Source organism: Chryseobacterium subflavum, from assembly GCF_055762745.1.
Genome location: NZ_JBVTMR010000002.1, coordinates 115,344 through 576,716, shown reverse-complemented (window position 1 = coordinate 576,716; position 461,373 = coordinate 115,344). Strand labels below are relative to the sequence as shown.

General features: G+C 36.1%; 432 protein-coding genes and 10 tRNA genes (2 of these 442 running past the window's edge). 243 read left to right on the top strand and 199 right to left on the bottom strand.

Annotated elements, in window-relative coordinates; all coding sequences use genetic code 11:
- The 9 genes from AC0INN_RS11995 to AC0INN_RS11955 form a co-directional block, all read left to right on the top strand.
- Positions 1–828, top strand: partial view of a patatin-like phospholipase family protein gene (locus tag AC0INN_RS11995; protein ID WP_273650390.1) — the 3' portion only. The gene continues 210 nt to the left of window position 1, outside the view; the window shows 828 of its 1,038 coding nt (coding positions 211–1,038); its start codon lies beyond the left edge, outside the window; it ends in the stop codon at positions 826–828.
- 306 nt (positions 829–1,134) lie between these two features.
- The gene (locus tag AC0INN_RS11990) at positions 1,135–1,707 is read left to right on the top strand and encodes a DUF2589 domain-containing protein (RefSeq protein WP_172282092.1); all 573 of its coding nucleotides are present in this window, start codon (positions 1,135–1,137) and stop codon (positions 1,705–1,707) included.
- Between the two features lie 67 nt (positions 1,708–1,774).
- A complete protein-coding gene (locus AC0INN_RS11985) occupies positions 1,775–2,458 on the top strand; it encodes a hypothetical protein (protein WP_306613379.1) in 684 nt (227 codons plus the stop codon).
- Between the two features lies 1 nt (position 2,459).
- Entirely contained in the window at positions 2,460–3,017 is a 558-nt protein-coding gene (locus AC0INN_RS11980) for a hypothetical protein (RefSeq protein ID WP_306613378.1), read from the top strand.
- A 190-nt stretch (positions 3,018–3,207) separates the two neighbouring features.
- A complete protein-coding gene (locus tag AC0INN_RS11975; protein WP_306613376.1) occupies positions 3,208–3,381 on the top strand; it encodes a hypothetical protein in 174 nt (57 codons plus the stop codon).
- A gap of 272 nt (positions 3,382–3,653) precedes the next feature.
- A complete protein-coding gene (locus AC0INN_RS11970; RefSeq protein WP_306613375.1) occupies positions 3,654–4,574 on the top strand; it encodes a helix-turn-helix transcriptional regulator in 921 nt (306 codons plus the stop codon).
- Positions 4,575–4,630: 56 nt separating this feature from the next.
- On the top strand, positions 4,631–5,260 hold the full coding sequence (locus AC0INN_RS11965) for an energy transducer TonB (RefSeq protein WP_306613374.1): 630 nt from the start codon (positions 4,631–4,633) through the stop codon (positions 5,258–5,260).
- Positions 5,253–5,864, top strand: coding sequence for an energy transducer TonB (locus AC0INN_RS11960; RefSeq protein ID WP_306613372.1), 612 nt, complete (start codon positions 5,253–5,255; stop codon positions 5,862–5,864). Before AC0INN_RS11965 ends, AC0INN_RS11960 begins: the two co-directional genes overlap by 8 nt.
- Positions 5,865–5,868: 4 nt before the next feature.
- On the top strand, positions 5,869–6,300 hold the full coding sequence (locus AC0INN_RS11955; RefSeq protein WP_273650386.1) for a nucleoside deaminase: 432 nt from the start codon (positions 5,869–5,871) through the stop codon (positions 6,298–6,300).
- 2 nt (positions 6,301–6,302) lie between these two features.
- Here AC0INN_RS11955 and AC0INN_RS11950 read toward each other — a convergent pair whose 3' ends face one another.
- Genes AC0INN_RS11950 through AC0INN_RS11940 form a run of 3 tightly spaced genes read right to left on the bottom strand, consistent with a single transcriptional unit; the run spans position 6,303 to position 8,594 of the window.
- The gene (locus AC0INN_RS11950) at positions 6,303–7,259 is read right to left on the bottom strand and encodes a hypothetical protein (RefSeq protein ID WP_306613370.1); all 957 of its coding nucleotides are present in this window, start codon (positions 7,257–7,259) and stop codon (positions 6,303–6,305) included.
- 46 nt (positions 7,260–7,305) lie between these two features.
- Positions 7,306–7,836 carry a GNAT family N-acetyltransferase gene (locus tag AC0INN_RS11945; protein ID WP_306613368.1) on the bottom strand — a complete coding sequence of 177 codons (531 nt, stop codon included), beginning with the start codon at positions 7,834–7,836 and terminating at the stop codon, positions 7,306–7,308.
- Complete coding sequence (locus AC0INN_RS11940) at positions 7,833–8,594, bottom strand: type III pantothenate kinase (protein ID WP_172282076.1); 762 nt, start codon at positions 8,592–8,594, stop codon at positions 7,833–7,835. The genes AC0INN_RS11945 and AC0INN_RS11940 overlap by 4 nt, the downstream gene beginning before the upstream one ends.
- A 223-nt stretch (positions 8,595–8,817) precedes the next feature.
- Here AC0INN_RS11940 and AC0INN_RS11935 point away from each other — a divergent pair, with 223 nt between their 5' ends.
- Positions 8,818–8,991, top strand: a complete 174-nt coding sequence (locus AC0INN_RS11935; RefSeq protein WP_172282075.1) for a bacteriocin-like protein — start codon at positions 8,818–8,820, stop codon at positions 8,989–8,991.
- A gap of 40 nt (positions 8,992–9,031) precedes the next feature.
- Here the strand turns inward: AC0INN_RS11935 and AC0INN_RS11930 are convergent, their stop codons facing one another.
- The 3 genes from AC0INN_RS11930 to AC0INN_RS11920 form a co-directional block, all read right to left on the bottom strand.
- Positions 9,032–10,876: a M1 family metallopeptidase gene (locus AC0INN_RS11930; protein ID WP_273650383.1), complete on the bottom strand. Its 1,845-nt coding sequence runs from the start codon at positions 10,874–10,876 to the stop codon at positions 9,032–9,034.
- Positions 10,877–10,992: 116 nt separating this feature from the next.
- Positions 10,993–11,463 carry a DinB family protein gene (locus tag AC0INN_RS11925; protein ID WP_273650382.1) on the bottom strand — a complete coding sequence of 157 codons (471 nt, stop codon included), beginning with the start codon at positions 11,461–11,463 and terminating at the stop codon, positions 10,993–10,995.
- Positions 11,464–11,649: 186 nt separating this feature from the next.
- A complete protein-coding gene (locus AC0INN_RS11920; protein WP_172282071.1) occupies positions 11,650–13,341 on the bottom strand; it encodes a DUF6909 family protein in 1,692 nt (563 codons plus the stop codon).
- A 295-nt stretch (positions 13,342–13,636) separates the two neighbouring features.
- Between AC0INN_RS11920 and AC0INN_RS11915 the strand changes: the two genes are divergently transcribed.
- The 7 genes from AC0INN_RS11915 to AC0INN_RS11885 all read left to right on the top strand — a co-directional run bounded on the left by AC0INN_RS11915 (position 13,637) and on the right by AC0INN_RS11885 (position 24,981).
- A complete protein-coding gene (locus AC0INN_RS11915) occupies positions 13,637–15,832 on the top strand; it encodes a glutamine synthetase III family protein (protein ID WP_273650381.1) in 2,196 nt (731 codons plus the stop codon).
- A gap of 163 nt (positions 15,833–15,995) precedes the next feature.
- Entirely contained in the window at positions 15,996–16,688 is a 693-nt protein-coding gene (locus AC0INN_RS11910) for a response regulator transcription factor (RefSeq protein WP_172282069.1), read from the top strand.
- Positions 16,685–18,037: a sensor histidine kinase gene (locus AC0INN_RS11905; RefSeq protein ID WP_273650380.1), complete on the top strand. Its 1,353-nt coding sequence runs from the start codon at positions 16,685–16,687 to the stop codon at positions 18,035–18,037. Before AC0INN_RS11910 ends, AC0INN_RS11905 begins: the two co-directional genes overlap by 4 nt.
- A gap of 99 nt (positions 18,038–18,136) precedes the next feature.
- Positions 18,137–19,528, top strand: coding sequence for a TolC family protein (locus AC0INN_RS11900; protein WP_273650379.1), 1,392 nt, complete (start codon positions 18,137–18,139; stop codon positions 19,526–19,528).
- Positions 19,529–19,560: 32 nt separating this feature from the next.
- Complete coding sequence (locus tag AC0INN_RS11895; protein WP_306613362.1) at positions 19,561–22,830, top strand: efflux RND transporter permease subunit; 3,270 nt, start codon at positions 19,561–19,563, stop codon at positions 22,828–22,830.
- Between the two features lie 30 nt (positions 22,831–22,860).
- Positions 22,861–23,967 (top strand): efflux RND transporter periplasmic adaptor subunit, encoded by a 1,107-nt coding sequence (locus AC0INN_RS11890; RefSeq protein WP_306613360.1) that lies wholly within the window; start codon positions 22,861–22,863, stop codon positions 23,965–23,967.
- A gap of 303 nt (positions 23,968–24,270) precedes the next feature.
- The gene (locus AC0INN_RS11885; protein WP_172282063.1) at positions 24,271–24,981 is read left to right on the top strand and encodes a C40 family peptidase; all 711 of its coding nucleotides are present in this window, start codon (positions 24,271–24,273) and stop codon (positions 24,979–24,981) included.
- Between the two features lie 112 nt (positions 24,982–25,093).
- Here AC0INN_RS11885 and AC0INN_RS11880 read toward each other — a convergent pair whose 3' ends face one another.
- The 6 genes from AC0INN_RS11880 to AC0INN_RS11855 all read right to left on the bottom strand — a co-directional run bounded on the left by AC0INN_RS11880 (position 25,094) and on the right by AC0INN_RS11855 (position 31,421).
- The gene (locus AC0INN_RS11880) at positions 25,094–25,669 is read right to left on the bottom strand and encodes a pentapeptide repeat-containing protein (RefSeq protein ID WP_306613357.1); all 576 of its coding nucleotides are present in this window, start codon (positions 25,667–25,669) and stop codon (positions 25,094–25,096) included.
- Between the two features lie 93 nt (positions 25,670–25,762).
- Positions 25,763–26,992 (bottom strand): rod shape-determining protein RodA, encoded by a 1,230-nt coding sequence (gene rodA / locus AC0INN_RS11875; RefSeq protein ID WP_172282061.1) that lies wholly within the window; start codon positions 26,990–26,992, stop codon positions 25,763–25,765.
- Positions 26,989–29,019 (bottom strand): peptidoglycan D,D-transpeptidase FtsI family protein, encoded by a 2,031-nt coding sequence (locus tag AC0INN_RS11870; RefSeq protein ID WP_172282060.1) that lies wholly within the window; start codon positions 29,017–29,019, stop codon positions 26,989–26,991. Before AC0INN_RS11870 ends, rodA begins: the two co-directional genes overlap by 4 nt.
- Complete coding sequence (locus AC0INN_RS11865; protein WP_172282059.1) at positions 29,016–29,522, bottom strand: rod shape-determining protein MreD; 507 nt, start codon at positions 29,520–29,522, stop codon at positions 29,016–29,018. Before AC0INN_RS11865 ends, AC0INN_RS11870 begins: the two co-directional genes overlap by 4 nt.
- The gene (gene mreC, locus AC0INN_RS11860; RefSeq protein ID WP_306613354.1) at positions 29,515–30,369 is read right to left on the bottom strand and encodes a rod shape-determining protein MreC; all 855 of its coding nucleotides are present in this window, start codon (positions 30,367–30,369) and stop codon (positions 29,515–29,517) included. Before mreC ends, AC0INN_RS11865 begins: the two co-directional genes overlap by 8 nt.
- Before the next feature lie 26 nt (positions 30,370–30,395).
- Positions 30,396–31,421: a rod shape-determining protein gene (locus AC0INN_RS11855; protein WP_034680746.1), complete on the bottom strand. Its 1,026-nt coding sequence runs from the start codon at positions 31,419–31,421 to the stop codon at positions 30,396–30,398.
- Positions 31,422–31,661: 240 nt separating this feature from the next.
- Here AC0INN_RS11855 and hemA point away from each other — a divergent pair, with 240 nt between their 5' ends.
- The 4 genes from hemA to hemE are packed head-to-tail and all read left to right on the top strand — an operon-like array spanning position 31,662 to position 35,617.
- Entirely contained in the window at positions 31,662–32,936 is a 1,275-nt protein-coding gene (gene hemA / locus AC0INN_RS11850; RefSeq protein WP_306613349.1) for a glutamyl-tRNA reductase, read from the top strand.
- Positions 32,923–33,831 carry a hydroxymethylbilane synthase gene (hemC, locus tag AC0INN_RS11845; RefSeq protein WP_306613347.1) on the top strand — a complete coding sequence of 303 codons (909 nt, stop codon included), beginning with the start codon at positions 32,923–32,925 and terminating at the stop codon, positions 33,829–33,831. The genes hemA and hemC overlap by 14 nt, the downstream gene beginning before the upstream one ends.
- A 35-nt stretch (positions 33,832–33,866) precedes the next feature.
- The gene (locus AC0INN_RS11840) at positions 33,867–34,550 is read left to right on the top strand and encodes a uroporphyrinogen-III synthase (protein WP_172282054.1); all 684 of its coding nucleotides are present in this window, start codon (positions 33,867–33,869) and stop codon (positions 34,548–34,550) included.
- A gap of 41 nt (positions 34,551–34,591) precedes the next feature.
- Positions 34,592–35,617: a uroporphyrinogen decarboxylase gene (gene hemE, locus AC0INN_RS11835; protein WP_172282052.1), complete on the top strand. Its 1,026-nt coding sequence runs from the start codon at positions 34,592–34,594 to the stop codon at positions 35,615–35,617.
- 97 nt (positions 35,618–35,714) lie between these two features.
- Here the strand turns inward: hemE and AC0INN_RS11830 are convergent, their stop codons facing one another.
- Entirely contained in the window at positions 35,715–36,533 is an 819-nt protein-coding gene (locus AC0INN_RS11830) for a T9SS type A sorting domain-containing protein (RefSeq protein ID WP_273650370.1), read from the bottom strand.
- Positions 36,534–36,696: 163 nt separating this feature from the next.
- Here AC0INN_RS11830 and AC0INN_RS11825 point away from each other — a divergent pair, with 163 nt between their 5' ends.
- Positions 36,697–36,822, top strand: coding sequence for a GNAT family acetyltransferase (locus tag AC0INN_RS11825; RefSeq protein WP_306613336.1), 126 nt, complete (start codon positions 36,697–36,699; stop codon positions 36,820–36,822).
- 53 nt (positions 36,823–36,875) lie between these two features.
- Here AC0INN_RS11825 and AC0INN_RS11820 read toward each other — a convergent pair whose 3' ends face one another.
- The 5 genes from AC0INN_RS11820 to AC0INN_RS11800 form a co-directional block, all read right to left on the bottom strand.
- The gene (locus AC0INN_RS11820; protein ID WP_273650368.1) at positions 36,876–38,096 is read right to left on the bottom strand and encodes an aminotransferase class V-fold PLP-dependent enzyme; all 1,221 of its coding nucleotides are present in this window, start codon (positions 38,094–38,096) and stop codon (positions 36,876–36,878) included.
- A 162-nt stretch (positions 38,097–38,258) separates the two neighbouring features.
- A complete protein-coding gene (locus tag AC0INN_RS11815; protein WP_172282044.1) occupies positions 38,259–38,900 on the bottom strand; it encodes a 50S ribosomal protein L25/general stress protein Ctc in 642 nt (213 codons plus the stop codon).
- A gap of 56 nt (positions 38,901–38,956) precedes the next feature.
- Positions 38,957–39,895, bottom strand: coding sequence for a ribose-phosphate pyrophosphokinase (locus AC0INN_RS11810; protein WP_172282042.1), 939 nt, complete (start codon positions 39,893–39,895; stop codon positions 38,957–38,959).
- Between the two features lie 84 nt (positions 39,896–39,979).
- Positions 39,980–41,530: an SGNH/GDSL hydrolase family protein gene (locus AC0INN_RS11805; protein ID WP_273650367.1), complete on the bottom strand. Its 1,551-nt coding sequence runs from the start codon at positions 41,528–41,530 to the stop codon at positions 39,980–39,982.
- Between the two features lie 10 nt (positions 41,531–41,540).
- Positions 41,541–42,776 carry an OmpP1/FadL family transporter gene (locus AC0INN_RS11800; protein ID WP_172282038.1) on the bottom strand — a complete coding sequence of 412 codons (1,236 nt, stop codon included), beginning with the start codon at positions 42,774–42,776 and terminating at the stop codon, positions 41,541–41,543.
- Between the two features lie 276 nt (positions 42,777–43,052).
- Here AC0INN_RS11800 and AC0INN_RS11795 point away from each other — a divergent pair, with 276 nt between their 5' ends.
- The 6 genes from AC0INN_RS11795 to AC0INN_RS11770 all read left to right on the top strand — a co-directional run bounded on the left by AC0INN_RS11795 (position 43,053) and on the right by AC0INN_RS11770 (position 51,257).
- Positions 43,053–44,417: a PSP1 domain-containing protein gene (locus AC0INN_RS11795; RefSeq protein WP_273650366.1), complete on the top strand. Its 1,365-nt coding sequence runs from the start codon at positions 43,053–43,055 to the stop codon at positions 44,415–44,417.
- Positions 44,410–44,871, top strand: coding sequence for a gliding motility lipoprotein GldH (locus AC0INN_RS11790; protein ID WP_273650365.1), 462 nt, complete (start codon positions 44,410–44,412; stop codon positions 44,869–44,871). The genes AC0INN_RS11795 and AC0INN_RS11790 overlap by 8 nt, the downstream gene beginning before the upstream one ends.
- A 6-nt stretch (positions 44,872–44,877) precedes the next feature.
- On the top strand, positions 44,878–47,259 hold the full coding sequence (locus AC0INN_RS11785; protein ID WP_273650364.1) for a transglycosylase domain-containing protein: 2,382 nt from the start codon (positions 44,878–44,880) through the stop codon (positions 47,257–47,259).
- Between the two features lie 73 nt (positions 47,260–47,332).
- Complete coding sequence (locus tag AC0INN_RS11780) at positions 47,333–48,874, top strand: protein adenylyltransferase SelO (RefSeq protein WP_306613331.1); 1,542 nt, start codon at positions 47,333–47,335, stop codon at positions 48,872–48,874.
- Positions 48,875–48,950: 76 nt separating this feature from the next.
- The gene (locus AC0INN_RS11775) at positions 48,951–49,904 is read left to right on the top strand and encodes a T9SS-dependent choice-of-anchor J family protein (RefSeq protein WP_273650362.1); all 954 of its coding nucleotides are present in this window, start codon (positions 48,951–48,953) and stop codon (positions 49,902–49,904) included.
- A gap of 78 nt (positions 49,905–49,982) precedes the next feature.
- Positions 49,983–51,257: a DUF6080 domain-containing protein gene (locus AC0INN_RS11770; RefSeq protein ID WP_273650361.1), complete on the top strand. Its 1,275-nt coding sequence runs from the start codon at positions 49,983–49,985 to the stop codon at positions 51,255–51,257.
- Positions 51,258–51,311: 54 nt separating this feature from the next.
- On the opposite strand, the gene AC0INN_RS11765 is transcribed toward AC0INN_RS11770, so the two are convergent.
- Entirely contained in the window at positions 51,312–51,848 is a 537-nt protein-coding gene (locus AC0INN_RS11765; RefSeq protein WP_172282024.1) for an SPOR domain-containing protein, read from the bottom strand.
- Between the two features lie 185 nt (positions 51,849–52,033).
- Here AC0INN_RS11765 and AC0INN_RS11760 point away from each other — a divergent pair, with 185 nt between their 5' ends.
- The 15 genes from AC0INN_RS11760 to ypfJ all read left to right on the top strand — a co-directional run bounded on the left by AC0INN_RS11760 (position 52,034) and on the right by ypfJ (position 69,778).
- Positions 52,034–53,398: a c-type cytochrome gene (locus AC0INN_RS11760; RefSeq protein WP_172282022.1), complete on the top strand. Its 1,365-nt coding sequence runs from the start codon at positions 52,034–52,036 to the stop codon at positions 53,396–53,398.
- Between the two features lie 22 nt (positions 53,399–53,420).
- Positions 53,421–56,468, top strand: a complete 3,048-nt coding sequence (locus tag AC0INN_RS11755) for a TAT-variant-translocated molybdopterin oxidoreductase (RefSeq protein WP_306613329.1) — start codon at positions 53,421–53,423, stop codon at positions 56,466–56,468.
- A gap of 25 nt (positions 56,469–56,493) precedes the next feature.
- Positions 56,494–57,891: an NrfD/PsrC family molybdoenzyme membrane anchor subunit gene (gene nrfD, locus AC0INN_RS11750; RefSeq protein ID WP_172282012.1), complete on the top strand. Its 1,398-nt coding sequence runs from the start codon at positions 56,494–56,496 to the stop codon at positions 57,889–57,891.
- A complete protein-coding gene (locus AC0INN_RS11745; RefSeq protein WP_122546000.1) occupies positions 57,878–58,399 on the top strand; it encodes a DUF3341 domain-containing protein in 522 nt (173 codons plus the stop codon). Before nrfD ends, AC0INN_RS11745 begins: the two co-directional genes overlap by 14 nt.
- 1 nt (position 58,400) lies before the next feature.
- Complete coding sequence (locus tag AC0INN_RS11740) at positions 58,401–59,093, top strand: c-type cytochrome (protein ID WP_172282010.1); 693 nt, start codon at positions 58,401–58,403, stop codon at positions 59,091–59,093.
- Between the two features lie 8 nt (positions 59,094–59,101).
- Positions 59,102–60,433: a quinol:cytochrome C oxidoreductase gene (locus AC0INN_RS11735; protein WP_172282008.1), complete on the top strand. Its 1,332-nt coding sequence runs from the start codon at positions 59,102–59,104 to the stop codon at positions 60,431–60,433.
- A 143-nt stretch (positions 60,434–60,576) separates the two neighbouring features.
- Positions 60,577–61,599, top strand: coding sequence for a hypothetical protein (locus AC0INN_RS11730; protein WP_273650359.1), 1,023 nt, complete (start codon positions 60,577–60,579; stop codon positions 61,597–61,599).
- A gap of 104 nt (positions 61,600–61,703) precedes the next feature.
- Positions 61,704–62,897 carry a hypothetical protein gene (locus AC0INN_RS11725; protein WP_172282004.1) on the top strand — a complete coding sequence of 398 codons (1,194 nt, stop codon included), beginning with the start codon at positions 61,704–61,706 and terminating at the stop codon, positions 62,895–62,897.
- Positions 62,898–63,434 carry an adenine phosphoribosyltransferase gene (locus AC0INN_RS11720; RefSeq protein ID WP_273650358.1) on the top strand — a complete coding sequence of 179 codons (537 nt, stop codon included), beginning with the start codon at positions 62,898–62,900 and terminating at the stop codon, positions 63,432–63,434.
- Positions 63,435–63,465: 31 nt separating this feature from the next.
- Entirely contained in the window at positions 63,466–64,029 is a 564-nt protein-coding gene (locus AC0INN_RS11715; protein WP_172282000.1) for a Crp/Fnr family transcriptional regulator, read from the top strand.
- A 97-nt stretch (positions 64,030–64,126) separates the two neighbouring features.
- Positions 64,127–65,170, top strand: coding sequence for an SMP-30/gluconolactonase/LRE family protein (locus AC0INN_RS11710; protein WP_306613323.1), 1,044 nt, complete (start codon positions 64,127–64,129; stop codon positions 65,168–65,170).
- Between the two features lie 113 nt (positions 65,171–65,283).
- Positions 65,284–65,991 (top strand): YfgM family protein, encoded by a 708-nt coding sequence (locus AC0INN_RS11705; protein ID WP_172281996.1) that lies wholly within the window; start codon positions 65,284–65,286, stop codon positions 65,989–65,991.
- Between the two features lie 2 nt (positions 65,992–65,993).
- Positions 65,994–66,512, top strand: coding sequence for a 6,7-dimethyl-8-ribityllumazine synthase (ribH, locus tag AC0INN_RS11700; protein WP_172281994.1), 519 nt, complete (start codon positions 65,994–65,996; stop codon positions 66,510–66,512).
- Between the two features lie 222 nt (positions 66,513–66,734).
- Positions 66,735–68,813: an LTA synthase family protein gene (locus tag AC0INN_RS11695; RefSeq protein ID WP_306613321.1), complete on the top strand. Its 2,079-nt coding sequence runs from the start codon at positions 66,735–66,737 to the stop codon at positions 68,811–68,813.
- Positions 68,814–68,917: 104 nt separating this feature from the next.
- Positions 68,918–69,778, top strand: a complete 861-nt coding sequence (ypfJ, locus tag AC0INN_RS11690; protein ID WP_273650355.1) for a KPN_02809 family neutral zinc metallopeptidase — start codon at positions 68,918–68,920, stop codon at positions 69,776–69,778.
- Positions 69,779–69,827: 49 nt separating this feature from the next.
- Here ypfJ and AC0INN_RS11685 read toward each other — a convergent pair whose 3' ends face one another.
- Entirely contained in the window at positions 69,828–70,676 is an 849-nt protein-coding gene (locus tag AC0INN_RS11685) for a GLPGLI family protein (protein WP_273650354.1), read from the bottom strand.
- Between the two features lie 13 nt (positions 70,677–70,689).
- Positions 70,690–71,628 carry a GLPGLI family protein gene (locus AC0INN_RS11680; RefSeq protein WP_306613318.1) on the bottom strand — a complete coding sequence of 313 codons (939 nt, stop codon included), beginning with the start codon at positions 71,626–71,628 and terminating at the stop codon, positions 70,690–70,692.
- A gap of 211 nt (positions 71,629–71,839) precedes the next feature.
- On the opposite strand from AC0INN_RS11680, the gene AC0INN_RS11675 reads away from it, so the two are divergent.
- The 5 genes from AC0INN_RS11675 to sufD all read left to right on the top strand — a co-directional run bounded on the left by AC0INN_RS11675 (position 71,840) and on the right by sufD (position 76,409).
- Positions 71,840–72,169, top strand: a complete 330-nt coding sequence (locus AC0INN_RS11675; RefSeq protein WP_172281985.1) for a HesB/IscA family protein — start codon at positions 71,840–71,842, stop codon at positions 72,167–72,169.
- Positions 72,170–72,252: 83 nt separating this feature from the next.
- On the top strand, positions 72,253–73,701 hold the full coding sequence (sufB, locus tag AC0INN_RS11670) for a Fe-S cluster assembly protein SufB (protein ID WP_306613316.1): 1,449 nt from the start codon (positions 72,253–72,255) through the stop codon (positions 73,699–73,701).
- 2 nt (positions 73,702–73,703) lie between these two features.
- Complete coding sequence (locus AC0INN_RS11665; protein ID WP_273650352.1) at positions 73,704–74,213, top strand: GNAT family N-acetyltransferase; 510 nt, start codon at positions 73,704–73,706, stop codon at positions 74,211–74,213.
- A gap of 18 nt (positions 74,214–74,231) precedes the next feature.
- Positions 74,232–74,975 (top strand): Fe-S cluster assembly ATPase SufC, encoded by a 744-nt coding sequence (gene sufC, locus AC0INN_RS11660; protein WP_172281980.1) that lies wholly within the window; start codon positions 74,232–74,234, stop codon positions 74,973–74,975.
- 126 nt (positions 74,976–75,101) lie between these two features.
- Positions 75,102–76,409, top strand: coding sequence for a Fe-S cluster assembly protein SufD (sufD, locus tag AC0INN_RS11655; protein ID WP_172282427.1), 1,308 nt, complete (start codon positions 75,102–75,104; stop codon positions 76,407–76,409).
- 67 nt (positions 76,410–76,476) lie between these two features.
- Here the strand turns inward: sufD and AC0INN_RS11650 are convergent, their stop codons facing one another.
- A complete protein-coding gene (locus AC0INN_RS11650; RefSeq protein WP_273650351.1) occupies positions 76,477–77,400 on the bottom strand; it encodes a DUF3078 domain-containing protein in 924 nt (307 codons plus the stop codon).
- A gap of 269 nt (positions 77,401–77,669) precedes the next feature.
- On the opposite strand from AC0INN_RS11650, the gene AC0INN_RS11645 reads away from it, so the two are divergent.
- The 3 genes from AC0INN_RS11645 to gdhA all read left to right on the top strand — a co-directional run bounded on the left by AC0INN_RS11645 (position 77,670) and on the right by gdhA (position 81,130).
- Positions 77,670–78,437, top strand: a complete 768-nt coding sequence (locus AC0INN_RS11645; RefSeq protein ID WP_172281976.1) for a rhomboid family intramembrane serine protease — start codon at positions 77,670–77,672, stop codon at positions 78,435–78,437.
- A 34-nt stretch (positions 78,438–78,471) separates the two neighbouring features.
- Entirely contained in the window at positions 78,472–79,581 is a 1,110-nt protein-coding gene (gene dprA, locus AC0INN_RS11640; RefSeq protein ID WP_273650350.1) for a DNA-processing protein DprA, read from the top strand.
- 190 nt (positions 79,582–79,771) lie between these two features.
- Positions 79,772–81,130 carry an NADP-specific glutamate dehydrogenase gene (gene gdhA / locus AC0INN_RS11635; RefSeq protein ID WP_172281957.1) on the top strand — a complete coding sequence of 453 codons (1,359 nt, stop codon included), beginning with the start codon at positions 79,772–79,774 and terminating at the stop codon, positions 81,128–81,130.
- A 254-nt stretch (positions 81,131–81,384) separates the two neighbouring features.
- Here the strand turns inward: gdhA and AC0INN_RS11630 are convergent, their stop codons facing one another.
- From AC0INN_RS11630 to AC0INN_RS11615, 4 genes are all read right to left on the bottom strand, one after another.
- Complete coding sequence (locus AC0INN_RS11630) at positions 81,385–81,705, bottom strand: hypothetical protein (RefSeq protein WP_273650349.1); 321 nt, start codon at positions 81,703–81,705, stop codon at positions 81,385–81,387.
- A 119-nt stretch (positions 81,706–81,824) separates the two neighbouring features.
- Positions 81,825–82,313: a YkgJ family cysteine cluster protein gene (locus AC0INN_RS11625; RefSeq protein WP_306613311.1), complete on the bottom strand. Its 489-nt coding sequence runs from the start codon at positions 82,311–82,313 to the stop codon at positions 81,825–81,827.
- Positions 82,313–83,281 carry an ion channel gene (locus AC0INN_RS11620; RefSeq protein ID WP_273650347.1) on the bottom strand — a complete coding sequence of 323 codons (969 nt, stop codon included), beginning with the start codon at positions 83,279–83,281 and terminating at the stop codon, positions 82,313–82,315. Before AC0INN_RS11620 ends, AC0INN_RS11625 begins: the two co-directional genes overlap by 1 nt.
- A 128-nt stretch (positions 83,282–83,409) precedes the next feature.
- Positions 83,410–84,399 (bottom strand): hypothetical protein, encoded by a 990-nt coding sequence (locus AC0INN_RS11615; RefSeq protein ID WP_273650346.1) that lies wholly within the window; start codon positions 84,397–84,399, stop codon positions 83,410–83,412.
- 192 nt (positions 84,400–84,591) lie between these two features.
- Between AC0INN_RS11615 and AC0INN_RS11610 the strand changes: the two genes are divergently transcribed.
- Positions 84,592–84,975, top strand: a complete 384-nt coding sequence (locus AC0INN_RS11610) for a group III truncated hemoglobin (protein WP_306613306.1) — start codon at positions 84,592–84,594, stop codon at positions 84,973–84,975.
- On the opposite strand, the gene AC0INN_RS11605 is transcribed toward AC0INN_RS11610, so the two are convergent.
- The 6 genes from AC0INN_RS11605 to hflX form a co-directional block, all read right to left on the bottom strand.
- Entirely contained in the window at positions 84,972–86,042 is a 1,071-nt protein-coding gene (locus tag AC0INN_RS11605; RefSeq protein WP_273650345.1) for a calcium:cation antiporter, read from the bottom strand. The two genes, AC0INN_RS11610 and AC0INN_RS11605, sit on opposite strands and share 4 nt — an antisense overlap.
- Before the next feature lie 65 nt (positions 86,043–86,107).
- The gene (locus tag AC0INN_RS11600) at positions 86,108–86,437 is read right to left on the bottom strand and encodes a DUF6122 family protein (RefSeq protein ID WP_273650344.1); all 330 of its coding nucleotides are present in this window, start codon (positions 86,435–86,437) and stop codon (positions 86,108–86,110) included.
- Positions 86,437–87,156, bottom strand: coding sequence for a DNA alkylation repair protein (locus AC0INN_RS11595; protein WP_306613303.1), 720 nt, complete (start codon positions 87,154–87,156; stop codon positions 86,437–86,439). The genes AC0INN_RS11600 and AC0INN_RS11595 overlap by 1 nt, the downstream gene beginning before the upstream one ends.
- A 17-nt stretch (positions 87,157–87,173) precedes the next feature.
- Positions 87,174–88,460, bottom strand: coding sequence for a cation:proton antiporter (locus tag AC0INN_RS11590; protein WP_172281941.1), 1,287 nt, complete (start codon positions 88,458–88,460; stop codon positions 87,174–87,176).
- 15 nt (positions 88,461–88,475) lie between these two features.
- Entirely contained in the window at positions 88,476–89,105 is a 630-nt protein-coding gene (locus AC0INN_RS11585) for a DUF4919 domain-containing protein (protein ID WP_273650341.1), read from the bottom strand.
- Positions 89,105–90,331: a GTPase HflX gene (hflX, locus tag AC0INN_RS11580; protein WP_306613300.1), complete on the bottom strand. Its 1,227-nt coding sequence runs from the start codon at positions 90,329–90,331 to the stop codon at positions 89,105–89,107. Before hflX ends, AC0INN_RS11585 begins: the two co-directional genes overlap by 1 nt.
- A gap of 328 nt (positions 90,332–90,659) precedes the next feature.
- On the opposite strand from hflX, the gene AC0INN_RS11575 reads away from it, so the two are divergent.
- The 5 genes from AC0INN_RS11575 to AC0INN_RS11555 all read left to right on the top strand — a co-directional run bounded on the left by AC0INN_RS11575 (position 90,660) and on the right by AC0INN_RS11555 (position 96,138).
- Positions 90,660–91,661: an MsnO8 family LLM class oxidoreductase gene (locus AC0INN_RS11575; RefSeq protein ID WP_273650340.1), complete on the top strand. Its 1,002-nt coding sequence runs from the start codon at positions 90,660–90,662 to the stop codon at positions 91,659–91,661.
- A gap of 163 nt (positions 91,662–91,824) precedes the next feature.
- Positions 91,825–92,538: a LytR/AlgR family response regulator transcription factor gene (locus tag AC0INN_RS11570; protein WP_273650339.1), complete on the top strand. Its 714-nt coding sequence runs from the start codon at positions 91,825–91,827 to the stop codon at positions 92,536–92,538.
- Positions 92,539–92,689: 151 nt separating this feature from the next.
- The gene (locus AC0INN_RS11565; RefSeq protein ID WP_273650338.1) at positions 92,690–93,169 is read left to right on the top strand and encodes a T9SS type A sorting domain-containing protein; all 480 of its coding nucleotides are present in this window, start codon (positions 92,690–92,692) and stop codon (positions 93,167–93,169) included.
- 5 nt (positions 93,170–93,174) lie between these two features.
- Positions 93,175–95,721 carry a beta strand repeat-containing protein gene (locus tag AC0INN_RS11560; protein WP_306613297.1) on the top strand — a complete coding sequence of 849 codons (2,547 nt, stop codon included), beginning with the start codon at positions 93,175–93,177 and terminating at the stop codon, positions 95,719–95,721.
- Positions 95,722–95,727: 6 nt separating this feature from the next.
- On the top strand, positions 95,728–96,138 hold the full coding sequence (locus AC0INN_RS11555) for a hypothetical protein (RefSeq protein WP_273650336.1): 411 nt from the start codon (positions 95,728–95,730) through the stop codon (positions 96,136–96,138).
- Between the two features lie 65 nt (positions 96,139–96,203).
- On the opposite strand, the gene AC0INN_RS11550 is transcribed toward AC0INN_RS11555, so the two are convergent.
- Complete coding sequence (locus tag AC0INN_RS11550; RefSeq protein ID WP_273650335.1) at positions 96,204–96,638, bottom strand: META domain-containing protein; 435 nt, start codon at positions 96,636–96,638, stop codon at positions 96,204–96,206.
- Between the two features lie 85 nt (positions 96,639–96,723).
- On the opposite strand from AC0INN_RS11550, the gene AC0INN_RS11545 reads away from it, so the two are divergent.
- The 4 genes from AC0INN_RS11545 to AC0INN_RS11530 all read left to right on the top strand — a co-directional run bounded on the left by AC0INN_RS11545 (position 96,724) and on the right by AC0INN_RS11530 (position 100,347).
- Complete coding sequence (locus tag AC0INN_RS11545) at positions 96,724–98,928, top strand: S46 family peptidase (RefSeq protein ID WP_273650334.1); 2,205 nt, start codon at positions 96,724–96,726, stop codon at positions 98,926–98,928.
- Between the two features lie 439 nt (positions 98,929–99,367).
- Positions 99,368–99,625 carry a hypothetical protein gene (locus AC0INN_RS11540; protein ID WP_273650333.1) on the top strand — a complete coding sequence of 86 codons (258 nt, stop codon included), beginning with the start codon at positions 99,368–99,370 and terminating at the stop codon, positions 99,623–99,625.
- Positions 99,564–100,097 carry a hypothetical protein gene (locus AC0INN_RS11535; RefSeq protein WP_273650332.1) on the top strand — a complete coding sequence of 178 codons (534 nt, stop codon included), beginning with the start codon at positions 99,564–99,566 and terminating at the stop codon, positions 100,095–100,097. The genes AC0INN_RS11540 and AC0INN_RS11535 overlap by 62 nt, the downstream gene beginning before the upstream one ends.
- Positions 100,090–100,347 carry a hypothetical protein gene (locus AC0INN_RS11530; RefSeq protein ID WP_172281918.1) on the top strand — a complete coding sequence of 86 codons (258 nt, stop codon included), beginning with the start codon at positions 100,090–100,092 and terminating at the stop codon, positions 100,345–100,347. Before AC0INN_RS11535 ends, AC0INN_RS11530 begins: the two co-directional genes overlap by 8 nt.
- A gap of 1 nt (position 100,348) precedes the next feature.
- On the opposite strand, the gene AC0INN_RS11525 is transcribed toward AC0INN_RS11530, so the two are convergent.
- Positions 100,349–100,840 (bottom strand): hypothetical protein, encoded by a 492-nt coding sequence (locus AC0INN_RS11525; protein ID WP_273650331.1) that lies wholly within the window; start codon positions 100,838–100,840, stop codon positions 100,349–100,351.
- A gap of 78 nt (positions 100,841–100,918) precedes the next feature.
- Between AC0INN_RS11525 and AC0INN_RS11520 the strand changes: the two genes are divergently transcribed.
- Complete coding sequence (locus AC0INN_RS11520) at positions 100,919–101,392, top strand: DUF6876 family protein (RefSeq protein ID WP_273650330.1); 474 nt, start codon at positions 100,919–100,921, stop codon at positions 101,390–101,392.
- Between the two features lie 80 nt (positions 101,393–101,472).
- Here AC0INN_RS11520 and AC0INN_RS11515 read toward each other — a convergent pair whose 3' ends face one another.
- The 6 genes from AC0INN_RS11515 to AC0INN_RS11490 form a co-directional block, all read right to left on the bottom strand.
- The gene (locus AC0INN_RS11515; RefSeq protein WP_306613291.1) at positions 101,473–103,008 is read right to left on the bottom strand and encodes a YifB family Mg chelatase-like AAA ATPase; all 1,536 of its coding nucleotides are present in this window, start codon (positions 103,006–103,008) and stop codon (positions 101,473–101,475) included.
- A 97-nt stretch (positions 103,009–103,105) separates the two neighbouring features.
- Positions 103,106–103,576: a YbaK/EbsC family protein gene (locus AC0INN_RS11510; RefSeq protein WP_273650328.1), complete on the bottom strand. Its 471-nt coding sequence runs from the start codon at positions 103,574–103,576 to the stop codon at positions 103,106–103,108.
- A gap of 182 nt (positions 103,577–103,758) precedes the next feature.
- Complete coding sequence (locus AC0INN_RS11505; RefSeq protein ID WP_273650327.1) at positions 103,759–104,733, bottom strand: T9SS type A sorting domain-containing protein; 975 nt, start codon at positions 104,731–104,733, stop codon at positions 103,759–103,761.
- A 44-nt stretch (positions 104,734–104,777) separates the two neighbouring features.
- The gene (locus AC0INN_RS11500; RefSeq protein WP_273650326.1) at positions 104,778–106,175 is read right to left on the bottom strand and encodes an outer membrane beta-barrel protein; all 1,398 of its coding nucleotides are present in this window, start codon (positions 106,173–106,175) and stop codon (positions 104,778–104,780) included.
- The gene (locus AC0INN_RS11495) at positions 106,168–106,734 is read right to left on the bottom strand and encodes an RNA polymerase sigma factor (protein ID WP_273650325.1); all 567 of its coding nucleotides are present in this window, start codon (positions 106,732–106,734) and stop codon (positions 106,168–106,170) included. The genes AC0INN_RS11500 and AC0INN_RS11495 overlap by 8 nt, the downstream gene beginning before the upstream one ends.
- Before the next feature lie 109 nt (positions 106,735–106,843).
- Positions 106,844–107,419 carry a DUF4840 domain-containing protein gene (locus AC0INN_RS11490; protein ID WP_273650324.1) on the bottom strand — a complete coding sequence of 192 codons (576 nt, stop codon included), beginning with the start codon at positions 107,417–107,419 and terminating at the stop codon, positions 106,844–106,846.
- Between the two features lie 280 nt (positions 107,420–107,699).
- Between AC0INN_RS11490 and AC0INN_RS11485 the strand changes: the two genes are divergently transcribed.
- Genes AC0INN_RS11485 through AC0INN_RS11465 form a run of 5 tightly spaced genes read left to right on the top strand, consistent with a single transcriptional unit; the run spans position 107,700 to position 110,572 of the window.
- Positions 107,700–108,629, top strand: coding sequence for an NADP-dependent oxidoreductase (locus tag AC0INN_RS11485; RefSeq protein ID WP_273650323.1), 930 nt, complete (start codon positions 107,700–107,702; stop codon positions 108,627–108,629).
- A 40-nt stretch (positions 108,630–108,669) separates the two neighbouring features.
- On the top strand, positions 108,670–109,179 hold the full coding sequence (locus AC0INN_RS11480; protein ID WP_273650322.1) for a hypothetical protein: 510 nt from the start codon (positions 108,670–108,672) through the stop codon (positions 109,177–109,179).
- Positions 109,176–109,523 carry a tRNA-binding protein gene (locus AC0INN_RS11475; RefSeq protein ID WP_273650321.1) on the top strand — a complete coding sequence of 116 codons (348 nt, stop codon included), beginning with the start codon at positions 109,176–109,178 and terminating at the stop codon, positions 109,521–109,523. The genes AC0INN_RS11480 and AC0INN_RS11475 overlap by 4 nt, the downstream gene beginning before the upstream one ends.
- 14 nt (positions 109,524–109,537) lie before the next feature.
- Positions 109,538–110,242, top strand: a complete 705-nt coding sequence (locus tag AC0INN_RS11470; protein ID WP_273650320.1) for a 3'-5' exonuclease — start codon at positions 109,538–109,540, stop codon at positions 110,240–110,242.
- A 3-nt stretch (positions 110,243–110,245) separates the two neighbouring features.
- Positions 110,246–110,572: an SUF system Fe-S cluster assembly protein gene (locus AC0INN_RS11465; RefSeq protein WP_089028448.1), complete on the top strand. Its 327-nt coding sequence runs from the start codon at positions 110,246–110,248 to the stop codon at positions 110,570–110,572.
- A 44-nt stretch (positions 110,573–110,616) separates the two neighbouring features.
- On the opposite strand, the gene AC0INN_RS11460 is transcribed toward AC0INN_RS11465, so the two are convergent.
- Together AC0INN_RS11460 and AC0INN_RS11455 are read right to left on the bottom strand one after the other, a co-directional pair.
- Positions 110,617–111,459, bottom strand: a complete 843-nt coding sequence (locus tag AC0INN_RS11460) for a sulfurtransferase (RefSeq protein ID WP_306613284.1) — start codon at positions 111,457–111,459, stop codon at positions 110,617–110,619.
- Positions 111,460–111,551: 92 nt separating this feature from the next.
- Positions 111,552–112,400: a hydroxymethylglutaryl-CoA lyase gene (locus tag AC0INN_RS11455; protein WP_306613282.1), complete on the bottom strand. Its 849-nt coding sequence runs from the start codon at positions 112,398–112,400 to the stop codon at positions 111,552–111,554.
- A gap of 186 nt (positions 112,401–112,586) precedes the next feature.
- Here AC0INN_RS11455 and pepT point away from each other — a divergent pair, with 186 nt between their 5' ends.
- The 7 genes from pepT (at position 112,587) to AC0INN_RS11420 (ending at position 120,702) form a co-directional block, all read left to right on the top strand.
- Entirely contained in the window at positions 112,587–113,834 is a 1,248-nt protein-coding gene (gene pepT / locus AC0INN_RS11450; RefSeq protein WP_306613280.1) for a peptidase T, read from the top strand.
- 183 nt (positions 113,835–114,017) lie between these two features.
- Positions 114,018–115,334 (top strand): hypothetical protein, encoded by a 1,317-nt coding sequence (locus AC0INN_RS11445; protein ID WP_306613278.1) that lies wholly within the window; start codon positions 114,018–114,020, stop codon positions 115,332–115,334.
- 169 nt (positions 115,335–115,503) lie between these two features.
- Positions 115,504–115,743: a hypothetical protein gene (locus AC0INN_RS11440; RefSeq protein ID WP_273650316.1), complete on the top strand. Its 240-nt coding sequence runs from the start codon at positions 115,504–115,506 to the stop codon at positions 115,741–115,743.
- A 742-nt stretch (positions 115,744–116,485) separates the two neighbouring features.
- Positions 116,486–117,958: an RCC1 domain-containing protein gene (locus AC0INN_RS11435; protein WP_306613275.1), complete on the top strand. Its 1,473-nt coding sequence runs from the start codon at positions 116,486–116,488 to the stop codon at positions 117,956–117,958.
- A 289-nt stretch (positions 117,959–118,247) separates the two neighbouring features.
- On the top strand, positions 118,248–118,844 hold the full coding sequence (locus AC0INN_RS11430; protein ID WP_306613273.1) for a porin family protein: 597 nt from the start codon (positions 118,248–118,250) through the stop codon (positions 118,842–118,844).
- 69 nt (positions 118,845–118,913) lie between these two features.
- Positions 118,914–119,978: a sensor histidine kinase gene (locus AC0INN_RS11425; protein ID WP_306613271.1), complete on the top strand. Its 1,065-nt coding sequence runs from the start codon at positions 118,914–118,916 to the stop codon at positions 119,976–119,978.
- Positions 119,965–120,702: a LytR/AlgR family response regulator transcription factor gene (locus AC0INN_RS11420; RefSeq protein WP_273650312.1), complete on the top strand. Its 738-nt coding sequence runs from the start codon at positions 119,965–119,967 to the stop codon at positions 120,700–120,702. Before AC0INN_RS11425 ends, AC0INN_RS11420 begins: the two co-directional genes overlap by 14 nt.
- A gap of 1 nt (position 120,703) precedes the next feature.
- Here the strand turns inward: AC0INN_RS11420 and AC0INN_RS11415 are convergent, their stop codons facing one another.
- The 3 genes from AC0INN_RS11415 to AC0INN_RS11405 all read right to left on the bottom strand — a co-directional run bounded on the left by AC0INN_RS11415 (position 120,704) and on the right by AC0INN_RS11405 (position 123,487).
- Positions 120,704–121,612, bottom strand: coding sequence for a DUF6268 family outer membrane beta-barrel protein (locus AC0INN_RS11415; RefSeq protein WP_306613269.1), 909 nt, complete (start codon positions 121,610–121,612; stop codon positions 120,704–120,706).
- 231 nt (positions 121,613–121,843) lie between these two features.
- Positions 121,844–122,908, bottom strand: coding sequence for a thiamine-phosphate kinase (gene thiL / locus AC0INN_RS11410; RefSeq protein WP_306613267.1), 1,065 nt, complete (start codon positions 122,906–122,908; stop codon positions 121,844–121,846).
- A gap of 84 nt (positions 122,909–122,992) precedes the next feature.
- Positions 122,993–123,487: an acyl-CoA thioesterase gene (locus AC0INN_RS11405; protein ID WP_172281867.1), complete on the bottom strand. Its 495-nt coding sequence runs from the start codon at positions 123,485–123,487 to the stop codon at positions 122,993–122,995.
- Positions 123,488–123,599: 112 nt separating this feature from the next.
- Between AC0INN_RS11405 and AC0INN_RS11400 the strand changes: the two genes are divergently transcribed.
- The 4 genes from AC0INN_RS11400 to AC0INN_RS11385 all read left to right on the top strand — a co-directional run bounded on the left by AC0INN_RS11400 (position 123,600) and on the right by AC0INN_RS11385 (position 126,812).
- Positions 123,600–124,802 carry a BaiN/RdsA family NAD(P)/FAD-dependent oxidoreductase gene (locus tag AC0INN_RS11400; protein WP_306613264.1) on the top strand — a complete coding sequence of 401 codons (1,203 nt, stop codon included), beginning with the start codon at positions 123,600–123,602 and terminating at the stop codon, positions 124,800–124,802.
- 82 nt (positions 124,803–124,884) lie between these two features.
- A complete protein-coding gene (locus AC0INN_RS11395; RefSeq protein WP_306613263.1) occupies positions 124,885–125,475 on the top strand; it encodes a DUF2306 domain-containing protein in 591 nt (196 codons plus the stop codon).
- Positions 125,472–126,380, top strand: a complete 909-nt coding sequence (locus AC0INN_RS11390; protein WP_273650308.1) for a YARHG domain-containing protein — start codon at positions 125,472–125,474, stop codon at positions 126,378–126,380. The genes AC0INN_RS11395 and AC0INN_RS11390 overlap by 4 nt, the downstream gene beginning before the upstream one ends.
- A 9-nt stretch (positions 126,381–126,389) precedes the next feature.
- Positions 126,390–126,812 (top strand): hypothetical protein, encoded by a 423-nt coding sequence (locus AC0INN_RS11385; protein ID WP_306613261.1) that lies wholly within the window; start codon positions 126,390–126,392, stop codon positions 126,810–126,812.
- Here AC0INN_RS11385 and AC0INN_RS11380 read toward each other — a convergent pair.
- From AC0INN_RS11380 to AC0INN_RS11370, 3 genes are all read right to left on the bottom strand, one after another.
- Positions 126,792–127,187 carry a ribosomal maturation YjgA family protein gene (locus AC0INN_RS11380; protein ID WP_273650306.1) on the bottom strand — a complete coding sequence of 132 codons (396 nt, stop codon included), beginning with the start codon at positions 127,185–127,187 and terminating at the stop codon, positions 126,792–126,794. The genes AC0INN_RS11385 and AC0INN_RS11380 overlap by 21 nt on opposite strands.
- Positions 127,188–127,272: 85 nt before the next feature.
- A complete protein-coding gene (locus tag AC0INN_RS11375) occupies positions 127,273–127,932 on the bottom strand; it encodes a thioredoxin family protein (protein ID WP_172281851.1) in 660 nt (219 codons plus the stop codon).
- A 14-nt stretch (positions 127,933–127,946) separates the two neighbouring features.
- The gene (locus AC0INN_RS11370) at positions 127,947–128,435 is read right to left on the bottom strand and encodes a TlpA family protein disulfide reductase (RefSeq protein ID WP_306613258.1); all 489 of its coding nucleotides are present in this window, start codon (positions 128,433–128,435) and stop codon (positions 127,947–127,949) included.
- Positions 128,436–128,586: 151 nt separating this feature from the next.
- On the opposite strand from AC0INN_RS11370, the gene AC0INN_RS11365 reads away from it, so the two are divergent.
- The 3 genes from AC0INN_RS11365 (at position 128,587) to AC0INN_RS11355 (ending at position 129,341) form a co-directional block, all read left to right on the top strand.
- Positions 128,587–128,748 (top strand): bacteriocin, encoded by a 162-nt coding sequence (locus AC0INN_RS11365; RefSeq protein WP_172281848.1) that lies wholly within the window; start codon positions 128,587–128,589, stop codon positions 128,746–128,748.
- Between the two features lie 111 nt (positions 128,749–128,859).
- Positions 128,860–129,024: a bacteriocin gene (locus AC0INN_RS11360; protein ID WP_172281846.1), complete on the top strand. Its 165-nt coding sequence runs from the start codon at positions 128,860–128,862 to the stop codon at positions 129,022–129,024.
- A 158-nt stretch (positions 129,025–129,182) separates the two neighbouring features.
- A complete protein-coding gene (locus AC0INN_RS11355; protein ID WP_172281844.1) occupies positions 129,183–129,341 on the top strand; it encodes a hypothetical protein in 159 nt (52 codons plus the stop codon).
- Positions 129,342–129,384: 43 nt separating this feature from the next.
- On the opposite strand, the gene mutS is transcribed toward AC0INN_RS11355, so the two are convergent.
- Positions 129,385–131,970 (bottom strand): DNA mismatch repair protein MutS, encoded by a 2,586-nt coding sequence (gene mutS / locus AC0INN_RS11350; RefSeq protein ID WP_273650303.1) that lies wholly within the window; start codon positions 131,968–131,970, stop codon positions 129,385–129,387.
- A 125-nt stretch (positions 131,971–132,095) separates the two neighbouring features.
- Between mutS and AC0INN_RS11345 the strand changes: the two genes are divergently transcribed.
- Complete coding sequence (locus AC0INN_RS11345) at positions 132,096–132,632, top strand: GNAT family N-acetyltransferase (protein ID WP_273650302.1); 537 nt, start codon at positions 132,096–132,098, stop codon at positions 132,630–132,632.
- A 9-nt stretch (positions 132,633–132,641) separates the two neighbouring features.
- On the opposite strand, the gene AC0INN_RS11340 is transcribed toward AC0INN_RS11345, so the two are convergent.
- Entirely contained in the window at positions 132,642–133,520 is an 879-nt protein-coding gene (locus tag AC0INN_RS11340) for a cupin-like domain-containing protein (protein ID WP_172281838.1), read from the bottom strand.
- Between the two features lie 101 nt (positions 133,521–133,621).
- Positions 133,622–133,783: a hypothetical protein gene (locus tag AC0INN_RS11335; protein WP_273650301.1), complete on the bottom strand. Its 162-nt coding sequence runs from the start codon at positions 133,781–133,783 to the stop codon at positions 133,622–133,624.
- Between the two features lie 107 nt (positions 133,784–133,890).
- On the opposite strand from AC0INN_RS11335, the gene AC0INN_RS11330 reads away from it, so the two are divergent.
- A complete protein-coding gene (locus tag AC0INN_RS11330; protein WP_172281834.1) occupies positions 133,891–134,784 on the top strand; it encodes a bestrophin family protein in 894 nt (297 codons plus the stop codon).
- On the opposite strand, the gene AC0INN_RS11325 is transcribed toward AC0INN_RS11330, so the two are convergent.
- Positions 134,781–135,380 carry a hypothetical protein gene (locus AC0INN_RS11325; RefSeq protein WP_172281832.1) on the bottom strand — a complete coding sequence of 200 codons (600 nt, stop codon included), beginning with the start codon at positions 135,378–135,380 and terminating at the stop codon, positions 134,781–134,783. The two genes, AC0INN_RS11330 and AC0INN_RS11325, sit on opposite strands and share 4 nt — an antisense overlap.
- A 55-nt stretch (positions 135,381–135,435) precedes the next feature.
- On the opposite strand from AC0INN_RS11325, the gene AC0INN_RS11320 reads away from it, so the two are divergent.
- The 9 genes from AC0INN_RS11320 to AC0INN_RS11280 all read left to right on the top strand — a co-directional run bounded on the left by AC0INN_RS11320 (position 135,436) and on the right by AC0INN_RS11280 (position 142,871).
- Positions 135,436–136,056: a toxin-antitoxin system YwqK family antitoxin gene (locus AC0INN_RS11320; RefSeq protein ID WP_172281830.1), complete on the top strand. Its 621-nt coding sequence runs from the start codon at positions 135,436–135,438 to the stop codon at positions 136,054–136,056.
- A gap of 5 nt (positions 136,057–136,061) precedes the next feature.
- A complete protein-coding gene (locus AC0INN_RS11315; RefSeq protein WP_306613253.1) occupies positions 136,062–136,592 on the top strand; it encodes an RNA methyltransferase in 531 nt (176 codons plus the stop codon).
- Between the two features lie 184 nt (positions 136,593–136,776).
- Complete coding sequence (locus tag AC0INN_RS11310) at positions 136,777–137,427, top strand: CBS domain-containing protein (RefSeq protein ID WP_172281826.1); 651 nt, start codon at positions 136,777–136,779, stop codon at positions 137,425–137,427.
- Position 137,428: 1 nt separating this feature from the next.
- Positions 137,429–138,295, top strand: coding sequence for an NAD kinase (locus tag AC0INN_RS11305; protein WP_273650299.1), 867 nt, complete (start codon positions 137,429–137,431; stop codon positions 138,293–138,295).
- A 69-nt stretch (positions 138,296–138,364) separates the two neighbouring features.
- A complete protein-coding gene (fbaA, locus tag AC0INN_RS11300) occupies positions 138,365–139,435 on the top strand; it encodes a class II fructose-bisphosphate aldolase (protein WP_172281822.1) in 1,071 nt (356 codons plus the stop codon).
- 83 nt (positions 139,436–139,518) lie between these two features.
- Positions 139,519–140,373, top strand: a complete 855-nt coding sequence (accD, locus tag AC0INN_RS11295; RefSeq protein WP_172281820.1) for an acetyl-CoA carboxylase, carboxyltransferase subunit beta — start codon at positions 139,519–139,521, stop codon at positions 140,371–140,373.
- Between the two features lie 55 nt (positions 140,374–140,428).
- Positions 140,429–140,938 (top strand): DUF6973 domain-containing protein, encoded by a 510-nt coding sequence (locus tag AC0INN_RS11290; RefSeq protein ID WP_306613247.1) that lies wholly within the window; start codon positions 140,429–140,431, stop codon positions 140,936–140,938.
- Positions 140,939–141,025: 87 nt separating this feature from the next.
- Positions 141,026–142,429 carry a nucleoside recognition domain-containing protein gene (locus AC0INN_RS11285; RefSeq protein ID WP_306613245.1) on the top strand — a complete coding sequence of 468 codons (1,404 nt, stop codon included), beginning with the start codon at positions 141,026–141,028 and terminating at the stop codon, positions 142,427–142,429.
- A 49-nt stretch (positions 142,430–142,478) separates the two neighbouring features.
- Positions 142,479–142,871 carry a hypothetical protein gene (locus AC0INN_RS11280; RefSeq protein WP_306613243.1) on the top strand — a complete coding sequence of 131 codons (393 nt, stop codon included), beginning with the start codon at positions 142,479–142,481 and terminating at the stop codon, positions 142,869–142,871.
- A 15-nt stretch (positions 142,872–142,886) separates the two neighbouring features.
- Here AC0INN_RS11280 and AC0INN_RS11275 read toward each other — a convergent pair whose 3' ends face one another.
- The 4 genes from AC0INN_RS11275 to AC0INN_RS11260 all read right to left on the bottom strand — a co-directional run bounded on the left by AC0INN_RS11275 (position 142,887) and on the right by AC0INN_RS11260 (position 145,636).
- Positions 142,887–143,768 (bottom strand): energy transducer TonB, encoded by an 882-nt coding sequence (locus AC0INN_RS11275; protein WP_306613241.1) that lies wholly within the window; start codon positions 143,766–143,768, stop codon positions 142,887–142,889.
- Positions 143,769–143,800: 32 nt separating this feature from the next.
- Positions 143,801–144,199, bottom strand: coding sequence for an ExbD/TolR family protein (locus AC0INN_RS11270; protein ID WP_306613239.1), 399 nt, complete (start codon positions 144,197–144,199; stop codon positions 143,801–143,803).
- Positions 144,200–144,290: 91 nt separating this feature from the next.
- Positions 144,291–144,995, bottom strand: coding sequence for a MotA/TolQ/ExbB proton channel family protein (locus AC0INN_RS11265; protein WP_306613237.1), 705 nt, complete (start codon positions 144,993–144,995; stop codon positions 144,291–144,293).
- A gap of 179 nt (positions 144,996–145,174) precedes the next feature.
- Positions 145,175–145,636, bottom strand: a complete 462-nt coding sequence (locus AC0INN_RS11260) for a hypothetical protein (protein ID WP_172281806.1) — start codon at positions 145,634–145,636, stop codon at positions 145,175–145,177.
- A gap of 168 nt (positions 145,637–145,804) precedes the next feature.
- On the opposite strand from AC0INN_RS11260, the gene AC0INN_RS11255 reads away from it, so the two are divergent.
- Both AC0INN_RS11255 and AC0INN_RS11250 read left to right on the top strand, forming a co-directional pair.
- Entirely contained in the window at positions 145,805–147,601 is a 1,797-nt protein-coding gene (locus AC0INN_RS11255) for a DUF885 domain-containing protein (RefSeq protein WP_172281804.1), read from the top strand.
- Between the two features lie 150 nt (positions 147,602–147,751).
- The gene (locus tag AC0INN_RS11250; RefSeq protein ID WP_172281802.1) at positions 147,752–148,198 is read left to right on the top strand and encodes a DinB family protein; all 447 of its coding nucleotides are present in this window, start codon (positions 147,752–147,754) and stop codon (positions 148,196–148,198) included.
- On the opposite strand, the gene AC0INN_RS11245 is transcribed toward AC0INN_RS11250, so the two are convergent.
- Positions 148,199–148,819, bottom strand: a complete 621-nt coding sequence (locus AC0INN_RS11245) for an endonuclease III domain-containing protein (RefSeq protein WP_172281801.1) — start codon at positions 148,817–148,819, stop codon at positions 148,199–148,201.
- 32 nt (positions 148,820–148,851) lie between these two features.
- Between AC0INN_RS11245 and bcp the strand changes: the two genes are divergently transcribed.
- Positions 148,852–149,301, top strand: coding sequence for a thioredoxin-dependent thiol peroxidase (bcp, locus tag AC0INN_RS11240; protein WP_273650292.1), 450 nt, complete (start codon positions 148,852–148,854; stop codon positions 149,299–149,301).
- Positions 149,302–149,385: 84 nt separating this feature from the next.
- Here the strand turns inward: bcp and AC0INN_RS11235 are convergent, their stop codons facing one another.
- From AC0INN_RS11235 to AC0INN_RS11215, 5 genes are read right to left on the bottom strand one after another with little or no spacing between them, the layout of a single operon-like run.
- Positions 149,386–149,919, bottom strand: coding sequence for a GNAT family N-acetyltransferase (locus tag AC0INN_RS11235; RefSeq protein WP_273650291.1), 534 nt, complete (start codon positions 149,917–149,919; stop codon positions 149,386–149,388).
- Complete coding sequence (locus tag AC0INN_RS11230; protein WP_273650290.1) at positions 149,888–150,550, bottom strand: hypothetical protein; 663 nt, start codon at positions 150,548–150,550, stop codon at positions 149,888–149,890. Before AC0INN_RS11230 ends, AC0INN_RS11235 begins: the two co-directional genes overlap by 32 nt.
- A gap of 27 nt (positions 150,551–150,577) precedes the next feature.
- Positions 150,578–151,660, bottom strand: coding sequence for a mannose-1-phosphate guanylyltransferase (locus tag AC0INN_RS11225; protein ID WP_273650289.1), 1,083 nt, complete (start codon positions 151,658–151,660; stop codon positions 150,578–150,580).
- A 2-nt stretch (positions 151,661–151,662) separates the two neighbouring features.
- A complete protein-coding gene (locus AC0INN_RS11220; RefSeq protein ID WP_273650288.1) occupies positions 151,663–152,253 on the bottom strand; it encodes a SprT-like domain-containing protein in 591 nt (196 codons plus the stop codon).
- Position 152,254: 1 nt separating this feature from the next.
- On the bottom strand, positions 152,255–153,595 hold the full coding sequence (locus AC0INN_RS11215) for a TolC family protein (protein ID WP_273650287.1): 1,341 nt from the start codon (positions 153,593–153,595) through the stop codon (positions 152,255–152,257).
- A gap of 97 nt (positions 153,596–153,692) precedes the next feature.
- Between AC0INN_RS11215 and AC0INN_RS11210 the strand changes: the two genes are divergently transcribed.
- The 7 genes from AC0INN_RS11210 (at position 153,693) to AC0INN_RS11180 (ending at position 160,504) form a co-directional block, all read left to right on the top strand.
- On the top strand, positions 153,693–154,937 hold the full coding sequence (locus AC0INN_RS11210; RefSeq protein WP_306613232.1) for a bifunctional folylpolyglutamate synthase/dihydrofolate synthase: 1,245 nt from the start codon (positions 153,693–153,695) through the stop codon (positions 154,935–154,937).
- Between the two features lie 42 nt (positions 154,938–154,979).
- Positions 154,980–155,054 (top strand) — tRNA-Val (locus AC0INN_RS11205).
- Positions 155,055–155,087: 33 nt separating this feature from the next.
- Positions 155,088–155,162: transfer RNA gene (locus AC0INN_RS11200), tRNA-Val, on the top strand.
- A 137-nt stretch (positions 155,163–155,299) separates the two neighbouring features.
- Positions 155,300–156,283 (top strand): hypothetical protein, encoded by a 984-nt coding sequence (locus AC0INN_RS11195; RefSeq protein ID WP_306613230.1) that lies wholly within the window; start codon positions 155,300–155,302, stop codon positions 156,281–156,283.
- A gap of 54 nt (positions 156,284–156,337) precedes the next feature.
- Positions 156,338–156,808, top strand: a complete 471-nt coding sequence (locus AC0INN_RS11190; RefSeq protein WP_273650284.1) for a DUF4280 domain-containing protein — start codon at positions 156,338–156,340, stop codon at positions 156,806–156,808.
- A 2-nt stretch (positions 156,809–156,810) separates the two neighbouring features.
- Positions 156,811–159,597: a hypothetical protein gene (locus AC0INN_RS11185; protein ID WP_273650283.1), complete on the top strand. Its 2,787-nt coding sequence runs from the start codon at positions 156,811–156,813 to the stop codon at positions 159,595–159,597.
- A gap of 4 nt (positions 159,598–159,601) precedes the next feature.
- The gene (locus AC0INN_RS11180; protein WP_273650282.1) at positions 159,602–160,504 is read left to right on the top strand and encodes a hypothetical protein; all 903 of its coding nucleotides are present in this window, start codon (positions 159,602–159,604) and stop codon (positions 160,502–160,504) included.
- Positions 160,505–160,580: 76 nt separating this feature from the next.
- On the opposite strand, the gene AC0INN_RS11175 is transcribed toward AC0INN_RS11180, so the two are convergent.
- The 5 genes from AC0INN_RS11175 to AC0INN_RS11155 are packed head-to-tail and all read right to left on the bottom strand — an operon-like array spanning position 160,581 to position 164,240.
- On the bottom strand, positions 160,581–161,483 hold the full coding sequence (locus tag AC0INN_RS11175; protein WP_273650281.1) for a glycosyltransferase family 2 protein: 903 nt from the start codon (positions 161,481–161,483) through the stop codon (positions 160,581–160,583).
- A 4-nt stretch (positions 161,484–161,487) separates the two neighbouring features.
- Complete coding sequence (locus AC0INN_RS11170) at positions 161,488–162,453, bottom strand: glycosyltransferase family 9 protein (protein ID WP_273650280.1); 966 nt, start codon at positions 162,451–162,453, stop codon at positions 161,488–161,490.
- A 2-nt stretch (positions 162,454–162,455) separates the two neighbouring features.
- The gene (locus AC0INN_RS11165; protein WP_273650279.1) at positions 162,456–162,875 is read right to left on the bottom strand and encodes a SufE family protein; all 420 of its coding nucleotides are present in this window, start codon (positions 162,873–162,875) and stop codon (positions 162,456–162,458) included.
- A gap of 46 nt (positions 162,876–162,921) precedes the next feature.
- Positions 162,922–164,016 (bottom strand): glycosyltransferase, encoded by a 1,095-nt coding sequence (locus tag AC0INN_RS11160; protein ID WP_273650278.1) that lies wholly within the window; start codon positions 164,014–164,016, stop codon positions 162,922–162,924.
- A complete protein-coding gene (locus tag AC0INN_RS11155) occupies positions 164,016–164,240 on the bottom strand; it encodes a uroporphyrinogen decarboxylase (RefSeq protein WP_273650277.1) in 225 nt (74 codons plus the stop codon). Before AC0INN_RS11155 ends, AC0INN_RS11160 begins: the two co-directional genes overlap by 1 nt.
- A 154-nt stretch (positions 164,241–164,394) precedes the next feature.
- Between AC0INN_RS11155 and AC0INN_RS11150 the strand changes: the two genes are divergently transcribed.
- Positions 164,395–166,926 carry an ATP-dependent Clp protease ATP-binding subunit gene (locus tag AC0INN_RS11150; protein ID WP_172281773.1) on the top strand — a complete coding sequence of 844 codons (2,532 nt, stop codon included), beginning with the start codon at positions 164,395–164,397 and terminating at the stop codon, positions 166,924–166,926.
- 76 nt (positions 166,927–167,002) lie between these two features.
- On the opposite strand, the gene AC0INN_RS11145 is transcribed toward AC0INN_RS11150, so the two are convergent.
- On the bottom strand, positions 167,003–167,533 hold the full coding sequence (locus AC0INN_RS11145) for a hypothetical protein (protein ID WP_172281767.1): 531 nt from the start codon (positions 167,531–167,533) through the stop codon (positions 167,003–167,005).
- Positions 167,534–167,733: 200 nt separating this feature from the next.
- Between AC0INN_RS11145 and mnmA the strand changes: the two genes are divergently transcribed.
- Positions 167,734–168,921 (top strand): tRNA 2-thiouridine(34) synthase MnmA, encoded by a 1,188-nt coding sequence (gene mnmA, locus AC0INN_RS11140; protein WP_273650276.1) that lies wholly within the window; start codon positions 167,734–167,736, stop codon positions 168,919–168,921.
- A gap of 447 nt (positions 168,922–169,368) precedes the next feature.
- Here mnmA and AC0INN_RS11135 read toward each other — a convergent pair whose 3' ends face one another.
- The 9 genes from AC0INN_RS11135 to AC0INN_RS11095 form a co-directional block, all read right to left on the bottom strand.
- Positions 169,369–170,112: a LytR/AlgR family response regulator transcription factor gene (locus AC0INN_RS11135; protein ID WP_306613223.1), complete on the bottom strand. Its 744-nt coding sequence runs from the start codon at positions 170,110–170,112 to the stop codon at positions 169,369–169,371.
- A 63-nt stretch (positions 170,113–170,175) separates the two neighbouring features.
- Complete coding sequence (locus AC0INN_RS11130; protein ID WP_273650274.1) at positions 170,176–170,472, bottom strand: 2TM domain-containing protein; 297 nt, start codon at positions 170,470–170,472, stop codon at positions 170,176–170,178.
- On the bottom strand, positions 170,456–170,755 hold the full coding sequence (locus AC0INN_RS11125; RefSeq protein WP_172281759.1) for a 2TM domain-containing protein: 300 nt from the start codon (positions 170,753–170,755) through the stop codon (positions 170,456–170,458). The genes AC0INN_RS11130 and AC0INN_RS11125 overlap by 17 nt, the downstream gene beginning before the upstream one ends.
- Positions 170,756–170,988: 233 nt before the next feature.
- Positions 170,989–171,552 (bottom strand): methyltransferase family protein, encoded by a 564-nt coding sequence (locus AC0INN_RS11120; protein ID WP_306613220.1) that lies wholly within the window; start codon positions 171,550–171,552, stop codon positions 170,989–170,991.
- Between the two features lie 55 nt (positions 171,553–171,607).
- Positions 171,608–171,913, bottom strand: a complete 306-nt coding sequence (locus AC0INN_RS11115) for a 2TM domain-containing protein (RefSeq protein ID WP_172281753.1) — start codon at positions 171,911–171,913, stop codon at positions 171,608–171,610.
- Positions 171,900–173,231 carry a 2TM domain-containing protein gene (locus AC0INN_RS11110; protein WP_273650272.1) on the bottom strand — a complete coding sequence of 444 codons (1,332 nt, stop codon included), beginning with the start codon at positions 173,229–173,231 and terminating at the stop codon, positions 171,900–171,902. The genes AC0INN_RS11115 and AC0INN_RS11110 overlap by 14 nt, the downstream gene beginning before the upstream one ends.
- A gap of 139 nt (positions 173,232–173,370) precedes the next feature.
- On the bottom strand, positions 173,371–174,021 hold the full coding sequence (locus tag AC0INN_RS11105) for a hypothetical protein (RefSeq protein WP_172281749.1): 651 nt from the start codon (positions 174,019–174,021) through the stop codon (positions 173,371–173,373).
- 80 nt (positions 174,022–174,101) lie between these two features.
- On the bottom strand, positions 174,102–176,345 hold the full coding sequence (locus AC0INN_RS11100) for a TonB-dependent receptor (protein WP_273650271.1): 2,244 nt from the start codon (positions 176,343–176,345) through the stop codon (positions 174,102–174,104).
- A gap of 93 nt (positions 176,346–176,438) precedes the next feature.
- Positions 176,439–177,341, bottom strand: coding sequence for an AraC family transcriptional regulator (locus AC0INN_RS11095; protein WP_273650270.1), 903 nt, complete (start codon positions 177,339–177,341; stop codon positions 176,439–176,441).
- A 150-nt stretch (positions 177,342–177,491) separates the two neighbouring features.
- On the opposite strand from AC0INN_RS11095, the gene AC0INN_RS11090 reads away from it, so the two are divergent.
- Entirely contained in the window at positions 177,492–177,995 is a 504-nt protein-coding gene (locus tag AC0INN_RS11090) for a superoxide dismutase family protein (protein WP_273650269.1), read from the top strand.
- A 156-nt stretch (positions 177,996–178,151) separates the two neighbouring features.
- Here the strand turns inward: AC0INN_RS11090 and AC0INN_RS11085 are convergent, their stop codons facing one another.
- A complete protein-coding gene (locus AC0INN_RS11085) occupies positions 178,152–180,281 on the bottom strand; it encodes a carboxy terminal-processing peptidase (RefSeq protein ID WP_273650268.1) in 2,130 nt (709 codons plus the stop codon).
- Positions 180,282–180,427: 146 nt separating this feature from the next.
- Here AC0INN_RS11085 and surE point away from each other — a divergent pair, with 146 nt between their 5' ends.
- Both surE and AC0INN_RS11075 read left to right on the top strand, forming a co-directional pair.
- A complete protein-coding gene (gene surE / locus AC0INN_RS11080; protein WP_273650267.1) occupies positions 180,428–181,198 on the top strand; it encodes a 5'/3'-nucleotidase SurE in 771 nt (256 codons plus the stop codon).
- Positions 181,198–181,860, top strand: a complete 663-nt coding sequence (locus tag AC0INN_RS11075; protein ID WP_273650266.1) for a GNAT family N-acetyltransferase — start codon at positions 181,198–181,200, stop codon at positions 181,858–181,860. Before surE ends, AC0INN_RS11075 begins: the two co-directional genes overlap by 1 nt.
- Positions 181,861–181,924: 64 nt before the next feature.
- On the opposite strand, the gene AC0INN_RS11070 is transcribed toward AC0INN_RS11075, so the two are convergent.
- From AC0INN_RS11070 to AC0INN_RS11060, 3 genes are read right to left on the bottom strand one after another with little or no spacing between them, the layout of a single operon-like run.
- Positions 181,925–183,328, bottom strand: a complete 1,404-nt coding sequence (locus tag AC0INN_RS11070; protein ID WP_273650265.1) for a radical SAM protein — start codon at positions 183,326–183,328, stop codon at positions 181,925–181,927.
- A gap of 9 nt (positions 183,329–183,337) precedes the next feature.
- Positions 183,338–183,574, bottom strand: a complete 237-nt coding sequence (locus AC0INN_RS11065) for a hypothetical protein (protein WP_273650264.1) — start codon at positions 183,572–183,574, stop codon at positions 183,338–183,340.
- Between the two features lie 2 nt (positions 183,575–183,576).
- Complete coding sequence (locus AC0INN_RS11060; RefSeq protein ID WP_273650263.1) at positions 183,577–184,332, bottom strand: prolipoprotein diacylglyceryl transferase; 756 nt, start codon at positions 184,330–184,332, stop codon at positions 183,577–183,579.
- A 59-nt stretch (positions 184,333–184,391) separates the two neighbouring features.
- Between AC0INN_RS11060 and AC0INN_RS11055 the strand changes: the two genes are divergently transcribed.
- Positions 184,392–185,432, top strand: a complete 1,041-nt coding sequence (locus AC0INN_RS11055; RefSeq protein ID WP_273650262.1) for a GMP reductase — start codon at positions 184,392–184,394, stop codon at positions 185,430–185,432.
- Between the two features lie 52 nt (positions 185,433–185,484).
- Here AC0INN_RS11055 and fabG read toward each other — a convergent pair whose 3' ends face one another.
- The 4 genes from fabG to AC0INN_RS11035 all read right to left on the bottom strand — a co-directional run bounded on the left by fabG (position 185,485) and on the right by AC0INN_RS11035 (position 189,956).
- Positions 185,485–186,228 carry a 3-oxoacyl-[acyl-carrier-protein] reductase gene (gene fabG / locus AC0INN_RS11050; protein WP_273650261.1) on the bottom strand — a complete coding sequence of 248 codons (744 nt, stop codon included), beginning with the start codon at positions 186,226–186,228 and terminating at the stop codon, positions 185,485–185,487.
- A 168-nt stretch (positions 186,229–186,396) separates the two neighbouring features.
- Positions 186,397–187,869, bottom strand: coding sequence for a WG repeat-containing protein (locus tag AC0INN_RS11045; RefSeq protein WP_273650260.1), 1,473 nt, complete (start codon positions 187,867–187,869; stop codon positions 186,397–186,399).
- Positions 187,870–188,544, bottom strand: a complete 675-nt coding sequence (gene rsmI, locus AC0INN_RS11040; RefSeq protein WP_273650259.1) for a 16S rRNA (cytidine(1402)-2'-O)-methyltransferase — start codon at positions 188,542–188,544, stop codon at positions 187,870–187,872.
- An 8-nt stretch (positions 188,545–188,552) separates the two neighbouring features.
- Positions 188,553–189,956, bottom strand: coding sequence for a ring-infected erythrocyte surface antigen domain-containing protein (locus AC0INN_RS11035; protein WP_273650258.1), 1,404 nt, complete (start codon positions 189,954–189,956; stop codon positions 188,553–188,555).
- Between the two features lie 61 nt (positions 189,957–190,017).
- Here AC0INN_RS11035 and AC0INN_RS11030 point away from each other — a divergent pair, with 61 nt between their 5' ends.
- The 7 genes from AC0INN_RS11030 (at position 190,018) to AC0INN_RS11000 (ending at position 200,538) form a co-directional block, all read left to right on the top strand.
- On the top strand, positions 190,018–190,608 hold the full coding sequence (locus tag AC0INN_RS11030) for a thymidine kinase (protein ID WP_172281718.1): 591 nt from the start codon (positions 190,018–190,020) through the stop codon (positions 190,606–190,608).
- Positions 190,609–190,793: 185 nt separating this feature from the next.
- Entirely contained in the window at positions 190,794–193,241 is a 2,448-nt protein-coding gene (locus AC0INN_RS11025) for a bifunctional UDP-N-acetylmuramoyl-tripeptide:D-alanyl-D-alanine ligase/alanine racemase (RefSeq protein ID WP_306613210.1), read from the top strand.
- Positions 193,242–193,245: 4 nt separating this feature from the next.
- Positions 193,246–195,402, top strand: a complete 2,157-nt coding sequence (locus AC0INN_RS11020; protein WP_273650256.1) for a patatin-like phospholipase family protein — start codon at positions 193,246–193,248, stop codon at positions 195,400–195,402.
- 4 nt (positions 195,403–195,406) lie between these two features.
- Positions 195,407–195,817, top strand: a complete 411-nt coding sequence (ybeY, locus tag AC0INN_RS11015; protein WP_273650255.1) for an rRNA maturation RNase YbeY — start codon at positions 195,407–195,409, stop codon at positions 195,815–195,817.
- 181 nt (positions 195,818–195,998) lie between these two features.
- Positions 195,999–197,861 (top strand): tRNA uridine-5-carboxymethylaminomethyl(34) synthesis enzyme MnmG, encoded by a 1,863-nt coding sequence (gene mnmG, locus AC0INN_RS11010; protein WP_273650254.1) that lies wholly within the window; start codon positions 195,999–196,001, stop codon positions 197,859–197,861.
- Positions 197,862–197,971: 110 nt separating this feature from the next.
- A complete protein-coding gene (locus tag AC0INN_RS11005) occupies positions 197,972–198,793 on the top strand; it encodes a class I SAM-dependent methyltransferase (RefSeq protein WP_273650253.1) in 822 nt (273 codons plus the stop codon).
- Positions 198,794–199,656: 863 nt separating this feature from the next.
- On the top strand, positions 199,657–200,538 hold the full coding sequence (locus AC0INN_RS11000) for a C1 family peptidase (protein WP_172281696.1): 882 nt from the start codon (positions 199,657–199,659) through the stop codon (positions 200,536–200,538).
- 69 nt (positions 200,539–200,607) lie between these two features.
- On the opposite strand, the gene AC0INN_RS10995 is transcribed toward AC0INN_RS11000, so the two are convergent.
- Positions 200,608–201,798 (bottom strand): phosphoglycerate kinase, encoded by a 1,191-nt coding sequence (locus AC0INN_RS10995; protein ID WP_306613206.1) that lies wholly within the window; start codon positions 201,796–201,798, stop codon positions 200,608–200,610.
- 551 nt (positions 201,799–202,349) lie between these two features.
- On the opposite strand from AC0INN_RS10995, the gene rpiB reads away from it, so the two are divergent.
- From rpiB to tsaB, 7 genes are all read left to right on the top strand, one after another.
- Positions 202,350–202,784, top strand: coding sequence for a ribose 5-phosphate isomerase B (gene rpiB, locus AC0INN_RS10990; protein ID WP_273650251.1), 435 nt, complete (start codon positions 202,350–202,352; stop codon positions 202,782–202,784).
- A gap of 248 nt (positions 202,785–203,032) precedes the next feature.
- The gene (rnr, locus tag AC0INN_RS10985; RefSeq protein WP_273650250.1) at positions 203,033–205,183 is read left to right on the top strand and encodes a ribonuclease R; all 2,151 of its coding nucleotides are present in this window, start codon (positions 203,033–203,035) and stop codon (positions 205,181–205,183) included.
- A 66-nt stretch (positions 205,184–205,249) separates the two neighbouring features.
- Complete coding sequence (locus tag AC0INN_RS10980) at positions 205,250–205,936, top strand: LysE family translocator (protein ID WP_172281688.1); 687 nt, start codon at positions 205,250–205,252, stop codon at positions 205,934–205,936.
- Positions 205,933–206,862 carry a S66 peptidase family protein gene (locus AC0INN_RS10975; protein WP_273650249.1) on the top strand — a complete coding sequence of 310 codons (930 nt, stop codon included), beginning with the start codon at positions 205,933–205,935 and terminating at the stop codon, positions 206,860–206,862. Before AC0INN_RS10980 ends, AC0INN_RS10975 begins: the two co-directional genes overlap by 4 nt.
- A 49-nt stretch (positions 206,863–206,911) precedes the next feature.
- Complete coding sequence (locus tag AC0INN_RS10970; protein WP_273650248.1) at positions 206,912–207,283, top strand: YraN family protein; 372 nt, start codon at positions 206,912–206,914, stop codon at positions 207,281–207,283.
- Between the two features lie 63 nt (positions 207,284–207,346).
- Positions 207,347–208,096: an SDR family NAD(P)-dependent oxidoreductase gene (locus AC0INN_RS10965; RefSeq protein ID WP_273650247.1), complete on the top strand. Its 750-nt coding sequence runs from the start codon at positions 207,347–207,349 to the stop codon at positions 208,094–208,096.
- Between the two features lie 66 nt (positions 208,097–208,162).
- Entirely contained in the window at positions 208,163–208,843 is a 681-nt protein-coding gene (tsaB, locus tag AC0INN_RS10960; RefSeq protein ID WP_273650246.1) for a tRNA (adenosine(37)-N6)-threonylcarbamoyltransferase complex dimerization subunit type 1 TsaB, read from the top strand.
- 16 nt (positions 208,844–208,859) lie between these two features.
- Here tsaB and porW read toward each other — a convergent pair whose 3' ends face one another.
- The 4 genes from porW to AC0INN_RS10940 form a co-directional block, all read right to left on the bottom strand.
- Positions 208,860–211,481, bottom strand: coding sequence for a type IX secretion system periplasmic lipoprotein PorW/SprE (gene porW / locus AC0INN_RS10955; protein WP_306613201.1), 2,622 nt, complete (start codon positions 211,479–211,481; stop codon positions 208,860–208,862).
- A gap of 86 nt (positions 211,482–211,567) precedes the next feature.
- Positions 211,568–212,122: a Maf family protein gene (locus AC0INN_RS10950; protein ID WP_273650244.1), complete on the bottom strand. Its 555-nt coding sequence runs from the start codon at positions 212,120–212,122 to the stop codon at positions 211,568–211,570.
- Positions 212,123–212,131: 9 nt separating this feature from the next.
- Positions 212,132–212,650: a KdsC family phosphatase gene (locus AC0INN_RS10945; RefSeq protein ID WP_172281674.1), complete on the bottom strand. Its 519-nt coding sequence runs from the start codon at positions 212,648–212,650 to the stop codon at positions 212,132–212,134.
- Positions 212,640–213,389 carry a Rossmann-like and DUF2520 domain-containing protein gene (locus tag AC0INN_RS10940; RefSeq protein WP_172281672.1) on the bottom strand — a complete coding sequence of 250 codons (750 nt, stop codon included), beginning with the start codon at positions 213,387–213,389 and terminating at the stop codon, positions 212,640–212,642. Before AC0INN_RS10940 ends, AC0INN_RS10945 begins: the two co-directional genes overlap by 11 nt.
- Positions 213,390–213,484: 95 nt before the next feature.
- Between AC0INN_RS10940 and AC0INN_RS10935 the strand changes: the two genes are divergently transcribed.
- The 5 genes from AC0INN_RS10935 to lepA all read left to right on the top strand — a co-directional run bounded on the left by AC0INN_RS10935 (position 213,485) and on the right by lepA (position 218,243).
- Positions 213,485–214,042: an RNA polymerase sigma factor gene (locus AC0INN_RS10935; RefSeq protein ID WP_172281670.1), complete on the top strand. Its 558-nt coding sequence runs from the start codon at positions 213,485–213,487 to the stop codon at positions 214,040–214,042.
- Positions 214,043–214,055: 13 nt separating this feature from the next.
- Positions 214,056–214,592: a hypothetical protein gene (locus AC0INN_RS10930; protein WP_172281668.1), complete on the top strand. Its 537-nt coding sequence runs from the start codon at positions 214,056–214,058 to the stop codon at positions 214,590–214,592.
- Positions 214,593–214,600: 8 nt separating this feature from the next.
- Complete coding sequence (locus tag AC0INN_RS10925) at positions 214,601–215,110, top strand: hypothetical protein (RefSeq protein ID WP_273650243.1); 510 nt, start codon at positions 214,601–214,603, stop codon at positions 215,108–215,110.
- 239 nt (positions 215,111–215,349) lie between these two features.
- Positions 215,350–216,369 carry a hypothetical protein gene (locus tag AC0INN_RS10920; protein WP_306613197.1) on the top strand — a complete coding sequence of 340 codons (1,020 nt, stop codon included), beginning with the start codon at positions 215,350–215,352 and terminating at the stop codon, positions 216,367–216,369.
- A gap of 77 nt (positions 216,370–216,446) precedes the next feature.
- A complete protein-coding gene (gene lepA, locus AC0INN_RS10915) occupies positions 216,447–218,243 on the top strand; it encodes a translation elongation factor 4 (RefSeq protein WP_172281662.1) in 1,797 nt (598 codons plus the stop codon).
- A gap of 36 nt (positions 218,244–218,279) precedes the next feature.
- Here the strand turns inward: lepA and AC0INN_RS10910 are convergent, their stop codons facing one another.
- Positions 218,280–218,495 carry a hypothetical protein gene (locus AC0INN_RS10910; protein WP_273650241.1) on the bottom strand — a complete coding sequence of 72 codons (216 nt, stop codon included), beginning with the start codon at positions 218,493–218,495 and terminating at the stop codon, positions 218,280–218,282.
- 313 nt (positions 218,496–218,808) lie between these two features.
- The gene (locus AC0INN_RS10905) at positions 218,809–219,441 is read right to left on the bottom strand and encodes a DUF1579 domain-containing protein (RefSeq protein ID WP_172281658.1); all 633 of its coding nucleotides are present in this window, start codon (positions 219,439–219,441) and stop codon (positions 218,809–218,811) included.
- A 134-nt stretch (positions 219,442–219,575) separates the two neighbouring features.
- Between AC0INN_RS10905 and AC0INN_RS10900 the strand changes: the two genes are divergently transcribed.
- The 10 genes from AC0INN_RS10900 (at position 219,576) to AC0INN_RS10855 (ending at position 228,612) form a co-directional block, all read left to right on the top strand.
- The gene (locus tag AC0INN_RS10900) at positions 219,576–220,253 is read left to right on the top strand and encodes an NUDIX hydrolase (RefSeq protein WP_172281656.1); all 678 of its coding nucleotides are present in this window, start codon (positions 219,576–219,578) and stop codon (positions 220,251–220,253) included.
- A gap of 243 nt (positions 220,254–220,496) precedes the next feature.
- Positions 220,497–221,039: an NADAR family protein gene (locus tag AC0INN_RS10895; protein WP_273650240.1), complete on the top strand. Its 543-nt coding sequence runs from the start codon at positions 220,497–220,499 to the stop codon at positions 221,037–221,039.
- 191 nt (positions 221,040–221,230) lie between these two features.
- Positions 221,231–222,238, top strand: coding sequence for an SPFH domain-containing protein (locus AC0INN_RS10890; protein WP_273650239.1), 1,008 nt, complete (start codon positions 221,231–221,233; stop codon positions 222,236–222,238).
- Positions 222,239–222,287: 49 nt separating this feature from the next.
- A complete protein-coding gene (locus AC0INN_RS10885) occupies positions 222,288–223,196 on the top strand; it encodes an NAD(+)/NADH kinase (protein WP_273650238.1) in 909 nt (302 codons plus the stop codon).
- Positions 223,197–223,222: 26 nt separating this feature from the next.
- Entirely contained in the window at positions 223,223–223,747 is a 525-nt protein-coding gene (locus AC0INN_RS10880) for an O-acetyl-ADP-ribose deacetylase (RefSeq protein ID WP_273650237.1), read from the top strand.
- The gene (locus AC0INN_RS10875) at positions 223,744–224,430 is read left to right on the top strand and encodes an SIR2 family NAD-dependent protein deacylase (RefSeq protein ID WP_273650236.1); all 687 of its coding nucleotides are present in this window, start codon (positions 223,744–223,746) and stop codon (positions 224,428–224,430) included. Before AC0INN_RS10880 ends, AC0INN_RS10875 begins: the two co-directional genes overlap by 4 nt.
- Positions 224,430–225,374, top strand: a complete 945-nt coding sequence (locus AC0INN_RS10870) for an ADP-ribosylglycohydrolase family protein (RefSeq protein ID WP_273650235.1) — start codon at positions 224,430–224,432, stop codon at positions 225,372–225,374. The genes AC0INN_RS10875 and AC0INN_RS10870 overlap by 1 nt, the downstream gene beginning before the upstream one ends.
- Positions 225,375–225,482: 108 nt before the next feature.
- Positions 225,483–226,025: an RNA 2'-phosphotransferase gene (locus tag AC0INN_RS10865; RefSeq protein ID WP_306613190.1), complete on the top strand. Its 543-nt coding sequence runs from the start codon at positions 225,483–225,485 to the stop codon at positions 226,023–226,025.
- A 2-nt stretch (positions 226,026–226,027) separates the two neighbouring features.
- Entirely contained in the window at positions 226,028–226,759 is a 732-nt protein-coding gene (locus AC0INN_RS10860) for a metallophosphoesterase family protein (protein ID WP_306613188.1), read from the top strand.
- 128 nt (positions 226,760–226,887) lie between these two features.
- A complete protein-coding gene (locus AC0INN_RS10855) occupies positions 226,888–228,612 on the top strand; it encodes a M14 family metallopeptidase (protein WP_273650233.1) in 1,725 nt (574 codons plus the stop codon).
- A 33-nt stretch (positions 228,613–228,645) separates the two neighbouring features.
- On the opposite strand, the gene AC0INN_RS10850 is transcribed toward AC0INN_RS10855, so the two are convergent.
- Positions 228,646–229,527 (bottom strand): cupin-like domain-containing protein, encoded by an 882-nt coding sequence (locus AC0INN_RS10850; RefSeq protein ID WP_172281632.1) that lies wholly within the window; start codon positions 229,525–229,527, stop codon positions 228,646–228,648.
- A gap of 279 nt (positions 229,528–229,806) precedes the next feature.
- A complete protein-coding gene (locus tag AC0INN_RS10845) occupies positions 229,807–230,688 on the bottom strand; it encodes a cupin-like domain-containing protein (RefSeq protein ID WP_172281630.1) in 882 nt (293 codons plus the stop codon).
- 276 nt (positions 230,689–230,964) lie between these two features.
- Here AC0INN_RS10845 and AC0INN_RS10840 point away from each other — a divergent pair, with 276 nt between their 5' ends.
- On the top strand, positions 230,965–233,667 hold the full coding sequence (locus tag AC0INN_RS10840; protein WP_306613185.1) for a carboxypeptidase-like regulatory domain-containing protein: 2,703 nt from the start codon (positions 230,965–230,967) through the stop codon (positions 233,665–233,667).
- A gap of 61 nt (positions 233,668–233,728) precedes the next feature.
- Here AC0INN_RS10840 and AC0INN_RS10835 read toward each other — a convergent pair whose 3' ends face one another.
- On the bottom strand, positions 233,729–234,223 hold the full coding sequence (locus AC0INN_RS10835) for a DinB family protein (RefSeq protein WP_172281626.1): 495 nt from the start codon (positions 234,221–234,223) through the stop codon (positions 233,729–233,731).
- Between the two features lie 239 nt (positions 234,224–234,462).
- On the opposite strand from AC0INN_RS10835, the gene AC0INN_RS10830 reads away from it, so the two are divergent.
- The 8 genes from AC0INN_RS10830 to AC0INN_RS10795 all read left to right on the top strand — a co-directional run bounded on the left by AC0INN_RS10830 (position 234,463) and on the right by AC0INN_RS10795 (position 242,676).
- A complete protein-coding gene (locus tag AC0INN_RS10830) occupies positions 234,463–235,368 on the top strand; it encodes a GLPGLI family protein (RefSeq protein ID WP_273650231.1) in 906 nt (301 codons plus the stop codon).
- A 135-nt stretch (positions 235,369–235,503) separates the two neighbouring features.
- Positions 235,504–235,758 (top strand): FeoA family protein, encoded by a 255-nt coding sequence (locus tag AC0INN_RS10825; RefSeq protein WP_262888831.1) that lies wholly within the window; start codon positions 235,504–235,506, stop codon positions 235,756–235,758.
- On the top strand, positions 235,758–237,791 hold the full coding sequence (gene feoB / locus AC0INN_RS10820) for a ferrous iron transport protein B (RefSeq protein ID WP_172281621.1): 2,034 nt from the start codon (positions 235,758–235,760) through the stop codon (positions 237,789–237,791). The genes AC0INN_RS10825 and feoB overlap by 1 nt, the downstream gene beginning before the upstream one ends.
- The gene (locus tag AC0INN_RS10815; protein ID WP_273650229.1) at positions 237,791–237,943 is read left to right on the top strand and encodes a hypothetical protein; all 153 of its coding nucleotides are present in this window, start codon (positions 237,791–237,793) and stop codon (positions 237,941–237,943) included. Before feoB ends, AC0INN_RS10815 begins: the two co-directional genes overlap by 1 nt.
- Positions 237,944–238,032: 89 nt before the next feature.
- A complete protein-coding gene (gene glmM / locus AC0INN_RS10810) occupies positions 238,033–239,415 on the top strand; it encodes a phosphoglucosamine mutase (RefSeq protein WP_172281617.1) in 1,383 nt (460 codons plus the stop codon).
- Positions 239,416–239,465: 50 nt separating this feature from the next.
- Entirely contained in the window at positions 239,466–240,041 is a 576-nt protein-coding gene (locus AC0INN_RS10805; RefSeq protein ID WP_306613180.1) for a Crp/Fnr family transcriptional regulator, read from the top strand.
- Positions 240,042–240,115: 74 nt separating this feature from the next.
- Positions 240,116–241,087, top strand: coding sequence for a quinone oxidoreductase family protein (locus tag AC0INN_RS10800; RefSeq protein ID WP_273650227.1), 972 nt, complete (start codon positions 240,116–240,118; stop codon positions 241,085–241,087).
- Between the two features lie 209 nt (positions 241,088–241,296).
- A complete protein-coding gene (locus AC0INN_RS10795) occupies positions 241,297–242,676 on the top strand; it encodes a tetratricopeptide repeat protein (protein ID WP_172282417.1) in 1,380 nt (459 codons plus the stop codon).
- 48 nt (positions 242,677–242,724) lie between these two features.
- On the opposite strand, the gene AC0INN_RS10790 is transcribed toward AC0INN_RS10795, so the two are convergent.
- From AC0INN_RS10790 to AC0INN_RS10780, 3 genes are read right to left on the bottom strand one after another with little or no spacing between them, the layout of a single operon-like run.
- Entirely contained in the window at positions 242,725–243,609 is an 885-nt protein-coding gene (locus AC0INN_RS10790) for a DMT family transporter (RefSeq protein ID WP_273650226.1), read from the bottom strand.
- On the bottom strand, positions 243,593–244,249 hold the full coding sequence (gene aat / locus AC0INN_RS10785; RefSeq protein WP_273650225.1) for a leucyl/phenylalanyl-tRNA--protein transferase: 657 nt from the start codon (positions 244,247–244,249) through the stop codon (positions 243,593–243,595). The genes AC0INN_RS10790 and aat overlap by 17 nt, the downstream gene beginning before the upstream one ends.
- 60 nt (positions 244,250–244,309) lie before the next feature.
- Positions 244,310–244,687 carry a DUF3127 domain-containing protein gene (locus AC0INN_RS10780; protein ID WP_172281607.1) on the bottom strand — a complete coding sequence of 126 codons (378 nt, stop codon included), beginning with the start codon at positions 244,685–244,687 and terminating at the stop codon, positions 244,310–244,312.
- A gap of 179 nt (positions 244,688–244,866) precedes the next feature.
- Here AC0INN_RS10780 and AC0INN_RS10775 point away from each other — a divergent pair.
- From AC0INN_RS10775 to AC0INN_RS10740, 8 genes are all read left to right on the top strand, one after another.
- Positions 244,867–244,948 (top strand) — tRNA-Leu (locus tag AC0INN_RS10775).
- 8 nt (positions 244,949–244,956) lie between these two features.
- Positions 244,957–245,032, top strand: a tRNA-Gly gene (locus AC0INN_RS10770).
- Between the two features lie 6 nt (positions 245,033–245,038).
- A tRNA-Leu gene (locus tag AC0INN_RS10765) sits at positions 245,039–245,122 on the top strand.
- A 113-nt stretch (positions 245,123–245,235) separates the two neighbouring features.
- Positions 245,236–245,317 (top strand) — tRNA-Leu (locus AC0INN_RS10760).
- Positions 245,318–245,325: 8 nt separating this feature from the next.
- Positions 245,326–245,401, top strand: a tRNA-Gly gene (locus AC0INN_RS10755).
- 6 nt (positions 245,402–245,407) lie between these two features.
- Positions 245,408–245,491: transfer RNA gene (locus AC0INN_RS10750), tRNA-Leu, on the top strand.
- Positions 245,492–245,721: 230 nt separating this feature from the next.
- On the top strand, positions 245,722–246,846 hold the full coding sequence (gene chrA, locus AC0INN_RS10745; protein ID WP_273650223.1) for a chromate efflux transporter: 1,125 nt from the start codon (positions 245,722–245,724) through the stop codon (positions 246,844–246,846).
- 101 nt (positions 246,847–246,947) lie between these two features.
- A complete protein-coding gene (locus AC0INN_RS10740) occupies positions 246,948–247,943 on the top strand; it encodes a phosphotransferase (protein ID WP_273650222.1) in 996 nt (331 codons plus the stop codon).
- A gap of 178 nt (positions 247,944–248,121) precedes the next feature.
- Here the strand turns inward: AC0INN_RS10740 and AC0INN_RS10735 are convergent, their stop codons facing one another.
- Positions 248,122–248,964: a lipopolysaccharide kinase InaA family protein gene (locus tag AC0INN_RS10735; protein WP_273650221.1), complete on the bottom strand. Its 843-nt coding sequence runs from the start codon at positions 248,962–248,964 to the stop codon at positions 248,122–248,124.
- Positions 248,965–249,017: 53 nt separating this feature from the next.
- Positions 249,018–250,058 carry a glycosyltransferase family 9 protein gene (locus AC0INN_RS10730; RefSeq protein WP_306613176.1) on the bottom strand — a complete coding sequence of 347 codons (1,041 nt, stop codon included), beginning with the start codon at positions 250,056–250,058 and terminating at the stop codon, positions 249,018–249,020.
- Positions 250,059–250,556: 498 nt separating this feature from the next.
- Here AC0INN_RS10730 and AC0INN_RS10725 point away from each other — a divergent pair, with 498 nt between their 5' ends.
- From AC0INN_RS10725 to AC0INN_RS10715, 3 genes are read left to right on the top strand one after another with little or no spacing between them, the layout of a single operon-like run.
- Complete coding sequence (locus AC0INN_RS10725; protein WP_273650219.1) at positions 250,557–250,922, top strand: hypothetical protein; 366 nt, start codon at positions 250,557–250,559, stop codon at positions 250,920–250,922.
- Between the two features lie 43 nt (positions 250,923–250,965).
- A complete protein-coding gene (locus AC0INN_RS10720; RefSeq protein ID WP_172281596.1) occupies positions 250,966–252,381 on the top strand; it encodes an aminotransferase-like domain-containing protein in 1,416 nt (471 codons plus the stop codon).
- 13 nt (positions 252,382–252,394) lie between these two features.
- On the top strand, positions 252,395–252,874 hold the full coding sequence (locus AC0INN_RS10715; protein WP_273650218.1) for a GNAT family N-acetyltransferase: 480 nt from the start codon (positions 252,395–252,397) through the stop codon (positions 252,872–252,874).
- Positions 252,875–252,955: 81 nt separating this feature from the next.
- On the opposite strand, the gene AC0INN_RS10710 is transcribed toward AC0INN_RS10715, so the two are convergent.
- From AC0INN_RS10710 to AC0INN_RS10685, 6 genes are all read right to left on the bottom strand, one after another.
- Positions 252,956–254,809, bottom strand: a complete 1,854-nt coding sequence (locus tag AC0INN_RS10710; protein ID WP_273650217.1) for an alkaline phosphatase family protein — start codon at positions 254,807–254,809, stop codon at positions 252,956–252,958.
- Positions 254,810–254,979: 170 nt separating this feature from the next.
- Positions 254,980–255,648, bottom strand: a complete 669-nt coding sequence (locus AC0INN_RS10705; RefSeq protein ID WP_273650216.1) for an HAD hydrolase-like protein — start codon at positions 255,646–255,648, stop codon at positions 254,980–254,982.
- A gap of 4 nt (positions 255,649–255,652) precedes the next feature.
- Entirely contained in the window at positions 255,653–256,807 is a 1,155-nt protein-coding gene (locus AC0INN_RS10700) for a TIGR03364 family FAD-dependent oxidoreductase (RefSeq protein ID WP_273650215.1), read from the bottom strand.
- A gap of 12 nt (positions 256,808–256,819) precedes the next feature.
- Positions 256,820–258,091, bottom strand: a complete 1,272-nt coding sequence (locus AC0INN_RS10695) for a DUF5690 family protein (protein WP_273650214.1) — start codon at positions 258,089–258,091, stop codon at positions 256,820–256,822.
- Positions 258,092–258,128: 37 nt separating this feature from the next.
- Entirely contained in the window at positions 258,129–260,954 is a 2,826-nt protein-coding gene (locus AC0INN_RS10690; RefSeq protein WP_273650213.1) for a TonB-dependent receptor, read from the bottom strand.
- Positions 260,955–261,301: 347 nt separating this feature from the next.
- Positions 261,302–261,874 carry a helix-turn-helix domain-containing protein gene (locus tag AC0INN_RS10685; protein ID WP_172281576.1) on the bottom strand — a complete coding sequence of 191 codons (573 nt, stop codon included), beginning with the start codon at positions 261,872–261,874 and terminating at the stop codon, positions 261,302–261,304.
- Between the two features lie 168 nt (positions 261,875–262,042).
- Between AC0INN_RS10685 and AC0INN_RS10680 the strand changes: the two genes are divergently transcribed.
- The 10 genes from AC0INN_RS10680 to AC0INN_RS10635 all read left to right on the top strand — a co-directional run bounded on the left by AC0INN_RS10680 (position 262,043) and on the right by AC0INN_RS10635 (position 271,394).
- The gene (locus AC0INN_RS10680; RefSeq protein WP_306613170.1) at positions 262,043–262,753 is read left to right on the top strand and encodes a response regulator transcription factor; all 711 of its coding nucleotides are present in this window, start codon (positions 262,043–262,045) and stop codon (positions 262,751–262,753) included.
- A 1-nt stretch (position 262,754) separates the two neighbouring features.
- The gene (locus AC0INN_RS10675) at positions 262,755–264,176 is read left to right on the top strand and encodes a sensor histidine kinase (protein ID WP_172281573.1); all 1,422 of its coding nucleotides are present in this window, start codon (positions 262,755–262,757) and stop codon (positions 264,174–264,176) included.
- A 253-nt stretch (positions 264,177–264,429) separates the two neighbouring features.
- Complete coding sequence (locus AC0INN_RS10670) at positions 264,430–264,924, top strand: hypothetical protein (protein ID WP_273650212.1); 495 nt, start codon at positions 264,430–264,432, stop codon at positions 264,922–264,924.
- Between the two features lie 36 nt (positions 264,925–264,960).
- Positions 264,961–265,788, top strand: a complete 828-nt coding sequence (locus AC0INN_RS10665) for a YoaK family protein (RefSeq protein ID WP_172281570.1) — start codon at positions 264,961–264,963, stop codon at positions 265,786–265,788.
- Positions 265,789–266,033: 245 nt separating this feature from the next.
- Positions 266,034–267,815, top strand: coding sequence for a DNA mismatch repair endonuclease MutL (gene mutL / locus AC0INN_RS10660; protein ID WP_172281568.1), 1,782 nt, complete (start codon positions 266,034–266,036; stop codon positions 267,813–267,815).
- A gap of 2 nt (positions 267,816–267,817) precedes the next feature.
- A complete protein-coding gene (locus tag AC0INN_RS10655) occupies positions 267,818–268,552 on the top strand; it encodes a rhomboid family intramembrane serine protease (RefSeq protein ID WP_273650211.1) in 735 nt (244 codons plus the stop codon).
- Between the two features lie 9 nt (positions 268,553–268,561).
- Complete coding sequence (locus tag AC0INN_RS10650) at positions 268,562–269,551, top strand: endonuclease/exonuclease/phosphatase family protein (RefSeq protein ID WP_306613166.1); 990 nt, start codon at positions 268,562–268,564, stop codon at positions 269,549–269,551.
- 73 nt (positions 269,552–269,624) lie between these two features.
- Positions 269,625–270,599, top strand: a complete 975-nt coding sequence (locus AC0INN_RS10645) for an endonuclease/exonuclease/phosphatase family protein (RefSeq protein ID WP_172281562.1) — start codon at positions 269,625–269,627, stop codon at positions 270,597–270,599.
- Between the two features lie 4 nt (positions 270,600–270,603).
- The gene (locus tag AC0INN_RS10640) at positions 270,604–270,951 is read left to right on the top strand and encodes a hypothetical protein (protein WP_172281561.1); all 348 of its coding nucleotides are present in this window, start codon (positions 270,604–270,606) and stop codon (positions 270,949–270,951) included.
- A gap of 59 nt (positions 270,952–271,010) precedes the next feature.
- Positions 271,011–271,394, top strand: a complete 384-nt coding sequence (locus tag AC0INN_RS10635) for a hypothetical protein (RefSeq protein ID WP_172281559.1) — start codon at positions 271,011–271,013, stop codon at positions 271,392–271,394.
- Between the two features lie 33 nt (positions 271,395–271,427).
- On the opposite strand, the gene AC0INN_RS10630 is transcribed toward AC0INN_RS10635, so the two are convergent.
- The 17 genes from AC0INN_RS10630 to mraZ all read right to left on the bottom strand — a co-directional run bounded on the left by AC0INN_RS10630 (position 271,428) and on the right by mraZ (position 291,230).
- Entirely contained in the window at positions 271,428–272,945 is a 1,518-nt protein-coding gene (locus AC0INN_RS10630; RefSeq protein WP_172281558.1) for a GH3 auxin-responsive promoter family protein, read from the bottom strand.
- Positions 272,946–273,050: 105 nt separating this feature from the next.
- The gene (locus AC0INN_RS10625; protein ID WP_172281556.1) at positions 273,051–273,461 is read right to left on the bottom strand and encodes a BrxA/BrxB family bacilliredoxin; all 411 of its coding nucleotides are present in this window, start codon (positions 273,459–273,461) and stop codon (positions 273,051–273,053) included.
- 424 nt (positions 273,462–273,885) lie between these two features.
- Positions 273,886–274,332, bottom strand: coding sequence for a GatB/YqeY domain-containing protein (locus tag AC0INN_RS10620; protein WP_172281554.1), 447 nt, complete (start codon positions 274,330–274,332; stop codon positions 273,886–273,888).
- Between the two features lie 118 nt (positions 274,333–274,450).
- A complete protein-coding gene (gene ftsZ / locus AC0INN_RS10615; RefSeq protein ID WP_273650209.1) occupies positions 274,451–276,367 on the bottom strand; it encodes a cell division protein FtsZ in 1,917 nt (638 codons plus the stop codon).
- A 78-nt stretch (positions 276,368–276,445) separates the two neighbouring features.
- The gene (ftsA, locus tag AC0INN_RS10610) at positions 276,446–277,828 is read right to left on the bottom strand and encodes a cell division protein FtsA (protein WP_273650208.1); all 1,383 of its coding nucleotides are present in this window, start codon (positions 277,826–277,828) and stop codon (positions 276,446–276,448) included.
- A gap of 22 nt (positions 277,829–277,850) precedes the next feature.
- Entirely contained in the window at positions 277,851–278,807 is a 957-nt protein-coding gene (locus AC0INN_RS10605) for a cell division protein FtsQ/DivIB (protein ID WP_273650207.1), read from the bottom strand.
- Positions 278,808–278,882: 75 nt separating this feature from the next.
- The gene (murC, locus tag AC0INN_RS10600; RefSeq protein WP_306613161.1) at positions 278,883–280,247 is read right to left on the bottom strand and encodes a UDP-N-acetylmuramate--L-alanine ligase; all 1,365 of its coding nucleotides are present in this window, start codon (positions 280,245–280,247) and stop codon (positions 278,883–278,885) included.
- Positions 280,248–280,259: 12 nt separating this feature from the next.
- Positions 280,260–280,736 (bottom strand): hypothetical protein, encoded by a 477-nt coding sequence (locus AC0INN_RS10595; protein WP_172281545.1) that lies wholly within the window; start codon positions 280,734–280,736, stop codon positions 280,260–280,262.
- 15 nt (positions 280,737–280,751) lie between these two features.
- Positions 280,752–281,852, bottom strand: a complete 1,101-nt coding sequence (murG, locus tag AC0INN_RS10590; protein WP_306613158.1) for an undecaprenyldiphospho-muramoylpentapeptide beta-N-acetylglucosaminyltransferase — start codon at positions 281,850–281,852, stop codon at positions 280,752–280,754.
- A gap of 37 nt (positions 281,853–281,889) precedes the next feature.
- On the bottom strand, positions 281,890–283,128 hold the full coding sequence (locus tag AC0INN_RS10585) for an FtsW/RodA/SpoVE family cell cycle protein (RefSeq protein WP_172281542.1): 1,239 nt from the start codon (positions 283,126–283,128) through the stop codon (positions 281,890–281,892).
- Between the two features lie 93 nt (positions 283,129–283,221).
- Positions 283,222–284,547, bottom strand: coding sequence for a UDP-N-acetylmuramoyl-L-alanine--D-glutamate ligase (murD, locus tag AC0INN_RS10580; RefSeq protein ID WP_306613156.1), 1,326 nt, complete (start codon positions 284,545–284,547; stop codon positions 283,222–283,224).
- Positions 284,548–284,634: 87 nt separating this feature from the next.
- Positions 284,635–285,876 carry a phospho-N-acetylmuramoyl-pentapeptide-transferase gene (gene mraY, locus AC0INN_RS10575; RefSeq protein WP_172281538.1) on the bottom strand — a complete coding sequence of 414 codons (1,242 nt, stop codon included), beginning with the start codon at positions 285,874–285,876 and terminating at the stop codon, positions 284,635–284,637.
- An 81-nt stretch (positions 285,877–285,957) separates the two neighbouring features.
- Positions 285,958–287,418 (bottom strand): UDP-N-acetylmuramoyl-L-alanyl-D-glutamate--2,6-diaminopimelate ligase, encoded by a 1,461-nt coding sequence (locus AC0INN_RS10570; protein ID WP_306613154.1) that lies wholly within the window; start codon positions 287,416–287,418, stop codon positions 285,958–285,960.
- Between the two features lie 17 nt (positions 287,419–287,435).
- Positions 287,436–289,427 carry a penicillin-binding transpeptidase domain-containing protein gene (locus tag AC0INN_RS10565; protein ID WP_172281535.1) on the bottom strand — a complete coding sequence of 664 codons (1,992 nt, stop codon included), beginning with the start codon at positions 289,425–289,427 and terminating at the stop codon, positions 287,436–287,438.
- Positions 289,411–289,776: an FtsL-like putative cell division protein gene (locus AC0INN_RS10560; RefSeq protein WP_002981890.1), complete on the bottom strand. Its 366-nt coding sequence runs from the start codon at positions 289,774–289,776 to the stop codon at positions 289,411–289,413. The genes AC0INN_RS10565 and AC0INN_RS10560 overlap by 17 nt, the downstream gene beginning before the upstream one ends.
- Positions 289,777–289,840: 64 nt before the next feature.
- Positions 289,841–290,734: a 16S rRNA (cytosine(1402)-N(4))-methyltransferase RsmH gene (gene rsmH / locus AC0INN_RS10555; protein WP_273650203.1), complete on the bottom strand. Its 894-nt coding sequence runs from the start codon at positions 290,732–290,734 to the stop codon at positions 289,841–289,843.
- A 37-nt stretch (positions 290,735–290,771) separates the two neighbouring features.
- Complete coding sequence (gene mraZ / locus AC0INN_RS10550; RefSeq protein ID WP_172281531.1) at positions 290,772–291,230, bottom strand: division/cell wall cluster transcriptional repressor MraZ; 459 nt, start codon at positions 291,228–291,230, stop codon at positions 290,772–290,774.
- Between the two features lie 272 nt (positions 291,231–291,502).
- Between mraZ and AC0INN_RS10545 the strand changes: the two genes are divergently transcribed.
- Genes AC0INN_RS10545 through AC0INN_RS10535 form a run of 3 tightly spaced genes read left to right on the top strand, consistent with a single transcriptional unit; the run spans position 291,503 to position 293,388 of the window.
- Positions 291,503–292,264: an alpha/beta fold hydrolase gene (locus tag AC0INN_RS10545; RefSeq protein ID WP_172281529.1), complete on the top strand. Its 762-nt coding sequence runs from the start codon at positions 291,503–291,505 to the stop codon at positions 292,262–292,264.
- Positions 292,265–292,322: 58 nt separating this feature from the next.
- Positions 292,323–292,946 carry a ribosome biogenesis GTP-binding protein YihA/YsxC gene (gene yihA, locus AC0INN_RS10540; protein ID WP_172281527.1) on the top strand — a complete coding sequence of 208 codons (624 nt, stop codon included), beginning with the start codon at positions 292,323–292,325 and terminating at the stop codon, positions 292,944–292,946.
- On the top strand, positions 292,939–293,388 hold the full coding sequence (locus AC0INN_RS10535) for a GNAT family N-acetyltransferase (RefSeq protein WP_172281525.1): 450 nt from the start codon (positions 292,939–292,941) through the stop codon (positions 293,386–293,388). Before yihA ends, AC0INN_RS10535 begins: the two co-directional genes overlap by 8 nt.
- Before the next feature lie 57 nt (positions 293,389–293,445).
- On the opposite strand, the gene AC0INN_RS10530 is transcribed toward AC0INN_RS10535, so the two are convergent.
- From AC0INN_RS10530 to AC0INN_RS10485, 10 genes are all read right to left on the bottom strand, one after another.
- Positions 293,446–294,327, bottom strand: coding sequence for a hypothetical protein (locus tag AC0INN_RS10530; RefSeq protein WP_306613147.1), 882 nt, complete (start codon positions 294,325–294,327; stop codon positions 293,446–293,448).
- A gap of 8 nt (positions 294,328–294,335) precedes the next feature.
- Positions 294,336–295,664, bottom strand: coding sequence for a beta-carotene 15,15'-monooxygenase (locus tag AC0INN_RS10525; RefSeq protein WP_306613145.1), 1,329 nt, complete (start codon positions 295,662–295,664; stop codon positions 294,336–294,338).
- A gap of 5 nt (positions 295,665–295,669) precedes the next feature.
- Entirely contained in the window at positions 295,670–296,077 is a 408-nt protein-coding gene (locus AC0INN_RS10520) for a hypothetical protein (RefSeq protein ID WP_306613143.1), read from the bottom strand.
- A 6-nt stretch (positions 296,078–296,083) separates the two neighbouring features.
- A complete protein-coding gene (locus tag AC0INN_RS10515) occupies positions 296,084–296,446 on the bottom strand; it encodes a DUF6804 family protein (protein WP_306613141.1) in 363 nt (120 codons plus the stop codon).
- A gap of 31 nt (positions 296,447–296,477) precedes the next feature.
- Positions 296,478–296,771 carry a hypothetical protein gene (locus tag AC0INN_RS10510; RefSeq protein ID WP_306613139.1) on the bottom strand — a complete coding sequence of 98 codons (294 nt, stop codon included), beginning with the start codon at positions 296,769–296,771 and terminating at the stop codon, positions 296,478–296,480.
- A 25-nt stretch (positions 296,772–296,796) separates the two neighbouring features.
- The gene (locus AC0INN_RS10505) at positions 296,797–297,171 is read right to left on the bottom strand and encodes a DUF6232 family protein (protein ID WP_306613137.1); all 375 of its coding nucleotides are present in this window, start codon (positions 297,169–297,171) and stop codon (positions 296,797–296,799) included.
- A gap of 20 nt (positions 297,172–297,191) precedes the next feature.
- Positions 297,192–297,413 (bottom strand): hypothetical protein, encoded by a 222-nt coding sequence (locus AC0INN_RS10500; RefSeq protein ID WP_306613135.1) that lies wholly within the window; start codon positions 297,411–297,413, stop codon positions 297,192–297,194.
- A gap of 135 nt (positions 297,414–297,548) precedes the next feature.
- On the bottom strand, positions 297,549–298,214 hold the full coding sequence (locus AC0INN_RS10495; RefSeq protein ID WP_306613133.1) for a response regulator: 666 nt from the start codon (positions 298,212–298,214) through the stop codon (positions 297,549–297,551).
- 12 nt (positions 298,215–298,226) lie between these two features.
- A complete protein-coding gene (locus AC0INN_RS10490; RefSeq protein ID WP_306613131.1) occupies positions 298,227–299,867 on the bottom strand; it encodes a tetratricopeptide repeat-containing sensor histidine kinase in 1,641 nt (546 codons plus the stop codon).
- 67 nt (positions 299,868–299,934) lie between these two features.
- Positions 299,935–300,126 (bottom strand): hypothetical protein, encoded by a 192-nt coding sequence (locus tag AC0INN_RS10485; RefSeq protein WP_306613129.1) that lies wholly within the window; start codon positions 300,124–300,126, stop codon positions 299,935–299,937.
- Positions 300,127–300,520: 394 nt separating this feature from the next.
- Here AC0INN_RS10485 and AC0INN_RS10480 point away from each other — a divergent pair, with 394 nt between their 5' ends.
- Together AC0INN_RS10480 and AC0INN_RS10475 are read left to right on the top strand one after the other, a co-directional pair.
- Positions 300,521–301,360, top strand: a complete 840-nt coding sequence (locus AC0INN_RS10480) for a hypothetical protein (protein ID WP_306613127.1) — start codon at positions 300,521–300,523, stop codon at positions 301,358–301,360.
- Positions 301,361–301,435: 75 nt separating this feature from the next.
- Entirely contained in the window at positions 301,436–303,229 is a 1,794-nt protein-coding gene (locus AC0INN_RS10475) for a metallophosphoesterase family protein (protein WP_306613125.1), read from the top strand.
- A gap of 128 nt (positions 303,230–303,357) precedes the next feature.
- On the opposite strand, the gene AC0INN_RS10470 is transcribed toward AC0INN_RS10475, so the two are convergent.
- Positions 303,358–304,425, bottom strand: a complete 1,068-nt coding sequence (locus AC0INN_RS10470) for a phosphatidylinositol-specific phospholipase C1-like protein (RefSeq protein ID WP_306613124.1) — start codon at positions 304,423–304,425, stop codon at positions 303,358–303,360.
- A 326-nt stretch (positions 304,426–304,751) separates the two neighbouring features.
- On the opposite strand from AC0INN_RS10470, the gene AC0INN_RS10465 reads away from it, so the two are divergent.
- Entirely contained in the window at positions 304,752–307,796 is a 3,045-nt protein-coding gene (locus tag AC0INN_RS10465; protein WP_306613122.1) for a SusC/RagA family TonB-linked outer membrane protein, read from the top strand.
- Positions 307,797–307,813: 17 nt separating this feature from the next.
- Positions 307,814–309,580: a RagB/SusD family nutrient uptake outer membrane protein gene (locus tag AC0INN_RS10460; protein ID WP_306613120.1), complete on the top strand. Its 1,767-nt coding sequence runs from the start codon at positions 307,814–307,816 to the stop codon at positions 309,578–309,580.
- A gap of 68 nt (positions 309,581–309,648) precedes the next feature.
- Here AC0INN_RS10460 and msrA read toward each other — a convergent pair whose 3' ends face one another.
- From msrA to AC0INN_RS10410, 10 genes are all read right to left on the bottom strand, one after another.
- Entirely contained in the window at positions 309,649–310,203 is a 555-nt protein-coding gene (gene msrA, locus AC0INN_RS10455) for a peptide-methionine (S)-S-oxide reductase MsrA (protein ID WP_273650186.1), read from the bottom strand.
- A gap of 235 nt (positions 310,204–310,438) precedes the next feature.
- Positions 310,439–311,407, bottom strand: coding sequence for an ROK family protein (locus AC0INN_RS10450; protein ID WP_172281487.1), 969 nt, complete (start codon positions 311,405–311,407; stop codon positions 310,439–310,441).
- An 87-nt stretch (positions 311,408–311,494) separates the two neighbouring features.
- A complete protein-coding gene (locus AC0INN_RS10445) occupies positions 311,495–312,706 on the bottom strand; it encodes a PepSY-associated TM helix domain-containing protein (RefSeq protein WP_306613117.1) in 1,212 nt (403 codons plus the stop codon).
- A 51-nt stretch (positions 312,707–312,757) separates the two neighbouring features.
- Positions 312,758–314,875: a TonB-dependent receptor gene (locus AC0INN_RS10440; protein ID WP_306613115.1), complete on the bottom strand. Its 2,118-nt coding sequence runs from the start codon at positions 314,873–314,875 to the stop codon at positions 312,758–312,760.
- The gene (locus tag AC0INN_RS10435; RefSeq protein WP_306613113.1) at positions 314,875–316,077 is read right to left on the bottom strand and encodes a PepSY-associated TM helix domain-containing protein; all 1,203 of its coding nucleotides are present in this window, start codon (positions 316,075–316,077) and stop codon (positions 314,875–314,877) included. Before AC0INN_RS10435 ends, AC0INN_RS10440 begins: the two co-directional genes overlap by 1 nt.
- Before the next feature lie 44 nt (positions 316,078–316,121).
- Complete coding sequence (locus AC0INN_RS10430) at positions 316,122–318,332, bottom strand: TonB-dependent siderophore receptor (protein WP_306613111.1); 2,211 nt, start codon at positions 318,330–318,332, stop codon at positions 316,122–316,124.
- Positions 318,333–318,667: 335 nt separating this feature from the next.
- Positions 318,668–320,863: a TonB-dependent siderophore receptor gene (locus AC0INN_RS10425; protein ID WP_273650181.1), complete on the bottom strand. Its 2,196-nt coding sequence runs from the start codon at positions 320,861–320,863 to the stop codon at positions 318,668–318,670.
- A gap of 238 nt (positions 320,864–321,101) precedes the next feature.
- Complete coding sequence (gene secA / locus AC0INN_RS10420; protein ID WP_172281475.1) at positions 321,102–324,173, bottom strand: preprotein translocase subunit SecA; 3,072 nt, start codon at positions 324,171–324,173, stop codon at positions 321,102–321,104.
- A 117-nt stretch (positions 324,174–324,290) separates the two neighbouring features.
- Complete coding sequence (locus AC0INN_RS10415) at positions 324,291–324,512, bottom strand: DUF2795 domain-containing protein (RefSeq protein WP_027382805.1); 222 nt, start codon at positions 324,510–324,512, stop codon at positions 324,291–324,293.
- 143 nt (positions 324,513–324,655) lie between these two features.
- Entirely contained in the window at positions 324,656–325,678 is a 1,023-nt protein-coding gene (locus tag AC0INN_RS10410) for a GDP-mannose 4,6-dehydratase (RefSeq protein WP_273650180.1), read from the bottom strand.
- An 89-nt stretch (positions 325,679–325,767) separates the two neighbouring features.
- Here AC0INN_RS10410 and AC0INN_RS10405 point away from each other — a divergent pair, with 89 nt between their 5' ends.
- Both AC0INN_RS10405 and AC0INN_RS10400 read left to right on the top strand, forming a co-directional pair.
- Entirely contained in the window at positions 325,768–326,565 is a 798-nt protein-coding gene (locus AC0INN_RS10405) for a DUF2797 domain-containing protein (RefSeq protein ID WP_273650179.1), read from the top strand.
- A 36-nt stretch (positions 326,566–326,601) separates the two neighbouring features.
- Positions 326,602–329,262: an AsmA family protein gene (locus AC0INN_RS10400; protein WP_273650178.1), complete on the top strand. Its 2,661-nt coding sequence runs from the start codon at positions 326,602–326,604 to the stop codon at positions 329,260–329,262.
- 22 nt (positions 329,263–329,284) lie between these two features.
- Here AC0INN_RS10400 and AC0INN_RS10395 read toward each other — a convergent pair whose 3' ends face one another.
- Positions 329,285–329,635, bottom strand: a complete 351-nt coding sequence (locus AC0INN_RS10395; protein ID WP_273650177.1) for a hypothetical protein — start codon at positions 329,633–329,635, stop codon at positions 329,285–329,287.
- 173 nt (positions 329,636–329,808) lie between these two features.
- On the opposite strand from AC0INN_RS10395, the gene AC0INN_RS10390 reads away from it, so the two are divergent.
- Together AC0INN_RS10390 and AC0INN_RS10385 are read left to right on the top strand one after the other, a co-directional pair.
- Entirely contained in the window at positions 329,809–330,003 is a 195-nt protein-coding gene (locus tag AC0INN_RS10390; protein WP_172281465.1) for a hypothetical protein, read from the top strand.
- A 120-nt stretch (positions 330,004–330,123) separates the two neighbouring features.
- Positions 330,124–331,170, top strand: a complete 1,047-nt coding sequence (locus AC0INN_RS10385; RefSeq protein ID WP_273650176.1) for a PA0069 family radical SAM protein — start codon at positions 330,124–330,126, stop codon at positions 331,168–331,170.
- 53 nt (positions 331,171–331,223) lie between these two features.
- Here the strand turns inward: AC0INN_RS10385 and AC0INN_RS10380 are convergent, their stop codons facing one another.
- Both AC0INN_RS10380 and AC0INN_RS10375 read right to left on the bottom strand, forming a co-directional pair.
- Positions 331,224–331,379: a hypothetical protein gene (locus AC0INN_RS10380; protein WP_172281461.1), complete on the bottom strand. Its 156-nt coding sequence runs from the start codon at positions 331,377–331,379 to the stop codon at positions 331,224–331,226.
- A 75-nt stretch (positions 331,380–331,454) separates the two neighbouring features.
- Positions 331,455–332,405, bottom strand: coding sequence for an isopenicillin N synthase family dioxygenase (locus AC0INN_RS10375; protein ID WP_273650175.1), 951 nt, complete (start codon positions 332,403–332,405; stop codon positions 331,455–331,457).
- Between the two features lie 86 nt (positions 332,406–332,491).
- Between AC0INN_RS10375 and menD the strand changes: the two genes are divergently transcribed.
- On the top strand, positions 332,492–334,168 hold the full coding sequence (gene menD, locus AC0INN_RS10370) for a 2-succinyl-5-enolpyruvyl-6-hydroxy-3-cyclohexene-1-carboxylic-acid synthase (RefSeq protein WP_273651068.1): 1,677 nt from the start codon (positions 332,492–332,494) through the stop codon (positions 334,166–334,168).
- Here menD and AC0INN_RS10365 read toward each other — a convergent pair.
- Together AC0INN_RS10365 and AC0INN_RS10360 are read right to left on the bottom strand one after the other, a co-directional pair.
- Positions 334,165–334,791 (bottom strand): aminotransferase class IV, encoded by a 627-nt coding sequence (locus AC0INN_RS10365; protein ID WP_273650174.1) that lies wholly within the window; start codon positions 334,789–334,791, stop codon positions 334,165–334,167. The genes menD and AC0INN_RS10365 overlap by 4 nt on opposite strands.
- Positions 334,775–335,752, bottom strand: a complete 978-nt coding sequence (locus AC0INN_RS10360; protein WP_273650173.1) for an aminodeoxychorismate synthase component I — start codon at positions 335,750–335,752, stop codon at positions 334,775–334,777. Before AC0INN_RS10360 ends, AC0INN_RS10365 begins: the two co-directional genes overlap by 17 nt.
- Positions 335,753–335,800: 48 nt before the next feature.
- Here AC0INN_RS10360 and AC0INN_RS10355 point away from each other — a divergent pair, with 48 nt between their 5' ends.
- From AC0INN_RS10355 to AC0INN_RS10335, 5 genes are all read left to right on the top strand, one after another.
- Entirely contained in the window at positions 335,801–336,523 is a 723-nt protein-coding gene (locus AC0INN_RS10355) for a hypothetical protein (RefSeq protein WP_273650172.1), read from the top strand.
- Between the two features lie 71 nt (positions 336,524–336,594).
- The gene (locus tag AC0INN_RS10350) at positions 336,595–337,329 is read left to right on the top strand and encodes a beta-carotene 15,15'-monooxygenase (protein WP_172281452.1); all 735 of its coding nucleotides are present in this window, start codon (positions 336,595–336,597) and stop codon (positions 337,327–337,329) included.
- A gap of 3 nt (positions 337,330–337,332) precedes the next feature.
- The gene (locus tag AC0INN_RS10345) at positions 337,333–338,418 is read left to right on the top strand and encodes an AI-2E family transporter (protein ID WP_172281451.1); all 1,086 of its coding nucleotides are present in this window, start codon (positions 337,333–337,335) and stop codon (positions 338,416–338,418) included.
- A gap of 19 nt (positions 338,419–338,437) precedes the next feature.
- Positions 338,438–338,683, top strand: coding sequence for a DUF3820 family protein (locus AC0INN_RS10340; protein ID WP_306613561.1), 246 nt, complete (start codon positions 338,438–338,440; stop codon positions 338,681–338,683).
- A gap of 9 nt (positions 338,684–338,692) precedes the next feature.
- A complete protein-coding gene (locus tag AC0INN_RS10335; protein WP_273650171.1) occupies positions 338,693–339,172 on the top strand; it encodes a cupin domain-containing protein in 480 nt (159 codons plus the stop codon).
- Positions 339,173–339,202: 30 nt separating this feature from the next.
- On the opposite strand, the gene AC0INN_RS10330 is transcribed toward AC0INN_RS10335, so the two are convergent.
- Genes AC0INN_RS10330 through AC0INN_RS10315 form a run of 4 tightly spaced genes read right to left on the bottom strand, consistent with a single transcriptional unit; the run spans position 339,203 to position 343,449 of the window.
- Positions 339,203–339,583 carry a hypothetical protein gene (locus tag AC0INN_RS10330; protein ID WP_273650170.1) on the bottom strand — a complete coding sequence of 127 codons (381 nt, stop codon included), beginning with the start codon at positions 339,581–339,583 and terminating at the stop codon, positions 339,203–339,205.
- A 5-nt stretch (positions 339,584–339,588) separates the two neighbouring features.
- Positions 339,589–341,580 (bottom strand): excinuclease ABC subunit UvrB, encoded by a 1,992-nt coding sequence (gene uvrB, locus AC0INN_RS10325; RefSeq protein WP_172281446.1) that lies wholly within the window; start codon positions 341,578–341,580, stop codon positions 339,589–339,591.
- A gap of 52 nt (positions 341,581–341,632) precedes the next feature.
- Positions 341,633–343,075: a M56 family metallopeptidase gene (locus tag AC0INN_RS10320; RefSeq protein ID WP_306613079.1), complete on the bottom strand. Its 1,443-nt coding sequence runs from the start codon at positions 343,073–343,075 to the stop codon at positions 341,633–341,635.
- Between the two features lie 2 nt (positions 343,076–343,077).
- Positions 343,078–343,449 (bottom strand): BlaI/MecI/CopY family transcriptional regulator, encoded by a 372-nt coding sequence (locus AC0INN_RS10315; RefSeq protein WP_172281443.1) that lies wholly within the window; start codon positions 343,447–343,449, stop codon positions 343,078–343,080.
- 107 nt (positions 343,450–343,556) lie between these two features.
- On the opposite strand from AC0INN_RS10315, the gene AC0INN_RS10310 reads away from it, so the two are divergent.
- Positions 343,557–344,774 carry a PQQ-dependent sugar dehydrogenase gene (locus AC0INN_RS10310; RefSeq protein ID WP_273650168.1) on the top strand — a complete coding sequence of 406 codons (1,218 nt, stop codon included), beginning with the start codon at positions 343,557–343,559 and terminating at the stop codon, positions 344,772–344,774.
- Between the two features lie 35 nt (positions 344,775–344,809).
- On the opposite strand, the gene AC0INN_RS10305 is transcribed toward AC0INN_RS10310, so the two are convergent.
- The 6 genes from AC0INN_RS10305 to AC0INN_RS10280 form a co-directional block, all read right to left on the bottom strand.
- The gene (locus AC0INN_RS10305; RefSeq protein WP_306613076.1) at positions 344,810–347,245 is read right to left on the bottom strand and encodes a TonB-dependent receptor plug domain-containing protein; all 2,436 of its coding nucleotides are present in this window, start codon (positions 347,243–347,245) and stop codon (positions 344,810–344,812) included.
- A gap of 275 nt (positions 347,246–347,520) precedes the next feature.
- On the bottom strand, positions 347,521–348,897 hold the full coding sequence (locus AC0INN_RS10300; RefSeq protein ID WP_273650164.1) for a tryptophanase: 1,377 nt from the start codon (positions 348,895–348,897) through the stop codon (positions 347,521–347,523).
- An 87-nt stretch (positions 348,898–348,984) separates the two neighbouring features.
- The gene (locus AC0INN_RS10295) at positions 348,985–349,602 is read right to left on the bottom strand and encodes a DUF502 domain-containing protein (protein WP_172281435.1); all 618 of its coding nucleotides are present in this window, start codon (positions 349,600–349,602) and stop codon (positions 348,985–348,987) included.
- Between the two features lie 22 nt (positions 349,603–349,624).
- Positions 349,625–350,203, bottom strand: coding sequence for a MiaE family protein (locus AC0INN_RS10290; RefSeq protein ID WP_273650162.1), 579 nt, complete (start codon positions 350,201–350,203; stop codon positions 349,625–349,627).
- Between the two features lie 63 nt (positions 350,204–350,266).
- Complete coding sequence (locus AC0INN_RS10285; RefSeq protein WP_273650160.1) at positions 350,267–351,355, bottom strand: acyltransferase family protein; 1,089 nt, start codon at positions 351,353–351,355, stop codon at positions 350,267–350,269.
- 111 nt (positions 351,356–351,466) lie between these two features.
- A complete protein-coding gene (locus tag AC0INN_RS10280; RefSeq protein WP_172281430.1) occupies positions 351,467–352,351 on the bottom strand; it encodes a neutral zinc metallopeptidase in 885 nt (294 codons plus the stop codon).
- Positions 352,352–352,534: 183 nt separating this feature from the next.
- On the opposite strand from AC0INN_RS10280, the gene rplU reads away from it, so the two are divergent.
- Both rplU and rpmA read left to right on the top strand, forming a co-directional pair.
- Positions 352,535–353,110, top strand: a complete 576-nt coding sequence (rplU, locus tag AC0INN_RS10275) for a 50S ribosomal protein L21 (protein WP_273650157.1) — start codon at positions 352,535–352,537, stop codon at positions 353,108–353,110.
- Positions 353,111–353,128: 18 nt separating this feature from the next.
- On the top strand, positions 353,129–353,386 hold the full coding sequence (gene rpmA, locus AC0INN_RS10270; RefSeq protein ID WP_007842221.1) for a 50S ribosomal protein L27: 258 nt from the start codon (positions 353,129–353,131) through the stop codon (positions 353,384–353,386).
- Positions 353,387–353,699: 313 nt separating this feature from the next.
- Here the strand turns inward: rpmA and AC0INN_RS10265 are convergent, their stop codons facing one another.
- The 7 genes from AC0INN_RS10265 to AC0INN_RS10235 form a co-directional block, all read right to left on the bottom strand.
- Entirely contained in the window at positions 353,700–356,225 is a 2,526-nt protein-coding gene (locus AC0INN_RS10265; RefSeq protein WP_172281426.1) for a DUF5686 family protein, read from the bottom strand.
- Between the two features lie 225 nt (positions 356,226–356,450).
- Positions 356,451–356,524, bottom strand: a tRNA-Asn gene (locus tag AC0INN_RS10260).
- Positions 356,525–356,654: 130 nt separating this feature from the next.
- Positions 356,655–357,380: an AAA family ATPase gene (locus AC0INN_RS10255; protein WP_273650150.1), complete on the bottom strand. Its 726-nt coding sequence runs from the start codon at positions 357,378–357,380 to the stop codon at positions 356,655–356,657.
- A 74-nt stretch (positions 357,381–357,454) separates the two neighbouring features.
- Positions 357,455–360,616: a S41 family peptidase gene (locus AC0INN_RS10250; RefSeq protein ID WP_273650147.1), complete on the bottom strand. Its 3,162-nt coding sequence runs from the start codon at positions 360,614–360,616 to the stop codon at positions 357,455–357,457.
- A 172-nt stretch (positions 360,617–360,788) separates the two neighbouring features.
- Positions 360,789–360,862: transfer RNA gene (locus AC0INN_RS10245), tRNA-Asn, on the bottom strand.
- 82 nt (positions 360,863–360,944) lie between these two features.
- The gene (gene rseP, locus AC0INN_RS10240) at positions 360,945–362,294 is read right to left on the bottom strand and encodes an RIP metalloprotease RseP (protein WP_273650145.1); all 1,350 of its coding nucleotides are present in this window, start codon (positions 362,292–362,294) and stop codon (positions 360,945–360,947) included.
- 104 nt (positions 362,295–362,398) lie between these two features.
- On the bottom strand, positions 362,399–362,839 hold the full coding sequence (locus AC0INN_RS10235) for a DUF6646 family protein (RefSeq protein WP_172281420.1): 441 nt from the start codon (positions 362,837–362,839) through the stop codon (positions 362,399–362,401).
- A gap of 103 nt (positions 362,840–362,942) precedes the next feature.
- Here AC0INN_RS10235 and AC0INN_RS10230 point away from each other — a divergent pair, with 103 nt between their 5' ends.
- The gene (locus AC0INN_RS10230; protein WP_273650143.1) at positions 362,943–363,695 is read left to right on the top strand and encodes a nitrilase-related carbon-nitrogen hydrolase; all 753 of its coding nucleotides are present in this window, start codon (positions 362,943–362,945) and stop codon (positions 363,693–363,695) included.
- 35 nt (positions 363,696–363,730) lie between these two features.
- Here AC0INN_RS10230 and AC0INN_RS10225 read toward each other — a convergent pair whose 3' ends face one another.
- Genes AC0INN_RS10225 through AC0INN_RS10215 form a run of 3 tightly spaced genes read right to left on the bottom strand, consistent with a single transcriptional unit; the run spans position 363,731 to position 365,843 of the window.
- Entirely contained in the window at positions 363,731–364,030 is a 300-nt protein-coding gene (locus AC0INN_RS10225) for a thioredoxin family protein (RefSeq protein ID WP_172281416.1), read from the bottom strand.
- Positions 364,031–364,047: 17 nt separating this feature from the next.
- Positions 364,048–364,425 (bottom strand): rhodanese-like domain-containing protein, encoded by a 378-nt coding sequence (locus AC0INN_RS10220; RefSeq protein WP_273650142.1) that lies wholly within the window; start codon positions 364,423–364,425, stop codon positions 364,048–364,050.
- An 8-nt stretch (positions 364,426–364,433) separates the two neighbouring features.
- On the bottom strand, positions 364,434–365,843 hold the full coding sequence (locus AC0INN_RS10215) for an MBL fold metallo-hydrolase (protein WP_273650141.1): 1,410 nt from the start codon (positions 365,841–365,843) through the stop codon (positions 364,434–364,436).
- Between the two features lie 340 nt (positions 365,844–366,183).
- On the opposite strand from AC0INN_RS10215, the gene AC0INN_RS10210 reads away from it, so the two are divergent.
- The 13 genes from AC0INN_RS10210 (at position 366,184) to AC0INN_RS10150 (ending at position 381,392) form a co-directional block, all read left to right on the top strand.
- Positions 366,184–367,710, top strand: coding sequence for a helicase HerA-like domain-containing protein (locus AC0INN_RS10210; RefSeq protein ID WP_273650139.1), 1,527 nt, complete (start codon positions 366,184–366,186; stop codon positions 367,708–367,710).
- Positions 367,711–367,743: 33 nt separating this feature from the next.
- On the top strand, positions 367,744–368,103 hold the full coding sequence (locus tag AC0INN_RS10205) for a hypothetical protein (RefSeq protein WP_306613063.1): 360 nt from the start codon (positions 367,744–367,746) through the stop codon (positions 368,101–368,103).
- The gene (locus AC0INN_RS10200) at positions 368,104–369,327 is read left to right on the top strand and encodes a 3'-5' exonuclease (RefSeq protein WP_273650136.1); all 1,224 of its coding nucleotides are present in this window, start codon (positions 368,104–368,106) and stop codon (positions 369,325–369,327) included.
- Between the two features lie 237 nt (positions 369,328–369,564).
- A complete protein-coding gene (gene lysA / locus AC0INN_RS10195; RefSeq protein ID WP_172281404.1) occupies positions 369,565–370,764 on the top strand; it encodes a diaminopimelate decarboxylase in 1,200 nt (399 codons plus the stop codon).
- A 205-nt stretch (positions 370,765–370,969) separates the two neighbouring features.
- Positions 370,970–372,703 (top strand): thiamine pyrophosphate-dependent enzyme, encoded by a 1,734-nt coding sequence (locus tag AC0INN_RS10190; protein ID WP_273650133.1) that lies wholly within the window; start codon positions 370,970–370,972, stop codon positions 372,701–372,703.
- On the top strand, positions 372,703–373,944 hold the full coding sequence (locus tag AC0INN_RS10185) for an MFS transporter (protein WP_273650131.1): 1,242 nt from the start codon (positions 372,703–372,705) through the stop codon (positions 373,942–373,944). Before AC0INN_RS10190 ends, AC0INN_RS10185 begins: the two co-directional genes overlap by 1 nt.
- A 767-nt stretch (positions 373,945–374,711) precedes the next feature.
- Positions 374,712–376,151, top strand: coding sequence for a tRNA (N6-isopentenyl adenosine(37)-C2)-methylthiotransferase MiaB (gene miaB / locus AC0INN_RS10180; protein ID WP_273650130.1), 1,440 nt, complete (start codon positions 374,712–374,714; stop codon positions 376,149–376,151).
- Positions 376,152–376,213: 62 nt separating this feature from the next.
- Positions 376,214–376,627 (top strand): hypothetical protein, encoded by a 414-nt coding sequence (locus tag AC0INN_RS10175; protein ID WP_273650128.1) that lies wholly within the window; start codon positions 376,214–376,216, stop codon positions 376,625–376,627.
- 99 nt (positions 376,628–376,726) lie between these two features.
- A complete protein-coding gene (locus tag AC0INN_RS10170) occupies positions 376,727–378,010 on the top strand; it encodes a sigma-54 interaction domain-containing protein (RefSeq protein ID WP_172281392.1) in 1,284 nt (427 codons plus the stop codon).
- A gap of 2 nt (positions 378,011–378,012) precedes the next feature.
- Complete coding sequence (locus AC0INN_RS10165; RefSeq protein ID WP_306613058.1) at positions 378,013–378,711, top strand: hypothetical protein; 699 nt, start codon at positions 378,013–378,015, stop codon at positions 378,709–378,711.
- Positions 378,701–379,252 (top strand): LptE family protein, encoded by a 552-nt coding sequence (locus AC0INN_RS10160; protein ID WP_273650123.1) that lies wholly within the window; start codon positions 378,701–378,703, stop codon positions 379,250–379,252. Before AC0INN_RS10165 ends, AC0INN_RS10160 begins: the two co-directional genes overlap by 11 nt.
- 1 nt (position 379,253) lies before the next feature.
- Positions 379,254–381,200 (top strand): hypothetical protein, encoded by a 1,947-nt coding sequence (locus AC0INN_RS10155; RefSeq protein ID WP_273650121.1) that lies wholly within the window; start codon positions 379,254–379,256, stop codon positions 381,198–381,200.
- 9 nt (positions 381,201–381,209) lie between these two features.
- The gene (locus AC0INN_RS10150) at positions 381,210–381,392 is read left to right on the top strand and encodes a hypothetical protein (RefSeq protein ID WP_273650119.1); all 183 of its coding nucleotides are present in this window, start codon (positions 381,210–381,212) and stop codon (positions 381,390–381,392) included.
- 24 nt (positions 381,393–381,416) lie between these two features.
- Here the strand turns inward: AC0INN_RS10150 and AC0INN_RS10145 are convergent, their stop codons facing one another.
- From AC0INN_RS10145 to AC0INN_RS10130, 4 genes are all read right to left on the bottom strand, one after another.
- Complete coding sequence (locus AC0INN_RS10145) at positions 381,417–382,025, bottom strand: DUF4126 domain-containing protein (protein ID WP_273650117.1); 609 nt, start codon at positions 382,023–382,025, stop codon at positions 381,417–381,419.
- Positions 382,026–382,108: 83 nt separating this feature from the next.
- Complete coding sequence (rnpA, locus tag AC0INN_RS10140) at positions 382,109–382,483, bottom strand: ribonuclease P protein component (protein WP_273650116.1); 375 nt, start codon at positions 382,481–382,483, stop codon at positions 382,109–382,111.
- Positions 382,483–383,208, bottom strand: a complete 726-nt coding sequence (locus AC0INN_RS10135; RefSeq protein ID WP_273650114.1) for a tRNA threonylcarbamoyladenosine dehydratase — start codon at positions 383,206–383,208, stop codon at positions 382,483–382,485. Before AC0INN_RS10135 ends, rnpA begins: the two co-directional genes overlap by 1 nt.
- The gene (locus AC0INN_RS10130; RefSeq protein ID WP_273650112.1) at positions 383,201–383,830 is read right to left on the bottom strand and encodes a TatD family hydrolase; all 630 of its coding nucleotides are present in this window, start codon (positions 383,828–383,830) and stop codon (positions 383,201–383,203) included. The genes AC0INN_RS10135 and AC0INN_RS10130 overlap by 8 nt, the downstream gene beginning before the upstream one ends.
- A gap of 95 nt (positions 383,831–383,925) precedes the next feature.
- On the opposite strand from AC0INN_RS10130, the gene AC0INN_RS10125 reads away from it, so the two are divergent.
- From AC0INN_RS10125 to AC0INN_RS10070, 12 genes are all read left to right on the top strand, one after another.
- Positions 383,926–384,555: a TetR/AcrR family transcriptional regulator gene (locus AC0INN_RS10125; RefSeq protein ID WP_172281374.1), complete on the top strand. Its 630-nt coding sequence runs from the start codon at positions 383,926–383,928 to the stop codon at positions 384,553–384,555.
- A gap of 98 nt (positions 384,556–384,653) precedes the next feature.
- Entirely contained in the window at positions 384,654–385,649 is a 996-nt protein-coding gene (locus tag AC0INN_RS10120; protein ID WP_172281372.1) for an outer membrane protein assembly factor BamD, read from the top strand.
- Between the two features lie 41 nt (positions 385,650–385,690).
- The gene (locus tag AC0INN_RS10115; protein ID WP_034681463.1) at positions 385,691–386,014 is read left to right on the top strand and encodes a DNA-directed RNA polymerase subunit omega; all 324 of its coding nucleotides are present in this window, start codon (positions 385,691–385,693) and stop codon (positions 386,012–386,014) included.
- Positions 386,015–386,136: 122 nt separating this feature from the next.
- The gene (coaBC, locus tag AC0INN_RS10110) at positions 386,137–387,342 is read left to right on the top strand and encodes a bifunctional phosphopantothenoylcysteine decarboxylase/phosphopantothenate--cysteine ligase CoaBC (protein WP_273650106.1); all 1,206 of its coding nucleotides are present in this window, start codon (positions 386,137–386,139) and stop codon (positions 387,340–387,342) included.
- Between the two features lie 36 nt (positions 387,343–387,378).
- Positions 387,379–388,284 (top strand): type IX secretion system protein PorD, encoded by a 906-nt coding sequence (porD, locus tag AC0INN_RS10105; RefSeq protein ID WP_306613051.1) that lies wholly within the window; start codon positions 387,379–387,381, stop codon positions 388,282–388,284.
- Between the two features lie 73 nt (positions 388,285–388,357).
- Positions 388,358–390,007 (top strand): DNA repair protein RecN, encoded by a 1,650-nt coding sequence (locus AC0INN_RS10100; protein WP_306613049.1) that lies wholly within the window; start codon positions 388,358–388,360, stop codon positions 390,005–390,007.
- Positions 390,008–390,055: 48 nt separating this feature from the next.
- A complete protein-coding gene (locus AC0INN_RS10095) occupies positions 390,056–391,522 on the top strand; it encodes a DUF5687 family protein (RefSeq protein WP_172281362.1) in 1,467 nt (488 codons plus the stop codon).
- A 4-nt stretch (positions 391,523–391,526) separates the two neighbouring features.
- Entirely contained in the window at positions 391,527–392,234 is a 708-nt protein-coding gene (locus AC0INN_RS10090) for an ABC transporter ATP-binding protein (protein ID WP_273650103.1), read from the top strand.
- Between the two features lie 24 nt (positions 392,235–392,258).
- The gene (locus AC0INN_RS10085; RefSeq protein ID WP_306613046.1) at positions 392,259–393,194 is read left to right on the top strand and encodes a Dyp-type peroxidase; all 936 of its coding nucleotides are present in this window, start codon (positions 392,259–392,261) and stop codon (positions 393,192–393,194) included.
- A 104-nt stretch (positions 393,195–393,298) separates the two neighbouring features.
- Positions 393,299–393,859, top strand: a complete 561-nt coding sequence (locus AC0INN_RS10080) for an RNA polymerase sigma factor (RefSeq protein WP_306613044.1) — start codon at positions 393,299–393,301, stop codon at positions 393,857–393,859.
- On the top strand, positions 393,846–394,460 hold the full coding sequence (locus AC0INN_RS10075) for a hypothetical protein (RefSeq protein ID WP_273650098.1): 615 nt from the start codon (positions 393,846–393,848) through the stop codon (positions 394,458–394,460). Before AC0INN_RS10080 ends, AC0INN_RS10075 begins: the two co-directional genes overlap by 14 nt.
- Positions 394,461–394,490: 30 nt before the next feature.
- Positions 394,491–395,528, top strand: a complete 1,038-nt coding sequence (locus tag AC0INN_RS10070; protein ID WP_172281352.1) for an outer membrane beta-barrel protein — start codon at positions 394,491–394,493, stop codon at positions 395,526–395,528.
- Between the two features lie 71 nt (positions 395,529–395,599).
- Here AC0INN_RS10070 and AC0INN_RS10065 read toward each other — a convergent pair whose 3' ends face one another.
- On the bottom strand, positions 395,600–395,794 hold the full coding sequence (locus tag AC0INN_RS10065; protein ID WP_172281350.1) for a hypothetical protein: 195 nt from the start codon (positions 395,792–395,794) through the stop codon (positions 395,600–395,602).
- A gap of 114 nt (positions 395,795–395,908) precedes the next feature.
- Positions 395,909–397,303, bottom strand: a complete 1,395-nt coding sequence (fumC, locus tag AC0INN_RS10060) for a class II fumarate hydratase (RefSeq protein ID WP_273650095.1) — start codon at positions 397,301–397,303, stop codon at positions 395,909–395,911.
- 137 nt (positions 397,304–397,440) lie between these two features.
- Here fumC and AC0INN_RS10055 point away from each other — a divergent pair, with 137 nt between their 5' ends.
- Positions 397,441–399,048: a fumarate hydratase gene (locus tag AC0INN_RS10055; protein WP_273650094.1), complete on the top strand. Its 1,608-nt coding sequence runs from the start codon at positions 397,441–397,443 to the stop codon at positions 399,046–399,048.
- Between the two features lie 94 nt (positions 399,049–399,142).
- Positions 399,143–399,421 (top strand): hypothetical protein, encoded by a 279-nt coding sequence (locus AC0INN_RS10050; RefSeq protein WP_172281344.1) that lies wholly within the window; start codon positions 399,143–399,145, stop codon positions 399,419–399,421.
- A 98-nt stretch (positions 399,422–399,519) separates the two neighbouring features.
- Here AC0INN_RS10050 and AC0INN_RS10045 read toward each other — a convergent pair whose 3' ends face one another.
- On the bottom strand, positions 399,520–400,386 hold the full coding sequence (locus tag AC0INN_RS10045) for a helix-turn-helix domain-containing protein (protein ID WP_306613039.1): 867 nt from the start codon (positions 400,384–400,386) through the stop codon (positions 399,520–399,522).
- A gap of 150 nt (positions 400,387–400,536) precedes the next feature.
- Here AC0INN_RS10045 and AC0INN_RS10040 point away from each other — a divergent pair, with 150 nt between their 5' ends.
- A complete protein-coding gene (locus AC0INN_RS10040) occupies positions 400,537–402,597 on the top strand; it encodes a T9SS type A sorting domain-containing protein (protein ID WP_306613037.1) in 2,061 nt (686 codons plus the stop codon).
- Positions 402,598–402,770: 173 nt separating this feature from the next.
- On the opposite strand, the gene AC0INN_RS10035 is transcribed toward AC0INN_RS10040, so the two are convergent.
- Positions 402,771–403,796 (bottom strand): alpha/beta fold hydrolase, encoded by a 1,026-nt coding sequence (locus AC0INN_RS10035; protein ID WP_228457007.1) that lies wholly within the window; start codon positions 403,794–403,796, stop codon positions 402,771–402,773.
- Between the two features lie 228 nt (positions 403,797–404,024).
- On the opposite strand from AC0INN_RS10035, the gene AC0INN_RS10030 reads away from it, so the two are divergent.
- The 12 genes from AC0INN_RS10030 (at position 404,025) to AC0INN_RS09975 (ending at position 424,263) form a co-directional block, all read left to right on the top strand.
- Positions 404,025–406,862, top strand: a complete 2,838-nt coding sequence (locus AC0INN_RS10030; RefSeq protein ID WP_306613034.1) for an alpha-amylase family glycosyl hydrolase — start codon at positions 404,025–404,027, stop codon at positions 406,860–406,862.
- Positions 406,863–407,049: 187 nt separating this feature from the next.
- Positions 407,050–408,135, top strand: coding sequence for a peptide chain release factor 1 (gene prfA / locus AC0INN_RS10025; protein WP_172281336.1), 1,086 nt, complete (start codon positions 407,050–407,052; stop codon positions 408,133–408,135).
- A gap of 319 nt (positions 408,136–408,454) precedes the next feature.
- Positions 408,455–410,557, top strand: coding sequence for a prolyl oligopeptidase family serine peptidase (locus AC0INN_RS10020; protein WP_306613032.1), 2,103 nt, complete (start codon positions 408,455–408,457; stop codon positions 410,555–410,557).
- A 253-nt stretch (positions 410,558–410,810) separates the two neighbouring features.
- Positions 410,811–413,861 carry a reprolysin-like metallopeptidase gene (locus tag AC0INN_RS10015; RefSeq protein ID WP_273650083.1) on the top strand — a complete coding sequence of 1,017 codons (3,051 nt, stop codon included), beginning with the start codon at positions 410,811–410,813 and terminating at the stop codon, positions 413,859–413,861.
- A gap of 134 nt (positions 413,862–413,995) precedes the next feature.
- Complete coding sequence (gene scpA, locus AC0INN_RS10010; protein ID WP_273650081.1) at positions 413,996–416,119, top strand: methylmalonyl-CoA mutase; 2,124 nt, start codon at positions 413,996–413,998, stop codon at positions 416,117–416,119.
- Positions 416,120–416,178: 59 nt separating this feature from the next.
- A complete protein-coding gene (locus AC0INN_RS10005) occupies positions 416,179–416,685 on the top strand; it encodes a hypothetical protein (protein WP_273650079.1) in 507 nt (168 codons plus the stop codon).
- A gap of 556 nt (positions 416,686–417,241) precedes the next feature.
- Positions 417,242–418,633: an RtcB family protein gene (locus AC0INN_RS10000; protein WP_273650077.1), complete on the top strand. Its 1,392-nt coding sequence runs from the start codon at positions 417,242–417,244 to the stop codon at positions 418,631–418,633.
- 80 nt (positions 418,634–418,713) lie between these two features.
- A complete protein-coding gene (locus tag AC0INN_RS09995; RefSeq protein ID WP_273650075.1) occupies positions 418,714–419,259 on the top strand; it encodes a hypothetical protein in 546 nt (181 codons plus the stop codon).
- Between the two features lies 1 nt (position 419,260).
- Positions 419,261–419,959 (top strand): peptide chain release factor H, encoded by a 699-nt coding sequence (gene prfH, locus AC0INN_RS09990; RefSeq protein ID WP_306613029.1) that lies wholly within the window; start codon positions 419,261–419,263, stop codon positions 419,957–419,959.
- Positions 419,946–420,431, top strand: a complete 486-nt coding sequence (locus tag AC0INN_RS09985) for a tetratricopeptide repeat protein (protein ID WP_273650071.1) — start codon at positions 419,946–419,948, stop codon at positions 420,429–420,431. The genes prfH and AC0INN_RS09985 overlap by 14 nt, the downstream gene beginning before the upstream one ends.
- A 98-nt stretch (positions 420,432–420,529) precedes the next feature.
- On the top strand, positions 420,530–423,130 hold the full coding sequence (locus AC0INN_RS09980) for a T9SS-dependent M36 family metallopeptidase (protein WP_273650069.1): 2,601 nt from the start codon (positions 420,530–420,532) through the stop codon (positions 423,128–423,130).
- Positions 423,131–423,267: 137 nt separating this feature from the next.
- On the top strand, positions 423,268–424,263 hold the full coding sequence (locus tag AC0INN_RS09975; RefSeq protein WP_273650067.1) for an enolase C-terminal domain-like protein: 996 nt from the start codon (positions 423,268–423,270) through the stop codon (positions 424,261–424,263).
- Between the two features lie 16 nt (positions 424,264–424,279).
- Here the strand turns inward: AC0INN_RS09975 and AC0INN_RS09970 are convergent, their stop codons facing one another.
- Positions 424,280–424,567, bottom strand: coding sequence for a cytochrome C (locus AC0INN_RS09970; protein ID WP_273650065.1), 288 nt, complete (start codon positions 424,565–424,567; stop codon positions 424,280–424,282).
- Between the two features lie 20 nt (positions 424,568–424,587).
- Positions 424,588–424,881 carry a c-type cytochrome gene (locus AC0INN_RS09965; RefSeq protein WP_273650063.1) on the bottom strand — a complete coding sequence of 98 codons (294 nt, stop codon included), beginning with the start codon at positions 424,879–424,881 and terminating at the stop codon, positions 424,588–424,590.
- Between the two features lie 141 nt (positions 424,882–425,022).
- On the opposite strand from AC0INN_RS09965, the gene meaB reads away from it, so the two are divergent.
- Positions 425,023–426,018 (top strand): methylmalonyl Co-A mutase-associated GTPase MeaB, encoded by a 996-nt coding sequence (gene meaB / locus AC0INN_RS09960; RefSeq protein ID WP_273650061.1) that lies wholly within the window; start codon positions 425,023–425,025, stop codon positions 426,016–426,018.
- Here the strand turns inward: meaB and AC0INN_RS09955 are convergent.
- Positions 426,015–426,554 carry a DUF4251 domain-containing protein gene (locus AC0INN_RS09955; protein ID WP_273650059.1) on the bottom strand — a complete coding sequence of 180 codons (540 nt, stop codon included), beginning with the start codon at positions 426,552–426,554 and terminating at the stop codon, positions 426,015–426,017. The genes meaB and AC0INN_RS09955 overlap by 4 nt on opposite strands.
- A gap of 106 nt (positions 426,555–426,660) precedes the next feature.
- On the opposite strand from AC0INN_RS09955, the gene AC0INN_RS09950 reads away from it, so the two are divergent.
- Positions 426,661–427,467, top strand: coding sequence for a M48 family metallopeptidase (locus AC0INN_RS09950; protein ID WP_172281311.1), 807 nt, complete (start codon positions 426,661–426,663; stop codon positions 427,465–427,467).
- Between the two features lie 65 nt (positions 427,468–427,532).
- Complete coding sequence (locus AC0INN_RS09945; protein ID WP_172281309.1) at positions 427,533–427,844, top strand: hypothetical protein; 312 nt, start codon at positions 427,533–427,535, stop codon at positions 427,842–427,844.
- A gap of 38 nt (positions 427,845–427,882) precedes the next feature.
- Here the strand turns inward: AC0INN_RS09945 and AC0INN_RS09940 are convergent, their stop codons facing one another.
- The 7 genes from AC0INN_RS09940 to pgi are packed head-to-tail and all read right to left on the bottom strand — an operon-like array spanning position 427,883 to position 434,691.
- Entirely contained in the window at positions 427,883–428,500 is a 618-nt protein-coding gene (locus tag AC0INN_RS09940; protein ID WP_172281307.1) for an outer membrane beta-barrel protein, read from the bottom strand.
- Positions 428,484–429,299, bottom strand: coding sequence for an ABC transporter ATP-binding protein (locus AC0INN_RS09935; protein ID WP_172281305.1), 816 nt, complete (start codon positions 429,297–429,299; stop codon positions 428,484–428,486). Before AC0INN_RS09935 ends, AC0INN_RS09940 begins: the two co-directional genes overlap by 17 nt.
- A complete protein-coding gene (locus AC0INN_RS09930) occupies positions 429,299–430,051 on the bottom strand; it encodes an MlaE family ABC transporter permease (protein ID WP_172281304.1) in 753 nt (250 codons plus the stop codon). The genes AC0INN_RS09935 and AC0INN_RS09930 overlap by 1 nt, the downstream gene beginning before the upstream one ends.
- A 34-nt stretch (positions 430,052–430,085) precedes the next feature.
- Positions 430,086–431,456 carry an exopolysaccharide biosynthesis polyprenyl glycosylphosphotransferase gene (locus tag AC0INN_RS09925; RefSeq protein ID WP_273650055.1) on the bottom strand — a complete coding sequence of 457 codons (1,371 nt, stop codon included), beginning with the start codon at positions 431,454–431,456 and terminating at the stop codon, positions 430,086–430,088.
- A gap of 43 nt (positions 431,457–431,499) precedes the next feature.
- Positions 431,500–432,129 (bottom strand): 7-carboxy-7-deazaguanine synthase QueE, encoded by a 630-nt coding sequence (locus AC0INN_RS09920; protein ID WP_172281292.1) that lies wholly within the window; start codon positions 432,127–432,129, stop codon positions 431,500–431,502.
- Positions 432,130–432,136: 7 nt separating this feature from the next.
- Positions 432,137–433,021 carry a bifunctional 5,10-methylenetetrahydrofolate dehydrogenase/5,10-methenyltetrahydrofolate cyclohydrolase gene (locus AC0INN_RS09915; RefSeq protein WP_172281290.1) on the bottom strand — a complete coding sequence of 295 codons (885 nt, stop codon included), beginning with the start codon at positions 433,019–433,021 and terminating at the stop codon, positions 432,137–432,139.
- Between the two features lie 29 nt (positions 433,022–433,050).
- Positions 433,051–434,691, bottom strand: a complete 1,641-nt coding sequence (gene pgi / locus AC0INN_RS09910) for a glucose-6-phosphate isomerase (RefSeq protein WP_172281288.1) — start codon at positions 434,689–434,691, stop codon at positions 433,051–433,053.
- Positions 434,692–435,041: 350 nt separating this feature from the next.
- Between pgi and AC0INN_RS09905 the strand changes: the two genes are divergently transcribed.
- A complete protein-coding gene (locus AC0INN_RS09905) occupies positions 435,042–436,781 on the top strand; it encodes a T9SS type A sorting domain-containing protein (protein ID WP_273650051.1) in 1,740 nt (579 codons plus the stop codon).
- 94 nt (positions 436,782–436,875) lie between these two features.
- On the opposite strand, the gene AC0INN_RS09900 is transcribed toward AC0INN_RS09905, so the two are convergent.
- Positions 436,876–437,784: a DUF4349 domain-containing protein gene (locus AC0INN_RS09900; RefSeq protein ID WP_273650049.1), complete on the bottom strand. Its 909-nt coding sequence runs from the start codon at positions 437,782–437,784 to the stop codon at positions 436,876–436,878.
- Positions 437,785–437,981: 197 nt separating this feature from the next.
- Between AC0INN_RS09900 and AC0INN_RS09895 the strand changes: the two genes are divergently transcribed.
- On the top strand, positions 437,982–439,340 hold the full coding sequence (locus AC0INN_RS09895) for an acyl-CoA dehydrogenase family protein (protein ID WP_306613019.1): 1,359 nt from the start codon (positions 437,982–437,984) through the stop codon (positions 439,338–439,340).
- Positions 439,341–439,365: 25 nt separating this feature from the next.
- On the opposite strand, the gene AC0INN_RS09890 is transcribed toward AC0INN_RS09895, so the two are convergent.
- The 4 genes from AC0INN_RS09890 to lon form a co-directional block, all read right to left on the bottom strand.
- The gene (locus tag AC0INN_RS09890) at positions 439,366–439,743 is read right to left on the bottom strand and encodes a DoxX family protein (protein ID WP_172281280.1); all 378 of its coding nucleotides are present in this window, start codon (positions 439,741–439,743) and stop codon (positions 439,366–439,368) included.
- Between the two features lie 173 nt (positions 439,744–439,916).
- Positions 439,917–440,087, bottom strand: coding sequence for a hypothetical protein (locus tag AC0INN_RS09885; protein WP_273650045.1), 171 nt, complete (start codon positions 440,085–440,087; stop codon positions 439,917–439,919).
- A gap of 103 nt (positions 440,088–440,190) precedes the next feature.
- Complete coding sequence (locus AC0INN_RS09880) at positions 440,191–441,303, bottom strand: AI-2E family transporter (RefSeq protein WP_172281278.1); 1,113 nt, start codon at positions 441,301–441,303, stop codon at positions 440,191–440,193.
- A gap of 241 nt (positions 441,304–441,544) precedes the next feature.
- Positions 441,545–443,950 carry an endopeptidase La gene (gene lon / locus AC0INN_RS09875; RefSeq protein WP_172281276.1) on the bottom strand — a complete coding sequence of 802 codons (2,406 nt, stop codon included), beginning with the start codon at positions 443,948–443,950 and terminating at the stop codon, positions 441,545–441,547.
- Between the two features lie 258 nt (positions 443,951–444,208).
- On the opposite strand from lon, the gene AC0INN_RS09870 reads away from it, so the two are divergent.
- From AC0INN_RS09870 to serS, 10 genes are all read left to right on the top strand, one after another.
- Complete coding sequence (locus AC0INN_RS09870; protein ID WP_306613015.1) at positions 444,209–446,359, top strand: SurA N-terminal domain-containing protein; 2,151 nt, start codon at positions 444,209–444,211, stop codon at positions 446,357–446,359.
- A 130-nt stretch (positions 446,360–446,489) separates the two neighbouring features.
- On the top strand, positions 446,490–447,440 hold the full coding sequence (locus tag AC0INN_RS09865) for an MlaD family protein (protein ID WP_172281272.1): 951 nt from the start codon (positions 446,490–446,492) through the stop codon (positions 447,438–447,440).
- Positions 447,441–447,452: 12 nt separating this feature from the next.
- Positions 447,453–448,784, top strand: coding sequence for a 4Fe-4S dicluster domain-containing protein (locus AC0INN_RS09860; protein ID WP_306613013.1), 1,332 nt, complete (start codon positions 447,453–447,455; stop codon positions 448,782–448,784).
- 92 nt (positions 448,785–448,876) lie between these two features.
- On the top strand, positions 448,877–449,662 hold the full coding sequence (locus tag AC0INN_RS09855) for a (Fe-S)-binding protein (RefSeq protein WP_172281268.1): 786 nt from the start codon (positions 448,877–448,879) through the stop codon (positions 449,660–449,662).
- Positions 449,663–449,693: 31 nt separating this feature from the next.
- The gene (locus AC0INN_RS09850; protein WP_273650038.1) at positions 449,694–450,830 is read left to right on the top strand and encodes a hypothetical protein; all 1,137 of its coding nucleotides are present in this window, start codon (positions 449,694–449,696) and stop codon (positions 450,828–450,830) included.
- Positions 450,831–450,853: 23 nt separating this feature from the next.
- Positions 450,854–451,342: a hypothetical protein gene (locus tag AC0INN_RS09845; RefSeq protein WP_172281264.1), complete on the top strand. Its 489-nt coding sequence runs from the start codon at positions 450,854–450,856 to the stop codon at positions 451,340–451,342.
- 122 nt (positions 451,343–451,464) lie between these two features.
- On the top strand, positions 451,465–452,598 hold the full coding sequence (locus AC0INN_RS09840) for a glycosyltransferase (protein ID WP_273650036.1): 1,134 nt from the start codon (positions 451,465–451,467) through the stop codon (positions 452,596–452,598).
- 22 nt (positions 452,599–452,620) lie between these two features.
- Entirely contained in the window at positions 452,621–453,862 is a 1,242-nt protein-coding gene (locus tag AC0INN_RS09835) for an MATE family efflux transporter (protein ID WP_273650035.1), read from the top strand.
- A gap of 23 nt (positions 453,863–453,885) precedes the next feature.
- The gene (locus AC0INN_RS09830) at positions 453,886–454,389 is read left to right on the top strand and encodes a hypothetical protein (protein ID WP_273650033.1); all 504 of its coding nucleotides are present in this window, start codon (positions 453,886–453,888) and stop codon (positions 454,387–454,389) included.
- A gap of 72 nt (positions 454,390–454,461) precedes the next feature.
- Positions 454,462–455,730 carry a serine--tRNA ligase gene (gene serS / locus AC0INN_RS09825; protein WP_172281256.1) on the top strand — a complete coding sequence of 423 codons (1,269 nt, stop codon included), beginning with the start codon at positions 454,462–454,464 and terminating at the stop codon, positions 455,728–455,730.
- A 51-nt stretch (positions 455,731–455,781) separates the two neighbouring features.
- On the opposite strand, the gene AC0INN_RS09820 is transcribed toward serS, so the two are convergent.
- The 7 genes from AC0INN_RS09820 to ccoN all read right to left on the bottom strand — a co-directional run.
- A complete protein-coding gene (locus AC0INN_RS09820; RefSeq protein WP_306613006.1) occupies positions 455,782–456,519 on the bottom strand; it encodes a hypothetical protein in 738 nt (245 codons plus the stop codon).
- Positions 456,520–456,536: 17 nt separating this feature from the next.
- Positions 456,537–457,262 (bottom strand): sulfite exporter TauE/SafE family protein, encoded by a 726-nt coding sequence (locus tag AC0INN_RS09815; protein WP_172281252.1) that lies wholly within the window; start codon positions 457,260–457,262, stop codon positions 456,537–456,539.
- Entirely contained in the window at positions 457,253–457,705 is a 453-nt protein-coding gene (locus AC0INN_RS09810; RefSeq protein ID WP_172281250.1) for a FixH family protein, read from the bottom strand. Before AC0INN_RS09810 ends, AC0INN_RS09815 begins: the two co-directional genes overlap by 10 nt.
- A 101-nt stretch (positions 457,706–457,806) precedes the next feature.
- Positions 457,807–459,261 (bottom strand): cytochrome c oxidase accessory protein CcoG, encoded by a 1,455-nt coding sequence (gene ccoG, locus AC0INN_RS09805; RefSeq protein ID WP_172281248.1) that lies wholly within the window; start codon positions 459,259–459,261, stop codon positions 457,807–457,809.
- Positions 459,262–459,355: 94 nt separating this feature from the next.
- Positions 459,356–460,237 carry a cbb3-type cytochrome c oxidase N-terminal domain-containing protein gene (locus tag AC0INN_RS09800; protein ID WP_172281246.1) on the bottom strand — a complete coding sequence of 294 codons (882 nt, stop codon included), beginning with the start codon at positions 460,235–460,237 and terminating at the stop codon, positions 459,356–459,358.
- Between the two features lie 9 nt (positions 460,238–460,246).
- Positions 460,247–460,444 carry a cbb3-type cytochrome oxidase subunit 3 gene (locus AC0INN_RS09795; protein WP_089028120.1) on the bottom strand — a complete coding sequence of 66 codons (198 nt, stop codon included), beginning with the start codon at positions 460,442–460,444 and terminating at the stop codon, positions 460,247–460,249.
- 16 nt (positions 460,445–460,460) lie between these two features.
- Positions 460,461–461,373, bottom strand: partial view of a cytochrome-c oxidase, cbb3-type subunit I gene (ccoN, locus tag AC0INN_RS09790; protein ID WP_172281244.1) — the 3' end only. 1,349 nt of this gene lie beyond the right edge of the window; only the last 913 of its 2,262 coding nucleotides appear in the window; its start codon lies beyond the right edge, outside the window; its stop codon occupies positions 460,461–460,463.

Genomic DNA, 461,373 nt, shown 5'->3' with positions numbered 1-461,373 from the left:
TACTCTATTCAAAAGGGGTTAGAGCTGTATGCTGAAAAGGGGGGTAACATATTCCAGGTTTCTTTTTGGGAGAAACTTGTAAACCCTTTTGGATTGATTAATGAGAAGATTTCTCAGGAAGCACTTGAGAAAAATCTGAATGATTTTTTTGGACATCTTGAATTAAAGGAATTGATAAAACCATGCTTAATTACCAGCTATGATATAGAAAACAGAAGAGCTAAACTTTTTAATTCATGGGAAGCCAGCCTAAGTACTGATAATTTTTATGTAAAAGATGTTTGCAGGGCAACTTCGGCGGCACCCACCTATTTTAGTCCGGTCCAGATAAAATCGATGTACGGACAGCTTTTCAGCCTTATTGACGGAGGGATGTTCGCCAACAATCCTGCACTTTGTGCGTATGCCGAAGCAAGAAAAATTCCTTTTGCCGAAGTATTGAAAAATCACCAGAAAGCCAACCATCCCACTGTTAATGATATGATTATCGTATCAATAGGGACCGGGATTGAATCCCGAAGTTATTCTTTCAAAAAACTGGAAAAAGCAGGAAAAATCGGCTGGGTAACTCCTATAATTGACATTCTGATGTCTGCGAATGCAGAAACCGTAGATTATCAGTTATGTCAGATGTTTCAGACATTAGGGTTAAGAAATCAAAAAAATTATTATCGTATCAATCCTTCATTAAAGAATGCATCTCCGGCTATGGATAACGTAAGACGTTCGAATATTGAAAATCTGATCCAGGCTGGATTGAGCTATATTGATGATAACAGAGAAACATTAAATCAAATTGTACAGAAGCTCATTAAAAACAAAATATAAGCTTTTAAGCTTATATGATGTGATAATAAGCTTTAAAGCTTATATAGATAAATATTTGTTCTCAACAGAAATATTTTATAACACGACGAGTTTTGACGCCACAACTAATTATCTTTGAAATAACAAAATAACCAGGGAAACCAAGCAAACAACCTGCTTCACCCCTAAAATATCCCTATTAATTTTAATCCGTTTTTAGTTTCAGTTTATGAAAACTGAGCCAGGATATGTATTACCTATAGAATATTAGTCTGCTAGCACTACTATATATTATTAACCAATTAATAACCTTAACAATTTTAAATTATGGCAAATTTAGTACAAGAATTAAACAGTTTGGATTTCAGTGTTTATATCGGAGGACCGATGCAAGCAGCCATTAAAGCTCAACATGATGCCTCTATTTCACAAGTGGATTTCATCAAAGAAGTCGGGTTCTATCCGGAAGGACACCCTAAAGCAAAAGAGCTAAGATATGTAGATTTCAAATATAAGAAATCCGTACCTGGTGCAAATGATACGGTGACACAGTCTGAAGTTACCTTACAGGTGCCTTTTCTTTCCATGCTTACGATTCCGGCTTTGAGAATCGATGAAATGACCATTGATTTTAACGCAAAATTAAATTCAGTAGAAACACAGTCTGCTTCAAGTGAGTTTTCCGGAAGTGCATCCATAAGTGCAAAAATCTGGAAAGTAAAATTCAACGCTTCAGCTGCTTATAAGAAGACCACTTCAAGTACTTCTACCACAGAAAAAACATATACGTTGGGAGTACATGTAAAAGCTGTAAATGATGAACTACCCGCCGGTCTTGCAAAGATTATGGATATGCTGGAAGATGCTATTGTAGCTAATGCTGCTGCACCAACTGCTTAATCTCATTTATTCAGATGGCTGCCCGGGCAGCCATCTCTTTTAAACTTTTAAATATAAAAAACTTATTATGCCAAAATTGAATGAATATTTGGGAGGAATTGTTTCTGAAATTGCTTCTGCCAGAAAAATGGCAGACCTCAAAACAGTACAGATTGCAAAAGAATACGCACAAGACGACCTACTGAAACATTTTTCCATTCCAAGAATGAAAGTCGGAACTGTGGATCTTACAATACCTTTCGCTACGGCAGGCAATTCACCCATCATGGCCTTTAGAGATTTTGCTTACGACGAGATTATTAAAATAGCTAAGACCAATTACAATCCTTCCGATATTAAAAGCGATCAAAGCCTAAGGGCTTTTCTGGTGGATCTTGAAGTTTATTATAATGATGCTATCAAAAAAATACAAGACGATAATACTTCTATCATTACCGATTCACAAATACAATATTTTGATCCAATTCCCAAATATACACTGGAATTCTGTCAATCGTTGCCCAATTTCAGCTGGAGGCAAACAGACCCTCAGTTTTTCCAGCAGAGTATCCTGAACAGAGTTGTTCGGGAAGCAAGGAAAATCATAGAAAAGATCGACGATTACGAAATTATTGTGGAAGCAAGTAGACTGATGGAACTGGATGCCAAATGCCTGATCTATGCTAAAATGAGCGTAAGTGAGGCTGGTATGGAATGGTCCAGGTATGAAGACATTAACGGAAATATTATAGAAACCTTAATTCCTGAATAATATGGTAAAGAAATCACAATTCATTCTGGTTTCCCAGTTAAAGGATAATCTTCAGGAGTTTCCTTTGATCGTTACTGCATTAGAAAAAAAGGAACCTTTCTTTATTGAAAAAACATTATCATGGCTAAAGTCTGTAGAAGAGATTTTTTCCCATAATAATATCAGTGAGGTTTCTGAAATTGCAGGATTCAGAAGTAAAATCCTGGCAGCTAAATACAGTGATGAAAGAGGTTTTAACACAAAGAAAAACCAGATAAAAATTGCAGCCAACCTTCTGTATGATGCACAAAACTGTGTAATTCAGGTTTTAGCACCTCACGAAGGGAAAATGAATGATTGCAGGGATATCACAAAACAGATACTTACCATAACAGCACAAAAAAAAGGACTGCAGTATACCAAGGAAATAGACTTCAATGATTTTGTTCAAAAAGTGTGGTGGTATATCCTTTCCGATGCGGACCTAAAACCCGGAGGAATCAAACTTAAATCAATGCTTTCAGAAATGGACATTAGTATGCTGATTGCCGATGAAATAGATCTTGAAGATTTCTCCTAATCTAAAAAATAGCTCAATTCTTTTGAGTTATTTTTTTTAATACGTCAAGTTTTGTCGTCCCCTCTTTCTACTTTTGAATCATAGACCAAGGCACAAAAAAACAATCTTTAAAAACTTTCAAAAGCCATTGAATTCAACATTAATTAATGCTGAACAGCCTAAAATATGTTCAATCTTTAAAACACACGACATGGAAACACAAAATCACAATCCAGATATAATTTTTGATACCGATCTCTACACTATAGAGTGGAGTGACATCGAAAATGTGGAGATAGATTATGAAAACTATCTCAATGATATTGAGCTCTTTTTCAAAGAAGATTTTGAGAATGAGAACCTCGAAGACGATATTTATTTATAAACCTTGTTAGTTATGAAGTTCCGTTGCTATCTGATAATCTCACAGCTCCATAATACCTTTTAAACACCAATCATCATTATTGGATAGCCGGAACTTTTTACCTTTTTAGCGTTCAGAAAGAAATGATTACAGAAACTCATTTAAAAAAAACAAAAATACGACATATTTTGTCGCATTAAGAGCATATATTTGTATTATAAAACTTTAACCGTGAAACGCTTGCGTTCCATTTGAAATAACTGACTGGAAAGCTTTAAATAAAATTAACCCGAATGAAAAAAGATTTTTACTTAACAAGATATGCTCTGATTATTAAAAAATTAGAAAGTGCTCCTGCGACCTATTCTCAGCTGGAAGACTATCTTTTAAATTCTTTTGAATTTCAGGACGCTGATATTAAGAGTTACTCCATCCGTACTCTTCAGAGGGATATCCGTGAGATATCTGATCTTTTTAACCTTTCTATCCATAATAAGAAGAAAGGTGATAACCGTTATTATATAGAAAGCCGTCCCACGATGGAAGTGGATGAGTATAACCAGAAACTCCTGGAATCCTTTCAGGTAAGTAATGCTTTAAATGTTCATCCGGATTTTTCAGGATACATCTTTTTTGAATCCCGAAAACCAACGGGTGTAGAGCATTTCTATGATCTTTTCTTTGCCATTCGTAATAAACGTGTCGTTTCTTTTGAACATTACAATTATAAAAATAAAGTCATGACATCAAGAAAGGCACACCCTTTAGCATTAAAAGAATCTAAAGGCAGATGGTATCTCATTGCTATAGATACCAATGATAAAGCACTTAAATCGTTTGGACTCGACCGGATCAATTATCTGGATGTAAGTAAGACCAAATTCCGGGAAAAATATCGTTATAACTTCCGCGAATATTTTAAAAATGCATTCGGGGTTATGAATTTAACAGAACAAAAACCTCAGAAAATTACATTGAAATGCTCACGTCATCAGGGAGAATATATCAAAAGTTTTCCGCTTCACCAATCTCAAAATGAGATTAAAGAAACTCCTGAAGATATATACTTTGAGTTCTTTTTGCATCCTACTTATGATTTTATGCAGGAAATCCTTTCTTACGGAAAAGAGGTAAAAGTCCTTGAACCTAAATCTTTAGTTGATGAAATCCGCAATCATCTGAAAGAATCATTAAACAGCTATCTGGAAGACTAATAAAGGTTCATTTTGAATTAAGTTTTTTTGACTATTTTTACATAAATATCCACAATTTGAAATCTTTTTTACTGTTATTATGCTGTTTTTGTTCTGCAACATTCTTCTCTCAGCAACGGGAAGAGTTTAAGCAGGTAAAAAACTATTATAATCAGCATCGCAGTATGCTGAACACTGAGTTCAGAAAAAAGTTTGATGCTGAAACCGGTAATTTTCAAAAAGCAGCCATTAAGCAGGATTTTATTTTTTTTATGAAAAAAATGGATAGTATAGAAAATGTTGCGTTAATCGGAGCTCTATTAAGAGTAAAAAATACTGAAGACCTCAGCAGAATCCGGTTGGAAAACAGAATGGCACCCCCCGAAAAGGCTCCGGAAATCTTTCCCATTACAGACAAATCAGCAGATTATCCCGGCGGTATTAATGCTCTGAGGCAAGAGGTCGCCCATTTGTTCTATATTGATGGAGTTTTCTCAGAAGAGAAAACAGTAAAAGCCAATGTTGCTTTTATCGTGGAGAAGGATGGCACTATCAGCAATGTAGAAGCACAGGGCGATAATTTCACTTTTAATCGCCAGGCTCAGATTGCATTGTATTCTCTTTCAGAAAAATTTTCTCCAGCAATCATCAACGGTGATCCCGTTAGATATCGTTTTAAACTTCCACTAACTATGACTATTGAATAACGTGAAGAAGTACTGTACTTTTTATCTAATTTTATTATTCTCTTTTTATTATTCTCAGCAGACGGAAGGACTTCGAATAATTAAAAATAAATACGCTTCTGAATTTGAAAAAATAGAAAATGCATCCGAAAGTTCTATTATCCAAAAACTATCTAAGAAGCAGTTGAATGAATTTATAGTAAAAAAGAATGCTGCTATTTCAGTCTTAGAACTTAAAAGAAATAATGAGTATTTAGAGGAGCTTACGAGGATTAAACTTTATGAATCTACTCATAAATCTGATATCCCTTCTGTTAAAAAGTTAGACGAAAAGGGAGAGATTGTGGCAGAATATTCTAAAGGAATCAATCAGTTTAAACAGGAAATTTTAGATAATTTTTATGCTGGCACTATTAATGCGGATGGAAAAATCAGTTGTATAGTAAATTTTATTATTGACAAAGATGGGTCCATTGTTGAAGTAAAAGGAGTCGGTGATAACGAGGATTTTAATAAACAAGCTGAACTTGCGGTATATTTGTCTGATGGCACATGGGAACCAGCAAGGATTGATGGTTACACTGTAAGATACAGGATGCGTCTTCCCCTAACAATTCAATTTTAATTATATGTTTACTGACGAATACTTTATGAAGATGGCTTTCCAGGAAGCAGAGCTGGCTTTCGAAAAAGATGAGGTTCCGATCGGCTGTGTAGTCGTTTCCAATAACCGTGTTATTGCAAGGGCACATAATTTAACCGAAACCCTTAATGATGTAACGGCTCATGCAGAAATGCAGGCGATTACGTCTGCAGCAAATTTTTTAGGAGGAAAATACCTGATCAATTGCACACTGTATGTTACTTTAGAGCCTTGTGTCATGTGTTCAGGGGCACTGGCCTGGTCACAAATATCCAAGGTAGTTATTGGCGCAAGAGACGAGCAAAGAGGCTTTATCAATAAACACCTCAGCCTCCACCCCAAAACTGAAGTGGTTACAGGAATTATGGAACACGAATGTTCGGCAATCGTTAAAGAGTTTTTCAGATCAAAGAGATAAGATTAATCCTTACAGGTTATACTAAAAATACTCTTTTCAATTTTCTTATATGATTTTTGTTGTGGTTTAAGTTCCATTCTATGATACTTATACATTGTATCAAGATTATGGTATTCATCATCTTCTGACGCTCCCTCGGGGTGTTTTGCCGTATAGACCTCTTTGGAAGCATCGTAGTTATAGTTGTAATTAAGATAGGACTCCTCATCAAAGTCCTCCTGCATTGATCTTTCTCCAGGCCCATATGCCTCAATATTATAAGCCAGATTACTGATGATAGATTCTTTTGAAAAGCCGGACACCCCTCCATTAATAAACGTCTCCATTTCTTTCAGTTCTGCCGGCTGAAGATCTTTTTTGAGAGAAGAAGGGCGATCCTCACTTCTGAAATATAATCTTCCTTCTTTAAATTTTGCCGTAAACGGTTTTTGCCTTACAGCAGATGAATAATACATAACAATAAAATTATTATACCTTTTATTTTCTGCTACATAGTGTAAGTCTTTAGCCTGATCAAACAATGCCACAGAAAGGATAATATCTTTAAAATTACTACCAAACTCTTTTACCATTGGATAAGAAAAACAGTTAGCATCATCATTTAACACAGGCTGGATGCCCTGTTCGGAATTTCCCATATAAATTTTGGTATCCCTCTCAAAGTTATCAAACATAACTTTAGTTCCTTTTTGGCCAGCATCATATCTTCCGTACACATCAAAAGGATATTTAGGTGTAGAAGGGATAAAAGAAATGATACTATCATTATCCATACTCCATGTTCCAAGAATAACCTGCCCAAATGTAGCCATCACAAAGCGGTGGTTTTCCAAAAGTATCCAATTATAGCCTCCGTCATCAGGATTTCCAGAATCTACGTGATAAGATCCGGAAACTTTGGTCTGTGCAGTAGAAAAGATAGCATTGGTGAGCAGAAATAAGATAATCAGCTTTTTCATGGTATAAGTTGGTGAAGTTAAAACCTACACCTAAGATATTGAAAAACTATTTGTTCCTAAAAATGGAATACACGGGAATGTCAAAGTACTGCCCGTCTTTTTTAAGATGCTGTTTTAGTATGGCCTCCTGCTCCATTCCTATTTTTTGCATAATCCTTCCGGATGACGGATTGTGGAAAAAATGAGTGGCAAAAATCTTGTTAAATCCAAGCTCTTTAAATCCATACTCAACCACTGCAGAAGCCGCTTCTGTTACGTATCCTTTATTCCAGAACGGGACAGCCAGCCAATAGCCCAATTCAGCTTTATCATCTCCTCTGTCATGAAGTCCTATAGCTCCAATAATCCTATGTTCTTTATTTCGGATCGCAAAAGTGAACCCTGATTTATTTTCAAAAGCTTCTTTTGAAATTTTCAACCAGAATTCAGCATCCTTTTCAGTGTAAGGATAAGGAATATTAGAGGTGAGCTCTGAAAAAACTTTATCCTGAAGATATTCGACAATTAAAGGAATATCGCCTTCTTCCAGCTGTGAAAGAATCAGTCTTTTTGTTTCTATTACAGGAAATTTTTTCATGATTGATCTTTACCTAAAAAATAAAGTCCCTTTAAAGTATGAAGTCTGTCCGTAATATGTATTTTATTGGTTAAAGGCTTATACACATGAGAAACACCACCGGTCGCAATGACGAAACAATCATCATTCACCTCTTCATTAATACGATCTATAAATCCTTCCACCATTCCCAGGAAACCATAAACCATTCCGCTCTGCATACAGGTTACAGTATCAAGCCCTAAAACAGATTTTGGTTTTTTAAGTTCTATTTCCGGCAATTGGGCAGTCTGGCTGATGAGAGAGTTTAGCGAGGTAACAATTCCCGGCGCAATAATCACACCCAGCGTTTCACCGGTCTCAGTAACACAACTTGCTGTAAGTGCGGTACCGAAATCTATAATAATCTTCTTACGGCCAGGGTACATATTATGTGCTGCTACCAAATTAGCATAGATATCTGTTCCCATTTGTTTGGATTTTGCCTGAACTCCGGAAGGAGTATTTCTATCAACAATAACAGGGGAAATTCCGTGTATTTTTTTAATGGCAGAGCTCATTACTTTAGTAAGCTGAGGAACTACTGAACCAATAATCACATTTTGTATTGCGCCCGGTTCAATCTTATAGGTCTGATACAACATCAGCATCTGGACATACAATTCATCAGCGGTTCTGTAAGGCTTTGTATTAATCACCCATGAAATATCACAGTTGTCATCATCAAAAAGACCAAATCTTATATTGCTGTTTCCAATATTTATAACAATAGAGTTCATTTATTTTAACTAAATGGGTTTGAAAATGAGTGTAAAAATAAGGCTTTATGGTGAAAAGTTCTATGAAACTACCTATTAATTTAAAATCAGTGTTTGCAAATCATTTCATTTATTAAGTCTGCCGCTACACTTATAAAAATAAAGAAGACACTTATCAATTCTTCTATCGGGCATGTAGGTTTTAAGGTACATTTGAAATATCAACTCATTTAAAACCACTACTATGAAAAACTTCAAAAGAATTTCAAGGCATGCTCTTAAAACAATCCACGGGGGAAATGTAAACTGCCCAGTTCCCGGAAGCAGTGTTCCGGCAATATGTCCGGGAACGAGATGTCCTGCTAACCCATGTGCTACTCCCAACTGCATTATACCCGCTGCATGCTCACCCGATTAAGACAAATAAAAAAGGAGTATTTTCATACTCCTTTTTTATTTTATTTTACTTCAACAAAGTTATCTGCCATATTTACGTCAGCTAATCTCTGACTGAAATCGATCCCCAAAACCTGCAACTGAGATTGAGAATAAGGTATTGTTAATGTATATTCCTTTTGTGTCCATGGCCAGTAATTCATGGTCTTAAAATCTCCGTATGCATCTTTCTGTTTCCATGTACGAGTAAGATTTGTCGGAATCTGATAAGTAACAATTTTCTTATCTTTTGTCATTACACTAAAATCAACAGGCATTGGAACCTGTCCGTTATTCACCAATGTAATCATTGTGGATTTTGCATCATATTTTACATCTTTAATCCCATAATCAATGGTTTTGGTTGTATTGATCCAGTAATGATGGAACCACTTTAAATCCATCCCGGATACTTTCTGTGCAATATGAAGAAAGTCCCGGTCTGAAGGATGCTTTAAACTCCAGTTGTCAAAATATTCCTTCAAAATTTTGGCAAGATTTTCCTCTCCAACAATATACCCTAACTCAACAAGATATAATTCTCCTTTTACATAGGAAGCATAAGTATAGGAAGTACCATTGTCATGGTGATCTCCTAACCATACTGCTGGTTCTTCAATTCCTTTTTTCACAAAATTCCGGTAAGCTGTCAACCTATCAACAAAAGGATTAGGCAGCTTATCTTTAGGTGGAAACAACTGATACATTACGTATCCCTCAGCATAACTGGTAAATCCTTCATCCATCCATGGTTTCATAGATTCGTTGGTCGCCAGCATTTGTTGATACCAAGAATGGGAACCTTCATGTGTCATAAGCCCCATCAGGTCTTCAATATCTTTTGATTCGCCTAAGATCATGGTACACATTCCATACTCCATTCCACCATCACCACCCTGGATAAAGGCATAGGTAGGATAAGCATACTTTCCAAAATGAGAATTCATGATCTCAAAATATTTGGTAACATAAGGTTGCGCCTGTTCCCAGACTTTGGTTTTATCATTTTTTTGATAAACCAGATACACTTTAGGTCCATTAGGAACATCAAAGCTATTAACTACATAGTCTCTGTCCGCACTCCAGGCAAAGTCCAGGATATTTTTAGCTGTCCACCTCCAGCTTGCCTTTTTATTTTTCTCTGTCTTGATCTTCGCATTCGCATCATAACCCTTCACTTCACCTGGGTTTTGAAGAATTCCTCCGGCTCCTACTACATAATCTTTATCAATTTTAATAGTAACGTCAAAATCAGAGAACGGGGCATGAAATTCTCTCCCTATATAGTCGAAAGTTGCCCATCCGTCATAGTCATATTCAGAAATTTTCGGGTACCATTGGGTCATGGTCATATCAATTCCCTCTTCATTGTTTCTTCCGCTTCTTCTGATTTGTTGAGGTATTACAGCGTCCCACTCCATCGTAAATGATGTTTTGGAATTGGGTTTAATAGGCTCATTCAGATAAACCTTCATAATGGTTTCCTGAATTTCAAACTTAAGATCTTTGCCATTTTGCTTGATCCAGTGTATATTTTGCGCCCCTTCCTGATCCTTAGGAATCGAGGCCAGTCTTGAAATTCCTCCTCTCTGCAATCTTGAATCACCATTTTTACCTTGACTAGCTACTCTTTGATCCATCATTGAATTAGGTTTAAAAGCATTCCAGTATAAGTGGAAATACACTACATTCAGCTCGTCCGGCGAGTTATTTGTGTATTCTAATGTTTGATTTCCCTGGTAAGTAAATTTTTCTGCATTAACATCAATATCCATCTTGTACTTCGCAGCCTGCTGATAATAAGGATTCTGCTGGGCATGAAATTGTGAAATGACAAACGCAAAAATGATTGCAATCGACTTTTTCATTTAAAAATTATTTTTTTTAAAGGTAGGTATTTTATCCAAAACCCTCAAAAAAGTGGAGTTATTTGGAATTTGAGATGCTGTCTAAGGATCTCATAACAAAATCAGAGTTCTTTAGTTTATGGATAGGTAATCATTTTTTTAATCAAAGTGATTTGCCCTAAATGATAATAACAATGCTCAATCATTCCATCTATATTTCTTTGATAAGTTCCGTATTTTTCGTCTACAAAAACTTCACTAAGCTTATTGTCCGACATTTGTTCAAGTAGCTCGGCAAATCTTTCCGAATCTGACCAAAGTTTATTAAGGATTTTCTCCCATTGCTCCTGAGACTCTACCGGCGGTAAGTCAAAACTAAATTTATCTTTTATTTCAAGCACTCCTCCTTCAAAAACCTGTAAGACACCAGCAATATAATAATCGATATGGAATGCCAGCATTGCGATCGTATTCAAAGAACCGATTTTTGTTATCGCCTGTTCCCAGGTTACATCAGAAAGCTGATCTTTAAAATTGGTATTGGCGATCCAGAGACCGTCAAGCATAACTTCTCTGAATCTTTTTGATAATTGTATGGCTGAGCTCATGCTTTTCATTTTATTTTTTTAAAGTTAATTAATTTCATGTTCTCAGTTCTTGCAGATTTGGAGATAATCCAATTTTTTGATCCACAAGTAGTGTACTTGCTGTTAGTGAAAAACATCAATGGCATTGGTATTTAAAAATAGAAAACCTCGAGTTTTATACTCGAGGCTTATATAATTTAAAGTAGATTATTTTTTAGAAGTAACTTCTTTTTTTCCACTTAGTAAAATCTTTTCAAGAATTTTCAGGGTAATGAGATAGGTTGGTTTTACACCTGTAAGTCCTAAACCTCCTGAAGAAAGAGTACTTCCCGTTTCTAAAGGATTATCCGAAGCATAATATGCATAACAAACAAAAAGGTCCGGTGCAATATGATGTCTGATCTTTGATGCCACCTGTATGGCTTTTTGATAATGAGCCCCTTCCATTTCAAGACCGATAGCTTTCCAGGAGGTATTCATGAAATAAGATAAAATATCCCTGTTCTGAAGCGAAGTCCCTAAAACCGTAATCATAGCTCCCTCAAACGCTTTCAATTCATCATCCTTAAAATCATCCAGTTTTAAAGCATTTTCAAAAGGATAATTATCAGCTGTTCCTTCAAAAATATGAGAAGTAGGAATCATAATATCTCCCTTACCTCCGTTTAGAATTCCGGCTTTACCCATAATGGATACGGATTTTACTTTCATCATATAGACTTCCCCTTTGTGTTCGAAAGGCCTTAAAAGCTCATCCATTACCTCAAAAGCCTGTTCTCCGAAGGCATAATCAAAAACCATGATTACATCATCTCCTGAATATTTTATATGTCCGAATGGAGTATTTTTAAGATCAGTTTTACTTAGATCAATGATCTGAACATCTATATTACTACCACTCTTGTCATCGATATATATAAGTCCCTGGTCTGCCGCATATTTTGAAACTTTATCTCGAAGATCTTTCTTATCGGAAATTTCACCATACAGTTTATAATCAACTTCCTTATGGTCTTTCTTCTTAAGTGCATCATTAGCATACAGCATATTTTTCACAGAATGCATGTTTGCTGAGATTATATGTAAGGGACGCATGTGAAGCCCGTTATCATACAAAACTTCTTTTACTTTATTTGCCCATTTTTCTCCAAAATAATGATGCCCTACTCTTTCTTTCAATATAGCACTGAAGTGGATTTCTCTTTCTCTGCTCTGCTTAGCATCTTCTAAACTTACCTTTCCTAAGTTATAGATGATTTTGAATAAACGGTCAGGATTTTCATCATCTCCAAAAGTATTATACGCTTTTAATGTTTCTTCAAAAGTTCTTCCGATCAGAGAAGAAAGATGAATAAGTGCAACTTCCTTTTCTTTTCTGCTGAATTTCTTTTCTCCTTTTACTACCTCTTCAATAATTTTAAAGGCACGTGTCGGCTTCCAGTTTTCATCCTGAATAAATGCCAGATTACGGATTTTATCCGCTTCTATAAATAAGAATGTTAAGTGAGTAAGAATATCATAGATCTCTGAACGTCCCAAAAGAACTTCAATATTCATTTGGTGTTCATCAATTCTATAACAGTTTCTTCTTCTCTTTTTGGGAACAATAGGCTCGAAACTACCTTTATCAAAACCCTCATCTGATGTAAGATGAATAAAAGCACACTCCTCAATTCCTTCAGGAAGCCTGTCTAAAACATACATCAAACCATCAAGCTCCAGTTTATTCGGAACATTCATGGTACCATAAATTTCAGGATTGATTGTTTTTAACAAACTTCTTATACTTTCTCCCGAAACACCTCCTGGCTTGAAAAATCCTCTATAGAATAAATGTCTCATAGAGATGTATAGTCTTTCAATAGCCTCTGTTGTTTCTCTTGCTCTAGAATTTGTCATAAAATAAATTTCACACAAATATACAAAATTACACTGCAAATCATTTTAAGTATCTTTTAACAAGGAGGTTAAATTGTATACATTTTTGTATCCTATATAATAGTAAAGTATTCATATCTTTGAGTTATAAAATATTTGATTTCATTTTCCCTTCCTATTTGAAATCCTTCCATTCAAGACACCTATTTTTCTGTTAATTTTTATAAATTTTACAAACACCCCCTAAAAAAATAAGGGTTAAAACATTTTCAATTCATTTTTTTTGTAAATTTGCCCTGTAAAAATTAACCCTATTATGTCAACTTTAAGATTCAAAGCGTTAGAAACATTACCATTCAAGGACTTCAGAAAGGATAACTCCATTGAAGTTCCTGCAAAATTGTCTGAATTATTCTGTCAAAATGTTTTCTCAGAAGAAACCATGAGAGAGTATTTGACGAAAGAAGCATTCACATCTATTATGGATGCTATTAAAAAAGGAACTAAAATTCAACGACACATTGCAGATCAGGTAGCGGTAGCTATGAAAGACTGGGCAATGAGCAAAGGGGCAACACACTACACACACTGGTTTCAACCTTTAACAGGATCAACTGCTGAAAAGCACGATTCATTCTTCACTCCAATCGAAGGGGGAAGAGCCATTGAAAGATTCAGCGGAAACCTGCTTATCCAACAAGAGCCGGATGCTTCTTCTTTCCCGAACGGAGGAATCAGAAATACTTTCGAAGCAAGAGGTTACACAGCCTGGGATCCTACATCACCGGCTTTCATCATGGGAACTACACTTTGTATTCCTTCGATCTTTATTTCTTATACGGGAGAAACACTGGATTATAAAGCTCCTCTTCTAAGAGCTCTGAATGCTGTAGACGAAGCTGCAACTAACGTAATGCAGTATTTTGACAAAAATGTAACAAAAGTAACTCCTACTTTAGGATGGGAACAGGAATATTTCTTAGTGGATTCGGCATTGTATCAATCGCGTCCCGATCTTGTATTGACAGGTAAAACTTTACTTGGACACTCACCGGCAAAAGGACAACAGCTGGATGACCACTATTTCGGGTCTATTCCGACAAGAGTAATGAACTTCATGAAAGAGTTGGAAATAGAGTGTATGAAATTGGGAATTCCTGTAACAACTAGACACAACGAAGTAGCTCCTAATCAATTCGAGCTGGCTCCGATGTTTGAAGAAGTAAACGTTGCTGTAGACCACAATTCTTTATTGATGGATATTATGGCAAGAGTGGCTCATAAACACCATTTTCATATTTTATTCCACGAGAAACCATTTGCCGGAGTAAACGGAAGTGGAAAACACAATAACTGGTCATTGGCTACAGATACAGGTGAAAACCTACTAAGCCCAGGGAAAAACCCTAAGAAAAATCTGCAATTCTTAACATTCTTTGTTAATACCATTAAAGCTGTTCATGAATATGCAGATCTTTTAAGAGCAAGTATCGCTTCTGCAAGTAATGACCACAGATTAGGGGCTAATGAAGCTCCACCTGCAATTATTTCCGTATTTATCGGAAGTCAGCTATTCAGAGTATTGGAGGAATTGGAAAAAGTAACCAGCGGTAAATTATCCCCTGAAGAAAAAACAGAATTAAAATTAAATGTTGTTGGGAAAATTCCTGAAATCCTATTGGACAATACCGATAGAAACAGAACTTCACCATTTGCATTTACAGGAAATAAATTTGAGATCAGAGCTGTAGGTTCTTCTGCAAACTGTGCAGAATCTATGACCGTAATGAATACGATCGCTGCAAAGCAGTTAAATGATTTCAAAAAAGAAGTTGACGCTTTAATTGAAGGAGGATTAAAGAAAGACGAAGCGATATTCAACGTATTAAGAGAATACATCAAACAATGTAAAAATATCATGTTTGAAGGTGACGGATATTCTGATGACTGGGCAAAAGAAGCTAAGAAAAGAGGGTTAAACAACTTAAAAACCACTCCGGAAGCTTTGAAGCAGGAAATGGATAAGAAGTTCTTAGCTCTTTATGAAGAAATAGGAGTGTTTACTCATAGAGAAGTAGAAGCAAGAAATGAGATCAAACTTGAAAAATACTCTACCGTTATTGATATTGAAGCAAGAGTTCTAAGTGATATCGCAAGAAACCACATTATTCCTTCTGCATTAAATTACCAGAACAGACTAATTGAAAACGTAAAAGGTCTTAAAGAAATTTTCGGAGATAAAGAATTCAAAACGTTGGCAAAAGAACAAATGAGCCTGATCACTAATATTTCTGAAAATGTTTCTGTAATAAAATTAGGAGTTGAAGATCTTATCAAAGCCAGAGAAGCAGCAAAAGCAGTATCAGACAGCCAAAAGCAGGCAGAAGATTATTGCAACAAAGTGAAACCTCTTTTCGATGTAATCAGAGATGCATCTGATAATCTTGAAATGATGGTGGACGACGAGCTTTGGCCGATGACAAAATACAGAGAAATGTTATTTACAAAATAACATTTTGTAAAGTCCATATTAGTTAAACTCCCCTTTTTGGGGAGTTTTTTTATTGTATTTCCTTTATTTTATTCCTGAAAATAAAACAAACTAAACACTTAGCAAACAATATTTTACACAACTTCAAAATTGATATAAAATTTAGATTTAACTTTGCTGTTCTATGAAAATCCTGATCATTGAAGATAATAAAGAACTGGCCCACAGCATGACGTATTATCTGGAAGAAGAGCACTACATCTGCGAATGTGCCTATAATTATAATGAAGCTTTGGAACGCCTGAGCTTCAATACTTATGATTGTTTGTTACTCGATATTATGCTCCCGGATGGAAATGGGCTAAACCTCCTCAATCATATTAAAAGTGAAAAAATCAACAGCGGCATATTAATTATTTCAGCTAAAGATGCATTGGACGATAAAATCAAAGGCCTTGAAAAGGGTGCCGACGATTATATTACAAAACCGTTTCATTTACCTGAATTACACGCAAGACTTAGAGCAGTATATCGCAGGAAAAAAATGGATGGTTACAATGATGTCCGTTTTAATGAAATATTATTGAATACCGATACCTTTGAGGTTTTCATCCATGAAAATAGATTAGATGTCACGCAGAAAGAATTTGAGCTATTGCTTTATTTTTTGGTTAATAAAAACAGGGTCCTGTCCAAACAATCCATCGCTAACCATCTTTGGGGAGATCATACCGATAATTTAGCTAACTTTGACTTCGTTTATCAGCACGTTAAAAACCTCAGAAAGAAAATAGCAATTGCACAGGGTAACGATTATGTAGAAACGATCTATGGTCTGGGCTATAAGTTTAATGCGTCAAAATATAACGGCTCATGAATTTACTAAATAAAATATCGATCTGGTTCATTGCCATTGTACTATTGGTTACTCCTCTTAGCATGTACATTTCTTATTCCAATATTAAAAAAAGATTGGACAATGTTGAAATAGAGCGACTTAGATCAGTAAATAATTATGTAGCCGCCCAACTAAAAAGAGGAGAAACACCTGAAAAAACATCTCAGGGATTACCCATTTCTATCAAACCCTATACAGGAAGTGGTATTATTCCTACCAACCCTGAAATTATCCACACCTGCCTGGATAATAATGGTCCCTCTCGTAACGAATGTAAAATACAAATCAATACATTTGTCACAGCCGCAAATAAAACATACAAGATCTCTTCTTATAGCTATATCACTTCTACAGAACAGATCATGAAAGGTATGCTCACTGCATTACTGTTAAAAGTATTACTCATCACAGCTATAGTATTCATTACCGCAAGAATATTATCCCGGTATATACTTAAGCCTTTCCATCACGCTATAGATAATATTCATCATTTTAATATTCAGAAGCGGGAACCTCTTCAGTTACTCTCAACAAGCACAAATGAATTTAAAAAACTTAATGAGTTTCTCAGGCTCATGACCGATAAAGCCATTGAAGATTACACCTCCGTTAAAGAATTCAGTGAAAATGCGTCTCATGAAGTACAAACCCCTCTGGCAATCATACAGAGCAAAGTTGAGCTTTTAGCTGAAACAGAAATCAATGCAAAACAGGCGGCATTATTGACCGACATCCAAAACTCCATAGATAAACTTACCAGAATCAACCGCTCGTTGATCCTGCTTACAAAACTTAACAATCAGGAATTCCTCACGCATGAGAAATTAAAATTCTGCCGGGTGGAAAAAGAAACCATCCACGCTTATTCAGATCATATTGCATTAAAAAACATCACCCTGAACAGGCACTGTGAAAAAGATGTATACATAAAAATCCATCCCGCACTAGCAGAAATTCTTTTGAACAATCTTTTATCCAATGCAATCCGGCACAATGTGAAAAATGGAAATATAGAAATTTCACTGACCCATAAATTCTTCAGGATCAGCAATACAGGATTGCCTCCTGATATTCCCACCCAGGAACTTTTTAAAAGATTCAAGAAAAGCAATCAATCCACAGAGAGTATTGGTTTGGGCCTTTCAATCGTAAAACAAATTTGCGAGGTCAATACATTCCCTGTTCATTACGACTTTAGTGACGGCTGGCATTGTATTACGGTGTATTTTGATTCAACAGAAAACCACTCTTTATTTACTCCAACTTCCTATTCCACCCCTGCCCAAGAGATTGAAAACATAAAGACATCACTTAATTTTGCTGAATAAAATCAATCCATAAAAACGGTTGTTTGATTAATTTATACAGAACTTCAAATTTGCTTCAAAATGTGTTTTTTACTTTGAATAAAGAAAAAAATATACTCGATGCTTTTAAGAGCTTTTATTCTATCCGTCTCTACGATTTTTTTAATCAACAAAGTAAGCGCACAGGAAGTCATCACACTTCAATCCGCACTTGAAACAGCTGTTCACAATTACGGAACCATTAAAGCCAAAGAATCCTACCGTTTATCATCGCAGGAATCCGTAGAATTAGCCAAAAGGCAGTATTTGCCCAACCTCAACTTAAGTGTACAGCAGGATTTTGGAACTGTAAATGGACAGAACGGCCCTTTATATGGATTTGGTGGTTACGGAGTAGCCTCTTCCGGACTTCCTCTTCCTGAACAAAACTGGAATGCTTCATTCGGAGCCCTGTATCTTGCTAATGTCAATTGGGAGTTCTTTTCATTTGGAAAAGCAAAACAAAGAATAAAGGTGGCTCAATTTAAAAACCAAAGAGATACCAGAGACCTTTCCGACGAAATATTTCAGCATAAAATAAAAGTCGCGGCAGCTTATCTGAATGTTCTGGCAGCGAAAAAGCTGAAATTATCCTATGAAAAGAATTTAGGAAGAACCGACACCATTAGGAGAATTGTTGAGGTTAAAGAAAAAAACGGGCTCGTTCCCGGAGTTGACCTTTCTCTTGCCAAAGCAGACTATGCCAATGCCATGATCACTTACACAAAGGCAAAAGACAATGAGCAGGAGCAGGAAAATAAACTGGCGCAGTTAATGGGTATTCCGTCCCAGGAATTCAGACTTGACAGCACCATTCTCAAAAGAATTCCTACAGATCTGCCATCAGAAAAAAACTTGGTCCTAAAAGACCACCCTCTTCTTGCATTTTACAAGAGCCGGATCGATGTAAGTGAAGAAGAAAAACAATTGCTCAGAACACAATACTATCCATCATTTTCCATGGTTGGAATTATACAAACACGCGCCTCAGGATTCGGTAACGGATATGCTCAAAACCAAAATGACTATTCTATGTCTTATTGGGACGGAATCCACCCAACGAGAAGCAATTACCTGATCGGACTGGGAGTATCCTGGAATTTCACCCAGACCTTCAGATTATCAAAAGAAATCAGCGCGCAGGAATATGCAAGCCAGGGGCTAAAGCATGAATATGATCTTGCAGAACAGCAGCTCAAGGCACAGCTTGATTTGTCTGAAAATAAATGGAACAATGCTCTTACCGTGTACGATCAGGTTCCGGCTCAATTAAAATCTGCAAATGATGCTTATATCCAGCGATCTGCATTATACAGAAACGGCCTCACAGATATTGTTGACCTATCCCAGGCCATATACGCACTGATAAGAGCAGAGACAGATAGGGACATCGCTATTAGCAACGTTTGGAACGCATTACTATTAAAAGCAGCCGCAACAGGTGATTTTACAGTTTTCGAAAGTGAACTGTAAGGTTAAATATAAATTACATCAATAATAGATCAATGAACTTAATAAGATTTGCATTAAGAAAACCCATTACGATTCTGGTGATTGTAGCCGGACTGTTTTTCTTTGGAATACGGTCCGCCAATTCGATCAAAGTCGACATCTTTCCTAAACTGGATTTACCGGTTATTTACGTTTCCCACCCCTTCAGCGGATATACTCCACAACAAATGGAAGCTTTTTTCGCTAAACAGTACATCAATATTTTCCTTTTCGTAAACGGGATCAAAAGTATTGAAACTAAAAACATTCAGGGATTGACACTGATGAAAATCAATTTTTATCCGGGAACCAATATGGCCCAGGCCGCTGCTGAGCTCAACTCTTTTTCCACAAGGATCCAGGCAGCATTTCCTCCGGGATCCAACCCTCCGTTCATTATCCGTTTTGATGCGTCTACCCTTCCCGTGGGGCAGCTTGTTTTGAGCAGTGATAAAAGAAATAACAATGAGCTTCTTGATTTAGCCAACGTATATGTTCGCTCCACATTTACTTCCATTCCCGGAATTGTTTCTTCTCCCCCTTTTGGAGGAAATATACGGACTGTGGTAATCAATGCCAACCCGGATTTACTCCGACAGCATAATTTAACTCCTGATCAACTTGTAGAAGCATTACGTCTTAATAACCAGACTGCACCTTCAGGGAATGTACGCATCGGGGATAAATATTATATTACTCCAACCAATACGATGATCAAAAACGTAAAAGATTTTGGAAACATTCCTTTATATAAAGGAGGAGTACAAAACCTTTATTTAAAAGATGTAGCAACGGTAACCGACGGAGCAGACATGACCTCCGGGTACGCATTGGTTAATGGACGCCGTTCAGTTTACCTGAGTATTGCCAAAAGTGCTGACGCCTCAACCTGGGATGTCGTCCAAAATCTTAAGAAACAACTTCCCCAGATCCAGTCTAATCTTCCCGACGATGTTAAGGTAAGCTTTGAATTTGACCAATCGACATATGTTATCAATTCCGTTAAAAGCTTGATGAGTGAAGGAACAATAGGTGCCCTGCTGACAGGACTCATGGTTATTTTATTCCTTGGAGATATACGGGGTGCTATCATTGTAATTCTTACTATTCCTATTTCCATTATTTCAGCGGTACTGTTTCTTAATCTCTTCGGGCAGACCATTAATATTATGACCCTAAGTGGGCTTGCGCTGGCTATCGGAATCCTCGTTGATGAAAGTACCGTTACCATAGAGAATATACATCAGCATCTCGATATGGGAAAACCAAAAGCCTTAGCTATCTGGGATGCCTGTAAGGAAATTGCTTTTCCAAAACTCTTGATCTTGTTCTGTATTCTTGCTGTTTTTGCCCCGGCTTTTACAATGGAAGGAATTCCAGGCTCCCTGTTTCTGCCTTTGGCTTTGGCAATAGGATTCAGTATGATCATTTCTTATTTCCTTGCACAAACTTTTGTTCCTGTAATGGCCAACTGGATTATGAAAGTAAAGCACCACAAAGCGAAAGACGGCCATACCATGACCGAAGCAGAAGAACTTGATGCTGCGGGACTAAGTGATGAAGCAGACACCTGGAGCCAGAAAGAAATACTCCTGCAAAACATCGATAGCAACAGGGATGGTAAAGTAAGCCTATTTGAAAAAGTGAGATTCCGGTACCTTAAATTTCTTGACCGGATTATGCCCTTTAGGAAAATTATTGTCTCGGCTTATATTCTGGTAACGATGGGACTGGTCGCTCTCTTTCTCAACAGCATAGGAAGAGACGTGCTACCTCAGGTAAATGGTTCCCAGTTTCAGGTAAGGATGCGTATCCCTGATGGAACGAGGATTGAAACTACAGAACTTCAAACACTGAAGCTGCTCGACGGCATTAAGGATATTGTAGGAAAAGATAACATTTCTATTACCTCAGCTTATGTTGGAACCCATCCTAATCTTTTTTCTGTAAGCCCGATATATCTTTGGATGGCAGGATCACATGAAACAGTATTACAAGTGGGATTACATGAAGGCTTCCATGCAAACCTGGATGATCTTAAAGATAAAATCAGAGAAAAGGCTAAAAGCATCAATCCGGATATGAAGCTTTCCTTTGAGCCCATAGAATTAACAGAAAAAATATTAAGCCAGGGATCTCCAACTCCGATTGAAGTAAGATTATCAGGCAGAAGCAAAGAGCTTAACGAAACTTATGCTAAAAAAATAGCAGAGGAACTTAAAAAAATACCCTACTTAAGAGATGTCCAAATCGGGCAATCGATTAAATACCCTTCGATTGACATCAACGTAGACAGGATCAGGGCAGCCCAACTGGGAGTAGACATGACCGACATTTCACGTTCATTGGTTGCTTCTACCTCTTCATCCCGATACACCGAAAAAAACATCTGGACTGACGAAAAAGCAGGATATAGCTATAATGTACAGGTACAGATCCCTGAAAATAAAATGAATAGCAAAGCTCAGATTGCAGGAATCCCTTTGCTGAAAAACTCTAACAGACCTAATTTAGGGGATGTGGCAACTATAAAAGACAGCTACACGTATGGGGAAACAGATAACCTCGGTGCAATGCCAATGCTTACAGTAACGGCCAATTTAAATCACACCGATTTAGGAAAAGCATCAAAAGATGTTCAGAAGGTGATTAACAACCTTGGAGAATTACCGAGAGGGCTGAATGTCGGATTAATTGGTCTAAGCCAGACTCTCAACGATACCCTGAGCAGTTTACAAAGCAGTCTGATCATTGCCATTCTCGTAATCTTTCTGATGCTTGCTGCCAATTTCCAGTCGTTTAAAGTATCCGGAGTCGTATTGGTAACTGTCCCTGCGGTATTATTAGGCTCTCTTGCATTGCTTATTGTTGCGGGTTCAACGCTTAATCTTCAATCCTATATGGGAATTATCATGTCCGTAGGGGTATCTATTTCCAATGCCGTGCTATTGATAACGAATGCAGAGCAATTGAGAAAACATAATGGAGATGCTTTACTATCAGCAAGAGAAGCTGCGGCACTAAGGATCAGACCTATTGTAATGACCGCCTTAGCAATGGTCGTAGGAATGGTTCCTATGGCACTTGGATTAGGAGAAGCCGGAGATCAGGTCTCTCCGTTAGGACGTGCAGTAATCGGAGGATTAATTGCTTCTACATTTGCAGCATTGTTTATTCTTCCGTTGGCTTTTGCATGGGGACAGGGAAAAACTTCTACCCAAAGCGTATCACTTGACCCTGAGGATGAAGAAAGTATCCACTTTATACCAGAACTTTTAAAATAAAATAACCAAATGGCTATTAAAAATTTAAATATGAACCGTTTATATCAATATTTCATTCCGGCAGTTGTTCTATTATTCAGCTTGCAAAGCTGTGAACAAAACAAAGCGGAAGTAAAAAAGACCGCAACACCATCAGCACCTGAAATAGAAGCTATCAATCCTAAGCAGGGAGATTTCGCTTCATCCACCACTATTCCCGGGGAACTTCAGCCTTTCCAGAAAGTAGACGTATATGCTAAAATAAGCAGTTTTGTTAAAAAACTGTATGTAGATGTAGGAAATGAGGTTGTAGCAGGACAGTTGCTGGCCACACTGGAAGCTCCGGAATTGAATGCGCAGCAAAATGCTGCAGCATCAGCATTAAAATCTAAAGAAGCAATATATATAGCCAGTAAAGCGAAATATGATCGTTTGAAAGAAACCAGTAAAACACCGGGAACCATATCCGCACTTGATCTGGAACAGGCACTTGCTGCACAAAGATCTGACATAGCACAGCTTGAGGCCGCAAAATCCTCTTATCGAGAAGTGATGGATGTTAAAAACTACCTGCAGATCAGGGCTCCATTCAGTGGGAATATAGCAACCAGAAACGTAAGTGCCGGAGCCTATGTGGGACCTTCCGGGAAAGGATCCGAGCTTCCCCTTTTCAGTCTTGTTCAGCAAAACAAACTTCGTTTGGTAGTAAATGTTCCAGAATCTTACACAGGAAGCTTAAATAAGAATGGAGAGATAAAATTCTCTGTACAATCTATCCCGGGAGAAACCTTTACCGCCAAAGTATCCAGATTTGCAGGAGCATTGGATAACAGGCTTCGCTCTCAATCCGTGGAAATGGATGTTTACAATAATGATAAAAAATTATTGCCGGGAATGGTTGCCAATGTAATTCTTCCGTTAAGTGATAACAATAAAGCCCTATCTGTTCCTACTTCAGCAGTATTAAACTCCACATTAGGTGTTTTCGTTATCAGAGTTGAAAAAGACATTGCCCGTTGGGTTCCTGTTACTGCCGGAATTTCAAATAGTGATACGACAACCATTATTGGTGAAGTAAGCCCTAACGATGTGATTATCAAATCAGCAACGGAAGAAATCCGCGACGGACAGAATATAAAAGTAAAGCTCACAAAATAATTAATCTTAACTAGATGTTAAAAGATATTTTTTATTCGTTTTTCTACAAAAAGTAAAAATTAACCCATTATTAAAGGAATGAGATTTTACTTTGTTAAAGAATCTTAATAAAAAAAACCGCAGTATCACCAAAAATGGGATGTTGCGGTTTGTTTTTCTTTAACATACGTAAATAATATGTTAAAATGTGTTAAAGTAAGAACCTGACATTAATCATATCGAAGCTCTTTTGGTTGGAATCTCTACTTTTGTAATGCTTTTAGAAATAAATATTCCTTATTTAACACGGATAATCAAATATATATGAAGAAAAGAGTTTTGTTTTATTTAGCTGCTTTCGTTTCTACGATGTCATTACAATCTTGTGTTACAAACTACGTAGTTTCAAAACCAGCAACTTACACTAAAGAATACAAAACAGATGCCAAACTAGCTTCTATAGATACCAGAAAAATGGAACAGGATAAGAAGCAATTAATCAATTCTTTTATCTCTGAGAAGGCAGCCGTTTTATCTAATGCAAAAAATACTTTAAGAAATTCTGAGATTGCCAAAGCAATCAAACACAATAAAACGATCGACAATATCCTAACCGAAGCTGAAACGTACCTAGGAACTCCTTACAGATATGGAGGAACAACAAGAAATGGTATAGATTGTTCAGCTTTTGTTCTTTCTGTATTCGGAGCAGCAGCAGGTCTTAGTTTACCAAGAGTTGCAGCTTCTCAATCTCAGGAAGGAGAGAGAGTTGAAAAAGAAAACCTACAGAAAGGAGATTTGATTTTCTTTTCTCACGGTAGAAGAATCTCTCACGTTGGTATTGTAGAAAGTGTTTCTGAGGATGGGGAGATTAAATTTATTCATGCAGCTACTTCTAAAGGAGTTATGATTTCGTCACTTAATGATTCATATTGGGGACCGAAATTCAGATTTGCAAAGAGAGTGATTAATGAAGAGGGAGATGCTTATAATAACTTAGCTGCAACTACAGCATCAACAGCAACAAGTTTTTAATTTTAAATAATTGATTTAAATAATGAAAGCCATCAAATATTTGATGGCTTTCTGTTTTATCTGTCTTCAATTGGGTTCTATTTAATGACATACTTCTTTCAACGCCAAAAGGCTAGCTATTTCGATCAATTTCTATGTCCAGGCGATAAAGTAGCCCATGCACTTCCGAAAGTGAAAATTTAGCCTTTTTCAGCCTGTTGGAAGCAGGATCTATAGTATAATTGAAAGATGTTCTGAAATCAGCCTTTTCAAGGTTGGAATTTTCGAAGATTGCCCCGGAAAGATCACAATTATTAAATACGGAATTCGATAAGTCTGCCTCTGCAAAATCAACTTCCGTCAATTTTGAGTTTTTAAACAAAGTTTTCTTGATCGATGTTTTATAAAAAACAGAATTATTTAAAGAACACCCTTCAAATCTGAACGACATTCCAAACTCATTACATTCATCAAAGTGAAGCCCGAACATCTTACATTCTTTAAACAACACTTCCCGAAATGCTGTTGAAACAAGCTTTGTCATACTCAGATTACATCCGATAAATTCACAATCATTAAAACTGAAAAAAGAAAGGTCCATATACTCAAGATGGCAGTTCCGGAATATACAATTTTCATATTCGCCTTTTTGAAATTGGGAAAAGTCCCCATTTTCAAAAACCTGATCAATAACATATGCTTCTTTCATACCAGGATGTTTAAAAGAAATTTTTGTAATAAGTTTTAATAATAACGATGAGTTTTTAGAAAGCCTTTTGTAGCTAACCTATAACGACCGCTTCTATACCAGACTGTTTTTATCCGAATAGTTGAGCTTAAAAAAGATGAAGGTCATAGTAGAGAAGGCCAGCAAAGAACTTCCTCCATAACTAAAATAAGGTAACGGGATCCCAACGGTTGGAAAAAGTCCCATAACCATCCCTAAATTGATCGAAAAGTGCATTAACAGGATGGAAGCAAAACAGTAGCCAAAAACCCTGTTAAAAATAGACTTTTGCTTCTCTGCAAGGTAATAGATCCTTCCAATATACAATAAGTAGCACAAAACAAGTCCCGCACTTCCTACAAATCCCCATTCTTCACCAACGGTACAGAAAATATAATCCGTACTCTGTTCAGGTACAAATTTGCCCTGGGTTACTGATCCCTCACGATATCCTTTTCCTAAAAGTCCGCCAGAGCCAATTGCTGTTTTTGAATAAAGAAGGTTATATCCTGAAGTATCCCTGAATGCCTTTTCTCCTTTATAAAGAACCTCTATCCTCTCCCTTTGGTGTTTCGGTAATTTCTCTAAAATATAAGGTGTTGCAAATGCCAATCCGCACAACAGAATAATAGAGCCTGCAATACTTGAAATGGATATGACATTCCAGGACATTTTATAATAGTTCATTGCAATTAAAATTCCTGCAATGACCAGGATAGCAATCACAACATAAATAGGATTCACCGCAAGAGAAACGAGAAAAACAGCAGCAAAAAGAAACCCTATCCCGAATAATAATCCACTTAATCCTTCTCTATACAATGCAATGAAAAATGCTACAAAAACAAGCAGTGAGCCAACATCCGGAATTGCCAGTACAACAACTGCAGGAATTCCCACGATCGCCAGAGAGGTCAATAAAGATTTTCTATTACTTAAATTAAAATCGGGACCCGAGACATAATTAGCCAGCATCAATGCCGTTCCCAGTTTTGCAAACTCTACCGGCTGCAAACTCAAAGGTCCGAATTTATACCAGTTCTTTTGCCCAAGGACCTCTTTTCCAAAGGGAAACAATCCGATCAGTAATAGGACTCCAATAATATAGATAATTCCGGCCATATTCTCAAAGAACTTGGTACGGGTGAAAAAGATAATGAGTCCTACAAAAACAGATATTCCAAACCAAACTGCTTGTCTGGTCCCACTTGCCGGTTCCACACTGTAGATGTTTGCTATCGCAAAAATGCAAAGCAGGAAATATAGACCAAGGCCTAATTTATCTAATCCTTCTGTCCATTTCATTGCTTTTTATCTTTTTTAGTTTGAGTTTCTGCGTCTATCTGTTTCTGTAATTTTTCTTTCTGTTTCTTTATAAAATCCAGGCTGTCCTGTATTTTTTTTTGTTTTACAGAATCCTGTTTCGGATCTTTGTATAAACCTTTACGTTTTAAATCGACGATCCACTGTCTTTTATATTCAGGCATAAAGCTGGCAGATGTCATCTTTTTGTAAAGATTTTCTCTTTTCAGATCTCCTGTAATATATTTCTCCGCGATCACCGTACTTGCTGGTCCTGCCCATGTAGCACCGAATCCTGCATGCTCCATTACAGCAACCACTACAATTTTTGGCTTATCCGCCGGTGCAATCAAAACAAATATGGAATTATCTTTACCCTGAGGAACCTGAGCAGTCCCTGTCTTGGCCAGCTGAGTAAAATCATTTGATTTCAATCCTCTTGCCGTACCTCTTAATACCACTGCTTCCATTCCTTTAAGAACAGGTTCAAAGTGTTTAGGGTCCACCAGAGTTTTATGCTTTTTCTTAAATCTCGGATCCGGATTAGGCTTTCCGTCAATTGATTTTACAATATGCGGAGTATAATACCATCCCCTATTGGCAATAGCTGCCACGTAATTGGCAAGCTGCAAAGGAGTAACCATCACGTCCCCCTGTCCCATTCCGTTGAAAACAGCACCTGTAGCCAAAGGATCCCAGTTTTTACTGTCTTTTTTAGAACCACTTGCTTTAAGGATGGATGCCATTCTTTTTTCATAAAATGCTCCCGAAGGAATTCTTCCTCTTGCACCAACGGCAAAATCATTGTTTAAAAATTCTCCAACCCCAAAGCTGCTCATAATAGCTTTCCACTCGTCAACACCTTTAGATGGATTTCCCGGATATTTATTAACAATCGCTAAAAATGCATAAGAAAAATAACAGTTACTTGAAACCTGTATGGAAGGAATTAAAGGTTCCGCTCCACCGTGCCCCTTGATTCGTAATCCTCTGTAATTGAATCCGCCCCCACAAGGGAAAATCGTGTTTTCATCCATTACTCCCATTTGCATAGCAGATAATGCCGTAAGTAGTTTAAAAGTGGAACCAGGAGGATACCCTGCCTGCAGAGACCTGTCAAATGTTGGCTTATTTTCGTAGATCGTATCTTTAGATAAAGCGTATAAATTTTTGGATTTCATAGGCCCTGTGAAAAGATTAGGATCAATATCCGGACCTGTCGCCGACACTAAAACCTCCCCGTTATTAGGATCTAAGGCAACGATGGCACCATGTTTATTCACCATCATTTCCTCCGCCATTCTCTGAAGATCATAATCAATGGTCAGAGTAATATCTTTTCCTGTAATTACATCCTTATCTAATGCTCCGTTTTTGTATGAACCAATGTTTCGAAGTCTGATATCCTTCTGGATGTATTTCATCCCTTTTACCCCACGAAGTTCTTTTTCGTATGATTTTTCAACTCCTGTTTTTCCAATGAAATCTCCCGGCAGGTAATAAAGCGAATCCTTTTTTATATCTCTTTCATTAACCTCACTTGTATATCCTAATAGATTTCCGGAAGTGGAGACCTCATATTGACGCTGAGGTCTGGAAACGATACTGAATGCAGGATATTTAAAAATGATTTCCTGAACCCTCGCAATATCTTCTCTGCTCAGATCTTTGATAAAAGTCATCGGAGTCAGCTTAGAATAATATTTTTCTTTCTTGATTGTATTGATTTTATTAATGAAGTCGGATTTGCTTATCTTCATTAAATTACAAAATCCCAAAGTATCAAAATCAGGTTTCATTAAAGCCTGTGTGAAAGAGATCTCATAAGCCGGCTGGTTACCTACCATGATTTTTCCATTCCGGTCAAAAATAACACCCCTTTGCGGGATCACATATTCTATTTTGATAGATGTATTAGCCGCGTTTAGCGCATACCTGTCCGTAAACAACTGCAAATATGCAAGCCTTGCCACAAAAATAAGGGCAATAACAGCAACAACGGCAAAGATTTTTAAATAACGTGTGTTCAAACTTTTTGTTTGATTTTAAAGATTAATGCGTAAACAACTATAAATATAAAGGAAATTACACTTGTTACCAACACATTAAACAATATTTCAAAAAATCTGCTGAACTTAAAGAACTCAATATACTGTACTAAAAGCTGGTGCAGGAAAATACTTGAAAATAGAAATAGTAAGAACTGCCCCCATTGCAGAGATTGAAAAGAAAAGAAGTCGGTGGACGTATCAGTGGACGTCCTGAAGATCAATGTTCTGAAATACGCAATAAGTGTTGTAGCCAGTGCATTAATTCCCCATGAATATAAGAAAGCATCAATAGAAAGTCCTATTAAAAAACTCAATGCCAAAAATTGAAATTTATTTCTGAAAAAGGGATAAAACATGACAAATACAGGATATAGCACGGGAGTATACTTCCCGAACAAAGTGATCCTGTTCAATACAAAAATCTGTAATGCAACAAGAAAGATCATGATTAATATATCCGTAAAAAGTGTTCTGCTAATCATTTTCCTTTTTTATTACTGCCTGTAATGTATCCTGGATTTTTTGAACCTCAGCTTTCTTCAGGCTTTTTACCACATACACTTTATTCAGGGAACCCATTTTCTCACTGAGTTCTACTGAAATATCCCAGAAACCGGTTTTGTTATCTACTGAGTATCCTGCCACAGTACCAATCATTACCCCTTTGGGAAAAATCGCTGATTTTCCATCGGTAACAATCGTATCTCCAATCTTCAGGGCTACATATTTCGGAATATCTGCTAAATGCATTACCCTAGAATTATCCCCGTTCCATGTTAAGGTTCCAAAATACCCAGATTTCTTTAACGAAGCATTGATCCTGATACGGTTAACACTTAAAACCGACTGAACCAAAGCATAACTATCTGTTGAATTTATAACGATCCCTGCAATTCCCTTCGGAGCCATAACTCCCATCTGAGGAAATACCCCATCTCTGCGGCCACGGTTAATTGTAAAATAATTATTTCTCCTGTTAATACTGTTGAAAACAATTTCGCCATCCACAAATGTGTAGATCTGGCCACCTCCTAAAGTATCGTGAACTTTTCTGAAGACCGGCTTTTTGGCGCCATCCTTTCCATACAGTTCAATCATTAAAGCTTTATTCTGAGCAACAAGATCTTCATTGATTTGCTTAAGCTTCAAATAAGAAACCCCTTCATCAATATAACCGGAAACCCAGGAATTTAACGCTGCGGACTGACCAGCAATCCAGGATTTTTGCATGGCATTTTTAGAAAATATAAGGACCAGAGCAATAATTTGCAAGAAAATAAAGAAGACAAAAAGAGAGTTCTTCGAAAATAATCTCAGCAAAAATCCCATTCAGATAGTGTTCGTAAAAGTTAAAATTATTTAATTAAGAAATTGAATTTATCCATATTCTTAAGTGCAATCCCGGTTCCGCGAACAACCGCTCTTAACGGATCTTCAGCTACAAAAACAGGAAGACCTGTTTTTTTATGTAATCTGTCTGCAAGACCTCTCAACAATGCACCTCCTCCTGCAAGATAAATACCTGTTTTATAAATATCAGCTGCCAGTTCAGGTGGTGTTAAAGAAAGAGTTTCCATTACGGCATCTTCAATTCTGATGATAGACTTATCCAATGCGCGGGCAATCTCTTTATACCCAACCATGATTTCTTTTGGTTTACCTGTGATAAGGTCTCTACCTTGTACCGGAATATCTTCAATATCCACATCCAGATCTTCAACAGCAGATCCTACTTCAATTTTCACTCTCTCGGCTGTTCTTTCACCAATATAAAGGTTGTGATGTGTTCTCAGAAAATAAGCGATATCATTCGTGAATACATCCCCTGCAATTTTCACAGACTTGTCACAAACAATACCTCCTAAAGCAACTACTGCAATTTCAGTTGTCCCTCCACCTATATCAATGATCATATTACCTTCCGGTTTTTGAACATCAATTCCTACTCCTATTGCAGCCGCCATTGGTTCATAAATCAGTCTTACCTCCTTAGCATTTACTTTTTGTGCAGAGTCTCTTACCGCTCTTTTTTCCACTTCCGTAATTCCGGAAGGGATACAGATTACAATTCTTAAAGCAGGCTGAATGAATTTACCTTTTATACCAGGAATTTTTTTAATAAACTCCTTGATCATATGTTCAGAAGCATGAAAATCCGCAATAACCCCATCTTTCAAAGGACGAATTGTTTTGATGTCTTCATGGGTTTTCCCCTGCATATGTTTAGCCTGTTCACCAACAGCTATCGGCCTTCCAGTAGATCGCTCAATTGCAACAATTGAGGGCTGGTCTATAACAATTTTATTATTATGGATGATAAGTGTGTTAGCGGTTCCCAAGTCTATCGCAATTTCTTGCGTAAACATATCGAATAAACTCATATTTTTCTTCTGATTTAAGTTTACAAAGATATAAATTAAACACTACCAATAAAATTTGGCAAGCATATAATTTGGTTAAAATTTTATTAAAATTTGAAATAATTCTTTAACGGTCAATTTAATTTCTTATAATATCAATCCAAACTCAGAACAGTAACGGATTTATAGTTTTTCACGATAATTATCATACACAATTTCAGAAAGTGTTTAATTAAAAAAAGCGTAAATTTGCCCCCGGATATGTTACAAAACACTCATACAAATCAAACTTCAAATTTCGCCGTTCTTTCCATAAGCTACGAAAAGGCAGATGGAGAAACACGAGGGAAATTTGCGTTTTTTGATGAAAACATAAAAAATTTCGTTACCCGTATTCACGATGAAAATTTAGGGGATGCCTTTGTGGTTTCTACCTGCAACAGGACCGAAATATATACCACTACTTCCAACTATCTTTTGGTTGCTGAAGAATACTGTAAAACGATCGGGGTTAACATTACTGATTTCTTGCAGTTTGCCAATATCCTTACCAAGGAGGAGGCTTTAACTCATTTGTTCAGGGTTGCCGCAGGTCTTGAAAGCCAGATCATCGGGGATTTTGAGATTATCGGGCAGATCAAAAAAGCATACAGCCGTTTTAAAAAAGAAAGAAAGAACTCTAATCCTTATTTGGAAAGAGCGATCAACTCGGCGATCCAGATTTCAAAAAGAATTAAAAATGAAACCGGGATATCCAATGGAGCCGCTTCAGTTTCTTATGCTGCTGTTCATTACATTCTGAATAATCAAAAAAGGATTACCGAGAAAAATATTCTGCTTTTAGGAGTGGGTGAAATCGGACAAAATACGGTTGAAAATCTGGTAAAGCACGTTTATCAGCCTAAAATAAAAATCACCAACAGAACCCAGGAGAAAGCTGAAAAGATTTCTCAGAAATATACCATTCCCCACGTTGATTATGCAGACTTCGATAAAGAACTGAAAGATACAGACATTCTGATTGTGGCAACAGGAGCAAAACATCCTATTGTAAACGCTTCACATTTTCCAAACGGAAAGGAAACTTTGGTCATTGATCTTTCCATTCCCCACAATGTTGAAAAAAATGTTACGGATAATAAAAATGTAACCTTGATCGATGTGGATGAATTATCAAAACAAATTCAGGAAACAATCCAGCAAAGAGAAAAAGAAATTCCAAAAGCAGAACAGATCATCAAGGAAATGTCTAAAGACTTCATAGAGTGGGAGAAAAAAAGAAAACTCGCTCCCAACATTCATCATTTCAAAGCGGTCCTGAAAAATATGGAGCGTAATGAAATGCATCAGTTCTACAGAAAAAATAAATACATCAATGTAGACGATATGGCACTTTCTGAAAAGATGATTCAGAAAATTACCAGCCGTTTTGCAAAATACATCATAGATAACCCTTTAAAAGCCGAAGAAATTAGTAAATTAATGCACGAAATATTAGTTGAACAACCAAACAACGAATTCAATGAAAAGCATTAGAATAGGAACAAGAAATTCAGCACTTGCTCTTTGGCAGGCGAGAGAGGTCGCAAGGTATCTGCAAAATAATAATTACACGACTGAGATCATGCCCATCCTTTCTTCGGGTGATAAAAATCTTAATCAACCTCTTTACGCTTTAGGGATTACAGGCGTTTTTACCAGAGATCTGGATACCGCATTATTAAATGATGAAATAGATATTGCTGTACACTCTCTGAAAGATGTCCCTACAAAACTTCCCCAACATACAGAACTTATCGCATATCTGGAAAGAGATTATCCGCAGGATGTTTTAATAAGAAAAGAATCAGCAAAAAATAAAGAGTTTCATGAACTTAAGTTAGCAACAAGCAGCTTGAGAAGAAGAGCGTTTTGGCTGAAATATTATCCGGAAGCAACTTTCTCCGATATTCGTGGAAATATACAGACACGCCTTCAAAAATTGGAAGAACAGGATTTTGATGCCACTATATTATCTTTAGCAGGCATCAAAAGAATGAAAATGGACATTGATTACGAGATGCTTCCTTTAATGATCCCAGCGCCTTCTCAGGGAGTTATCGCAGTTGCCGGACATTCGGATAAAAAAGAAATCAATGAAATAGTACGTCAGATTAATCATAAACCCACACAAATCTGCGTTGAGATTGAAAGAAATTTCCTTAGTACCCTTGAAGGAGGATGTACTGCACCCATCGGAGCCTTTGCTGAAATATTTGATGACCAGATCCGCTTTAAAGCAGCACTTTGCTCACTAGACGGAAAAAACTGCATCGCGACGGACGAAAATTTCACATATAATGACAGTGAAAATTTCGGAGAAAAATATGCAAAAATAGTACTCGAAAACGGAGGCAAGGAATTAATGGCCGAAATAAAGAGCCAGATATAAATTCAGGCTTTTGCCGGCACTCAATTTTATCTCAAATGAAAATCTTATTTACCAAAAATATAGACCCCTCTGTTTTATCCAAAGAATTAGGAGATGACATTGGGGTTGATTGTATTGAGGTAATTAAAACAACTCCGATTCGTGTTAAACCATTCGATTTAAAAAATTACTCACTTATTTTCACAAGTGCCAACGGAGTGACTTCTTTTTTCGAAAATCAGTTCAGACCCAATGAGGATTTTACGACAAAAAATTACAACAAGATTTATTGCGTCGGGGAAAAAACAAAAAGAATCCTCCGAAAATATGGGTTTGGCACCTTTAAGGTTCTGAAAAACGCAGAAGCACTTTCGGAATTTATCATTGGACATTGTCCACATGAACAATTCCTGCATTTTTGTGGAAACCTGGCCATTGATGTTCTGGACAATGAACTGCCATTACAAAATATCAAGTACAGAAAGATAACGGTTTATAATACCGAAGAGATCAATCCGTTAATATCTGAAAAATATTATGGCATAGTCTTTTTCAGTCCAAGTGGAGTTCGTAGTTTTGCAAAGCGAAATTCATTAGATCATACGAAGCTGTTTTCTATTGGAGAAACAACCTCCAATGAAATAAAAAAGTATACCCGGGAAAAAATTTTCACTTCAGAAGGTAATACTCTGGTTTCCATTTTAGAAATGATCAGAAGAGAAAGTAAGAACAACCTGTAGCAAATTTGCGCTATCAATTTTACTGCAGATTTAAATAAATTATGATTAAGAACGACCTATATTTAAAAGCCCTTCGCGGAGAGACCGTAGAAAGACCTCCTGTGTGGATGATGAGACAGGCCGGAAGATACCTGCCGGAATTCATTGCATTAAGAGATAAATATGATTTCTTTACAAGATGTCAAACTCCTGAACTCGCTTCTGAAATTACCGTACAGCCGATCCGTAGATATCCGCTGGATGCTGCTATTTTGTTTTCTGACATTTTAGTAGTGCCACAAGCAATGGGAATCGACTTTAAAATGAAGGAATCAGTAGGCCCATGGCTAGACACTCCCATCAGAACAATGGAGCAGGTTCAGAATGTTGTGGTTCCTGATGTGAATGATACTTTAGGATACGTTTTTGATGCCATAGAATTAACCTTATTAAAATTAGATAACGAAATCCCGTTGATCGGTTTTGCAGGATCTCCATGGACTATCCTTTGCTATTGTGTGGAAGGAAAAGGAAGTAAAGCTTTTGATATTGCCAAATCATTCTGTTTTCAGCAACCGGAAGCAGCCCATTTGCTTCTTCAAAAAATTACAGATACTACCATTGCCTATTTAAAGAGAAAAGTAGAAAAAGGAGTATCTGCAGTGCAGATTTTCGATTCCTGGGGAGGAATGCTCTCTCCAGATGATTATCAGGAATTTTCATGGCAATACATCAATCAGATCGTGGAAGCTTTAAGCCCATTGACCCACGTGGTTGTATTTGGAAAAGGATGCTGGTTTGCCCTGGAAGAAATGACAATGTCCAAGGCCTCAGCTCTTGGAGTAGATTGGACAATAAAACCTGAGTTTGCAAGAACTTTAACCAATCATACAATGACCCTTCAAGGGAACTTTGATCCGGCCCGATTGCATTCAACCCCTGAAACCATAAAAAAGATGGTAAACGAGATGATTCATCGATTTGGAAAGGATCGCTATATTGCTAATTTAGGTCACGGAATTCTGCCAAACATTCCACTGGAGAACGCAGAAGCCTTTATCAGAGCTGTTGTAGACTGGAAGCCTTAATAGTTTCACAACCAAATATAAAATAAATCCCTTTCAATAATTATCGAAAGGGATTTGTTATTACAAAAAGCCCCTGCTTAGGAGGCTATTTCAGAGATTATTCTTTTATAATTTTTTTACTGATAATTTCCTTTTTATTATCTATCAGAATCAGATAGCTGCCTTTCGGCAAATCAGAAAGATTATATCCGTCTGCCAATCCTGTAAAGCTCTTAACTTGTCGGCCTGCTAAATCCAGCACGGTGATTTTAGAGTCAAATCTTAAGTTTCCAGACTGAATATGTACAAAATCTTTCACAGGATTAGGGTATACCTGCATCTTATCTGAAAATGAAACCTCAGAAGTACCTAATGCTCCGGAAGTAATGGCAACATCATCTACGACAACACCGTAAGAATAATCCCCTGCATCGTCATATACAAATCTCATTTGAAAATTAGCATTGGCATAAGGCGTAAGATCAATATCCGTAGCTTGCTCATAGGTTGTAACAACATATAAAAATGTATTAAAATCAAGATCCCACTGACCAGCATCCCCCGAAAAAGTAAATACCTGTACCCATGATGTTCCGTTAAAAACCTCGACTTTTAACGTTGAATCATCATCATAAATCATGTTAGCATACTTAAATGAGAGTTTAGGGTTCTGAACCGCCGATAGGTTAATAACAGGAGATACAAGCCTGGCATTGGAGTTTATGCTTGAGGGTCCTGCATTATCATCATCAAAAAAAGCTGCACCTGAGGGAAATGTAGCGAAGCCATTTTCAGATCCTACGTCCCAATTAAAAGAAGTATCGGGATTATTTGTCGTCCATCCGGATGGTAAAACATTTCCATCAAAATTTTCAGAGAACACTTGGGCATTGTATATTCCACACACCAAAATAAAAGAAAATAAATATTTTTTCATAACGCATCTTATTTATTATATTAAATTTAATAATTAATATCATTATAATTGTAAAATTTAATACAATAATTATTTTTTATGAAAATTAAACACAAAAAAACATAAGAGTTTTACTTGAATTTATGATTATATTTAACTTCTAACACTTTAAAAATCAAATAACATGAAAAAATTAAACAAAGAAACAATGAAGGCTATATATGCCGGCGGCGAAATATGCCTGGAATGCGCCTACGGATATTACCAGGTTATTATACAAGGAAGATGTTACTGCGTTCCTTGGGAATAATAAACCTATAAAAAAAGCAGTTTTACAACTGCTTTTTTATTTTTTTATTTCGATTAACTTAACATTCTCTTGGCCTTTTTTACTCCCTCTACAAGAAGATCAATTTCCTGAAAAGTATTATACACGGCAAAACTTGCTCTTACAGTTCCTGCAATATTAAAGAAATCCATTATAGGTTGCGTGCAGTGATGCCCTGTCCTTACAGCTACACCCATCTTATCCAGAATCATTCCTACATCGGAAGATATTCCTACTCCTTCTAAATTAAAGGAAACAACGCCCGTTCTTCTGGCCTTTTCTCCATAGACTTTAAGACCTTCAATCTCTAAAAGCTGTCTTTGAGCATATTCCAACAAAGCATTCTCATGTCTCTGAAGATTTTCGTGTCCTACTTTTTCAATAAAATCTACTGCCGCTCCTAATGCTATATTACCTCCGACATTTGGCGTTCCTGCTTCATACTTAAATGGCAACCCGGCATAGGTCGTTCCATCGAATGAGCATGTGGCAATCATTTCCCCTCCTCCATGAAACGGTGGCAAAGAATCTAAAATATGTTCTTTCCCATACAGGATTCCGGTTCCCATTGGAGCGTACATTTTATGCCCTGAAAATACAAAGAAATCACAATCCATTGCCTGCACATCAATTCTGAAATGAGGAGCAGACTGCGCACCATCAATAACGATATAAGCATCGGAATTCCTCCTGGTCCTTGAGATAATCTCTTCAATAGGATTTACAACCCCCAATGCATTTGAAACCTGGTTTACGGCAACAACTTTAGTTTTCTCGCTTAGATACTGATCCAAATAATCAAGCTGTAAAATACCATTGTCATCAATCGGAATCACACGAAGCTTTGCACCTGTTCTTTCACATAGCAACTGCCATGGAACAATATTAGAATGATGTTCTAAATATGAAATAATGATCTCATCATCTTTTTTCAGCTTTCCGGTAAGAATATAAGCGATGAGGTTTAACCCTTCCGTTGTTCCCTTTGTAAAGATCACCTCAAAATCATGCTTTGCATTAATAAATTTCTGGATCTTTCTTCGCGAAAGCTCCATTTCTTCAGTAGCAAGCTGACTTAAAGTATGAATCCCTCTGTGTACATTTGCATTAATTTCTGTATAGTATTGGTTCCAAACCTCTAAAACGGAGTTTGGTTTTTGTGATGTCGCTGCATTATCCAGATAAACCAGAGGCTTACCGTTGACCTCCTGATCTAATATAGGAAACTGACTTCTTATTTCTTGAATGTCAAACATTTATTATAAATTTTACAATTATTATGTTCTTATTTAGAACACTTCAAATTTACATCTTTTTTTTTGAAAGGCTAAAGAAAGAATAGCATTATAGATGCAATCTAAAATAAAAAACCTGCCAAAAAATTGACAGGTTTTTATATCATTGTTATTAAGCAATTCTTATTCAGCTGCAGTTTCCTCAGCTGCTGGAGCAGCTCCTTCAGCTACAACCTCTTCTTCATCCTCATCATCTTGTGCTGCTGCACCTCCCTTCATTGCATTTCTAGACATCTTAACAGCTACAACAACTGCATTGTCAGGGTGCATGAAAGAATATCCTTCAGTTTTGATAGCACCAACATATAGTTTGTTACCAATCTTAAGTGAAGTAATATCAATAACGATCTCATCCGGCAAGTTTGCAGGGATCGCTTTTACTTTTAGCTTTCTGAATGACTGACGTAGAACACCCCCAGCAACAACACCTTTAGAACGACCAGTAACTCTTACCGGAACTTCCATAATAACCGGCTTATCAGCAGATAATTGATAGAAGTCAGCATGAAGAATTTTGTCTGTAATTGGGTGGAACTGAATATCCTGAAGAACTGCTGGAATTGTTTGTCCGTCAACTTCAATAGATACCGTGTGTGCTTCAGGAGTATATACTAAACCTTTGAAAGATTTCTCTTCTGCAGAGAAGTTCAATGGTTCTGTCCCTCCATAAACAACACAAGGAACTAATTCAGCATCACGTAAAGCTTTTGTAGACTTTTTGCCCACGCTTTCTCTTTTTGTACCTTGAATTGTAATAGATTTCATTTATAAAAATTTAAAATTTTGTTTTAAAATACAATTTGCAAACTTCAGTAAATCAATTAGATAACAAATTTACTACTGATTGACTGGTGCTCATGAACCATCTTCATAACATCTGCAAATAATGGGGCGCAAGATAGCACTTTTATTTTAGATGACAAATTATTTTTAACAGGAATTGAGTCAGTTACAATAACTTCCAGCAATTTAGAGTTCTCAATATTCTCATAAGCCTTTCCTGAAAGCACTCCATGAGTAGCCATTGCTCTAACTGTTTTTGCTCCTTTCTCTATTAAGATATCAGCAGCTTTGCAAAGCGTTCCTGCTGTATCAATCATGTCATCAATAAGAATAACGTTTTTACCATCTACATCCCCGATAAGGAACATTTCCTCTACAACATTAGCTTTCTTTCTCTCTTTGTAAGCAATTACTACTTCAGCACCCAGGTGTCCGGCATAGTTTTTAGCTCTTTTTGCCCCACCCATATCCGGTGAAGCGATGGTAAGATTATCCAGATTCAGGTCTCTGATATAATCTACAAAAATAGTTGACGCATACAAGTGATCCACAGGAATTTCAAAGAATCCCTGAATCTGATCCGCATGCAGATCCATGGTCATAATTCTGGTCGCTCCCGCAGCAGTTAAAAGATTAGCAGCCAACTTAGCACCTATAGGAGCTCTTGGCTTATCTTTTCTATCCTGTCTTGCAAGTCCGAAATAAGGAAGTACAACAGTAATACTTTTCGCAGAAGCCCTTTTTGCAGCGTCAATCATTAGAAGAAGCTCTAATAGATTATCCGCGGGAGGGAATGTAGATCCAATCAGGAAAACCCTACCTCCTCTTACTGATTCGTCTAAAACAGGTTCGAATTCCCCGTCACTAAACTCCTGGAAGTTTATTTTTCCTAATCCCTGCCCATAATGCTGAGCAATTTTTTCTGCCAAGTCCTTACTTGTCCTTGTACTAAATAGATAACTTAACTGATCGGCCATTTTTACTTTTTAAGATTTTGCAAATTTAAAAAAAAACCACAAGAATTAGTCTTGTGGTTTCTAAGTTTTTGTTTCCTTTATATTTTAAGGGAATCTTACTCCTGAATAATTATTCGCATTTACCTGTGGTAAAGAAGAATTATACTTTGCATTAATTGATTTAATAAATTCATTCGCAACAATAGCATAACCTCTTCCTGTCAGGTGAACTCCATCAAGAGAAAAAGCTCCACCCGTTACAAACTTCGCAGTATATCTTACCCCGTCAAATGAAATTCCGGATTGGCTATTAAGTTCAACCATCTTTTTGTTGGCATCTACAAAAGCGTATCCTTTAGCATCTGCTGCTGCTTTAATCGTTACGTTATAAGCATCAATGGTTGTGTTTACATCAGTAACTTCTGTTGCCGTCAATACATATTTATCAGCAAACGGATAAGCAATTCCTTTTGCACCAAGGCTAGCGGGAACCCCTGGAGGCAATGTTTGAAGTGTTCCAATCTCAGCTTTAGAAGTTAAAGGAACCAAATCTCCTGCTTTCGCCTGTCTTGCTTGTCCATAAGTAGCTCCTAAATATGTTGCTAAAGCAATCAGGGTTGGATTTCCGGATGCTAAAGCAGCACCTGTAATCTGAGCACCTAGATTAGGAAGGCTTTCGTCTACTATAAGCAATGGATTAGCTTCGGTTTTAGACAAAGGCTTTATTCTTCCAGCACCTCCTACTGCAGCCAAAATCTGACTCAATGGCCCGTATAAGTTTGTATTTAAATTATCTATTGTTGCATTTCCTACAGTAACATTACCTCCACCTAGAACAGAAGCTGTTAAAGGGTTATAAGGAACAGTTGTTAAGGAAGGAATAGAAGTAACGCTAGGAATATTTGCGATAACACCTTTAGCATTTGTAGAGGCAATCTCATTAATTAATGCATTATAATATTGTGTAAATTGTGCCGGTGGTGTAAGGGTTTCAACCGTAGCATCTCCACCTGCAAGAGCATATAACAACGCATCATTATTTCCTATCCATAATGAAAAGAAAGTAGGCTTCTGTGCTTTAAAATCAGCAATTACAGATGTTGTAGGACTTGATGCAAATCTTACAAAATACGGATTAGCTGTTTTAGTAGCAATTCCTTGAATGTTACCATATCCAGGAGCCAGCAAATGAGCCACTTTTGCTCCCGGAACTCCCATGTTATTGAAAGGACCCGTCAAAATGGTATTTACAAGTGCTGTTGCTGTATTATTATTCGCATTTTTAATATCAGGAGAACCATTTACAAAACCACTAATGAATAATTTTGTATTGGCAATCTGAACAGGACCGGCTAAGGTATTTAACAGCAATCCACCATTATTATCCGGCATTAACGGTTGTTTGAAATCTCCTCCTCCGACAAGTTTCATTTGCTGAGCTATCATAGAAGGATAAGATTCATTTTGTCCATCTGAATAAAGAGCTCCATCTCTATAGCCTGATGTTAATGAATTACCCAATGCTACATATTTAGAAAAGTCTGCATTCCCTTTCGATACCTGGATATCTTTAACATCCGTATCAAAATCATTTTCGCAGCTCGTTGTAAATAAAAGCGCAGAGACAGCGATTGTAGAAATTATAATTTTTTTCATAGTCTTTCAATTAAAAAGGATTATAAGATAAACCTAGACCAAAATAAAACGCCCTGGCTTTTGCCTGTCCGTAGAATCCAAGATTCGCATTATTAACGTCTCTTGCCTGAGGCATTGCATATCCTCCAGCAATATCAACTCCAAATTGTTTCAACTTAAAGCCTACCCCTCCTGTTACTACATAAGTATTAAATGAAGGTGTTTCAGCTATAAAATTGTTGTCAGAATAAGGAGATTCATCATAATAAGCTCCCAAACGTCCAAAAATCATATCGCTAAATGCATATTGCGTTCCTAACCTGAAGGTTTTTGAGTTTCTGAAGTTTTTTGGAGCAACAAGCACCGTAGGATCTGCTTGGTTTCCAATAGGAGCATTGGCAAAATCCAATGTCAGTTTACTGTATCTTTCCCATCCATGATAGTTAAAATCAGCAGAAACCAACCATTTTGGTGTAATCTTATAGGTTAAACCTATTGTATATTCTTCCACTAAAGGAAGCGTTGCAGAGAAACCATCTTGTCCGTTCGCTCCTAATCCTAATAATGAGTAGATAGACTGTGATGGAAATTTAAATGTTGCTGTTCCATTCTTCGCTTTCATATCAACCGGAGAACGGTATGCAATACTAACATCCAGTTTTTCTTCAGGTCTGAAATAGAAACCAAACCCGTATCCATGTCCACTTGCTTTCTCATCATTAATATTTACCTCACCTCCAAATTGAGTAATTGCTTTATCCCAGTCTACTTTTCCTCTTGCATATATATAACTCGCTCCAAAAGCTAACCACGGGGCCAGTTTTACTGAAACCATTGGCTGGAAGTAGAAACTTTTTAATTCTAATTTCTGAACCATTTCTCTTCCTTCCCAATCATTTGGCCATTGGATCGTACTACCAAAAGGTGTTGAAAAGCTGAAACCTACTGATAAATTTTCCAGCGGTTTATAAGCAATAGCCGCATAAATAGGTGTTCCAAGAGGATTATCAGTTTCTGTACTTTGTAAAGTATTTAAATTCTGAAAAGTAACTTTATTACTTGCTCCAAATCCTCCGGCAACTATACTCAGTTTAGAAGGAATGAATGACATACCCGCAGGGTTAAAGAATGCCACACTTGCATCTTCAGCATGAGCACTAGTATGTGCCATTGCCAATTGCTTTACCCCTTGCAAAGAAACCCTGAAGCCTCCAGCGTAAGATAAAACACCCGCCAATAAAGCAGTTGATACTAATATTTTTTTCATAGACTATTATTATATAACCCAAATATAAAATTATTTTGCATAGGTCTGTTAATATTTCTTAATATTTTAAACATTATACGAAAAGAAAATTATGTTTAAAATAACACTTTAGGAAAAATTCACCATAAAAGCATATATACTAGTACATTGGTAAAATTCGGTGATAAAAAAGTGTTTTTTGTTTAATATCAAACAATGATGTTGACGAATATTTGAATTTTTTAGAATTACATAAAGATAAAAATATATAAATTTGCAAGATTAAATAATAGTTATATGAGTTGTGGATGTAAAACATCCGGCGATTCTGCGCATTCTTGCGGACCCAAGAAATCCGCGAATGGTTGTGAAAATGTAAATACCTGTGGTAATAGTTATAAATTAAGTGTTTTCGACTGGCTATCTAACATCAATAATCCCGCATCTAACAGGTGTGATTTTGTAGAAGTTAGATTTAAAAATGACAGAAAATCGTTTTATAAAAATGTAAATAATGTTCCATTACATATAGGTAGTGTAGTCACCGTAGAATCTAGTCCCGGACACGATGTTGGTGTGGTAAGTCTCACCGGCGAATTAGTGAAAATTCAGATGAAAAAGAAAAAATTTTCTGAAGAAAACTCACTAAAAATATACAGATTAGCCAATCAAAAAGATATTGAAGTTTGGCAGGAAGCTAGAAAAAAAGAAGACAGCGTAAAGATCCAGGCAAGAAAGATTGCCCATAATCTGGGGCTTGAAATGAAAGTTACTGATGTAGAGTATCAGGGAGATGCCTCTAAGGTAACATTCTATTATACTGCAGATAATCGTATCGATTTCAGACAGTTAATAAAAGAATACGCCTCTACATTCCGAACAAAAATCGACATGAAACAGATCGGTTTCAGACAGGAAGCCGCAAAAATCGGAGGAATCGGGTCTTGTGGAAGAGAACTTTGCTGTTCGACATGGCTTACCGACTTCAGATCTGTAAATACCAACGTTGCGAGATATCAGCAATTAAGTATCAACCCGCAAAAACTTGCCGGGCAATGTGGTAAACTAAAGTGTTGTCTAAATTATGAATTAGACAGTTATCTTGATGCATTAAGTAATTTCCCTTCTTCGTCAACAACATTGGATACAGAAAAAGGAAGAGCTTTCTGTATTAAAATTGACGTTTTCAAGAAGAAAATGTGGTTTGCCTATGTGGATAGCTCTGTAGCATGGTATGATTTTGATATTGACCTTGTAAAACAGTTCATTTCTAAAAATAAAAGAGGAGAAAAAATACTCCCTCTTGAAGAACTTAAACAACCGGATATCCCGTTGCATAGCATTGATCTGATTCAGGAGAATAATGTGGATCGATTCGAAAAGAAAAATAAAGGATTCAACAAAAACAGAAACCAGAATCACAATAACCAGAACAGGCAAAACAACAATCAGGGACAAAGGAAAAATAAACCGGAGAGATCTGAAAAACCAGACCATACCAATTCTAATCATAACCCCAAACAGCCAAGGCCTCAGCAGCCAAAAGCTCAATTGGAGAAAGTAGAAGCGAGTAATTCCGGTCAGGAGAAAAAGCCTCAACAAAATCCAAACAAGAAAAAATTTAAAAAAAAATTTCCTCCAAAAAAAGATAACAATGCATAAAGTTTTAGGATTTTTATCCCTTATTCTTTTCTTGAGCTGTAATTCTCCGGGAGAACATGTCACGATGAATTCCATTGATAGTAAATGGAATAAGAAAAGTGAGCAGAAATTTAATCTTGAGATTTCGGATCCACAGAATCCTAAAAATATTATATTTGTTGTAAGAAACAATAACGATTATCCTTATAGCAATATAAGGTTTATCGTTAATTTCACCAATCTTCAAAACAAGAAAAAGGAGACGGATACGTTGAATTATATTCTTACAAAACCAAATGGAGAATGGCTTGGAACAGGTTTTGGAGACACGAAGGAAACGCTTTTCCAGTATAAATTAAATTACAGGTTTCCACAAAAAGGAAAATATGAAATTGGATTAATACAAGCGATGAGAAATGATTTCCTTCCGGGGATTGAAGATATTGGAGTAAAAATAGAAACGGCTAAACCGTAATCATAAATGGAAGAAAACAAAAAAAACACAGGAAGTAAGGGAAAGACGTTTCCGCTTCCTCCCAAAAAAAATAATAAAAATACCTCCTGGAAAAAGTGGGTTAGATTTATTTGGCTTGGACTCATTGTAGTTGTTTTGGGAATTTCAGGAACTTTCTTTGCTGTTTCACAAGGTTTTCTTGGTGAAATGCCGGATGTTGAAGAACTGGAAAACCCTGACATTTATGTTGCTTCTCAGATTTTTTCTGCAGATGGTGTTCTTTTAGGCAAATTTGAAAAAGAAAAAACCCAACCTATTACCTATAAGGATCTTCCTCCTTTTCTTGTGTATGCACTACAAGCTAAAGAGGATGAGCGTTTTAAAGAACACTCCGGAATTGATCTACAATCAATTGCCAGAGCAGTTGTTTATGGAGGTGGCAGAGGAGGTGGCTCCACCATTACCCAGCAGCTTGCAAAGCTACTCTTCACAGGGGGAGCTTCACAAAACAAGTTAGCAAGGGCTTTCCAAAAGCTAAAAGAATGGGTTGTGGCAGTAAGCCTTGAAAGAAGATATACCAAAGAAGAAATTGTAACGCTTTATTTCAACAAGTTTGACTTTTTATACAATGCAAACGGAATTGAAATGGCTTCAAAAATCTATTTTAACAAAAGCACCAATCAGCTTACATTACCTGAAGCAGCAATGTTTGTTGCCATGCTGGAAAATCCGGTAAAAAACAATCCTATGCGTAATGAGACAAGAGCGAAGGCAAGAAGAGATGTTGTTTTGGAGCAGATGCAGAAAACAGGTTATATTGATGAGGATACTTACAACAAAGCGGTAGCAACGCCTATTACTTTAGACTATCATCCGATCAAAAACATCAATGATGACTACTCTGCTTACTATAAGTTTTATCTGAAAAAAGAGATCGATAGTTATCTTAAAGATCACGAAAAAGAAACCGGTAAAAAATTAAACCTTTATAAAGACGGACTTAAAATATATGTTACGCTTGACTCTAAAATGCAAAAATATGCGGAAGAGGCAATTAAAGAACATTTGACAGACCTTCAAAAAAGATTTGATGCAGAACAAAGAGGCAGAAAAAACAGACCTTTTTATTACTTAACGGATAAGCAAATCAACAGTGTAATGGTTCAGGCTATGAAAAGAACGGGACGTTACAAATTGCTTAAGGCAGCCGGAGTATCTGAAGATTCAATCCTTATGGAATTCCATAAACCGATAAAAACATCACGTTTTACATGGAATGGAGAAGAAGAAGTTGAAATGTCTCCTTGGGACTCTATCAGATATCATAAGCAGATCGCTCAGGCAGGTTTGATGTCTATGGTTCCTGGAACCGGTGAGATTAAAGCATGGGTTGGAGGAATCGACTGGCAGCATTTCCAGTACGACCATATCAAACAAGGTAAAAGACAGGTTGGATCCACATTCAAACCTTTCGTATATGCAACTGCTATCATGAAGCTTGGAATGACACCTTGTTCAGCTGTTTCAAACGGAACCTACGACCATAATGGATGGCATGTTCCCGGCAGAGGCGGAATGCTGACGTTAAAAGATGCTTTAGCGCACTCTCAAAACCCAGTTGCAGCACGTCTCATAGAAATGACCGGAGTAGATGCTGTAATACAGACTGCAAGAGATCTAGGAGTAACTGAGGAAATTCCAAGAAACAATACAATTGCATTAGGTTCATCTGACATCACGATTTATGAAATGCTTGGTGCTTACAGTACTTTCGCCAACTATGGTAACTATAATAAACCTGAAATGATCTGGAGGATAGAAGATGCCAACAGCAGGGTTATCAAAGAAGTAAATGTAGATCCAAAAGAGGTAATGAATCCTCGTTATGCCTACACCATGATTGAATTGATGAAAGGAGTAGCCCAATTTGGTACCGCTTCCGGAGAACTTTCAAGAAGGGGCATCTCAAAAGCGGTGGAAATTGCTGCCAAAACCGGTACTACACAGAACAACTCCGATGGTTGGTTTATGGGAATAACTCCTAAGCTAGCAACAGGTGCCTGGGTAGGATGGGAAGACAGAGCAACTCACTTCTTTGGAACAGGTGAAGGACAAGGAGCAAGAATGGCATTGCCGATCTGGGCGATATTTATGAAAAAAGTCTGGGCAGATAAAAGTTTAGGCATTACTCCAGATGATAAGTTTGTGAAACCATCAGATTGGAAAGACGGATGTTCGGATCTCAAAGGATTGAGTGGAGGTTATGGTGATGAGGGAGGACTTCAGACAATCGATCAAATTAAAAATCCTAGGCCTGTAGATCCTACACCAAAAAGCAATACAACGAAGAAAGAAGAGAACGTCAATGAAAACCTCAATAAGAGCGAAGAAATTGATTTTAATAAATAAATTCTCTTTTACAAATACACGAGACCTTTCAATCTGTTTGAAAGGTCTTTTTTTATTGTTGTATCTTTGATTCATGAATATTAAAGAGATCAAACAGCCTTTTATAAAGAAGTTTCCCGGAGACTTTTCAGGAAATCCAATGCAGAGAGCAACGCCTAAAGTTTTGTTCTCAACGGTTAGTCCTGCCGGGTTTGACAATCCGGAATTAATTATTTTCAATGAAAAACTTTCTGAAGAAATCGGCCTAGGAAAGTTTGAAGAGAACGACCTGGATTTTCTTGTTGGAAATAATTTACCTCCTAATATTCAACCTTACGCGACAGCATATGCCGGGCATCAATTTGGAAACTGGGCCGGACAACTTGGAGACGGGAGAGCTATACTCGCTGGGGAAATAATCAATGACTCCGGGAAAAAAAATGAAATTCAATGGAAGGGTCCTGGAGCCACTCCATATTCAAGACATGCAGATGGAAGAGCTGTATTAAGGTCTTCAGTCAGGGAATACCTGATGAGTGAGGCTATGTATCACCTTGGTGTTCCGACTACAAGGGCATTAAGCCTATGTTTTACAGGAGAAGATGTCATAAGAGATATGATGTACAACGGGAATCCTCAAAAAGAAAAAGGAGCGATAATTATCAGGACTGCGGAAAGCTTTCTACGGTTTGGACATTACGAGCTCATTTCTGCTCAGGCAGAATACAAAACCTTACAGGATCTCGGTGACTTTACTATTCTCAATTATTTTCCTGAAATCACTTCATCGGATTCTGAAAAATATAAAGATTTCTTTAAAAGCATCTGCACAAGAACGGCTGATCTGATGACAGAATGGTTCAGAGTGGGTTTTGTACATGGAGTTATGAATACAGATAATATGTCTGTGCTTGGGCTTACCATTGACTATGGTCCATACTCTATGATGGATGAGTATGATCTGAATTTCACTCCCAATACCACCGATTTGCCAGGAAGAAGATATGCATTCGGAAAGCAGGGGCAAATCTCACAATGGAATTTATGGCAGTTGGCAAATGCGCTTCATCCATTAATTAAGGATGAAAAATTTTTAGAAAATACCCTCAATAATTATGGTAATTATTTCTGGGAAGCTCACGACAAAATGCTTTGCCGAAAATTCGGATTCGATCAGCTATTAGATGGTGACGAAGAGTTTTTCAGCAACTGGCAGGGATTGATGCAGGAATTAGAATTTGATCACACCTTGTTTTTTAATCAGTTGGAAAAACTCAAAGAGGGAGATGACCTGAAAGAGTTGTTTGAAAATGTATCTTATACCTTCCTAAATGATGATCTTTTGAATAAGCTTAAACACTTTATTCAAAAATACAAAGAAAGAATTTCAAAAAATAAAATTACAAAGGAAGCCTCTCTCAACCTGATGCAAAAAGCTAATCCAAAATTCATCCTTAGAAATTATCTTTTGTACCAATGCATTGAAGAAATTAATGAAGGGAAGAAAGATTTATTAAAAAAATTAATACATGCCCTCGAAAATCCTTATCAGGAAATTTATCCTGAATTTTCCGTAAAAAGGCCTGTTGATTATGATGATATTTCCGGATGTTCCACGCTGTCTTGCAGTTCGTAAGTTCATAATAATAAATAAGATACGTGATATCTATTAAAAAATTGCTTAATTTTGAGTATAACTATAAAATTACATTATGAAAAAGACTTTACTATCTTTAATATTATTAACAAGCGTGATGGGGACTGCTCAAACCGTCTTGTTAGATGAAGGCTTCGAATCTTACACGAATTTTGCCATTACAAATATCGGAAGTTGGCTGACTTTAGATTTAGACGGTAGAAATACTTACACAGGAGGTGGGCCTGTAGTAGGAGGCAGTACCGTACCAACCTGGACTGCTAATTGGACAAATGCCGGTGGTGCTATGGCATTTCAGATTTTTAACCTTTCAGCAAGTAATGCCACAAACAATCTGACTTCAGTACCAGGAGTGGATGAAGAAATAAGAAATTTCACTCCACATGGTGGACAAAAAACAGCTGTATCCTGGGCTGCAGTGCCGGCTGCTGGTGTAAATGCAAATAACGACTGGCTTATTTCTCCAGCTGTAACATTAGGAGCAGGTGGCAATCAGTTAAGCCTTTGGGTAAAAGCTCTATCTCCTGCCTTTACAGAAAACTATAAAATAGGAGTATATGTCGGTAACGGTACACCTACGTCAGCTGCGAACTTTACAATAATATCTGGCGCAACCCCATTAACAGCTCCTTATGCGGCATGGCAGCAAGTTACGCAAAGTTTGGATGCTTATAGTGGTCAAACAATCAGGATTGGTATCCAATATATGTCCTCAGATCAATATATGTTTATGTTAGATGACGTTAAAATTACTACAGGCACTCTTTCAACATCCGAAAATTCTGCCAAAGTTAGAACAGGCATCTATCCCAACCCTACAAAAGGAGAAGTTGAAATCAGAACAGACAAAAAAATAAAGTCAATATCTGTTTTTGATGTTTCAGGAAAATCAGTTTTAAAAACGGCTTCGGTAAAAGCAGATCTTTCTTCACTCCCTAAAGGAAATTATTTGATGCAGATCGAATTTAACGATGGGACATCATCCTCAGAAAAAGTCATCAAAGAATAAATGATTTTTACACATAGAAACAAAACTCACCGGAATTGGTGAGTTTTTTTATTTTACTTTTGCAAAAACTTTAAACAGGTGAATTTCAAAACGAAACTAATCCATTTTTTTAAACTCATATTTCCTTCTTCGCTCACTGAGCTATGGGTCTTTCTTTTCTTTCTTTCTCTGTATGGAATACTGGGATCTTACATTGCCATTAATTACACCATCATTTTTGATAACAGAATACCCTGGGATGCTTATTTCAGTTTTGACAATCGTTCAATTGTGATGACCGGTGGTAGTTTCGAAAGACATCCTTTATCCTACTACTTTTTTAACTGGATAAGAGAGTTTGCTTTTCTAATCTCGAACGGAAAAACGGATGTTACCTTTAGGTTAGTTCTGGCATGGTTTAGCATAACCACGGTAAGTCTAGCTATATTACAAGTATTTAAATATTTAAAAAACATCATCAGAATACCATTGATGATCAACCTTATTATTATTCTTTTTTTCGGGCTTTTCTCAACAAGCATCCTGCTTTCTTTCACTCCGGAAAACTTTACTTATACATTTTTTCTTCTTTGTCTTTATAACCATTATGCGGCCATTAAACTAAAAAAAGAAGAGAAAATATCTGGTCTGGCTCTTGTTTTCGCTGGAGTTTCCGTGGCAGGACTTACTATTACCAACATTTTTAAGGTTTTCATTCCTGTCTTATTCGAAAAAGACCTGTTTACAAAATGGAAGAAATTTGGAAATGCTGCACTAAGAGTTGTAATTACTTGTATTTGCTTTATACTGCTATACCTAAACCGGATAGACTTTAAATATAAAAATATCTTCAATAAGACGAACGAACAATATGAAAAGTTCTCTAATGTAAAGTCTACACCAACCTGGGACATGATTCTTTCGTATTTTTTTGGTGGCAATATTCTTTTTTCCAATTTTATCATTCGTGATAAACATAATATGAAAGGCTTTCATTTCAAAGGTCTTATTATGGATGTTTATTCTTCGTGGGTTGCTTACTTATTTATTGCCCTTTTATTGAGTCTTATATTTTGGAGTTATTTCAGAAATTTCAAAAATAAACTGGTACAAGTTGTAATGATCTCTTTTGTTGTAGATATTGTTATCCACTGCATTATGAGATTCGGATTACATACGTCTTACATCTATGGCGGTCACTTTGTTTTTGTCTATCCGATACTTCTAGGCTGGTTGTTCTACTCTTATCGGTCTTCTCCGAAAGCACTCTCATTCCTGACACTTACATTGGGAATATTATTGGTTTATCTGGGAGTTAATAACTACCTCAGGATGACAGAGTTTTTCTGGTTCTTAGATTCTTATTATCAATAAAAAAGCTGAGAAGAAAATCTTCTCAGCTTTTATTTTTTTATCATATAGCTTATATTATTTAGCCTCTGCACAAAATATTCTGTACTGTACTGCAACAGCAGATTTAAAGTATTCTCTGATCTTAGAAAGGTCTGAAGAAGCACTTTGTTTCGTGAAATAACTTCCTGCTAAAATCTTATAATTAGGTCTCAAAGACGCATCGGTTTCCACCTTTAGATTAGGAAATCTTTTTCTGAAATACGATTTGATCTCATTCGCTTCATCGTTACTTTTCACAGTTGTAATCTGAATTTTATACCCTAAAATTCTTGGGTTTTTTCTACAGATTTCCGCATTGGTCAATTCCCTATTCGGAACATATATTTTTGTAGGTCTGGTGTAAGTTTCGTCACTACTATCCCGGGGTGTTGTAGTGGTTACAACTCTTGAACATTTGTCTTCGAGACTCTCTAAAGCATCTTTTACCTTAGGATCCATTGACATTACTAGTTCGGTTCCGGACAATGTATCCTTCTTTACAACCTGCTGGGCTTCAATCTCATAAAATCCAAAAAAGGATAGTACCGACAATATTTTGATTAAATTTTTCATTTAAACTTGTTTGCGCAAATTTATACAAATTAAAAAATTATACCAAACTGAGTTATTTAGAATCAATACAAATTAAACGTAAATGATATTTTCCCCTTTCTATATGCCGTTAAATTCCTGTTAAAAATATTATTTTTGCGGGATTGATTGAATGTTCAATATTTTACTAACATAAGATAATTTAAATGATTAGTTGGAGAAAGCATTATAAACAAACGTTGATCGCAATAGGCTTATTGCTATCAACCAGTGCTTCATTTTACGGGCAAGACGGCGATCCTAAAAACGGTGAGAAACTTTTCAAAGCGAATTGTACTGCATGTCACGCTCTGGATAAACAAGTGATAGGACCTCCTTTGAAAGGAGTTGTAGAACGAGTAAAGACAGAGGGTGGTGTAGACAGAGATTGGCTTCACAAGTGGATCAAGGACAACAAAGCTCTGAGAGCTTCTGGAGACAAATACGCCAATGAGATTTTTGAAAAATATAATAAAACTGAGATGCTTCAGTTTCCTAATCTTACAGAGAAGGATATCGATGACATCTTAGCTTTTACAACTAATCCTCCGGCTCCGGAAGAGAAAAAACCGGAAGCGGGAGCAGCCACTGCAACAGATGCTACCGCAACTGCAGCAACCGACAAAACAACAACAAACGTTGTTATCATTTCACTTTTAGCAATTGCAGCCTTACTGGTATGGATCTTACTTAAACTAAGACAATTAGTTAAATTAGGACAGTCAGAAGACTTAGCAGGGCTTAATGAAACGAGAGTTCGTTCATTCAGTGAAATCTATAAAAAATACCACTATATAGGTAAAGGAGCTTTGGTTATTTTAGCGATCCTTGCAACCTATGGAATCTGGAACTGGTTAATGTGGATCGGTGTTTACAAAGGATACAAGCCTGAACAACCTATCTACTTCTCTCACAAAATTCACGCTGGAGAACAAAAAATTGACTGTCAGCTATGTCACTCAAGTGCTAAATATGGTAAAGTTTCTGAAATTCCTTCTATGAACGTTTGTATGAACTGTCACAGAACAATTTCCGAATACAATGCAGATCACTATATGGAGCCAGGAAAAGACAAAGCGTTCTATGACGGTGAAATCCAAAAGATTTATCAGCATACAGGTTGGGATCCTGCAAAACAACAGTATACAGGAAAAACTGAACCAGTAGAATGGACAAGAATCCACAACATGCCGGATTTCGTGTACTTCAATCACTCTCAGCACGTTGTAGCGGGTGAGCAGGCAATCATCAATTCTTTCAACAAAAAGAATCCGAATAACAAAATCGATGTTGTTTGTAAAGCTTGTCACGGAAAAATAGACACAATGAATGTTGTTCAGATGGCTAATGACTTCACTATGGGATGGTGTATCGAGTGTCACAGAACTACTGAGGTTGATATGAACAACGGTTATAATAAAGAATACTTCAAGAATCTACATGACAAGTTGAAAAAACAATACCCTAAAGATGGTGGTAAGATTACTGTAGATGCAATTGGAGGTCTTGAGTGTGGTAAATGTCATTATTAATAACTAAAAATTAGAAGTATAAATGGCTTCAAACAAAATACAATTTAGAAGTATTCATGAACTTAAAGACCCGGCTTTAAATAATAAGCTGGCTCAAAAAGAGTTTCAGGAAGAAATTCCGGTAGAAGATTTCCTTGGAGATGCTGAACAGAACGGATCAAGTACTTCAAGAAGAGATTTCTTAAAATTATTAGGATTTTCTACTGCAGCAGTAACACTTGCTGCTTGTGAAGCTCCGGTAATTAAAACGATTCCTTACGTGGTAAAACCTCATGATATCATTCCTGGGGTTCCTAACTACTACGCTTCAACATATTTTGATGGTTTCGATTTCGCTAGTGTTTTAGTAAAGACACGTGAAGGACGACCTATTAAAATTGATCCAAACCCGGCTGCAGGAGAATTAGGTAAAACGAATGCAAGAGCTCAGGCAAGTGTACTTTCTCTTTATGATAATGATAAAGTAAAACAACCTAAGCTTGACGGTAAAGACGAAACTTTCGATAAAGTAGATGATTTTGTTCTTAAAGGTTTGGCAGAAGCACAGTCAGCAGGCAAAAAGATTGTTCTTTTATCTCAGTCTTTTGCTTCACCAACTTTCAAAAAGTTGTTCGCTGAATTCAAAGCTAAATATCCTACAGCAGAACTTGTAACTTATGATGCTTTCCCTTACTCCGCAGCATTAGATGCAGCACAGGAAGTATTCGGACAAAGAGCATTACCGGTTTACGATCTTAAAGGTTCTGAATTAGTAGTTTCTTTCCAGGCTGATTTCTTAGGAGATTACAATGCCTCAAGTTTAGAAACTTCTTATGCAGAAGCAAGAAAACCGGGAGCAAACATGTTGAGACACATTCAGGTGGAATCCAACATGTCTCTTACAGGTGCAAATGCTGACTCAAGATACAGACTAAAGCCTAGTGCAGTAAATAAAACATTAGTTGAAGTTTACAATGCAATCGTAGGTGGGGGTGCTGCTTCTGATAAAATTGCTGCTGAGATCGTAAAAGAACTTCAGACAAAAGGAAGCAAAGCTGTCGTATTTGCGGACGGATCTAAAGGTGCACAGGTTTTAGCACACTTAATTAACCAAAAATTAGGTTCGGTTGCCTTCACCGGTAAAGCGAACTTCTTAAAAGAATTTGATAAAGCAAGATACCAGGAATTCTTAGGATGGGTAAATGCAGGACAGGTTGGAGTATTGATTACAAACAATGTAGATCCTATCTATTCTCATCCAAAAGGAGAAGATTTCAAAAAATCTTTAACAAAAGTTCCTTACGTAATTGCTGTTGCAGATAAGAAAAATGAAATGTATAAAGCAGCGAAAGCTGTTATTCCGGTAGCCAACTGGTTAGAGTCTTGGGGAGATATGGAGCCTCAGACAGGAGTTTATACATTAATGCAGCCTACTATCCAGAAAATTTACAAATCAAGACAGATTGAAGAATCATTATTGGTTTGGAAAAATGGTAAGAACAATGCTGCCAATAACTACTATGATTACTTAAAAGCTAGTGCTTCTTCTATATTAGGAGGTACCTCTTTCAACAAAGCTTTGTATAACGGTATCGTTCCTTCCAGTAATGCAACGACATTATCTTATGCAGGAGGAAATGCTGCTCAGGCACTTGCTGAATTAGGTAACTTTAAAGCTTCCGATCTTGAATTAGTACTTTATACTAAGACTTCTATCGGAGATGGTACTCAGGCTAACAACCCTTGGCTACAAGAATTACCGGATCCGTTAACAAGAATGTCTTGGGATAACTACTTAACTATTTCTCCTAAAGATGCAGACAGATTAGGTATAAAAAATGATCTGAATGCCAGAATGCAGTTGGATGGTTCTATTGTAAACCTTACGGTAAACGGAGTTGTAATAAAAGATGTTCCTGTATTCATTCAACCAGGTCAGGCAGACGGATCAGTAGGTTTAGCACTTGGATATGGTAAAAAGAATTCCGGAGCAACGGCTGATACAGGAGTAAATGCTTATCCTTTATTTGACGGTTCTAATTTAGTTGTTTCTAATGCTAAAATAGAAAAAACAGGTGAAGAGCATGAGTTTGCTGGTATCCAGCTTCAAAACACCCTAATGGGTCGTTATGAAATCGCTAAAGAAGTTCCTTTAACAGAATATCTGAATGTCGCTTTTGATGACGAGCACAAAGGATGGAACAAGCCTTTGGAATACCACACGATCAGTGGAGCTCTTCCAGCAAGAAAAATAGACCTTTGGGACGCTTTCGATGACACTGATGGACCTCACTTCAATTTATCTATTGACTTAAACTCTTGTACTGGTTGTGGAGCATGTATCATTGCTTGCCAGGCAGAAAACAACGTTCCTGTTGTAGGTAAAGAAGAGATCAGAATGTCCAGAGATATGTACTGGTTAAGAATCGATCGTTACTATTCTGCTAAAGAAAAGATCGAAACTAAAGAAGGTATTGAAAGAGGATTAAATGTTCCTAATCTATATGACATCCTAATCGAACCGAATGAAAGTCCGGATGTGATTTTCCAACCGGTAATGTGTCAGCACTGTAACCACGCTCCATGTGAAACAGTATGTCCGGTAGCGGCTACTTCTCATGGTAAGCAAGGTCAAAACCATATGGCTTACAACAGATGTATTGGTACAAGATATTGTGCAAACAACTGTCCATATAAAGTAAGACGTTTCAACTGGTTTACATATAACCTGAACGATCGTTTCGATTTCAACATGAATAACGATCTTGGAAGAATGGTACTAAACCCGGACGTTGTGGTAAGAACAAGAGGGGTTATGGAGAAATGTTCAATGTGTATCCAGCAGACTCAGGCTACAATCTTAACTGCGAAAAGAGAGAACAGAAAAGTAACAGACAACGAGTTCAAAAACTCTGCTGCTTGTGCTGCTGCTTGTTCTACCGGAGCAATGACGTTTGGAGACATGAACGATAAAGAATCTGAAGTAAGAGAATTATACTCAAGCAACAGAAGATATTATTTACTGGAAGAGATCGGAACCAAGCCAAATGTGTTCTATCACACTAAAGTAAGAAACAGAGTAGAAAAATAAAGTTTAAATAATAAATAGGTAAAAAATGTCAGGACATTACGAAGCTCCGATAAGGGAACCTCTAATTATTGGTCACAAAACTTATCACGATATCACAGAAGATATTGCACGACCTATCGAAGAAAGAGCAGGTAAATTATGGTGGATATCACTATATGCAGCACTAGTTCTATTCATCTATGGATTCGGGTGTATCGCTTATACTATCGGAACAGGTATTGGAGCATGGGGGCTTAACAGAACTATTAACTGGGGTTGGGATATCACCAACTTCGTATGGTGGGTAGGTATTGGTCACGCCGGAACCCTAATCTCAGCGGTATTATTATTATTTAGACAGCGTTGGAGAATGTCTGTAAACCGTTCAGCTGAAGCGATGACGATCTTCGCTGTTGTACAGGCAGCTATCTTCCCTGTAATCCACATGGGTAGAGTTTGGGTAGGATATTGGGTATTCCCTCTTCCAAACCAATTCGGTTCTCTTTGGGGGAACTTTAACTCTCCTCTACTTTGGGACGTATTTGCGATCTCTACGTATTTCTCAGTATCTACAGTTTTCTGGTTCATGGGATTGATCCCTGACTTTGCAATGATCAGAGATAGAGCTAAAACTCCTTGGACTAGAAAAATCTATACATTCCTAGCATTCGGTTGGGGTGGTAAAGCAAAACACTGGCAAAGATTTGAAGAATTATCTTTGGTTTTAGCAGGTTTGGCAACTCCACTTGTATTCTCAGTACACACTACCGTATCCTTTGACTTCGCAACTTCAGTTATTAAAGGATGGCACTCTACGATCTATCCTCCGTACTTCGTTGCCGGTGCGATTTTCTCAGGATTTGCAATGGTACAAACACTATTGTTAATTGCCAGAAAAGTTTGTCACCTTGAAGATTACATCACTATGTATCACATTGAAATTATGAACATCGTAATTGTGGTAACAGGTGGTATGGTAACTGTAGCTTACGCAACTGAATATTTCATAGGATGGTACTCAGGATCAAGATTTGAAGATTTTACGTATCTTTCTCCAGGTGCAGCAACAGGTCCTTATTGGTGGGCTTTCTGGTCACTAATTATCTGTAACCTTGTTATTCCGGCTTCTTTCTGGTTCAAAAGAGCAAGAACGAACATTATCTGGACTTTCATTGTAGCACTAATTATCAACATCGGTATGTGGTTTGAGCGTTTCGATATCATCGTAATCAACCTTTCAAGAGATTACTTGCCAGGTTCATGGACGATGTTTAAACCAACCATTATTGACGTAGGTGTATATTTAGGAACAATCGGATTCTTCTCTGTACTATTCTTATTATACGCAAGAACATTCCCTGTAATTGCACAGGCTGAATTAAAATCGATTTTGAAAATCTCAGGTGAAACTTATAAAGCAAAAGAAGGAGATGAGCACCACTAAAATTGTATACGGACTTTATGCTGATGACGACGATTTAATGAACGGCGTTAAAGCATTCAACGATAAAGGAATAAAAATCAACGAGGTTTATACTCCATTTCCGGTTCACGGACTAGATAAAGCTTTAGGTCTGAAGAAGACAAGAATTTCTGATGCTGCTTTTATCTATGCTTGTTATGGTGTTACGATCGGTGCAACTGTAACCTGGTATGTAATGAATCATGACTGGCCTCAGAATATCGGTGGTAAACCAGCTTTTGACTGGGGACACAACATGCCGGCATTCGTAGTTCCGATGTTTGAATTAATGGTATTCTGTGCTGCTCACATGATGTCACTTACTTTCTTGGTAAGAAACAAGATGTATCCTGGAGCTCCGGCACAAAATCCGGATCCGAGAACTACAGATGACAAATTCATGATGGAATTTGTAACTGAAGATGTAGAATCTGTAAAACAGCTACTTATTGAGACTGGAGTTGAAGAAATAACTGTTAAAGACGCTTAAAATGAAAAAGAATGTATTAAGAATTACTGCAATCTTAGGTTTAACAACAGTTTTACTTAATTCTTGCGGACCGAAAGAAAATGCACCTCTGGTATATTTCCCGGATATGTATTTCCCGGTAGCATATGATCCATTGATGAAGGCTAAAGATGCTTATTCAGATCATGACAATGAAATTCCAGCGTTTGTTAAAAATAGCTATGCAACAGGACTTGCTCCAGTAGAAGGGAGTGTTGCTCAAAATAAAGACGGAATTTTTGAAGAAGGATTACTTCCTAAAAATGCAGATGAATATAATGCAGGATATGATGCATCAAAAAAGTTGACGACTTCTCCTCTAAATCCAGCTAATGCAGCTAAAGATATAGAAAGAGGAAAAATGTTGTTCGACCATACTTGTGCGGCATGTCACGGAACAGGAGGTGATGGACAAGGACCAATCGTACAAAGCGGTGCTTTCTCAGGTGTACCTAACTATGCTGATAGAGAAATTACTGTGGGATCTGTTCATTATGTATTAACAAACGGTAGAAATGCGATGGGGTCTTATGCAGGACAATTGAATGCAGGAGACAGATGGAGAGTAGCAATGTATGTGATGAGTGCTTTCAAAAAAGGAGCAGCAGCACCTGCGGCAGCTACAGCTACAGCAGCGGCACCAGCAACTGAAACGACTACCGAAACTAAAAAATAAGAAAAGAAATGTATACTTTTTCACCAAAATTAAAATCAATTTCTATAATACTGCTTGTTGTAGGTTTAGTTCTATTTGGTATTGGTTTTTTCTTGAATAAAGGAATCAGCACAGAGAAAATTGAACAGATGATGGAAGCTGTTCATGCTTCAGGTCACAATGCTCCTACACATTCAAGTGAAATGGTAGGACCTCAGGACCACGCTGCCCATTTGGAACACGCAGAATTGCAGGTTCACAACCAGCCGTTGGCATCACTACACTTTGTAGCTGTATTTTTCTTCGGAGTAAGTTGTGCAGTATTATTTTTCTACTGTATTCAGCATGCAGCTCACGCAGGTTGGCCAATTATCATTACAAGAGTAATGGAAGCTATTGCTTCTTATATTCCATACGGGGGAGCTATTTTGATCATCCTTATGCTATTAAACATTTCTCACAATGGTCACCTTTTCCATTGGATGGATCCGGAGTTAACAAACCCTGATTCTCCGCACTTTGATGTGATCTTATTCGAGAAAAAAAGATTCTTAAATATCCCTTTCTATGCATTCAGAACGTTCTTGTATGTAATCGGAGCATCATTCTTCGCATGGAAATTAAAAGCTGTTTCAAAGAAAGTAGATGAAACTAAATCAAGAATCGACTACCAAATGCTTTACAGATGGGCAGTAGGATATATTGTATTCTTTGGATTCTGTTCAGCTGCATGGGCTTGGGATTGGTTGATGTCTATTGACCCTCACTGGTATTCTACAATGTATATCTGGTATTCTATGGTTAGCTGCCTGTCTAGTGGTATTGCAGTAATCATCCTAATCAGTGTATACCTTAAGAAGAACGGTTTCTTACCACAGTTCAATGATAACCACTTACACGATCTTGGAGTATTCCTTTTCGCAACAAGTATGCTTTGGACATATACATGGTTTGCACAGTTCATGCTTTACTGGTATGCCAACGTACCGGAAGAGGTTAATTACTTCTTTGGAAGATTCCAACACTACTCACCTACTTTCCTTCCAATGTTGATCATTAACTTCTTATTACCTTTATTGGTATTAGTAAGCAGCAGTATCAAGAGAAACTATAAAGTAGTTACTACAATGGCAGTAGTTGTAATCCTTGGACACATTCTAGATTACTTCAATATGGTAATGCCGGGAACAGTAGGACCATACTGGAATACTCCTGAAGTATTCATCCTGATCTTAGGATCTATCCTATTCATTGTTGGGTTATTTATGTTTACTGTAATGACTGCATTATCTAAACTTAAATTGATTCCTACAGGAAACCCATTCTTACATGAATCTGAAATTTATGAGTATCCTTTCTAAGGACTTGTAACAAAATAAAAACTATAAAAGACTGATTATTAAATAATCAGTCTTTTTTTATGATTATAATTGATGTATCAGGCAACTATTTTCAAAATCCGGTGTCTTTATATATGAATACAAACCATTAAACAGCTTTTATTATGAAGGAAAATTATGTATTACAGATCATATTCCTGCTCATCTTTAGTTTCATGCATTCACAGACGATAACTTTTGTTTCTGAAAAGGACAATAGACCCTTGCCAAAAGTATCTGTCTTTGGAAAAGATGGAAGCATCCTAGCCTATTCAGATATTGATGGTAAAATAGACAAAAAAGCATTGGATCCCTCTCAGGAAAAATTTCAATTGGTTTACGACAATTTTTCCGTAGCAACACTATCCTACACAGAAATTGACCACGACATTATAAAACTCAATGATCGGATAAAGGAAATTGAGACAGTCGTGATCAAAAATAATAAACCGGCTAAATACATTTTCATCAAAGGAAATTTCAACTCTTATGTTACGGTTAATAATAAGCTTAATGCATATGCGGATGGAATAATTACCTATATTTTTGACAATAAAAGTAAAAAGCTGAAAAGTACAAATGTTCAGCAGTACAGAATCTATCGTCTGGAAGATCCTAAAAATGAAAAAAAACAAACTTCATCATGGGATTATGGGAACTCGCTGAATCTTCCTAAGCTTAAGCACTTGGGAAATCCAGAAGATTATAAAACAAAAATTACTGAAATAAAAGAATTAAAAGGAGACAGGAAAGACCAGATCGAAATTTCCGGCGGTGTTTTACAGGAGAAAGAATTCGCATTTCTTGGATTCCGGTTTTATGATATCAGGACAATCCTTAATCTCACATTTGAAAAGGGATCATCAAAAGGTTTAAGAGATTTTCTAGAATACAATGAGCGCACCTTTGTTAAATTAAAACATAAAAGTGAGCCAGATTACAATCAAATCATAGTGTATTCTAATTTCTATCCAACCGAATTCAGCTTCGAAAATGATAACGATACCAATAAAGTAAGATTTGATAAAGATAACAGCAATTACAAAATATCTTTTTGGCAGGACGCCTCATTTCCAAATATGCAAAGCATTTTCAGCTCATTCTTTAAAGGAGATCTAAAAGAACAGCCTAACAAATACAACCCATAGAACAGGATGATTTGATACTACAATCAGCTAAAATGAAGAAGAAATAAAAAATAAAAATTTCTATTCATAAAGGTTTTACTAAATTTGTATCAAACTCAATTAAAATGAAAAAGTTTTCTCTTCTACTTATTTTTAGTTTATTGCTTTTTACAGCATGCAAGAAAGATCATGTAGATGCTACGAGTACAAAAACTTTACAGTCAAGTATCAATGACATGGCTTCAAGTCTGTCTACCATTAAACAAATCAAGTTTAATGAGGCGCTTTATATCCTTAAAACCTTTGGTGTAGATGCTGATGGTGACATCAATGAGGTAAAAGCTCTTGGTAAGTTGATCGACGGAAAAAAAGTTCCTGAAATTATGGCAATGGCAGATGAAGTTGCTCAAAAAAATAATATCGAATGGGCAAGTACCGCTCCTCCGTCATTAGGAGAAATGAATATCTTCGGTGACGAAAAAGCAAAAGAGACAGATCCCAATGATGTAAAAGCAAATTCATTAAGTATTATAACGAGACCATCAGCTGACGATGGAAACGGAGCCACTGCTATACAAATTATCCCAAAGCTTGTGGATAACGCCGGTAATCCTGTTACTTTTACAGGAGCTGGATTAGAAACAACCCTGGAAGTTTTCAGTAATGGAGTAAAGCTCTCTACCGCTAAAAATCTAATGACTGATAACAACTTTAAAGGTTTCAATTTAAAGTTTTCATCTCTTCTCGCTTCAAAAGTTGTGGACAATAAAATAGATATCACGGTGTCTGTTAAGACAACTGCAAAAACATTCAAAATGTCTAAAATAGGACTTGAAGTTAACCCTTCAGCTTTGAAAGTTCCGGCTCCTCCTAAAACAGATTCTACAGTAGTAAATCAGGATCCTAATGCTGTAATTGATCCAAATAATCCTACAGGAACAGCACCTGTTTCTACAGATCCGTCTGCATCAACATCTCCGGCAACTCCTAAACAACCTGCTGCAGATCCAAAAAATACAGTAAGTAAATTCCTAAATAATGTAAGTTCGCAAAATCTTAAAGCTGCTTTTGATGCTTCAAACAATCCAAGTTGGGGAAGCTATGAATCATTTTCAAATCCTACTTCCGGATTTGGATCTGTAAAAAATGTAAGTGTAAAAAACATTACAACCAATGCTACAAACGCAAACAGCTCTAGTGTGAATGCAACTTATGATGTTACCGATAAGAATGGAAAAACCACTTCTCTAAAAGTAACTTTCGGACTTAAAAATGTAAATGGTGACTGGAAAATTTCCAGCTACAAAATAAACCCATAAATGGCCTCAAAGGAATTAATTAAGCAACTGGAAAATACCATTGAAAATGTTCCTGACTTTCCTATTCCGGGAATACAGTTTAAAGACATTTCACCAATTTTTCTAAATCCAAAGTTATATGAAGACGTTATTGAAGATCTTGTGAAATTCAGTAAAGGAAAAATAGATGCTGTTTGTGGAATTGAAAGCCGTGGTTATCTTTTTGGGATTGCTATTGCTGTAGCCCTTGAAGTTCCATTTATCCTGATCAGGAAAAAGGGAAAGCTACCCCCTCCTATTGTTTCTGAAAAATATGATCTGGAATATGGAAGTGCAGAGATTGAAACCCGTGAAGGTCAGATCAAAAAAGGACAGCGAGTCCTCATCCATGATGATTTGCTTGCAACAGGTGGTACAACAGAAGCAGCAGCAAAATTGGTAGAGAAACAAAGTGCAACAGTAGCCCAGTTCAGCTTTTTATCTGTTTTGAAAGATTTAAAAGGCGATGAAAAACTACGTAAATTCAATGCGGAAATCTATCATATATTAGAATACTAAAATATCATACTGTCAGAATCAAAAACCTGTAATGGAAAACCTGAGAGCACATTTCGAAGAAATAATTGATTTGACTGATGATGAATTTGCTTACATTCTTTCTCACTTTACAATAAAAAAATTAAAAAAACATCAGTTCCTCATTCAAAAAGACGATTCTGTTAATCACACATATTGGGTGAAAAAAGGATTATTGAAAGCTTCCTATACTGATGAAAAAGAAAAGGAACACATTATACAGTTTGCGATGGAAAATTGGTGGATCACAGATTATCAAGCTTATTTCACCCATACAAAAGCCATATTTAACGTAGACTGCCTCGAAAATACAGAGCTCCTTTGTTTATCTTATGAAAACCGGGAAAAACTGTGTAAAGAAATGCAAAAAGTAGAGCATTTTTTCAGAAAAAAAGCCAACAGTGGATTTGTTGCTCTTCAAAAACGAATGATTTCGCTTTTATCCGATAATATAAAGGAGCGTTATGAAGTTCTCCTTGCACAATACCCTGATCTTTTTCAAAGGGTTTCGAAAACAATAATTGCCTCTTACATTGGAGTTTCAAGAGAATCCCTAAGTCGTCTGGGTTCTAAATAGTGAGATTCGTCACAAAATATTTGTGAGAATCATCCTTTTACATTTCGCCATATACATCCATTTTTGTATTAAAGTTTACTAAAAAATAGATGTTATTATGTACAAATTAAAAAAAATAGTTTTCTTATGTTTGTTTATAACAAACGTGGTGGCTTATAGTCAGGAAACAACCAGCAAAGTTCAGATGAGTATCTTTGCTGAAAATCCGCAACAATGGACCGGAATTGCCATTTCCAAAACTAATCGTGTTTTTGTCAATTTCCCAAGATGGTCTCCGGAAACACCGGTTTCTGTTGCAGAAATTATTGACGGGAAGACCATCCCTTTTCCTAATCCGCATTGGAACAATTGGACAGAAAATACATCAAACAATAATCAGTTTATTTGTGTTCAAAGTATGTATGTAGATAGTAAAGACTTACTTTGGGTTTTGGATACAGGCTATGAGCTTTTGACCGATACCACAAAAGGCGCCCGCCTATTTTGCTTTGATCTTAAAAATAATACCCTCATCCACAATTACTTTTTACCTGCCGAGAAAATAACAAGCAAAGCTTACTTAAATGATTTTAGAATAGACCATAAAAATCACATTGCTTATTTTACAGATTCACAGGTCGGTGGTATTGTCATGTTCGATCTAAACACCACCGAAGTACGAAGAGTTCTTGTCAATCATTACTCTACCTTAACCGAAGTAGATAAGATTATAATAGAAGGTTACGAAAGGAAACACCCGGTGCATTCGGACGGAATAGAACTTGATGCACCGAGCGGATATTTATATTTTTGCTCATTGATGGGTAAAAATGTCTACAGGATACCGGTTGCATATTTATTAGATAAAAATATTTCTGATACCGAATTGGGAACAAAGGTGGAAAAGTATGCGCAAACCGGAGCCAATGATGGGATTATATTCAACAAGAAAGGAGAACTTTTTCTAAGTAGTTTAGAGAAAAATGCAATCAGTAAAATAAATAAACAAGGTGTTTTTACCGAAATAATAAAAGATGAAGCTATAAAATGGCCTGATTCATTTGCTTTTGACAACCAAAGGAATCTCTACTTTACAACTTCTCAAATACACTTACCTAAAGAAAAAAGAAGCACTTACAAAATATTTAAATTGAAGTTTTAAAAACAAAGCCCAGAATCTTTTGACATTTAAGGCCACAAAAACTAATATTCATAATTTATATTTTGTAAATCATTCAGAAACAATTAAATTTGCAATTCAATTTTTAAGAATTTATGGCAAAACTTGCAAAGAATGCTCAGAAAGAGCAAGAAGGTAAAGAAACAGTGGAATTTTTTAAAGATCTTGACAGAGAGGCTTTGAATACAGAAAGATTCCTTGAAAAGTACTCAAAACCATTAGGTATTGTTTTTGGGGCTTTGATTTTAGGAGTTTTAGGATTTTTCGCCTATAAGCAATTTGTTGTTGCTCCTCAAAATGCCGAAGCAGTAAAGACATTCCTTGCCGCTCAGAAAAACCTTACCGAAGGTAAAGATAAAGAAGCTTTAGGAGGTAAATCTGCTGCTAATCCAGGTTTTATTGGAACTTATAATGATTTTTCTTCTACAGATATCGGTAAGCTTGCAGGATATAATGCCGGTTTGTTAAAATTCAAAGAAGGAAAATTTCAAGAAGCATATGATCTTTTGGATCAGTTTTCTTCTGATAATAAAACATTGATGGCTATGAAGTATGGTGCCATGGCTGATGCTAAATCCGGTCTTAATAAAAATGATGAAGCTTTAGCATTATTAGACAAGGCAGCAACAGCATCTTCAGATCCTTATACTTCTTACTACTTTACAAGAAAAGCAGGTATTGTTGCATTAGGATTAAAGAAAAATGCAGATGCAAAAAAATACTTCTCAACTATTGACGAGAAATATCAGGACTACGATAACGGAATGTCTGATTCTTATATTGAAATGACTAAATATTATTAAAAATGGCAACAGTTAATCTTTCCGATTACAAGCCACTTCATATAACCAATGCCGAAGATTTTTCTATCGGCATTGTTTTTTCTGAGTGGAATGACTTTGTAACTTACAATCTTCGTGATGCAGCTTTAGAAATCCTTGAAAAAGAAGGAGTAAAAACAGAAAATATAAAGTTGTTTTCGGTGCCGGGAGCCTTCGAGTTAAATTATGCAAGTATGCAGCTTTGCAAAGAAAGAAAATTCGATGCTGTGATTGCAATAGGATGTATTATCCGTGGAGAAACTCCACACTTCGACTTTGTATCTTCTGCGGTAGCCCAGGGAATTAAAGATTGTAATATTTTAACAGATACCCCAACCATCTTTTGTGTTCTTACCGATGACACCAAAGAGCAATCGATTGCGCGAAGCGGTGGAGATTTGGGAAATAAGGGCGTAGAAGCAGCCGTTACAGCCTTAAGAATGATAGATTTCAAAAAGAATTTATCAGATAAAAAAGGGAACATTGGCTTTGGCCATTCTTAGCATATCTCTTTTCTTAGAGAATATAAAGGGACATCAAATGATAGTCCCTTTTTCTGTACCTAGGTTTAGGGACCAATTTGAGGCTACAGCTTATAGAGAATTCAACTTAAGAATAATTTAATTTATTATAAAAAATACAACAAACTACCTGTTTTTATTTTTTCTCTTGAAAAACTGTGCATAAAAACTATCTTTGTAAAAGTTAACATATATCTAATCTGAATGTATTCGCAAAAAATAAAACCATTTTTATACTTAGGATTCTTTTATCTTATCGTATCACTGATCATTAGGATAGTGTTTTTTTTCCATCCAATAACTACAGCAAGCTTTGGCTTTTTTGAAGTCCTTAAAGTTTTAGTAGTTGGTGTGGCTAATGATGTTTTTGTGTTTATACTGGCTAGTACATTTCTGGCGCTTTACTTTTTATTTCTTTCAGATTCAAAATACAAAAATCCTTACGGACAAATCATATTGGGAGCTTTAGTGCTCCTTTTTTTCTACATACTTTTTATTCCTAATAATATTTTCAAACAATATGGCGGTTCTATAGCAGAAATTACACTTGCTTTTATTGGAGTAAAGATCCTTTGCTTTGCATTAATGCTTTTTTTTCCTTCCAAAAGGATTAAAATCAGAAATATCCTCTATTTTATCACATTATTTATATATGTACTGCTCATCATATTTAATGCAGTAAGTGAATATTTCTTTTATAATGAATTTGGATTACGATATAATTTTATTGCCGTAGATTATCTCATATATACTAATGAAGTGATCGGAAATATAATGGAAAGCTACCCTGTCCTTCCTCTCTTTCTGATTATTTTTGCACTTACATCTGCAGTTACATGGTTTATCTTTAAAAAGACCAAAGATGAACTTAAGGAGCTTCCTGACTTCAAGCAAAAACTGGTTTTATTAGCGTCTTTCATAATACTTGCCGGAATCAGCTTATTCTCTCTTACATTCACAACCCAAATCAAATCCTCAAATGTATTTGCAGAAGAAATCGAAGCCAATGGTTTCCCGAAATTTTACTGGGCATTTACCCATAATGAATTGGATTACTTTCAGTTTTATCCGCATATAGATCAAAAAACAGCAGAACATAATTTTTTAAGCCAATACCCTGAACCTGCCCTTACAAGAAATATTACATCCGACCAACCGGAACTTAAAAAGAACGTGGTTCTTATATCCATCGAAAGCTTATCTGCAGATTTTATGCAGCATTATGGAAATGATCAGAAAATAACTCCTTTCCTGGATAGTCTGGCTGACCGATCCATGATGTTTACCAATTTGTATGCAACAGGAAACAGAACAGTTCGGGGCCTCGAAGCCTTAACCCTTTGTATCCCGCCAACAGCCGGAGAAAGCATCATAAAAAGAGAAAATAATAAAAACAAATTTACAACAGGAAATATCTTTAAATCAAAAGGATATGATGTAAAATTCCTGTATGGAGGCTACAGCTATTTTGATAATATGCAGGATTTCTTTGCCGGAAATGGATACGGAATTGTTGACAGAAATAATTTCAAGCCGGAAGAAATAACCTTTGCCAACGTTTGGGGAGTCGCTGATGAAGATATGGCGAAAAAAGCCATTCAGGTAATGAATGCAGAGTCAAAATCCGGAAAACCATTTTTTAACCATTGGATGACTGTTTCCAATCACAGACCTTTCACTTATCCGGGCGGAAGAATAGATATCCCCGGAGATGCAAAATCAAGAGAAGGAGGTGTAAAATATACAGATTACTCCCTTCGCAAGTTTTTCGAGATGGCAAAAAAACAAGATTGGTACAAAAACACCGTTTTCGTTATTGTAGCTGACCACTGTGCTTCAAGTGCAGGAAGTACGGAATTACCTATGGACAAATACAGAATTCCCGCAATGGTTTTTTCAGAAGATTTTATCCATCCTGTAAAATTTGATAAGCTTATGTCACAAATAGATCTTATGCCAACTGTTTTGGGATTACTCAACTTCAGCTATCAATCGAAGTTCCTGGGCCAGGATGTTCTCAAAAAAGAATTTCAGCCTAAAGCATATATTGCCACTTATCAGGATCTGGGTTTTGTAAAAGACGGATATTTAACGGTAATTTCTCCTGTTAAAAAGATAAAGCAATATTCCCTTTCCCAAAAGAAGGATAAACTTACTCCGGAATTTAGCATTTATTATGATGAAAATCCTTTAAAAAAGCCGGATCAAAAAATTGTTGACGATGCAATTTCCGCCTATCAGTCGACTTCATATTGGCTAAAAACAAACCAGCTTAATCGCTAATGTATTGTAGATATCAATATAGTAAATACATAAGAGGATTTTATAGTCCTCTTATTTTATTTTCAGCATTAAATCTTTAAATTTACATACACAAAAAAATTACTATGAAATGGACAGACGATAGAGGAGGGAACGTTGAAGACCGCCGAGGTTCCGGAGGGAGCGGTGGTATGATCGTTGGAGGAGGATTAGGAACATTAATTATTGCAGCCATTGTTTTCTTCTTAGGCGGGGATCCTTCCAGCATATTAAGTTCAGGGAGCAACATGTCATCACCTACCCAAACAGAGCAAAGGGAGCTAAATGCCAATGAAAAGAAAATTGGAGAAATGGTAGATATGATGAGTGGCTGGAATAACCTTACATGGAATCAGATTTTCAAGGAAAATGGAATGACCTATACACCTCCGAAAATTGTTCTTTTCGAAGAAACAACACAATCAGGTTGTGGTACGGCTCAAGCAGCAATGGGACCATTCTATTGCCCCGCAGATCAGAAAGTATACATGGATATGAGCTTCTTTAACGAGTTGCAACAAAGGTTCGGTGCTAAAGTAACAGAATTTACTATAGCCTATGTACTTGCCCATGAAGTCGGGCACCACGTACAGACTTTGTTAGGAACCACTCAAAAAGTAGATGCACTGAGAAGAAGTGGAAGATATTCGGAAGCGGATATGAACAGAGTATCAGTCGCTACTGAATTGCAGGCCGATTTTTACGCAGGAGTCTGGGCGAAAAACATAGATCAGGAAAGGCATATTCTGGAACCGGGAGATATCGATTCTGCGATAGAAGCTGCTCAGGCTGTTGGTGACGACAATATTCAAAAAAGGTCCCAGGGATATGTTAATCAGGAAAGTTTTACTCATGGATCATCTGCCCAACGTAAGGAATGGTTTATGAAAGGTTATAATACCGGGGATATCAGACAAGGAGATACATTTAATCAACTTTTAAAGTAACAACTATACTCTAAAAAACAGCCTGAAGAAAATTCTTCAGGCTGTTTTTTTATTGCAGTTCGATTGGATTACTATTTTTCTTTGCATCGTCCTTAACTCTCTCCTCCATTCTTTTTCGGAAATCGGCAGGATTTCCACCTCCATTCCCTCTAGGTCCGGATATTCCTCCTCCAATTCTGGTTTGGGCAAAACCTCCTCCGCCCTGTGTCATGAACGATGCCGGATCTGCATAGAACTTTTTCTGCTGTTTGATATAATCTGCCCTTTTAACCTTAATGGTATTTCCAAACTGATTCATCGTAGGGAAAGCAGCGATTTTATAATTCTTCATCAAATCAAAAGAGTAATCACCAAGATCATCCTCTACTTTTATAATAAGGCCTGGAAGTCCGCTGAATTTATAAGGTCCATCCTGATATGGAAGATCTGTAGTAAACCAGGCTGTCCATTTTCTTCCCCCAAAATCGGTCTCTGCCTTTTGAACCTTATAGTCTCCTATTTTTGTGGTCTCAGATAATATTTTCCAGTTTAACGGCCTGTCCTCTTCATATGAATACATATCACGGCCTAACCGGTCTTTAAAATAGATCTTTTGATCCTTTTTATCTTTCTCAATTGTATAGTTGATATTACTCCGTAAGCTTTCCATTTGATCTCTGTTAAAGCCTCTCGCTCCACCACTTTGGAAAGTATTTTGTATAATAGAATCTCTTTTTATCCTGTTTTCTGAATAAAAAACAGATTTATCCTGTGAGATATCCAAATAAGCATTCTCTGTTTTTACATCATTTTTATTTGTAGCATCAGATTTCATAGTTACCTGATATACAAAACGGTTCACCTGTGCAAAGGTTATTTGCATACATAGTATTAAAACTATGATTCCTATTTTTTTCATTTATTTTATATTTTTATTGTAATTCGATCGGATTTTGGCTTCCTGTATTAAAGGATGTATTTCCAGAGCCGAAACTTTGTGCAGGAAGGTCACTGTTCCCCCCATTCATTCCCGTTCCTCCACGACGCATTCCTCCTCCTCTCATTCCGTCTCTTCCACCACCATTCATTCCTCCCTGATGTCTGCCTGCCTCAAAACCTTGCATACCACCGTTATTTCCTCCGTTTATACTTCTTTTGTTTTTACTAAGCTCCAATTCCAACGCCGCTTTATCTCCATGGAAATTGACCCTTGAAGTTTTTCTCGCATCAGAATCCATAGGCTCTTCAAAAGGGTTCTTTACAACAACTTTTTTTATGAGATCAAATTTATAATCTCCTTTATCATCTTCAAGCTTTACAATCAATCCTGGTAACCCCGAAAATTTATAAGGTCCATCAGAAACATTGATGTCTTTCGTAAACCACGCTGTCCAGGTTCTTCCAGCAAAGCTGGCAGTTGCCTTTTGTGACGAATAGCCATTCTGTTTTTCGACATCATTTGTTACATTCCATTGTATAGGTCTGTCCTCCTGATAATAAATCTGCTTCCCTCCTACTCTGTCGTAATAATATACTTTTTGATCCGGAATATCTTTAAGAATATAATAATCAAAAAAAGACTGTTCCCCCGATTTTCCTATTCCTAATTTTGAAAAATCTTTACCCTCTTTTTTATTACTTATCCTTTCATCCCGTTTAAAGTTTGACACAAGAGAGTCCCTTACTAATTTATGTTCACTTATGAATAACGATTGACTGCCTTTGATATCGAGGAAAGTCCTTTCAGTCTTCAGCCCTACCAGGTTAATTGAATCCGGATTTACAGCTGTTTCATAAATATAACGTGTCGTCTGTCCATAAGACATAGACAATAGAAACAACACAAAAAAGACCGGTAATTTATTTTTCATAATAGTTCTTTATAGATAAAAAATACTGTCTAAAGTTAAATCGGACCAGAATCACTAATTTTGCCGCAGAAAATTTATCCATTTTTAATAGCAGTGATCATATGTATAATGATCCTCTTGTGATTAGAATTATTAAAATAGATATCTTCAATTTGAGATTGCGGAAATTAGTTCGTATTTTTGCAAGATTAAATCATTCTAAATAAATACAATGATAACAGTATCAGATCAAGCGAAGTTAAAAGCCATCCAACTAATGACGGAAGAAGGCTTTGACCCTGCTGAAGATTATATAAGAGTGGGGGTAAAAAGTGGAGGATGTTCTGGTTTGGAGTATGTTTTAAAATTTGATAACGAAAAAACAGAAACAGATCAGATTATTGAAAATAACGATGTTAAGATTGTTGTGGACAAAAAATCTATCCTCTATTTAGCGGGTACAATTCTTGAATATTCAGGAGGTTTGAATGGAAAAGGATTTGTTTTTAACAATCCGAATGCATCCAGAACATGTGGTTGTGGAGAAAGTTTTTCTCTATAGAGAAAAGACATTAGATGCTGGATATCAGATAAAAGACCTGTTCTTCAATCTGAAATCTAACATCTGAAATCTAAAAAAAAATAATGAGTAAATATACAGAAGACGATTTACGCGTCGATTTAGAAAATAAAAAGTATGAATTCGGTTGGGAAACCAAGATCGATTATGAAGATTTCCCAATTGGTTTAGATGAAAATATCATCCGTGCCATTTCTGCTAAAAAAGAAGAACCGGAATGGATGACAGAATGGCGTTTGGAATCTTTCAGAATATGGCTTAAAATGGTAGAACCTACCTGGGCAAATATTAAGTATGAGAAACCAGATTTCCAAGCTATCCGTTATTATGCTGCTCCAAAGAAAAATCCTGAGCTAGCAAGCCTAGATGAGGTGGATCCTGAGCTTCTCAAAACATTTGAAAAGCTAGGTATCAATATCGAAGAGCAAAAAAGACTTTCGGGAGTTGCGGTAGATATCGTCATCGATTCTATTTCTGTAAAAACAACTTTTCAGGAAACCCTGGCAGAAAAAGGAATTATTTTCTGCTCTATTTCCGAAGCGATAAAAAATCACCCACACCTGGTGAAAAAATATCTTGGAAAAGTAGTTCCAAGAGGAGATAATTTTTATTCTGCATTAAACTCCGCGGTTTTTTCTGACGGAAGTTTCTGCTATATTCCAAAAGGTGTAAGATGCCCGATGGAGCTTTCTACTTACTTCCGTATCAATCAGGCTGGAACAGGACAGTTCGAAAGAACCCTTGTTATTGCGGATGAAGGAAGTTATGTTTCTTATCTTGAAGGATGTACAGCTCCTTCCAGAGATGAAAATCAGCTCCATGCAGCTGTTGTGGAATTAATAGCAATGGACAATGCAGAAATTAAATATTCAACTGTTCAGAACTGGTATCCGGGTAACGAAGAAGGCAAGGGAGGTGTATTCAATTTTGTGACTAAAAGAGGACTTTGCGAAAAAAATGCAAAAATCTCATGGACGCAGGTTGAAACCGGGTCTGCAGTAACATGGAAGTATCCTTCTTGTATTTTAAAAGGAGATGGCTCAATAGGTGAGTTTTACTCCATTGCGGTGACCAATAATCACCAGTATGCTGATACAGGAACTAAAATGATCCACATCGGAAAGAATACGAAATCAACGATTATTTCCAAGGGTATTTCAGCAGGAAAATCTCAGAACTCATATAGAGGGCAGGTAAAAGTAATGCCTTCTGCAAAAGGAGCAAGAAACTTTTCACAGTGTGATTCATTACTGATGGGTAATGAGTGCGGTGCGCATACTTTCCCATATATTGAGATCAAAGACCCGACTGCACAGCTGGAACATGAAGCTACTACTTCAAAAATTGGGGAAGATCAGATCTTCTATTGCAATCAGAGAGGTATTGATACAGAAAGGGCTATTGCTTTGATTGTAAATGGGTTCAGTAAGGAAGTTTTAAATAAACTTCCAATGGAGTTTGCTATTGAAGCCCAGAAATTATTAGAGATATCATTAGAAGGTTCGGTAGGGTAATTATGAAGGAAACTACGGAAAGATTGATTTTAAGAAAACCTGAAAAAGACGATTTTGAAAGATTTTTTGAAATTAATAATGATCCGCAGACTAATTTATATAATCCAAATGGACCAATGAGTCTTGAAAAGGCTACAAGTACATTTAATAGGATGCTGGAACACTGGGAACAAAATAATTTTGGAGCCTGGGCTGTTTCAGAAAAAGAAAATCCGGAAAAAATCATTGGTTTTGGAGGGTTAAGCTATAAAATGTATGGTGAGACAGAAAAATTAAATCTGGGATATCGCTTTGCTCCCGAAGCTTGGGGAAAAGGATATGCAACAGAATTTTCAAAAAAGACAATAGACTTCGGTTTTAGTGATTTAAATGAAAAGGAAATTTTTGGTGTTGTCCGTCCTAACAATATAGCTTCCATCAAAGTATTGGAGAAAGCAGGAATGGAGCAGACAGGAAAACTTAATGATGTCCCGGATCAGCCGGAAAGTTTAGTATATAGAATTCAAAAATAATTTGTTTAAGCAAATAAAATGTTAGAAATAAAAAACTTACACGCCAGAATTGAAGATGGCGCACAAATTTTAAAAGGTATCAATCTTGAAATAAAACCAGGTGAAGTCCATGCTATTATGGGGCCTAACGGAGCAGGAAAATCTACCCTTTCTTCTATTATCGCAGGAAAAGAAGATTATGAGGTTACAGAAGGTGAAATTATTTTTGAGGGCGAAAACATCAATGAGGATGCTCCTGAAGAAAGAGCGCACAAAGGAATATTCCTTTCTTTTCAGTATCCGGTAGAAATTCCTGGAGTTTCTGTTACTAACTTTATTAAAGCTGCTTTAAACGAAAACAGAAAAGCAAACGGACTCGAAGAAATGCCGGCAAAAGAAATGCTTGCTATGATTCGTGAAAAGTCTGAAAAACTTGGAATTAAAAAAGATTTCCTTTCAAGATCATTAAACGAAGGATTTTCGGGAGGTGAAAAGAAGAGAAATGAGATCTTTCAGATGATGATGCTTAATCCAAAATTAGCTATTCTTGATGAGACAGATTCAGGATTGGATATTGATGCTTTAAGAATCGTTGCAGATGGAGTAAATTACTTTAAAAACGAAGGAAATGCAGTTCTTTTGATTACCCACTATCAAAGATTGCTTAATTATATCCAACCGGACTTTGTTCATGTACTGGCTAACGGTAAAATTATAAAGACTGGTGACAAATCTCTTGCTTTAGAATTGGAAGCAAAAGGTTACGATTGGCTTCTTAACTAATTAGATAAGAAGAAATATTTTTAGTACCGATTTTATCAATCATTACTAAAAGTCAAGCGGAAAAACCGCAAATGGTAATACAATTTTTAAATACATAAAAAAGGTGTGATGGCCGAAATTTCAGTAATGGCTTTATACGATCAAATTATTGACAACCACGATGAGTTTTTGGAAAGTCTTCGTCACAGATTTCTGGATGAAGATAGAAAGTCAGCTCTTCGGGCGTTCGAAAGTATTGGTTTTCCAACCAAAAAAGACGAAGAATATAAATATACCAACCTAAAAGAGATCACGGAAAAAAACTATAATTTTTTCCCTAAAGAAGGTCACAATATTACTAAAGAACAATTGGAGCAATTGCATCTTGGTGAAGAAAATTTTGACTGGATTGTTTTTGTGAATGGTAAACTTCATAAAGAATTATCAAAAGTTTCTATTGAGAATGTAGAGTTTTTGTCCTTCAACTATGCTTTGAATGATGAAAAACATAAAGAAGTATTTGATAAATACTTTAATACAATTGCTGCAGAAAAATCAGCTTTCACGGACCTGAATCTTGCTTATTGCAAATACGGGTTCTTCCTGAAAGTTCCTAAAAATGTAGTTATTGAAAAACCTATCCACGTTTTCTATCTTTCACAAAATCAAGAAGAAAACACCTTCTACAACACAAGAAACCTGCTTATCGTAGAAGACGGAGCAAAAGTGGAAATTATTGAAAGTCACCATAATTTTGATGATACTTTTGTATTAACAAATTCAGTAACTGAAATTTTCACTTATCCCAATGCAAAAGCAGACTGGCATAAGCTTCAGAATGATAATGACACTTCTTATCTGATTGACAACACTTTTGCAAAACAGGAAAAAGATAGTTTAACAACTGTAAACACGTTTTCCTTTGGAGGAAAACTGGTAAGAAACAATCTCGATTTCATTCATAACGGACAGAATATCAATTCATTTATGAACGGGATTACGATTATCGGAAAAGATCAGTTGGTGGATCACCATACTGCAGTTCACCATAATCAGCCGAATTGTGAAAGTTATCAAAACTATAAAGGGATATTTAAAGATAAGGCACATGGTGTATTCAACGGAAAAGTTTTCGTTGATAAAATAGCTCAAAAAACCAATGCTTATCAGCAAAATAATAATGTTTTGCTAAGCGAGGGAGCAAGTATTGATACAAAGCCTCAATTGGAAATCTTTGCAGATGATGTAAAGTGTTCACATGGTTGTACTGTAGGTCAGCTGAATGACGACGCATTATTCTATCTGAGAGCAAGAGGAATCTCTAAAAAAGAAGCTCAGGCATTATTATTATATGCATTTGCCAATGATGCCATGCAAAACATTGATATTGAACCTTTAAAAGAAAAAATTTCCAGATTATTGGCTGAGAAATTAGAAGTAGACATTGAATTCTAAGAAAATAAATTGATACCAAAAAAGCACTTCGTATGAAGTGCTTTTTTTATTATGATATATAGTTTCTCTATTTCTTGATCCACCATTGATTATCTTTCCTGTCCGATCTCTTCACTCCATTATTCACAGTATAGGCAATACCAATTCCTAAAGTCTGTTTAAGCTGTGTCTTTTGGATTTGATTATGGTCATAGAGTACATCCACCGTAATATTGGAAGAAATATATTTGTTGATTTTTAAATTGACAACTGCTCCATAAGCGAGAACAAGTCTATCCGGATGATCTAGGTAATTTGAAAATACCGATGCAGTATTAGTCAGATTAATATTCTCCATAAGCTTAATTTTGTAGACAGCATTCCCTAAAAAACCAAATTGCAGAAGAGAACTGTCGCCATCTGCTTTTAAGCCATAATTCCCCGCTTTCTGAAGGTCAGGATCCAGAACAAACGTCCATCTTGCATTGACCGGGCGCAATGTTACCGTCAGATTATCATCTGGCCTGTAGGTAACCCCCAAACCCATGTTAAAGTATCCCGGAGCCATGAAATTAGAGATTTTCTTTGCTTCCGGGTTATTCCCGTCTTCATATCCTGTTGAAAACTGAGACTGTAAGCTTGCCCCGGAGGAAATATACCAGCTTTTAGAAAACTGTCTTCCATAGTTGGTAGAAATATTGAGAACATCCTGTGTCTTTCTTGTTCCCACTCCTTTTGTATTATTCTGTCCATAACCCATGATAATAATGTTTTCCCATAGGTCCTTATCTTTTTCATAAGTAAGATTATAATCGATACCTGCAAGCCAGCCAACATTGTTGGCTCCTCCACCAACCCAATTTGAAAAAGCGGCCTGATTGAACATTAATGTATTTTTACCTAAAACCGACCAATGTTTAACAGTGTCTACAACGATTGAATCCTTTTTTATGTCCTGAGCATTTACAAAAAACTGCATTGAAATACCGACAAGCAATAAAAACTTCTTCATATAATAAAAAATTTTTCAATTACAAAAGTATAAAATATAATTTGTGTGAACCCATAATTTATAAAGCAGGTAGCCTGTTTTGTTCACAAATTATCCTTTAACATACGAAAACCGAGCCACTTTCCAGCAATCAAATCTTTTATATTTTTTTAAAATTTAAATCTTGATAAAAATCATTACCTTTTGTCGTAAAAAAAACTTCGTATCTGGAAATCATCGCCAAAATTTCCGAAATTTATTATTGGCTTTTGATTTGACATTATCTCTTCATGTTTAAAAACGCAATTTCCAGAAAAGCTATCATAAATCCACTGCTGATGCTTTCAGCAATGTGGCTGGGGTACTTTTTACAGACACAGGGCTTTTTTCAAAGCTGTTTTGGAGCTATTATACCTCTGCTACCTGAAGGCTTGCTTGGAATAATTACGTCTCCCCTTCTGCATGGAAATATGGATCATATCATTAGCAATTCAATTCCGATCGCCGTATTGATGTTTCTTCTATATCAGTTTTACCCGTTAGTGGCTAATAAAGTATTTGTCATAGGCTGGCTTGCAACAGGTTTGCTGTTATGGTTACTTCCGCCCATAGATATTCTTACAGGAGAATATATGTACACATGTACAATTGGGGCGAGCGGTATTGTATACGTTCTAGCTTTTTTCCTCTTTTTCAGCGGGGTCTTCAAATGGAATATGAAGCTTCTCACCATTTCTTTACTGGTCGTACTTTATTATGGCAGTTTAGTTTGGGGAATGTTTCCGGAGGAACTATTTTACAATCTTCAGGAACCGAGTAAAATATCTTGGCAAGCCCATCTATCGGGAGCTGTTGTAGGAAGTATTATTGCATTTGCATTTAAAAACATAGGAGAAAAAAAGAAAAGATATATCTGGGAATTCCCCAATTATTATAGCGAAAAAGATGACAAACTTTGGCAGGAATATAAAGAAAATCACCCTGAAGACTTTTTAGAACTGCCGTACAAAAAAAGAGATGATATCTGGGATCATTTGGATGAATTAAGAAAAAAATAAAACTTAATTCGTTACATTTGGATAAAAAGCACACATGATATCCGAAGAACATCTTTATTCAATCGCATTACGCGAATGTAACCTCATTGGTGACATTAACCTTTCTAAACTCACAAAAGCATTCGGGAGCGCTAAAAATGCCTGGGAACAAGCCAAAAAAGAATATAAAAAGCTGGATGGATTTGGTCACAAAATCGTATCAGATATTGGCAATTTGTCTCATTTACACTTCGCAGAAAAAGAATTAAAATTTTGCGAGCGTAACGGTATTCAGATCAGGTTAAAACATCTGAAAGAACTTCCTTATTTACTCCATGAATGTGAAGACGCTCCTGCTATTTTATACCAAAAAGGAACCTACAATGAAAACTTACAACCATTAAGTATTGTGGGTACACGTACTATCACATCATATGGGAAACAATTTATAAGTGACTTTTTTCATGAAGCCCAATCCTACAATTTTGTTTCGGTCAGTGGCCTGGCTTTGGGAGCAGATAAGGAAGTCCATGAACAGTCTCTGCATCATAAAATCCCTACGATTGGTGTTCTAGCTCATGGCTTCCATACTTTATATCCGGCCAAAAATAAAAAACTAGCTGACAGAATAATTAATGAAGGAGGGGCTCTTTTTACAGAATTTAATTCTTCCAGGAAACCCGACAGAGAAAATTTCATCCAGAGAAACAGGATTATTGCGGGTTTTTCTCCTGCTACAATTGTGGTAGAAACTGCTTTTGGGGGAGGATCTGTAAGTACAGCAACTTTTGCAAACGGCTACAACAGGGATGTTTTTGCTCTCCCGGGAAAAGTCACCGATCAACATAGCCAAGGTTGCAATCAGCTCATTTCTCAAAATAAAGCAGCAATAATTTCTACAATAAAAGACCTTATTTATACCCTAGGTTTTAACAAGCCGAAGGAAAAAATGGAAGAACTTTTTCCTTATTCTTCCACAAGCATACAACTAACTGATAATCAAAATATAATCTATAAATTTATTCTAAAGAATCCACAAATAAATTTAGATGATCTTGCCCAGCAAATTACGCTTCCGACACACAAAATTTTGCCCATAATTTTGGAATTAGAGCTTTTAGGGAAAGTGAAATCACTTTCCGGGAGACAATTTGTGGCAATTTGAAATTTAACTATTTCTTAATATTGCATTATTTCACAAATAACATTTAATTTTTAATAAAATTTAACTACTAATTATTAATTTAATAATATTTTCCCTCATAATTATTAAATTTTCAATAATCATCAATTAAGGTGTTGTGAATCTTGAAAAAAAAATTAAATTTGTTGGCAATAATATTCAACCTTAATATATGGAACAATATAATATTGACCAGAAAATCCAGGAGTTTATTGCAAAAATTGAGGCAAAAAACCCTAACGAGCCAGAATTTTTACAAGCCGTAAAAGAAGTTGCAGTTACTGTTATCCCATTTATCGCTACAAAGAAGGAATATACAGGAATGAAGCTTCTAGAAAGAATGGCTGAAGCTGAAAGAATTATTATTTTCAGAGTTCCATGGGTTGATGACAAAGGAGAGATCCAGGTAAACAGAGGTTTCAGAATTCAGATGAACTCTGCAATCGGACCATACAAAGGAGGAATTCGTTTCCATCCGACAGTAAATTTATCTGTTCTTAAGTTTTTAGCTTTTGAACAAGTTTTCAAAAACTCATTAACTACTCTTCCAATGGGAGGTGGAAAAGGAGGTTCTGACTTTGATCCACAAGGAAAATCAGATATGGAAGTAATGCGTTTCTGCCAGGCTTTCATGACTGAATTATGCAAGCATATTGGTCCTGAAACTGACGTTCCAGCCGGAGATATCGGGGTAGGATCAAGAGAAATCGGATACCTTTTCGGACAATATAAGAAGATCAGAAATGAATTTACCGGTGTTCTTACTGGTAAAGGACTTGCTTATGGAGGTTCATTGATTCGTCCTGAAGCTACGGGATATGGTGTTGTGTATTTTGCTGAGCAAATGCTGAAAACCATTGGCCAAACTTTTAAAGACAAAATAGTTTCTGTTTCAGGTTTTGGTAATGTAGCGTGGGGAGTAATTAAAAAAGTATCTGAATTAGGAGGAAAAGTGGTTACCATTTCAGGTCCTGACGGATACATTTATGATAAAGACGGTATTGAAGGAGATAAAATCGATTACTTATTGGAATTGAGAGCTTCCGGTAATAACAGAGCTGAGGATTATGCTAAAAAATATCCATCTGCTGTATTCCATGCAGGGAAACGTCCTTGGGAAGTGAAGTGTGATGTGGCAATTCCTTCTGCAACCCAAAACGAATTGGATTTCGAAGATGCTAAAATATTGGTTGAAAACGGAGTTTTATGTGTAACTGAAGCTGCTAATATGCCTTCAACATTAGAAGCCATCAACTATTTCTTAGATAGCAAAGTATTATTCTCTCCTGGAAAAGCATCTAATGCCGGTGGTGTAGCTACTTCAGGATTAGAAATGACTCAAAACTCAATTCGTTTGAACTGGACTTCTGAAGAAGTAGATGCAAGATTAAAGGAAATCATGATTGGAATCCATAAAGCTTGTAGAGACTACGGAAAAGAGGAAGACGGCTATGTAAACTATGTAAAAGGGGCAAATATTGCCGGCTTTGTGAAGGTTGCAGAAGCAATGTTAGCTCAAGGAGTTGTGTAAGATAAAAATATAAAGGTTGGGAATCTTCCCGGCCTTTTTTCTTATAGCCTGTTCCCGGGGATAATGGGAAAAAAGTAAAAAGTGAAAGGAGAAAGCATTGATATATTCAATGCTTTTTTTATGTAAAAAACATACAAGATAAGTGCATCTCCCATCATCATTTGGTAGGGAATAATATGCTCCCAGACATTTTATGCTCAAAAAAAATCCTGAAATACATAATTTCAGGATCTTCATTTCAACTTTTTAACAATTTATTTCGACTTTTTCTTCTTAGCCTTCTTCTCTTCTTTAGTCGCTTCAGAAGGTTTTGTTGCCTCAACAGCAGTTTCAGTACTAACACTTGTTGTTCCATCAGTCATTTTAGTTGGGTTGGCCGAAGTATCAACAGTAGTGGTTGTACCTGTACTTAATGTTTGATTCGGTGTAGTCGTATTGGAATTAGACTGCATCGTTTGTGGAGTTGTCTGGGTTGTAGTCTGATTAGGATCAACCTTCTTCTGTGTCTCAGTCTGGGCTGATACAGCAATCATTCCTACTAAAGAAAATGCTGCTGTGAAAATTAACTTTTTCATATTCTAATATTTTAAATGGGTGTTTAGTATTTCTAGAACGCCATTTATTTTATTAAATTATATGTAAAGGTCTTATTTAACGTACTTTATATTATTTTAAGATGAATTTTGATTATAAGTTATTTTCCTAATTTTTTCATAATCCTCTCTACAAATTCAAATGCAGCCGGACAAATAACAGTATTTTTTACCATTAACGAATTGATCTGATAAATCTTCTTTCTATCCGTATGAGGATATTCCCTACAGGCTTTAGGTCTCACTTCATATATCGAGCACGTATTATCATCATTTAGAAAAAAGCAGGGTAAGTTTTGAAGCACCTTATCATTATCCTCATCTATCCTCAGGAATTTTGATTCAAAATCTGCAGGCTTCATTCGAAGATGCTTAGCAATGCGCTCAATATCCTTCTCTGTATATAAAGGCCCGGTAGTTTTACAGCAATTTGCACATTGAAGACAATCCACTTTCTCAAATACTTCTTCATGGGTTTCCTGAACAACATAATCAAGATTTTTGGGCGGCTTTTTCTTTAATCCGTCCAAAAATTTCTTATGCTCCTTTTGCTTTTGTAAAGCTTGTTTTCTGTATAATTCTATATCCATTACCCCTTTTCGCTAAAAACAGGAAGATCTGCTTTTTGGTGTTCATTAATCTTATCTAGATCCAGAATTGTCGACTGATTATCTTTATTCGGATAATACATTGGGACAAACTTGGCTCCATAAATAATTTCCCCAGTCACATAAGACGACCTTTGAACCACAGTATTGGAAAATACCTCATCAAAAGCGCGAACCTGAACAATCAGTTCAATATCTGTATTTTTAAAATCTTCCTCAGAAAAGCCATAAAACGGTGAGTTTTCATCAATCTTATGAACAACAGTCCAGTTAAGTGCCAATGTATTAATTTTACCCAGCTGGGTATCCAACCGGTAAAAATTACTTTTAGGAACTCCATCTTCAATAACTTCAATAGCTACCGAAACAATAACCTCTGCATCTGTAAGCGCATTATTTTTATAAGGCGCTAGCCTAAACATTAAAGCAGATGTATCTCTAAAAGGAGCAATCACTGCAATATCAGAAAACCTTAAGTAAGCTCTGGGCCGTGAAAATCTTCCATAAAAAAGTCCTGTTGCAATAGCAAAGGTAAGCAATCCTAAAAAAGCTTCAAAAGTAGCCACCAGACTCGCCAGAAAACCAACCGGTGCAATTCTTCCATATCCTACTGTCGTAAATGTTTGCGAACTGAAAAAAAACACATCAATAAATTCATTGAGGGGATTACTTTTATCAATTCCTGTAAGATGCTGTACTCCGATCAGATAATAAACCAATGCAAAAATAAGATTGACCACCACATAGGAAATTACCAGATACGAAAGAAAACGAAATGTGGATAAATTAAGCATCGTATGATACCAACTTAGCCGATTAAAAACATTGACTCCTGCTCGCTGAACATTCGGAAAACCATCCTTATTGATAAATCTCCCTGAGGCATTGTTACCAAAACCACTGTTCTCCGTATTTGTCTGACGGATTTTTTTTCTGAATCCCCGGGTCATTCTTACACTTTTTTTAATTATTTTAAAGAGCAAAGTTAAGCATAGAATAACTCATTTTTTTAACATTTTTAATAAAAAACAGGAACTCTACAGCTCCTGTCTATTATTATATATTATTTTAGATCGATCTATATTTTTTGGGCCGGTGATTCAAGAACAGTTACACTTACATTACTCACCGACTTTACAATACCCGATTCTCCATGTATGCTTGAAATAAAGTTAGGAAAATCTTCCACGGGAAAAGCCCAGTAGTAATGTCCGTTTGCAGGGTTGGGAAAATTGGCTAGCAAAGTTCCGGTTAACTTCATTGGCACAGAATACTCCACCGAAGATCCTTTCAACTTTGTCAGAACAGAAATTATTTTTTTGGAATGAGCTGGTACAATAGCTTTATATGTACTTGTTTCTGTAATTTCTTCCGAGCTCTCGGTTCCATCTGTAGTATCGCCTCCCACAACAACTTTTGTACTGGCAGATGCTTTGGCAACTAACGGAACATCTATGGATACCGAAGCTCCTACTTCAAATGATCCTGAAACCGTACGTTTCCATGAGGTTGAATACCCTTTTTTATAAGAATAGGTAACTGTAATCTCACTTTCCCGGTCACCATTATTAATAGCTTCAGTCGTATACGAATCATCAGGTAGATCTACTCCGTCTGTCTTTATTTTTACATCAGGGGTTCCTAAAACAATAGATACATCCGGACTTGCTGCTGTATTTCGCATATCGCCATCAACGGATAGATCCGGATTAAAAATAATTCCGTCAGGAACTTGTCCTGAATAAGCGAAAATATTTTTGAGCCTTGTTTTTTCACCTGAAAAATTGATATCATATCCCATATCCTTCAAGTGATTTGCTTTAAAGGGTATCTTGCTTTTTTCATCAGATATACCACGTATCACATTCGTGTTGCCCGGCAACTTAAATTCATCTACAATCTTCCAGCCCTTCTGAAGCATTTCTGCCTCAGTCATTGAAGTTCTTTTTAAATCAGTATAACTTGTGTTTTCTGTATCATCACCAATAGAACTGACTTCATCCCTTGAACAAGAAACAGAAATCCCCAATAACATAATTACTAAAACAGAATTGATTTTTTTACTCATCTTTATTATTTTTTAGTGTTTAATTATTAAATTTACAAAAACCGCTCTGTTTAGTAGCTTATTTTTGCGAATTAAACAATTTTAACACTTATAAATATTTTATTAATTGCAGTTGTGACTGATAACTAGCAGGTAATGAGATTGATCAATTTTCAAGTCCCTTTTTTACCTGATTTACACTAAATTTGAATTATGAAAAAGTTGGAATCAAGAGAAGATATAGAACACCTTGTTAATTCATTTTATGGAAAGGTAGTTAAAGACGAAACCATTGGGTTCTTTTTTAATGATATTGCAAAGGTAAACTGGGATAACCACCTTCCTAAAATGTATTCTTTCTGGGAAACGATTCTTTTTGGCCAGATGAGCTACAAAGGAAATCCAATGGCCGTTCACTTTCCCATCAACGAACTTCATGCAATGGAAAAAAAACACTTCGATCAGTGGCTCTTTCTTTGGAAAAGCACAATAGAAGAGCTTTTCATCGGTGAAAGTGCGGACATGGCCATCTACAAATCTGAAAACATCGCAAAACTTATGTCCTATAAAATGGAAATGGCGAGAAAATTAAATTAAGGAACGATTACAGTAAAAATATAAGCCGCCAGGTTTACCAATAAAACAGTTCCGTATAAAATATTGGTTTTCCCTCTGCTTAATGAGAGCATAACGATAAATACCGATAAAGAAAGCAAAATAATGTCCTTTCTATCCAGTCCTAATACAAAAGGTATGTCATACATGATACAAACTATAGACACAGCAGGAATGGTTAATCCAATACTTGCCAGCGCAGAGCCTAATGCGAGATTAACGCTTGATTGTATCTGATTATTCCTGGCTGCCCTGATCGCCGCAACTCCTTCCGGAAGCAAAACCACAGCTGCAATAATCACTCCAACCAAAGATTTTGGCGCTCCAACACTCTGAACCATATTTTCGATGGTCGCAGAAAGCCCTTTCGCCATTAAGACAACAATAATCAGACAGATAACAAGAAATATAAAACTGATAAGAGTCGCTATTTTTGAAGGGATGTAATGTGAATCCGGGTCATCTGATGTAATAATGAAATAGTTCCTGTGCCTCACTGTCTGAACCATAAGAAATACACCATAAATAACAAGACAGGCAATTGAAACAAAGATCAGTTGGGCCGTATTGTAAAAAGGTCCGTTTACACTTGAAGTAAAGTTGGGAAGAATAAGAGTAAGCGCCAATATAGACACAATACTTACCAGATAGGTTGTAGCAGAAGTTCTCGCAAAAAATTGCTCATAATACTTTACTCCACCTACTAAAATACATATCCCCAATATTCCATTCAGAATAATCATTACAGCCGCAAAAACAGTATCCCTTGCCAGCGTTACCGCCTGATCTCCTCCTGCTATCATTAAAGAAATAATTAACGCCACTTCAATAATGGTAATACAAAGAGCAAGAATAATTGTCCCGAATGGCTCTCCTACTTTATGGGCTACCACTTCCGCATGATGAACAGCCGAAAGCACACTTCCTGTAAGTAAAATTCCTGCTATTATTTCAAAGATGACACCGTTTGCCATCAGACCAGAAAAGTAATATCCCACGGCTAAAACCGGGAAAATAAAGGTATAATGTAAAAGTTCTTTTAATTTCATAAGTGTTTACAAAATACAAAAAATCAATGAAGATTAAAATATTAAGAGAAAAGATTAATGATATTTTAATGACACCAAAGATTGAAATCCTGATAATCAGTCAGCATATGCAATAAAAGCCCGATGCCAACAATTCTTATATTTCCTTTAAAAAAAAGCAACAAAAAGTACACCGCAATTGCATAGTAAGAATGTAAAAAATGGAATCCTATACTGTTTCTGTCAGGATCAAATATGGGATTAGCAAACAGATGGTCCAGATCAACTAACATGGTAGCTAAGAGTATCAGGTAAGTTCTTTTCCAGTGATCCCTATAAAATATATATGCTATCAAAACAGGAAATACCAGGTGTAAAAAATAATGTGTTCCTGCTTTCCAAAATAAACAATCCATTAGATCCTTCCTTTTAAATAATCCTGTCGTAGCTCCTCATCCAGTTTTTCAATAGCATACCTCAGGCAGGTCCTGGGCATTTCCTTATAGTACTTATTGAGATAGGCAACTAATTCTCCTTCATTTTTATTTCCCATCTCTCTTAATAACCAGCCATTTGCTTTATGCATAAGATCATGCGTATGGCTCAGATTCGTCGTTACAAATTCCTTTGTCAGATGAAAAAAGCCTTTTTTAATGTAATGCATTGTTCCAACTACGGCTATTCTTTTATGCCACATTTCATCAGAATGAGAAAGATCCCTTAATAGGTGTTCTTGTTGATTTTCAAAAGCATATCTCCCTAATATTTTATAGCAACTTGAATCCACCAAGTCCCAATTATTAATGTATGGCAAATGATTAAGATAAAAATCTACAATTTCTTTTTTCTCCTCTGCCACCTTTGTTTTTTCAAATTTACTGATCAGCATAAATAATGCAGTCAACCGATATTCGTGAAAACCGGATGCAAGCAAAACACTGAGCTCTTTCAAAGAGATTTTGGAATAGTATTCTTTCGCTACAATTCTCTGGTCAGGAACTTTTACACCTAAAAAAATATCTCCTTCACCATATTCCCCCTTTCCTGTTTTAAAAAATTTCGGGAAGAATTCCGCTTTTTCGGGAATTGATAAAACAGCAAGAGCTTCCTGTATTTCTTTGACTACGTTACTCATAACAATCAATCAATCAATTAAACATCTTTATCTAAAGCAATGCTTCCCTGTTCCAATTCTTCTTTTGCAATCTTTTTAGGATTAGCAACCTTAGCAATGGTAAGTCCCTGTACTACAATAGAAAATACTACCACACAATAAGTAATACTTAAAATAATATTGCTATACTCACTTTTAGGAATAGACATTGCCAGCGCAATGGAAACTCCGCCACGAATTCCACCCCAAAACAGCACTTTTATCGTTTGGGGACTAAACCTTGTTCGGAAAGACATAAATTTTGTAGGTCCCCATATTGAAATAAATCTTGCTACCAACACAACAATAATTGCAATAATCCCTGGAATAATAAAGTGATTCAGATCCTTTATCATGAGCAGCTCAAAACCTATAAATAAGAAAAGTACAGCGTTCAATATTTCATCAATTAACTCCCAGAATTTAATAAGATAATCCTGAGTAATTGATTTCATTTTGAATCTTACGTTAAAATTCCCCATAAATAATCCGGCAGCAACCATGGTGAGAGGGCCTGAAATATGCATCTGCCTTGCGATGAGGTATCCGCCCATGACCACAGAAAGGGTAACCAAAACTGAAATAATATAATCATCAACCTCACGCATTAGCCTTGAAGTAATCCAACCTAACAAAACACCCAATAACAATCCCCCTCCAGCTTCTTTAAGCAGTAACAGTCCAATACTTTCCACTCCTAAATCTACTTCTTTCCCGACAGCTAACTGCAGTACTACGGTAAAAACAACAACCGCCATACCATCATTGAAAAGAGATTCTCCAGCAACCTTAGTCTCTAAGGATTTAGAAACTTTTGCCTGCTTCAAGACACTCAGAACAGCCACGGGATCAGTAGGAGATATCAGAGCCCCGAAAACAAGACAATAGATAAAAGGAAGTTTGATGCCCACTAAAGGCAACAGGTAAAACATTCCGAATCCTACGATAAAAGTAGAAATGACAACCCCTGCCGTGGAGAAAATAAGAACGGGCCTGAATTGTTCTTTAAGGTCATTAATATTAATATGAATTCCTCCTGCAAATAATAGAAAATTAAGCATTGCGCCCATTAACACTTCAGTGAAGTCTATACTGTTCATCAATTTATGAAGATGCCCAAAAGTTCTTGGCAATACAGTTTCACCAAATAAAACCAGGAAAATTGAAACCACAATGGCAATTACCATGATCCCGATAGTACTGGGAAGTTTGAGAAATCTGTAATTAAGATATGCGAATATGGATGCTAAAACTATTAACGCTGAAAATGAATAATATAATTCCACTAAGTTATTTTTTAATTAAAAGTCCAAATAAAGGACTTTGATATATATTTTGTTATTTTCTTTTTCCCATAAGTCAATAATGCCTTCTTTTACTGTTTTTGAACTTTTTGTATAGCCTTCTCCGATATTGAGAATATTCAGGAAAATATATTCGTCACCAACAGAATTGACCTGATAGGCGGTTTTTTCGGTTTTCCCATCTCCCGAATTTTTGATTGCGTCGGCAAGTAATCGAAGCTGTGCGAGATGATGAGTAAAATTACTTACATCTTTTTTAGAATCATAAGCACGCAGCAAAATCAGCAGTACGTCCATATTCGTTGGATCCTTACCATATAAAACCTTACCCAATCTTATGCAATCATCGAAATTATTATTTTTAAATGCTTCAGCAAGACTTTTAAAATCATTATCTGAAGTATTTAATTTATTTGATTCGAAATTTCTACCGTAGTACAAATACTGAGCTTCTATACTATCCAGTGACTTTGGAATCCCTTTGTACTTGAAAATCAGTTTATCATAATTATAAAGTGATTCGGGATTTTTAAGGTTTTTCTCTATACTTTTAAAATCAATTTTCGATTTTTGACCGAAGCCTAAAACCGAAATATTCAGCAGCAAAAGGAAAATGTAATATTTCATTAATTGTTGTTTTCATCTTCCTCGTCGTTATCGAAATACTCAAACAGGAAGTCATTATATGGAAATCTTGAAATATGGATTTTCATGACTTCATCATAGATCAATTTCTTCATCTCCGGAAGATTCTCTTTTGTCAAAGCCGAAATAAATACCGTTGGATATTTAGATTTTGCCATCCAGGTCTTTTTCCATTCTTCAAGGGAAACATTCTTTCTTGTTGAAGGTGTCAGATCATCTTCATCCTTCTTCTCATAGCTAAAATCATCAATCTTATTGAAAACCATAATCATAGGCTTCTGATGAGCATTAATTTCCATCAAAACATGATTAACGGATTCTATATGATCTTCAAAACTTTCATGAGAAATATCTACGACATGGATCAGCAAATCAGCTTCCCGCACCTCATCCAAAGTCGATTTAAAGGATTCAACCAACTGGGTCGGTAATTTTCTGATAAATCCTACAGTATCGGTAAGTAAAAACGGAAGGTTCCCGATAACCACTTTTCTGACAGTGGTATCTAATGTTGCAAATAGTTTATTTTCTGCAAAAACTTCAGATTTTGAAAGTGAATTCATCAGAGTAGATTTACCTACATTCGTATACCCTACCAACGCAGCCCGAACAACTTTCCCACGATTATTACGCTGAGTAGCCATCTGCTTGTCTATCGTCTTTAGCTTATCTTTCAGTAAAGTGATTCTGTCACGGATAATACGACGGTCAGTTTCAATTTCAGTTTCACCCGGACCTCTCATTCCAATCCCTCCTTTCTGACGTTCCAAGTGGGTCCACATCCTCGTTAATCGAGGTAAGAGATATTGGTACTGTGCCAGTTCCACCTGGGTTCTAGCGTAAGAAGTTTGTGCTCGTTGTGCAAAAATATCGAGAATAAGATTGGTTCGGTCCAGAATCTTCACCTCCATTTCTCTTTCCAGGTTTTTAAGCTGGGATGGTGAGAGTTCATCATCGAAAATTACTGTTCCTATCTCGTTTTCTTTTACATATTCTTTTATTTCAAGTGCCTTTCCACTTCCAATGAAGGTTTTGGAGTCCGGCTGAGTTAATTTTTGAGTGAAGCGCTTTTGTACCGTTGCTCCTGCTGTGAAAGCTAAAAATTCTAATTCATCCATATACTCTATCAGCTTTTCTTCATCCTGATTTTGAGTAATAACACCTACTAAAACAGCTTTCTCGTAATTATGTTCTTTCTTTTCTAGCATTAAGTTCTATCTATGTTTGTGAGTTTTACAAGATACCCTTTTTAGGGATAAAAAGCAAAACGATTTTTAAGACAATCTAAAATTTTAATGTTAATTTAAGCTTTAAATACTATTAATTTGCGGAAAAATAATAATCAACAAATGCTTTTTTATTACTTTCAAACATTAAACCTTACAAATCCATTAAAACAAAAATAGTACCTGAATGACCGTTTAGAGTATCATTCTGATCATAAAACGATTTTTCATTATATTGAGTCTTCAATTTCAGCTTTAAAACAATATTGTATGGCCAGCCAATCAGAAAAAGATTTTACAAAAAAAAACAATGAAATTGAGCATCCTGGACCAATCTCCTGTTGTAATGGGAGAGCATACGCAGGATACCCTTCATAACAGCATTGAACTGGCCCAATGGGCAGAGCATCTTGGTTATGAAAGCATTTTATTCTCCGAACATCATGGAGTTCCTGGTTACGCAAGCTCAAGCCCCGAAATATTAGCCGCTGTTATTTTAAGCAAAACACAAAAAATAAAAGTTGGAACCGCAGGGATCATGCTCAGAAATTATTCTGCATATAAAATTTCTGAGATCACAAAATTACTAGCGTCAATTTTTCCCGGACGTTTTGTACTGGGACTAGGAAAAGCACCGGGCGGTCTTAAAATATCTTCCCTGGCCCTGAACGGCGATAAACTTCCAACAATAAGTAATATCAGCGAAAAACTCCGAGATATCGCAGCCTATATTTCAGATGATACAAGTATTACGCAAGAGCGTTATGGTGATCTGATTGCTCAGCCTCAAAACCTTCAACATATGCCAGAAGTATGGTGGCTGGGCTCAGGGAATAATTCGGCAAAGGAAGCTGCAAAAAACGGATTAGGATATTCCTTCTCTCATTTTTTGATGGACAACAAGCAAAATGAAAGCACGGAAATCTATAGAAATGAATTTAAGCGTGGTAATCTGAGCGAAACACCTCATTTACAAATTGCCGTTTCAGTTTCAGTCGCTGAAAATTACGACACCGCAAAAAGAAATGCCTTATCCATGGCTTACCAGTTTCTTGAAGCACGCAGAGGCCTAGCTCCTTCCCCATTATTACATCCGAATGATATAGAAGAAAAAATGTTAAGTCCTACAGAAAATGATGATTTAAAAAAAATCCTGAAGAATATAATTATTGCCACTCCTGACACAATTCATAAACATCTCTTTGAAATTACAACATTTTACCAAACCAATAATCTGATTATACTAAGCAATATTTACGATAAAGAATCCCGTTTCAAAAATTTTGAATGGATTAGCAATTGTGATGTATAAAGCCACCACCGTTCACCACTTTGTGATTATTATTTCAAATCACCCATTTTAATATTAAAATAAACATAAAACATTAAAAACCAAAATAATTTTAATAACTTTATAATGAGATTTTTGTTTTATTTACATTGATCTATAAAAACTAATTAACATCCGGAGAATCATGATTGCCAATATTAAATGTATGATTATTGATGATGATGAACTGGACAGGCTGGTTCTTCAACATCATATCAATCAGTATGATAATATAGAAATTGTTGCATCTTTTGATTCAGCAGAAAAAGCAATTCCATACCTTGATCTACCAGTAGACGTCCTGTTTATTGAAACCAAACTCCCCGGAATGAACGGAATTGAATTCTGTAAATTAGCCTATAAAATCCCTATTTGTATTTTCATGAGTTCCCACTGTGAGTTTGCTGCCGAGGCTTTCGAACTGGACATACTCGACTTTATTAAAAAACCTTTAAAAACGGATCGTATTCATCATTCGTTACAAAAACTTTTGGATTTTCTTGAAATGAAGGAAAAGAGTGAATGTCTTGATATTTTACTTGGTGAAAATACGATTAAAATCAAAGAAGGGAGTACAATTCTACAAATCAAAATAACAGATATTCTTTATCTGGAGGCATTAAAAGATTACACCAGAATTGTAACTTCTGAAAAAAAACACTGTATTCTTGATTCCCTTGGAAATCTTCTTCATCAAAACCATTTCGATTCTTTTGTAAGAATACACCGCAGCTATGCCGTTCCAAAATATCTTATCCGAAGTAAAACTTCTCACGAAGTAGAGCTCACCCATAAGATTAAGCTTCCCATAGGAAGAAGTTATAAAGACAATCTGGCATTTTTCAACATGCCCAATTAAAGAATTCCTCTAATTTCTTTTCCGGATTGTCATTTGTCGATTTTTCGTGTCGTTTATCTATTTTCCCAATATCTGCATGCGGGATGTGGTAATTTAGTCTTCCGAAATTCATTAACCCGAATTTATAAACTACTAACCAAAAAAAACTCACATGAAAAGAACATTTATTTCCGGCTTCCTTTTCATATTGTTTATTGTAACCGGACAGCTTAAAGCTCAATCAGCTGTTTTAACTACAGGAACAACTGTCTCAGGAGGTAATGGCTCTATTTCTTATAGTGTCGGCCAGGTCACTTATCTCTCTAAGGGAAGCGGATTCCAGGTTATGGAAGGAGTACAGCAAGCTTTTGAAATTACGACCCTTGACACCCATGAAACGTCATCTGCAGAGGACGGTATTTTACTCTATCCTAATCCCTTTAGAGATTATCTATATCTGGATTTTACAGTAAACAGCTATAAGAACTCAGATTATCAATTATTCGATGCACAAGGTAAGTTGATCAGGAGTGAAAAAATTATGCAGACAAAATCTGAATTTAATTTTTCTTCTCTTCCATCTGCCATGTACATTATAAGAATTAATCAGGATGGTAAAAACATTAAAACATTCAAAATCATAAAAAAATAACTACCATGAAAAAAAATCTACTCATACTAGGGCTTATACTGGGCTGTTTTTTAGCCTTTGGACAAGTACCTGAAAAAATGAGCTATCAGGCCGTTATCCGAAATCTTTCGGGACAACTGATCATCAATCAGAGTATTGCAGTAAAAGTAAGTGTTCTTCAAGGCTCAGCCGCAGGCCCAGTGGTATACTCAGAAAGGTTGACCGGAAATACCAATGCCAATGGTTTAATCAGCCTTGAAATAGGTACAGGAACTGTTCTTACTGGGACATTTGCCGCGATTAACTGGACCACTGGAAATTATTATTTGAAAACAGAAACAGATCCGTCAGGAGGAACCAGCTATACGATATCAGGCACCAGCCAACTTCTCAGCGTTCCTTATGCCATGTACGCAAAATCTGCAGGAGGCGGTGGCGGAAGCTTTACCCTTCCATATTCAGCTACCGTAAATAACACAGCCAGTCTTTTTGCTTTAACCAATGATGGTGATGGAGCAGCCATTGAAGGCACCAACAATACAACAACTTCAAGTATCGCTTCAATAAGGGGTGTTGTAACCAGTACTTCTGCCGGTGGATTTTCTTCGGGAGTCCGGGGAATCAATAATGGCACTGGAGGATTAGGAGTGGGGGTCTGGGGAAGTCAGAACGGAAGCGGATGGGGAGTATATGGAGTTACCCCTAATGGACTGGGTGTTTATGGAAATGCATCGGGAAATGGATACGGTGTATATGCAAACAGCAACGCAGGAACAGGACTTGCCGCAATAAGTACAAACGGGGTTGCTGCTAATATTTCAATAACTAATAATTCCAATGCCAACAGCGCAATTATTGCCTCAACCGCGGGTAACGGAACGGTTGTCAATATTTCTACGACAGGAACCGGTGCAGGATTGAGAAGCACTTCAGGAGCTGGTTTTGCCCTACATGGGATTACAAGCCAAGTATCCTCTGCAGGTGTTGTAGGTGATAACAACGGCAACGGAGAAGCCGTGGTCGGAAGAACAACAAGTGATATAGCCGGTGCTGTAGTCGGAAGAAATGATGGTGGAGGATATGGCGTGAGGGGGTTTATTGCAACAAATAGTACCGGAACAGCGATAGGTGTTTTAGGCCAGGTTGGGCTCAACAACAGTAAAGGTAGAGCTGGCCGATTCGAAAATTTCAATCAAACCAATGAAAATAATACGCTTGAAATCGAAACCAACGGAAATGGAAATATTCCTGATAACACACAAGGAAATGCTTCTTCATTCCTCGTTAATAATACCAATAGTGTCGCCGCTGCCGTAAGAGGTGAAGTAAAAACCATATTCGGCAATTTTGGAGCTGCCGGTGTTTTTGGAATATCCTCAGGGACCGGAGGTTTCGCAGGCTTATTCCATGCTTCTAATACGGCCGGAAACGGTCCGGCCCTGGTGGCACTCACCGATGGAAATGGAAATGCAATCACTGCCAATGCCGGCAAAAACGGTAATGGTGTGGAAACAAATATTGATGGAAACGGAAATGCTTTATACGCATGGGTTCCATCTTTTGCAACCGGGCGTGCCGGTAGATTTGAAATTTTCAATGAAGACAATGATACCGAAGTAATCTCTGTGAAAACTGTTGGTAATGGTACTGCAGGAAACTTCAAGGTGGATCGCACAACCGGCACCTCACCGGCAGTAAAAGGTGAAGTGAATTCCATTTTTGCTAATTTCGGTACTGCAGGTATTTTTGGTCTTTCATCAGGAACCGGTGGCTATGGAGGCTTATTTTATTCATCAAATGCCAGTGGAAATGGACCGGCTGTATTAGCCCTTACCGAAGGGAATGGAAACGGGATTACCGCCAATGCTGGTGGTAGCGGCGATGGTATAGAAGCATCATGCGACGGAACAGGTAATGCGATCTCAGGTTTTATTCCCAATTTTGGAACAGGTAAGGCCGGTAGATTTGCTAATTTTAATAATGCCAACGGACAACCTGTTGTACACATAACCACTACTGGTACCGGCTCCACACTTCTTGTCAATCATCAGGGCCCATCTGGTAATATTTCTGTCTATCAAAGTGCATCAGTTAATGTAGCCCGGATCAATAAAGCAGGAAGAGGCTTTTTTAATGGCGGAACACAAAACAGCGGTGCGGACGTTGCAGAAGCATTTGATGTGGAAGGAAATGTTTCTGAATATGAGCCCGGCGACATTTTAGTGATTTCAACAGACTCTGACAGAACGATAGAAAAGTCCTCAAAGCCCTACTCTACACTTGTAGCAGGAGTTTATGCAACCAAACCCGGGGTTTTATTGACTGAAGAAAATATCGATGCAGATCTGTCCGGAAAAGTTCCCATGGGAGTTATCGGAGTGATCCCCACAAAGGTTTGTCTTGAAGGAGGAAAAATTAAAAGAGGAGACCTTTTAGTAACCTCTTCAAAACCAGGAGTTGCCATGAAAGCAAATCTCAAAAAAGTCAGAATTGGACAGGTAATCGGAAAAGCTCTCCAGGATTACAATCAGAATGAAACGGCAAAAATTAAAGTACTAGTAAACATTAAATAAAAAATTATGAAATCATTATATACCATCGCATTACTATTATCAGGACTAAGTATGTATGCCCAGGAAAATAAAACTTCTGAGCCGCAGGATCAGGCCGTTATTTTAAAAAATGCAAAGGAACAGGAAGCTAAGCTCATTAAAGATTATGAGCAGTATAATAAAAACAATCCTCCACACAGCGGGCTGGTATCAGATTATGGACTTGAAGTTAAAAAACAAAATCTAAAACCTAAAAACACATCGGACAATTCAGGAAAATTACTTCCCAATACAGCTAGTTTTGATGAGGTCTTAGCAACAATTCCTAATCGGCGTTCACGTAAAGCAAGTCAACCTATTAATAAGAAAATAACCGTTACGGGACTTTCTAATACGGCAACACTTGAAGAAATAAAAAAAACTATTCCTAGAAACTAATAACCGAAATAAGTCCGCTACTTAGCGGACTTATTTTATCTGTACATTTTTCAAAAAAATTACTGTTAATCCCAATCTGAGGCAACAAACTTCATCACTATCCCTTTATCATCATACAAAGAAAGAAAATGACCCTCCACTGAATACCGCGTAATCCTTTCAAAGCTATTAACAAACGCTCGCTCAAGTTTCATATTCTGACAAGCCATCATTGTACTTCCAACTCCGGAAATCTTCATTTTCCCATTTTTTCTGAACTCTCCGGTAAAAAACATTTTATTACACCCCATGAATGCCCCTCCACGAATCTTTTCTCCTTCCATTGCTCCTGTAAGATTAATTCCCGCGCGGCTTTTAACCATTTCTTCTTTATCAAATTTCCCAAAAGATATAAGCATCCATTCTCTTTGAACTGATGGGTTTTTACCCGGAACTGATGAACAATTAATCATCATTCCTAAAACCAAAACTCCTAATAGACTTATAAATATTTTTTTCATGCAGCCTATCCTTCCATTTTCATACCAATCACGGCCGGAATATCGTAAAAATTAGTAAATTAGCGACACAAAATTATTTTATAAAATGAAAAGACTATTTCTACTATTCACTTTTTTATTGGGCTTTGCCCAGATGAGAGCGGATGAAGGTATGTGGCTGCTAATGCTCATTAAAAGATTAAATGGTGTTGATATGCAAAAAGAAGGTTTGCATTTAACTCCAGAAGAAATTTATTCCGTAAACAATTCTAGTTTAAAAGATGCTATTGTAAGTTTTGGAGGCTTCTGTACCGGTGAAATTGTTTCTGATAAAGGACTGATTTTCACAAACCACCACTGTGGTTATGGTGCTGTTGCAGCAGCTTCTACTCCGGAAAAAGATTATCTGAAGAATGGATTCTGGGCCATGAAGCAAAAAGACGAATTCAACGCTAAAGACCTATATGTTAGATTCTTAGTAAGAATGGATGATGCTTCACAAAGAATCAATGCTAAGCTAAACAACAAAATGACTGGCGAAGAAAGAAAAGCTGTAATTGATGCTGAAACTAAAGCTATTCAGGCTGAGAATTCTGAAAACGGGAAGTATACAGTAGTAGTAAAAGATTTCTTCAATGGAAACGAGTTTTATTATTTCGTTTATCAGGATTATAAAGATATAAGATTGGTAGGTGCACCTCCTTCATCATTAGGTAAATTTGGAGGTGATACTGATAACTGGGAATGGCCTAGACACACAGCAGATTTTACGGTTTTCAGAGTGTATGCTGATGCAGCAGGAAACCCTGCTGAGTACTCTCCAAGCAATACCCCTTTAAAGCCTAAACATTTCCTACCGGTTTCTCTTAAAGGAATTAAGCCTGGAGATTTCTCTATGATCCTTGGTTACCCAGGCAGAACAAACCGTTATTTAACTTCTTACGGTATACAGCAGATGGTAAACAAAGATTATCCAGCTTGGGTAGAAGCTTCTAAATTAGCAATGGATGTGATGAAGAAGTACATGGATAAAGACAAGGCAACTCAGCTTAATTATGCTTCTCAATACGCATCAGTAGCAAATTATTGGAAAAATAGACAAGGAACTATCGATGCTGTTATCAAAAACGGGACAATTACCGATAAGCAGAAAACTGAAGCTAATTTCAAGCAATGGGCTTTACAACCGGCAAATATAGAATATGACGGAGTTTTAGATGATATCTCAATCTATTATAAACAAGTTTCTAATAGAAATGTTGAAAGAAATTATGCCACCCAGCTCTATAGAAATGCTAAATACATCAGCCTTGCTTCTCAGGTAGGCTCTGTACTTAAGTCATATGCTGAACAAGATATGGCAGGAAGATTAGCAATGAAACCAAAAGTAGAAGCTGCGGTAAAAGCTGCTTATGAAAACTTTAATACTAAGTTAGAAGGAGAAATGCTTAATTCAATGGTTGGTCTTTATCAGTCAAGAGTAGATAAAGATGTAGCATCTCCAACTATTATGGCATTAGATTCTAAAAATCTTTCGAACGTTGCTTATTCATCTATTTTTGCTAATAAAACCTCTGTAACCAACTTTATTTTAAATCCGGATCGTTTAAAGCTAGACGCTGATCCACTTTTAAAAATAGCTAACGGGGTCACTACAGATCAAAGGTTATCTTCTGAAAAATTCTCTAAGATTGATGATAATTTTGCTAAAAACAACCGTATATTCTTAGCTGGTTTAATGAAATCCATGCCGGAGAAAAAGTTTTATCCGGACGCTAACTCTACTATGAGATTAACATATGGAACTGTTGATAAATTACCTATCAGAACAGACAGAAACTACTTCGGTGTTACAGATAACTATTATACTGACATGACCGGTTTGGTAGGAAAATACAAAAAAGGAGATGAAGAATTTGATCTTCCTCAAAGAGTAATCGATCTTTACAACATGAAGGACTTCGGTCAATATGCTGATGCTGCCGGTTATATGCCAGTTAATTTCCTTTCTAATAATGATATTACAGGCGGAAACTCCGGGTCTCCGGTAATCGATGGTGATGGTAACCTTATAGGGATCGCATTTGATGGAAACAGTGAAGCTTTAAGTGGTGATATTGTTTTTGAACAGGAATGGCAAAAAACAATCAACGTTGACGTACGTTTTGTTCTTTGGACTATCGATAAGTATGCTGGCGCAAGAAGATTAATTGACGAGTTGAAGCTGGTTAGAAGTGAAAACACTCCAGCTGATACTAAAACCCGTCCTGCAAAAGCTGAACATGTAAAATCTACCAAAAAGAATAAATAATCTTTTTTTAAAATTTTAAAAGCCGTGAGATTCTCTCACGGCTTTTTTTATACCGTTTAATGAAATAAATACGTGATTGAGTTACCCCTCTGCACCATAAAATTTTGTGATTTTTACGCCGTTTTATAGAATAAAGACAATACGAGATCGTTACAAATAAGATGACGGAGTTAAATTTTCAGCAATAATATGCATTGCTAAAAAAAGATTATTTAAGAAAAATAAAAACAGTTAATTTATTTTAAAATGAAAATTTTATTAAAAAATAGCAAAATGTAAATATTTATTTACTATTTTTGATTTCATTACGCAGTGATATAAGGTTTTTATAACAGAAAATTTTATTATTATTACACAATGAAAAGAATTAGTCTATTTTTTTTAAGCTAAATTTAAGTTTTAAGACTTATCTTTAAGTTGTTAAAAAAAATATATTGTTATGAACTTAAAATTAATTTTATCCGGGATCGCATTGCTGACTCTTTTGGTAGCATGTGATGACAGAAGTAATGAAGACGCTCCCGCTTTACAATCGGAAGGCACAAAAGCAGATTTAAAAGCGGCAAAAAATGTAAAAATCGTTAGCGATACCGTAACAAAACCAGTAGAAAAACCAAATGAGCCAGATTCAAAAGATGGAACAAGCAACAGTACCGCCGACACAATCGACCCGACAAAGCCGGATAGGCCTAAGTAAGCTGATTATTCAGATTACGATGTCTGCATTCGTGTTGATTTCGGCGATCTTACCTTTTCTGAATAATATTGTGGGTTATTTTATTGATGTTAATGTCCAGCTGGCAAATAATGCCGGCGAAAGGCGTTTGGATTTAGATTCAGCAATCTATTTTCTATCAATCCCATCGTGCATAATCCTCCTTGCATTAGGAGGATTATTCAAAGCTCATAGATATACCTTCTATGTGGTTTTTGTTTCCGGATATTTTCACTTAGCGACCTATATTAAGTTTATATTTTTCAATAAGAATATAATTTCCGGATATGCTGATATAGCGATTATCGCCATTATTGCTATAATTGTTTATCTTATCTATCGATTAGACAACTACTATAGAGAAATAAATGTTATTGATAAATTTAACAATAGTACCTTAGAAAGGTTTTCTTCCATATTATACAAACGTAACGATATCACAAAAAATGAGTAATCACAGAGAAAGTTTAAAAATTCTTGTTGCTCTTAGTGATAAACTTTGGGAGGACTACATTGCGGAAATTTTGTCCGAAGAGCAATATCTTGAGAAAATGCGATTGGTAAAAAAAGAGATCAATAATGGATTTATTGGTACCATGCAGGATTTGGAAGTCTTTACTAACGAACTAGGCTACCTTATTCTTAATACCCGAACTAAAACATTATTATCAGGATCTGAAAAAATCATCGTAAACAAGAACTAGCTTACTTTGATCTTGATTCTTTTTCCTCAACCTGAGCTAAAATTCTTTCCAAATATTTGCTTTGCTTAGCGATAGAGGCTTCCAGTTTCTTTTCCAGTTTTGATATCTGGTTCTGGATGAACAGCAAGCTTTTATCCTGTGTATTGTATTGGGCATAAATATTAGCTAATAGGTCACCTATATCTTCATTAAAATCTTTACTCTTCAACATATGATCAGGTTGTAATTCTTGTTCTTCAACCTCATATACTTTCTCTAAACTACTTAAATCCAATACCCCCTCTCCTTTTATAAGCCAATGTAAGTGAGCATTCAGCTCCGGATACACCTCTAAAACTTTAACAACCTTATCAATACCAAGGTCACTTTTTAGTCCTGCTCCTTTGAAATTAGAAGCAGACATCCCTGTTTCCCTGTAAAAAGACTCCTTTTTAATGCTCTTTTCCTCCAAATAAAATAGGATTCTTTCTTTTATGGTTGTTATTTTGTCCATTTTTATTTTATTTTGGTCTAAATTTTGACTATATTTGTGCAAAGATATAAAACAAAATTAAAATAAAATTCTAAAAACATGAAAAATTTCGTTGAACCATCACATGCTTACTACAAACATTTTGAAGCATCTGAATCTTTCCGTCAATTTAAACCTTCTTCCATAACAAAAACTAAAACCATGAACAACAAACACAATATTCGTCGAAACTCAGCGAATGAGTTATATAATGTTTATTCAGTTGCTCAGGATTTACACGACTATAAGGAGGAATACCAATTTACAGAAGGGATTAATGATATGGTTAATTTTGAAGACTGTTTGTGGCTATTTGATCTTATACTGGATGAGCAGCCTCATTCCGATTCCGAAACTCAAATATGGACCTTAAAAAGAGTTCTTCCCCATTCCTTTACACTTACATGCAAAAATAAAGAAGGTCAAAAATTAGCCGAGATTAAGAATATTGAGGCAAGTTTTTATTTTGATGATCTTATTGTAATAAAAAAAGATAAATTATTCTGTTTACCGATTGAAGAGAACATTTACTAAACATACAGATTTTGCATATCAGTATGATGCATTTACAATATAAAAAAATGATGAAGGCTTTTACCCCATATAAGTCCACATCAAACATTCCAAAACTCCCGATCCAAACTTCTGTATTGTATGGCTTCAGAAATATGATGTGAGAAAATATTTTCAGATTCATCAAGATCTGCAATTGTCCGTGCAACCTTCAGAATTCTGTCATACGCTCTTGCGGACAGACCCAGCTTGTCCATCGCTTGTTTTATCAGAGCAAATGAAACCTCATCTAAAGCACAAAATTGCTCAATTTGTCGCGAGCCCATTTGCGCATTGTAACTAATTTCTAAATCTTGATATCTGGCCTGTTGGATTTCTCTGGCTTTCAGTACCCTTGCTCTGATCGTTTCACTTTTTTCACCCTTTCTCTTTTCAGTTAATTGCTCAAATTCAACTTTTTGGATTTCTATGTGGATATCAATACGATCTAAAAGAGGGCCTGATAATTTATTCATATAACGTTGCATTTCCGCAAGGGATGAAGTATTATTAGGATCATCCGGGAAGTATCCGCTAGGACTTGGATTCATCGATGCAATAAGCATAAAGCTCGAGGGATAGTTTACTGTAAACTTTGCCCTTGAAATGGTAACCTCACGATCTTCTAAGGGCTGTCGCATCACTTCAAGCACTGTTCTTTTGAACTCAGGCATTTCATCAAGGAATAAAACACCATTATGTGCGAGGGATATCTCTCCTGGCTGTGGATAGCTTCCCCCACCGACCAAGGCTACATCCGATATCGTATGATGAGGTGATCTGAAAGGACGAATGGTCATTAAAGAAGTTTCAGCACCTATTTTCCCGGCAACGGAATGTATTTTTGTTGTTTCCAAAGCCTCCTTTAAGGTTAATGGAGGTAAAATACTGGGAACTCTTTTTGCCAGCATTGTCTTTCCGCTTCCGGGTGGACCTATCAAAATTATATTATGCCCTCCTGCTGCGGCAACTTCCATTGCCCTCTTTGCCGTTTCCTGCCCTTTTACTTCTGAAAAATCAAAAGGAAACTGATTTACTTTTTCCTGGAATTCTTTTTTTATATCCAAAACAACCTTTTCAATGGGTATTCCTTCATTAAAAAAATCAATCACCTCTTTGATATTACTGACTCCATAAACATCAATTCCTTCCACCACAGCAGCTTCTCTGGTATTTTGCATGGGTAAAATAATCCCCTTAAATCCCTCCTCCTTCGCCTGGATTGCAATGGGTAAAATTCCTTTAATCGGCTGTAAGCTCCCATCCAATGAAAGTTCTCCCATAATGATATAGTTGTGGATATTTTCAGCAAGAATTTGGTCTGATGCAGCTAAAATCCCTATCGCAATACTTAAGTCATATGCGGAACCTTCTTTCCGAAGATCTGCGGGAGCCATATTAATTGTAATTTTTTTACCGGGAATTTTGAAACCGACATTTCTTAATGCTGCAGAAATCCTATAGCTGCTTTCTTTGATTGCATTGTCGGGGAGACCAACTAAATGATAGCCAACGCCACCTGTATCAATATTAACTTCAATAGTAATCGTTCGTGCCGCAACTCCATGAATTGCGCTTCCATAAATTTTGATCAGCATAAGTGTGTTTTAATGTAAATATATCATTTTTTATAAATGAATGAAATATTCATCATTAAAAACTCTGGCAAGAATTTATGTATTTCCTTTGTCGTTTTCAACCGCCTTTCGTAACATCAACCCATTTTTTGAAACCCGATAAAACCTCTAATTCAGAAATAGAAAGTTTTATAGCTGAGTTAGCACTTCCACAAGCCGGATACACAAACTCAAACTCTTTAAGCGAAATGTCTAAAAAAACTGAAACTTGCGAATTAACACCAAAGGGGCAAACACCACCAACAGGATGTCCTACCAAAGGTTCCACATCTTCAAAAGCAAGCATCTTTGCCTTTAATCCAAATTCATCTTTAAACTTTCTATTATCGATCTTCCGGTACCCTGCGGCTACAATTAAAATAACATCGTTATTCTCATCGTACAATGAAATAGATTTTGCTATTTTATTTCCACTAATGTTCAATGCTGCTGCAGCCAGCTCCACCGTGGCACTGGAGGTATCAAATATTATCACTTCGGAATCCTTATTCCATTTTTTCAAGTGAAGTTTTGCTTTTTCTATTCCCATTGTATGATCAAACAAATGCTAATTATATCTTGTTAAATATAATTCATTTCTTACAAAAAAGAAGGACTCATTACGCTATATTGGTTCTGTTTCCGGATAAAAAAACCGGTGCAGAATAAATTCTGCACCGACTCCACAATTATTGAAAAAACTAACATGAGTTATAAAGGGGCACTCATATTTTACTTTTTAATGAACTTATTTTTGTACATTTTATCTTTAGAATCTTTGGAAACAATAATATAATTGCCTGTAGCAAGACCGCTTACATCGATAGGCTGATTATAGGTATGGTTCTTTTTTTGTAAAACAAGTCTTCCTGATGCATCAATTATAGAAACTTCTTTATAAACTTTATCCGAATCTTTCCCAATGAAGATAAGCTGAGTCGCAGGATTTGGATAAATACTCATTTCATTCCCTTTTTTAGGATCAACTTCTCCGGTTCCAAGATTACAAAAGTTCCAGTTTCCAAAGTTTAGCTTTACAAAAGATTGTAATCCCAGGAATTCACATTGATCAGGACAATAAGCCGTACATGCATAGAAGCCATACTCACCTGATTCTGTCGCTACATAAGTATCTCCGGTAGCTCCAGAAATGATGCACCCATCTCCTGAAACCGGTGGTATATTGCTCGGTGCACATTTGTACCATGTATGAACTCCATACACAACCGGAAAAATATCATCAAATTGTACCGATGCACCATTACATACATTATATTCTCCCGGACCTATATTTTCGTAAGTTCCCGGAGTTAGTGTCGTCATCATAGCCGGAAGTGCATAGGCATATCCATCAGCCATAATTTCTGCGCTTTGTGCTGTACAATCATTAAGTGTAGCTTCTACTTTAAAATAATAAAGCATATCACTTGAACCATTAATCGTCAGAGTCTGGGAGGTAGCCCCAGAAATAGGAACCCAAGGATTAGTATTGGGGGACTGCCATGTCCACGCCTGTTTGTACCATTGATAACTACCATAAGTTTGTGTTGAAAGTACTTCTGATTCCGTGTTGCAAAACACGACTTTATTGGGAAATTGAGCTCCTAATCTAGGACTGGTAATGGTAGGTGTAAATGAACACTGCGCACTTACTTTTAAGAGATTTAAAAGTAAAAACAGTGATAAAAAAATTAGTTTTGTTTTCATAGATATTAATTTAATTTTGGTTGTTATTTTTCGGTCCTCACAAATCAATCAAGTAATACTCTTATTCCGAATTTGACATTAAAATTCAATGGCTTCTCTTTATAGATTGTATTCAAAGCACCATCGTTTTTAAAATGATAGCCTATACCGGGCTCTGCATATATGCCTATTTTGTCAACAAGTTTTAGCTGCAGCCCTAAAGCTGTATTTAATGAAACCTGTACCGGCTGGTTTCCAAGCTTTTCTTTTGTTTCTCCATTCACTTCATTATCAACAATATATTGTGTCTTAAAGCTTCCTCCAACGGATTTTTCAGCAAGTGCTCCTGCGGTAACATAACCCGTAAAATTCCCTTTCTGGATAACGTTGTAGTTAACCTGAACAGGAATGCCCAAATAATGTATTGTCTGCTCACTTTTTACAAAGTTCGACTGGCTTCCGGAATGAAGTTCAGAAGATAGTTTAGTATAGTTTAAACCAGTCCCTATACCCCACTTTTTACCCAGATTATAATAAAGAGAAACGCCAAGATTCAGAGGAACTTTATGCCTTACCGTTGCTTCTACATTTTGACTCTGGTTAGCCACAAGAACTTTTACAAATGGATCTTCAGAAAAAGCAGATGCACTCCATACCTGATCAAGAGTTAACGGACCTCCGCTGATTGTAGCATATCCCGGAAATTGTTGTGAGTTAGATGAGGCTTTACCTGTCAGTAAACTTAGCATCCATGACTTTTTGTTCTTCTGTTTTTTTTCTTTTAATGTATTTGCTAATGATTTGTCCTGTACCCCTAAATCCGTTTCAGAAATAAGTTTGTTAATCTCCTCTTCTCTATTAATAGGTAAAAGATTCTTCATTTCACGAATCCTGGGAATCTGATTTTGAATTACAGGAGCATATTGTGTGTGCAGGCCAGCCAACAAATCCGTTTCTTCCTTTACTGACCTATACTGGACATTTCTTACACCTCTCCTATTCCCATATGCATATACATTCGTTGAAAAAATATCCTGTTCCGGGGTACGATCTTTCTTCTGCCCAAATTCCTTTAGAACATCGGACTCTCCTTTTTCGTTAAATGAGGAAATGCGATTATCTGGCGTGTGAGAATTACTTTCAGCAGAACTCTTATCTTCTGACTTGCCAATTTTGGGTTTAACATTATGGTTTACCTCCCATAGTTGTTTGCCCACAATAAAAAATAATGCAATCGCAGCGGCTATACTGGCAATACGATAAATGAATGCCCCTCTTTTTTTATTTGAATCTGAGTCTTCACTATCGATCGCTTTATTTGCTTCAGTAAAAAGCCCAACAATATTTTTATCCTCATCTTTATCGAATAATTCATCTTTGATGTTATCCCATAATCCATCCGGAACATCACCTTCGTGATCTTCCATCTTCCTGCGCAGATCGTTTAACCATTGATTACTCATATTGCGCTTTTATTAACATTTTATATTCTTTAACTTTCTGAACAAGCATAGCTTTAGCTCTGTGAAATTGCGAAGCCGAAGAATTTTCTGCTATCCCCAACAATTCCGCAATCTGTTTATGGCTTTTATTTTCAAATACATAGAGATTAAAAACAGTCCTATAGCCTTCCGGAAGTGAACGGATCATTTCCATCATAGCCTCCTGTGGCATCTCTTCTATTTCCGGTTCCTCATCGTCCGTTTTATCCGGAATATCAGAATCGTTCATCGTTACTTTAAAATCTGAATGTTGTCTGATATGTTTTAGTGATTCATTGACCACAATACGGGTAATCCAGGCTTTAAGGGATCCGCTTCCCCGATATTCAAATGAATCTATTGAGCGGAACATTTTGATAAAACTATTCTGTAGTACGTCACGGACGTCATCCTTATCAATGATATAGCGAGAGCACACATAAGAAAGATTCCCGGAATATGCTCCGAAAAGCTCCTTCCATGCAGCTTCTTCTTTTAAGAGAAGACGATTAACTAAAATCTGCTCCTTATTTGCCTCCATTGATTATGTTTCCCTGACGCCTCGTTTTAATGATTGATAAATCTTAATGCAAAAATAGGTTGCAACATTGCAAAGCGCAACCTATTTTAATTTTGCATCTAACTATTACTTAATTTTTTATACAATATGGAAAATCATATTTAATCATTTCATACGGTGTCAGCACTGTTCCGTCTACCGTAATTTTTTCTGCGACCAAACCAAATTTCATTGCATAGTTCTGGCCAACATAAAATCCTTTTTCTTTCGCTGTAAATGTCACAATTGTTTTTTTCACCGCTCCATCCATTGGAATATTGAGCTCTAAAGTCTTAGGAGTAAAAGTTAATTCCACTGCATTATAATTTGCATTTACCACAGCTGTATAATTAAGGTTATATTTTACTTTTCCCATTGCCGTAAGAGCAGCTTCAGTTTTTGCAGGGTCTTTTACTACGGCTTTCACAATTTCTTTTACGGGAAGGTCTGCGAACTTTATGGTGTCTTTCTTCACAGCAAAACTTACTACCGCCTCAGCTTTATTGTTTCCCTGACTTGTTATTAGCCTTCCTTTATAATTTCCAATAACATCTTGTAATTTTACTGGTGGAATATCTGGTCCGTCATTGTTACATGAAATTAAGCTAAGTCCCATAAAACCAATCAACACAGCCATAAAAGCTTTAAGTACTATAAATTTCTTCATTTTTTAAATTTGTTGCATTAAACACTATTTTATTTATTTTGAGTACTCACTTATATAAACCCTCTTTTCTTAAAATCTTGCACAACTTTTAAAATAAAAATGAAAACGCAAAAGTAAGCAACTGATTATCAGTTAAAAAAAATCACAATATCAATATTTTAATAATAAACCAGTAAATTCAGGCTTCGAAATAATTACCCCTTTGCATATCTAAAATATCCTGCAATGCTTTTTAAAAAACCAATAAAATCCATACATTAGATTATCATAAAAAAATAATATGAAAGCCATTATAATCAATGAATTTGGAACGGCCGACCAACTTAAAATCGCAGAGATAGAAAAACCGGTAATTACTTCTGATCAGGTTTTAATAAAAGTAAAAGCCATAGGAATTAACCCTGTAGAAACAAAAATCAGAGCAGGCTCACATATTTCATCGAAAACGCTTAAGTTTCCTGCCATTTTAGGAAAAGATTTCAGTGGGATTGTTGAGGAAGTGGGAAAGAATGTTCAGAACGTTGAGGTCGGAGATGCTGTTTTTGGATTAGCTACTCAAACTTATGCCGAATATATTGCCGTCAGTCCGGAAGTATTCGTAAAAAAGCCTGAAAATATCACTTTTGAAGAAGCAGCAGCTGCTCCTTTAGCTGGTCTCACCGCTTATCAGGCTATTCATGATCATTTAAAAGTTCAGTCTGGCGAACACATTCTGGTTCAGTCCGCAGCGGGAGGAGTTGGTCATTTTGCCGTTCAATTGGCTAAAATAGCCGGTGCTTCAGTGAGTGGTACAGCCTCCGGTAAAAATATTGAGTTCATTAAAGAGCTTGGTGTGGATCAGCCTATTGACTATAAAAATCAAAGATTTGAGGAAATCTTATCCGATCTTGATGCTGCCCTTGATACTATGGGTGGAGAAGTATTGTACGGATCAATCAATTGTGTAAAGCCCGGAGGAAAAGTCGTTTGTTTACCTTCCTATACTAAAGATGATCCTAAAGCAATTGAACTGGCACAAAAACGCAATATCAATCTGATGTGGACCATGCTTACTTTTAAAAGGGAAAGCCTGATAAAACTATCAGAACTGATCGAAAAAGGATTATTAAAGATTTTTGTTGGAGAAATCTTGCCAATGAACGAAATAGCAGAGGCGCACAGAGAAATTGAGACCCATCGTACAAAAGGAAAGATTGTAGTTAGAATATAGTTTTTATTATTTTAATATATTTGTTAAAAACATCATCTGAATGAACCTTGAACAGGTTAGTTTACATCTTGAGGCATATAAGGAACATGATCAGATATTAGATGCGGCCAATTATCTGATCCGCACTTTTAACCTGGAGCATGAGAACTTTGCCGGCTTTGGATTCCGGGAGGAACTTTCCCCTAATTCCATGTTATTGACTGCTGAAGGACAATTGGGTCACCCTCAAAAGGTAATGATCCCCAGAAACATATTCGATTTTGATTTGAGTCTTGTTCTGAATATGCTGGCTCATGAAATGCTTCATGTAAGGCAGAAAGTTCCTGGTCAATTTATTGAAGATAAAAATGAAAGGGAATTTCAGGCATATTCGGAAATGCTTTTTCATCGGATTTTTCCACAAATTCCTGAAGTTTCGGATTTTCATAAAAAGTTTTTTGGAAATAAAGCTTTGGAATACTACAGAAGAATGGGAGAAAATTCTCAATTACAGCAAAAATATGCAGGGCAGAAATTAGAAGTTGAACAATTAATAAACCAAATATCATGATAATAAAACCAGATATCTCCTGGGCAGATTTTGAGAAAATAGATATACGATGCGGAACTATTATTTCCGTTAATGATTTTGAAAAGGCAAGGAATCCTTCCTACCAGTTGGAAATTGATTTTGGCCCGCTCGGTATTAAAAAATCTTCAGCTCAGATCACAGCATTATATCAAAAAGAAGACCTAATTGGAAAACAAATTTTAGCTGTTGTGAACTTTCCGAAAAAACAAATTGCCAACTTTTTTAGTGAATGCCTTGTTTTAGGATTGTATGGTGAGAACAAAAGTGATGTTACTCTTTTAGCACCTTCGCTACCTGTAAAAAATGGAATGCAGGTGGGATAAAATATAAAATACTTATGATACAACACATTCCTTTAGAAAAGATATTATTCCTTGATATTGAAACAGTTCCGAATGCAGGATCATGGGACGACTTATCCGAAACAGACCAGAAGCTTTGGGATAAAAAAACCAGATTTCAACGGAAAGATGATATTTCTGCCGAAGAATTTTATTCTGAAAGAGCAGGAATAATGGCAGAATTTGGGAAAATCATCTGCATTACCATAGGAATGGTAGAAAAGAATGACACTTTAAAGATAAAAAGCTTTGCTCATCATGATGAAAAAAAGCTCCTTACAGAGTTCGGAGAAATATTCAACAGTCCAAGGCTACGGGATGTAATTTTATGTGCACACAATGGAAAAGAGTTTGATTTTCCCTGGATTGCACGACGTTTTCTGATCAATGGAATGCAACCTCCGGTTCCTTTTCAGATGTTCGGAAAAAAACCTTGGGAAATTCCTCATATCGATACGATGGACCTTTGGAAATTCGGAGATTATAAAACGTTTATTTCCCTTGAATTGCTAGCGCATGTTTTTGGAATTCCAACGCCTAAAGATGATATAGATGGCTCAATGGTTTCATCAATCTACTACATAGAGAAAGACTTGCAAAGAATAGTTGACTATTGTGAAAAAGATGTCTTAACTTTGGCAAATGTTTTTCGCCGCATGCGGCAGGAAGATTTGTTGAAAAGAAATATCAATCAAGATTAAAAAATGAAATTTACAGACGATCAAATTGCTGATATAGGAGAAGAAATTATAAGAGTACTTAAGTCCGTATACGATCCTGAAATCCCTGTGGATATTTATGAATTGGGACTTGTGTATGATGTACAGATTTCTGAGGATGGCGATGTTAAGATCATCATGACTCTTACAACTCCAAACTGCCCGGTTGCAGAAACATTACCGCAAGAGGTAAAGGATAAGGTTCAAAGTGTAGAAGGAGTAAACAGTGTTGATTTAGAACTTACTTTTGAGCCAAGCTGGAATAAAGATATGATGAGCGAGGAAGCCAAATTCGAACTAGGAATGCTCTAAAAATCAGAATAGAAAATAAAAAAACCGCAGGAATTTCTGCGGTTTTATTTTTCAGTCTCTGTTGCTATTTTTTTCCCTTCTCTTCTGCTCCATTCGCTCCATGAACCTACATAAAGATCAGGGATTGGTAAGCCGGCATAGTCCAAAGCTAATATGGTATGACATGCCGTGACCCCTGAACCACAGTGAATGATCAGGTTTTGAGATTTGTCCTTTAATAATTTTGAATATTTTTCTTTTAAAACTTCTGGTTTAAGGAAATTCCCGTTTTCATCAAGATTTTCAGAAAAAGGAATATTAATTGCTCCGGGAATATGCCCCGCTATCAAATCAATCGGTTCAGACTCTGCTTTATAACGGTAAGCATCCCGTACATCAATTACTGTCGAAGAGTTGTTTATTAATTCATTTTCAACATCTTCCAGGCTTGATGTTGGCAGAAGCCATCTTTGATTTTGCATAGGTGCAGTTTTTTCATAAACCTCCTCTCCTGATGCACATTCCACACCTTCTCTTTCAGCCGCCTGAAACCCACCATCTAAAACCTGAACCTCTTTAAGTCCAAAAGAACGTAACATCCACCATGCTCTTGCAGCCGCATTGGCACCATTTTTATCATCGTAGATAACCACATGGCTATCTTCAGAAATCCCCAGGGCTGCCAATGTTCTACCAAATTCTTCAATCCCGGGTAAAGGATGCCTTCCTCCAAAAGCAGCATCTTCTCCGATTTCAGCTAGATCTGTATCTAGATTGATGAATCGCGCTCCCTTAATATGCTTTTCCAAATAACTCTGGTATATATCTTTACCTACTCGTGCATCAAGGATGATTAGATTTTGAGTTTCTAAATTTCTTAATTGTGAAGCTGAAATAATAGGGGACATACAATTCTTTTGTTAATTAGGTTCTGGCTAAAGCCGAATGATATAATAATTCAAATACGGGCTAAGACCCGCCTACTGATTGATTTTATATTTTAAAAATGAAAAATATCTTTTGCTTTATTATATGAGCTCTCGAAGTTTAAAAGATTAAGATTATGGTCTATTTTCTCTACACTCATAAAGTTAATTACCTGCTCGGTAGGCATATTACCTACCAGATCATCTTCCGCCATAGGACAACCTCCAATTCCTTTAATAGCACTATCAAATCTTCTGCACCCCTGGTCATAAGCCGCCTTTAATTTGGAATAAGAATCTTCATATCGGTTATGAAAATGTCCTCCAAAATTAATTTCAGGATGTTTTGCGGGTATTTTTTCGAATAAAAGGGCAATTTTTTCGGGAGTTGCAACACCTGTTGTATCGGACAACAAAATATTTTCAATTCCGATCTCCGAAAATCTTTGAGCCCAAAACTCTACATCTTCCAACTTCCACATTTCTCCGTATGGATTTCCGAAAGCCATGGAAAAGTAAATATTCAGTTCTTTATTCTCTGATTTTACAAGCTCCTGCATTTTAATGATCTCATTAAAAGCTTCTTCCTGATTTTTGTTGGTATTCCTGTGTTGAAAAGTTTCAGATATTGAAAAAGGAAACCCCAGAATATCTACAGACTGATGCTTTAGTGCTTTTTCAGCTCCTCTGTAATTTCCTATAATGGCAGAAATCTTCGTATTTGATAAAGATTTGTCTATATTTTCAGCAACCTCATCAGAGTCAGCCATTTGCGGGATAGCTTTTGGAGAGACAAAACTGAGGCTATCCAACACATCAAATCCCACTTCCATCAGAGAGTTGATGTAATCAATTTTTTTATTTGTGGGAATAAATTCCCCCCAGCCTTGCATGGCATCCCTAGGACATTCGGTAAGAAACATTTTCACTTTAGATTTTCTCAAATATAATAAAACTTAACAAGTTTATCTACGATCAATACAAAGCTAACATAATTTTGATTTTCAATTATTTATATATGATTCAAAATTTCAATAACTGATATTCAGCCGCAAATAATGTATTCTGAGCATCAAATTTGCTAACTTTGTTAAAATTTATACCGGATAATGAGTACTATAGAATTCAACCAATTATGGAGAGAGAAGTTATTGAATCGTTTTCTTAACTATGTAAAAATATATTCAACAAGTGATGCAGAGAGTGAAGCAACTCCTTCTACTCCGCAGCAATGGAACATCGCTAATTATATTGTTGAGGAATTAAAAACAATCGGTCTCGAGAATGTTTCTATTGATGACAATGGTTATATTATGGGTTATGTTCCATCTAATCTTGAGAATAATGATCAACCTACCATTGGATTTATTTCACATTATGATACTTCACCCGACTTCAGTGGTGAAAATGTAAATCCTCAGGTTTGGGATAACTATGATGGTGGAGACCTCCTTCTTAATAAGGCAACCGGATTCACTCTTTCCTCTTCAAAATTTGAAAGTTTAAAAAAATATATTGGGCAAACTTTGATCACAACAGATGGGAATACCCTTCTCGGAGCTGATGACAAAGCCGGATGTGCAGAAATTGTTACGGCTGCTGAATATCTTATCGCTCACCCTGAGATCAAACACGGAAGAATTGCGATTGGTTTTACACCTGATGAAGAGATCGGAAGAGGTGCTCATAAGTTTGATGTAGCAAAATTCGGAGCAGAATGGGCTTATACAATGGACGGAGGTGAAGTTGGGGAGCTAGAATATGAAAATTTTAACGCTGCCGGAGCTGTTGTAAAAATCCATGGATTAAGCGTACACCCTGGTTATGCATATGGAAAAATGATCAATGCGAGTCTTTTAGCTGCTGAGTTTGCACAATCTCTTCCAGCGAACGAAACACCATCTACAACTAAAGGATTTGACGGGTTTTATCACCTGATGGATATTACTGCTGATATTTCTGAAGCCAAGCTTCAATATATAATCCGTGATCATGATGATGAAAAATTTGAAGCACGAAAAAAATTCATTGAGCAAAAAGTTGCAGCATTTAATGAAAAACACGGTGAAGGGACTGCAGAAATTGAGATTAAGGAACAGTATCGTAACATGAAACAGCAGTTCGAAGGAAAAATGCATATCATTGATCTTGCAGCCAAAGCAATGAGGGAAGCTGATATTGAGCCTAAGATAAAAGCGATCAGAGGAGGTACAGATGGGGCACAATTATCTTATATGGGACTTCCTTGTCCAAATATCTTCGCTGGTGGAATCAATTTTCATGGCCCTTATGAATATGTTGCATTAGAAAGCATGGAAAAAGCTACTGAAGTTATAATCAATATTGTAAAGAAGTAATAAAGCATTTGATTTAAATATTAAATAATAAGCCTCTGTTTGAACGGAGGCTTTTTCTTTTTCACACACAATTATCTCATTAACAAATTATTATATGCATAACGGTTTTTTATTTTCTACTTCTCTTCATAGTGATTAAATAAAATTAATCTGTAACTTGGAAGAACTAAAAATCTTTCGCTTATGAAAAACAACTTTAACAATTTCAGAACTTATAGAAGATTTTTTAACCTTATAATTCTTTCTATATTCACAGCAGTAATTCTAACTTCGTGTTCACAGGACAATTTGAACGAGGACCCGGTAGCACCTCAAACAGAATCCGGTGGCTTCAAAACTCTGGGAAATCTTACTTTACAGAAAAATGTCATTATTCTTGATGATGAATCCGTATCAGCAATTTCCAAACTGGATAATCAGAATATTACCTTTAATAAAGCAACCGATCAAACTGATGACATTCAGGCCGGGAGTGTTTTAGTTGGAACAAAAATAGAAGGAGATCAGGTAAAGACGATCCTTTCTAAAGTACAATCTGTAACTAAAACAAATAATCAGTATTTTGTGCAGACATCAAGCGCTAAACTTGAAGAATTTATATATAGTGGAACGTTGAGTGGTGTTTATGATCCCTCAGGCAAAGCTCCCATCAGTGTTAATGGGAGGATGGTAAATTATGTTCCGGTTGAAGGCTTTATTTCCCAGGAATTAAATAATAAAATCATCAATATAGAAGCTAAAAGTCTAAGTGATCAGAAACTGGTTACTTTTAATCGTTTCAACTTTAACAGGACTTTTCCTATTAATCAACAAGTTGGTCCGGTAGGATTAGCTTCAAGCGTAAATGTAAAAGGCGGTGTAACTCCTAAAATTGATTACAATATTACATTTTCATGGGGACATCTGACCAACTTTTCTGTAAACTTTATCATGGATGATATTGTTTTACAGTCCACTGCGGATATTCAAGCATCAGTAGGTTACACGGTAAGTACTACAGATTTTGTAAGCATTCCAATTGTACCTATCGTATTAGGTCCGACCGGGCTTGTACTGAGTCCTACAATATCTGCGGGTCCTTTTCTTGGAATCGGGGCGACCGGCAAAGCAAAAGTAAACCTTCTTGATGTAGGAGGGACAGCCAATTTCCTTGTTTCAAAAAACCCGGCTCTAAACATCAGCTTGGAAAAAAGATCTGATTTCAGCATCACTTCTCTAGAAGGCACGTTATCTGCGGAAATAGGTCTGGAAGCAAAAGGCGCTGTTGGCTTACAATTTCTAACAGTACCTATTGCCAATTCAGGACTAAGGGGCAGAGCCTCAACTATTGCTGCCTTAGGTGTACAGCTTATACCACAAAGGAAGGGGATTATTGACCTAAAGGCAAAAATCCAGGCAGACATGTTTTATGGATTTGGAGTCTTCCCACTAAGATATGAAGGAACCATTCCCCTTTTCCAAAGAGAATATCCTCTATATCACAAAGAGATCGAATTTTAATATATTATCACTTAAATAAAAGAGAAGCCACGACAATTGTTGTGGTTTCTTGCTTTTGGAGCATAACAACATCATTTAGCCTGTAAGTATTTTACTTATAAATAATTATATTTTAAAGTGAAGGTGTTTTTTTTAATATATTTATTACTACAAAAAATCAAATTACATTATGAAAAAACTATTTAGAAAAGATTTGCTAACAATTCTGGGTAGCGGAGGAAATGGCTGCCACAGCAGCGGAGACTCCGCATATTGTTGGACAGATTGTGAATGCACTTATGGTAAGGCATGTGAAATGCAGGACGATGGTAACCCGGGAACCTGTGTAAGTATCGGCAGCCCCGGTAGTGGTGGAAATCCCGGAAGCGGCTGTCCCCAAGGGATGATTTGTGAAGAAGAACCGTTTTAATAATATCAATCGGAAAATTACTTTTCCGATTTTTTTTGCCTACTCATCAGATAAAATCATTGAGGGGAAACTAATTTACATAAAGCCCTTTATCAAAACACAAGTGCTCTTCGTTTTAGAAAACTCATCCTGCACTCACTAGCGACAGCTGGTTTGCGCCTGGTTAGTCCTTTATTACCATAAATCTTTATTCCTTTTAAGTAGAAACAAGCATATAATTCAATTATTCGTAATGGAACTAAAACCGAAATAAGTTTCAACTAAAAAGACTCACCACAACCTATAATAGTTACTTTCACAAAACCAACTAAAAAAACATGATATAAATCATGTTTTTGATAAAAATTAGATGTTTTATAAACAATAAAAGCTTTTGTAGTTTATTTTTTTGATTAATTACACCGAAACAATAAATACAAAACGCTTTATATCAATAAAATAGATAATTTTTTACAGTCATTTAGCTTAAATATATTTTATATTTTCGCGCTGAAAAAAAATTTTTATAAAAAAAAGGAGATAGATTTATTAGTTCCCACGATTGTACCAAATTGCTTATTCTTTTTAGCATCGTTAATTAGCACTAAAATAAATTAAGTAGCTCATTTTTAATGCAAAATATGTATTTGCGGTAAAAATCCGACATAAAAAAAATCCTTCTCCTGTGATTTAATAATATAAAAGAAAAAGAAGAAGACAATTCTTCTTAATAATATTATATAACCAATTAAAAACACAAGCAATGACTAAATTAAAAAACCTACTATTGTTGGTGACAACAATCTTTTTATCCAGCATAACTTATGCTCAGGTCGGGGTAAATACCACCTCCCCACAAGGAATTCTGCATTTACAAAACATACCAAGCAAACAAATGGGTTTGGTAATGCCTCGCGTGGACTCTACCGATGTTGCAGTAAGCAACAGCAATACAACTCCAGTAGAAGCTACTGTTGTTTATGATAATAACAAACGATGCCTTAGGTTGAAAACAACAGATGATTCCCAAGGGTGGAGTTCTTGTCTTATAGATGAAACAGAAGTTGAAAACTTAATCCAAACAGAAATAACCTATAATGGTAATAAGCCAGCCAGAGCTAATAAGGTAGCTGCTGCTGACCTCTATGCAGCAACATACATAGACCCTTATAAAAACAATTATGTTTATGGTATGGGACTTCAATCTTCCAATCAGCTAGGAGCTTTAACAGCTGGATCAAAATACCCATCTCTTATTTTAGGCCGCTCTTGTAAGGAGCTTACTATGGGACGATATAATGGAATGGCTATTACCACAAGTGGCGAGCTCTGGGTATGGGGACAAAATAGCTATGGAAAGAACGGAACCGGAAATACCACTACTGTAGCTTCCCCACGACAAGTTGCGCTTCCCGGAGGTGTTAAAGCTAAAAAAGCAAGAACCGGACAATACAATTCTCTTGTTTTAGGGGAGGATAATCAACTCTATGTAACAGGATATAATGGGTATGGTGTTTTGGGTGACGGAACAACAACCGGCCAAGCCGATACCTTTACAAAAATTAATTTCTTTAACGGGATGGAAGTTATAGATATGGATGTATTTATCTATGGAGCCATCGCAGTTACCAGTGATGGAAATGTTTACACATGGGGACTTAATAGTACAACGTACAGAAGAATAGGGCTTCCAACTAATGTAGGAACCGCTACTACCCCTACTCTTCTTAATTCTCAATTTACCTTGAATTCAGGAGAAAAAGTAGTGAAAGTACAAGTTGATGACTACTCCAATTATGGAGGTGGATTTATCACTGATCAGGGAAGGTTCTTTGCTTTTGGTTATATGTTATATTTTGGAGGAGGAAGCGTATATTCAGGACCTACAAATTTAACTCCTAACCTTCAATCAGGAGAACGTTTTACAGAATTCTCAATGAATAATGGTGTCGCTTTTATCACCAACCAGAATAATATCTATGGTGTTGGACTCAATACCAACGGTCGTTTTGGGACTGGAAATACAAATACCTTAAACACCGTTACAAGCATTACCCCAGCTCACCTTAATGGTTTTGAATATAGCGGAGTTAGTCTGGGATACAACAATATGTATCTTCCTGCTTCCAATAAAAGAAATGTACTATACGGAGCAGGACAAGGCGCTTACAGACAATTAGGAAGACTGAACGAGTCTGGATCAAATATTTTGGTTCCTGTGTATGAAGATAAGTAAGTTGATTACGATACTCATTTAACTGATATTAGTTATTAAAAGACTGCCTTAGTTTAAGGCAGTCTTTTTTATACACAAAGAATAGCTTTTGTTATTGCCTGGCATCTTTAGATAATGGCACAATCAGGATACTTTATCAATGATTACATGAAATACCTATTAACGAAGATGAGCTCAACTCGATACAAAAGCTTCCTTTTATCAAAACACCCATGCTCTTCATCAAATAAAATTTCATTTTCACGCTCACTGCTGTTGTTTTGCACCAGATTTAATACTATTTATTATTATGAAACAACGTTTTTTAGCAGTAAGCTCTTTATTGCTTTGCATTACCTGCTCAGTAGAAGCCAACGCACAACAAACACCAATCGTTCATATCGGAGTTAAAGCCGGTACAAATTTCACTAAAACATCCTCTGCCTCTTCTGACCTGAGCGGAAAATATGGAATGGGATATCAGGCGGGTGTTATGGCAAGAGTAGACTTTAACCGGATATATCTTCAGGGAGAAGCTATATTCAACAAAAGAAAAACATCATATGACTTAAAGGATGGAAATTCTTCGCAATTGAAATGGAATTCAATCGATATCCCTGTTGTAGCAGGTTATAAGATCGTAAGTTCCAAAGATTTTAATGTCCGAGCTTTTGCCGGAGGAGTTTACAGTTATGGATTTAATGATAATATTTCTACCTCAAAAGCACTGCGCGAAGGTTTAAAAAAATTCGATAAATCCAATATTGGTATTACCGGTGGAATTGGTGTGGATTATAAAAACTTCACCGTTGATCTGAGGTACGAAACAGGACTCACCAGCATCAGCAAAGAATTTAAATCCAAACCTCACAGCTTCTCGCTTGGAATCGGATACTTCCTGTTCTAAAAACTTAAATTATCTTTACCATTAGAAACTGCATTTCCTGCAGTTTCTAATTTTTTACCCTATTAAAATATGCTTAAATCTTTTATCGTAAGAAAACATCTATTTGTTATTGGTTTCTGGCTGATTTTCGGGATAACCATGTGGATTAATTTCCAGGCAGATTCCGGCAGATACAATTCACTTATCCAGACGTTAGCCATTGTAATAAGCTCCTTTATTTTCACTCAGTTTTTAACAAAAAAATTACTCCCGCAAGCCTTAAAAGAAAGGAAAATGAAAAAATTCCTACTCCAGGCAACGATTATGATTCTTTTACTGAGCTTTATTTACTCTTTTGTTTTTGCTTATATAGAAGTAGATTCCAGAACACCCCTAGCTCCTGGTTTTAAAAGTCACCTCCCTATTTTATGGAAAGGATTTTATTTAGCTCTTCCTGCATCCTTTCTTATTAATGGAACAGCGTGCGGAATAACATTTTATCAGGAACACGGAAAAATTGAAAGGGATCACATTCTTTTGCAACAAGCCCATCTGGAAAATCAGCTTAAGCTATTACAGGACCAGATAAATCCCCATTTGGTTTTCAATATTCTCAATCATATTCATATCCTGATGAAAACCAATACTGAGCTTGCTTCATTTTTGTTGCTAAAGTTTTCAGATATCCTGAGGTATCAGCTTTATCACTGTAATCAGAATCAGGTCCTGCTTAAAAAAGATGTTGAATACCTACAAAATCTTGTAGAAGTTGAAAAATTGCGTTGGGGAAATGAACTGGATGTAAAAGCAACCTGGGAGCTTTCCACCGATAAAGCGACTATTGCTCCGCTTCTTCTCGTTCCTTTTATTGAGAATGCCTTTAAATATGTTTGCCGCTTGCCGGGGCATAAAGGTTATATCTTAATTTCATGTAAGGAAGAAGATAACCAACTTTATTTTTATGTGGAAAATTCCTACTCCAGTATAACTGTTCATAAAAGTAAAGATGGTGCTCATGGAATAGGGCTTAATAATGTACAGAAAAGGCTTGACCTTCAGTACCCGGATTCATACTCTCTCAATGTAGAGTCTGATAATCATGTTTACAAAATTTCTTTAATCCTAAATCTCTCTCAGGAAAATGACAAACAATAATATTCCCAAAATGAAATGTCTAATTATAGATGACGAACCCTTGGCAAGATTCTATCTAAAAGACATGGCGGATCAAATTGATTTTTTGGAAGTGGTGGATACCTGTGCTACCGCATTAGAGGCTAATAACAAAATACAAGAGAATCAAATTGATCTCATCTTTCTGGATATTAATATGCCTTATCTTACAGGCCTTGATTTTTTGGAACAACTGGAGAATCCGCCCTTATGTATTTTCACAACTGCTTACTCAGAATATGCCTTAGAGGGCTACAGACTACAGATTGTAGATTACCTTTTAAAACCTATAGCGTTTAATCGTTTTTACCAGGCAGTAAATAAGGCACAGCAGCAATTCATCTTATTTGAAAGATCCAAAAGAAATATTTCTCTGGATGATCCTTACTTATATGTACGTCAATCCGACACCTTTATAAAGGTTTCCTGGGTAGATATTTTATATATTGAAAGCATGCAGAACTACACCAAACTGCATTTTAAAGATAAAACACTTGTCATTCATCAGACAATGAAAGCTATCGAGGAGTCCTTATCCCCTGAGCATTTTTTTAGAATCCATAAATCATTTCTCATCAATATCACTCATATTGAAATGATTGCAGGAGGCAGACTTTATATTAATAAAACAGAGCTTCCTATTTCGAGAACCCGTAAAGAAGAATTGCTTAACCAGGTAGTCTATAAGAAGCTCATAAGTAAATAAATTAAGGGAGATTCCAGCGAAGAGAAACAGCCATATAAAAGGTGGAAGCAAAACGAGGATCTTCCATCTTTTTTGATTTAAATATGCTTTTGATCTTACGGTCATTTTCACTAAAGCTCCTCAGGAGAGCGGTTCCTCCGGTAAGACGTAGACTTACATTTTTGCTGATCTGTAATTCAGGCCGTATCCCTGCTGTAATTTGCTGATAGCCAAGCAGCGTGGATTTTCCTCCTTTATTCCTTTCTACCGTCATCCCGTTTAATCCAACAACTGCCTTGATAGCAAATTTATCTGAAAACTGATAGCCCGCCTCCATTCCTTCAGGAAAGTTGATGTTGAATTTGATTTTATTTCCCGTTTTCCAATCGAAATAGATCCAGGGCATAATCATGGGTACTCCAAATGCAGTAGTAAGCACAGGGCCTACTCCAAGCGCAAGATTAGGAGTAAAGTTTTTTATAAACAATAAACCTCCCTGGCCTAAAACATCATCAAAGTTTACATTTTCAAGGTCGGTATAAACGCCGGCTGAAGCGGTAACCATCATGCTCCATTTTCCACCCAAAGGTCTTATATGCTGTAATCCAACCTGCGCATTCAGCATCTGATCAGGAAATAAATGAGTTTCATAGTTCTTATGGGACAGTTTAGCATAAGATCCGTTAGCAAGTAATGACCATGATTTTATTCTTCCTTCACTTATTTTTTTCATGGAAAGAGGAATGCTGAAGCTTATATCCATTCTCTTAAAATCACTTTTGGAATCCGTTTTCATACTATCCTCAGGGCGGATGTAACTTGAATAAGGAATATATTCCGTTTTTAATTCTCCGGATAATCCGGATTGTGCGTTGAGCAGGCAACTTAAATGAGTAAAACCATAAAAGGCAATCAAAAGACCCTTCTTCATAATGTAAAATTTTCACAAAGAGAGGGTATTCAAAAAGCGAAACAAAAAATACTTGATTAAGTGTGTACATCTTGTGATGACCTGAAATAACTGCATGACCAATAGATGCCATACACTTGTTCCTGTCCTTATTTATGATCTCATGCGGCTTAGTCTCAGCGCAGCAATACAATACAAAAGCCACAGTACTAGTACTGTGGCTTCTAACAATATTGAAAATTAAGTATTACTTTATTCTCCCTGCTGGTTTCCCAAAAAAGCATCCCAGCCTTGCGCAGTAAGCGGTATCAACTGGTTGGAACCTCTGGCCACCATAAAATTCCCGTCCTCTTTATCTACAGCATGTCCTATAATCGTAAAATCAGGGTGGTTTTTTATTTTAGCAAAATCTGCCGGTGCGATTGTAAATAATAATTCGTAATCTTCACCTCCACTTAATGCTGTTACAACAGGATTCAAATTCATTTCATCAGCAGTTGAGATCGTAAGGCTATCCATAGGGATCTTCTCTTCATATAGCCTGAATCCGACTTTTGACTGGTCAGAAAGGTGCAGTATTTCAGAAGCAAGCCCATCAGAAATATCGATCATAGAAGTTGGTTTTATATCCAGCTCTTTAAGGATCGTTTTAACATCCGTTCTTGCCTCTGGCTTTAATTGTCTTTCCAGAATATAATCGTATCCTTCCATTTCCGGCTGCATATTCGGATTTGCCAGGAAAACGGCATGCTCTCTTTCTAAAATCTGTAACCCCATATAGGCTCCTCCAAGATCTCCGCTTACGACCAATAAATCGTTCGGCTTCGCACCACTTCTTTTAACCAGATTCTCTTCATCTTCAATTCCTATAGCGGTAATACTCATTACCAACCCTGTATTAGAACTGGTGGTATCTCCTCCTATTAAATCTACTTTATATCTCGCGCAAGCAGCCTGGATACCGGAATAGATTTCCTCTAAAGCTTCTACCGGAAACCGGTTGGAAACGGCAAGAGAAACTAAAATCTGTGTAGGAGTAGCATTCATAGCCGCTACATCACTTAAATTGACAACAACAGCTTTGTATCCTAAATGCTTTAATGGAACATAACCCAGATTAAAGTGAACACCTTCTGCCAATACATCAGTGGTAAGGACCACTTTCTTTCCGCCCGGATTGATAACTGCTGCATCATCTCCAACTCCAAGCTCCGAAGATTCATTGGACAAAGGAAAATGTTCCGTTAAGTGTTTGATCAATCCAAATTCTCCTAATTTGGAAATGGGTGTTAGTTCCTGAGATTTATCTTCAAACATATCTTTTTTATTTATAAATGATGACAGATAATTGATAAATGCTGTTCGATATTCTTTTATCCATGATTATTTATCAATTATCATTTATTTGTTAAACTCTGAAGGATCAATGTTATGAGGATGGAAAGGGAACTTTTTAAAATCCTCTCTGGTTAAAACTTCAGTGTCTGGTGTTTTATATTTATTCATTGCTTCAATAACATCATCCGGAGGAGTGGTCATTTTTCTCAGCATCATATCAATCCATACCCCTGTAGCTTCAGACGTTGCACAATGCACACCATCCGGAGTATAGAATTTGTGTATAAAACGGTAGATGGAAGAATCTTCCGAGCAACCGCCTATTTCCACACTCACGATCACCGTCTGATCAGCATAGATTTCTTTAAAAAAAGAATATCTTTCATGAAGCATAACAGGTCCTATCCCCCATCGACTCAACTGGGTAACTCCCATTTTTTCTTTTGTCATAAAAGCCATCCTGGCTTGTGCACAATACTGCACATAAGATGAATTTGCTAAGTGTTTGTTGGCGTCAAGATCGCTCCAACGCACTTCGAAGGTATGGTAGAATGTCATTTGAAATTGTATTTAGAATAATAAAATTATAATCTTCAAAAATACTCAAATAAGATGGTTTATAAAAATTGTACTTTTGGAAAAATAATCTTCACCATAAGATTACAGGTACATGAAACAAATTATTATTATCGGAGGAGGTGCAGCGGGATTTTTCTGTGCATCCAACCTTGACGAAACCAAATATAAAATTATTATTCTCGAACAAAACTCGGATGTCCTCCAGAAAGTAAAAATCTCAGGAGGAGGTCGTTGTAATGTAAGTCACGCTTGTTTTGACCCCAAAGAATTGATTCAGTTTTACCCTCGTGGGAACAAAGAACTTTTAAGTGTTTTTACCAAATTTCAGCCCGGAGACACCATGGAATGGTTTGAACAACGAAATATTTCGTTGAAAATAGAAAATGACAACAGAATCTTCCCTGAAAGCAATTCTTCACAAACAATTATCAATACTTTTCTCAACGAAGTCCAAAAGAAAAATATAGATGTAAAAACAAAATCTGTTGTAAAAGAAATTGTAAAGGATGGTGAAAGATACATTGTAAAGACCAGCTCGGAAGACCTTGTAGCGGATTACATCATTTATGCTACAGGAAGCTCTCCAAAATCTCTGAAAATTGTAGAAAGTTTAGGACACAGAATCATTAGCCTTGTTCCCTCACTTTTTACTTTCAACATTAAAAATGATCTTCTGAAAGACCTTGCAGGAACCAGCTTTGAAAATGCAGAAGTTTCAATACCAAAGTTGAAAACAGCGGAAAGTGGGCCGCTCCTGATAACACATTGGGGATTATCCGGACCTGCCATACTGAAAATTTCGGCCTGGGAGGCGATCAATCTGGCAAAGGTGAAATATAACTTTGAAATTGAAGTAAATTTCATTTCAAAAACACTAGATGAAGCAGAGGAGATATTTCAAAACTTCAGACACAGCAATCCTAAAAAGACCATAGGTCAGTCGAAAATATTTGAAGTTACCAACAGATTCTGGCAGAAAATTCTTGACACTTTAAAAATAGATCTCAATAAACAGGTAGCTCATATTTCCGGAAAGGAAATGCAAGCGATCCTTATCAGTCTCTGCTCTAAAAAACTTCAGGTTACAGGCAAATCAACCTTTAAAGATGAATTTGTAACTGCCGGAGGAGTGGATTTAAAAGAAATCAACTTTAAAAATATGTCTTCAAAGATCCTTCCTCGGTTTTATATTGCCGGTGAAGTATTAAATATTGATGCAGTAACGGGTGGGTTCAATTTTCAGGCATGCTGGAGTGAAGCATGGTTGATTGCACAGGATCTGAACATGAAATGATTATCTAGTCAATTATAACAAGGATGTAATTGCAGTGTTTTTAATTCAAAAGAAATATCAGAATATTCTTAAAATCCTTTTAATGATAGGATTCGGTTATTTCTTTTGGCTTATGCTTCAAATTACCCTGGAATATATTCCTATAAGCCCTGAAGTAAGCTTTTTACAGATCAAACAGACGGAGGTAAGTCATAGACCTGAATATCTTTACCTCTTCTACACTCATGTTTATACCAGTATATTTGTACTGTTACTGGGCTTTTTAGCGATTCTGAGAAAAGATTTCGGTTTGAAAAGCCTACACAAAAATATAGGAAAGAGCTATATTTTTGTGGTATTATGCCTCTCTGCTCCCTCGGGAGTTTATATGGGTATATTTGCCAATGGAGGATTCCTTTCAAAATTTTCTTTTATTATTCTGGGAATCCTGTGGTGGATTACGACCTTCAAAGCCTTTAAGCTGGCAAAACAAAAAAAATTCCTCCTCCATAAGCAATGGATGTGGAGAAGTTTTGCATTGACACTATCTGCTATTACTTTAAGAATGTGGAAAGTTATTATTGTATATTTATTTCATCCAAATCCGATGGATGTATATCAAATAATTGCCTGGCTTGGTTGGATTCCTAATATCCTTTTAATTGAGTTTTTAATCACAAAAAAAATACTATGAAAATTTTAAATTACACTCTCGTATCTCTGTTAGCAGTCGCGTTATCAAGTTGTAAAAAAGAAGCTAAAAGTGCAGGCCCCGCAATGGCAAAAAAAGACTCTGTTGTAATTCCGGAAATCCATAAAGAATACTATGGAATCTACACGGGTGATTTCGGCGGAAAGGAAAAAGTGATTGACGAATATGACGGTAATGAATATGAAGATAATATATTTAAAAAAATTTCTGTAAAAATTAACAAGATTACCAAAGACAGTGTATATGGACAAAGCATTGTAAATGGCAATCAGCGACCATTCCGTGGCATTTTTAATGAAGAAACAAAGTCTTTTGTACTGGATGAACCCGGAAATGATAAAACCGATGGAAGATTTGAAATAAAGCTCAATAATGACAGCTTAACAGGTAAATGGACAGCCTTCAATAAAACAGCAGTAAAGTCCCCTTCAAAGACGTTAAAGCTTATAAAAAAAGATTTTGTGTATAACCCTAACTTTATGCTGGACGAAAACTCTGACCTGGTAGATTGGTCGAATCCTAAAGATTTTATTGAAAAGTATACTGATGAAGAGACGGGAAAAACAGAAAGCTATACAACCTCGAAAAACAGGGTCGCTTCTGAGGCTATTTTTAAAATCAATGCTTCCAAACAGAAGTTAACAGAAAAAGATCTTAAAAACCTGAGAAAACTTGATATGGAAATCATCAAAAACTCTGTCTTTGCAAGACATGGATACTCATTTAAAAAAGAAACCTACAGAAACTTCTTTGAACATACAGACTGGTATATTCCCGTTTCGAATAATGTAGATCATGATCTATCTCCAGTAGAAAAGGAAAATGTTGCTTTATTAAACCGTTTCATCAAATATGCCGAGGATAAATACGACAGATTTGGCCGTTAAAAATAAAAGATGATAAAAAAATATCTTAGCCTTTTTGCTTTAATTTTCTGCATGGTCTTTCTTTCTGCACAAAAAGACTCTGCTTCCACTCAGAAAAACCATTCGGTTATTTCTCCCGACGAACTTGCAGGATACAAAAACCCTGAATTTCCTGGTGGTCATCAGGCATTTGTAAGAAAGATTCAAAGCAATTTCCAAACGTCATTATTAACCAGGCTCAATATCAGTACAGCAAAAGCGGTAGCTACATTTATAGTAGAAAAAGATGGCAGCATGAGCCAGATACAAATAGAATCCTACGAAAATGAAATCATAAAAAAAGAATTCCTGAAGGCTCTTCACAGTGTACATACAAAATGGATTCCCGGAGAAAAAAATGGAGAAAAGGTCAAAATGAAAATGAAACAGCCTCTAATTTTCTGGTTGGAATGATTTATTTTCAGCTACTTTTATGATAAGATAGAGAAATAAACATCCCATCGCATAACATGTGATATCTACCCATGAAAATGAATTTCCTATAACAATATACATCAGGCTTCCTTTTTGGAAGCCTGCTTTTTCTGCAACATTAAAATACTGAGCAAATTCAATGATACATGAGAATATAAAAATTCCTGTAATAAGTTTTGTATTATCAATTGTAATGAAGCTTTTGACAAAAGTATAAAGAAGGATTACAACAATAACATCTCCCAAATAGGCCCTGACAAAGAAAACATTTTTTAATGCAGTAGCAATTATAACTTCTGTCAGAAATAGTAGAATCGTCAGAATAAGGTATTTGATATTAAATTGTAGTTTCATTTTCCTGGTTTAACAAAAGTCATTATACTGGATTAATAAAGCGGGCATGTGCCCGCTTTATTAATTTTTTATTACAAATAGGAGATTATTTTTTTACTTTTACGGTACATCCTATTGCAACCGTTTTTGTCATTTTAACAGGCTCTCCCTTTAGTAAAGCATTGACTGCATCTTGTGCGTAATACTCTGAAACATCATTGGGATTGTCGTAATTGTTATCGATCGCTCCTATATATTTAACTATATTCTTTCCATTTTCTTTTTGTAAAATAAAAACATGCGGCGTTTTAGTTGCCCCATACTGAGGATAAATTTTTTGTCCCTCATCCACTAAATAAGGAAATGTAAAGCCTTTTTGTTTAGCCCTTTCAATCATTTGCTGATATCCGTCTTCCGGTTGTACGTTCGGATCATTCGGGTTAATGGCAATTACGGGATAACCCTGTTCTTTGTATTTTTTATCCAGCGCAATAATCCTGTCTTCGTATTTCTTAGCATACGGGCAATGGTTACAGGTGAAAATAATAATAAATCCTTTAGCACTTTTATAATCACTAAGGGAAACCATTTTGCCATCAATATTTTTCAGTTTAAAATCTGTTGCCTCATCTCCTATTTCGTATCCTTTTTCAGATCTTATAAAACTATATTTCTCTTTTACTGTGTTCTCATTATTCTTTGCGGTAAAACTCAATAAGCCGAAACCAATAATAAAAGATGTTATGATAATTTTTATGTTCTTCATAGTATTATAAATATTTAAAGTAAATTTTTATTAATAACAGACTCAAGTTCAGTTTTGCTCATTTCTCCATCATTAAAAAAGATCTTTTCGCCTCCTTTATAAAACAAAGTTACGGGAATATTTCCATCCCAGTTTTTTTCGAACCGGGGAATCCATGTATTCATTCTTTTGATATCATCCAATAAAATAACTTCAGCAGTAAGCTTTTTATTTGTGATAAACTTTAGCACTTTTTCTTTATCCGCTAATCTGTCGAGTGAAACTAAAATCATTTTAAATTTCTGATTGTCTTTATTCTTGTTATTTACTTCCATAAAATCAGGAAGTTCTTTTACACATGGAGCACAAGTCGTTGACCAAAAGTTCAGGACAAGGAACTTATCGGTTTCCTGCTGAATACGTTTTTCAAGCTCTTCATATTTCACAGAAGAAATTTCAGTCTGCTGCGCCTTTGAAATGGTAACTCCTAATGATAGGAATAAAATTTTTAAGAAATGCTTCATATTCAAAATTAATAAAAAGTTTCATTGATCAATGATTTTCAACTGATTAATATACCTGAATTCAGGTATTTTTCATGAATTTCATTCACCAATTATGGATATATCAGAATTAAAAATGTAATTTAGTTTAGTCAAATTAAAAGTTTTTATTATGAAAAAATCAAACACTAAATCAAAAAAACTAACTAAAAAAGAGTTGAAAGAAATTAACGGTGGAAGAGTTGTCTGCCCAAGGGTAATCAGCTGCATTGACCGTCATACAGGTCAGGAACGCTATGGTGTGCCAGGAGTTCAGGATGATTATTGCTGCTAATTGGTTGTACTAATAGCTAACCAAATAATAACAAATCTACGATGACACCATTATCTGGTGTCATTTTTCACACAAAACAATGTGCTTTTAAACAAATTAAATATTATAATTATGAAAAAATCAAACATTAGAATCACAAAATTAACTAAAAAAGAGTTGAAAAAAGTTAACGGAGGTGTAGGACATGATTGCCCTGTTGTATTTAGCTGTTTTGACAGAAATACGGGGGAAGAATTAATAGGAGTTCCGGGAATACAAGATGGATATTGTTGCTAATTGCACCATCCGACAGGCAATAAAAAGTGCAGCTACAAATAGAATGATATGACATCCTATTTTAAATTTACCCAATAAGCAACTAAAAACCAATCACTTTATCTTGTCCTGTTAAAATAAAAATGTACTTTAGTTATACCAAATTAAAATTTTTTATCATGAAAAAATCAGACAATCAGAAAAGAAAATTAACAAAGAAACAACTAAAGGAAATCAATGGCGGAGCCGGTAATGACTGCCTCATAGAATGTTTTTGCTTTACTCCCGACGGCGAACCTCGTGTGGGAATTTGCAGAATGGATGGAAGCTGTTGCTAACATTATCCATATCAAAAAAAGAGAGCTAGTAAGCTCTCTTTTTTTATCCTCCAATCATTTTCTTAATTGCATTAAGCTTCATTAAAGCTTCTATTGGGGTTAGCGTATTGATATCTATTTTAGTAAGTTCTTCTCTGATATTTTCCAAAACAGGGTCGTCTAGCTGAAAAAATGATAACTGCATATTTTCATCTGTCACTCTTTTAATACTTTCCGATGAAGTTCCCTGAGTTCGGCTTGCTTCCAGGGTTTTTAGAATCTCATTAGCCCTGTTAACCACTTTCGCCGGCATTCCGGCCAGTTTTGCCACATGAATACCGAAGCTATGCTCACTTCCACCCGGAACCAGCTTTCTCAGAAAGATAATATTCCCTTTATTTTCCTGTATGGAAACATGGAAATTTTTCACCCTTTCAAAATTAACTGTCATCTCATTCAGCTCATGGTAGTGGGTTGCAAATAATGTCTTAGCCTGACTTGGATGCTGGTGCAGATATTCTGCGATAGCCCAAGCAATTGAAACCCCATCATAGGTTGATGTACCACGACCGATTTCATCCAGCAGGATCAGACTCCGTTCTGAAATATTATTAAGAATGTTAGCCGCTTCATTCATCTCAACCATAAAAGTAGATTCCCCGGCAGAAATATTGTCTGTCGCCCCTACTCTGGTAAATATCTTATCTAAAACCCCTATTTCAGCATGTTTTGCCGGCACAAAACTTCCTATTTGCGCCAGAAGACAGACGATCGCCGTCTGACGAAGAATTGCAGATTTACCCGCCATGTTTGGGCCGGTAACCATAATGATCTGTTGGGAATCCTTGTCTAAAAAGATATCATTAGGAATATATTTTTCTCCCAAAGGAAGGGCATTTTCAATAATTGGGTGTCTTGCCTCCTTCAGATCAACAATGTAGCCATCATTCAAAATAGGCTTTGTATAGCTTTCTGAAACAGCAAGCTCCGATAATCCTACCGCTACATCGAGCTGCGCAATGATATTCGAATTTTCCTGAATCTGGTCCATATAAACCATTGTTTCAGAGCACACATTCCTGTATAACTCATTCTCTAAAACACTAATCTTTTCTTCAGCTCCAAGAATCTGACTTTCATATTCTTTTAATTCTTCAGTAATGTAACGCTCTGCATTAACGAGTGTCTGCTTTCTCAACCAATCTCCTGGAACTTTATCTTTATGAGTGTTCCGGACCTCAATAAAATATCCGAAAACATTATTAAAATCTATTTTAAGGCTTGAAATCCCGGTTCTTTCTATTTCCCGTTGACACATTTCATCGAGAAAGCCCCGCCCTTTGCTTTGAAGGTTTCTAAGCCTGTCGAGTTCTTCCGAAATCCCCTCTTTAATTACTTTCCCTTTTGAAATATTTACAGGAAGTTCTTCATTGAGTCTATCCTGTAAAGACTGAATCAGTTCTCCAAGATCATAAAGCGGTTCAATCCATGCCAGCACATCAGCAAACGGATGAAGTAAGTCCTTAATTGTATGGATATTAACTAAGCTCTGACGAAGATAACCTATTTCTTTCGGGGAAATTTTTTCTGCTGCTAACTTTCCCATCAAACGATCGAGGTCGGAAATAGATTTCAGCAATTGAGAGATCTCATATTTTAATCCATCGTTCTCATTTAAGAAGTCAATAAGGGATAACCTTCTTTGAATTTCATTAACAGATTTGAGCGGAAGAATAATCCTTCTTCTTAGGAGTCGACCTCCCATTGGGGTTGAAGTCCTATCAATAATATCTAACAATGACTTTCCTTGTGGGTTGCTTGGATATACAATCTCTAGATTTCTCAATGTGAAATTATCCATCATCAGGAAATCATCTTGGGGGATCACCTTGATTTTAGTGATGTGGGCAAGTAAGTTATGATGAGTATCTTCTACAAGGTACGCAAATATAGCTCCTGCCGCTGTAATTGCCAGGGAGAGATTTTCTATACCAAATCCCTTTAATGAATTGGTTTTGAACTGCCCCGTTAACTTCTCATATGCAAAATTGTATTGAAAAGCCCAATCTTCCAGTTTGAAAGCACTTTTATTTTTCAACTGTTCAGGGATCTGAACACTTCTCTGATAGATAATTTCGCTGGGATCGAAAGTGCTTACGATATGCAAAAGCTTTTCGAGAGTTCCCTCACTTACCAAAAATTCTCCGGTAGAGATATCAACCAGTGCGATTCCAAACTTTTCCTTTTCTTTATGGATTGAAAGCAAGAAATTATTCTTCTTGGAGCTAAGTACCTGATCATTAAAAGTAACTCCCGGGGTTACCAGTTCTGTCACTCCTCTTTTTACAATACCTTTTACCATTTTAGGATCTTCCAGCTGATCGCAGATAGCCACTCTAAGTCCTGCACGAACTAGCTTAGGCAGATAAGAATCTACTGAGTGGTGTGGAAATCCTGCCAGTTCAATATGACCTTCTCCGTTCGCTCTTTTGGTAAGCACAATTCCAAGCACCTGAGAAGCACGGATTGCATCCTGTCCAAAAGTCTCATAAAAATCTCCCACTCTGAATAATAAAAGAGCATCCGGGTATTTTCCCTTGATGGTATTATACTGAGCCATTAATGGAGTCTCCTTCTTCGTTTTTGCCATAATAAAAAATGAAGGTCAAATTTAAAAAATAAATTCAGGGTTAAAAAATTGTTTCTCTATTAATCTTACGAGCTCCTCTTTTGTTTTGATTAATTTTTTATTGTACTTTTCGATAAAATTAAGTAATGGATTTTCCAATATTAGAAACAGACAGATTAATTTTACGACAACTTACCAGGAATGATGCTAAAGATTTATTTGAATATTTTTCTTTAGATATTGTGATGGAATATTATGATCTGGCAACTTTTACAGAATTGGGAGAGGCCGAAAAACTAATTGACACATTTAATAACGATTTCGAAAATAATAAGGGATTTAGATGGGCTATTGAGCTGAAAGGCGAAAATAAGGTTATAGGAACCTGTGGCTATCACAATTGGTTTCACGAACATTTTAAGGCGGAAATAGGATATGAACTGAATCCTGAATATTGGCAAAAAGCTTATATGAAAGAAGCGGTACAGCCTATTTTATCTTTCGGATTCGAAAAAATGAATCTTCACCGAATAGAAGCTTTTATAGATCCTGCTAATATCTCTTCTGAAAAACTTTTGTTTTCAGCTGGTTTTCAAAAAGAAGGGACCATGCGCGATTTCTTTTTTGAAAAGGGTAAGTTTGTAGATGCTACTATTTTCGGACTTTTAAAAGACAGAAAATAAAAGAGTATTCTACCGGCCTTTTCTCAGATGTCTTTCTAATGCTTCAGTACTTTTTTCGTATGCCCATTTCTGTTTATAGTTTACCCATTTTGCTTTAAAAACTTTTCTCAAAAGCTTATCGGTATACCTCATGATAAATACATGATAAAGCATACTGGCAAAAACTTTAGGCTTGTTGGGGAGTGCGCGTAGCGATAACGAAAACCCAGGCTCAAGATACCTGTTGAAATGCCAGAATGCTCCCGGAATAAAGAGTGCATCTCCATGCTCCATGAAGATTTCATATCCTTTTGCATATTTCAAGGCTGGAAACTTTTCATAATCAGGATTTTCATAATCTACATCATAAACAGTATGAACCGATAATGGTACTTTATACAGAAAAGCAGACTGTTCCTGATCAAAAAGCAGTATCCTTTTTTTTCCTTCAAAATGAATGTGCATAAAATCTCCTAAATCCACATCATAATGCATTAAAACATGAGCCTCACTTCCTCCAAAAAATAAGGTTGGAAGTCTTTTAAAAAACTTCATTCCAAGATCAGGATAGGTAAAGTTCTTTAATAGCTCCGGAAGCCTGTCAGTAATGATATAGAAAAAAATACGAAGGTCTGAAGGTTTACTTTTAATCGTATCGATATAATCCTTCATTTTCATATGGGTAACAGGAGCATCTGAGCTTTTAGAAGCATTAGCAGGTTTATTATCATATAACGGAACTTCCTGCTCCCCTGCTTTTTCACGAATGTAAGCAAGGTTCCACAAATCAAATGCATCCCAACGTCTTGCAAAATTTTTGATCAGAACGGGCTTCTTTTTTTTGAAATAATTTTTCTGAAAATCTTCTTTACTGATATCGTTGACAACATCTACTTTTTCTAGAATCATCCATAATTGATTTAATGCGAAATAAAAGTAATGTTTTTTTGAAATTTATAAAAACTTTACCTTTCACATTTTCTTATTCTTTGAATATTATCAATTAAAAATCAGGAAAAAAGATATACCAACACGGAAATAATTCCTCCAAAAAAGATAAGAGCACATCCACCCGGCCCGTTCTGAAATTTCTTTCTGCTGTATTTATTTACATAATGTCCGCTTACCCAGGTGCCATCTCTTTTATAGTGCCCTTTTCTGTAATATCCCATTTTTAGTTTTTTTACAAAGAAAATAAGCTCGAAGAAGACCTCATTACGGGTTTCCGTAAAGAAAGTATAAAATGAAAAAAATTATCTTTGTAAGATCAACCTAATTTATGAGAGTTTATAATACAAAACATTTCCTGAAAATACTTTTCAGCCTACATAAAAGCGATACCCTGAAGATCCTTTTTCCAACAATGCTATTGGTGGGAGTATATTCTTACGGAATCGAATATCTTGAGGTGGAGTATCTTCATCTCACGTCAAAATCTGCGGTAAGCAATGTAGGTATGATCCATTCATTATTAGGGTTTGTACTTTCTTTACTATTGGTATTCCGGACGAATACTGCTTATGACAGATGGTGGGAAGGAAGAAAGTTATGGGGAAAACTGGTGAATGATACCCGGAATATTGCCATAAAGCTCAATTTAATCCTTGACAATGACAGACATAGTGCCGAACAGGTGGCAAGATACTTGAAGTTCTTTCCTCATTTTCTCGCCAAGCACCTTTCTAAGGAATCTACAAGACTTGCATTGGATGAAGATTATTCTGAGATCGAAAAATCCCTTAAGCACCATGGCCCCAGTGAAATTGTAATATTACTCAGCCATAAATTAAATCAGCTGAAAAAAGAAGGTAAAATTACAGATGTAGAAATGGTATATCTGGACACTCAGCTTTCAGGGTTTCTGGATATTTGCGGAGGTTGCGAAAGAATCAAAAACACACCTATTCCTTATTCTTATTCGTCTTTTGTAAAGAAATTCATCATCTTATATGTATTGGCTTTGCCTGTAGCATATGTTATCAGCATTGGTTTATTTATGATTCCTTTGACTGTATTCGTCTATTATGTCTTAATGAGTCTGGAACTTATTGCCGAAGAAATTGAGGACCCTTTCAATAATGATGAAAATGATATTCCGATGGAAACCATTGCTCAGAATATTGAAAAAAATGTCCATCAGATCATGGGATTAAAAAATAAAATCAACCTTTAAAGGTTGATTTCTTTTAGTTCGCCATCTTGCTTGATTTCTACAAATTTACTTTCGCGATTTGCCGACGAATAGTTATAGAAAAAAGTCTGGTATATAGGTGTTGAATAAAGGTATCCTCCGTAAGCATTATAAGCATCCGACTGTCCTGTTTGCTGCTGATAACTTGCCGTTGCAGTAAAATTCACAATCGTCTCGAGATAATAATTACCCGGTTTTAATTTTTCAAATTTAAATCTGCCATGATCATCAGTCAGAGCCTCTATTCTGTATTTAAAAGCTTCATCAGACATGTAAACGGTTGTTTTCTTATTCTCATACTTTTTCCTCATCTTATAAAATTCTTCAAAATAAGGGGTTACAGGAAAAAGCATAACAACGGTTCCCTTTGGGGCATAATGTTTTTCCCCCAGTAAAGGTTTAATTCCCCAGTTGTTTTTTTGTTTGGTAGACGCCACTCCTTCAATGGTAGAATTTCCAAAACCGATCATGTTTTGAGCCAGTTTTTTATCAAAGAAGGCCTGTGGATAATATGTATTCTGAGCTTTTGATAGTATAAAAGCAGAGGTTAGCATCCCGAATACAAGTAAATTTTTCATGTCATATTTTTTAATCAAATATAACTATTTTACTATTTTTGAAATAAAAAAATCTATGAAATACATTTTTCTTTTATTATTTTCTGCATCTTCTTTGGCAATAGCACAAAAACCATGTGGATTTAAAGACGGATTACAGGAAGGAACCTGTAAGCAGTTTTTTGAAAACGGACAGGTCAAAGAAATCGCTGAGTGGAAAAAGGGAAAACTGGATGGTGATGCAATCTTTTACTATGAAAATGGAAAAGTTCAGGCAAAAGGAGAATACAAAAAGGATTACAAAATAAAAGAATGGGCATACTACGATAAAAATGGTATCCTGACTTCTAAAGAGGTATTCAGAAACGGAGAAAAAAATGTCTATGACAATGCTTCTACCGGTACGTTTTATTCACCTTCCGGCACCATCACCGAAATTTCAAATTATAAGTTCGGAAAGCTGAATGGTGAAAGCAAGGTTTTTTATGAGAACGGAAAATCGGTAAAACAAATTGGCTACTACGAAAACGGGATAGCCACAGGAAAATGGAAAATGCTTTATCCATCAGGAAAAGTTCAGCGTGAAACAGAGTTCGCCAACGATAAATGGAATGGAACACGCGTTCATTACCGTGAAGACGGAAGCATTGAAAAAACAGAAATATATAAAGACGGAAAATTAATCTCTACAAAATAATATAATTGGTACATAAATTAAAACTGGAAGAACTCAACAGAATAGATGTTGAAACATTTAAAAAGGTTGAGAAAATTCCTTTGATCGTCATTTTGGATAATGTAAGAAGTATGCACAATGTAGGAGCCACGTTCCGAACAGCCGATGCTTTTTTGATTGAAAAAATAATTCTTTGTGGTATTACTCCGCAACCACCCCACCGTGAAATTCACAAAGCAGCTTTAGGAGCTACAGAAAGTGTAGACTGGGCATATGAAAACAATATCAACACAGCAATCCGGGATTTAAAAAGTCAGGGGTTTGAAATAATTGGCATAGAGCAAACCAGTAATAGTACTATGATCACAGATTTTACCATAGATAAGACTAAAAAATATGCCTTGATACTGGGTAATGAGGTAGAAGGAATAAGTGATGAAGCTTTGGAAAACATTGATGTATTCCTGGAAATTCCTCAACTAGGAACAAAACATTCACTGAATGTAAGTGTATGCGGAGGGCTCGTTATGTGGGAGTTTACAAAGGCTTTAAAATAAAAAACTGCATATGTCCAATAGACAGTGCAGTTTGAAATAAATCTAATAAAAAGTAAAAATGAAAGGCGACAAAGATACTTTATTTTTATTTACAAACAAATTTTTGACCCGGATTTTTCATTTTCACGAAAAAAAAAACGAATATTACAAAACAGTTTCGTTTAATTTTTTATAAATTAGCACAATGTTTATCAAGGACTATATCTCAAAGGATTTCCCATGTTTTAGCCTGACTGACTCAATAGAATCAGCAAGAAGTACATTAGAAGACTTTGGATACACTCATGTTTTCATTAAAAAATCCCATCACTTTTACGGAGCTATTGCCAGAGAGTTTCTTTATGACGCTGAAGGAACATTAAAAGATCTGGAGCACCAGGTTGAACGATTTGCTATTCTTGAGGATAACAATATCATGGACAGCATTCGTTTATTTTATACCTTCAATTCGAATGTAATTCCGGTCATCAATAAAACAGAAAAATATTTAGGATATATCATGTGTGAAGATGTCTTTCAGGATTTATCACGCTATCCTTTGTTTTCTGAATCAGGAGCTATACTTACTGTAGAAGCTCCCGCAAGAAAATATTCCATGACAGAAATTGCCAATATTGTGGAAAGCAACAATTCTAAATTCTACGGTGGATTTATCAGCTTTATGTCGGAAGAAGTGGTTCGGGTAACCATAAAGATCAGCAATGAAAATCTTGCATCTATTGATGCCACGTTCGACCGGTATGATTATAGAATTGTTGAAAAATTCTACTCTGATGAAAAAACAGACCTGTTTAAAGACAGATTTGGCTTTTTCCAAAAATTTATAGAAATATAACATGAAGGCAGCTATATATTCTCAAAAAAAAGATCTTGATACTTTTTTATATTTAAGCAAATTCGTTTCAGAGCTTGAGAGCAGGGGCGTAAAATCTGTTTTATACGATGAAATGGCTGAAGCCCTTCAGTTTTCAAAAATTTTCGAAACCTTTAATAATAAACAGGATCTTGTAGAGAAAGAAGTTGATCTTTTTTTCACATTCGGAGGAGACGGAACGATAGTCAACTCTTTAACCTTTATTGAAGATCTTGAAATTCCTATTGTCGGAGTAAATACAGGAAGGTTGGGTTTTTTAGCCAGCTTTACCAAGGAAGAAGCATTCAAAGAACTTGACGCAATTCTGAAAGGAGATGTAAAAACCAGCCGACGCTCTGTGATCGAAGTGGTTTCCCCAAGATCTGAAGAATTTTTTCCATACGCTTTGAATGACGTTACCGTTTCAAGAAAAGAAACAACGTCCATGATCACCGTAGATTCATTTATCAATGATGAATTTCTGAATGTATTCTGGGGAGATGGTGTTATTGTCTCCACTCCTACAGGTTCTACAGCCTACTCATTGAGTTGTGGGGGGCCTATTATTTCTCCTAATAACGAAAACTTTGTCATAACTCCTATTGCGCCACATAATCTGAATGTAAGGCCATTGGTAGTAAATGACCGTGTTGAGATAAAATTCAAGGTAGAAAGCAGGGTATCCCAATATTCTCTTTCTCTTGATTCAAGACTAATACATATAGAGACTGATCAGGAAGTCGTTATAAAAAAGGCTGATTTCCAGATTCTTTTGGTTCAGCCTAATAATTTAAGTTTTTATGAAACAATCCGCCAGAAACTACTTTGGGGGCGGGACAAAAGAAATTAGCATTTAAGCAAATTTTATTACCTTTACAACAACTTTACAAACACCTAATAATTTATTAAAAAGTAAAACATGAGCAGAATTTTTCCGGCAGGAGTTGCCACAGGTCAATTGGTTACTGATATTTTTCAGTATGCTAAAGAAAATAAATTTGCGTTACCAGCTGTAAACGTTATCGGTTCCAGCAACGTAAATGCTGTTATGGAAACTGCAGCAAAACTAAACTCTCCTGTTATTATTCAGTTTTCAAATGGTGGAGCTGCGTTCAACGCAGGAAAAGGATTAAGCAACGACGGACAAAAGTCTGCTATTTTAGGAGCAATTGCCGGTGCTAGACATATTCACACTTTGGCAGAAGCTTATGGAGCTACTGTAATCTTACATACAGACCACTGCGCAAAAAAACTATTGCCTTGGATTGACGGTTTAATGGATGCTAATGAAGAGTATTTCAGACTAACAGGAAAATCTCTTTATTCTTCCCATATGCTGGACCTTTCTGAGGAGCCTTTAGAAGAAAACATTGAAATTTCTGCTAAATATTTCGAAAGAATGGCAAAAATGCAGATGACTCTGGAAGTTGAAATTGGTGTTACAGGAGGAGAAGAAGATGGTGTTGATAACTCTGATGTAGATAATGCAAAATTATATACGCAACCGGAAGATGTAGCTTACACATACGAAAAACTAAAGGCTGTTTCTGATAACTTTACTATTGCTGCGGCATTCGGTAACGTACATGGAGTTTACAAGCCTGGAAACGTTGTTCTTACACCAAAAATTCTGGATAATTCTCAAAAATTTGTTCAGGAAAAATTCGGAACCGCTGCAAAACCGGTCAACTTTGTATTCCACGGAGGTTCTGGTTCTACTTTAGAAGAAATCAGAGAAGCAATTGATTACGGTGTGATCAAAATGAATATTGACACGGATCTTCAGTTCGCTTATACAGAAGGTGTTAGAGATTATATGGTTAACAATATCGATTATTTAAGATCTCAAATCGGAAACCCTGAGGGAGAAGAAAAACCTAACAAAAAATTCTATGACCCAAGAGTTTGGGTAAGAAAAGGTGAAGAAACGTTCTCTACAAGATTGGTTAAAGCTTTTGAAGATTTAAATAACGTAAATACTTTAAAATAAGAACTGTACATTTGTATTAGTGTAAAACGTATTCATACATTTGCACTAATACATTTTACATTTATACATTAATACAAACAAAAATGGCATTCGACTGGTTTAAAAGAAAAGCAAAAAACATTACCACTTCTACTGATGAAAAAAAGGATGTTCCTAAGGGCCTTTGGCACCAAACTCCATCAGGAAAAATAGTGGAACACGAAGAGCTAAGGAAAAACAATTATGTTTCTCCTGAAGATGGATTTCATGTAAGAATAGGAAGTGCAGAATTTTTTGATATCCTTTTTGATGAAGGTAAATTCACTGAACTAGATGCTAATGTTGAAAGTATAGACATCCTAAACTTCAAAGATACAAAACCGTATGTTGATCGTCTGAAAGAAGTAAAAGCAAAAACAAAACTTACAGACTCTATCAGAAATGCTGTAGGAACAGTGAAAGGCACTGAAATGGTGGTTTCTTGTATGGACTTTGCTTTCATCGGAGGATCTCTGGGATCTGTAATGGGAGAAAAGATAAGAAGAGCTGTAGATTATTGTATCGCACATAAACTTCCCTATATGATCATTTGTCAGTCCGGAGGAGCAAGAATGCAGGAAGCAACTTATTCTTTGATGCAGTTGGCAAAAGTACAGGCTAAATTAGCACAGCTTTCAGAAGCGGGCTTACTGTATATTGCTTATTTATGTGATCCTACTTTTGGAGGAATTACTGCATCTTTCGCAATGACAGCAGATATCATTATGGCTGAACCTGGAGCTCTGATCGGTTTTGCTGGACCAAGGGTAATTCGCGAAACAATCGGTAGAGATTTACCGGAAGGCTTCCAGACATCTGAATTCCTTCAGGAAAAAGGATTTGTAGACTTTATTGTGAAGAGAACAGAAATTAAAGATGTGGTCTCTAAAACAGTAAATTTATTAGCAACACATGCTTAAAAATTTGTAACAAATACGATATAATCTCTCTCTGATTAGGGAGAGATTTTTATTTATGAGAACCTTCAGAATATTTTTCAATACCATTCGGGCCATGAGTTTTAAAAAGATTCTCCGTCTTTTATCTCTTGTTCTGCCACATCCTTTATTTTCCCTATTGAGTTTTTATGCGACTGTTAAAGCCTTCACCATTGCACAGGCTCGTTTTCCTGAAACAGCTTCAAATAATGGAATTGGCAATGCCTTCAGACATGCATTATGGTGTTGTTTTATCTTGATGTATTGTTCCAAGATCTCCTCACCTCAAAAAGCTCTTGATTTCTGCAAAAAAATAACAGATTTACACGAAGAATTATTTCCAAATAAACCTTTGGAAACCAAGATGGACCTTCATAATAATAAGATCGGAATGGATTATTTTATGGAAATTCTTCCTGGTATTCACCGGCAGTTTTTTGAAAAAAGTTTTTTTATAGATGCTTTGGTTAAAAAGATGGACGACGCAAAAGTCCTTAAAAACCTCGATGACGATTTTGAGGGCCATCTTGTATATCTTGAAGAATAAGCCGGTTTAACTAAAAAAACATTGGCCCCTTTGTGTCCTTTGTAGTTTAAAGTATTTTTGATAAGTTTAAACAATTAATTCAATCAAATGGTTTTAAGCAGAATTTGGTCCGCTTTTATTATCGTTGCTATCGCCATTGCAGGCATAAAATATATCTCTTCAAGTCATTATAATACCATTTTCAATGATATGGTAGTAGGAAAAGGAGGAGATACAGTACAGATCGCATCACAAAAAATGAATATGCTTTCTCCCATTATCAGGGACAGTCTCATGAAGAAACCTGATTTTGCAGAAGACAGAATTCATTATAAAACAGACTCATTACAACAAAACGTAAAGGTATATCGTGTTCAGGAAGCTGACGGGGTCATTGGGACGGCAGAAACTGCAGTTAAAATATGCATTGGGCTAATAGGCATCATGACTCTTTTTATGGGTTTTATGAGTATTGCGGAAAAAGCAGGTGGAATCAATTTGCTCAGTCGGCTTATTCAGCCTTTCTTTTCAAAACTTTTCCCGGAAATTCCTAAAAATCATCCTGCTTTCGGCCATATGCTTATGAATTTCAGTGCGAACCTGTTGGGACTTGACAACGCAGCCACTCCTTTTGGACTTAAGGCCATGGAAAGCTTACAGACCTTAAACCCCAATAAAGACACCGCCAGTAATTCCCAGATCATGTTTCTGTGTCTTCATGCTGGTGGAATGACGCTGATCCCGGTTTCTATCATTGCTATAAGAGCCTCCATGGGCTCAAAGACGCCAACGGATATCTTTCTTCCATGTATGATTGCTACTTTTACCGCAACACTGGCAGCAATGATCATCGTTTCTCTTTACCAGAAGATCAATCTGCTTCGTCCAATCGTAATTGCATATGTCGGTGGAATTTCAGCAATTATAGGTTTTTTGGTTTTATACCTTGTCCGGTTGAGTAAAGATGAGCTGGATACATTCAGCAAGGTTCTAAGTAACGGCCTTATTTTGTTTATTTTCTTAGCGATCGTGCTTGGAGCAGTTTATAAAAAGATCAATGTATTTGATGCCTTTATTGATGGCGCAAAAGAAGGATTTACAACTTGTGTTAAGATTATCCCCTATTTAGTTGGAATGTTGATCGCTATTTCTCTTCTCAGGACCTCGGGGGTTTTCGATGTGATCATAGATGGAATGAAATGGGTTGCCAATGCAGCCAGTTTAGATGCAAGATTTGTGGACGGATTACCCACAGCTTTAATAAAACCTCTTTCAGGGTCGGGAGCACGCGGAATGATGGTTGACACTATGTCCACATTCGGAGCAGATAGTTTTCAGGGCAAATTAGCAGCAGTTTTGCAAGGAAGCTCAGATACGACGTTTTATGTAATTGCGGTCTATTTCGGGGCCGTAGCGGTTAAAAACACAAGATATGCGGTAATTGCAATGCTTCTGGCCGATTTAGTAGGTGTTATCACGTCAATTGCGCTGGCTTATTTATTTTTTGCCTAGTATATATCATTTTTACCATTCAATAACCAAACAAACAAGCAACCAGAATATGATTACAGATAAAGAATTTACATTGCGCCTGATCCGTCAACTGACACAGGCCCTGGAAAAACTTATTTTAGACAAGCCTGAAGAAAGTTTGATGCAAAAAGAATTGGATTTTGATTCTCTGATGAAGGATATTTTTAAAATAGATTTTATGGCAATCTCTTCTAAGACAAAGGAAGAAATCATAGAAATCGTGAATGAAAGACAGGAAAGGGATCATAAAGACTATTATGAAATGCTTGGAAACCTTTTTTATTTTAAAGGAAAGGAAACAGAAAACCGCGATTTTCAGGATAAAGCAAAAACCTTTTATGAACTGTATCTTCAGACAAGTGGAATCTTTGCCCTTCCTATAATCAACAGAATCAATGAAATAAAAAAAGCACTTGAATAAAGTGCTTTTGTATTTTTAGAATGTGATCTTATAGGTCCCGGTGGATGATGTACTGGCCTTTTCAGCTTTTACATATTTTTTAACCCACGCTACAGAGGTTGAAGATACACAAGGATCCGATATTCCCCCTACTCTTCTTGCAGAGACTACATTTCCGGCCTTATCAACGGTGTAAGCAACTGTAACGGATCCACTGGCTGTACAGTTGTGTTGTGGTTGTGCTCCTCCTCTGCCCATTGTTCCGGGGATGTAGCCAATCAATTTTCTGTCGATTCCTACTTTACTGTCTCCATTTCCATCTCCCCCTAAAGGATCTCCTGCATTTCCTATACCTGTTCCCGTTCCTTGACTGCCCGCTTTTGTTCCTCTTCCTTTTATCAGGTTACCGATTGCCGCATTCCCTTTTCCATCTCCATTTCCGGTTTTAGAATTTGCTGTGGCTCCGGAAGTCTTTTTAGTGTTTTTCGAAGCGGATGAACTTGTCGTTTCTTTTTTATTCGATTTTGATTCTTCTTTTTTCGGAACGTTCGCTTTTTTACTATTTCCGGTGATTACTTTATCTTTGGGTTCAGATTTCTTAGTTTCTGTCTTGGGTTCAGGTTTTACTACGGTTTTAGTTTCAGGAACAACGGCTTCTACAGGTTCGGGAGTAACTTCTTCCGATTTTGCAGCTAAACTTCCTTCCTGTTCTGCCGGTTCTTCGATACCATTTCCATTCCGGTTATCTCCAAAGTTTACCAACATAGTGGTTACAACCTCAGGCTCCTTATTCTGTTCCGGCTTTAATTTATATAGAAAAACAAAAAGCAGGATTGCAGACCATACCAGGATAGAAAGTATTCCACTTTTTATCCGGTCCCGGGTTTCCTCATTTTTGTTTACAGTATAACTTTTCATTTTTTACTAATTACCAGGATCTTAAGTTCCGGTTATTTATCTTTAACAGTTGCAAGAGCAATATTGAATTTATGCTTCTCTGCAATTTCCATGGCAAAAACAACATCTTTATGCAACGTGTTTTCGTCTGCCCGAATCGTAAAAGATTTATTCGTTTGATTGGTTAAATTACTGACAATCGTTTGTTCAAGCTGTTCCCTTGCTACAGGCTTATCGTCAATATAATAAGTTCCGTCAGGTTTAATGGTTACTGTAAGGGGATTCGGTATATTATCATCAGCAGTGCTTGTCTTTGGCAAGTTTACGTCAATAGCACTTTGATTAGCCGCTGAAGATGTTATCATAAAGAAGATCAGCATGAGCAAGATGACATCAGTCATCGCCGCCAAACTAAACTCCGGATTTGCTTTATTTCTTCTTTGAATTTTCATCTGTTTATTCTAAATTTTTATGGGTCAGATGGAATCGCTCTTAATAAGTCTATACAATGAATGTTTTTCACAGCGATTTCATAAGAAAGATTTATAAAGGTTTGTTGATAAGATCCAAAAATTCACCAGACATGTTCTGAGCTCTCAAAACAAATTTATCAATCCTTGTTAAAAGGATATTGTAAAAAAAGTTAGCAGGAATCGCTACCGCCAAACCAACAGCCGTTTGTCCCAAAGCAGTATAAATACCTTCTGACAGTGTTTTCGGAGAGAAAGACCCCGTTGCATGTGACAAATTAAAGAACGCTAATATCATCCCGATAACCGTCCCCAAAAGTCCCAGCATCGGAGCAATACTTGGCACCACTGCTAATAGATTTAGGTTCTTTTCCATGTTGGCTACTTCAACCTGAGCCTGGGATTCCATAGCACTTACAATATCTGAAACAGGCCTTCCCAATCTGGAAATCCCCTTTTCCAATATTCTGCCTTCCGGTGAGTTTTGTCTTTTGCAATAATCTACCGCTGATTCAATTTTACCTTCTTTAATAAAGTCTTCAATATTATTCATAAAATTGGAATCTGTTTTTGAGGACAATCTTTTAATAAAGAAAAACCGTTCAAAAAACAGATATACTGAAAACACACCAAGCAGTAATACGGTCACCATCACTATTTTAGCGAAGGCTCCTCCATGGAACATGATATTCCAAAATGAAAATTCTAAATTGTCTGTGGCAACTGCGGGTGTTGCAATTTGTGCAAATAAGATCTGAGTAAGTTCCGTTAACAGCATTAATGTGAATATTTTATAATGAATTTAAACGACAAAAGTAATGGAATATTATTAATTCATGTCTTAAAAAATGCTTAAAAACAACTTAAATTTTCCATTGCCACATAAACAGCAAATTTCTTTCCAAAAAGAATTTTGAAAAGAAATTGAATATAAAATTATTGAGGAAGATAAATTTTTTAATCTTCGTCTACCTCAATATTATCCTGTTTTAGTTCACATTTAAGTCTAAAAGCAATCGGAGTATCTGATCCTGTGTAAAAATCATCAATCGTTCCCTTCCAGATCAGATCCAATTCGCCTTCTTCATTTTTTTCAAATACCAGCTCATTATCGTAGATAAAAGCATCTTCATCGTCGAACAAATCCACCTCTGTAAAGGTTTCATCTTCAGAATCATTGATGTTTATCGTTTTTCCTTCAAGGTCCGCAGAATCAATAGGAAAGTCGAAAACTTCTAGTGAGAGTTGTGGAAAATTGTATTGTAAAGAATCATCTTCTACATGATCCAAGCCATCATCCGTTATGATTTCAACTTCAAGGAAATGTTGTTGATTACTATAAATAGCCTTGCAATAAGTACTTCTTATATTGTATTTTAACGTTTCGTCCGGATGGTAAATTTTTAAAATCCCTTTCATTATTTCTTAAAAAAGAGCTGTAATAATATGATTGTTAAATGTTTTAAGCAAAGATAAAAAATAGATTGAATTTGAAAAATATTTTGAAAATTATTTTTTCCAAAATCATGATCCTATCTTTTTCTGATCCTCCAATAATACTTACTTTTGTTACATAAAGATTCTGAAATGAAAAATTTTTTATCAAAAAGTATTTTAAGCTTAGGATTGGTGATAAGCCTGACAGCGTGTAAAAAGTCTGACTCCCCTTTAACGAAAGTAACTCCAACGAATTTAGACTCCATTGCTTCTAACTATTATGAACAATATCTGAAACTGTATCCTCTTGATGCTACTTCTCAAGGAGACACAAGGTATAATGATCAATTACCTATTAATATTGATAAAGATTTTATTTCAGGAGAAATTGCTTTTTATAATTCTATTCAGAACCAATTAGATAAAGTGGATTATAAAAATCTCTCTGATGATGATAAAGTAGTTTATGATGTACTGGATTATACCTTAAAAGACAAAATAGAAGCCTATGCGTATCATCCGGAATATATTCCATTCAGCCAGTTTACAGGACTTCCTCTGAACTTTCCCCTGTTTGGCAGTGGAGAAGGAAGCCAGCCTTTTAAAACAGAAAAAGACTATGCGGACTGGTTGCAGAGAATGAATAAATTTCCGGTGTGGATGGACACTGCAATAGAAAATTTTAAAGAAGGAATTAGCAATAAAATAGTTTTGCCTAAAAAGCTCATTGTAAAGATGATTCCCCAGATGAAAGCGGAAGAAATCATTACTCCGGACTTTGAAAAAAATATATTTTACGGTCCTATCAAAAAATTCCCTAAGAATTTCACCCAGGCACAAAAAGAAAAGTTCACCACACTTTACAAGGATGCTATTCTCAAAAAAATCATTCCTGCCTACACAAAAATGGGTAACTTTTTAGAAAAGGAATACTTGCCTAAAGGCAGAGATACAGATGGTTACAACAGCTTACCAAAAGGAAACGAAATTTACCAGTACTATGTAAAAAGCTGGACAACAACCAACAAGTCTCCTGAAGAAATTAATAAAATCGGTATTCAGCAGGTGGCCATGCTTCGTTCAGAAATGGAGAAGGTAAAACAGCAGGTCGGATTCACAGGAAGTCTGGAAGAGTTTATAACATTTGTAAAGACAGACCCTAAGGCAATGCCTTACAAAACGTCAAAAGAAGTTCTGGCTGGTTTTAACGGAATCTTAGCCAAAATAACTCCGAAACTGAAAACCATGTTTAATGTAACTCCGAAAACAAAATTTGAGATCAGACAGACGGAAAAGTTTAGAGAGGCCACCGCAAGCGCTGAGTATACTCCCGGAACTCCTGACGGTAAGAGACCGGGTATCTTTTACGTTCCCCTTCCGGATCCGGCAAAATTCAATGTAACTTCCGGAATGGAATCCCTTTTCTTGCATGAAGCGATACCAGGACATCATTATCAGGTTTCTCTTCAGCAGGAAAACACAAAGCTTCCTAAGTTTATGAGATTCGGGTGGTTCGGAGCTTATGGAGAAGGCTGGGCGCATTATTGTGAAACATTAGGTCCTGAGTTTGGATTGTATACAGATCCTTATCAGAAAATGGGATATTTAAGCGACCAGATGCTGAGAGCTGTAAGGTTGGTTGTGGATACTGGACTTCATACAGGAAAAATGACCCGAGAGGAAGCAATTAAATACTTTCTAAGCAATATCTCTTATGATGAAGCAGGAGCAACTGCAGAAGTGGAAAGATATATGGCAATGCCGGGACAGGCGCTGGGATATAAAATCGGTTCTTTAAGAATACGTGAGTTGAGAGATCAGTATCAGAAACAGCTAGGAAAGAAATTTAATCTGGCCAATTTCCATGATGAAGTTCTAAGCCAGGGTTGTCTTCCACTTGATGTTTTGAACAGAAAAATGGAACTTTGGGCGAAGAAGCAAAAGTAATCTTTTAAAAAAATAAAAAATTAATATTTTTGATGGAGCAGTTTATTAAAATTGCTCCTTTTTTAAGTTTAATGGTAATTAATTTTTTGCAAAGAAGCTTGATGATTCCTTCTTTCAAAGACACAATCAATAACAGACAAAACTATAAACATGACAATTGAATCTTTACAATCTCTCTTTGCCAGAGATTTAAATAAACTAAAAGCAGAAATTGAAGCTTACCATAATGAAGCATCTATTTGGAAAACAGATAAAAACATTGCTAATTCTGCAGGAACCCTATCTCTTCATCTGGTCGGAAACCTGAGCCATTTCGTAGGCGCTATCCTTGGAAATACCGGATATATAAGAAACCGTGAACTTGAATTTTCTTTAAAAGATATTCCAAGAGCAGAGTTACTTCGACAAATTGAAAATACTCTTGAAGTTGTAAACTCCTCTTTAAATAACCTTACAGATGCTGACCTAGAAAACGAATATCCTTTTGAACCATTGGGATACAAAATGACAACCGGATATTTTCTGATTCATCTTATGGGACATTTAAGCTATCATTTGGGACAGATCAATTATCACAGAAGATTACTGGATAGCTGATTATTTTTCAAACATCATCTTGGTAATGAAATCTTTATCTCCTTTTCCCCGTGCCGGAGAATATTCTCTTCCATAGAAAATGATCTGGAGATGAAGTTTATTCCATACATCCTCCTTCCAGATATTTTTGGCATCCTTTTCTGTTTCCACAACATTTTTCCCTGAAGTAAGCTTCCATTGGGTCATTAATCTGTGGATATGAGTGTCGACAGGAAATGCAGGAAATCCGAATCCCTGGCTCATGACCACCGAAGCTGTTTTGTGTCCTACGCCTGGTAAAGCCTCAAGCTCCTCATAAGTTTGCGGCACTATACCATTATGCCTTTCAAGCAATAATTCCGCCATCCTTTTCAGGTTTTTGGCTTTAGTATTTGACAGCCCGATCTCTTTGATAAGTTCTTTGATCTCTGAAACTTCAAGCTTCGCCATTTTTTCCGGTGTTCCTGCTACTTTAAAAAGTTGTGGTGTTACTTCATTCACCTTTTTATCCGTCGTTTGTGCTGAGAGTGCGACGGCGACCATCAATGTATAAGCATCGGTGTGCGCAAGCGGAACAGGAACTTCAGGATATAATTTTTCTAATTCAAGCTGAACAAGCTCAGCTCTTTGCTTTTTTGTCATGTAACCACTAAATTTGAACAAAAATAAACAATATGTTGAAAGTAGGCGACAAATTACCCGAATTTGAAGGGACCAATCAAGATGGAGAAACAATAAATTCATCTAAACTCATTGGAAAAAAACTAATTATCTTCTTTTATCCGCAAGCCAACACTCCAACTTGTACTGTGGAAGCATGTAATCTGAGTGATAATTATTCGCAGCTAAAAAAAGCAGGATTTCAACTTTTAGGTATCAGTGGAGATTCTGTAAAAAAACAGAAAAACTTTCATAGTAAATTTGCTTTTCCTTATGATCTGATTGCAGATGAAAATCGTGATGTTATCGAAAAATTTGGTGTTTGGCAGGAGAAAAAGACTTTTGGCAAAACGTATATGGGAATCGTGAGAACTACTTTTATCTTTGATGAAAAAGGCATCTGCACAAGAGTTATTGATAAAGTAACCTCGAAGACTGCAGCAGAACAAATTTTAGAAGGATAAAATTATATAATAAAACAAACCTTTAAACAAAGTCCATACTAGGAAGGCTGTTTAAAGGTTTGTACTATTTATTTTAAAGAAATTTTATTCGGTTTCGTAGTATCTCAATTCTTCATTGTCCCCTGGAAGACTTACGTATTTTTGAAATTTCAATCCCAGCTTTTCAATTAGCTTTTGAGAAGAAAAATTATCTTTAGAAGTAATGGCAGATATTTTCTTTAACCCAAAGTCATCCATACCGATAGATTTAACTTTTAAGGCAGCTTCATAAGCATATCCTTTGCCTTCAAATTCATCCAACAAAGAAAATCCTATATCTAATATTTCCAGTCCTTCCCGTTCGAAAATTCCTACTGCACCCACCTTATTATTTCCTTCTTTAGTTATAACAAGATAGTTTCCAAATCCTAACCGTTCCAATTGAGGGAGAAACCTGTTTTTGATATAGGCTTCGGCATCGGAGACATTCTTAAGATGACGGTCACCAATAAACTGTATAAACTTTGGTCTGTTGTAAAGATCAAATATAAACTCACGGTCATCCACGGTTATCGGACGAAGGATAAGTCTTTCTGTTTCGTAGAAATTACCTTCTTTTGGGTGATTTTTTAGACTCATCTTTAGATTCTTCTTTTTTTTCGATTTTTAAAAGCCTTGGATTATTGGCACATTTCTTATTATAAAGCTCTATATAAGTCCCATTATCTTTTACCTGAGTAACTGCTCCTGAAGCTTTATTTACAGTTAATGTAAAATGGGTTTTCTGATAAGGACATTCCTTTGACGTTAATTTTCCTAAATCCAGGTAATAGTTAGATTGATCTTCATAATAATTTCCTGCTACATCCTTAAATTCTTCATCGATCATATAACCATCCACAGTAGCTAAAATGGCTGCTTCCTGAACATTATCTATCTTTCCGACAAACTTTTTTAAGGCATCAAGATCCGTAACGTAATTAATTTTTCCACCGGAGGAATAAACGATGTAATAAAAGCTATCTTCATCCGGAAATAAATCAAATCCTGATGTCTGAGGAATAAAGTCTTTTTTAGTTCCTGAAACTTTTAATTCCTGATCTTTTCCATAGGTATTGTAATTCAACACCCAAAAGTCAATTTTATCGTTAGGCTCTATTCCCTGCAAAACATTAGGAATGCTCGAAAATTTTATTTTTGCCTGTGAATAAGCTGATATTCCTAAAAGAATAAAAGCAATTACCATACATCTTGAAATTAATTTTCTCATAGTTCCGAGATTAATAATGGAGAATTACTACATAAATTTTTCCCCTTTTTTAAAGTTTTTCAGATCCAGAACATAATCTTTTATAAGCTGATCGTTATCTCTGGGACAAATAAGCAAAGCCTTATCCGTATCTACAATGATGTAGTTTTCTAATCCATCTATAACTACCGCCTTATTGTTACTTTTTACACGAACGATATTTCCTTTGGAATTATATGCCAAAAGATATTTTAGTTTTACTGTATTTTCGTTCTCATCTTTTTCAGCATTTTCATAAACCGAGGTCCATGTTCCTAAGTCACTCCAACCCAGATCGGAAGGTATTACATAAACATTTTTTGCCTTTTCCATAATCCCGTTGTCAATGGATATTTTCTGTACCTTAGGATAAATAAGTTCTATACAATTGTCCTCTGCTTCACCATTATATTCACATGCCATAAAATGCTGGGTCATTTCCGGAAGGTAAGTTTCAAAAGCACGATGGATACTTTTCACATTCCAGATGAAAATTCCGGCATTCCAAAGGAAATCCCCACTCTCTAGGAAACTTTGGGCTATCTCAAGTATTGGCTTTTCAGTAAATGTTTTAACTTTAAAATAGTCTGCTCCCTTTTTGTCTACAAACTGAATGTAACCATATCCAGTATCCGGTCTGGTTGGTGTAATCCCCAATGTCACCAGATAATCATTTTTAGAAGCCAGATCAAAGGCCAACTCAACCTTCTCCAGGAAAACATTTTCCTTCAATATCAAGTGATCTGCCGGTAGAACTATTATTGTAGCATCAGGGTTAATTTCAGCTATTTTATTGGCCATATACAAATTACAGGCAGCAGTATTCTTCATCAGAGGTTCTCCAACAATATTTTTTTCCGGAATTTCAGGGAGCTGCTGATGGGAAAGATTCACATATTCCTTATTGGTAATAACAAATATATTCTCATCAGGAATAACCTTACTGATCCTGTCATACGTCTGTTGAATCATGGTACGTCCAACACCTAAAATATCCTGAAATTGTTTTGGAAACTTCTGCGTACTCATAGGCCAGAATCTACTACCAATTCCACCTGCCATGATAACACAGTATTTATCTGATTTTGACATGCTTAACTACATTTTTCTACCCTTGCCAGAGGTTTGAAAGAATACTTCCTTCCAGTAGCCAGGTTCTTACAAAGATAGTTTTTTTTAATCAGACCTTCTAAAAAATACTTTTCGTTTCTATAGATGAAGTAATCTCCTTTCTGCAACTCTTCTATAAACTGAAGCTTATCATCTTGTTTTTCAATATGGAAATACTTGACCAGATCCGGACTGGCCATAAAGTTAGCCTTTGGAGATCTTGAAAATTTTACAATAATTGGCTGAAGAGCATCTTCATATACCTCAACACTTTCAAGAAGCATTCGTCTGAAAGTATCTTTCCACTCATTACCATGTGGAGAAATTCTTCTGCCATATTTTTCAAAAGCAATGAGATGGGCCAGCTCATGAGTCAGAACAAAGAAAAACAGTTGAGGCGCTAATGTAGAATTGATTGTAATTTCATGGGAATTATCCGGGAGCTTTCTGTAATCTCCCAGTTTTGAATTCCTGTTTCTTGTAATCTTTATATGAATATAGTAATCTGAGAACCAGATTTTTAAATACTGAAGCGTGTTCTGTGGTAAATATTTTTCTAGTGACTGGATAGACATTTTACAAACTTAGTGGAATTCCTGCATAGAAATTCAACAATTTAAGACTAAAAAGATAATTATACTTAGCCTGCGCCACCGAACCCGCTGCATTAGCGTAATTATTTCTTGCCACGTTTAGGTCAAAAATAGTAGTCCGCCCTGCAGCATAACTTTTATCTGCAAAATCCAATGACAATTTTGTGCTTTTTGCAGCTTCTACAGCAGCAACATAAGCTTCATAATTAGCTTCTACGTCGAACTGGGCTTTCTGTACATTTTGTCTTACCGTCTGTTTTTGTTGTTCTAAAGTATTCTTAGCCGCACTTTCATTAATTCTTGACTGCTCTACCTGAAGTTTTGTAATTCCCTTGTTGAAAATAGGAACGCTGATAGATAAGCCTGCCTGTTGCCCGAAATTATCTTTATATTGCTGAAATAAGTTTCGTTCCGCGATATAAATCAATTCATTTCCTGTATTATTGGTATTAAGCAGGTTATTGTAAAAACTTCCGATCCCTGCACTTGCTGTTACCGTAGGCCAGTATGCTGTTTTAGATACTTCAGTTTGAGCTTCCGCAGATCTTATTCTGCTTTCCGCTGCTTTTATTTGCGGTTGATTTTCGTATGCTGTGTTCAAAACCTCATCCACAGATTTTAATTGTGGGGCCAGATCATCTGAGACAACTACATCTTCAACATCAAAATCTTTGTAATCCTGCAATTGTAAAAGTTGAGCAAGTGCAAATAGACTTCTTCCGGTGTCAATTTCAGCTGTTTTGAGGTTTTGTTTTTCTCTTGCCAATGCAGATTGAGCTTCTGCAAGCACTGTTTCAGCAGTGGTTCCTACCTGGGTAGTGATTTTTGCCCTGTCATATTGTTTTTGAGCATTGTCAACAGCACTTTGTGAAATTTTAATAATTTCTTTTTTAAGTAATGTTGTTAAATATTGCTGTGCGATCTGCAATGAAATATCATTCTTTATGGTTTCGATATCATATTGACTTGCTTCTACATCAAACTGTGTTTTTCTGACAGTTTTTTCTAGTCTTCCATTATTATAAACCAGGATATCAGCTCCCAGACTGGCATTATTACTGAATCTGTCATTTCTAAGACTTCCTGTTCCGAATGACGTCTGTCCAAAACTGACTGTATTTCCTATACTTGCTGATAAAGAAGGTAAATATCCTTTTTTAGCAATTTTAAGATTAGAATCCTGGACTTGTTTAGAGTATTCATTTTGGATAACCTGAAGGTTATGCTTCACAGCATAATCCACACATTCTCTTAAGGACCATTTTTTCTGAGCATTCATACCCAGGAAAGTTAATCCGAAAACGATAGTCCAAACTTTTTTCATATTAAGATTTTACCATATTAGACGTACCAAATATAAAAAAGTTACACATTTAAAAATTATTGTTTCATTTTAATAAAACTTTTGAGAATTTTGCATCATGACAACCAAAGAATATCAGGAAGCCGTTGATTGGCTTTTCGTGCAGGCACCCAACTATCAGATTGACGGAGAGAAGGCTTATAAGCCTGGACTTGACAATATAACCAAGCTATGTGCATTTTTTGACAATCCACAGGAAAAAATAAAATGTATTCACATCGGAGGCACCAATGGTAAAGGTTCAACCAGCAATATGCTTGCTTCTATTCTTCAGGAAGCCGGCTACAAAGTTGGAATATACAATTCTCCACACCTTATTGATTTCACAGAGCGTATCAAAGTAAACGGGAAAAACTGTAACAAAGAATTCGTTTTTGATTTCATCACAAAATTAAAAACATTACCCAACGATATTTTGCCTTCGTTTTTTGAATTTACCACTATAATGGCTTTCGAATATTTTTATCAACAGCAGGTAGATTTTGCAATTATCGAGGTAGGTTTGGGAGGAAGACTGGACTCAACCAATATTATAAGGCCTTTAGTATCTGCTATTACTAATGTACAGCTGGATCATCAGAATATCCTGGGAAATACTATAGAAGAAATAGCCCGGGAAAAAGCAGGTATTATCAAAAACGGAATCCCTATTATATCCGGGGATGAAAATGAAGTTGTAAAAAATATCATCCGTACTAAAGCGGATCAAAATAATGCAACATTTGTCGATGCAACCACATTGTCATCGGGTTTCGCTTCGGATCTGAAGGGAAACTATCAACAGAAAAATATCAGGGTGGTTTTAGCGTTAACTGATGAGTTGTTAAAACTGAATGTTGAAATTTCTGAGAAAAACATTACAGACGGATTATTACATGTTCATGAGAATACCGGATTTATCGGCAGGTGGTTTGAATTTTCAAAAACCCCGCTTACTATTTGTGATACAGCGCACAACCAAGCTGGTCTGGAACAGGTCTTCTCGCAGCTTAATTCCATTGGCTGTAAAAAGCATGTGATTTTAGGTTTTGTTAATGATAAAAAAATAGATGAAGTGATGAGTTTATTACCTGAAAATTCTACATTCTATTTTGCAAAACCATCGATTCACAGAGGACGTCATCCGAAAGATTATGAAGATTTGCTTATAAATGCAAAAATAATTTATAAAATTTTTGATTCTGTACAGGAAGCGTATTTATCTGCAAAACAAGAATGTACAAATGACGAAATGATTTTTATTGGCGGAAGCAACTTTGTAGTAGGAGAATTTTTAGAAAAAAATTTGGAGATTTCCAGATAAGTCGTATATTTGCACCACTCTAAACGAGAAAACAAGTATAGAGGGTTCTTAGCTCAGTTGGTTCAGAGCATCTGGTTTACACCCAGAGGGTCGGGGGTTCGAATCCCTCAGGACCCACAGAAAAGGAAACGAAACCTTTCAAAAAAATTCGGGTTCTTAGCTCAGTTGGTTCAGAGCATCTGGTTTACACCCAGAGGGTCGGGGGTTCGAATCCCTCAGGACCCACAGAAGATCTCTCAAGAAATTGGGAGATCTTTCTTTTTTGATCTTACCTTAATTCCTTAAATTTTCAAGTCTTTTCAATTCAATTCATTAAATTTGATCAACACAACACATGTCTGATAGGTTAAAATGTTTTTGCTATGGATGTTATATTATCAAAAAAAGAAATATTAAGACGATTAAATACTTTGAGAATAAACCCTTTAGGGCTCCCCTCAAGAAAGTATGGAGTTTCAATAAAGTATTTTTCAAATGATGAAGAAACGCCGGATAAAAGGGTTGATTATGAAATTACTACTGAATTAAACCTCGAATACGGGAAAGGTTTTCTAACAATTGATAAAAAAAACATCTACTTTAATCAGCATCAAGCCGATAACATTAGCGAGCTATTAGCCGAATCCATTTCGAAATCCCTATATCCTGTCCAGACCCAAATCAATGAAAAAGGAACGGGCACTAATGAAATTACAAATTTTGATGAAATTAAAACCCGATGGTCCCGCGAGAAGTTAAAATTATCTGAAAAGTATTCGGGACAGCCATTGGAGAAATTCTTATCCGCTGTTGACCATAAAATGGAAAATAAGAAAGAAATAGAGAACGGGCTGCATTATGACTGGTTCTGGAATCTCTTTTTCCATCCTAAATTCATTGATTATGGAGACACAAGAAAAACATCAACAGCATTATTTCTGGCTGTAATTCCTTATCAGAATCCCTTAAGATTCCCCGGAATTCAGACCATTCAAAAGATTCCGACAGATTATCATTCTTTTATTATTGAATTCAAAAGTGAAGAAATACCTGCGGACTTATATTCTATTCCTGCAAATGCTTTTAATCAAGATGCACATTGGATGTCTCTTAAGGTCACCTTTGATTTGGATGTATACCATCATTTCCCAATGCATACCCGGGCATATTTTGAAGTTTTCACCAGGGATTATTCGGGGGAAAAAAAATTAATTAAAAGAATCAGCTACAATCAGTTTCAGCTCCATAACGGAGAGTATTCTGACAAGAAACTAAGTAAGGATAGCCCTTTTATTACGGGCGGACTTGTAGTTTCAGAACCTAACAAATGGGGGTTTTACAAAAACATATATGAAAATGACTGGTAAAAATCCATTTGTATAAAAAACACTAATTTTACAAACCACACAAATTACATTAATATGTCTTTAAAAGAGAAAGTAGTACAGGGAGCCTTGTGCCAATGTCAGTTTGGTACTACTCCCGATACATTAAAGGTACTTACGCAGCAAAAATTCTTCATCAATGACCTTAATGGCAGCTCTAAACTGGCTGCAACACATAAAGATATAGGATCTACTTTTGAAAAAAACAGCTTTGGTTCATGCAAAAAAAAGCTCAATACACCCTGTGTAGCTGTTGTTACTGAATGGAGTGGTTATTATGAAAAAGAAAAATACTCTCCACCTGATGGCTATGTTTTACTGGAAGACAGCAAAGCAACATGTCCTATCGGTGGTAAAGACTGCATCAGCATCATTAAAACCGGACAAATTGGAGAACCTTCCAAAAGCAATATAAAAAAGGCAGATGAAGAGCTTCAGTCACATGTAAATCCTGTTATCAATATATCACAGCATGATACGCAGGAGTTTTATAAATTTGGATTTTAAGTATGGGTACAGCTGGGATTAAAAAAGCTCTGATCAAGGAGCCCAAAGAAAACGTCAGGAAGTATGGTTCCGGATCCATTGTGGAACTAAGCCCTGCCAGAAACTCATTTACCGCTTATCTGGATAAAACCTGCCTGGGAAAAGGAACCCGAAATCCGGAATCTACAATGAAGGAAGTGAAGTGGTTCCTTATAAGAGAGCATATCTGGACATCATTTAAACAACTTTACCCAAACCTTGGGCCGAATGACTTTTTTACAACAATAAAAGCCCAAAACGAAGAAAACAAGGATTACAAAATATTTGAAGGAAACAACAAAGTATTCACTACCGGTGACATTCAAACAAGTGCAAAAAGTATTGGAGTCATTTATCTGTTAATACCTTATAGTAATTTCCCTGAAACAGATGGTACAGAAGCCATGAGAGTGGTTGTTATTGATAAACCACAGGTCTTATACTGTCATTTTAAATTTCCTAAAGGAGGGTACATTCCTTTGACAAATAACGAAAAAAAAGCGTTGTATGGGCAAACAGTAGATGTAGAAGTTTATACGCATATGCTTCCCGACTGGAACAATAGCCTTTCAAAGTTCATTTTTGATGTTGAGCTCATTAACAAAGGTAAGGTCGTTTCCAAACAGCAAAGAATTGAAATTACCAATCCGGGACCATTCGTTTACAACACGGTAAAATCTTTAAAGTTTCAGTTGAATACCGAATGGCAAAAAAATCACAATAAAGAAAAGAAGGATGAAAAGTTTTTTCTAAAGTTAAAAGGTTATGTAGGATTTACAGGACCGGTTCTTCTACCCAAAGGTTTTCTTACCCAGGAAGGTGAATATGATTCTGAAAAAGACACTTCAAACTGGGGAAGAATGGAAAAAGGAAAATGGATCTTTAACACTTCTCCCGACTTACTGGTTCCTTATAATGATATGAGTGCCCTTTTCGGTGAATTTGAAAAACAAAAAAATAATCAGATTCAATATATAGGAGACATTGAATATCTTAAAAAAGAATATGATCCCTGCGGATACAGCAAAATAACGATAGCCGATGAGGATGATAAAAAACGATCTCCCTATGTTATATTTGATGAAGATGCTAAAGACAGGATAGACAATACACGAAATACTTTTGACCTTGTAACAGGAGATAAAACAAAGAAAAAAATAAGCATAACCCTGGATAATCTTCAGAATAAAAATGTTTTGTGTACAGGAGTTTTACTTCCTAAAGACCAAAAACATAATATCCCGCAACATGTTTTTTTATTAGATACTGTTCTGGTTCCCCATTATACAAATAAAGTACTATCCGTAAAAAATGATCCCACACAAGCAAATGATACTGATGCTTACGCTGATGAAACGAAAGCCCCGTCAGGAAATGTAGCAGACGTACAGGGATGGAAAGAGAATGAGGATTACAGCTTTATTGGAGAAAATAAACTCCAACTGAACCTTTCCTACATTTACAACAAAACTACAGCTATCGGAGATAAAGAATTCAATGATATTCCTGTGGCAGAATCCTGGCTGGTCAATTACTTCTGGCTATCAAAAGAAAAAATACAAACGTATTTTGTTCCTGTTTCTACTTGTCGGTATCCTAATCAACTTGTTAAAATCAGGATATTCCCGGATGTAGAATGGTCACTAAACTTCCTTTACAATACCTCCGACCCTGTTTGGTACGGTAATTCTGAGCCAACCTATAATATCTATGGTACTGAAAGTAAAGCAACAAGAGACACCATCTCAGTAGGAGATCTTAAAACAAAAGGGGATGTTGTTGCCCTGGCCGACTTAAGAAGAGAAGAGAGAAACGAAAACAAGAATATCAAAGACGGACAAAAAAAAATTGCCACTTCTGCTAACCGTTACATGGGAGATATGAAAGGGAATTTTGGACTTTCCGCCAAGGTCTCATATAATGGTGGTGTCTCCCATGAACTCAGTTGGAAATTTGCCGAAAAGTACCGTAAAATGCTGGGCATTTTAAAATCGGTTTATGATACGGTAGATGATATTGCAGGAGCAAAAGAGGCCAGAAAGGGAGCAGAATCCCTTCCTCCTTCACTGGCAGGAAGAAGGAGCATGATGAGCCTTTCACTCCTCCCTCCTGCCCCATCAGCAGGGATTAGCTGGAAATTTGCAAAAACAGGGGATTTTGTTGGCCTTGAACTTGCCGGAAAGGTAAAATGTTCTCCCCTCATTGGTGGAGAGCTTAAAATTGATTTATTGGCCTTAGCTGATAAAATTCCTGTTTATGGAAAGTTTATTACTTTCCTGGACCTAACGACCTGGCTCATTGAAAAAATATCAATGAATGCCTTAAGCATTACCTATCGTATTGATTTGATATTTTATGCAAATCTGGCAATCGAGGAAGCCTATGTAAAATGGAATGATGCAAAAGAAGGCAATAAATTTGATACCGATTTAACCCTTTCCGGAACACTCGGAGGAAAACTTGAACTTGAACTGGGCCTTACTATGAGCGCCAAGCAGATTAATAAGTTTCCTGAGGTAGAGCTTCAGGCCGGGGTAAGAGCAGACTGTTCATTCAAAATTACAGCAAGCCCTAATTTCGATTGGGATAATAAATTTGACTTTACAACCAAGTTCTCAGGACTTATGGTTACTGTTTATTACAAATTTTCCATGAAGAGGAACTCCAAAAATAAAGCTCCGGAAACACTTGATCCTTTTAAACTGATCCCAAGCTACTCCGGAAATCCAGTCAGCATGACATTTGGAGCCGGAGAAGAACATAAATATTAACACAATGAACAAAAAGATATTATTTGGCTTATTGCTGTTCAACATGATAAGCTGTCAAAAAAAAGATACAGCGTCTCATACATCTCCATCAAACAAAAGTAATTACGAAAAAAAAACAACACAAAATATGGCTTCTCAACCTTTATATGCATTAAGCCTTGATGCAGCTGGCGATTTTCAGGTTTACATTAATGATATCCTGGTTGCCTATTATTACAAAAACGGCGGAACATCGTTGACCTTGCCTATTAATCGTGAAATTTTAGGTCCGGGAAAACAAACCGTTAAAGTTATTTTGAAGTCGGATAAAGAACTGGATGAAAACGAGCTTAAATATTATAAATTCAGAATTTTAAAGTATGCTTCATTTGATTCCCCTGACTATGAGGTAATAGTAGATTGTAAGTTTAATGCAGAAACCAATAAGCCCTCAAAAGAGATTACTCAATCCTGGGATTTTACTTCTGATGTTCCCTATCAGGTATCAGGATGGTCCCACTCCGCTGTTCTGTTGAATGAAGATAAAGATGCTCTTCTGAAAGAGGTCTTAGAGACTTATAATCATTTCAGGGAAATTCTGCAGAAAAAAGATATTGGTAGTTTTCTCACAAAAACAAAAGTCCGAGATGCCGAAATTGACAAGGCTTTATATCTTTCTTCTGCTGAGAGCAAAAAGGACCAGGCAGAAACATCGGAAACGATTCAGAATATCGTTGAAGTTTTACCGATAGACAATTATAAAATGGTTTTTTATGGCAATGGAAGAATGGTTGCTTTAATCAGGACTGATGAAAAAAATAAAGATGAATCAGCTTTGCAGGTAAAACTTAAAGACAAAAGTACAGAAATCTATGAATTGGTACTTCATCGTCCAAAAAAAGGCGCTCCTCTTGAAGTAATAAGATAATTAATTTTCAATCGTAGCATTGGCATTTTGTCAATGCTTCATTTTTACCTGAAATGATTCTGATAAAGAAAATCTTTCAGATATCCGCTACATTCAGTAGTAATCCCAGCTTATAAAAATCAAGGTATTTAAGGTTGATATTTCGCTTTAAAAGCTTACGCTCTATCCTTGGCCTGCTAACCCTAAAGAAAATGGTAAATAAGCTTTTTAAACCAAGCCTTTTTATAGCCCTGTACGCTTTTACCAGTTTAATTTCGGAAAGTTTTGCACTGAGTTGTTTGTTTTGAAGCATTTGAGATAAACTACCTACCGATTCTTTTACTTTTTCAAGGTAGAGTTGATTATCTTCTACATCATTGTTGAATACAGGATTCTGTAGATGGTTAATTTTTATATGACTGGATTTTAAGTCCATTGCAAATAACAGATCTTCGTACCCATAGCTTTGAAATTCGGGATTAAACGGAACTTTCTTGAGGATATTCCGATCAATGATAAAATTATTTGTTTGGAAGCTCAAGTAAGGATTTTCCACACGAAGCGAAACCGGTAAATTCTCACGCTCTACGGCAAATTTCCATCTTAAATAATGGTTTTGATCAACCGGTGATTCTGAGACAACTCGCCCTCCGTAGATCACCTTTGTATCCGGATTCTCCTTTATAAATTCTATGTAATTTTCTAGAAAACGGTCACTTGTTATTTTACCGTCACAATCAAGAAAAAGTAAATAATCTCCCTTTGAATAGGAAAGAAACAGATTGCGGATTTTTGATCTCCCAATGTTTTTATCCAGATAGATCAATTTTTCTACCTTATCTTCTAGGACTTTATTAATCTGTTTAAATTGTTCTTCAGACCGATCATCGATTAATATGATTTCTGCATTAAAAGCCTTTGCTGTAATTTCTTTTCCTAAATCAGAAACTAATTCCCGGACATCAAAATTATAGACAGGAATGCAGATTGTAATTTTCATTTCATTAGATTTTTTCAATGATTTTCTGAATACTAAGCTCTTCCAGACATGCCCAATCTCCTCTGAAACATTCCTTATCTCCAAATACTGAACAAGGCCTGCATGTTAAATCTTTAATTTGCACCACATCATCTTCACTCTGTCCAAACCCTAAAAAACCGGCATAAGGATGTGTAGATCCCCAGATAGAAACGCATCTTGTTCCCACAAGGCTGGCAAGGTGCATATTGGCAGAATCCATTGAGATCATCAGTTTAAGTTCTGCAATTGTATCCAGCTCCTGTTTAAGGTTTAATTTCCCGGAAAGACTTTGGGTATTCGGAATTTCACTTTCCCATCTTTCCAGGGTTTCTGTTTCATTTTTCCCGCCTCCGAAGAAATATATTTTATCTTTTTGGGCTAAAATTTTAACGAGTTCATAGGATTTATCCAAGGGAAGCATCTTTCCTTTATGCTGTGCAAAAGGAGCAAACCCGATCCCGGACTTTTGCTGTGTTGATGGCCTTAATTTATTGGATAAGTTCACTTTAAACCCCATTTCCCGGAATACGTCTGCATATCGCTCGACGGTTTTTTTCAGTTGTACTTTATCCAGATTCCAGACATCGGTAAGAATTTCCTTTTCTTCTTTTCCTTTATTGATCTTGAATACTTTGTATCCCTTTCTCCTGTAGATTTTATCCAGAACCTTCGTCCTGATTACATCATGCAAATTAGCTATGAAATCCGGATGAAATTCTCTGATTAACTCATTGGCCAATCTATTCAATCCAAAAAAACCCTTATAATCATCCAGGTTAATTCCTTTAAAAATAATGTTGGGAATATCTGAAAACAAGCTTTCAAAATTTTTTCTGGAAACCATTACGATTTCTACATCAGGGTTTTGTTCAAGGAATTCACGAAAAACGGGCGCTGTCATCGCAACGTCGCCAAAAGCGGAAAAACGATATGCTAAAATTCTTGTCACAACTACGACTTCAGTTGATAGGCAACTGCATAAAATTTAATCTGTTTAGTCATTGCCATTAGTCCGTTGGCTCTGGAAGGAGAAAGAAACTCCTGAAGTCCGATCTCTGAAATAAACTGGAAATCCGAATCCAGAATTTCCTGTGTAGAATGCCCGCTGTAAATACTAACCAGAAGAGAAACAATTCCTTTTGGTAAAATACCATCAGAATCAGCATCAAAATAAAGTTTGCCGTCTTTAAATTCAGCATCAATCCATACTTTACTCTGGCATCCTTTAATAAGATTAGCATCTGTTTTCTTGTCTTCTGAAAGCCCTTTCAATTCTTTACCAAGGTCAATAATATATTCATACTTCTGCTCCCAATCGTCAAGAAATGCAAATTCGTCTATTATTTCCTGCTGTTTTTCTTTAATGGTCATCTTTTAACAATTCTTTATGCAAAGATACCATTTTTGTAAAGATAATTTATTGAGATGCCTTTCTAAAAACTTCCAGAAGTTTTAGTTCTTCATTTTCCCAACAAAGCAATTCCGAGGCTTTTTTCAATTCATCCTGATAACCCTTTCTTCCCTTATTTAAAATTCTGAAAACAGCATCTGCAATATTTTCCGGCTGATGGTCCTTAATGATCTCACCAACATCAAACTGCATTCTTATATTACGCATTTCAGGGAGATCAGCCATAATTAATGGAACCCTTGCCTGAATACAGTCCAAGACTTTATTCGGAAGGGAGTATAAGTAGCTGTCCCCGCCGTTTTCCTCGATACTCATCCCCACATCTGCGGTAAGAGTAATTTTTCTTAGATCTTCAGGCACCAGCTTGCCCAAAAACTCAACTTTATGCTGTAGATTCTCACGAGCTACCAGCTCTTCATATTCCTTCTTTTTGGGACCATCTCCTGCAATCTTGAAAACAACATCATCAATATGATGCATAGCCAGAATTGCTTTATCAATTCCCCTAAAAGGATTTATTGCACCCTGGTATAAAAATACTTTAGGCTTATTATCGGGAATATCTATTGGAAAGTTTATTTTTTTGGGTGCATTTTGTACCACTGTAGCCTCTACATGATATTTTTCTTTAAACCATTTTGCATAACTTCCGCTGGCTGTTATCATGAATTTTAAGTTCGGAAGTACTTTTTTTTCCAGGTAACGCCATATTTTTTGTGACATTTTGCCCTGAATGGCTGGCATTTCGGAAAAAATTTCATGACTGTCAAAAATTAAAGGGATTTTTAATTTTTTTGCGATAAGATAATTGGGAAGAAGAGCGTCAATATCATTAGCATGAAGAATGGTATTCTTATCTGCTTTCTTTTTCAGTTCTTTGTACAATTTCCAGTTAAATTCAAAATAAGCCGTCTTTAAACTTTTAGAAACCAGCATAATTCTTGAGAAAGGATAAGGTCTTGTGATTTTCTCAGCCCCTCCCCAGTCGTTTCCGATCAGTTCCAGGGAGTATCCGTTTTCATACAAGGTGTGACAGACCTTTTCTATTCGCTGATCTGTATACAGATTACTAAAAGCAGATGTAATTATTTTTTTTTTCATTAACTTTTCTTTCCGGCCATTAAATGGTAAATCTGTATAATACAGATCAATCCGTTGGGTATAATAACCGGCCAGAGCATTCCGTTAAAGATACCATAAATGACAAAACAAATACAGCCAATCATATTTACGATTCTAATTTTTCTTACATCTTTCAATATAAAGCTCAACACAAGAAAAAGTGAAGCAGAATATCCAATATAAGCAGCAATTTCGGGGTTCATAAGAAAAATTTAAGGGACACAAACTTAGTCATTTTCAATAAGATAATAAAACTTTTTTCTGCCATAAAGTCATTAATTGATTTTTGGTAAAATATTTGTAATTTAGAATAATGAATAAAAGATAATTCTATCTTTATTCTAATTGAGATATATTATGGATTATAAGTTTTCACAAGGTTTGAGCCAAGTGTTCAAACAGAGCAAAAATGAAGCTAAAAGGCTGAAAAGTGAATTTCTTAATACAGAACATCTACTTTTAGGTATTATAAAAACAGAAAACTCTGCAAAAGAAATCCTTCAAAACCTTAATGCCGATTTAACACAAATCAGAAGAAAAATTGAAACTCTAAATACAGCAAGTCTTAATCCTATTTCTGAGGAGGTAACCAATATTTCTTTCACGAAAATGGCAGATCATGCCGTTAAACGTGCAGAGTTAGAATGCCGACAATACAAAAGTAATGAAATTAATACCGTTCATTTACTTTTAGGTATTCTTTATAAATATGAAGATCCCACCTCAAATATATTAGGCGCTTACGATATCGACTATGAAGGCGTTTCAAGAGAATACCAGACAATGCTTAAAAATTCCGGACAATCACCTCAGATGAGTGCTTATGATGATGATGATGAAAGAGAAGAATTTGAGCAGATGAGAAAACCGGCAGGAAATTTAGGCGCTGCAAAGAGCAAAACTCCTACGCTGGATAATTTTGGTAGAGACCTTACATCTTTAGCAAGGGATGGGAAATTGGATCCTGTAATCGGACGTGAGAAAGAAATCGAGAGGGTTTCTCAGATTCTTTCCCGCAGAAAGAAAAACAATCCGCTTCTTATCGGAGAGCCCGGAGTGGGTAAATCTGCTATTGCAGAAGGATTAGCTTTAAGAATCCAGCAAAAAAAGGTTTCCAGAGTTCTTTTTGGTAAAAGAGTGATCACACTGGATCTTGCAAGTTTAGTTGCAGGAACGAAATACCGTGGTCAGTTCGAGGAAAGAATGAAGGCGATCATGACGGAATTGGAAAAGAACAGGGATGTTATCCTATTCATTGACGAGCTTCATACTATTGTAGGTGCAGGAAGTTCTACAGGAAGTCTGGATGCCTCCAATATGTTTAAGCCGGCTCTTGCTAGAGGAGAAATTCAATGCATCGGAGCCACTACTTTGGATGAATACCGTCAATATATTGAAAAAGACGGAGCATTAGAGAGAAGATTCCAGAAAGTAATGGTAGAGCCTACCTCTATTGATGAAACCATTCAGATTTTAAATCAGATCAAAGATAAGTATGAAGAGCATCATAATGTGATTTATACACCAGAAGCCATATTGGCTTGTGTGAATCTTACATCAAGATATATTACAGATCGTTTCCTACCGGATAAAGCGATTGATGCAATGGACGAAGCAGGTTCCCGTGTTTATATCAAAAACATGAAAGTTCCTACCGAAATCATTGAATTCGAAAAGAAAATTGAAGACATCAAAGAAATGAAGCAGAAAGCTGTAAAAGCTCAGGATTATCTTGAAGCCAGAAAGCTTAAAGATGAGGAGGAAAGACTTCAAATGGAGCTTAATGCCGCACAAGATCAGTGGGATAAGGATGTAAAAGAGAAAAAAGAAACGGTTACAGAAGAAAACGTTGCAGAGGTAGTTTCCATGATGAGTGGTGTTCCTGTAACCAAAGTTGGTAAAAATGAGCTTGATAAATTAGCTCAGATGGACAACAACCTGAACGGAAAAGTTATCGGACAGGAAGATGCTGTAAGAAAAGTAGTTAAAGCTATTCAACGAAACAGAGCGGGTCTTAAAGATCCAAATCGTCCGATCGGAACATTTATCTTCTTAGGAACAACCGGTGTTGGTAAGACTGAGCTTGCCAAGGTAATGGCAAGAGAACTTTTCGATTCAGATGAAGCATTGATCCGAATTGATATGAGTGAATATATGGAAAAATTCGCCGTATCAAGATTGGTAGGTGCGCCTCCGGGATATGTTGGATATGAGGAAGGAGGTCAGCTTACTGAAGCTGTGAGAAGAAAACCTTATGCGGTAGTTCTTCTTGATGAGATTGAAAAAGCTCACCCTGATGTATTCAATATCTTATTACAGATTCTGGATGAAGGACATGTTACAGATAGTTTAGGTAGAAAAATTGATTTCAGAAACACGATCATTATTCTTACTTCAAACATCGGAACAAGAGACCTTAAAGACTTTGGAGATGGTGTAGGATTCGGAACTTCTGCTAAGAAGTCAAATACAGACAACAGAGCAAGAAGCACAATTGAAAATGCCCTTAAGAAAGCATTTGCTCCTGAATTCCTGAACAGAATTGATGACATTGTGATCTTTAACTCTCTTGAACAGACTGATATCAAGAAAATCATTGATCTTGAATTAAATAAGCTTTACACCAGACTTGATAAATTAGGATATAAAGTCGATTTAACTGAAGCAGCTAAAGATTTTATTTCTGAAAAAGGATGGGATAAAGATTTTGGTGCAAGACCATTGAAAAGAGCAATCCAGAAATACATTGAGGATTTATTGGCAGAAATGCTGGTAAACAAGCAATTAAATGAAGGAGAAACAATTGTTCTTGATGTAAATGAAGCTAAAGACGGATTAACCGGCAAGGCTCAAAAGACCAAAAAGACGACTGAAAAGTCTTCTCAATAAATAAATAATTTTGTTAAAATAAAAAGCACGGAAATATTTTCCGTGCTTTTTTATCTTTAAATAATTTCCGTAATTATTAAAGGCCCACAACGAATCCAATGTTCGGAACCAATCCACTTGAGAAAACACTTGAATTCTCTTTCCATAAAACATTGTACATCAATCCCAGCTGCATAAAGGAATTCCCTCCTATCCTTTGCATATATCCTCCTCCCAGATATAGTGCCGTTTCTTCCCGGTTATCTTTATAATCATAAAATTTATCATGATAATTTATAAAATAATGTTGAAGATTCGCCCCTACATAAAAGGATCTTGCGAAATAGTAATTCACAAAAGGACCAACCCCGAACATCGTTGATCTATAATAGTCTGATGTCTGCCAGGAAACACTTCCCAATACTCCCGCTTCAAGATCATCGGTTAACCTGTATCCTACCCTCGGAGCTGCCTGAAGAGAAAATGCGCTGTTGCTTCCAAAACCTAAACCGATCCCGCCTCCGAAAGTCCATCTGTTGTTTTCAGTCATTGAGGGAGCTCCCACTGTGACCTGGGAAAATATTGATATTGAGCACATCAGCATCAATGGAATAATTATTTTTTTCATACTCTGATATTTAATTATTAATAAAGATAATATGCAATTGCTTTCCTGCGAACCCATAATTCCTTAAAATTCCGGGATTCTACATTACCATCGTTTTTATCAATGCTTAAAATTATGTTTTTTTTGCGAATCTTTTTAGTTGTATTTTTGCCGGATCAAACTAAGAACTCCCGTTAAGAGTTTCGTAAAATTGAAATACAATGAAAATAGTAGTAGGCCTCTCCGGAGGTGTAGATTCTAGCGTTACAGCCTATTTGCTGCAACAGCAAGGGCATGAAGTAGTGGCTTTGTTTATGAGGAACTGGAATGATGCTTCCGTAACATTAGAAGATGAATGTCCCTGGATAGAGGACAGTAATGACGCGTTAATGGTAGCTCAGAAGCTTGGAATACCATTCCAGGTTATTGATATGAGTGATCTTTATAAGGAACGTATCGTCGATTACATGTTTGCAGAATATGAAAAAGGGAGAACCCCGAATCCTGACGTACTATGCAACAGAGAGGTTAAATTTGATGTTTTTATGAAAACAGCAATGTCTTTGGGCGCGGATAAAGTTGCGACAGGACATTATGCCAGGGTAACCTCAACTTTTGATGAAAACGGAAAGGAAATTTTTCATTTACTGGCAGGTAAAGATAACAACAAGGACCAATCCTATTTCCTTTGTCAGCTGAGTCAGGATCAATTGTCAAAGGCTTTGTTTCCTATTGGTGAACTTACAAAACCCGAAGTTAGGGAAATCGCAAAAGAAATCGGGCTGGTAACAGCGGATAAAAAGGACTCTCAGGGACTATGTTTTATAGGTAAAGTAAGTCTTCCTCAGTTTTTACAGCAGCAACTCAAGCCAAAAGAAGGTGAAATTGTAGAAATTTTCAGCGATTCTCCTTTATTTTCGAAAGAAAAGCCTTCATTTCCCTCGAAGGAAGAAGAACTCCAATATTTATCACAAAAGATCAGTTATAAAAAATCTGACGGAAAAGTAATCGGAAAGCACCAGGGCGCTCAATTTTTCACGATTGGCCAGAGTAAGGGGCTTGGTATAGGCGGACATAAAGAAAGCTGTTTTATCGTGTCCAGAGACATTGAAAACAACATTATTTTCGTAGGAGAAGGTCATAGCTTCCCCGGACTGCATAAAAAAGCTTTAAAAATAAATAATCCGGAACTTCATTGGGTGAGAGAGGACCTAAGACTTTCCAATGGTGAATCCATAGAAGTAATGGCCAGGTTCCGATATAGACAGCCTCTTCAAAAGGCTACGCTATACCAGTTTGAAGATGCTTTTTATATCGAATTTGAAAATCCTCAGTCTGCAATTGCTGAAGGACAGTTTGCATCATGGTATATGGAGGATGAATTGATAGGAAGCGGAGTTATTGCATAATATAAAATTTTCAGTATACTCACCAAAAATTAAGACTAAATAATATATAATAAACCCGGAGCACTTTGTTTCGGGTTTATCTTTTGTTTGAGGAAATGAGTATTCAGAAAATTGTTTAATTGATTTAATATAATTCATTATAAATCATTGCCTTTATTTAAAATCAACGTTGTATTTTAAGGATAAAAAATATCAACGAAGAACTTAAGAATCCAGAATAAAAATTCCATGAATTGCATTTTATAAGTACATGTATTAGTTTTTAATATAAGAGCTTATTGCTCTATTTAAAATTCTTCAAAGAAGAAATTTCAACCTGCCTCAAATAGCTTTCCAATTAGTGGCGAAGTATGTGCTCTTATTATCAAACAACTTGAAGATACTAACTCTAACCTAATAGATTACAAATAGTTAATATTGATAATTGAATATCAAAATCTTTTTATTTTAACCTACCAGCCACTCTTTAAAAACTTTCACGCGATCCCTGCTTACCGTAATTTCCTCTCCCGGCTGGAATTCCAGATCAACCTTATAATTTGGAGAAGTATGAATATTTCTGATATAATCAGAGTTAACGATAAATTGCCTGTTCACACGGAAGAATTTTTTCTCATCCAATGTCTCTTCCAGTTCATCGAGTGTAAAATCTGAAGGGTATGTTCTTTCCCGTGTCTGGAGGTAAACAATCTTATTTTCACTGAAAAAACAACTTACCTCGCTGGTCTGGATAATTTTCAGGTTATATCCTATTTTCACCAAAATTCTGGAAAGGGTGGATTTGTCCTTTTTTATCAGCTGTTTAATTTCTTCAGAACTAACCGGGTTCCCGGAAGGAAGAAAAGATTTAAATTTATCTATAGCTCCTGCCAGGTCTTCTTCCAGAATTGGTTTTAATAAGTAATCAATACTGTTCAGTTTAAAGGCTTTGAGAGTATATTGATCAAAAGCCGTCGTATAGATGATGAATCCTTTTGATGGAACTTTTTCAAAAATATCAAAAGACAATCCATCTCCTAAAACAATGTCTGAAAAGATCAGTTGCGGATGTTCATTTTCAGAAAACCAAGAAACACCTTCTTCTACCGATTCTATTTTTGCAATTACCTGTATATCAGTAAATATACTCAACATCCGCTCTAATTTTCTTGAAGCTGGTTTTTCATCTTCAATGATGACAGTTTTGATCATAAATAACGGTTTTAGTTTTTCAAATTACAGCATTAAAAGTAGATAAAAGAATCCGGTTTTGAACTATATTTTCGGCTTACCCTTATGAAGTTGCTTGTCTAAGGTTCTTTGTTCCCATTCGGAGTCAAAAATAAATAACTTGACTGCTTTCATAGCTAATATTATTCCCCAAATAAGCAAAAGGATCGATCCATGAAAAGGAGAAAAATCAATTGTTCCGTGCTCAAAATAATCATTGAAAAACAAAATCCCTGCGATAACGCAATACCATGCAAGGCTTTTATAAAAACTCTTCAATCTTTTGACGCGTTCGTAGGCCTGGCTATATTCCATTGTATTTTTATTAAAGTACTTTTCCATGATTTCTTTTATCTGTTTCCATTAATTCTTTTATTTTTCTCTCCTCCCATTCTTTCCCTATTCCAAAGACGTTTATGGCATGAACAATAATACCTATTCCCCATCCAAGCATCGGCCAATAAAACCACAAGTGGTCAGGTGATGTTAAAAGGTTTAAAACAAATAAAAATGGGATTACTAAACAATAGGAAGTCAGATTCCCATAGAATGCCTTTAATTCTTTTACCCGTCTTACTGCTTTTTTATAAGTCAGATTTTCCTTGTCGAATGATAATGTTTCCATACTATTGAATTTTGATTATTTATTTTCTTGAATCAAATGTATCACGAAAATCACCTTCAAATCAACTATATCTTACTGAGTCGTCGAATATCCCTTCTGAGTAGCAAAAATCCCGACTCAATTGAAATCGGGATTTTTTTATCTGGATTACTTGTCAGTCTTTTCCTTAACTAAAGTCTTCCAAGCAGCAAACTTTATTTTATTCAGCATTTTATCATTCCGTATTTTTATTATTAATAAATAAATGGAATAAGCTTTTTTGTTGCTTTCCTGTATTGTATGTAATCATCACCAAACTGTCCAATGAGCACCTGTTCCTCTATTTTAATCCTGTAACTAAATGCTATACATGGAGGAATAAATGCCAGGGCAAGGGAAATCCAGTTATTTAGATATAAGCCTAGTCCCAGGAAAGTTAACAATGCAAAAGTATAGGAGGGATGTCTCACATAATGATAAAGCCCGTCTTTTTTAATTTTATGATCTTCCCGTATCGTCACATCTACAGTAAAATATTTACCTAAAGACCTGATGATAAGATACCGGCATACAATTCCAATGATAATGAGGGCCTGGCCGGTATATACAATCCAGACTGAGTCTGTAATAACAAAATCAGATATGTGAGACACCATCACAGCACTTCCGATTGAAAAGAGGATAACTATCCAAAGAATACTGAGAGTGGATTGATCTTTTTTCTGATCCTTATCTGCTGATTTCAATTTTTGTTTATAGATGATTTCACTAAGAAACCAGGCCGCCATAGAAGCGTAAAATAAGATTTGTAGATTCATTTGTTATTGTTTTTATTCTTAAAAGTAGCAAAATGACGATTCGCTTTTAGCGATTTTACAATTTTTTATCCTTGTTCATCAGCTCCCTGATCTTCTTCTCTTCCCATTTTTTAGCAAAGTCCATTCTTGGCAGAAAAACAGAAAGTGCATGAGCGATAAGTCCTACTCCCCAGAATATCGCTGTAAAGAAGTTTTTAAACTGGAAATAGCTTTCTCCCGGGTCCAGGTTGGAATAATTGAAATAAGCAATTATAATATTTACACCAATGTAAGAGAATAAATGAGCATAAAATCCTCTTAGTCTCTCTACCTGTTTTTTAGCCTGCTGATACCGAATATCATTTTCATCAAACGTTTCCATTGTTTTTGTTTTTTTGTTTATCCATAATTTCCTGAATTTTCTTTTCCTGCCAGGATTCTCCAATGCCGAATACCTGGAAGGCATGAGAGGCAACACCAAATCCCCAACCCAGGAGTGGCCACCAAAACCAATGATAACGGCTCTGAGTATAAAGATTGATAAAGATTAAAAAGGAAATAACAAGGCAGTATGAAATAAGATTGGCATAGAATCCTTTGATCTCTTTTACTCTTTTCTGAGCTTTTTTATAGGCCTTATCTTCATCTTCAGGTTTAATACTGACAACGTTCGGTTTATCTGATAGAACCGGAAGTTTCACTTTAAAATAATCATCCGATTTCTCAATAAAAACATTTCTTTTGGTCAGCAGTGAGTACCTTTGTACAATATTGGCAAGTCCAATTCCGGCACTTTCTTTAATCTGTTCCCGAACCTGCAGATTATTTTCAATACAAAGTGTATCATTCTCCGAAAAAACTTTTATGATCAATGGTTTTGAAGAGGTTGCAAAATTATGCTTGATACAGTTTTCAAGAAGCAATTGAAGAGAAAGCGGAACGACATACCTCCTGTAATCTTCTTTCCGGACATCAAAAATAAAATCTACACTGTCCTCAAACCTTGTTTTCAGCAATTCGCAGTATGTTTTTGCAAATTCTATTTCATCTTCTACAGTAACAAGTTCTTTATCTTTTTGCTCCAGTACATAGCGGTAAATCTTTGACATAGAAGCTGTAAACTTCTGTGCCTGATTTGGATTTTCATCAATCAGGGCACTTAGTACATTTAATGAATTAAAAAGAAAATGAGGATCGAGCTGATTTTTAAGGGTTTCAAACTGTGCATTGGCAGATTTTGCAATCAATTTCTGTTCTACCACTTCTTTTTTAGAAGTTTTTTTGAGCTCTTCCATGAAACCCCTGGCATGAAGAAAAGCTGAGATAAGTAGAGCAATATTCACCATGAACCAGTTGATGAAATTATATTTCCCAGAAAAGAACTCTTCTGACGTTGCATCTTTCTGGAAAAGAACAAAATTGATGTAATTGCAAATATAGACGAGAATAATATTGACTATAAGGATCGAAATAACGCTTATAACGGCTCTTTTGGTGGTAGCTTCAGACCATGGAACCTTTTTATTTAAATAATCATTAAGCATGCCGTTTCCCATCCCCAGCACAAAAGAATAAAGACCAGAAATAAGAAAGGAAAGCATTAGATTGTCAATGGTCTTCTCCTTTGTAAAAAACAGGAAGAAGAATAATGCTGTTCCTATGGTTACCCAAAGCAGAACAATAAGGTTTTTGCGTTTCATGAGTTTATTTCTTGGTTCAAAATTAGCGGATAATAAATGTACCAAAAATTATTTTTCACTGAACCGTCAATTTCCTTTACTGAAAGGCAAAAATAAAGTCTTCCTGAATCGGGAAGACTTTATTTTCTTTTATAGGCTGTTATTTTACGGGCTGGCTTATAAAATATTCTGCCTCTCCTCTTCCCCAGTTAGGATCCATGGAAGATTTTGGCTTATAAGCATTGTACTGCTCCAATGATTTCTTGAACATTTCGAGGCCTTTTGTTTTACTTCCTCCGTATTGTTCCGGAGTGAAATAAGTATCTTCCGCTTTTATCAGAGCTATTCTGGGATTTCCCGGATCTAGCTTTTCAGCGATTTGAAGTTCTTCAGCAGCCTTCATTCCGTCTGTCATATACCTTTGCTGGGGATTGACCATCATTCTTAAAGAATAAGCCATTTTTCTTAATAAATGAATCTCTGCATTATCGGCACCTGCAAGATTCTGTGCGTTCGCAAGATGCTTTTCTGCCTGGTTGGCCACCTCATCCAGATCCTGGGTTTTTCCTTCTCTCATCATTACCCTACCCTTCTGAATATAAGAAAAAGCAGCATAATAGCTTGGTAGCCATTTCCCGCTTTCCTTACTTTCTATCCTTTGGAAATCATTCGCTAACGCCTGGAAATCTTCTGGCGTTTTGCAGGTTTCGATCTTTGCGATCTTTTCAGACATTATTTTCTCGTAATCAGACTGAGCAAAAGCAGTTAGGCTCATGCAAACTAAAGCAAAACTTAATAAATACTTTTTCATTGTTTCTTAATTTTTTAGGGTTCGTTTTATGTACCGAAAGGTATGTATTTCATCAGTAGGATGATCCCTTTCGTTATTTATTATAAGTTATTATTGATGGCATCCTGTGTTTTGTCTACTCCAAAGCTTATAAATGCCCCTACAAAAACAAAGGTATTAATTGGTGGGACAATAGCTGAACTTCTGGATCCGTCCTGTGAAAAATTGTATCCATACATATTCCTGGTTCCGAGCACATTGGAAATACTTAATACAAAAACAGTAAATGCTTTAGCATCTTTTTTACCCAGATTCGGAAGATAATTAAAACTTAAATTTAAAGCATTATAATCTTTCAACCTTCCTTCATTTCTTGTAAAATTAACCACATTTCCATTGATATCTTTTGTGGCAATATCATAATAAGGGCGTCCTTTGGCATAGGTGTAAGAAAGATTGACCCCTAATTTCCACTCCGGAATGAATCTTTTACCCACTACTGAAAGGGTATGTTCTGATGCAAAGTTGGGCTTTAAGCTTACCGGATAATTCATAAAATCCCTTTTCGAGTCCAAAAAAGAATAGCTGATCCAGTAGTCAATATTTTCAAATGTTTTTTTATCCCTCCAGAAGAGCTCTAACCCTTTTGCATATCCGAATCCGTCATTATTAATCGCAGTCTGGACCGGTTGATTCTGATTCTCAATATTGGCAATGTTTCTCACTTTTATAAGCTGGTCATATTTTTTATAAAAAGCTTCAAATCTTAAACTTCTGCCTTCTGATGCTCTTTGAACCTGTAGAATATAATGTTGTGATTTTTGAAAATCAAGATGTGCAGGTCCGTTAATGTATTTACTTTCAGGATTCTGGTAAAAAAGGCCATAAGCAAATGAGGTGGTCCAGTTCTTTGCCAGGCGATAAGCTAAGGCAAAACGCGGAGCAATATTACTTTTATTTAGAAAAGAAGAATTTTCTGCCCTTATTCCTATTTTAGCTGAAAACTCATTACTGAATCCCAGATCTGTTTCTGCAAATACAGAAGAAATAAGATCCTGATAATGTTTATTGACTTCTTCAAATTTCAGCTTTTCGTCAGTATTATTCAATTCAAATCCACCCCGAACAGCGCTTATCTTATTAATTTTTCTTTCCAGAACTGCTTTAAAATTAATATAATTACCATCTGTCAATAGCTGCGTTTTATCAGTTTCTATAGTATTGGTCTCTCCAGAAAAATTGAGGTCGGACCTGTTATAAGAATAAGAAGCACCGGTATTCAGAAGATATTTTCCAAACTTTTGCTTAAAAGACAGGTTATGATAGGTATTTTTTCCATTTATTCTTACCAATGCATAATCAGATCCCGGTTCAAGACTTTCTGTTCTTACCCCCATTTTATTCGTGTCATACATTCCGTAATACTTTAAAAATCCGCCTGATTTTGTTTTTATCCTGAAATTTGCATCTCCGTTAAATCCTTGGGGAGCATCTATAAAATCTGTATTGAAATTCAGAACTTTTTGCATCAGGCTCAAAAGAGAATATCCCAGAGTAGCACCATAAGAATGATTCTTATCTCCACTCAGTTTTTGGAACCCTGCATTCAGGAAGATGGGTGAAATCCCGAAATCATAAGAGCTCTGATCTGGAAGATCTACACTTTCCAACATTAAAGCTCCGGAAAGAGCCTGTCCGTACAAAGCTGAATATCCCCCACTTGAAAACACATTCCCTTTAAAAAGAGATGTATTGAAACGATCTCTTCCTGCAATACCTGGTACCGAACTGGAGAAATAGTTATTGATAAGGCTTCCATCCATAAAGATCCTGGATTCCGTTCCGGTACCTCCCCTGATAAATAAACCCTCGGATTCCCCTACTTTTTGCACTCCCGGAAGGTAGGTTAATGCAGAGGAGATCTGGCCATCCGCTCCTGCCGTTGTGTAGATATCGATTGGTGTTAATAATGCTGTTGCTCTTTTCCTATCACTTGCTTCTATTGCTCCTGCTGAGATTACTACTGCATCGATTTCATTGATCTGCTCTTTCAGTTCTGCATCCACAGAGATATCCTGATTATCAATAATAATCTGTTTTTCAATATCATTATATTTCGGATGGGTAAAAGAAAGCGTATGATTTCCTTTTTCTGATGTTTCAAAAGAAAATTTTCCGTTAGAATCTGTAGTTGCCCCATCATAAGTCCCTTTTAGGGTCACATTTATTTCACCAATCCCTTTATTTCTAAACGTTACCCTTCCTGTAATTTTTACCTGGGCATAGCTCAGACAAAATGATAAAAAGGTGATGAGAAATAATAATCTTTGCTGTCGGGTTTTCATTGTTGTTAATTTTCGGATCAAAAATAGGACAGAAAATACCTTTCAGTGAAAAAAATATGACTGAAAGGTATAGATTGTATACTGAGTGGGAAATTAGTGTATCGGAATGCAAAAATCAACATGCATTTTTCCTTCCGGATGTTCCCTGAAATTCGAATGATACACTTCAAATGGGTAAGATTTCCTAAAAGTATAATGGTTTTCATTCATCCACATAAAAAGGGATACCCAGCATTGTTCAAAATCATCTAATGTAAACTCTCCGCTGCCTACAATGAACCTTCCCGCTTCAATGGTTTCCGGGAAAATTTCTCCATCCTGTTCTTTTAGCTTATCATCCAATAGCATTCCTGCGTGGATCCTTACTTTATCCGGAGGTGTCACTTTAAAACTATCATGATATACCGATATCATTTTTACATCATCTCTAGGAAACAGATGTTTTCGCCTGGCCCATTCTATAAGAATGTCATAAGAAGGTTCAACGTTTTTGATCCCAATGCTCATGACTGAAGCCAGGTGCATTTCTTTAAGGGTGGTTACTTTAATTTCTATATTCATTTTTCTCCAGTTTAGCAGGTTTTCTACATTGCAAATGTACTGGTGAAAAATTGTATCAATTTGTCCGTTCTTGCTCTCTATAGGTAAAATCTTGTGAAAATTTTCCGGGACTGACCTTCGAAATTCGGATGGTGATTTTCCGTAATATTTCCTGAATGTTTTATTGAAAGCCGAATGGTTAGAAAAGCCAAGATCCATATAAATATCCTTAATACCCAATTCCCTTCTTACCGCAAGATACAATGCGCTTTTTTCTGTTTTTTTTCTGATGACATAGCTTTGAAGCGTCTCCCCTGTAATAAGCTTAAAAACCCTGTGAAAATGAAAAGGAGAATACGCTCCCAGTTCTGCTACTTTTTCAAGACTGAGTTCAGAATCAAGGTGGTCTTCTATATACCTGATGATCTTTACGATCCTTTTTTTATACGCTTCCAATGGTTGTTTTCTACAAAAATACCGAGATTATACCCATGAGACTTGTCTTTTATTGCGGGATTTCCGAAAACAGACCGGAATCATAAAGTGTTTTAAAAAATTATGTCTAAATTTAGGTAATTATAAAAAATCACTTAAAATCATTTCAAAATGAAGCTACAAAAATTTGTATTATTAACAGGACTGGCTTTATTTGCTGTTTCTTGTGGAACAACAAATACCTATATGATTAACGCAAAAAGCGGAACACAGACAGGAGGTACAGCCAAGTTTACGCAGAAAGGTGATGAAGTTATCATGAAACTTGATGTAACGAATTTAACACCGGGAATCCACGCTGTACACATCCATGAAAAAGGAGATTGTTCAGCTGCTGACGGAACTTCTACAGGCGGACACTGGAATCCTGCGAAAGATGATCATGGAAAGTGGGGAGCGGAACACTTCCATATGGGAGACATTGGTAACCTTGTAGCGGATCAGAGCGGAACAGCAACACTTACGTTTAAAACCAACAAATGGTGTTTAGGATGTACCGATGAATCCAAGAATATTATTGGAAAAGGTCTGATCATCCATGCAGACAAGGATGATTTCCATACCCAACCAACCGGAAATGCTGGTGGACGTGTAGGATGTGTGGAGATCAAGTAAAATGTAAAGCTGATTATTACAACACAAATAAGCCGTACGGCTTATTAAATACAAACGGAAACCTAATGGTTTCCGTTTGTATTTATACCAATTTATTTATGGAAATTCATTGAAAGGTTTATAAAAAATAACCCGGCTCTGATAGCCGGGTTATTTTTATGATTTTACATTCATATCTGCAATAATGTTCATTGCTTCCTGAAGGTAGGTATCTTTTTTAAGATTTTTGATCCACATTTCAGATTTCTTCTTAAATGCTTCATCTTTTTTCTCTCTTTCGATCTCGTTTGGATACATGGTGAATTGTAACCCGTTTACAAATTTAGTGAGTGCTTTGAATTTTTCAATCTGAGCTTTTCTCTGCTTCATGACTTCATTAAACTTCGTAATATTAAGGGTAATGGTTTCCTCTTTATCCAGCTTCTCTCTCCATTGAGCAGATTCCAATAACAACTGATAGTTTGAGTTTTTAGCCATTCTATCGTTACTAGCCTTCTCTAATGCTTTGATATCAAAATAATTTAACTTTTGGAATTGCGTTCCAGGAATTTTATCCCAAGCCAGCGCAAAATCATCATATCTTTCTCCAATTTCAGCATAAGTAAAGAAGTCCTTCATCTGGATATCGGATACAATTCCTTTTCTTTGAGTAGATTCTCCCGTAATTCTGTAAAATTTCTGAATCGTTAATTTCAGTGATCCGAAATCATCTTCAGTATTTAAGAATCTGTTTAGGTCTACGAATGTCTGAACTGTCCCTTTACCAAAAGATTGAGGGGAACCAATAATCATTGCTCTTCCGTAATCCTGCATTACTCCGGCCAAAATTTCTGAAGCCGAGGCAGAAAGCTCATTCTGCATAATCACCAAAGGTCCTGTCCAGATCGGAGTTTCATTCTTGTTTTTTAACGTCTGAATTTTACCGTTCCCATCTTTTACCTGAACATAAGGTCCTGCATTCATAAATAATCCCATGATATCACCAACTTCCGTTAATGAACCTCCTCCATTATTTCTCAGGTCTAAAACAATTCCTTCAATGTTCTGAGCCTTTAGTTTAATGATTTCATTTTTAATATCATCTGAAGCGTTTCTTCCCTTAGCATCTTCAAAATCAGCATTGAAACTCGGCAGATTGATAAAACCATATTTTTTTCCATTTGGAGCATTAACCACAATACTTCTTGCGAATGTATCTTCAATCGCTACTTCCTCACGGATCATCGTAACTTCTTTAATGGTTCCGTCTTTCTTCTGTACCGTAAGAGTTACCGGAGTTCCTTTTTCCCCTCTGATCAGTCTTACCGCTTCGTCAGAAAGCATTCCCACTACATTTACGGCATCTTCTTTTGGCTTGGATTTTACTTTCAGGATCTTATCTCCTTCTGAAAGCTGCTTGGATTTCCAGGCCGGAGCTCCTATCGTTAAGGCTCCCAGATAAAGATTCCCTTTTTTCTCCTGAATAATCGCTCCAATACCAATCACTTTTCCTGCAAACTGAGTATCGAAGTCTTCTTTGTCTTTTGGAGAATAATAGTTGGTGTGCGGATCAAAAACTTCAGTATAAGCATTCATGTATACTGTAAACCAATCCATTTTCTTTCTTTTCTTGAACCTTGTAAAAGTTTCTTTTACAAGATCTTTAACTTCATCTGTTGCTTTTATCCTTTTCTGGTCAGGAGTAAGGATCTGAAGCTTGATGGTATCTTTCAGATTATATTTTTGTACAGAATCTTTTTTCTCTTTCTGAGCCTGCTCCTTACTGTTCATCGACTCAATTTCCTGAAGGATATTGTATTTGATGAATTTTCTCCATTCGTTATACTGCTCCTGCTTATTCGCGGGTACCTTTTTAAGTTTTGGTTCCAGTGTAAGGGTTTCATCTTCTTCCAGATTAATCGGCTTGCTGAAAATGTCCTGGGTAATCTGGTCAATTTCATCCACTCTTTGGTATAATCTGTCGATAGTTAATTTATAGAAAGTAAGGTCTCCAAGGTTCAGATAATCATCCAGCTTTGTTTCGTGTTTACTGAATTCATCCATATCCGACTGAAGAAAATATCTTTTTGCAGGATCTACCAATTCAAAATAATGCTTATAAACATCTTTTGAGTAGGCATCATTAATAGGTTTTGGGCTGTAGTGCAAATAAGAAAGTGTATTTTTCACGCTCACCATTATCGTCTGCATCTTTTCATCGTCATTCTTAGGCGAGTTGAAACAAAACATTAGACTTGTCAATGGAATTAGGAGTAAAAATTTATTAAGTTTAAAATTTTTCCACATAAATCTTTAATGTATTTTATTAATTTTTTTCTAAAATATATAAATTAGTAGTAACATTTAAATTACTGTTACAAACTATCAAATTTAATACCTTATTTACAAATATCGGATAGTTTTAAGTATTTTTGTTAAAATAAAATTTTTTTATGGAAAGACCTCTTATTCTGGTTACTAATGATGATGGAATTACAGCACCTGGTATCAGAAATCTAGTCAATTTTATGAATGAAATAGGCGAAGTAATCGTAGTAGCTCCCAATTCTCCACAAAGTGGCAAAGGACATGCAATTACGATCAATTCTACCTTAAGTTATGAAGAAGTAAAACTTGATGGCCCGCAGCAGGATTTTTCCTGTAGTGGTACTCCTGTTGACTGTGTAAAAATGGCCCTTGACAAAATATTGAAAAGAAGACCTGATATCGTGGTTTCCGGCATTAATCATGGAGCTAATTCATCGATTAATGTTATTTATTCAGGGACCATGTCTGCTGCCGTAGAAGCAGGTGTAGAAGGAATTCCTGCTATCGGATTTTCGCTGCTCGACTTTAGCTGGGAAGCAGACTTTACGCAGGCTAAAGAGTTCATTCAGAATATTGTAAGAAGAACCTTGGAAAACCCAATGCCACGAGGGATCGTTCTGAATGTAAACATTCCAAAACTTCCGGCTCAAGAAATAAAAGGGATTAAAGTATGTAAACAGGCACATGCGAAATGGGAAGAAAGCTTTGACGAAAGGGTCAATCCGCACGGAAAAAAATACTATTGGCTGACAGGGTATTTCAACAATATGGACGAGTCTGAGGATGCTGACGAAACAGCTTTGGCTAACGGATATATTTCCATTGTTCCTGTAAAGTTTGATTTAACAGCCTACGAATATATGAAAACCCTGGAAGAGGTAATGAATTTTGACTAATGTACGGCAAGCTAGACAATCCTGTTTATCATTCACTTAATGAATACCATAAAAAGTTTTGCTTAAACTTTGGAAATTCTAAATTTTACAATCCTGAGGTTGCTGCTTTTGGGGGCGCATCCGACATAGGAAAAGAAGAAGATATTGCAGAATATGCAAAAATCTGTGATGATTTTCTTGTTTTTGGCGCTAAACCCAAAGGTAACTTTGCAACTGCATTATCTCAGCTTGTCTGTGATCAGTATGTTTTGGAAAATAAAATCGAAATCGACTTTACAGAAGATATTGTCCTTATTACAGAGGAAAATCAGAAGGAACTTAACGATTTTATCCTGAAATTTTATCCTTACTATTTTAAAAAGAAAACACCGGAACTTGGCCGCTATTTTGGAATTTTTAAAGATGAAAAACTGGTTGCCGTAACGGGTGAAAGAATGCAGATGGACGATATGACTGAAGTAAGTGCCGTGATTACCGATACGGATTACCTGGGAAAAGGCTATGCAAAACAACTTGTTGCTTTTGTTTCAGGAAAAATATTTGATGATAACAAAACCCCGTTTCTCCATGTAGCGGAAAGCAATATGGGAGCCAAAAAACTTTACGATAAGCTAGGATTCGGTCACAGGGGAAAGATCAATTTATGGGGTGTTAAACGATAGTTTTTCACCCCTTTTTATTTCTTGCTGATTTGTTTAATCAAAGTGTATATAACATGTCAGATTCTCAAAAAAGTACTTTATCTTCTTTTCTCAGTTCTTCAAGGTATTCTTTTTTTCCATCACGGTAGAAAAGATTCATGGTTTCAAAAGGGATTAATTTCAGGTCTTTGTTAACGATGTGCACGCAGGATTTTTTAACCGCACGAACATCAAAATCATGGGCATCCATAAAGTTCATAATAATGATCCTAAAGAGATTATCATAATCAAGATCAGGAGCTGAAACTTCAGGAAGACAACAAAGTAACTGGTTCACTTTAGGTTTTACTTTATCTACGGAAATTCCTGTACTGAAAATATCCAAAAGCTGCATATGAAGTCCGGCATCCTGTTCATAGACAATCGTGTTTCTGGATTCATTATTCAGTAAATCAGCCGGATTGATATATCGGGTTAAAGGAATAATTTCACCCCCCAGCTTTAAGATATATCCCATTGCCAAGGCATCCGGATTACAGGGAACCGGAATAATATCATCTGAATTAAGCAACGGAAACTGATTCAGGATCTCTTGTCTTACTTCTGTTAACGTAATTTTTTCATAAGCAGAGTCTTCTCTGTTCCTCCCTGCTATCTCAACGGGCTGAAATGTAATTCCCCTCACACATTTCTGTTTTAAGGCAAAATCAATGATCTTTCCTATTTCATCAATATTTTTGTCCTTTTGGAGTACGATAACTAATGTCGTGGAAAGATTTAATTCATTAAGCTTTTCAAGAGCCTTCATTCTGACATCAGTAAGATCTTTACCTCTGAAATCCATTAAAACCTCCGGTTTAAATGAATCAAACTGAAGATAAACCTCAAACTCGGGAGCATATGTTGCTAATTTTTCAGCAAAACCAGGATCATTCGCTATCCTTACTCCATTGGTATTTAACATTAAATGCTTGATCGGCTTTGTCTTTGCAATATCCATGATCTTAAAAAACTCAGGATGAATGGTTGGCTCTCCTCCACTGATCTGTACAACATCCGGTTCTCCTTCATTTTTTACAATGATATCAAACATCGCTTCGATTTCTTCCAGGCTTCTATGGCTTCCGTAATGGGGTGATGACATTGCATAGCATGTGGGGCAAGTAAGGTTACAACGGTCTGTAACTTCTACGATAGAAAGACAGCTGTGCTGTTCATGATCCACACAGAGTCCGCAGTCATAAGGACAACCATATTCTACATCCGTACCAAAATGCAAAGGCATCTCCGAAGCTTTATTATAGTTTCGGATGTTTTTATAGTACTGAACATCCGAGGCAATTTTTGTTTTGAAAAACCCGTGATCAGGACACCGTTTAGTCATGAAAACGGCTTCATCCTCTATAATAACCTTAGCTCCCACTCTTTTAAGGCATTCGGGGCAAAGGCTGATCGTATAATCGTAATAGGTATAATTTCTTACCGGCATAATGTAATTTTAAAGTCCTCCACCACAAATATATCCGCTGATCAGTCCACAGATCAACAAACAGATAACCATGGTCTGTATGAATTGTTTTTTCGAAAATTTCCTTCCATCTTTTAATTCATAAATTATTTTTACAAATAAAGTGGCAATAAAAGAAACAAATAAGGCTCCAAAAATAATGATCGCAATGACCATTATAAAGACACCGGCATAATTGCCCCCTTCCAAAAAAGTTAATGGTATCATTTTCAAATATTTTGATGTGAATTTACACTTTTTGTCTGCTTGATTTTAAAAATATAATAAATAATTACAAGTATGCACACAATCTGAATTGTTCCCAGGTTTCCAAACAGTTCAACTCTCGGCTTAATAAAATCCAGAAAAAATCTGAATGTGAAATAATTCAGCATAAAAAGCTGGAAAATATATCCGGAAGGATATTCCGCCGTACTTTGCTTAATCTTTAAAACAACCCAGAGGCTGATTAAGAAAGCGATCTCGTAAAGCGCTACGGGATGTCGCAAATACCCATCCCCCAGATGCATTCCAAAAACAGAACCTGTAGGAAGACCATATGTTTCTTCATAGATTCCGGTAAGAAAACATCCTATCCTACCAATGATGATGGCAAGTAATAGAGGATACACAATCAAATCTCCCGTACTTTCCTTATGCCCCACAATTTTCTTAGCGAGCTCCACTCCTATCAATCCAAAGGCAAGTCCTCCGACAATCGTATTATTCGACCATATATTTTTAAAGCTGAAGTCATTAAAAAGCTTGTAAGGATTTTCAAGATTCCCGATCAATTTTGACCCGATCAAAGCCCCCGCAGTAGCACCGATGAGAATCGCCGCTGAAACATTGAAGGATAACTTTTCCGGGGATTTTCTTTTTAGGTAAAAGTAATAACGCATTCCCATGAACATTCCCAACGCTTCAAAAAGAGGATGCGCCAGCATTGTTTTACCAAAGATTTGAAAAGTAACAGGAAAATCCATGCTTTCAAAAATACTATATTTAATATTATTTGCTAATTTTAATATTCTAAATAATCACAATGCGTATAGAATATGACATAAAGTTAGGGTTCAAGGATGTAATGTTCCGCCCGAAAAGATCTACTTTAAAATCAAGGTCCGAGGTTGATTTGGAAAGGGAATTCACATTTCGCCATACAAAAAAGAAGTGGAAAGGAACACCTATCATTGCAGCAAATATGGACACTGTAGGTACTTTTGAAATGGCTGTTGAATTGGCAAAAGATAAAATTATTACGGCTGTGCATAAACATTATTCCATACAGGAGTGGGATGAATTCCTGCATAACCAGCCGGAAAGTATTCATCAATATATAGCCCTGAGTACCGGAACAGGTAAGAATGACGAGGAGAAGCTAAAACAAATCCTCGAAAGGCACCCAAAAATCGAGTTTCTATGCATCGATGTAGCCAATGGTTACTCTGAACATTTCGTAAGCTTTGTAAAGCAGGCAAGGGCCAATTTCCCGGATAAAATCATTATGGCCGGTAATGTAGTTACGGGTGAAATGGTTGAAGAGCTTCTTTTAGTAGGCGCAGATATCATTAAAGTGGGTATCGGACCTGGTTCGGTATGTACAACCCGTGTAAAAACAGGAGTAGGATATCCTCAGCTTTCAGCCATTATTGAGTGTTCTGATGCAGCTCATGGATTAGGCGGCCATATTATTGCCGATGGAGGATGTAAAGTACCGGGAGATGTTGCCAAAGCATTTGGTGGCGGTGCGGATTTCGTTATGTTGGGAGGTATGTTTGCCGGTCACGATGAAAGTGGTGGTGAGATGATTGAAGAAAATGGAAAGAAATACCGGCTTTTTTATGGGATGAGCTCAAAAACAGCAATGGATAAGCATTCCGGTGGTGTTGCTGAATACCGGGCTTCAGAAGGTAAGACGGTAAAAGTAGCTTATAAGGGACCCGTTTCAGATACGGTAAAAGATATTTTAGGGGGTGTTCGCTCCACATGTACTTATGTGGGTGCTTCCAAACTTAAAGAACTTTCCAAAAGAACCACTTTCATTAGGGTTCAGGAACAGGAAAATCAGATATTTAAAGATTAAAACAAAAAAGCCGGATCGTTGATCCGGCTTTATATTTCTAATTAAGTTTTTTCTATGTCAGCATTCCTCCGTCAACATGTAAGGTTTGTCCTGTGATATAAGTTGACATTTCACTTCCTAAAAATACACATGCATTAGCAACATCCTGAGGCTGTCCTCCTCTTTTCATTGGAATTCCGTCTCTCCATGCTTTCAGGGTTTTCTCATCTAACGAAGCCGTCATTTCAGTTTCGATAAATCCGGGAGCAATAGCATTGCAACGGATGTTTCTTGAACCTAATTCCAAAGCAATAGACTTTGTAAAGCCAATCACTCCTGCTTTTGAAGCAGCATAATTGGATTGTCCTCCGTTTCCTTTCACTCCTACTACCGAAGTCATATTGATAATAGATCCTGCTTTTGCTTTCATCATAGGCTTAATAACCGCCTTTGTAAGGTTGAATACAGAATCAAGGTTTACTTTGATAATGGTATCCCAGTCGTCTTTAGACATTCTCAGCAATAAATTATCTCTGGTGATCCCAGCATTGTTGACCAAAATATCGATGTTACCAAAATCAGCCATTACATCGTCCACTAATTTTTGAGCAGCATCATAATCCGATGCGTCTGATTGATACCCTTTGATCTGAGTTACAGAACTTAAAGTTGCTTCCAATTCTTTTGCTTTGTCTACAGAACCGGCATAAGTAAATGCTACTTTTGCTCCGTGTTGAGCAAAAACTTCGGCAATTCCTTTTCCGATCCCTCTTGTAGCTCCCGTAATTAGCGCTACCTTTCCTTCTAATAGTTTCATATCTATGACAATTATTTTCTTTCTGTTTTCTAACCTGTTGATTGACGGCTAATTTAAGATATTTATTTTTGTAAATAAACAGCCGCAAAGATATTATAATTTGTTATTCAACGCATTATTAATTGCAAATTACTTCAATATTTCCCGTTCTTTTTGTTTAGTATGCAATTAATCCCAAGCAGTTTTATCCTCTGAATGAGTAAAATACAAATATTCGGAATTCTTTCCTTTGATAAGTTTTAATCCTTTTCTATCAGAAGAATAGCTATCATATACAACCTCTTTAAGAGGTTCATTCTTATGATTGGTAACACCGAATTTACCATTCTTTTTTACAACCATCTCTTTGGCAGAAAGAAAAGTGACCATATCGTCGTAGATGGCAGGAATTACCTCTTTTCCGGTTTCATCAAGCATTCCGTATTTATCTTCTTTATTTTTGTAGATCAATCCGGGTAAAATTTCAAAAGGTTTTATCGAAACAACTTCTGTTAATTCTTTATACTGCTTGTCTTTGGGTGAAAATCTATAAAATTTATTATCTTTCTTAACAATCAGATAATTGGCAAATATTTTTTCTATATCATACCCCTCCTCCAAAACATTTTTTAAATTTTTATCCAAAAGTGTTTCGGTATTGTTTTTCCGGAGATACATAAAATGATCTCCCGCAATTTTCAAGGCATCCACATCATCATTCTCTTGTGGCAGTACGATTTCACCATTAGTCATAATTACCGCAACTTTAGGATTTTTATGTTCAGGAACAGTCCTGAATAAACCTCCGAATAAATGATTCACATATTCAAAATCCGTTGCGTATACTTTTTTCTCTTTTTTAGAAAAGATGCTTACTTTATCATCCTTTTTAAGGTAAATGTATTCAGTTCCTACAAAAGCCTGGTCATAAATTTCTTCCGCAAGAACATTTTCCTGGGCATCTATAATTCCATATTTATCTTTGGGGATATTTTTGGTCACCATAAAAGGGTAAGAAACAATTCCATCAATATAATGATCCGAAATAGAGCTGATTGTCTTACCATTCTCATCAATCACCTCTCCTTTTCTGAATCCTGTAATGACATAAACTCTTCCTTTGTAAAAATGCAGATTTTCATCAAATTCCCTGTCAGAAACCAGGCGACCATCGAAATCATAAATCTTCCATACCTTTCCTGTTTTTACAAAAAGTCTCTTTTCGTTGGCAAACTCAATTTTATCAGAAAAAGGGATGATCTGTTTTCCGTTGTAATCATAAAGACAGTCATTTCCGCCTTTAGAATAAATAAGCCTTTCTTTGTTCTCCCAAGTTCTGAATTTAAAATTATCCAGGGGGATCAGCTGGTTTCCTTTGGTATCAATTAAAGCCATTTTTCCATTGGAAGAACCTTCTTTAACCTTTAATATAAACCTTTCCCTGGCTAACCTGGAGATCTCATTTTTATATGGGAAAGCGGCTGTAACAGTTCCAAGGGAATCTATAATGCCTGATTTTCCTGCCTCAGAAATTATTCCATAGCCTTTTGAGTAAAGGCGTACTTCTTTACCCAATTGTTTTGATAATAAGATCTGTTTATATTGATCGGTTTGCTGCGCGATACAAGCCGATGAAAGTAGTATAAAAAATAGCTTTTTCAATTAAATAGAATTATTCACGATAAGAACAATTTCTCCTTTTAAAGTTTTACTTTTGGAAAATTCAATTAATTCATTGATAGTTCCTCTTTTAGTCTCTTCAAATTTCTTGGAGATCTCCCGGCTCAAGCTTACTTTTGTATGCTCACCGAAGAACTCTTTGATCTGTTCCAATGTTGTGTTTATTTTGTGAGGACTCTCATATAAAACGATTGTCTTTTTCTCTTCAGCAAGTTGCTTCAGCTTCGTTTGTCTGCCCTTTTTCTGGGGAAGAAAACCGGCAAATAAAAATTCATTATTCGGGAGTCCGGATACCACAAGAGCAGGAACAAATGCTGTAGCACCAGGTAGACAGATCATTTCAATATGATGATCAGCTCCTGCTTTTCCCAATAAATATCCGGGATCAGAAATTCCGGGTGTACCGGCATCAGTAATTATGGCTACATTCTGGCCACTTTTAAGGTCTGCAATTACCTTTTCTGTTGCCTGATGTTCATTATGCAGGTGATAAGATTTTAAAGGTTTAGAAATCTCAAAATGTTTTAAAAGAACACCAGATGTTCTTGTATCTTCACATAAAATGTAATCCACTTCTTTCAGTACATTTACTGCTCTGAAGGTCATATCTTCCAAATTTCCTACAGGCGTAGGAACAAAATATAGGGTTCCGCTCAAAATTAGAATTATAAAAATTTATTTTCCACCAGTACCCATAACCTTTGGGCATATTCATCTACTTTTCTCCAGTTTTTGGAGTAATACAAATCACTTAAATACTCTTTTGCTTCTTCCAGTGTTCTGAAGCTGTTCAATTCGGAAATTACCTCATTAAGCTCGGACTGGCTTCCGTCAAAAAGCATTTTTGAAAATGCAATTCTGTCATTGAGATCCAATTTGAATTCAGGCTTTGACTTCTCAGCCTCCATAAAATTCGTTGGAATATTCGTTTTAAGCAAACTTCCACTCTCTTCTTTGATGTTTGTTTCAGTCTTTTCCTTCGAAATTTCCCTCTCTAACGGGTCATCATCAAACAGTGATTGAATGGATTTAAGTCCCTTGATATTAGCAAGCTTGATTTTCTTCTCCTGATTATAGGCATCCAGATTTTCAAAACTTTCGTCAGAAGGATGTCTTTCCTTTTCAGATTCATGCTGCCCATGATCTATATCAACGATTTTTCTCTTGTTATTTTCCTCTGAAGCTGTTTGTTCTTCCCGCTTTTCTTCGGTCTGAGCCTCGCTTTTAATTTCTGTAACAATATTTTCAACATTAGACGTTTCCATTGCCATTTCTCCCTGCTCTATTGAAATATTAGAAGCAATAAACTGTGAATCAACCTCTTCTATTAGCATTTCATCATCTTCCAAAACCTCTGTGTCAAAAATACTAGGGATTTTTTCATTCACCTCAGAAAAATTGCTGGTATCATTTATAAAAGCTTTTGCCCTGTCTGTCGCTTCATCGTTTTCTATGCTATTCTGAATATTTTCTTCTTCGTCAAAGGAGTTATTACTTGATTCCTGATAATCAGAAGGCTCATTTTCAAATTCATTAATCTCATTCAGCTGGTTGGTAAAAATTACTTCTTCCTCTATCGGATCATCAAACGATTCTTCCGCTTTAAGATCAGCAGCTTTTTCTTCAGCAAAATGCACCATATTTTCATGGTATTCATTTTCAACTATTTCTGTCAATTGATTATTGAATATTTCCTCCTGTTCAGTCCCGTTTTCATCCGCCTGTTCATCATCATCATATTCCATCCCTTCATTTTCATCAATTTCATTCAGCTCGTTATTGAAAATCGCTTCCTCTTCCGTCACTTCGTGATTTGAATCCTGATTTTCAAATTCTTTCTGCACAGAAGAAGTATGGTTTGGACTTTCCGAACTCTGTGATGAAGTATGGGGGATAAAATATTCAATATTTTTCTCTACCATTCTTAAAAAAGAAATCCTATTAGCAAGTTCATCCACAAGATCCTGCTTGGAAAGTAATTCATCCACGTTATTTATTTTTTCCAGTATATCGATGATATTCTTGGATTCGAAAAAAATTTTTTCCTTTAAATCTTGGATATTCTGCATATAAGATTCTTGTTAAAAATTGCGTACTTTTGATGTTAAAATATTACGGCTAATTTAACAAATGTTTTTAGAAAATACAATTAATCACTCCAAACAAAGCGGTTGGATGGAAGTTATTTGTGGCTCAATGTTTTCCGGAAAAACCGAAGAGTTGATCAGAAGGCTGAGAAGAGCAGAAATGGCAGGGCAAAATGTGGAAATTTTTAAACCGAAAACAGATACTAGATATTCTGAAGAAGATGTGGTCTCACATAATAAGAATAAAATTCGGAGTACAGCAGTAGAAAACCCAAACGAAATTCTCTTATTGGGTTCTAATTGTGATGTGGTGGGAATTGATGAAGCACAATTTTTTGATGAAAGCATTGTTGAAATTGCCAATGAATTGGCAAATAGCGGTATAAGAGTTGTTATTGCAGGATTGGATATGGACTTTTTAGGACGTCCATTTGGGCCGATGCCTAATCTTATGGCAACTGCGGAATATGTAACCAAAGTTCACGCTATTTGCAAAAGAACAGGGAATCTTGCCAATTACTCGATGAGAACATCTCAGGGAGATAATCTGGTAGAGCTTGGAGAAACGGAAAGTTACGAAGCGGTAAGCAGAAGAGTCTTTATTGATGAAGTCCTGTTAAAAAAGAAGAAATAATTAAAATATATATTGGCGGAAACGCTGAAAAGACAAAGTTGTAAAGTCATTAAACTGTTGAATTGTAAAATTGGTTTTTCTTGTAGTTTTATAAACCTACCGGAACCTTTTTACAATTTTCAGATTCTTTGATTTTGTAATTTTACACTTTTGCAGTTTCCTCACAAAGAGAAGAAAGAGCACCAATGAACTATACAGCAGACCAAATTGCACATATCACCAATTCAAAAGTAATCGGAGATGGTAATGCCATCATCAAAAATATTGCTTTTGACAGCAGAATCATCTATTCCATTAAAAACACTGCATTTATAGCTATTAATACCCAAAAAAATTCTGGTGAAAAATTCATTGAATCGGCGATTGACAGAGGTATAAAAATTATTATTTCCGAACATCAGTATCCTCAGTTTGAAAATATAACGTGGATCATCGTCAGCAATTCTGTTGACTTTCTTCAAAAGCTGGCCAAATATCATTTTGAACATTCTCATCTGAAATCCATCGGAATTACCGGAAGTAACGGGAAAACTATTTTAAAAGAATGGTTATATCAGTGTCTTTGGAATGAGTTCTCCACTGTAAAAAGTCCTAAAAGCTTCAATTCACAGATCGGTCTTCCCCTTTCTTTACTTCAGATCAACAATTCCTATGAGCTTGGGATCTTTGAGGTTGGAATTTCCAAACCTCATGAAATGGAAAAACTGGAGGATATTTTCAGCCCCGAAATTGGACTTCTTACTCATATTGGAACCGCTCACGCTGCAAATTTCGATTCCGAAGAGGCCTTAATTAATGAAAAGATCAAACTTTTTAAAGATTCCGGGGTTATCATTTACAATGGTGACAATTCCCTTGTTGATCAGAAAATAAAAACATTATACGCTTCTAAAAAATTGATTTCCTATGGCTTCAGAGATAATAATCAGGTATTTATTAAAAGTAATATTTCAAGAGAAGAAAATATAATTGTACAGTACTTTAATGAAGAAATAAGTTTTCCTGTACACCAAAGGGATGAAGCCACTTTAACCAATGCCATGGCTCTTATTGCCGTTTTAAAGGAGTTGAATATCGACAATAATAAAATTGTCGAAAAGATCAATGCCTTGAAGACTATTGAAATGAGGCTTGAAGCTATTGAGGGAAATAAAAATAACATCATTATTAACGATTCCTTTAATCTTGATCTTGATTCCCTGAAAACTGCACTGCAGTTCCTGAACGAATATAATAAGCCGAAAAAATCTCTGGTTTTAACAGATATCGTAGGAGTAAATTCGAATTCACAAGAATTGTATGAGGAAGTTTCTGAACTTGTCAATGAACAGAATTTTGACTCTCTGTTCCTTGTCGGAAATGAAATTACTGCATTCAGCCATCTTTTTAAATCTAAAACTTTTACTTTCATTAATACTCAGGAATTAATTGAAAGCAAACATCTTACAGATATTGAAAATCAGATTATCCTGTTAAAAGGTGCGAGAAAATTCGAGATAGAAAGGCTTAAAGATATCCTTGAACTCAGAAAACATGATACTGTTCTTGAGATCAATTTAAATGCGATTCTTCACAATATTAATTATCACAAATCCCTGCTAAAACCTGAAACCAAAGTAATGGCAATGGTAAAAGCAAATGCATACGGATTAGGAAGCTATGAAATATCGGAATTTCTGCAGCACCATCATATCGATTATCTTGGTGTAGCGTACACTGATGAAGGAGTAGAGCTCCGAAAAAAGGGAATTACAACTCCTATTGTAGTAATGAATGCAGCTCAGCATAGCTATGATGCTATCATACAATACAACCTGGAACCTGAAATTTACAGCTTCAGGGTGCTGGAACTATTTAATGATGCGGTTCAGAAATCAGGATACGATCAAAAATTCCCTATTCACATTAAACTGGAAACAGGTATGCATCGTCTTGGTTTTAAAGGTTTTGAACTGGATCAATTAAGTGAAAACTTAAAAAATATGAATGTCCGGGTTCAGAGTATCATGACGCACCTTTCTTCTTCTGATATGCCGGATGAAAGAGAATTTACTTTAAACCAGTTCGATACTTTTGAAAAAAATTCCGGATACCTGATCGAAAAGTTGGGATATCAGCCGATAAGACACATCCTGAATTCATCAGGAATAACAAACTATTCTGAATACCAGTATGATATGGTAAGAATTGGGATCGGAATGTTAGGTGAATCACCAAATAGTGAAATACAAAAACAGCTGCAATCAACGGTTAGTTTTAAAACAGTTATTTCTCAAATATCAAATGTAGAAAACGGAGAATCCATTGGCTACAGCAGAAGATATAAAACAGATCACCGTACAAAAATAGCTACTATACCTGTAGGGTATGCGGATGGAATTCCAAGACTAATCGGAAATCAGATAGGTAATGTAGGAATACACAAAACATTAGCTCCTATCGTCGGAAGTATCTGTATGGATATGATGATGATCAATGTAGATCACATTCCTAATGTAGAAGAAGGTGATACAGTGACTATTTTTAATGCAAAGCCAAGTTTAAAAGAATTCGCAGATTACTGCAAAACCATCACTTACGAAGTATTAACCTCCATTTCGCCTCGGGTGAAACGGATTTATATAAAAGACTAATCCTATGAGAAAACTCCTGGTCCTCCTGTTCATATTCCAATTACTTTTGCTGCAATCGCAGGTAAGAAAAGGGCTCGTGATTCCAAAAAATCCAAGGATAGGACTTTCACTTGCCGGCGGAGGAGCTAAAGGATTTTCTCATGTTGGAGTATTAAAGGTACTCGACTCCCTGGGAGTAAAAGTTGACTATGTTGCAGGAACCAGTATGGGAGCTATTGTTGGAGGACTATATGCTTCAGGATATTCCGGAAAAGAAATAGAAAAAATCGTTATGGATACCGATTTCTATTCTCTGATCATGGATCCTAAATCCAGAAAGGAAAGCACATTCTTTAATAAATCTGTTGACAAATATCTTCTTTCCATTCCCATTAAGCATGGTAAGATCAATCTCCCCTCTTCTATCAGTACTGGACAGAAAAATGTTTACCTGTTAAAGGAACTGTTTAAAAATGTTTCGAACATTGACGATTTCTCCAAATTACCAATTCCTTTTATGTGTGTTGCTACGAATCTGGAAAGTGGGAATATGCAGATTTTTGAAAAAGGTGATCTCGTAGAATCTATCATGGCAAGTTCCGCATTTCCTTCTTTAATGGATCCGGTAAAAGTTGGCGACAGTATTTACATAGACGGTGCTATGACTGTTAACTATCCATCAAAGCCATTAAAGGACAAAGGAATCGATATCGTTATTGGTGTGGACCTTAACCAGGACTTATCAAAAAGAGAAGATTTAAACAATATTATAGCCATTCTTAACCAGGTTATTGATATGAACATCCACAAGGATACAAAACGTCAGTACAAGTATACTGATATTAATATCAAACCGGACCTTAAAGGAATGTCCGCGACCAGCTACGATGAAAAGAAAAAAATCCTGGATAGCGGATATGTTGAAGGACTCAAATATGTTGACATACTGAATCAATTACCCAAGCGTTCTTTTGACCGCCTCAGACAGCGCGTAAATCCAATTTATTCCAACGTATATAAGATTGATAGCATTTCCTTAATTGGAAGCAAAATTTACGGTAAAAACTATGCTCTGGGGAAAATGGGATTACACCTTCCATCTATGGAAACTTACGGTAGCATTAACAAAAAAATAGACCGACTGGTAGCAACTAATAATTACAAGTTCATCAATTATGACATTGTATCGGAAAATAATGCCAATTATCTTAAATTGTATGTAACCGAAGACGATGCCAGACATTTTTTTAAATTCGGACTACACTATGATGATGTTTTCAAAACAGGATTGCTTCTAAACTATTCTGCAAAAAGACTCTTATTCAGAAATTCAAATCTGTCGCTTGACGTTATTGTGGGTGACCAGCCGAGGTATTATCTCAATTATTTCATTGATAACGGATACATTCCGGGATTCGGGATCTACTCTTCGGGAATGAGCATTGATCTTAAAGACATCAATAATAATGTTGTTGACAGCTGGAAATGGTTAAGAAATGAAGCCTATATCCAATCCGTATGGAAAGATAAGTTTGCAATCGGCGGCGGGATCAGCCACGATTATTTCAGTGCTGATATGAACGGATCAAATGAAAGAGTAAGCCGTTTCCTTAATCCCTATGTATTTATAAAAAGCGATACTCAAAACGATAAGGATTTTCCTACAAAAGGAATTTATATAGCTGCTGAAGGAAAAGTGGTCGATCTGATGAAATCTGAACTTGAAAAAAGAATTGTTCAGGTAAAAGCTGATATCAGAATAAATATTCCTTTGGCAAAACAATTTACTTATCGTCTGAATTTATATGGAGGAATAACAATCGGTGAAAATCTCCCGGAATTCTATAAATATAAACTGGGAGGAATTTTTGAACAGAATGTAGTTAATTTCAGAAGTTTTGCAGGATTTTATTTTGCACAGCTAAGTACTAACAACGTTGTTTTAGTATCTAATGATCTTCAGTTTAAATTGAACAAAAATTATTTCATAAGTGGAAACTTCTCTTTTGCGAACCTTTCCAACGATATAACTTTTGAAAACGCAGCTAAACTTAACTACAGTTCCCTGGGAATAACAGCAGGATATAAATCTCCGTTCGGACAAATTAAAATTAATTTCAGTCACTCTCTAAAAAATAATCAAAAAGGCATATTCAGTGTAATACTAGGACACTGGTTTTAAAAAAATGATACAATTCTTTTACGAAAACTTACCGGAATCTGTGAACACAGACTATACAAAATGGCTGGAAGATATCATTCTTTCAGAAGGAAAAAAATTAGGTGAAATCAATTACATCTTTTGTGATGATGAATATTTACTTAAAATTAATCAGGATTATTTACAACATGATTACTATACAGACATCATCACTTTTGATTATGTTAAAGGCAAAACAATAAGCGCAGAGATTTTCGTATCTTTGCAGCGCATTTCAGATAATGCTTCTACCCTATCAAAAAATTATGAAGAAGAATTAAGAAGGGTTCTAGGACATGGCATCCTTCATCTTTGCGGATATAAGGACAAGACCGAAGAAGAAGAAAAAGAAATGCGAAGTAAAGAAGATTTCTATCTAGCTAAATACATTGGATAATGTAGTTTGGCATTTGTAATCTTTACACCATGTTTTTTTAATTTATTTTTTTGAATGAAGCGAAATAAACATGGCGAAAAACAATGAATATAGGCTTATTAAAGCAGTATTTAAAAAAAATGTTTCACGTGAAACATTTAGTAAAAAGATTAAAATTTAAGCCTTAAAACAGGTATAAAAAATGATTTCAGAAATATATGACGTAATAGTAGTAGGTGCAGGCCATGCAGGTTGCGAAGCTGCAGCCGCAGCTGCAAACCTAGGATCAAAAACCCTGCTCGTTACAATGAACATGCAGACCATTGGTCAAATGAGCTGTAACCCTGCTATGGGAGGAATAGCTAAAGGGCAGATCGTACGTGAAATTGATGCTATGGGAGGATATTCAGGAATTGTAGCTGATAAATCAGCCATACAATTTAAAATGCTGAACCTTTCAAAAGGTCCTGCGATGTGGTCACCCAGAACCCAGAACGATAGAATGCTTTTCGCTGAAGAATGGCGTTTAGCATTAGAAAATACACCCAATCTTGATTTCTTTCAGGATATGGTAAAGCAGCTTATTATTGAAAATAACCAGGTAGTTGGTGTGGTAACTTCTTTAGGAATTTCAATTAAAGCTAAATCTGTAGTCCTCACAAACGGTACTTTCCTTAATGGTTTGATCCACGTTGGCGATAAACAATTGGGAGGTGGAAGAATGGGAGAACCCAGAGCTTTTGGCATTACAGAACAATTGGTATCTTTAGGTTTTGAAGCCGGAAGAATGAAAACCGGTACTCCACCGAGAGTAGATGGAAGAAGCCTTGATTATTCCAAAATGGAAGAGCAAAAAGGAGATGAAAAACCACAAAAGTTCAGTTACTTAGATACTCCGAAGTTAACCAAACAATTAAGTTGTCATATCGTATACACCAACGAAACCGTACACGATATTCTACGCGAAGGTTTTGACAGAAGCCCTATGTTTAATGGTACCATTCAGAGTTTAGGTCCAAGATATTGCCCTAGTATTGAAGATAAAATCAACCGATTTGCTGAACGTACAAGACACCAGTTATTTGTAGAGCCCGAAGGCTGGAGAACAGTAGAAATATATGTAAACGGCTTTAGTTCGTCCTTACCGGAAGATGTACAAATCAAAGCTATGAAACATATTCCAGGATTCGAAAACGTAAAGGTTTTCCGTCCGGGCTATGCCATTGAATACGACTACTTCCCCCCTACCCAGTTAAAGCATACCTTAGAAACAAAACTAATTGATAATTTATATTTTGCCGGACAAATTAATGGTACTACAGGATATGAAGAAGCGGCCGGTCAAGGTTTAATGGCAGGTATCAACGCCCATAATAAAGTACACGGTAAAGAAGAATTTATTCTTAACAGGGATGAAGCATATATAGGAGTTTTAATTGATGATCTTATTACCAAAGGTACAGAGGAACCTTACAGAATGTTTACTTCACGTGCCGAATACAGACTCCTTTTAAGACAGGATAATGCGGATATCAGATTAACTGAAAAAGCGTATCAACTTGGACTTGCAAAAGAAGAAAGATTAAGAAAAGTTGAGCAAAAAATAGCTAAAAGTGAGGAACTTGAAACATTCTTGCGAGAAACTTCTTTAAAACCCGGAATCATCAATCCTATTCTAGAAAGTGAAGAAAGTAATCCTGTAGATCAAGCCTACAGAGCTTCTCAGTTTCTTACCAGACCTAATATTACATTAGAAAAGCTTGAAAATATTGATATTATTAAAGATGTAGCCTCTCAGTTTGACGATGAAGTAAGGGAACAAGCTGAAATTAATATCAAATACAAAGGATATATTGAAAAGGAGAAAGAAAATGTTGCAAAACTGAACCGTTTGGAAAACATTAAAATTCCAGAAGATTTTGATTATCTAAAACTCTCAAGTTTATCATCTGAAGCTAAACAAAAAATGAATAATGTAAGACCAAAAACAATTGCGCAAGCAGGAAGAATCAGTGGTGTATCCCCAGCTGATATCAACGTTTTACTGGTCTATTTAGGACGATAATTACATTATGTTTCACGTGAAACATAATTAAATTTAAAACAAAATTAAGGTATTTATGAGCTTTATATAAACTCTGAATATCTTAATTTTTACCATAAAAGAATATTTTAATGAAAATTAAAGATCACTTTCTGACTCAGGAAATATTTGAAATTAAAGAAACAGAAACTAAAGGAGTTTTCAAAACCTCCCCTATTCCATCCAACATTTCAAAATACTACGAAAGCGAGGATTACATTTCCCATCATCAGGATTCAGGAAGCCTAAAAGAAAAAGTATATAAATTCCTTCAGTCTTTCAATCTTCAATATAAGAAAACAATTCTCATAGATCGTATTAATAAGAATTCAAAAGTTCTGGATTATGGTTGTGGCGCCGGAGAATTTGTAAAATTTATAGAAAATGATTTTCAGACGTTTGGATATGAACCTAATCCAGATGCAAGAAAAGCTGCACAGAGCAAAGTAACAAAAGCTAAAATAATAGATAACGTTACTTCCTTAGAAGATAATAGTCTTGATGCAATTACATTATGGCATGTTTTTGAACATATTGAAAATCAGTCAGAGATCCTGGAAATCTTTCATAATAAATTAAAAGAAAAAGGACTTCTGATCATTGCCGTACCCAACCCTACTTCGTATGATGCAAAACACTACAAAGAATATTGGGCTGCTTATGACGTTCCAAGACATATCTTTCATTTTTCAAAAAAAGGCATGGAAAATTTAATATCAAAAAATCCAGATTGGAAATTAAGAAAAATCAAACCGCTTGTCCTGGATTCATATTACATCTCAATGCTCAGCGAAAAATATAAAAAATCACCACTTTTTTGGCTGAAAGCTATCATCTACGGAACGATTTCTAACGTAAATGCCCTTTTTTCGAACGAATTTTCAAGTTTGATATATATTATCGAAAAAAGATAGAAAATCGATTTTTGATATATTTCTGAAGGTCAATTTTTGACAAATTTGGCTCCAAAATAAAAAAGTGAAGAAATTAATAATTAAAAATTCAAGATAATTTGTAAAATTACCTTGAATAAAAGGTCTGATATTTTATCAGACCTTTTTTATTTATTTATGTTTACTATTCAAAATATAAAATGTAATAAGAATCGACAAAACTTAAATCAATAAATAATTTTTATCTCCAATTCTCATTTAACATTATTTCAAACTCTGCAATAGATCATTAAATCAAAATGAAAAATACATTTCCAAATTTCTCTCCTACCCCTATCGATTTAAAAATTACCCTTGGATTATTAAAAATCACCAACTTAATAAATCTATAGACAAATACCATCTCTCACTTTTAAACTTAGTATTTTAATTAATAAAATCAACCATATTAGAAATAATAAAAAACATATTAATAACACCACCAATTCACTAGAGATATTTAAAAAATTACCAAAAACAAACATTTAACACCATTTTTTTCATTTTAAAAAGGAAAAATTATGAATAAAATTAAAATTTCAGGTTAAAACTTGAAAAAAAATATAAATATTTTAAATTATATAAAATAAATTATTTAGTTAAATAATTTATTTAAAGAAAAAAAATAAACAAAATAACTTAATTAGTAATAAAAACACACTAAATATTAAAATATTTAAAACAAATGGTAAAATATAAAAATAAAATAAACAGAAATAAAAATAATTAAGTAAAAAATATTAATAATTGCATTTTGTTTATCAATTCTTATGTTTTACATAAAATAAATCATTGATATGTGAAAATAATTTATACATTCACAGAACCATTTTAAATATTAATCAATGAAAAATTTTAAACTCGTAATGATAGCAATAGGAATGCTATCCATTACAGCATGCGAAAAAAGAGACGAAGATTTAAACACGCAATCTTCAGAAAAACAGCAACTTCACTCATTGGGAGCAAAGCTGATTGATCAAACTACTTACAACAATTTCGCTAAAGTAAACATCAATGAGCTAACCTTAAGACTAAAGGGTAAGACCGAAAAAGCAGCAAAAAATGCACTTGCTTCAAGTTATTTAATTCCCGGTCTTCCCGCAATTGGAGACCAGGGAGCAGAAGGTTCTTGTGTTGCCTGGGCAACAGCTTATACCACAGCTAGTGGTCTGGAATCTAATTTCAAAGGAGTTACTGCCAAAAGAAGCCCCGAGTACGTTTATAATCAAATCAAGCTCGGATCTTGTGATGCAGGTGCTTATGTAAGTGATGGATTAAATCTGATTAAAAATCAGGGTGTTTGCAGTTGGGCGGAAATGCCTTATACAGATACAGGATGTTCTACTCAGCCAAATTCCTCACAGAAAAATGCCGCAAGCACTCACAAATTTACCACCTGGGCAACGGTTGATAAAACAGATATCAGTAATGTAAAAACACTTCTAAGCATGAATTTACCCATAGTTATCGCAGTAACAGTAGATTACAGCTTTGATCATTTAAGTTCATCTAACGGATGGATCTGGAAGTCACATTCAGGTAGCAGCAGAGGTGGCCACGCCATTGCGGTAATAGGATATGATGATGCCAAACAGGCATTTAAAGTACAAAACCAATGGGGAACAAATTGGGGCAACAATGGATATTTCTGGATCGATTATTCATTCTTTGCCAAAACAACTAATGGTGCGATTAACGAATGTTACGTAGCATATGTTCAATAAATAATGATTTCAAAAAAAATAACCTTCTCACATTGAGAGGGTTATTTTCTTTATATATAATAACAGTTTTTACTTATTGATCGCAGCAATACCGGGAAGTTCCAGTCCTTCAAGACTTTCAAGCATCGCTCCCCCACCGGTAGATACATAGCTCACTTTATTTCCGTAACCAAATTGCTTAACAAAAGCAACACTGTCACCTCCACCTACTAAGGAAAAAGCTCCCAGCTTTGTTGCCTCAGCTATACTGTCTCCAAGTGCAATAGTCCCGGCAGCAAAATTAGACATTTCAAATACTCCGATAGGACCATTCCATAAAATAGTTCTTGAATTTAATAGAACGTCATTAAACTGATCTCTTGATTTTGAACCTGCATCCAATCCCATCCATCCTTCAGGAATAGCATATATATCTACTTCCTTCCTATCAGCATCATTATTAAAACTTTCTGCAATGATCGTATCAGATGGCAGATAAACTTTCACATGATGCTCTTTTGCTTTAGCCAAAATTTCCAGTGCTAAAGGTAACTTGTCTTCTTCCACCAAGGAATTACCTATTTTACCTCCAAGAGCTTTAATAAATGTAAATGCCATTCCACCACCAATAATTAAATTATCAATGGCAGGTAGAATATTTTCTATAATGGTAATTTTAGTTGAAACCTTAGATCCTCCAAGTATCGCAGTTACAGGCCTTTCACCATTCTTTAAAACTTTATCAATAGCTGTAAGCTCATTAGCCATTAGTAAACCGAAAAATTTAGTTGAATCAAAAAACTTAGCGATTACAGCTGTAGAAGCATGTGCACGGTGTGCAGTACCAAATGCATCATTCACATAGGCATCTCCTAATTTAGAAAGCTGCTCAGCAAAGCCTTCATCTCCTTTCTCTTCTTCATTATGAAATCTAAGATTTTCCAATAATAAAATTTCACCAGGTTTAAGCTCGGAAGCAGCCTGCTCAGCTTTTGGTCCTACAGATTCTTCTATGAATTTTACCTCTTTTCCTAAAATATTGGATACTTCCTCAAGAATATGCTTCAATGAAAACTCGTCTTTCACCTCTCCTTTAGGTCTTCCCAGGTGAGTCATTAAAATCACAGATCCTCCATCATTAAGAATTTTATCAATAGTTGGTTTAACCGCAGCAATTCTTGTATTATCCGTAACTTTAAGCTGATCATCTTGCGGAACATTAAAATCCACCCTTACTAAAGCCTTTTTGTCTTTAAAATTGAAATCATTCACTGTTTTCATAAATATCTTAGAATTTTCGTTTCACAAATGTAAGATTTTAAACTTTTGAAAAAGATCGAATAAAAAAAAGTTTTCAAAAAACTTCCCACAAGCCCAACACTCACTAACCAACAATTTTTTTTTTTTGATAAAAGAAGAATGAGTATTGTTGTTGAGTGTTGTGAGTTTCGGGGATAACTTTACCCTAAAAAGTTGATAACACTAAATTTTTATGTAATTCATATTTAATTCACAATATAATTTCTTGTAAATCTGATTATTTAAAGGGTTACTAACAAAAATCGTTTAGTTGTTAACAATTTTAATTATTAATTACTCATTTATGGAAAAGCTAATGAATTCTTCCAAAAAAGATTTTTGAAATTTTCCGTTGGCTTTCCAAAGATTTTTCTCATTAGTAAATTTTAGTATTGGAAAAATATTTAGTTTATAAAAGTTTTCCACAGTTATTCACAATGCTTTTCACAATTAACCAATGATCAACTAACAATTGATATTTAATACTTAAATTTGTAAGGAAATAAATCTATATAAAGTTTAATATAACTACTATGAAAAGAAAAATTGCGATCGCAGCCGATCATGCAGGCTTTGAATATAAGGAGATTGTTAAAAACTATTTTTCAGAACGATTTGATATTCAGGATTTTGGAACGTTTTCCACAGACAGTGTGGATTATCCTGACTTTGTACACCCTGCAGCAACTTCCGTAGAAAATGGGGAAAACGAATTAGGAATTCTGATCTGTGGAAGTGGAAATGGTGTACAGATCACTGCTAACAAGCATCAGAAGATCCGTTGTGCTCTTTGTTGGATGCCGGAGATTGCAACGTTGGCAAGACAACATAATGATGCGAATATGATTTCAATGCCTGCAAGATTTATCTCAAAAGAACTGGCGATAGAAATTGTAGAAAAATTTCTCTCTACTAATTTTGAAGGTGGCAGACACCAAACAAGAGTAGATAAGATAGCAGTTTGCTAAAAAATATAAAGGCTTGTAAATCAAATTACAAGCCTTATTTATTTTAAAATACTTATCTTTGCACCGAACAAATAGAAACACATTCTTTATTCTCCCCAAAACCTTTACAGATAAATTAAATTTATTTATACCAGGTTTTTCACTTCTCTTCTCCATTTTTGTATTAAATTTATACGAACTAAAACTTCCGTTGTTAAAAATTTGGAGGGAAATAATGCTGTTGATGTTATTTAAACAATAATTAAAAAATGAAAAAAAGAAAATATATAAGTCAAAAAAATGACCATAAATTAATGGAGATCGGTAGATTAATCCTTAGGTTTATGAATGAAAATTCGTCCAAGATCTATAATTATAAGCAGATCGCAGACGGAATAGATTACAAGAATCCGAGACAAAGGGAACTTGTAATCCAGGCTTTGCACAAGCTGCAGGCTTCTGAAAAAATAAAAGAGACTGATAAAGGAAAATACATTATCAATTTAAAAATAGCCGGAACACTTACCGGTGTGATTGATTTTAACCAATCCGGCAACGCCTACGTAAATGTGGAAGGAATGACAGATGATATCTTTATCCATTCAAAAAATGTGAAGGATGCTTTACAGGGGGATAAAGTACTGATTGTTACTTACACTTACAAAGGGAAAAAATTAGAAGGTTCTGTTCTTGAAGTCCTGGAAAGAACACGTACAGAATTTGTGGGGACCTTACAGGTGGTAAGCCATAAGGATTTCGGATTTGTAGTTTGTGATAAAAAGACGATCAATACAGATATATTTATACCGAAAGGAAAATTTGGCGGTGCTGAAGATGGTGACAAGGTTGTTGTGAAAATGACCGAATGGAAACCAGGAGATAAAAATCCGGAAGGGGAAATTATTAAGGTTTTAGGTTCTCCGGGAGAACATGAAACTGAGATCCACTCTATTCTTGCAGAATACGGCTTACCTTATGAATTTCCTGAAGAAGTAGAACAGGATGCGGATAAAATTAACAGACAGATTACAGATGACGAAGTTGCAAAACGTCGTGATATGCGTGGGATCTGTACTTTTACCATAGACCCTAAAGATGCAAAGGATTTTGATGATGCGTTATCCATCCAGAAACTAAAGAATGGGAACTGGGAAATCGGTGTCCATATTGCGGATGTTTCCCATTATGTAGTTCCCGGAACTATTTTAGATGACGAAGCTTATCAGAGAGCAACCTCTGTTTATCTGGTGGATCGTGTGGTTCCGATGCTTCCTGAAGTTTTAAGTAATGATGTATGTTCACTTCGTCCGAATGAGGATAAATATACATTCTCTGCGGTTTTCGAATTGAATGATAATGCTGAGATTCAGAAACAATGGTTTGGAAGAACAGTTATTCATTCCGACAGAAGATTTACCTATGAAGAAGCTCAGGAACGTATTGAAACACAGCAGGGAGATCTGGCTGAAGAGATTCTTGTCCTGGATAAACTGGCAAAAATTATGCGTGAAGGACGTATTAAAAACGGCGCAATTACTTTTGACAGAAGTGAAGTACGATTTAATCTTAATGAAAACAATGAACCCATCGGCGTTTATTTTAAGATAAGCAAGGATTCAAATCACCTGATTGAAGAATTCATGCTTTTGGCCAATAAAAAAGTTTCTGAATTTGTTTCTTTAACGAATAAAGGAGGAATGACCAATAATACCTTTATATATAGGGTTCACGATGATCCGGACCCGGCAAAACTGGAAGCATTAAGAGATTTTGTTTCCACATTCGGATACCAGATGAATCTTGCCAATACGAAGAAAGTAGCTGAATCCCTGAATAAGCTATTATACGATGTAAAAGGGAAAGGAGAAGAAAATATGATCGAAACGCTAGCTATGCGAAGTATGAGTAAGGCAGTCTACTCTACTGAACCTATTGGACATTACGGTTTAGGATTTGAGTACTATTCTCACTTTACCTCTCCGATCCGTCGTTATCCCGATTTACTTGCACATCGATTACTCCAGCATTATCTGGATGGTGGAAAATCTCCGGACAGAGCTGAATTGGAAGAAAAAGCAAAACACTGCAGTGCCATGGAAAGACTGGCAGCAGATGCTGAAAGAGATTCTATTAAGTTTATGCAGGTGAAATTCATGGAGAAACATCTTGGAGAAAACTTCAAGGGAGTGATTTCCGGAGTTGCGGAATTCGGATTCTGGGTAGAAATTCCTGAAAATGGAGCTGAAGGACTTATTAAACTAAGGGATCTTGTAGATGATTCCTATGTGTATGATAAGACAACCCATGCTGTTTATGGTTCACGAACAGGTAAAAAATATCAGTTGGGAGATGAAGTTCACATCAAAGTAGTGAAAGCTAATCTGATTCAGAAACAACTGGATTTCAAGATTGTTGATTAATTAAATCATAAAGTCTAAATTTGTACAAAATGAGATGGATTTTTTTCCGTTTTAAAGCCATATTAAATGTTTGAACTTGTACTTTCTGCTGTCATATTAGGATTCATGTTAAGCCTGGTTTTCATAGGACCTATTTTTTTCCTTTTAATTGAAACCAGCTTCTCAAGAGGTCCCAGACATGCTTTAGCGCTTGATCTTGGTGTAATTACGGCAGATTTGCTTTGCATTGTGGCCGCCTATTATGCGAGTGCGGATCTTGTGAACCTGATTGATAAGCACCCTGGATTTTACAGGATTACATCCATTCTTATTTTTGTATATGGGGTTGTTATGTTGGTTACCAAAACCAAGATGCATATGCCCGGTGAAGAAAGAATCATTGGTCAAAATTATTTTAAGACTTTTATTAATGGTTTTTTCTTCAATCTTTTAAATGTAGGTGTTATTCTTTTCTGGTTGGTTACTGTTATTTCGGTAAGAAACCAGTACCCTGACATCAGTAATTTTATTCTTTATATAGGGATTGTAATAGGCACCTATTTATGCATTGATCTTGCTAAAATTTTCCTTGCCAAACAATTCCATGACAGGCTTACTCAAAAGCTGGCCAATAAGATCAGAAGAATTGTAGGTGGAATTCTTATTATTTTCAGTTTTTTCATCTTTTTACAGAGCTTTAAAAAATTTAATCAGTTTGATAAACGTCTGGAAGAAGCAGAGAAAAAAGAAGTCAAATATCAAAAATCAAAATGAAAAAAAATATCTTTCCAAAGTCCCTTAAAAAAGGAGATAAGATAGCTATTATTTCTCCGGCAGGAGCAGTTGATGAATCCCAGCTCGAAAAAGGAATTTCCGTGATTAAAGCGAAAGGTTTTGAACCTGTTTTAGGAAAACATTTGTATACCAGATTTTCTAAGGGATACAACTATGCCGGAACAGAAAAGGAAAGATTGAAAGATATAAACTGGGCCTTCAATGACTCCGAAATTTCTGCGATCTGGGCCTCCAGGGGCGGATACGGGTGTCAGCATCTTATCCAGCGCATAAAACTTACACAGTTTTTAAAAGATCCAAAATGGTATATCGGATATTCAGACAATACAGTAATCCAAAGTTATTTACTGAAAAAAGGATTTGTATCTATTCATGGCCAGACAATTAAAACTTCCAGTTTCGGAGTTACAGAAGAAAGCTATGATTTAGTTTTTGATATTCTGAAAGGAAAAGCTCCAAAATATGGTTTACAGACCAATCAATTGAATAGAGAAGGCAATATTGAAGGCGAATTGATTGGGGGAAATTTAGCTCTGATCTATGCACTTTTAGGAACACCCTACTCTTTTGATTTTAAAGGTAAAATATTATTTATTGAAGATATCGGAGAAAATTACTATGCCCTGGATCGAATGATCATGAGTTTGGAATTAGCCGGAGTTTTAAAAAAAATCAAAGGACTTATTGTTGGTGGAATGACCAATATGGGTGATGAAAAAGAGAATAAAAATTATGAGGAAAGTTTCGATGAATTTGCCTATAAACTAATCTCTGAAAGAATTTCAAAATATAAATTTCCCGTTATTTTTGGTTTTCCAAACGGACATATCAAAGACAACAGACCATTGATTATCGGTGGAAATGTGAAAATGAAAGTTGGAAGTAAAGTTAAGATAGAATTTTAATCAGGCATTAATTTTCACTTTTTTAATCTTTTAAATGTAAAAAAGACAGATGGCATCTCACAATGATTTTGGAAAAATAGCAGAAGATTTTGCCGTAGAACATTTGCAGAGAAACGGATATAAAATTCTTGCCAGAAACTACCGGTTTCAAAGAGCCGAGATTGATATTATTTCGGAAATAAAAAATCTGATTGTAGTTATTGAAGTAAAAGCACGTTCTACAGATGCTTTTATGCTGCCTCAGGAAGCTGTTACGAAAACAAAGATCAGATCTATTGTTAATGCTGCTGATCATTATCTCGAAGAGTTTAATCATGTGAAGGAAGTACGCTTCGATATTATTTCAGTTTTGCCGGATGAAAAAGGAAAATTGGTTCTTGAACATATTGAAGATGCATTCCAGGCATTTGACGCCAATTAAAATTTAATTCAAAATGTACCGTGATTCACTGATCGGGTTACTAAGAAATTGCTACAATAAGATATGAAAACAATATTAATAACCGGAGCAACTTCCGGGATTGGAAAGTCAACAGCAGAGCTTTTTGCTAAACAAGGAAACAGGGTTATTATCTGTGGAAGAAGAAGCGAAGTATTGGAGTCTGTACAAAGCGAATTATCAGCTTTTACAGAAGTACTCAGCTTAAAATTTGACGTTAGGAACCTTGAAGAAGTAGAAAATGCAATCAATTCTCTTCCTGAGGAATGGAAAAATATTGATGTTTTGGTTAATAATGCCGGAAATGCGCATGGTTTAGATCCTCTTTCGGCTGGAAAAACGGACGACTGGGATTCTATGATCGATGGAAATGTAAAAGGACTTTTATATGTTTCTAAAACGATTATTCCAGGAATGAAAGAAAGAAATTCCGGACATATCGTTAATATCAGCTCAGTAGCTGCCAAACAGACCTACGTCAATGGTGTTGTATACTGTGCGACCAAAAAGGCAGTTGATGTCGTTTCCGAAGGAATGCGTTTGGAGCTCACTGAATTCGGAATAAGAGTAACTAATATTCAGCCGGGAGCTGTAGAAACAGATTTCTCTTTGATACGATTCAAAGGGGATCATGAAAGAGCTTCTACCGTATATGCTGGTTATGAGCCTTTAAAGGCTGAAGATATAGCAGATGCTATTGCCTATTGTGTAAATGCTCCAAAACATGTGAATGTGTCAGATATGACAATCTATCCGAGTGCACAAAGTGAACCGAGAACAATCTACAGAAAATAGATTTAAAAGGATTAAATTTGCAGATATTATTTAAGTGTATTTAAACCTGCCGATAAGCTTACAAAAATGAAAATATTATATCTAGAAACCTCTTCTAAAAACTGCTCAGTTGCCATTTCAGATAATGATAAACTCCTGTGTGTATGTGAAGAAGTTTCTGAAAACTATAAACAATCCGAAAGCTTGCATACCTTTGTAGAGTGGGCATTGGAAGGGGCAGGAATTTCCATTAAAGAGATTGAAGCCATATCCTTGGGAAAAGGCCCCGGCTCTTATACTGGATTAAGGATTGGTGCAGCTTCTGCAAAAGGATTTTGTTATGGTTTAAAAATTCCTCTGATTGCGGTGAATTCTCTCGAAAGCATGAAAGAGCCCTTTTTAGGACAAAACTATGATGTAATCATACCCTTAGTTGACGCAAGGAGAATGGAGGTTTATACGGCAGCTTATGACGGTATTACGGGAAAAGAGATTTCTTCTACGGAAGCTAAAATTCTTGATGAACAATCTTTTAATGAATGGTCGGATAAAAAAATACTTTTTGTAGGAGACGGCGCTAGAAAGGCAAAAGAAATACTGCAGTTACCCAACGCAGAATATAATGAAGAGGTATACCCTTCCGCACAACACCTGATAAAGAAGACGCTTGAAAAAACAGAAAGTAAAGACTACGAAGATATTGCCTACTTTGAACCTTTTTATGTAAAAGATTTTCATGGAGTAAAGAAAAAGAAAAGCGAAGATTAAATCTTCGCTTTTTTATTTATTTTGGCCTTGGAGGCTGTGAATTCGGATTCTGCATTTGAAGATCCTGCTTATTCTGATCAGGATTCCCAAACCTTTTTGATTTTTTCTTTACAGGTGGCTGGCCGTTAAAGTCCTGTATTTTTTGAGGATCGTTATTATCCGGGCCGGTAGGAACATTATTCTGTGAAGCAGGTTGTACTGGTACATTATTCTGGTTCTGAGGTATCGTATTTCCTTTGTTGTCCGTTGCCTGGAACGCAAGATCACTCTTCAGATAGTTCAGCATTTCCTTAGCTTTAATACCTTCAGGTGTTTTGGCATAATTTAATGCAATCTGTTCCAATTGTAGAATCATTACTTCTTTACCACTGGACTTTCCGGTATTGAAAGCATTCAGTAAATACAATTTTGGGACTAATGCATCTTTCGGATACTTCTCAATAGTCTGGTCAATGACATTCTTACTATCACTGAATTTTTCTGCTTCATATAATGCGTATGCTCTTTTGTATTCATTTTCAACATCTTCAGAGGATTTTACAAATGAATTATTTTTAGGATTTCTTGCAAATTCCGCATACGAAGTATAAGGATAATCTGTCAACAGGATCTGTTTTGCCTTCTCTGATGCCTGTGGGTTTTTCTCATAATTCATTGCAAAAATTTCATACAACGCCTGCAATAGTACTTTTTCTTCCGGCTTTACATCAACCAGATCATACAGTGTTTTAGTCGCTAAAGGCGTGTTGGTAAAATAGTTCTGGTACATGATCCCTAATCCTAAAGAAGCCGTATCTCTATCCTTTTTCAGTTGTCCTAGTTTACCCGCATCCGTTGGAATCTGTTCAATATAGAAAGCAGGTTCAAAACGTCTCGGATCGGGAGCTGATGTTACTCCCAGCGCTTCATTCTTCATATCATCAATAGAAGACATTTTTTTAGAATAACGCCAGTTATCACTTAATGCCCTGTCACCCCAAACCTGTTTAAATGAGGAAGTACCCTTGCTTACAGTTCCCGTATTGCTAAAATAAAATCCTTTAGGAGCTGTTCCGAAATCTTCAAAAGAAGTTGAACTATTGGCAAAAATAGAGTTGGAATTATAATCTCCCGTGTCAAAACCTTTATTTCTTTCAGCACGTCTTCTTTCCAATTCTTCTTTTTCTTCCTTGGCTTTTAATTTGGCAATATGCTTGGCAAAAAATTCAGTTTTTTGAGCATCAGTCATTTTTGCTAATGAAAGAATACTGTCATTTTTTTTGATCAGGTAATAGTTTCTTGAGATCTTTTTAATATTCTCGGACTGATCTTTTAAAAGGACTTTAGATGGTTCATAGGTCATAACAGCAAGCGCAGAGTCATAATATGCTCCGGCACCGATGTAATCATTTTTGTCCAGGTAATTTTTTCCTATCTCGTAATAAGCAAGACCGCGAACCTGCGGATCAGATACCTTTTCCGTCAAAGATTTTCTGAAAAACTGTTGTCCCTCTTCTTTTTTACCCGCCTTGTTGGCCATAAGTCCTAAAGCATAATAAAATTCATTCTTTCTGGACATGTAAGTTCCCTTGTTACTGATCTTCTCCAGATAATTCTTAGCACCATTATAATCCCCTTTTCCATTGAAGGTTTTTGCGATTTCAATCTGCGATTTAACTTCAAATTCAAAATCATTCGCATATTTATAAGCAGCTAAAAAACTTTCTCTGGCCTTTTCATTCTGGCCCAGTCCTTCCAGGATCTGTCCTCTTAAATATGAAATTCGGCTTTTTAATTTACTGTTATTGTTAAGTTCAAATGCTCTGTCAAGTTCTTTTACTGCCTCTTCTTTTTTACCTGCATCCAAAAGAGTTTCTGAATTATAAATGCTCAATAATTTATCATCATTTTTACTGATCCCCTCTCCTTTCAGCTTAGTGAAAATCTCCTGAGCTTTATGATAATCTTTCATCTGGGCATAAGCCTGTCCCTGATAAACCTTAGCTAATGGTAATCTTTTGTCTTCTTTCATATGAGTGAAAACATAATTTAAGGCATCAAGGGCTTCTAAAGGTTTGTCCTGATAGATCCGGGATTGAACAAGGATCATATAGGCATCAAAAATCTGTTTATTCTTTTCTTCCCCGTTTCTCACTACCGAATACTTATTGATAGCTTTTAAAGCCTTTGATTCTGCAATTTGAAGCGCGGTAGCTCCTTTTACCTCAGGCTGATTGGAATCATTTCCCGTTAGACCTGCAACAGCGGAATTAACTTTGTCTTTTACCATACCGGGAATATCCTGGAGACCAGGCTTACCCGGAGGCCCGCTTGCTCCCCTTCCGGAAGAATTAGAAGGCTTATTTACTTCGGCCATTTTCATAGAATTTTCTGCAAAGGCCGTTGATTGTCCAAGATCACTTCCCAAGGGCTGATTTTCATAGGTAAGTATAGGAATATAAGGAGCATAAAAGTTATCTTTATGCCCCTTATCTCTGGTCGTAAATTCACTGTTCAATGCATCTTTTGCATTAAATAAAGTGTTATAATATGTGGAAAAACCTTTTAAGAACTTTGATCGTTGCTCCGGTTTTTTTACCTTGGTGGCACAGGATACAACAAAACATGCTGCTAAAAGGAATAAAATATTCTTTTTCATTATTTCAATATAACTAGCTAATCTACTTTTTATTATCAAAAGTTTGATGATTTTGTAAAAATAATAAAATTTTATATTGGAAAAATTTATATTTCTTTCAATATTTTGTAAACCAGATGTGTTGGAAGCCCCATTATTGTATAAAAACTACCGGATAATTTTTTGATCTTTGCCATTCCCAGCCATTCCTGGATACCATAACTTCCTGCTTTATCAAAAGGTTTGTAATGGGTAATATAATAATCAATTTCCTCATTGGAAATTTCATCGAGTTCCACATCTGCAACATCCGTTTCTGTAAAAACCTGATCAACCGTCTGTATGGTAATTCCTGTATATACCTGATGCGTTTTTCCGGAAAGCAATCGCAGCATATGCTGAGCATCGGCTTCATCTTTCGGTTTTCCAAGAATTTGATTATTTAAGGCAACAACGGTATCTGCAGTGAGTAAAACTTCACCCGCCTCAAGTGGACGGAATGAGTTTGCCTTTAATTGAGAAAGATAGGCAGCCGCATTTTCAATAGCCATATCATCAGGAATGATTTCTTCACAATCTATTGTTACTACTTCAAAATCAAATCCAAGGCTGGAAAGCAATTCCTTTCTTCTGGGTGATTGTGATGCTAAATGTAATTTCATATCAAGTATTTATACAGATTGTGTGTTGTCATCATGCCAGTTTCCCTGCACCTTCATTACCTGCTCGATTACGTCACGTACAGCTCCACTTCCACCCTGCTTTGTGGAAATATAATCAGCGATGCCTTTGATTTCGGGAACAGCATTTTCTGGACAGGCTGCGATGGCTGAACTTTCCATAATATGCAGGTCAGGAAGATCATCACCCATTGTCAGGATCTCTTCATTTTTAAGATTGTATTTCTTTTTAAAATCTTCAAAATCAGCCATTTTATCATGTGATTTGGCATAATAATCTTCTATACCCAGATAATTGATGCGATGTTTTACCATCTCATCATTTCCTCCGGTAATCACCCCTATTAAATAATTATTTTTTAAAGCTTTTACTACTGCATAGCCGTCCAGAACATTCATCACTCTGCTCATATTTCCACCCGGCATCAGATACACACTTCCATCGGTAAAAACACCGTCCACGTCAAATACGAATGCTTTAATATCTTTTAATTTCTCTTTATAACCCATACATTTTTTTAATAGAATGATTCATTACTTTATATATTTCAAGGCTTTCATCCTTTAGCAATTGCTCATGAAGTTCCAATACCCTTACATCATTTCTTACAGCCGGACCCGTTTGCGCAAGCCTGGGTTCAATTTCATGAATTTTTTGAACGGTTTCATCAATTAACGGAAGAAAATAGTCGAACGGAATCTCCTGGGAATCCGATATTTCTTTGGCTTTAGAAAAAAGGTGATTCACAAAATTACAGGCGAAAACCGCTGTAAGATGGATATATTTTCTTTTGTCATGACTACTTTCCATTACATGATCAGATATTTTGGATGCCAGTTCAAAAAGAATCTCTTTATCTTTTTCGGTTTCTGTCTCTATGAAAAAAGGGATTTTCTTGTAGGTGAGATCTTTGGATTTAGAAAATGTCTGTAAAGGATAAAAACTTGCTTTCCTGTACTCCCCTGCTAAAAGCTCCTTAGGAAGCGAGCCTGAAGTATGAGCAACAAGTGAATCTTTTTTAGTGATCATTGCTGAAACATTCTGTACAGAGTTATCACTTACACAGATAATATATAAATCGGCATCTTCCAGCTTTTCCGTAGAATAAGGAATATGTAACTCCGCAGCTATTTTTTCCAAATCCTTTTCATTTCGTCCAAAAATCTGAGCTAACGGAATGTTATTCAGAACAAAGGCTTTTGCCAGATGGTATGCGACATTTCCGGAACCTATAATTACAATTTGCATATAACAAAGATAATATTTTATGAGTTTTGGACTGAAAATTGAACAAAGTATTTAACTTTTAGATATTTTTGTAATCCAAAACAGTGAAAGCATCTATGAAGATTAAGGACGCGGAAATTATTACGCTGATGCAAAATCCCCGAACTCAGGATAAAGGAGTTCGTGCCTTGATGGATGCTTATCAAAGTAGATTATATTGGCATATACGAAGAATTATTGTAGACGGAGATCTTGCTCAGGATACGTTGCAGGATACTTTTATAAAAGCCTATCAGAATTTTCACCAGTTCAAAAATGATAGCCAGCTGTATACTTGGTTGTACAGGATAGCTACCAACGAAGCATTACAGCAAGTTAATAAAATGAAAAAAATGCAAAAAACTGATGAAGATGCTGAGTATCATATGCAAAATCTTGTAGCGGATAATGCTGAAAAAGATGCCGATGAAATACAGGTTTTATTACAGAATGCTATACAGAGTCTGCCTGAAAAACAGAAACTCGTATTTATGATGCGGTATTATGATGATTTGCCTTACGAAGAGATATCAAAAATTGTTGATATGTCCGTAGGAACCTTAAAAACAAATTATCACTATGCCAAACAAAAGATAGAAGAATATATTAAAGAAAATTACGAGAATAATTTTTGATTAACATAATAAGATGAAAGAGTTCGATATAGAGAAATTAGAACGTAAAAACATTTACAAAGCTCCTGATGATATGTTTAATATGATCCAGGAAAGAGTGATGAATGACGTGAAGGCAAATAAAAAAGCACCCATATTTAAATTAAATTGGATGTATGCGGTTGCCGCGTCATTAGCTTTGATCTTTGGAAGTATTTTTGTTTTCAATTCCGATCAAAATACAATAAAAGATTCTGGTATTTCTGAAGTAAGTTATGCAAAGAATGACCAGGCCCCAAAGAGTGAAAGCGAGCTTGCCTACGAAACTTTGAAATCTGATTTAATTTCTGTGGAAAGCACGGATCAAATAGTTCAAAACAAGAAAAGTGCAGAGATAGACGATTCTCAGGATACTGAAGCAGAAACAGTTTCAAAACCCCAGAACGGAGTCGCTGTTTCAAAGCAGACTGAAACTAAAATGAACGAATATCTGGATTCATTTTCTAATTCTGAGATTGCAGAACTAGCCAAGAATTCAACAGAAGACGTTTATTTAGATTTATATAATTAAAAGAAGAGATGAAAAAGATATTATTTACCCTTTTTATTATTTACGGCTTTTGTTTAAATGCTCAAAGGACGGATTATGACTGGAAAAAGATGGACCCTAAACAAAGAAAGGAGATCATCAATAACCTTTCTCCGGAAGAGAGAAAAGATCTTTTGAAAAAATTCAGAGATAATATGATGCTGGACAATCTGAATGTAGATGAGAAAGATAAAGCAGAATTTACGGCTATTTATAATGAATACATAGATAATCAGAAACAGATAAAAAGCCAGTTTAATCCTGATTTTGATCCTGATAAAATGTCTGATGAAGAAGCCAAAGTCAAGCTACAGCAAAGCTTTGAGCTGGGACAAAAATTACTGGATAATAGAAAAAAATATGCTGAGAAAATGCAGCGGGTAGTTCCCTGTCAGAAAGTACTGAAATTGTTTCAATCGGAGTGGAGGATGAGAGATAAGATGAATGACAGAAAGCCTCACGATCATAACAATTCGGGAACTCCGAAACAAAACCCATAATAGTTTATTTTTTTAATGTTGGACGACTCTTACGAATCTTTTTGTAAGAGTCGTTTGATTTTATGTTTGAAATGATATTTTGTGGCAAGCATTGTTAGAACAATTATCGTTACGGGAGACTGCATTTTTTCAAAATAAGATTTAAAATAATATAGAGATTAATAGCTTTTATGAATGTTTTTTGTTTGGTGTAGTTGGTTTAAAACTAATCTTTACTTTTGCAAAAAATATAAAAAAAGATGAAGAAATTACTTCAGACTGCAAGCCTTTTTATTGCAATCACCGTATTATCTCAGGGAAAAGAATACATCAAATTCAAAGGGAGTATTCCAAATTACGGAAAAGAAACTTATAAGTCTTTAACGGTCATTGATCAAAGAGAAGACAAAAAAATAGGAATTCTTCCTTTTGGAAATCAAAAAGAAGAGAAGGAAGTTGTTTTCCTTACAAGCCCGGGAAATGATTTAGGAAACTGGTATAAAAAAGGAAATGATGAGGGAGGAAGTGCAGACCTGGTTCTGATTTTAAAAAAGCTTAAATTAAGTGTTGGAGAAACAATTGGAAAAAATACAAGCGGGAGCATTGATTTTTCAGCCCAGACTTTTTCAAAGGAAGGGGACCAATATCGTTTCCTATATAAAAAAGATACTATAGTTACACTCAATAATAAGGAAATTGCAGAACTTTTAGTTAAGAATGTTCCTAATGTTTTTTTTGATTTATTCATGAGAACATACAGAAAGAGACCTGTTGGAAATGCTGTATCTATCAACGAGCTTTCTGATTATGAATCATTTGTCAATAACAATTATGCAGTATATAAGAGCGATCAGTTAAAGGATGGGATTTATTTGGATCACTTTTCATTCTTTAACCAGACTCCCGAGCCCGGAAATTATCTACTTGAAAGGAATGAAAAAGGGGAGGTGACAAAAGCACTAAAAGAGGAAAATGGTAAAAAGAATAAGATTCCTGCCTACAAAATGTTTGCTTATGTGGAAAACGGAAAGGCTTATAAAAAGGGATTATCAGGCTTTCTGGATTTAAATAGAAATGAAAAAGGATTTTATGTGGTAAGCAACAGAGGATATCTTTTTCCTGCAGCTTCTAATAATACATTAGGAATGTTTGGTTTAATTGGAGGTGTTGCTGATGCAATTCAACAGGGAGCAGAACAAAAGAAAATGAAAAAAGGGGATAAGTTTGAAATCTATATTGATCCTTTAACGGGAGAATACGATTTTCCTTCGGAATTATAAATTAATTTCACTGATTAAAATTAACAGCAATGAATTGTCTTGCTTTTTTTTATCTTTGCAAATTACAAGGTTCTTAAATGAAAAACATACGAAATTTTTGCATAATCGCTCATATTGACCACGGTAAAAGTACTTTGGCGGATCGTTTATTGGAATATACCAATACAGTTACCCAGAGGGAATTACAGTCTCAGACGCTGGATGATATGGATTTGGAGAAAGAACGTGGGATTACGATTAAATCTCACGCGATCCAGATGGATTATGAATATAAAGGGGAAAAATATATTTTAAATCTGATCGATACCCCGGGACACGTGGATTTCTCTTATGAGGTTTCCAGATCAATTGCTGCCTGCGAAGGAGCGCTTCTTATTGTAGATGCTGCTCAAAGTATTCAGGCACAGACTATTAGTAATCTTTATCTTGCATTGGAGAATGATCTGACGATCATTCCTATTCTTAATAAAATCGATTTACCTTCAGCCAATCCTGAAGAAGTGACTGATGAAATCATGAATTTAATTGGTTGCGAATATGAAGATGTATTAAGGGTTTCCGGGAAAACCGGTGAAGGGGTTCATCATCTGCTTGAGCAGATTGTGGAAAGAATTCCTGCTCCTGTAGGAGATCCTGATGCACCACTTCAGGCTTTGATCTTCGATTCCGTATACAATCCTTTCCGTGGTATAGAAGCCTATTTTAAAGTAGTAAATGGAAGTATTTCCAAAAACGAAAAAATAAAATTTTTTGCCACTGGAAAAGAATATGGAGCTGACGAAGTAGGGACTTTAAAGCTGAAGCAGGTTCCTAAAAAGACAATTGGATGTGGAGATGTAGGATATTTGGTTTCTGGAATTAAAGATGCTAGAGAAGTTAAGGTAGGAGACACCATCACTTCTTTCGATAAACCTGCAAGTGGACCGATTGAAGGATTTGAGGAAGTTAAACCGATGGTATTTGCAGGGATTTATCCTATTGATTCTGAGGATTTTGAGGAACTTAGATTTTCATTAGAGAAGTTAAGGCTTAACGACGCTTCTTTGGTTTTTGAACCGGAAAGTTCTGCTGCTCTGGGCTTTGGGTTCCGATGTGGTTTCTTAGGAATGCTGCATATGGAAATTGTTCAGGAGCGATTGGATAGGGAATTCAATATGAACGTTATCACTACGGTACCGAACGTTTCTTATTTCGGATATACTAAAAAAGAACCGGATGTTCCTATTTTGATTAATAACCCGTCTGAAATGATGGATCCATCTACAATGGATAGAGTGGAAGAACCGTTTATTAAAGCTTCTATTATTACCAAATCTGATTTTGTAGGATCGGTAATGACTTTATGTATTGAGAAAAGAGGAGAGATCGTTAACCAAAGTTATTTAACTTCTGAAAGAGTAGAGCTGATATTCAATATGCCTCTGGCAGAAGTTGTATTCGATTTCTACGATAGACTGAAATCCATTTCTAAAGGATATGCATCATTTGATTATCATCCGATCGGATTCAGAGCTTCCAAGCTTGTAAAAATGGATATCCTGATCAATGGCGATATGGTAGATGCCCTTTCTTCATTGATTCACGATAGTAATGCCTATCATATCGGTAAAAAGATGTGTGAAAAGCTTCGTGAACTGATCCCTAGACAGCAGTTTGATATTGCGGTTCAGGCTGCATTGGGAACGAAGGTTATCGCGAGGGAAACCATTAAAGCTCTAAGAAAAGATGTTACAGCGAAGTGTTACGGGGGAGATATTTCCAGAAAACGTAAGCTTTTGGAAAAACAGAAGGAAGGTAAGAAAAAGATGAAACAGATTGGTAGGGTAGAAGTACCGCAATCTGCATTTATGGCCGTATTAAAGCTAAATGATTAATATAAAAAAGACCGATATCATATCGGTCTTTTTATTTTATAGATTTCTCTGCTTATCAATCAGGTTTCTCTGCACGACCAGCGCTCCTAATCCCAGAATAATTTCAACGATACCAAGCATGGTTATCAGTTTAGTACCGCATACAATACATTCAGGCTCAGGAAATGGTTTTTTGCCTATTACAATAATAATAACTCCGCCAATAATGACGATAATTACAATAAGTACTCTTAATAAATTTTTTGCATTCATAATAATGTTAGTTTGTTTTATGCCTACTTTTTAAGGTTTTCGGCCTGGACCTTTTTACTATATCAAATTTCTATAATAAAAGAAGGTGTAGGATCAGGTAAATCACTGAAAATGAGGTGTGTTTTTTACTGTTGTTAATGTTTGCTGATACGTATGATCATAAATATATGTTTTCAACTCCACAATGAAGACATGGAGCGGGCAGGTCTACAACGTTAATTATTTAAACAATAATTTCAGCGTTCCGGTAACAAGTGCATCAGAAACCAATTAGCATAAAAAACCGCTTCAGAGGAAGCGGTTTTTTTATTTTCTATTTTTTACGGGTGAATTTTATTTCCATTGTTTTCATTTCCTTACCGGTTTTGGAGCCGGGACCATACATTTCCATGATTTGAGTGTTATCATCCACGAATGTAAAAACTTCCCTTACATCGCATTCTTTTCCAGGTCTTGCAATGTCAGGCATTTTACCTTTAAATTCAATTGATTTCTTTGAAGCGTTCCAATCTCCTGTAGTATACATTATTCCTGTTCCCATATTATCCATCCATGTACTTACAAATTTTTTAGTCGCATTATCGTATCCAACAATGCTCCTTCCTTCAAAAGGCATTCCCCACATATTACCGGTGTGTACGCTCTCCTGATAGCGTCCGCCAAAGATCATTTTATTGGTACACTCAGATGTACTTTTGATAGGTTTTCCTCCTTCTTCCATCCACATAGTCGTTTCTCCGGTCCACTTCCCATCTGATTTAGCAAGCATTTTGTGCATCTCTCCGGGAGTAGCATATTCAGTCCATGCCTTTACAGCGGTAGCAGAATCTACAGGTTTCCATGCTGCAGAATCAGATCCTGTGGATTCTTTACCCATATTGGGTTTTCCTTTTTCGCAAGCCGTCAATAGAAAAGCTGCGATTACAATGAACATTAGATTTTTCATAAATGTTTAGTTTTAAGTTGGTTATAATTTTAATTTAAAGGTAAGAAATTTTATTTTGTTGGTTTTTGCCTTTTTAACGGTGGAGTTTTTAATTCAAAACATTAACTTTGTGTATTCACAACGCAAACTATATTATGCAGAATATTAAAGTAGCAGTAGATGCAGTTATATTTGGATACTTTGATAAGAAGGATCTTCAGGTTCTTTTGATAAAAAGAAAAATTGATCCTTTCAAAGGAGGATGGGCATTACCGGGCGGATTGGTTCTTGATGATGAAAATCTTGATGATGCTGTAAAAAGAGAACTGTATGAAGAGGCTGGCATAAAGCCCGATTTTCTGGAACAACTTTATACTTTTGGTAATGTGGGTAGGGATCCCAGGAACAGAGTAGTTTCTATAGCTTATTTGGGCCTGGTAAACCCTTCTTACTATGAACTATTTGCAGATTCCGATGCCGAAGACGCACAATGGTTCAGTGTTAATCAGCTTCCAAAGCTTGCTTTTGATCATAAAGGAATACTGGATATTGCGTTAAAAAGACTTCGTACGAAAATTCAATACCAGCCGATTGGTTTCAATCTTCTTAATGAGGAATTTCCGTTTTCTGATCTGGAAAACCTCTATAAAACAATCATTGGCCAGGAGATAGACCGCAGAAATTTCCGTAAAAAGATCATGAGCTATGGTCTTCTCAATGAAACCAACAACCTTAAAAAAGAAGGGAGCGGAAGACCGGGAAAACTATTTACTTTTAATCAGGAGAAATATAAGGAACTTGAGGAGCAAGGATTTTATTTTGAAATCAAATAGGAGTATAAACCATATATTTCTAAGTAAATACATAATAACAAATGATCATCATATCAAATGAAAAACGGGCTTTAGCCCGTTTTTTTATAAAACTATTCGATGGATTATTTAAAATAAAAATGTACAGTAATAAATTAATGTAATTGAAAATCAATGTTTTAAAGATATTAGTGTAAAATTAACGCAAATAAATTTGGAGGGAAATAAAGTATTCTCTTACATTTGTGTAATAATAACGCAAACATGAAATATAATCTGCAAAATATCATCCAAAAGTTTCAAAATAAAGAGGAGTTGGAATTCTTATTTTTCTGGGGTCATACAGCCAAAGATCAGATCACGAAGGCGTGCTTCAGTCAGTGGTATCTGGCTGAATTTGAAGAAGGAGGAGTTATTTATAAAACGGCAGAGCATTATATGATGGCAGAAAAAGCAAGACTATTTAATGATGAGAATATCGAAGCTCTTATCATTGAAGCACAGGACCCAAAGGAGGCAAAGGGATTAGGAAGAAAGATTAAAAACTTTGATCATCATATTTGGGATGAGCATAAATATGAAATTGTAAAGAGAGGAAACTTTTTTAAATTTTTGCAAAACGGAGAGCTTAAAAAATTTCTATTATCAACGGGTGATAAGCTTATTATTGAAGCAAGTCCTTATGATAAGATCTGGGGAATAGGAATGCTGGAATCAGATCCTGAAGCAAAAAATCCGCTTCATTGGAGAGGAGAGAATCTTTTAGGGTTCGCTTTAATGGAGGTCCGGGATGATCTAAAAGAATGATATGGCCCGGGACAGGGATTTATTATCCGTTAAGGCAATAATGTAAAATATTAATCAACAGTGAAAATATGCATTCGGGAAGGATGTTATGTTCATCAATGAAGAATACATTCTTTTAAACAAGATAAACTTATGTCCTGTTTAATTAGCGTAAAAACAACACAAATATTAACTCTTAAAAAAGTAAAGCAATGTTTGGTTTCAGACACATCAAATTCGATTCAATGACTTACGTTCTTCATTTTAAAAATGGGAAAACCGTAAGAGAAGGAAGAGGGCTATCATTCTTTTATTTTGCCCCAAACAGTTCTATTGTAGCAATTCCGATGGGAAGTAATGATCTGCCGTTTATTTTTAATGAAAATACGCTTGATTATCAGACGGTAAAAATCCAGGGACAGATCAGCTATAAAATTATTGATCCAAAAGCTTTATCCAATACATTGGATTTTACGGTTAACGAATCAGGAGTATATAAGAAAAATGATATTGAGAAGCTTAACCAGAGAATCATTAACCTGGCACAGACTTCTACTTCATCATTTATCCATGACATGAGTTTAAAAGATGCCATTCGCTCTGCCAAGAAGATTGAGGAACATATTTTAGAAGGGCTTAAGGCTTCAGAAACCATCCAAACCATGGGCATTGAAATATTGGGAGCCAGTATTCTGGCGGTTCAAACCACTCCGGAAATGGCCAGGGCATTAGAAACGGAAACCAGGGAGAAACTCCAGCAGCAGGCAGATGAAGCTATTTATGAGAGAAGAAATTTTGCTGTGGAGCAGGAAAGAAAGATCAAAGAATCTGAGCTGAATACAGAGATAGCAGTTGAGGAAAAACAAAAACAGATCGAAGAAAAAAGAATGGAAACAGAGATCCAGCAGGAGGAAAATAATAAGATCCTTAGAGAAATGAAGATTGCTGCTGATATTTCCGTTGAAAATCAAAGAAAACAGCTGATAGAGCAAAAGACAGAAAATGACAGAAAAGAAGCTGAAACCCAGGGCTATGTATTGGAAACCTCATTGAAACCATATAAAGAAATGGATTGGAGAATTCTAAGTGCTTTGAGTGGAAACCAGGATGCAAGATCCAATATTGCACTGGCTTTTAGAGAGCTTGCTGAAAATGCAGGGAAAATAGGAAACTTAAATATAAGCCCGGACTTATTGGAAAATCTCTTAAAACAGCATTAAGCGATGAAAGGAATGAAAAGCATTTAAAATAAGCAATTGAAGTAAAGCCATGAAACCAGAATACGCAATTATTATTAAGAACAAAACGAGATTGGAAGCTTTGATTGAACGGTTCAATACAAAAGCACAGGCCCGGTTTTATATCGAAAGTTCAGGGGGTGATTTTCAGGAATATGTTACTGAACATGAAAAGTTCTATCAGTCATTTCTTGAAGTCCAGACAAAACTTTCCAAAGTAATTAAAAATAAAGTGGTAGAACGAGAATTTGTACCCTCCTTTATTTTCTCTCAAAAGAATTTAATTGTGGTGGTTGGGCAGGATGGGTTGGTAGTGAATGTAGCAAAATACTCTAAAAATATACCTATCGTAGCAATTAACCCTGACCAGGAAAGGTATGATGGAGTACTGCTTCCTTTTAATACAAAAAACTTTCTGGATGGCATTTATTCTGTTATAAACGAAAATTTTAGTTCAAAGAGAATGAAGTTTGCTGAAGCAGTATTGAATGACGGGCAAAAGCTCCTGGCTGTAAATGATCTTTTCATTGGTGTTTCTTCCCATAGCTCAGCAAGGTATAAGGTGGTTATGAACGGAAAAGAAGAGATGCATTCTTCCAGTGGAATTATTGTTTCTACAAAGACAGGAAGTACCGGCTGGCTAAGCTCGATCTTTAATATGGCCTATGGAATTTTAGGATCTAAAGAACTGGAATATCCGGAACTCAATGAAGATGATCTATACTTTGCGGTGAGAGAACCTTTCAAAAGTAAAGCAACACAAACGGAAATTTGCAGTGGGCGAATAAAAAGAGGAAATAGGCTCGTTATAGAATCATTAATGCCAAATAATGGTTTTATATTTAGTGATGGAATTGAACAGGATTTTTTGCAGTTCAATAGTGGTGCAACCGTAGAAATTAAGCTGTCTGATGAAGAGGCGGTTTTGGTAATAAATTAAAAAATGGAAACAAAAATTAAAATTAGATGAGCCCACTTATTGAATTAATAAAAGGCGATATCACTAAAGTAAAGGCTGATGTTATTGTAAATGCGGCAAATTCGTCTTTACTTGGAGGAGGTGGTGTTGATGGGGCTATTCATCGTGCAGGTGGAAAGCAGATATTAAAAGAATGTATTCATATAAGAAATAAACAAGGAAAATGTAAAACGGGCGAGGCGGTTGTAACTTCTGCAGGAAATCTTCCTGCAACTTATGTTATTCATACCGTGGGACCGGTCTGGAATGGTGATGAAGAAGCAAAAGAATCGGTGCTTTTAGCTAATTGTTACAGGAATTCTTTACTATTAGCAGAGAGTCTTGATGCTAAAACAATAGCTTTTCCGAACATTAGTACCGGAATTTATCATTTCCCGAAAGAATTAGCAGCAAAAATTGCTATTAATGAAGTTCAAAATTTTTGGACAGAAAGGATTGAAAAAATTATTTTCGTTTGTTTCGATAATGAAAACGAAGCAATTTATGACAAACTATTAAAAGAAAAACAATGAAAAAACTAACCATATTAAGCGGTGCAGGAATTAGTGCCGAAAGCGGAATAAAGACATTCAGAGACGGAGATGGTCTCTGGGAAAATCATAATGTAACAGATGTGGCTAGCCCTGAGGGCTGGAGGAGGGACAGAGCATTGGTTTTGGAGTTTTACAATCAGAGACGCCGCCAGCTTCACGAAGTAGAACCTAATGATGCCCACCGGCTGTTAGCAGAGCTTGAGAAGTATTTCAATGTACAAATCATTACTCAGAATATAGATGATCTTCATGAAAGGGCAGGATCAACCAACATCCTCCACATCCATGGAGAATTGTTTAAGTCATGTTCGAGTCATAACAAAGACCTGATCTATGAGCAAAAAGATGATATTAACGAGGGAGATAAAGCTGAAGACGGATCTCAGTTAAGACCATTTATCGTTTGGTTTGGAGAAGATGTGCCTTTATACAATGTAGCAAGAGAAAAGGTAAAAGAAGCAGATATTTTAATTGTTATCGGAACTTCCTTGCAGGTATATCCGGCAGCAGGTCTGATACATGAAATTAAAGATGATTGTCTTTTGATCGTTATCAATCCCAATGAAACGGAGTTCGGATATGGTAAAAGAGCTGTAGTGATGAAAGAAAGTGCAACAAGAGGAATGAAATTATTGTTTGATAAGCTTGTAAATATGGCATAATGGAGAATGTGGTAAAATCTGGAATTTTCGGCGTTTGTGTTGGAGATGCGTTAGGGGTTCCTGTTGAATTTAAGAAAAGAGAAGATTTAAAGAAATCACCGGTTAAAGGATATTTGGAATATATGTCTTGGAATCAGCCTAAAGGAACCTGGAGTGATGATAGCTCTTTAACACTTTGTCTGGCGGAGGAGCTTACTAAAGGATATGATTTAGAGAAAATAGGACATAGTTTTGTTAAGTGGAATAAATATGGACATTGGACGGCTCATGGAAAACTTTTTGATATTGGCGGAACAACAAGACATTCTATTGCAAGGCTGATAAAAGGCGAAAGCGCAAAATTTTCAGGAAATATCTTTGAGGAAGATAATGGAAATGGTTCATTGATGAGAATTCTTCCATTAGCTTTTTATCTTGAAAAACAAGAGGATATCGACATGCTTTATAAAACAATTAAAGAAGTTTCTGCTATTACCCATGGCCATTTTCGCTCAGTATTTGCCTGTTTTATCTATATTGTTTTTGCTATCCAATTAATAAAAGGGAAAAGAAAAGAAGAAGCATATGAGTTTATGCAAAAAAGAAGTTTAAAATATGCAGAAATCAAAGGCTTTAATCCAAATGAAATTAAGCTTTTCGATAGGCTTTTAAAAAATGATATTTGGAAATATACTGAAGATGAAATTAAAAGCGGAGGATATGTTCTACACAGTTTAGAAGCTTCTTTATGGTGTTTTATGAATTCAGAAAGTTATTCTGAAGCGGTATTGAAAGCGGTTAACTTAGGTGAAGATACCGATACTACAGGGGCAATAACAGGAGGAATTGCTGGAATTTATTATGGTTTTGAAAATATTCCTGAAGACTGGATTTCAGAATTGGTAAGGAAGGAAGATATTGAAAAACTATGTGAAAAGCTGGAGACAAAATATTTTAGTAAGTAATAGAGCAATGAATACTATAAGTGAATATTTTAAAATATAATTGAAACAACAGGAATTCAAGTAAGATCTGATCCTGAAGAATATCATTGCTAAATAAAAAACATAATCATGAACGAAATAGAAAATAAAAGAATAAGTAAATTTTTAAGCCTGATTCTCCGTCATCAGCCAGAAACAATTCATCTGCATTTAGATGAAAATGGTTGGGCGGATGTGGAAGAATTGATTACAAAATCGGCTCGCAAAAGAGTGCATTTTACGATGGAGGAATTAGATAAGGTCGTAGAAACAAATAACAAAAAAAGGTTTGCTTTTAACGAAGATAAAACGAAAATACGAGCTAACCAGGGACACTCTATTGATATAGATCTGGCATTGATTCCTCAGCAGCCTCCGGAATATCTCTACCATGGAACTGCAGAAAGTAATATCAGCTCCATTATGGAAAAAGGGATTGAAAAAAGAAGCAGGCAGCATGTTCATCTGAGTGCAGATAAAGATACTGCTACAAAAGTGGGAATGCGTCACGGAAAACCTGTAATTTTGACCATCCGGACAGGCAAAATGTCTGAAGAAGGAATTCAGTTCTATCTTTCAGACAATGGAGTCTGGCTGACGGATTTTGTTGACACGAAATATATTTCAAAGTAAAAATGAAGAGAAAGTTAGTAATAGGTGATATTCATGGAGGTTTTAAAGCGCTGATCCAGGTTCTTGACCGGGCTCAGGTAAAAAGTGATGATCAATTAATCTTTCTTGGAGATTATGTAGACGGCTGGAGTGAATCTTCCCATATTATTGCCTTTCTGATTGAACTTTCAAAAAAGCAGGATTGTATTTTTATTAAAGGAAACCATGATGCCTGGTGTGAAGACTGGCTTTCTTTCGGGGAAACTCCTGAAGTGTGGCTCAATAATGGGGGGAGAAAGACTATCGAAAGTTATGATGCCTATTCCAAAATAGAATTACAGCAACATTTGGAGTTTTTTCAGCATATGAAAAACTATGATGTAGATGATCAGAACCGTTTATTTATTCATGCCGGATATTCTTCAATGCACGGCCCGGAAAGAGAGGTCTATTCCAGCAATTACCGATGGGATCGGACGCTTTGGGAAACGGCTGTTTGTATGGATAAAAAGCTGAGCAAGAACTCTGAATTATATCCTAAAAGGCTGCTTTTGTATAACGAGATATTTATTGGGCATACCCCTACTATTGACCTGGGAAGCAAAGAACCTCTACACAAAGCCAATGTCTGGAATCTGGATACCGGGGCTGCTTATACAGGATCATTGTCCATTATGGATGCAGACACCAAAGAGTTCTGGCAGAGTGATCCTCTTCCTGCTTTATATCCTGATGAGACAGGAAGGAATGGGTAGCTGCTAATCGAGAAATCAATGATAATCAGAGACATTCTTACTTCTTTAAAAGAACCCCCCGGTCTTTATGATTAACCAAAAGATTCATCAATAATTTCAGTAATTTTATAATCTGAAATTTTATCTTCATGAAACTTAAATTTGTTCTATTATTACTTAGTTCTTCATTGTTTTTTTCACAGAAATCTTTCCAGACGCCTTTTGAAAAAGGAAATGGCAACCAGACCGTTACCTATGATGAGATGAATAACTATTACCAGGATCTGGCTAAAAAATTTAATACAATTCAATACCTTAAAAAAGGGGAAGATGATAACGGAAAGCCCATCTATCTTGTTATCTATAATCCGTTTCCGGAAAAAGATATTGAAAAGCTGAGAAAAGAAAAAGCAATCCTTTTTGTTAATAATGGAATCCATCCGGGAGAACCGGACGGAATTGATGCAACCATGATGCTCATTCGGGATCTTGCCACAAAAAAAATAAAGACTCCACAGAATTTTATCATAGCAGCTATTTCGGCATATAACGTAAGCGGAATGCTGAACAGAGGGTCTTACTCCAGAGCGAATCAAAACGGTCCGGAACAATACGGATTCAGAGGAAATGCCAGGAACTATGATCTGAATAGGGATTTTATTAAAGCCGATTCTAAAAATGCCAGAAGTTTCCAGGAAATATACCAGTGGCTGAAGCCGGATGTCTTTATCGATAACCATGTAAGCAACGGGGCAGATTACCAATATACGTTTACCTATATTTCAACTTTTAAAGAACGCCTTGGAAATGTACTGGGAAATTATTTTTACAATGATTATCAGGCAAAGAACCTGCAGGATTTAAAAAAACTGGGATATGAGAGCACTCCATATGTGAATATTCATGGGGATGTCCCTGAAATCGGATTTGCAGCCTTTGAGGATTCACCACGATACTCAACGGGATATACTTCTTTATTCAACTCATTGGGCACGGTTCCGGAAACGCATATGCTCAAACCTTACGACAAAAGGGTTGATGCAACGTATAAGTATATGCTTGTTAACCTTCAGAATCTGGATAAAGAGTATAAAAAGATCAAAGACTATCGTATTGAAAACCTAAAGCAATATCAGCCAGGAAAACAATATGGTATCCGCTGGAAGATTGATTCTACAAAATTTTCCACGATGGATTTTAAAGGATATGAAGGAAAATATAAACCCAGCGAAGTATCCGGAAAACCAAGATTGTATTACGACAGGACAAGTCCTTTTACAAAAAATATAAAATTGTTTACGACTGCTGTTCCTACGGGTTACATTACAATTCCAAAATATTATGTCATTCCGCAGTCCCAGTACAGGGTTATTGAAGAATTCAAAAGGAATAAAATAGAAATGAAACCGATTCAAAAGGACAGTGCAATAGCGGTGGAGTCCTATAAGATCAATGATTTTAAAACGGTTAAAAATCCGTACGAAGGACATTATCTTCATTATGAAACAACGGTTGATAAATCCGATAAAAAAATGAATTTCCTGGAAGGTGATTATATAGTTTCTACACAACAGCCGGGAGTTAAATACATTATTGAAACCCTTGAGCCGGAAGCATTGGATTCCTTCTTTAACTGGAATTTCTTTGATGGTATTCTGGCACAAAAGGAATATTTTTCAGCATATATCTTTGAAGATACCGCGGCTGAACTATTAAAAAAAGATCCTAAACTGAAAAAGGACTTTGACGATAAAAAATCATCAGATAAAAAATTTGCAGATGATGGTGCTGCTCAGCTAGACTGGGTTTATAGACATTCTCCTTATTTTGAAGAAAAGACATTCAGGCAATATCCGGTGTATAGGATTTTGTAAAAAGTGAAGGCGTTTCATCTGAAACGCCTTTTTTTATTTTGGTAAGCCTCTTTTTAAAGCATAATTGGCTCGTTCAACAGCTTTTTTCTCTTTCCAGTCCATATACCTTTTTTTGAAATTGGACTTCATGATATCATCAAATTTACGCTGTACCGTAAGATTCCATAAAGAGTGTGCCTTTACTGCCCAGGATTTATCCCAAGCCCTTAAGGAAATAGAGAAACTTCCGTCCAGATACTTCATCCAGTGCCACCATCCTGTAGGCATAAACAAGGTGTCTCCATGTTCAAGGAAGCATTCAATACCTTCCACTCCGTCAAGCGCCGGGAATTTAGTGAAATCAGGATTCTCAATATCGTAATCTTCCAGAGCATACGTAGCATAAGGAATCTGATAAAGTCTTTCTTTCCATTTGTAATCAAAGAGCATGATATGTTTTCTGCCATTGAAGTGCGTATGGAAGATATGCGCCATATCGATATCAAAATGAAGGAAAGTAACCGATCCTTTTCCTCCAAAGAACATATTCGGATATTTATCAAGGAACCCTCCCATTAATTCTTTGGGAGAAATATAATCTTCAAGAAGTTTTGGAGCAAATTTAATCGGATCAAAAAGGAAGATTCTAAGATCTGTAGGCTCTTTCTGAATCAAATCGATATAATCTCCAAATTTCATTTTGGCTGCAGATGCATTGATGGGAGCAGACGGGTCAGCCTTTGAGCTGTCATATAAGGGGACTTCTACATCACCTACCGTTTCCTTCATATAATCCATTGTCCATTTTTGATATGCAGGCCATTTTTTTGCCATGTTTTTGATGACAACGGGCCTTCTCGGCTTTAGATATTTTTCGTAGAAATCTTCTTTACTGATATCGTCTACAACATCTATAGGCTTTAAAATAATTCCCATTCTGTAAATTTTATGTTACAAAATTATTAAATTAAATAAATATAATATTGTGTTTAAGTTTTTTTTAATCTATGATTCAAATCACTATCATAAATATTTAGACCAGATAAAAATAATAAAAAGAAGTGTAATGCAATAGTATTTTATTTATCATGCGTAATAACTAAAGGACTCCACAAAATTTAGAATTCAATACAAATAGTCTTAGTATCCAACAAAAAATTATGGGTTTCGATTGGATCAAAACCTATGATTAAGAATTTTGTAAAATAAGAATATTTACTTAGGCAAGCCTCTGCGTAAGGCTATTTCCGCTCTTTTTATGGCTATTTTTTCCTTCCAGTCCATATATTTCTTCTTGAAATTGACCTTCATGATATCATCGAATTTACGTTGTACCGTAAGATTCCAGATAGAGTGGGCCTTTACAGCCCAGGATTTATCCCATGCCCTTAAGGAAAGAGAGAAACTTCCGTCCAGATATTTCATCCAGTGCCACCATCCTGTAGGCATAAATAAGGTATCCCCATGTTCCAGAAAGCATTCAATACCTTCGATCCCATTCAGTGCGGGAAATTTGGTAAAATCAGGATTTGAAATGTCATAATCCTCCAATGCATAGGTGGTATAAGGGATCTTATATAATCTTTCTTTCCATTTATTTTCAAAAAGAATAACGTGCTTTCTCCCGTTGAAGTGGGTATGAAAAATGTGGGGAAGGTCTATATCATAATGCAGAAAAGTAACGGACCCAGTTCCTCCGAAAAACATGGAAGGATATTTATCCAGGAAGCCGCCCATTAAATCTTTTGGAGAAATATAATCATCCAGCAGCTTATTGGCATATTTAATAGGATCAAAGAAAAAAATACGAAGATCGGTAGGTTCTCTTTGGATCAGGTCTATATAATCGCCAAACTTCATTTTTGTAGTAGGGGTATTGATCGGTGCTGAGGGATCAGCTTTGGAACTGTCATATAATGGAACTTCTACGTCTCCTACTGTCTCTTTGATGTGGTCCATTGTCCATTTTTGATATGCAGGCCATTTTTTTGCCATATTTTTGATGACAACAGGCCTTCTCGGCCTTAGGTATTTTTCGTAGAATTCTTCCTTAGTAATGTCATCTACAATGTCAATAGGCTTTAAGACAATTCCCATTTTATAAATTTTATGTTACAAAACTATTAAATAAATATTGATATTAAGTAAATTAAGATTTATTTAACCTATGGCTTTAATCATTTATTTTATTTAGTCAAAATAAAATGAAGCAAAACTTATATCCCTAAAATACACAAACAAAAAAAACCAAAAAAAATTATCACTAAAAACATAGTGAAAAACAGTGTTTTAACTTATTTGCCTGAAATGCATCTCTATAGAGGTGTAACAAAAAACACCGAATAATAACTAATTAAGCAAATAACTAGAATTATGAAAAAGAATATTACTTTATTTCTGATGATTTTTCTTTCTGTGCTTACTTATGCGCAAAAGACGATTACAGGTAAAATCACAGATGAAGATGGTGTTCCTATTCCAAGCGCAAGTGTAACGGTAGAAGAACCGGGTAAAGATGCGATCTTAGCTTATGGAATTACCAATTCAAAAGGGGAATATAAAGTAACTTTTACTACAGCAGAGTCTAATGTTGATTTGAAAGTAAAGGCATTTAACCAAAAACCATTAACTAAACAGATAAGCAACAGTGATCAGACGCTAAGTTTTAAAATGCAGTCTGAGGCTACCGAGATCAAGGAAGTTCAACTGAAAACCAAGATGATTACGGCGAGAGGGGATACCATTGCGTATGATCTTAAAGCTTTTGACAGTAAGAGTGACAGGACACTGGCTGATGTGATGAAAAAGATTCCTGGTATTGAGGTTAATACGGACGGAACGATACTTTATCAGGGGAATGCGATCAATAAATTCTACGTTAATGGGAAAGACCTGATGGAAGGAGGATACGGAACGATTAATAATTCTTTACCAAAGGATGCTGTACAGAAAGTTGAAGTGCTTGAAAATCACCAACCTGTAAAAATTCTTCAGGATAAAGTACCTTCCGACCAGGCGGCAATCAATATTAAATTAAAGAATTCCGTTACCATGACTGGTAGAGGAGAAGTAGGAACAGGATTTGGAGAACCTTGGCTCTGGAATGTGAAACTGACTCCTATGTTCTTTGGACAGAAAAGCCAATGGGTAGTTAATTATAAAACCAATAATATGGGAGAGCAGGTTGAAAATGAAGGAAATATATTGGCTTTTGGAAACAGGTTCGAAGGAAAGAGGATTAATGCCTCACAAAATGACTGGCTCACTGTAGAAAATGCAGACACTCCCAGCCTTCCGGTAAAAAGATACTTATTAAATAATGTCCACTATTTATCCGCTAATTATTTAACCAATATCGATAAAAAGAAAGAATGGGAACTTAAGGCCAATGCCAACTATACAAATAATGCAGTAGAAAGAGAAGCTTATAACAGGAAAGATTATTTCGATGGAAGCTCTAATACAACTAATATTCTTAATAATTTTTATACGGATAAAGCTAAAGGAGAATTGATTTTTACAAAAAATGCAAAAAAAGGATTCTTCAAGAATACAACAAGCTTTTCTCAATACTGGAATGCAGACAGAGGACTGGTAGACAGAACCGACCTTACTTCCGGAAAACAAAGAAATGCAGGGGAAAGCCTTGAATCTCCTACGACATCATTTCAAAACTCCTTAAGTACGATTATACCATGGAAGGAAAAAATGGTGAACCTTTTATCCTATGTAAGCTATCAGACAGACAGGCAAACATTGGAAGTTTCTCCAACATCATATCTGGATATCCCTGGATTTAAAGTGTTACCGAATTCTGATTTTGTTACCCAAAACCTAAGGCTTAAAACTTTTGAGGCAAATCATTCTGCAAATATTGGATTTTCTACAAAGGGATGGACCTTTACTCCTGAAGTAGGATTTAATTTCAAAACAACGGATCTGGTTTCAGACCTGTATAACATTGAAACAATTCCGTCCACGAATCCGAATGATCTACCGACACTTTCTACCGCATACAGCAATGACCTGAGATATTCCACAGCAACTCCTTACGGAAGTTTAGGGGTTAATTATAAAAATGATTCCTGGATGCTTTATGCCAACATCCCGGTCAATTCTAATAATATTAAAGCGGAGGACCCGTTCAGAAATGTTTCTAAAACGGTTAATAAAGTTACATTTGAGCCAAGTGTTTTTGCTCAATATACATTTGCTTCATTCTGGAAAGCGTCGGTAAACGCGAATATCAATAATAATTTTGGAGAAATTAATACAGCATATTCAGGATTCTTGATGACTTCTCCAAGTGGAATTAATGCAATGGATCCAAAAAATCCGATTCCTCAGAACAACAATAAATCAGCAGGAACAAGAATTGAATACAGAAACCCGCTGAATAATTTATTCTTTAATGTAAACTACAGATATTCCGATGCGAAAAGAAACCTGATTTCCAATCCTACAATCAATGGTGCGGGATATACAATAATGAATTACAAAGAACAGGATAATCATGTATTGAATAATGGATACAGTGCAGAAGTTGGAAAGTATTTTCCAAAGTTTAAAACCAATGCCTCCCTTAGCTATAGTAACAACACCGTGAAATCAGACCTGTTTTTAAATAATGATTCCTATACCAACAAGAATAACAGCCAGTCGTACGGAATTAAATTCAATAATACTTATTTCAGCTGGATGAGTATAGATTATAACGCAAGTATTTCCCGAACAAAACAGACCAGTGTTGGAAAGGTTAGTTCTAACGCTACCAGAACAGGCTTCACCCATAATCTTGGACTTTTCTTCTATCCTATAGAAAACCATACAGTCGGGTTCAATTGGGATCAGGTGAACACAAATGCAGCTGAACAGAAGTACCATAACGGATTCTACGATGTGTCCTATCAGTTTACCTGGGCTAAAAAGAAAATAGATTTCGAACTGAAGTGGATGAATATTGCGAATAAAAAGGTATTCGAAACCTATGATATTAATACGACCAATATTACCTATACGAGATATCAGCTTCGTCCAAGTCAGGTAATGTTTACCGTGAAATTTAACTTCAAATAATAAACTACATAAACAGAAAAAGCCAATCCCTTGGGATTGGCTTTTTCATTTAAACTATATTTTAAAAGCTTTGTACGTCTGCAGACGGACCGTAACTTCCCGGCAAAGGAATATCATTGAGCCTGTAGTATACTCCCAGCTGAGCTCTGTGGTGGGTAATTTGATTTAAACTGTGGCGGATTGATGCATACTTGGTCCATTTTGCCAATTCATGCCCATTATGTTTTAAAGCCCAGGTAGAATTCAGGTCATCTTCTTTTGCATTTTCCAATGCGTCGATACCCGATTTATAGTTCTCATCCAGTTTTTTTAATAAATCTTCTTTCGTAGCAGACGTGGTTGGATGTTGTGCGGTTCCAAAATCCAGTTCAGATGTTTTCAGCATGGTGTTGGGCCACTCAAAAACATCAGCAAGATGGTTGGCAAGCGATTTCATTTTCATACTTTTTTCGTGAGGAGCATACTCATTTTTGTCATCGGGATAGAGGTCAAAAAATTTTCTGGTGGTTTGATACTCACTATCAAGTTCGGATTTTAATTGAGCTAATGTGTCCATTTTAATTTTGTTTTTAGGTATTTAAAGTTAAAACTTTTATAGCTATAAAGGTTTTGACGACATAATAATCTTTAAAAATGAATATGAAAAAAGAAGATGCCACTGAAAATAATTTTTTATATAGCTATTAACCTGGCGGAGCCATATTTCCGGGGCTTACCATAAAGAACTTATAAATAAAGAGAAAAAAGTTGTAACATTTTTGATACAATAGCAACTAATAAGTAAACATTATTACAATGAAAAAGTTGCTTTCAGTATTCTTAATTGCTCTTTTTGCTTTTGCCAATGCTCAGGAGTCTAAAGAAACTGCAAACCGTTTCTTTTACGAACTTACTTTTAAACCTAAAAAAGATTCTACTAAAATAGATAAGGTTATTACGATATTGGATATTACAGATAAAAACAGATCGATTTATCAGGATTATACCATTATCGCACAGGATTCGATCCTGAAGGTGGAAATAGAAGCAATGCAGAAGGCAGGTGTGATGAAAGACCTTTCAAAAACAATCAGACAGCCTAAAATTTCTGCCAGGGTTTATAAATTTTATCCAAGCATGAAAGTGCAGTATGTTGATAAAATTGCCAGTGGATTTACTCCAAGTAATATCGGATATAACGAGGAGCCGAAATTCAACTGGAATATTCTTACCGACAAACAAAAAATAGGAGCTTATAATACACAAAAAGCAACCACAGAATTCGGAGGAAGAAAATGGACAGCATGGTTCAGTACGGATCTGCCTTTTCCTGACGGTCCTTACAAGTTTTCTGGTCTTCCGGGTCTGATTGTCAAGATAGAGGACGATGCAAAAGATTATTCATGGGTGCTTCAGGGAAATAAGAAGGTGAAAGATTACACAGAATATTCATACGTAGAAAACCTGATGCAGGCGAAAGGAGGAAAGGTAAACGAACTGACCAGAGAAAAATTCGAAAAAACGTATAACGATTTCAAAAAAGATCCTTTTGCTACTCTGAGACCGATGATGACACAGGACATGCTTTCCAAGACCATACCGGGAATGGATGGAACTGTAGGTGATATGTTGAAGAAACAGGAAAAACAATACAAAGATTTCTTTAATGCCAATGATAACCCGATTGAGAAGGTTGAAATAACTGACAAAAAGAAAAAATAGACATTCAATTAACTAAATTATATTTTATCAAATGAACCCAAATGTTTTTACAGCATTTGGGTTTATTTTTTTTAAGACTAAGGTTATTTAGATTAAATTTAAATAGCGTACATTTGCATGTACAAAAAGCAGGCTTTGAAAGAGAAGGATTTACATAAATTAAGCGGATTCCCTAAGAACAAAATGGGGAAGATATTGGGTTATGATAATGATCATCTAAAGATGCCAAACAAAATTATAGAAATGGGTCTTTTACCGGAAACCGTTTTCAGGATTTTGTATCAGGCTCCATTTAGTGGTCCCATGTATGTGGAATTTGGAGATGAAAAAAGCCGTATAGCTCTCAGAGAAGAAGAAGGGGATTATATAATTGTACAAGAATGGGATTAATGCAGGAAAATAAGAAAAAAAAGGTACTTTTAGTTGGAAATCCGAATGTAGGAAAATCTACGGTTTTCAATACACTCTGTAATAAAAAACAGAAGACCGGGAATTATGCCGGTGTTACTGTAGCAAGCTATTCCGGACATTACAGCTACAAGGATGAGGAAGTGGAAGTGGTGGATTTACCGGGTTCTTACAGTATATATCCGAGCTCTGAAGATGAAGCTATCTTTTCAAAATTTCTGATCGATGAGCAGCAAAACTATGCCGGAGTTGTTTATATCCTTGAGGCCTTAAGTTTAAAAAGGGGGCTTCTTTTGTTTCAACAGATCCAGGATCTGGGTATTCCTCTTATTTTGGTAGTTAACCAGATCGACCAGGCTCAAAGACGCGGGATTGATATCGATATCCAGCAGTTCTCAAATGCTTTAAATATTAAAATTATCCAAACCAATGCTAAAGAGCAAATCGGAATAGATCAGATAAGGGAAGCTGTTTTTAATAATGATTTTAAAAAAACGGAAAAAACTTCTTTTGAAATTCCGAATGAACATAAAGATTTTATAGCAAAAATTGTGGCTCATAAGGGCCTGGATAGTGATTATGAAGCCTGGATGAGTATATCATCGGGAGTAGAACTCAGCAAAATAGAATCTGTTCATGATATTCTCAATAGTCCGGATGCTAAAAGTCTGGTTCCGAAGAGACTACAGGTTCAGGAGACAGTAAGAAGATACCAGAATGTTGATAAGATATTAGCGAATGTAATCACTAAAAAGCCACAGTTCAAAGAACTGCTTACCGAAAAGCTGGATAAAGTTTTGGTGCATAAGTTCTGGGGATATGTGATTTTCATGCTGATCTTACTTATTATATTCCAAAGCGTATTCTTCCTTGCGGAGTATCCGATGAACTGGATCGAAAGTTTCTTCTCATGGCTGTCCGCATTCACTGGCGAGCATCTTCCTGAAGGACCGGTAAATTCACTTGTTTCTAATGGAATTATCCCGGGATTAGGAGGGATTATGGTATTTGCTCCTCAAATCGGAATTTTGTTATACTTCTTATATCTGTTAGAAGATTCAGGATATATGGCAAGAGTAATCTTCCTGATGGATAGATTTTTAAGGCCATTTGGACTCAACGGGAAAAGTATTGTCCCATTGGTTTCCGGAACAGCTTGTGCGATCCCTGCTGTGATTTCCACACGTAATATCGAAAACGTTAAGGAAAGACTCCTGACCATTTTAGTAACTCCTTTCATGACCTGTTCTGCAAGACTTCCTGTATATAGCATCATTATCGGCTTGGTTATTTCAGACAAAAGCTTTTTAGGAATAAAGTATAAAGCTCTGGTATTAATGGGAATGTATCTGTTAGGATTTCTTGTCGCTTTATTTTCAGCAGCCATCTTAAAAAGATTTATTAAAGATAAAGGTAAAACATACCTTGTAATGGATTTGCCTACTTATAAAAAACCATTGTTCGGATATGATTTCAAAATGGTTTTAGGAAAGGTTTGGGACTTTATAACGGGAGCAGGAAAGATAATCTTTATTGTAAGTATTATCATCTGGTTCTTAAGTTATTTCGGACCGGCACAGAAGACCAATCAAATGGTTGCTACAGATGTTAAGCTGGATCACTCCTACCTTGCAAAAATGGGTAAGGCTATAGAGCCGGCCATTGCTCCTTTGGGTTATGATTGGAAAATGGGAGTAGGAATCATTACCAGTTTTGTAGCTAGAGAAGTTTTTGTAGGTACAATGTCTACCTTATACAGCCTGAGTGATGATGCTCCTGAAGTAAAAGTAATTGACAAAATGAGACACGATGTGAAACCAAACGGTGAAAAAGTGTTTAATTTTGCAACAGGAATCTCTATCCTTTTATTTTATGCATTTGCAATGCAGTGTGTTTCCACACTTGCAGTAGTCTACAGAGAAACAAAAAGCCTTAAATGGACAGGCTTTCAGGTTGTTATGATGACTGGTTTGGCATATTTTGTGTCTATGTTTATTTATCAAATTCTAAAATAATGAACTCTTCATTAATTTTTCAATATATTATCGTACTACTCATTGTAGGATTCGCCTGTTACTCTCTTTTCAGAGTGATCAGAAAGAATTTTGCACCTAAAAAATTCAGCTCTAAAGGAGGAGGTTGTGATAAAGATTGCGGTTGTTCATAAATTTGTCACACAAATAATGTAAATAATTTCTAATTTTGCTCAGCCTTACGCAGAATATAAATAGAATTTAAACTTACAAAAGACCTACAATGTCATTAATTAAAAGTATTTCAGGAATCCGGGGAACGATCGGGGGAAAAGTAAATGATAACTTAACTCCACTTGATGTGGTAAAGTTTGCTTCCGCTTTCGGGACCTGGCTTCAGAACAATAAAAACAAAAAAAACTTAACGCTTGTTATAGGAAGGGATGCAAGGATTTCCGGTGGAATGGTTTCCTCTCTGGTAACGGCTACATTACAGGGACTGGGGATCAATGTTATTGATCTCGGACTTTCTACAACACCTACCGTGGAAATTATGGTTCCGGAACTGAAGGCGGACGGAGGAATTATCCTTACCGCTTCCCATAATCCAAAACAATGGAACGCCCTTAAATTGTTGAATGAAAAAGGAGAATTCATCAGTGGTGAGAACGGGGCAGAGATGCTGGCAATCGCTGAAAGTGAAGATTTCAACTTTGCGGAAGTAGACGATTTAGGGAAATATGAAACAAGGGACGATGCCTTTGATATTCATATCCAGCAGATCCTTGATCTTCCCATGGTAGATGTTGAAGCCATTAAAGCCAAAAAATTCAAAGTTGTTTTAGACGCTGTGAATTCTACAGGTGGAATAGCGATTCCGATGTTGCTGGATAAACTTGGATGTGAAACCATAAAACTGTATTGTGAGCCTAACGGACATTTTCCGCATAACCCGGAGCCTCTGAAAGAACATTTGGGAGACATCTGCGAACTGGTAAAAAAAGAAAAAGCAGATTTCGGAGTGGTAGTGGATCCTGATGTTGACAGGCTGGCTCTGATCGATGAAAAGGGAGAGATGTTTGGAGAAGAGTATACATTGGTTGCAGTGGCGGATTATTTATTAAAACATAAAAACGGAGTTGCCATATCCAATCTTTCTTCGAGCCGTGCATTGAGGGATATCGCCCGGAATCATAATTCTGAATATTTCGCAAGTGCGGTAGGAGAGGTAAATGTTGTTACCCTGATGAAAGAGAAAAATGCGGTTATCGGAGGAGAAGGAAACGGAGGAATTATTTATCCTGATCTTCACTACGGAAGAGACTCTTTGGTAGGCGTTGCCCTTTTCCTTACTTATCTGGCAAAAGAAAACAAAACCGTTTCAGAGCTGAGAGCAGGATATCCAAGCTATTTTATGGGGAAAAAGAAAATTGAACTTACCCCTGAAATCAACGTAGATGATATTTTAGCCAAAATGGAAAAAGAATATCAGAACGAAGAAGTTTCTACCATAGATGGAGTGAAAATAGATTTTGAAAACAACTGGGTTCACCTTCGTAAATCGAATACGGAACCTATTATCAGAGTCTATACTGAGGCCAAATCCCAGGAAGAGGCAGATCAGCTGGCAGACCAGATTATAGCGAAAATAAATAGCCTGATTTAAAAAGATGAAAGAACGGAACTTTATGTTCCGTTCTTTTTTTATATTTAAATATGTTTGAGCATCTAAAAGCAAAGTTTCCGTTTCCGAAAACAAAATGTGTCCGATTTATCAGGGAATTCAAACGCATTGAAGTACCGGCAAAGACCATTCTTTTAAAAGAGAATGAGGTGTCCTTGCACGCCTATTATATTGAAAAGGGATTGGCAAGAGCCTGGTATAACAATGACGGAAAGGATGTTACTTTTCAGTTTTTTACTGAGAATACCATGTTTTCTTCTTTGGAAAGCTTCAGAAAAGGTCTGCCGAGCATGGTTTCCTTTGAGACCATAGAATCTTGCATTTTATGGAAAATAGATAAGCCGACCGTTGACCAGATTTTAGCAGAAATATATAATGATCCTGAGCTGAGGGATCGCTTTATGGATTCAGTCTTTGAGAGAACATTTGATTATATGAAACATTTCTTTTCATTTATAAAAGACAGTCCTCAGCAACGTTACCTTGATCTTGCAAAGGAGAAACTTGAAATCATTAAAAGAGTTCCCCAGCATTATATCGCTTCTTACCTCGGAATTACGACCGTCCACCTGAGCAGAATAAAGGCCAAAATCCTCAAAGGAGGCTAGCGAAGTAAACTGATAACAAATGTTATTGCAGCAGGGGTTTCCTTCATCATAATTTTGTATAAAAATTAAAAAGAATGAAAGCAGCAGTAGTATTTGAAAAAGGAGCAACTCCTCAATATGCAGATTTTCAGGATCCTCAAGTTACGAAGGACAATGAGCAACTCGTCTATGTAAAAGCAGCATCCATAAAACATTTGGACAGGGCCAGAGCAAGCGGAAAACACTATTCTACGGAAAATGAGGAACATCAGCCTAAAATTATAGGAAGTGACGGGGCCGGAATATTGGAAAACGGAAAAAGAGTATATTTTTTCAGTAAAAGAGGAACGGTTGCAGAAAAAGCAATAGCTGATAAACATATGACTGTTCCCATTCCTGATGGATTGGATTTCGCTACAGCATCAGCATTACCTAATGCGATTATGGGCTCAGCAATGGGATTAAGGTTTAAAACACAATTAAAAACAGGAGAAACGGTCCTGATCAATGGAGCAACAGGGGTAACCGGAATGATTGCTGTACAGATCGCAAAATTATACGGAGCTAAAAAAGTACTTGCCACGGGTAGAAATGAAGAAGCATTGCAGGCGCTTCGGGAGTTGGGTGCCGATGAGGTTATTTCCCTGAAAATGAATGATGGGGAGTTTATGCAGAAAATAAAGGAAATTCATAGCCAGACTCCTATTGATGTAGTACTGGATTACATCTGGGGTCATTCTATTGAGCTTCTTCTGTCTGCGATAAAAGGAGATGGAAATTTTTCCCACAAAACAAGATTGGTGTCCGTTGGAGGAATGAGCGGAGACACTATTCAGCTGTCGTCACAGATACTCAGAGGAACTGATCTTCAGATTTCCGGTTCCGGATTGGGAAGTTGGACTCCTGAAGAGTTTAAGTTGTTGATTACGGAAATTATCCCTCAAATGTTTCAGGCTGCAGCAGAACGAAAAATAAGAATGGAAACTGAAGTTATTGATTTAGAAGATATTGAATCGGTATGGCAAAATGAAATTCCTAACAGAAAAAGGTTAGTCGTGTTAATTTAATGTGAATCCCTCTTTTTATCCACATTTCTTTCATTATATTCTTCTTTTTACTATCTTTAGGATAGAAAATTACGAAAACATAATTCAAAAAAAAGTCGCAAATTTGCAGTAATTTTGAATTAACAATCTCAGAAGTAGTATATTAATTAAATAAGTTTGCCGAGGTTCGCAAGTAAATTCGGGCGTTGGCTGACGGAGGATACAGTATATTGGAAGAATATTTTGGAAATGAACTGGTAAAAAAGTTCGAAGAAATGATTGAAAATAATGATGAATTCTACTTCGATACAGAAGAACTGGAAGACATTATTGTTTATTATCTGGAGCTGGGCGATTTTAACTATGCGGATAATGCTGTTAACTATGGCCTAAAGCTTCATCCTAATTCATTGGACATCAAGATCAAAAAGCTTGAAGTTCTTTTGGAGTGGGAAGATTATAATACGGCAAAAGAGCTAATAGACGAGTTAAAGGCTTCATCTATGGAGCACACGGACTTTTTAGTTTGCTACGCCAAGTATTATTCGAATTTGGGAAATCCTAGAAAATCCATTGAAATTTGTAAAAAAGCATTAGAACTGAAGGAAGAAGAAAACTTTCTTCACAACTTTATTGCGGATGAATATGTGAACTTAGGAGATCCTTTCAACGCTCTTAAACATTACAGAAAAGCATTGAAAGAAGACCCAACGGATGAATATGCGTTGGAAAACTGTATGATCTGCTTTAATGATTTAAAAAAGAGCGAGGAGGCTATTGCCTTTTTGAATGAATATTTAGATGAATTTTCTTATTCTGAAACCGCATGGTATGAATACGGACAGTTCTATTTCAACAGAAAGAATTATGAAGAAGCGATTAAAGGGTTTGATTATCTTTTAGCGATCAATTCATCTTCTGTAGGAGTATATGCGAATAAAGCAGCTTGTTACGAAGCATTAGGGCAATATAAAAAAGCCATTGAAGTATATGAGGAAATGCTGGAGTTGGAATATACCAAAGCATTTACTTACTATAAAATCGGATTATGCTATAAAGCAATGAAGCAGCCGATTATCGCATTGAACTCTTTTCAGAAATCATTGAGGGAAGATCCTCAGTTCTATCTGTCTATGATGGAGCAGTCTTATTTGTATGAGGAAATGGGGGGAATGGCTGAAGCGCTTCATTTTGCAAAAGAGGCAACGCATCTGAATGACAGCAACCTTGATTATCAAAAAAGGCTTGCATTTTTATTTATTGATGCTGGAAAATTTGAAGAAAGCCTTTCCTGTTTGAAAAAGCTTGTAGCTTCAGAACCCTCAAGGTTTTACAACTGGTATGCCTACTCAGAAGTGTTAATGCTTTTGGGTGAATACGAAGAAGCCGTTACGATTTTATACAAAGCTATAGAAAATCATAACAGGGCAGAATTGTATTATCAGCTGAGCAACTGCTATTTCAACCTTAGAGATCAGGAAAAAGGAATTGAAACCCTTCAGAAGGCATTAGATCTGGACCCGACTCTTGTTCAGGATATGCAGAAGAAATATCCTTTCATTAAAGATGGGGTAAAAAAGGCTAAAGCCAAAGTGAAGAAAAAGAATTAACGAATCAATAATGGTTCTTAAATAAAAAATCCTGCAGTAATGCAGGATTTATTTTTTTACGGCAGGTTTTGTCCTTAAAAAGATCAAACCTCCTATAATGATCGCTGCGCCTACAAACTGGAGGAAAGTTAATTTTTCGCCATCCAGAATGCCCCAGATAATGGCAACAATAGGCATCAGTAAAGTAACGGTTGATGCAAAGAGCGGAGACGATACTTTCAGGAGCCTGTAATTCATGGTCATGGCCAGTCCTGTTCCGAAAATCGACAATAAGCTTACAAAGAGCAATCCCGTCATATTGTCTTTTGAAAAACTAAACTCCGAGAAAAACCCGGTTAATGCTAAAGCAATGATCGAAGGAAAAAAGAGTACAAAAGAGAATATAAATGAGGATAAAATAACAGAAGACAATTCCATAAGCTTCGATTTTACAGTGGTCGTACTTATCGCATAGCATAATGTAGCCAGCAATAACAAAGCAATCGGAATCATTTTAAATTTCGCTCCGTCTCCTCCTCCGAAAGCGAGGATACATACTCCCGCAAAACTAATACAAACTCCTATAATCTGATGTTTTGTGGTTTCAAATTTCCATACCAGTGCGCCTACGATAATCACGCAAATGGGCATCATAGAATTGATAATCCCTGCAATACTGCTGCTTACTTCTGTTTCTGCAATAGGAAAGAGGAACATCGGGATAAAATTCCCAGTGATCGCCGCCAAAATAAGCCACTTGATGTGTTTTTTAGGAAATAGTTTATACTTCGAAATTGCGATAGGTAATAATATGATCCCTGCTATAAGGACCCTTAGTGCACCTACCTGAAAAGGATTAAAATGTTCTAAAGATTTTTTAATTAAGATAAAAGAAGATCCCCAAATGAGACTGAGCAGCAGTAAGAGGATCCATTTTTCATTGTGTGCTTTCATTATTTTTGTGTAAGTAGTGTAAGAATTGTTTTTTGGGGATCATCCTTGCGCCGAGGCTTTCCAGATGTTCTGTATGAGACTGACAGTCAATGAGATCAAGCTGATCTTTATAAGTTTCCACAAAATGGATAAAGCCTGCTTTGGAAGCATTGCTTACTTTGGCAAACATACTTTCACCACAAAAGACGTTACCGATCTGGAGGCCGTAAAAGCCACCTACCAGTTCACCCTCTTTCCAAACTTCTATGCTTCTTGCCAACCCATAGTCATGAAGTGTGATAAATGATTCCATAAGTTCATCGGAAAGCCAGGTTCCGGCCTGGTCGACTCGGTTTATCTGCTGGCAGTTTCTGATGACTCCCCGGAAGTCTTTATTCTCAGTAAAGGTGAAAACTTCGCGATTGAGTATCTTACGCATCGATTTGGAAACCTTTAGTTCATCAGGGAACAAAACAAAACGGGGATCAGGACTCCACCAAAGAATTTCCTCCCCCGGATTGAACCAGGGAAAAATGCCCAGCTGATAGGCAAACCAAATTCTTTCTACCGATAAATCCCCTCCGAAAGCTATAACCCCTTCGTGCCCGTCATAAAGTTCCGGATCAGGAAATGAAATCTCGTTTTCGTCTAATCGAACCATGTTGAGGAAAAAAAATCCCACTTAAAAAGCAGGATCTATATTTTTAATCGTTGTATCTAATTAAAAAGGTAAATCATCATCTTCGTCTCCCGCAAATGGATTTTCATTTGAAACCGGAGATCCGGATTGTGAAGGAGCTGCCTGAGTAGGTTCTGATCCGTTATCAAAAACTTTTTCTACTCTCCATCCTGTGATAGAGTTGAAGTATTTGGTTTCACCCTGAGGAGATGTCCATTCTCTTCCTCTGATGTTGATTCCTACCTTTACATTTTCTCCTTCCTTAAGGTTGTCTAATAAACTGATCTTGTCAGACAAAAATTCTATGTTTATCGGCTGTGGATACTGCTCCTGAGTTAAAATAACCATTTCTCTCTTTTGAAATCCGCTTGCAAATGTCTGAGCATCAAAAAGTTTCTTTACCGTTCCTTGTAATTCCATATCGTATATATTAACGATGTAAAAGTAAGAAAATGAAATGTAATAAAAGGGGTCAGGAAAAAAAAATGCAGAAATTTTAATTTTTTTTGAAAAAAGCCTTGTGATTGTAGAAAATTGCCCTATATTTGCACTCACAAAAACGAAAGAAGTTCTTTTAAAATACAACTTAACCAAACAATGCGGATGTGGTGTAATTGGTAGCCACGCCAGACTTAGGATCTGGTGCCGTGAGGCGTGGGGGTTCGAGTCCCTTCATCCGCACAACGTTTGCGAAAATAGCTCAGCTGGTAGAGCACAACCTTGCCAAGGTTGGGGTCGCGGGTTCGAATCCCGTTTTTCGCTCCACTCCATGCCCTGGTGGTGGAACTGGTAGACACGCAGGACTTAAAATCCTGTGCCTCTTTTGGCGTGCGGGTTCAAGTCCCGCCTGGGGTACTAATCCTCTGTAACTTTGTTGCGGAGGATTTTTTTTGTTTTTTTTAAGTTGTATTTATTATATTTGTAAGAATAATGCTGAGGATATCTGTAGTTACAGATCAGCAGAACCAGCGGATGTGGTGTAATTGGTAGCCACGCCAGACTTAGGATCTGGTGCCGTGAGGCGTGGGGGTTCGAGTCCCTTCATCCGCACAACGTTTGCGAAAATAGCTCAGCTGGTAGAGCACAACCTTGCCAAGGTTGGGGTCGCGGGTTCGAATCCCGTTTTTCGCTCCATTCCACGCCCTGGTGGTGGAACTGGTAGACACGCAGGACTTAAAATCCTGTGTCCGCAAGGACGTACGGGTTCAAGTCCCGTCTGGGGTACAACCCTCCGTAACTTTGTTGCGGAGGGGTTTTTATTTTTAGAACATACCTCATTGCTACTTCTTATTTATTATACCTGAGGTTATACATATTTTATAATTAAAATTTAGAAAGAGAAAAGAAATAAGTAATTTCATATCTCAGTGTGAAGCTTAAATTGGATCACTCCAAACAAGAGTGAATCTATTATGGGATTATAGTTTTTTTGATAGACAAATACATAAAAAATTGTGGGGAAAGAAAATAATCTGAAAGAAGTTGCCGGTGTTTTCCTGAAACTGGGAGTTACAGCATTTGGAGGTCCTGCCGCTCATATTGCCATGATGCAGCAGGAAGTAGTAACAAAACGGAAATGGATGTCTGAGGAGCATTTTCTTGATCTGATCGGAGCAACTAACCTTATCCCAGGTCCCAATAGTACAGAAATGGCAATTCATATCGGGCAGGAAAGGGCCGGTTGGAAAGGACTGATTGTAGCTGGATTATGTTTTATATGTCCTGCTGTTATCATTACTTTATGTTTTGCATGGTTATATAAAGAATATGGGCAGCTTCCACAAGTTCAGCCCTTTATATATGGAATAAAACCTGCTATCATATCTGTAATATTATCGGCTGTTTTTCCCCTCGCAAAAAAATCTTTAAAAACCATCCCACTATGGATTATTGGTATTAGCGTGCTGATGCTTTCTTTCTTAGGAATTAATGAACTCTTTTTATTATTCGGAGCAGGTATAATCGCAATGCTATTTGCAATCATAAGACAGAAAAATACGACCAACTCACTTATTCCACTAACTTTACTACAGATTCCAGATTTTAGCTCTCTGTCACAAAGTAATATTAAATTATTTCTAATTTTCCTTAAAATAGGAGCTATTCTTTACGGAAGCGGATATGTCCTGTTTGCTTTTTTTGATACAGAATTGGTGGGAAGAGGTTTATTAACAAGACAAGAACTATTAGATGCTATAGCTGTTGGACAATTTACACCAGGACCCGTCTTTTCATCGGTTACTTTTATTGGTTATCAAATAAATAACTGGTCAGGAGCTTTGGTTGCTACGTTGGGTATCTTTTTTCCTTCATTTATTTTTGTAGCATTACTTAATCCAATCGTAAAGATGATGAGGGGATCAAAAACATTCTCATCTTTCTTAGATGCAGTCAATATTGCGTCAATAGCTATTATTTTAAATATATGTTATGAAATGGCAAAAGATAGTATCGCAGATTGGAAAACAATAATTATTGCTGTATTATGCATTATTTTGATGTTTACTTTCAAAAAAATAAACAGTGCATGGATTGTTATGCTGGGAGCTTTTTTAGGATATATTTTACAAAAGATGTAAGATATTCCCCCAATTTAGTAAAAATAATTTAGTAAATATAAGGCTGAAAATTACGAGCAAAACTGCATACACATTATAACTCAACTACGAACGAAAAACTAATGACAGAGAAATTTCCTACCATAAATAGCACGCTTTCACCAAATGAACTTGGTAAGTTTATTCAAAGAAATTATAAATTAACCGAGAAAACTGAATGCAAAGTATTCCGGCTTGCCATGAATCATTTATACATTGTTCATGATGACGAAAATAAATATGTTTTTAGAGTTTATACACATAACTGGCGATCTCAATTAGAAATTGAAGAAGAGCTAAAACTTTTAATTCATCTAAAAGAAGCAGGGCGACAAGTTGCTTTTCCCATAGCTGATCAATCGAACAATTTCATTCAGGAAATTGAAGCATCAGAAGGAACACGATTTGGTGTTTTATTTTCATATGCTAAAGGCATAAAAACAGCAAAATTCTCCCACCAAACAAGTTTTCTGATTGGACAGGCATTAGCAAAAGTTCACCAATCCACAGAAAATATTGAACTGAAGAGAATAACCTACAATGCTCAAAATTTGCTTAAGAATCCTATTATAAGAACTAAAGAATTTTATAGTAAAAATGTTAGCGAAAATGAATTTTTAGAAACACTTTCTGCTTTTTTAACGCAAAAAATGGAAAGTACGGACAAACGTAAAATGAGATATGGAGCTGTTCATCTCGACGTTTGGTTTGATAATTTACATATTGATAATGAAAAAGAAATAACATTTTTTGACTTTGATTTTTGTGGCAACGGTTATTTATGCTTTGATATTTCCTATTTTCTATTTCAGTTGTTTACAACTCATTTGAACGAAGAAGAATATCAGGTAAAAGCCGATAGTTTCATTAAAGGGTATGAAACTGTAACTAAAATTAGTAACGAAGAAAAAAAGTTTTTGCCCTACGCATGTTTAGCAATTATGACCTACTACATAAGTGTTCAGTGCGATAGATTTGAATATTGGACAAATATTTTCTTGAATGAAGATCATTTAAAAAGGATGGTTGGGAATTTAAAACGATGGATCGCTTATCAAAAAATTGATATTAATAATTAAAAAAGGATCAATAATAACAGAGCTCAAAGATTAAAACCAGTATTAATACATGTGCCCACAAAAAATCCTACTTAAAAAGCAGGACTTTATATTTCAATTATCTTAGATAATTACTTTGGGGCTGAAAATTTCTTCCGACTATAAATCAACACCTTCCTTCTACTGTAATTTTTGACCTTCAGGTAAAAACAAGAAAAGGTAAATCAGATTCTAAAAAACTGATTAATGAGATAAGAATTAAGTTTTTAAGAACGGGAAGTACTTTAAGGAAATATTTATAAAACTTCAGAACCTTTTTTATTCTTCGCTTGGTTTGTAAAGTATTGGCAGCTTTAACAATCTGTGTAAGGAAGTATTCCGAAGAAATTCCTGCCAGCCTAGAATATTCTGAACTGATCAGTTTAAGAATCTTCGGATCATTGGTTATCCGTGAGAAGTTTTTGATCCTTTTGGGCATTTCAAATTCAGTGTGGAAATTCATTCTGTTAAGGTCCACCATAAAAAAACGATAAGCGCCGTTGATTTTTTTTATAAGAAAATTCCCCGGAGAATTATCGATAAACTCAATTCCCTGTTCGTGTAAATAATAGATGAGCTGAGTGTACTCTTTAATGACTTCTTTCAGGTTTTCAAAGGGGCTTCGTGCGTACATCACATCTTCCAGAGTATATATGTTTTCCAGTTGTTCACTGATATAATAACTGTTGGTAAGACCCAGCCAGTCGTGAAACTCTACATAAGCAATCGGCTGTGGGGTGTGAAGGTTTTTATCGATCAGCATATGGGCATATTCGAAAGATCGCCGTGCCTTGGATTTCCGGTAGTATTTGTAGACATGCCTGTTGATAAAATTATGCTGCTTAAATGATTTAAAATTGAATTTTTTTCCATTGATGGAAAATGACTTTACAATATTTCTGCTTCCGGGACCGATTAAAGTCCCCTCACTATGGAAATTTTTGATAATACGGATTATTTCATCTTGGTAATGAGCATAATCTGGTGCAAGAACAAGATTCATATGAGTGGTATAATTGTGGTGTGTGTTTGTGTGTTTTCAATATTAGTCAACGGTTATTGAAGGACCGTTTTTATTAAATCCGGTATTTCGGATTCCTTAACATTATTTGTATTAATGGAGAAGCTTTTATCGTTATAGGGTTTATATGCATTTTCATCCGTTACCATAAACAATCCTATTGTCGGTGTTCCAACGGCACTGGCTAAGTGCATTACACCGTTATCTGCGGCAATAAAAACACTGGTATTGGCTATAAAGGCACCCATTTCCCTGATGTCGGTACTGTAAAAACTGGGAATTTTGAAATCTAATCTGGAAATATTTTCTACCGGTAGAAGTTCAACAATATTATAATCTGGAAATGTCATTTTCAGGCTTTCATAGAATGATGCCCACCAGGTATTGGAATAGCATTTATCGCCTGTGGCATTGGTAAAGAGACAAATGGTTTTTTTATCGTTTTTAGTAATTCCTTCTAATTTCCTTTTACCCGTTTCTATTTCTTCCGGACTCAGCTTTATATTTAAAAAAGGAACCTTTCCCGTATTTTTTTCAAATCCCAGGTGGGTAAGAAATTTTCGCAAATTATAAATAGGATTTTTTGCCGCATGCGGATAATCCGGATATTCTGAATGAAGTTCATCATTCCATTCATTAAAGAATTTATAATCGCCATTGGCCAGTTGGGTGGATATTTTTCCCGATGACGAGCTATGGCTTGTATTGATCACTAAATCATACTTTTTCCAGCGAAGCAAACTCCAGCTCCGGATGTATTTCAGAAGGTTGCTGAAAGGTTTCTTCGGAAGCTGAATGATCTGGTCAATATTTTTATAATTTTTAAAAATAATAGGTGATATACTTCCCTTTACAAATAAATCAATCCTGGCATCCGGAAAAGTATCGTTAACCTCCTGAACGATAGGGGATAGCAATAATAAATTCCCTAATCTATGGTTGGGGCGCGAAATCAATATTTTTTTTATGATGACTTCTTTGCCGGGTTTAACGGTAGAATTCGACTGGCCCATATTTTTGGTAAGACCACGCATTACCTTCCTCCTGATCACATTGAGTTGTTTGGGTATTTTCATAGCTCAGCGGGGATCATGATAATCCCGATTTCGTATTAAACATTCCTTAAAAAAAACCGTATGTATAAAATTAGCACAAAACAATCATTTGATTGATTATTTACTGAAAAGTTAATTGTGTTTATAAAATTTAATATGTATACAATTGAAAATTTCTTTGTAATGTTTGTAAAGTCCTTTATTCATAGGGATTTCAGGTTATGGACAATTGATGTTTTTTTAGATAAAAAATTAATAAAAGGAGAAAAAGTCTTTAAAATAAAGAAAGCATAGAATCTACCTGTTCGATTTGAAAATTTATTTGAACCTTTCAAATCTCTGCAAAACTATTTTCCGGATTTTAGCTGAAGGGTTTTCGATACCATACCGGTAGAATAACGCTCCGATAATACAAACCAATTCTTTTTAATAAATTTGCTGTACCTACAATAATAGTAAGTTCTGTATCTGTATCCTTTTAGCATTGTGCTTTAACTTTACATATCTAATGTAAACACTATGGAAACATGCTTTCTGCCTACAGGCAAACTTCAGTTTGATGAGGTTTATATTTCTGATCTGGTGCACCTGAAACAGATTTTTGTGAAAGAAAGAAATCTGAAGCAAGTGAATGAAGACTTTGGACTTCCGTTTGTAATGGCCAAAAAAACAGATGAAATTATAGCTTTTGCAAGTCTTATCATCAATGATCAGGATACAGTAGATTTTGTGATTTTTGAAGCCGGGAATATGGATGCAAAAGAAAAGGAGGCTTTCAAAAAGTATGCTGAAGATTGTTTTAAAAAAGCTCCTTCAGATAATTATAATGACCCCGGGCAATTGAAAAGCACCATCAGCAGGATCATAAACTGGATCAATATTTAAGGATGAATAGCTTTTTGCTTGCTTTATGTAAAACAATGATATTATGGGCAAAGAAGTCTTATATCTCAAAATAGCAAAAATAATGATGGAGCAGATCCAGACTGAAACCTTACAGTTTGGAGATAAACTGCCTTCCCTAAGAAGTGCCCAGAAGTTATACAATGTAAGCCTGAATACGATCAAACTGGCTTATATGGAATTGGAAAGCCGGTCTCTGATTGAGTCCCGACCCAAGTTTGGATATTATGTAAGCCACACTTCCCAGCGGAAACTGGATCTTCCATCTGTAACCAAAATGAAGGATTCCAAAATAGAGGGAACCAAAGAAGATCTTATAGATAAAGTATTCGGAACGATTTCAGATTCAGGAATCACCCAATTTGCTTTAGCTATACCCGGCAAGAATTTTCTGCCTTTGGCTAAGATGAAGAAATCCATCATTAATGTAATCAAAAGTAAAAATGATTTTGGAACGAATTATGAGCCGGTACAAGGGAATCATAATCTTCGCCGGGAGATTGCCAAATGGTCTTTAGTGATGGAAGGAAAAATTACAGAAGACGACCTGGTTATTACGTCCGGAGCAATGAATGCCATCTATAACAGTTTGATGGCAGTGACGCAGCCCGGTGATTCTGTCGCGATTGAAAGTCCGGCCTATTTTGGGATCTTACAGGCTATTCAGTTATTAGGGTTGAAAGCCGTAGAAATTCCTACTCATCCGGTATATGGAGTAGATCTTGATGCCCTGAAAAAGGTATTGCCGAAATTATCGGCATGTTGTTTTGTGACTAATTTTAATAATCCGATGGGCTTTCAGATGCCCGATGAGCATAAAAAGGAATTGGTAAGATTAATTACCCATTACAATGTCCCGCTGATTGAAGATGACATTTATGGGAATTTATACTTTGGAGCAGAACGCCCCAAGCCCTGTAAATTTTATGATGAAGCAGGGCTGGTGATGTGGGTAGGCTCTGTATCCAAGACTATGGCTCCCGGATACCGGGTAGGTTGGGTCGCCCCGGGACAATTTAAAGACAGGATAATCCGCCAGAAGCTGGTTCAGACGGTATGCAGTCCGTCATTATACTCTGATGTAATTGCTGATTTTCTTGAATATGGAAGATATGATCATCATTTAAGAATGTTCAGAAATAAAGTCTATTCCAATTATTTGCAGATTCAGAGAGCGGTTACCTCCTATTTTCCGGATAATACCAAAATCTCGGAACCTAAAGGTGGGTTTATGCTTTGGCTGGAGCTCGATAAAAGGATATGTACTGAGGATCTTTTTGACGAAGCTTTTAGTCATAAAATCAATTTTGCTCCGGGAAGGATGTTTTCACAATATGATCAGTACCGGAACTGTATGCGACTGAATTATGCCCTGGAATGGACCGATAGGGTGGAAAGTGATATTGAAAAACTCGGAAATATGATAAAGAATAATATTTAATACTATAAAGAATATGAATGACCAGAATAATGAAGTAAAGATTGAGGCGTATCACCCTCAATACAAAGAAGCTTTTAAAGCATTGAATGAAGAGTGGATCAAAACATTCTTCGTGATGGAAAGCGGGGACTACAAATTGCTTGATAATCCTGAGGAATATATTATCAGTAAAGGAGGTCACATTGTATTTGCCCTATTGGATAATGAAGTGGTAGGAACCTGTGCTTTAGTGAAGGCAGGACCTGAAACCTATGAACTTTCGAAAATGGCAGTAAGCCCCAAGGCCCAGGGTAAAAAGATCGGATATCTTTTAGGAAAGGCTTTGGTGGAGAAAGCAAAATCATTACACGCGGAGAAAATATTTCTGGAGACCAATTCTATTTTGGTGCCAGCGATTAAATTATATGAAAAGCTTGGATTTGAGCATATTCCGGTTACTCATTCGGCGTATAACCGTTGCGATACACAGATGGAGCTAAAGCTTAGGGATTAAATAAAAAAAAGATATTAGAACCTGGAGTAATCCTCGTTCTAATATCCAATTTAAATCTACTAATGATATTGAAATTCTTTCTTATTTCTTAATAAAGCTTTTCGTTAGGGACTTCTGGACTCCTGTAACTTTTATAAAATAAACACCTGTTGGGGCCTTATGAATATCAAATGTCTCGTCATATTGTCCATCCGATGATTTCGATGTTTTAGACAAAACCACGGACCCTCGGGTATCGATGATTGTAAATGTCATTTCTTTCTCATCAGATTTGAATTTTATATTGATATTCTGATTTGCCGGGTTGGGATATATCTTAAAATCTTCTGCTGGTCTTTCCGTGCTTTTTGCAGACAAAGTATTGCTCTGGCAGCTGGATAATCTGTTGGTACCATCAATTCCCCAGGAGCTTTCTACAGGAACACATAGCCAGTTCAGTACAGTTGGAAGATGATCTGTTTCTCTTGTGGTAGATAAATAATTATAGATTTTAAAGTTAGTTGTTGTATTGAGGCTACGGGTAGGACTTCCTGTAATCGTACTGTTATTACTGTTTGAACTTGAATCTGTTAGTGTATTGCCGGAAGTTTCATTGCATTTCCAATTAGCCAGTAATTGAGCATAATAAGGATGGGCAGAAGTGATATTTTGGGTAGCCCAATTAACTAAAACATCATTAGGAAGGGCTGATTTCCAGATCCTGATGTCTTTGTACGAAGCGGCCAGGTTCTGTCCATAAGTATTGGTTCCGTCCTGATTGATCGTTAACGGAAGCCCTGAATCAATATTTCCGATTGTATTCATTTTGGCAAAAGTAACAGGCACACCGTCCTCATAGAGAGTTACAAGGCCATCCCTATCAAAACTTACTGCAATATGTTTCCACTTATTGGTTTCCATTTTTCCTCCTACCAGGTCAATTCTGTTCGTACCATCACCAATATTTACTTTATAGGTTTGTCCCGAATATCCTGAGATAACAAATCCTTTGTTTTTTCCGCTGTTCCAGTTTTTATTACTGATCATTACAGGATCACTCGAGAAGCTGGCATTAGGCTTTACCCAAAATTCAATCGTAAAGTCCTGATTAGCCCCAAAGTTAAAAGGAACCTGGTTGGTAGGCTTGGCATAAGTACCGGCAGGGAAGTTAAGTTGGTTGAAAGTGACATTCGAATCAATGTCCGTTTTACTGATCTGTTGGGGAGTAAGGTTCGGATTAGAGTAGATCGTAAAGATATTCCTTTCAGAGAGATTTCCTCCTCCATGACCATTATTTACTGCCCCGTGATCTGTTGTCAGGACTACCAGCCAATCTTCATTGTTGTAAGTCGACCTGTTTTTCATCGCATTTACAATTTCTCCGATATAAGTGTCTGTTGTTTGCATTGAGGAAACATATTGTGGTACGGTCGAAGAAAAACCATAAGAGTGGCCTGCGTGATCCACGTCATCAAAATCCACAAACAGAATATCTGGGTTATCATTCTGCAATGCATCTACAGCAGCATTTTTTAACGCTAAATCTGTGCTGAAATTGGTCTTTACATCTGCATTTTTAATAATAATATCGTTAATAGGTGACCAATGTACGAGGGAGATTGTTCTTAAATTTGAATTATAGGCCTCTGCACGGGTAAGGAAATCGCGATAATTTACATAATTCGGGTTTGTGAAATTATTATCCTGAACATTGTGTTTTGTATGCCATACCCCAGTTAGCATGGTGCTCCATCCATTTCCACTCCAGGTCGTCGCAGCACAAAGGCCGTCAAGGGAATACACCGATTTTGTAATTAACGACTTAATATTAGGTGTATCGGAAGACATCATAACATCTGCCCGGCAACCATCGATTCCGATAAAAAGAACCTTTTTTGTCTGAGCACTTAAAAAGCAGCTCACTATAACTGCCATTGAAAATAGTTTTGTTTTCATAGAAATTTTTGTTTTTTGAAATGAAAATGTTTACAAATAGTAATTAATATTTTATTATTTGTAAAATTAATTTACTATTTGTAAACATGTGTGAACTTAAAGTTAATTAAAGGATAAAAAAACGATAAGAAACTGAGGCTGAATGATCAGTAGTAAGATGAAAGAATATGCTAGATAACTTCTTCAGCCTCAGATAGGGTATTGAATATATAATCAGGATTGGATTTTTCAAGTTCGGATCTTTTTTGAGCCCCAGAAAGAACGGCAATCGTTAATCCACACCCTGCATTTTTTCCTTCTTCAATATCAACCACCGAATCTCCTGCTTTCAGCACTTTTTGAGGATCAAGGATGTTGAATTTTTGCATGGCCAGATGAATCATTTCAGGACTTGGGCGGCTTTCGGATACATCATTAGCCGTAATAAGGGCATCATAATATACATTCTCCTTCCATCCCAGCTTATCCAGAAGCTGCTGCGCAATATCATAGGTATATCCCGTATTAAGAATAATTTTTTTGTCCTTGGACCTCATTTTTAGCAGAAAATTTTCAATACCCTCGATCGGCTTTACATCAAGGTTCTGATACGCTACTTTTAGCTGATCAGAGAAATTTTCAAAAATGGGAAGGGAATCATTTGCGTCGCCACCTATTTCAATAAGTAAACCACTGATGGCTTCTAATTTTTCCTTTCCTGCACAGCTCGATAATACCTTTTCCAGAGTAACATTATAACCGTAATCATTTACTGCGTGCATTAAAGTTTTATAAACTACATTGTCTTCATTAATTGTTGTTCCGGCCATATCCAGAACCAATAATTCTATGTTCTTCATTATTTTATGCGTATATTTTATCTATATTAAATTTTGAGAATCCACCGCTTGCGGTCATACCCTTGCCGCCGATACCTGTGATGATATGAATATTGGGAGAAGGATTATGTTCGAAAATATCTTTTGTTTTACATTGAGAATAGATCCCAAACCATCTTCTCTGAATTTCATAGGTTGGAAGATCAATGATCTTTTTGGCCTCGCTGATCATAAACTCATCGATTTCCATATTCAGGTCATATCCCAGGGCATCCGAATCCTTTGCACTTGCATATTCATGGGAATCTCCCAAAATGATAGATCCATCAAGAGCCTGCTTAAATAGAATATGGACCCCATATCTCTTTTCGAAAGAATCAGGGGTTTCTAACGCCTTGATTTCCTGAAAGGAAGGACATTCCTGAAAGGACTCGTATCTTCTGATGGATAACCCGGTAAGGATATTTCCCTGTAAGGAATAAATACCCTGAGCTTTGGTTTGTAGCATCTGCAGTTTCGTGACCACTAAATCGCTTTCATTGAATACGTTAGGATATAAGGTTTTAAACTCATGACCTCCGCAGATGATTATTTTTGCAGCCTGTAACTGCTGTCCGTCTGATGTCTGGGCAACGCATTGATTATTATCTTCATACGTTTCAATTACGGTCGTATTATTATAGATCTTTAAATCCAGTTTTTCCTGTAAAAGTTTATGAAGTTTGACGATCATTTCCCCCGAATCTATAGAAAGTTCCTCCGGAAAGAATAATCCGCCTTTACAATAATCTGAACGAAGTCCATCAAATTTCTTCATACAATCGTTTTTTGAGAGAAGAACAGACTCGTAACCATTTTTCCGGTTGATGTCATAAAGTTCATTGATAAGCTTAAGTTCTTCTTCATTGGAAGCAAGGTAAACAGAACCGTTTTTTCGTATTGTTAGATCTGTTTGGAATTGCAGCTCATTATATATGGCCAGACTCTCTCTTCCGAAATTTTGCCATTTAAGATCCATTCCCGATGGAACCACCTGCCCAAAATTTCTTACCGTAGCTCCCTGAGGCTGTGCATTTTTCTCTACCAAAGCTACTTTAAGGTTTCTTTTTAGTGCATGATAAGCGTGAAATGTTCCCAGAATTCCGCCACCCACAACAATAAGATCAAATTTTGTTGTCATTTTACTTTTGTTTTAAACCATTTTCGAAGCATCGAAATGGAAGTATTGATTTTTATTTAGTTTAGGTTTGGATTTTTTTTTGAAAGCTAGGAAAGCAATCACTGAAGAAATCAAAACCGTAATTACGATGAAATAGTTGAGTTGAATATAAAAATTCAGCCATGTTGTTTTGGAAGATCCGAAATTCTTATAAAGTAAGATCAGAACGCTGCCCAAATAACCAAATGAATCTACAAAATAAATCAGAAACCCTACATTTCCTTTGATTTCAAAGGCCGCAATCATCCTGTCAAAATAAATTCCGTTGAATGGAATATAGCAAAGATACATTCCCATTCCGGAGACCATCATCCATAGAAACGGAGACATCATATGATGCTGAAAGAAATACGTTGAAAATCCTACCGTTAGTATTCCCGCAAAAAGAATGTAATGATAATAGGCAAAAGCTTTTTTATTGTTTTTTACCCTTACCATAAGGCTTAAAATTAAAAGCACTACAATGGCGATCGGAATTTCCGTCAGGGTAAAAACAGAGCTGTCTGTTGTAAAGCTAAGGGCATCCCATATCTCACGGTTGAAATTGTCTCTGAAATCCCGGAGAATGGTTAAACTGATATACACAATAGTAATGCACATCATAGGAATGAAGAAACGGCGGATTAATGCCCTTCTTGCAGGCTTGTCTAATGGTTGTCTTTTATTCTTTAATAAAATGTCCTCTGCTGATGGCTTGGGAATTTTATTTAACATGATGCCGAAAATGACCAAAGGAATAATAAAAACCAATCCCGCTGTAAAAGGCATCCAGAATTCTGAAACACCAAACGTATCCATTATAAATTTTCCGACAGATTTGGTAAACCCGGACGAAACGACAAAGCTTGAGCATAAAAACAAGCCTATGATCTCCGTCGTTTTTCTTCCTTCAATATAGGAGAAAACAATTCCCCAGATCAATCCTAGCGGAAAACCGTTAATGAACATAAAAATAATGTTGTAAGGTGCCGGGCAGATTGCAAAACCCAGTAATGCAAGCTCTGCAATAGCAATAAAGCTTAACAGGTAGAAGATTCTTTTCGCGGGTTTTAGTTCAGAAATAAATCGGATTCCAACGAATTTTGAAATAAAATATCCCATAACCTGGGCAATGATTATCAGGACCTTATAATCCACTCCGAAGTATGCAAGGCCTTCGAATGAAGCTACCGTAAAAGGCTTTCGGAATCCGTACATGCAGAAGTAAACACCGAAAGCAGAAAATGCTGCCTTCAGTGTTACCATTCTATTTTTATTGGTGTTGCCTTCCATTTTGACCCTGCTAGAAGTTAAGTTTAATTCCCATATTGAACCTTACACCATAATATTCCACCTGTTCAGGGCGATTTTCATTTTTACCGAAATGATAGATCAAAGGCTTATTCAGGATGTTATTTACATCTGCATACAGCGTCAGAAATTTTGTAAACTGATAAGATCCTCCAAAATCTAAGCTGCTGTACTTTCCATAGTACGTGTCATTGATATCATCTTCAGCGTATTCCACGGCGTATTTTCCTTTATAGTTATAAGCCAGTCTTGCATTGAATCCCTTTTTTTCGAAGAATAACTGTATGTTGTATAGTTCTTTTGCCTGATAAGGAAGGGCTACCTTTCTACCACTGGGTTTCTCCATTTTTGAAGTCATGAAAGTAGCGTTTAGCTGTGTTCCGAAATATTGCAGGAATCCCGGAAGGAAGTCGAATCTTCTGTTCAGGCCAAGCTCAAGACCTCCCAATGATGCTGTTTTTCCATTATTGGGTGCTGTAAACTGAACTCCTGGATTTTCATTATAAGAACCTACAAAAGAATCCTGGAAAATGGGGTCTGTGATGGATTTGTAAAAGATCCCTCCGCTTAAAATACCTACATTGGAGAAATAGTATTCTCCCATCAGATCAATGTTTAACGAATACGTCGGATTAAGATTAGGATTTCCTCCTTTAAACTCGTTGTCGGCCTCAATATAAGTTCCTCCAGGTGTAAGATCCCCGAAATTGGGTCTTGAAAAAGTTCTTGTTGCTGCAAAACGAAAATTTGTTTTGTCGTTTAATGCATACTTGATGTGTAGCATGGGTAAAACGGCCAGGTATTTTTTAGTATTTTCTACCGGAACCAGTTTATCATCAATTACGTTATAACCTTTTACCTTCGTATTGGTATTAGATAGCCTGATTCCTCCCAATATTGTAATTTTATCATTTAGTTTATATGTTCCCATTCCATATGCGTCGGCATGTTTTTCAAATACATCGAAGTTTCTACCCAATGCTTTATTGTATTCCAAAGATTCCGAATCTGCGGGATTTATTTTTAAATTTCCCTGATTCTGGAACCAGAACTGGTCCATTCCGGTAGTCGATAAAACAGGACCGAAACTGTTGCCAATATGGGCATTCATTTCACTTAAATATTTTGGACCGTTAGGCTGCGTAGTAATGTACTGCCCGTAATCAGAAAGGAGGGGAGCTGTTCCGTTGTTCCAGCTATAGAAAATATCTGAAAATTTTGCATTACGCTCTTTATCCCTGTATTTAAAACCATACTTGAAGGTCAGTTTATCCGAGGCGTAAATCTCATGGTTGAAGGCCGCTACAATTTTGTCTTTTTCTTCAACAAAAACTTTGTAGAATTCAAGATCTGTGAATCTCATTTGAGAAGCATCCATTTTGAAATTAGGGTCACTGTAGAACCCAAATAATGCATCAGGATCTTTATAATCCAATTTTCCGCCATCGGCTTTCCAATACGCTCTAGGCCCATTTCCGCGATCTGCAATATAATTAGGATCAATGCCAACTCCGGACTGAGTGTATTTGATCACATAATAAGAATTGTTTTGTTTGTCCGGAATGTTTCCATATTTGAACCGGTTATCATAGTAGGACAAGTCCCAATCTATTTTTCCTTTATTCAATTGATGGATCCCTCCCAGAGACACAGAGGTTAGCTGCGTAATCAGAAGATTATGGATATTCTGTAATTCCACTCTTGCCGTATTGTTGGTAGAACTGAATTTATCGAATCTTATTCTGTGCTTGTAGTGGGTTTCATCATCTGCTAACGTTCCGTACATTCCTTTTAAATAAAGAGTGCTCTTTGGAGACAACACGTATTCAAAAGCTGTATTGATCCCCGTGGTCTTTCTTACCCCATTGTAATCCCGCAACTCCAATCTGAAGACTCCCTGGTCACCACTTCTTCTCGCCTCAAAATTATCTGTAGACCAGTTTCTCGTAAAGTGGGCAATATTGAAAAGGTATCCCAGCTTTTTATCCTTTGTTCTTCCTCCGTACAATAAGCCCAGATTATAAACTCCCTTGTCGGATTTTGCATTGTAACCGCTTCCAACCGTGATCTTTAGCTCTTGTTTCATAGGAGGGGTTTTGGTAATGAAATTCACACCGCCTCCAATTCCATCAGCTTCCATATCCGGAGTGAAAGATTTATTGACATGCACGTAGGAAATAAGTTCTGTTGGGAAGAAGTCAAAAGCCGTTGCTCTTGAAGTGGTTTCTTCCTCTGCCGTTGGAAGCCTGTTTCCATTAATCGTTGTTGAAGCCCAGAACGGAGGAAGTCCCCGTATAGATACAAATCGTCCTTCTCCCTGGTCTCTTTCAATAGAAACACCTTGGACCCGCTGAACGGTTTCTGCGGCATTTCTGTCCGGAAGTTTTCCGATACCATCCGAAGCAATTACATTGGTCATGTTGATTGCATTCTTTTGAAGATTTAAAGCTCTTGCTTCGCTGTTTTTTAATGTGGCGGTAACAATTACTTCGTCAATATTTTTATGTTTTTGTTGTAATCGGATTATGCCCAGATCAGTATTTTCTTCGGATTGAATGCTTACAGGAAGAGTAGTGCTTTCATATCCTATATAGCTTATCTGCAAATTATATTCACCTGCCTTAAGATCATTAATGGTGAATTTACCATCAATATCGGTAACCATATTCTTAGATAATCCTTTTATTTTGATCGTAGCTCCGGGAAGAGGTTGATTCTCGTCAGATACAACTCCCGTAATCGTTTGTTTTTGGGCGGATGCCCATCCAATGAAACAAAGAAACATAAGGGGGAGTAATTTCTTCAATCTTGTTTTCATTTTTACAAATATTAAATTTTTATGCAAAACAAGCTAATAATTTTAATATATGTAAATATTTGGTATTAAGTAATGATTAACAAATAATGCCATATTGTTAAGGGTGTATTACGTAAGATTGTCGTTAAAAAATAAGATTAATTGATAATTAGTGCTGTAAAACAGAGGGTTTGGTTGTTTTTTTTAAAGAAAGTATCTCAAAATGTGAATACACATGAAAGGAAAATAAGTTCATTTTGTATTCATTTTATTGGAGCCGTAAAAAGTAAAAGTTGAATATTTGTAAACTTTTTAATGGAAAAACGGATTATAATTAACTCCGGATATGAGCCGGAAAAATAAGTGGTTTACTTATCTGAGTAAAAATAAAGGACCAGCATAATACAGCTTTCATTGCTTATACTTACAGGAACGTGAGGTAACTTCCCGTTAAAATATAGAGAATCACCTTCATGTAGAATGACTTCTTCATTATCGATGAGGTATTTTACTTCTCCTTTCAGGATATACTTGAATTCCCAGGCATCCGTAATTACTTTTTCCCTTTTGGAATTAGGTTCAAGGGTTAATAAAACCGCTTCAAAGCCCAGAGAATGAAGACTTTTACTGAAAATATGCACATATTTAAAGCCTTCCGCTTCTACTTCTTTTTCTATAAGTTGCTGACTGTCTTTAGGAAGATAGATGAATTTGGCATTTGATTTTTTTTCAACGCCTTCGAAGAAAAAACTGGCATCGATTTCCAAAGACTGGATGAGGTCCAACAAAACCGGAAGAGAAGGAATTGTTCTCCCATTTTCAATCCTGGACACAAGTCCATTGCTTACATTGGCTTTAAAGGCCAGCTCGTTGATGGTTAAATTATTTTTCTTTCTAATATCTTTTAATCTTTTGCCTATTCCTATTAAAAAATCATTCATACTTTAAAAATTTAACCTAAACTTTTTTCATTAGTTGCTTATCACAGCAAATGTAATATTATTCTCTATAGTTTTCACCAACTTTACCATTATTTCATTGAAAAACTCATGATTCATGCATTCCTTCCGTTTCCTATCTTTTTGCTATTTTTGTGAAATTCGTTACTTATGAAAAAAATTATTCTGATCGAAGACGAAACCAGTGTAGTATCTTTTATAAAAAAGGGACTTCAGGAAAAAGGCTATGAGATTTCTGTAGCTTTTGACGGACGTACAGGAGTACAGCTGGTAGAAGCCAATGATTTTGATCTGGTAATTTTGGATATTATGCTGCCCGAAATGAATGGGCTTGATGTCTGTAAGGAAATAAGAAAGACCAATCAGCATGTTCCTATTCTTTTTCTGACTGCCTTGGGAACCTCCGAGAATATTGTCCTTGGCCTGGAGAGTGGCGGAGATGATTATCTGGTAAAACCTTTTAAATTTATAGAACTCGTTGCCCGGGTAAAATCCCTGCTGAGAAGAAGCGTTAATAATACCGCGACCCAAGAAGCGGTAGAACCGGATGCGGATAGTGAATATATTTATCAGGTTTCCGATCTGATCGTGAATGATTATACTAAAAAGGTAACCCGTGCAGGAGAAGAAGTTTCCCTTACTTCCACAGAATATAAGCTGTTGTTGTATTTTCTGAATAATACAGAAAAAGTAATTTCCCGGGCAGAAATTCTGGACGCCGTGTGGGGCGTGAACTATGAGCTGGGGACTAATGTGGTAGATGTATACGTTAATTATCTTAGGAAAAAGCTCGACAACCAGGATGATCAAAAGCTGATTCACACGGTAATCGGGATGGGATATGTTTTAAAAAAACCTTAGGATGTTTAATAAAGTTGTTACTACCCAAACCAAAACAATGATACTTTTAATGGTGGTTTTTACTACCATTATATTACTGTTTGGAGGGCTGGTGTACTTCTCTATTGTCAATTTTTCACATCAGAGGTTTTATGAATTGCTTAAAATCCGGACAACAACGATAGTACAAATCGAAAAAGGAAAAGAACATCTGGACCTTCCGGAAAACTACATCCTGAACAGCCTGAATGACGAAGAGCTTCCCATGGAAAAGGACTATGTATTTATGGTTCCTGCAGATTCCAATTTCAGGAAGATATCCCAGGAAGTTCATATTCCGGATACCTTTTTCAAGAACATCATGAAAAAAGGGGAGGATAATTATAATGATAAAGAGTTTTATTATATAGGACAGTCATTCAGATTTCATGATAAAGATTATATAGCAATAGCTTCTGCGAAAAACCATTACCTGATTTATTATCTGGGATTCCTTAAGAGGACATTGGTTACCTGTATTATCCTTTCTTTGTTCTTCAGCATGATCTTTTCTTTTTATTTATCCAAAAATTTATTCAAACCTATTTTAAAAATTACGGGGAAAGTAAAAGAGATCAGTTCGGAGAATCTTCACTTAAGATTGGAGTCCCATCCCGATAATAAAGAATTGAATGAACTGGCAGATACTTTCAATGATATGCTCAACCGGATTGAAACTTCATTTGAAACCCAGAATCATCTGATCGGAAATGTTTCACATGAATTGAGAACTCCGCTTACTTCTATTATGGGAGAAGCAGATGTTGCTCTCTCAATCAACAGAACCGCCGAAGAATATAAAGAAACACTGGAGATCATTCTCGATGAAGCCGAAAAACTGGATAAGAAAATCAAAGCCTTGCTTATGATTGCTCAAACCGGATTTGATGGTAAGATCCAAAAGATAGATAAAGTAAGGATCGATCAGCTCCTTTGGGATGTTATTGAAACCCTTAGAAGGATTGATACGAGGAATAATATTTATTTGGATATCAGCATGTTGCCGGAAAATCCAAAGAAGCTGAAAGTTCAGGGTAATGAGCAATTGTTGCATCTTGCTGTAGCCAATATCATCAATAACGGGTGTAAATATTCCAATTTCCAGCAGGTAAAGGTTTCTTTAGGCGCCACGGATACCGATGTTTATATTATTATAAAGGATAATGGTATCGGAATTCCTCAGGAAGAAATGAATAAAATCTACGACCCGTTCTTCAGAGCCTCTAACACGAAAAACTATGAGGGCTATGGAATCGGCTTACCACTGGCAAGAAATATTGTAAGAATGCATCACGGAGAACTGATTGTAAGCTCCCATGAAAATCAGGGGACTACCGTCCAGCTTCGTTTTCCTAATTTCTATGTGATGCAGGCAGAAAACCAGGGATTGGGGGCGAAATCTTAAACTTGAAAGATCGTAAGATTCTTTTGGAGTCGAGGGGGATGGCTTAATATATTTTGTTCTGTAAATGAATAGGTTGAAATTCTATTATTCAATCTTTTTTACCCATTCACCTCTCCATATTAAATTCTCTTAACAATTTTCTAATCTCATTTTAATCTCTTTAATGACATTTTAATTCCATTCCAAAGATCCTCTAATTTGGTCACTATAGTTTTGTATTATCAAAATCAGATAAAACACTAAAATCGAAGATATGACCAAAACAATTTTAATTGCCACCGATTACTCCCTTGAGTCATTAAATATATTAAAAAAAGTACTGAAGGAAAAAGACGGGAAACATGACGAAACAAAATATAACATCATATTCGTATCAGGATATGACATGGGAGATTCTATCAGAGATCTTTTATTCACGACGAAGAGTACCATATTCGGTAAAATAAGATCCCATGAATTTTGTGACGCATTCAGCATCATAAAAAACAAATATCCTCACCTGATTAATAAAATGAACTGCGATATTTTCACAGGAAGTTTTCAAAGAACATTTAATAATTACATAATAACAGAAAAAATTGACGAGGCTTATTATTCGCCATCGATTAAAAGTAAAGGGAAGGGGAAGTTCGACATCATTCCGTACATCAAAAAATGCAAAGATCTTGAATCGCATGAGATTACTCTTGAGATTTCTGAGAGCCTTCCGGAAAGAGGAAGACTTGCTGAGATTTTTGTCGAGGTCTAAAAAAAACACACAATTCAATTATTTAAATTAATAAAAATGTTAAGAAATTATAGTAACAGCAGGACATTGGGAGACAACATCAGGTTGGGGACGCTGACGGCCTTTACGGCGGGAACTATAAATATAGCATCTCTCTTAATTTTTCTCTCTTTTACCTCAAACGTAACAGGACACTATGCCATTTTTGCTGCAGAGATCAGTAAAGGAAACTGGACGCAGGTGGCAGTGGTTGGTGCATGGATATTCCTTTTCTTTTTCGGAAGTTTTGTAGCGAACTTCTTCGTTATTAATTTTAATAAAAAAAGTAAATACTTTGCCCATGCGATGCCTATTGTGCTGGAAATTATGTGTTTGCTTTTTGTAGGGATCTACGGACAGGTTTTCTACAGGAAAACAGTAGAAGAAACAGAGTATCTGGTTGCCCTTATGCTTTTTGCAACCGGTTTACAGAATGGGTTAACGGCAAGTATTTCCAATTTCTCGGTAAAAACAACACACCTTACCGGTACCACTACCGACCTTGGAATCCTGGCGTCTATGTTTACCCAAAAAAAGTACAGGAGAAATCCGGAACTGATTGCAAGGGCAAAACTGCTTTCGAGTATCATGCTGGCTTATGTATTAGGAGCTGTGTTCTCAGGATTAACCTATTATTATCTGGAATTCAGAGTGTTTTATGTAATCAGTATATGTTTATTAGTAGTTATTGGGTATGATTTCTATACGATCCATGTCCGCCACTTTAACACGCGGTACAGATACAGTAAGATCTATAAAAAGCCCAGCCTTCTGGCCAACCTGTATGATAAGATCCATGGAAAATCTAAAACCAAAGAAAAAAGAAGACTTGTATTTGATGATTAAAATACAAGAATAAATAAAGAAACTATCAGTATTAATTTTGTGTAAACAAGCTGTGAATCAATCCTCTATTTGTGTCGTACATTTAGGGGATTGTATTTTTTAGAAGGATGAAAAATAAAGGGATTATTATATAAATCATAAAAGGCAGAATTTTTGCATATTGATAATAAAATTTTAATTCGCGTTTTTATTGTTTTTATTCCCATTTTCATTGACTATTTTTGTAAGTTGATTTAACGTTTTTTATGTCAGATATTATTCAGCTTTTACCGGATCATGTAGCCAACCAAATTGCGGCGGGAGAAGTGGTGCAGAGACCTGCGTCCATTGTGAAAGAATTATTGGAGAATGCTATCGATGCAGAGGCTTCTAAAATTGAACTGATCGTAAGGGACGCCGGAAAAAATCTGATACAAGTTGTTGATGATGGAAAAGGAATGTCCGAAACGGATGCCAGAATGGCGTTTGAAAGACATGCTACTTCAAAAATCAGAGGGACGGAAGATATTTTCAGAATTGCGACAAAGGGATTTCGTGGAGAAGCATTAGCTTCTATTGCAGCTGTCTCCCAAGTAGAACTCAGAACCAAACAAAAAGATGCCAAAATAGGAACCAATATTTACATTGAAGGTGGAGTTTTCCAGTTTCAGGATCCTGTGCAAACTTCAGAAGGCTCTAATTTTTTGGTGAAAAATCTTTTCTTTAATGTTCCTGCAAGAAGAAAATTCCTTAAAAATAATAATATTGAATTCAGACATGTTATTGATGAATTCCAAAGGGTTGCTTTGGCCCATGAAAATTTGGAATTTTCATTATTCCATGATGATGAACCGGTTTTCCGCTTAAGAAAAGGAAGCCAGATGCAGAGGATCGTAGATATCTTCGGACGAAAGTTGCAACCACAGCTTATTCCGATCAAGGAAGATATTATATGGTGTAAACTGCATGGTTTTGTTGCCAAGCCTGAAGGGGCAAAAAAGACAAGAGGGGAACAATTTATTTTTGTTAACGGAAGATTCTTTAAGAGCCCTTATTTTAATAAAGCGGTTCAGGAAGCATTCGAAGGACTGCTTTTGCCTGGCTATATTCCTACCTTCTTTCTCTTTTTAGAGCTGGATCCCGAAAAAATAGACGTTAATATTCATCCGCAAAAGACAGAAGTGAAATTTGAGGATGAGCATCTTATTTTTGCACTGATCCGTTCTACAATAAAAAGATCTCTCGGAATTTACAATGTGGCTCCAAGTCTTGATTTTGAGAAAGACCCACAGCTTGATGAGCTGATGCAAAAAACCTTCCCGGGAAAGACAAATAGCGGAGGGGTTATAAAGATGCCGGAAATTGTGGTCGATAAGGATTATAATCCGTTTTTGGAAGAAAGAGGTGTAAGGCAGGCTGAAATTCAGAATCTTGCAGAAATGTACCATCAGAATATATCTGCGGAACCTTCCAAAATAAACCTTTTTGAGGATGAAGATTTTGATGAAGATCTGATGAGGCTTCCCAACGGGTATTGGCTGTTCAATAAAGGGGACAGAACCCTGATGCTTGATCTGGGAAGAATGCACAGGCTTTTTGTTTCAGAAAATAATAAGCCGACAAAAAAAGGAACCATAAACAGTCATGCACTTCTTTTCTCTTTGGAGTATCATATGAACGAGATTGAGAAAACAAAATATAAATCAATCAAAAAATATCTTCCTGAGCTGGGATTCGACATGAAAGTGGCCCACGAAAGTGTATTGAGGATAGATGCGGTGCCTGAGGGGTTAAAAGAGACTCAGGTTATGAAGTTTCTTGAAGACCTGTTTGAGATCCTGGATTATAAAACAGATGAGGAATTCAACCAGTATTATCAGAATCAATGGACGAAGATGCAGTCTAAATCCAGATTTGACTTTATTTATAAAAAGGATGCTGAACAATTGATCAAGGACTTTACGGCATTAGGTTTTCCTGAGTTTTTACCTAACGGGAAACGATGCTTTTATGAAGTTCCTTTCAATGATTTTAAAAACAAATTTTAAAAATGTTTAACAATATACCACCGATTACAAGAAATATAATTATAATAAATATTGTTGTATTTATTATATCCTATATTTTTCCACAACTGTATAATACACTTTCTGCGTATTATCCTTTTTCTCCCAACTTTAGGTCCTGGCAGATCATAACCCATATGTTTATGCACGGAGGATTGATGCATATTTTATTTAATATGCTGACTTTGTGGAGTTTTGGGCCTATATTGGAACAGTCTTTAGGTGAAAGAAAGTATCTGATCCTCTATTTTGTAAGTGGTTTGGGTGCATTTTTCTTATTCAATCTTTGGAATTTTATAGAAATTCAGCAGATTACCTCCAGCCTGGAAAGCTTAGGCTTAAATGCGGCTGAAATTTATAAGAAAGCGGCAATAGGATATACAGGAGACATGAATATAAGTGCTACGACAGAAGAAGGAAAGGAGCTTTCCCAAAGTCTTTATAATGCACTAAGGACTCCTATGGTCGGTGCTTCGGGAGCCATATTTGGAGTTATTGCTGCTTTTGCTACCCTTTATCCGGATTCAAAGATCGGGATTATGTTTATTCCGGTTCCTGTTAAAGTTAAATACCTTTTACCCATACTACTTGTTATTTCAATTTACTTAGGGGTTTCAGGAAATGTAGGAGGTATTGCCCATTTTGCGCACGTGGGAGGGGCTATTGTAGGCTTTCTCCTGGCTTTACTATGGAAAAAGCATTTGTATAGATTCCGTTAATACTATCCTGTGAAAGTTGTTCGCCTAATATTTTTAATTGTACATCTGGGAATCTTGTTTCTTTTGTTGGGAACATTAATGAATGCTTATGTACCTCCTAGAATATATCCATGGTTTAATCTTTTATCATTAGGTTTTCCTGTTTTAATCACTGCTTATGTATTTCTAACTGTTTTCTGGGTTTTCGCCTGGAAAAAAAGGGCTATAGTATTTGCTGCATTGGGACTGCTTTTTTTGAACCCTGTTAAGAGATGGGTCAACTATTCTGCTGAAAAAAAGGAGACATCTGATCTGAAAATCATCTCATTAAATGCAAAAGGAGGAACGATGGGGATTAAAAATATTGAAGATTATGTAGATTCTCAAAATGCGGATGTGGTTCTGTTACAAGAACATGTTCGGGATTACAATTTTAAAGGAATGGGAAAAGGAAGAGGAGATGTTATTGTCTCAATCTCTTCAAAATATAAGATCATTGATCAGAAAGAACTTATTGAGAGTAATTCAGAGACCAATAACGCCTACGCCAATCAGACGGATATTGAGATTAAAGGAAATACGTATCGTTTTATCAATGTATACCTTCAGCCTTTTAAATTTGAAAAAAGCATGGTAAAGCTTAAGGGAAATAGTGATGAAGATGAACAAAAGCTGAAAGATATCGTTAAAAGGCTGATCCCGACTTTCAAAATGCACCAGGATCAGGTTGCTGCGGTAAGAAAAGGGATTGATGAGTCTCCTTATCCGGTAATATTAGTAGGTGACTTCAATTCTGTGCCTAACTCTTACGAGTATTACCATCTTGGAAAAGGGTTAAAAGATGCCTTTGTAGAAGCAGGTAGAGGAAGTGCTACCAGCTTTCATGACTACAAATTCCCGATACGAATCGACTACGTTTTTACATCGGAATCCATACAACCTCTAAGTTATAAAGTTGACCGTTCTGTCAGAATTTCAGATCATTATCCGGTGGTTGCAACTTTCAAATTAAAAAAATAATATTCATAAAATACGTTAAAGCTTTTCATATTGGTAGGATTTTTGATTAAAAAAAGACTAGACCGTTTTTTTCATGAAGCCGAACCAGATATTGTTGTTTTTGCATATTGCAATTATCGTATTATTACTGTGCACCTTAGGGAATGCATGGATACCGCCTAACATTATTGGGGGCTTGAATCTTCTTTCATTAGGGTTTCCCTATTTAATTTTATTACATATTTTATTAACGCTGGTCTGGATCGTTAAAAGAAATAAAATCGCCATTGTTTTTCTGTTAAGCACTTTTGTTTTTTATAATCCCATAAGACGATGGGTGAACTTTTCTCCTAAAACTGAAAACTATAAATCAATACGGGATGTTAAAATATTGACATTCAATGTGAAGTATGGTGAGTTTGGCTGGGATAAAGTATCAAAATATATCAAGGATCAGAATGCTGATATTATTCTTGTTCAGGAAAAAGATACAAACCGGGCAATACGAAAAGATATGATTAAGTATCCGGTAGTGAGCCTGAAGACAAAACATAAAATTGTAAGACAGGAAGAGTTAATTGAAGATAAATCAAGAGGAAATTCTTTTTATGCGGATATTGATATTAATGGAAAAATCATACGAATAGTAAATGTATATCTTGAACCATTCCGTCTGAACAAATCGATGTTTGATTTTAATAGTCTTGGAAAAGGATCTAATAAACTCCATCTTCTTCTTTCTCACATGACACCCACATTCAGGGCTCATGAAGATCAGATAAAAAAGATCAGAAAAGCAATCGACTTTTCTCCTTATCCGGTTATACTTGCGGGTGACTTTAATTCCGTGCCTAATTCTTATGAATATTATAATCTTGGGAAAAATCTGGATGATGCTTTTTTAACAGTCGGGAATGGTATTTCTACCAGTTTTCATGATTATAAAGTTCCTTTGAGAATCGATTATATTTTCACCTCTAAAGACATAAGACCCATAAGCTATAAAATAGATCAGTCCGTAAAATTATCAGATCACTATCCTGTAATTGCGGAATTTCTGTTAAATTAGTTCCATGAAAAATGTATTTTTTTTAGCAGCGGTTTTTTCTATTCTGATTACTTCCTGTTCTAAAAGAGAACCTGTTCGTGTAGAGACGGATCAGGTGACGAAAGTGGATTATGATACAACTGCCATAGATTCCTTTTCTAATGGTGCCATATCCGTAGATATTGCAAGAAAGATCAGAATGTCTTCCCAGAAGTATCAGGATTCTTTAAAAGAGGCTCTTAGAATCCAAAAGGAAGAGCAACGTATTAAACAGGAGCTGGAAAAAGAAAACAAAAAGAAACAGGAAGAGGAGAAAAAGAATAAGGAAAAAGAAGGAAAGGCGAAAGAGGAAGCAGGAAAAACTTCTCCCTGAACAATGAAAACTATACGGAAGTTTTCATAAATTTGAATACATTCTTAAAAAATATCAATATGAAAAAACAAATTGTAACAGCACTTATGGTAGCCGGATTGGTCGTTTCCTGCACCAAATCGACAACAAAAACTGAGCAGGTTGAAAATCCGGACGGATCTATTACAACAACCAGCACTACAGTGACGCAAAGTCCGGCAGATATCGTAGATACTACTAAAATTAATAAGGCAAAAGAAGACGTTAAAGCTAAAGTGGATGCTACCGGAGATAAAATAGATAATGCAGCGCATAAGGCAAAAGCAGACCTTAATGAAGCTGGAAAAGATATTAAGGCAGGGGCGAAGGAGCTTGGACAGGATGTAAAGGATGCTGCAGCTAAAGGCGCCGGAAAAGTAGAAGAGGGAGCTAAAAAATTAAAAGAAGATCTGAAAAGCAAATAAAAAAGAACCGCAGTAAAAACTGCGGTTTTTTTATTAATTCTTATTGAGTTCTAATAAAGGGTCTATATATTCCCGGTCATTGCTGAGTCTTGGTACCTTGTTTTGTCCCCCGAGCTTTCCTTTGGACTCCAGCCACGAATAGAACAAATTGGGTTTGGCTATATGAACAATGGGTTTTTTTAATGTAATATTATTGTACCTCTTCGCTTCATAATCCGAATTAATTGCCTTCAGGCACTCATCGAAAGCATTGATAAAACAGTCGAGATCGTCCGGCTTTTTACTGAATTCAAAAATCCATTCATGAGCACCACTTTCATTTTCTTTCATGAAAACAGGAGCTCCTGTAAAATCTGTAATGGCTGCATTTGTCTGTTCACAGGCTTTTGTAAGTGCAAGCTCCACATTGGTGATCATTAATTCTTCTCCAAAAGCATTAATATAATGTTTGGTTCTTCCTGAAATTTTTACCCTGAACGGATTAACGGATGTAAAGACAACCGTATCACCGATGAGATACCTCCATAATCCTCCATTGGTGGTAATGACCATCGCATAATTTTTTCCGACTTCAACATCCTCAAGGCTTACAACTGGTGGATTCGAGAAATGGAATTTATCCATAGGAATGAATTCGTAGAAAATACCATAATCCAGCATCAAAAGCATTTCGTCACTATTTGATCTGTCCTGAATACCAAAGAAGCCTTCTGAGGCATTGTAAATTTCGTAGTAATTGATGTTTTTTCCGATGATCTGGCTGTATTGCTCCCTGTAGGGCTTAAAACTTATTCCGCCGTGAAAAAAGACTTCCAGATTAGGCCAGAGCTCAGAGATATTCTGAACATCCGTTTCTTTCAGAACCCTCTGGAGTAAAACAAGCATCCAGCTTGGAACCCCCAGTAAACTTCCGACATCTTCATTTTTAACCTCAGATATAATGGCTCTCAGTTTACTCTCCCACTCGGACATGAGTGATACCTTTTTGCTGGGGGTTGTTGTAATCTCTACCCAAAAAGGAAGATTGTCAATAAGGATAGCAGAAAGGTCCCCGAATTTTGTGTTAAAATCGGCATAGAGTTCGGAGCTGCCTCCCAGACGTAAATTTTTATTCGTAAAAAGCTGATTTTCCGGATGGTTATTGGCATAAATTGATACCATGTCTTTTCCGGCTTTCATATGGCAATATTCCAGGCTCTCGGCAGAGATGGGAATGAATTTGCTTTTAGCGTTCGTGGTTCCTGAGGACTTTGCAAAATGTTTGATATAGCCAGGCCAGCTTACATCTTTATAACCTTGTCGTGCTCTCTCGATATAAGGTTCGAAATCTTCATAGGTAACAATAGGAACTTTATTTTTAAAATCCTGGTAACTCGAAATAGAATTAAAACCATACTTCTTCCCATATTCTGTATCCTCGGCATGAAACAACTGGGAAAATAGTATCCCTTTCTGTGTTTCAATCGGATGATTCATGAAATTCTGGATCTGGTCTATCCTTTGACGGATAAACCAATTCACCACAGTATTGAAAAGTGCTTTCGTTGCCATTTCAACAAATATAATGATATTTGATTTTTCAGAGAATTTTTTATGGCTTAAAATAAAAAACCGTTACAAATATTGTAACGGTTGATTATCTGGATATATTGTTTTCTAGCAATATTCGTCGTAAGCTGCCTGAAGGTTTGCAGCAATTGCTCCTGCAGGATTTCCTTCAATGTGGTGTCTTTCCAGCATGTGAACCAATTCTCCATCTTTGAAAAGAGCTACGCAAGGTGAGCTTGGAGGAAACGGAGCTAAATGTTTTCTCGCTTCTGAAACAGCTTCAGTATCATATCCTGCAAATACGGTTGTCAAGTGATCGGGTTTTTTATCTCCGGTCAAAGAGTAAACAACTCCCGGTCTTGCAGCTCCTGCAGCACACCCACATACTGAATTGATCACTAATAGGGTAGTTCCTGATTGCTTTAATGCTTCTTGTACCTGAGAAGTTGTTGTCAAGTCTTCAAAGCCTTTATCTGTAAGTTCAGCCTTCATAGGCATTACTAAATCTGTTGGATACATTTTTTGTTTTTTTAAATCTGTACAAAGGTAAAAAATTATTTATGTTTCATCAATTTATAAAAACTATTGACGCATTAGGAAAAGTGCATGATATGTAACACGGTGATATGTAAATATTTCAACAATATTTGAAGAAATGTAAATAAAAGCAATGAATAATGAAAAATAATTATTAAATTTGAAATGATTCTAAAAACAACCAACCATGAAAAGGCATTTTTTACGTCATTCCCTCGACTTAAAAGATGCAATTAGTTAAGTCTGTAATTCACAGACACCTCAAGCATCTTAATGCATAAAATGAAGCCCGAAATTAATTTCGGGCTTCATTAATCAAATCGATATGCAAAGGTTGAATATCCTTAGTAAACGGGTTCAATGATCTTACTCTGGATCTGTGTCCGGATTGAAGACCAAATACCCTTTAAGAAAGCAGCTTTTTAGCCATCTCGGAAATGCTTTTTCCGTCAGATTTACCGGCTAACGCTTTTGATGCCATTCCCATTACCTTTCCTAAATCCTTTATAGATTCAGCGCCGGTCTGTGAAATGATATTTTTAATTTCTGTTTCCAGCTCTTCAGCAGTAAGCTGTTGAGGTAAGAATTTTTCGATGACCTTCATCTGGGCTTCTTCGACGTCTGCGAGATCCGTTCTTCCCTGAGCAGCAAACTGGTCGTAAGAATCCTTACGTTGTTTGATCATTCTTTGTAAAATAGCGATCTCCTGTTCTGCTGAAACTTCTGCTCCTCTGGCTTCTGTTTTCAAAAGCAGGATCTGGGACTTTACTGCACGGAGAGAGTCCAGAGCCACTTTGTCTTTCTCCCTCATAGCGGTTTTTATCGCTTCGCTGATTGTATTTTCTAAACTCATATATTATGATTTGAAAATTTGAGAATGAAACAATTTGAAAATAGTAAAAGGCAATGGATGTATAATTTCCAGTGGATCAATTTTCAAATTCACAAATTATTTCATTTTCAAATTAAATTTAGTCTACGTCTTTATTTAAAAATCTGTTTTCTCTGATTTGCATAGAACCATTATTATCAGATAAATATGTATTTATATTCTGATCTGATGCGTTGGTCCCGTCAATAGAAATATTCTTTCTTTTGAATGCAGGCACAGATTCGAACTCATTGACATTATCAAAACTCTGATAACGTGAATTGAATTCTTTTAATTTATTTCTTCTTTCAACCACTCTCTCCTGGTCAATAGTTTTGTTCACAAAAGTGAACTCACTGTCTGATGGCTTTGGAGCTTCGGTTTCCGTTTTATTTTCAACAACCGGTTTGCTTTCATTGGCCGGAACTTCTTTCACTGGCTGGAAGAAACTTTCCATTTTCTGAAGAGGTTCTTCTGTAATCTGGCTTACCGTATTGGCTGAAGTGGTAAACTCTGCTTTTGGCTGTCCATAATCCGTTTTTGGCTCATTAACAGGCTCATTGACAAAGAAGCTGAATTCAATCGGTTTTTCTTCGGAAAAAGAAGGAACAGAAGAGTTTTTAGTCGGTTCTTCTTTCCTGTCTTCTGTTTCAAAAGAAAAAGACTGTATTTCCAGGTCATTCGGGTCGTTATCTTCATCGAAAGAAAATAAGTTATAAGCATCCTGATCCTCTTCTTCGTTTCTCCAGTCCTGAATTGGGCTGTCTACCGTATCTTGCTCTCTATCAGAGAACTTTATTTCTGTTTTTACCTCTTCATCCTCAATAATCATTTTTTTTTCAGTAGATGTCTTAAACTGAGGATTATCCTGGTCTTCATCATCAAGTCTGAAAAGGTTCTTTCCTCCGAAAGTATAGCCTTCTTCAGGGCTCATTTCTCTTTCTTCTCTCGTTTTAAAAGGAGAAGTTTTGTGAGAATCCAGTTTGTCATTTAAACCGATTCTTATTTTTTCAGTTGGCCCTGCAAATTTTTTATCCTCATTGGAGAAACCTGTAGCAATTACAAGAACGCTTACTGCATCTCCCAGCTCTTCATCCGCTCCAACCCCGAAAATAATATCCGCGGTGTTTCCTGCTTCTTTCTGAATGTGGTCCATGATGATACCTATTTCATCCATGGTAACTTCTTCTACACCACTTCTGATCAATAGTAATACATTTTTAGCACCTGTAATCTTATTGTCATTCAATAATGGGGAATCCAGAGCCTTTCTTACGGCCTCTTCTGCTTTATTTTCTCCGGAAGCTGTACCTGTAGACATCAATGCAGTACCGGAGTTCTGAAGCACAGATTTAGCATCTCTAAAGTCAATGTTTACATCGAAGTAACCGGTAATAACCTCTGCCATACCTTTTGCTGCATTGGTTAACACTTCATCGGCCTTTGAGAAGCCTTGCTTGAATCCAAGGTTACCAAATTGCTGTCTTAATTTATCGTTGTTGATGACAATCAGTGAGTCAACATTATTTCTCAATTTATCAAGTCCGTTTTCTGCCTGCTCAAGCCTTCTCTTCCCCTCGAAGCTGAATGGAACAGTAACGATACCTACCGTTAAAATTCCCATATCTTTAGCTACTTTGGCAATAACAGGAGCGGCACCCGTTCCGGTTCCACCTCCCATCCCGGCAGTAATGAATACCATCTTGGTATTTTGTCCCATTGCAGCCTTGATCTCTTCAATACTTTCAATAGCTGATTTTTCTCCAACCTCAGGATCAGCACCTGCTCCAAGTCCTTCGGTGATGGAAGTACCCAACTGAACTTTATTGGAGACGGGGTTATTATCTAAAGTCTGAGCATCCGTATTACAGATCACGAAATCAACACCGTGAATCCCTTTCTCGTACATGTGTTTAAGGGCGTTGTTTCCACCGCCACCAACACCAATTACTTTGATGATTGATGAATTTCCTTTTGGTAAATCAAATGAAAACCCTTGTGTACCTATATTTTCCATAACTTATATTTTTTAAAATTGACTCATGATAAGTGATAAGGAATAGCCGTGTATCGCTTATCATTCATCATTTTATAATTATTCTACTTCTTCAAAGAATTTTTTTACTTTTTCCATTAGCGACTGTCCGAATGTGAGCCTTGCCGCTTTTTTATTTTCCTGTTGCTCTCTTACCACTTCCTGCTCCTGAACAGGAGTCGCCTGCTGTGTGGTAGTTGGGGTTTCAGCTGTATTGGATACTACTTCCGGTTGTTGCTTCTCCTGAACGGTTTCTTCTTCTACGATCGTCTGCTTTTTGTCACGGATTTTCAAACTTTCCATCAGTAATCCGATAGATGTTGCAAATTCAGGACCTTTCAGGTATTGGTTTTTGTCATTGGCGATATATTCGTTAGCAAAACCAATTCTGCTGTCGAAACCTGTAGTATAATTAGCAAGCTGGCGTAAGTGCTTCAAATTGGAACCACCTCCTGTAAGAACGATTCCCGCAATCAGCTTTTTCTTCTGTTCGAATGCTCCATAGGCTTTAAGCTCGGTGTTCACCATTTCAAGGATTTCTTCAACTCTCGCGTTGATGATCTGTGCCAGAGTTTTAAGAGAAATTTCTTTGTCCGGTCTTCCATGTAAGCCAGGAATGGTTACAAAAGTGCTGTCTTTTTCAAGCTCAGGAACTGCAGATCCGAATTTTACCTTCAGTTGTTCTGCATGTTTTTCTATAATCGAGCAGCCTTCTTTAATATCTTCTGTAATGATTCCTCCACCGTAAGGAATTACACAGGTATGGCGAATGATATTGTCTTTGAAAATAGCAATATCCGTAGTACCACCACCTATATCTACGATTGCGACTCCTGCTTCTTTTTCTTCTTTTGTAAGAACAGCTTCAGAAGATGCCAGTGGTTCTAAAGTAAGGGCTTCCATTTCCAGTCCGGCTTCTCTTACACATCTTGCAATGTTTCTGATACTGCCCATTTGTCCTACGACAACATGGAAATTAGCCTCTAAACGTTTTCCGTGCATACCGACAGGTTCCTGTATCTCACCTTCAGAATCCACTTTATATTCTTGAGGAAGTACATGAATAATTTCTTCACCGGGTAGCATGACCAGTTTTTTTACCTGATCTTTCAATGCTTCGATGTCGTCGTCTGTAATAAACTTGTCTGGATGCTCTCGCATAATATAATCGGAATGTTGCAGAGAACGGATATGTTTTCCTGCAATACCAACCGTGACTTTGCGGATAGGAACTCCTGCACTGGATTGTGCTTCAGACACAGCCGCCTTGATTGAATTAATGGTTTGTGAGATGTTATTCACAATACCTTTATGAACCCCAAGACTTTTGGCCTTTCCTACACCGAGAACTTCTATTTTCCCGTGTGCATTCCTCCTTCCGACAATCGCGACTATCTTTGTTGTCCCGATGTCCAGACCTACTGAATACTCTTGATTTTCCATTTGTTTATATCGATTTGATTTTTTATTCTATTTTAACTTTTGCTTTTGGCTTTGTAGCCTTTTTCTCAGTTGTTTTCTTTGTCTCCTTTGGTTTGGTTGTCGTTTTTGGCTTTTTATTTTCCTTTGGCTGAGATACAGAATTTTGCTTTTTTATCTCTGCTGGTTTTTTAGTTTCCGGTTTCTTTATCGTTGCCGGAGCAGGAGCTTTTGCCAATTCTTTACGTCCTGCAGTTAAAATACTGTCATTTTCTTTAAAAGCAGGATTTAAAGTAGTTACAATCTGGTTCTGATATTTTACAGAGATCATATTGTACTTCTGAGGATCCTGATACACAAGATATTTCTCAACAAACGCTTTAAAACCTTTTACTTTGAATTCAATATTATCCAGGTCTCCGATTTCTACTTTATAGTTTCCTTCACTTGTCAAAAGATTATAATCATCCTTTACTTTTGAAATTCCTATAAAGTATCTTTTGCTGAAGTCATCCTTATCAATCTTTTCAACCAGTTCAGCAAGCTTTTCATATTCGTCAGGTTTTACATTTCCTGTTACCAGCATACAAGGATGCGAATAGGTTTTTGAGATGGGAAATTCAACTCCTTTTTCATCCACGTAAAAATCCCTGCCGTCTTTATTCAGCCTGAATACCGGAACCCTTTGTTTAATATCCAGATTGAGCTTTCCGTTTAGATTTAAATAAACATTGGCACTATCCACAGCCGGAAGGGCATTGATCTTTTTTTCGAGGGATGGAATATTCAGATCACCTACTTTTCCTGAAGGGTTTTCTTTTTTTACAATATCCCTGATGTCTTTTTCATCAACGAAATATACCGGAGTCTTTTCGCTTAATTTTACAGAAATCTTATTATCGGTAATCTTCTGGCCACTGAATTTCTTCAAAGAGAAACTCAGCAGGAAACCAAGCAGGATTACTGTGATAGCAATTTTTAATATTCTGTATTTATTTTTCATATTCTATTGTATTCATGTATTAAAGTAAAATGTATTCATGATTATTGTGGATTACATTACTTACATACACTACTACTATTTATCTTTTAAACTTAACCATTCACAAATCGGGTCATATAGGGTGTCTATATTTCCTGCACCTACGGTGAGCAGAATGTCAAAATCTTTTTCTTTTATCTTTTCAAAGGCTTCCGTTAAAGTGGAGCCTTCTTTTTTATCCAGGGTTACTTTTTCCAGTAACCATGTTGAGGTAATCCCCTCAAAGTTTTCCTGAAGCTCTCTTGCCGGATAAATATCCAGTAAAATGAGTTCATCTGCATTGCTTAAACTTTCTGCAAAGCCATCAGCGAAATCTCTTGTTCTGCTGAACAAATGCGGCTGAAATGCAACCAGTAATTTTTTATCAGGGTAAAAGGTCTTGATGGAACCTACAACAGCATTGATCTCTGTCGGGTGGTGGGCATAATCATCAATATATATTTTACCGTTCTTATAAATATGTTTTGTATATCTTCTTTTAATTCCTTTGAAGCTGGCAATAGCCTTTTTCAGGATGTCAAAATCCACTCCTAAATTATGCAGGATGGCTAATGCAACGGTTGCGTTTTCCACATTATGGATCCCCGGAATTTCCCAGACAAAATCTTTTACAGACTCACCGGGAGTATGAAAATCAAAATAGATCTTATCGTGATCCATACGCAGATTATCGGAGTAATAATCCGCTTTTTCGTTTACAGCATAAGTCTGATGGTCTCTTCCGATCTCAATACCTTTTCTTACAAAAAGTTTTTTATCTTCCGGAACCAGAGCGGCAAATTGGCGGAACCCTTCTTCAATATGACTTTTGTCTCCGTAAATGTCCAGGTGATCTGCGTCGGTAGAGGTAATCACTGCCCAGTCCGGAGAAAGATTGAGAAAGCTTCTGTCGTATTCATCAGCTTCTACCACTGAGTATTCTGAACCGTTATATAAAAAATTGGATTTGAAATTTTCCGAAATACCTCCTAAAAAGCATGAAAATGGCAGGTCCGCTTCTTTACATAAATGGGAAACCAAGGTAGACGTTGTTGTTTTACCATGTGTTCCGGCTACGGCAATACAATCTGTATTTTCCGTAATTAATCCTAACACTTTTGCACGCTTTAAAATCTCAAAACCATGTTCATTGAAGTAATCAAGAATTCCAAGCTTCTTAATAGCCGGAGTATAAATTACTAAGGTGTTATCCTTTTGAAGCGTGGTTATTTGTTCATCGATGAGATCTTCAAAAACAATATCAATTCCTTCACTCATCAATTGTTGAGTAAGTTTGGTGTTGGTTTTATCATAACCTGAAACTTTTTTACCTGAAGCTTTAAAATAACGGGCAAGGGCACTCATGCCAATCCCGCCGATCCCCACAAAGTAAAAAGTATGATATGTTTCTAATAATTTCATCTTCTATTTTAGTTATTGATAATTGAATATCTTTTCTTTATCCAGTCCATACGAATCTCCCTGATACAAAAAGAATTCCATTACTGCATCTTCAAGGGTCTCATATGTAAATCCGTTGGTAATCCAGAAATAATATTTAAAACCGATTGAATTCTGACTTGGCAGATATTCTGCTTTTATCATTGCAAGCTTATTGATCTCGTTCAGCAGGGTATCAATTTTGTCTTTGCTTACCCCTTTATTCAGTAGGATATTTACATTAAGGTTAATGTATTTTTTCCCTGCATCCACATCCATAAAGAGTGTGGCTTTGTCTTTATTTCCTATTTTAATAAAAGTTTCCTCCTGCTCCAGGATATCATATCCTTTTCCTTTCAAATAGTTGCCCACTGCTGCAATTTTAAAGTCAGCGGGTTTTATCAGGGTTTGTGCCGTTACCCAGTGGGTAAAGAAGCAAATGAGCAATACTGTTAGTAATTTAGTTTTCATACTTTATAGTGTTGGTTATTGTAGCTTTATAAAAATTTCATCAACAATTTCCTTTGCAGCATTGGGTTTGGCAAAATATTCCAGGTTTTCAGACATCTCTTTTCTCATCGCTGTGCTGTCGCAAACCTCCATAAGCGTGTTCCAGAATTTTTCTTCCATTTCGGAATCTTTGACCATTTTTGCCGCATTCTTTTCAACCAGATTCAGTGCATTTTTGGTCTGATGATCCTCTGCCGCAAACGGGAAAGGAATCAGTAAAACCGGTTTTTGTGCAACAGCCAGTTCTGAAATGGCAATAGCTCCTGCCCTTGAAACAATGATATCTGCTGCCGAGTATGCTTTCTCCATATCTTTTATAAATTCAAGAATCTGAATATTCTGGCTTTTCTTATCTTTTGTTTCTTCTATAATATCTTTATAATCGAGCTTTCCTGTCTGCCAGATCAGCTGATAATCTTTGTTGATGAGTTCATCAAAATGTAATCTCCATGCATTATTTAAAGTTCTGGAACCCAGTGATCCACCAACAGAAAGGATTGTCAGCTTTTCCTTATTTAATCCCATTTTTTCTTTTGCCTGAGAAGATTCTTCCATTCCCAGAATGATATTCTCGCGAATAGGATTACCTAAAAATTTGATCTTATCATCGGGAAACCCTTCTACTTTGGGGTAAGCAGTAAAAACAGCTTTTGCTTTCTTACTTAAAATTTTATTGGTTACCCCTGCATGTGCATTTTGTTCCTGAATAAAAATAGGGATTCCCAGCTTGCTTGCTTCATACAGAGCCGGTCCGCTGGCAAAGCCTCCTGTACCGATCGCAAAATCAGGAGCAAAACGCTTAATGATCTTTTTTGATCTGGATAAGCTTTTCAAGATCTTGAATGGTAATCCCAGATTAGATAACATGTTACCACGGTCAATTCCGGCGATGTCGATTCCTTCAATAGGGTAACCTGCCTGAGGAACTTTTTCCATTTCCATTTTTCCGTTGGCTCCGATAAACAAGAATTCTGTATCCGAAAATCTTTTCCTGATCTCGTCTGCAATAGCGATTGCCGGGAAGATATGTCCTCCTGTTCCACCACCGGATAATAATACTTTTAGTTTCTTGTTCATTTTTTCAATTTTGAAATAGCCTGACCATTAATATGATTTAAGCAATATCATTTATTTCCGCAATACTCTGTTTTTTACCCATTCCTTCCTCATCATAAATCTGTATCCTTGAGCTTATATTTAAAATAATTCCCAACTGTAAATAGGTTACCAACATGGATGTCCCCCCATAACTTATTAAGGGCAGGGGTTGTCCGGTCACCGGAATCAGATTGATGGCTACGGCTATATTTACCGATAGCTGTATAAAGATCATGACCCCGAGGCTGAGAACGAGTAAAGACCCGAAAAACGCAGGCATTTTACTGGCTATCATTACGATCCTTATCACCATGATCAGATACATACAGATAAGGAAAGCTGCTCCTATCAGTCCGTATTCCTCCACAATTACTGCAAATATAAAGTCGGAAGCAGATTGCGGAAGCATTTGCTTTAATGCACTTTTTCCAGGCCCCATTCCTGTAATTCCTCCGTGTACTATTGCTGCTTTAGCCTGCATTACCTGGTAATTCTTGGCTTTTACGCTTTCATCATCCACATCGGCTGATTTTGCTTTACTGGAAGTGAAGGTTTCTACACGGCTCATCCATGTATGAACACGGTTTCCACCAATCAGATTGGTATTTAAAGCAATCAGTAAGAACAATACGATCGCAATAAATGAAGCCGAAATAAAACCTGCAATATATTTCCAGTGAAGCTGCCCGATAACCAATACAATAACAGATACCATCAGGATCATCAGAGCCGTAGATCCGTTATCTTTTGCTACTAAAACAAAAACAAGGAGAATAGGACCAAAGATGTACATAATGTTTTCTATCGGAAGTCTTTCCCGGGTTATCTTCTTGGTTAAATACCTGCACAGGTAAATAACCAGCATAAGAAAGGCAAATGATGAAGGCTGAAAAGAAATCGGTGTTCCAGGAATCTTTAGCCATCTGGAGGCACTTGCCCCATCGATCGTTTGGCCGGTAAACATGGTGACAACCAGTAATATAATCATTAACCCCAGAAGTATACTGCTGAGTTTTCCAATGTATTCATATTTTACGGTTCCTACCAGTCTCATGATTCCCAAACCAAGGACTACAAAGAACATATGCTTGATAACGTGGCCTGTGGTGGTCCCGTTATTTACAATATATTCCAGATTCGAACTTGCAGAATATACAGGGAAAATAGAGAAAATGGAGATCACTAGAATGACCATCCAAAGTACTTTATCTCCCTTTAGAAATTCAAATCTGCTTTCTGTGTCCTGTTCGTTCATACTCTATTGTATCTTTAACTGTATTATGTAAAGTATTAATGATTATTATTTGTCAAATACATGAATACCATTTACATCAATACATCAGTACATTTATTTTAATACTTGTTCTTTAAACTGTCTTCCTCTGTCTTCATAGCTTTTGAAAAGGTCAAAACTTGCACAGCAAGGAGAAAGTAAAACCGTTTCTCCGCTTTTAGCAATTGATTTTGATATTTTTACGGCCTCTTCCATGCTTGAAGTATCGTATATAAACTCCTTTTTGTCTTTAAAAAAATTAATAATTTTCTGATTATCAATTCCCAAGCAGACAATTGCTTTTACTTTTCTTTTGACAAGGTCCTCAATCTCCGTATAATCATTTCCTTTATCCTGACCTCCCACAATCCAAATCGTAGGTGTTTTCATGCTTTCCAAAGCATAATAGGTCGCATTTACATTCGTTGCTTTACTGTCGTTGATGTATTTTACGCCATCAATTTCAGAAACAAACTCCAGCCTGTGTTCCACTGCCTGAAAAGTCATTAATGAATTTCTGATGCTTTCATTGTTGACATTCAGTATTTTACTTGCTATAGATGCTGCCAGACTGTTCGCTACATTATGATTTCCCAATAAAGAAAGCTCGTCAATTTTCATTGAAAATGTATCTTTTAGTTTTACCACAATACTGTCGTTATCTATAAAACCTCCCTCGGTCAATTTTTCTTTTGTTGAAAAAGGGATCATTTTTGCCTTTATTTCCAGCTTTTCAAGAATGGTTTTGCTCATTTCATCATCTTTGTTATAGATAAAGAAATTATCGTTTTCCTGATTTTCAGCTATTCTGAATTTTGCCATCGCATATTCTTCATAGTTGTAATTATACTGGTCCAGATGATCCTGTGATAAATTAAGCAATAATGAAATATATGGCCTGAAGTTCTGAATGTCATCCAGCTGGAATGAACTTACCTCCAGTACATAATATTCATGGTTTTCATCTGCTACCTGCTTTGCAAAACTGTAGCCGATGTTTCCTCCTAGACCTACTTTCAGTCCGTCATTCTTCAGGATATAATAGATCAATGAAGTGGTGGTGGTTTTTCCGTTGCTTCCTGTGATCGCAATGATTTTAGCATTGGTGAATTCTGAAGCGAATTCTATCTCGGAAGAAAGGCGGATTCCTTTCAGATGGATTTTATAAATAATATCCGCTTTTTTAGGAATTCCTGGGCTTTTTACAATCCAGTCTGCATTTAAAATCCTTCCCTCGTCATGATTTCCTTCTTCAAACTCAATATTGTTTTCAGTAAGAAACGCTTTATAGTTATCTTTAATAGTTCCTTTGTCTGAAAGAAATACCTCCAGACCCTTCTTTTTAGCTAAATAAGCAGCACCACAGCCACTCTCTCCACCTCCTAAAACAACTATTTTCATATTACCTTTTTTGTATTTATGTATTGGCGTACTTTATTTATGTTTTTAAAATCATGAATACGTTAATACATTTACTTTTATAGAGTTTTATCTCATTTTTAATGTAATCAGACATACTATAGCCAACATTACTCCTATGATAATCATCCTGTTAACGATTTTACTTTCATGGAAACCGTCTTTCTGATAATGATGGTGTAATGGAGACATTTTAAATAATCTGTTATTCTGGGCGTATTCCAGTCCGTATTTTTTCTTTCTGTATTTAAAAACAACCACCTGCAGCATTACAGATATGTTTTCTACCAGGAATATTCCGCATAAAACAGGAATCATTAATTCCTTTCTTAAAATAATAGCCAATACAGCAATTACTCCTCCCAGCATCAAACTCCCGGTATCTCCCATAAAAACCTGTGCCGGATAGGTATTATACCAGAAGAATCCGATCACAGCACCTACCATGGCAACTACAAAAATGGTGGTTTCACCCATATTGGGCAGGAACATGATATTGAGGTAATCCGCAAAAATAATATTCCCTGAAATGTAGGCAAAGAATGCAAGGGTAAGGAGTATTACCGTACTCGTCCCTGCAGCCAGACCGTCTATTCCATCCGTGATATTGGCTCCGTTGGAAACCGCTGTTACAATAAAGATGACAATTGGAATGAAAACAATCCATGCCCACTCATGAGCATCTTTATCACTCATCCAGAATAATATTCCACTGTAGTCAAATTCATTATTTTTCGCAAATGGCACGGTAGAAACCGTAATTTTTTCTGTAGGCATAAAATTCTGCTCCACATTATTTCTGTTAACTACTTTTGCATCTGCATATTTTCTCTTTACCGTAATATCAGGATGGAAATACATTGTTACTCCGACAATTAGCCCCAGTCCTACCTGACCTACGATCTTGAATTTACCGCTAAGCCCGTCTTTATTTTTCTTTACTTTCTTTAAATAGTCATCTACAAATCCGATAGCACCCATCCATAAAACTGATATTATCAGAAGGACGATGTATACATTGGTAATTCTTGTCAGGAGAAGAACCGGAATCATGGTGGCAAGGATAATAATGAGCCCTCCCATTGTCGGAGTTCCTTCTTTCTGCTTTTGCCCGTCAAGGCCAAGGTCGCGGACCAATTCGCCCATTTGCTTTGCTCTCAGGTAATTGATGATTCTTTTACCATACACAAGAGCAATAATCAGGGATAATAAGACCGCCATCCCTGCACGGAATGAGATGTACTTTAACATTCCAAGTCCGGGGATATGGATTCCATGGTGGGTTAGATATTCGTATAAGTAGTATAACATGTTTTCCTATTGTTAATAAATGATAAGTGATGTTTGATGAATGATAAGATCAATAATAATTGATCATTTATCGATTATAAATTACTTGCTCATTAACTTCCACAGTTCTGTAATTACTTCTTTGTCATCAAAATGGTGTTTTACGCCATTAATCTCCTGATAGTTTTCGTGACCTTTTCCGGCTACTAAAACAATATCTTTGGGCTCTGCAAATTTAATCGCCATTTTTATGGCTTCTTTTCTATCGGGTATTGAAGTGTATTTGCTGAAGTTCTGAGGTTCAACACCTGCTTCAATTTCTTTTATAATTGCTGCCGGATCTTCTGTTCTCGGGTTATCTGAAGTGATAACTGCCAACGTGGATTTTTTCGTTGCAATGTTTCCCATTTCAGGTCTTTTGGAGTGGTCTCTGTCTCCCCCGCAACCGAAGACGGTAATCAGTCTTTCATTTTTTGTTCTGATATCATTAATGCTGTCCAGAATATTTTCCAATGCATCCGGAGTGTGGGCATAATCGACGATGAAAAAAATGCCACCATCGGATTTGAAGGTTTCAAATCTTCCTGAGACTCTTTTCAGGGTGCTGATGGCCTGAAGGATTTCATTGGATTCAAAGCCGAGTTCAGATGCAATTCCAAATACCAATAGAAGATTATAGACATTGAATCTTCCCGTTAAGGTAGTCCAGAATTCCTTCCCGTTGAAGTTCAGGAGCATTCCGTTAAAATCAATTTCCAAAGCTTTTCCATGGTAATCTGCCATTGTTTTCAATGCATATGATCTTTTGGCAGCTTTGGTGTTCTGGAGCATTACATTCCCATTTTTGTCATCGATATTGGTAATGGCAATTGCGGTATCAGAAAGCTCATCAAAGAACCTTTTTTTCGTTTTCAGATATTCCTCAAATGTTTTGTGATAATCCAGATGATCATGAGTAAGGTTTGTAAATCCTGCAACTTTGAAATGGAGTCCTTCAATTCTGTTTTGAGAAATTCCATGAGAACTTACTTCCATGAAAGCAAATTCGCAACCTGCTTCTACGGCCCTAGCTAAAACCTGATTGATCGTAATAATATCCGGGGTAGTATGTGTGGCCGGAATTATTTCGCTGCCTATTCTGATTTCAACAGTTGAAAGCAATGCAGATTCATAGCCCAGATTTTTGAAAACATCAAAAAGCAATGTGGAAACAGATGTTTTTCCGTTGGTTCCAGTAACGCCGATGAGTTTCAGGTTTTGAGAAGGATTTCCATAAAAGTTTGAGGCCAGATGTCCCAGGGTTTTCGAAGAATCTTTTACTTTTACATACGTAACATCCTCATTCAGCTGATCGGGCAATACTTCACAAACGATCGTTTTTGCCCCTTTTTCAATAGAAGATGCAATATATGAATGCCCATCTGCAACCGTTCCCTTTACTGCGATGTAAAGAGAATTTTCTGTAACCTTTCTGCTGTCGAATACCAGCTCCGAAACTTCACGGGTATTGTCGCCGTGAATTTCTAAAGTTGGGATTCTGTTTAATAATTCAATTAATTGCATTTCTCTGATGCTTATTTTTAATTCTGAAGAGATAAATAAATTCTCTGGTTCTTACTGATCGTAGTTCCCTCCAAAGGAAACTGTTCTTTTATTCTTCCTACTCCTTTGTAGTCTACACGGTATCCAAGGTTTTCCAGTTGTGGAATCACATTCTTACCTATTAATCCTACCACGTTAGGCATTTGTTTATCATTTACTGCTACTTTCACATTAGGCTCCACCATTTTATTGAGGTTTACCTTTTTGTCAACAAGCATTTCTTTTTCAATATTCTGAGGCGTCTTCAGGAATGTTTTTCCTGCAATTTCTTTAAAAACCGGGGCTGAAACAGTCGCTCCGTAAAATCCTTTTGCCGTATTCGGCTCACTGATCATTACATAACAGGTATACTTCGGATTATCAGCTGGATAGAACCCTGCAAAAGAGGCACGGTATTTCATCGGGCCCGGAAGCCAGTACTCAAATCTGGCGGTCCCTGTTTTTCCTGCCATTTTCAGATTCGGGGTGAAAATACTTCGTCCGGTTCCTTTTTCCACGGCTTTTGTCAAAGCATTGGTCATCATTTTAATTGCTTTCTCAGAAGCCATTTTGCTGACCATTACCTCCGGCTTGGCCTGATACATTATTTTACCATCCTTCATGATCTTATCGATGAATAAAGGCTTAAGCATTTTACCATTATTAGCAACCCCGTTGTAGAAAGTTGCTAATTGTAATAAGTTAATGTTCGAAGAATATCCAAAAGATATCGAAGCAAGTGTTGCTGCGTTCCATCTTTTATTTTGTGGAGTTACGATCTTAGGTTTTGTAATGCCCGGAAGTTCGATATCCATTTTATCAAATAATTTCCAGCGCTTAAGGTGATCAAGGAATATCTGTGGCTTATCGGCATAGTATTTCGTAATCAGTTTGGCGGTTCCTACGTTGCTGGATTTCGCAAGAACGTCACTGATGTCGTATGTTCCTCCTCCGTGGCCATCTGAAATTCTTTGCTTCGCGTAGGTCCATACTCCGTTTCCTACATTTACCGTTGTGTTATCATCGATGAATCCGTCATCCATTGCTGCCAAAAGTGAAATGGTTTTGAAAGTTGAGCCGGGTTCGATATTATCTTTTAAAGCATAATTATAAGCATCTTCGTACTCTCCTGAATCTGTTCTTCGAAGGTTTACCATGGCACGAACCTTTCCGGTTCCTACTTCCATGACAATTACAGTACCGTGTTTTGCTTCAAAATTTACGAGCTGCTTCTCAAGAGCTGAGTGTGCAATGTCTTGAATTCTAAGGTCTAAGGTCGTATATACATCTTCTCCATCTACGGGTTCCTGAACCTTCCAGAAATCAATAGGCTTCCACTGCGAAGAATTGATTCTTTGTTCCAATCTTTTCCCGTCGGTGCCTGTCAGGTATTTTGAAAAGGCTCCTTCCAGACCGGATTTGTACTCACTGTTATCCATTCCGATGGTACCTGCACCAATTTCAGAAGTTGCGAGCTCTCTTTTGTAATTTCTGTCTACGATAAATCCTCCTTTATTCTTTCCTTTCTTAAAGATCGGGAAGTTTCTGATCCTGTCGTATTCATCAAAATCCAAGCCTCTGGCAAGTGTATAATATTGATTTTTCTTTCTTTTCTGTTCGTCAAATTTCTGTCTGAATTCACTTCTTGGTTTTCCAAACATCTTGCTTAGTGAATCCGTTAATGCACCGATATTGTTACTGTAAACCGTATCCTTTATTGTTTTGAAATCAAGATAGATATCATAACGCATAACGGTAGTTGCGAGAATAGAGCCATCTGATGCAAATAAATTCCCTCTGGCAGCCTTTAAAGTGGCTTCACGATAGTTTTTATTGATGTAGTCGTCTTTAATTTCCTGAACATTAGTGTTTTGGAGAATAACGATTCTTGTTAAAAAAAGTACAAACACGCACAAAGCTACCACTGCGAAGAGGTAGCCCCACCTTAACGTTTTTTTACGTTTGTTATCGTATTCATTTTGCTTTTGCATCTGTACTATCCAATTTTATTAGCAGTTTATGAGGATGGTTTTCCAGTGTCATTAAAGAATCCCGTGCTACTTCTTTTCCGAGCTCTGATTCCATTTTTACCTTAATCAGCTTACTTTGGGCATAAGCGTTTCGGGATTTATATTCTTCTGTTTCTTCTTTTAAAGCATTTACAATTTTGATCTTTTTGTTCACCAGGTGATTGGTATAGATCATGGCCATCATCAGTACAAAAAGCAATAAGAAATACTTGTAATGTATTTTTATCTCATCACGGTTGAGGAAATTCCCTTTTATAATGTCTATAAAAGTTAATCTCTTTTGTGGGCGATTTGTCGTTCTTTTAGCCAATTTATTATTGATAAATGATGATTAATAATTGATAATAAGGGTGTTACTCCTTATTTCTAACCATTTATACTTTTATTCCTGTTCTCATTTTTGCACTTCTTGCTCTTGAATTTTCCTCAATCTCCTTATCATCAGGAATGATTGCCTTACTCTTCAGCAGTTCGAATGCCTTTTTATAATTTCCATAAATATCCCTCGTCGGTTCCCCCTCAAACATTCCGTTTTTAAGGAATCTTTTTACAAGACGGTCTTCCAGGGAGTGGTATGAAATAACCACCAGTCTTCCTTCCGTTTTTAAGATCTGATAAGCCTGAACGAGCATTTCTTTTAAAACCTCAAGCTCCTGGTTTACTTCGATTCTTATTGCCTGGAAAAGCTGTGCATAAAATTTATTAACCTTATGCGGGGGAAGATAGCTGAATAGTTTTTTCAGGTCTTCCGTTGTATTGATGATTTTACTTTTTCTGTGATGAACGATATCCCTCGCCAGTTTACGTGCTTCTCTCAATTCACCGTAGTAGTAAAATATGTCTGCCAGCTGCTCTTCTTCATATTCATTGATCACCCTTTTGGCATCCAGGCTCTGCATTACATTCATCCTCATATCCAGTGGGGCATCACTTCTGGTAGAAAACCCTCTTTCCGCTTCATCAAACTGATGCGATGATACTCCCAGATCCGCCAATATTCCATCTACCTGAGAAACTCCGTACATCAGTAAGGAATTTTCCAGGAACCTGAAATTCTGATTAATCAAGGTAAACCTCGGATCATCAATATTATTTTTAAGAGCATCTAAGTCCTGATCAAAACTGAATAGCCTTCCTTTTTCAGAGAGCCTGCTCAGTATTTCTCTTGAATGACCCCCGCCACCAAAAGTACAGTCCACGTATGTTCCGTCTGGATTCGTAACCAAATCATCAACACTTTGCTTCAACAAAACGGGATTATGATACATGTTTTAATTTGTGTTTTGCGCCTTTTTAGCAGCGTAGTTATTCTTCATCGAAAGAGCCCATCACATCTTCAGCAAGGCTTGCAAAATCGGTTTCGTTGGTAGAGATCACTTTCTCGTAAGCTTCTTTATCCCAGATTTCAAATAATTCCCCGGCACTTGTGATCACAATATCTTTATGAAGATTTGCGAAGTGGGTAAGGTCTTTGGAAATCTGTAATCTTCCGGCGTTATCCAACTCTACAGTTTTTACTCCTGCTGTAAACATTCTTATGAAATCAGCATTCTTTTTAATGAATCTGTTTAGTTTATTAATTTTGCCCATCAGCTGATCCCATGCATTCATAGGATAAACTTCCAGGCAGGGTTGAAACACGGAGCGTTTGACTACAAAGGCTTTATCGTCAAAGTTCTCCATCTGCTTGATCAGCGATGCAGGGACTTTTAAGCGACCTTTGTCGTCTATTTTACACTCATATGTTCCAATGAAATTCTTCATTTGGGACAAATTTATATAATTATTTCCAAAACTTCCCACTTTTTCCCACTTTTTGACTCAATGTTAATAAGTTTTATCAAAGATTGAAGATCGTAGGGGTAAGTGGTTGATATTTTGGATATTGGAATTGTTGTTATTTTGCCCATAACAAAAAGGATGTTAAAAAAGATCGGCAAAAAGCCTTTATTATATTATTTTTATCTTAAATTAGGAATATCAAAATATTTTTGAGGTTTAATTTGTATTTTTGCAGGGCTTTATTAAGGCGTTTTATGATATTTAGTACAAAAAAAGAAAAGAAATATACTTTTGTAGAAGCGGGAGAAGGACATCCATTGGTGCTGTTGCACGGGTTAATGGGTGGTTTGAGTAATTTCGATAAGATGGTGAATTTTTTTTCGGAGAAAGGATTTAAGGTATATGTGCCTCAATTGCCAATCTATGATTTGCCGGTACTCAATACCAATCTTACTACTATCGCAAAATATATTATCAAGTTTATAGAGAGCCATATTTCGGAACCGGTAACTATTGTCGGGAATTCGATGGGCGGTCATGTCGGGCTTATCTTAGCTTTGGCAAGGCCTGATCTTGTAAAAAATCTTGTTTTAACGGGAAGTTCCGGATTATACGAAAGAACATTCGGGGACAGCTTTCCGAGAAAAAGTGACAGACAATATATAAGGAAGAAAACGGAGGAAGTTTTCTATGACCCTGCAGTCGCTACAGAGGATCTCGTGGACGAGGTTTTCGGTGTTGTTAATGACAGAATGAAAGGAATAAAAACCGTAATGCTTGCCAGAAGTGCAATCAAACACAACATGCTGAATGATCTCCCTAAAATTCTGACACCTACGTGTCTGATCTGGGGAAAGCAGGATAATGTAACACCTCCTGAGGTGGCAGAAGATATGCATAAATTTATTCCTAATTCCGATCTGTACTGGATAGATAAATGCGGCCACGCAGCAATGATGGAAAAACCAGATGAATTCAATGAAATTCTTTACAGCTGGTTAAAAGATAAAGTATAAATAACTTAAACCATTAAGATAGCTCTTAATGGTTTGTTTTTCTTAAAATAATTCAAAAATGGTAATTAAAACAGCAGAATTTGTCAAAAGTAGCGGGAAATGGCAGGAATGCCCGGAGCCCAATATTCCCGAATATGCTTTTATAGGAAGATCAAATGTGGGTAAATCATCATTGATCAATGCGATGATGAATCATAAAGATCTGGCAAAAACTTCACAAACTCCGGGAAAAACACAGCTGATCAACCATTTTTTAGTCAATGAAAGCTGGTATCTTACCGATTTGCCGGGATACGGATATGCTAAAGTTTCAAAGGTTCAGAGAAAAGATTTTGAAAAACTGATCACCAATTATATCCTGAACAGAAGGAATCTGGTTAACCTTTTTGTTTTGGTGGATTCAAGACACACTCCTCAGAAAATCGATTTAGAGTTTATCCAATGGTGTGGAGAGAGCGGAGTTCCTTTTTCAATTGTTTTTACCAAAGCAGATAAACTGAAGCCTAATGTTGTTATAAAAAATGTGGAGGATTATAAAGCTGAACTTCACAAAACCTGGGAAGACCTGCCGGAACTGTATATTACTTCAGCAGAAAAGAAGGAAGGAGGCGACAAAATTCTGGATTTCATCCAGACCACCAATGAATTTTTAAAAAATAATAGCGTAAACTTTGATGAGTAATATAATCTGGAAAATAAAAACTTTTGATGAGTTCACCGTTCCTGAGCTTTATAAAGTTTTAAAGGCGCGTATTGACGTTTTTGTGATCGAACAAAACTGCCCTTATCCTGATCTGGATAATTATGACCAGAAGGGTATTCATATCTGGGCGGAGGAAGACGGTGAGATCCTTGCCTATTGCCGGGTTTTTGATAAAGGCATTAAATATGATGAAACTTCATTCGGAAGGGTACTGACTACTGAGAAAGCAAGAGGAAAAAGCTTAGGAAAGCAATTGATAAGATATGCGGTTGAAACCATTGAAAACAGGTTTCATACATCGGAGATCAAAATCTCTGCACAGGATTACCTGTTGCGTTTCTATTCTGAGTTTGGTTTTATTGATACCGGGAAAAAATATCTGGAAGATGATATTCCGCATACGGAAATGATCAGAAAATAAAAAAGCGAAGATAAGTCTTCGCTTTTTTGTGGTTATATGTTGAGTGTTTTTTAGTTTTTATCCTTTAATGGCTTTTAAAATAATCGGTTCCAGATTAGAAGGAAGGTCTGCTGATTTAATCTGGTAATTTTTGACCTTCATTTCTTTGAACCAGTTTTCCCAGTATTCTTTGATAATATCCGCTTCGAAGGGATTTCCTTTGGCTGGATTAACGCCTAGTACAACTACTTCGAGGTTTTCTAAGTCATCATTTGCTTTAATGAAGCCGAGACCTTTGTCCTGAATTTTTGTTTTGAAATCCGATGAAGTGAGCTTCATTGATTTTACCAGTTCAGGGGTCAGATAGGATGTTTTCTTCCCTTCCGAAAACTTAGAATCTTTATGATAGATGTATCCGTCTGTTAAGATGAAAAGAATATTTCTGTGGTTATCTTTTATACAATAATCTTTTACTTTATTTTTAAAAAACTCCCAGATGTCAGATCCTACATATTGCTTGTCCTTGATTGCAGATTGATAAATCTGTAGAGGAATAGATGAATACTTATTCTCTACCAGGCTTATATTATCTTTCGTTGTGTTTTTGTCGAATGATACTTTCAGCTGTTTAGTCAGGTCATTCATTTTAGGGTCCGAAGGTTCCGGGTTAAAGAAAAACTGCATCTGATCATCGAGCTGAATAACCTTTTTGGCTTTAATATGATCTAAAAAGCCTTTATCAATAGCTTTAATATACTCAACATCTCTCTGGAAATATTCCATGGTTGGATTCGGGTTTTTTTCTGGATCAATTCTATCGGAAAGATCAATGAGTACACTGATGTTTAGGTTTTTAGACGTATTATTAACTGATGCCGATTGAACTAAAAGTTTTTCTTTTGGCTTTCCACACTGAATGAAAAGAAAAGAACTTACTAATAAATAAAATATTTTTTTCATAGTGATTTTTATAAAATAGACATATAAACTGAATTCTGGCTATCGGAATTTGCTCCAACTTTTCGTAGGTTTTCATTATACTTTTCCATGCATTCGTCAACCAGTTTTTGAGAGTGGATTCTCTCATTGATATTGGTAATCCAGCCTTGCATATATTCTGAAGCGTAAAGTTTGTAATCTTTAGTAGGAATAATTACACCATCAATAATATTTTGGAGCTCTTCAATTCTCCCTTTTGCCTTTGCAATGAGCTCTTTTATACTGCCAATATTATTTTTTATCTCTTCTCTTTGCTTTTTTAAATCGTCGATTCTTTCCTGATGTATAAGAATATCCTTTTGTCTTCTGGTTTGTTCGTGTCTAATTTTATCTTTTTCCTTGTGCTCTTTCATTACAAAGTCAAACACAAGTCCCCAAATTATGTATACAATAAATCCGGCAAAAATAATTCCCCAAAACTGATTCTTTGTAAACGCAATAGAAAGATCAAAAGGGGCAGAATTAAAAGTTTTATTTAATTCATATAATTTAGATTCTATTTCATAGGCCAGAATAGCATCAAAAACAAAAGTGATGATAAAAAGTAAAGTTACCTTGGAGTAATTAATCATACTTTTATTTTCACCAAACATGTGAATCAAATACCCAAGACCTAAAAATACAAATGGTATGAGTGTAACAAAAGCACCTTCAAGAGGTCCCTCATCCCATGCTTTATTGAATGCTTGTGCGTCCAGAACGCTTTGGATAATATTTCCGTTTGCGTCAAAGCTTTTAAAGAACGCAGAGTAAGAGGTTGAAATGTAAAAAGTGAAGAGATACAGACTTATAGGAATAAGTATAATTAAACCGATCCAGAATTTTGTGGAGGCTCCTTTTGTTGCCTTTACATTATATATTTCAGGGTTTCTAGGAAGATCATTGATTTCGAACTTTAATTTTTCAATTTTATCCTGAACGTTTTCGGTGTCTGTACTGTTAGTCTTTAACTGATCTTCTTTATTATCAAGTGATACAGTTAATCCTTTAATTTCTGTTTCTTTATTTTTCTGTTCATTGAGGTAAGGCTCCTTTAATTTATTCTGCTTTTCAACAAGTTCTTTTTCTTCATTTTGAAATTTTGAATAAATTGCATCCAGAAAAATGGATAATGCAGTATGGTTCCCGTTATTTCTGGTGCTGTCTCTGTATCCTGTCTCGTGATAGGTTCTTTTTCTATTCTCTTCGCTAGCTTCATTATTTAAAGACTCTGTTCTTGGCAATTGATCCTGATCGTCATCAAGAGGAACGGGCTTTAAACGGAAGAGGTTTTTGATATTGGTTGTCATAGCATTCATAATGGTTAATTTTTTAAATCATTGAGAATATCCTCTTTAGTCTTTTCTTGCTTAACTGCTTCGATAAAGTAATCAGCAATATTTTTTATATTTTCTTCCAGAAATCCAAACATGGCAATATATTTCTGCAATGATGAGTATTCATTCGGAGATACAACACCGTCTGCCCATACCATCACTGTAAGATCATATAAATACTCAACTTTTTCTTTGAGGGTTTCGGGAATTAATGATTTTGAATTAATGGGATTCATGAGAATTTCGTCAAGATTTTTTGCGGAAATTCCTCTTTCTTCGGCTGATTTATAAAGCATTTTAAGTTCGGATGCACTGAAATCATCATCGCAGATTGCCATCTGGTATAACCTTAAAAAATGAGCTTTGAGATTCTCGGATATTTGTATTGTTTCCATATTGTTTTATTTAATTATTCTATCCCTTGTACGGGGAATTTCTTCGTGATTTATATCAAGAGTTTCAGGTTGTTTTATTTTAGCCTTGGGAATCAATTTTAAGAAGTAAATGAAAAGCAAAAGACCAACAATGATATCGAGAACAATCCAATACGGTTTTAAATAGAAATAGATTGGAATAAATGGATTGAAAAAGATAAAAATCAACACAAATGCAATGAACCAAAAGCTTCTGGACCTGAATTCATTAACAATGATGACGAAAGCCATGAAAGAAACGATTATTCGAAGGAATGTGTAGTAACCTATTGGTAAATCGATGATGCCAATGAAGCAGCAGATTGCTGCAACAATGATTATATATTTCATGATTTCTTAGTTTTTAATTAGGCTTAAAATTTTAATTGCAGCCGGAACAGTATGCTCTTTCCACATATACTTTACTGCTTCCAGAATAGTAATAGCAGCCACCTCTAGGGCCTACATTTAAAGGATATCCATTATAAGTGCAGCCTCTGTTTTTAGTGTAAGTTTTTGTGCTTCTTTTGCCACTTTTGCCTTTTCTGCTTTTACTTTTCTTTGGTTTTTTGGAAAAGAATTCAGGAGATGAAGTAGCACTGTTTGTTGCTGCAGAAAAATTTGCAGGCAATAATAGGCCTAAACCTAGTAAGCTTGTTAAGATTAGTTTTTTCATAATGATTTTTTTAATATTTAGTTGACTATCCTCGGTGAATAATTGCATCATTTAGTGCTGTTACAATTTTTTGAATATATTCCCTATTTTTTGAAATAATGCTGTCTGCCTCTCCTGAATTAGTGCTTATTCTTACAGTATATTCATTTTTAATCGAAAAAAGAACAAATACACCCAAAACAATTAGGATTAAGCCAATCCAGAAAACGTTCGTAGAAAATAGAAATGGTATTCCGAAAAGTATTATTAGAACGGGTCCAACTCGACTTTTCTCAATTTCAAAAATGTGAACAGAAGATATATTTCTCATTGCGTAGGTTTTTGATTGTGTTATATATCTTGATTGGGTAACTAAAACAGAGCTATCCTGATAAAATGTAGTTTCATTCTGTGGTTCCATAATTTATTTTTTAAAATTGACTAACTTGTATGACAAGCATTTGAACAGTAATAACAGCCGTTAATATTATTTTTTTGAGCAGGAAATAATCTCTTTGCTTCAGCTACAGCTTCCTCACAAGAATAAAAGCTTCCAAGATAAACTCGATTTGTTGTTACTGGTAAATATTTACATGAATCCTCATGTACTTCATAGTCTCCATTAGATTGCTGATTTGTGTTGATGTAATAGTGTTTTTTCATGACATTAAATTTTAATTGATTAACAGTTCAAAAGTATAATCCTTTAACAGCCAGTCCTTACGGGTTTCCGTAAAAACAAAAAAACCTTTCAAAAAAATGAAAGGCTATATAAATCGGGATGGAAAATTTTATTTTTTAAATAATACCGATGTCTTTGCAAAATGCAACCAGTTGTTCGTTGCTGGTTACCTCAAGATCTTCTTTTAAGCTGTTCAATTTTTTTTCAACACTGCTTAAACTGTTAGGTTTTATGTTTTTTTCCTGTAGGAGATTAGGAATGTTTTTTTGCAGAACTCCTTTTGAAAGAAGGGAAACGAGTGTAATTTCATACGCAGAAAACTCATAACTATTTAGTTTTTTTATTTCCTGCTTTAAATCAAGAGACAGATAATTTTCATTAATGTAAACAGATGCAATTGATTTTTTCAGCTCTTTGGAATCGTTTCTTGCTTTACGAACATATCCATTGATATGATAGTCTTTGAAAAGAGAATCGATGATTCCGGATTTGTGTTCGGCGGAAAAGACAATGACTTTCAGGGAAGGCTGAAGTGCCTTTATTTGTTGGATAAGATCTCTTCCGTCTTTAATGTTTTGCTGCCGGTGATCTTCTTCATAATACAAATCAGTGATTAACAGGTCGTAAGGTTCATTTTCCCGAATGGATTTATGAACCTTTGCCAATGCGTCATCACAGTAATATACATAATCAACATTCGGAATGTTGAGGTCTTCCAGTGTTTTTTGTACCGAAAGATTAATACTTTCATGGTCTTCAGCGATTAAAATTTTTTTGAACATTCTTTTTAGTTTTTAGGAAACAGGAAATGAAATGTTGATCTTCAATCCTCTTTCGGTTTTGGTGTCAAAAATAATTTCTCCTTTGATTGTTTCTATACGGGAAACCGTAGACGACAGCCCATTTTTATATATAATTTCTCCGGGAATGCCAATTCCATTATCGGTATAGTAAATTTTGATCAGTTCATTTTCCCTTTCAAATCTGAAAACCACCCGGTCTGCCCGGCTGTGTTTTTTCATATTTACGAGTAATTCACGTACAATCTGGTATACTTCTGTCAGGGTTGATTCTTGTAATCCATTCCATATGCTTGCATCGTTTCCGGCAAGATAGGTTTTTACAGTATCATTATTAAAGGAGCCTATAAGTTCCGATATTTTTTCATTGAAATTCTTCTCGTTATTAGTAAGATCGGTCTTTTCATAGGAGATATCCCTTGATTTTTCATAAACAAATTCCAATTCATCAAGCGCCTCATCTTTGCTAAAGCTTTCCTGGTTTTCAATCTTGGTCATCACCTGATAGATACCGTTTGCTACTACATCGTGTACTTTTTTGGAGAGTTTAAGTTGAGTGTTTTTTATTTCCAGTTCTTTTTCTTGCTTTAGCCTTTTTTGCCTTTTACTGAATAGGATAATAATAATTATCACCATTGCTACGAGTGCTCCTGAAACTAGATACTGTATTAATAGACTGTTTTCACTTTCTGCTTTTTCTCTTTCTATATTTTCAACCCGAAATTTTAAAAGTCCGAATTTATTTATATCGTTATTTCTCTCAGTCTGCAAGGATGAATTAAGTTCTGTATATTTTTTAAAATTTTCCGAATAATTTTTTGGATTAAGAATTATTAATTTACTTAATGCTTCTACTCTGTCATCCGGACTATTACTCTTGGTTGCTACCTTGTACATTTCTTGAGCAAAATATAAAGACTTGGAAATGTCCTTGTCAGAATAGTAATCGGATAAAGTTGCAAGGCTGGAATTGATCGATAAGTTATCATTGAATCGGACTCTTATTTGCCATGCCTTTAGTAAATCTGGGAATGCGTCAAAATTTTTATTATCTAGGAACTGCGCTTTTGCATAATTATTCAGTGCTCTGGCGTAATCCAGGCTATCGGTTGTTTTTAATGCTTTTTTAAAGTAAGATTTGGCAAGGCTATAATTTTTTTGCTCTAAATAGGTGTCGCCAATATTATTATAAAAAGCTAATGAATCAATTTTATTTATAGAAGTTGAAACCGCCAAGTCATAGTATTTGATAGCCTCACTAAAATTTTTGAGATTTTTAGAGGCAATAGCGATTGAATTATAGTTAGCTGATGCTATTCTTTTAGATACAGAATCATTTCTCTCTCCCAATAATTTTTGTGCTTGAATAGAACTTCCAATACTACTGTAGTAATCTCCTTTATCAGATTCTATTATTGCAATATTGGTAATAGCACGGGCTGCCTCTATGCTATCACGAATATTTAGTAATTCTTCTTTGGCTTTGGTATAATATATATATGCTGAGTCAGTATTTTTACTTTCTCTGCAAATATCAGCCTTAATTAAATTGGTGTTTTGAAATGTTGTTCTCTTTTGAACTTCTCTTTTACAACCAATAATACAGAAGAGGGATAAAAGGATAAATTTTTTCAATATTTTTTCTTTCCAAGATACAAAAAAGGGAATAATATTAATTATTACTCCCTTTGTTATTAGCGGATTATGGGGTTGGTGGTTTTTGTCCTGTGTTGCCTCCTGTATCACCATCTCCTCCTACACCTCCAATAGGATCTGTAGGTCCTCCTTGTGTTACGGGTTGTACAATTGGATAATTGTTATCATTACTTGTTGCTGTATTTGCGTTATTATTTGGGAATGCTAAGCCTAATAGCATTAATATAAACTCGATCATTTTGTCAAAAAATTTAATGTTAAAGCATTCGTGTTCTTCCCTGCGAAACAGATCGCAGATAGTTTTACACGGTTAAAAATTTCGAAGCGCTTCTTAAATTTTTTGGGAAGTAGAACCTTCAAAAACGGAAGAGAAACATCTGCTTCCCAACCCGGAGTTTTCTTCCGTTTTATCTGGTGATTTAGAAATCAGTTTTGTAAATTTGTTATTGTCTGTTGTTTTAATTGTTTGTTTATCACTGATTTCTGAAGCAAAGATGCGACAAAGGGCGACGCATGTGTTAGACAAAACATCGACATCGATAGACAAGAAATGGACAGGAATATACTTACGGTAATCCGTAATGCGACATGAGTGAAAAGCAGCTATTTTGTAATTACTTTAAAAACTAAATATGTCCAAAAGAAAACTACTTATTCGTGAAGTGTTCGAGAAAATTAAAAAAGAATCTCCGAAGGATTCTAAAAGCGGATGGGCAGATGATCTTTCAGATGATCTTGAAAGGAAAATAAAATTTACAATATCGGCCAGAACACTTTCTAGATATTATGACTCCTTCGTTGCCGAAATAAAGGAAGAGGTAGGTGTAGAAACCTTGGTACTTAATAAGTTAAGTCAATATCTTGGATATGTTGATTTCTCAGATTTTTCAAAAACATTTGCCAAAGATGACGAACAGGCTAATAAAACAACAATAAACATAAGAGTAGATGAGGACGAGGAGTCCATATCTGAAAAGTTTTCAAAACTGATCATTAATATCAGTAACGAGCAATATTTTAAAGTCCCGGAATTCGTAAAACAGAACGGGTTAGGTATTATGGAAATGATTCTGCTTGTTTGCCTGGTTACGGGAAATGTGGTTTTCTCAAATAAGAAACAAACCATTCAAGGAATTACATCAGGCATTGATAAGGTACCATTAATGGAATGTATGTATTGGGATGGAAATGAATATAGATTGACTGATTGCAAAAACAAAAATCCTCATATCAATGTAAAACCTATTGATACTGTTGATATGAAGTACTTCAAAAGAATTACCCATAAAGATACTTTGACAGAAGAAAATGCTTTAGGAACAACATGGTACTCAAAGTATAATGGGAATGTGGAATTTTTTACTAGTGATGGGATAGATCCGAATAATGGAAGGGAACTTAGGAAGTCAACCCCTATTATTATTTTCAAATATGCTGGAAAATCTAAAGACACTATACAAATTGAAGAATAACTACTTTCACAATTATTTAAAATTCCCTTAAATCAATTCCAAAAATAATCCTCTAATTTTCGGGTTATTTTTACCATGTTAAAAAAAGGAATTTTCTTCATTTTACTTTTAGCTTTTACTTACTTATCTGCTCAACAAAATCCGGTACAGATTGCTTTTCTTTCGGATGTGCATTTTCAGGATGTATATGGAAGTTTTTCGGATCATGATTTTAATGGAATTGTTAATCCTAAAACAGGAAAAGCAACCATTTTGAGGACAATGGATGCTCAATTGCATTCCACACGAGTTTTTAATGAAAATTATTTTGCTTTCCTGAAAGCGCTGGTGGATATTGCTTCGAAAGGAATTAAGATTGTTGCCATGCCCGGCGATTTTTCGGATGACGGGCAAGCGTACAATATACGGGGGTTGCAACGGATTCTGAGGACGTATCATGAAAAGTATGGGATTAATTTTTACATAACAACGGGAAATCATGATCCTGTCGGACCATTTTATCAGGATGGAGGGAAAGATGATTTTTTAGGAAGCGATGGAAATGCATTGGGGATTTACAGTAATAAAACCCTGTCAAAAAATAAAAGGAATATTATTACGAAGGACATTGCAGAATCGGGGTATCTCGAGATTTTGAATGAACTTAAAGATTTCGGTTTTTACCCACAAAAAGGGAATCTGTATTGGAGTACTCCTTTTGCCAGCTATTCTTATTCCGGCTACTCCTATGATCATGCAATGAAATGTGCCAATTACCGGAGCAGGATGTATGAAGTCTCCAAAGGATTTTCAGTCCCTGACTTAAGCTATGTGGTAGAACCGGTAAATGGGGTTTGGATGATGGCTATTGATGGCAACACTTATATTCCCAAGAATCTCAATAAGGGCTCGGATGATCCCGGAAATTATAACGGAGCGAGTATAGGATATAATAATGTTCTGACGCATAAAAAGCATTTGATCCAATGGGTAAAGAAAATTGCAGAAGAAGCTGAAAGAAATGGTAAAACTCTAATTGCCTTTACCCATTACCCGATGATCGATTTTAATGACGGGGCAACAGATGAGATCAAAAATCTTTTAGGAGAGAAAAAATGGCAGCTGGAAAGGATTCCGGAAGAAGAAGTAGCCAAAGACTTTGCAGATGCCGGGTTGCAGATTCATTTTGCAGGACACATGCATATCAATGATACGGGTATACGGAAAATAGGGGATAAGATGCTGGTGAATATACAGGTTCCTTCTCTTGCAGCCTATTTACCAGGTTATAAAGTGCTTACCATTCATTCACAGGATGTAATGGAAGTAAGGACAGAAGTTTTACATGAAGTTCCTCGTTTTGATGAGTTGTTTCCTTTATACGAAAAGGAATACAAAGCATTGCAAAAAATTCCGGGGAAGCTCCTGTGGAATAAAGAAATCCTGAAAACAAAATCCTACCATGATTTCATGTTATTTCATCTTAAGGAATTGGTTCGCCTTCGGATGATCCCGGATGACTGGCCAAAGGATTTTATTGAAAAAGGGAAATCCTTATCAGGGAAAGAGTTGCTTTTGCTTTCTGAGGGTTCAAAATATACATTGCCTAAAAATATCAATATACATTCGTTCAAAAAATGGAATCTTGAGGATCTGTTGTTCGACCTGTATAAATTCCAGTCTGCTGATGAACTTGCACGAAAGGATATTTCGAAGGAAAGATGGATGCAATATCAGGTTCTGGTAAAATCTTTTGAGCAAAATCAGTCGAAGGATCCTTTTATATTAAAGCTAAAGTCTGTCTTCAGAATCTTATCCCTGCTTTCAAACGGAGATCCGGCTGATCATTTTGAAATTGATTTGAAAAAGCAATCAGTAAAAAAACTGTAGAGGAATCTTACGTTGAATGACTAAATCGTGCTTCTCAAACCTTCGTTATTAAAAGATCTTTTAAAATAAAAAGAAAGCAACCTTATGCTAAGACTGCTTTTCTTTGATATGAATGTGAACGTGTGTAATTATTGTCCGTTTACCGGATTTTTTCTTTCATAAGTATTGTTTTCAAAACTTACCTTATAATCTGATTTAAAAAGACTGCTGGGTAAGTAATAATCTGTTGAAATTATTTGTGCCCCGCTTGCTTTGGCTTTTTCAAACCTTGAATAATCCCCGGCTCTCGCTTCCATAGTATCTGCATCTGCCCTGGTGCGGATAATGTATCCTTTTAGTACGAGTTCCCGGATTTCAGGACCGGGATCATTCCTGAACAATACTGCAGCTTCCGGGGTTCCGGGTACTGAATTAGTGAATATCATTCTTCCCGATAAAGAAGCGTGTCCCTTGATATAGAGATCTCTGTTTTCTCCGTTGTTATCCAGCACAAAAAGAAACTTTCCTTTGGCATTTTTTACGGTCGGCCAGTTCTTGTGAAGGACTGCTTCGTTCAATGTGGTATAGGATCCGCGAATATCATCCGGGGTGATGATCTTGTTTTTACCGAGGTACTTTTTAAGCTCGTTATCAAGGTCATCGAATAATTGGCTTGTATAGTGCTCCGGTTCGGTTCCGAATGTGTTGGCTCTGCCATCTTTAGGTTCCAGGGTAATGAATATAGGGTCGTGATCAGGGTGTGCATCGGACCATTTTTTAAGATCCTTTAAACACTCTTCAAGTGTGTAATACCAGGTCTGATAATCAATATCCGTAATATGGATCATTTTGTATCCCGGCTTTTTCATTTTCCCTTCCGGATCAAAAGGTTGTTTTGTTTTGACAAGATCTAAAATTTTCGGGTGGGCATATTTTCCGCCTTTGCTGTCTGCATACACATCAAGTTCGAGGTTCCGTAATCCTAAATCCAGCTGTTCCGGGATCGCGATATGCTCGTATTGAATTTTAGGCAGGGAATGTAATGAATCTTTTTTTGCCAGAAAATAATAAACCTCAGGAAGGATTGCTTTCTTATAGCTGTTATGGGAGCCGATCACCTGGATTTCATTCATCTTTACATCATCCAGATTCTGTCTCTGTGCCCATAGCAAAAAATAGGGTGATAAGGATAACAGAAAAACGGCAGCCTTTTTCATAATAACTCAAATTTTGTCATGGCGAAATTAGCGACTCTTGTCCTTAGATAATTTATATATTATGTTAATAAATTTTTAAGATTATGTAAATACGGTAAAAGATACTGTTTGTAAGACTCTGAAAGTTAAAACGATATTATTTTCTCATTTTGGGATATTTATATTTTGTTGATCTTAAGATAATATTATGTTAAAATAGTTTTTGGGGAAATGAATTTACTTTGTATGCCGAAAATAAGCTGTGAAAAGAGTTGAAAAAAACCACTGTTGCGGGAACAACAGCGGCTTTTTACTAAGCAAATGTTTATTACAATTTACTTAATGATATGTACCACAAAATTAATTTTTTTAAATTTAAAAAGCTAATTCCAATAGCGTTAATCTTTCTGGTGGCCAATCAGGCCAATGCAGAGGGGTTTACGACCATTAGCCCTGTTTACTCGCAGGTAAATGAGACGATTTCCGGAGTTGTTCTGGATCAGGAGGGATCACCGGTTGAGGGGGCAAAAATTATGGTTGTAGAAACGGGAGCTACAGCCATCTCAGATGCTTCAGGAAATTTTAGCATTTCTGCTTCTATCGGACAAACATTATCAGTCTCTTATGATGGTTATGAAGTTCAGAAGATAAAGATCGACGGAACTTCTGTTTCTGTACGGTTAAAATCCAAAAAAGCAGCAACTTCTATCGAAGAGGTAACTTTAGTAGGTTATGGATCCCAGAAAAAATCTGATTTAACAGGAGCTGTCAGCCAGTTGAAGGCTGAAAACTTCAAAGAAGGAATGAACATTTCTGTGGATAACCTGATGCAGGGAAAGATTGCCGGTGTTCGTATAGTTCAGTCAAGCGGTGAACCGGGGGCCGGAGTGAACGTATCTATTCGTGGGATCGGTTCAATAAGGAGTGGTAGTACTCCTTTATTTGTTGTAGATGGTGTTCCTTTAAGTAATGATGCGGTGAGTGCAACAAGCCCGAATGTAGGTTTAGGAAATGCACAGGCAAAAAATCCGTTAAACTTTCTGAATACCAGTGATATCGAATCGATCACCGTCTTAAAAGATGCTTCGGCTGCTGCCATTTATGGAGCCCGGGGATCGAATGGAGTTGTTTTGGTCACCACGAAAAGAGGAAAGAGAGGGGAACCTATGTTTACCTATGATACCTATCTTGGTTTTTCTTCTGTTATTAAGAAGCTGGATCTGCTAACGGCAGATCAGTACAGAGCTGCCGGAGTTGATAAGCTTTATGATCACGGAGGAAATACGGATTGGCAGGATGAGATCTATAGAAACGCGGTGTCTCAGAATCACTCGGTATCATTTTCAAAAGCTACGGAAACAGGAAATTATTTTGCTTCCATTTCTCACATGGATCAGGACGGTATTGTTCTCAACAGTGGTTTTAAAAGAACAACTGCCCGTCTGAATGCAGAAGAGTCTTTTTTTGACAATAAAAGGCTAAAGGTTAAAGTAAACCTTACGGCAAGTGACATCAGGGAAACAGGAATCCCGAATGGAGGTAATGCAGGATCGGATGGTCAAGTCATTATTCATGCCTTGATGGCGAACCCAACCCGTTCTGTTTATGATCAAAACGGGAACTTCACTAATTTTAATATGAACGCTCATTATAATCCATTATATCTGTTAAGTGTTTATAATGACAAGACCAATACCTTCAGGGTTTTGGGAAATACAGAGGCAACTTTAAGGATCTTGCCGGGATTGAATTATAAATTCAATTTAGGGATCGATAAAACAATGTCGGAGAGAAGCACCACTATGTATCCGAATATTACCGACAGAACTCCCAAAGGAATGTATGTTCAGGCCAATCTTGATTCTTATAATATTCTGTTGGAACATTACTTAACCTATGATCTTAGTTTAAATAAGCATAATTTCAGTTTGCTGGGAGGTTTTTCATATCAGAAATTCAAATCTACAGGAACTTATTTCGGAGTAAAGGATATTGCTGCTCAGGGAGCGGGAATTGCACCGGAAATTAATCCGGGATATTCAGGAACGGCATTTATTCCCAGAGCGGGATATGCGCAGGAAAATGAATTGCAGTCCTATTTCGGAAGGGTAAATTATAATTTTGATAAAAAGTATTTACTAACAGCTTCATTACGAGCAGACGGTTCCACTCGTTTTGGTAAAAATAATAAATACGGATATTTCCCTTCATTTGCGGTGGGGTGGACGGTTTCCAATGAAAATTTCTTAAAGGACTCTCAGATCATCAATGAATTAAAATTAAGAGGTAGCTGGGGACAAACCGGTAACCAGGAAGTTCCAAACAAAATTACACAAGCGAGTTCTTCATTAACACAAGCTGCGGGATATTATCTGTATGATAACTTAAATCTGATCAACGGAGTGGCCATCAACAGAACGGTAAACCCTGACCTGAAATGGGAAGTTGTGGAGCAAACCAATATTGGGACAGATTTCAGTTTATGGAAAAATAAATTGTACGGATCATTGGAATACTATCATAAGACGACGAAAGATCCTATTTTAAATATTCCTTCAAGACCTTTGAGCCCAACAAGCACTGTTTGGAAGAATGTTGATGCGCAGATTGTCAATAAAGGTTTTGAATTCAGCTTAGGTTCAGAGATCATCAAAAATGAAAATTTTACATGGAACCTTGATGTGAACGGGGCGACAGTGAACAATGTTGTGAAAAATCTTCCGGTATCAGCGATTTACTCCGGTGAAGTTTCGGGACCGGGGCTTTCCGGGGTAACGGCGAATATTTACAAAAACGGGTATGAGGCGGGTTCTTTCTATATGTTGAATTATCTCGGTGTTGATGCCAACGGAAAATATATCTATGAAGATATTAACGGAGACGGAAGAATCGATCAGAATGACAGAAAAATTTTCGAAGGAGCTATACCCAATTTTACCTTCGGGATCAATTCTTATATGAAATACAAGCGATTTGATTTTGCATTCTCTTTCATCGGACAAACCGGAGGCTATCTTGTTAATAATACGGCGCTTGACCTGAATATCAATAACCTAGCCTCAGACAGGAATGTTTTGAAAAATTTCTACGATTCGGGAGCAAGTTTCACCAATCAGCCCCAACTGTCCTCTTTGTATCTTGAAAAATCCGATTTCCTTCGTTTGAACAACATAAGGCTAGGATATACTTTCGACATGGGACAACTGAAATTTTTAAAGAGCATTAATCTCTACGTAAGCGCACAAAATTTATTTACCATCACCAGTTATTCGGGATATGATCCTCTTGTTGATACGAACAAACAAGTAGGAGGGAACCAGTCTCTGGGAATCGACTATACAACATATCCGTCTGCCAAAACATTCATTTTGGGGGCAACTGTTAAATTTTAATTTGAGTTAAAGAAATCATGAGATCTAATTTTTTAAATATTAATAAAATTATTTTATCCATTGCTGCATTGGCCTTAATGGGATGTACAAATCTGGATGAAAAAGTAATCGATGAGGTCCTGGGTTCTGAAGTTGCAGATCCAGAGGCTGCTTTGGCTGCTGCTTACAGCCAGCTTGGTGAAGGAACTTTTGTAGACCATGGAAGTGTTTTTGCATTGCAGGAATATTCTACAGATGAGGCCATTCTTCCTACGAGAGGAAGTGACTGGGGAGACGGAGGAAAGTGGAGAGCTATGCACGAATTTACTTGGGATGCCAACAGTGACGTGGTTAAAACGACATGGAACCAGCTGAACTTCGGGATTACCAAATCTTTAACGGCAATATCGAGCGCTAACAAAAGTACAGGAGCCAATAAAGCATTATTTTTAGCAGAAGCAAAAGGATTATTGGCATATTATACTTATACAACCATCGATTTATTTGGACAAGCTCCTTATAGGGATCCGGATAATATCAATGCCCCGATTGTGATCAGAAAGGCAGATACTACAATTGATGCTTTAATCACTGAAGTAACAGGGCTTATTCCCAATTTAGCAGATATTAAAACTCAGAATACCCATGCAGGAAGGTTTACAAAGCAAGCAGCCTATGCACTTTTAGCAGATATGTACCTGAACAGGGCGGTTTTAAAAAACAAAACGGCAGGTACTTTCAATTTTACAGAGCAGGCTGTAAATGGGGGAGGAAATGATATGGATAAAGTGATTGAATATTGTAACTTGTTGATTAATAATCCCAACTTTAGCTTAGAGTCTAATTATTTTCACAATTTTGATATCAATAATGATACGAGCAAGGAGATGATCTTTACTATTGTTCAGAAAAAAATAGCCAGTTCAGACAAGGGTTCGGATAACGATTTAGCGTATATGTCAATGGAAAGGAGCCAGAAGCCTTCACCGGATAACAGAGGAACAAATGCATCATGTGTCACTCCTGAATTCTATTACTCATGGAACGGGAATCATGATGACCCCCGTTTTCAAAGAACCTATCAATATGAGGACGGAACATGGTTCAGAAATGACGGAACTGATGTGAGCGTGCCTTCAACAAGTAAAGTGGAAGGAACAGGAAAACCCTGGTTTCATTTTAACAGAGGACTGCAGGTGGGTCAGCAATATGGGCCTAAAATTCTTCAAAATGGAAATTTCGATATGACCGCAGATGGAAGAATTAAAGTATTTAAGTTGTTTACAGAAAAAAACACAACGCTTGCTGCAGATTTCACTCCTGAACTGAATTTTGATAACCCTTCTGAGGCTGTATTTACGCAGGCGCAGATCAACAGAGGAGTAAGAAATTTCAAATTTGAATTTGATCCAGGCTATGGAAACAACGGAACAAGCGGAATGGACGTCCCATTATACAGATTGGGAACAATCTATATGATGCGTGCAGAAGCCTATTTCAGAAATGGAAATATAGCAGCAGCGTTGGCCGATGTTAATAAATTAAGAACCAGCAGGACCCGCGAATCTTTATACAATAATGCTCCGGGTGTTGCGATTGCTTCTCTTGATGCAAATACTTTATTTAAAGAGTCCGGCTATGAACTGTATTGGGAGATGTACAGAAGGAAAGCGATGATAAGATTTGGGAAATTCGATCTTCCGGGAACGGCTAAGTCAGCGTCCCAACCTTACAGAAGAATTTTCCCGATTCCTCAGGCAACACTTGATGCATCAAATGATTTTACTCAGAATCCGGGCTACTAGTTTTTCTCATATAAATGATTATTTTCTGCAAAGAAAAGCGAAGAGAATAATCTCTTCGCTTTATTTTTTTATTCAGCATTCAACATGTTCAGTTCTCCGAAATGTTTTTTGAATTTTTGAATTTTAGGGCCTACCACAGCACTGCAATAAGGTTGTGTAGGATTTTCATTGTAATACCCCTGATGGTATTGCTCAGCAGGCCAGAACTTATCGAATTTCGTTAATTCGGTAACATATTCTCCGGACCATCTCCCTGATTCTTCAGATACCCTGATGGCTTCTTCTGCTTTTTGCTTTTCCGCATCATCTTTATAGTAAATAACAGAACGGTATTGTGTTCCGATGTCATTTCCCTGTCTGTTAAGCTGTGTTGGATCATGAAGGAAAAAGAATACATCCATCAATTGTTCGTATGAAATGATCTTAGGATCATAAGTGATCTGTACTACTTCTGCATGACCTGTATTTCCTGTACATACTTCTTCGTAGGTCGGATTCTCTTTATGTCCTCCTGAATAGCCTGAAATTGCAGATTTTACACCCTTTAGCATGTTGAAACAGCTTTCTACACACCAGAAGCATCCACCGCCGAAAGTAATCTGTTCTAAATTATTGTTATCCATTGTAGGTTGATTGTTTGAATTACCGGTTTCTTTATCTATCCTATACTATAAAGGATATCAAAAAGCTAATCAAAAATATGAAAAACTTTTTCATTTTTTACGGGAACTGTCATGAGAATTTGTACATATTGCTCGTGATTTGCAGCGAGCCGAAAATCAAATATTCCGGATAATATAGGACAAAATAAAAAGCACCCTTAAAGGATGCTTGATTATATCTTTAAATAGCGTCAGATTATTTTTCCCAAACCAAGGCACTTGCCCCCAAAATAGCAGCATCCGCTTCATCAAGTTCGCTGAAAACCAATTTAACTTTATTTCTGAAAATCGAAAGAAGGTTTCTTTCCATATGAAGTTTTGCAGGTTTCAGGATAAAATCTCCGGCTTTAATAACTCCACCAAATAAAAGAATCGCCTCAGGAGATGAGAACATAACAAAATTAGCCAATGCCTCCCCTAATTTCTGTCCCGTGTATCTGAATACTTCGATAGCAATAGGATCTCCTTTTAATGCACATTCATGAACCGTTTTAGAATTGATCGCCTCTTCAGGATACTGGTTCAACAGGGATTCAGGAAATTCAGCCCTCATTTTTTTAGCCGTGATTGCAATTCCTGTAGCGGAGGCATACGCCTCAAGACTTCCTTCAGAACCAGTACTCCAATGCTTTCTTCCTCCCGGTTTCACAATGGTATGTCCGAGTTCACCGGCAAAACCATCATGTCCGTAGATCAGCTTTCCACTGGCCACGATACCGCTTCCTACGCCTGTTCCTAAAGTGATCATGATAAAATCTTTCATTCCTCTTGCTGCTCCGAAAAGCATTTCACCATAAGCTGCAGCATTAGCATCATTGGTAATGGTACAAGGTAGATTGAATTTGGCTGTCATTAATTCAGCAAAAGGAACAACTCCCTTCCAGGGAAGATTGGGAGCCTGCTCTATGGTTCCGGTGTAATAGTTCCCATTAGGAGCACCTACACCAATGCCATCGAAATTTTTTTCATTGCCGTACTTTTCAATCAGAGGGTGAACCTTTTCATGCAGGGCTTCGATAAAATCTTCAACCTTTTCATATTCATCCGTTCTCAGGTGCCCTTTTTCAAGGACCTCTCCTCTGTGGTTTACCACTCCAAACTTTGTATTGGTGCCACCAATATCAATTCCTATGGCAACATGTTTTGATAAATCTATTAATGACATTTTCTATTCTAATAATTCTAAAGGGTTAAAATTATAAAAAAGATTGTATTAATGGATTATTAACGAAGAATTTATTAAAAAAAGTTTTCAGGCCGTTTTGGGTGTTTTCTTTTTTCTTCTTCCCCACCATACCAGGAAGCCAGTCACTGGTAATGAGGCACATATGAGACTTACAACAAAGGCAATGATTTTTGTAGGAAGCCCCAATATGGATCCGACGTGGATATCATAATTTGCTCCCACTACTTTTTCTCCGAAATTTTTGTCTTTAGGATCGTGAGTGTGAAGAAGTTCACCTGAGTTTTCATCAAAAATTAAGCTGCTGCTTTTATGATAAGAATAGGATAGGTGCTTTACGTATACTTCAAAATTAGGATGCTCGTGATCATCCATATGTTCGTGACCGAGATCTATAGAAAAACCAAAGGAATCCGGATATTTCTCTTTAACAGTATTGCTTATTTTATCGAGTGTGGTTTCTGTTCTCTGCTCAATCGGGGCCTTTGTTTTGATATGGGAAAAATCAGGATAAACAGTACTTCCTCCTGAAAAGATCACATAGATTGCTGCCTGAACAAAAAAGAAGGCATAAAATAAACCTGTAATAGAGAATATTAAAGCGAAAACGGAGGCGTAAAAACCTAATACATTGTGAAGATCATAATTCTTTCTCTTCCAGCTTTTGATATTTTTCCATTTGAAAGAAAAACGTTGTTTCCTCGCCGCTTTATTTTTAGGCCACCACAGTACGATCCCTGTAATCAGCATGATGACGAATATAATAACGGGAATCCCAACAAGGTATTTTCCCCAGTCCTGTTTCAGTAAAAAGCTCCAGTGGATCATTTTTACGATCTGGAAGAATCCGTTTTTTTCGTCATACGTTCTTAAAACTTTTCCGGTGTAAGGATTTACGTAGGCCGCTTTATAGACAGGATATTCGTCAAAGTAATTCCAGGCATCGGTGTTGTGTTCGTACCAATAGAAAATGTATGACATCTTCTTATCAACAGGAATGTTAACCCAGTGAACCGGATATTTCTCTTTTACCTGTTCAGTAACTGATTTTTCCAGCACCCTGATCGGCAGGATCTGTTTTTGATCTATATTTTGCTCGTTATGATAGATAACATCTTTTCGGGTAACGTTTTCAATCTCATCCTTAAAAACATATAATGCTCCGGTGATGGAAATAATGAAAATTAAAAAACCGATTCCCAGCCCAAACCACAAATGCAGTTTAGCAGACCACTTTTTAAAAAATCCGGGCTTTTTTTTATGGTGATGTTTCTTCTTCATATCGTAACAGAAAGTCGTGCAAAGATAACACTTAACTTTTATTTAGATTAATTAAAATTTATATTCGATCATGAAAGTTCCTCTCATTCCTAAAGAATTGATGAAGTCACTATCTCTTGCAGACCACCATGCGATAGAAGGTTGGTAGAGTTTATTGAAAAGGTTTTCTATTCCTAAAGAAACTTTCCAGTTATTATTGACTTCATAGCTGGACTTAAAATTGAAAACAGTGTAATCCGGAACCCGACCTTCACCGTAAGCATATAATCCTGTTTTTGTATTAGGCTCGAACCTGTCCTGTTTAAAGGCGTGAAGCATATCAAGTCCTAAAGATAATGCCTTCACAGGCCTTACCTGAACATAAGCCAGGACCTTCGGAGCAGAAATTCTGCTGTTGTTGATTTTTGCAGAATAATCCCCGTCATTTTTTATAGAAGTAATGCCTTCCATCCAGCTGTAGCTTCCACCGAAATTAATCCATCGGGTAGGCGTGAAATGTAAAAATCCTTCTACTCCATATACCACTTCGGGAGACCTTTGAATGGTTAAAGCACGGTCCGGGCTCTGAACAAATGAAGCTCCTAATTTTGAAGTACTTACATAAGATGTAATTTCGTAATTGATCCATTTGGAAATCTGACCTGTGGCTCCCAATTCATAATTGTTAACAATAATAGGTTTGGTTTCGAGGTTTTGTATAGTTCCTTCCGTAGATGTCCTGAGGATCCTGCCCAGTTCATTAATGGAATAGGCTTGTGAAAAGCTTCCGAATAAATTGATATAATCTTCAATATTATAACGCACCCCAATGTTCCCTACAAAGGCGTTGTACTTTAAGTCTCCGCCGGTAACAAAAATACTTTTTGTGAATGTGCCGTCGTTTTTAATGGATGAGAGAGTATTGAAATCACCTACCTTAACTTTTATATTCTCATAACGGACACCTCCTTTAATGGTAAGCTTTTTTAAGAGATCTATTTTAATAAGTGCAAAAGGAGCAATGTTGGTCATGTCCATGTCCGGAGTCCAGTAACGGCCATCTTCAAGCTTCTGTACGGTTTGATCATTAAGTATATCGACTCCGTAAATAACTTCTGCCTGGGAGTTTTTCGTATTCCACAATTGAGTATCAAGATTAATACGGGCACCTTTTTTCTTGGAAATAACATTGGATTGCCCACCGTTCAGGAATGTATCACTGTATCCGTACACTGTTCTGAAGTCCTGATAATAAAGGTTTACATTCAATGATGTCCCATCAAACAGGTTTTTATTATCGTAGCTTAATTTATAGTTATGGTTTCTTGGTGTCCCCTGTGGAGTAGTTTCAAGATTTTTCCCCCTTCCTTCACCGATTGTTGGAGTAACTCCGTATTTTCCGGTTTTTAATCCTAAATCCAGATCTGATTTCGAAGCATATCCTAAATATGAAGCCTCAATTCTTTGATTAGGGGTAAGGTTATATCCCAGTTTCAGCATTCCGTTGTAATTGTCCATTTTTGCCGTACTGTAGGTAGGGCTGAGGTTTACACCGTCAGCATCCTTCAGGTATCCCGTTCTTTCGTAGGCCAATGAGGCCACATAATCAAATTTGTCCGTGATCTTTCCGGATAAAAGCTGGCTTGCCCTGAATCCTAACGTCCCACCATAAGGCTGACCTGTAAGTCCGATCTGTGATAGACCTGAAATCTTTTGATCCGCTCTGCTTCTTTTGGTAATATAATTAATGATACCTCCGTCTGCTCCGTTTCCATATATGGACGAAGCACCTTTAATAACCTCGATCCTTTCAATAACCGACGGATCAATAGATCTTATATCCCTTGCTCCGTTTCTAAGTGGAGTGGACTGGGGAACCCCGTCAATAAGTACCAATACCTGGCGGCCCCGGAGGGTTTGTCCTGAATTGGAAGTTTGTCCCGAACTTGGTCCCAAACTCGGAACAGTATATTGAAGGATACTGGTAATATCCGAATTAACCGTCAATTGAGATTGTACCTGCTTTTCCCCGACAATGGTAATAGAGCTAGGAACTTCCTTGATATTTTCTTTTTTTCTTGAAGCCGTAAGTACAACTTCTTCAACATTCCTGGTTTGTAGTGTATCTTTAACTTGTGCAAAAGCAGTCACTGTTCCCAGACATGCTACTGATAAAAAAGCTTTTTTCATTATATTTTTTTCCCTTGTTTCTTTCTTTTTCCCCACCATACCAGAAATCCGGTGACAGGTAATGATGTGCAGATAAGCCCTGCAATAAACCAAATGATCTTTCCCGCCAGGCCGAAATAAGAACCTGTATGGATGTCATAGTTGGCATTGGAATATTTCTCTGCAGCAGATAAATTCTGATGAGGTCGGTTTGCCAATAGTTTTCCGGAGTACTTATCGAATATCAGAACATTTCTTTCGCTGTACCTTCCGTCCTGCTGATAAATGGTTACCGGAATGTTCTTCAGTTCTTTTCCTTTTTTATTCTTTCCGTTCAGAGGAATTCTGAAACTTGAAGAAGACGCATATATTTTTCTCGTTTCATTGGCTGCCAGATCAAAAACTCTATTGTTTTTTGCCAGTAGCGAATCCGGAGACGTGGGTTGCTTTTCTTTTGGAAGTTCAAATGATCCGGATAAAGTGAAATTGAAGGCATTTTTAACGTAGGGGTAGGTAAAGTAAATACCGGTAATCGCCATAAGTAAAGCAATAAACGAGGAATAAAACCCCAGAACATTGTGGAGGTCATAGTTTTTCCGTTTCCAGGTTTTTACATTTTTCCAGTTAAACCAGAAGCGCCCTTTTCTTGCTTTTTTATTTTGAGGCCACCATAATACAATTCCTGTGATCAGCATTACAATAAAAAGAACCACCGGAATTCCCACCACATATTTTCCCCAATCCGATTTCAGAAGAAGACTCCAGTGAATATATTTTAAAATGGTAAAGACATCATATTTTTCATCATAAACAGCCAGGATTTCACCGGTATATTGGTTAACAAAAACCTGCTTATTGATCAATACTTCCTGAAAATAATTCCATCCCTTTTTCCCTTTTTTATAGTATAAAAATCCATAAGATTTTCCTTTATCAATTGGGATCTCAACAGAACTCAAAGGATATTTTTCATTAAGTTCCAATGTTACTTTTTCACGGAGAAGACCAATTGGTAAAGGTTGTTCCCGGATGGTTTCTCTTTTGAGTTCTATAGCATCTTTTCGGATTATATTCTGGATTTCATCCTTAAACACATATAAGGTTCCGGAAAGGGAAACAATGAATACGATCAAACCCACAGATAAGCCGAACCACAAACGCAGCTGGGCAGACCACTTTTTTGTAGCGGATGGTTTCTTCTTATGATGATGTTTTTTACGCATAGAAAAAAGTTAACCGGAAAAAAACCGATTAACTTTTATTTATTTTAAAATTTATACCCTATTGAAAGTCTGAAATTTCTCGGAGCATCTGCCTGATAATAGTAATAATTTGCATATGGTGAACCAGAATAAAGGTATCTGTTAAATACATTGAATACATTTAGACCTACTCTGAACTTCGTGTTTTCCCAAGAAGCCCCAGCATCAAATTTTACATAATCTCCCATCTGTAAGGTGTTTGAACTTCCCCAATTCCAGCTGCTTCTTCCCGCAAGATAAGTACCCCCAAAGCTTAGCCCGAAGCCTTCCAGGATACCATCTGTAAATGTATAATTTAGCCATCCGTTAGCTGTGTGTTTTGCAAACCCCGGTACTTTATCTCCTTTATTTGCTTTGGCCGTGGTTTCTGTAAATTTATTTTCAGTGAATGCATAGTTGAAAATAGCATTGAATCCTCTTACAATCTCTCCTTTAAGGTCAAATTCAACTCCCTGTACTCTCGTCTTTCCAAGAAGGATGGAATATCTTCCATTTGGATTGTCGGTTTGATCAGGATCTCCTGTGATTTCATTATTTTTATTGATATTGTATAATGATAAAGTAGTGTTCCATTTTCCTGCAAACCAATCTTTTTTTACTCCTACTTCCATATTGCTTCCTGTTAGAGGAGTAGCTGTTGTACCATCTCTGAATAATCCGGCTTGGGGAACAAAAGTTTGATCATATAAAGCATATGCAGACATGCCTTCATTAATAGAATAACTCAATCCAATACGAGGGGTAATTCTATTAGCTTCAGACTTTGTTCCGTAATTGATTTCTTTTACAGTAGTATAACGGGCAGCAAGAGTTAATCTTAAAGCATCATTAAAAAAACCTAATTCATCCTGTAAATACAAACCAGTATAATTTTGATCTATAGTACTTCCTGCACCTGCTCTGGTTGAAAGGGGCCTACTTTTATCAAATGGTTTATAATTCTCGGTATTATTGGGTCCGGAATATGTATTTATTCCATTGATATCATAATTACCAGTATTGGTATTGTACCAATAATTGTGATCAGCGACTGAATTTTTATCAGGATCAAAATCTCCGTTAGCATTGTACTTATCCAGATTATATCCCTGAGACCAGTCTGCTATATATTTTTTACTTCCTAAGTCAAGACCTGCTAAAATTTTGTGAGAAACAGATCCTGTTTTAACGTAACCGTTTAAAAACACCTGTCCGAATTTCATTGTGTTATCAGCTTCCCAATAGTTTACACGACGGATCATGTATCCATTTTCGAAATTACTTGGCCAAATGTCACTACCCATAGTATATTCGTTTACATAAGTTAGCTGAGAAGTTAATTTCCAGTTATTATTGAACTTATGCTGTAAGTTAATATTTACGGTATTGTTATCTACTTTTGTAGGGTCAATGCTTGGATCAGTCACGGTATATCCAACTGGCTTCGCTCTATAACCTTCAAAAGAGAAAACATAAGCGGAACCAACTTCAGACATTTTAGCCTTCTGATAAATATATTCTGCTGTTAATGTAGTTTTATCAGAAAGATTAACTTTTAATGAGGGATTAATAATGTACCTGTCATTAAATTCATAGTCTCTGAAACTGTTCTTATTCTGAGCCATTAAATTCAATCGGAACGCTACTTTATCGGTAATTTTCGTATCAATATCGGTCTCTCCTCTGTACATATTAAAGCTTCCAAGTGTTACTCTGGCACTCCCGTTCAATGATTGTCCGGTAGGCTTTTTGGTAACGATATTATAAATACCGCTTGGTTCACCATTTGACATCAGGAAACCGGAAGGGCCTTTGATGAACTCAATATGATCTACAAAGCTCATGTCCTCACTCAAAGGTCCCCAGTTTGAAGTGACATTTACCCCATTCATAAAGGCAGCTGCTCTTGAACCCCTCATGTTAACTCTGGTATACATATCTCCCCAGTGTTCTAACCTTTGTGCTCCGGCAACATTTCGTAATACACCATCGCTTAATGTGGTTACCTGCTGATCTTCTAAAGCCCTGTTCGTAATAATAGAAATGTTTTGAGGAATTTTGATAAGCGCTTCATCTAAACGCATTGAAGAAGAACCTTCTTTTTCTACATATTTTTTATAGTACTTACCGCTTACTACAACCTCTTCAATATCGTTTGATTTAATCGTATCTTTTTTTTCCTGAGCAAATACCATCACAGTTGATAATAAAGCAGCTCCTATTATTACTCTTTTCATTGTTTATAAGATCCTTATGTGTGTTGAATTATTTTGTTAAAATTTATAAGTCAGACGATTGATGATAACACCGTTGTTCTTTTTGAACATACCGGCTTGATATTTCAGCGCCTTGATTGATTATGATCTAACTGTAGATTATAATTTGTTAACTAAAAATTTTTGCAAATATATTGTTTTTAATTATTCTAAATAAATTAGAGTATTGATATTTATCATAAAAATGTTATTTGAAGAATAATAAAAGCCATTTCATACTAAATGAAATGGCTTTTATTGTAATGCTAATTATAATTTAAATAGAAGAATTTGCTTCTTTTGAGGTAAAAGTGATATTAAAATTTATAAGTAATACTTCCCAGAATATTTGCTATAGGCTGGGCGTTTGCAGTCGTATATCCATTCCAGTAATGCTCATTTGTAAAATTGTCTACCTTAACTCCTATTCTGAATTTCTTTGTATCGTAAAATGCATTGGCATTTAATACCAGATATTTCGGAAGTATAAATGTTCCCATAGTAGTAGAGTTTACGATTTTATTATCACTCGCGTAATTACCTCCTACACCAAAGCCCAGTCCTTTTAAACCTCCATCTAAGAACTGATAGCTTGCATTAAAATTAACCAACCATGGAGATGATGCCGTTGACGGCCTTCTTCCTATAACCGTATTGTCTGCTTCAGTGTATTTCATATCATTGTAGCTTACTCCGGCGATTACAGAGAAACCTTTGATCAGGTAAGCATTGGCTTCTAATTCGACACCCTGACTTGTTAATGATCCGGCCTGGTTTTGTACAGCCTGCCCGGTTCCTGTCATTTCACCTGTATTAAGAAGGGTGTTCTTTACTTTGATATTATAATAACTTAAAGTAGTAGTAACTCTTCCTTTTATAAGATTCGTTTTGATTCCTCCTTCAAATTGATTGGCTCTTTCAGGAGTAGCTAGGTTGATGTTTCCTGCTTTATCTGAGGTATAATAACCATTACTTGAAAAACTATTTTGATAGTTTCCAAAAACGGAGAACTTGTCCGGAAGTATCTGATAGACAACTCCGAATTTTGGAGACCATGCTCCCTGATTGTAGGAAGAAGCAATGTTTGGTCCTATAATACCACCTTTATAAGCAACACTTTCATATCTTAATGAAGTTAAGATGTTTAACCCGGGCAATGGAGTAATTACATTAGAAATATAGCCGCTGTAGATATCTTTTTTACCGGCACTTTTATAGGTATTGTTTTTTTCAAAATCTTGCGTACTTTGAAGGTTTGCATATATTTCGCTCAGTGTTTGACCATTCATGTTGGAATAATTTCCTCCAAATGGGACCCAATCAAAATTTGTGAACATAAAGAATTGGTTATCATTTATCCTCATATAATCAAAACCGGCTACGGTTCTGTTTCTTACGCTTCCGATTTTAAAATCAGCATTGAAATTCTGCTGAAGTTGGAAATATGTTCTTTTACTGTCTTTGGTAGACTGATCGGCTCTAGTAATTCCTATTTCTGAACCATTATTGGGGTTGGGAGCAAAGTAGAAATAAGGATTGAACCCGTCAGAATAAGAATAGGAAGTACTTACATTGGTAGAGGATTTGATAAAATCATTGATCTTATAATTTACCTGCCCGAAAAAATTTCTGGCTTTTGCTGTTGTTTTAAGATCGTTCCCTGTGTATGTTTGCTTGTAATCATATCCTAGCTTTTCCATTTTATCCATGCTGTCAGCTCCCAGTTGTGAACTTGGAAAATAAAAAAAGAAAGCGGTTTCAGGATACGCATTAGTCTCAAACATTTCCAATTCTGCATTGATCTCTAGTTTGTCTGTAGGGCGATAGGTAAGGGAAGGAGTAAATGCATAAAAGGAGTTTTTTGCATTTGGTCTTTGAAAAGTTCCCTGATTGGTATAAGCTGTATTTAATCTGAATAGCAGTTTTTTATCGTTGGTAAGTGGTGTATTTACATCGGCTTGTACCCGGTAGTAGTTATAACTTCCGCCAGCCAGAGAAACAGCTCCTGCAAATTCTTCAAAAGGCTTTTTTGTAATTCTGTTTACTACTCCCCCATATGAAGTTACATTACTCCCGAAGAGGGTAGCAGAAGGTCCTTTTAATACCTCTATTCTTTCTACATTAATAGCATCCATAGATGTGGTGATCGGAGCGACCATTCCATTTCTGATAGAGTTTCCGGCTACAAAGCCCCTTAAGTTAAGATAGATTCCGCCATCACCGGCTCTGTTGGTAGCACTCCACATTTTTTGGGCACCTGCGACATTTCTGAATGCATCATCCACGGTAAATAATAATTGATTTTCCAGAACACCTTTATCAATTGAAGAATATACCTGTGGATCTTCTATAGCTTTTAACGGCATTTTATTAGAATAGTCACTGTCTTTTTTGATATAAGTACTAATGATGACTTCATCAATACTTTTGGTTTTGGTATCTGCCGTGTCTTTTTTTTGTGCAAAAGTTAACATTGAGCCCAGCATTGAAACACCAATCAGTACATTTTTCATGAAAGCAATTTTTTTTGCAAATATATTGTTTTTAATTATTCTAAATAAATCATAATATTGATATTTATCACGTAAATCTTATTTAGAAGATAATAAAAAAGCCTTTTTAACTTTTTAGTTCGGATGGGACGATGTTTTTCCCAGATAGTAGCTTTTAATTGTATGAATTATTTATTTTGAGCAAAAAAAACCGCAACAAGTTTACTTGTTGCGGTTTTTCGTATGTATTAATTATTTCTTATGCTGGGATTTCTCCTTTGTACAAGAAAGAAATAATTTCTTTATTCATTTTGTCTACCATTTCACTGAACAGGTGGAAAGATTCTTGTTTATAAATTACAAGCGGATCTTTTTGTTCATAAACAGCTCCTTGTGAAGATCTTCTTAAGTCATCCATTTCACGTAAGTGAAGTTTCCAGTTTTCATCGATGATTGATAACGTAATATTTTTCTCGAAATCGTTGATCAGCGTATCACACTGGCTTTCAAAAGCATCTTTAAGATCCGTAACAATTGTAAGCGTCTTATGTCCATCTGAGAAAGGAACCTGAATCATTTTGAACATTGAACCCTGATTTTGGTATACATTTTCAATGATAGGGAATGATTTCTCCTTCAACAGATTCAACTTCATCTGATAATCTTCCTGTGCTGCTTTGAAAAGGATATTCGTAAGATCCTGAACAGATTTGTTACCGAAATCACTTTCAGAAACAGGAGAACCCATTGTGAAATGTTTGATGACTTCAAATTCAAAATCTTTGAAACTGCCATTAGCTTTACCTTTGGCTGCAATAGAATTGGCAACGTCAAAGATCATATTGGTAATGTCATACTTCAGGTGATCTCCGAATAATGCGTTCTTTCTTCTTTTATAGATTACGTCACGCTGCTTATTCATTACATCATCATACTCAAGAAGTCTCTTTCTGATTCCGAAGTTATTTTCCTCTACTTTTTTCTGAGCTCTTTCAATAGACTTGCTGATCATAGAATGCTGAATCACTTCTCCTTCTTTATGACCCATTCTGTCCATCATCTTGGCAATTCTTTCAGATCCGAACAAACGCATCAGATTATCTTCAAGAGATACATAGAACTGGGAGCTACCAGGGTCACCCTGACGTCCTGCTCTACCTCTTAGCTGTCTGTCAACACGTCTTGAATCGTGTCTTTCGGTACCGATAATTGCTAAACCTCCTGCTTCTTTTACTTCTTTGGAAAGTTTAATATCCGTACCACGACCTGCCATGTTGGTTGCAATGGTTACCACTCCCGGCTGTCCTGCTCCAGCTACAATTTCCGCTTCCTTCTTGTGAAGTTTTGCGTTCAATACCTGGTGTGGGATCTTTCTTAGCTGAAGTGCTTTGGAAAGTAATTGAGATATTTCAACAGAAGTTGTACCAACCAGAACAGGTCTTCCTGCTGCTGTTAGGCTTTCCACTTCTTCAATAACTGCGTTGTATTTTTCTCTGTTGGTTTTATATACCAGATCCTGTCTGTCATGTCTTAAGATAGGACGGTTGGTAGGGATAACCACAACATCTAATTTGTAGATTTCCCAAAGCTCACCCGCTTCCGTTTCTGCTGTACCGGTCATCCCCGCAAGCTTATTGTACATACGGAAATAGTTCTGAAGCGTTATCGTCGCAAAAGTTTGGGTAGCAGCCTCAATTTTTACATTTTCTTTCGCTTCGATTGCCTGGTGAAGACCATCTGAATAACGACGTCCTTCCATGATACGTCCTGTTTGCTCATCAACGATTTTAACTTCACCATCAATTACTACATATTCATCATCTTTTTCGAACAATGTGTATGCTTTTAATAATTGGCTCATCGTGTGAACACGCTCGGATTTTTCAGCGAAATCAGAGAATAATTTTTCTTTAGCCTCAAATTCTTCTTCTTTAGATAAATTTTTAGCCTCCAGTTCTGCAATTTCAGTTCCGATATCAGGAAGAACAAAGAAGTTAGGATCTGAGTTTCCTTGTGACATATACTCTACCCCTTTATCTGTAAGATCTACCTGATTGTTTTTTTCTTCAATTACAAAATACAGATCTTTATCTACGATCGGCATATCACGGTTGTTATCCTGCATGTATTGCCCCTCAACTTTTTGAAGCAACGCCCGGTTACCGCTTTCCGATAAAAATTTAATCAATTGTCTGTTTTTCGGAAGACCTCTGTAGGCCTGAAGCAATTTAAAACCTCCTTCTTTCGTATTTCCTGCAGCAATTAATTTTTTTGCTTCATTGAAAATTGTTGAAACAGTTTTTTTCTGTACCTCTACAATTCTGTCGATAGAAGGTTTTAATACATCAAATTCCTGTCTGTCTCCCTGAGGTACAGGACCTGAAATAATCAAAGGTGTTCTTGCGTCATCTACCAATACGGAATCTACCTCATCCACGATGGCAAAGTTCAATTCTCTTTGTACCAGTTCTGAAGGTGAAGTCACCATGTTATCTCTCAGGTAATCAAAACCGAATTCGTTATTGGTTCCGTAAGTGATATCCGAGTTATAGGCTTTTCTTCTTCCGTCTGAATTCGGCTGGTGGTTATCGATACAGTCGATGGACATTCCATGGAACTGATAAAGAGGTCCCATCCATGCGGAGTCCCTTTTAGCAAGGTAGTCGTTTACGGTAACTACGTGAACTCCTCTTTCCGGAAGAGCATTTAAATAAATAGGTAATGTTCCTACCAGGGTTTTACCTTCACCGGTTGCCATTTCGGCAATTTTACCGCTGTGAAGAATAACCCCTCCGATAAACTGAACATCATAATGGACCATATCCCAAACTACAGGAGTTCCGGCTGCATCCCAAGAGTTTTTCCAAACGGCTGTATCTCCCTGAATTTCTACGAAATCTTTAGTTGCTGCAAGTTCTCTGTCTGTCGCAGTTGCTGTTACGCGGATCTCTCCGTTCTCTGCCCATCTTCTTGCTGTCTCTTTTATCAATGCAAAAGCTTCAGGAAGAATCTGGCTAAGAACTTTTTCTTCAATTTCGTATGATTCTTTTTTAAGAGATTCAATTTTTGAGAAAAGAGCTTCTTTTTCATCAACATTCGTTGAGTTTTTTATCTGCTCTTTTATTTGTTCTATTTGCGCTGTAATGGTACTTGTTGCTGATTTGATCTTATCTTTAAACTCAGCAGTTTTTTCTCTTAAACCATCATCACTCAATTGCTGAATGGTAGGTTCAACAGCTTTGATTTTTGTTACAACTTTTTTTACTTCTTTTAGGTCCTGCGCTTTCTTGTCTCCCAAAAACCCCTTAAGAACTTTATTTAAAAAACTCATAAAATTTTGATTTAGGCTCAAAACTTAAGCCTTGAGCATTTTAATTATTACACCTTAGCGGGTGCTTATGATATATCTAAAAAAGCTTTAAACACAGAGCTTAAAGCCTTTTACAGTTTAATATTCGTCTTCATTCCAAAGGTAATCCTCATCAGTAGGATAATCACTCCAGATCTCATCAATGGCGTCATAAATTTCTCCTTCATCTTCAATAGCCTGAAGGTTTTCCACTACTTCCATTGGGGCACCAGTTCTGATTGCATAATCAATAAGCTCTGCTTTTGTCATTGGCCAAGGTGCGTCACTTAAATACGAAGCTAATTCTAATGTCCAGTACATAATTTTTCTATTTTTTTTGCAAAAGTATAAAAATAGGTTATATAATAAACTTTTTTATACCTGATTTTCAATTCTTTTTATTAACTTTTGTTCACTACAGGCGTTATTCCCTTAATATAAGGATGCCTGCAACTTACTTGTTGTCATTTTCTCAAAAACCATTCCATAAATTTTTTTATGCCATTTTGGAAGTCTGTGGCTGGTTTGTAGCCAATTAATGTCCGGGCTTTTGTGATATCTGCATTGGTTTTTATGACATCTCCCGGTTGCATCGGCAGCATTTTCTTTGACGCCGTTTTACCAAGTGCTTTTTCTATGGCGGAAAGCATATCCGATAAACAGATGACTTCACTTTCTCCCAGGTTGATGATCTCGTATATTTTGGTGTTTTTTTCCAGATAATCGATCGATTTAATAATACCATCGATAATATCATCGATATATGTATAGTCTCTCGCTGTATTTCCATCTCCATAATAGGGAATTTCCTGGTTTTCAGAAATTAATCGGGTGAACTTATGTATCGCCAAATCGGGTCTTTGTCTGGGACCATACACCGTAAAAAACCGAAGTTGTATCATATCGATATCATAAAGATGATGGTAAACATGTCCGAGGATCTCACAGCACTTTTTGGTAGCAGCATAAGGGGAAATAGGATTGTCTACGTTATCTGTTTCGGAAAAAGGAATCTTAGTGTTGTTTCCGTAAACACTTGAAGAAGAGGCGCAAATGAACTTTTTAATGTTGAACTCATTACACAGCTCCCAAAGATTCATTGTTCCTTTTACATTCACTTCTTCATATTCAAGAGGTTTTTCGATAGAAGGACGCACGCCGGCAAGTGCAGCCAGGTGAATAACCATATCAATCTCATGATTGCGGAATATTTCTTCAAGTTTATTTTTATGCCTGATATCCTGGAAATATAACGTGTAATTATCTGACTGAGTGGTGATAATTAAATTTTTAATATCACTTTCCTTATCTGAAAAATCAAAATCCAAAGTTTTACCTACAGATTCTAATGTATTTTTAATTTTTATCTGATAATTATAAAAATTATCAAAGTTGTCTACGTTTATGACAGAATGTCCATTTTTCAACAGGGATTCTATCAAATGAGAACCGATAAATCCACTTCCTCCAGTTATAAGATACCTCATTCGTGTTTTTTTATTAGCACAAAAATATAAAATTTACTACTTGAAAATATAATCATTAAATTTACTTAAAAAAGTAATATAAAGTTAATATGCAGTTTCAAGGGCAAATTTTAAAAATGACGAGCTATGATGATCAGCCGATTCAGTACTATCTTAATCTTTCCGGGGACCTCATTCACATGAATGAATTGTTCGGAAAAGAGCTGACCATAAGACATACAGGGTTTCAGTGTGTAAACTGTGGAGAAAATAAACCCATATACAGAATGGGTTTCTGTAAAAGCTGCTTTTTTGAAAGCCCATATGCAAGTGACACTATTATCCGTCCCGAACTTTCAACCGCTCATTTGGGAGTAGCAGAGCGTGACCTGGAAATAGAAAAAGAAATCCAGCTGCAACCGCATACCGTATATTTAGCCTATACAGGAGATGTGAAAGTAGGAGTGACACGAAATACCCAGATCCCAACAAGATGGATCGATCAGGGCGCAACTTTTGCTTTACCTATTGCCAGGACAGAAAACCGCTATGAAGCGGGAATGATAGAAGTTGCATTAAAAAATCATTTACCGGATAAAACCAACTGGAAGAAAATGCTTCAGGATGATTTTGAAGGAGAGCTGGATCTGGCGGATTTTCAGCAGAAAATAAAACAGTATTTTCCTGATGACTTTCAGAAATTTTACAGTGAAGGAGAAGAACTTTGGAAATTTGATTACCCTTTTGACAAGCCGGAAAAAGTCAGCTCATTTACGCTGGATAAAAAGCCTGAATTTACGGGAAAGTTAACCGGGATAAAAGGACAGTACTTAGGATTCCAGGGAGGAGATTTTATAAATGTAAGAGGACATGAAGGGTATGTAATAGAGTTGAGTGTAAAAAATTAATGTTATATTTAGATATAATTACCTGAAATCGCAAATATGAAAAAATGGGTTAAAAAGCTATTGATTAGCCTGGGAGTATTAGCTGTCATTTTTTTGCTGGCTAACCTCGGATTAAATATCTGGCTTAAAACCCAGCTTCCTAAATATATCAAGAACAATACAGATTATAAGGTTTCCTACAAGAAGCTCGATGTGGATTTGGGAAGTGGAAATATCCTGGCCCAAGGAATAACAGTTAATAGTAAAAACCCACAAAATACGGATGTGATAGGTCTGCAAGGGACAATAGATACCTTGAAGATCAGTAGATTCGGGATTTATGATGCCTTATTTAATAAGAAGATCAGTTCAAAGGATCTTTCGTTGGTGAAACCCAATCTGAATATTACGCTTGCTAAGCCCATAGATAAAAAGACAGGAAAGAAGCGTAACCCGGTGTTGTTTGAGAATATACGGATCAACAACGGGAACATTAACGTATTCAGACACACAAAACAAAAGTTTGTAGGAGTTAAGGAGTTTAATTTATTTGTCGAAAACCTTCAGATGACTGAGGAGTCTGTAGAAGACAAATTACCCGTGGTGTTTGATCGGTATGATATCAAAGGAAAAGATTTTTTCTTTCGCCCGGATAATATTTATGCCATAAAAATCAACAAAATAACAACCACAAACGGGCAAATGCGGGTAGAAGATTTTAAGCTGTTGCCGTTATTGACTATCAATCAGTTCAAAAGATTTTATCCCCAGAAAAATAAATTATTCCAGTTCAACATTCAGAGAATGGAATTTAAGGATGTTGTTTTAAAGAAAAATAATATTTCTCTTGCTAATGCAAGCCTCCTTGATCCGATATTGCTAGTATATGATACCGGAGCTCCGGCCCCAAAAAAAGGTAAACCTTTCAGTTTTGAAGTGAACCTCGAAGATGTTGTATTGAGAAACGGTGAAGTACGGATTATTAAACCGGATGGTAATAAACTTTTGTCTGCTCAAAGTTTGAACCTTAATATCAATAAGTTTGTATTTAATAAAGAGTCTGCTGAGAATATTATTCCTGTAGGGTATAAAAATTTTAACTTTTCCGGCAGAAATATTTATTATGCGGGCAAGCAGAATATTAAGGTTAGCAGCATTGCACTAAACCCAAAGAGTGGAGAGATAAGAGATATTACTGCATTACCAACAGATTCAAAAACATCAATGGATCTTAAGGCGAACCATGTTGCTTTTAATATCAACAAATGGGAATTTATCGATAAAAAACTTAATCTCGATATTAAAGATATCCTGGTGAATGGAGTGCATGGTACAATAAAAACCCGTGAAGTCGCTCAAAAGCAGAAATCTGAAATAAAGGGAATTCAGTTTCCTGTCATCGTAAGAAAGGTAATTGTAAAAAACTCAAATATCATTTATGAGAAAGGAAATCAGCCGTTAAGTTTTAATGATCTGAATGCTACAATAAATGGAATAGAACTTAAGCCTAAAGCAAATAATGAAGGCATTGGATTAACGGTAAAAGATTATGGGCTTACAACAAAGAACTTTGCTTACAGGACGAAGTTTTATAACATGAGTGTTGCTTCTTTGAATGTCAGTAAAAACAAAGTTCAGATCAGTAATTTTGTCATGAAGCCTCTTGTATCAAGAGCGCAATTTATTAAAATGATTCCTGTTGAAAGAGATTTGTATGATCTGAAAGCGGGTCAGATTACCGCGGAAGGGAATTGGGATTTATTTTCCGGCAATAAATTTATTAATGCTTCCCATGTTGTCATTCAATCTGCTGATGCCAATATTTTCAGGAGCAAGATTCCTGCAGACGATCCAAAAGAAAAACCTTTGTATTCAAGGATGCTTCGGTCTATAAAAATACCAATGTATATTAATAATCTGGACTTAAAGAATTCTGTTTTGGTGTATGAAGAAGATACGCCTGAAAGTTCAGGACCTGGAAAACTGACATTCAGTAACTTTAATATGAATGTCAAAAACCTTAATTCAGCAAAGTTGAAAGGAAAACCTACCCAGGTGCATATTAAAATAGACTGCTCATTCATGAACCTTGCTCCTTTGGGAGTTAACTGGAATTTTGATGTCGCCAATCAGCATGATGATTTTACAATTTCAGGAAAGGCTGTTAATCTTCCTGCGCAGGGAATCAATCCTTTTATCCGGCCATATCTTCATATAACAGCTACAGGAACCATACAGGAGATGCTTTTCAATTTTAAAGGAAATCCTGCAGGACTTGGCGGAACTTTTAACCTGAAGCATAAAGATCTGAAAATTGCCATCTTAAATAAAGAGAATAAGGAAAAGAAAGGGTTTTTAACTGCGGTAGCGAATTTGTTTATCAAATCAAATTCTGGGCAGTTTCCGGAATCTGTAACAGTGGAAAAAGTAGAACGGGATCCTACCAAATCCTTTTTTAATTTATTCTGGAAAGGGATTCAGGAAGGGCTGAAGAAAACGCTGATAGGAGTTAATACGGATAAAGCTAAAAAAGCAGTTAAAAAGACAGTTGCGGCAGTGAATGATGTTAAAACAAGTATTAAGGATATAAAACAAACCGTATCAAGTGATCATAAGGAAGAACTAAAAAAAGAAGATTCTCCTCAGGCTGAAGAAGAAAAGAAAAAAGGATTTCTGAAAAATGTTTTTAAGAAAAAGGAAAAGCCCGAAAAAGAATAATTCCGGGCTTGATCAATTTATTTTAGAAGTTGAATTCGTCACTTTCCTGAACCGGAATGTCTCTTAAGAATTCATCAAATTTTTCTCCGGGATAATTGCTGTCGGCACCATAAGAATCTATGATCATTCCGATATTTCCTGCTGTATCTTTAACTACATATAAAACTGCATTGTCATCAGGAGCACTATCTCCTTCAAAACGGTAAGTTTTTAAGATGGTGAGATCAGACGGCTGGTATTTTTTTTCTGAATTTTCAAACTTCATCTCGCTCGATTCGTTCATTCTGAATTCCCTTTGTATACCTCTTTCTGACAAGGTCTTCATTACCTGGCTTAATGTGGTCATTCTGTCGATGTTTTCTGAATTATCCATAATTATACTTTTAAACGTTAGTACAATAATTAAACCATTAATTCAATCATTTTGTAGCCTGGATAAAATATTCTTCGTCTGAAATGATTTTTTAATGTTAACAAAATTTATAATTGAATAAAATGGAAAAGGTACATTTTTTGTTGTAGTGAAAGTATTAAATCGAATAGAATATGAAAAAGGAAATTGGAGTTTTATTGGCAGGAGGTGTAGGACTTTTGGCAGTATTAAGTTTCTTAGGAATAAAAAAGATTTTAAATAAAAAAGATAAAAAATACAGTGATTATTATTCAGATTATCACAGACACTTTGATGGAAAGGATCATGAAGATGAATATCATGGTGTCGAATTTTATGCAATGAAGTAGTAAAACAATATATCTAATTATGTTAAAACCGGCGCCTGTAAAGGGGTCGGTTTTTTTGTGGAAAACTTTAGTGTTAAAACTCATTACTTTTTGATCAAAGCCATCTAATTTTACATCAGGATGCAGAACGAAAATATCATAAAAGGTCAGGGAGCTCAGCGAAATGTAATCAATCGTTTCGACAGGTATACCTTTGAGCCTGAGGATGAAGATTTCGAAACAATAAAAACATCTTTCACTGAAGTTTTTCCCAAGACAATTGTTAATCAGGTGAAAAGTGAAGATCTTCCAATGGAATATTCAATGAATCCTTATCAGGGATGTGAGCATGGATGTGCGTATTGCTTTGCGCGGCCCACTCATGAATATTGGGGATATAGCGCAGGAATTGATTTTGAACGGAAGATCATGGTAAAGAAAAATGCTCCACAATTGCTGGAAAAATTTTTCCAAAAAAGAGGATACCAGGCAGCTCCGATTTTACTTTCGGGCAATACTGACTGTTATCAACCTGCTGAAAGACAATTTGAGATTACAAGACAGCTTCTGAAAGTTTGTCTCGATTACAGACATCCTGTCAATGTTTTAACAAAAAATGCATTGGTGTTACGTGATCTCGATCTCTTGCAACCTATGGCAGAACAAAACCTGGTTTCTGTCTCTCTGAGTATTCCAACCATTAATGAAGAATTGCGGCGAAAGATGGAACCGAGGACCAGTTCCGCGAATAATAAATTAAAGGCAATAGAAGTTCTGTCGCAGCATAAGATCCCTGTTAATGTGATGGTGGCCCCAATTATTCCGGGACTCAATAGTGACGAACCATTACATATTTTAAAAACAATTTCTGAAGCAGGGGCGCAAAGCTTTGGTTATACCCTGGTAAGGCTGAATGATACGGTAGAGCCTGTTTTTGTGAGATGGATAGAAGCCAGTTTTCCTGACAGGGCACAAAAGGTCCTTAATCTTATACGTTCCATGAGGGGCGGAAAATTGGGAGATAAAAGGTATTTTGAAAGGCAAAAAGGAGAGGGGAATATCGCTGAGATGATCCATAATACTTTTAAAATTGGCAGGAAAAAGTATTTTGATGGAAAAGAATTTCCTAAACTATCTACAAAAAACTTCACCGGAACAAAAGAGCAGCAACTGAGGCTATTTGAATAGAAAAACAAAACCGCTCCGTAAATGGAGCGGTTTTTTATGACTTTTAATTTCAATTACATTGAATCAACAGGACACTTGAAATCATCACTGCAGGTTGCACAGATAACAACTCCGTTACAGTAATACATGCAGAATTCTTCTACAGGTTTGATCCCGGCTCCTGAAATTGCTTTTAATTGGCTGTTGTTTAGTTTTTTTAAGTTTTTCATATTGTTTTAATTAAAAATTTGACACTAAAGTAAATATATAATTAAAATTTGAAATGAAAAAATTAAAAATATAGATTATTTTTTAATTAATCCGAGCTCGATCAGTCTTTCATGTAAGAATTCTCCGGCAGTCGTATCTTCGTACAATTTCGGATTGTTTTCATCTATACAATTTTCAAGACAATTCAAAGACATCCCACTTACCGGATGCATAAAAAAAGGAATTGAGTATCTTGAAGTTCCCCACAATTCTCTTGGTGGATTTACCACTCTGTGAATAGTAGATTTTAATTTGTTGTTTGTATGCCTTGAAAGCATATCTCCTACATTGATCATCAGTTCATCCGGTTCCGCAATGGCATCAATCCAATCGCCATCGTGGTTTTGTACCTGAAGTCCCTTCCCCTGAGAACCCATCAGAAGGGTGATCAGGTTGATGTCACCATGAGCAGCAGCTCTTACAGCATCATCCGGTTCCTGGGTAATTGGTGGATAGTGGATAGGTCGTAAAATAGAGTTTCCTTCTGCTATTTTATCATCAAAATAAAATTCATCCAGACCAAGATATAATGCCAAAGCTCTCAGAACATATTTTCCTGTTTTTTCAAGCATCTGGTATGTTTCTTTACCTACTTTGTTGAATTCCGGAAGTTCTTCAACGATAACATTGTCCGGATACTCCGTTTTGTATTTGGAATCATCAGACACATATTGCCCGAAATGCCAAAATTCTTTTAAGTCTCCTTTTTTGAAACCTTTCGCGGTTTCTTTACCAAATCCTACATAACCTCTTTGTCCTCCGATACCAGGAATTTCATACTTCTGTTTTGTTTCCGTAGGAAGATCAAAAAAGTTTTTTACCTCTCCATAAAGATTGCCTACCAACTGGTCATCAAGGAAGTGCCCTTTTAGAGCAACAAAACCAATTTCTTCGTAAGCTTTTCCGATTTCATTTACAAATTTCTGTTTGCGTTCCGGGTTGTCCGAAAGGAAATCACGCAGGTCTACACTAGGTATTTTATCCATTTTTAGAAATTTAACGTGGCGCTAAATTACGTCTTTTTTAAATTAAATGATTTTACAATTAAGTATTTATGAACTACATTTGTGATATGAAAAAATATTCTTCTAAGAGAAGCATTCAGATATTGGCAAATCTTCTCCAGCAGTACGGGATTTCAGATGTTGTTATTTCTCCCGGATCGAGAAATGCACCCCTTGCAATTCATTTTTCAGAGATTGATCATTTTAACTGTTTTAGCATTGTAGATGAAAGAAGTGCTGCCTTTGTTGCACTTGGGATGGCTAAAAGCGAAAAAAAGCCGGTGGCCATTACCTGTACCAGTGGTTCTGCAACAGTTAATTATTATCCTGCTGTAACGGAAGCGTTTTATCAGAATGTCCCCCTGTTGGTGTTAACTGCTGACAGACCAGTGGATTTCGTAGATATTTTTGATGGACAGACGATCCGTCAGAATAATATTTTTCATCAGCATTCCTATGGAGACTTCCAGCTTTTAGAGGATAAAGAAGAAAATGCAGAGGATATCAATTTTGAAATGATTAAAAAGGCGATTGAGCTTTGTTTTGAAAAACAAGGTCCTGTGCACATCAATATTCCTCTTGAAGAACCTTTATATGAATTGGTTTCTGAACTTCCTACTTTTCCAACCGTGGAAAAAACGATTAAAAAGAAAGAATATGAAATTCCTTCGAATCTTGTAGCGGATTGGAATACTTCACAACGTATCATGATCCTGGTGGGGACAAAGGATTATATTCCTGAGCTTGAAAATCAGCTGTCACAATTGGTTAAAAACCACACAGCGGTTGTTTTGAGTGAGGCGAATTCAAATGTATACCATGAAAAATTCTTTAGATTTATAGACCGTTATATCTTTAATTTTACTGAAGAAGATTATAAAAAATATGCACCGGATTTATTGATCACGGTAGGGCAGAACGTAGTTTCCAAAAAAGTGAAACAATTTTTAAGAAAAGCCCGCCCAAAGCAGCATTGGCATCTTGATGAAGTCTGGCAGCCGGATACTTATTTTTCTTTAACAGAGAAAATAGAGGTAAAACCGGAAGTATTCTTTTCTAAGTTATTGAAGTTTATTAATCTTGAGCCAAGGCCATATTATAACCTTTGGGATGTTCTTAGAGATAAGAAAGATGCTAAACACGAGAAGTTCTTAAACCTTGTTGAGTTTTCGGATTTTTATTTCTTTAACAAGGCTTCACAAACCGTACCGGAGAACTATAATATCCACTTCAGCAATAGTTCAGGTATCAGATATGCTCAATTATTTGATTTTGGCAGGAGAAAAATGTATTGTAACAGAGGAACAAGCGGAATTGATGGTTCTACTTCAACTGCAATGGGGTTTGCCATTAAAAACTCCAATCCTACTTTATTAATTACAGGAGATTTGAGTTTCTTCTACGATATTAATGGCTTGTGGAATCAATATATCCCGCCTTTTGTAAGGATTATCATCTTTAATAACGGAGAAGGAAATATTTTTAAAATTATTCCGGGACCTGGCAATGCCAATCCTAATACGCTCGATGAGTTTATAGCAACAAAACACCATAAAAATGCTGAACATCTTGCGAAGCATTTTGGGTTTTCTTACACCAAAGTGGAAGATGACAGAACGTTAGACCGGGTTTTAGACAATTTTTTCAAACCCGATACTTTGCCTAAGATTCTGGAAATCAATACCCATGGAACCAACAGTGCAGATGTCCTTAAGGGGTATTTTGAATTTATGAAAGAAAGCTAAAGATCCAGATACTCTTCGTTGCCGGGTAAATTGTTAATCCTGGCAATCGGATAGATAAACATATCATCGAAGTCATTCAAAGCATTGATCAATTGGAAATGGGAAAACTCTTTAATGTTTTGTAAGGTGATTTCCGTTTCCTTTATTTTCTTTTTCTTTAACAGGTTCTGTCTTTGGACACCGTTCAAAAGGTAAGTGGAAGGAGTAAACCATTCTTTACCCTTCATAAATAAAATATTGGAGAACGAAGTGTCGGTGATATGGTTGTTTTTGACAATGATAATTTCCTCGGCTTTAGATTTCATCTTCATTTTTTCAAGTTCCTTACGGTCTTCAAATTTAAATGAATAGTCAAAAGTATTATTTTCTACCAATTGAAAGTCTAATATTTCCGGAATGGCATAAGGAATCATTTGTGTTCTGACTTTCTTGTCCAGATCATAAGCAATTCTTAATTTGAAAAGGCCGTCTTCATCATGGTTGAGGCTTTTGAACAATTTGGAAAGATCTATTGATCCTTCTTTCCCAAAGTGTGCAAAGGTTTCATTCACCCTTTTTTGGTGAAGATCTAACAAAAAAACTTCCTGATCTTCAACTTTAATACTTTCAATAAATTGGAACATAAATTTTGTTTTTCATTTCCTGATATTCATCTTCTAATTTGCTCATATGCGTTATTCCGCCACCACTTTTAAAATATAAAGTGTCGTTTTCCTTTTCAATAAAACGGATCATTACACAACTGTCTACATTTTTACCATCAAACCAGCCGCATACGCCCGTATAATATCCTCTTCCATAGCCTTCGGCATCTAGAATGATTTCCAGTGTCTTTGGTTTTGGAGCACCTAAGATAGAACCTGCAGGAAGCAGAGTTTTCATGATACTTCCAATTTTGCCTTCAAATTCAGGTTTTATATTTCCTACAATTTCAGAACTCATGGCATATAGGTTCTTTTGTTGCGTTTTAATCAGGTCAATATTCTGAAAATGAGTTACTTCTACTTCGTCTGACACCATGCTTAGATCATTTCTTAGCAAATCTACAACCGTATAATGTTCGGCTTTTTCTTTTTTATCATTCTTAAGGATTTCTTTTGCATTTTCAAGAGAGGCATCGATGGTTCCTTTCATTGGATATGTGAAAATTTTACCGTCAATGATCTTTACAAAAGTTTCCGGAGAAAAAAATACGAAAAAATCTTTATAAAAAACTTTATATTTCGCATCGGAGTGAAGAAATATTTCTTCTAGGGATAAATTTGTTTCAATTTGAGTTTTTCTTGTATAATTAATTAGATAAGAGTTTCCTAGACGAATATTTTTCTGAACTTTATCAAATCCTGCTTTAAAGCTCTCTAATGTTTCCGGATAGGACTTCCATTCAATTTTTTTGTCAAGGGTCTTGCTCTTTTTTAGCGTTGAAAATGATTGAAAATCAATCTGTAAACCCGATTTATCAAGTTCGTTTTCTAAGTAGATTTCCACATTTTCACACAAGAAGTCGATGATGAAGAAATAAGGAGTCTTCCGGATAGAAAGCTCATCCATTTCTATAAATTTTTGATGATTCATTGAAAACATTCGACAAAAGTACTTATTGATGTTTACTTTTGCACAAAATATTTTTACATGCAGAACAAATATCCGCAGAAACCGGGAATTGATTTTATACTGAAGCAGGCATTTTTCTATTGGAATAAAACTCTGATTTTTCAACTGATGTTTTCCATTATTTACTTTGCTATATTTTTTACGGGAATGTTTTTCTTCGCTTCCCGGTTTGGAATATGGGAGCAGAGCCAGGAGTTGTCTGAAGCACTTCGTTTGGGTACCAAAGTCTATATGGAAAAAGCGGCCGCGATGAGTGCAACCGAGAACTATCAGAAATTCAGTTATGGAATACTGGGGATCATTGTTTTTCTTTATCCTCTGAACCTTGGATTTTTCCAGATTTTCAGAAAAATGGACCTTAATGAAAAAATAGTGTTGGGGGATCTGTTTGCGGGATATAACGGACTAAATTTCTTTAAATATATCAGTTACTTTTTATTCTGGTTTTTCATTTATCTTTTAACTGCACAAACTATTATCCTTGGTGTTGCGTGGGTATTTGTAACCATTTTTGTTGCTCCGCTTATGTTTTTTGCTGATAAAAGAATTTTTGAAGCAATTACATTGAACTTTAAAGCTTTGAAAATGTACTTTGTAGAAATTGCAGTATGTATTATCGTAGCATTTATTTTTAAATATGCCGGATTTGCTCTGTTTCTGGTGGGAGGACTTTTTACATTTCCTTTTTGGAATGCAATTATATATTCACTATACAAGACTGTTTTTTCAGAAAAAAATTAAATTTTAGCATTGCTTAATGCTTTTTTTATCAAAAAAAATTAAATTTGGTAAAACATTAAAAAAATTAAGCCATGTCTGGATTCGACGAATTTGATCAGCAAGGTTCTGTTCCCAACAGGGATACCGGATCAATTATTTCTCATGCCTTTGAAATGTATAAAGGGGTATTTCTTTATGCTATAGTTGCTATGATAGTATATCTTATCGGGGGATTTATTATTCAGTCTGTAACAGGCTTCAATTCTGCTTCCATGGTGGAAGAGATGAAAAATGCAGGGGATGATATTTCCGCTTTTAGTTATTGGAATGCACCCGGATTTCCCTTATATCTTACTTTATCAGGATTGCTGGGAATTCTTCTGGCTCCGTTATATGTGGGATTGATCTATATTGTAAATAAATACAACACAAAAAATGCAATAGAATTCTCGGATCTATTTATCGGATATCGCCAGAATTTCGTGAATATATTGATATACAGTCTTATATCGGGCGTTATATCCAGTATAGCGATTTCTATATGCTTTTTCCCGTTCTTCTTTGTTTATCCTTTACTGTTGCTAGGGTATCCTATTTTATTATTTGAAAATGCTTCAGCTACAGAAGCTCTGGGGAAATCATTCAATATCGCAAAAGAAAACTACGGAACTTTCCTTGGCACTACTATTGTAGGGTTTTTAATATCATTTGCAGGTATTGTACTTTGCTTTATAGGAGTTATTATTACCGCTCCGTTCATCATGGTGGTAATGTACTCAGCCTATTGTGCTTTCCTGGGGAAACCAAGGCAAATAATGTTCAAATAATATATGAATAAAGAAAAACAAATAAGCGGGGTTGCAATAAAACAGGTTTTCCTGTTGGCTATAATTTTGGTATTGACAGGGCTGATTTGTTTTAATCTTGCACTATTTATTCCTTCCGTATTAGGAGCCATTACAATTTATGTCGTTTGCAGAAAATATAATTTTTACCTCCAGGAAGTAAAAAAATGGAAACCCTGGCTGGCTTCATTTGTACTGATGCTGGCAAGCCTCATTATTCTGATTTTACCCATTTATTTTATTGCGGATCTTTTAATAGATAAGCTCGGGAATGCACAGGCTTATATGGCGAAATTCAATGTGTTTCTTGAGAAAATACATACTTACATTGATAAGAAATTTGGATTTGATATCCTGAGCAAGGAGAATATGGATAAAGTAAAAGGCTCTGTTGGAAAGGTTTCTACCATTGCCTTAAGCGGAACATTTAATACGCTTACGGTAATTATGTCCATGTATTTTATTCTTTATTTCCTTCTGGAAAAGCCCAGATTATTTGAAAAGATACTTACTTCATCGGCTCCTTTAAAAAGAGCTAATGTCTCTTTGATAGGAGAGAAAATGAGAAAACTCATCATAGCTAATGCAATAGGAATTCCTGTTGTAGCTATAGGCCAGGGGGTGGTTGCATTGATTGGTTATTTCGTATTCGGAGCACCAAGCCCTGTTCTTCTTTTTGCATTAACTGCTGCGGGATCTATGATTCCTGTTGTAGGGGCTGCAATTGTGTATATTCCTGTTTGTATTTATATGATAGCCGTGGGGGATACAGGACCGGGCCTTGGATTGGCAGCGTACTGTCTTGTTGTGGTAGGCCTAACAGATAATTTACTTCGTTTTACTTTATTGAAAAAACTGGAAGATATCCATCCGCTGAATACCGTATTCGGAATTATTATGGGGATGAATCTTTTTGGCTTTATGGGTCTTATTTTTGGGCCTATCCTGATTTCTCTTACCCTTCTACTTATTCAGGTATACAGGAATGAATTTTCAGATAACGAAACACATCCCGACCTGCAATTACCGGATAAAGATGATGATGTGGACAATGTGGACTTAATACTATAATATTATAATTGTGGAAGGAATAAATTCGGAAATACTAAAGGAAATTTGTATTGTAAAAATGCCTTTTGGAAAATATGAAGGGACAATACTTGCAGATTTACCGGTAAGTTACCTGGAGTGGTTTAACAGGCAGGGGATGCCCAAAGGAAAATTGGGAATGCAGCTCTCAACCATTTATGAAATAAAACTGAATGGGCTGATGGATTTGCTCACTCCGATCAGGCAGTTGTACGTATCGCCTAAAAATAAGACCTATAAATTTTAAACTATACGTATGGATTCTAAAAAACTGGTGGAAACATTAAAGTTGGAGCCACATCCGGAAGGAGGATATTATAAAGAAACATATAGGAGTGAACAAACATTAACCTTAAAAGAGGGGAGTGTAAGAAACGTAAGTACAGCTATTTATTACATGCTGGAAAATGAAAATAAATCTTCATTTCACCGGATCAAGTCTGATGAACTTTGGTTTTTCCACCAGGGTGAACCTTTGGAAATTGTTTTTATTAAGGACGGAAATTTACAGACCATTATCCTGGGGAATTCAATTGAAAACGGCGAGGTACCACAAGCAAAAATTGATGCAGATACATGGTTTGCGGCAAAAATATCAAGCGGAAAAGGTTACTCATTAGTAAGCTGCACTGTTGCTCCGGGATTTGATTTTTTAGATTTTGAACTAGCAGAAAGAAGTGTATTATTTCAACAATATCCTGATTTAAAAGAAGTTATTGAAGAGTTTACACATTAATGATCGTGTAGGCAAATTCTCATTAACTATTTAGTTGGTTTGATAAATTACAGGAATTAGAAAGAGAACACAACCAATAAAAAAAGCAAAAGTTAATAAATGAATCCTGTAATCATTTATTCTTAAGAAAAGAAACTGATTGACTATTCTTAGAGCCCAAAATCCTGAATTCACGAATAAAAAATATTTACCAAAGTTTGTTTCTAAGATATCTTTATTAAAATAAAGACATATTAACCCTGTGGCAAAGAAAACAAAAATCATCTGGATATTTAAGATTTGCATTATTCCTTTGTTAATCTGAGAAAGTTTTGACAAATCCTTTTTCCAATTAAAAAACGTCCAGAAAAATAAATGAAACCCACCAAGTAATAAAGAATAAATTCCACAAATAATGATGATTGTTTCCATTGTTGTTAGTTTTTCAAACCTGCAATCTCATCACGAAGTTTTGCCGCTTTTATGAAATCAAGATTTTTTGCTGCAGCTTCCATTTCCTTCTGCTTTTGCTCAATTATTTTCTCAATATCTCCGCTTGCATAATTTGCTTTGGTTTCAGCAACTTTCTGTAAAATTTCCTTGTGGGTATATTTTTCATCCGGGAAGTCCTTGCTTCGTCCTACTAGATTTTCAGAGATTTTTTTATTTAAAGCAGTCGGAACCAGGCCATTTTCTTCGTTGTGCTTCATCTGCTTTGATCGGCGATATTCCGTTTCATCTAAAGTAGCCTGCATAGATTTCGTGATTTTATCGGCATACATAATTGCTTTACCATTGACATTCCTTGCGGCTCTTCCGACCGTCTGGATCATTGATCTTCTGCTTCTTAGCATTCCTTCTTTATCTGCATCCAATATGGCTACGAGTGAAACTTCAGGTAAATCCAGTCCTTCCCTTAAAAGGTTAACACCAATTAAAACATCGAAAACTCCCAATCGAAGGTCCTGCATAATCTGGATACGCTCCAATGTTTCAACGTCTGAGTGGATATATCGTGTTCTGATTCCAAATTTTGTAAAATACTTGGTCAGCTCTTCAGCCATTTTTTTGGTTAATGTAGTCACCAGTACTCTTTCGTCTGCTGCAGCGCGCTTATGAATTTCTTCCATCAGGTCATCGATCTGGTTAAGCGAAGGTCTAACTTCTATTACAGGATCTAAAAGCCCGGTAGGACGGATAATTTGTTCAATATAAGCTCCTCCCGTTTTTTCAAGTTCGTAATCTGCAGGCGTAGCAGACACATAGATCACCTGATTCTGCATGCTTTCAAATTCTTCGAATTTCAAGGGCCTGTTATCCATTGCTGCCGGCAGTCTGAAGCCATATTCTACCAGGGCTTCTTTTCTGCTTCTGTCTCCGCCATACATCGCGTGAACCTGAGGAACAGTAACGTGACTTTCATCAATGACCATCAGAAAATCCTTTGGAAAATAATCAATCAGGCAGAAAGGCCGGGAGCCGGGTAATCTACCATCCAGGTATCTTGAATAGTTTTCTATTCCTGAGCAGTAGCCAAGTTCCTTGATCATTTCAAGATCAAGTTCTGTTCTTTCCTGTAGCCTTTTTGCCTCCAGAGGTTTTTCAATTGAGTTGAAGAAGTCTACCTGTTTGACCATATCATCCTGAATGTTTCTTATCGCTCCGTTTAAGGTCTCCTTTGAAGTTACAAATAGGTTGGCCGGATAAATCTGAATTTGTTCAAAATTGGAAGTTACATTTCCGGTAACAGGATCAAAACTTTGGATTTTTTCAATCTCGTCTCCAAAAAACTGGATTCTTATCGCATCATCGGCATAAGCAGGAAAAACATCTATTACATCTCCTTTTACCCTAAAGGTCCCTCTTTGGAATTCGTTCAGGGTTCTTGCGTAAAGAGCACTTACCAAAGAATGAAGAAGAGCTGTTCGGGTCACTTTCTCGCCGATTCCGATAGAGATCAGTGATTTATGAAATTCAGTTGGATTCCCGATACCGTAAATGCACGAAACTGAAGCTACAATGAGAACGTCTCTTCTTCCGGATAATAAGCTTGCCGTTGCGGAAAGACGTAGTTTTTCTACTTCCTCATTAATGCTGAGGTCCTTTTCTATATAAGTTCCGGTAGTGGCAATATAAGCTTCGGGCTGATAATAGTCGTAATAACTCACAAAATATTCTACCGCATTTTCAGGAAAAAACTCTTTAAATTCCATGAATAACTGAGCTGCTAAAGTTTTATTATGAGCTAAAACTAAAGTTGGCCGCTGAACATTATTCACGACATTAGCAATGGTAAATGTTTTTCCGGATCCTGTAACCCCTAATAAGGTTTGATATTTCTCGCCGATTTCAATGCCTTCGGTAAGCTTTTCAATGGCCTGAGGCTGATCGCCGGTAGGTTTATATTCTGAATGAAGATTAAAATTCATACATCAAATTTATAAAAAAAAAGAGTCCTTTTCAGGACTCTCATAATTATTATCATTTTTTCTTATTTTCAAATATCATAGCTAATGGCAGCTTAAAAACCGTTGGTGCGGGTTTACCATCTGCCAGTGCGGGTTTCCAGTTGATATTTTCTGTAGAGGCTTTAATGGCTCTTACGCTCTCGTCATTAAAAAGTTTGTTTTTTCCATCTGCCACTACTTTTTCTACTGTCCCTTCGGCATTTATTGAAATGAATACATTAGATTGGAGCCGGCCTTCATCTCCTTTAAATACACTACCGTTAAAATTTTTTGCCACCTTGTTTCGGAATTCATTAATTCCCTGAGGGAATTCTGCCTGGATAAAAGAAGTGCTCGCCGGAGGCGGAGGTGGTGGGATGTTCTGATCTCCACTCATGTTTGCTTTCTTAGATCCATTTTTTTCTACACGAGGAGGAGATGGAGGAGGAGGTGCGCTATTTTTATTGATTTTTGCCTTTTTTACATTCGCCTTTTTTGTGGGGCGAATGGTGTCCGTAATACTTTGGTGATCTTTCCTACTCTGCTTAGAAGATATTTCTTGTAAAGTACTGAAGGATTCTACTGCATATTCTTCCATGGGTGTACCGTTACCTGAAACGTAATTGCTGGCATAGGTCTTTTGGACAAATAAGGCAAAGGCTGTTATGAGTATAGGGATGGTAATGGCTTTTTTTAAGCCTGCGAATTTGGTTTTTTTAGTGTTCATCATAATAAATCGTTTTTTGGTGTTGTTGAAATTAAATGAGTGTGTGAAATCAAATTTTTGAGAATCAATTATTTCATCGAGTATCAGATTTTGATAATCTTTGATATTGAAATTGTTTTTCAATACGCGGTCATCAGCTAAGAATTCATGATTGGTGATCATTGCTCTTCTGTAGAAAAAGAGGGCAGGATTAAACCATGTTATTACCTTTAAAAACTCGATCAGGAATAGATCCCAGCTATGCTTTTGATCCAGATGGCTTTTTTCATGTAAGAATATCCTTGGATCAATTTGGTCGTTAATAAGATAATTTTTCCCCAGGTAAATAGTTTTTCCAAAGGTGAATGGGGAGAGGTTATTCTCAGAGATGATTATTTTATACCCTTCCTGATATCTTACTTTTCCTTTTATATTCCGGATTTTTAAAATTGAGAGCAATGCCTTTACTAAAAGCATTAAAGTAATAGCTCCATATATAATCCAAAGAATATTGGTCCATTCAAAAGCTTCTTCCTTAGCCGGAAGGCTTAATATCTGTTGAGTGGTTTCTTCAAAAATTAGTTGTGGACTTTCTGTTGTAACGGGACCTTTTGCTGTGATTGAGATAAAAGGAACCGTATAGGCAAATGCGAGGGAAAAAAGCAGAAAGAACCTGTTAAAGTGGTGCGTTTTTTCTTTTTCCAATAACAAATGGTACACTCCAATAAAAAGTGAAGAACACAAAACAATTTTAAAAAAAATGTAAAGCATCTTTATTCTTTTATTTTCTGATCAATTATTTCGCGCAGTTCAATCAATTGCTTCTGGGTTAGTTTTGTGTTGGATGTAAAAAATGAAGCAAACTGGGTCACGGAGCTGTTGAAAAAGCGGTCAATCATGGAAGTCATTTCTTCCCTGAAATATTCTCCTTTAGCTACTTTTGGGTAGTATTCACGGGAATTTCCATATAATGTGTATCCTATCAGATCTTTATTCTGCATTCTTTTAAGCAATGTAGCTACTGTAGTGGATGCAGGTTTGGGTTCCGGGTAAAGATCCAGAATATCTTTCATGAATACTTTCTGTTTATCCCAGATGATCTCCATGAGAACTTTTTCCGAATCTGTTAATTTTATTTCTTTCATATTCTACAATTTGAAATGTTGTTCTACAAATGTAGAATAAAATTTTAAATCAACAAATTTTATGGCACTATTTTTCCATTGTTTTTTTAACCAATAATCACAACGCTATGAAATTCAATAAGTTTTATGTACCAATCATTAGTCTTTTTTTAGTTTTATCTTCATGCAAGAAAAATAACGTCAATGCTCAAAAGGTCAGCAGTGATGGAAGTGTGGAAACAGAAAAGCCTAATTCAGACTATAAACCTGCCTTTGCAGGACAAACCAGAATTAAGGCTGTAAAGACATCTACACCCTACAATGTTGAGGTTTTAAATAAAGATCTGGGCAGACCTTGGGGAATTATTAATTTACCAGACGGGAGATTTTTGATCACTGAAAAATCCGGGTTTATGAATGTTGTTTCTAAAGATGGGAAGCAGATTTCTAAGATATCAGGATTTCCTAAAGTCGATGCAAAAGGACAGGGAGGAATGCTGGATGTTGCACTGGATCCAGATTTTAAAAATAACAGTATTATTTACTTTAGTTTTTCTGAACCCTTTGGGAAGGGTAATCTGACCTCTGTAGCAAAAGGTAAACTTTCAGGAGATTTAAAAATGATATCAGATGTAAAAGTCATTTTCCGTGCTGAACCATCATATGACGGAGATAAACATTACGGAAGCCGATTGGCCTTTGATAAAGATGGGAATTTGTTTGTAAGTACCGGAGAAAGATCAGATAAAGAAACCAGGGTGTATGCCCAGAAAACGGATAATTATTTAGGTAAAATCCTTAAAATAACAAAAGAAGGAAAACCCGCTCCGGGAAATCCATTCATCGGAAAGGCCGGATTTAAACATGAGATTTATGCCTATGGTATAAGAAATCCGCAAGGTTTGGCAATAGATCCCAACGGGTCCTTATGGGATGTGGAAATGGGTCCAAGGGGAGGTGATGAAATTAACTTAATTCAAGCGGGTAAAAATTATGGATGGGGTGACGTAACCTATGGTATTGAATACTCCGGAGCGAAAGTGGGAGAGGGAATTACCCAGAGAGAGGGTACGGAGCAACCTGTTTATTACTGGGATCCGGTAATCTCTCCAAGTGGTGTTACTTTTTATACAGGAAATATAGATGAGTGGAAAGGTAATTTGTTTATTGGCTGCTTAAGTGGTGAACACATCAACCGGATTGTGATGAAAGATAATAAAGTGGTTGGAGAAGAACGTTTGCTTGCTGATCAGAAAGAAAGATTCAGGGATGTGTTGGATGGAATAGACGGAAACATCTATGCTGTTACCGACAGTGGGAAATTATATAAAATTTCTAAGAAATAAAAAAAAGGCTCCGATAAATCCGGAGCCTTTTTTATTTAAAATCTGAAATTAAATCTTGCAAAAGCCTGTCTTCCGGAAAAGCCCATCTGAACAGGATCGAAAATACCACCGGATTCTGTATTTCCTGCAGAAACAGCCTCTCTTTGTAAAGTGGGATATCTGTTGAATAAATTCTTACTTCCAATAGTTAAACTAATATTTTTTGAAAAATCATACCCGAAAGATAGATCAGTGGTTACTTTAGCGTTGTAGGTCTGATAATCATCAGGGCCATTGTAGCCAATTAATTTGAGTTTATCAAATCTAACCAACTGTATATTAGCATTGAACTTGTTAATTTTATAGTTAACATTTAAATTAATTTTAGTCTTCGGAGCTGAGGCGAGGATAAAAGCACGTTCACGCGCACTTAAATATATATCTTCTTTTCCTTTTAATTTTTCTGAAACGTTTACAGATGTGATCTCCATTTCGTTGTAGTTTCCTGCTAAAGTTGTGGTTAATCTTCCGTTTCCAAGTGTTTCATTGTAGCTTAATATAACATCTACACCCTTTGTTCTTGTGTCTATGGCATTGGAAAAAAATTGTGCCTGATCAATATAAGGATAATCTGCCTGAACATCAGGTGGAAGGTCTGTTCTGGCAAAGTTACCTGTCAATACAATTCGGTTTTTTACATTAATGTAGTACCCATCAACAGTTGCAGTAAACTTTCCCGTGTTGAATGTAAACCCTACACTCCCGTTAAGAGATGTTTCTTGTTTTAATTGAGATATCCCGGATTTTACAGCTAAATCACTGTCATTTGATGCTAATTGGATCGTTACAAGATTACCTCCCTGAAAATTCGTGAATTGAAGCGCATAATATTTTTGAGCTAACGAAGGAGCTCTGAACCCTGTTGAAACTGAACCTCGAAGTGCAAATTGAGGAGTTATCGCATATCTTGTTGCAAATTTCCCATTAATGGTACTTCCAAAATCACTGTAGTTTTCAAATCTACCTGCTGCACTAACCATCCATTTTTTGGTAATATCAAGCTCGGTATCGATATAGGCTGCAAAATTATTTCTACTTTTATTAACTTCCTGAGAATATCCGGGAAAGCCCTGGGAGCCTCCAGGTCTGATGTTGCCTGTTAAAGGATTTATTACTAAAAGACTAGGATCTGTATTTGAAGTTACAATGTTCCCGTTGACATCATACATTGCATAAGATGCTTCTTGCCCCCTTATAACATTAAATTTTTCGTACCTAAACTCAGATCCGAAAGCGATATTTAGTCCTTCTAACACTCCAAATTGTTTCGTTGCATTAAATCCTGTTGTATTTTGAAGTAACGAGTGCCCTCCTGCGTTAAAACTTGTAGGAGATTTTATACCTAATGTAGCATTAATTGTATTGTCTATCTGGTACGTAAATCTGTTATTGCCAAAGGCATTATAAACATCGGCATCCCAACCTGCAACTTTAAACTTTAAACCATTATCAAATGTAAAATCTGTGATGCTTGTATCCTGAATAGGGTTAAATCCATTTGGATAAACCTGCGGTATGTTTCCATCTGCATCTGCTTTTCTGGTCCATGCATTAGCATCTGTATTTCTATGGGAAAACCCGGGATGAGAATAAAATTTTATATTATCTGATAATGGAACTTCAATATTTCCAAAGAAATATACATTTTGTGATTTTGCATCTCCAAAACGTTGTCTTGGGGCATCATAAACCGTAGGATTAGCATTTCTGATTGCATATTCTTTATTGATGAATTCTGCGGTAAAATTTGCAAATCCTCCTTGTGATCCTATTTTTGTTCCATAATTTCCGTTAAAATCAAAAGTAAGCCCGTCAATTTTATGATCTGATACAACATCTTTATCTCCGGGACTTTTAAAAAGGTTCATCCCGTAAAATGCATTTCCTTCAAAGCCTTTATCTCGGTCATTTAAGATGACGTTGATAACGCCTGCAATAGCATCGGAACCGTATTGAGCGGAAGCTCCATCGCGAAGGACTTCAATCCTTTTAATAGCTCCGATCGGAATGGTGTTCATGTCATATCCGGTGTTTCCTCTTCCCTTAGTTCCGAAAAGATTGATCAGTGAAGACTGATGGTATCTTTTGCCGTTTAATAAAAGTAAAGTCTGGTCTGGTCCCAATCCTCTGAGAGTGGCTGGATCGACAGCATCTGCACCATCTGACCCCGATTGTTTATTGGAATTAAATGAAGGTGCCGAAAACTGCAGGAGCTGGTTCACTTCAACTTGCCCTGTAGATTGACTTACCTGTTTGATGTCAATAACATCGATGGGAACAGGAGTGTCTATTACTGTTCTTTTTTTGTTTCGGCTCCCCGTAATAGCTACTTCTTCAATTTTTGCTTCTTTAGAAATGGTGTCATTGATTTGCTGCGAATATAAAGCCGCAGTGCTGCCCAGAAATAAAGCGCTTAGATATTTAATTTTCATATATATTGAGTTTCTGAGATTGGTAATTCAATCAAAAGTATTGATTTTTGTTTTTAAATCATCAGAAAAAATCACTATTATTTGAAAAGTGTTATGAAAAATGGATGCGATGCATAATTATATGAAAATTTTCAATCAAATAGTAAAAATTAGTTAAAATCGTAAAATACATAAATGATATGTTGTGTATTTTTCCTTATTACGATTTTTTTTAACAATTTATTCTCGTATATGTATATAAAATGAAAAAACCGGAATTACTCCGGTTTTAATTTTTATGCTTTTTCTAATTGAACAGTAAAATGTCTTAAAAGATCTGGCTCCCATGTTATCTTATATCCTTTTGCGATTTCATCACGGCGTTCATAAACGTTTTTGATCGCTGCAGCAATATAATCCATATGATTATTCGTATAGGTTCTCCTAGGAATTGCTAATCGAACCAGCTCCAATTTCGGATAACGGTTTTGTCTTGTCTCTGGATCTCTGTCTGCTAGCAAGGTGCCGATTTCAACCGTTCTGATGCCAGCTTCTTTGTAGATTTCAAGACCTAAAGTCTGTGCCGGATATTCTTCCCTTGATACTTTTGGAAGGAAATTTAAAGAATCAATAAAAACGGCATGTCCTCCGATAGGCTTTTGCACAGGAATTCCGTATTCAATCAGCTTATTTCCAAGATATTCAACCTGGGAGATCCTGCTTTCCAGATAAGCAAATTCCGTAGCTTCATCCAGTCCAACGGCTAATGCTGCCATATCTCTTCCGGCCATACCTCCGTAGGTTATGAAGCCTTCATAGATAATTGTAAAATTGGAAGCCTTTCTGAAAACCTCCTCGTTATTCAATGCGATGAAACCACCGATGTTTACCAATCCATCTTTTTTGGAGCTCATGGTCATTCCATCACCATATGAGAAGATCTCTTTGCAGATTTCTTTAATGCTTCTGTTTTCCTGGCTTTTTTCTCTTTTTTTAATGAAATAAGCGTTTTCAGCAAATCTTGCAGAGTCGAAAAAAACAGGAATTCCGTATTGATTGGAAAGTTCTCTTACTGCTTTCATATTTTCCAGAGAAACTGGCTGACCTCCTGAAGAATTACAGGTGATGGTAATTAAACAAAAAGGGATTTTTTCTTTTGGATAGCTTTTGTAAATCTCTTCCAGCTTTTCAAGATTAATATTTCCCTTAAACGGATGTAGATCATTAATATCAAATGCTTCATCAATTGTGCAGTCTACTGCATGTGCTTTGCGAAACTCAATATGTCCTTTTGTAGTATCGAAATGGGAATTTCCGGGAACTATATCTCCTTCTTTTACCAGAACAGAAAACAGCACGTTTTCAGCTGCTCTTCCCTGGTGAGTGGGCAAAAGATATTGAAATCCGGTTATATTTTTTACAGTATTGTGAAGTTGGTCGAAAGAACGGGAACCGGCATAGCTTTCGTCACCGGTCATTAATGCTCCCCACTGTCTGTCCGACATGGCTCCGGTTCCGGAATCGGTTAGTAAATCGATAAAAACCTGTGATGATTTTAAGTTGAATAAGTTGTAATTGGCTTCTTTAAGCCACTGCTCTCTTTCTTCTCTTGTTGATTGACGGATTTCTTCAATCATTTTAATGCGGAAAGGTTCCGCGTACGGTAAATTCATGAGTTAAGTATTTTATTGTTTTGTAAAGAAAATTTGTTTGAAAATAATTTCAATTCATCAGTATATATTTAAAGGAGCAGGAGAATACTACTCAGGCGCTTTAAATATATTTTCATCGGAGTGGAAACCGGCTACACCACCACTCACTGCAAATTTCATTGCAGAAGCAGCAGACATTCCCACTACAGGTTTGATGTTTTTTTCTTCCGTAACAATTACCCATCCGGAAATAGCATAGGAGTGAGGAAGATAAACAGCAACATAATTATGTTTATCCACATCTGCCATTTCTTTCTGGGTTAAAAAACCAATTCTCCAGATCTCAGGATGCTCATTGGTTTTTACCCATACAGGATCATTAAATTTTTTCTTGTCACCAACAAATGATGACATTACATCTTTAGTTGGCGTATAAATATGTTTTACCCCCGGTGTTCTTTCCAACAGGCTGTCCATTGTGTCGAAAAAAAATCTTCCCACAACGAATTTATTACCCAGGTAGCCCAAAAGTGCGGTGATTAAAATAGTTGATACAAAAACCAAACCCGGTATTTCTTTTGCCACAGATGGAATTATATTATCAATAGACGTGACAACATACCATATGACAAATATCGTTAGCCCGATAGGTCCGATAATAACAAGTCCCTGAAAGAAATTTTTCAGGAAAAAATTGGCGATATTTTCGAAAGTCAGTTTTTTCAACGTATTCAGTTACTAATTTTGTTTAGCCATGTATGCTTTCCTTATTGCCGTATGACTTAATAATTTTAGCTTCATATTCCAGCCACTCCTCCCAGCGTTTGTTTACTTTTTCGGGATCTCCAAGCTGTCTTGCAAAACTAATGAAAGTTGTATAATGGTTAGCCTCCGAAATCATTAAGTCCCTGTAAAAATTTTTAAGCTCTTCATCTTTGATATTTTCTGTAAGGACTTTAAATCTTTCGCAGCTTCTTGCTTCTATCATAGCGGCAAATAACATTTTATCAACGATAAGATCTTCTCTGCTGCCCTGGATAATGAACTTCATCAATTCATTTACATAATCATCTTTCCTTGCTCTTCCGAACTTGTATCCCCTGCTCTTGATGATCTCATGAACCTGATTGAAATGATCCAATTCTTCCTGTGCAATAGCAAGAAGTTCGGTTACAATTTCAGGGTGTTCCGGAAGCATCGTAATCAATCCGATAGCGTTTGTAGCTGCTTTTTGTTCGCACCAGGCATGATCGGTTAAAATTTCTTCAATGTTTCCTTCCGCAATATTTGCCCACCTTGGATCCGTGGGAAGTTTCAACTTAAACATGTTTTAAAATTTCTGTAAATTTAAAGTAAATTACAATAACAAATCTTGTTTTATTCCAGTTATTTAAGAAGCGGTCTTTCTTCGTAAAAATTCTAAAATATTCCACCCTAAACGATCTACTTTCATTAAAAATCCTGCAATCGTTGTTGCGAGGATAATATTCGTTATATAGATTAAAATCATTAATATCCACCACGGTACATCTTGCTTGAAATGAACGACTAAAAAATAAACAAGAGAAGAACTTATTCCCTGTGCAAAATAAAAGAATATTGCATTCTTTCCGATATAAGTAATAAAATTTTCTTTTGTGATCTTTAATCTGTTATAAAAAACAAATAACGTAACCAGTGAAAACAGGGTCCATATGATATAGGGAGTTTTAGGAGGGAACTTATTTTTATTGATCTTGTAAAATATTTCGCTTCCATAATACCAGAACATCCAGATTAGCAGAATTCCAACCGCTGCATAAAGTGCGGGGATGATACGGGAAGGGATTTTCTTTCCCTTCATTCTATTGGCAATTAAGAAAACCGCAAGATAAAAAGCAACATATCCCACCTGGCCTGTTGGATAAAACCACGGAAATAAATTAAATATTAGTGTCAAAGCAATACACAGTCCTATAAACCAATTAATATGTTTAGAGAAGAATCTTAAAATCAATACACCGAAAACAGCTAATATAAAGTATACTTTTAAATACCAGAAGCTTCCCATTACTACGGGGAATGTATCGGCATTGGTGTATTGATGGAGGTACCAGTTCCCTAAATTTTGCCATTGAGGTTCCGTAGATATATTTGTTGTCGCGTATTTTGAGCCGAATGTAGAGTAAAAGTTTTGCAACCATTCTACAGAAAAAAAGCTTAACCCGAAAACTTTAAAAAAGTAATCCAGGAAAAACAGGAATGTTACAAAAATCATATAGGTGATTTGTAGTTTGAGCAGGCGGTAGAACGTTTTCTCAATATTGGTTCCGGATGTAATTCCACTTAATGCATAAAACAAAGCTACATCAAATACTAAAGAAAAGACCCTGACTTCCGCCGGGATATAAAACTGCCCCGACCAGAATGCTGTGTGGATGAATATAATGGAAAGCGTTGCTAATCCTTTTGCAAAATCAATGTAGAGATCCCTGTTCATTATGGTAATTGATAAAGTTCAAAAATAGATAAAGTTTGGAAATAATTTTAAAAATAAAAAAGAGGTAAAGCGAACTTTACCTCCTTTCCTAAATATGTTAATAATGAATGTTTAAAGTTTTCTAAACTCTTCTGCAGAAATTTCTCCGGTTTGGATTTTTCTTAACTCGTCCATATATTGGCTCATATAAGCGTCAATTTCAGGATTTCTTGAATTTTTCCCCATTTTATAGGTTCCGTTAAGGACTCCTTGATAGTAATAAAAGAAGTTATAGTCGAAATCAGCCGCAGATAAACTGTACTGTCCAAGCAGGAAGCCTAAACGAACAGCAGATCTTCTTTGAGGAGGAGTTCCGTGATGGTTATAACTTGAGGTCTGATAATCTCCGATGCTTTGTGCAAATTCATAGGCTGCTGCAATTTCAGAGAATTGAGTTTTGTTATACCCGTTCGGTCTTCTTAGATAATACCCTGCAAAACCATCGGCTTCAAGCTCATTAGGTCTTGCTGTAGATTCATTTACAGAAGGCAGGTTAAACGCATATTGTAGTTGGTGGCCGTATTCATGTGCCAGGATCATAGCATTCACGATATCTCCGCCTTTATTTTTTGCATCAGCGTAGATCGCATAACCATAATAGATTTTTCCTGTAGAGTAGGAAATAGCATTATAGGTGGAGTTGAAATTGGAAGGATCGTTTACAAATCGCAATGTTGGGTTACTTCTTCCCCACATACTGGCAATTTTTGTCATTTGCCCGTTCATGAAGTTGGTGTCGGCACTCGTTTGTAAGCCGGTTAAAAGGACTGCTGTAGAACTCCAGTTTTGATCAACATAAGAGCAGCTTCTCTGAAGGTCTCCGGGTTGTTCAATTTTAGCATTTTCAGTGGATGAATTTGGTAAGACGTTGTCTTCCATTTTGTCGTCGTTACATGCTGATAAAGATAATACAGCAATAGCTCCTGCTAAAAAGCAGAATTTAAAGTTTCTTTTCATAAAATATTTTTTTGGTGAAAACGAAGGTATAAATTATTTTTTAGATAATTAATATATAAATAGTTAAAATTATTCCTTCGTTGGTGAAAAAGTGTTTATAGTGAAAAATATTGTTTTGATTGTAAGCAGTTTATAAAATAATTTGTATATTTGCACCTCGAAATAACTAAAAATTTATAAACAATGTTTGCAATTGTAGAAATAGCAGGGCTTCAATACAAAGTTGAGCAAGACCAGAAGTTGTTTGTACACCGTTTAAAAGGAGATAAAGGAGGAAAAGTTTCTTTCGATAAAGTTCTTCTTACTGTAAACGGTACAATCACTGTAGGCGCCCCAGCTGTAAGCGGGATCACTGTAGAAGCGGAGATCTTAGACCATGTTAAAGCTGATAAAGTAATCGTTTTCAAAAAGAAAAGAAGAAAAGGTTATGAAGTGAAAAACGGTCATAGACAATCTTTAACTCAAATTCAAATTACAGGAATCACTGGATTTGAAGGAGGTGCAAAGAAAGCAGCTAAAAAAGAAACAGTAAAGGCTGAAGTTCTTTCAGACAACGCAACTGTTAACTTTGGTGAAGATCATGAGTTGAACTATCACTTAAAGAAACACAATTTGTCTCAGTCTAAAGAAAACAGAGAAACTTTAATTACTTTAGGAAAAGCTGTTAAAGTTGAATTAGAGAAAAAAGTTCTTACTCACGAAGAAGTAGATGCTGCTATCGTTAAGAACATTGATCAATTTAAAGCTCTTAATAAATAATAATAATCTACAAATAAAATGGCACACAAGAAAGGAGTCGGTAGTTCCAAAAACGGTAGAGAATCTCACTCTAAAAGATTAGGTGTAAAGATTTTCGGTGGACAAGAAGCTATTGCCGGTAATATTATTATCAGACAGAGAGGTACTCAACACCACCCAGGTGAAAACGTGGGGATGGGTAAAGACCATACTTTGTTTGCATTAGTAGACGGTAAAGTAGTTTTCAGAAAGAAAGCAAATAACAGATCTTTTGTATCTGTAGAACCAAACGCTTAATTTAAGCGTTCTATAAAATAAAAGCCTCAACATTGTTGAGGCTTTTTTATGTTTAAATGGTATGGAATTTTTTCAATATCCTAATTTTGTCTTGAAAATCCGGGAAAGCCTACATAAAAGGATCTTAAAAAAATGATGTTGCTGATCTTGAGCTGTAATGATCTCTTCTAGTGTTTCTGGCTGTTCTAAACCGGCTTAGCTGTAGTAGCCTATATTTTGCCTTTAATCTATTTTGATAACGGAATAATGCTCGATATTCTTGAATGTTTTTACTTGCTTATCAGATGGAAATTATTTGTCTTTCTAAAGTATTTTAAAAGCCTACCTGGAATCCTGCTTTTACGCCAAATGTAGAAATGTCAGGCCTGTTGAGGTAGTTGCCTCTCCAGTTGAAATCTACCCTGAAGATCCTCAGGTTTCCAAATCCAATATTTTCAATTCCGAAACCGTATTCATAATAAATATGATCACTAGGAGCAGAATACTTAAAACCTTCAACGTTAATCTTTTTAGATGCATCGCTCAGTGTTCCGTATGCACTTCTGATAAAAGCTATTTCTCTTAATTTGAGTTTCTTGATTAGTGGAATATAGGAAAGGATTTTACCATTGAAATGATGTTCCAGATGCAGCGTCGTATATGTATCTGCAACGAACTCATAATAATTAAGTTGTGCAAATGTATTTCCTACCAAACTATAAGATTGGTTTCCGGGAATTATATTTTGTAAGGCTAGCGGAACTGTATTGAAGTTTTTTCCTGCTTCAAAATTGATTAGTGTTTTTCCCCAGCTTCCGATTAATACCGGTTTGTAAAATAAGAATTGTAGTTTATTATAATTGAAATCAGCATTAAACAGGCCTTCCAGTCCTCTTGTGTACTTTAAAACAATAGTAGGAGCCAAGGTTCCATGTTCGTGTCTGTCAACTCCGGTTTGTGAAAATTTAGCACCAGGTCTTGCTATTAAGCTAAGGGTTACATGGGAATCATTAACGGTTTTTCTTAATTCTCCGTTTCTGTAATACATAAGGTTGAAGCCGTCAGGATTTGCTGATTTGATGCTTTGCATAGTTCCATCTACCCGTATTTGAAAGTTCTTCCATGGCTCAATAGAAGCAAATACATTAGTTTGATTCAGGGAGCTTAAAGAGGCATTATCTCCCCTTGCGAAGACTGTAGACGAGGCAAATGTACGAGACATGATTCCGTCATCAGTTGTTAGCTGAACACCGAGCTGCATAACATCTCTTCTGGTGCCAGCTCCAATCATAAACCGGTTGACTTTATTAAACATATATTTTGCTTCAACACCATATTTGAACTGCTGATCTTTAAATCCATATGCTGTATAAAACTGGATTCTCCAAGGATCGTTCATGGAAAAATAACTTCTCGCTCCCAGTCTTATTCTGTCTCCCTCTACTTCGTTTACTCCATAAACTGAAAAAATGGGACCCAAATCTATTCCCTTTGTTATGTTGTAGTATCCTGATCCAAGGGTTTCATATAACTTTACAATCCGGTTGAATTTCGGGACCTTCTGAAGCTTATCAAGCATATCATAGACTCCCTGTTCAGATTTGGATAGCGTATCAGGTCTCGCTTTAGCCCAGTAAGCATCATCCTTATCTACAAATTTATTGTCATACTCTTCCTCCTTTCGGGTGAAAACCGATGGAGCAAGTGGCTTGTTAAATTCATATTCCGAATAGTCTACAGTTCTTTTAGCGATGATACTTTTAGATGTTTTCTTTTTTGAGAAAGGGGTCAGCTCTACTACGGTTACAAATTTTCTAGGCAGGAAAGTATTTTCGTCGGGGTTGTCGTATTCCAGCTCTGTGGAAATCCCATTGACGAAATTTACATTCATTTTTTGTGTTGATTTTAACGTCGCTCCTAAAACTGCATAAGTGTCGGTATCAATATAAAGATAGCCCTGAAATGCTAAAATTTCTGTTCTTTTAGGCTGATACCTGATTTTATAAGCATTCTCACCATGTATAGCAATCGTATCGATCAGATTATAGTCATACGTACTAAAACCATCAGTTCCTACAGGACTTGGAAAACCAATATCAAAATAATTCAGGGTATTGTCATAGATATTGATGTCCCTGTAGAGATTTTTTGCCGTTAAAGTTACAATTTGATTATCCTGAAAACCAGATGTTTTTTGAGCTATTAAAAGCTTTTTGGTTTTCTTGCCGGGCTTATTTTCTCCGTAATTTTCATAAATTGATTCATTCAGGAAGATGGGCAGAGCCATTTTTCCACTTGCCGTTGAGTCGGCATAATCAAAGATGAAATCCAGCTTGTTGAAGATCTTTCTCTTCATAAAGGCGCTGTCCAGATTATTAGCGTCAAACTGTATTTTTTCGTATTCCTTATAAGTGTAGGTATCGAATTTACTTAGACCATTATTTCTTTTTCTTTTCCATACTTCCTGCATAATGGCATAAGCGGGATTTTCCTTCTTGTTTTTATATTTTGTTTTCTCGTTATGGATCACAACTTCTTCAATGTTTTCCACCTTTTCTTTGGAAAGCTTTACGAAGATATTATTGGCATTATCTGGGGTAACATCTATACTTTGTAAGGCATAGCTTTTTCTTAAGAATTTTAATTTGTAAATAATACTGTCTGATTGAACGCTGAAGGCTCCCGTAGTTGTTGTTAAAAAAGGTTGATTACTATCATTGATAAATACATCCACCCCGGTAACTTCTTTATTGGTTTTGGCATCAACAATTTTGCCACTTGCAGCATTTTGTGCGCATACAATACCGGAAAATAAAAGAAAAAGGTAGAGATAGTGGTATTTAGAGTTATTAATTAACATTAGGTATTTCTTCAAGCATTTAGCATAAACAAAAAGTATGCTGTTTATTTAAAACGGATAAGATTTAAAAAAATTTCGTGTGTATTTACAAAAATGCAAATGTAACAAAAATAACAGGACCAATTTGATTAATTATGACCTATGATTTTAAAAGACAATAGGATAGGACAGAATTTATTCCGAATGAAAAATAAAAAAGACTTACATTTCTGTAAGTCTTTTTTGCTCCTCCTGCTGGGCTCGAACCAGCGACCCTCTGATTAACAGTCAGATGCTCTAACCAACTGAGCTAAGGAGGAATTTTCCTTTGTTTTAAGTGGTGCAAATATAATATGAATATTTATATCAGGCAAGTTTTACGTTCAATTATCAATGATTTTAAAGTAAATAGGTTGAATTTCAATAAGAAATATTTTGCTTGTCATCTTATTAAATGGAGTAATCCTCAAATAAATAACGGAAATACAATTCCGGGGATTCTAAAAAACTTTTTGTTAACTGATAATGCTCCGTTTCTTTATAATCAATCTGTTTAATTTTATCATCCAGTAAATAGACTTCAGCTTCCGGATAGCTCATCAAAATAGGTGAATGGCTGGAAATAATGAATTGGGCTTTTCCAGCTTTTTCCAGCTTGTGAATAATTGACAATAGGGAAAGTTGTCTTTGCGGAGAAAGAGCGGCTTCCGGCTCATCAAGGATATAAATGCCTTTCTGAAAATGGTTATGAAATAATGATAAAAAAGCTTCGCCATGGGATTGCTGATGAAGAGATTTTCCCCCGTAAGCATCTAAAACACTTCTGTCTTCTTCGGCTACTTCATCAATATATGTTGCGAAATTAAAAAAGCTTTCTGCCCTCATAAAAAAGCCTTGTGCTGTTTTGGTATCCCATGAAAGTTTAAGGTGTTCTGCCAGTTCGGATTCCGTTTTATGAAAATTATAATTATGATTTCTATTTCCTCCCGAAACATTGAAATCGCATTTTTCGGCAATAGCTTCTAGCAAAGTTGATTTTCCAATCCCATTTTCACCAACAAAGAAAGTGACATTGCTTCGAAGTCTAAGATTTAATCCACTACTCAAAAAAGGAAGGTTGAAGGGAAAATCCTTCGGATGGTCTTCGTTTAAATAAATCCTGGATAAATAAGGCATTTGTCTGTTTTTAGTTGATATTAAGCAAAATACATGCAAAAAACAAGACCTACATTTCTGTAAGTCTTGTTTTTTTATTTCTTTAAATCTTTAAGGATTTCCTGTACCGCTCTTTCCAGTTGCGGGTCATGATCTTGCTGTCGGTCTATGAATGTGTTTTTAATATAGATGTCCGGTTTTACACCTGTTTTTTCCAGGTTCTGGCCATCCAGAGTATACGTTCCCCATGCAGGAAGCCTATAATAAGAGCCATCTACAAGACTTTTTCCGGAAGTGAAGATAATCCATCGATAGGTGTCCTGGCCAATGATTTTTCCTAATTTCAGAGCCTTGAAACCGGCAGCGGTCATTTCGGCATCACTCAGCGAAGCTTCGTTGATCAAAAGAACAATAGGCTTTCCGGAAGGTGCGAAATTGGGCTGTGTGGTCATTTTTCCTTCCCGGTATTTCCATTGTAAATAAGGTTTTTGAGAAAGGAAATTTAATACTTTATCATGAACGTTTCCGCCCGTATTATAGCGTAAATCGAGAATAACAGCTTCTTTTTGAATTTCCTGCTCCACCATATCCAGAAGGAAGCGGTCCAGTTCATCAGTAGTCATATTTTTCATATATGAATAGGCAATGCGGCTGTTGCTCATCTGATTTACGCGTTGCCGATTATTGAATATCCAGTCGTCATACAAAAGTCCTTTTAATTCTGTATTTGAAATTGGATGTACCTTGGTGGTTATTTCCTTGCCATTGCGTGTGAAAGTAAGAATAATTTCTTCCTGCTTTTTAGGACTTGTAAAATAAGATTCACGATTTTCGTGTACGTCAATATTTTTTCCATTTACAGCAATCAATTGATCTCCTGGTTTAATGTCAACCCCGGAACGGAAAGCGGGTGATTTTCTTACAATACCTTCTACACTATAAGGCTGGTCCTTTTTAAAGATAATCCCTGTTTCATTGGTAAAATAATTCAGATATCTGGTTTCTTCCTTTCCTGTTGAAGAAAATCCCGTATGTGAAGAATTGAGTTCTCCCAACAGGTCATTCAATAAAATTCGCAGATCATTTCTGTTATTGATATACGGAAGATATTTAGCATACTGCTCCTTTTTTGCTTTCCAGTTGATGCCATGGAATTTTTCATCATAGAAATTTTCTTCAACCCCAGTCCATGTTTCATCATACATCTGGGTAAATTCAGAAGCGAGATTTTTGTTAAAAGTATACTGGATATTTATCTTTTCTGGCTTTAATGTTGCTATGGCCATTTTATAAATGTTACCCTCTATTAATGTAAAAAAAGACTTGTCATTTTTGATGATATAGCTGGCTTCTTTATCGAAAACCTTTTCTGATTTAGCGGTTTCAAAATCCGTGAAAACCTTTTTGAAAAGTTGTTTCTTTCCATTATCCTGATTGGAATTAAAGAATAAAATTTCCTTTTTGTCGTCCATGAAAACGGTAGGATCTTCCTGGTATCCATACCTGTCTGTAACCAGCTCAATCCTTTCCAAAGTGTTTTCAGGATTAATTTTCAATTCTTTTACAACAATTTCTTTTTCTTCCTTTTTTTCTTTGTCTTCTTCTTTTTTATCCTTGTTTTCCTTTGTCGTTTCAGGTTTCTTTACCTCCTCAGTAAATAGCTTATCGAATCTTTCAGATTTGTAAGGCTCATCAAACCAATCCAGCGCCATTCTGTAAATATTAGATTTCTGCATACCTAGCGGATAAGAAGGGTTCGTTCGGTCACTTGTAAAATAAATATACTTACCATTGGGTGACCAAAAAGGATCTTCCTCTGAAACGCCGGTGTTGGTAAGATTTATGATTTTGCCTTTTCCGATATGATAAACAAAGATGTCCAGTTCAAAATTTCTTTTTGCAGAGAACAGTACATATTCGTTATTGGGAGAAAAAGAAGGTTTTGAATTTTGAAAAGCCCAGATTTCATCTTTTACGATAGTTGTAGAGTGTAAACTCTTTAAGTCCATTAATCTTACTTCATCACGACCACTTAAATACACTGCTTTTGAAAGGTCGTTATTCAGGGTTATATTGCGGTTGTTACGCAAATCAGCAGTTAATTGTTTTACCTGGCCTTTTCCGTCTGCAGCAATACTAAACCAGTTTTGATATCCCTGGTAAGTCTGGTTAAAAAGTAATGTGCGATTGTCCTTCAGCCATTTTACTTCCATTACACGTTCCTTTCCGTCAGATATCTGTTGTGTAAACTTTCCTTCAATATCAGAAACAAAAAGAACACCACGGCTCACAAAAGCTATTTTCTTACCATCTGATGAAATATCATAATAAGAAATATTATTTTCTATATTAAAATTTTGTTCTTTCTCCAGTGTTTTATTTGTGTTAAGGCTTATATTAAGAGCTTTTATATCTTTTGTAGCTACGTCATAGGTGTAAAGCTGATAATCTTTTTCAAATATTACTTTGGATCCGTTAGCTGAAACAAATGGCTTTTTAATAGAGGTTTCAAATTGTGTTAAAGGTGCCTTTTTGCCATTTTTAAGTTCATAAAGATTATATTCATTGTTATTTTCATCAGAAATAAAATAAATAGTCCCATTTTTATCTACGCTCGGATTAAAATCTTTTCCTGCATAGTTCGTATATTGTTTAAAGGAATTGTTCTTGGGATTATAACCTAAAATATCAGGATTGTTTTCTCCTTTATAGTGTTTGCGATGTACCTGATTGGCGCTTTCTGATGAACTTGTGAAAAGATATTCACCCGCAGGAGTTTCTGCCAGGCCGTTTGTATTATTAAAGTAATTGTTGAAAAGCTTTTGTGGTGTTTTGCCTTCAATAGTAGTTTTAAAACTTCCAAAGTTATTATTCCTGTTTGAGGTAAAATAAATAGTTTTACTGTCCCATCCCCAGTTTTCTATTTCATCTTTTCCTGTGTGAAATGTTAACTGTTTAATGCTTCCTCCTTCAGCAGGCATCACATACACGTCATAATTTCCGTATTGATTGGAACTGAATGCAAGCCATTTTCCGTCTGGAGAAATGCGTGGATTAATTTCCTCTCCCTCCAGGGCTGTGATTCTGGAAGCGTTTCCGCCATTGGAGTCCACTTTCCAGATGTCTCCATCATAAGCAAAATAAGCGGTTTTCCCATCCGGGCTTAATGAAGGACTTGATAAAAAATAAGATTTTTCCTGTGCTGAAACTTGAATGCTAGCAAAGGCTGCTAATAACGAAATAAAGATTCTTTTCATGAGATAATTAGATATTCCTGGGGATATGTTGTCATACTTTGCTCTGCAAAATATTTCCTCTTATAATTATTTAATAAGTTGCAAATATCTAATTTTTTAAGAATATCAGGATCTTTTGCATTATTAAATGTGATATGCAAAAAAAAGACTTACAGAAATGTAAGTCTTTTTGCTCCTCCTGCTGGGCTCGAACCAGCGACCCTCTGATTAACAGTCAGATGCTCTAACCAACTGAGCTAAGGAGGAATGTCCCTTTGTTTTTAAGTGGTGCAAATATAGGACGAATATTTATACCAGGCAAATTTTTCTTTTGAAAATTTAAAAAATATTATAATTTTCCTGTGAATATTTTAAAGATATCGCTTCCGAAAATCAGTAACATTAAGCCTAACAGAAAGATAACACCAATCATTTGTGCATTTTCCAATACTTTTTGAGGAACTGGTTTTCCGAAAATAATTTCATACAATGTAAATAAAACGTGTCCCCCATCTAATCCTGGAATAGGAATAAGATTCAGGAAAGCCAGCCAGATCGAAAACATTGCTGTAAAGCTCCAGAATGCAGGCCAGTTAATCGCAAAGCTACCATCTGCTGCCTTATTTACGGGCATAGATTTTACAATTGCAATAGGTCCACCTACATTTTTGTATCCTTGAATTTTAGAGTTGAACATAATTTTGAACTGCTTTACCTGCATGGTTAAAGCTTCAATGGTTCTTTCAAAACCTCTTGGAATAGATTCTCCGAAAGAGTATTTTTTGTCAGTAACTACACTTGCAAGACTTTTTTGGTCAACAGCAATTCCTAATTTACCATTTTTATCTACTGGTGCGGAGATAGTTTGCTTTTCAGTACCACGATTAACCTCAATGCTTACTGTTTTTCCTTTATTTTCAGCTAATGTAGAACTTACCTCGTCGAAGAAAGGAGTTGGTTTACCATTGATGGCTACAATTCTATCGCCTTTCGCCAACCCTGATGCTTTTGAAGAAGGAGTCGCTAAAGAATCAATGATCATGGGAATTCTGGGAGTGATATAAAGCTTTGCTTCTCTTTGTCTGATAACATCAGCTACACCATCTTCATTCACTTTGAATGTAATTTCCTTACCCCCTCTAAGAACAGTAACATGATCACTAAAAAGTATATTAATAGCTGAATTTTCCAATCTTTCTGCTGGTTTTCCATCGATAGAGACAATTTTATCACCATTTTGGAATCCCATTTTTTTACCGGCATCTGTTACGCCGATACCATTGTCAAATTTTGTAAGATCTGTATACATTTCTCCATTAAAAAGAGAAAGACAGCTATAAATTAACCACGCAAGGAAAAAGTTTACCGTAACTCCTCCCAACATAATGATAAGTCTCTGCCAAGCCGGTTTTGCACGGAATTCCCATGGTTGTGCCGGTTGTTTTAATTGTTCGGTATCCATGCTTTCATCCACCATTCCGGCGATTTTCACGTAGCCTCCAAAAGGAAGCCATCCGATACCGTATTCTGTTTCACCGATTTTTTTCTTTGCGATAGAAAACCAAGGATCGAAAAATAAATAAAACTTTTCTACTTTGGTTTTGAACCATTTGGCGGGCAAAAAATGCCCCAGTTCATGAAGAACGACTAAGATAGAAATGCTTAATATGAATTGAAAAATTTTAATTGCTAATTCCATTAATAAATTTTAGATTTTAATTTGCAAAGGTAACAATTATCAAAACTATGCCAAATAAAAAAGCTCCTCATATAGAGAAGCTTTGTCATATATTAAGACTGTTTTTACAAATTAAGGGAAACCCCCAGGCTGCCATTGTTTCCAACTTCTGCAAATACACCGATTCTCTCAGTGAAAAAGTAACGGGCACCGATATGGGCGCCGATTCCAAAATCTTTTCCGAGAACCCCAAGATCAACTCCGGGATAAATGTCCAGCTTTTCAGGGAGCTGTAATGCTTCTTTTAAATGAAAATTAAGCCTTCCAAAGATGAAGACCTTGTTGTCATTGTCATTATTTTTATATCCGCTAAAGTAGCCGTTCAGCCCGGCACCAACTGATATAAGTTTATTGAGCCCGTAATCATAAGTCCCTGTAATTCCTGTTCCATATCCCCATGCACTGAATCCCAATTGCACTTTCTGATCACCCTTTCCTGTCCATGCCTGGGCATTTACGGCAGTTCCAAAGAAGAAGACCGCTAAAATAAAAACCAATTTCTTCATAAATATTACACTTTAGTTCTATTAATTAAGAATAATCAGCTACAAAAATAGAACCGAAACCGATTAAAAATCCTATTTTTATACAAGATTTTGAACGACTTTTATGAAAATTAAAGGATTAAATTTAGATATTATCTGGAAAGATAAGGAAAGTAACTTTCGTTTAATAGAAGAGGAATTAAATAATCAGGATGCTGATATTTTTCTTTTACCCGAAATGTTCTCAACAGGTTTTTGTATGGATGCTTCTGAGGTTTCAGACCGTAATGAGGAAGCTTTAAGTTTCTTACACAAGATGTCAAAAGAGAAAGGATCCGCTTTTTGTGGAAGTGCTCCTGTAGAACAAGATGGGAAATTTTACAACAGGTTGTATTTCGTAAAGCCTGATTCGTCAGTTGTTTTTTATGATAAAAGACATTTGTTCTCTTTCTCTGGAGAGGATAAGGTGTATACCCCAGGAAAAGAAAGGGTTATTGTTGAATATAAAGGATTCCGCATTTTGCTTCAGGTTTGCTACGATCTTCGTTTTCCTGTTTTTGCAAGAAATAATGATGATTATGATGCAATCTTTTATGTAGCCAATTGGCCGGAGAAGCGAGTGGGAGCCTGGGAGCACTTGCTGAAAGCCAGGGCTATTGAAAATTTATCATACGTTTTTGGATTGAACAGGATAGGAACCGATGGAAATAATTTATTCTATCAGGAAAGCTCACATTGTTTTTTTGCTGATGGAAGAGACATTGCCCAAAAAGAAAAGAATATTGTGTCTGCAGAATTGAATATGAATGAGCTTTTGGATTTCAGAAAGCATTTCCAGTTTTTGAATGACCGGGATCAATTTTCAATTCAGATGTAATTATCGAAATAAAAAAGCTGTGAAATTTCACAGCTTTATTCATATTGTTTCAGCAATTGGGTTAAAGTATTGACGTCATGTACGCCACTTTCTTTCCACAAAAGTTCTCCGTGTTTAAATATAGCCAAAGTAGGGACACCACGAACTCCATATTGTGAAGCAATAGCCGGATACTGGTCTACGTCTACTTTAATAATTCTTGCTCCTTCACCTACATTTTCTTTAACTGTTGTGAGTACTGACGACTGAACCTTACACGGTTGGCACCAGGTCGCAAAAAAGTCAATTAAAACAGGTCTTTCGGAATTAATTAATTCTTTAAATTTTTCTGACATGATTTTTGGTGTTTTTATTATTTGGGGCTATCAGCCTCTTTCTGGATTGCCTTTACATTTTTCCAGCTTGTCCCGTCATAGGCTTCCACTCCGTTTTTCTTTAAAATCTCTACTGCCTGGTCCGCCTGGATTCCTTTGTTGCAAAAAACCACTACTTTTTTGCCTTTTAAGGACTCAATATTATTTTGAATCTCAGCAAGCGGGATGTTGATTGCATCTTTTGCTGTTCCTTCCTTATACTGCTCCGGAATTCTAACGTCTACCAAAGTAACATCACTACTGTTTACTATTTGTTTAATATCAGCTGGGGCATTATTCTTCGATACACTTGAATTTTTACATGCACTTAACGTTACAGATACAGCAAAAATAAATCCGCAAACCTTATTTCTCATTCGTTAATTTACAATGTTTTCGACTGGCAGACAAAATCCGAAGTGGGTAGTTTTTCCGTTTTTTTAATTCCGTTAAAACCTCCTTCGATTTCAGTGAAATTTCTGATCCCGTGTGAGTTAAGAATGCTTGCGGCAATCATGCTTCTATATCCTCCTGCGCAATGAAGGAAGAAATGTTCCGAGTCATCAATTGAACTGATCCAGTCGCTGATGGAGTCTAATGGCTTATTAAATGCGTTATCAATATGTTCAGCTGCATACTCAGTCAGTTTTCTGACATCAATAACCGTAGACTGATCATTGAATTCTTCTACAAATTCTGAAGGAGAAATCCTTTTAATCTCATCAGTTTCTTTATTGGCATTCTGCCATGATTGAAAACCTCCATTCAAATACCCTAAAACGTTATCAAATCCAACTCTGCTTAACCGGGTAATCACTTCTTCTTCGGTTCCTTTATCTGAAACCAATAACAGTGGATGTTTTACGTCTACGATCAATGTTCCTACCCAAGGAGCAAAATCTCCTTTCAGTCCGATATTAATAGAATTAGGAATAAAGCCTTTATGGAAATCGGCAGCGCTTCTGGTATCTAAAATAAGTGCTCCGGAGTCTTCAGCGATGATCTCAAAATCTTCTACAGAAATTGGATTAAGACCTTTATCCATTACGGTATCTATGCTTTCATAACCCCCTTTATTCAAAGCTACATTCATTCCGAAATATTTCGGTGGGGCAGTAAGGCCGTCCAAAACTTCTTTTATAAAAGATTCTTTATCGGGTTGGTTTAAAGCGTAGTTGGTTCGTTTTTGGTTCCCAAGGGTGTCAACTGTTTCTTTCTGCATGTTTTTTCCACAGGCAGAACCTGCTCCATGTGCAGGATAAACAGTGATGGTATCTGCTAAAGGTATAATCTTGCTATGAAGACTCTCATATAATATTCCCGCAAGGTCCTCCTGCGTGAGATTAGTTGCTTTTTGAGCGAGATCCGGACGGCCAACATCTCCTAAAAATAAAGTATCACCCGTGAAAATTGCTGTTTCAACATCATTTTCATCTATTAAAAGATAGGTGGTGCTTTCCATGGTATGGCCCGGAGTATGCAGAACCTTTATTTTTACTTTTCCAATTTCAAAGATTTGATAATCTTCAGCAATTGTTGCTTCAAATTCCGGCTTAGCAGTAGGTCCGTAAATAATAGGAGCACCAGTCTTTTTACTTAAATCCAGGTGTCCGGAAACAAAATCGGCATGGAAATGTGTTTCAAAAATATATTTTAAAGTTACATGGTCTTTCTCAAGACGGTCCAGATATGGTTTTACCTCTCTTAGAGGATCTATAATTGCAGCTTCGTTTTCTGAGACAATATAATAGGCTCCCTGAGCTAGACAGCCCGTATATATTTGTTCAACTTTCATTTGCTTAGTTTTAAATTAAATTTCAGTTAAAGATACAAAGTATTAGATGAATTGTAAACGAAATGTTAAATCTGAATGATAGTTTCTTTCAATTTAAATGGTTTTGCCCGGTTTTAGGAATCGAAAGTTATTTATTTTCAACAAGAAAGGGCAGATTATTAAAATACTAAATTGGTAGACTGTTTTTTGTCATGCTTAAAAAACAAAAATAATTACGTACAGGAAATGGGTCTGTTTAAAAGAAATACGAAATAATTAATCAGAGAACTTCGCAAGAATACAAGTTTGTTGACTTAATATTTTGTAAAAAATTTTATATTTATAAGTTAAAAAAAATCAAATGGCAGATAAAAAACAATTTATTGATGAATTAAGTGCTAGATATACTCCGAAAGGAGATCATATTATATTAGGAAAAGGTATGCTTGATGGGGAGGTAGTTACCGAAGTGAATGTAACCATTCCATTAAAAACAATCAACAGGCATGGTCTTATTGCGGGAGCCACCGGAACAGGAAAAACCAAAACTCTTCAGGTATTTGCGGAACAGTTATCACATGCTGGGATTCCATCTTTAGTTTTAGATATTAAAGGAGATTTCTCAGGAATTGCAGAAGCAGGTGAAATGAATCCCATTATAGAAGAAAGATATGCAAAAACCCAGCTTCCATACAATCCACAAGCCTTTCCTGTTGAATTAATGAGTATTTCCGGTGGTAAGGGTGTGAAATTGAGAGCTACTGTCACAGAATTCGGTCCGGTTTTATTGAGCAAGATTTTACAGTTGAATGATACCCAGCAGAGTATTATGTCAATTGTTTTTAAATATTGTGATGATAAAGGACTTCCTTTAATCGACCTAAATGACCTGAAAAAAGTCCTGCAATATGTGACTGATAATGCAGAAGGTAAAGCAGAATTATCTTCCAATTACGGATCAATAGCATCTGCTTCTTTGGGAACTATTCTAAGATCAATAGTCGCTTTAGAACAACAGGGAGCAACTGATTTCTTCGGTGAGCTGAGCTTTGATGTTCAGGATTTACTTGAGACAAGGGATGGAAAAGGAGTTGTAAATATCTTAAGGGTTGCCGATATACAAAATAAACCACAGCTGTTTTCAACATTTATGCTTTCTCTCTTTGCGGAAATTTATATGACATTTCCTGAAGAAGGAGATAGCGGAAAACCTAAATTAGTTTTATTTATTGATGAAGCGCATTTAATTTTTAATGAAGCTTCTAAGGCATTGCTTTCACAAATTGAAACAATGGTTAAATTAATCCGTTCAAAAGGGGTAGGTATTTATTTTATTACACAGATTCCCGGAGATGTTCCTGAGAATGTTCTTTCTCAGTTAGGATTAAAAATTCAACATGCTTTGAGAGGATTTACTGCAAAAGATAAAAAAGAGATTTCAAAAGCAGTGGAAAACTATCCTACAACAGAATTTTATAATGCTTCTAATCTGATTCAGAATCTTGGAATTGGAGAAGCTTTTGTAACGGCGTTGGATGAAAAAGGAATTCCTACTCCTCTGGTTCAGACTTACCTGATTTCTCCGGAATCGAGAATGGATGTCTTGAATGATGCTGAGGTTTCGGAATTAACAGGAAATTCTGCTTTGGTTGCTAAATATGAAGAAGCGATAGATAAAGAATCGGCTTATGAGATATTAACGGCAAGAATGGAGCAGGCGGCACAGAATCCGGCTCCTACACAAAGAGCAAAGCCGGTAAAGGAAGAGCCAGGGATGTTTGAACAGGTATTACAGAGCAAAGCAGGAAGAACTTTTACCACCACATTGATGCGTGAAGGGGCAAAAGCAGTTTTGGGAATGTTTGGTCTGGGAGGAAGAAGGAGATAATAAAAACATTAGTGCAATTCTTATCTAATAACCATGAAAAATGTATCATCTTTTTATTGTATCGGATTAGCTTCGGTTAATCTCGTAATGGATACCATTCATAACCACTTTGGAATATTTGATATAATTTTTGTTATTTTAGCGGGATTGCCTTTACTGCTCAATAAAAAATGGATGTATGAATTGTTTGGAGGCACTATGGGCCTTATCAGTTTATATATTATTTTTGCCATTTTTGTGTCCATGGTTAAAGACGGTCAAAATGCGATGATGCAGCCTCTTTGGAAGTATGGCATGGGTTATGTGCTTAGTTTTTTAACGCTAATTTTCGGACTTTTAATGACAAAAATTATTAAAATCCGCAACAGAAGAAATATTATAACATCAGGTTAAATGTATTCAATTATAGATATAGAAAGTAATGGTGCAGGTTATAGACATGAATGCATTATAGATATTGCCATTTATCGGTATGACGGGCAGAAAATTGTTGACCAGTTCATTTCTTTGGTGAATCCGGAAAGTGATATTACTCCGTTTGTACAAAAGCTGACAGGGATTACTCCTAAAATGGTTAAAACGGCTCCGAAATTTCATGAAATTGCAAAAAGAGTCATTGAAATTACCCAAAATACTACTTTGGTCGGGCACAATATTGATTTTGATTACAGAATGCTTCGGCAATCTTTTAAAAGTCTTGGTTACGATTTTAAAATCAATACTTTAGATACTATTCCGTTAGCTAAAAAGCTCATTCCTGATGAAGCAAGCTATTCGCTGGGTAAGCTCGTAAAATCTCTTGGAATTCCTTTAACCAATCATCACAGGGCAGACGGAGACGCGAGGGCTACTTTGGAGTTGTTCAGGCTGCTGGTTTCAAAGGATACTGAGAATGAGATTATACAAAAACATCACGATGAATCCAATGCCAAGACTTATATCAACAAAATCAAGCTGTTAACGCAGGATTTACCTAATGAAAGAGGGTTTGTGTATTTTCAGAATGCAGCTGGAAAAATCATTCTTTCAGAGTATGTTCAGGATATCAATAAGTTTTCAAAAAAAGTATTTAATTCGAAATCCAAAAAATGGGAAACGATACAGAATGAGGTAGAACAGATTAGTTTCGAACTTACTGGAAATGATATTATTGCCAGATTGATACTCAATTCAAAAAATATCAAGAGGAGAGAAATTTTACCTTTTGGCCTTTATCACAGAAACGATAAATATATTGTTGAGAAAAATAAACTGAACAAAGAAGATAAACCTATTCTGAAGTTCAGGTCTTTTACACAAGGATCAAAAGCAATCCAGTTTATTGGCGGCCAGAGAGAATATGATGATATCAGTATTTTTAAAAGAAAGATTGATTTTAAAAACCGTAATGAGCTATGGCTTGGCTCGGGAAGGAAATTGGGTGAGAAATTATTTTTAATTATTGAAAATGGTAAAGTTGTTTCATACGGTTTTTATGAACTGTTTACACAGATTCAGACTCTGAGCAGGCTCTCCAAGCTGAAAATCGACCTGCCTTTACCTGCTTCTGACCTGATTAATGATTTACAGTTAGCACTGCTTCGCGGTGATTTTGAGACACTCCCGTTGCCTAAATGATAAAAAGGAAGGTGGAGGCTTTTCAAATCAATTTGAATAGAATAAAAAAATAAATAGTATTTTTGCAAAAATAAAAATAAGCAATGCAATATTTTAAGCAAATTAAAACTGGAAAAAAGGGGGCTATAAAGTTCTCTAAGGTTTGGAATATTTAAAAGAGTTGTCTTGCATAAAAAATAGTTAATGTGGCGGACTCTTGAGGAAAGAATCTGCTTTTTTTTATGTTAAAATGAAATTATGAATTCAAAAGAATTATTAAAGATTGCCAATGAGTTTGGCACCCCGGTGTATGTTTATGATGCTGAATCTATCAAAACTCAATATGAAAAACTTACATCTTCTTTTTTAAAACACACAAAGTTCTTTTATGCCGCAAAGGCATTGACTAACATCAACATTCTAAAGTATGTCAAGAACCTGGGTGCTTCTTTGGATTGTGTTTCTATTAACGAAGTAAAGCTTGGTTTAAAGGCAGGATTTACTAAAGAAAAAATATTGTTTACCCCAAATTGTGTGGATCTTGCTGAAATTGAAGAAGCTATGCAATATGGAGTGCACATTAATATTGATAATATCTCTATTCTTGAGCAATTTGGAAATAAATACGGAGATACTTATCCGATTCTCGTAAGAATCAATCCTCATATTTTTGCTGGAGGAAATTATAAAATATCCACAGGTCATATCGATAGCAAGTTCGGTATTTCTATTCACCAGGTTCGTCATATCGAAAGGGTAATGAAGAGTACCAACCTTAATGTTGAAGGTCTTCACATGCATACAGGAAGTGAGATCAAAGATCCGGATGTTTTTTTACAGGCATTGGATATTATGTTAGAGCTTTCTGAGCATTTTCCTAATTTGAAATACCTTGATATGGGAAGCGGTTTCAAAATTCCTTATCAGGAAAGTGAGATGGAGACAGACGTGAAAACACTGGGTAAAAAAGTTGAGAAAGTAATTGCCGATTTTTCTAAAAATACAGGTAAAAAATTTGAATTATGGTTTGAGCCCGGAAAATTCCTTGTTGGGAAAAGTGGGTATCTTTTGGTAAAAGCTAATGTTATCAAGCAAACTACAGCGACGGTTTTTGTGGGGGTTAATTCAGGATTCAATCACCTGATCCGTCCTATGTTTTATGATTCTTACCATACTATTGAGAATTTATCGAACCAAAAAGGTCCTGAAAGGATTTATACTGTGGTTGGAAATATCTGTGAAACGGACACATTTGCCTGGGATAGAAAATTAAATGAAGTAAAAGAAGGAGATATTCTGGCCTTCCATACTGCAGGAGCCTATGGTTTTGAAATGAGTTCGAACTTCAACTCCAGACTGAAGCCAGCAGAAGTACTTTTCTTAGATGGAAAGGCTCATCTTATTCGTAAGAGAGACGAGTTTGAAGATCTTTTGAGAAATCAGATTGAAGTAATTTAAATTAAAATATGATAAGCTCCGCAAGAAATTGCGGAGCTTTTTTTTAGATGTTAATTAAGGTAAATTAACAGACTATACCGATGGGGTTCCTAAAATAAATCATTAAATTTGATAGGGATATAGATTTTCAAACCCGAAAAATCTCAATCATCTATTTCCCTTTTTCTTTATTTCCAAAAATAATAAGTACCAAAAAATATTAATTATGGCAAAAAATATAGCAGAACAAATTGTTGAAATGCTTGAGAACGCAAATGTGAAAAGAATTTATGCAGTAACAGGTGATAGTCTTAATCATTTAAATATAGCGGTTAAAAAGAGCAGCATTGAATGGATTCATGTGAGACATGAAGAAGTTGGAGCATATGCCGCCGCCGCAGAAGCGGAACTTGATGGTTTTGCCGTTTGTGCCGGAAGCTGTGGCCCCGGACATGTACATCTTATTAATGGCGTTTACGAGGCGCACCGGTCCCATGTACCTATGTTGGTAATTGCATCTACGATTCCGAGTGAGGAAATGGGGATGGATTATTTTCAGGAAACGAATACGATAAAGTTATTTGACGATTGCAGTTATTACAATCAGATGATTACCAGACCTGAACAGGTTCAAAGAACAGTGCAGACCGCGATTCAGCATGCTATTTCCAAAAAAGGAGTTGCCGTAATCGGCCTTCCGGGAGATGTTTCTGAACTGGATGCAGAAGAGGCGACAACTTCCGCTCAGATATTTAGAACGAATCCGGTTATTCGTCCATCGGACGAGGAATTAAATAACCTGGCTAAACTTATTAACGAAAGCGAAAAGGTGACCATCTATTGTGGGATTGGAGCTGAAAAGGCGAATGCTGAAGTTATAGGATTATCACAATATTTAAAAGCTCCTGTAGGCTATTCTTTCAGAGGAAAAATGGCGATTCAGCCTAATAATCCTAATGAAGTAGGACTCACGGGGCTGCTTGGTTTTCCTTCTGCTTATCATGCGATGCATGATGCGGATCTGGTTCTTCTTTTGGGAACAGATTTTCCTTATGAGAAGTTTATGCCTGTCAAAAATAAGATTGTCCAAGTCGATGAAAGCCCTGAAAGATTAGGGCGAAGAGCTAAACTGGAATTGGGTCTTGCAGGAGATGTAAAAGAGACTATTAAAGCATTAATGCCCCTTTTAAAAGAAAAAACAGATGTTCATTTTCTGAATCAGCAACTTGAGTTTTATGAAAAAGTAAAAGAAAATCAACTTACTTATGTAAAAGATTCAGGAAAAGAAGATGCCATACAACCGGAATACGTTGCGCATACTTTAGACAGGATTGCGAAAAATGATGCAATTTTTACGGTGGATACCGGGATGTGCTGTGTTTGGGGAGCAAGATTTATAACGGGTACAGGAGAGCGTAAAATGCTGGGCTCTTTTAACCATGGATCCATGGCAAATGCGATGCCGATGGCTATCGGAGCATCATTAGCATACCCGGGCAGACAGGTGATTGCCATGTGCGGAGATGGCGGACTGTCGATGTTACTGGGAGATATGGCTACAATTTTCCAATATAAGCTTCCGGTTAAGCTGATCGTTTTTAATAACAGGGCTTTGGGCATGGTAAAGCTGGAAATGGAAGTAGGAGGGATGCCGGATAACGAAACGGATATGATCAATCCTGATTTTGCAATGGTTGCGCAGGCAATGGGCTATCCTGGAAAAAATGTTCATAAACCGGAAGAAGTTGAGAGTGCTATTGAAGAATGTCTGAACTATAACGGACCTTATCTTTTAAATATCTTTACGAATCCTAATGCCCTGGCATTGCCGCCAAAAATAGATTTTGATCAGGTTGTAGGAATGACCAAGTCTATGGCTCAGCTGATGTTGGGTGGTAAAATGGAAGAAGTTCTTGAAACCGTAAAGAGTAATTATAAGCACATTAAAGGATTATTGTAATGGATAATTCTTTAAAGAAACTGTATGTTGTTGCTTGGATATTTGGACTTATATTTTATTTTTTAGACTATGTGATCAGATCTGCTCCGGCAGTAATGATTCCACAGCTGATCAATAATTTCAATACAACGGAATTGAAGCTGATCAGCATGGTAGGCACCTATTACTATACTTATTCCACCTGTAGTCTGATTGCCGGAATCGCTCTAGATAAATTCGGAGGAAAAAAATCCCTTTTTACCGGAGCGTTGATATTAGGGATAGGATGTTTATTGTTCCTGTTGTCTTCTCAAATTGCCGGAATTTCAGGAAGATTACTGCAGGGAGCAGGTTGTGCTTTTGCCTTTCCTGGATGTGTTTATCTTGCAAGTAAGGGGTTTTCGTCAAAATCATTGGCAACGGCAATCGGAGTTACCCAATGCGTAGGAATGTTGGGTGGAACTGCCGGACAGTTTGTGGTAGGGCCCTGGGTGGAAGAAGGAGTGAATATTGATAGCTTTTGGTTATGGTCGGGAATTATAACAGTGATTACAGCATTAGGATTATTCTTTGTTATTCCTAAAGAAAAAAGATCTGAACAATCATCGGGAGTGTCAAAGCCGGTAGGTTATTTAGAACCGTATAAAATCGTGTTTACAAATCCCCAATCCTGGTTATGTGGAGTGATTTCAGGATTGCTATTTGCACCGACAACCATATTTGCCATGACCTGGGCAGTAGCATTTTTCCAAAAAGATAAAGGGTTTATTTTTCATGAAGCCGCTATCACAAGTGCTATGGTTGCCTTTGGATGGGTTTTTGGATGTCCTCTTTTGGGATTTATAACCGATAGGCTAGGAAAAAGAAAGCCTGTACTTGTTGGCGGAGCCGCTTTGATGATCTTAAGTTTGCTTCAATTAATTTACTTACCGGACCTGTACTCGGCAAAAGTGAGTATGTTTATTTTTGGATTAGGTTCAGGAGCGGCAATGATTCCTTATTCTGTCATTAAAGAGGCTAATCCTGATTATGTTAAAGGAAGTGCTACGGGAGCTATTAATTTTATTACGTTTGGAGTAACTACCTTATTAAGTCCCCTATTTAGCCGATGGTTTGGGAAGAATTTAGGTATAGCACCGGGAGAAGAACATTTTCATAATTCTGTGTTGTTTTGGATAGGTGGAATTGTTCTGGCAATTTTTATTTCAGTATTGCTTAAAGAAACCGGAAGTAAGGCTAAAGAAAATCTTGTGATGCAATAATAAAACGTTTGTGTTAATTTTATTTAGATTTATAAATCTGGTCATATGAAGGATTTGGTTTTATTTTTATCGCTTTTAATATCTGTTTTTTTATTTGGGCAACAGGATGTTGAAGATCGGGATGATTCTTTTATTACGGAAACCAATAAAAATATTTTAAAAATTGATATTAAGGAACCCTTATTACAGATTGCATTAAAAACTGTACAGACTTTAAACCGGCAGCCTATGAAGGAGGGGCATCAGTTTACAAAGAAACGCTGCGAAAGTATATGTACAATTATCTTAATTCTGACTTTTATGTACTGAACGGGGATTTCAATTTTACCATAACTATCAATGAAACTGGCAAGGTTGTAGGGATAGATGGTTCTCCAAAGGTTGCGAACAGCGAAATATTTTTTGATGATATGAAATATATTGTAAGGAGAATCAAAAAGAACTGGATACCTGCTACCTGTAATAATAGACCAATAATTTCTCAGATAAAGATAAAAATGAATTTATCATCTATGGCTACAGATTTATAGTCCCTTTATAAAGGTTATTTTTGTGCAGAATCATTGTGTATCTATTGTTTAAGGACAATTGAAATATTTATATAATCCAATTGATTGGCTGTATCTTGAAGCCCTTCTTTTTAGAAAAGATAATCCTGCCATTCTGTCACAATATTTTGTATCTTTGCAAATTGATTATAAAAGTTTAGCATTCTAAAGTTGAAGGGAGTGCTTTAACTTTGTGATTTAAAACTTAAATTGATTATTGTGCAGGAAAAATATATAGACGAAACGAAACAGGGAGAAGCTTTTGCTATTGCTGAAAAAGTAGGGAATTCTAAAAAATTATTTTTAGAAAGCTACGGCTGTCAGATGAATTTCTCTGATTCTGAGATTGTTGCTTCTATTCTTAATGAACAAGGATATAATACCACCCTTAAAGTAGAAGAAGCAGACCTCATTCTTTTAAATACTTGTTCTATACGTGAGAAGGCTGAACAGACCGTAAGGATGCGTCTTTCTCAGTTTAAAAACCTCAAGAAAGAACGACCTAATATGACGGTGGGGGTTCTTGGATGTATGGCGGAGAGATTAAAAACTAAGTTTCTCGAAGAAGAACAGCTTGTTGATCTTGTTGTGGGGCCTGATGCCTACAGGGATCTGCCTAATTTATTAAAGGAAACAGAAGATGGCAGGGATGCGATCAATGTTATTTTGTCCAAAGAAGAAACCTATGCAGATATAAATCCTGTCCGTCTGGGTGGAAATGGAGTAACCGCGTTTGTAACTATTACAAGGGGGTGTGATAACATGTGTACCTTCTGTGTTGTTCCTTTTACAAGAGGAAGAGAAAGAAGCCGTGATCCACATTCAATTCTTGAAGAATGTAAAGATCTTTGGAATAGCGGATATAAAGAAATTACCCTTTTGGGGCAGAATGTAGATTCTTACCTTTGGTATGGAGGGGGCCCGAAAAAAGATTTTGCAAAAGCTTCTGAAATGCAGAAAGCTACGGCCGTTGATTTTGCTCAGCTGCTTGGTTTAGTCGCTCAAGCGGTTCCGGAAATGAGAATAAGATTCTCTACTTCCAACCCTCAGGATATGAGTCTTGATGTATTCAGGGTCATGGCTAAGCATGAGAACATTTGTAAATATGTGCATCTTCCGGTACAAAGTGGAAGTAATAATATGCTGGCTGCAATGAACAGACAGCACACCAGAGAAGAATATCTGGAGCTTATCAGAAAAGCTAAGGAAATTGTTCCTGATATCTCTTTTTCCCAGGATATGATCATCGGTTTTTGTAATGAAACTGAAGAGGATCACCAGGATACCCTAAGCCTGATGAGAGAGGTAGAGTATGACTATGGATATATGTTTGCTTACTCTGAAAGGCCTGGCACTCCGGCCCATAAAAAGATGGAAGATAATATTCCTGCAGATGTTAAACAGAGACGTTTGGCGGAGGTTATCGCTTTACAGGGAGAGCTTTCTAAAAAACGGATGAAATCCTATGTAGGAAGAGTGCATCAGATTCTCATTGAAGGAGTTTCCAAAAAGAATAAAAATCAATGGAAGGGAAGAAATTCCCAGAATGCTGTTTGTGTATTCGATATGCTGGAAGGTCAAAAGATAGGTGACATTGTAGATGTTTTTGTATTTGACAATACACAAGGGACGCTTTTAGGGGAAACAGTTAAAAACTAATCTACTTTTTACAGGAGTAAATTATAAACTATAAATTATTATCAATAACCATAAAATAGACAATGGAAAAGCTTCATAAATATTGCCTGAGTGTTTTATTGGTAATAATCTGCAGTAATATTTCAGCACAAAACACAACCTGTTCTGCTGAAAATACCACCATTCATAGGCTTTATGATGTCTATCATCAGTTTTTAAATTCTCAAGATTGTGAAGGATCTCATCTTTCCGAGAGAAAGCATAAAATTCACTACACCGCTATCAGCCAAAAGCAAAACGCCGGAGATCTAAGTTCAAATAGAGATCATAATCCGGGTTTTAATGAGCATGGAGGTAGAGGTGAAGCTGGAAAATATGATGAGATTCTAAGGAATTTTGAGAAAAAAGCGGTCGGATATGCATCTGCTAAAGCTTTCAACTTTAAAAGTAAAGTTTCCAAAATCAGAAACAAAGATTATTTGGATATAATAAGTTAAAATTAAAATTTAAACTTTTTTTATTTAAACAAATTAATGATGCTTACTAAAACAAAATTGAAGGTAGGCGAAATTTAAGATCAATAATCTAATTTACTTATGAGTAACGACTTACAAAATATAAAAAACCGTTTTGGAATAATTGGTAATTTTCCTGCATTAAACCGTGCCTTGGAAAAATCTATTCAGGTGGCACCAACAGACATTTCCGTTCTGGTCATTGGGGAAAGTGGTGTAGGAAAAGAATTTATCCCTAAGATTATTCATTCAGAATCCAGAAGAAAACATCAGCCTTACATCGTTGTCAATTGCGGTGCTATTCCGGAAGGAACAATTGATTCCGAATTATTTGGACATGAAAAAGGAGCATTTACCGGAGCTACAGCAACTAGAAAAGGTTATTTTGAAGTGGCAGATGGCGGAACAATATTCCTGGATGAGGTGGGTGAACTTCCTTTGCAAACACAAGTCCGCCTTTTAAGGGTTTTAGAAAGTGGAGAATTTATGAAGGTTGGATCTTCTCAGGTACAAAAGACCAATGTGAGGATTGTTGCTGCAACCAATGTAAATATGATGAAGGCGATCCAGGACGGACGGTTCCGCGAAGATTTATTTTATCGTTTGAATACCGTGCAGATCGATATGCCGCCTTTGAGAGATAGAAAAGGAGATATTCATCTGCTTTTCAGAAAGTTTGCAATCGATTTTGCTGAAAAATACAGAATGCCTGAGTTGGTTTTAGAGCCAAGTGCAGTTCATTATATAGAAAATTATAGCTTTCCCGGGAATGTACGTCAGTTAAGAAACTTAGTTGAGCAGATGACCGTGGTGGAAAGAGAAAGAAATATAAGCGTTGAAAAACTGGCGGAGTACATACCGACCGAAAGCCATTTGCCAATGGTTGTTAATACGCCTAATGCTCAGAAACAGAGTGACTTCGGAAACGAAAGAGAGATTATGTATAAAATCCTGTTTGATATGAGGAATGATATCAATGATCTGAGATCTCTGACTTCTGAATTAATAAAAAACAGAGGAGCAGGCGATCTAAGTTCCCAGGAAAAAACTTTGATCAACAGACTTTACACTTCGGATTCACAGCAAAATACTAATGCTAATTCCCTACTTTATTTTGAAGATAATCATCCTGTAGTCCAGACTCCAACTATTATTTCGACTCCCGATGATAGTTATGAAGATATTCAGGATATAGAGATTGAAGAAAATAAGCCGGAATCGCTTTCGCTTCAAAATAATGAAAAAGATTTGATTATTAAAGCATTAGAGAAGCATAAGGGACGTAGGAATAAAGCAGCTGATGAGTTGGGCATTTCACAAAGAACACTATACAGAAAGATAAAACAATATAATCTAGAAGACTAAGTATGATGAATAATAAGGCAAAGCCTGTCGAATTTAAACTAAACGAATACCTGAGCAAAGGCCTGGAACTTTTAAAGAAAGATTTTGGGAATTTTATAGTAGCTTACATTTTGTGTATGGTAATGTCTATTATACCTTTTTGTGGACTACTGGCAATGGGTAATTTTTACAAATATTGCCGGAAAGTCAATAAAGGAGAACAAGCAAGTGTAGGTGAAATTTTTAATTTCGATGATTTTTTACCTTATTTTATCGTACAGCTGATCATTATAGGTGGAGTTTTCGCTCTTTATATTCCAATGTTTATTTTTATTCCTTTTACTTCTGTAGTGGATGGAGATGCTGTTCCGCCCGCATTCAGATTATTTATGGTCCTTTATATATTCCTCATTGTAATTGCTGTTTTTATTGTAGCTTTACTTGGGTTTTATATTCCGGGGCTCATATCTCTTAAAAAGGTTAATGATATAAAAACAGCATGGATCATGTCGAGGATTATGACTAGGAATAATCTCTTGACTATCTTTTTATTTGCGATTATTGTTGGGTTTCTTTCCCAGATAGGAATACTTCTTTGTGGTATTGGTATTCTTATCACAATGCCTTATTTTTATACAACCCATTACTTTGCGTTTGAGGATGCAATCCAGCAGATAGAATATGATGAAATAAAAGAAATCGGAACGAAAAATGAATTTTAACATTAAGAATATCAATATAATGCGCCTGAAAATTGTTGGGTTTTTGTTACTTTGCTTAAGTACCCTAAACTCATGTTATAGTTTTACCGGATCGTCTTTAAAAGACGAGAAAACGATTCAGATTAATGAATTTCCCAATAATGCGGCTTTAGTAAATCCTACTTTATCTCAGCAGTTTTCTACCGATATTCAAAATCGTTTTCTACAAAGAACGACGCTAAAAGGAACAAAAGAGAATGCGGACATCTTGGTGGAAGGAGAAATTACAGACTATTCTATTACTCCTACTACTATTAGCTCCAATACTCAGACAACAGCTACAGGAGGAGTTATACAAGAATCTCAAAATAAGCTAACGATTACTGTAAAAGTGCATTATGAGAATAAACTTCATCCTGACCTGAGTTTTGACCGTACATATTCAGATGAAGCTGTATTCAACAGCAGCTTGTCTCAAAGTGCGATAGAAACCTCGCAGGTTAAAATTGTAAACGAAAGAATCATTAATAAGATATTTAACGATATTGTAGCGAACTGGTAAGATGAATAGCAGAGTTTTAGAATTATTAAAGAACCCCAAAAATATTCAATCGGAAGATCTTCATCTTTTGAAAGAAGAAATTAATTCTTTTCCCTACATTCAAAATATAAGAGCTTTACATTTATATGGTATTCATCTTTATGATCAGGAAAACTATCAGAAGGAATTGTCTACAACTGCGGCTTATACTACTGATAAAAAGATCCTTTATCAGCTTATAAATGGTAAAATTCAGGAAAAAACGAAACCTGCAGCTCCTGAAAATAAAGTGGTAACGAATAAAGAGAATGCTTCAAGGTATTTTCCTAAAAGTAAAAGCTTCCCGATCAAAAGGGAAGAGCTACCTGAGAAGATACAGACTAAAGAAGAAGCAACTAACAAGCTGCCGGCACCACTTCCGGAAATTAAACATATTTATGTAAACGGTGAACGAAACAGAATTTTGTTTGAAGGAGAGGAAAACTTCCTTGATGATAACAATATCGAAACAATTGACTTAGAATCTACGCTGGAATCAGGAACGATAGTTACACAAAAGCAAATACTCCCTGAAAATTTACCTTTAGAAAAAGAAATTACTGAGCAATTACCGGCTAAAGAGGATAAAGTAGAAGAGTCCCCAGAAATAAATGCAGAGGAAATAGAAACGGCGACTTCTTCTGAAGCTGAAATTATTGAAGTTAGGGATACAGAAGAGACAGAGCTTACTTCGGATGAAAATCAGGATTTTACTGAACCTGAGTCACAAACTTACACCCCGGAAGAAATAATCAATGAGGATCAGATTACATCTCCTGTTGAAAAAGAAGGAGTAACCGATGATTCGGAATTGAGTTTCCATGGTACTGATTCCTTTATGCCGGAAGTGAAGATTGAATCTGGCAGCAACGATGAGCTTGCTGTTGCTGAAGTTGCACAACAGGGACTCAATAAGCACGAAGAAGAAATGAGAAGGCTTATTGAGGAGGTAGAAAAGAAAATGAAGGCAACTAAGGCTGTCACTGAGGAAAAACGAGATCCGGAACCAGAAATTCTGAGTCGTGATATTAATTTTTCAGAAACGCAGAGTTTTCATCCTGAAGTTGAAAAAGGAATTGAAGCGGAAGAGATACAGAAAGCTGAACCGGTGCACGAAGTGACTAATCCTTCAGAAGAGATCAAAGCTGAAGCTTACCAGGAAGAATCAGAACCTCGAATTGCCACAGAAGTGAAATCAGAATGGAAGCCTATGAGTTTCGAATCCCATACTCCCGATTCACTTATCAATAAACCGGCACCTGTTTCTCAACCAAAAGAAGAAATTGTACCGGCAGAACTTCCTGAAGAAGAACAAGCACCAAAAGAAGAGACAACGCACCAGATTGTTAAAGAGGATATAGAAGAGCAGGAACCCGTTCAGGAAGAATCAGAAATATCTCAGGCAGCTTCTGTAGAAGAAAATAAAGAAGAAGCCCCTGTGATGAATGTTTCTTTCTTCAGCTCAGATATTTCAAGCTGGACGATGGCTACTAAGAATGATGAAGAAAAGGATAACAATACGGAAGATCTTGCATCTGAGAAACCTCATGTGGAAGAGGCCACTGCGGATCCTGCTGACAGCAATGTTCCGGGATTTATCAATACATGGCAGAGTTGGTTAAAGATAGATCGTACCGAGAAAGATCCTGAAAAGGATAAAGCTGAGCTTAAAAATAAAGTGATTGAATCATTCATTGAGAATAATCCTAAAATAAGCCAGTTAAAAGATGAGAGCAACTTCGTTGTAAAAGAAAAAAACGATGATATCTCACATTTAATGACGGAAACACTTGCACGATTATATATTGAACAAAAACTATATACCAAGGCAATAAAAGCTTTTGAAATATTAGCAGGTAAACATCCTGAAAAGAAATCGTATTTTGAAGATAAAATACAGGAAGTAAAAGATATAAGAGGGAAAAGTTAAAATTTAAAAATGAATAAGAGAGTAATAGTACTGATTGTTGGATTTCTTGTTTTAGGATTCTTACTTTCATTTTTATTTTATCCTCCAAAAGAGTTTTATAAAGGACTGAAAATGTCTTATACATCGGTTTTTTTCCCTTTTGCTTACGCCATTTATAAAACAGTTCGTTCGAATAAAAATACAGAAGGCTGAATTCATATTCAGCCTTCTGTATTTTTATACTTTATCAATAGTCTGTTTACTGCGTTTTAATTTTCGCCAGGCCTTACGTCCCATAACAATTACCATAATTACTAAAATAACAGCCAGTATAGCCGCAATAACAGGAACGGCCATGGCCAGAACGGACATAATTCCTGCTCCTGCTGTTTCAGTGGTCCCTACAATAGAATTGCCTAAGCCTCCTGTGGTGGCTGTGGAGGCAGCTCTGATTCCTGCAAATCCGGAACTGATTGTTGCGGCAGTTCCGCCTCCGGCAATTATAGCCAATGCCCATTGCGGAAATGTTCCAAAATCGGCAAACTGGCTTGCAAAAAGGATGGATCCTGCAATAGTTGCCAATGGAACAGACAGTGTATCCAGCAGATGATCAATAAATGGAATATAATAGGCTAAAATTTCCGCGATCGTAGCAATGCCTGTTGTAATAAGTGTTGGGAGCCCGGCAAGCCATTCAAATTGATCATTCATAGGGATCCAGTGTAAGTAGGATGCCAGGCTTACGGCAAACAGAGGAAGGAATACCCTGAAGCCTGTTGCTGCGGACAGGCCAATGCCAATGAATGCACTTAATACATAAGGGAGATAGGGAATATTGTCTAACATATTAATTTTCAAATTGGTTGTGTTCCCTAAAGTTACAAAAACTATTGTAAGCTTATCTGAAAATTACAGACAATATGAGGAGTTTACTGTTTTTTCTGAGCCTGGCATAGTTTGATGAACTGGGCTTCTACATCCTGGAACTTTTGCGGAAGTTCAGGGGAGATCCAAAAAAGCATGGCCATCGTCTTTTCTCCAAAAGATTCTTTAAAAAGATCTTTATGTAAGCGATAGCATTCTCTCAATAATCTTTTGATGCGGTTTCTGTGAACTGCTTTTTTAAAATACCTTTTAGATACGGAAACCCCGAATTTAGAAACTTCAACAGGTAAATTAGGTTTGTCCTTAAGTAAAATAATTCTCAGATTCCCATGGGTTCTCCATTTACCTTTTTCGAAAAGCAAGGTGATGTCATTGGTCTTTTTGAGTTTTTCCTCCTTTGGGTATCTGAAATTCTGCATTAGCCTTTTTTTACTAAATGATTAATAACTTCCGCCGCTGCATACAATCCAAAAATGGCTGGTATATAGCTGATAGTCCCATAAAAAGACCTTTTGTAATTTGTTCCATCTGTCATTTTCAAACTTTCTTCATTTTGAAGTTCATTAGAGAAAACACAACGGATGCCTTTATTTATTTTTTCCTTTTTAAGCCTTTTTCTAACCTGCTTGGCCAGATAACAGTTGTGGGTTTTGCTGATGTCTCTCACCATTACTTTGCTTGGATCTGTTTTTCCACCCGCTCCCATAGAGCTTACGATCTTAATTTTTCTTCTTCTTGCAGCAATTAACAATGTAAGCTTTGGAGTTACGCTATCAATACAATCGAGAATATAATCAAATTTGTTTTCATCAAGGATCTGATCCATTCTTTCAGGATTTAAAAACTCATTGATAGTTATTAAATTAAGTTTTGGGTTAATATCTAAGAGTCTTTCAGCAACGATTTCAACCTTGTGCTTTCCGATAGTAGAATGTAATGCCGGTAATTGTCTGTTAATGTTTGTGATATCTACCGTATCGCCATCTACAATCGTCATATTTCCGACCCCGGATCTTGCTAAAAATTCAGCGGCAAACGAGCCTACTCCACCTAATCCTACTACAAGAACAGTCGCTTTATTCAACTTTTCGAGTCCTTCCTCCTTAATAAGAAGCTCTGTTCTTTCCAACCAATACTTATCCATTTTTTATCGTCTCTAAATTTTCTAAAATTTGTTTGTTTAAGTTTTCCTGAGAAATACCTTTTATTTCCGAAACTTTGCTGTACAATAAATCAATATTAAAATCATCGTTATCGGTTTCTAAAAAGATTTTATCTAAAGCAGTAATTTTCAAAATATTTTGCAAAGATAAATTATACAAAACAGCTTTTCCAAAACTCAAATAGAAATTATTCTTTAGGAGATCTTCAGCGATGCTTTGTTTTTTATTAAAACCATGAATAATCATAGGCTGTTCTGCCTTTTTTTTTAATGAAATGACTTCGTAGAATTTTCGGACACAATGAATAACCATCGGCTTTTTTAATTCATTCGCCAATTTGATCTGTCTTAAAAATACGCTTTCCTGGATTTTCATATCAACCGGAACAAAGCTGTCAAGGCCACATTCTCCTATAGTAAGGCAATTGTTATGAATTACGGAATCCAGCCAGTTGAACTGCTCTTCAATCTTGTCCGGATCAATATCTTTTGGATGAATACCCGCAGAATAAAATGTACTGGGTATATTATCTCCGATATCCAGATTATAGATACCGTCGCAGACATTTTTTTTATGATGGTGAAAATCAAAAAATTCCATCATCAAAAATACTATAATTTGGAATTAATTTAAAATTCTTAAACAAACGTTTATAAATATGTTAAAAATTTCTTAACTTTACTCAAAAGCGACACTTTATGAAAAAAAAATTTACCGAAAAACAGATCCATATTTTGGATATTGCGGAGGAGCTTATTGCGAAAAAAGGGTATGAAGGAACATCGGTAAGAGACATTTGCTCTAAAGCAAACATTAATGTAGCCATGATCTCTTATTATTTTGGGTCCAAGGAAAAAATGATGTCTTACCTCTATCAGTACAGAGTGCTAAAGACCAGAGAAAATTTTTCGGAATTTGCTGATACCATTAAAGACGGTAAACCAGAGATGCAGATGAAAGAAATTATAAAATATATTGTATCACAATTATTTAAATATAATTATTTTCATGGCTTTGTTACTCAGGAGCTTCGACATACGGATAACCTGAAAGTTGAATTGCTGGATTTTTATCAGCTTTTTGTAAAAAAACTGGATGAGGTGATCAAAAAAGGAGTTGCGTCCGGAGTTTTTACATTTACTCCAAAGCCAGAAGATATCCTTACAACGATTCTGGGATCCACATTATTTGTCATTAGAAATAAGAATTTCTATGAACTATATGTACCGAGTAAAAATGAGGAAGCTTATGCTAAGGAAGCGGAGAAAAAAATCAGAATGAACCTTTTATTGAGTGTTTTTGCAATATTAGGATACGCTGCAGACTAAAATTACGTTAAATAATCATAAAAAAAAATCTATTGATAAAAAAGTTATATTTTTGCAAATTAATAGATTGGAATAATCCAATAACGGTTGAATTTTTTATGAAAAAATATATTTTAGGTCTTTTTGCCATAGCTGTAATTTCATCATGCGCGAGTCAGCAGGAAAAAGCATTGAAAAGTGCTGATAAAGCCTTCATCTTAAAAGCAGCTAATGAAAATTTTGCTAAAAAGAAATGGAAAAACGCTTTGGCTCTTTATGACAGGCTTGCTAACCTAGTTGCAGGGACTGATGACTTTCCGAATGTTGGATTTAATACGGCTTATGCAAACTACTATGATAAGAACTATAAGTTGGCAGGACACCAGTTCAAAAACTTTGCAGTAAGTTTTCCAAAAGACCCGAGAGCTGAGGAAGCAGCGTATATGTCTGCACTATGTTACTATGAAGGATCTATGGATTATAACCTGGATCAGTCAAGTACTGAGTTGGCAGTCAATGAATTACAAGACTTCCTTAACAACTATCCAAATTCTGAAAGATCTAAAAATATCAACCAGCTTATTGATGAGCTGACTTATAAACTGGAATTTAAATCCTACGAAAACGCAAGACAATACTATAAAATGGGTGATTATAAATCAGCCACTGTTGCCTTGGAAAACGTATTGGAAGATTTTCCAAGTACAAAGCTTCGTCCGAAAATCTATGATTATATGATGAAGTCCCGTTATTTGCTTGCACAAAATTCGGTATACGGACTTAAAGAAGAACGTATTGAAAGTGCAATAGCATTCACAAGGCAGGTAGAAAAAGAGCTTCCGAACACAGAATATTCTAAAACAGCAGTAGATCTTAGAGAGAAGCTGGATAAAGAAAAGCAAAACTTTGCAGTTGTTAAGAAGCAGACAGAAGCCAGATTGGCAACATTAACAGCAAGGCAAAAGAAAGAAGCTGAGAAGCTGGAAGCACGAACAAAGACCGATCAGCAGATCAAAGATCAAGTCGCTACAGAAAAGAAAGCATTGCAGATTCAGAGGGATAGTGCTGCGTTACAAACACCTCCTCCGGCTGCCACTTTCAAAATCAAAAGATAATTCGTAAATTTGCCACCTTATAAATAAATAATTTTCTCAAAATGAGTGTAAAAGATACAAAAGCAGAAGTAAATACAATTACTTACGATAAAGACAAGATTGAAGATAAAGTAGGTTCAATCTATGAAGCTATTGTTATCATGGGAAAGAGAGCAGAGCAGATTAATGCAGAAATTCGTACTGAATTGCATAATAAATTAGATGAATTTGCTGTTCACAATTCTACATTGGAAGAGGTTTTCGAAAACAGAGAGCAGATTGAGATCTCCAAACATTACGAAAAACTTCCAAAACCAACTTCTATTGCAATTGAAGAATGGTTGAACGAAGACGTGTACTTCAGAAAAACTGAAGAAAGAAAATAAAAATCATTTGTATTTTTTATAAATGAAGGTCATAAGGGAATAATTTCTTTATGACCTTTGTCGTTTGTAAACCTGTTGTGGGAAAAAATAAGTAATTTAGTGTTTTAAAAAATTAAAACTAAATGAGTGTTTCCGGAAAAAAGATTCTTATTGCCGTTTCTGGAGGAATTGCTGCTTACAAAATTCACTTTTTGATAAGAGACTTTATAAAAAATGGTGCGGAAGTGCAGGTTATTATGACTCCTGATGCCGAACATTTTGTTACTAAACTAAGCCTTTCTACATTATCCAGGAAGCCTGTATTTACTGATTTTTATAATGAAAATGGGAGTTGGAACAGCCATGTTGAATTGGGATTGTGGGCGGATGTAATGATCGTTGCTCCCTGCACTGCAAATACGTTGGCCAAAATGACCCATGGGATGTGTGATAATCTGGTGCTGGCTACATATATGTCTGCGAAATGCCCAGTTTTTATTGCCCCTGCAATGGATCTTGATATGTACGACCACCCAACTACAAAACAAAACTTGGAACTAGCTGAGGATTTCGGACACTTTGTTATTCCGGCAGAAAGCGGAGAGCTTGCAAGTGGTCTAGTGGGCCAGGGAAGAATGGCGGAACCTGACACTATTTTCAAAACCGTTGATAACTTTTTTGCTGCAGCCGGTGACAATACAATTTTCAAAGGAAAAACAGTTTTGATCACGGCAGGTCCTACCTATGAAGCTATTGATCCTGTCCGGTTTATAGGAAATCATTCTTCCGGTAAAATGGGGTTTTCATTGGCTGAAGAAGCCGCGAAGAGAGGTGCTAAAGTGATTCTTGTATCCGGTCCAAGTTCTCAGGTTATCCACTCTCCTAATATAGAGCTGCATAAAGTGGTTTCCGCGAAAGAAATGCTTGATAAAGTATTTGAATTTTATGAAAATGCAGACATTACAATAGCAAGTGCTGCTGTAGCGGATTATGCCCCGAAAGAGGTCGCCAGGGAGAAAATCAAAAAGAACGATGAAAATCTTACAATAGAATTGGTGAAAAATCCGGATATCCTTAAAACGATGGGAGAGAAGAAAACTCGTCAGTTTTTGGTTGGGTTTGCTCTGGAAACTCAGAATGAAGAGGAAAATGCTAAAGGAAAACTGGAGAAGAAGAATCTTGACATGATTGTGCTCAATTCACTTCGTGATCCAGGAGCAGGATTTAAAAATGATACCAATAAAATAAGGATATTTACCAAAACAGAGAGGAAAGAATTTGATTTGAAATCAAAAGAGGGTGTAGCTAAAGATATTCTGAATTTCGTTGAGGATCAACTTTTAAAATAATTTTAATAAATTTCCGTTCTCAATTTTTAATAGATAATGAAAAAACTAATAGGTTTATTTTTACTGCTCTTCATATATAACGTCAGCTTTTCTCAGGAATTACTGTCTACCGTGCTGGTAAATTCTCAACAGTTGGGAGGAAGTAATCAGCAGGCGTTTAAAACGTTGGAAAAAAGTCTTAAAGATTTTATTAATAATACCAGCTGGACGGGAAAAAAGCTTCAGAATTTTGAAAAAATAAAATCCAATTTTGCGATTGTATTAACTTCCAAAGATGGAAACAAATATGGGGGAAATATTGTTGTTCAGGCAGTTCGTCCCGTTTATAATTCGAATTATGAATCTCCGCTCATCAACTTGCAGGATACCAATTTCGAATTTGAATATGTTGAAAATGAAAACCTGATATTCAACGAAAGGCAATTCTCGGGTAAAAATCTTATTGACGTCATAAGCTTCTATGTATACCTTGTTTTAGGTTATGATGCTGATAGCTTTCAATCAATGGGAGGGACACAATGGTTTGCAAAAGCACAGCAAATCGCACAGAATGCACAAAACAGAGGATACAAAGGCTGGGCACAGATCGGAAGTGAGGGGCCAAGAACCAGAGGTGTCCTGATCAGTCAGCTAACAGGTCCTAACTTAAGTCAGTTGCGCTCCATATACTATACTTACCACAGAGCCGGATTAGATAACTTATACAACCAGGATCAGACACAGCCTAAGAAAATTATATACGATGCACTGATGCAATTGAAAACGTATGAAAATAGTTTCCAGCAGAATTATGCATTGAATCTTTTCCTTGAAGTAAAGAATGATGAAATTTTTAATATTTTCAACTCTAACAACAACGGAGGAATAGTTTTAAATGATCTTAAGCAGATGATGATGGTTTTTGCACCTAAGTTTAATGATAAATGGAATAAGTGGAAATAAATTTTAAGAACATAAATATCTTGAATTCTTAATTCTAAAATTTATATTTGCAGTACTAATCTGCTGGAAATTTATGCTTTCGAAAATCTTTATTAAAAACTTTGCTTTAATCGATACTCTTGAAGTTTCTTTGCACAACGGATTGCAGGTGATTACCGGTGAAACGGGTGCTGGGAAATCGATCATACTGGGTGCTTTGAGGCTTATTTTAGGAGAAAGAGCAGATCTGAAATCTATTTCTAAAACAGAAGAAAAAAGTATTGTAGAAACCGAATTTTCTCTGGATAACCAGTTTAAAAAATTCTTTATAGAGAACGATCTGGATTATGAGCATCAGACCATTATCAGAAGAGAAATCCTGCCATCCGGAAAGTCGAGGGCTTTCATTAATGATGTTCCTGTGACTTTGGATGTTTTAAAAGAACTTTCTTCCCAGCTGATTGATATTCATTCCCAATTTGAAACTTCCAATCTATTTACCTCGGAATATCAGTTTAAAATCATAGACGGACTTTCTGAAAACAAACAGCTGATTTCAGATTATCAATACGAGTTTTTAGAATTTCAAAGCTTAAAAGCGCAACTTAAAAAACTGCAAATTCAGCTTTCTGAAAACAACAAAGAAAGTGATTACAAATTATTTTTACTGAATGAGCTGGAAGATCTGAAACTGGATGATATTGATTATGAAGAATTACAAAGCCAGCTTTCGATTCAGGAAAATGCGGAAATGATTTCTGATAATCTTGTTCAGATTTTATCAAGATTTCATCAGGAAGAAATAGGGATTTTATCCTTTTTTAATGAAGCTAAAAATAAGCTTTCAAAAATTGCAGATATTTCGCATAGCTTTTCTGAACTCGATAGAAGGCTTGATGAATCATTCGTGGAAATAAAAGATATCATCTCGGAGCTTGAAAATGAATCTGAAAAAATTGAAATCAATCCTGAAAATCTGGCATTGCTTTCTGAACTTAATAACAAGCTGAATGCATTGCTTTTAAAGCACAATGTTGCAGATGTCAGCGAATTGAAAGAAATCAGGGATCAGCTTGCAGGTGAACAAAAAGGAGCGTCCGAACTGGAAGGCCTGATCAGTGAAATTAAGGAAGATATATTAAAGAAAGAAAAATCGCTTCTATCCCTTTCTGAAAAACTTTCCAAGAACAGGAAAAAAAGTATTCCTGTATTTATCAAAAAAGCAGAAGAGCTTTTAAAGAAATTAGGACTTGAAAAAGCAAAAGTAGATATAGAGCTAGAGACAGTACCGGATTTTAATGCTTTTGGTAAAGAAAATATCCAGCTTTTATTTCAGGCTAATTCAGGATTTCCTTTACGTCCTATTCAGACGGCTATTTCCGGAGGAGAAAGATCAAGAGTAATGCTTGCTGTAAAAAAGATTATTGCCGAAAGTGATGATCTTCCTACGCTTATCCTAGATGAGATCGATACCGGAGTTTCTGGAAAAGTTGCTGAAGAGATAGGAAATCTGATGCGAGAAATGTCAAAAGACATGCAGCTCATTGTGATTTCTCATTTGGCACAAGTAGCGGCCAAAGGAAATAATAATTACAAAGTGGTAAAGCAGGATGTTGCAGGAAGGACACAATCTACAATTATCCCGTTAAATGAAGATGAAAAGCTAAATGAAATTGCCCAATTGCTTTCTGGAAGTAAGATTACCGAAGCGGCTTTAGCACAGGCCAAAGAGCTTATAGGCTGAGTTTTGTAACATTTTTTACATTATATTTACTAATGTAAAAAAAAGGTTATGTTTTTAAAATTCCTCAGGTTAGAAATCAAGAGTTTTTTTCGTGGTACTTCCGTTGGGATTAACATGGCAATGAAGATCCTTCGTTTTATGGGGATTCTTTATTTTATGGCATGTTTAGCAGGTGGAGCATTCGCAGCTTTCTTTTATGTACAGGAAGAGCTTCATCAGGATCCCTTAAAAATAGTTTCAAGATTTTTAATTATAGGATGGATTATCGACCTTGCTGCCAAATACATCTGGCAGGAAATGCCTACTCAGAACATCAAGCCCTTTCTTACCCTGAATATTTCAAAGAAAACATTGGTTAATTATATGCTGGTAAAGACATTTCTGTCTGCATTCAGCTGGTTTAATTCTCTTTTCCTGATTACCTTTTCTTTGATCGCCTTATTCAATGGATACGGGTTTTTAGAAATTTTTGGGTGGTTCATAGGGGTCTCTTCTCTTTTTTACCTAAATAATTTTATTAATATATTTTTCAATGATAAAGAAAAGATTGCCATTGCAGTAGCGATTGTTTTTGGAGCTTTTGCTTTGTTGAACTATTACCAGATTATTCCTGTTTTATCTTATTCAGAAACGGTGTTTTATAGCTTTTATGAAAAACCGTATTATGCAGTAATCGCCTTTGTTTTGTTTCTAGTATTGTGGTGGTTATGCTTTAATCATATCCGTAGGGAATTTTATCTTGATCAGGGACTTGAAGCTAAAAAAACGATTGGTAAAACAGAAAATATCGCCTTTTTGAATAAGTATGGCGCATTAGGAACTTTTATCAATAATGACGTAAAAATGCTCAGAAGAAATAAGGTAACAAAAGGTATTTTATTGGGAAGTTTCTTTTTTGTTTTTTATGGTCTTCTGATGCTGGTCTCTCCGGTATATAAGACTCCGGCTATGATGATGTTCATGGGATTGTTTGTAACAGGCGGCTTTCAGTTTTTATTTGGACAGAGAGTTCCTGCATTCGACAGTTCTTATTATCCGTTGATGATGACCTTAAATGTGCCCTATAAAGAATATCTTAAAGCCAAATGGTGGCTCATGAATATTATAACCTCTCTGTCAATGGTGCTTGCAGCATTTTATGTGTATTTCGGATGGGAAATATATATCACCTTTTTAGCGGCAGGCCTATATAATATGGGAGTTAACTCACAATTTACATTATGGTCAGGAGCGTTTAATAAAACGCAGATCGATCTTAATTCAAAGGAAAAAAGAATCGGCCAAAAAAATAGTTTTAATTTAAAAGCAATGTTATTGCTGATACCTAAAATGTTGTTGCCCATGGCTGTTTTTGCTATCTCTAAATATTCTTTCGGGATCACAGGAGGCGTAATCAGCATTGCAGTTTTAGGCGTGATTGGCTTCTTGTTCAGAGAAAAGATCTTTGATATCATTGTGAGGCACTATAAAAGAGAAAAATACAGTACACTAGAGGCATTTAAAAATAAAGATTAACAGAATGATCACAATACATAATTTATCCAAAACATACGGTACAGCTACTGTTCTAAACATTGAAAACCTTGAAATCCCTCAGGGAGAAACTTTTGGGCTGGTTGGAAATAATGGTGCAGGAAAAACGACACTCTTCAGTCTGATGCTGGATCTTATTCAGCCGACAACAGGCTTTGTGAGCATTGATGGTATCAAAGTAAACGAATCTGAAGCATGGAAAAGTAAAGTTTCTGCGTTTGTAGATGATACGTTTTTAATAGGCTATCTAACACCCGAAGAGTACTTCTATTTTATCGGTGAACTGCGCGGGCAAAACAAAGCCTCTGTAGATGAGTTTTTAAAACCGTTTTATGATTTGTTTAATGGAGAAATCCTTAACTCCGGTAAATATGTCCGGGATCTGTCAAAGGGTAATCAGAAAAAAGTGGGAATTGTGGGAGCGATTATCGGAAGTCCGGAGATCATTATTTTGGATGAACCATTTGCCAACCTGGATCCTTCAACCCAAATAAAGCTTAAAAACCTGATCAAAGAACTCTCCAAGCAAGAAGGAGTTACTTTTTTGATATCCAGTCACGATTTATCGCATACAACCGAAGTGTGCAACAGGATTGTGGTGGTTAATAAAGGAAAGATGGTTAAAGACATTCAGACTAATCCGGAGACGCTGCGTGATCTTGAGCAGTACTTTGCGGATCAGGTTTCCCTATAATTTTAATTTTAAAACAAAATACAAATGAATCAAGAGTCACAGAACGTTACTGATTATCCTAACAGTAACACTATTTTTATGGTGTGGAAGCTACAAGAGGGCCCTCAATTGAAAAAAATATTTCAGCAACTATGCGCTTTGGTTTTAAATCTTAACAATTCTGTTTTCAACAGATTTCCGGATAGCAGAGCAAGCTGTATTATGGCGATTGGATATGAAGCATGGAAAAAACTGGATCTCCCAACACCACTTCCTAAAGAATTAGCCAATTTCGAAGAAATAAAAGGGGTAAAACATACTGCTGTTGCTACTCCCGGCGACCTGCATTTTCACTTAAGGGCAAACAATAAAAGTATTTGCTTTGATATGGCCATTGAGATATCAAAATTATTAAGCTCCGTTGCTGAAAGTATATTGGAAATTCATGGATTTAAATATTGGGATGCCAGGTCAATTTTAGGGTTTGTAGATGGAACCGAAAATCCGCACGGAGAAGACCGTGATTATTTTGCAAAAGTAGGAGACGAAGATTTAGCCTATAAAGGGGGAAGCTATCTTTTTGTTCAGAAGTACCTTCACAATATGGATGCATGGAAAGGACTTTCGACTGACGAACAGGAAAAAGTGATCGGAAGGTCAAAGGAAAATGACATTGAGATGTCTGATTCCGTAAAACCATCTAATTCCCACATTGCTTTAGCCAATATTGAAGGTGAAAATGGTGAAGAATTAAAAATCGTTAGAGATAACATGCCATTTGGGAATCCATCAACCAATGAATTCGGAACTTATTTTATCGCATATGCAAGCACCTTTACAACAGTGAAAAAAATGCTTACCAACATGTTTATTGGCGATCCGGCAGGGAATTATGACAGGATTTTAGATTTTAGCACTGCTAAAACAGGGACATTATTCTTTGCTCCAACCCGAGATATGCTGGACGCTTTTTCGGGATAAAATACGGATCAACTGTTATTATATTTATCAATTAAAATAAAAAAATATTTTTTGGTGTAACCTTTTTGAAATCCTGTTGTCTTTAAAGTAGAAACTAATCTTAAATGAAACTTTTGTTTGGAAATAAAAAAGAGGATTTGCTTAGCCGCCTGAAAAAACAGGATGCGGCTGCCCAGAAATTCTTTTATGATCAAAATGTAAAAAAATTTCTAAGTGTAAGCAAAAGCTACGTCAGTGATCTGTATCAGGCAGAAGATTGCCTTATCAGAGCATTTTGCAAGATTTTTCAACATATTGAAAGTTTCAGAGGAGATGGTAACCTTGAGGGATGGGCAAGAAGAATTGTTGTTAATGAATGTTTAAACTTTATCAAAAGCCGTAAAACCGTTTTTTACCTCGATGAAATCAACCAATCTTTCATGGATGAAAGCAATGAAGAGGAGCTAGTATTTGATTTTAATGCCCAGGAGCTCTTGGATCAGTTGCCGGATGCATATAAAATGGTTTTTAACCTTTATGTTTTGGAAGGATACTCTCATCAGGAGATTGCCGATACACTACAGATCTCCGTAGCCATGAGCAAGACGCAATTATTCAGAGCAAAAGAGAGATTAAGAAAAATTTACTTTCAACAACAAAAAACACTAAAAAATGAACACTATTAAAAATAATTTTGAAAATCAGATCAGAAAACAAATTGAAGAAAGGGAAATAAATCCTTCCAGAGATTTGTGGTCTGAAATTCAGAATCACACACAGAATAATCGTCCAAAATCAAAACTTAACTGGTTATTGGTTGCAGCGTGTCTTATCCTGCTTTTCAGTTTAGGCTCTGTTCTGGTATTTTACAATAAACAAAAGCCTTCAGAAGTTCAGATTACAGAAAGAAAAATACCTTCCGGTGCAAAGAAAGTGATAAGAGAAGTGGTAAAAGAATCTCCGGCAATGGTGCTACAGGATGTAAAAAAGAAGGACGAGACAAAGAATACTGAACCATCTGAGAATTTAGGGGCCCCTGAGGCAGTTGTATCCAGAGATAACAAAAAATTACCGGTCATTAAAGAAAACACTTCTGAGTTAGTACCTGTTATTATAGAAACACCTCCTGCCAAAATTATTGCACAGACGGATTCTGCAAAGGTACCGGCTGGCAGGAAAAGATATGTTGACCCCTCAACATTGCTTTTTTCGGTTGAACATAAAGATGCCATTGAAAAGACCAAAGGCAAAAGTAATGTTGCGACTATCGATCTGAACGGCAAATAATAATTTTAACGATAAAAAAATAATAATACTATGATCAAGAAATTTATCCTGATAGGATTCGTGTGCCTTTTTTCTGCCACAGCATATGCACAGAAAAAGCCTACGTTTAATCTTCCTTCAAAAGAAGAATCCGATGTGAGTCCTATGGTCAAGGAAAAAGTAGAAGAATATGCTACAGAGATTAATACAATTATTCAGGAGGAGAAAAAACTTATGGAAGCTGAGCTTTTAGATCTTCAGAGCAAAGGACTCGAAAAGAATGAGTTTAATAAGCAGAAAGCAGACATTGCAGATCGCTTTTCAGAAAAAATTGACCAAAGGATACGGGATTTGGGTTTTGACCTCGATATGGTGATTCAGAAACAGGTGAGGTATTCACTTCTCAATACTGATGTTACTTCCAAGGAAGAACTAAGGGCGAAGCTTTTGAAGAAGTTCAGGCCGACAAGAAGTTTGGATGGTTATTTCTCTTATGGAGTAATGACGCTTACAAATAATTTGTCCGATAATGACCTCGATAAGCATATGGGATATTCCAATAATCTGGAATTCGGCTTTAAATTTAACTATCAATTTAGCAGAACCAGTCCATGGGGTCTTATTTCCGGTGTTGGATTTTCCTGGAGAACACTGCGTTTGGATGATAATATGATTTTTGCAAAGGATGCCAATTCGAATGTCCATTTGCAGAAATATCAGGGAAGTATAGATAAAAGTAAGTTGAGAACGGGCTATATCATGATTCCTCTGGGTTTGCAGTATAATTTTTCAAAACTTAAAAGTGCAGGAATGGATATTCAGTACAGAGACTATAATAAGGGATTCAAGGTTGGAGCTAATGTGTATGGAGGGATAAAAATGTCGAGTAATAATATCTTCAAAGGAGACGGATTCGACTCGAGAGACCGTGCGAATTACCAGGTCAATCCTTTCGTATATGGTGGTCAGGTTACACTTTCCTATAACGATTTCAGTATTTTTGTAAAGAAGGATTTCAGCAATTTCTTTAAAGATGATACTTTTAAAAATGATAAAGCACTGATTTTTGGAGTAGCCCTTTGGTGGTAAGAAAACACATATATTTATATAAATCTATTGAACAAAGGCCGAAAAATGATTTTCCGGCCTTGTTTATGAAATTACATTGGCGGTTCTTCCGAACACATGTCTGCTTCTACAAAGCACATTCCAGAAGTACATGGATTTCCTGAAGGTGCGGATAAGCAGCAGCCATGATATCCGTTGTAAATGATGTGACGGGTTCCACTCGGACAAGTATGTCCACCCACTATTTTCTTTAAATTTTCTCTGTTAAGCTTTGCAAGATTTTTCATAGTTATTAGTTTAAATATTTATGTATCACTAATTTATGAAAAAAAATAATCAGAAGATCAGTGCTTAAATGCTTAAAACAAAAGCCTTAGATTTCTCCAAGGCCTTTCTGTTTGTTACTTTAAGCTTCCGACCATGTCTTCCGGTTTTACCCACTCATCAAATTGTTCAGCGGTTAAAAGTCCTAGATTAACGGCTTCTTCTTTTAATGTTGTTCCGTTTTTATGGGCTGTTTTTGCAATTTTAGCTGCATTTTCATAACCAATATGGGTATTTAAAGCAGTTACCAACATTAAAGATTTATCAACAAGCTCTTTAATTCTCTCATAATTAGGTTCAATTCCAACAGCGCAGTGGTCGTTAAATGAAATGCATGCATCAGCAATTAACTGAGCTGACTGAAGAAAATTATACGCCATAACAGGCTTGAAAACGTTTAGTTCGTAATTTCCCTGGGTCCCGGCGAAGGAGATGGTAGTGTCATTTCCTAAAACCTGCGCACAAACCATAGTTAAAGCTTCATTTTGAGTAGGATTTACCTTTCCGGGCATGATAGATGATCCCGGTTCGTTTTCAGGAATATGAATTTCCCCAATCCCGGAACGGGGTCCCGAAGCTAATAATCTTACATCCTGGGCGATCTTAAATAGTGATACGGCCAATTGTTTTAAGGCTCCATGGGATTCCACTATGGCATCATGGGCAGCAAGTGCCTCGAATTTGTTTTCCGCAGTTATAAAAGGATGATTGGTAAACTTTGCAATATATCCCGCTACAGCTACATCATAACCTTTTGGAGTGTTAAGGCCTGTTCCTACTGCAGTTCCTCCTAAAGCTAATTCAGAAAGATGCGGAAGAGTATTTCGTAATGCTCTGAGACCGAATTCCAGTTGAGCTACATAGCCTGAGAATTCCTGTCCAAGAGTAAGAGGAGTAGCGTCCATTAAATGGGTCCTTCCGATTTTTACGACATTTTTAAAAGCATTAGCTTTTTCGGCTAACGTATTTTTTAGTTTTTCAACCGCAGGAATGGTTACTTCAATTACTTTTTTATAGGCAGCAATATGCATTGCGGTAGGATAGGTATCATTGGAAGATTGAGACTTGTTCACATCATCATTCGGGTGAATTTCAGATTTATCACCAAGTGTTCCGCCATTATTAACATGAGCCCTATTTGATACTACTTCATTGATATTCATATTCGATTGTGTTCCGGAGCCTGTTTGCCAGATAACCAATGGAAACTGATCATTGAGCTTTCCTTCCAGAATCTCATCACAAACCTTCGCGATCATATCTCTCTTTTCAGCAGCAAGAACTCCCAGATCGGTGTTGGCATAAGCGGCTGCCTTTTTCAGATAAGCAAAAGCTTCAATAATTTCATGAGGCATTGAACCTTCCGGTCCGATCTTGAAATTGTTTCTGGATCGTTCGGTCTGCGCTCCCCAGAATTTATCAGCAGGTACCTGCACTTCGCCCATGGTGTCTTTTTCTATTCTGTAATTCATTGTGGTTGAAATTTTTATAAAGTTAAAGATAAACTATAAAATTCACAATTTATAATGGTTATAAATATGAAAGGTTATTGGTGATTTTACTCATGTTTTTTTAAGTATGTTTTATTTTTGCATAAAGAAAAAATTGAATGGAATTTAGATATCAGGATCCGTATCCGATTCAGAAAGATGATACGGTTTACAAGAAGCTTACATCAGACTATGTGAAAGTAGAACAACTTGGAGAAAGAGAGATTTTAACAGTAGATCCTAAAGGATTGGAGTTATTGGCTGAAGAGGCAATGGCTGATGTTTCTTTTATGCTTCGTTCTTCTCATCTTGAAAGCCTTAGAAGAATTATTGATGATCCTGAAGCTACTGATAACGATCGTTTTGTAGCGTACAACTTATTACAGAATGCTGCCGTTGCCGTAGAAGGAGCCCTTCCTTCCTGCCAGGATACCGGAACTGCTATTGTAATGGGGAAAAAAGGAGAAAATGTGTATACAGGAGTAGATGACGGGGAGTATTTAAGTAAAGGAATATATAATACATATCAGAAGAGAAATCTGAGATATTCACAAATCATTCCTTTGAATATGTTTGACGAGAAGAATTCGGGGTCAAATTTACCTGCTCAAATCGATTTATATACCAAAAAGGGAAACTCTTATGAGTTTTTATTTTTAACAAAAGGAGGTGGTTCAGCAAATAAGACCTTCTTATATCAAAAGACCAAATCTTTACTTAATGAAAAATCTCTTGAAGAGTTTATTAAGGAGAGAATTTCAGATCTTGGAACCGCTGCATGTCCACCTTACCACCTTGCTTTGGTCATTGGAGGAACATCTGCGGAAGCTAACCTGGCAGCAGTGAAAAAAGCTTCAGCTAAATATTACGATGATCTTCCTACTTCCGGAAATGAAGGCGGACAGGCATTCAGAGATCTTGAATGGGAAGCTAAGGTTCAGAAGATTTGTCAGGAAAGTGCAATTGGGGCTCAGTTTGGAGGAAAATACCTAACACATGATGTAAGGGTGATCAGACTTCCTCGTCACGCAGCTTCTTGTCCTGTAGGAATGGGAGTTTCATGTTCAGCAGACAGAAACATTAAAGGTAAAATTACCAAAGAGGGTATCTTCCTTGAACAACTGGAAGAAAATCCTAAAAGATTTTTGCCTGAAACAGCGCCCCACCTGGAAGAGGCCGTTGAGATCGATCTGAATAAGCCAATGCCGGAAATTCTGGCTGAGCTTTCCAAATACCCGATCAAAACCAGATTAAAGCTAAACGGAACTTTAATTGTGGCAAGAGATATTGCCCATGCGAAAATTAAAGAATTGATCGACAGTGGAAAACCGATGCCTGAATATTTTAAAAATCATCCTATATATTATGCAGGACCGGCAAAGACCCCAGAAGGGATGCCTTCCGGAAGTTTTGGCCCAACAACAGCCGGAAGAATGGATGTATATGTAGATGAATTCCAAAAAAACGGAGGAAGCATGATTATGCTGGCCAAAGGAAACCGCAGCAAGGATGTAACAGATGCTTGTAAAAAGTACGGAGGTTTCTATCTCGGTTCTATCGGAGGTCCTGCGGCTATCCTTGCCAAAGACAATATTCTTTCCGTAGACGTAGTTGATTTCCCGGAATTAGGAATGGAAGCGGTAAGAAAAATAGAGATCAAAGACTTCCCGGCGTTTATCATTACAGATGATAAAGGGAATGATTTCTTTGCAGATCTTGCGCATTAATTAGTTTAAAATCAAAATAAATAATAAAATAGAGCCTGTATCTTTTGTGTAAAAAGGAAAAAAGTTCTATTTTTGCCTAAAATATATAAGAAAAATGATGTTATCAGCATTTTGGCCGTTTTATCAGTTCCTTTGGACCATCTATTTTGTAACAATGTTCCTGGTAGGATTCTGGTGTATCTTTATGTTTTTTGGATTAGTAATCCCAATGTGGTTAAGCGAAGGTTTGATGGAATACTTCGGTAAAGTAAAGCCTTTCGATCCGGAAGATATCAGAAGAAAAAAAGTATATGAGCAGGAAGGAGTAGAGGTAATCTTCAGCGAGCCTAAAGGTAACGGCCCTTTCTTACACGATAGTCACGGACATCATTAATTGATTGTCATTGCTTTTCCGCCTTAATTCCGGGAAAGTGATATCAAAGCAAAACAACATATACAAAACCACTTAATCTGATTAGGTGGTTTTTTTATTTACTGGTTTCTCAATTTCTCCGGAGAAAGTCCGAATTTCTTTTTGAAGGCCCTTGTAAAGTTTTGTACATATTCATATCCACATTCTATAGATATTTCCTTGATCATGATCTCCTTGTTGATGATCATTTTTTTTGCCTTAAGCATTCTGAGGTCTGAGATATAATCTGTTATGGTCATATTATACTGGGACTTGAAGGCTTTTCGAATGCTATTCTGATTAATTCCTATAATCTTGCCGATTTCTTCTACCCTGATATTTTTATGGAAGTTTTCATCCACAAATCTTTTAATGGCTGATGCGGTTTTAGGAGAGATTTCATTTGTTTTTTTTTCAACAAACTGTTCAATCATTAAAATCAGGAGTTTGATTATTTTAGCTTCGATCAGTAATTTTTGCGTAATTCCTTTTTTGGGATTGCTTAATATTTCCTTGACGATCATATGCATTTCCACTGTCATAAGTGGTGGAGTTTCCTTATGAAGAAATATATAATTATTATTCACCATTTTTTTTAAGATATCTGCGCTTTCGTGGTCAGATTCAGGTTGAATCAGTTTTTCCATATACTGATAAGTAACCTGAATTTGGAGATATTTTAGTTTTTCGGGATTTTCTGTCCAGAGTAATGAGGTATTTTCCTGGGAGGAATAATGTAATATATATTGATTTTTTTTGAATAAAAACCTTGTTCTACAATCCTGGGCCTCCAGATAGATGCCTTGACTAAGTAAAAAGAGAAGATTGAAGGTATTTTGACCCTCAGTCATAATTGATTTCGAGGATTGTTCGGGGCAAACTTCTTCCTGTATTATTTTAAAGTCTGCGGATCTGAATAATAATCCTTTTTTAGATTGTTGCTTCATGTGGCAATCTCCTTACGATATGGTACGATTGATATTTAGTTAAACACCCGATAACAAAAAGTTTGAAAATGATAACTTCAGATTACCTGAGTAGAGTACTTTTGCGCAAAGTTAAATTTAAATTTAGAATAATTAAAAATAATATTCATTATGTTGAAAATTTTATATTTTACAATGCGAAAATTGGTGCTGGGACTGGGGTTGTTCATTGGTGGAAGTATCCTATATGCTCAGCAGTGGGAAAATGTAGGTTTGAGCACAATTGTTTCTACGGGAGGGAGTAGTAATAATAATCTGGCTATAGATCATTCAGGGAACTATTATTTATCATATTATGATGTGTCTGTTGGGAAAGGCTCGGTTCAGAAATTTGACGGAACCGGTTGGTCTTACGTAGGCGGAAGTGCAGGGATAACAAACGGATCAGCCCTTTACAATTCACTGACACTTGACAGTTCAGGAAATCCCTATTATACCAATCAGATCGGTTACCCGGGTTCCGGTCTGGAAGTACGTCAGTATACTGGTCTTGCATGGGCACAATTACCCAATGTTACATCGAATTCAGTAAATTATCATGCTTCGGCAGTATCATCCTCCAATGTTTTATTTACATATAGTAACGATGAATCCGGAACTGTTAAACGTTATGTAAACGGATCCTGGGAACAGGTTGGAAATAGTGGTTTTTCTAATGGAGCAGCATTTGCTGAAATGGTAATAGGATCAGATAATAAGGTATATACTTGTAGTGTAGCGAACGGAGTTAATGTATATCAAAATTCAACGGGGGCAACAGCTTCCGATAATTGGACATTGGTTGGTGGAAGTGTTGTTGATGCTTCTTCATCAGGAGAACAGTATTATTCAGATATTGCAATTGATAGCAATAATAATTTGTATGTTGCTTATGTTTCCAATGCTGCGAATGGAAGGAAAGTAAATGTTAAGAAGTTTAACGGAACTTCCTGGGTTCAGGTTGGAAATGCTTATTTTTCATCAGGAGCTGTTCAGTATACCGCAATTGCAGTAACACCTTCCGGTGAACCTTATGTAGCGGTTAGTCGATGGGAAAATGATAATCATTTAAGAAATACGGTTTACAAATTGGACAATGTAACTCAGTTATGGGGTGCTTTTGGAGGGGATTTTATTTCCGATGGAGGAGCTACATTTAATGATCTCGCGATCGATACATTGAACAAATATCTGGTTTTGGCTTATTCTCAGGATGGAACACGCGTAAAAAGAATTTCAATTGCCGGTTCATCTCAAACCTGTACCAATGCAGATCCGGGAAATAATCCCGGAGATACAGGATGTGTTTCTTTTACCTATAACGGAAGTCAGGTTTCTTATTCTACTGTTAGAGGTAAGGATGGGAAAATATGGCTTCAGCAGAATCTGGGAAGCATTCAGGTAGCTACCTCAATGACAGATGAAGATTCTTACGGAGACTTATTTCAGTGGGGGAGATGGGATGATGGACATCAGAAAAGAAATTCTCAAACAGTAGGCATTCCTACGCCGAATTCTCCAGATGGGTTAACCGGAATTACTTCTTTTGTAACCGGATCCTGGTGGAATGCCAATTCATTAACAGATCACTGGTCAGCAAACAATATGAATGCGGTAAACTCAGGAAACGGATATGATCCTTGTAAAGCAATAAGCCTGGATTGGAAAATGCCGAGCCAGGCAGATTGGGCTGCATTGCAAAGTGCTGAAGTAATCAATAATCCTGCAACCGCATACAGCAGTACTTTAAAATTGTCTGCGGGAGGATACAGAGGAGCTTCAACAGCTGACTTTACTTTTGTTGGGCAAAGAGGCTATTACTGGAGTTCCACCCCGTCAGCCTTCGGAGCCAAATACTTTTATATCGGGAATACTATTGGAAATCCAAATGCAGGCGGACCAAGAGGCCAAGGACAATCGGTAAGATGTGTCAAGGATGTATCTGCGCTAAGTACTTCCGAAATCAGACTTAATACAATAAGTGTATATCCAAATCCAACGAATGGAATTGTTAACATTGATGTGGATTCAGCAATAGAAAATGTGCAGGTAATGAATGCAGTAGGGCAAATTGTCAAAATTCCGTTTTTCAATAACAAGATTAATATGCAAGGAATTGCTAAAGGAGTTTATATGGTTCAGGTAAAGTTAAAGAGCGGGCAAACTTTTTCAAAAAAAATCATTAAAAACTAATACTTTACTATTGATTATTTAGAAGGTAATCGGTAAAGACCTTTGTTTTCAAAACTTATTCATATTCAATATATGACATTTTAAAAGATAGTTCATTTTTTAGTTAAATAAACCCGCAGTGTATACTATATTGTACATTGCGGGTTTTGTTTTAGGTTAAATTTTTGATGGATTTAATTTGCCATAGAATCTGCTTCAATAATAGCTTCAGCAAAAGCTTTCGGAGCTTCCTGCGGAACATTATGGCCTATTCCATTGAGGATTTTATGTACATATTTACCGGTAAATTGTTTGGCATAAGCTTTTCCATCTGCAGCGGGACCATCAAAATCACTTGCTATAGTAATGGTGGGTACATTAATAACGGGGCGTTTGTCCAAACGTTTTTCAAGATTGTCATATTTGGGCTCTCCTTTGGCCAGGGATAACCTCCAACGATAGTTATGAATAACAATTGCCGTATGATCGGGATTTTTAAAGGATTCGGCTGTCTGATCAAAGGTTGCCGTGTCAAAATTCCATTTTGGTGAAGCAGATTTCCAGATCAGTTTATTGAATTCATATGCATTTTTAGCATATCCTTTTTCACCTCTGTCGGTAGAAAAATAATATTGGTACCACCAGCCATATTCAGCTTCCGGAGTTAATGGATTTTTATTAGCTTCTAAATTTGTGACTAAATATCCGCTTACAGAAACAAGAGCTTTTACTCGTTCCGGCCATAACGCAGCCATAATGTCTGCTGTCCGGGCTCCCCAGTCGAACCCTCCAACTACTGCTTTGTTTATTTTAAGGGCATCCATCAAGGCAATGATATCCAGGGCAACAGCAGATTGCTGGGCATTTCTCATTGTATTTGGAGAGATAAAACGGGTCGTTCCAAATCCTCTCAGATAAGGAGTAATTACTCTGTATCCTTTTTGTGACAAAATCGGAACTACTTCATTGTAACTATGGATATCATATGGCCATCCGTGAAGAAGAATAACAGGAGTTCCATTGGCTGGTCCGGCTTCAGTATACCCGATATTGAGTACACCTGCATCAATCTGCTTTAAAACTCCGAGCGAACTTTCCTGATCCTGAGGATGAGCGGATGTTTGCTGTGCGTGGAGCGAGCCCGTTGTAATAAGAATGAGAAAAACGGCATTTAGAATCAGCTTTTCCATTACATTTTGAATTTTGAATCTTTGTAACATAGCTTTAGGTTTTTGATTTTTTGGAGTGATTTTTATTTATGATTCAAAAGTAGGACGATTCGTAAAGCCTTACCATTGTTACTTATTTCAACCGGGCATTATTAATCGTGAAGCGGTCATTTTAAATTGTGAATGATTAATTAGTAATTTTTGTGTATTATTTTGTTTAAAATAAATTGCTTTTAAGAAATTAAACTATTTTAGTATATAAATAGAAAAACGACCCTTATGAAGAAATTTTACTTTTTTATATTGCTGTTGATCAATTTTTTTGTGTTCGGACAAATCAACTATACCATTACTCCCGGACAGTTTAACGAAACAGATCAGATCACACTGACAGTTCCTGGTGATCAGATTGATGAATCGGCCTGGAACGTTAGTAACCACGCGATTTATATTTGGGCATGGTCACTGGATACCAACTACATGAATAGTCAGAATTGTCCTACAAATGGGAACTGGAACAATTCTGATGATCAGAATAAACTGAATTATAATTCAACGACAGATACGTATTCACTGACTTTTACACCAACAACTTTTTTTGGAAGAACAGGAATCGGAAGATTTGGTTTTCTATTAAAAGACAAGGCGGGAACCCATCAAACTTCTCCGGATATTTTTGTAAATGTAGGTGTATTAAATCTCACCCTGACAAATCCGCTGCCAAATAGCTTGACATCTGTACCTTCAGGAGGTTCTGTTTCTATATCAGCAACAACAAACGTCGCCGCTAATTTTCAATTAAAAGCTAATGGAGTTGTTGTAAATTCAACATCTACTCCTTCTGTTTCGTACTCTTACACCTATATGGTATCTGCAGATGCTGATATGGAACTCATTGCTACAGATAATTCCGGGACTAAAAATGCGAAATTCATAATACAGATTCCAAGAAATGTAATATCTCAGGCTATTCCTTCATGGATACGTCAAGGCATTAATTATCATCCTACCGACAATACAAAGGTTGGTTTAGCATTGTATGCTCCCCATAAAAACTTTGTGCATGTCATCGGAAGTTTTAATAGTTGGACAGTAAATGATAATTACCTGATGAAAAGGGATACTACAAACACTGATTTATATTGGATTGAGTTAGATGGGATTACTCCGCAGCAGCTGTATACTTTTCAATACCGAACGAATGACCTGAAAAAAGTAGCAGATCCTTTTTCTCCGCAGATTTTGTCTTCTTACGACGACCAATGGATTCCGTCATCCACATATCCCAATTTGCCACCCTTTCCTGCGGGACAGAATTTTGAAGCTTCTATGTTTAAAACAGGGCAGCCAAATTATAATTGGCAGGTTACCAATTTCCAGAGACCAGATAAAGAAGATCTGATTGTATACGAGTTGCTATTAAGAGATTTTACACAGGAAAAAAACTGGCAATCTCTTATCAATAAGATTACCTATTTAAAGAATTTAAAAATTAATGCGATTGAGCTTCTTCCTATTATGGAATTTGAAGGAAACCTTTCATGGGGATATAATACCTCTTTTCATTATGCATTAGATAAAGCCTATGGGACACCGGAGAAATTTAAAGAATTTGTAGATCTGTGCCACCAAAACGGGATTGCTGTGATTTTAGATGTGGCATTTAATCATGCTACGGGAAGGTCTCCATTGGTAAGATTATGGAATATTGATCCTGACGGGGATGGATATGGGGATGTAGCAGCTAATAATCCTTATTTTAATCAGGTTCCCAAACATTCTTACAATGTTTTCAATGACTTCAATCACACAAGTTCAGCCACGAGATATTATGTTGAACGGACCTTGCAGCAATGGCTGACGGAATATAAAATTGATGGTTTCCGTTGGGATCTCACCAAAGGATTTACCCAAAATTGTTCCGAAAATGATGAGAACTGCACGAATGCTTATCAACAGGACAGGGTAGATATTTTAAAGTACTATGCGGATAAACAGTGGGCAATTGACCCTAATTCATATATGATTTTTGAACATTTAGGAACAGATGCAGAAGAACAGCAATGGGCCAACTACAGAGTTGCTGAAGGAAAAGGAGTGCTGCTTTGGAATAAGCAAACAGAGCCTTATAACCAGAATACAATGGGATATAAGGAAAACAGCAATTTTGACCGGATGAATCATCAGCTTCACGGATTCACCAAAATGAATGCTGTAGGATATGGAGAAAGCCATGATGAAGAAAGACTTATGTTTAAAAATTTAGAATATGGCGCGATAAACGGTGCTTATAGTGTAAAAAATCTTGATACGGCTCTTGAAAGGATGAAAGCTTTTGGAGCGACCTTCTTTACCATACCGGGACCGAAAATGATCTGGCAATTTGGAGAACTTGGTTATGAATTCAGTATTAACCGATGTGCCGACGGAACCATTAATAATGGTTGCAGAACCGACGAAAAGCCAATTGCCTTTACATTAGGTTACGATAACAACCCAAACAGAAAAGCGGTCTATGATACATGGGCGCAAATTATTACCATTCGAAATACATATCCCGTGTTTAAATCAAAAACCTATACAGTAGAATCCAATAACCTTTCTAATGATCCGGATGGATTGATAACCAGGATATTTGTTTATGACAATCTTCTTAATAACGGGATGAAAAATGTAGTAGTTCTGGCGAATTACAATACAACAACGAAGAATGTTATTCCTTATTTTCCATATACAGGTCAATGGCAGAACTTAATGGATCAAACTATTTCAAATATTACCTCGACTACCGCTCCTATTGTATTACAACCCGGAGAATTCAGGATTTTTGGGAATTATACAGGCAATTTATCTACTGTGGATGAAAATGCACCTAATAGACTATCTCTTCAGGTAATGGAGAATCCGGTGCATAATAAAGTAGTAAAACTAAAATATTACAAGGCTAAGAATGGAGTAATTGCATTGTATGATATGACAGGTAAAAAGCTGGAATCATTCGCGCTCAAAAATGAGAGTGGAACTTATGAGTTTAAAATGGATTATGCTGCAGGAACTTATCTTGTTCATCTGAATTCTGAGTCGGGAATTGCGATACAAAAGATCATCATTAAATAGTTTGAATGTTAAATGATTCTTTTGTACAATTGTATACTATTTAGTTTTTTTACTTTGTTGATCGTGCAAATTAGTACTTTAAAGAAGTTAATATGTATAAGGGGGCCAAAGACGGTATAAATCAGAAACTAAAGGAGTTTCAAATTGAATTAATAATTCATATCTTTGCAGCCACAAAATTTCTATAATGTCCAAGTCATTAATTCCAAAACTGGAAGCTATAAAACAACGATATAATGAGGTTGCCGACCTTATTATCCAGCCTGATGTTATTTCTGATCAGAAAAGATATTCTTCTCTGAACAAAGAATATAGCGATCTGGGAAAAATCGTTAAAGTGTACGACCAATATAAAGCGGCATTAGATACAATTGAAGAATCTGATGAAATTATTGCTGATGGTTCAGACAGAGACCTGGTAGATCTTGCTAAAGAAGAAAAATTAGAAGCTCAGGCAAAACTTCCTGCTTTTGAAGAGGAATTGAAAGTATTGCTGATTCCTAAGGATCCTGCAGATGATAAAAATATCATTGTGGAATTGCGTGCAGGAACAGGGGGTGATGAAGCAGCTATTTTTGTGGAAGATATTTACAGAATGTATACCATGTATTTCAAAACTAAAGGTTGGAGACATGAAGTAACAGACTCTAATGAAGCTGCAAAAGGCTATAAGGAATTGATCATGAAAGTGGAAGGTGAAGGAGTGTACGGAATCATGAAGTTTGAATCCGGAGTTCACCGTGTACAACGTGTACCTGAAACTGAATCCCAGGGAAGAGTACATACTTCTGCCATTACTATTGCTGTATTACCTGAAGCTGAAGAAGTAGATGTGGAGATCAATCCTGCAGATATTGAAATGCAGACTTCGCGTTCCGGAGGAGCTGGGGGTCAGAACGTAAACAAGGTTGAAACAAAAGTTCAGTTGACTCACAAACCTTCAGGTCTTGTGGTGGTATGTCAACAGGCACGTTCTCAGCTGGCTAACCGTGAATTAGCAATGGAAATGCTTCGTGCAAAATTATACGACATCAAACTGCAGGAAGTTCAGGGAGATATCGCTGCACAAAGAAAAACGATGGTATCTACAGGAGACCGTTCAGCAAAAATTAAAACCTATAATTATCCTCAGGGTAGGGTAACAGATCATAGAATCAATAAATCGATGTATAATCTGGATGCCTATATGAATGGGGATATCTCTGAAATGATTGATGCTGTAATCATGGCTGAGAATGCAGAAAAAATGAAGGGAGAAGAAGATAATTATTAAATTTTTTAAATTAAATAAATAAAATAGCCTCTGTTTTCAGAGGCTATTTTATTTTAAATGTCTCATTCGTAACACCAATCTATATTATGAAAGCTTACAGAGCTATTATTTTTATAAAACGGTATTTTCCAAACGATTAGATTGTATGGTTTGAAACAAATGGGAGATGTCTTAATTGACAAACAGCCCGGATCGGATTGTCCCTAACCTTACCGATTTTATTTTGAAAGTTTTAATGTAAAATATTAATCAAATTGAGCCTGTATAACAGGTTTTTTTTATTTGATGATATTATGTATTTTTGATAAAATCCTTTGAAATGAATTTTAAACCGATCTTATTAACAGCTGGAGTTTTATTTTCAGCATCTTTTTATTCACAAAAAATGACTTATCCTAAGGCCCTAAAAGGTAATCAGACTGATACCTATTTCGGAACTGCTGTGGCGGATCCTTTCATAGATTTGGAAAATGACTCCCAGCCCACTAAAAAATGGGTGGATGAAGAAGTTGCTTTCAGCCAGAATTACCTTTCAAAAATACCCTTTAGAGAAAAAATAAAAAATCAATTGAGGGATATCTGGAATTATGAAAAGATTTCTGCACCTTCAAATGAAGGAGATTTTACTTATTATAATAAAAATGACGGGCTGCAGGCACAATCCGTGATATACAGAACAAATAATAAAACGAAGACTACAGAAGTATTCCTTGACCCCAATAAGTTTTCTGAAAAAGGAACCACTTCTCTTTCTCAGCTTTCATTTAATAAAAAAGGGAATTTAGCGGCTTATTCTATTTCTGAAGGTGGAAGTGACTGGAATAAAATTATCATTATTGATGCTATTACAAAGAAGCAAATCGATGATACATTGACGGATGTTAAATTCAGTGGTATTTCCTGGCAAGGAGATGAAGGATTTTATTATTCCAGCTACGATAAACCTAAAGAGGGAACTGTGCTTTCAGGGATGACCGATAAGCATAAAGTATACTTTCACAAATTAGGAACAAAACAATCTTCTGATCAACTGATTTTCGGAGGAGATAAAACACCAAGGAGATATATCGGAGCAAATGTTTCTGAAGATCAGAGATATCTTATCATATCAGCTGCTAATACTACAAGCGGGAACGAATTATATATCAAGGATCTTAAAAATGGAGGTGATTTCATACAAATTAATAAAGGATTTGACATTAGTGCGGGTATTGTAGATACGGAAGGAGATAACTTGTTTATTTTCACGGATAAAGATGCTCCAAATATGCGTCTTGTAAAAACCAGCATTAAAAACCCTTCTCTTGAAAACTGGATCGATGTCATTCCTCAGACAGAAAATGTATTGGGAATTTCTACCGGTGGAGGATATTTCTTTGCAACATATATGGTAGATGCCATTGATCAGGTAAAGCAATATGATAAAACGGGTAAACTTGTAAGAGATATAGTTCTTCCGGGAAAAGGAAATATTTCAGGTTTCGGAGGAAAGAAAGATGAAAAAGAACTTTACTTTTCTTTTACCAACTATATTACACCGGGAACAACTTATAAGTTTAACGCTGATACTGGTAAATCAGAGGTTTACCAGAAACCAAAGGTAAAATTCAATCCTGAGGATTACATATCTGAGCAGGTATTTTATACATCAAAAGATGGAACGAAAATTCCTATGATGATTAACTACAAGAAAGGGGTAAAGCTGGACGGTAAAAATCCTACTATTCTTTATTCTTACGGAGGTTTTAATATCAGCTTACAGCCATCATTCTCTGTTGTCAATGCGATCTGGATGGAGAATGGAGGAATTTATGCAGTTCCGAATATCCGTGGAGGTGGGGAGTATGGTAAGAAATGGCATGATGCGGGAACAAAAATGCAAAAGAAAAATGTATTTGAGGATTTCATTGCTGCCGGAGAATACCTGCAAAATAAAAAATATACTTCGAAAGAGTATATGGCGCTTTCTGGAAGGTCAAACGGAGGATTGCTGGTTGGAGCTACGATGACCATGCGACCTGATCTCGCTAGAGTAGCATTTCCAGGAGTAGGTGTTCTGGACATGTTGAGGTATAATAAATTTACGGCAGGTGCCGGATGGTCTTATGACTATGGAACAGCAGAAGACAACAAAGAGATGTTTGATTATCTAAAATCTTATTCACCGGTACATAATGTAAAGGCCGGAACTTGTTATCCGTCGACTATGATTATTACAAGTGATCATGATGACAGGGTTGTTCCAGCGCATTCATTCAAATTCGGTGCTGAACTTCAGGAGAAACAAGCCTGTAAAAATCCAATCCTGTTAAGAATTGAAAAAAATGCAGGACATGGAGCCGGAAGATCGACCGAACAGGTTATTGGTGAAAATGCGGATTTAATTTCTTTTGCTTTGTTTGAAATGGGAATTAGATTGTAATTGATTAATTTTTTTTAATAAAATATACAAATTGTTAAACCGAAAGATCAATCTTTCGGTTTTTTTGCACGAAAAAATGTGTAATTATTTAATTTTTTTTTGCATTTATGGTTTATTTTTTTAATATCAAATGTATAAGGAGGGGTTAAATTGATGCTTTAGTTGATTATTAACTTTTTTGATGTGTTATTAGTATTTTTTGTTTTTATTTTTGTTGAAATGCTTAACGTTTTTATTAAAATAAATGTAATTTATGAAAAAGAAAGTTCTACTTATTTGTGCACTAGCTGCTGGACTTACCAGTAGTTATGCTCAAAGATGGGAATCCGTATCTCAAAAGACTTCCCAGTTACGAAAAGAAGTAGAGGTTAAATATGCTTATAAAGTAGATTTAACTTCGCTCAGAAATTTATTAAAAGATGCTGTTGAAACAGGAAACAATGCCAAACCTGTTGTTATTAATTTACCTACGGTAGAGGGAAAAATTGAAAAGTTTGCTGTGTACAGTAATCCTGTTATGGAGAAATCTCTGGCAGATAGATATCAGTTAGGTTCATATGTTGGGGTAGGTATTGATGATCCTTCCAAATATGTAAGATTCAGTACCTCGCCGACTGAAATGCAATCTATGATTATTAAGGATGGCGTATTTCAATTTATAGAACCTATTTCTACAGATAAGCAGACATATGGAGTCTTTTACAAGACGAAGAGGACTGAAGGAGATCATGGGTTTGAATGTACAAGTGAGGAAAAGAGCTTTAAAGATATAAAGACGCTGGAGGGTAACGGAAAAAAAAAGCTTTCTAGTGTAGGAATTACAAGTAGACCTTCCAGTACAAAGTATAGAACATATAAGCTTGCACTGTCTGTTACAGGTGAATATACCCAGCATTTTGGCGGAGTACCTGGTGCTGTTGCACAGATGAATACGACGATGACTCGTGTAAACGGAGTATTTGAAAAAGATTTTGGAGTTAAATTAATTGTTCAGGATTTGCCAACAATTGTTTATAGTAACCCTGCTACAGATCCATATTCTGATGCTGCTGCTGGATCGGCAGGAGCTTGGAACTTAGAATTACAAAATACTTTAACAGCCAATGTAGGAAATGCTAATTATGATATTGGACACTTATTCGGAGCTGATGGAGGAGGGGGAAATGCAGGATGTGTTGGGTGTATTTGTGTAGATCCGTCGACTGCAGAGCCAGAAGGTAAAGGTTCCGGATTTACTTCTCCTTCAAATGGAAATCCAAGTGGTGATACTTTTGATATCGACTATGTTGCCCATGAAATGGGGCATCAGTTAGGGGGAAACCATACTTTCTCAAAAAGCACTGAAGGTTCAGGAGTGAATGTAGAACCTGGGGGTGGAACAACGATTATGAGTTATGCAGGAATTACACAGGACAATGTACAAATGAATTCCGATGCTTATTTCCACTATGCTTCAATCAATCAAATACTAACAAATCTTGAAGGTAAGCCGGCTGCTTGTGGTATATCTCAAGATATTACAACGAATACTCCACCTGTAATTTCTCCTCTTACATCTTATAGCATTCCAAAAGGAACAGCATATTATTTAGATGCAGTAGCAACAGATGCTCAAAATGACCCATTGAAATATACATGGGAACAATATGACAGTGTTGATGACTTCGCTTCAATTTCAGGAGATAGTGGATGGGGATACAATACTCAGGGATCCTTAGCAAGATCTTTCTTTGGAACAGCAAGTGGAAGAAGATATTTTCCAAGTCTGCCTTTAGTAATGAATGGTACTCTTACCAATAAAGCGACATGGGAAACAGTTCCTTATGTGCCTAGAACTTTACACTATGCAGTGACAGTAAGAGATGAGAATACTGTAAGACCAATGTTATCTTCTTCTGAGACTACTGTAACAGTTGGTAATGATGGACCATTTAAATTTAACGGATTAACTGCTTCCTCGGTATTATATAATAATGCTTCAAACACGATCCAATGGGAGGTGGCTAATACCAATGCAGCTCCTTATAATGTTACCAATGTGAAAATAGATTATACAACCGATAACGGAAATACATGGACTGATCTGGTAGCTACTACTCCCAATACAGGCAATTATTCCGCACAAATGCCAAGTAATTTAACAGGTGCTGTTAAGTTTAGAATATCAGCAATTGGAAATATATTTTATGCGGTGTCTCCTCAGGTTACTATTGGAACAGCCCCTACATCAACGACTAATGCTCCTACAGGAGTTTTCGTACTGCCTTCTGAAATTTTAAAGACCACGGCAAGAGTTTCTTGGAACAGTGTTCCCGGAGCTAATACTTATTCTATTAACTATAGAAAAGTTGGTGAAGTAAATTGGGCTAATGCGGTAAGTAATACTAATTCTGTTTCTTTAACAGGTCTTGAAGACGAAACCAGTTATGAAACCCAAGTTGCAGCTGTAGTAAACAATGTACCTGGAGCATTCTCTACGAATTATACTTTCAAAACGAAAGGTTTAAGAACAGGAGTTGACTACTGTTTGATGACTACGGGGGGGAATAATCTTCTTGCACCCTACTACAGCGGGCTTATTCAATTAAATCTGGCTAATGTTAATTATTTCTCAGGTAACTTGAATACTGCAGCTAGAACCTATTTGGATTTTAGTGAAGATGCCAGTAAATTAATCAACTTAACAAAAGGTACTCAATATACTATTTCATTTAGAAATTTAGGTCATGGTCTTGGAACTTATAATGACTGGTTAGAAATATGGATTGATTATAATAGAAATGGTACTTTTGAAGCCTCAGAAAAGATAGGATCTAGTGGTGCCGTTCCTGTTTATAATGCTGCAAATGATCTTAATTTCCATGATGGGACGATTGTATTTACGGTACCAGCAACTGCCTACTCAGGTGACAAAACATTAAGAATGAGAGTGGCAAGTACTTTCTTTAATCCTGCTACTGGGCCATGTGGTACTTCCTCTATTCCGGTAGGTGGCGGTGGAGTAATTTCAACGGGTTCTTTTAGAGACTTTTCTGTAAAAATTACAGGAGCACTTGCTGTGGATGAAGTAAAAGGAACAAAATCTGAAATTGAGATTTATCCAAACCCTGCCGATACCTTTGTTGAAGTTAAAAATCTTAAAGGAAAAGCAGATTATAAGATCTACAGCGCTGAAGGAAGACTAGTACAAAGCGGTAAACTGGAAGGTCAAAGAATTAATGTAGCTTCACTTATTAAAGGAATGTATGTTATTACCATTACCGGTGAAACTAAAACATACAGTACAAAGCTGATTAAGAAATAATAAAGTTAAAAATTAGATCGGAGCCGGACAATTGTCCGGCTTTTTATTTAGCTATTGGTTTTAATAACAGGTGTTTAACTGTAGTTTCATGTTTCATTCAAAAAAATTAACTTTACGGGGATAAAATTATTGAAATGCGAAAGACAATTTCTGTAAGAAAACTGAATCTGGATATTTTGCCTAAAGAAGGTGAGATTTATAATTTCGAAAAGGATGGGTTAGAATTAAAATCATCCTACACCCATGAAGATGTTAAAGATAAAGCTCTTACAGAGACATCTCCCGGAATTTCACCTTATTTAAGAGGGCCGTATTCAACGATGTATGTTCAAAAACCTTGGACAATACGTCAGTATGCCGGATTTTCTACCGCTGAAGAGTCTAACGCATTCTATAGAAGAAACCTGGCAGCAGGGCAAAAAGGATTGTCTGTAGCATTCGATCTTGCCACCCACAGAGGATATGATTCCAATCATGCAAGAGTTGTGGGAGATGTTGGGAAAGCCGGGGTTGCCATTGATTCCGTTGAGGATATGAAGATTTTATTCAATGAAATCCCTCTGGATCAGATTTCGGTTTCCATGACGATGAACGGTGCGGTCTTACCAATCTTATCGTTCTATATTGTTGCCGCAGAAGAACAAGGTGTTCAACAGGATCAGCTCTCAGGAACCATTCAGAATGATATTCTGAAAGAGTTCATGGTAAGAAATACGTATATTTATCCGCCTACCCCTTCCATGAAGATCATTGCGGATATCTTTGAATATACATCTAAATACATTCCCAAATTCAATTCTATTTCGATTTCTGGTTATCATATGCAGGAAGCGGGAGCAACCCCTGTTCTTGAAATGGCATATACATTGGCAGATGGTTTGGAATATGTAAGGACAGGAATTAAAGCGGGAATGAATGTGGATGATTTTGCCCCAAGACTTTCTTTTTTCTGGGCAATAGGCATGAACCATTTTATGGAAATAGCTAAAATGCGTGCTGCAAGATACATCTGGGCTAATCTTTTGAAACAGTTCAACCCTCAGAATCCAAAATCTTTAGCGCTGAGAACCCATTCTCAAACATCAGGATGGTCACTTACAGAGCAGGAACCTTTTAATAATATTACCCGGACTGCTATTGAAGCATTATCTTCAGCATTAGGAGGAACACAATCCTTACATACCAACGCATTGGATGAAGCGATTGCTTTACCTACAGATTATTCAGCAAAAATTGCCAGAAATACCCAAATTATTTTACAGCAGGAAAGTGGAATTTGTGATGTGGTGGATCCGATGGGGGGAAGCAATCTGGTGGAAAGTCTTACCCAGCAGATGATTGAGGAGGCAATGAGGTATATCGATGAGGTGGAACAGGAAGGAGGAATGACGAAAGCAATTGAAGCAGGAATTCCTAAAATGAGAATTGAGGAAGCGGCAGCCAGAAAGCAGGCAAAAATAGATAGCGGTGAGGAATTTATCATTGGTGTCAATTCATTTAAATCGGCTCTGAAACAAGAGCCTATTGAGATCCTTGATATCGATAATACGGAAGTTCGCAGAAAACAGATAGAAAGACTGGATTCCATTAAGCAAACAAGAAATGGAGAAGCTGTTGAAGAGATCTTAAATGAGATCAGAGAGAGTGCAAAAACAGGTAAAGGAAACCTTTTAGCTTTATGTATTGAAGCGGCAAGAAGAAGAGTGACACTTGGTGAAATGAGTGATGCGATGGAAGAGAGCTTTGGAAGATACAAAGCCAATATCAGAACAATTTCAGGAGTATATGCAATGAATGCGAGTAAAAATGAATATTTCGAAAAAGCCCTTCATCTCACTCAAAAATTTGAGGAAGAAGAAGGACGTCGCCCAAGATTAATGGTTGCCAAAATGGGGCAAGACGGACACGACCGTGGTGCTAAGGTAGTGGCAACAGCATTTGCAGATATGGGATTTGATGTGGATGTAGCTCCTTTATTTCAGACTCCGGAAGAAGTAGCGAAACAAGCTGTAGAGAATGATATTCATATTTTAGGAGTGTCTTCTCTCGCAGCAGGCCATAAAACCCTCGTTCCACAGGTCGTGGAAGAATTAAAAAAATTAGGGGCAGATGATGTAACGATTGTAGTAGGTGGGGTTATTCCTCAGCAGGATTATGAATTTCTTTACGCAAACGGTGCAGACTTTATTTTCGGCCCCGGAACCAATCTTCCTAAATGCGCTGTAGAGATCCTGGATAAGTTTCTAAACAAAAGTTAAATATTTTAATATTGGCCATTGTTGTATGGTTTTTGCACTTTTAAGTGAAAAATTTAGATATGGCTTATACAGTAATTTCAATATTCCCTGCTAATGCAGATGTAGAAGGAATAAAAAAAGAACTACAGAATCAAGGATTTAAAGAAGCGGATATCATTGTTTCAAAATCAAAATTAGAAAACGGAACATCGGCAGATGATTACGAAGAAGATGAGAAGACAAAAAGTTTTTGGGACCATATTTTTGTAAATGAAATAGAGCTGCTTACAGCTTATAGAGAAGGAAGTATAGGTAAAATTAATATAATCGTCTATACGGAAAATATAGAGGATGCCAGAAAAGCAAAGGTCATTTTAAATGAAAGTGGTGCTATAGAAGTTAAAAAAGAAGCACAGAATACGGATCAATCAACAGATAAAGATACTGCAGGTTTACCGGAAGACGTTTATAAAGGGATCATTGCTAAAGCAAAACACAACGTTTATTTTCTGGACCCGGAAAGAGTATACCGTCCTAACAGTAGGGGCATGGATGCAAGAATGGATACTTTCGGCTCTAAAGATTAAAGTAATACATGCAGATAAAAAGCTTCAACAGGTTTCCTGTTGAAGCTTTTTATTTTTCAAAAATTTATAATTAAATGATTACTTTTCAGAAAATTGTATATATTTGCACCTGAAAATAAAGTTTAACCAATTTAAAAACAACGAAGCAAATGTTCAAATTTCAAAAGAATTCTACAGTTGGATTGCCCCTTATGGTGGTAAGGCTTCGTGGTTTGGTACATTCATAGAACAATAGTATATTGAAATATCAGAACCCGGAGTCGTGTAGATTTCGGGTTTTTTATTGCGCAATATTTCAAACCTAAGTTTCCCCGAAATCTTTTAATCATTTTTTTGTCTTCCAAATAATTCAGGAGAAATGAAATTTCATTAATACATAGAAATTTTTATTCAATCCGTTTTACTGGAAAGGCTACAATAGGATCATTCAGACGGAAGAAAAATCTCTGCCTGTTATGATGTTATTACAAATCAACTAAAATAATAGTTGAATGGTGTCTGTATGCTTAGAGGTCTATGATTCAGCATCTGACATCTCATATCTAAATTTAAAACAATGGGAAATTTAAAACTTAAAGGAAAAGATATATTAAAATTAGGCTATCCAAATAATCAAAGTGTCAATATAGCTTTGGAAGTCATGAAAAGAAATTTTGCAACAAAGAATATCCATTATGTTAAAGCACTTTTAAAAGAAATTATGCTTCATCCGGAGAACTTTGAGAAAGATTTGACCTTCGGACAAATTGCAGAGGCCTTACTTTCTTCAAAAAAGACAGAAAAGAGAATGCTGAATACACAAAGAGCATCATTTCAGATATTTGGTAACCATATTTCTGAAGAAGCAAAGAATCAGTTATATACTGCTTTAAAATTACCAATAGCAACTCAGGGAGCCCTGATGCCTGATGCACATATTGGTTACGGACTTCCCATAGGAGGAGTGCTTGCCGTTGAAAACGCAGTGATTCCTTATGGAGTGGGAATGGATATTGGCTGTAGAATGAGCCTTAGTATTTTGGATACACCTATTTCATATCTGGACGGCGCTAAAGATAAATATGAAAAAGCGTTGGCTGAACATACCAAATTCGGGATGTATGAAACCCATAAATCACATATTGAACATGAGATCTTTGATCGTGATACATTTGATTTAATTCCTATTTTAAGGAGATTAAAAGGAAAAGCAATCAAGCAAATGGGATCTTCTGGCGGGGGAAATCATTTTGTAGAATTTGGGGAGGTTGAAATTACAGAGGAAGAAGCACAGATAGGTCTGCCGAAAGGAAGATATCTGGGTATTCTTTCACACAGCGGTTCGCGTGGATTGGGAGCGGAGATAGCACAGTACTATTCAAGGGTTGCGATAGAGCAATGTCCTTTACCTAAAGAAGCTCAAAATTTTGCATGGCTGGATCTGAATACCCATATGGGACTTGAATACTGGACAGCAATGAACCTTGCAGGGGATTATGCTTCAGCATGCCATGATGATATTCATAGGAGGCTTGTAAAAGCCGTAGGAGGAAGAGTGAAAGCAAGAATTGAGAACCACCATAATTTTGCATGGAAGGAAATTCATAATGGAAAAGAGGTAATTGTCCACAGAAAAGGGGCTACTCCTGCCAATGAAAATGAGCTGGGGATGATTCCCGGATCTATGACAGCAAAGGGATTTATTGTTCGTGGAAAAGGAAACCCTGATGCGCTCAATTCTGCTTCTCATGGTGCAGGAAGAGCGTATTCCAGAGGAGAGTGCAGGAATATGTTCACCCAGAATGATATTAAAAAAGAGCTCAAGCTAAAGAATGTTGTGCTTATGGGTGGAAATGCAGAAGAAGCTCCTATGGCATATAAAGACATCAATGAGGTCATGAACGCACAAAGTGGATTGGTGGATATTCTGGGAACATTTCAACCACGGATCGTGAGAATGGATAAATAATCAAATGATAGTTTTTAGTTGTCAGGTAAGAAATTTAGCTGGCAACTATTAACCATCAATTTTTAATTAAAAAAAGAGAAATGGGAGCACCACATAATATAAAAAGATACGGCGAAGTCTGGCCGGAATTTAGAATTCAATACGGACTTGAAATTTTAGAAAAATTAAAAAATAAAATCATTTTATCGGGAGGCTGGGCCTGGCACTTTATGTCTGAAAAAGGACATACAGAGTATAAACACGCCCATGATCATAAGGATATTGATGTTTTTGTAAAGAAAGAAGATGTTGCGGATGTGGTAATGCTGCTTGTGAAAGAAAGCTTTCAGAAGGTATGGACGCGATATGACCATCTGCCAAGTGAGGAAAATTTTAGGAGATATGAAAAAACAATAGAATTGGAAAGCGGGAAGTTCCATAGAATTACCATCGATTTTTTTGAAAGGGATGACCTGGAAACCATATTAGCCAATGGATTTACGGTTGTAAAGCCTGAAGTGTTGCTTACTTTTTACAGAAATATTCATTCCAGTGACAAATGCTGGGCAGTGATAACCGCCAGGGATTTGTTGGAAAAAGGAATTGATCCAGTGGGGCACCCCAGATTAAGTGAAATACCAAAATAAAATGGACAAACTTATACAAATCACTTCGGGAAGAGGACCTTTAGAATGCCAATGGGTAGTTGCTAAAGTTTTGAAAGTATTCCTTGAAGAAATAAAACAGGAAAAAATACAATACGAAATCATCCACAGAGAAAACGGGGATGAAAATCTGACCCTAAAATCGGTTACCCTTCTTTTAAAAGGAAAGGATACATCCGGATTTTTAAAAAACTGGTTGGGAAGTATCTGTTGGAGCGGAAGAAGTACCTTTAGAAAACTGCATAAACGGAGCAACTGGTTTATTGGAATCTTTGAAATTGAAAATACTCACGAAGTGGGTTTTAGCGAAAAGGATATTCAGTTCCAAACGACAAGAAGCCAAGGAAGCGGAGGGCAAAATGTCAATAAGGTAAATACTGCGGTAAGGGCGACCCATCTTCCGACAGGAATAAGTGTTTTTGCACAGGATTCAAGGTCGCAGTTGGAGAATAAAAAACTTTCTGTTATGAGATTAAAGGAAAAAGTAATGGAATTAAATATTCAACAAATGGCCAATAGGATGCAGGAAACCTGGACCCATCATCTGCAGGTACAAAGGGGAAATCCTATCCGTACTTTTTCAGGGACGGATTTTAAACATAATTATAAAGATAAATCCTTTAAAAAAACAAGGAGCAGTCTTAAGAATGAACTTAAAAATTTAAAAGATGACCTTAACTAAAAATAAATATTATTTTGAAGCATTGGATAACTATCCATATAATCTTCCTTCTTGTCTGGAAGCTCTGAACTATGCTTTATCCTACGATCCGGAAGACGCCGACAGCCTTTGCCTGATGGGGAGAATATACAGTGAAATGTTAACAGATTATGAAAAAGCAAAATTATATTTTGCGGAGGCAATGTTTCATAATGTTTCAAATCTTAATACTCCCCAATATTATATTAAATGTCTTTTAGATAATGAAGATCTTGATGAGGCAGAAAAATTGATTGAGTACGCTTTAAAGATCAAAGGGATTGATAAGTCCAGAATATTAATTCATAAATCTTTATTGTTTGAGATCAGATTGGAATATAGGAAAGCTTTGAAACCATTAAAAGAAGCCAGAAAATACAGCTATAATAAGGAAATGATTGATATTCTTGAAGAACGGGTTAAATTTATTAAATCAAAAATGCCGAAAAAATAAAGAATTTGAACATAAGAGTATTTTTTTGATTAAAAGCAGTAGTTTTCATTAAGGATATTCTGTAAAAATTGTATATTTATTGCTTAAAAATTATATTTATGAGTAAAAAATTATTTTTATTGCCTGTGTCTGTGGTGATGCTTTTTTGTTTTGATAAAATGAACGCTCAGAATTCTGAAAATATCATTCATGATTTTTACAAAAGAAATGGACAGCTAAATTTAAAGAGCGGTAATAATAGCCAGGTTGGGATTGAGATTTTAAATAATGATTCTTCCAAAAGTTTGAACGCTAATATTTTGGATGTTCAACAAACTTACAATGGACTTAGGGTTTATAATGCTTTAGGCAAAGTCATTATAAAAAATGATAAGATCATTTCCGAAAAAAATACCTTTAGTAGAAATATTGTTATTGCTAATCAGCCAAAAGTTTTGAAAAGCCTTTCAAAGGAGTTTCTCAAGCAGCAATTGGGATTACGCGAAATCGCAAACATAGATTATTTGACAGATGTGTATTTTGAGAAAAATGGATTATATATTTTATCTAAAGAGTTATTTGTTTCAGATAAAAATACGTCAGATGTTTGGCATGTAATTGCCAATGCGAGTAGTGGAGAAATACTTAGTAAGGATAACCTGACACTTGATTGTAGTTTTGAACGGAATATCCATCCGCACGAAGCCTCTAACGGATTGGAGGCAACTGAAAAGATGAATAATGCACAAATGCTTCAAGGAGTGGCTAATAAAATCCCAAATACAAAGTTGGTTAATAGCTTGTTTCCTCCTTCCAATGCTTCCTATAATATTTTTCCTTTACCTCTGGAAGCTCCCACATTTGGTTCTCGTTCAACTATTAATAATCCATGGGATGTACAAGCCTCTCCCGAGGGATGGCATTCGGATGGGACAAATAATTACACAAACACGAGAGGAAACAATGTTTATGCCTATTCAGATCAAAATAATGCCAATGTTCCAGGATATTCACCAGATGGAGGAAGTACGCTTAATTTCGATTTTCCTTTTGCAGATGGAAGGTATGATGATCCTTTTGCCTACAAAGACGCTGCTATCACCAATTTGTTTTATATGAACAATAAAATGCATGATATATTTTATAAATTCGGATTCACAGAAACGGCGAGAAACTTTCAGACGAATAACTTTAATAATGGTGGAATAGGGAATGATGCCGTGAGAGCAGAGGCTTTTGATGGAAGTGGACTTAACAATGCTAATTTTAGTTCAGGTTATGAAAGAGTTGTTGGAGGGCAGCCCCAGGTTTTAGCGCCTAGAATGCAGATGTATCTTTATGATAGAACACAGACTCCTGATGATCCTATCATAAGGTATCAATACAACAGTCCTGCATCAATTACTAGCAGGCCAAAAGTATTAACAGGTGGAGCAGGATTTGGACCGGTTTTTGGCCCGCCAGTGACAGGAGACCTCATTGTTTCATCACCTACAGATGCATGTACAGCGCCAGCGCCGGGTAGTCTTACAAACAAAATTGCAATTGTAACAAGTACAAGTTGTGAGTATGGTCTCAAAGTATTGAATGCTCAGAATGCAGGTGCTGTTGGTGTAATAGTCTATAGACCTTCTAATGACACTCCCACAAGCATGGGTGCTGGATCCTATGGATCTCAAGTCAATATTCCTTCTATAAACATTGGGAAAACAGAGGGGCTTTTTCTGGTTGGAGAGCTTAACAATGGCAATGCTATTAATGCCACATTGGACTTTGATTATGATGGATTTAAGCATTCGAGTTTTGATAACGGAATTATTGCTCATGAATACGGTCATGGTATTTCAAATAGATTAACCGGTCAGGGATACAGTTGTCTATCGACAACTAATACCATTGAACAAATGGGGGAAGGATGGTCAGACTACTTTGCCTTGATGCTGACTACAAGACCAGGTGACACATCATCCTTAGCAAGAGGTGTAGGAACTTATCCGAAAGGGCAGCCAGTTACAGGAGTTGGGATCAGACCGGCTAAGTATTCTCCGGATTTTTCTGTAAACGGGTATACATATAATAGTACCAATACTGCTGTCGTTCCTCATGGTGTAGGATTTATTTGGGCTACCATGCTCTGGGATCTTACCTGGAAGTATGTTGAAAAGTATGGATATAATAGTGATGTATTGGCAAACCCAACATCCGGTAATGCAAAAGCATTACAGATAGTGGTTGATGGGCTTAAGCTGCAACCATGTAGTCCAACCTTTATTGATGGTAGAGATGCTATTCTTCAAGCTGATGCTATAGGAAATGGAGGAGAAGATAAATGTATGATTTGGAAAGCATTTGCCAAAAGAGGATTAGGAGTAAATGCTTCTGCGGGAAGTAAAACGGTGGGAACTGATCAAGTAGAAGATTTTACTATTCCATCGGACTGTGATAGTGTGCTTGCAACCAAGGAAAGTAATCTTGCCGATAATCAATTTATTATATTCCCTAATCCTACTTATGATGAGTTCTTTGTTGGAAATATAAATAAATCAAAAGATGAAGTGGAAATAAGGGTATTTGATATGTCGGGAAAAGTGGTGATTACTGATTCAAGAATGCCAGAATCTAAAAAAGCCATTTCTACAAAAAGTTTTCCTAAAGGAGTATATATGGTTCATATTAAACAAGGACTTAAAAGTCAAATTGAAAAGTTAATTGTAAAGTAAAAAACAATTGTTAAGATTAGAATAAGGTTGTTTCAAGAGCACTTTTACTTTCGAAATTCTGTCTGATGGCTTTGTCATTCTGGAGATTGGAGAGTATTGTTGATCTTTTGAGACAGCTTTTTTTGTAGCTTTAATGTATGGAACTGCGTTTTGAAATCAAATCCCTTCGATTAAAAGAAACTTTCTCAATAGCTTATGGTAATTATAACACCAGAGAAAGTTTGGTTATCGAATTATCTCACCATAATTGTAAAGGATATGGAGAGTGTGTTGCCATCGATTATTATAAGATTAATCTGACCATGTTGGTTTCAAAATTAAATGAAATCCGTTCCGGAATTGAAGCACGAAAAATTGAACACCCAAAAGAATTTTATCAGTTTCTTTCTTTTTCAGATTTACACCCCTTTTTAAAATCTGCCTTAGATTGCGCCTATTGGGACCTTTTCGGAAAACTTGAAAATAAAAGTTTTATGGAGCTCAATGATCTTTCTTCAACAAATTTAGTGGATAGTTCCATTACTATATCTATAGGAACTATCGGTGAGCAAATCGAAAAAATCGAAAAAAGCAGCTGGAATAAGTTTAAGGTGAAATGCAGTGGTTTACAAAAGGATGGTGTAACCAGACTTTTACAATTGGACAGGAATATCGCTCTGGATTCAAATGCCAGCTTTACGGATGATGATTGTTTATGGCTTCAGGGAAATTCCGATGTGCGAAAATTCACATACCTTGAGCAGCCAAGACCTATCGGTCATTATCAGGTTTTAGAAAAAAATGCTTATGCTAACTGGATGGCAGACGAGGACTGTCAGGAGATGGGTTCTTTAGAAAATTTAATACCTTATTATAGAAGTGTCAATATCAAATTAATGAAATGCGGAGGTTTGACCCCTGCTTTAGAAATGATAAGAAAAGCCAGAAGTTCAGGTTACAAAGTAATGATAGGATGCATGACAGAATCTACAGTTGGGATTTCTGCAGGGTGTGTTTTAACCGGACTTGTCGATTACGTTGATCTCGACGGGGCAAATCTGATCTCCAATGATTATGCTACTGGGAACTTTGTAGAAAAGGGTATCATAATTTTATCGGAGAAACCTGGATTGGGAATAGAGTTAAAAAAATAAGCTTTCATTTGAAAGCTTATTTTTTATTTACAGAAATCAGATAATCATACACCATTTGATGCTGATCATCAGTCAGTTTAGCTTTTGGAGCCATTCTGCTTAACGTTTTGATCCATCCCTGGTCGTCGTGTTTTGCAGGATCCGGTAATTGATGGCATTTGTTGCAGGAATTTTCAAAAATGGTTTTTCCCTGAGTCAGTTGTTCAGAAGCTGTATATTTCGGTCCTGTTACCGCTACACTTTTCGGTCCGCACGAAATCATAAATGCAGATCCTAAAATAATACTTAAAACTAACTTTTTCATTGTAATATTTTTAGATGTGATTATTTTTTTACAGAAACAATATAATCATATACCCATTGATGCTGCTCGTCAGTGAGTTTTGCTTTTGGAGCCATAGAGTTCATAATTCCTACCCATTGAACCGGATTATGTGATGTGGGATCCGGTAGTTTATGACATCTCGTACAAGAGCTTTCAAAAATGGTCTTTCCCTGAGCGATTTGTTCAGCAGTAGATACTGCAGGGCCTATAGCTGAAGTTGCTGTTGATGATTTTGAGGTGCATGATGATACCAGAACAGCAGTAAAAAATGCTATAGCGATTATTTTTTTCATTGTTTCTTATATTTGATTGATAACAAATGTAGCAAATTCCTTATGCTATTGATAAAATCAGGTGTAGTTTTAATTTAGAAGAAATAAAATTAAAAGAGCTTTATGAGGTAGTTTGATGCTTATTTTTATATTTTTGACCTAATGAAATTTTCAACAGAAGACTTGGTGGAAGGAATACGATCAGGAAATAAACGTCTGATCGCAAAAGCTATTACTTTAGTTGAAAGCAAAAAAGCCGAACATCGCCTCCAGGCAGACGAATTACTGAAGGCAATCATGCCATTTACGGGAAATTCCATACGGATCGGAATTACTGGAGTTCCGGGGGCAGGAAAATCTACTTTCATTGAAAATTTTGGACGACTGGCTATTGCTCATGATAAAAAAGTGGCAGTTCTTGCTATTGACCCGAGCTCGGCAATTAACAAAGGAAGCATTCTTGGAGATAAAACAAGGATGGAAGAGCTGGCAAAAGAAGAAAACGCTTTTATCAGGCCTTCCCCGAGTTCCGGATTTTTAGGAGGTGTTGCCAATACAACCTTTGAAACCATGATGATCTGTGAAGCTGCAGGATATGATTATATCCTTATTGAAACTGTAGGGGTAGGACAATCTGAAGTTCTGGTTGCCGATATTACAGACGTATTCCTGTTTCTTAAGATTATTGGAGGAGGAGATGAGCTTCAGGGGATCAAAAGAGGGATCATGGAGATGGTAGATATTATTTTTATTAACAAAGTTGACGAAAGTAATTTACAAAAAGCAAAAACTACCAAACTTGAATTAAAAAGGGCGCTTGATTTTATTCCCCCAAAAGAAAAAGGCTGGAAAGTTCCTATTTTATTGGGTTCTGCACTTCATAATGCAGGCCTGGATGAAATCTACGGTACAATAGCTGAATTTATTGATCTTAAAAAGAAGTCCGGAACATTTGATGAAATCAGAATTCAACAGGCAGAAAAGCGGTTTGAATATTGGGTTCAGGAATATATTTTATCCATGATGAAGAAGAGTGATTCCGTAGAAGAAGCTTATTTGTATCATAAAAAAAATGCTTCAGCAATGGTTTCCAACCCAAGTACTGAAGCTAAATTGTTTGTAGAAAGATTTTTATCTAACGGGACTCGTGAAAATTAAGGAGCAGATTCAGGGTCGTTCTTAGAAACAAATCCATCATATGATATAGGCTGCCTGTCATTACTTCGTACAGCAGTAAATGCTTTTCCGTTTTTATAAACCTCAATAATGATCTCGTCTACATTGTTTACATCATTAGGCTTAACTCTTACAATCCAGTTTCCTTTTTTATTCTGTGATTTATTGACCGTATAATCTTTCGAAGTGAACCTGTAGCTGTTGCCGCTGGTATTACCATAAGTAGGATTAAATAGTCTTCCGAAATAAGGAAGGGTAACTTCTAACTTGTTTTTTCTCAGTTCTACCGTGTAGTTGCCGTTAAGCTGAAGAATTCTTGTCGATGTTGAGTTGGGCATAGAATTCATAATGTTGATGACATCATAGTTGGTAGGGTTTGCGCGTTCTGCGTGGAACGTAAATTCCTGCGAATTAATCAGCAAATCCGTAGTTTTAGAATCGCCGGTATTTTGTGAAGAACAACTTTGAAAAAAGAAGATAAATCCCAAAATATATATAAGTGAAATATATTTTTTCATGACCTTAATAATTATTAAATTTAAATAGCAAAATGTATGCAAATATATAGGTTGTAAAACTTTTTGGAATAATAATTGTTAAAGTTGAATTATTAACACTTAAACTATGAAATTAACTTATCTATTAGGAATAGGAGCAATTGCTTTATCAGTTGTAGCTTGTACCACGAACCCTATTACGGGTAGATCTTCGTTGCAGTTGGCAAATAATTCTGAAATATTAACGATGTCATCTCAGGAGTATAGAACAACATTGTCCAAATCAAAGATTATATCAGGGACGGCAGATGCTAAAAGAGTGGTAAATGTAGGAACAAGAATAAAAGGAGCTGCTGAAAGATACTATCAAAGTATTGGAAGATCTGCAGATCTGGCAAATTATAGCTGGGAGTTTAACCTTCTTCAGAGTAATGAATTAAACGCCTGGTGTATGCCTGGTGGAAAGGTAGCTGTATATACAGGAATATTACCGGTAACTAAAAATGATAACGGACTGGCAGTAGTTTTAGGCCATGAGGTTTCTCATGCTTTGGCAGGACATGGAAATGAAAGAATTTCCCAGGCAATGGTAGCGCAATACGGCGGGACTATATTAGGCGGAACTATTTCTAATTCCCAATGGGCTAATATTTTTCAGAAAGTATATCCGATTGGTTCGCAGGTAGCTTTGTTAAAATATGGAAGAAATCAAGAGTCGGAAGCTGATCAGATGGGATTGTATCTGATGTCTATGGCCGGATATGATCCAAGGGAGGCAATTCCTTTCTGGAACAGAATGGAAGCTGCATCTTCTGGAAGCAGACAGCCGGAGTTTCTTTCTACTCACCCAAGCCCGGGAACCAGAATATCAGATATTCAAAAAGATTTACCAAAAGCATTGGAATATTACAAAAATGCAGGTGGGAAAATTTAATCAAATTCAGCTTTGCTAAAATTTCACTACATTAGTAAAGACTAAATCACCAAAAACACAACATTATGAAAAGTATATCAATTACAGGCCTTATACTTTTAGCAGTATCAGCTTTACTTTTTTATTTAACAACAGACTTTGCTGTTGAACAGATCAAGCTTTCTCATATTATGGGAATTATGGGAGGAATCGGGATTGGGCTTATCATAGGTGGAATGGTAGGCTATCTGAGTAAAGGATCTGCTATTAAAGAAGAGCAAAGAAGAAGGGAATTTAAGCAGCTACAGAAAGAGAAAGAAGAGTTGGAAAAACACGCTGTGGAAATTGCAAAACGACAAACTGAATTAGAAAACCAAAATAAAAATCCTCAGGTATAATACCTGAGGATTTTTTAATAGTTGTTATTTTCTTTCGGTTAAAATTTATAACCCAAACCTACCATAAAGAGATTAGGGCGATTATCATATCTGATTTCTTCACCAGATACTCTGTTTACAAAATTTCTTTGATCTTTACTAAATGCACCTTCATATCTTGCGTTGATAAGAAGTTTTTTAATTTCAAGCTGAGCTCCGAACTGGTATCCTACAGTAAAATTATCTCTCGCATTTTCTTTAAAATCATTAAATGTATCCTCCTTAGCCAGGTTATAGCTGGCAACAGGCCCAATGAATACACCCAGCATATCTCCTAATACTTTATGACCTACAAGTACCGGTAAATCGATACGGTTGTTTTTAACATCGAATGTAGTATTAGAAACAGGATCTGTGAATTCATTTTTAAAGGTGGTGTAATACAATTCCGGCATCAGGAAAAATGCCATCGGAAGGTTAGCTTTTAATGAAAGTCCAATATTAAATCCTACATTATTCTTTCCCTTATTGTCTATTGCCGCACTTGCCGTATTGGAGATATTTTTCCACGATGGAGATCCCGTTGGAAAAATTAAGTTTGCCTTACCTGCAAGAGAAATCTGTGCAGAAGCAAACATCGAAAGGCTTAATAGCGCTATACTAAATATTTGTTTCATTTTCGTCTAGTTTTGTGATCGTATTATCAATAGTTTTATTATTTTCAAGTAAATACACCCTCAATTCTTTAAATAGCTCTGAAGAATAAACGAAGTCAATAAGATTTTTATTGCCTGCTGTAATCAGAATGTCTTTATTTCCTTCCCACTCTTTAATTCCTAATCTCAGATAGACAATCTTTTCACCTATCGTCATTACGGAGTTCATATCGTGTGTATTAATGATCGTTGTAGTGTTATATTCTTTTGTTATTTCGAGCAATAGATCATCTATTACATTGGATGTATAGGGATCCAGTCCTGAATTTGGCTCATCACAAAACAAGTATTTAGGATTGTTCACAATGGCTCTTGCAATGGCCACCCGTTTTTGCATTCCTCCGGAAATTTCGGATGGAAATTTTTTGTTGGCTTTATCGAGATGTACTCTTCCAATAACTTCAAAAACTCTTTTTTTCTTTTCCCTGAAACTTAAATTGGTAAACATATCAAGAGGAAACATAATGTTTTCCTCCACTGTAAGAGAGTCAAACAAAGCGCTTCCCTGGAATACCGTTCCGATTTCCGATCGCAGGTGCTGCTTTTCTTCACGGGTCATTGTATTGATGTCTTTACCATCAAAAAGAATTTCACCTGAGGAAGGCTGATATACATTTAATAAACTCTTAAGAAATACTGTTTTTCCCGATCCACTTTGCCCGATAATCAGATTTACTTTCCCTTTATCAAAAGAAGTTGAAATTCCTTTAAGTACTTCAACATCATCAAAACTTTTTTTAAGATTTTTTACCTCAATCATTAGCTTAATATTAATTGGGTTAATATTAATTCGGAAATGATAATAAATACCATTGTCCAAACCACGGCTTGTGTACTCGCTCTACCTACTTCCAGTGAACCACCTTTTACGAAGTAACCGAAGTATGAAGGAACTGTTGCAATAACAAAAGCGAAAACGATCGTTTTTATAAATGCATAGTAAACGAATAAATTAGGCATATACATCTGTATCCCCGTAATATAATCGGATTCCGTCCAGTTTCCTGTTAAAATTCCGGCAATATATCCACCGCCTATACCAAACACAATACTGATTGCAATAAGAAGCGGGTTAAAAATGATACACGCAATTATTTTAGGGAGTATCAGAAAATTGGGTGAGTTAACTCCCATGATATCCAATGCATCGATTTGTTCTGAAACCCTCATTGTACCTATACTGGATGCAATATATGAGCCTACTTTTCCCGCCAGAATCAAACTGATAATGGTGGGTGAAAATTCCAGTACAAGTACTGCTTTTGTAGCGTATCCCACGAACGAAGTAGGAATGGGAAATGAAGAAGCATCAAAGTTGTTGAACATTTGGATGGCAACTACCGCTCCCACGAATATAGATGTAAAGATAACCAACCCGAATGAGTTGACTCCTAAATCATTGATTTCTCTCATGAACAGCTTCCAGAAAACCCTCATTTTCTGAGGTTTTTGCATAGATTTACCAAGAAGAATAATGTATTCCCCTACGGCTGTGAAAAACTTTTTTAACATTCTGCTAAATTAGACTTTTTTTATTAAGCATTCTTTATTTTGCGTTTTTATCTCCACCTAAAACCAGTAAAATAGTTTTCAAAATGATGATAAGATCCAGGATGAAGCTCCAGTTTCTTACATAGAAGGCATCAGCCAGTATCCGCTTTTTCATTTCAACCTCCACATCCCCGGAATCACCCCTGAGCCCGTTTACCTGTGCAAGACCTGTAATCCCTGGATTTACAGTACTTCTAAGACTATATCTTCCTATTTTGGGTTTATAATAATTATCTACTGCCAGCATATGAGGACGAGGTCCTACAATTGACATCTCTCCCCTTAATACATTAATAAACTGTGGCATCTCATCCAAGCTTGTTTTTCTGAGAAACTTACCAATCCCTGTGATCCTTGCGTCATTTTCCGATGTTGTTCTCGTTGTTGACTCATCATTCACCACCATTGTTCTGAATTTTATACAGCTAAATACTTCTTCATGAAAACCATATCTTTTCTGTATGAAAAAAACAGGCCCTTTTGACGTCAGCTTGATAAAAATTGCAATTATCGGAAATAGCCACAAGCAGATACCTATCATAACCACAAGTGAAAAAACGATATCAAACAATCTTTTTAAAAGGTAATTGGAATAATAATCCAAAGGATACTTTGCCTGATTGAGAACCGGCTGAGTCTCTACATATCCCAGGTCGTAAGCAAAAAGATCAGTCTGAGATATATTAGGGATCAGCGAAATATGCACCTTGCTTGCTTCAGCTAATCTGAAAATTTCATCCTCCATCTGAGAGGTAAATGTATTTTCCAGTGGCAGAAATAATGTATGTATTCCATTGCTCTTCCAGAAGGACTGAAGCTCTTGGGTCTGAATTATTTCAGTAGGGTATTCAAAAATTCTGTATCCGAAGTCTTTCCTTTCATTCAATATGTTTTTCAAAACATTCGTAGAGCTGTTCTCACTTAGAAACATCACATTCCTGTTGTTAATTCCTATAGATCTCAGATATTTTATTCCAAAATAAATAATGGATTTTGTAATCAATATAAAAGAAAACAGGTACAGCGACAACCAAGAAAGCTCTGAACTGAAAAATTTATTATTACTTACCTTTCTTATTAATACAAGACCAATTACAAACAATATAAAATGAGTAACAATACGTTCTATAAAAGTAGTGTAGGTAAGGTTTCTTCTTATATTGTAAATTTTGGTTCTTCCACTCAGCAGAATCCAAAAAGAGATCAACAAAAGCAATGGGAACGAATTTTCGTACCAGATATCCTTGTCGTGTATAAGATCCCGGTTTCTGCTTAAAAAAAAGAAAATAAAAACAGATGCAATAACCAAAAGGTCAAGCAAAAGGATAATCGATTTTAAATATCTAGAGTATCGAATTCTCTGCATCTATCGCTATATAAGGGATGTCAGGAGCTAAGATATGTAATTTTTACGGGATATTAAGATATTTATGCGTCTGAACTGAGGCCTGCCATTCCGGATTTGCTAAAATGAAATCAGTAATTTTCGGATACATTTCATCACGTTTACTCCATTCACTTTGAAGATACAGCTTACAATCTTTTGAAACCTTAGCAGCTTGCTCCTGTGCAAATGCAAAATCGTGATTATTGAAAATAATTACCTTCAGTTCACTGGCTTTCTCATATACATCTTCTTTTGGAAGACCTGTTTTCTTTGGAGAAAGGGTGATCCAGTCCAGTTGTCCGCTTACAGGATAAGCCCCCGAAGTTTCAATGTGTATGGTACATCCCAAGCCCTTTAGCTTGGAGGTTAAAATATCCAGATTCCACATCAAAGGTTCGCCACCGGTTAAAACGATGGTTTTACAATGTTTTGCTGCTGTTTCTGCAATTTCTTCAGCATTCATCAATGGGTGAAGATCAGGATTCCAGCTTTCCTTTACGTCACACCAATGGCAACCCACATCGCAGCCACCCAATCTTATAAAATAAGCGGCTTTTCCTGTGTGTGCTCCTTCACCTTGTAAAGTGTAAAAATGCTCCATCACAGGGAGCATTTTACCTTCATTTAATAAAATATCTTCTTCTTTATTCATTTTTAAATTAGTCGTTATAGACTGAAGTTTTATAAGCAATGATGGTGTTTTTCATCAACATAGCTCTTGTCATGGGACCAACTCCTCCGGGAACAGGTGTAATCCAGCTCGCTTTTGCAGCACAGCTGTCAAAATCTACATCACCTGCCAGATAATATCCTTTGGGAGAGTCATCATCCACTCTGGTAATTCCTACATCTACGATTACAGCACCGTCTTTAATCATTTCTCCCTTTAAGAAATGAGGATCTCCCAAAGCCGTAATGACAATGTCTGCTTTTTTAGTATATTCTTCAATGTCCTTGGTATAAGAGTGTGTAAGGGTAACAGTAGAATTTCCAGGGAAGTCTTTTCTTCCCATCAAAATACTCATGGGTCTCCCTACGATTTTACTTCTTCCGATAATTACACAGTCTTTACCTTTAGTTTCAATATTATATCTTTCTAACAATGTTAAAATTCCAAAAGGGGTAGCAGGTAAGAAGGTATCCATTTCCAATGCCATTTTCCCGAAATTTTCAGGATGGAATCCATCAACATCTTTTCTTGGATCAATAGCATTAATGATTTTCTCCTGATCAATCTGATCCGGTAAAGGTAACTGAACGATGAATCCATCCACAGCTTTAGATTTATTCAGCTCATCTATTTTTTCCAGTAATTCAGATTCGGAAACCGTACTCGGGAATTTAATAAGGCTGGATTGAAAACCTACTTCCTCGCAATCCTTTACTTTAGCATTTACATAAGCCTTGCTTGCTCCGTTGTTTCCAACAAGGATGGCCACCAAATGAGGTGCTCTTCTTTTGCTTTCAAGAATCTTTTCAACTTCTGTCTTGATTTCTGCTTTTATTTCTTTGGATACTTTTAGTCCGTCAAGAATTTCTGCCATTTTACTTTTTTATTAGATATTTACTTTCTTTATTTATTGTCCTTATAATAATTGATCAGCCCGTTAGTCGAACTATCGTGTGACCCAATAGTTGCATCATTCTCCAGTTCAGGTAGAATTTTGTTGGCTAATACCTTTCCAAGCTCTACTCCGAATTGATCAAAACTGAAGATATTCCAGATCACTCCCTGAACAAAGATTTTATGCTCATACATTGCTATTAACTGGCCTAATGAAAAAGGAGTTAATTCTTTGAATAATATGGAGTTAGTTGGTGTGTTTCCGTGGAAGACCTTGAAGTTTAACAGCCTTTCTATTTCCTCATCCGATTTTCCCGAATTTCTTAATTCTTCCTCTACTTCTTCTTCATTTTTTCCAAAAGCAAGCGCTTCCGTCTGAGCGAAAAAGTTAGCCAGTAGTTTGTCCTGGTGATCAGAAACCTTATTACTACTTTTTGCATAGGCTATAAAATCAGCAGGAATTAATTCCGTACCCTGGTGGATCAGCTGATAGAATGCATGCTGTCCATTTGTTCCTGGCTCTCCCCAGATAATAGGACCTGTTTCATATTCCACAAATTCACCATTTCTGTCTACGCATTTTCCGTTGCTTTCCATATCTCCCTGTTGTAAGTACGCAGCAAATCTGTCAAGATACTGGGAGTAAGGCAAAATAGCATAAGTAGTTGCAGCATAAAAATTACGGTACCAGATGCCAATGAGACCCATTAAAACCGGAATATTTTCTGAAAAGTCCGTGTTCTGGAAGTGTTGATCGGTATCAAAAGCTCCTTTTAACAATTCTTCGAAGTTTTCATAACCTACTGCCAGAACAATACTTAATCCGATAGCACTCCAAAGAGAATATCTTCCGCCAACCCAGTCCCAGAATTCAAATATGTTATCTTCTGCGATTCCGAAGCTTTTAACTGCTTCGATATTAGTGGATAAAGCTACGAAATGTTTGGCAACGTCATCCTGCTTTCCAGCTTGTAAAAACCAATCTTTTGCAGAGTTGGCATTAGTCATTGTTTCCTGGGTTGTAAAAGTTTTGGAAGCAACGATAAACAGAGTTGTTTCAGGATTTAAATTTTTAACGACTTCTGCAATATGGTTTCCGTCCACATTAGATACGAAATGAACGTCCAGCCTTGTTTTGAAGTGTTTTAGCGCAGAGCATACCATCACAGGACCAAGGTCAGAGCCTCCGATTCCGATATTAACTACATCCGTGATTTCTTTTCCGCTGAATCCTTTGTGCTCTCCGGAAATTATTTTCTCGGAAAAAGATTTCATATGGTCAAGGACTCTTCTGATGTGAGGCTTTACATTTTCTCCATCTACCAAAATTTCCTTATCCGAAAAATCCCTTAAAGCTGTATGAAGAACTGCTCTCCCTTCTGTTTCATTGATTTTGTCACCACTAAACATTTTAGAAATGGCGTCTTTTAGCTGGCATTCTTCAGCTAAATTCAACAACAATTCTTTAGTCCTTGAATCCATCAGGTTTTTAGAGTAATCAAAAAGAAAATTTTCTTTTTTTATTGAGAACTCTTCAAAACGATTTTCATTGTATGCGAAAAGGGTTCTTAAATCGAAATCATTTCCTGCAAAGTGTTCATCAAGGGCTTTCCAGCTGTTGGTGTGTATGGGATTTATTTTTGATAGCATATGTTCAAAGTTAAAATTCTAGGTTGAGAATCAATAATTTTATTGGAATCTTGAGATTAAAATGCAAATTTAAGGAAAAATAAAACCTCCGGGAAAAATTGGCCATGGTAAAATGTAAAATTATGGTGATCATCCGGATGTTGTATCCTTTTCATGATTGTTGTGCCAGGAAGTGAGATTAATATTTGTTAATTTTCAATATATTATAAATTGATAATTAGTTTTTTACGGGAACCTTTGTATATTTATACGCCGTTACGTAATTCTGAATAATGCATCTCTCGCATTAACCACAAAGCCTTTTAAAAGAGGTGAAACCGTGAATACATATCACTTAAATATATCGTTAAATGAAAAAAATTATTAAAATCACAGTATTATTACTGGTGTATAACCTGGGATTCGGCCAGACCAATTATTATGTAGATAAAGCAAACGGAAGCGATAACAATAACGGAAGCAGCACCGCTCCATGGAAAACAATACAAAAAGCAGCCACTAAGGCTACTCCAAACAGTATTGTGAATATTAAGGCAGGTACTTATTACGAAAATGTTGTTATCAACGTAAGTGGAACTAGTGGAAACTATATTACTTTTAAAAATTATGCCAATGATAATGTAATCATTGACGGAACAAATACCCCGGGAAGTACTCTGTTGACGGTGACGAATAAAAGTTTTTTGAAATTTGAAAACCTGACCATCCAAAACAAAACAGTAAATGATGCGCAGGGAGTGCTTGTTCAAACAACGGGAATCGGTTCATCTACAGATCTCACGTTCAAAAACATAAAGGTTACAAAAATTAATTGGAATGCAAATAAAGATATACCGGTTAATCCTAATAATAATGCGCAGGGCTTTATTGTGTATGGTCGTAATGGCGGAATTACCAATCTTACGATAGACGAATGCAAGGTGTTTAATAATATTTTGGGTTATAGTGAAGCATTGGCTGTAAATGGAAATATAGATGGATTTATAGTCAAAAATTGCAAGGTATACGATAATACAAATATCGGAATTGATATCCTAGGACATGAGGGTACAGCATCAAATACGTCATTAGATGAAGCCAGAAATGGAGTAGTGATTAATAATGAGTGTTATAATAATGTTGCAAAGTATGCAACTTCCGCAGGGATTTATGTTGATGGCGCGAGGAATATTACTATAGAAAGAAATAAAAGTTATCAAAATGGATATGGAATTGAGGTCGGAGCTGAGCGAGATGGGATTGTTCAGCAAATTACTGTAAAAAACAATTTAATATATAAAAATAAAGAAGCAGGGCTTTCGATAGGAGGGTTTGATGATAATACCACAGGTCAGGTTATTAATAGTGTTATCCGAAACAATACATTTTTACAAAACGACACTGCGAATAAAGGATCTGGAGAAATTTCGATGAGCAAAGCTTCTAATTGTACTTTTGAGAACAATATTTTTTACACTGGCCCGGAAAATTTATTGATGTTTATAGATAACAAGAGTCCACAATCGAACAATACTTTTAATTATAATTGTTGGTATACTCCAAATAATGATCAAAATGATATCGCAGTAGATTGGAGAGGAACAACCTATGATACATTTGCAGCGTATAGATCTGCAACTGGCCAGGACGCCAATTCTCTTTATGCTAATCCAAGTTTGGTATCCATTTCAAGTACAACACCTATTGTAAAATTAAATGCAGCAAGTGTTTGTATAAATAAGGGAAAACCAACTACTGCTATTACTTCAGGCGAATTGGATTTTTATGGAGCTGGGAGAATTTCAAATACAATTATCGATATAGGGGCAAGTGAGTACAGTGCTACATTAGGTACTACAACCAATGAAATTTTAAATTTTGGAACGATTTCCCCTAACCCATCAAGTGGTATTTTTAATTTTGAATTAGATGCAGATAAAAAGCCGTATTTTATAACTGTATATAATATGGGTGGACAAGAATTAAAAAAATATAACTTTTTAACGAACCGGTTTTCCATAGACTTATCGGGGCTTACGGAGGGGACTTACTTTGTTAAAATGCAAAATAAGAATGGAGTGTCTTCTAAAAAAATTATAATAAAAAAATAACCATATAAATAGAAGAAAACCTCCGATTTTATTCGGAGGTTTTTAAAATCTAAAATTATAGTGATAACCCAAAGGTTAGGATAGCATTGTGTTATTATGAAATGGGTGGGTTCGTCTTTTGAATAGGTTTTCGTCTTCTGATACAATAGATGATCACTGCTGCGATTAATAAAACCGGCCAAATGGTGATCAGTCCTACTGCAATTTTTTGAATAAGATAAAACCCTTCTACAAAGGCATTCTTAGCATCATAGATAAAATTGAATTTGTATTTATTATCAATATTTTTAGTATTCGTTATGGCAATTTCCGCAATCCGGTACTTAGGTTCTTTAATGTAAATGTCAATTGTACTATATTTCAGATTGTCAGTAACTTCAAGATTAGCGAGTTGCTGAAGATTGCCTTCGGACATATTGTCGTCGTCCAGTTTTACCTTGTCCTTGTTATTCTTCAGCTGAGTGATATTTTCACCTGTTTTTTTGATCCTTCTTCCTTCTAGTTCTGCGTATTTTATGCTCGATGTTACATCTTCTGCATTGATTGATCGAAAGTTTAGGAATAGCTTTTTGTTGTTAATCAAGGTTAAGAATTCTCCTAATTTTGGCGTAGGAACACGTACCTGCATAGCATTTTCAGTCTGGTATTTTTTTACAAGTATGGCGTCTTCATTGGAAGTATTATAAGTGTCCTCTGAAATTATATTGCTTCGTAAGTTACTATGTGTAACAAATCCTCCCAGATCCTGCACTGATTTTTCAATTGAAACGGTTGCATCATAAACGTCTTTTACCTCCATATTGACATCTGCAGTTTTAATGAACTGTTTGTCTTTTATCTTCATTGTTGCAGCAGAAGATACACTATCGGATACCATGAACGAAGCAGAGTCTGTAGCATTTGCCGTTTCGTAATCTGCTGCTACCGCTTCTCCTTTTTTACACGAGTAAATACCTAATAAAAGAACAGCAGCCATAGATAATTTAATGTAAGTAGTTTTCATAATATTTATTTTTGTTGATACCAAAGTTCAGATGGAATGGTTTGTAAAGTTTGAAAATCACAAGTAAAAACTTTGTAAATAGAAAATGATATTTAATTCATTGTAAGTCATGTATTTGTAAAATAAAGATGGTTGTAAGAATTAAATTTCGGAGTGATTTTTGTATATCTTTTACAAATTAAATCACAACTGTAAATATGTCGAATACTTTTTCCAAAATCAGAAATGCTATAGAATTATTCAGATCAATAGATTTTGATCAGTTAAGTGCAATATCCAGAAAAGTAGATCTTCCGAAGCTGATGCATAATTTCTCAAAATTAGATGACAAACAATTAGGAGGTTTAATGAAAATGCTGGATTCCGATAAAAAGAAGAAAGAGCTACCGCCCATTGACGGTGACTTTTACGATATTTATCATACGCTTACGCCTGAACAAAGAGAAATACAGCTAAAGGTCAGGGCATTTATGGAAAAGGAAGTTAAGCCTTTGGTTAATCATTATTGGTTAAGAGATGAATTTCCTTTTGAATTGATACCTAAATTCCAGAAACTGAATATTTGTGGGGTCACCTATGAAGGATATGGTTGCCCCGGAATGCCTTTCCTAATGGAGGGGGTTATTGCAATGGAGATGGCGAGAATTGATGCTTCAATAGCTACTTTTTTTGGGGTGCAGTCAGGATTGGCAATGGGATCCATTTATATATGTGGTTCTGAAGAGCAAAAGCAAAAATGGCTTCCTCAGATGCAAAAGTTTGAAAAAATAGGAGCTTTCGGATTAACGGAACCTGAAGTAGGATCCGGCGCAGCAGGAGGATTAACTGCTACATGCAAGAAAACGCCTGAAGGATGGATTCTTAACGGAGAGAAAAAATGGATTGGAAATGCTACGTTCGCTGACTTGGTGATTATCTGGGCAAGAGATGTCGATAGCGGAGAGGTGAAAGGATTTATTGTAGAAAAAGATAATCCGGGGTTCTCTGTTGAAAAAATTAAGGGAAAAATGGCTCTTCGTATCGTACAAAACGGATTAATCACTTTAAAAGATTGTCTTGTAACTGAAGAAAACAGGCTTCAAAATGCTAATTCTTTTAAAGATACAGGTAAAGTATTGAGAATGACAAGGGCCGGAGTGGCCTGGATGGCGACAGGTTGCGCAAGAGGTGCTTATGAAAGTGCATTAGACTATACCAGGAAAAGAGAACAGTTTGGAAGACTCATTGCTTCTTTTCAGATGATTCAGGGGCATTTGGTAGAAATGCTGTCTAATCTTACTGCGATGCAGACGTTGGTTTTCAGGCTTTCTGAAATGCAGGATGAAGGAATCTTAAAGGATGAACATGCTTCGCTGGCAAAGGTTTTTTGTACTTTACGTACAAGGGATATTGTATCCAGAGCCCGTGAGGTAATGGGTGGGAATGGGATCCTGTTAGAATATGATGTTGCAAGATTTGTGGCAGATGCCGAGGCAATATATTCTTATGAAGGAACTAAAGAAATCAATTCACTAATTGTCGGTAGGTCTATAACAGGCTTTAGTGCATTTGTATAAAAAAAGACTGCAATTGCAGTCTTTTTTAGCTTACTAAAGCTTTGTATTTTTTGCTGTTATCTGCGATTATCCAGATGTTAATTAGGAAAAGGACCAGGGAAATCGCAATCCCTGTTGAAGATGGGTCTCTGTATGTATTATGCAATACAATACCCACCATGACGGGTAAAATTACAATTGCTCCTAAAGCTCTTGTTTTTGGAAAGATAAAAAGTAATCCCCCAATAATTTCTACTACCCCCACTAAAGGCAGCAGCCAGCCGATTTCACCAAATGCAGTATATAACTTTATTTGTGCTTCGGTAAGTTTGGGTGCCGGATTGTAGTGCAGAAATTTGTCGAGCCCTGCATTCAGAAACATAAGTCCGAATAGTAGGCAAAGAATGAATTTTATGACTTTCATGATTGATGAATTTTCATCAAATGTAAAACAAAAATATTATTAATTTATGTATTTGTTTTAAAAAATGAATATAATGAACCTTAAAGGATTGGATTGCTCGTTTATTGTTATTTGAATTTATATATTTGTTGAACAAATTAAATAACAAGCTTATGTTAAAAAATCTTCAAAAGCTAGATCGTAAAGATCTTAAAGAAATTATAGGTGGAATAGGTACAGGTCCATGTGATATAGGTCCTGTTGGTTGTCCATGTAAGATTCCTCCTGGTGATCCATGTCTTGGTGGTGGGAATCCTGGTGATCCAGGCTCTGGAACAGACATGGGATATTGTCCTGATAGTCATACTTATATTCCATGTAATCAGTCATGCCCAAATGGAATGAGTCCTCTATGTGCAATAGGATAAAATTAAAAGCCTCCGATTTCGGAGGCCTAATTTTATAATTTTAATCCATTTCTTTTAACGTAATATTCTTCGAAATTTTATAACTCTTTTTCTTTTTATTAGGCTTTTCATCTTCACCCAGTAATTTTCCCCATGGCTGTAATCCATCCACTCTCTCAAAGATGATTTTAATAATAGCAATTGCAGGAATACAAAGGAACATTCCTGATATTCCCCACAGATGCTCCCCAACAATAATGCCTATAAAAGAAAATAATGCGTTGATCTTTACTTTCGAACCTACCACAAAAGGAAGTACAATATTCCCATCCACCACATGTACTCCTATGTAACCGATAATCACATATATACAGGTAGAAGGAGTAGTCGTTGCAAAAGCGATAAAACAAGAAATGACTAAGGAAATACAAATTCCCAGATAAGGAATAACGTTGAGCAATCCTGTTAACACACCTAATAAAATAGCATATTTAACGCCTAAAATTGCAAGGATAATTGACGTAAGGCTGGATACAATAATAATCTGTATGCAAAGGCCAATAATGTATTTTTTCGTCATGACGCGAACCTCAGATACTACTTCCTGTACACTTGCTTTATGTTTTTCACTAAAGACATTAACAATAAAGTTGTTAAGGATTCTTCTGTAATTTAAAATGAAGATGAAAAACAATATAAAAAACACAAGGAAGCCTAGGCCTGTAGAAAAGATTCCAAAAGTAAATCCCAGAATAACTCCTGAGGATGATAACAGTTTATTTAAAGCCTGATCAATGTAGTCGAGTTGTTCATGAATCTTAACATTGAATGTATGATATACCCATTTTTGAAGACCGTTGAAAACGGTGTCGAATTGCATTCTTAGGTGTGGGAGGTCCTTGGTGAAACTTGAAAGTTGAGATCCAAAGAAAAATATTAATCCTGCTAAGATCACTAACATACAAAGAACAGATATCATTGTGGAAACAGAGCGTGGAAATCTTAATTTTCTTTCTAAGAATGTAGAAAAAGGCAAAAATAACATTGCCATTAAAAAAGCAAGAAAGAAAGGAGCCAGGATGCTTTGTCCTAACTCTATAAGGTATCCGATACCTATAATTGAAATAATAACAAGGGTTAATTTTAGAAGGAAGGGAAGCTTAAAAAAATTCATAACTCATAATCTGTTTTATAAAATTAGTAAAACCCATTGAATTGAAAGGCTTTTTATTCAATTAACTTGAATTCTTTTCAGAATATAAATTAATTTGATTAAAGATGTGGTATCTAACTTCTGAATCCTGAGTAATTCTTTTAGGAAGACTTATAACTGAATGCCATACTTTTAAACAAAAAACACATCTCAAAACTGAGACGTGTTTTTTTGTTTATTGACTATATGATAAATGATAATATTACTTTTCTATGGCAATATCAATAACATCTTCCATTTTGTTAACGTAATGAACGTTAAGGTCTTTCAGATAATCTTTTTTGATTTCTTCCACATCTTTTCTGTTAGCTTCGCAAAGAATAACATCTTTAATACCTGCCCTTGTAGCTGCGAGAAGTTTTTCTTTGATACCTCCTACAGGAAGCACTTTTCCTCTGAGGGTAATTTCTCCCGTCATGGCCAGGTGAGGTTTAACTTTCTTGTTTTTAAAAGAAGAAACCATTGAGGTTAGCATGGCAATTCCCGCGGAAGGCCCGTCTTTTGGAGTGGCGCCTTCAGGAACGTGAACGTGAATGTTTTTCTTTTCGATATCTTCCTGATCGATTCCTAATTCTTTATGTTTTGCTTTGATATACTCCAATGCTATTGTCGCAGACTCTTTCATTACCGTTCCCAGGTTTCCTGTCATTGTCAGTGTGCCCTTTCCATTGCTGAGAATACTTTCGATAAATAAAATATCTCCTCCCACACTTGTCCAGGCCAATCCTGTAACTACTCCTGGAACTCCTGTGATCTCGGATAAACTTTTAGGTCTTGGGACACCAAGGATTTCATCTATTTTTTCAACAGTTATCTTAGGATCATAATCTTTAAGCAATGCGGTTTGTAATGCCACCCATCTTGCAATAGAAGCTATCCTTTTTTCTAATGTCCTTACTCCGCTTTCTGAAGTGTGAGCCTCTATAATATGTTTAAGTTCAGGATTTCCAAGCTTGAAAGATTTTGAAGTTAAGCCGTTTTCTTCCTGTTGTTTTTTGATAAGATGCCTTTTTGCGATTTCTGTTTTTTCCTCCATGGTATACCCTGCGATCTGAATGATTTCCATTCTGTCAAGGAGCGGGGTTTGTATGGTAGAGAGAGAATTTGCAGTAGCAATGAACATTACTTTAGACAAATCATAACCCATTTCCAGGAAATTATCATAGAATGCATTGTTTTGTTCAGGATCCAGAACCTCTAAAAGTGCAGAACTTGGGTCTCCATGGATTCCCTGTCCTACTTTATCAATTTCATCCAATACAATAACCGGATTAGACGTTCCTGATTTTTTTATGGACTGAAGAATTCTTCCTGCCATTGCTCCTATGTAGGTTTTTCTGTGTCCGCGAATCTCACTTTCATCATGAAGACCACCTAAAGATAACCGTACATATTTTCTTCCCAGGGCGTCGGCAACAGATTTTCCTAAAGAAGTTTTACCTACTCCGGGAGGACCTACAAGAAGTAAAATCGGAGATTTCATGTTGTTTTTTAATTTTAAAACAGCCATGTGTTCGAGGATTCTTTTCTTTATGTCTTCCAGCCCGAAATGTGCTTTTTCAAGAACTTTTTCAGCTTTTACAATGTCGAAAACATCTTTTGTATAAGTTTCCCATGGAAGGTCCGTGAAAAAATCAAGATAATTTCTCTGAACATTATAGTCCGGAGAATTAGGGTTTTGTCTTTGTAGTCTGTTGATTTCTTTTTGAAAATGTTCTTCAACCTCCTTGCTCCATTTTTTAGTCTTTGCCTTGTTGATAAGATCTTCTACATCTCCTTCTGCTCCACCTCCAAGTTCTTCCTGGATCGTTCTGATCTGTTGGTTAAGGAAGTATTCTCTCTGCTGCTTGTCAAGATCTTTTGATGTTTTCTGATGGATCTGGTTTCTTAATTCCAGTTTTCGGTAGTCCTCGTGCATCTTTTCATAACAGCTGTTGGCTCTTGCCATCAGGCTTTTTTCTTCAAGAAGCTTTTGCTTTTCTACAGAAGGGAAACTGGCATTGGTGCAAATAAAATTCAATAAATCATCGTTATTGTTGATGTTTTTTATTGCAAAATTAGCTGCGTTTGGAATATTTGGATCAAGCTCAATTATTTTTAAAGCTAAATCCTTAATATTTTCCAGTAAAGCATCATATTCATCCTGGTTTTTGGCTTTGGTATCTTTTAATTTAGAAATTTCAGCCTTAAAATAAGGTTGGGTTTCAATAAATTTTTTGACCTTAAAGCGGTGAAAACCTTTAGTAATAGCAGTAATATTTCCTTCAGGAAGTTTGATGATCTTTATGATCTTCGCCAGAGTTCCTGTTTGATATAAGTCTTTTTCAGTAGGCTGTTCTAGTTCTGAGTTTTTCTGACTTACAATCCCAATGAAATCTCCATTTTTCTGAGCCTCTTCAAGAAGCTGTATAGATGCCTTTCTTCCCGCGGTAATAGGTATTACTACATTTGGAAACATAACCATGTTCCTCACAGGAAGAATAGGAAATATTTTTTGTTCGGAATTTTTATCAGTTTCCGAAAAGTCGGAAAGATTTATCTCTTCCGCCACAATATCAAATCCATCGCTAATCATTTCCTCCAAACTAATATCTTCAAATTCTGTCATAGTAAATCAAATGACAAATTGTCATTCTCGTTTTAAATCGTTAAAGTGATTAAGCATAATATGCTAAGAAAATACCTAGTATATTATGGTAATGTAAGATGCACAATACCTATGCCATTTGTTTTTCATTAAAAAATATGGTCAAAATTTCCTTTTTTATGAAATTTGAATTTTAAAAATTAAAAAAAGCACTTGGATTTCTGTAATTTCTTAAAAATGTGTATTTTCGCAACCTGATAAAAAACTATAATTTATAAAATGGCAATTTTAGGACAGATTAGGAATAGACCTTGGCTTTTGATGGGAGTAATTGCACTGGCGCTTTTAGCGTTTTTAGTTAATCCTGATAGCATTGATAAGGTTTTTGGAAAAAATCCTGATGTTTTAGGAAAAGTAAATGGTGAAAAGATTACCCGTGAAGAGTTTAACGATCAACTTTTCGTATTGCAACAGCAGGCAGAGCAACAAGGTCAGCCCAAAAATGGTCTTGAAGAACAAGCTTGGCAGTTGTTGGTTCAATCAAAGCTTATCAAGCAGCAGTTTGATAAGATGGGGTTTGAAATGACAGATGATTACTTCTGGAGTCAGATTCAGTATGATCAGATGTTTGCTCAAAACAAACAATTCTTTGATGAGAAAGGTAATTTTAAGACTCAAGAGCTTAAGAAACAAGTTGAGGAATTAAAAACAACAAGTGCTGAAGGATACAATCAGTGGTTGAAAACCAGAAAATCTGTTGAATACAGAATTATGGCAAGACAGGTTTTTGCTAATATTTCTACAGGGATCACTACAGGTAAGAAAGAAGCTGAAGAGTTGATGAGACAAAGAGATCAGATGGCTGATATCGACTTTGTGAAAGTGGATTACACATCTTACCTTCAGAAAAATAATATTAAAGTTAAGACAGAGGACCTTGCTGATTATATTAAGCAACATCCGGTGATGTTTAAGACTGAAGCAAGCAGAAATATTGGTATTGCTTTCTTTCCTTCTCAACCGAGTGCAGCTGATGATGCAGCAGCCTTAAAAGAAATCAATAAAATATTCTCAGGAGGAACTGATGCAAGCGGTGGGAAAGAAAATTTCCAAAATACAACCAATGACTCTATGTTTGTAATGGCCAACTCTGATATGCCTTTCAATAGCCAATATTTGAAGCCTAATCAATTGCCACAGACAATACAGTCACAGATTACAACTGCAGCTGTCGGACAGACTTTTGGTCCTTATAAAGAGCAAAATTTCTATGTGGTTTCTAAGCTTTTAGGTAAAAAGACTTCAGATTCTACACTATCAAGACATATCCTTATAGCATTCAAAGGAAGTCCTGCAGGAGAAGGTGTTACAAGATCCAAAGAAGAAGCTAAAAAATTAGCGGACTCTATCGGAGCTATTGTAAAAGCAAATCCTGCTAAATTCACAGAATTCTTAAAGCTTTCCAGCGATCCTAATTCTGCCGCTCAAGGAGGAAGTTTAGGATGGACTACTCCGGAAACTCCTTTCGTTCCTGAGTTCCTTACTTATTTGGCTAATAATCCAAAAGGAGCAACAGGTGTTGTAGAAACGCAGTTTGGATATCATATCATCAACATTGAAGATAAAAAGCCTGGTGCATTAGGATATAAAGTAGCGAATGTTGTAAAAGCAATCAAAGCTTCTGATGCTACGGAAGCAGATGTTGATAAAAAAGCAAGAAGATTCATTCAGCAGGTTCAGGGTAAATCTTTCAACGATTTCGTGAATATTGCTAAGAAAGGAAATTATCAATTCTCAAATCCTAAGGCCGCCAAAAGATTCGATGGTCAGTTACAAGGCTTAGGAACTGAAAAAGACGGTGATATTCTTGCGTGGGCTTTTGATAAGAAGAGATCTAAAGGGGATACAGAATTCTTTACAGTAGACGGAACGGGTGATAAAATTGTAGTATACCTTAACGGGAAACAGGAAAAAGGATTGGCAGATCCTGAGTCTGTAAGAGATCAGATCGAGGTGGTTGTGAAAAATAAGCTGGCTGCAAAACAGATAGCTGATAAGATTACGGCAGCTAAAGCTTCAAATCTTGATCAGATTGCAAAAATGTTTGCCACTACAAAACAAAGTGCTCAGGTGAATCTCTTAAATCCTTCAGTAGCCGGATCTATGGAGCCTAAAGTTGCCGGTGCTGCTTTTGGAGTTAAGAAATCTCAACTTTCTAAACCTGTAGAAGGAGGAACGGGAGTTTATGTTCTGATCAAAAAGAATGAAACTGTAAATAAACAACCTGGAGATCTTAAGCAATTTACAGAGTCTGTTACTCAAAGAAGTGCAGGAATGTTCGGACAGGCTTGGTTAAAGAGCTTGCAGGACAATGCTGATATCGATGATTACAGAATTGAAATCTGGAATAAGCTGGGAAATCAGCATTAATAAAAAAGTAATTTTATAGATACAAAAAGCGGCATAAAAAATGCCGCTTTTTTTGTATTTAACGCAGAGGAATAAACAGAAAGATTAATTTAAAATGTGCTATATTTGCTCATTAGAAAAAAATTAGCAAGTGAAGTTCAGTAAAGAATTAAAAGCTGGTGTAATTGCACTTTTAGCTATCGTAGGCTTTGTGTTATTATTTCAATTTATGAAAGGTCGTAGCCTTTTTACTACCGATAATATATTTTACGCGAAATATGATAATGTTGAAGGGTTGGCACAATCCTCAGCGGTATCCATCAATGGCTTGAAAGTAGGGCAGGTTGATAAGATCATTCCTCAGACAAGTAAAGATGGGAAAATCAATTTTGTTGTAAAAATTACGGTAGATAATAAATTTGAGTTTTCAAAGAACTCTACTCTTGAAATTTTTGAGCCGGGATTAATGTCTGGTAAAGAAATGCGTGTCAACCTTGTATATGGAGGGGCAACGGCAAAAGATGGGGACACTTTAAAAGGAGCTTTCAAATTGGGAACTTTGGGAAGTCTTTCTTCACAGGTAGGACCGGTTAAGGATCAATTGCAATCTGTTTTGCACCGTGTTGATTCTTTGATGGCCAATGCCAATATGATTGTTGATGGACAAAACAGGGCAGAGATCAAAGCTTTACTATCCAATCTTAATAAAACTGTAGGCGCATTACAAACAACTGCAGGAAGCGTTAACAATTTAGTTGGACACAATGATCCTAAACTTCAGAAAGTTTTAGATGATGCGAGCTTAACCATGCAAAGTGGGAAAGTGACTTTAGATAAATATGGCAACCTGGCAGAGAGCATCGATACTAAAAGGCTGAATGCAACCATTGCTAATCTGGATGCTACCGTTGGTAAACTTAACCAGGTAATCGGAGGAATAGACAACGGACAAGGGAGTTTAGGGAAGTTGATGAAAGATGAACAGCTGTATAATAATTTGAACTCTGCATCTACGAATCTTAATTCGTTAATTGAAGACATGAAAGCCAATCCTAAGAGATATATCAATTTCTCCGTTTTTGGTAAGAATAATAAAGACTAATATTTACACCTTATGCAGTACATCGATAACGTTATTTTTCTGATTTTATTAATTGCTGGGTTTAGGTTGTTTGCTAAAAGCCTGATGAAAATTTACAGAAATATTCAGTTAGGCAAAGAAATCAACCGAAGTGATAAAAAGTCCGAGCGCTGGGAAACCATGGCACGTGTTGCAATGGGGCAGAGTAAAATGGTAAAGAGACCTGTAGCGGGTATTTTACACCTTTTTGTTTATGTTGGTTTTATTATTATCAACATAGAACTTATCGAGATTATTGTCGATGGGATATTCGGTACTCACAGGTTCCTTGCTTCGGTTTTTGGGCATAGCTTCTATAGCTTCTTTACGGCAACCCTGGAAGTATTGGCATTATTGGTCATCATTGGAGTTGTTGTCTTTTTTATCCGTAGAAATTTTTATGGAGTAAAGAGATTAACAATGAAAGAATTGTTTGGATGGCCAAAACACGATGCCAACTGGATTCTTATTATTGAGTTTGCACTTATGATTGCTTTCCTTAAAATGAATACAGCAGATTGGGTACTTCAGCAAAGAGGGCTTCTTCCCGAGCATGGAAGTTTTCCAGTTAGTTCAACATTATTGGGACCTATCTTCAGCAATTTTAGTGATGGCTTTTTGTTTTTCACAGAAAAAGCAGCCTGGTGGTTTCATTTTGTGGGAATTTTGTTCTTCATGAATTACCTTTATTATTCTAAGCACCTTCATATTATCCTGGCATTCCCAAGTACATGGTATGCTAATTTGGAGAAAAAGGGGAAATTCAACAATTTGGAATCTGTAACGAAGGAGATTAAACTGATGATGGATCCTAATGCTGATCCATACGCTGCGCCGGCAGAAGGCGCTGAAGCAGATGTTCCTTCCAAGTTCGGTGCTGAAGATATATTTGATCTGAATCAGGTTCAATTACTGAATGCCTATTCATGTACGGAATGCGGACGATGTACTTCTGTATGTCCTGCAAATATTACCGGTAAAAAGCTTTCTCCAAGGTTAATTCTAATGAAGACCAGGGACCGTATGGAAGAGGTTGGAAGAAATATTGACAAAAACGGAAAGTTTGTAGATGATGGCAAAAAGTTACTGAATGATTATATAACGAAAGAAGAGCTTTGGGCATGTACTACTTGTAATGCTTGTACAGAAGCTTGTCCTATATTACTGGATCCGCTTTCCATTATTTTTGAAATGAGAAGATTTCTGGTAATGGAGCAATCGGCAGCACCACAGGAACTGAATTTGATGATGACTAATGTGGAAAATAATGCTGCTCCTTGGCAGTATAATCAGGCAGACCGTTTAAACTGGGCAAACGAAAACTAGATAATTAATCAATTTGAAAATTTGAAAAATTGATTTCACTCAACCTATTTTCAAATTTCCAAATCCTCATATTTTTCAAATCGTAAGAAAAGATGGATTTCAATATAAAAACAATGGCAGAATATGCTGCCGAAGGAAAAGCACCGGAAGTTTTATTCTGGGTGGGTTGCGCTGGTAGCTTTGACGACCGTGCAAAGAAAATTACGAAAGCTTTTTGCAAAATATTAAATAAAATAGGCGTTGAATTTGGGGTTTTGGGCCAGGAAGAAAGCTGTACAGGAGATCCTGCAAAACGTGCAGGAAACGAGTTTGTTTTCCAAATGATGGCATTAACGAATATTGAAGTCCTCAATGCCTATGAAGTGAAGAAAATTGTAACGGCATGTCCTCATTGCTTCAATACGCTTAAAAATGAATATCCAAGCTTAGGTGGACATTTTGAGGTAGTACATCATACTCAATTTCTTAAAAGTTTAATGGAGGAAGGCAGATTGAAAATTGAAGGTGGTGCCTTCAAAGGAAAGAAGATTACCTTCCATGATCCATGTTATTTAGGAAGAGCGAATAACGAATACGAAGCGCCAAGAATACTTTTGGAAAAACTTGATGCTGAGTTGGTAGAAATGAAACGTTGCAAAACCAACGGACTATGTTGTGGTGCAGGAGGAGCACAAATGTTTAAAGAACCTGAAAAAGGAAATAAGGATATTAATATAGAAAGAACTGAAGAGGCATTGTCTTTTGAGCCTAAAGTAATTGCTACTGGTTGTCCTTTCTGTAATACGATGATGACGGATGGGGTGAAACATTTCAATAAAAATGATGAAGTGGCCGTAAAAGATATTGTAGAGCTTCTTGCCGAGGCAGAAGATTTATAATATTGATCTATTGCTGATGTATTGATTCTTAATGAAGACAAAATGGAAAGTTTCCTTCCTTTTAGTAATTCTGATTTTATCTTACCTTACGTTTTGGAATTATAAAAACAGAATATACGATTGGGATATGCCAGGATATCTGGGGTGTTTATATACCTCCCGGTTTCCGGATTCTCCTGAAAAAGTAAGGAATCTTACTTTCGGTTTTATTGAAAAAGAAGCACCCGCAGATCAGTATAACGACATCATCGGATTGAAACCTGTAGACAGGGCAAGACAGGTTTTTAAAAACGATACGCAATCTTTTACCGAACAAATTCCGTACTTCCAGATAAAGGCCGGATATAACCTGGCGATTTCCTTTTTTTACGAAATAGGATTTTCTCCTCCTATGGCAGTTTTAGTAGCGAGCCTTATTTCTTATTTTATATCCGGACTACTGTTATTTTATATCGTTACAATTATATTTCCTCAGAAATATCTCATTGCAGCCGGGCTTACTATTGTAATAGCTCTATTACCTCCGATGACTTATATGTCCAGGGTTTCCACACCGGATATGTTTATATTTCAATTTTTACTTGTTTTTGCAATAGGTTGGATAAAACGCTGGAATAAATGGATCATGTTTTTGATTCTTTTAGGCATTACATTTACACGACCTGATTATATTCCTTTTACTTTGAGCTATCTGATGAGTGTTATTGTATTTGAATATTATAAGGATAAAAAGATTGATTTCTATATCCTGATCCAGGGAGCGGCACTTTTGTGTCTGTATATGTTTATTATCAAGTTTTATAATTATCCCGGATGGAAAAATCTTTTTTATGACTCTTTTATCTACAGAAGACCAACAATATCAGCTCAACCTGCGGTGTTTACTATTGAGGAGTATCTTCATATCCTTTTAAATAAGATTATTTATTTTAAGAAAGTAAGTCTGATCTCTTTAAGTATGCTTGGTGCTGTTTTTTATCTTTCTAAGGATCAGTGGGTAAAATTATCTGCATGTCTTATTTTCGCCAATATTTATATTAAATTTATTTTTTTTCCACATTCTTCGGGTCTTAGGTTCTTTTTTGGATTCATTATACTCCTTTTTATAATATTGTTGTATGCCTTAAGTAAAAAATACAATGGTTTTAAACTGAATAAAATTGTGTAATTTTATACTTTAAATTTACAGCAATGAAGATTGAAGAATCCAATATAGTAGAAACAAGCGATTACAGAGTTATCATATATCCTGCGACAAGGCCTTTCACCACAAAAGAAGCTAAAGTTATTACAGAGAAACTGTACGACTTTCTGGCAGGGTGGGCAGCCCACGGGAAACCTCTTTCATCATCTTTTAAAATTGAAAAGAATCAGTTTATCGTGATCTGTGTAGATGAAGAAAAAGAAATGGCTTCAGGATGCAGCATCGATGCTTTGGGAAAGGTAATGAGAGAAATCGATGCGGAGTATGAATTGGGGTTATTTGACAGAATGAAGGCGAGTTACGTTGAAGAAGGAGAAATCAAAACATTAAAATTGATCGATTTTAAGACAAAGCTTAGAAACGGAGAATTATCAAGGGATATTCAGGTATTTGATTTTTCTAAAAACACATACCTTGATTTTTTGAGTCATTTCCTGTTACCTCTTGATAAGAGCTGGGCTGCTGATATTAAATAAATTTATCGAAAGTCAAAAGAAAAGAAAAGCGGATTGTTCCGCTTTTTTTCTTTTTAAAGTATATTTGTATCCAACCGGATTTTTAACTCATTTTATTTATCCGGCTATCATTTTCCAGAACCATGCCTAAAATACTTTTTCTAACCACCGCACATAGATATGATGATGACAGGATCTTCTATCATCAGGCTAAAGAGCTTAAAGGGAGGGGGTTTGACGTGAAAATCTGTAGTTTGAGCTCCGGATACAAGGGAATTATTGACGGGATAGAAATTGAATCTTATCCGGTTTTAGACCAAAGCACGAGCAGTAAGATTAAGATTTTTAAAAGGGTTTGTGATAGTTTCCAGCCGGACAGTATCATAAGTTCAGAACCACTGGCGGTTATAGCTTCAAAAAAGATAAAGAAGGAACGGGGAATAAGTGTTATCTATGATATTACGGAATGGTATCCCTCCAAAAGAATGGTTGAAAACTTCTCATTTTTTCTAAAAGGGATTCATGCTTTTAAATTTTTGATGATTCAATTGTATGCAGGATGGATAAGTACTCATTTTATTTTTGGGGAGAACACCAAAAAATTTCCTCTGGCATATGTCTTTCCGTTTAAAAGGAATATTACTTTGCCTTATTTTCCCAATGATGCTTATATTCATCCGAATATTAAGAAATTAGATCCGAATAAAATAACATTGTGTTATACGGGGCAGATTTCCAAAGAGAAAGGGATTGAAAATTTTTTTAAAGCTATTGATACATTAAGAAAAAAAAGACCGGAACTGGAGATTGCAATTCTGATTATAGGGTCATCAAGAAAGGAAAAGGATGAAAAATATTTTTCTTACTTACTTTCAAAGTACAAGTGGGAAAATATAACCATTAAAAAGCCTGCTTCTTTTGAGACTTTTACAGAAGCATATGCTGAAGCTGATTTATGTTTTGACCTTAGGGAAATGAGCTATGAAAACCATCATTGTTTACCAATTAAAATATTCTATTACGCTGCATCTGGAAAACCTGTTATTTATACCGATTTAAAAGCTACCCGGCAGCACGTAGATGTTTCTGAGTTTGGGGTTTTGGTTGATCCTGAAGATGACGATGCTATTTCAGATGCCATTATCAATTACATAGATCATCCTGAGGTATATAACAGACATGCACTGAATGCCAGACAAGAGTATGAGAAGAAATACAACTGGAATCTCATAAAAAAGCGTTTTACAGACTTCGTCAAACAATCACTTCATAATTGATATGATGAAGCAAAATACAATTGTGAAAACGTTTATTTCCCGCTTTTTAATATTGATATTAAATTTCGGGCTGGTCATTTATACAACCAATATGTGGGGCAGTGAAGGGAAAGGGACAATTTCCATTGTGATTGCCGACCTTACCATTGTAGGCTTTTTCTGTAACATTTTTGTGGGAAGCAGCGTCACATATTTTGCCTCAAAATATAAAACGGAACAAATTCTTTTGTATGCTTATCTATGGTCTGTTTTAATAGGGATAGCTGTTCCGCTTATTTTTAGTATTATTCGTCCGGTAGAATATTTATCCTATCTCATTGGACTGTCTGTTTTGTCTTCACTTCTTGCCGCTAATATTAACTTGTTTGTCGGGCAGCAGAATATCAGAATGTTCAATCTATATACTATTTTGCAGCAGGTAGTTCATATTGTTTTTATTATAATTATTGTATACCTTATTAACATTACGTCAGTTGTTTCTTACTTTATAGCCCAGCTAAGTTGCTTTGCCGTTTTATTCATAACTAGTAGCTTTCAAATCTTACGTTATTGTGAAATTGGCCGTATTTCATTTTCTAAAAAAATTCGTAATAAGCTGTTTGATTATGGTTGGAAGACACAATTAAGTGCTTTTCTCCAGTTTTTAAATAACAGGTTATCATTTTACTTTTTAGAATTTTTTAAGGGGATTACGAGTGTTGGTGTTTTTTCTATCGGAATTGCTTTTTCTGAGGCGATCTGGACTGTAAGTAAAAGCCTTTCTGTGGTTTTATATTCAGATGTGGTTAATACCAGCAATCATAACATCGCTATTGAAAAAACAAAGATATCTTTGAAGATCAGTTTTCTGGTTACCTTACTTTTTATTATCATCATTTTGCTTTTACCAGCCCAGTTCTATGTGATGATTTTTGGTAAAGATTTTAGCGAAACCAAACGGATCACCCTGTTTTTATCTCCCGGCATTCTGGCTATAGCCGTAAGTAATATAATAGGATATTATTTTGCCGGGGTGAATAAGCTGAGAATATTAAATATTAAATCTGTAATAGGGCTTATTTTTACGATCGTTTCATCCTTTTTTATCATTCCAAGGTGGGGAATTACAGGAGCCTGTATCATAACCTCTGTTTCCTATTGTATTTCATCCGGATTATTGTTCTGGAAATTTTATGAACTGACAGAGTTCCATATCCGTGATTTTATGATTTCAAAATCTGAAATTAATTTGTTGCTGAATAAAGTATTAAGAAAAAATAATTAAAATATGTTTTATCTTTGTTCGAAATGAGAAATGTTATATTCGGAATTCTGGTAGTTTTTTTTGCGCTTCTGAGCTGTAGAAGCGACGAGGATAGTATACAAAGGATAGATCAGATTGTTAATCTGTATATGAAGAACAGTGCCGGACAGGATTTATTGAATGCCAAAAAGAGCGGCTCATTTACCGCAATTTCAATGAATGATATCAATGGGATCAGCGATAATGCTCCGGTAAGTTTTGCATTAAAGGCTACGGCAGATTCTACGCTTTATATTGAGTATATTGCGGGAGCCAGAAGAGTAACTGTAGATTCAATAAGCCCTGCAGATCGAACTTACGAATCCCGTATTACATTAGCACTTACAAAAAAGCTTACAGAAACCACCAATGATGTGACAAATGATGTTCTCAGAATCCAATATCATTGGACACCTTACGTATTCGAAGTCTCCAAAGTATTTTATAATGATGAGCTGAAGTTTACAAAACAACCAGGTGCTCCAAATGTTGTTACCATTATAAAATAATTTTAAATTTGCAAAACTGTTAGCCTGGATGATCTATGGTTTAACATTCTAATCAACTAACATCCAAATAAAATGTTACAAGTTAATTTTTTACGCGATAACAAAGAGCGCGTTTTAGAAGGTCTGAAAAAAAGACAATTCAAAAATCTTGAGTTGGTAGACGAAGCTATTGCTACCGATGACGAAAGAAAAAAAATCCAGTTTGAATTAGATTCTCAACTTTCCGAAATCAATAAAATCTCCAAAGAAATTGGGCTTTTAATGAAAGAGGGTAAAAAAGATGAAGCAGAATCAGCAAAATCTAAAACAGCACAATTTAAAGAGTCGAGTAAAGAATTACAATCACAACTGGATGTAAAAGAAAAAGACTTATTAAATATCCTGTATCAGCTTCCGAATATTCCAAATGAGCTTGTAAAGAACGGAGCATCAGCAGATGATAATGAAATCATTTATCAGTCTCATGAAGTTGAAGGTCTTGGAGAAGGAGCAATTCCACACTGGGAGCTGGCAAAAAAATATAACCTTATTGATTTCGAATTAGGGGTGAAGATTGCAGGAGCAGGTTTTCCTGTTTATTTAGGAAAAGGGGCAAGAATGCAAAGAGCATTGGTACAGTATTTTCTTGATAAAAATGTAGATGCCGGATATATGGAGGTAAATCCTCCTCACGTAGTTAATGAGGCATCTGGATATGGTACCGGACAATTACCGGACAAAGAGGGGCAAATGTATCATATCGGTGCGGATGATCTCTATTTGATTCCTACAGCTGAAGTTCCGGTAACAAATTTATATCGTGATGTTTTACTGGAAGAAAAAGATCTTCCTATTAAGAATACGGCATTTTCACAATGTTACAGAAGGGAGGCCGGTAGTTATGGAGCTCATGTAAGAGGATTGAACCGTCTTCATCAATTTGAAAAGGTAGAAATTGTAAGAATTGAAAAGCCTGAAAATTCTTATGCCGTTTTGGAAGAAATGGTTGAACATATCAAAGAGATTCTTACGGATCTTGAACTTCCTTACAGGGTATTAAGACTATGTGGGGGGGATACAGGTTTTGCGTCTGCAATGACATATGATTTCGAAGTATGGAGTGCTGCTCAGGAAAAATGGTTGGAAGTAAGTTCTGTTTCTAATTTTGAAACATTCCAGGCGAATCGTTTAAAATGCCGTTATAAAACAGATGGCAAGTCTCAGCTGGTTCATACCCTAAATGGTTCTGCTATGGCCTTACCACGAATTATGGCTGCATTGCTTGAAAATAATCAGACCGAAGAAGGAATCAGACTTCCGAAAAAAGTGGCTGAATATGCAAAATTTGAATTGATTAATTAATTCAGAAATATATAATATGAAAACCACCGGCATACCGGTGGTTTTTTGTTTTTATTCTGTTGTAATAATGATCATTTTATCATCATGTTTGAACTTAAATCCTTTATCATAAAGCGCTTTAATATCGTATTCTATCCTAATCGAATGATCATCAACCTGCTGTACCCAGTCATGCTTTCCGGTAATGGATTTTATTTTGTTTTCAAATTTCAGAGTAGTTCCGATCTTCTTAAAAAGCATAGGTAACAAACCTTCAGCAATCTCGATTTCTTCTTGTGGTGTTTTTGATTTGAGCGCTTCCTCAATATTTTTAAGATTAAGATTTTCTGTATTGATCGTTAAGGTTTTACCATTCCAGTCATTATATACATTTTGATCAACAGGGAGCTGATAGCCTACGGAAAGACGATGGAGTGCATCATAATCAGGTTTTGAGAAATGGTCTAGTTTTAAAGAAAATCCTGCATATTCATTATTTTCTTTATTGGATTTCATAAAAACCTTCTTTAATATTTTTATGGAATCCTGATCCTTGATTTTACCTTTGTTTTTTTCTTTATCCAACTCATACATGCTTGTCCAGGTTGTGGGAAGTTTATCCATTTCGCCAAGCTCCTTTTTCTGTAAAGAATCCGTTGTCATGGCTTTCATTTCGGCCATAAACTCACGCACATCGATATCCATAACCGTAGAGGACGCAGCATCTTTATAATAAACTATTTCAGAATTGATGGTACAGGATTGCAATGCCAAAAGGCACATCGTGAATAACAGGAATGTTTTTTTCATGGGTATAGTAAGATATTTTAATGACAGTTTACATCATGATTATGGCCTTTCTGGATTGTCATGGCTTCAGCTTTGGGAGAAATGTAAGGAATTCCCAATTCAAGTCCTCTAACGATAAAGAGCCCGCCTAAAATAATCATGATAATAGGGATCGCTTTTAAAACCTTCATCCTGAAAGCCTGATTCATGAGATTTCCGACAAGAACTATCGCAAACATGAACGGAAGTGTTCCTAATCCAAATAAAGCCATATATAAAGCTCCCTGCCATATTCCTCCGCTTGCTAGACTTGCCGTAAGAGCCATATAAACCATTCCACAAGGTAAAAATCCATTTAAAATACCCGTTGTAAATCTTGAACGATAGTCTGCTTTTTGAAGGAGCCTTCCTAAATTTGATTTTACTGAAAAAAGGAATTTGGAGAAAAAAGGAATTTTGGACGCAAAATCTTTTCCTCCAAAAGAAAAAATGGCCATAATAATCAACAGGATTCCAACACCGATTGTTAAGTACCGCTGAAATCCTGCCATTTCAAATCCTTGCCCAATGATCCCAAGAATACCACCCAAAAGAGAATACGTAAATATTCTTCCAAACTGATAGGTGAGATTCTGAAGATAAAAATTAGTAGCCTGTTTCTTTGTTAATCCCATCGATAATGCAATAGGGCCACACATTCCGATACAGTGAAAGCCGGAAGCAAAGCCTAATCCAATTGCCGATAAAATAAGTGCTATTTCCATATCACATCATAATCCATTCTGTAGTTGACCTTGTCTCTTGTCCACATTAATCGTAGGGTATAACCTCCGGTTTTTAATACCTTTGAAGGAATAACAAACGATTGATTTGCATCCAATTGTTCAGATCTTTTGATATCTAAATTCTGGTCATCTGTTCTGTTTAAAACAAACTTTACAGTAGTATTGGAATTATTATAATCTTTTGGGAATACTATTTTAATTCCATTTGTATCTTGAGTGTAAGCAGGTTTTTCCTTAAGTTCATCTGCTCTCCTTTTAGCATCTATCACATCCTGGTATTGTAATTCTTCTTCATAATAATTATCAGTTACCATTTCTGAATTTTTCTGCCCGTTCGGGAAAAGAAATAACATAGATAAAATAAAGATAATAAATGCAGCTAATGCCAATACAACACCGTGTCCCCAACTAAAGTTTTTCATTGCTTCCGGATTTTTTTTATTTGTCTTATAGTATATCATTAAAAAACCTCTGTCATTTTCATTTGACTACATGAATGCGAAAATATGGAGGTTTCTGAGAATTAAAAATCTAATTTAAATGGTCCTTCGAAATAAGTTTTATAAGAATCAACCAGTTTTCCTTTCATATCATAAACACCAATTGTAATGTTTTGCTTAGATAACTTCATGGCATCTTCAGGGAAACTTATGTTGATTGTCCCTTTCGATATCTTATCTCTTTCTACAGTAATTTTACTCGATGCACTGTAGATAATTTCACCTTTAGCAGGCTCTATTACTTTGATGGTTACAATTTTCTTGTCGTTTGTCTTATTTAAGAAAGTGTAATTATATGTATTGGTGATCTTACCATCCCTTACAAAAAATGTACTTCCTGCAGGTTTAATGAATTTAGCCTCCATTTCTCCGCGGTTGTACAGAAGGTAGCCGAGGAATCCAACAAGCAGTACGAGAACAACGGCAAATCCTTTCATCCTTCCCGTAAATTTGAATGGCGTTTGATTTTCAATCTCATTTTCAGATGCGTAGCGGATCAATCCTTTCGGAAGACCTACTTTCTCCATCACTTCATCACAGGCATCAATACAAGCGGTACAGTTCACACATTCCAACTGTTGCCCATCTCTGATATCAATTCCTGTAGGACAAACTACGACACATTGATGGCAATCTATACAATCTCCTTTTCCCGCAGCTTTTCTATCCTCGCCCTTTCTCCATTTTGACCTGTTTTCTCCACGTTTGAAATCGTAGAATACATTGATGGTATCTTTATCAATTAATACACCTTGTAGTCTCCCGTATGGGCAAACCAATGTACATACCTGCTCCCTGAACCAAGCAAACACAAAGTAAAATGCTGCTGTTAGAAGAATCATTACGATGAAATTGGTTGGATTGGCAAAAGGACCTTCAGAAACAATTCTGAAGACTTCTTTATATCCCACGATATACATAAACATAAAGTGGGTAATGATCAATGATATTACAATGTATACAAACCACTTTAAACTTCTTTTCCAGATCTTTTCGCTATCCCATGGCTGTCTGTCCAGCTTCATCTGCTTGTTTCTGTCACCTTCGATAAGGAATTCTATTTTACGAAATATCGATTCCATAAAAATTGTCTGAGGGCATATCCACCCGCAGAAAATTCTTCCGAATGCAATCGTAAAAATAATAATGAATATCAAAGATGCTATAGCACCCAAAGTAAGGATAAAAAAGTCCTGAGGATAGAAAGGCTGTCCGAAAATAAAGAACTCCCTATCGATAACATTGAATAAAAGGAAAGGGTTACCATTAATTTTTAAGAATGGAACAGCAAAGTATATAACCAATAAAGTATAACTTACAATGTTCCTATAGTTGGTGTATTTACCTTTAGGTTTTCTTGGGAACACCCATTTTCTTTTTCCGGATTGCTCCATAGTCCCTATAGAATCCCTGTAAGTCTCAGGGTCCAGAACCTGTCCCTGTCCGCCGCGTACTTCTATTTCTTCTATGTCTGACATTTTGTAGTGTATTTAAAAAAAGAAAAGCATAATTGGTTACTATTTTTTTTCTAATAACAAATTATGCTTTTCATATGTTTTAATTTTCTTTAAATTATTCTTTTTCCCAATGAGCTTCTGTTCCCTGAGGAGCTGCTCCACCTTGAGCCGGTGTAATTGGTGGTTGTTCCTGATTGATGTGATATACAAAAGCTGCAATTTTCTCAATTTCGGCACCTGAAACCTCACCATTTTTACCAAACGGTCTCATGGCAGGGTTCGTAGGAGAACCATTCCAGTCCATATGGAAAACATTTTTAAATAAAGTCTTCTCTGGTTGGTTGATCCAGTAATTATCCGTTAAGTTCGGACCAATACCTCCTCTTCCGTCTTCTCCGTGGCAAGATGCACAGTTTGTTTTGAAAAGCTCTTTACCATCTGCAATATTATCAGCCGAATATTTCGCTGTTTCAATGGTTACAGGAGGCTGAGATTTTTCGTACTCTGCAATACTTGCGATTTGCTCTTTATATTCTTTTTCATATTCGCTTAATGGATGAGCGAAGTCTGTAAAAGAGTATGCACATATATATACAATACAAAAAGCAGTCCCAAAATAAAATAAACCTACCCACCATTTTGGTAATTGATTATCGAGCTCCATAATTCCATCGAAGCCATGGTCGATAAGGATGTCTTTTTCCTCTGTAACAGATTGCTTTTTGAATGCACTGTCATACATTCTTCTTAAGAAAGGAATCTTTTTCTCAGCAAGGTAAGCCGCTTTTTCTTCAGGAGACAATTTTTTGAATCTATTATTTTCAATCAGGTCTCCAATGGCGCTATGAATATAAGCTAAGATAGCACTTATCACAACAGTTCCCCAGAAGTATGGTGAAGCTAGAAACGAGTAGCTTTGTACAAATAAATAATAAAAAACTATTAAAAGTCCAATTATTATTAAAATGTTTACAACAACCGGTGTTCTTTGTTTCATAATAAATTTTTAATTTTTTAAATTAAAGTCGTCTTCGTCATCCTGCAGAGGAGCCTCTTCTTCTTCCTTGTAATATTTTTTAGGTCTGCTAAAAACATATATTACCAAAGCTACGAAGAACAGCATAAAGAAAATCAGAGCCAGCGTCTGGTAAAAACCAGCGTTTTCTGTATTGGATAATATATCTTTAAAGTTCTGAGGAATCATTGAGCTTTAATATTTTTTAGTTATTACTTGCTGTTTTTATTTCTGTTGTTTTGATATCAGTACCTAATCTTTGAAGATAAGAGATAAGGGCTACAACCTCTTTTTTCTCTAGTTCACCTTTAGGTCTCTTCGCATAAGCCTCTTTCAGGTCATTTGCTTCAGAGAAAATATCTTTTACAATCTTCGCTGCCTGGTTATCTGCCCACTTGTTTGCAGAATCTATCTGAGGCTTTGTATATGGTACGTCAAAAGTATTTTTCATCAGTAACATTTTATCAACCATTTTAGATCTGTCTAAGTTCGTAGCGATTAACCAAGGGTAACGAGGCATGATAGAACCCGCTGATGTCGATCTTGGGTTATACATGTGCTTATAGTGCCAAGAACTAGGGTTTTTCCCTCCTTCTCTATGTAAATCCGGTCCCGTTCTTTTTGAACCCCACAAGAATGGTCTGTCATAAACAAACTCACCCGCTTTTGAATATTGTCCGTTTTTACCGTTAAATCTTACGATCTCATCTCGGAATGGTCTTACCATCTGAGAGTGACAAGCGTTACAACCTTCACGGATATAAATATCTCTACCTTCAAGTTCCAACGGAGAATAAGGCTTCACTGCTGAAATGGTAGGTACACTTTTCTTAAGTGATAAAGTAGGTATAATTTCAACTGAACTACCGATAGAAATAGTGATGAAAGATAAAATACCTAATAATACAGGAGTTCTTTCTAACCATAGGTGAGTTCCTTCTCCTTCTTTTCTGTTTTTGCTGATGTTTGCTAAAGCAGGAGCTTCTGCAGGAACTTCTTTCTGGAATGATCCTTTTCTTACCGTTGCAACAACGTTTACGATCATTAAAATAGCTCCTGAAATGTAGAAGAATCCTCCTAAGAATCTCATTTTAAAATAAGGGATAATAGCTGTTACA

Coding starts and splice junctions, on each gene's coding strand:
- AC0INN_RS10675 (WP_172281573.1), top strand. CDS start 262,755: ATGTTTAATAAAGTTGTTACTACCCAAACCAAAACAATGATACTTTTA.
- AC0INN_RS11435 (WP_306613275.1), top strand. CDS start 116,486: ATGACTAAATTAAAAAACCTACTATTGTTGGTGACAACAATCTTTTTA.
- AC0INN_RS10055 (WP_273650094.1), top strand. CDS start 397,441: ATGGAATTTAGATATCAGGATCCGTATCCGATTCAGAAAGATGATACG.
- AC0INN_RS11565 (WP_273650338.1), top strand. CDS start 92,690: ATGAAAAGAACATTTATTTCCGGCTTCCTTTTCATATTGTTTATTGTA.
- AC0INN_RS11745 (WP_122546000.1), top strand. CDS start 57,878: ATGAGCACCACTAAAATTGTATACGGACTTTATGCTGATGACGACGAT.
- AC0INN_RS11950 (WP_306613370.1), bottom strand. CDS start 7,259: ATGAAAAAGCTGATTATCTTATTTCTGCTCACCAATGCTATCTTTTCT.
- AC0INN_RS10335 (WP_273650171.1), top strand. CDS start 338,693: ATGGATTCTAAAAAACTGGTGGAAACATTAAAGTTGGAGCCACATCCG.
- AC0INN_RS11460 (WP_306613284.1), bottom strand. CDS start 111,459: ATGTCCCCTATTATTTCAGCTTCACAATTAAGAAATTTAGAAACTCAA.
- AC0INN_RS11595 (WP_306613303.1), bottom strand. CDS start 87,156: ATGAGTAACGTAGTCAAAGAAATACAGGAAGCTCTTGCTGTTTTATCA.
- AC0INN_RS11795 (WP_273650366.1), top strand. CDS start 43,053: ATGAGTTGTGGATGTAAAACATCCGGCGATTCTGCGCATTCTTGCGGA.
- AC0INN_RS10155 (WP_273650121.1), top strand. CDS start 379,254: ATGAATAGCAGAGTTTTAGAATTATTAAAGAACCCCAAAAATATTCAA.
- AC0INN_RS10905 (WP_172281658.1), bottom strand. CDS start 219,441: ATGAAAAATCTAATGTTCATTGTAATCGCAGCTTTTCTATTGACGGCT.
- AC0INN_RS11900 (WP_273650379.1), top strand. CDS start 18,137: ATGCTTTTAAGAGCTTTTATTCTATCCGTCTCTACGATTTTTTTAATC.
- AC0INN_RS10035 (WP_228457007.1), bottom strand. CDS start 403,796: ATGTTACAAAGATTCAAAATTCAAAATGTAATGGAAAAGCTGATTCTA.
- AC0INN_RS10115 (WP_034681463.1), top strand. CDS start 385,691: ATGAGTGTAAAAGATACAAAAGCAGAAGTAAATACAATTACTTACGAT.
- AC0INN_RS11500 (WP_273650326.1), bottom strand. CDS start 106,175: ATGAGTAATCAATGGTTAAACGATCTGCGCAGGAAGATGGAAGATCAC.
- AC0INN_RS10085 (WP_306613046.1), top strand. CDS start 392,259: ATGAATCAAGAGTCACAGAACGTTACTGATTATCCTAACAGTAACACT.
- murG (WP_306613158.1), bottom strand. CDS start 281,852: ATGAACAAGAAACTAAAAGTATTATTATCCGGTGGTGGAACAGGAGGA.
- AC0INN_RS10565 (WP_172281535.1), bottom strand. CDS start 289,427: ATGCAAAAGCAAAATGAATACGATAACAAACGTAAAAAAACGTTAAGG.
- AC0INN_RS11585 (WP_273650341.1), bottom strand. CDS start 89,105: ATGAAATATTACATTTTCCTTTTGCTGCTGAATATTTCGGTTTTAGGC.
- AC0INN_RS10840 (WP_306613185.1), top strand. CDS start 230,965: ATGAAAAAGAATATTACTTTATTTCTGATGATTTTTCTTTCTGTGCTT.
- AC0INN_RS10535 (WP_172281525.1), top strand. CDS start 292,939: ATGAGTAATATAATCTGGAAAATAAAAACTTTTGATGAGTTCACCGTT.
- AC0INN_RS11065 (WP_273650264.1), bottom strand. CDS start 183,574: ATGATACCATTAACTTTTTTGGAAGGGGGCAATTATGCCGGTGTCTTT.
- mnmA (WP_273650276.1), top strand. CDS start 167,734: ATGAAAATAGTAGTAGGCCTCTCCGGAGGTGTAGATTCTAGCGTTACA.
- AC0INN_RS10090 (WP_273650103.1), top strand. CDS start 391,527: ATGATCACAATACATAATTTATCCAAAACATACGGTACAGCTACTGTT.
- feoB (WP_172281621.1), top strand. CDS start 235,758: ATGCAGGAAAATAAGAAAAAAAAGGTACTTTTAGTTGGAAATCCGAAT.
- AC0INN_RS10685 (WP_172281576.1), bottom strand. CDS start 261,874: ATGAATGATTTTTTAATAGGAATAGGCAAAAGATTAAAAGATATTAGA.
- AC0INN_RS11275 (WP_306613241.1), bottom strand. CDS start 143,768: ATGAAAAGTTATACTGTAAACAAAAATGAGGAAACCCGGGACCGGATA.
- AC0INN_RS10885 (WP_273650238.1), top strand. CDS start 222,288: ATGAAACCAGAATACGCAATTATTATTAAGAACAAAACGAGATTGGAA.
- AC0INN_RS11710 (WP_306613323.1), top strand. CDS start 64,127: ATGTACAAATTAAAAAAAATAGTTTTCTTATGTTTGTTTATAACAAAC.
- AC0INN_RS11165 (WP_273650279.1), bottom strand. CDS start 162,875: ATGACCATTAAAGAAAAACAGCAGGAAATAATAGACGAATTTGCATTT.
- AC0INN_RS11925 (WP_273650382.1), bottom strand. CDS start 11,463: ATGAGCTCAGCCATACAATTATCAAAAAGATTCAGAGAAGTTATGCTT.
- pepT (WP_306613280.1), top strand. CDS start 112,587: ATGAGTACTATAGAATTCAACCAATTATGGAGAGAGAAGTTATTGAAT.
- AC0INN_RS11245 (WP_172281801.1), bottom strand. CDS start 148,819: ATGACAAAAAAGCAAAGAGCTGAGCTTGTTCAGCTTGAATTAGAAAAA.
- AC0INN_RS11840 (WP_172282054.1), top strand. CDS start 33,867: ATGAAAATCTTATTTACCAAAAATATAGACCCCTCTGTTTTATCCAAA.
- AC0INN_RS10870 (WP_273650235.1), top strand. CDS start 224,430: ATGGAGAATGTGGTAAAATCTGGAATTTTCGGCGTTTGTGTTGGAGAT.
- AC0INN_RS10415 (WP_027382805.1), bottom strand. CDS start 324,512: ATGTACTGGACATTAGAATTAGCTTCGTATTTAAGTGACGCACCTTGG.
- AC0INN_RS11290 (WP_306613247.1), top strand. CDS start 140,429: ATGAGAACCTTCAGAATATTTTTCAATACCATTCGGGCCATGAGTTTT.
- AC0INN_RS11175 (WP_273650281.1), bottom strand. CDS start 161,483: ATGAAAATTACAATCTGCATTCCTGTCTATAATTTTGATGTCCGGGAA.
- AC0INN_RS10190 (WP_273650133.1), top strand. CDS start 370,970: ATGGCAAAAAATATAGCAGAACAAATTGTTGAAATGCTTGAGAACGCA.
- porW (WP_306613201.1), bottom strand. CDS start 211,481: ATGAAAAAGAATATTTTATTCCTTTTAGCAGCATGTTTTGTTGTATCC.
- AC0INN_RS11790 (WP_273650365.1), top strand. CDS start 44,410: ATGCATAAAGTTTTAGGATTTTTATCCCTTATTCTTTTCTTGAGCTGT.
- AC0INN_RS11100 (WP_273650271.1), bottom strand. CDS start 176,345: ATGAAAACCCGACAGCAAAGATTATTATTTCTCATCACCTTTTTATCA.
- AC0INN_RS09970 (WP_273650065.1), bottom strand. CDS start 424,567: ATGAAAAAGTTAGTTTTAAGTATTATTTTAGGATCTGCATTTATGATT.
- AC0INN_RS11775 (WP_273650362.1), top strand. CDS start 48,951: ATGAAAAAGACTTTACTATCTTTAATATTATTAACAAGCGTGATGGGG.
- AC0INN_RS10970 (WP_273650248.1), top strand. CDS start 206,912: ATGGCATCTCACAATGATTTTGGAAAAATAGCAGAAGATTTTGCCGTA.
- accD (WP_172281820.1), top strand. CDS start 139,519: ATGGCATTCGACTGGTTTAAAAGAAAAGCAAAAAACATTACCACTTCT.
- AC0INN_RS10470 (WP_306613124.1), bottom strand. CDS start 304,425: ATGAAAAAGGCTGCCGTTTTTCTGTTATCCTTATCACCCTATTTTTTG.
- AC0INN_RS11220 (WP_273650288.1), bottom strand. CDS start 152,253: ATGTCTATCCAGTCACTAGAAAAATATTTACCACAGAACACGCTTCAG.
- AC0INN_RS11515 (WP_306613291.1), bottom strand. CDS start 103,008: ATGCTGATCAAAATTTATGGAAGCGCAATTCATGGAGTTGCGGCACGA.
- mraZ (WP_172281531.1), bottom strand. CDS start 291,230: ATGAAGAATTTCATTGGAACATATGAGTGTAAAATAGACGACAAAGGT.
- AC0INN_RS10360 (WP_273650173.1), bottom strand. CDS start 335,752: ATGTTTTCAATGAATCATCAAAAATTTATAGAAATGGATGAGCTTTCT.
- AC0INN_RS11405 (WP_172281867.1), bottom strand. CDS start 123,487: ATGACATTCTACCATACCTTCGAAGTGCGTTGGAGCGATCTTGACGCC.
- AC0INN_RS09870 (WP_306613015.1), top strand. CDS start 444,209: ATGGCAATTTTAGGACAGATTAGGAATAGACCTTGGCTTTTGATGGGA.
- AC0INN_RS11025 (WP_306613210.1), top strand. CDS start 190,794: ATGAACTATACAGCAGACCAAATTGCACATATCACCAATTCAAAAGTA.
- AC0INN_RS10655 (WP_273650211.1), top strand. CDS start 267,818: ATGTTTAACAATATACCACCGATTACAAGAAATATAATTATAATAAAT.
- AC0INN_RS10975 (WP_273650249.1), top strand. CDS start 205,933: ATGAAAAAAAATATCTTTCCAAAGTCCCTTAAAAAAGGAGATAAGATA.
- yihA (WP_172281527.1), top strand. CDS start 292,323: ATGGTAATTAAAACAGCAGAATTTGTCAAAAGTAGCGGGAAATGGCAG.
- AC0INN_RS10380 (WP_172281461.1), bottom strand. CDS start 331,379: ATGAAAAACTTAAAAAAACTAAACAACAGCCAATTAAAAGCAATTTCA.
- murD (WP_306613156.1), bottom strand. CDS start 284,547: ATGAAAATAGTTGTTTTAGGAGGTGGAGAGAGTGGCTGTGGTGCTGCT.
- AC0INN_RS10690 (WP_273650213.1), bottom strand. CDS start 260,954: ATGAAAACAAGATTGAAGAAATTACTCCCCCTTATGTTTCTTTGTTTC.
- AC0INN_RS11575 (WP_273650340.1), top strand. CDS start 90,660: ATGAAATTGAGCATCCTGGACCAATCTCCTGTTGTAATGGGAGAGCAT.
- AC0INN_RS11190 (WP_273650284.1), top strand. CDS start 156,338: ATGTCTTTAAAAGAGAAAGTAGTACAGGGAGCCTTGTGCCAATGTCAG.
- AC0INN_RS09950 (WP_172281311.1), top strand. CDS start 426,661: ATGAAATTAACTTATCTATTAGGAATAGGAGCAATTGCTTTATCAGTT.
- AC0INN_RS11530 (WP_172281918.1), top strand. CDS start 100,090: ATGAGTAATCACAGAGAAAGTTTAAAAATTCTTGTTGCTCTTAGTGAT.
- AC0INN_RS10605 (WP_273650207.1), bottom strand. CDS start 278,807: ATGAAAAATAAATACAGAATATTAAAAATTGCTATCACAGTAATCCTG.
- AC0INN_RS11445 (WP_306613278.1), top strand. CDS start 114,018: ATGAAAAACAACTTTAACAATTTCAGAACTTATAGAAGATTTTTTAAC.
- AC0INN_RS11545 (WP_273650334.1), top strand. CDS start 96,724: ATGAAAAGACTATTTCTACTATTCACTTTTTTATTGGGCTTTGCCCAG.
- AC0INN_RS09900 (WP_273650049.1), bottom strand. CDS start 437,784: ATGAAAACTACTTACATTAAATTATCTATGGCTGCTGTTCTTTTATTA.
- lon (WP_172281276.1), bottom strand. CDS start 443,950: ATGACAGAATTTGAAGATATTAGTTTGGAGGAAATGATTAGCGATGGA.
- AC0INN_RS10185 (WP_273650131.1), top strand. CDS start 372,703: ATGGATAATTCTTTAAAGAAACTGTATGTTGTTGCTTGGATATTTGGA.
- AC0INN_RS09925 (WP_273650055.1), bottom strand. CDS start 431,456: ATGCAGAGAATTCGATACTCTAGATATTTAAAATCGATTATCCTTTTG.
- AC0INN_RS09965 (WP_273650063.1), bottom strand. CDS start 424,881: ATGAAAAAAATAATCGCTATAGCATTTTTTACTGCTGTTCTGGTATCA.
- AC0INN_RS11895 (WP_306613362.1), top strand. CDS start 19,561: ATGAACTTAATAAGATTTGCATTAAGAAAACCCATTACGATTCTGGTG.
- AC0INN_RS10200 (WP_273650136.1), top strand. CDS start 368,104: ATGTATTCAATTATAGATATAGAAAGTAATGGTGCAGGTTATAGACAT.
- AC0INN_RS11305 (WP_273650299.1), top strand. CDS start 137,429: ATGAAGGCAGCTATATATTCTCAAAAAAAAGATCTTGATACTTTTTTA.
- AC0INN_RS10595 (WP_172281545.1), bottom strand. CDS start 280,736: ATGAAAACTAAATTACTAACAGTATTGCTCATTTGCTTCTTTACCCAC.
- AC0INN_RS11785 (WP_273650364.1), top strand. CDS start 44,878: ATGGAAGAAAACAAAAAAAACACAGGAAGTAAGGGAAAGACGTTTCCG.
- AC0INN_RS11030 (WP_172281718.1), top strand. CDS start 190,018: ATGTTTTTAGAAAATACAATTAATCACTCCAAACAAAGCGGTTGGATG.
- ribH (WP_172281994.1), top strand. CDS start 65,994: ATGGCAACAGTTAATCTTTCCGATTACAAGCCACTTCATATAACCAAT.
- AC0INN_RS10000 (WP_273650077.1), top strand. CDS start 417,242: ATGGGAAATTTAAAACTTAAAGGAAAAGATATATTAAAATTAGGCTAT.
- AC0INN_RS10080 (WP_306613044.1), top strand. CDS start 393,299: ATGAAACTTTTGTTTGGAAATAAAAAAGAGGATTTGCTTAGCCGCCTG.
- AC0INN_RS11380 (WP_273650306.1), bottom strand. CDS start 127,187: ATGAAACTACAATTTAATATCAAATACCTTATTCTGACGATTCTACTA.
- AC0INN_RS10935 (WP_172281670.1), top strand. CDS start 213,485: ATGAAGATTAAGGACGCGGAAATTATTACGCTGATGCAAAATCCCCGA.
- rpiB (WP_273650251.1), top strand. CDS start 202,350: ATGAAAAGAAAAATTGCGATCGCAGCCGATCATGCAGGCTTTGAATAT.
- AC0INN_RS11730 (WP_273650359.1), top strand. CDS start 60,577: ATGAAGGAAAATTATGTATTACAGATCATATTCCTGCTCATCTTTAGT.
- AC0INN_RS11185 (WP_273650283.1), top strand. CDS start 156,811: ATGGGTACAGCTGGGATTAAAAAAGCTCTGATCAAGGAGCCCAAAGAA.
- rpmA (WP_007842221.1), top strand. CDS start 353,129: ATGGCACACAAGAAAGGAGTCGGTAGTTCCAAAAACGGTAGAGAATCT.
- AC0INN_RS11150 (WP_172281773.1), top strand. CDS start 164,395: ATGGATTATAAGTTTTCACAAGGTTTGAGCCAAGTGTTCAAACAGAGC.
- sufD (WP_172282427.1), top strand. CDS start 75,102: ATGGCTTTATACGATCAAATTATTGACAACCACGATGAGTTTTTGGAA.
- surE (WP_273650267.1), top strand. CDS start 180,428: ATGGAAAGACCTCTTATTCTGGTTACTAATGATGATGGAATTACAGCA.
- secA (WP_172281475.1), bottom strand. CDS start 324,173: ATGAGTTTTTTAAATAAAGTTCTTAAGGGGTTTTTGGGAGACAAGAAA.
- AC0INN_RS09980 (WP_273650069.1), top strand. CDS start 420,530: ATGAGTAAAAAATTATTTTTATTGCCTGTGTCTGTGGTGATGCTTTTT.
- AC0INN_RS11035 (WP_273650258.1), bottom strand. CDS start 189,956: ATGCAGAATATCCAAGATTTAAAGGAAAAAATTTTTTTCGAATCCAAG.
- pgi (WP_172281288.1), bottom strand. CDS start 434,691: ATGCTATCAAAAATAAATCCCATACACACCAACAGCTGGAAAGCCCTT.
- AC0INN_RS11555 (WP_273650336.1), top strand. CDS start 95,728: ATGAAATCATTATATACCATCGCATTACTATTATCAGGACTAAGTATG.
- AC0INN_RS10875 (WP_273650236.1), top strand. CDS start 223,744: ATGAAAAAACTAACCATATTAAGCGGTGCAGGAATTAGTGCCGAAAGC.
- AC0INN_RS11425 (WP_306613271.1), top strand. CDS start 118,914: ATGCTTAAATCTTTTATCGTAAGAAAACATCTATTTGTTATTGGTTTC.
- AC0INN_RS10435 (WP_306613113.1), bottom strand. CDS start 316,077: ATGCGTAAAAAACATCATCATAAGAAGAAACCATCCGCTACAAAAAAG.
- AC0INN_RS11535 (WP_273650332.1), top strand. CDS start 99,564: ATGGAACAAGCAACAGTACCGCCGACACAATCGACCCGACAAAGCCGG.
- AC0INN_RS11120 (WP_306613220.1), bottom strand. CDS start 171,552: ATGAATCTACAAATCTTATTTTACGCTTCTATGGCGGCCTGGTTTCTT.
- AC0INN_RS10815 (WP_273650229.1), top strand. CDS start 237,791: ATGAACTCTTCATTAATTTTTCAATATATTATCGTACTACTCATTGTA.
- prfA (WP_172281336.1), top strand. CDS start 407,050: ATGTCCAAGTCATTAATTCCAAAACTGGAAGCTATAAAACAACGATAT.
- AC0INN_RS11430 (WP_306613273.1), top strand. CDS start 118,248: ATGAAACAACGTTTTTTAGCAGTAAGCTCTTTATTGCTTTGCATTACC.
- AC0INN_RS11755 (WP_306613329.1), top strand. CDS start 53,421: ATGGCTTCAAACAAAATACAATTTAGAAGTATTCATGAACTTAAAGAC.
- AC0INN_RS11915 (WP_273650381.1), top strand. CDS start 13,637: ATGTCAACTTTAAGATTCAAAGCGTTAGAAACATTACCATTCAAGGAC.
- fabG (WP_273650261.1), bottom strand. CDS start 186,228: ATGAAACTATTAGAAGGAAAGGTAGCGCTAATTACGGGAGCTACAAGA.
- sufC (WP_172281980.1), top strand. CDS start 74,232: ATGTTAGAAATAAAAAACTTACACGCCAGAATTGAAGATGGCGCACAA.
- AC0INN_RS11110 (WP_273650272.1), bottom strand. CDS start 173,231: ATGAAACGCAAAAACCTTATTGTTCTGCTTTGGGTAACCATAGGAACA.
- AC0INN_RS11955 (WP_273650386.1), top strand. CDS start 5,869: ATGTTTACTGACGAATACTTTATGAAGATGGCTTTCCAGGAAGCAGAG.
- AC0INN_RS11890 (WP_306613360.1), top strand. CDS start 22,861: ATGAACCGTTTATATCAATATTTCATTCCGGCAGTTGTTCTATTATTC.
- AC0INN_RS10100 (WP_306613049.1), top strand. CDS start 388,358: ATGCTTTCGAAAATCTTTATTAAAAACTTTGCTTTAATCGATACTCTT.
- AC0INN_RS10495 (WP_306613133.1), bottom strand. CDS start 298,214: ATGTTCAAAAAAATTTTAATCGCTGAAGACCATGAAAGTATTAATCTT.
- AC0INN_RS10790 (WP_273650226.1), bottom strand. CDS start 243,609: ATGAAAGCACACAATGAAAAATGGATCCTCTTACTGCTGCTCAGTCTC.
- AC0INN_RS11980 (WP_306613378.1), top strand. CDS start 2,460: ATGGTAAAGAAATCACAATTCATTCTGGTTTCCCAGTTAAAGGATAAT.
- AC0INN_RS10850 (WP_172281632.1), bottom strand. CDS start 229,527: ATGGGAATTATTTTAAAGCCTATAGATGTTGTAGACGATATCAGTAAA.
- AC0INN_RS10545 (WP_172281529.1), top strand. CDS start 291,503: ATGATATTTAGTACAAAAAAAGAAAAGAAATATACTTTTGTAGAAGCG.
- AC0INN_RS10475 (WP_306613125.1), top strand. CDS start 301,436: ATGTTAAAAAAAGGAATTTTCTTCATTTTACTTTTAGCTTTTACTTAC.
- AC0INN_RS09895 (WP_306613019.1), top strand. CDS start 437,982: ATGTCGAATACTTTTTCCAAAATCAGAAATGCTATAGAATTATTCAGA.
- AC0INN_RS11180 (WP_273650282.1), top strand. CDS start 159,602: ATGAACAAAAAGATATTATTTGGCTTATTGCTGTTCAACATGATAAGC.
- AC0INN_RS09975 (WP_273650067.1), top strand. CDS start 423,268: ATGGAACTGCGTTTTGAAATCAAATCCCTTCGATTAAAAGAAACTTTC.
- AC0INN_RS10830 (WP_273650231.1), top strand. CDS start 234,463: ATGAAAAAGTTGCTTTCAGTATTCTTAATTGCTCTTTTTGCTTTTGCC.
- AC0INN_RS10670 (WP_273650212.1), top strand. CDS start 264,430: ATGACCAAAACAATTTTAATTGCCACCGATTACTCCCTTGAGTCATTA.
- AC0INN_RS11665 (WP_273650352.1), top strand. CDS start 73,704: ATGAAGGAAACTACGGAAAGATTGATTTTAAGAAAACCTGAAAAAGAC.
- AC0INN_RS10845 (WP_172281630.1), bottom strand. CDS start 230,688: ATGGGAATTGTCTTAAAGCCTATTGACATTGTAGATGACATTACTAAG.
- murC (WP_306613161.1), bottom strand. CDS start 280,247: ATGAAATTATTAGAAACATATCATACTTTTTACTTTGTGGGGATCGGC.
- AC0INN_RS10255 (WP_273650150.1), bottom strand. CDS start 357,380: ATGCCTTATTTATCCAGGATTTATTTAAACGAAGACCATCCGAAGGAT.
- AC0INN_RS11385 (WP_306613261.1), top strand. CDS start 126,390: ATGATAAAAAAATATCTTAGCCTTTTTGCTTTAATTTTCTGCATGGTC.
- AC0INN_RS11390 (WP_273650308.1), top strand. CDS start 125,472: ATGAAAATTTTAAATTACACTCTCGTATCTCTGTTAGCAGTCGCGTTA.
- AC0INN_RS11825 (WP_306613336.1), top strand. CDS start 36,697: ATGAAAAAATTAAACAAAGAAACAATGAAGGCTATATATGCCGGCGGC.
- AC0INN_RS10525 (WP_306613145.1), bottom strand. CDS start 295,664: ATGAATGCTATGACAACCAATATCAAAAACCTCTTCCGTTTAAAGCCC.
- AC0INN_RS09945 (WP_172281309.1), top strand. CDS start 427,533: ATGAAAAGTATATCAATTACAGGCCTTATACTTTTAGCAGTATCAGCT.
- AC0INN_RS11550 (WP_273650335.1), bottom strand. CDS start 96,638: ATGAAAAAAATATTTATAAGTCTATTAGGAGTTTTGGTTTTAGGAATG.
- AC0INN_RS11630 (WP_273650349.1), bottom strand. CDS start 81,705: ATGAAAAAGTTAATTTTCACAGCAGCATTTTCTTTAGTAGGAATGATT.
- AC0INN_RS10705 (WP_273650216.1), bottom strand. CDS start 255,648: ATGAAGAACATAGAATTATTGGTTCTGGATATGGCCGGAACAACAATT.
- AC0INN_RS10150 (WP_273650119.1), top strand. CDS start 381,210: ATGAATAAGAGAGTAATAGTACTGATTGTTGGATTTCTTGTTTTAGGA.
- AC0INN_RS11115 (WP_172281753.1), bottom strand. CDS start 171,913: ATGGAAACGTTTGATGAAAATGATATTCGGTATCAGCAGGCTAAAAAA.
- AC0INN_RS11420 (WP_273650312.1), top strand. CDS start 119,965: ATGACAAACAATAATATTCCCAAAATGAAATGTCTAATTATAGATGAC.
- AC0INN_RS11810 (WP_172282042.1), bottom strand. CDS start 39,895: ATGGCCGATCAGTTAAGTTATCTATTTAGTACAAGGACAAGTAAGGAC.
- AC0INN_RS11260 (WP_172281806.1), bottom strand. CDS start 145,636: ATGAAAGGGATTTTAAAAATTTACCATCCGGACGAAACGTTAAAATAC.
- AC0INN_RS10135 (WP_273650114.1), bottom strand. CDS start 383,208: ATGGATAAGTATTGGTTGGAAAGAACAGAGCTTCTTATTAAGGAGGAA.
- ftsZ (WP_273650209.1), bottom strand. CDS start 276,367: ATGGAAAATATAGGTACACAAGGGTTTTCATTTGATTTACCAAAAGGA.
- AC0INN_RS10070 (WP_172281352.1), top strand. CDS start 394,491: ATGATCAAGAAATTTATCCTGATAGGATTCGTGTGCCTTTTTTCTGCC.
- AC0INN_RS11255 (WP_172281804.1), top strand. CDS start 145,805: ATGAAAAATTTTTTATCAAAAAGTATTTTAAGCTTAGGATTGGTGATA.
- AC0INN_RS11985 (WP_306613379.1), top strand. CDS start 1,775: ATGCCAAAATTGAATGAATATTTGGGAGGAATTGTTTCTGAAATTGCT.
- AC0INN_RS11070 (WP_273650265.1), bottom strand. CDS start 183,328: ATGCCGGTAAGAAATTATACCTATTACGATTATACGATCAGCCTTTGC.
- AC0INN_RS10950 (WP_273650244.1), bottom strand. CDS start 212,122: ATGAAATTACATTTAGCATCACAATCACCCAGAAGAAAGGAATTGCTT.
- AC0INN_RS11265 (WP_306613237.1), bottom strand. CDS start 144,995: ATGCTGTTAACGGAACTTACTCAGATCTTATTTGCACAAATTGCAACA.
- AC0INN_RS11020 (WP_273650256.1), top strand. CDS start 193,246: ATGAGAAAACTCCTGGTCCTCCTGTTCATATTCCAATTACTTTTGCTG.
- AC0INN_RS11490 (WP_273650324.1), bottom strand. CDS start 107,419: ATGAAGAAATTTATAGTACTTAAAGCTTTTATGGCTGTGTTGATTGGT.
- AC0INN_RS10635 (WP_172281559.1), top strand. CDS start 271,011: ATGAAAAAACAAATTGTAACAGCACTTATGGTAGCCGGATTGGTCGTT.
- AC0INN_RS10285 (WP_273650160.1), bottom strand. CDS start 351,355: ATGAACAGGGATCTCTACATTGATTTTGCAAAAGGATTAGCAACGCTT.
- AC0INN_RS10210 (WP_273650139.1), top strand. CDS start 366,184: ATGGCAGATAAAAAACAATTTATTGATGAATTAAGTGCTAGATATACT.
- AC0INN_RS09795 (WP_089028120.1), bottom strand. CDS start 460,444: ATGATTCCTCAGAACTTTAAAGATATATTATCCAATACAGAAAACGCT.
- AC0INN_RS10730 (WP_306613176.1), bottom strand. CDS start 250,058: ATGAAAATACCCAAACAACTCAATGTGATCAGGAGGAAGGTAATGCGT.
- AC0INN_RS10175 (WP_273650128.1), top strand. CDS start 376,214: ATGGAAAAGCTTCATAAATATTGCCTGAGTGTTTTATTGGTAATAATC.
- AC0INN_RS11495 (WP_273650325.1), bottom strand. CDS start 106,734: ATGGAGGCAAATAAGGAGCAGATTTTAGTTAATCGTCTTCTCTTAAAA.
- AC0INN_RS09845 (WP_172281264.1), top strand. CDS start 450,854: ATGAAGATTGAAGAATCCAATATAGTAGAAACAAGCGATTACAGAGTT.
- AC0INN_RS11930 (WP_273650383.1), bottom strand. CDS start 10,876: ATGAAAAAGTCGATTGCAATCATTTTTGCGTTTGTCATTTCACAATTT.
- dprA (WP_273650350.1), top strand. CDS start 78,472: ATGATATCCGAAGAACATCTTTATTCAATCGCATTACGCGAATGTAAC.
- AC0INN_RS11135 (WP_306613223.1), bottom strand. CDS start 170,112: ATGATCAAAACTGTCATCATTGAAGATGAAAAACCAGCTTCAAGAAAA.
- meaB (WP_273650061.1), top strand. CDS start 425,023: ATGAAATTTTCAACAGAAGACTTGGTGGAAGGAATACGATCAGGAAAT.
- mraY (WP_172281538.1), bottom strand. CDS start 285,876: ATGTTATACTACTTATACGAATATCTAACCCACCATGGAATCCATATC.
- AC0INN_RS11720 (WP_273650358.1), top strand. CDS start 62,898: ATGGCCTCAAAGGAATTAATTAAGCAACTGGAAAATACCATTGAAAAT.
- AC0INN_RS11485 (WP_273650323.1), top strand. CDS start 107,700: ATGAAAGCCATTATAATCAATGAATTTGGAACGGCCGACCAACTTAAA.
- AC0INN_RS11130 (WP_273650274.1), bottom strand. CDS start 170,472: ATGGAAAAGTACTTTAATAAAAATACAATGGAATATAGCCAGGCCTAC.
- hemA (WP_306613349.1), top strand. CDS start 31,662: ATGTTACAAAACACTCATACAAATCAAACTTCAAATTTCGCCGTTCTT.
- AC0INN_RS09860 (WP_306613013.1), top strand. CDS start 447,453: ATGCAGTACATCGATAACGTTATTTTTCTGATTTTATTAATTGCTGGG.
- AC0INN_RS09930 (WP_172281304.1), bottom strand. CDS start 430,051: ATGTTAAAAAAGTTTTTCACAGCCGTAGGGGAATACATTATTCTTCTT.
- AC0INN_RS11780 (WP_306613331.1), top strand. CDS start 47,333: ATGAATATTAAAGAGATCAAACAGCCTTTTATAAAGAAGTTTCCCGGA.
- AC0INN_RS11285 (WP_306613245.1), top strand. CDS start 141,026: ATGGTTTTAAGCAGAATTTGGTCCGCTTTTATTATCGTTGCTATCGCC.
- AC0INN_RS10005 (WP_273650079.1), top strand. CDS start 416,179: ATGGCTTATACAGTAATTTCAATATTCCCTGCTAATGCAGATGTAGAA.
- AC0INN_RS10290 (WP_273650162.1), bottom strand. CDS start 350,203: ATGTTTAAGTTGAAACTTCCCACGGATCCAAGGTGGGCAAATATTGCG.
- AC0INN_RS10570 (WP_306613154.1), bottom strand. CDS start 287,418: ATGCAATTAATTGAATTATTAAACAGAATCCCAACTTTAGAAATTCAC.
- AC0INN_RS10735 (WP_273650221.1), bottom strand. CDS start 248,964: ATGAATCTTGTTCTTGCACCAGATTATGCTCATTACCAAGATGAAATA.
- AC0INN_RS10995 (WP_306613206.1), bottom strand. CDS start 201,798: ATGAAAACAGTGAATGATTTCAATTTTAAAGACAAAAAGGCTTTAGTA.
- AC0INN_RS11805 (WP_273650367.1), bottom strand. CDS start 41,530: ATGAAAAAAATTATAATTTCTACAATCGCTGTCTCTGCGCTTTTATTT.
- AC0INN_RS11105 (WP_172281749.1), bottom strand. CDS start 174,021: ATGAAAAAGTATTTATTAAGTTTTGCTTTAGTTTGCATGAGCCTAACT.
- AC0INN_RS10280 (WP_172281430.1), bottom strand. CDS start 352,351: ATGAAAAGAAACTTTAAATTCTGCTTTTTAGCAGGAGCTATTGCTGTA.
- AC0INN_RS11600 (WP_273650344.1), bottom strand. CDS start 86,437: ATGGATTGTTTATTTTGGAAAGCAGGAACACATTATTTTTTACACCTG.
- AC0INN_RS11645 (WP_172281976.1), top strand. CDS start 77,670: ATGTTTAAAAACGCAATTTCCAGAAAAGCTATCATAAATCCACTGCTG.
- AC0INN_RS10355 (WP_273650172.1), top strand. CDS start 335,801: ATGCAGAACAAATATCCGCAGAAACCGGGAATTGATTTTATACTGAAG.
- AC0INN_RS10225 (WP_172281416.1), bottom strand. CDS start 364,030: ATGTCAGAAAAATTTAAAGAATTAATTAATTCCGAAAGACCTGTTTTA.
- gdhA (WP_172281957.1), top strand. CDS start 79,772: ATGGAACAATATAATATTGACCAGAAAATCCAGGAGTTTATTGCAAAA.
- AC0INN_RS11910 (WP_172282069.1), top strand. CDS start 15,996: ATGAAAATCCTGATCATTGAAGATAATAAAGAACTGGCCCACAGCATG.
- AC0INN_RS11625 (WP_306613311.1), bottom strand. CDS start 82,313: ATGGATATAGAATTATACAGAAAACAAGCTTTACAAAAGCAAAAGGAG.
- AC0INN_RS10125 (WP_172281374.1), top strand. CDS start 383,926: ATGAAAAAAAAATTTACCGAAAAACAGATCCATATTTTGGATATTGCG.
- AC0INN_RS11215 (WP_273650287.1), bottom strand. CDS start 153,595: ATGAAAAAAGTTTGGACTATCGTTTTCGGATTAACTTTCCTGGGTATG.
- AC0INN_RS11685 (WP_273650354.1), bottom strand. CDS start 70,676: ATGAAAAAAATAGGAATCATAGTTTTAATACTATGTATGCAAATAACC.
- AC0INN_RS11355 (WP_172281844.1), top strand. CDS start 129,183: ATGAAAAAATCAGACAATCAGAAAAGAAAATTAACAAAGAAACAACTA.
- mutS (WP_273650303.1), bottom strand. CDS start 131,970: ATGGCAAAAACGAAGAAGGAGACTCCATTAATGGCTCAGTATAATACC.
- AC0INN_RS10620 (WP_172281554.1), bottom strand. CDS start 274,332: ATGAGTTTAGAAAATACAATCAGCGAAGCGATAAAAACCGCTATGAGG.
- AC0INN_RS10720 (WP_172281596.1), top strand. CDS start 250,966: ATGGGCAAAGAAGTCTTATATCTCAAAATAGCAAAAATAATGATGGAG.
- AC0INN_RS11155 (WP_273650277.1), bottom strand. CDS start 164,240: ATGAACCCCGAAATTGCTGCTTATATTGGATATTCTGCTTCACTTTTT.
- AC0INN_RS10315 (WP_172281443.1), bottom strand. CDS start 343,449: ATGAAAGAAATAAAATTAACAGATTCGGAAAAAGTTCTCATGGAGATC.
- hemE (WP_172282052.1), top strand. CDS start 34,592: ATGATTAAGAACGACCTATATTTAAAAGCCCTTCGCGGAGAGACCGTA.
- AC0INN_RS09880 (WP_172281278.1), bottom strand. CDS start 441,303: ATGAATTTTTTTAAGCTTCCCTTCCTTCTAAAATTAACCCTTGTTATT.
- AC0INN_RS10235 (WP_172281420.1), bottom strand. CDS start 362,839: ATGAAGAAATTGGTTTTTATTTTAGCGGTCTTCTTCTTTGGAACTGCC.
- rsmH (WP_273650203.1), bottom strand. CDS start 290,734: ATGTATCATAATCCCGTTTTGTTGAAGCAAAGTGTTGATGATTTGGTT.
- AC0INN_RS10040 (WP_306613037.1), top strand. CDS start 400,537: ATGTTGAAAATTTTATATTTTACAATGCGAAAATTGGTGCTGGGACTG.
- AC0INN_RS09985 (WP_273650071.1), top strand. CDS start 419,946: ATGACCTTAACTAAAAATAAATATTATTTTGAAGCATTGGATAACTAT.
- AC0INN_RS11195 (WP_306613230.1), top strand. CDS start 155,300: ATGGATGTTATATTATCAAAAAAAGAAATATTAAGACGATTAAATACT.
- ybeY (WP_273650255.1), top strand. CDS start 195,407: ATGATACAATTCTTTTACGAAAACTTACCGGAATCTGTGAACACAGAC.
- mutL (WP_172281568.1), top strand. CDS start 266,034: ATGTCAGATATTATTCAGCTTTTACCGGATCATGTAGCCAACCAAATT.
- tsaB (WP_273650246.1), top strand. CDS start 208,163: ATGAAAATATTATATCTAGAAACCTCTTCTAAAAACTGCTCAGTTGCC.
- AC0INN_RS10230 (WP_273650143.1), top strand. CDS start 362,943: ATGAAAATTAAAGGATTAAATTTAGATATTATCTGGAAAGATAAGGAA.
- AC0INN_RS10920 (WP_306613197.1), top strand. CDS start 215,350: ATGAAGAAATTACTTCAGACTGCAAGCCTTTTTATTGCAATCACCGTA.
- ftsA (WP_273650208.1), bottom strand. CDS start 277,828: ATGGAAAATCAAGAGTATTCAGTAGGTCTGGACATCGGGACAACAAAG.
- AC0INN_RS11885 (WP_172282063.1), top strand. CDS start 24,271: ATGAAGAAAAGAGTTTTGTTTTATTTAGCTGCTTTCGTTTCTACGATG.
- rseP (WP_273650145.1), bottom strand. CDS start 362,294: ATGGAATTAGCAATTAAAATTTTTCAATTCATATTAAGCATTTCTATC.
- AC0INN_RS10095 (WP_172281362.1), top strand. CDS start 390,056: ATGTTTTTAAAATTCCTCAGGTTAGAAATCAAGAGTTTTTTTCGTGGT.
- AC0INN_RS10405 (WP_273650179.1), top strand. CDS start 325,768: ATGCAGTTTCAAGGGCAAATTTTAAAAATGACGAGCTATGATGATCAG.
- AC0INN_RS10680 (WP_306613170.1), top strand. CDS start 262,043: ATGAAAAAAATTATTCTGATCGAAGACGAAACCAGTGTAGTATCTTTT.
- AC0INN_RS11855 (WP_034680746.1), bottom strand. CDS start 31,421: ATGAGTTTATTCGATATGTTTACGCAAGAAATTGCGATAGACTTGGGA.
- AC0INN_RS11415 (WP_306613269.1), bottom strand. CDS start 121,612: ATGAAGAAGGGTCTTTTGATTGCCTTTTATGGTTTTACTCATTTAAGT.
- AC0INN_RS10515 (WP_306613141.1), bottom strand. CDS start 296,446: ATGAAATATATAATCATTGTTGCAGCAATCTGCTGCTTCATTGGCATC.
- AC0INN_RS10640 (WP_172281561.1), top strand. CDS start 270,604: ATGAAAAATGTATTTTTTTTAGCAGCGGTTTTTTCTATTCTGATTACT.
- AC0INN_RS11505 (WP_273650327.1), bottom strand. CDS start 104,733: ATGAAAACAAAACTAATTTTTTTATCACTGTTTTTACTTTTAAATCTC.
- AC0INN_RS11270 (WP_306613239.1), bottom strand. CDS start 144,199: ATGAAAATTCAAAGAAGAAATAAAGCAAATCCGGAGTTTAGTTTGGCG.
- AC0INN_RS10465 (WP_306613122.1), top strand. CDS start 304,752: ATGTACCACAAAATTAATTTTTTTAAATTTAAAAAGCTAATTCCAATA.
- AC0INN_RS10700 (WP_273650215.1), bottom strand. CDS start 256,807: ATGACAACAAAATTTGATCTTATTGTTGTGGGTGGCGGAATTCTGGGA.
- AC0INN_RS10780 (WP_172281607.1), bottom strand. CDS start 244,687: ATGGAATTACAAGGAACGGTAAAGAAACTTTTTGATGCTCAGACATTT.
- AC0INN_RS11615 (WP_273650346.1), bottom strand. CDS start 84,399: ATGAGTAAAAAAATCAATTCTGTTTTAGTAATTATGTTATTGGGGATT.
- AC0INN_RS11725 (WP_172282004.1), top strand. CDS start 61,704: ATGAAAAAGTTTTCTCTTCTACTTATTTTTAGTTTATTGCTTTTTACA.
- lepA (WP_172281662.1), top strand. CDS start 216,447: ATGAAAAACATACGAAATTTTTGCATAATCGCTCATATTGACCACGGT.
- thiL (WP_306613267.1), bottom strand. CDS start 122,908: ATGTTTGAAGATAAATCTCAGGAACTAACACCCATTTCCAAATTAGGA.
- AC0INN_RS10805 (WP_306613180.1), top strand. CDS start 239,466: ATGTTTGAGCATCTAAAAGCAAAGTTTCCGTTTCCGAAAACAAAATGT.
- AC0INN_RS10300 (WP_273650164.1), bottom strand. CDS start 348,897: ATGAATTTACCGTACGCGGAACCTTTCCGCATTAAAATGATTGAAGAA.
- AC0INN_RS10030 (WP_306613034.1), top strand. CDS start 404,025: ATGAAGAAATTTTACTTTTTTATATTGCTGTTGATCAATTTTTTTGTG.
- AC0INN_RS10520 (WP_306613143.1), bottom strand. CDS start 296,077: ATGGAAACAATACAAATATCCGAGAATCTCAAAGCTCATTTTTTAAGG.
- AC0INN_RS11920 (WP_172282071.1), bottom strand. CDS start 13,341: ATGACAAATTCTAGAGCAAGAGAAACAACAGAGGCTATTGAAAGACTA.
- AC0INN_RS10120 (WP_172281372.1), top strand. CDS start 384,654: ATGAAAAAATATATTTTAGGTCTTTTTGCCATAGCTGTAATTTCATCA.
- AC0INN_RS11060 (WP_273650263.1), bottom strand. CDS start 184,332: ATGGATTTTCCTGTTACTTTTCAAATCTTTGGTAAAACAATGCTGGCG.
- AC0INN_RS10710 (WP_273650217.1), bottom strand. CDS start 254,809: ATGAAAACAAAACTATTTTCAATGGCAGTTATAGTGAGCTGCTTTTTA.
- AC0INN_RS11975 (WP_306613376.1), top strand. CDS start 3,208: ATGGAAACACAAAATCACAATCCAGATATAATTTTTGATACCGATCTC.
- AC0INN_RS11090 (WP_273650269.1), top strand. CDS start 177,492: ATGAAGCTACAAAAATTTGTATTATTAACAGGACTGGCTTTATTTGCT.
- AC0INN_RS09885 (WP_273650045.1), bottom strand. CDS start 440,087: ATGACTATCAGGACAATATCCCATGTCTGTTCCAGAGCCTGGATCACC.
- AC0INN_RS11085 (WP_273650268.1), bottom strand. CDS start 180,281: ATGTGGAAAAATTTTAAACTTAATAAATTTTTACTCCTAATTCCATTG.
- AC0INN_RS11375 (WP_172281851.1), bottom strand. CDS start 127,932: ATGAAGAACATAAAAATTATCATAACATCTTTTATTATTGGTTTCGGC.
- AC0INN_RS11560 (WP_306613297.1), top strand. CDS start 93,175: ATGAAAAAAAATCTACTCATACTAGGGCTTATACTGGGCTGTTTTTTA.
- AC0INN_RS09810 (WP_172281250.1), bottom strand. CDS start 457,705: ATGAAAAACTTTAGTTGGGGACACGGTGTTGTATTGGCATTAGCTGCA.
- AC0INN_RS11250 (WP_172281802.1), top strand. CDS start 147,752: ATGACAATTGAATCTTTACAATCTCTCTTTGCCAGAGATTTAAATAAA.
- AC0INN_RS09855 (WP_172281268.1), top strand. CDS start 448,877: ATGGATTTCAATATAAAAACAATGGCAGAATATGCTGCCGAAGGAAAA.
- AC0INN_RS11940 (WP_172282076.1), bottom strand. CDS start 8,594: ATGAACTCTATTGTTATAAATATTGGAAACAGCAATATAAGATTTGGT.
- AC0INN_RS10460 (WP_306613120.1), top strand. CDS start 307,814: ATGAGATCTAATTTTTTAAATATTAATAAAATTATTTTATCCATTGCT.
- AC0INN_RS09830 (WP_273650033.1), top strand. CDS start 453,886: ATGAGAAATGTTATATTCGGAATTCTGGTAGTTTTTTTTGCGCTTCTG.
- serS (WP_172281256.1), top strand. CDS start 454,462: ATGTTACAAGTTAATTTTTTACGCGATAACAAAGAGCGCGTTTTAGAA.
- AC0INN_RS11470 (WP_273650320.1), top strand. CDS start 109,538: ATGATACAACACATTCCTTTAGAAAAGATATTATTCCTTGATATTGAA.
- AC0INN_RS11620 (WP_273650347.1), bottom strand. CDS start 83,281: ATGACCCGGGGATTCAGAAAAAAAATCCGTCAGACAAATACGGAGAAC.
- AC0INN_RS11830 (WP_273650370.1), bottom strand. CDS start 36,533: ATGAAAAAATATTTATTTTCTTTTATTTTGGTGTGTGGAATATACAAT.
- AC0INN_RS11905 (WP_273650380.1), top strand. CDS start 16,685: ATGAATTTACTAAATAAAATATCGATCTGGTTCATTGCCATTGTACTA.
- AC0INN_RS10880 (WP_273650237.1), top strand. CDS start 223,223: ATGAGCCCACTTATTGAATTAATAAAAGGCGATATCACTAAAGTAAAG.
- AC0INN_RS10865 (WP_306613190.1), top strand. CDS start 225,483: ATGAACGAAATAGAAAATAAAAGAATAAGTAAATTTTTAAGCCTGATT.
- AC0INN_RS10395 (WP_273650177.1), bottom strand. CDS start 329,635: ATGGATAATTCAGAAAACATCGACAGAATGACCACATTAAGCCAGGTA.
- AC0INN_RS10170 (WP_172281392.1), top strand. CDS start 376,727: ATGAGTAACGACTTACAAAATATAAAAAACCGTTTTGGAATAATTGGT.
- AC0INN_RS09935 (WP_172281305.1), bottom strand. CDS start 429,299: ATGATTGAGGTAAAAAATCTTAAAAAAAGTTTTGATGATGTTGAAGTA.
- coaBC (WP_273650106.1), top strand. CDS start 386,137: ATGAGTGTTTCCGGAAAAAAGATTCTTATTGCCGTTTCTGGAGGAATT.
- AC0INN_RS11735 (WP_172282008.1), top strand. CDS start 59,102: ATGTATACTTTTTCACCAAAATTAAAATCAATTTCTATAATACTGCTT.
- rnr (WP_273650250.1), top strand. CDS start 203,033: ATGAAAAAAAGAAAATATATAAGTCAAAAAAATGACCATAAATTAATG.
- AC0INN_RS10940 (WP_172281672.1), bottom strand. CDS start 213,389: ATGCAAATTGTAATTATAGGTTCCGGAAATGTCGCATACCATCTGGCA.
- AC0INN_RS11320 (WP_172281830.1), top strand. CDS start 135,436: ATGAAATACATTTTTCTTTTATTATTTTCTGCATCTTCTTTGGCAATA.
- AC0INN_RS10665 (WP_172281570.1), top strand. CDS start 264,961: ATGTTAAGAAATTATAGTAACAGCAGGACATTGGGAGACAACATCAGG.
- AC0INN_RS11570 (WP_273650339.1), top strand. CDS start 91,825: ATGATTGCCAATATTAAATGTATGATTATTGATGATGATGAACTGGAC.
- AC0INN_RS10585 (WP_172281542.1), bottom strand. CDS start 283,128: ATGAACGAACAGGACACAGAAAGCAGATTTGAATTTCTAAAGGGAGAT.
- msrA (WP_273650186.1), bottom strand. CDS start 310,203: ATGGATAACAATAATTTAGAACAGATTACTTTCGGCGGTGGATGCTTC.
- AC0INN_RS10065 (WP_172281350.1), bottom strand. CDS start 395,794: ATGAAAAATCTTGCAAAGCTTAACAGAGAAAATTTAAAGAAAATAGTG.
- uvrB (WP_172281446.1), bottom strand. CDS start 341,580: ATGAATTTTAATCTTCATTCAGAATATAAACCTACCGGCGATCAGCCT.
- AC0INN_RS11945 (WP_306613368.1), bottom strand. CDS start 7,836: ATGAAAAAATTTCCTGTAATAGAAACAAAAAGACTGATTCTTTCACAG.
- AC0INN_RS10250 (WP_273650147.1), bottom strand. CDS start 360,616: ATGAAAAGAATCTTTATTTCGTTATTAGCAGCCTTTGCTAGCATTCAA.
- lysA (WP_172281404.1), top strand. CDS start 369,565: ATGAATTCAAAAGAATTATTAAAGATTGCCAATGAGTTTGGCACCCCG.
- AC0INN_RS11075 (WP_273650266.1), top strand. CDS start 181,198: ATGTACGGCAAGCTAGACAATCCTGTTTATCATTCACTTAATGAATAC.
- AC0INN_RS11000 (WP_172281696.1), top strand. CDS start 199,657: ATGAAAAATTTTAAACTCGTAATGATAGCAATAGGAATGCTATCCATT.
- AC0INN_RS10215 (WP_273650141.1), bottom strand. CDS start 365,843: ATGAAAGTTGAACAAATATATACGGGCTGTCTAGCTCAGGGAGCCTAT.
- AC0INN_RS10400 (WP_273650178.1), top strand. CDS start 326,602: ATGAAAAAATGGGTTAAAAAGCTATTGATTAGCCTGGGAGTATTAGCT.
- AC0INN_RS10510 (WP_306613139.1), bottom strand. CDS start 296,771: ATGAAAAAACTAATCTTAACAAGCTTACTAGGTTTAGGCCTATTATTG.
- AC0INN_RS10310 (WP_273650168.1), top strand. CDS start 343,557: ATGAAATTCAATAAGTTTTATGTACCAATCATTAGTCTTTTTTTAGTT.
- AC0INN_RS11510 (WP_273650328.1), bottom strand. CDS start 103,576: ATGGGAATAGAAAAAGCAAAACTTCACTTGAAAAAATGGAATAAGGAT.
- AC0INN_RS11365 (WP_172281848.1), top strand. CDS start 128,587: ATGAAAAAATCAAACACTAAATCAAAAAAACTAACTAAAAAAGAGTTG.
- AC0INN_RS11610 (WP_306613306.1), top strand. CDS start 84,592: ATGAAAAAGTTGGAATCAAGAGAAGATATAGAACACCTTGTTAATTCA.
- AC0INN_RS11005 (WP_273650253.1), top strand. CDS start 197,972: ATGAAAATTAAAGATCACTTTCTGACTCAGGAAATATTTGAAATTAAA.
- bcp (WP_273650292.1), top strand. CDS start 148,852: ATGTTGAAAGTAGGCGACAAATTACCCGAATTTGAAGGGACCAATCAA.
- AC0INN_RS10365 (WP_273650174.1), bottom strand. CDS start 334,791: ATGTTCCAATTTATTGAAAGTATTAAAGTTGAAGATCAGGAAGTTTTT.
- AC0INN_RS10205 (WP_306613063.1), top strand. CDS start 367,744: ATGAAAAATGTATCATCTTTTTATTGTATCGGATTAGCTTCGGTTAAT.
- sufB (WP_306613316.1), top strand. CDS start 72,253: ATGAGTAAATATACAGAAGACGATTTACGCGTCGATTTAGAAAATAAA.
- rodA (WP_172282061.1), bottom strand. CDS start 26,992: ATGAAATGGACAGAAGGATTAGATAAATTAGGCCTTGGTCTATATTTC.
- AC0INN_RS10375 (WP_273650175.1), bottom strand. CDS start 332,405: ATGGATAAAATACCTAGTGTAGACCTGCGTGATTTCCTTTCGGACAAC.
- AC0INN_RS09940 (WP_172281307.1), bottom strand. CDS start 428,500: ATGAAACAAATATTTAGTATAGCGCTATTAAGCCTTTCGATGTTTGCT.
- AC0INN_RS10860 (WP_306613188.1), top strand. CDS start 226,028: ATGAAGAGAAAGTTAGTAATAGGTGATATTCATGGAGGTTTTAAAGCG.
- AC0INN_RS11525 (WP_273650331.1), bottom strand. CDS start 100,840: ATGGACAAAATAACAACCATAAAAGAAAGAATCCTATTTTATTTGGAG.
- AC0INN_RS11395 (WP_306613263.1), top strand. CDS start 124,885: ATGATAGGATTCGGTTATTTCTTTTGGCTTATGCTTCAAATTACCCTG.
- AC0INN_RS10965 (WP_273650247.1), top strand. CDS start 207,347: ATGAAAACAATATTAATAACCGGAGCAACTTCCGGGATTGGAAAGTCA.
- AC0INN_RS11650 (WP_273650351.1), bottom strand. CDS start 77,400: ATGAAGAAGTTTTTATTGCTTGTCGGTATTTCAATGCAGTTTTTTGTA.
- nrfD (WP_172282012.1), top strand. CDS start 56,494: ATGTCAGGACATTACGAAGCTCCGATAAGGGAACCTCTAATTATTGGT.
- AC0INN_RS10890 (WP_273650239.1), top strand. CDS start 221,231: ATGTTTGGTTTCAGACACATCAAATTCGATTCAATGACTTACGTTCTT.
- AC0INN_RS11605 (WP_273650345.1), bottom strand. CDS start 86,042: ATGAAATTAAAAGAACTTTTACATTATACCTTTATTTTCCCGGTTTTA.
- AC0INN_RS09840 (WP_273650036.1), top strand. CDS start 451,465: ATGCCTAAAATACTTTTTCTAACCACCGCACATAGATATGATGATGAC.
- AC0INN_RS11520 (WP_273650330.1), top strand. CDS start 100,919: ATGAAAAATTTCGTTGAACCATCACATGCTTACTACAAACATTTTGAA.
- AC0INN_RS11705 (WP_172281996.1), top strand. CDS start 65,284: ATGGCAAAACTTGCAAAGAATGCTCAGAAAGAGCAAGAAGGTAAAGAA.
- AC0INN_RS11145 (WP_172281767.1), bottom strand. CDS start 167,533: ATGAAAAAAATAATTATTCCATTGATGCTGATGTGCTCAATATCAATA.
- AC0INN_RS10410 (WP_273650180.1), bottom strand. CDS start 325,678: ATGAGGTATCTTATAACTGGAGGAAGTGGATTTATCGGTTCTCATTTG.
- AC0INN_RS10265 (WP_172281426.1), bottom strand. CDS start 356,225: ATGTTAATTAATAACTCTAAATACCACTATCTCTACCTTTTTCTTTTA.
- AC0INN_RS10945 (WP_172281674.1), bottom strand. CDS start 212,650: ATGGGTTATAAAGAGAAATTAAAAGATATTAAAGCATTCGTATTTGAC.
- AC0INN_RS11360 (WP_172281846.1), top strand. CDS start 128,860: ATGAAAAAATCAAACATTAGAATCACAAAATTAACTAAAAAAGAGTTG.
- AC0INN_RS10855 (WP_273650233.1), top strand. CDS start 226,888: ATGAAACTTAAATTTGTTCTATTATTACTTAGTTCTTCATTGTTTTTT.
- AC0INN_RS11330 (WP_172281834.1), top strand. CDS start 133,891: ATGAGAGTTTATAATACAAAACATTTCCTGAAAATACTTTTCAGCCTA.
- AC0INN_RS10445 (WP_306613117.1), bottom strand. CDS start 312,706: ATGAAGAAGAAACATCACCATAAAAAAAAGCCCGGATTTTTTAAAAAG.
- AC0INN_RS10695 (WP_273650214.1), bottom strand. CDS start 258,091: ATGGTAACACTGAAGGCAGCATTTTCTGCTTTCGGTGTTTACTTCTGC.
- AC0INN_RS11760 (WP_172282022.1), top strand. CDS start 52,034: ATGATTAGTTGGAGAAAGCATTATAAACAAACGTTGATCGCAATAGGC.
- AC0INN_RS10895 (WP_273650240.1), top strand. CDS start 220,497: ATGAAATATAATCTGCAAAATATCATCCAAAAGTTTCAAAATAAAGAG.
- fbaA (WP_172281822.1), top strand. CDS start 138,365: ATGAGCAGAATTTTTCCGGCAGGAGTTGCCACAGGTCAATTGGTTACT.
- AC0INN_RS10320 (WP_306613079.1), bottom strand. CDS start 343,075: ATGCTTTACATTTTTTTTAAAATTGTTTTGTGTTCTTCACTTTTTATT.
- AC0INN_RS10740 (WP_273650222.1), top strand. CDS start 246,948: ATGACAGAGAAATTTCCTACCATAAATAGCACGCTTTCACCAAATGAA.
- ypfJ (WP_273650355.1), top strand. CDS start 68,918: ATGAAATGGACAGACGATAGAGGAGGGAACGTTGAAGACCGCCGAGGT.
- AC0INN_RS09905 (WP_273650051.1), top strand. CDS start 435,042: ATGAAAAAAATTATTAAAATCACAGTATTATTACTGGTGTATAACCTG.
- AC0INN_RS09890 (WP_172281280.1), bottom strand. CDS start 439,743: ATGAAAGTCATAAAATTCATTCTTTGCCTACTATTCGGACTTATGTTT.
- AC0INN_RS10345 (WP_172281451.1), top strand. CDS start 337,333: ATGAATAAAGAAAAACAAATAAGCGGGGTTGCAATAAAACAGGTTTTC.
- AC0INN_RS10430 (WP_306613111.1), bottom strand. CDS start 318,332: ATGAAAAGAGTAATAATAGGAGCTGCTTTATTATCAACTGTGATGGTA.
- AC0INN_RS11935 (WP_172282075.1), top strand. CDS start 8,818: ATGAAAAACTTCAAAAGAATTTCAAGGCATGCTCTTAAAACAATCCAC.
- AC0INN_RS11990 (WP_172282092.1), top strand. CDS start 1,135: ATGGCAAATTTAGTACAAGAATTAAACAGTTTGGATTTCAGTGTTTAT.
- AC0INN_RS11440 (WP_273650316.1), top strand. CDS start 115,504: ATGAAAAAACTATTTAGAAAAGATTTGCTAACAATTCTGGGTAGCGGA.
- AC0INN_RS10645 (WP_172281562.1), top strand. CDS start 269,625: ATGAAGCCGAACCAGATATTGTTGTTTTTGCATATTGCAATTATCGTA.
- AC0INN_RS10440 (WP_306613115.1), bottom strand. CDS start 314,875: ATGAAAAAAGCTTTTTTATCAGTAGCATGTCTGGGAACAGTGACTGCT.
- AC0INN_RS10390 (WP_172281465.1), top strand. CDS start 329,809: ATGAAAAAGGAAATTGGAGTTTTATTGGCAGGAGGTGTAGGACTTTTG.
- AC0INN_RS10800 (WP_273650227.1), top strand. CDS start 240,116: ATGAAAGCAGCAGTAGTATTTGAAAAAGGAGCAACTCCTCAATATGCA.
- AC0INN_RS11675 (WP_172281985.1), top strand. CDS start 71,840: ATGATAACAGTATCAGATCAAGCGAAGTTAAAAGCCATCCAACTAATG.
- prfH (WP_306613029.1), top strand. CDS start 419,261: ATGGACAAACTTATACAAATCACTTCGGGAAGAGGACCTTTAGAATGC.
- AC0INN_RS11400 (WP_306613264.1), top strand. CDS start 123,600: ATGAAACAAATTATTATTATCGGAGGAGGTGCAGCGGGATTTTTCTGT.
- AC0INN_RS10450 (WP_172281487.1), bottom strand. CDS start 311,407: ATGTCATTAATAGATTTATCAAAACATGTTGCCATAGGAATTGATATT.
- AC0INN_RS11970 (WP_306613375.1), top strand. CDS start 3,654: ATGAAAAAAGATTTTTACTTAACAAGATATGCTCTGATTATTAAAAAA.
- AC0INN_RS10015 (WP_273650083.1), top strand. CDS start 410,811: ATGAAAAAGAAAGTTCTACTTATTTGTGCACTAGCTGCTGGACTTACC.
- AC0INN_RS11370 (WP_306613258.1), bottom strand. CDS start 128,435: ATGAAGCATTTCTTAAAAATTTTATTCCTATCATTAGGAGTTACCATT.
- aat (WP_273650225.1), bottom strand. CDS start 244,249: ATGGTTCGATTAGACGAAAACGAGATTTCATTTCCTGATCCGGAACTT.
- AC0INN_RS11335 (WP_273650301.1), bottom strand. CDS start 133,783: ATGGGATATTACAGAAAAGGGCACTATAAAAGAGATGGCACCTGGGTA.
- glmM (WP_172281617.1), top strand. CDS start 238,033: ATGTCATTAATTAAAAGTATTTCAGGAATCCGGGGAACGATCGGGGGA.
- hflX (WP_306613300.1), bottom strand. CDS start 90,331: ATGCTAGAAAAGAAAGAACATAATTACGAGAAAGCTGTTTTAGTAGGT.
- AC0INN_RS11340 (WP_172281838.1), bottom strand. CDS start 133,520: ATGATTCTAGAAAAAGTAGATGTTGTCAACGATATCAGTAAAGAAGAT.
- AC0INN_RS11480 (WP_273650322.1), top strand. CDS start 108,670: ATGAACCTTGAACAGGTTAGTTTACATCTTGAGGCATATAAGGAACAT.
- AC0INN_RS10910 (WP_273650241.1), bottom strand. CDS start 218,495: ATGAATGCAAAAAATTTATTAAGAGTACTTATTGTAATTATCGTCATT.
- AC0INN_RS11715 (WP_172282000.1), top strand. CDS start 63,466: ATGGAAAACCTGAGAGCACATTTCGAAGAAATAATTGATTTGACTGAT.
- AC0INN_RS11865 (WP_172282059.1), bottom strand. CDS start 29,522: ATGATTAGCAGAACACTTTTTACGGATATATTAATCATGATCTTTCTT.
- AC0INN_RS09800 (WP_172281246.1), bottom strand. CDS start 460,237: ATGAAACAAAGAACACCGGTTGTTGTAAACATTTTAATAATAATTGGA.
- mreC (WP_306613354.1), bottom strand. CDS start 30,369: ATGGGATTTTTGCTGAGATTATTTTCGAAGAACTCTCTTTTTGTCTTC.
- AC0INN_RS10835 (WP_172281626.1), bottom strand. CDS start 234,223: ATGGACACATTAGCTCAATTAAAATCCGAACTTGATAGTGAGTATCAA.
- AC0INN_RS09955 (WP_273650059.1), bottom strand. CDS start 426,554: ATGAAAAAATATATTTCACTTATATATATTTTGGGATTTATCTTCTTT.
- porD (WP_306613051.1), top strand. CDS start 387,379: ATGAAAAAACTAATAGGTTTATTTTTACTGCTCTTCATATATAACGTC.
- AC0INN_RS10045 (WP_306613039.1), bottom strand. CDS start 400,386: ATGAAGCAACAATCTAAAAAAGGATTATTATTCAGATCCGCAGACTTT.
- AC0INN_RS11695 (WP_306613321.1), top strand. CDS start 66,735: ATGTATTCGCAAAAAATAAAACCATTTTTATACTTAGGATTCTTTTAT.
- AC0INN_RS10350 (WP_172281452.1), top strand. CDS start 336,595: ATGTCTGGATTCGACGAATTTGATCAGCAAGGTTCTGTTCCCAACAGG.
- AC0INN_RS10630 (WP_172281558.1), bottom strand. CDS start 272,945: ATGGCAACGAAAGCACTTTTCAATACTGTGGTGAATTGGTTTATCCGT.
- AC0INN_RS09820 (WP_306613006.1), bottom strand. CDS start 456,519: ATGAAAAAAACATTCCTGTTATTCACGATGTGCCTTTTGGCATTGCAA.
- AC0INN_RS10485 (WP_306613129.1), bottom strand. CDS start 300,126: ATGATCGAGTTTATATTAATGCTATTAGGCTTAGCATTCCCAAATAAT.
- rnpA (WP_273650116.1), bottom strand. CDS start 382,483: ATGCAGAATTTCAGATACCCAAAGGAGGAAAAACTCAAAAAGACCAAT.
- AC0INN_RS11475 (WP_273650321.1), top strand. CDS start 109,176: ATGATAATAAAACCAGATATCTCCTGGGCAGATTTTGAGAAAATAGAT.
- AC0INN_RS09915 (WP_172281290.1), bottom strand. CDS start 433,021: ATGGCAGAAATTCTTGACGGACTAAAAGTATCCAAAGAAATAAAAGCA.
- AC0INN_RS10925 (WP_273650243.1), top strand. CDS start 214,601: ATGAAAAAGATATTATTTACCCTTTTTATTATTTACGGCTTTTGTTTA.
- AC0INN_RS10900 (WP_172281656.1), top strand. CDS start 219,576: ATGCAGAATATTAAAGTAGCAGTAGATGCAGTTATATTTGGATACTTT.
- scpA (WP_273650081.1), top strand. CDS start 413,996: ATGCGAAAGACAATTTCTGTAAGAAAACTGAATCTGGATATTTTGCCT.
- AC0INN_RS11765 (WP_172282024.1), bottom strand. CDS start 51,848: ATGAAAAATTTAATCAAAATATTGTCGGTACTATCCTTTTTTGGATTT.
- AC0INN_RS11820 (WP_273650368.1), bottom strand. CDS start 38,096: ATGTTTGACATTCAAGAAATAAGAAGTCAGTTTCCTATATTAGATCAG.
- AC0INN_RS10980 (WP_172281688.1), top strand. CDS start 205,250: ATGTTTGAACTTGTACTTTCTGCTGTCATATTAGGATTCATGTTAAGC.
- AC0INN_RS11540 (WP_273650333.1), top strand. CDS start 99,368: ATGAACTTAAAATTAATTTTATCCGGGATCGCATTGCTGACTCTTTTG.
- AC0INN_RS09850 (WP_273650038.1), top strand. CDS start 449,694: ATGAAGACAAAATGGAAAGTTTCCTTCCTTTTAGTAATTCTGATTTTA.
- AC0INN_RS11280 (WP_306613243.1), top strand. CDS start 142,479: ATGATTACAGATAAAGAATTTACATTGCGCCTGATCCGTCAACTGACA.
- AC0INN_RS10625 (WP_172281556.1), bottom strand. CDS start 273,461: ATGTATCCAACAGATTTAGTAATGCCTATGAAGGCTGAACTTACAGAT.
- hemC (WP_306613347.1), top strand. CDS start 32,923: ATGAAAAGCATTAGAATAGGAACAAGAAATTCAGCACTTGCTCTTTGG.
- AC0INN_RS10165 (WP_306613058.1), top strand. CDS start 378,013: ATGATGAATAATAAGGCAAAGCCTGTCGAATTTAAACTAAACGAATAC.
- AC0INN_RS10050 (WP_172281344.1), top strand. CDS start 399,143: ATGATGTTATCAGCATTTTGGCCGTTTTATCAGTTCCTTTGGACCATC.
- AC0INN_RS10530 (WP_306613147.1), bottom strand. CDS start 294,327: ATGAAAAAAATATTTTATTTATTAGTAAGTTCTTTTCTTTTCATTCAG.
- AC0INN_RS11225 (WP_273650289.1), bottom strand. CDS start 151,660: ATGTCAAAATCAGATAAATACTGTGTTATCATGGCAGGTGGAATTGGT.
- AC0INN_RS10020 (WP_306613032.1), top strand. CDS start 408,455: ATGAATTTTAAACCGATCTTATTAACAGCTGGAGTTTTATTTTCAGCA.
- AC0INN_RS09995 (WP_273650075.1), top strand. CDS start 418,714: ATGGGAGCACCACATAATATAAAAAGATACGGCGAAGTCTGGCCGGAA.
- AC0INN_RS10500 (WP_306613135.1), bottom strand. CDS start 297,413: ATGAAAAAACACTATTACATCAACACAAATCAGCAATCTAATGGAGAC.
- AC0INN_RS11125 (WP_172281759.1), bottom strand. CDS start 170,755: ATGGAAACATTATCATTCGACAAGGAAAATCTGACTTATAAAAAAGCA.
- AC0INN_RS10145 (WP_273650117.1), bottom strand. CDS start 382,025: ATGTTAGACAATATTCCCTATCTCCCTTATGTATTAAGTGCATTCATT.
- AC0INN_RS10130 (WP_273650112.1), bottom strand. CDS start 383,830: ATGATGGAATTTTTTGATTTTCACCATCATAAAAAAAATGTCTGCGAC.
- AC0INN_RS11325 (WP_172281832.1), bottom strand. CDS start 135,380: ATGAAAAATTTACTTGTATTCGGGATGCTAACCTCTGCTTTTATACTA.
- AC0INN_RS10725 (WP_273650219.1), top strand. CDS start 250,557: ATGGAAACATGCTTTCTGCCTACAGGCAAACTTCAGTTTGATGAGGTT.
- AC0INN_RS11455 (WP_306613282.1), bottom strand. CDS start 112,400: ATGTTTCTTACCGAATGTCCTAGGGATGCCATGCAAGGCTGGGGGGAA.
- AC0INN_RS11160 (WP_273650278.1), bottom strand. CDS start 164,016: ATGAAAAAAAAAATAATTACATCTGCTTTTAGTAATCTGTATACAGAT.
- AC0INN_RS10075 (WP_273650098.1), top strand. CDS start 393,846: ATGAACACTATTAAAAATAATTTTGAAAATCAGATCAGAAAACAAATT.
- AC0INN_RS10305 (WP_306613076.1), bottom strand. CDS start 347,245: ATGAAAATTAAATATCTAAGCGCTTTATTTCTGGGCAGCACTGCGGCT.
- menD (WP_273651068.1), top strand. CDS start 332,492: ATGAAAAAATATTCTTCTAAGAGAAGCATTCAGATATTGGCAAATCTT.
- AC0INN_RS11880 (WP_306613357.1), bottom strand. CDS start 25,669: ATGAAAGAAGCATATGTTATTGATCAGGTTTTTGAAAATGGGGACTTT.
- AC0INN_RS10385 (WP_273650176.1), top strand. CDS start 330,124: ATGCAGAACGAAAATATCATAAAAGGTCAGGGAGCTCAGCGAAATGTA.
- AC0INN_RS10930 (WP_172281668.1), top strand. CDS start 214,056: ATGAAAGAGTTCGATATAGAGAAATTAGAACGTAAAAACATTTACAAA.
- AC0INN_RS11310 (WP_172281826.1), top strand. CDS start 136,777: ATGTTTATCAAGGACTATATCTCAAAGGATTTCCCATGTTTTAGCCTG.
- AC0INN_RS11055 (WP_273650262.1), top strand. CDS start 184,392: ATGCGTATAGAATATGACATAAAGTTAGGGTTCAAGGATGTAATGTTC.
- AC0INN_RS10330 (WP_273650170.1), bottom strand. CDS start 339,583: ATGGAAACAATCATCATTATTTGTGGAATTTATTCTTTATTACTTGGT.
- AC0INN_RS11800 (WP_172282038.1), bottom strand. CDS start 42,776: ATGAAAAAAATATTAGTATCAACTGCTTTATTGGCGGGTGTTTTATCT.
- AC0INN_RS11210 (WP_306613232.1), top strand. CDS start 153,693: ATGACAACCAAAGAATATCAGGAAGCCGTTGATTGGCTTTTCGTGCAG.
- AC0INN_RS11740 (WP_172282010.1), top strand. CDS start 58,401: ATGAAAAAGAATGTATTAAGAATTACTGCAATCTTAGGTTTAACAACA.
- AC0INN_RS10160 (WP_273650123.1), top strand. CDS start 378,701: ATGAATTTTAACATTAAGAATATCAATATAATGCGCCTGAAAATTGTT.
- AC0INN_RS10480 (WP_306613127.1), top strand. CDS start 300,521: ATGTCCAAAAGAAAACTACTTATTCGTGAAGTGTTCGAGAAAATTAAA.
- AC0INN_RS09815 (WP_172281252.1), bottom strand. CDS start 457,262: ATGGAAATAGCACTTATTTTATCGGCAATTGGATTAGGCTTTGCTTCC.
- mnmG (WP_273650254.1), top strand. CDS start 195,999: ATGATTTCAGAAATATATGACGTAATAGTAGTAGGTGCAGGCCATGCA.
- AC0INN_RS10715 (WP_273650218.1), top strand. CDS start 252,395: ATGAATGACCAGAATAATGAAGTAAAGATTGAGGCGTATCACCCTCAA.
- rplU (WP_273650157.1), top strand. CDS start 352,535: ATGTTTGCAATTGTAGAAATAGCAGGGCTTCAATACAAAGTTGAGCAA.
- AC0INN_RS11230 (WP_273650290.1), bottom strand. CDS start 150,550: ATGAGAAAATTAATTTCAAGATGTATGGTAATTGCTTTTATTCTTTTA.
- AC0INN_RS11815 (WP_172282044.1), bottom strand. CDS start 38,900: ATGAAATCTATTACAATTCAAGGTACAAAAAGAGAAAGCGTGGGCAAA.
- AC0INN_RS10220 (WP_273650142.1), bottom strand. CDS start 364,425: ATGAGAAATAAGGTTTGCGGATTTATTTTTGCTGTATCTGTAACGTTA.
- AC0INN_RS10425 (WP_273650181.1), bottom strand. CDS start 320,863: ATGAAAAATGTACTGATTGGTGTTTCAATGCTGGGCTCAATGTTAACT.
- AC0INN_RS11465 (WP_089028448.1), top strand. CDS start 110,246: ATGAAATTTACAGACGATCAAATTGCTGATATAGGAGAAGAAATTATA.
- AC0INN_RS10505 (WP_306613137.1), bottom strand. CDS start 297,171: ATGGAACCACAGAATGAAACTACATTTTATCAGGATAGCTCTGTTTTA.
- AC0INN_RS11680 (WP_306613318.1), bottom strand. CDS start 71,628: ATGAAAAATAAATTACCGGTCTTTTTTGTGTTGTTTCTATTGTCTATG.
- AC0INN_RS09920 (WP_172281292.1), bottom strand. CDS start 432,129: ATGAATAAAGAAGAAGATATTTTATTAAATGAAGGTAAAATGCTCCCT.
- AC0INN_RS11345 (WP_273650302.1), top strand. CDS start 132,096: ATGGATTTTCCAATATTAGAAACAGACAGATTAATTTTACGACAACTT.
- AC0INN_RS11235 (WP_273650291.1), bottom strand. CDS start 149,919: ATGAGTCTAAAAAATCACCCAAAAGAAGGTAATTTCTACGAAACAGAA.
- fumC (WP_273650095.1), bottom strand. CDS start 397,303: ATGAATTACAGAATAGAAAAAGACACCATGGGCGAAGTGCAGGTACCT.
- ccoG (WP_172281248.1), bottom strand. CDS start 459,261: ATGTCAGACATAGAAGAAATAGAAGTACGCGGCGGACAGGGACAGGTT.